Below are 461,373 nucleotides of genomic sequence, written 5' to 3'. Positions count from 1 at the left end.
CTCGGGCTTCTCGCCTCATTCCCGTTCTCGGGTGATTGGCTAAAGCGACGCCGTCGGCGGGCTCGCATGCCGGTCGACGCCGCGAGAGATAGGAATGCGATCGCCAGTGCGGGCCACCCCCAGGGCGATCCGAAGACCCGCAGCATAAGGGTGCCGAGCACGGTTAGGACGAATGCCGCAATCCACAACGCCGCCGCTGTCGAACCGTACACTTGCCTATCCGTCTTTCTTGGGGCAGTGATGCAATCTGTAGGGATCAGTCCCCGCGCCGCCGGCGCTTGGGCTGCGAACGTCTGAACCAGTGAGACATGTTCATGTTTGGCCCCCAAATCGCTTGAGCGATGTAGGTTGTCACCAAAAAGACGGTGCCCACAATGATGATGACTAGCGTCCCATCCACGTCCGCTCCAATCCTCGGCAGCACTTGCTGATTTCGTCTGTCACTCATTCCTAGTCCTCGAAGGGAAGCTTCAACTTCTTGATCACCTTGTAACCCTTGATTGCCAGACCCGCGGTGTCAGTCACAGCGTCGGCGACCGTGAAACCGGCTCCTACTACGTTGCCCGCAGTCTCTCCATACTTGGCGCCGACTGCCTTCTGCACCACATTCTCTACGCATCCTTGCAGAGCGCCCTTGGCGCCACCCTTGACACCCTCTACAAGCGTTCCCGCTCCGGGCTCCTCCAAGCTTCCTTCTGCCGCGCCGAAGGCGAAATCGCTGGCGCCACCGGTGGCTGCACCTCCAGCGCAGGTGTGTGCGTAGCTGTCCAGACCGCTGGGGTCGGTGAAGTCCGCTGGGCTGGCTCCTGCGTAGAGGTAGCCGTTCGCCTCCTGCCCGCTGGGATCCGCTTGCGTGAAGCGGCCGATCTGGGGGTTGTAGTAGCGGGCGCCGAGCTTGTACAGGCCGGTCTCGCTGTCGAGGTAGCCGCCGGTGTAGCGGAGGGGGTTGCTGTTGGTGACGGTGGTGGCGGTTCCTGCTGCGGCTGGGGTGACGCCGGAGGTCTTGCCGAAGGGGTCGTAGGTGTAGGTGCCGACGAGCGCGCCGTTGGCGTCGATGAGGGCGACGACGGTGCCGAGGTTGTCGGTCAGGTAGTAGTAGATGCTGCCGCCGGTGAGGTAGGCAACGGGCTCGCCTTCGGGGGTGCGGATGAACCGGTCGGTGGCGGTGCCGCTGGTCTGGCTGGTGAGCCCGACGGGGCTGTTGAGGTAGCTGGTGGTGCTCGAGCCGACGGTCTTGGCGGTCCGCTCGTAGTTGCCGGTGCCGGCGTAGGTGTAGCTGGTGGCGGTGCCGGCGTTGACGGTGGCGGCTTGGTCTCCGCGGGGGTAGGTCCAGGTGCTGGCGGTGGCGTTGATGGCGCCGGTGAGCTGGTTGCCGTCGCCGTCGTAGGACCAGCCGGTGGTGCTGCCGTTGCGGCTGGTGAGCTCGTCGGCGGCGTTGTAGCCGTAGGTGTGGGAGTCGACGTTGACGCCGTTGGAGTAGGTGACGTCGGAGAGCCGGTTGCCGTCGAGGTCGTAGCTGTACGTCCACTCGGCGGTGGTGCTGCTGCCGGACACGGTCTCCTTCGCGTCGGTCAGGCGCTGGAAGCTGTCGTAGGCGTAGGTGAGGGTCGAGTTCTGCGGCCAGCCGATGCCCACGTGGTCGGTGCGCTTCTGGGTCAGGCTGCGCTGCTTGTTCTTGGTCGAGTCGGTGGGGTCGACGTGGAGGTAGTCGTAGGTGTAGTCGACGATCGTCGCGCCGGTGCCGGATACGCTCTCGATCTCCGACGGGCGGCCAGAGGAGTCGCGGGTGACCGCGGTGTTGGCGGTGGTGCCGGAGTAGCCGGTGGAGGTGCGCGCACCGTTCTTGTCGTAGCCGTAGGTGATGCAGCGGCTGACGGTGCCGGTGCAGGACCCGCCGGGCGCAGCGAGCGTCGCGAGGGTGTTGTCGTGGTTGTAGGTGTAGGTGGTGGTGCCGCCGGCGTCGGTGTAGCTGGTGACGTTGCCGTTGGCGTCGTAGCCCAGCGTCGTGCTAGCTCCGCCGGGGAAGCTGGTGGTGACCTGCCGGTTGAGCTGGTCGTAGCTGTAGCTCGTGGTGCCGGTGTTGTCCTGCCGGCTGGTGACGTCGCCGTCGTCGTCGTAGGTGTAGATGATGCACTTGCCGGTCGCGACGTCGCCGGTGCCGGCGGTGGTGCTGCAGGTGGTGGCGTTGTTGAGCTGCTCCTGCTTGAGCCGGCCGATGTTGTCGTAGGTGTAGGTCGTGGTCTTGCTGCTGCTCGTGCGGGTCTTGACCCGGCCGATCGCGTCGTAGGTGTAGGTCACCGCGGACAGCGGGCTGGGCGGGGTGACGGTGTCGACGTTGCCGGCGGTGTCGTAGTGGTAGGTGGTGACACCGCTGATGCCGTTGGTGTCACTGCACAGCTGGCCGGCCTTGCCGCCGCAGGCAGGCGTCACTCCGTTCACGGTCACGCCCTGGTAGCGGTAGCTGTGCGTTGCGACCCCGTTGGTGGGGTTGGTGGTCGTGTCGGTGACGGACTGCACGTTGCCGGCGGTGTCGTACTGGATGGAGGACTTGTCGCCCTCGGTGTCGGTCGTCTGGGAGGGCAGCCAGTGCCCGACGCGGTTGGTGACGGTGCCGGGGGCCTCGCTGTAGGTGATGGTCGACTCGGCTCCGTCCATGGCGGGTGCGCCACCGGGCATGGGGACGGACGGGGCCTTTGACCCTCCGTCGCGGTAGTCGGTGTCGAACTTGTAGGTCGTCTCGGCGCCGTCGTACTGGCCCCCGACGCCGGTGGCGTCGAAAGCGGAGGTCTTGTTGTTGTCCGGCCCCCACTTGGCCTCGCGGTAGTGACCCAGCGGGTCGGTCACCTTGGTGACGCGGTCGTGGCTGTCCCAGGCGTAGGTGGTGTCGCCGGTGGTGTTGGCATCCTCGACGACGGTGGAGCCGGCGCCGCCGGGGGTGGTGGGGTCGGTGTAGTCGAAGTACACCGGGTTGCCCGTCGCGGTGGCGGCGTTGGTGAACTGGGTGAGGGAGGTGACCCGGTCGCCGCTGTAGCCGAAGCGGATGACGTTGCCCCGCGGCGTGGTGATCTGGTCGAGCAGCGTGTTCGTGTAGTGGAACTGGGTGTGCTTGCCGTTGACGTCGGTCACGTCGGTGAGGTCCGCGCCGGTGCGGGTGTAGGTGACGGTCCGGCCGAGCGCGTCGGACAGCCCGGTGACCCGGGTGTTCCCGAGGGCGGAGCTGTAGGCGGAGTTGACGGTGATGACGCGGCCGGCGGTGTCGGTGACCGAGGCCTGCAGCCGGTGCTCCCCATCGGGAGCAACGGTGCTGGTGTTGGGCTGGTAGGCGATCGTCTGCGTGAGGCCGTTGCGGTCCTTCACGCTGGTGAGCCGGTAGTAGTGGCTGGTGTTGAGGCTGTAGGTCTCGACGGTGCCGGAGGTGCGGCCGGTGATGGTGATGGTCGCCTGGTCGGTCGAGAGGGTGAGGTCGTTGTGGACGCCGGGCGGGGACTGGTACCCGCCGCCGGCCTTCGGCCAGTACAGGTCGTAGTGCCCGTCGGGTCGGCGTACGCGGATCGCGCCCGTCGAAGGCGCCCAGGGTGGTGAAGAGGGTGCCGAGGGTGGCGTACTCGTCGTAGCCGTAGCTGGTGGTCCAGTGGGTGCCGACGGCGCCGCCGAAGTTGATGTCGAACGCGTCCCGGGAGTTGTAGGTCCGCACGATCGAGGTCGAGAGCCCGGGACCGGGGACGGTCATGTCGGTCTGCTGCACGACGAGGTCGCCGGAGGCGATGTTGACGTGCGCCGAGAGGGTGTCGGTGAGCGGCACGTCGTAGTACTGCTGGGATGACTGCAGCCCGAGGGAGGGCTGCCAGATGACGTGGAGCTCGGGGCGCTGCCCGTCGGCGCAGTTGACGTCGCAGTAGTCGTTGGTCTGGTAGCCGGTCTCGTTGGTCGCGCGCAGCTCGAGGCCGTAGTTCGAGCGGGCGCCGGACACCCAATCGCGGACGAGGGCGGTCGCCGGGAAGTAGTCGTCGGCGTTCGTGCTCGCCGTCGTCGTGACCGTGCCGGTCGCGTCGGTGTCGGTGTCACCGCCGGCGGTCGTCCAGGCGGTGGTCGAGTTGCGGTTTGTCCAGGAGGCGCCCGGCACGGTCCAGGGGGCGGTGACGCCGTAGATGGACACCTGCTGCGTCCGCCCGGAGACCAGGTGCGTGCTGACGTGCATCTTGAGGTTGGCGTCGACGATCGTCGCGTCGGTGGGGATCGCGGTCGTGACGTCGTTGAACTGCAGCAGCGCCCGGTAGGTGCCGGGGTAGCCGGCCTGCGCCCCCAGCGCGGCGGTCGCGGACCCGACGGTGAGGGTGGTGAAGTGGCAGCCCTGCGGGGTCGTGGCGGTGGTGATGGCGCAGGTCTGCGCGCTGGTGCCGGGGTCGAGCCACAGGTCAGGGTCGAGCGTCACCGGGAACGCCCGTGACGAGCCGGCCAGCCAGGCCGCGTCGAGGGTGGTGGTGAGCGTCCACGCGCTTCCCGCCCCGGCGAGCGTGTAGTGCGCGCCCGCGCCGGTCGCGGCGGTGCTCGACCCGTTCTCGTACACCGAGGGGGCGGGGATCTCCCCCACCACGGTCCCGGAGCTCGTGCGCAGCGACACCGACCCGTCGACCTCGAGCCGCGGCGTCCAACCGGCCGGGACATGCAGGTCGAACACGTACGACGACGGCGCGGACGCGTCGGCGAGGACCAGGTCCTCCCGCACGCTCGACGCCGCCGCGGTGACCCGGGCGGTGACCGAGGGCAGGACGCCTGAGTAGGTGGCGACCGCACCGGATACGCTCGGCGCGGCCGGGGTGCCGACGGTGTGGAGCTGCAGCGACACCTGCCCCGCCGCGGCCGCCGCCGCGACGGCACCCGAGGCCAGGGAGCCCGGCACGCTGACCGTGACCGGGGCCCGCGGTCGACTGCCAGCCGCCGTGCCCGTCGCCGGTGAGCTGGTCGTCGATCTTCTGCCACGCCCCGGAGGCATCCCGGTAGTTGACCTGCCCGTGGTAGAGCACGGTCTCGCGCAGCCCGTCCCTCGTCGCGAAGGTCCGGGAGTCCGCGGTCCGCAGGGTCGGGAACTCGCCATCGGCGGCGGGCTGCGGCAGCGGGGACGACTTCAGCGCCACCACTCCCCCGGGCGCGGTGCCGCCCGGCGGCGGCGAGGCCTGCGCGGCAGGGCTGGCGGCTGCGTGCGCCGGGGTAGCCAGGGCCGCGGGCAGGCCCGCGACCGAGAGTGCGACAGCGACGGGAACGACAGGGAGGTAACGGCGACGCATCAGCCAGGCTCCTTCGCCCGGGCACGCCAAAGAGACCCTGTGGCACAGGTAGTTCTCGTGGCGGACCCTGCTACGGCAGCCCCTTCGGCTACCGCTCGCGACCGCCGCCTCACACGCACCTGACGCCCGCGAACCGGGACAGTAGACCCGGGCAACCCTGAGCGGAAGACCCAGAAGATGAACGATCTCGCGCCGCGCTCCCTCATGCTGCACTGTCACCCGATCGGGTGAACGGGACCCGCCCCTGGCGGGCTAACCGGTTCGGAGGTTCGCAGATTTACGTCCCCGCGGTCGATCCTGGACAAGCTCTCCCTCGGGGCGGTCGTCCCGCTGCTGAGCGGTGCACCCTCGCAGCCGTCGCAACGACGCTGTCGCCTCGCTTCGGTCCGCTCCGGAAGCGGCACGCGAGAAGCGTGCCCTCGCTAGCGAGAGCCGCGGAGCCGCTCGAGAGCGGCGCGCGCGTCGCCTCCGGCGAGCAGGTCCCCGACCGGCTGCACCACGCCGTCGCCGGTGTCGGCGAGCTCGTCGAGGGCCTCGTCGTCCTGGGTGACCTCCGGCGTGGGCACGGCAGGGTCAGGGTCTGGGGGCTGCTGCGGCAGCGGCGGATGGAGGTACGCGCGGCGCGCTTCGATGGCCGCGACGAGCCGCTGTACAACCCAGCCGCTCACATCGAGCTCGCAGCCGAGAACCCCAGACGGCCGCGCCCGTGGACAGCCCAGGAGAGCCGCGACTTCCTCCGCGCGATCGAGCTCGACCGACTCCACGCGCTCTACCAACTGCTGCTCGTCACCGGCATGCGGCGAGGGGAGGCGACGGGACTTCGTTGGGCCGACCTCGACCTGGACGGCGGAGCCCTCTTCGTCGTCCAGCAGATCACCGAGGTGCGCGGCCAGCTCCTCGTCGGCAGCCCGAAGACCAAGCGGGGGAGCCGCGTCGTGCCCCTTGACCCGGGAACTGTTGAGCGCCTCCGCCAGCACGAGCGTCAGCAGCAGCTCGAGCGCACTGCGTGGGGGGCCGCCTGGCAGGACCACGGCCTGGTCTTCACCCGCGAGGACGGTCGGCCGCTGCGGCCGGAGTACGTGACGCGGCACTTTCAGCGTCTGGCCGAGGAGGCCGGCCTGCCGGTCATCCGTCTGCACGACCTCCGCCACACGAATGCCAGCCTCGCGCTCGCGGCCGGCATCGACATCAAGGTCGTCTCGGACCGGCTGGGCCACTCGACGACGGCCATCACGGCCGATCTCTACACCCATGTGGACCGCGGCGTCGGGCGATCCGCGGCCGATCGGATCGCCGCCGTGCTGTCCGATGCCGCTGCGTCCGGCTCGGTTCCTAGGCGTTCCTAGCGCACCAGCAGACATCCACCCCGGAAGGAGCCTCAGATGCCGCCGCACCGCCGCACACGACAGAGGCCCTGACCCGCGTTCCCGCTGGTCAGGGCCTCGTGTCTACTGTCTCGACACAGCGTGCGCCCGAAGGGACTCGAACCCCTAACCTTCTGATCCGTAGTCAGATGCTCTATCCGTTGAGCTACGGGCGCATTTCTCAGCCCGCGGAGGACCGCGGGCCGGACTAGATACTACATGACCTCAGCTGCCGGGGCTGACGTCGTCCGCCCGCCTGCGGTCGAGCGGCTCGGGCTTCTTCGCCGTCCGCCCCACCCCCGAGGTGTACGCGTCGAGCAGCCCGTCGAACAGGCTGATCGCGACACCGCACGGGACGATGAAGATGAGGAACCGCAGGATCGCGGCGTCGACCGACACGGTGCCGGCGACGAAGGCCTGGTACGTCGTCGGCGAGCAGATGACGAAGGACCCCAGGAGCGCCCCGGGCCGCAGGACGCGCACGCCTAGCTCCGCTCAGCGGCGTCGCGCCGGGCGCGCATCTGCTCCTGGAAGACGAAGCGGCGCACGAGGTCGCTGGCGGGGTGGTCGTCGGGGAAGCTGATCGTCACCTCGTCGAAGCCGTTGCCGGAGGGCTCGCTGCGCACGACGGAGCCGAGCAGCGTCACGACGTCGCCCTCGACGTTGAGCCGGACCTCGACGGGCTCGGCGGGCAGGAACGAGCCGGGCGCGAGCCGGCAGCGCACGCCGCCCTCGCCGAGGTCGACCATCCAGCCCATGCGCACGGTGTCCATGTCGCCGCCGCCGACGAGCGAGAGCGCCCCGCTCGTGTGCACCCGCGCGTACCGCCGGCGCTGCACGAGCTCGACGGTGCCCTCGAGGCGGACGCGCCACAGCTTCATGCCGCGGCGCTCGGTGCCGAGGAACTGCGCCGGCACGCTGCACACGCCGCGCGCGGAGGTCCAGTGCAGCGACACGGTGTCCCCGACCTGGGGGCCGTGCAGGTCGCCGACGTAGGACGCAGCCGCGAGGAGCACGTCGCTGCCGTCGACGTCCTCGATGCGCGAGGGCAGCACCGGGATGTCGTCCCCCAGGCCCACACGGACCAGGGTGTTGACCGCCGGGTACGAGATCACCGCTCCTCCGCCTCCTCCTGCGTCGCCGCCGCCACGAGCAGCTCGGCCCAGCGCCCGCGGCTCGCACGATCCCCATCGACCACGGCCACCGGGTGGTTGAGGACAAGCACCTCGCCAGGGGTCGTCGTCGCCTCGGCGTTCGTCACGACGAGCGCGTCGACGCCGGGCAGGCGGCGCAGCTGGGCGCTGTTCTCGGCGAGCTTGCGGCTCGCGTCGACGACGGCCCACGTGGTGTCGGCGCCGAGCGCCGCGAGCATGCGCTGCGCCCACTCCGCGCCGATGCCGCGCATCGGCATGTCGACCGCGACGACCGTCGGGAGGTCGGAGGCGCGCCACTTCTCGATGCTGCGGGAGAGCGCATCGCGGTCACCGACGTGGCCGCGGCCTCCGAGGTCGAGGCCGAGCGGCGTACGCGCGACGAGCGCCACGTCGTCGGCGACCAGGCCGAGGCGAGCGGCCTGTCGACGGGCCTCGTCGTACGCCGCGCGGCCCTCGCCGACGATGGCGATGACGGCACCGCTGCGGTCGGCGCAGGCCGGGACGGGCGGGAGCGCAGCGGCGACGGCCGCGGCCGCCGACTCGATGTCGATGCGCGCGGGCAGGCCGGCGACGAGCTCGCGCGGGACGCCGACGGCGACCATCTGCTGGGCCGAGCGACCGCGGGGCGGGAGGACGGGCTCGGGCTCCTCGACGGGCGCGGGAGCGGCCTCCTCCACGACGGCGACGGGCTCGACGACCTCCGGCTCGGCCATGGGAGCCGGCGGCGGGGTGACCGCGGCGACGACGGGGGCGGCGGTGAGGACGACGGCGGCCGGCGCCATCGGCGCGAACGGCTTCGGCTCCTCGACCGCGACGGCCACGGGAGCAGCGGCCGCGACGACCGGAGCGATGACGACCGGGGCGACGACGGGAGCGGGCACCGGCTCCTCGACGACGGGCTCGGCGAGGATCGCCTCGAAAGCCGCACGCTCGCGCAGCAGCACCTCCGCCGGGTCCTCGGCCTCGGCGACCGGCTCGGCCGGGGCCGTGCGGCGAGCGGAGACCGTCTGCTCGGCGGCGAGGTGCGGGAAGGCGGGGCGGACGGGGCGCGCGGGGGCCGGGGCGGGCTCGGGGTCCGGGAGCACCTCGGCGTCCTTGCTCAGGGCGGCGAGCAGGCGGGCGAACGACGGGGAGTCGGTGCTCACCAGCGGGTCGCCCTCGGCGGTGGTCGCCGTCTGCACCAGCTCGACCTCGCGGCGCACCTCGGGGCGGTCGGAGCGGCGGCGCTGCTCGCGGGCCGAGTCACGGATGTCGCGGGTGTCCACGGAGTCGCGGATGTCGCGCGAGTCGGCCGTGTCGACCAGGTCGAGGATGTCCAGCCCGGCGGCCAGGACGCCCGACCCGGAGTGGGCCGCGTCGTCGGCGACCTCGACCTGGATCTCGAAGCGCTCCTTGGCGAAGAACCCGCCGATGCCGCCGCTGCGGACGCGGTCGGCGTGGACGATGCGGGCGGCGGGACCGTGCTCCGCGCGGACCTGCGCGAGGAGCTCCTCGATGCTCGAACCCTCAAGCAGCAAGCGCGTGGGCATCGTCCACCACTCCGATCGTCTCGATCCTCATCTGCCCCTGGACCTCGCTGTAGGACAGGACGGGCATCCGGGGGATTGCTGTCCTCACGAGTCGGCTCACCGCGCCCCGCACCTGAGGGGAGCAGACGAGGACGGGGTTGACGCCCCGCTGCTCGGCGGCCTCCATGTACGCCGCGAGCCGCGTCGTGACGTTCTCGAGCCGCACGGGGTCGAGCAGGATGTGCGTGCCGCCGTCGCCGTTGATCATCGACTCGAACAGCGACTGCTCGAGGCGCGGCTCGAAGGTGATGACGCGCAGGGTGCCGTCCTCGACGTACGGCGCGGCGATCGCCGGCCCCAGCGCGGTGCGCGCGGCCTCGACCAGACCCTCGGTGTCGCTGGAGACCTTGGCGCGCAGGGAGAGCGCCTCGAAGATGCGCGGGAGGTCGCGGATCGAGACGTGCTCGTCCAGCAGGCTGTGCAGCACGCGCTGGACCTCGCCGAGCGTGAGCATGGCCGGCGTGAGCTCCTCGACGACCACCGGGTGCGTGCGCTTGACCATGTCGACGAGCGAGCGCACGTCCTCGCGGCCGAGCAGGCGGCTGGCGCCCTGACGGACGACCTCGGCGAGGTGCGTGGTGAGCACGCTCGTCCGGTCGACGACGGTGGCGCCGAGCATCTCGGCCTGCGCGCGCAGCTCGATCGGCACCCAGCGGGCGGTGAGGCCGAACACGGGCTCCTTGGTCGGCGTACCCGGCAGGCCGTCGAGGCTCTCGCCGATGGCGAGCACGGTCCCGGGCGGGGCCTCGCCGCGGCCGGCCTCGATGCCGCCGATCTTGATGACGTAGGTCGACAGCGGGAGCTCGAGGTCGTCGCGCGTACGGACCGGCGGGAGGACGAGGCCGAGCTCGAGGGCGATCTTGCGGCGCAGCGAGCGGACGCGGTCGAGCAGGTCGCCACCGACGCTCGTGTCGACCAGGTCGATGAGGTCGCAGGCCAGCTCCAGTGCGAGCGCGTCGACGCGCATGTCCTCGGCCAGCTGCTCCGGCGAGTCGGGCCCGGGCGGGGCCTCGATCGCGGCCGCGGCGTCGGTCTCGGTCGCCTCTACGGGCTTCGGGACGCGGGTCGAGGCGTACAGCACCAGCGAGCCGATCGCGAGGAAGGGAAGCTTGGGCAGGCCCGGGATGAGGCACAGCGCGAGCACCGCGCCGCCGGCGATCCGCAGCGGCAGCAGCTGCTTGCCGAGCTGGGCGACGAAGTCGGAGCCGAGGTCGCCCTGGGAGGCGGAGCGGGTGACGATGAGGCCGGTCGAGACCGAGAGCAGCAGTGCGGGGATCTGCGAGACGAGGCCGTCACCGACGCTCAGCAGGCTGTACGTCGTCATCGCCGTGCCGGGGCTCTGGTGGTGCTGGACCACCCCGATGATGAAGCCGCCGATGAGGTTGATCGAGGTGATGAGGACGGCCGCCGTCGCGTCGCCCTTGACGAACTTCGAGGCGCCGTCCATCGCGCCGTAGAAGTCGGCCTCGGCGGTGATCGCCTCGCGGCGCTTGCGCGCCTCGCCCTCGTCGATCAGGCCCTGGTTGAGGTCGGCGTCGATCGCCATCTGCTTGCCGGGCATCGCGTCGAGGGTGAAGCGGGCGCCGACCTCGGCTACGCGCTCCGAACCCTTGGTGATGACCATGAACTGGATGACGACGAGGATGAAGAAGATGACGAGGCCGATGACGAGGTTGCCACCGACGACGAAGTGGCCGAACGCGTCGATGACGTGGCCCGCGAAGCCGTCGCGCAGCACGAGCCGCGTGGCGCTGACGTTGAGGGCGAGCCGGAACAGCGTCGCGATGAGGACGACGGTGGGGAAGATCGAGAAGTCGAGCGCGTTGCTGACGAACATGCTCAGCAGCAGGATGACCAGCGCGAACGCGATGTTCGCCGCGATCAGCATGTCGAGCACGACGGTCGGCAGCGGCACCACCAGCATCAGGATGATGCCGACGACACCGGCGGGGATCGCCAGCCGAGCCCATGAGGTGCGCACGTGCAACCTTCCCGACGAGGAGCGCCGAGGTCCGGTCCGTGGTCCTCGAGGTGCCGTCCTGGCTCTGCTCCCTTCGGGTGGTCCGGCGCCGCTCTTGAGCCTCGTGGGGTGAGCCGGGGGGAGCGGCGGCTACCAGCCGCCTCCGCCGTCGGACCCGCCACCGCCGGAGTCGCCGCCTCCGCCCCCGAAGTCCCCGCCTCCACCGCCGCCGAAGTCGAAGCCACCGCCGCCCGAGTCGCCGGCGCCGCTGTCGCCGCCCCAGCCGCTGCCGCCGAAGTCGAAGCCGCTCGCGAAGTCGCCGCCGCCGTTCCCCCCGTCGGAGCCCGCACCACCGTCGCCGGCGTAGCCACCGCCCCAGCCGGGCCCGTAGCCGTAGCCGCCCCAACCGCCGCCACCGGAGAGCACCTCGCCGAGCAGCAGCCCGGAGAGGAAGCCGCCGCCGCCCCAGCCGCCGTAGAACCCGCCCGAGTAGCCGGCGTAGGCGGGGCCGGCGTTCCAGTACGGCACCGGCGAGCCCTGCACGAGCACCTGCCGGGTCTGCGGGTCCTCGCCGCGCGCGATGCGGTCGGCGTCCGCCTGGCAGACGGGCACCTCGCGCGCGGCGCCGCCGGCCGGCGCCCACGAGACCTGGGTGACGGAGGGGCCGTGGCGGGGGTCGAAGAAGCACGGGGGCAGCCGCTCGGGGACGGGCTTGCCGGCGAGCCGGGCGCGGACGCACTCCATCCGCCAGCGCCCCTCCTCGAGCGCCGAGGTCACGGCCTGGAGCTCGGCGACGTGCGTGCTGGCCGCGAGCGCCTGCTTCGCCCGGTCGTACGCGTCCAGCGCGCCCGTGTAGTCCGTCCGCGTCGCGTCGTCCGCGCTGTCGGGCACGTCGAGGCGGGCGATGTCCTCGCCGAGCGCGGTCACGTCCTCCTCGGCCGCGCCGTGCACCTCGGCGAAGGCCTCCGCCTCCTGCCGGCGCCGGCGGCGGCTGGCACGCAGGGCGAGCAGCCCGGCACCACCGCCCAGCACGACGATGCCGCCGACCAGCACGCCCGCCGCGGTGCCACCCCCGCCTCCGCTCGAGCCGCTCGAACCGGACGAGCTGGAGCCGGCCTCGGCGCGTACGGCGTCGACGAAGTCGAGCAGGATCGCGGTGCGGTCGCCGCCGTGCGCGCTGACCGCCTGCGACCAGGCCTGGGCCGCACTGACCTTGGGCAGGTCGTCCGCGACGGAGCCCGAGCTGCTTCCGACGACGACGTAGGTCCCCTTCTTGCCGACGTCGTCGATGAGCGTGTGGAGGTGCAGGTCGGTCGCGCTCTTGTTGGCGTCGGGGAGCGCGGCGATGAAGACCGGCGTCCCGGCGGCCTCGACCGCGTCGCGCACGCGGTCCCAGTCGACGGACAGCGACGACGTCACCTGCGGGTCGACGTAGACGCCCGGCCCCTTCTCGAGCGCGCTGGCCGCGTCGTCGACGGGCGCGGCCTGGGCAGCGGCCGCCGGGAGCAGCACGAGGAGCGGGACGGCGAGGCCTGCGGCCAGACGGGTGCGCACGAGCACAGCCTGCCCCAAACGGCGCGCCCCGATCACGTGCAGGCCGTGCGCGCCATCTCCCCCGTGATCATGCAGATCGTGGGTCAGGGCAGGAGCAGCAGCTTCCCCGTCGTCCGCCGCCCGGCGAGGTCCTCGTGCGCCCGGGCGGCGTCGGCCAGCGCGTACGTCGCCCCGATGCGCACGTCGAGCTCGCCGGCCGCGATCCAGCCGAAGAGCTCGTCGGTGCGGCCCACCAGCTCCTCGCGGGTCACGATGTGGTCACCGAGCGTCGGGCGCGTGATGAACAGCGAGCCACCGGAGGACAACCGCTGCAGCTCGAACGGCGGGACCGGGCCGCTGGCCGCGCCGTACAGCACCAGGAGCCCGCGCCGCCGGAGCACCTGCAGGCTCGTGTCGAAGGTGGAGGCGCCGACGCCGTCGTAGACCACGGCCGCGCCCGCTCCCGCGCTGACCTCGCGGACCACGTCGGCGTAGTCGTCGTACGACGCGACGTGCTGCGCGCCCGCCCGCTGCGCGAGCTCCGCCTTCTCCCCGCCGGAGGTCGTCGCCACCACGATCCCGCCACGCGCGCGGATGATCTGCGTGAGCAGCAGCCCGACGCCGCCGGCCGCGGCGTGCACCACCGTGACGTCGCCCTCGCCGACCGGGTACGTGGTGCTGGCCAGGTAGTGCGCGGTGCAGCCCTGCAGCATGACGGCCGCCGCGGTCTGCGCGTCGACGCCGTCCGGTACGGGGACGGCCCGGTCCGCCGGAACGAGCACCTGCTCGGCGTAGCTGCCGGGCACGCCCGTCCAGGCGACCGTGCTGCCGACGCTGACGCCCTCGACCCCCTCGCCGAGCTCGGTGACGCGGCCCGCGCCCTCGGCGCCGAGGACGTACGGCGTCTCCCGCGTGTAGGGCGGCCGGCCCTCGCGGGCGTAGATGTCCATGTAGTTGACGCCGGCCGCCTCGACCTCGACGAGCAGCTCGCCGGGGCCGGGGGTCGGGCTCTCACGGTCCTGGAGCTCGAGGACCTCGGGACCGCCGGACTCCGTGACGACGACAGCGCGCATGCCGCCATCCTGCTCCAGTGGGTGCAGGGCCCCGTCAGCGCTCCCGCTCGAAGCCCTTGAACCTCATGCCCTGGTGGGTGAGACGGCCTCGGTCACCCTCGACGAGGCGCCCGTAGTCAGCGCCGCGCACCGGCAGCTCGATGCGCTCCTCGCCCTCGCTCTCGAACGTCAGGAAGTACGTCGTGGAGGCGGATGACTCGCCCGATCCCCCGGACACGTGCGCGCGCTTGCCCACCAGCGTCGCGGGCAGCGTGACGAGCGGCGCGGCGTTGTTGCGGTGCCAGCGGCGGGCCCCATGGATGATCACCACGACGAAGGTCGCGAGCACGACGAGCGCGATGGTCCCGATGACGCCGATCAGCGTGGGGAAGAGCCACCCGGGCGGTCCCTGGTCGTCCACGTCGTCCTCTCGAGCTCGGCGGAGCACGAGTGTGGCACGCCGGATCACCGCGCCCGGCCTGCGGCGACCCTCCCTGGACGTGATCATGCACGACCTGGGAGCCCAGGTCGTGCATGATCACGGAGAGGTGGAGGGGCTACCGGATGCGGTCCTTGTCCACCGCGACGTACGTCGCCAGGTCGGTGAACTGGCTGGTGTACGGCGCCACCGTTATGCCCGAGACTCCCTGCAGGGCCGCGAGCTGCTGGAACGGCAGGCTCTGCGCGACGACCGCGAGGATCCGCGACGCGCTGCGCTGCAGGTCACCGAGGCGCAGGTCGTAGCTCGCGGGGTAGGTCCCCTTGAGCACGACCGTGAAGGCGGTCACCGGGCTCGTCGCGTCGCCGGGCACCTGGTGCACGACGTCGGTGAGCGTGATGCCTGCCCGCTGGTCGGCGGAGAGGCCGTGGGCAGTCGAGGCGATCTCGGCCTGCACCGCCTGGTACGCCCCATCGACACTGGCGAAGCCGGCGTTCGGCGTGAGGACCGGCTTGCCGGTCGCGTCCGTCGTCGTGGTCCCCGACACCGGGTGCGACAGGTCGGTGGTCCCGTCGACACGGGTCGAGATCGTCTGCGTGCCGCTGCCCGAGAGCGTGAAGTTGCCGGTGCTCCAGGTGTAGCGGTACGACGTGCCCCGCAGCGTGCGGGTGTACGCGGGAAGGCCGTCCACGTCGAGCGTGGGAGTGACCTTCTTCGCGGCGTTGACGACCTCGCCCGGGTTGTTGCCCGGCATGATCAGGTCGTTGCCGGCGTACATCGTGTTCGCGGCGCCGTGGCTGCCGCCCCAGTCGGTCATGACGAGGCCCTTGAACCCCCACTCACCGTGGAGGATGTCGGTCACCAGGTCGTAGTTCCGCGACGCCCAGGTGCCGTTGATCTTGTTGTACGACGTCATGATCGCCATGGGCTGCGCGGACTTGACGGCGATCTCGAAGCCCTTGAGCTCGATCTCGCGCGCGGCCCGCTCGCTGACGACGGCGTCGTCCGCGTTCCTGTTGGCCTCCTGGCTGTTCTCGGCGTAGTGCTTCAGCGTCACGCCGACACCGGGGTTGCTCTGCACGCCCTTGGTCGTCGCCGCCGCAGTGAGCCCGGCGACGAGCGGGTCCTCGGAGTAGTACTCGAAGTTGCGGCCGTTCAGCGGGTCCCGGTGGATGTTCATGCCGGGGGCGAGCCACAGCGTCGCGCCGTACTCCGTCATCTCCTTGCCCACCGCGTCACCGACCTGCTGGACGAGGTCGCGGTCCCACGTCTGCGCGAGCAGCGTGCCGATCGGCCAGGCCGTCGTCCACTGGTAGGTCGTCGGCGTCGTGGGGATCTGCTGCGTGATGCGCAGACCCGCGGGGCCGTCGGACTCCGTCGTCCCCGGGATGCCGAGGGACTCGTACTTCGCGGTCGTGTAGCCGGCGGCGCCGACGGCCGTCGGGGTCGAACCCGGGGTGTTGGCGCCCTCGACGATGTTCGACAGCTGGTCGAGGCTGAGACCGGCGACGAACTGCTGCATCGACACCGTGCCCTTGGCGACGTCGTAGAGCGTCGCGCCGGGGACGGGCTTCACGGCCTGGACGGTCTCGCCGGTCTTCGGCGCGTACGGCGCACCCGTACCAGCCCAGTCGCTCTGCGCCGGGTCGACGTACGCCGTGGTCCTCGAGATGAGGCTGCCGTCGACCGCGTAGTAGGGCGACGTCGGGTCGACGGGCACGGACTGCTCGTACGGAGAAGCCGCTTGCACCGTGCGGAACTTGCCGCCGATGGTGAGGTGCGGCGCCTTCGCGATCTCCGCCTGCTCGCCGGCGTAGCTGTAGAAGCTGCTCGGGTCGCTGTGCAGCTCCGAGCTCGGCTGCTCGTCGTCGGCCAGTTCGTTGTGGTCCTGCTCGGTGACGACCGTCGAGGGCAGCGTCAAGCGCGCCGCGACGTGGGTGCTGCGTGAGGAGTCGCCGACACGGATGAGGTAGTCACCGGCATCGAGGACCCACGCGGCGCGCGCTGTGTCGTACGACGCCATCTGCGTGGTGTCGAAGGCGATGTCGACGTGCTCGGACTGCCCGGGGCCGAGCTCGTCGGTCTTCGCATAGCCCGCGAGCTGCTGGTACGGCTTGTCGGGACCGGTCTGCGGAGCGGAGAAGTAGACCTGCACGACCTGCTTGCCGCTGCGCGTCCCGGTGTTGGTGACCTTCACCTTCACCGTGGTCTTCGACGCCTTGGACTGGACGGTCACGACGTCGTCGCGGAAGGTCGTGTAGCTCAGGCCGTAGCCGAAGGGGTAGTCGACGACACCGGCCGGGTTCGCGGCATCGATGGTCTTGTAGAACGAGTCGAAGTAGCGGTAGCCGACGTAGATGCCCTCGGCGTACGGCTCTGTCGCGGTGTTCTTGTCATTGGCCCCGAACGTCGCCGACGCCGGGTAGAAGGAGTACGCCGAGGCCCAGGTGTCGGTGAGGTGCCCCGAGGGGTCGACAGCGCCGTCGAGCACGTCGGCGAGCGCGTTGCCGGACTCCTGGCCCGCCTGGCTCATCAGCAGGAGGGAGTCGAGCGCGGTCCCGCCGCTCGGGTCCTTCTCCGACGCGTTGATCTGCTTGTAGAACGCCGTGTCCATGACGCCACCGGTGTTGAGGACGACGACGACGTGCTGGTAGCTCTGGCCGAGGAGGGCCAGGTCCGCCTTCTCGGTGTCGGTGAGGTAGTAGTCGCCGGCCGTCGCCGACCGGTCCGCGCCCTCGCCGGAGTTGCGCGCCACGACGTAGATCGCCGTGCTCGTCGGAGCCTTCGGCTTCACGCTGTCCGGGGTGAGCAGCTGCTCGACCGAGGAGTAGTCGACCGCCGGGCCGAAGATCTGGCCCGTTGCGCTGGCCGGGTACTTCGTGTCGTACGCGCTGGTCATCGCGTTCCAGTACGCGTCGCTCGTCGTCACCGTGTAGCCGGCCCCCTCCAGGCCCTGCCGCACGTTGATCGTGTAGCGGTTGTAGACGTCGCCGGACCCGGTGCCGCCCTTCACCGTCTTGTACGCGCCGACGCCGAAGAGCGCGACGTTCCCGCCGCGCGCCATCGGCAGCGTGCTGTCGTGGTTCTCGAGCAGCACCATGCCCTGCGTCGCGGCGTGCCGCGAGAGTGCGGCGTTCGCGGTCTCGAGCGGGCCCGGGTTCGGGTCCGTCGTGGCGGCGGAGGCCGCCCCCGAGCCGGCCGCGGCGAGCGCGGTGGCCAGCGCGGCGGTGAGGGGCACCCACCTCCGGCCCGTCCTGCGTCCGACGGCGTGGCGGTCGCGTCGTGCGTCGCGCATGCGTGGTCCTTCCTGACGGCGGTGTCGCGCCGGCGGGCCGCCGGCGGTTCGGGATCCCGAGGCAACCTAGACCGACCAACCGGTTGGTCGGTAGTCCCGAGACCGAACTGTGACCCAGCCGGGGCTCCGCCGCCTAGGGTTGCCGCATGGAGCGGCGCGCGCAGATCGTCCAGGCGGCCTTCGAGCTGTTCGCCGAGCGCGGCTTCCGCGGGGCGTCGCTCGGGCAGGTCGCCGCCCGCGTCGGGCTCACCAACGCCGGCGTGCTGCACCACTTCGCCAGCAAGGAGGAGCTGCTCATCTCCGTGCTGGCCGAGCGCGACCGCGAGGACGAGGCGGCTGTCGAGCAGGCCCTCCCGCGGGACGGGTCACTGCACACCGCCCTGGAGCGCAGCCGGGCGGTCGTCGCCCACAACGTGGGGCAGCCCGGGCTGGTCCAGGCGTTCACCGTGCTGGCCGCGGAGAGCGTGACCGAGGACCACCCGGCTCAGCAGTTCTTCCGGGAGCGCTACGCGCGCTTCCGCGCTCGCATCGCCGCCGACCTCGAGCGCGACGGGCACCTCGCCACCCAGGAGACCGTGCTCGCGGCCACGCTGATGCTCGCGGTCATGGACGGGCTGCAGGTGCAGTGGCTGCTCGCCCCTGACGAGGTCGACATGGAGGCCACCTTCACGCTGTTCGAGCGGATGCTCGAGGACGGCCTGCTGCAGCCGCGCCCCTCCACCCCCTGAACGTGATCATGCACGACCTGGGCCGCACCTCTCCCCCGTGATCATGCACGTCCTGTATGCCCAAGATGTGCATGATCACGGACAGGGGGACCGGGACGTGCATGATCACGAGCAGGGGGTCAGGAGAAAGTCCTCAGGCGCAGGCTGTTCGTCACCACGAACAGGCTCGACAGCGCCATCGCCGCGCCGGCGACGAGCGGGCTCAGCAGGCCGGCGGCGGCCAGCGGGATCGCGGCGACGTTGTAGCCGAACGCCCAGACGAGGTTGCCCTTGATCGTGGCGAGGGTCCGCCGGGCGAGCCGGATCGCGTCCGCCGCGGCGGTGAGGTCGCCGCGGACGAGCGTGAGGTCCGCCGCCTCCATCGCGACGTCCGTGCCGGTCCCCATCGCGAGCCCGAGGTCGGCCTGCGCGAGCGCCGCCGCGTCGTTCACGCCGTCCCCGACCATGGCGACGACGCGCCCGCGGGACTGCAGCTCGCGTACGGCCGCGGCCTTGTCCTCCGGCAGTACCTCGGCGACCACGTCGTCGATGCCCACCTGGGCGGCGACCGCACGGGCGGCGCGCTCGTTGTCGCCGGTCAGCAGCACCGGCTCCAGCCCGAGCGCCCGCAGCCGGCTGACCGCCTCGGCCGACGTCGCCTTGACGGTGTCCGCCACGACGAGCACGCCGCGGACGGCGCCGTCCCAGCCGACCCACACCGGCGTACGTCCCAGGGCCTCCGCCTCGTCCGCCACCGTCACCAGCTCCGCCGGGGGGACGAGCGCCCACTCCTGCTCGAGCCACAGTCGACGGCCGACGACCACGGCGTGCCCCTCGACCACCCCGGACACCCCGCGGCCGCCGGCACTGGTGAAGCCCTCGACGGGGAGGAGCGGGGAGGGTGCCGCGGCCGCGACCGCCTGCGCCACCGGGTGCTCGGACGCGTGCTCGACGGCGGCAGCGAGGCGGAGCAGCTCGCCCGGGTCCTGCCCTGCAGCAGCCGCGGTCGAGACGAGCGACATCCGGCCGGTGGTGACCGTGCCGGTCTTGTCGAGCACGACGGTGTCGACGCGGCGGGTGGACTCGAGGACCTCAGGGCCCTTGATGAGCAGGCCGAGCTGGGCGCCCCGGCCCGTACCGACCAGCAGGGCCGTCGGCGTCGCGAGCCCGAGCGCGCAGGGGCAGGCGATGATGAGCACGGCGACGGCGGCGGTGAACGCCGCCTCGGGCGCGGCGCCGGCGAGGAGCCAGCCGAGCAGGGTCGCGAGCGCCAGCGCGATGACGACGGGGACGAAGACGGCGGCGACGCGGTCGGCGAGCCGCTGCACCTGCGCCTTGCCGTGCTGTGCCTGCTCGACGAGGCGCGCGATCTGCGCCAGGCGGGTGTCCTCCCCGACGCGGGTCGCGCGGACGAGCAGGCGCCCGCTGGCGTTGACGGTGCCGCCGGTCACCTCGTCACCGGTCCCTACCTCGACGGGCACGCTCTCGCCGGTGAGCATCGACGCGTCGACCGCGGAACTGCCGGAGAGGACGACGCCGTCGGTGGCGACCTTCTCCCCGGGGCGTACGACGAACGCGTCGCCGACGACGAGCTGGGCGAGCGGGACCCGGACCTCCTGGTCGCCGCGGAGCACCGCGACGTCCTTCGCGCCGAGGTCGAGCAGCGCGCGCAGCGCGGCACCCGAGCGGCGCTTCGCCCGCGCCTCGGCGGCGCGCCCCGCGAGGATGAACACCGTGACCGCGGAGGCGACCTCGAGGTAGAGCTGGTCGCTGCTCCCCCGCCGCGCGAGCAGCTCGAAGCGCATCGTCATGCCGATCTCGCCGGCGCCGCCGAGGACGAGGGCGTAGAGCGACCAGAGGTACGCCGCGAGCACGCCCACCGAGACCAGCGTGTCCATCGTCGCCGCGTGGTGGCGCAGGTTCGTCAGCGCCGCCCGGTGGAACGGCCACGCCCCCCACGTCGCGACCGGTGTCGCCAGCGCGAGGCTGAGCCACTGCCAGCCGTCGACCTGCAGGGCCGGGACCATCGCGAGGAGCAGCACGGGCACGGTGAGGACGGCGGAGACGCGGAGCCGGTCGGGACCCGGCGGTCGCTCCTCCACGGGCTCCGCGCTCGGCAGCGCGGCGGTGTACCCGGTCGCCTCGACCGTGGCGACGAGCGCCTCGGGCGCGACGTCGGCGCGGTACGTGACGCGCGCCTTCTCCGTCGCGTAGTTCACCGAGGCCGTGACCCCGTCCATGCGGTTGAGCTTCTTCTCCACCCGGGCAGCGCAGGACGCGCAGGTCATGCCGCCGATGGCCAGCTCGACCGTGCGCTCGTCCGTGCCCGTCGCGGTGCTCATGCCAGCTCGTAGCCCGCCTCGTCCACGGCCTCCGCGACGGCGGCGGGGTCGAGCGGGGCGCTGCTGGTGACGGCGACGGACGAGACCGCGCCGGGGACGAGCTGGACCTGCACGTCCTCCACGCCGGGGAGCTTGCGCAGCTCCTGCGTCACCGCGCTCACGCAGTGCCCGCAGGTCATGCCGGTGACGTCGTACGTCGTGGTGCTCATGGTGCTCCTCGCTCTTCGGGGGTGCTTCAGGACCGGACGAGGCGGGCGATCGCGGCCGAGGCCTCCTGCACCTTGGCCTCGGCCTCCTCGCCGCCGCGGCTGATGGCGTCGGTGACGCAGTGGTGCAGGTGCTCGTCGAGCAGGGCCAGGGCGAAGGCCTCGAGCGCCCGCGTCGCCGCCGACACCTGGGTCAGCACGTCGATGCAGTACGTGTCGCCCTCCACCTGGCGCTGCAGCCCGCGCACCTGTCCCTCGATGCGGCGGAGCCGCTTGAGGTGCGCCTCCTTGCTGCCGGAGTAGCCGGGTGCGGGGTTGTCGGTCACGAGTCCAGCGTACCCCCTGGGGGTATGGCGGCAACCCGGACGTCCTCCGGTGGTCCGGCAACGCGCGCCGAGCGGACCAGAGCACCGCCGAGGGGAGCACGCGCGGTCCCCGCGGCGAGGTCCTGCTCCCCCGGGCGCGTGTCGCGCGACGAGGAGCGACACGCCGCGGCGCGTACGTCGTGTGCCCCTCGTCGCGGCGGGTTGCTCATCGCCGTCCACGACGGCACGCGCCGCGGGGGCCGGAGGACCGCGGAGGAGAGCACGCACGGCCCGGCGGCCAGGCCCTGCTCCCCCCAGCGCGTGCCGACCCGCGGCGTACGGACCGGCAGGCTCAGCGCGCGGAGACGGACACCGGCGCGGTCGGCGCAGCACCGCCGCGGCGCAGCACGCGCTCGGCCAGCGGCGCGAAGCCCACGCCGAGCACGGTCCAGAGGAGCAGCTGGGCGCCGACCGAGTAGAGCCGGAACGCGAACATGTCGTCGGCCGGGAAGCCGGGGAACACGATCCTGCCGCCGCCGTCACGCAGCGGCTGCGGGGTCTCGGTGGCGTGGCGGCCGTACTCGCGCACGTTCGCTCCGAGCTCGCCCGTCGAGGGCAGGACTGCCATGACGACGCCGATGACGACGAGGTAGCCGAGCACGGTCACGACGGTGGCGTTCCACGTCCCGAGCCGCGGGGCGAGCTGCTGGCCCACCGCGGCGGCGACGACGAGCCCGAAGGTCGCGACGAGCACCATCACCAGGTAGAGCGCGCTCCGCTGCTGGATGGTGTCCTCGTGGCCGATGGACGGCGGGTTTGCCGGGTACTTGAGGAACGGCACGAGGTAGACGCCGACGAAGCCGCCGGCCGCGAGCAGCAGGGACAGCGAGCGCGGCCGGACGCCGCCGACACGGCCGAGGCAGACGGCGTACGCGACGGCGAACAGCGTCCCCATCGCGAGGCCGAACAGCACCACGCCCACGCCGATGCCCAGGTTGGCCTGGATGCCACGGCTGAAGATGTCGGCGTGCTCGTGCTCGACGGGCAGGCCGGCCGCCCTGTCCAGCGCTGCCTGCGCGTCGTCGCGGGCGGACTCGTAGTCGACCGCCCGGTCGATCAGCGGCTCGGCGAGGACGCGGGCGAAGACGAAGGCGACGAGGCCCGCGACGATGCCGACGAGGGCGCCGCGGGCCAGCAGCTGCCTCTCCACAGGAGCGGGCGTGCCGCTCAGTGGCAGGGGAACCCGAGGAAGTGGCGCGCATCGTGGACGAACTCGTGGATGTGCGCGTCGTTGCCGAACACGGAGGTCGCACCCTGGTCGACGCCCACGAAGTAGTAGAGCGCGACGGCGGCGAAGGCCGCCGAGGCGAGCCAGAGGATCGCGCGCGGCAGGGACAGGACGACCGGTGTCGCCGCTGCGCGAGGGGTGGAGAGGGTGCTGCTCATGTGGGCCTCCTCGGGGATTCCGCGTCCCCGCTGGTACGGACTGGAGTGCTGCCGGGCGATGGCCTGACTCCCACACGTGCGTGTGGTCACAGTGGCGCGACCGTGCCGGACTCCCACCGGCTTCCTCCACCCTGCAGCAGGGCCGACCGTACCGGCCTGACGTCGCCCGCGGCAAGCACGGGCGGCGTCAGGTCCGGCGGGGCTCAGCCCCGCAGCGCGTAGGTCAGCAGCGCGTTGCCGGCGCTGGTCGTGCGGCCCTCGACGAGCCGCAGCCGGGTCAGCGGGACCGTCTCGTCGAACAGCCGCCGCCCCTCCGGCGCCGCCACCGGGTGCACCGTGAGCATGAGCTCGTCGACGACGCCCGCGACGAACAGGCTGCGCACGGTCTCCACGCCGCCCGCGACGAGGATGTCGCCCGAGCCCTGCTCCTTGAGCTTCGCGACGTACGCCGCGGCGTCCGAGTCGACGACCGTGCTGTTCCAGCCGAGCTCGCCGCTGAGGGTCTTGGTCAGCACGTGCTTGCGGATGGGGTTGATCCACTGCGCGAACGGGTCCGCGGCGTCCGCAGCGGGCCAGTACTGCGACCACTCCTGCCAGAGCTTGCGCCCGATGATGACGTCGGTGCCGCCGCTGATCGTGCGACCCATCGCCTCGCCCTCCTCCGGCCCGAAGGCGTCGAACTGCCAGAGGTTCGGCGACTCGGCGACCCCGTTGACGGAGTAGAACAGGTGCGCCTTGGTCGTGCGGGGCATGGGCGGTCTCCTCGGTGCTCGCTGCGCTGCTGGTCCGACGCCAGCAGCGTACGGAGGGGTGGACGCCGGCGGTCGCCGGCGCTCATCGGTCGAGCGGGAACCCGTCCAGCCAGGAGCAGATCCGCTGTCGTGCCAGGCAGAACGACCCGAGCACCTCGTCGGCACCGGCCAGCGCCTCGGGCGGGTGCGTGGTCGTCAGGCCGAGCACGCGCATCCCGGCCGCGGACCCCGCCGCGACACCTGCGGGGCTGTCCTCGACGACGAGGCAGTCCGCGGGTGCGACGTCGAGGACGTCCGCCGCGAGCAGGTAGCCCTCGGGGTCGGGCTTCCCGCGCAGCACCACGCCGCCGTCCACGACGACGGCAGGCTCGGGCGCTCCTCCGGCCCGCAGCCGCGCGCGTACGGCGTCGTCCCGCCCGGACGTCACGACCGCCCAGGCGCGCGGCGGGAGGCTCGCTAGCAGCTCGGGGACGCCCGGGTAGAGCGGGAAGGGAGCGTCCTCCAGCGCGACCTCGCGCAGCAGCCGCGCGTGCTCGAGGTCGACGTCGAGCAGCGGCGCGACCTCCGCGACGGTCTCCGTCGGCCGCCGGCCGTGCGTGGCGGCCCACACGAGAGCGGGGTCGAGGTCGTGGTGCAGGGCCCAGCGGGTCCAGACGCGGCGGTAGGTCGCGGACGAGTCGACCAGGACCCCGTCCGCGTCGAAGAGGACCGCGCGGCTCGGCACCCGGAGACGATGGCGGCTGCCGGTGCCCGGTGACAACCGCTTTATCCCGTGCCAGCCTGGGCGGGTGCTGACCGCCCTCATCCCCAAGGTCTTCTACGCCGACATCGAGGTCGGCCTCGACCTGTTCGCCGGCGGCATCGGGATGGACCTGCTCTACCGCGACGAGGACCTCGTCGTGCTCGGGCGCGACGCGGTGAAGGTCTACCTCGTCGCCGACGCGGAGTACGCCGCGAAGGACCGCCCCGAGCTCGCGATCGAGACCGACAGCATCGACGCCGACTACGCGGACATCGCCGCCCGCCGGCCGGACCTGCTGCACCCGAACCTCTCGCGCGTCACCCGCCAGCCGTGGGGACCGCGCGAGTTCGCCCTGCTGGACAGCACGACCGTGTGCGTCGTGTTCCGCGACTGGAGCGAGTGATCGTCAGGGCGACGTCGCCCAGCTGATGGAGTAGGTGGACCTCCCCGAGCGCCGGGTGACGTGCGCGAACCTGTCGTTGCCGCCCTCGTTGAAGTTCCCCACAGGCTGCCCCGCCCAGTGCAGGTCGAGCGTCACGAGAAGCGTGAAGTCGTCGACGGAGCGCCACGTCTGCACCTGGTAGTCCGCGAGCCGCCAGGACAGCGGGCCACCGTCAGGGGTCTCGACGTAGTCCTTCGCCGATCCGCGCAGCAGGGCGAGCACGGTCGGGGGCAGTGCTGCCGACTCCGTGGGCGGCACGGATTGCAGCCAGACGGCGAGGTGCTCGAGGGCTGCGGCATCCTGCGCCTGGCTGAGCCGGTCGGGCGTCTGCACGACGAGCGACGCGGCGCGCGCTCCTCGGCGCACCTGCAGCAGCTCGTGCCAGCGGACCTCGCCGCCGGAGCAGGCGAGGCGGACCGTCGAGGCCACCGCCTCGTCCACTCCTCCGACCGGGTACGTCCGGGTGCCCGCACGCGTGGGCACCCAGGTGATCCCCTGCGGGTCCGTCCACGCCGCGCACTCGGCCGCGCGCAGTGCCCGCAGCTCCGTCCGGGCGCCGGCGGCGTCGGGCGCGGTGCCCCAGACGAGCGAGGCCGCCTGGGTGGGGCCTCGGCCGGAGTAGGCGACCTCCTGGCTGACTGTCAGCACGGTGTCGCCCTTGCTGGCGCACTGGGCGACGTCAGGGCGGGCCGCCGCCGGGGACGGACCGGTCCAGGCCGTGTCCTGCGACGCCCGCGGCAGGAAGCTGCTGCGCAGTCCTGGCACGGCCGAGGCGGACGCCGTCGGCGCGGTCGGCGCGGTCGGCAGCACCACCGCGGGCACGCTCGGCAGGGTCGGCGCCGGCCGGACGACACCGGGCTCCGGCAGCGCCTGCCCGCTCCCGTCGCGCAGGGCGAGGCCGCTCCCCGCCAGCACGGCGACGACAGCGAGCGCGGCGGCGCCTACGCGCCCGCGACGGCGTACGGCCGCCCGCTCCCGCAGGACGTCCAGCGGTGGCGGTGTGACCGCGCGCGCCGCGGCGTCGGCCAGGTCCCGCAGGACCTCGCGCTCACTCATGGGGGACCTCCAGCAGGTCGGCCGGGTCGAGCAGCTGCGCCAGCCGGGCGCGACCGCGGGAGAGCCGGGCCTTCACCGTCCCGACGGGCGCGCCCACGATGCGCGCGACCTCGGCGAGCGGCAGGTCGGCGACGTAGTGCAGAGCGATCGCCTCGCGCTGCTCCCGGGACAGCTGGCGCAGGGCCGCGACGAGGGCGACGCGGTCCGCCGACAGCTCGGGCACCGCGGCCTCGGCACCGCGCGAACCGACGCCCAGCAGCCGGTCCAGGTGGAGCTGGCGGCGCCAGCGCCGGCGGGCGGCGTTGACGGCCACCGTGCGTACCCACGCCTCGGGGTTGTCCGCGGCCGCGAAGCCGTTGGCGGACAACGCCTTCACGAAGGCCTCCTGCACCGCGTCCTGCGCGGCGGTGAGGTCACCCGTGACCGCGAGCAGCTGGCCGACGAGGCGCCGGTAGCAGCCGGCGTAGACCTCCTCGACCAGCGCGTCGCGGTCCGCTCTCCGGCTCATGTCCCGTACGAGTCACGGCGGGGGTGGACGGTTGCACTGCACGTGCGCACCCTCATGCGCCCGGTAGCGCTCCCGCGGTCTCCGGGGTCGAGTGCCGGCGCCACACCCGCCACGTGCCGTCCGCTGCGCGCAGCCAGGTGTCGCTGATGACGAAGATGCCGCTGCGGTCGCGCCCCAGCACGGTCGCGTGCTGCGTCACCCGCTGCAGCACCGCGGCGACGTCGCCGGTGACGTCCACGACGACGTCGTGCTCCTCGTAGCCGTGCACGACGTAGTCGGGAAGCAGCGAGATCCACCGCTCCCGCGGCATCACCGCGGGCTGCGGGGCGACGACGACCAGCGCGTACGCGTCGTGCAGGACGCGCCCGGCCAGCTCCTGGTCACGGGTCTCGATGCAGCGCTGGAAGTCGGCGCGGGCGGCGGCGAGCTCAGGAGGGGTCACGCCCGCATCCTGCCCCCGTCAGCCCCTGGTCGGGAGGTCTTCGGCCCGGACGGGCAGGCCGGTGCTGCCGGCGACCAGGGCGAGCCGGAGCCGGCTCTCGTCCTCGCTGCCGGGCGCTGCGGTCAGCACGACGAGCTTCATCTCGAGGTCACCCTCGGCCAGCACGTCGCAGTCGACGACGATCGGGCCGACGCCCGGGTGGTGCACGGCCTTGCGGCCCTCCCGGTGGCCCGCCACCGCGCCCTGCGCCCACAGCGTGGCGAAGGTCTCGCTGGCGTCGAGCAGTTCCGCGATGAGCCCGGCGAGGCGCGGGTCGTCCGGGAACCGCGCGCTCGCGCGGCGCAGGTCCGCCACGACCGCAGCCTCGGTCGCCGCGTCGTCGGGGCTCTCGACCAACCACCGGGAGAGGAACGGGCCGAGCGGGTGCCCCGCGAAGCAGTCCCGCGCGAAGTTGCGCTGCCGCAGGGGGATCTCCTCCGGGTCTCCGAGCAGGGCCACCCATCCGCGGTTCCACCAGAGCAGCTGCCAGTCCGCCGCGAACACCGCGGCGGCCGCAGTGTCCCCGAGCCGGGCCAGGACGCGCTGCACACCAGGCGGCACGTGCTCGGGCACCCGCCCGACGGGGACGGCCAGGTGCGCGAGCCGGTAGAGGTGGTCGCGCTCGTCGGGGCTGAGCTGCAGCGCCCTCGCCAGCGCGGCGACGACCTGCTCGGACGGGCTGCTGGCGCGGCCCTGCTCGAGGCGCACCAGGTAGTCGACGGAGATGCCGACGAGGTCGGCGAGCTCCTCCCGGCGCAGCCCGACCGCCCGGCGCGCCCGTCCCGCAGGCAGGCCGACGGCAGCGGGGTCGAGCCGCTCGCGCCACGTACGGATCGTCGCGCCCAGCGCGCTCCCGGAGTCCACGCACCGATTGTCCGCGACGAGACGGCGCCAAGGGTGGTACCGCCGTTCCTACCGTCGAGGCGTCCCTGGCGCACCCGGCGGCGCGGACGCAGGCTGGCCGCATGACCACCACCTTCATCACCGGAGCCAACCGCGGCCTGGGCTACGAGACGGCCCGCAGACTCTCCGAGCTCGGCCACACCGTGCTGCTCGGCGCCCGCGACCGGGAGCGCGGCGCGGCCGCAGCTGCCGAGCTCGGCGTCCGCTTCGTGCCGATCGACGTGACGGACGACGCCTCGTGCGCTGCCGCCGCCGCGGATGTCGCTGCGCACGAGGGCATCCTCGACCTGCTCATCAACAACGCCGGCGTCCCCGGGCCCTACGGCGATCCCAGTGCGGTCACCGCGGACGACGCCCTGGCGGTCTACGACGTCAATGTCTTCGGCGTCATCCGCGTCACCGCGGCGTTCCTGCCCCTGCTGCAGAAGTCCGCAGACCCCGCGATCATCAACATCAGCAGCGGCATGGGCTCCCTGAGCCTCACCCACGACCCCGACCGCGACGAGTCGAAGGTCGTGGTGCCGCTCTACACGTCCTCGAAGGCCGCGCTGACGATGCTCACGACGCAGTACGCGAAGGCCCTGCCCGGCATCAGGATCAACGCGGTGGACCCGGGCTACACCGCGACGGAGTTCAACGGCTACAGCGGTCCGCAGACGGTGACCGAGGGGACGGACGCCGTCGTCGCGCTGGCCACCGCTGGGGCCGGCGCTCCCACCGGGCGGTTCGTGAGCCGCCACGGGGAGATGGCGTGGGACTGACGGGCTAGTGGACGTGGACCTGGCGCGAGTGCCAGCCGGTCGCCCCGTCCGGTGCGGGGTCCGCCGGTCGCGAGGTCTGGGTGACGCCGGTGCCGTCCGTCGCGCGGACCTCGAGGACGTGGCTCCCGGACGTGGCGTCCCACTCCCAGGTCCACTGCCGCCAGGTGTCGACGGAGGGCACGGGCAGGAGTTCCGCCTGCTGCCACGCGCCTCCGTCGACACGGACCTCGACCTTGGACACCCCGCGGTGCTGGGCCCACGCGACGCCACCGACCGCGACCCTGCCGGCGCGTACGTCGTCGCGGGGGACGTCGATCCGTGAGGCGGTCTTCACCGGCGCCTGCTCCGCCCACCCCCGGTCCGACCAGTACGCGGTGGCGCGCGAGAAGCGGGTGACCTCGAGCTCGACGACCCACTTGGTCGCCGACACGTAGCCGTAGAGGCCGGGGACCACCATCCGCACGGGGAAACCGCGCTCGACGGGCAGCGGCGCCCCGTCCATGCCGACGGCGAGCATCGCGTCGCGCCCGTCGAGCAGGGCGGCCAGCGGCGTCCCGATCGTCATGCCGTCGTGCGAGCGGCTCAGCACCATGTCCGCCCCCTCGTGGGGACCGGCCGAGCGCAGGATGTCGGCGAGGGGAGCGCCGAGCCAGCGGGCGTTGCCGACGAGGTCGCCGCCCACCTCGTTGCTGACGCACGCCAAGGTCACCCAGCGCTCGATCATCGGCCGATGGAGGAGCTCGGCGAACGTCAGCGTGACCTCGTGGTCGACCTCGCCGGTGATCCGCAGCTTCCAGTCCTCGGCGCGGATGCGTGGCGCGAACAGCGCCGTGTCCACCCGGTAGAAGTCGCCGAGCGGGGTCTGGAAGGGCGTGGCACCAGCGACTCCTCTGCCCGTGCTCACGCTCGCGGCGGGCGAGACCGGGGCGGGGAGGCGTACGGCGTCGCGCGAGGAGGTGACGTCGACGCGGGAGAGCGTGGCGACCCGGGCGACACCCGCCCCGGCGGCCGCCGCGAGGACGGTCGACCCGGAGAGCGCGAGGAACCGCCTGCGGTCGGCGCTCTCCGCCTCGGCGGTCCCCGACCAGCGCGCCCGGTCGCCGAGGACCACCAGGAGCCAGCCCGACACCACGAGCGCGACCAGCGACGGCAGGACCGCTCCGGCTCCCGCTCCCGGGCGGTTGATCGCTGCGAGGGCGGCCGCGAGGCAGAGGACGACGACGACCGGGAGGCCGCCGCGCCGGTGGCCGAGCTCGCGGATGCCGCCGAGCGCGGCCAGCAGGAGGACGACCACCAGCACGCTGACGACGAGCACCGGCTTGTCGTCGGTCCCGAGGGTGCGCACCGCCCAGTCCTTGACGCCCAGCGGCACGCTGTCGACGACCGTGGAGGCGACGCTGAGGACGGGCGAGCTGCTCGGGCCGGTGAGCACCGTCACGAGCTGGGCAGCGCCCACCCCGGCCGCGCCCGCGGCGATCCCGACGAGCGTGCCGAGACCTGCGCGCCGTCGCCTGCCTGCCACCCCTCCTTCGTACACCCCTGCGGCAGGATGTGCCCTCCCTGCTGACTGGAGGTCCCCGCATGCCCGTCTCCCGCGTCCCGTCCCCCTCGCGCTTCGCGCCCGTCATCGGCTTCAGCAGCGCCGTGCGCGCCGGGGACACCGTCTACGTCGCGGGCGTCAGCGCCGTCGACGGCAGCGGCGAGGTGGTCGGCGGTGCCGACGCGTACGCGCAGGCGGCCGAGGTCCTGCGCAAGATCGGCGTCGCCCTCGGCGAGGCGGGTGCCTCGCTCGACCAGGTGGTGCGCACCCGCGTCTACCTCGCGCGCGCCGACATCTGGGAGGAGGTGGGCCGGGCGCACGGCGAGGCCTTCGGCAGCGCCCTGCCCGCGTCGACGATGGTCGTCGCCGAGCTGCTCGACCCGCGGATGCTCGTGGAGATCGAGGCCGTCGCGTACGTCGGCGGCTAGTCCGCCGCCCGCGCGACCGCGATCCCGGGGGCGCCGGGCGGCGTGGGCACCGAGCGGACGTCGACGAGACCCGCGTCGGCGAGCAGCTTCCCGGCGCCGTCGGCGTCGAGCAGGGTGCCGCCGAACACCCGCGTGCGCAGGACGGTGAGGGCCCGCTCGAGCGCGGTCCCCTGGTCGTGCTTGCCGTGCGCGAGGAGGAGGACGCCACCCGGGCGCAGCGCCCGGGAGATGCGCGGCACGCCCTCGTGGAGGGCGGCCGGCGGGACGAACGGTGCCGGGACCCACGCCAGGTCGTACGCCGCCCGCTCCGCCAGGGTGCTGACGTCCTGCGCGCGCAGCTCGACGCGGTCGCGGACGTCGAGCTCCGCCAGCCGCTGCCGGGCGAGCGCGAGGACCCGCTCCGACACGTCGATCCCCGTGACCGCCAGCGCGGGGAACTCGGCGGCGAAGGAGGTGGCGAGGGCGCCCACGCCCGTACCGACGTCGAGCATGCGCGCCCCCGGTGCCGCGAGGCGCTCCGCCGTCCCCGGCAGGTCGGGCAGGAGCATCCGGCGGAAAGCGGCGGCCATCTGGCCGCTCGCGACACCCTGGGCGAGGAGCACCTCGTCGGGCAGGGCCATCCAGCCGTCGGCCCCCTGCACGACCGCCGCCGCCTGCAGCAGTCCCGCCGCCGCCTGCGCGGCGACCTGCGCCGGGGAGGCGCCGAGGCCCGTCGTGAGCTCGCCGCCGGGAGGGACGACGCCCGCGGCCTCGAGGACCTGCCGGGCCGCGCGCCCCTCGTCGCTGTCCGGGTCGCGACCGAGCAGCACGACCGAGGCGAGGCACCAGGCGCCCTGCTCCCACGCCGCGAGCGCGTCCATCACGGGGTCGACCTGCCGCTGCGTCACCGCTCCTCCTCGAGGGTCCGGGTCCACAGCCTGGCGAGGGCGACGGGCGGCGTCCAGGCCCGTACGGGCAGAGGGCGGCTAGGGTCCGGGCCGTGACCCCGCACGTCCGCGCGTACCAGCCGACCGACCTCCCCGCGCTGTACGACATCTGCGTCCGCACGGCCGACGCCGGCGGCGACGCCCGCGGGCAGTACGCGTCGGACCTGCTCATGGGCGACCTGTTCGCCGCGCCGTACGCGACGCTGGAGCCGGAGCACGCGCACGTCCTCGACGCCGGGGACGGGCGCGTCGTGGGCTACGTCCTCGGGACGGCGGACACCGCGCGCTTCGTCGAGCGCTACCGCGCGGAGTGGATCCCGGCGACCGCCGAGCGCTGCCCCCCGCCGGCCGACCCGCCGGTCACTGCCGACGACGTCATGCTCGGGCTGCACCACAGGCCCGAGCGGATGCTCGAGCCGGCGGTCACGGCGTACCCGGCGCACCTGCACATCGACCTGCTGCCCGGGTGGCAGGGCCAGGGCTGGGGCCGCGCGCTCATGGCCGCATTCCTCGACGGCCTGCGCGCCGCCGGGGTCCCGTCGGTGCACCTCGGGATGCTCGCGGTCAACACCGGGGCGCGGGCGTTCTACGCGCGGCTGGGGTTCCACCCGGTCGCGGAGGTCGAGCCGCTGGTCTACCTCGGACGGAGCACGGCGCCGCTGGGCCGCTGAGCGGATACCCGCTCGCCACTGGCGATCGTGGAGGGCAGACTCCTGCCTCGTGCTCGTGACCCTCGCGACCTCCGGGTCCACCTCCGGCGGCCTTCCCGACGGGGCGGTCGCGACGGACCTCGGCCGGGTGCTGCACAAGCACCCGGACCGCGTGCACGTGCAGGAGGTCCCGACGGGCACGGCCACCGTCTGCTACCCCGTGGCCACCCCCGAGCGCTGCGAGGCGGCGCTGCTCCTCGAGGTCGACCCCGTCGGCCTGGTCCGCAGTCGCGCCGCGCGGCGCGGTGACGACGTGCTCGCGCGCTACGTCAACGACCGGCCGTACGTCGCCTCGAGCCTGCTCGCGGTGGCGCTGTCCCGTGTCCTGCGCACCGCGCTCGCCGGGCGCTGCGACGCGCGTCCCGAGCTCGCCGAGGCGGCCTGGCCGCTCGAGGTCCGCCTCCCCGCCCTCCCGGTGCGCGGGCGCCCCGAGCTCGTCGAGCGGCTCTTCGCGCCGCTCGGCTGGGAGGTCGAGGCCCGCCGGCTCCCGCTCGACGAGCTGGTGCCGGCGTGGGGTGACGCCGACCTCGTCGACCTGACGCTGCGCGGTCGCGCGCGCGTCGCCGACGCGCTGAGCCACCTCTACGTCCTCCTCCCCGTGCTCGACGACGCGAAGCACTACTGGGTCGGCGAGGACGAGGTGGACAAGCTGCTGCGCGTGGGCGGCCGGTGGCTGCAGGGCCACCCCGAGCGCGAGCTCATCAGCTCGCGCTACCTCGCCCACCAGCGGCACCTCGCGTCGACGGCCGCCGAGCGGCTGGCGGCGCTGGACAGGCCCGCTGACGCCGCTGACGACGCGGACGCCGACGAGCCCGGTGATGACGCTGCTCCGGTCCCGGCGCGCCCGCTCGTCGCCCTGCGCCACGCCGCGGTGCTCGACGCCCTGCGCGCGTGCGGGGCGCGCCGCGTCCTCGACCTCGGCTGCGGGCCCGGCGCCCTGCTGCAGGAGCTGCTGGCGGACAGCACGTTCACGGAGGTCGTCGGCACCGACGTCTCGGCGCGGGCGCTCGCGTCCGCCGCCCGGCGGCTCGGGCTGGACGCGCTGCACGAGCGCCAGCGCGCGCGCATCTCCCTGCTCACCTCGTCGGTGACGTACGCCGACCCCAGGCTCGCGGGCTATGACGCCGCCGTCCTCATGGAGGTCGTCGAGCACGTCGACCCCCCTCGGCTCCCGGCGCTGGAGCACGCGGTCTTCGGCGTCGCCGCCCCGCGCGTGGTCGTCGTGACGACGCCCAACGTGGAGGCGAACGCCGCGATCCCCGGCCTCGCGCCCGGCCAGCTGCGGCACACCGACCACCGCTTCGAGTGGACGCGCGCGGAGTTCGCGGCCTGGTGCCGCTCGGCCGCCGAGCGCTTCGGCTACGCCGTCGAGCTGTCGGGGGTGGGCCCCGACCACCCCGAGCTCGGCGCCCCCACCCAGCTGGCCCTGCTGCGCAAGGAGTCCGCGTGAGCGACGAGACCGGCCCGTTGCGGCTCCCCCTCCCGGCGCTGAGCCTCGTGGCGCTGGTCGGCGCCTCCGGCTCGGGCAAGACGAGCTTCGCCGCCCAGCACTTCCGGCCCACCGAGGTGCTGAGCAGCGACGCGTTCCGCGGCCTCGTCTCCGACGACGAGAACGACCAGTCCGCGACGGCGGACGCCTTCGACGCGCTGTTCTACGTCGCGGCCAAGCGGCTCGCCGCCGGGCGGCTCACCGTCATCGACGCGACGAACGTCCAGCAGGACGCCCGGCGCAAGCTCGTCGCGCTCGCCCGCGAGCACGACGTCCTCCCCGTCGCGATCGTCCTCGACCTGCCCGAGCGCACCTGCCTCGAGCGCAACGCCGCCCGCGGCGACCGCTCGTTCGGCCCGGGCGTCGTACGCCGGCAGCGCGAGTCGCTGCGCCGCAGCCTGCGCTCGCTCGCGAAGGAGGGCTTCCGCACGGTCCACGTGCTGCGCGAGCCCGAGGAGGTCGCGCGGGTCGAGGTGGTGCGTACCCGGCTCTACAACGACTTGCGCGACACCACCGGGCCGTTCGACGTCGTCGGTGACGTGCACGGGTGCCGCGAGGAGCTCGAGGAGCTGCTCGGCGAGCTCGGCTGGGTCCTCGCGCGCGACGAGGACGGCCGGGCCGTCGGCGCGCGGCACCTGCAGGGGCGTACGGCGGTGTTCCTCGGGGACCTCGTCGACCGCGGGCCCGACACCCCGGGCATCCTCCGCCTCGTCATGGGCATGGTCGCCGCCGGGACGGCGCTCGCCGTGCCGGGCAACCACGAGAGCAAGCTCGTCCGCGCCCTGCGCGGCCGCCCCGTCACGGTGTCGCACGGGCTCGCCGAGTCCCTGGAGCAGCTGGAGCGCGAGACCCCGGAGTTCCGCCGTCAGGTCGAGGAGTTCCTCGACGGGCTGGTCTCGCACTACGTCCTCGACGGCGGCAGGCTCGTGGTGGCCCACGCCGGGGTGCCCGAGCGCTACCAGGGTCGGGCGTCCGGGCGGGTGCGCGAGTTCTGCCTGTACGGCGACACCACGGGCGAGAGCGACGAGTTCGGGCTGCCCGTGCGCTACCCGTGGGCGCGCGACTACCGCGGCCGGGCGATGGTGCTCTACGGCCACACGCCGGTGCCGCAGCCGGAGTGGGTCAACGGCACCATGTGCCTCGACACCGGGTGCGTGTTCGGCGGACGGCTCACGGCCATGCGCTACCCGGAGAAGGAGCTGGTCTCCGTCCCGGCGCGCGCGGTCCACGCCGAGCCGGTCCGCCCGCTGGGAGCCGCGGACGCTCCCTCCGGACCCGGTGCTGTGCAGCGCGACCCCGCCGTGCTCGAGGTCGGCGACGTGCTCGGCCGGCGGGTCGTCGAGACGAGCCGCGGCGGCCGCGTCACCGTGCCCGAGGAGAACGCCGCCGCCGCGCTCGAGGTGCTGAGCCGCTTCGCGACCGACCCGCGCTGGCTCGTCCACCTGCCGCCGACGATGGCGCCGGTCGCCACGTCGGCCCGGGAGGGCGTGCTGGAGCACCCCGACGAGGCGTTCGCCGCGTACGCCGCCGAGGGGGTCGAGGAGCTGGTCTGCCAGGAGAAGCACATGGGCTCGCGGGCCGTCGTCGTGCTGCCGCGCTCTCCGGAAGTGGCCGAGCGCCGCTTCGGCGCGCCCGGCGGGGCGACGGGCGCCGTCTACACCCGTACGGGCCGGAGCTTCTTCGACCCCGAGACCACCGAGCGGCTGCTGGCCCGGGCGCGCTCGGCCGCGGAGGCTTCCGGGCTCTTCGACGAGCTCAGTGCGGAGTGGCTGGTCCTCGACGCCGAGCTGCTGCCGTGGAGCGCCAAGGCGGACGCGCTGCTGCGCGAGCAGTTCGCCGTCGTCGCCGCCGCCGGGGAGTCCGCGCTGTCCGCGGCCACCGACGTCCTCACGCGCGCCGCCGCCCGCGGCGCGGACGTGCAGGGGCTGCTCGACCGGCAGCGCTCCCGGCTGGCTGACGTCGCGGGCTTCCGCGCGGCGTACCGGCGCTACAGCTGGCCGGTCGACGGGCCGGAGGGGGTGCAGCTCGCCCCGTTCCAGGTGCTCGCCTCGGCCGGGACGACGTACGCCGACCGGCCGCACGCGTGGCACCTCGAGCAGGCCGACCGGCTGGTGGCCGCCGACCCCGCGCTCTTCCGGACGACCCGCCGGGTGCCGGTGCAGGTGGCGGACGCCGCCTCCCGCGACGCGGCCGTCCGCTGGTGGGAGGAGCTGACCGACGCCGGCGGGGAGGGCATGGTCGTCAAGCCCGCGGCCGGCCTGGTCCGCGGCCGGCGGGGCGCGGTCCAGCCGGGGCTCAAGGTGCGCGGGCCGGACTACCTCCGACTGGTCTACGGCCCGTCGTACCGGGAGCCGGCCAACCTCACGCGGCTGCGGGAGCGCAACGTCGGCCCGAAGCGCTCGCTCGCGCTGCGGGAGCACGCGCTCGGGCTGGAGGCCGTGGAGCGCGCCGCCGCGGGCGAGCCGCTGTGGCGCGTGCACGAGTGCGTCGCCGCGGTCCTGGCGCTGGAGTCGGAGCCCGTCGACCCGCGCCTGTGACCCCAAGACCTGCATGATCACGGAGAGGTCGGGGGAGGCCGCACTCGCCGGACGCCCGGGACGCGCGACCCCGGTAGCATGGTCTGTCGTGCCCTCTGCGAACACCGCCACCCGCGACGACATCCGCAACATCGCGATCGTCGCCCACGTCGACCACGGGAAGACCACGCTGGTCGACGCGATGCTGCACCAGTCCGGCGCCGTCGCCACGCACGGTGAGGAAGCCGGCCGCGAGCGGGTCATGGACTCCATGGACCTCGAGCGCGAGAAGGGCATCACCATCCTCGCGAAGAACACCGCGGTCAAGCACGTGGTGGACGGCCGCGAGCTGACGATCAACATCATCGACACCCCGGGCCACGCCGACTTCGGCGGCGAGGTCGAGCGCGGGCTGTCGATGGTCGACGGCGTGGTGCTCCTCGTCGACGCGTCCGAGGGTCCGCTGCCGCAGACCCGCTTCGTGCTGCGCAAGGCGCTGCAGAAGCGCCTGCCGGTCGTGCTGCTCATCAACAAGGTCGACCGCGCCGACGCGCGCATCGCCCAGGTCGTCGACGAGACCTACGAGCTGTTCCTCGACCTCGACGCCGACGAGCACCAGATCGAGTTCCCCATCGTCTACGCCTCGGCCCGCGCGGGCCGCGCCTCGACCAACCGCCCGGACAACGCGGGGATGCCGGACTCCGAGGACCTCGAGCCGCTGTTCAAGGTGCTGCTCGAGACGATCCCGGCGCCGGTCTACGACCCGGGCGCGCCCCTCCAGGCGCACGTCACCAACCTCGACGCCTCGCCGTTCCTCGGCCGCCTCGCGCTGTGCCGCGTCTTCAACGGCGAGATCAAGAAGGGCCAGCAGGTCGCGTGGTGCCGCCACGACGGCACGGTGCAGCGCGTCAAGGTCACCGAGCTGCTCGTCACCGAGGGGCTCCACCGCGTCCCCGGTGAGACGGCCGGCCCCGGCGACATCATCGCGATCGCCGGCATCCCGGAGATCACCATCGGCGAGACGCTCGCCGACCCCGAGGACCCGCGCCCGCTGCCGCTCATCAAGGTCGACGAGCCGGCCATCTCGATGACCATCGGCACCAACACCTCGCCGCTCGCCGGCCGCGAGAAGGGCACGAAGGTCACCGCCCGCCTCGTCAAGGACCGCCTCGACCGCGAGCTCGTCGGCAACGTCTCGATGCGGGTCCTCCCCACCGAGCGCCCCGACGCCTGGGAGGTCCAGGGCCGCGGTGAGCTGGCGCTCGCGATCCTCGTCGAGCAGATGCGCCGCGAGGGCTACGAGCTCACCGTCGGCAAGCCGCAGGTCGTCACCCGCGAGATCGGCGGCAAGATCCACGAGCCGGTCGAGCGGGTCACCGTCGACGCCCCCGAGGAGTACCTCGGCGCGATCACCCAGCTGTTCGCCGTGCGCAAGGGCCGCATGGAGACCATGACCAACCACGGCACCGGCTGGATCCGCATCGAGTTCGTCGTGCCGTCGCGCGGGCTCATCGGCTTCCGCACCGAGTTCCTCACCGAGACCCGCGGCACCGGCATCGCGCACGCGACCTTCGAGTCGTACGAGCCGTGGTTCGGCGAGCTGCGCACCCGGCCCACCGGCTCCCTCGTGGCCGACCGGGCAGGGGTCGCGACGCCGTTCGCGATGTTCAACCTGCAGGAGCGCGGCACGATGTTCGTCGAGCCGACGACCGAGGTCTACGAGGGCATGATCGTCGGCGAGAACTCCCGCGACGACGACATGGACGTCAACATCACCAAGGAGAAGAAGCTCACCAACATGCGCTCGTCCACGGGCGACGAGCTGGTGCGCCTCATCCCCCCGCGCAAGCTCTCGCTGGAGCAGTGCCTCGAGTTCTGCCGCGAGGACGAGTGCGTCGAGGTGACCCCGGCGACCGTGCGCATCCGCAAGGTCGTGCTCGACGCCCAGGAGCGCGGGCGCACCCGCGGGCGGGCCAAGCAGGCCAGCTCCTGACGCCAGCCCCTCGGCAGGCGCACCGACGGCCCTCGTCCCCCTCCCGGGGGACGGGGGCCGTCGGTCTGTCCGGTCTGCCCCGGACGCGCCGCGTACGTGCACCTGCAAGTTCGCCCGAACGAGCATCCGCGGCGCTCTCACCGGGCCCTCATGGACGCCGATGACTCTGGTGTGACCGCGACCCCCCTCCGCCCCGAGCACGTCCCCGGGACCCTGCCGGCCCCCGCTGCGCCGAGCTCGGGCGCCCCGGAGGTGACGAGCACCCGCGTGCTCCGCTCGCGCACCACGGCCCTCGAGCTGCTGGGGGCCTACACCGCGGACCTCCCCGTCGCCGACCGGCGCCGCTGCCTGCAGCGCGTCGTCGAGGAGGTCAGCGGCTCGGCCGCCGACGTCGAGGCCCTCCTCCACGCCCTCGCGGAGTACGCCGCCACCTTCGCCGACGTCGCCGCCCGCGCGACCGCCGTGGAGGCCGAGCCGGACCCCGCCGGGCTGGTGCGCGCACTGGCGCGGATCGACCTGCGCCCCTTCTGAGCAGACGCACGACGGCCCCCCTCCCACGTCGGGAGGGGGGCCGTCGTGCTGCTGCGGTGGGTCAGCTCACTTCGAGGTCGCGATGTACTGCGGGCTCGTCGTCACCGTGAGCGCCTTGCCGGCCTTGAGGGCCGTCTTCTTGCCCACGACGCTGGTCACGCTGACCGTGGCGGCGGGCGCCGCGATGCGGACCTTCTTGCTCGGGTTCCACACGACGTAGCCCGAGCCGCGCTTCTGCTTGACCGTGCAGGTCCACGTCCCCGTGGAGGCGCGCACGCAGCCCACGAGCGGCTGCGAGAGCCACGTGCGGGTCGTCTGGTACGCCTTGCCGGCGTCGGTGAGGGACTTCCCGTCGGCCTTGGTCAGGTCGATGCTCACCTTGTGCGACTGGTTGTTCCAGGCGTACCAGTAGACGCGGGCGACCCCGTTGCTGCGCGCGAGCAGCAGGAAGCGGGCGACGTACGCCGCCTGCAGCGCCGGCGAGATGGTCTCGGCGGGGCCGACGCCGCCGACCGCCGCGCCGAAGCTGACCTCGGTGACGTAGAGCGGCAGGGTGTCGATCTTCGCGACCTTGAGGTAGCGGCGCGCCTTGGTCAGCTGGTCGATCGCCGACTCCGGCGTGCGGCCGGGCAGGCCGTAGAGGTGCAGCGCCACGACGTCGAGCTTGTTGCCGCCCGTCGCCTTGAGGTAGTTCTGCATCCAGGTGATCTGCGGCGAGAGCCGGGTGGTGAAGCCGGGGCCGACGAGCTTCGCGCTGGGGTACTTGCGCACCGCCTTGCCGCGCTTGACCGTCGTCGCGTGCACGGCCTGGTACGCCGCGAGGTTGAGCGCCGCCATCTGCTTCGGCGAGCCGTTGAAGAAGGTGCCGTTGTTGGGCTCGTTCCACGTCTGGAAGTCGGTGACGCCGAGCCTGGAGGCGTGGGCCACGACCGCGGTGACGTAGGCCCGCCACGCGACGAGGCTCTTCGGCATCGAGGCCGAGCCCGGGCCGTAGCCCGGCGCGACCTGGCTGGCGTTGGTGCCCGCCCACTGCGGGGCCTGCCCGAAGACGACGAGCGGCTTGAGGCGCGCGCGCCGGGCGTGGTTGATCGCGTCGTCGAGGGGCTTCCAGTTCCAGGACGTCGGACCCGTGGGCTGCAGGTCCGCCCACGTGGTGCCCGTGTCCCACAGCCGGACGGAGCCGACGACCTTGTTCGACGGGACCGGGGCCTTGCCCTGGAGGCCGTTGACGTGCATGCCGAAGAAGTCGGCCGGAGCGGCGGAGATGATCGGCGTCACGGGGCTCTTCGGCTTCGAGGCCGCGTCGGCCGGCGCCGCGGCGGCGAGCGAGCCACCGAGCACCGCGGCGACGAGGGCGGCGAGCGGCCGCGCAGTCGGGCGTACGCGCATGGAGCGGGGGTTCCTTCCGGTGGAGGTGCAGCGGAGGTGCGGTCCGGGCGGAGCGGTGCGCGAGCACTGCCCCCGAGGAGGAGAGACGGTGGGCCCCCAGGGGCGTTCACCCGTCCGGCTCCTGCGGACTCCGCCCAGTCTGCATCAGGATCCGGCCCCGCTCCGGGCCGGGCTGCGAGTGGCGCAGGTCACACCTTCGGGTGCCCGGGGCCCGAGGGGGTGGCGGAATGCCCGCCGATGCGGCACCGTTGACCCAGGTGCCGCACCGGGGCATGACCCCGGGCTCCATCCTTCGCCGCTACGAGCGGCCTTGCGCCGAGAGGCGTCTCTCCGGTGCGGCACCCCTCATCGCCCTGCAGTCGCGCAGCCTCGAGCCGATGCTCTCCACGTGACGGCTCCACACGTGACGGGACCCCGGAGGACGCGACCGTGAGGATGCCGCGCGCCCGGCTGCGCGCCGCCGCCCCCGAGCACCCGGAGCACCCGCACCGCCACCCCCGTGCCGCCCGGGCCGCCCGCCTCGCCGCCGTCGTCGTCGTCGCCCTGCTGGGCGGCTGGCTCGGGCTGGTGCTCGCGGGCTCGGTCTCGCTCCCCGTGGGCCCGGTGCACGCGCGGCTCTCCGCGGCGCCCAGCCTCAGCGGGGGCACCGTCGTGCGGATCCCCCCGCTCGGGGCCATCGCGCTCGACACCAACGACGGCCCGCTCGAGGTCCGCGTCGACGTCACGAGCATCGACCCGGTGGCCGCCCGGCGGATCCTCGACGACCCGGGGCTGCTCTCCGGCCTCCCGCGGCAGGTCTCGCGCGACACCCGCCAGGCCGTCGGGCGCGTCCTCGCCGTGGGGACGGTCGCCGCGATGGGCGGCGCGTTCGTGCTCGGGCTCGTCGTCTTCCGCCGGCTGCGCACGGCGCTGCTGTCGACGACGATCGTCGCGGGTCTCGTCGCGGGCACGCTGACGAGCGCGGCGCTCACCCTGCAGAAGGGCGCGCTGCGCGAGCCGCGCTACTCCGGCCTGCTCGCCAGCGCCCCGAGCCTCATCGGCAATGCCGAGGACATCGCCGGCGACTTCACGGCGTACGGCGACCAGCTCGCGCGCCTCGTCGGCAACGTCTCCCGGCTGTACGCCGCGACCAGTGACCTGCCGCTGCTCCCCGCGGCCGACACCGACACCCGCGTGCTGCTGGTCTCGGACATCCACCTCAACCCGGCGGCGTGGCCGGTCATCCGCTCGACCGTCGCGCAGTACGGCATCGACCTCGTCGTCGACGCGGGCGACCTCACCGACCACGGCAGCCGGCTCGAGGACGGGTTCGCCGCGCCGATCTCGACGCTCGGGGTGCCGTACGTCTTCGTCAAGGGCAACCACGACTCGGCCGCGACCGTCCGCGCCGTACGCCGGGAGGAGGGCGCCGTGGTCCTGGACGGCGCCGGCGTGCAGGTCGTCGACGGCATCCGCTTCCTGGGCTCCCCCGACCCCCGCTTCACCCCGGACAAGGAGACGGCGGGGACCGATGCGCAGGGCACCGCGCTCGTCCAGGCGCAGGGCCAGGCGCTCGCGGCGACCGCGCGCGCGAGCGACCCGCACCCCGACGTCGTCGTCGTCCACGACCCCACCGCCGGCGCCGAGCTCGCCGGCGCGGTCCCGCTCGTGCTCAGCGGCCACACGCACAAGCGCGACGTCCGGCAGCTCGACGGCGGGACCACGCTGTTCACCGAGGGGTCGACCGGCGGAGCGGGGCTGCGCGGGCTCGACCACGACTCCCCGACGCCCGTCGAGCTCTCCGTGCTCTACCTCGACAAGCGCACCCACGCGCTGACGGCCTGGGACGACGTCACGCTCGGCGGCCTCGGGCTCGCCTCCGCCAACGTCGAGCGGCACGTCGTGCGCCCCGCCTCGACGCCGCCGGCCGGCAGCGGCGCGGCTGGCGGGCCCGGCGCGCGCTCCCGTAGACTCGCGCCGACCTCCTGACGGAGTCGTCCCGACACTGCGTCTCGAGTCGCTCGCCCCCATCGTCTAGCGGCCCAGGACACCGCCCTTTCAAGGCGGCAGCGCGGGTTCGAATCCCGTTGGGGGTACGGACCAGGGTCTCCGGTGTGAGACACTGGTGCGCGCAAGGCCCCGTAGCGCAGTTGGTTAGCGCGTCGCCCTGTCACGGCGAAGGCCGCGGGTTCGAGTCCCGTCGGGGTCGCAGGTCTCCGGGCTCGGCACCACCAGGTGCCGGGCCCTCGGACACCTGGGCAGGTAGCTCAGTTGGTACGAGCGTCCGCCTGAAAAGCGGAAGGTCGGCGGTTCGACCCCGCCCCTGCCCACCTCCCTCCCCTCCGCGAGCCCCCCGGGGGCCGGAGCGGCGTCCAGCGGGAACGACCCGCCCCCCGTCTGCGTTGCACGAGACGGGCGGACCCGACACCGTCGGACATCCCGGACACGGCACAGGCCGGTCCGCGGGACGCCCCTGGCAGAGCCGCCACCCCAGGCAGAGTCGCCGCACCCCACGACCGCCCTCCGGAGGCCCGCATGCTCCCCCTGCCCCCCGTCGACCCCCGCGAGCTCCGGCTCGCCCTGCGCGCCGTCGCCCGCCGCGCCGACCGCTGGACGCTCGAGCAGTTCACGCCGCCGAGCGCGCGCCGCTAGCTCACTCCTCGATGCCGCGCTCGATCGCGTAGCGCACGAGCTGGGCGCGGTTGTTCATCTGCAGCTTCCCGAGGATGTTCTGCGTGTGGTTCTGCACCGTGCGGTGCGAGAGCACGAGCCGCTCGGCGATCTGGCGGGACGACAGCCCCTTCGCCACCATGCGCAGCACCTCGGTCTCGCGCGGCGTCAGCGGCGCCTGCTCCTCGTCGGCGGGCGCCGCTGACGTGCGCCGGAACTCCCCCAGCACGAGCCCGGCCAGCCCGGGGGTGAAGACCGCCTCCCCGGCAGCTGTCGCCGCGACCGCGGCGAGCAGCTCCTCGCGGGACGCCGACTTCACCAGGTAGCCGGTCGCGCCGGCCTTGACCGCCTCGAGCACGTCGTCCTGCTCACCGGACGCGGACAGCACGAGGATGCGGGGGCCGCCCCCGCGAGCGGCGAGCTCCCGCGCGACCTCGACCCCGGAGCGGTCGGGGAGCTGCAGGTCGAGCAGCAGCACGTCCGGCCGCGCGGCGGGCAGCCGGCGCAGCGCCGAGGCTGCGTCGGGTGCCGTCGCGACCACGTCGTACCCCGCGTCCGCGAGGTCGCGGCCGACGGCGTCGCGCCACATGGGGTGGTCGTCGACCACCATCACGCGCACCGGCCCGCCGCTCACGTCGCCTCCCTCGGCACGACCAGCTCCACCTCGGTGCCCTCCCCCGGCGTGCTCGTCAGCGTCGCCGTGCCGCCGAGGTCGCGGGCGCGGCCGACGATCGAGCCGCGTACGCCGAGCCGGCCCTGCCGCTCCGCGTCCTCCAGCCGCCCCGCCGCGAAGCCCGCCCCGTCGTCGCGCACCGTGACGACGACCTCGTCCCCCAGGTCCTCGAGCAGCACCCACGCCCGGGCGCCGGGGCCGGCGTGGTGGCGGACGTTGTCGAGCGCCGCCTGCACCGCGGCGACGAGCTCGCCCGCGCGGCCTGCCGCCAGGGGGACCGGCTCCGCCGGGACGGCGACGACCACGCCGTCCGCGGCCAGGGCGCCGAGCAGGGCCGCGAGGTCGGCGGTGCCCCCACCTCGTGGAGCCGGTGCGCGTGACACCAGGGTCCGCAGCGCGCGCTCCTGCTCGGCCGCGGCGCGGCCCAGCCCGGCGAGCTCGGGGTCGGGCGAGCCGGCGGTCTGCCGGGCGACGAGCGCCAGCACCTGCAGGGTGCCGTCGTGGACGGCGCGGCCCAGCCGCTCGCGCTCGCGGAGGGCCGCCTCCGCGGCGCGCGACGCCGCCAGCTCGCGCTGCGCGCCCCGCGCGAGCGTCGACGAGGCGCCGAGCAGCACGCCCGCGAGCACGAGCAGCACGCTGTTGTGCAGCGTGGTCTGCGCGAACGACCCCCGCTCCAGCACGCCCGCCGCCGCGACGCACAGCGCCGCCGCGAGCCCGCCCCTCCACCCGAGCAGCAGGGCCCAGGCGATGACCGCGGCCGCCGGCCACACCACGGGGAGGGTCTGCGCGCCCGCCTCCACCCGCGCCGGGTCGTCCAGCGCGCGCGTCGCGAGCAGGGCGCCGACCGCCAGCGCGAGCTCGACCCCGAGGGCGGGGCCGCGGGACCGGCGCGCTGCGTACGCCACCGGGGCCGCCGCCGTCCACGCGAGCAGGACCAGCAGGACGAGCCAGCCGCCGACCGGGTGCCGGTAGTGGGCCTCCGCGCGGGCGTAGAGCACCACGGCGTACGCGAGGGCGAGCGCGCGGAAGCCCGCGAGGGTCCGCCACTGCACGCCATCGACGCCGGTCACACCCCCATCGTGGCGGAGAGGTGCACCAGCGGGGATGAGTACGCGTGCTCAGGCGCCGCCCCCGCCCGGGCGACGACGGTGGACGCATGCACCGGACCGCTCCCCTCGACGAGGCCGCCCTCGCGGCGCGCCTGCTCGACACCTCGACGTGCCCCGTCTGCGGGACCCCGCTGCGGGGCAGCACGTGCTCCGCCTGCGGCGCCCGGCTCGCGAGCCCCGCGGGCACCGAGCTCGCCGGCGTCTCCCGGGACGCCGCGCAGCTGCTGCTGCGCCGGGCCGACCTCCTGCGCGCGCTGCCCGTCGCAGTGCGCCCCGCGCCTGCGCTGCGCCCGGAGGCCTCGCCGCGCAGCGTCCAGCAGGTGCTCGTCGCGCTCGGCGCCCTGCTGCTCGGCACCGCGGCACTGGCCTTCACCGTCGTCTCGTGGGGCGGGCTCGGCATCGCCGGCCGCGCCGCCGTCCTCGTGGCGGTCACCGCCGCGGCCGCCGGCGCCTGCCGCCAGGTGCTCGCCCGCGGGCTGCCGCGCACCGCGGAGGCGCTCGCCGTGCTCACGGCCCTGCTGCTCCTGCTCGACGCGTACGCCGCGCGCGCCGCCACCCCCGCCCTCGGGCAGGTCCCGCCGGCGGCCTGGTGGGCCGGGGTGCTGGGCGCCCTCGGCGCGGCGGCGCTGACCGGTCGCAGGAGCAGGCTCCGCACGCCCGCCACCGGCGCCGCGCTCGCCCTCGGCGGCGCGAGCTGGGTGCTGGGAGACGCGGTCGGCACGCCCGCGCGCGGCCTGGCCCCCGTCCTCGGCAGCGCCTTCCTGCTCGTGCTCGTCCCCGCGCTGGGGCACCGCTCGTCGCGCTGGACCGCGCGCGTCACGGCCGTGGTGCTGTGGGGCGCCGCGCTCCTCACGGCGACGGTGGTCCTCGCCGACCCGGGCGCGGCCGCCCTCGGCGGCGGGTCCGCCACGGCCGTCGCCGCTGCCGTGCTCGCCGCCGCTGCCGCCACCGCCGCGGCCCGCGCGGTGAAGCCGCGCGCCGCCCTCGTCGGGTACGCCGCGGCCCCCCTCGCCCTCGTCGCTGCCGTCACCGCAGCCGCCGGCCACCGCCTCGCCGCCGACCGGGTCCTCGCGCTGGTCGCCTTGCTCGCCGTGGTGCTGTGGGGCGCCGCGGCCGGCCACCGGCTCCCCCTCCTCGCCCGGGCGGGTACGCGGTGCGCCGCCCTGCTCGCCGCCGGCTGCGCCGCCCTCGGCACGCTGCCCGCCCTGGCCGCAGCGCTCGCCGCTCCGCTCACCGCCCTCGACCGCAGCCGGGACTGGACGCTGCCGCACGCGGTGGCCACCACCGCGTACGCCGACCTGGACGTGAGCGCCGGTCTGGTGGCCACCCTCCTGCTCGGCGCCGGTCTGGCCCTGCTCGCCGCACGGGACGCGGCCGAGCGGCGTCCGGTGGCGCGCGCTGCCGCGGCGGGGCTGATTTCCGCGGCGGTCGTGCTCGTCCCGCTGCTCGCGGGGCTGCGCACGGACGCCGCCGCCGTCGGCCTCGCGCTGGTGGGGAGCGCCGCCGCGCTGCTCGTGCGGAGCAGGTGGGAGCGGCTGGCCGGAGCTTCCGTCGCCACCGTCGGCCTCGCCTGGGCGGCCGGGGACGCCCGCCTGACCGCGGTCGTCGCCTCCCTCGGGGCGCTCGCCGCGCTCCTGCTCGCGCGGCGGAGCCCGGCGGAGCGCCCGGTTGCCCTGCCGTCCGCCCTCGCGGCCGGCGCGCTCGCTGCCGCCGCAGCGGCGCACTCGGCCGGCGCGGCACCCGCGTGGGCGGCGCTCGCCCCCGTCGCGGTCGCGGCGGCCGGCGTCGTCCTCGCCGCCTGGACCCGGGACCGCCCGACCGAGCTGGCAGCGGTGGCGGTGGGCCTCCTCGCCGGGCTCGTCGTGGGCCAGCAGGAGCTCGAGCCCGCGGTCTCCGCCGCCCTCGCCCTGGCCGGTGCCGCAGCCGCCCTGGTCGCCCTGGTGCCGGAGCGCCGGTCGGTCGGCTGGGTCGCCGGGCTGCTGCTGACGGCGGCGACCTGGTCGCGGCTGGACGGCGCGGAGGTCCGGCTCGTCGAGGCGTACACCCTGCCGCCGGCCGTCGCGCTCGCTGTCGCGGGCGCCCTGCTCGGGCGGAGGTCGTCCGACGCCCGCTCGTGGACCGCGTACGGACCGGCGCTGCTCGTCGGGCTCGTCCCGAGCCTGCTCCAGGGACTGTCGGAGCCGGGTGCGGCGCGCCCGCTCGCCGTGGCCGTGGCCGCGGCGGCCGTGACGCTCGTGGGGGCGCGGTCCCGGCTGCAGGCCCCGCTCGCGGTGGGCGGCGGTGTCCTCGTCGTCGACGCGCTCGACCAGGTGGGCCCCGCGGTCGCGGCGCTGCCGCGCTGGCTCGTGCTGGCCGTGCTCGGCTGCGCCCTGCTGGCGGTCGGCGCGCGCTACGAGCAGCGGCTGGCCGGCCTCGCCGCCCTCAGGACGCGGTGGCGCTCGTGGCGCTGAGGGTCGGGTGCGGCAGCTCGACGAGGAGCACGGCCACGTCGTCGGTCAGCAGGCCGCCGACGTGGTCGGTCACCGTCGCCATGAGCTCGTCGAGCGCGTGCTCGGCGCCCGCCGGCCCGCTGGAGCCCGGCCGCGGGGTCAGCAGCGTGGCGGCCTGGACCAGGTCGTAGAACTCCCCCGACCGGTCCCGCGCCTCCGGCAGGCCGTCGGTGTAGAGCAGCAGCCGGTCGCCGGGGGCCAGCACGAACCGCTCCGGCTCGGGGTCCACCCCCAGCCCGAGCGGCACCGTCGGCCGCGAGCCGAGCGGCTCGGGCGCCGAGCCGGCGGTGAGCCGCAGCGGCTCCGGGTGGCCGCAGTTCACGAGGGTCAGCGCGCCGTCGGGCCCGATCTCGGCGAGCACCGCGGTGACGAAGTCCTCGTCGCGGGCGCGGGCCGCGATGGCCGCGTCCACGCGCCGCGCGAGCTCGCCGAGGTCGACCTCGGGACGGGGGGCGGCCGCCCGGAAGGCGGAGAGCACGGCGGCTGCGGTGTGCACGGCCTCGAGCCCCTTGCCGCGGGCGTCGCCGAGCAGCAGCCGGACGCCGGAGTCGACGGCCACCACGTCGTACAGGTCGCCGCCGACGAGGGCCTCGGCGCTCGCGCTGACGTAGCGCGAGTGCAGGTTGAGCCCGCCGACCGTGGCGGGCACCGGGTGGATGATCGTCGCCTGCGCGACGGCGGCCACCTCGGTGACCCGGCGGATGTGGTCCTCGCGCCGGGTCCGGATCTCGGCGCTCACCACGGCGAAGCCGACCAGCGCCGTGCTGCCCGCAACGCGGATCATCCCCTGGTGGGTGTCGAGGTCCCCCACGAGCGTGCCGCTGAGCAGCACGACCGCCCCGACCGAGACGACCGAGACCAGCAGCGTGGTCCACCACCGGAAGACGAGCGACGCGGCGAACGGTCCGATCGCCAGCCAGGGCACCACGACGAGCCGCGAGCCGAGCCCGTCCTGGACGAGGGTGATGAGGACGACGGAGCCGAGCGCCGCCGTGAGCAGCCACGCGCGCCGGGGCGAGCGCACGTCCTGCCGGAACGCGCGCAGCCAGCGGGGGAGGCGGTCGTCGATGATCCCAGCCTAGGGCCGGGGCCCCAGCGACTCCCGTCGAGCCCACGGACTACCAGTCGTCGCCCGCCGCGAGGCGCAGCGCGATGAGCTCGGGCAGGGCGATGGACTCGCCGTCGCGGCCGCCGGCGCCCACGACCAGGGGCGGGTCCGACGCGGCGAGCTCCACGCCGCGGAAGCGCGCCCGCAGCCCGCCGGGCACGGTGAGGACGTAGAACGCGCCGTCGAGGCCGACGCCCAGCGTGTGGTTGCGGCGGAGGTACCAGCCCTCCACGCCCGTGCGGTACGTCGAGCGACCGTCGTGCCCGCGCGCCGCGAGCTGCGCCGTCCTCAGTCCGCGGGAGCGCGCCTGGGCGGCGAACTCCCGCAGCAGGGCGGCGGCCTGCTCCGCCTCGGCCGCCCGCTTGCGGGCCGCGGCGTCCGCCAGGCCCTCCGCCGCCGCCCGGCGCTGCTCCTGCCAGGACGAGGACGAGGAGGGCGGTTCGGTCACGCTCTGCACGCTACCCGCCTCTGCGCGCTACCGACGGGGCCGTCGGGCATGCTCGAGGGGTGACGTACGCGACCGCCCCCTCCAGGGCCGCTGCCCCGCCGTCCGGCGCCGGCCGGCCGCGCACGGTCGGGCTGCTGCTCCTCCTCAGCGCGCTCGCGCTGCTGGGGGTGCTCGGGACGTACCGCGTGTTCGTCCGCTCGCTCACCGGCCAGCAGGTGGAGCGGGCGGCGATGGGCGGCAAGGGGCTCGCGCTGCGCGCGGGCGGCACGTCGGTCACGCGGGTCCTCGACGTCGTGTCCGTCTCCTCGGTCGCGCTGGCCCTGCTCGCGGCGATGGCCGTCGGCCTGCTGCGGGGCCGCTGGCGCTCGGCGCTCGGTGCCGCGCTCATCGTCGCCGGCTCGACGCTGACGACCGAGGCGCTGAAGCACAGCCTCCTCCACCGGCCGACCTGGCTCGACGGCGCGCAGAACTCCCTGCCCAGCGGCCACACCACGGTCGCGGCCTCCGTCGCCGCGGTCGCGGTCCTCGTCAGCCCCCGCGGCCTGCGTCCGGGCGTCGCGCTCGTCGGCGGCGCCTACGCGATGGTGACCGGCGCCGCGACCGTCGTCGCCGGGTGGCACCGGCCGAGCGACGTCATCAGCGCGTTCGGCGTCGTGCTCGCGTGGTGCGCGCTGACCGCCGCGGTCGTCGTCGCGCTCTCCCCGCCGCCGGAGGGCCGCGGCCACCCCGGCCCCACCCACCGGGTCGTCGCGCTCTTCCTCGGCTCGAGCGCGCTGGTCACCGGCGTGGTCGGCGCCGGCCTCATCGGCCTCACCGCCCGCCGGCTCCCCCACCCGCTGGGCGAGGTCCGCCAGGTCGCGGCGTACGCGGGGGAGCTCGCCGCCGTCGCCGGCGCCGGCCTGCTGACGACGGCGCTGTGGCTCGTCATCGTCCCGGTCGTCGACGCGGCGGGGCAGGCCGTGGAGGACGTGCAGGACTGACCCGGTTCAGCGGTGGTCCCCGCACCGGGGCGCCGCGGCCAGTAGGGTCCGGCCATGCCTCCCGTCCGCCGCCTCGACGGCGGGGGCGCGACGCTGCGCGACGTGGCCGCGCTCGCAGGCGTCTCGCCGCGTACGGTCTCGAACGTCGTCGGCGGCTACGCGGCCGTCACGCCCGCCACCCGGGCCAAGGTCGAGGCGGCCATCGCCGAGCTGGGCTACCGGCCCAACGTCCTCGCGCGCAACCTCGCCTACGGCCGCACCGGGCAGATCGCGGTCGTCGTGCCCTACCTCGACACGCCGTACTTCGCCGAGCTGCTGCAGGCGATCATCCCGCGGGCCCGGGCGCGCGGCTACGACGTGCTCATCGACCAGACCGACGGCGACGCCGACCACGAGCGGGCGCTGCTGGCGCGGGCGGCGGGCAGCTTCCGCTACGACGGGCTGATCCTCTCCCCGCTCGGCCTCGTCCAGGAGGACCTCGCCGAGCGCGACCCGACCCTGCCGCTGGTCGTGCTCGGCGAGCGCCGCGCGGAGCCGGGCTTCGACCACATCGGCATCGACGACGTCGCTGCGGCCCGTGACGCCACGGCCCACCTGCTCGGTCTCGGCCGGCGGCGGGTCGCCGCGATCGGCGAGCAGCGCGACCGCGAGGGTGTCGCCGCCCGGCTGCGGACGCAGGGCTACCGGCAGGCGCACGCCGAGGCCGGCGTGGAGGTCGACGAGTCGCTCGTCGTGCCGCGGCCGCGGTTCAACCGGCGCGACGGCTACGAGGGCATGGTGCAGCTGCTGGAGCGGGACGACCCGCCGGACGCGGTCTTCGGCTACTCCGACCTGGTCGCGCAGGGCGCCGTCCGCGCGATCCTCGAGCGCGGGCTGCGCGTGCCGGAGGACATCGCCGTCATCGGCTACGACGACATCGACGAGGGCCGCTACAGCACGCCCACCCTCAGCACGATCTCGCAGGACCGCGGCTCGCTCGGCACGCTCGCGGTCGACCGGATCCTCGCGCGGGTCGAGTCGGGCGCGCAGGTGCCGGGGCAGGAGCTCCTCGTCGAGCACCGCCTGGTGGCCCGGGAGAGCACGCTCGGGCGCTGAGCGCTCACGCGCCCGGCGCGTGCATCTCCAGCAGCGGGGAGACGTGCAGCGGGGCGCCCGCGCGCCAGGTCAGCTCGGCCGTCCCGTCCGCCCGCGCCGTGACGTCGAGCGTGTGCGGCGTCTCCACGAAGGCGATCGAGGCACGCAGGTCGCCGTGCTCGTCCCAGGCCCCGCTCGTGGCGAGGGTGATCCGCCCGCCGCCGGGGGCCCCGGTCGTCGCCGTACGCCACTCCCCCGTCCCGAGGGGCACCTCGACGCCGGCGGTGCCGATGACCCAGCCGGTGCCGTCGCGGCGCACCGTGAGTCCGGCACCGCTGCCCCTGCTCGCGGTGTACGCGTCGAAGCCCTCCCCCGTCGGCGCTCCCGCGACGGGAGGCAGGGAGAGCGAGCCGAGGCGTGCGGCCAGCGCGACGTCGTCTGCGCCGGGCGCGCGGTCGAAGGCGGGCAGCAGGTGCTCCCACACGAGGTCGAGGACCGCCCCCATGTCGGTGGTCTCGGTGAACAGCGCCAGCACGGCGTCCTGCTCGGGCAGCACCAGGCAGTACTGGCCGAACGCCCCGTCGCCGCGGAACCCGTGCCGGCTGCGCCAGAACTGGAAGCCGTAGCCCTGCTCCCAGTCCGGACCTCCGGCGTCCGGCGTGGGCACGTGCACCTTCGACGCCTCGTCGACCCACGCCTCCGGCAGCAGCTGCTCGCCGTCCCAGCGCCCGCGCTGCAGGAGGAGCAGGCCGTGCCGGGCGACCGACCCGGTCGTCGTGAAGAAGCCGCTCGAGGCGACCTCCTGGCCGTTGGGCAGGCGCAGCCACCCGCCGTGGTGGACGCCGATCCGGTCGAACAGCCTGCCCTGCAGGAAGTCCGTGAGCCCCTCGCCGCTCGTCCGCGTGACCAGCTCGCCGACGGTGTACGTGCACGGCTGGTTGTAGGCGAACAGCGTCCCCGGCTCCGCGTCCGGCGGGATGCGCAGGAAGCTGCGCACCGGGTGCGCCTTGTCCTCCAGGTGGTCGACCGTGTCGGCGGCGTGCCCGCTGGCCATGCTCAGCAGGTGGCGCACCCGCAGCCGGCCCCACCGCTCGTCGAGCGGCTCCCCCGCGAGCTCGGGGTAGTGGTCGAGGACGAGGTCGTCGAGCCCGAACAGCCCCTCGGCGACCGCCAGCCCGGCGGCGGTCGAGGTGAAGCCCTTGCTCAGCGAGTAGACGAGCTGCGGGCGCTCCCCGTCCCACGGGCTCCACGAGCCCTCGGCGACGACGGCACCACGGCGTACGAGCACCAGGCTGTGCGGCCAGATCTCCGGGTGGGCGTCGAGCGCGTCGAGCAGGGCGAGGACCCCTGCGGGATCCACGCCCTGCTCGGACGGGGTGCTGCGCGGGAGGTCGGCCACCGGCCGATCCTAGGTCGGGCAGCTAGAAGCCGCGCGCGAGGCGGTAGTACGCCGCGTTCCAGCGCAGCTCGTCGGCGAAGCGGCGGGCCGTCGACTCGCCGTCGAGGATCGCCAGCTCGGTCCGCGCCATGCCGGCGAAGTCGTGCAGGACCTCCGGCTGCAGCGCGGCGGAGAGCACCGTGTGGTGCGGGCCGCCCGCGAGCAGCCAGCCCTCGACCGCGGTCGTGAAGTCGGGCTTCGGCTCCCACACCGCGCGGGCGACGGGCAGCTTGGGCAACGGCTCGTCCGGCGCGACGACCTCGATCTCGTTGGCCACGAGCCGGAACCGCTCGCCGAGGTCGGAGAGGCCGACCACGAACGCGCTGCCGGGCGCGGCGTCGAACACCAGGCGGACCGGATCCTCCCGGCCGCCGATGCCGAGCGGGTGGATCTCGACCTTCGGCTTCTCGGAGGCGATGGAGGGGCAGACCTCGAGCATGTGCGCGCCGAGGACCTTCGGCGTGCCGGGCCCGAAGTGGTAGGTGTAGTCCTCCATGAACGACGTGCCGCCAGGCAGTCCCTCGGCCATGACCTTGAGGATCCGCACCAGCGCGGAGGTCTTCCAGTCGCCCTCGCCGCCGAAGCCGTAGCCGTCGGACATGAGGCGCTGCACGGCGAGGCCGGGGAGCTGGCGCAGGCCGCCGAGGTCCTCGAAGTTCGTCGTGAAGGCCGTGTAGCCGCCCTCGGTGAGGAAGGACCGCAGCGCGGCCTCGATCTTCGCGCCGTAGCGCAGGGAGTCGTGGCGCTCGCCGCCCGGGAGGAGCTCGGGCACCACGGCGTACGCGTCGGCGTACTGCTGCACGAGGGAGTCGACCTCGGCGTCGGCGACCTGGTCGACGCGCTCGACGAGGTCGTTGACGCCGTAGGTGTTGACCGAGACGCCGAAGACCCGCTGCGCCTCGACCTTGTCGCCCTCGGTCACGGCGACGTCGCGCATGTTGTCGCCGAAGCGGACGAGCTTGAGGTGCTGGCTCGCGTGCCACCCCGCGGCCGCGCGCGACCAGCCCGCGACGCGGGAGACCACGCGCGGGTCGCCGGCGTAGCCGGCCACCGTCTTGCGCGCGACGTTCATCCGCGTCTCCAGCGCGGCGAACTCGCGGTCGCCATGGGCCGCCTGGTTGAGGTTCATGAAGTCCATGTCGATCTCGGACCACGGCAGCGCCTCGTTCGCCTGCGTGTGCAGGTGCAGCAACGGCTTGCGCAGGGCGTCGAGACCGGCGATCCACATCTTCGCCGGGGAGAAGGTGTGCATCCACGCGATGACCCCGATGCAGGAGTCGTCGGCGGTGGCGTCGAGGCACGCGCGGCGGATCGCGTCCGCCGTCTTGAGCACGGGCTTCCACACGATGCGCACGGGGATCTCGCCGGTCGAGGAGAGCAGCTCGGCGACCTGCTGGGACTGCTCGGCCACCTGGACGAGCGTCTCCTCGCCGTAGAGGTTCTGGCTCCCCGTCAGGAACCAGATCTCGGCGTTGTCGAATGCGGTCACGGGTCGATCAGGCCTTTCCGGGCTGTCCGTAGACGTTCTGGTAGCGGTCGTAGAGCCGGTCCACCGACTCCTGGGGGATCGGCACGAGCGGGCCGCCCTGCCGGGCGATGTGCACGGTGCGCGCGACGTCCTCGCACATCACGGCGGCCTTCACGGCGGACTTCGCGTCCTTGCCGATGCTGAAGACGCCGTGGTTCTGCATGAGCACCGCGGGGGACCTGCTGTCGCGCAGGGTGTCCACGATGCCCCGGCCGATCGAGTCGTCGCCGATCAGGGCGAACGGCCCCACGGGGATCGGCCCCCCGAACTCGTCCGCCATGGCGGTGAGCACGCAGGGCACCTCCTCGGCGCGCGCGGCCCACGCCGACGCGTACGTCGAGTGCGTGTGCACGACGCCGCCGACCTCCGGCATGTTCCGGTAGACGTACGCGTGGGCCGCGGTGTCGCTCGACGGCGAGTGCGCGCCCTCGACGACGGTGCCGTCGAGGTCGCACAGGATCATCGACTCGGGCGTCAGCTCGTCGTACGACACCCCGGAGGGCTTGATGACGAAGAGGTCCGCCCCCGGGACGCGGCCCGAGACGTTGCCCGCGGTCCAGACGACGAGCCCGTAGCGCACGAGCTCGGCGTGCAGGTCGCTGACCTGCTGGCGGACCCGCAGGACGGCGTCGGTGTCGAGGGTCGCGGTCATGCCCCTGCTCCCTTCCCGTGGGCGTCGCGGCGGATGGCGCGCAGCCGGTGCAGCAGGCCGCCGAGGGGGCCGTCGTCCGGCCCGAGGGCGTCGTGCAGTCGGCGGTACTCCGCGTAGAGCAGGTCGTACGCCGCGGCGCGCTCCTCGTCGGGGACGAAGGCCGCCTCCTCCTTGCGCCCCATCGCCTCGCTCGCGGCGTAGACGTCGGGGTAGGCCCCGGCCGCCACCGCGGCATGGATCGCCGACCCGAGGGCCGGGCCCTGCGCGCTCGCCAGCAGCGAGAGCGGCCGGCGGGTCACGTCGGCGTAGACCTGCATGAGGAAGGCGTTCTTCAGCAGGCCGCCCGCGACCACCAGCTCCTGCACGGGGACGCCTGACTCCTCGAAGGCCTCGATGATGCGCCTGGTGCCGAAGGCCGTGGACTCCAGCAGCGCGCGGTAGACCTCCTCCGGCTTCGTGCCGAGGGTGAGCCCGGCGATGACGCCGGAGAGCTCGTGGTCGACCAGCACCGAGCGGTTGCCGGAGTGCCAGTCGAGCGCGACCAGGCCGTGCTCGCCGACCGCCTGGCGCGCGGCCAGGTCGGTGAGGTGCTCGTGGACGCTGACGCCGCGGGACTCCGCGGCCTCGACGTACGCCGGCGGCACCGAGCTGCGGACGAACCACGCGAAGATGTCACCGACCCCGGACTGCCCGGCCTCGTAGCCCCACAGGCCCGGTGTGATCCCGTCGCGGACGACGCCGCACATGCCGGGCACCTCGCCCAGCTGGTCGGAGTTCATGACGTGGCAGGTGCTGGTGCCCATCACGGCGAGCATCTGCCCCGGCTGCACGGCCTTCGCCGCGGGAGCGGTCACGTGCGCGTCGACGTTGCCGACCGCGACGGCGATGCCCTCGGGCAGGCCCGTCCACGCCGCCGCCTCCGCCGTGAGGCTCCCGGCGCGGGCGCCGAGCGGCGCGAGCTCCTGCTCGACCTTGCCGCTGAAGAAGCCGCCGAACTCCGGGTGGAGCGCCTCGAGGAAGTCCTTCGAGGGGTAGGCCCCGTCCTGGAGCACGGCCTTGTAGCCGGCGGTGCAGACGTTGCGCACGTAGGTCCCCGACAGCTGCCAGATGATCCAGTCCGCCGCCTCGACCCAGCGCTCGGTGCGGGCGTAGAGCTCCGGGTCCTCCTCCAGCAGCTGCAGGCCCTTCGCGAGCTCCCACTCGCTCGAGAGCTTGCCGCCGTAGCGGGCGATCCACGGCTCCCGGCGCTCGTGCGCGAGGGCGTTGATCCGGTCCGCCTGGCCCTGCGCGGCGTGGTGCTTCCACAGCTTGACGTACGCGTGGGGACGCCCCGCGAGCTCGGGCAGCTCGCACAGCGGCGTGCCGTCGGCCAGCGTCGGGAGCACCGTGCAGGCCGTGAAGTCGGTCGCGATGCCGACCACGCGGGAGGGGTCGACGCCGGACTCGCGCAGCGCGGCCGGCACCGCCTCCTTGAGGACCTGGACGTAGTCGGCGGGCACCTGCAGCGCCCAGTCGGGTCGCAGCCGGGTGCCGTCGGGCAGGGCCTCCTCGAGGACGGCGTGGGGGTACTCCAGCACCCCGCTGCCGAGCTCGGCCCCGTCGGAGACGCGGACCACCACGGCCCGGCCCGACAGCGTGCCGTAGTCCACGCCGACGACGTACGTCTCGCCGGCGCTCTGCTGGGTCGTCTCCTGCGTGCTCATCTCAGCGGGTCCTCCGTGTGGTCGGCTCGGGTCGCCGGGAGCTCGTGCGGACGACCAGCTGGGCTGGGACGACCTCGGAGCGCTCGACGCGGGAGCCCTGGATCTGCGCGAGCAGCAGGTCGATGCTCTTGCGTCCGAGGGCGGGGAAGTCCTGGCGGACGGTGGTCAGGGGCGGGAGGTAGAACGCGGACTCGGGGACGTCGTCGAAGCCGACGACGAGGATGTCCTCGGGGCAGCGGCGGCCCCGCTCCGACAGCGCGCGCAGCACGCCGAGCGCCATCGGGTCGTTGGCGACGAAGACCGCCTCGACCGTCGGGTCCTCGGCGAGCGCGAGGCCGGCGGCGTAGCCGGACCCGGCGCTCCAGTCGCCGCGGTGACGGAGCTCCGGGACCGGGCGCCCCGCGTCCTGGAGCACCTGGCGCCAGCCCTCGACGCGGGCGTCGGCCTCCAGCCAGTCGAGGGGCCCGGCGACGTGGTGCACGGTCGTCACGCCCTGGTCGAGCAGGTGGCGGGTGGCGTCCGCGGCCCCGTGGACCTGGTCGACGTAGACGCGGGGCGCTCCGCAGTCCGGGTGGCCGTCGATGACCACGGCCGGCACGCCGTCGGGCAGCTCGGCGAGCGCGGACTGCGCCTGCTTCTGCGGGGCGATGACGACGATGCCCTCGACGGCCTGCTCCGCGAGCCGCTCGAGGGCGGCGCGCAGCGTGGTGGCGTCGAGGAACTCCTCGCTCGCGATGCTGACGTAGTAGCCCGCCTGGCGGGCGGCCTGCTCGATGGCGTGCACGGCGGTGGTGGGGCCGTAGAGCCGCGTGCCGAAGCTGACGACGCCGAGCGTCTGCGACCGGCGTGTGACGAGGGCGCGGGCGGCGATGTTGCGGCGGTAGCCGAGCTGCTCGATCGCGGCGAGGACGCGCTCGCGCGTCTCCGGCCGCACGGCCGGGGAGTCGTTGAGCACCCGGGAGACCGTCTGGTGGGAGACACCGGCGAGCGAGGCCACGTCACCCATGGTCGCTGCGCGCCTCATGGCCCTCCCCTCTCGACGACGGTGCCGACACGGCCGCACCGGAGGAGCAACCGACCTGTCGAGAGTGTTAGCGCTCACACCGGTGCTGTCAAGCGCTCTGGCGGAATCCGTCCGGGGGCCTGCCGACCGCCCCCCACCGAGCCGGTCGGGTTCGGACACGGAACGGTCACAAGAGGCCGCGACCGCTTGACGCTCACAGGAGACCGCCAGCACACTCCTCCACTGTTACCGCTCACACCCCCCGGCCCACTGCCGGTGGCGGACGTCGTGCCGCGCGCCGAACATCCGCTCGAGCCCCGGACGAGCTCCACTGGAGGAGACCGTGCGTACCTCTCTGAACCGCTTTGCCTTGGTCGGCGTCGCCGTCGTGCTCAGCGCCACGGCCGCCTGCGGACGCAGCACCGGCACCACCGCGTCCTCCGGCAGTGCCGGCTCCGCACCGGCGGGGAGCTCCGCGGCGGCCGCGGGTGGCGCCGGCGGCACGATCGGCATCGCGATGCCCACGAAGTCCTCGGAGCGCTGGATCAACGACGGCAACAACATGGTCAAGCAGTTCCAGGCCATGGGCTACAAGACCGACCTGCAGTACGGCGACGACAACGTCCAGAACCAGGTGTCGCAGATCGAGAACATGATCACGAAGGGCGAGAAGGCCCTCGTCATCGCCGCGATCGACGGCTCGTCGCTCACGGACACGCTGCAGAAGGCGGCGGACGCGAAGATCCCGGTGATCTCGTACGACCGGCTCATCCGCAACACGAAGAACGTCGACTACTACGCGACCTTCGACAACTTCAAGGTCGGCGTGCTGCAGGCGGGCTACATCGAGGACAAGCTCGGCCTGAAGAGCGGCAAGGGTCCCTTCACGATCGAGCTGTTCGCCGGCTCGCCCGACGACAACAACGCCGGGTTCTTCTTCAACGGCGCGATGAGCGTGCTGCAGCCCTACATCTCCTCGGGCAAGCTCGTCGTGAAGAGCGGCCAGACCAAGTTCGCCCAGGTCGCCACCCTGCGCTGGGACGGCGCGAAGGCCCAGGACCGCATGGACAACATCCTGTCCAAGTCCTACACCTCGCAGAACCTCGACGCGGTCCTCTCGCCGTACGACGGCATCTCCCGCGGCATCATCGAGGCGCTCAAGGGCGTGGGCTACGGCTCCGGGTCGAAGAAGCTCCCGGTCATCACCGGCCAGGACGCCGAGCTCGCCTCCGTCAAGGAGATCATCTCCGGCGAGCAGACGCAGACGGTCTACAAGGACACCCGCCTGCTGGCCAAGCAGGCCGTGACCATGGTCGACGACGTGCTCAAGGGCAAGACCCCGCAGACGAACGACGACAAGAGCTACGACAACGGCGTCAAGGTCGTCCCGGCGTACCTCCTCCAGCCGGTGAGCGTCGACAAGGCGAACTACGAGCAGGTCCTCGTGCAGGGCGGCTACTACACCGCCGACCAGCTCAAGTAGCCCACGGACCCCGTGGAGGGGTGGGCGGCCCCGCCCCTCCACGGGCACGTCACGGCAGCCACGAGCCAGAGGACCAGGGATGACAGAGCAGCTGCTGCAGATGCGCGGCATCACCAAGACCTTCCCCGGCGTGAAGGCCCTCGCCGACGTCAACCTCGACGTCACCCGGGGGGAGATCCACGCGATCTGCGGGGAGAACGGTGCCGGCAAGTCCACCCTCATGAAGGTGCTCAGCGGGGTCTACCCGCACGGGACCTACGAGGGCGAGATCGTCTTCGAGGGCGAGGTGTGCGAGTTTAAGGGCATCGCCTCGAGCGAGGCCCGCGGCATCGTCATCATCCACCAGGAGCTCGCGCTCATCCCCTACCTCTCCATCGCGGAGAACATCTTCCTCGGCAACGAGCGCGCGACCCGTGGCGTCGTCAGCTGGCACGAGACGCAGGTGCAGGCGGCCCAGCTCCTGCGGCGCGTGGGGCTGGCCGAGAAGCCGCTCACCCGCGTGGCGGACATCGGCGTCGGCAAGCAGCAGCTCGTGGAGATCGCGAAGGCGCTGTCGAAGGAGGTGAAGCTGCTCATCCTCGACGAGCCGACCGCGGCGCTGAACGACGAGGACAGCCGGCACCTGCTCGACCTCATCGCCGGGCTGCGGGACGAGGGCATCACCTCGGTGATCATCTCCCACAAGCTCAACGAGATCACCCGCGTCGCCGACCGCATCACCATCCTGCGGGACGGCCAGACCATCGAGACGCTGGACGTGTCGTCCCCGTCCACGACCGAGGACCGGATCATCCGCGGGATGGTCGGGCGCGACCTCGCGCACCGGTTCCCCGAGCGGACCCCGCAGCTCGGCGACGTCGTGTTCGAGGTGCGCGACTGGACCGTCCACCACCCGATCGACCAGCACCGCAAGGTCGTCGACTCCGTCTCCCTGCACGTACGCCGCGGCGAGATCGTCGGTCTCGCCGGACTCATGGGGGCGGGGCGCACCGAGCTCGCGATGAGCGTCTTCGGGCGGACCTACGGCCGCGCCATCAGCGGCACGGTCCTGAAGGACGGCAAGGAGATCTCCACCCGCACGGTGTCGCAGGCGATCGAGCACGGCATCGCGTACGCGACGGAGGACCGCAAGCACTACGGCCTCAACCTCATCGACGACATCGCCCGCAACATCTCGCTCGCCTCGCTCGGCAAGGTCTCCAGCCGCGGCCTCGTGGACGACCGCGAGGAGGCCGTCGTCGCGGAGCGCTACCGCCGCAGCATGGGCATCAAGGCCCCGACGGTCCGCGCGGTCACGGGCAAGCTGTCCGGGGGCAACCAGCAGAAGGTCGTGCTCAGCAAGTGGATGCTCGCCGACCCCGACGTGCTCATCCTCGACGAGCCGACCCGGGGCATCGACGTGGGCGCGAAGTACGACATCTACGTGCTCATCAACGAGCTCGCGGCGCAGGGGAAGGCGGTCCTCGTCATCTCCTCCGAGCTGCCCGAGCTGCTGGGCCTGTGCGACCGGATCTACACCCTCAACGCCGGGCGCCTCACCGGGGAAGTCCCCCGCGAGCAGGCGACCCAGGAGACACTCATGCGCTTCATGATGAAGGAGCACAGCTAGATGGCGATCCAAGAGGCAGTGCGCCCCTCCGACACGACGACGGCCGGCGGCGGTCTCGCGGAGGCCCTGCGCGGCAACGTGCGGCAGTACGGCATGGTCGCCGCGCTCGCCATCATCGTCGTGATCTTCCAGGTCTGGTCGGGCATCCTGCTCAACCCGCAGAACGTCACGAACCTGCTGGCGCAGAACGGCTACATCCTCATCCTGGCCATCGGCATGGTGGTCGTCATCATCGCCGGGCACATCGACCTCTCGGTCGGCTCCATCGCCGGCTTCATCGGCGCGCTGGCCGCCGACCTCACCATCTCGCACCACTGGCCCTGGCAGCTCACGGTCGTGTTCTGCTGCGCACTGGGCGCTCTCATCGGTGCCTGGCAGGGGTTCTGGGTGGCGTACGTCGGGATCCCGTCGTTCATCGTCACCCTCGCCGGCATGCTGGTCTTCCGCGGCGCGACGCAGAAGCTCCTCGACGGCAGCACGATCGCCGGCTTCCCGCAGGGCTTCCAGGACATCAGCAAGGGCTTCCTGCCCGACCTCGGCAAGAACCAGGTCTACCACTGGCCCACGATCATCCTCGCCGTGCTCGCGGTCGTCGCCGTCGTCGGGCTGGAGCTGCGCCAGCGCCGCGCGCAGGTCCGCTACGGCTTCGGCACGACGCCGCTGTGGATGTTCGCCGCGAAGACGCTGCTGATCTCGGCCGCCATCCTCACCTTCGCGTTCATCCTCGCGAGCTACAAGGGCATCCCCATCATCGGGCTCATCACGATCGCGATGCTCGTCGTCTACGCGTTCGTCATGCGGGTCAGCGTGATCGGCCGCCACGTCTACGCGATCGGCGGCAACGCCTCCGCCGCGAAGCTCAGCGGGGTCAAGAACCAGCGGGTGACCTTCCTGGTCTTCGTCAACATGGGGCTGCTCGCCGCCTTCGCCGGCATCGTCTTCGCCGCCCGGCTCAACGCCGGCACGCCGCAGGCCGGCGTCAACATGGAGCTCGAGGCCATCGCCGCGGCCTTCGTCGGCGGCGCGTCGTCCAGCGGCGGCGTCGGCACCGTCCTCGGCGCCGTGATCGGCGGCCTCGTGCTCGGCGTCCTCAACAACGGCATGTCGCTGGTGAGCATCGGCACCGACATCCAGCAGATCGTCAAGGGCCTCGTGCTGCTCGCCGCCGTCGGCTTCGACATCTACAACCGGCGGAAGTCCGGCACCTGACGGCGGCTGCTCACCGCAGGCCCCGGTCCGTCGGCGGACCGGGGCCTGCGCCGTCTGCGCGTGGCCCGTTGTGCGCGCCGGTACGCACCCCCTACGGTGCGGCCATGGCCTCGAACTCCTCCGCACGGCACTTCGCCCTCCTGGGCGGCTACAGCAAGTCCGGCGCCTTCGAGCTGGCCGAGGACACGCTGGTCGTGACAGCGGTCGGCGGCGTCAGCCTCGACCTCACCTCCGCCACGCTGCCGCCCGTCAGCACCATCACGAAGATCTCGCTCGTGGGCGGCATGTCCGTGCGCGTGCCGGCGGGGGTGCGGGTCGAGGTCGAGGGGTTCGCGCTGCCGCTCATCACCAAGCAGAGCGCTCCCTCGGGCGACGGCCCGCTCGTGCGGCTGCGCTGCTACGGCGCGCTCGGCGGCGTGTCGGTCCGCCAGGGCTGACGCACCGAGGACGTCAGTCCCCCACCGCGGCGGCGAGCACCCGCTCGACGGCGAGGTCGGCGAGGCAGGCGGGCTCCGGCGCGTACGGGCAGCGGCCGGTCCACCAGCACTCCTGCTCGGTGATGGCCGACGGCAGCCGCACCGGGCAGCCGGGCCACCCCTGCAGGTTGCTCGCGGTGGCGGCGGAGAAGCCGTAGCGGCCGGCGGACGTCGGACCGAACAGCCCGACGACGCGGCAGCCGACGGCGGCGGCGATCCGGACCGGCCCGGTGTCCCCGCCGACGACGACGCCGCCGCGCGTCCCCACCGCCGCCAGCACGGCGGCGAGGTGGCGCAGGTCCCCCGGGGGCAGCCGCGGCAGACCGGCGAGCTCCGCGGGGACCTCCAGCCCGGCGGTCAGCACGTCGTAGCCCGCGCCCGCGAGACCCGCTGCGAGCGCGGCGAAGCGCGCGCCGCCCCACTCCTTCACCGGCATGCCCGAGCCGGGGACGAGGACCGCCGGACGGCGGACGTCCCCTAGCGCGGCCTCCCCCGCCGCGGCCTCGTCGGGCGTGAGCACGAGGCGCAGCGGCTCGTCGGCGTACGCCGGGGCGATGACGCCGTCGTCGGCCAGCAGCGCGAGGAACCGGCGGTCGACCAGGTGCCCGTCGGGCGCCCCGCGCCACAGGCTCGTCGCGCTCACGGGCGCCGAGGCGGCGCACAGCTCCCCGATCCCGTCGTACGCCGTGGTGCTGACGATCACGTCATAGCGCTTGCGCGCGAGCACCTCCTCGAGGAACCGGCGCGGCGCACCCTCGCTGTGGTCGCTGGTCGCGAAGACGGAGCCCACCGTGGGGTCGTGGCGCAGCAGCGCGTCACCCGGCGTGAAGGTGACGACGTCGACCGGGCTCCCGTGCGTACGCGACAGCGCGACCACCGAGGGCAGCGCGAGCAGCACGTCGCCGAGCCCGCCGAGCAGCTCGACGACGAGGACCTCGGTCACGGGCCGAGCACCGCGCGGTAGGCCTCCAGGTGGCGCTCGGCGATGGACGCCCACGAGTGCTCCGCCGCGCGGGCGAGCGCACGGCAGCGCAGGTCCGCGCGCAGGTCCTCGTCGAGCAGCACCCGGCTCAGCGCGTCGGCGACGGCCGCACCGTCACGGCGGGCGGCGATGGGGGCGACGACCTCGGCGACGCCGTCGGTGCTGCTGTCCGGGAGGGTCGCGACGGTGCAGCAGCCGGAGTCGAGCGCGGCGAGCAGCGCCCCGCTCTTGGAGGTGACGCCCGCGGTCAGCGGCAGCACGACCGCGTCGCTCGCCCGCAGCAGCGTCGCGACCTCGTCCTCGGGCACGTGGTCGGTGAAGACCACGGCGCCGGTCACGCCGCAGGACGCTGCGTGCGCCACGAGCTCGGCGCGGAAGTCGGTCGCCTCCTGGCCCGGCAGGGCGAGCGACTCGAAGCCGCCGGCCACGACGAGCCGGACGTCGCGGCCGAGCTCGGCGCGGACCGTCGCGAGCCCTTCGAGCAGGTAGCGCACGCCCTTGACGGGGTGGACGAACCCGAAGAACACCAGGAGGTCCGCCGCTGGAGGCACACCCCAACGGGCCGTGACCGCCGCGCGCGCCTCGTCCCGGGAGAGCGCGGAGGCGCGGACGTTGGGGCCGATCGGGACCAGCCGAGGCGTGCGGCCGAGCCGCTCCCGGACCTGCGCCGCGTGCCCCGCATTGGTCGCGAGGAGCTCGGCGCTGCGCGGGCCGAGCAGCAGCGTCTCCCGGTCGACGCGCGGCTCGAGGGCGCCCCACACCGGCGCGGGCACGCGCGGGAGTCCCGTCCACCAGCCGTACTCGTGCAGCGTGGTGACGACGGGGCGGGAGACGAGCGCCGGGAGCAGGCCGACCCACGGGGAGAAGGAGTACGCCGACGGCGCGAACTGCACGTGGACGACGTCGGGGGCCAGCCGGTCCAGCGCCCGCGCCGCCTCGCGCACGCCGCGCAGGTCGAAGCGGTCGCACACCTCGGCGTCCGCGCCCTCCGACCCGCGCGCCGAGACCACCAGCGGCTCGGCGCCCTGCTCCGCGAGCGCATCCCGCAGGCGGGCGACGTAGTCCGCGACCCCGTCGTGGCGCGGCGCGAACCGGCCGGTCAGCAGGGCGGTGCGCACGGGCCGCGTCCTTCCCGGGGGGTCCCGGGCGAACCGCCACGAGAGGATGGAGGGGTGGATCTTGACGAGCAGGGTACGCCCGCAGGAGTGACGCCCCTCCCCGACCGCGCCCTGGGTGAGCACCCCGGAGCGCTGGCCGGGCTGCCCGTCGACTGGGCCGCCCTGCACCGCGTCCTCGTCGTGCGCCCGGACAACGCCGGTGACGTCGTCATGCTCGGCCCGGCGCTGCGCCAGCTGCGCGCCGCCTGCCCCGAGGCGCACGTGACGCTGCTGACCTCGCCCGCCGGCGCGCCCGCGGCCGACCTGCTGGCCGAGGTCGACGACGTCCTCGTCGCGAGCCCGACCTGGCAGCACGCCGGCGTCGCTCCCGCGCCCGACCCGGCGGCGGAGCTCGAGCTCGTCGAGCGGGTGCGCGCCGGCGCGTACGACGCCGCGGTGCTGTTCACGAGCTTCTCGCAGTCGCCCTGGCCGCCGGCCTACGTCGCGCTCCTGGCCGGCATCCCGGTCCGGCTCGGCATGTCCAAGGAGTTCGGCGGCGCACTGCTCTCCACGTGGGTGCCGGCGCCCGAGGACGGCCTGCACCAGGTCGACCGCGCGGTGCACCTGCTCTCCCGGCTCGGGCTCCCCGAGCCCGACGGCACCGACCTGCGCGTCGTCGTCAGCGAGGCGGCACGGGAGCAGGCGGCCGCGGCGCTCGGCGCCACCGGCCCGTACGCCGTGGTGCTGCCGGGCGCCTCCTGCTCCTCGCGCCGCTGGCCGGCCGCGCGGTTCCGCGAGCTGGGGGGGCTGCTCACCGCCGAGGGGCTGCACGTCGTGGTGGCCGGGACGCCGAAGGAGCGCGCGCTCGTCGAGGCGGCGACCCCGGCGGGCGGGACCGCGCTGGTCGGGGCGCTCGGGCTCGACGGGCTCGCCGCGCTGCTCGAGGGCGCCGCGCTCGCGGTGACCAACAACTCCGGCGGCATGCACCTCGCCGACGCCGTGCGCGTCCCGCTCGTCGCGCTGTTCGCCGGCACCGAGGAGGAGGGCCAGTACGCTCCCCGGAGCACGCGCGCCGCCGTCCTCCGGGTGCCGACCGCGTGCTCGCCCTGCCGAGCGTTCACCTGCCCGTTCACGGGGCAGACCCCCGATGGCGCACCCCCCTGCCTCGACCTCGACCCGCGCGCCGTCGCGGCCGCGGCGCTGGCCCTGACCGAGAGGAGCGCGGCGTGAGCCTCCCGCCCGAGCCCGCGTCCCCCTGGCAGGAGCTGCTCGCCCGCTTCGCCGGCCGTCGCGTCGCCGTCGTCGGGGAGTGCTGCCTCGACGTGTGGCTGAGCGGGCCGGCCCGCGGCCTGGCGCGCGAGGGCGTCGTGCCCGTGGTGCGCGTGGAGGAGGAGGCGTACGCCCCCGGCGCGGGCGCCAACGCCGCCCGGGGCGTCGCCGCGCTGGGCGCCGAGGTGCGCTTCGTCTCGCTCGTCGGTGACGACGAGGAGGGCGGCCAGGCCCGCGCGCTGCTCCGCGCGCAGGGCGTCGACGACGCGCTGGTCGTCACGGTGCCGGTGCGCCGCACCGTCACCAAGCGCCGGCTCACCGCCCGTGGCCAGCTGATGGCGCGCTTCGACAGCGGCGACTGCGACGCGGTGACGGGGGACGACGAGGCCCGCCTCGTCGCGGCCGTCGAGGCGGCCGTCGACGGAGCCGAGGTCGTGCTCGCCGCCGACTACGCCTGCGGGCTGTGGACCCCGGCGACCCGCGCCGCGGTCGAGCGGGCCGCCCGCGCGGCAGGCGCGCTGCTCGTGGTCGACGCGCACGACATCCGCACCTGGCACGACCTGCGCCCCGACGTCGTCACCCCGGACTCCGAGGAGGTCGAGCTCGTGCTCGGCCCGGCGGACGCGGAGGCCTTCGCCCGCGACCGGGTGGGCTTCCTCGAGCGCTCCGGCGGCCTGCTGCGCGAGCTGAGCGGCGCGGCGACGGTGGTCGTCACGCTGGACCGGGACGGCGCGCTCGTGCTGCCCTCCGACGCCGAGCCCTGGCAGGTGCCGGCCGAGCCCGTCGCGGCGCCGGTCGGCGCGGGGGCCGGCGACGCCTTCGCCGCGGCGATGGTCGTCGCGCTCGCCGCGGGGGCCGAGCTGCCCGACGCCGCGCAGGTCGGGTGCACCGCCGCCTCCGTGGTCGTCGCCCGGCCCGGCACCACCGCGTGCCGGCTGCCCGAGCTGCGCGCCCGGCTCGAGCGGCACGCCCCGCTCCACCTCGGCCGCGAGCGGCTCGCGGCGCTCGTCGAGGACTACCGCGCCCGCGGGGCCCGCATCGTCATGACCAACGGCTGCTTCGACGTGCTCCACGCCGGCCACGTGGCCTACCTCGACGCCGCCCGCCGGCTCGGCGACGTCCTGCTCGTGGGTGTCAACGGCGACGAGAGCGTGCGCCGGCTCAAGGGGCCCGACCGCCCGGTCAACCCGGTGGCGGACCGCGTGGCGGTGCTCCAGGCCCTCAGCACCGTGGACCACGTCGTGGTCTTCGACGGCGACAGCCCGACGGACCTGCTGCGGACCGTGCGGCCCGACGTCTACGTCAAGGGCGGGGACTACACCGAGGACATGCTGCGCGAGGCGCCGCTCGTCCGCGAGCTCGGTGGCGAGGTGCGCATCGTCGACTGGGTGGAGGACCGCTCCACCACCGCGCTGCTCGAGCGCGTGCGCCGCAGCGGCTGACGGGCCGCCGGATCCACGGCTGGACTCGCCGGGTCGACGGGTACGGACGCAGACGTGCGCCGCGGCCGTCCCCCCGGGCGGCCGCGGCGCACGTGCGCAGCTGCGGGCTACTCCGCCTCGCGGGGAGCGGGCACCGCGGTCAGGAGGGCGCGGACCTCGGCCTCGCGGTAGCGGCGGTGGCCGCCGAGGGTGCGGATCGAGGTGAGCTTGCCGGCCTTGGCCCAGCGGGTGACGGTCTTGGGGTCCACGCGGAACATCTCGGCGACCTCCGCCGGCGTCAGCAGCGTCTCGGTCTCGTTCGTCCGTGCAGCCATCGTGGAACCTCCCGCGAACCAGGCGCGGCCGTCCGTTCGGCCGTGCTGGAGTCGATGGTGCCGCAGTGGGCTTGATGTCCGATATGGCCCGACGGGACTATTCGTGCCGTGGCGGAAGTGACTACTCCGTCCCGGTCGGTCCCGGGACGGCCGTCCCGTACCCTCCGCGGGCCCCTCGGCGGTCAGGACCGCGTCGGCGCCGCCGAGCCGACCGGCGCGCGACCCCGAGCGGGTGGTCGGGGGTCCGGGAGTGGGCGGAGGGGGGGCGCGCCATGTACCGTTGGCTCCACGAAGGACACCGGACTTTCACGGGGCCGCTCCATGTCGGGCCGCCCCGTCAGCGCATGAGGGGGTCGAGCCATGGGGCGTGGCCGCGCCAAGGCCAAGCAGACCAAGGTCGCCCGGGAGCTGAAGTACTCGAGCCCCGACACCGACTACGAGGCGCTGCAGCGGGAGCTCGCGAACGGCGGTGGCTTCCCGCTCACGTCGACCCTGCCGAGCGCTGACGACTCCGACGACGACGCTGAGGACGACGACGACTGGTCGCCCTCCCGCTGATCTCCTGCCGGGCCTGCTGCACCGCGAGGTGCGGCAGGCCCGCGCGTCTCCCGGGGCTGAGCGGCGCTGCGGGACCGGCGGGTCCAGCGTCAGGCGTGGTCGCCGACGAGTTCCGCGGTGCCGTCGCCCGCCTGCTCGACGACCTCGCCGGCCTGCCAGGCCGCGACCCCGCGCTCGGCGAGGAACGCCACGGCCGCGGCGACCTCGCCCGGCGGCAGCACGGCGACCATCCCGACGCCCATGTTGAGCGTGCGCTCGAGCTCGCCGCGCTCGACCGGGCCGACCGCGCCGACCAGCCCGAAGACCGGCGGCGGGGTCCAGGTGCTGCGCTCGATGCGCACGTGCAGGCCGTCCGGCACGACGCGCGCGACGTTGGCGGCGAGCCCGCCGCCCGTGATGTGGGAGTACGCGTGGACCTCCCGCGTGCGGGCGAGCTCCAGGCAGTCCCGGGCGTAGATCCGGGTGGGCTCGAGCAGCTCCTCGCCGAGCGTGCGGCCGAGCTCGTCGACGTGCGTGTCCAGGGTCAGCCCCGAGGACTCCGCCAGCAGCACGTGGCGCACCAGCGAGTAGCCGTTGGAGTGCAGCCCGCTCGAGGCGATCGCGAGCACGGCGTCGCCGGCGACGATCCGCTCGGCCCCGAGCAGCCCGTCGGCCTCGACGACGCCGGTCGCGGCGCCCGCCACGTCGTACTCGTCGGGGTGCAGCAGGCCCGGGTGCTCGGCGGTCTCGCCGCCGAGCAGCGCGCAGCCGGCGAGCGTGCAGCCCTGCGCGATGCCGCTGACGATCGCGGCGATCCGCTCGGGGACGACCTTGCCGCAGGCGATGTAGTCGGTCATGAACAGCGGCTCGGCGCCGCAGACGACGAGGTCGTCGACGACCATCGCGACCAGGTCGAGCCCGATCGTGTCGTGGACGTCGAGCGCCTGGGCCAGCGCGACCTTGGTGCCCACGCCGTCGGTGGAGGTGGCGAGCAGGGGGCGGCGGTAGCCGGCGAGCGCGGAGGCGTCGAAGAGCCCGGCGAACCCGCCGATGCCGCCGACCACCTCGGGCCGGGTGGCGCGGCGCACGGAGGCCTTCATCAGCTCGACCGCGCGGTCGCCCGCCTCGATGTCGACGCCGGCGGCGGCGTAGCTCGTCACGAGGACCGCACCGCCTCGTCCGCCACGCGCTCGACGACGGAGACCGGCTGCACGCCGACGAGCCCGGCGTCCTCGGGCAGCGCCACGGGATAGCTCCCGGTGAAGCACGCCGTGCACAGCCGCTCCGCGGGCTGCTCCGAGGCGGCGATGAGCCCCTCGAGGGAGACGTAGCCGAGCGAGTCGGCGCCGACCGACTGGCGCACCTCGTCGACGGTCAGCCCGTTGGCGATGAGCTCGGCGGGCGTGGCGAAGTCGATGCCGTAGAAGCACGGCCACTTGACCGGCGGGCTGGAGATGCGGACGTGCACCTCCGCAGCGCCCGCCTCGCGCAGCATGCGGACCAGCGCGCGCTGGGTGTTGCCGCGCACGATCGAGTCGTCGACGACGACGAGCCGCTTGCCGGCGATGACCTCGCGCAGCGGGTTGAGCTTGAGCCGGATGCCGAGCTGGCGGATCGTCTGGCTCGGCTGGATGAAGGTGCGCCCGACGTAGGCGTTCTTCACCAGGCCCAGCCCGAACGGGATGCCGCTCTCCTGCGCATAGCCGACGGCCGCGGGGGTCCCGGACTCGGGGACCGGGATCACGAGGTCCGCCTCGGTCGGCGCCTCCCGAGCGAGCTGCCGCCCGATCTCCACGCGCGCGGCGTGGACGCTGCGGCCGGCGATGCGGGTGTCGGGGCGCGCGAGGTAGACGTACTCGAACAGGCAGCCCTTGGGCTCGGGCTCCGCGAAGCGCCGCGAGCGCAGCCCGTGCTCGTCGACGACCAGCAGCTCGCCGGGCTCGACCTCGCGCACGAAGCTCGCGCCGACGATGTCGAGGGCGGCAGTCTCGCTGGCGACGACCCAGCCGCGCTCCAGCCGGCCGAGGACCAGCGGGCGGATGCCCTGGGGGTCGCGGGCGGCGTACAGCGTCGTCTCGTCCATGAAGACCAGGGAGTACGCGCCGCGCAGCTGCGGGAGGACCCGCGCCGCGGACTCCTCGAGCGGGACGTCGGGGTCCTGGGCGAGCAGCGCGGCGATGAGGTCGGTGTCGTTGGTCGCCTCGATGGTGTTGCCGCGCCACAGGTCGGTGGCGTCGAGCTCCGCCTCGGCCGCCGCGACGGCGACGCGCAGCGAGGCGGTGTTGGTGAGGTTGCCGTTGTGCGCGAGCGCGAGGCTGCCCGAGCCGGTCGACCGGAAGGTGGGCTGGGCGTTCTCCCACGTGCTCGCGCCGGTCGTCGAGTAGCGGGTGTGGCCGATGCCGAGCGAGCCCTTGAGCGACTCGAGGTGCGACTCGTCGAAGACCTGGCTGACGAGCCCCATGTCCTTGTAGACGAGGATCTGCGAGCCGTTGCTCACCGCGATGCCGGCTGCCTCCTGCCCGCGGTGCTGCAGGGCGTAGAGCCCGAAGTAGGCGAGCTTGGCGACCTCTTCGCCCGGCGCCCAGACCCCGAAGACGCCGCACGCGTCCTGGGGGCCCTTGTCGCCGTCGAGGAGGTCGTGGTTCAGCCGTCCGTCTCCACGCCCCATGGGGGCAAGCCTACGGGGCGTCGGCCTCGCGCTGCGCCGGGTCGTCGGTACGTCCCGGTGCGTCTGCCTGGTCTGGCCTGTCGGGCCCTGCCCGGTCGGGGCGGTGGGGTCCTCCCGGGTCCGGGCGGTCGAGCAGCACGGCGAGGAGGCCGAAGAGGATGGCGCCGATGGCGCCGGCGAACCCCGCGGTGTAGACGACCGCCACTCCGGGCGAGGTGGCGGCGGTGTGCCGGGCCTCGGCGAGCACGAACCCGACGACGACGCCGACGGCGGCGCCGGCGATGAGGAAGCGCGAGTACCTCGGCGAGCGCGTACGGACCACGCCCCCACGGTAGGGGGTCGGGGCACCTCACGCCGCCCGTGGCGCGGGCGGGGTGGGGCTGGCCCCACCCCCTCCCCTGCGGCCCGGCGGAGGTGCAGTCCGCCAGCCAGCGGCACAGACGCAGGGGCCCGCGGTGACGAGGGTTGACCCATGACGATCTCCACCCCCACCCGCCCCGTCCAGACCCCTCCTGCCGGGCCACGAGCCCGGCGCTCCCGCACCACGCGGGTCGCCGCGTGGAGCGCGCGGCACCGTTGGTCGGCCTTCCTGCTCTGGGTGCTCTTCGTGGCCGCGGCCGTCGTGCTCGGCGGCGCGACCGGCACCCGGCAGCTCAGCAGCGCCGACTCCGGCACCGGCCAGTCCGGGCACATGGACCGCATCGTGGCGGCCACCTCCTTCGACGAGAAGCCCGTCGAGAACGTCCTCGTCACCAGCAGGTCCGGGGGCCGGGTGGGCCCGGCGGGACCAGCCGCCGCCGCGGACGCCGCCCAGCGGCTCCGCTCGCTCCCCCAGGTCGCCGGGGTGGGCACGCCGGTGACGAGCGCGGACGGGAAGGCCGTCCTGCTCCCCGTCACCATCGCCGTACGCGCCGGTGCCGACGCCGACCAGGCCGCCACGGCCGCCGAGGACGCCCTCCCCGCGCTGGAGAGGGCCGTCGCCGCCACGCAGGCCGAGCACCGCGACGTGCGCGTCGAGCAGGTCGGTGACGCCTCGCTGCCGAAGGCGATCGACGACCGCGTGGCGGCCGACTTCTCGAAGGCCGAGATCACCTCGATCCCGGTGACGCTGGTCATCCTCGTCGTGGTGTTCGGCGCCCTGGTGGCGGCGTCCGTGCCCGTGCTGCTCGCGCTGTCGTCGGTGATGGCCGCGCTCGGGATCTCCGCGCTGGTCTCGCACCTGCTGCCGGTGACCCCGCAGCTCTCCAGCGTCGTGCTGCTCGTCGGCATGGCGGTGGGCGTGGACTACTCGCTGTTCTACGTCCGCCGCGAGCGGGAGGAGCGCGCCCGCGGTGCCGCCCGCCGTGACGCGATCGAGCGGGCGGCGGAGACGGCCGGGCACGCGATCGTCGTGAGCGGGCTGGCCGTGATGGTCTCGATGGCCGGGCTGTTCCTCGCTGGTGCGGCGGACTTCCGCTCGATGGGGGTCGGCGCGGTGCTCGTCGTCGCGGTGGCGATGACCGGCTCGGTGACGGCGCTCCCCGCCCTGCTCTCGCTGCTGGGCGGCGCGCTGGACAAGCCGCGGATCCCCTTCCTGCACAAGCGCTTCTCCCGCAAGCTCGACAGCACGCACGCCGGTGAGTCGCGGCTCTGGGGCGCGATCCTCCGCCCGGTCCTGCGGGCGCCGCAGAAGTCCGCGCTCGTCGCCGCAGGTCTGCTCCTCGTCCTCGCCGCTCCCGTGCTCGGCATGAAGCTCGGCAGCTCGGGCACCGAGTCGCTCCCCCGCTCGCTGCCGGTGATGCAGACCTACGACCGGCTCGTCGCGTCGTTCCACGACACCGAGCAGTCGATGAGCGTGGTCGTCGCCGCCGACAAGGGCACCACGCTCGACCGCGGGGCCACGACCACGGCCCTCACCGACCTCGCCGGCAAGGCCGCGGGCCGCGACGCCTTCCGGCCGAGCACCGGCGGTCCCGACATCCAGTTCTCCCACTCGGGCGATGCCGCCCGGCTCACGCTGCCGCTCGCGGTGTCCGCCTCCAGCGGCAGCGCCCACGACGCCCTCACCGCCCTGCGCGGCGACGTCGGCCGCAGCAGCCTCGACGCGGTGCCGCACTCGTCCTGGGGCGTGACCGGCAGCACCGCGCAGGACGTCGACTGGAACGACGGCATGGCGCGCTCCCTGCCGCTGGTACTGCTCTTCGTCCTGGGCGTGACCTTCCTGGTGCTGCTCGTCTCCTTCCGCGCCCCGGTCGTGGCCCTGCTGTCCATGGGGCTGAACATGCTGTCGGTCGGTGCGGCGTACGGCCTGCTGGTGCTGGTCTTCCAGGGCCACTGGGCCGAGGGCCTGCTCGACTTCCACGGCAACGGCCGGATCGTGTCCTGGCTGCCGCTGTTCGCCTTCGTCATGCTCTTCGGGCTCTCGATGGACTACACGGTCCTCGTCGTGAGCCGGATCCGGGAGGCGCACCTCGCCGGAGTGCCTGCTGCTGAGGCGGTCCGGCTCGGCATCACGCGTACGGCCGGGGTCGTCACGAGCGCCGCCGTCATCATGGTCGCGGTGTTCTCGATCTTCGGGACGCTGTCGCTGCTGGAGTTCAAGCAGCTCGGTGTCGGCCTCGCGGTCGCGGTCCTGCTGGACGCGACGGTCGTGCGGGCGGTGCTGCTGCCGGCCACGATGGCGATGCTCGGCGAGCGCGCCTGGTGGACCCCGCGCCGCGGGCGGCTTCAGACCAGCGGGAGGTAGGCCCCGAGGTCCGTCCGCTCACCACTCGCGTCCACCTGGCCCTGTGCCACCGCGTCGGCCCACTGCAGCCGACCGGTGGCCAGGGCCAGCCACGTGCGCGGGTCGGTCTCGATGACCGCGGGCGGGGTGCCCCGGGTGTGGCGCGGGCCCTCGACGGCCTGCACCGCGGCGTACGGCGGGACGCGGACCTCGACGCTGCGGCCGGGGGCGCGGGCGGCGAGCTCCTCGCAGAGGTAGCGGCAGGCCGTCTTGAGGTCCGCCGGCGCGTCGGTCTCGAGTGCCCGGGCTACGGCGGCCCGACCCTCGGCGACGGGGACGCGGCGACGAGCGGGCACGGGCGTCAGCGTACGTCGCCGTCGACGTAGGCCCAGGCGCCCTCCACCCTGGTGAAGCGGCTGCGCTCGGCCAGCCGGCCCCGCCGCCCGCCCTGCCGGTACGTCGCCACGAACTCCACCTCGCCGGTGTCGTCGAACAGGCCGCCGGGCACGACGTCGAGCACCACCAGCCGCTCCCAGGCGAGGTCCGGGTCGAGCACCAGGCGCGCCGGCCGGGTGGTGGGGTGCCAGGTGCGCAGCAGGTGCGCGACGTCGGCGCGCGCGTACGCCGTGAAGCGCGAGCGCATGAGGGCCTCGGCTGTGGGGGCGGGCTCGCCGGCGAGGTACCGGCCGCAGCACGCGTCCAGCTCGAGACCGGTCCCGCAGGGACAGGGCACGGCGCGCGTGTCGTCGGCCATGTCCCCAGGATGGCGCAGGTGCGGGGAAACCCCGGCCGCGCGACCCGGGCCGCCCCTAGGGTGACGCGCATGTCGCGCCCGAGGACGGCGGCCCTCGGGGTCGCGCTGGCCCTGCTCGCCCCCGCCGCCGCGTGCTGGAGCCGCCCGGCGCACGCCGCGCGCGGCCCTATCGTGGCCAGGCTGGACGCGCCCACGAGCCGGGCGGCCCAGCCCGCCGACTACGCCCGGCTCGACCTCGGGCAGTACGACGAGGCGGGGTGCTTCCTCTACGTCCTGCGCAGCACGCCGGGCCACGCGCTGCGCGCCGACGGCGGGTTCCCGGAGGGCTCGCCGGTCGCGCACCCGCCGGAGGGCTCGCGCTTCGCCGCGCTCGGCCAGGCGCCCTCGGGCTCCGTGCTGCTGGCGGAGGTCAACGCCTACGACTGCGTGGACCCCGGTCTGCTGGCCCGGGTCTCCGCCGGCCGAGCGGCGGTCGCGGTCTTCTGGAACGTCAACGCCGACCAGGAGTTCGACTACGCGGTGGACGGTCGGGTCGCCGTCCGGCTCGACTCCGACCTCGACGTCCCGACTGCCGCGGACGCGCGCGCCCTGCGGCCGTTCACCAGCGGGTTCCGCTTCCAGCGCGACGGCACGATCGGTGGGAGGTCGGGCGCCCTGGCCCTCGCCGAGCGGACCTCCGGTGTCCGGCTCACCGCTGCTGGAGTCGACGCTCTCGTGCCGCGCAACCTGCTGTTGCCGCTCTGGTCCACGCCTCCTCCTCCGGCGCCGGACACCGTCCTGCGCTTCGCCTGGTACGGCGACCAGGAGCGGGCCGAGCGGCTGGCCGCCACGCTCCGGGCCGCGTCACCCGAGCAGCAGCGGGCCACCGCCGCGTACGCCGCGCGGCAGGCGGTGCAGGCCGGGGGGCTGTCCCGGCAGCCCGCCGTCCGCGCGTACCTGCCGGACGTGGGGGCGGCCGTGCCGCCGCCGTTCCCGCCCGCCCTCGTGCTCGAGACGCGCATCCTCTGGGGCGCGGCGCAGGCGGCGAGCTGGACGTTCTACCCGGAGCCTCCGGAGAGCCGCGCCGCCCGACTGCACGGCGCCGCCATCAGTGCGCTGTGGAGCGCGTCGGGGCGCGACCCCGCGACCGCGGCGTTCAGCACGGTCGACGCCGCGCGCCAGCTCGGGACCGCTACGGGCGTGGACCTGGTCAGCCGCATCGAGGCGTTCACCAGCGGGAGCGGGTCGTGAGGCGCCGTACCGCCGGAGTGTCGCTGACGGCGCTGGCCGCGCTCGCCGCGACCCTCCCCGCGTCGCTGCCCGCGGCGCGGGCGGCGGACGCTCCGCAGCTCACCGTCGTGGGCACGCAGCACCCCGAGGGCGGGGGTGACGGCGCCAGCCTCGTGTCGACGTCGCTCCCCGGCGGGTCACCCGTCCGCGTCGCGGACACCGTGTCGTCCTCCCTGCGCGCGACGGCGAGCCACGACGGGAGCACGCTGCTGCTCGCGGACGACGGCATCGACGTCGTGGTCTCCACGGCCACCGGGGCGACCCGGCGCCTCGACCTGCCCGCGGCGTCGGCCCTGGCGCTCACGCCGGACGGCTCACGGGCGTGGCTCTCGCCGGAGGTCGACCTCGAGGAGAAGCCCCATCTCCTGGTCGACGTCGACCTGGCGACGGGGACCACGACTCCGGCCGTCTTCGGCTCCGCGGGCGCGTCGAGCGTCGCCGTCTCCCCGGACGGCACGCGGGTCGCCTGGGCTGCGGGGGGTGGCGTCGGGATCGCCGATCCCGCCACCGGTCTCTCGCGTGACGTGCCCACGACCCGCGCCGTGCAGCGCGTCGACTTCCGGGCTCCCGCCACGCTCGTGCTCACCACCTGCGAGGACGAGGGCTGCCGGCGGACCGCGGTGCGCGACGAGGCCGGGAACGACCTGGCGCCGAGCGCGTCCTCGGTCAGGGCCTTCGGGGACACGGCAGCGGGTGTCTGGCTCGCCGTCGGCGACCTCCCGCACGCCACGGTCGAGCTGCTCCCCGCCGACGGGAGCGCGGTCATCCCCGTCGCCGCGGAGCTGCCCGACGGCGTCGCCCCCCTGGTGGCGCTGCCCGCAGCGCTCCCGCCGGTCGCCCGGGCGCCGCTGCCCGTCGACGTGCGGCCCGCGTACGGCGTCCCCTGGGCACCGTCCCCGCCCCTCGGCACGCTGGCGGTGGACCTGTCCGTCCGCCTCGAAGGACCCGGCTCCACGACCGTGGGCCTCCAGCACCAGGTCGGCGGGGAGTGGCGGACGGTCGCGACGGCGCCCGTCCTCGGAGGGGTGGTGCACGCGCTGGTCCCCGGCTCGCGCCACACGCGCATCCGGGTCGTCAACGCGGACGGCGCTCCGTTGGCCATCACGACCACGCGGGCGCGGGCCGTGCTGACGCTGACGGCCGTCCGGCGCGGCGACCGCATGGTCTTCCGCGGGACGGTGGCACCAGCGCGTACGGGGACGGTGACGCTCTACCGCCGCGCGTTCCGGGGCGGCTACGCGGACGTCGCGGTCCTGCCGGTCCGGCACGGCCGCTTCTCCGCCTCGCTGCCCGTGCGCCCCGGAGCGAGCGCGTGGCTCGTCACCGGCGGTGTCGACCGGTCCCACGACGCGGGGACGAGCGCGGCGGTCCGCATCCCCTCCTGACGCGTGCGTGTCGATCTCCACCCCGGGGCATGGGGGCGGCATGCTCGGCAAGCTGCTGCACCGCGACCGCACCCCCACCGACGACCGCTGGCAGGTGGTGACGGTCGCCGTACCCCCGGGCGAGGTCGTCGTGCCGCCTCCCCTGGCGGGCCGCGACGACGTCGACTGGAAGCTGCGTCCCGCGCCCGGCGACCGCGGGAGCGAGCTCGCCGCGCACCCGCGGCCCGGCGGCCCGTCCGACGCCGACCTCCGCCAGCTGCTGCGCGAGACCAAGCAGCTGATCGAGGTGGGGGAGCTGCTCCAGGCGGACTCGCCCGGCACGAGCGAGAAGACGCTCCTCAACGCGCCCCTGCGGGCGATCACCGGGCGTGCGGAGAGGCTGGGGCACAAGTGAAGGCGCTGACCTGGCAGGGGATCAACGAGCTCGCGGTCAAGAAGGTCCCGGACCCGCACCTCCAGAACACCCACGACGTCATCCTGCGCGTACGCCGCTCCGTGGCCTGCGGGTCGGACCTCCACCTGCTCGGGGGCTACATCCCGGCGATGGAGAAGGGCGATGTCATCGGCCACGAGTTCATCGGCGACGTCGTCGAGACCGGCTCGGGTGTGCAGAAGCTCCACGTCGGCGACCGCGTGGCGGTCAGCTCGTTCATGGCCTGCGGGAAGTGCTGGTACTGCAAGCAGGAGCTCTACTCCCTCTGCGACAACGCCAACACGAACCCCGCGATCACCGAGGCGCTCTGGGGCCACGCGGCCGGCGGGTGCTTCGGCTACTCGCACGCGATGGGCGGCAACGCGGGGGCGCACGCGGAGTACATCCGGGTGCCGTACGCCGACGGGACCGCGTTCGTGGTGCCGGACTCCGTCGCTGACGACCGCGCGGTCTTCGCCTCCGACGCGGGGCCGACCGGGTGGATGGGCGCCGACCGCGGCGGGGTGAAGGAGGGCGACGTCGTGGCCGTGTGGGGCGCGGGTGCGGTCGGCCAGGTGGCCGCGCGCGCGTCCGAGCTGCTGGGTGCCTCGCGCGTCATCATCATCGACCGCTTCCCGGAGCGGCTCGCGCTGGCCGGCCAGTTCTCCGAGGGCGTCGAGACGCTGGACTACTCGCAGGTCGACGTCGACGACGCGCTGCGCGAGATGTCGGGCGGCCGCGGCCCCGACGTCTGCATCGAGGCGGTCGGCATGGAGGCGCACAGCGAGGGGGTGCAGAACGCGTACGACCAGGTGAAGCAGCAGCTCCGCCTGCAGACCGACCGCACCACCGCGGCGCGCGAGGCGATCTACTCGTGCCGCAAGGGAGGCAGCGTGTTCCTGCTCGGCGTGTTCGGCGGCGTCGTCGACAAGTTCCCGCTCGGCGCGATGATGAACAAGGGCCTGACCGTGCGCGGGGCGCAGATGCACGGGCCGCGCTACATCCCGATGCTGCTCGAGCGGATGGCGCGCGGCGAACTGCGGACCGAGCTCTTCGGTACGCACGTGATGCCGCTCGCGGACGCGCCGAAGGGGTACGAGCTGTTCAAGGAGAAGAAGGACGGGTGCGTGCGGCCGGTGTTCGTCCCCTGACCCCCGCTGCGCGGTGATCATGCAGGTTGTGGGCGCCCCGGACCGCATCGACTTCGCCACCCCCACTACGCGGTGATCATGCAGTTCATGAGGGCCCAGCCGCGGCAGCCCCCACTACGCGGTGATCATGCAGTTCATGAGGGCCCAGCCGCGGCAGCCCCCACTACGCGGTGATCATGCAGTTCCTGGGGTCCGGGCCCCGGCGAGGCAGGTGCGGGACGCGGACGCGTGCGCGGACGCGGCGAGGCAGTTGATCAGGTAGCCGCACGAGGTGGTCGCCGCACCGACGGGATTCCACCCCTTCGGCGACCACCTCGTGCGGTCGGCCGCGACGATGATCGGGCAGCCTGATCAACTTCACGGCCGGGCGCGCGGTGCTAGGTTCGGCCGGCAGGCCCCGACGGTACGGAGGAGGCGCGGCGTGCGGCTGGCGGCGTACCAGGGTCCTCGCGAGGCACCCGACCTCGCGGCGGGCCTCGATGCCATCGAGCGGGCGGCGGAGCAGGCTGCTGCGGAGGGTGCGCACCTGCTCGTCACCCCCGAGATGAGCGCGACGGGCTACGACATCGGCGAGCGCGTCGCCCGTGAGGCCGAGCCGCCCGACGGGCCGATCGCCCAGCGGGTCGCCACGGTCGCGCGCCGCCTCGGCATCGCCATCTCCTACGGCTATCCTGAGCGCGCAGCCGAGGGCGTCTACAACGCCACGCAGGTGATCGGGCCCGACGGGGAGCCCCTGTCGAGGTACCGCAAGACGCACCTGTTCGGCGACCTCGACCGCGGTCTCTTCATCCCCGGGGACCGGCTGCTGGAGCAGTTCTCCCTCCAGGGCCTGCAGATCGGCGTGCTCACCTGCTACGACGTCGAGTTCCCCGAGGTCGTCCGCGCCCACGCGCTCGCCGGGACCGAGCTGCTCATCGTGCCGACGGGACTGATGGAGCCGTACCGCTCGATCGCCCAGGCGCTCGTGCCCACGAGGGCGTGGGAGAGCCAGGTCTACATCGCGTACACCAACCGGATCGGCAGCGAGAGCACGCTCACCTACGTCGGGTCCAGCATCATCGTCGCTCCCGACGGCGACGTGCTGGACGTCGCGGGAGGCGAGGAGACCCTGCTGCTGGCCGAGATCGACGCCACCCTCGTCGCGGAGTCCCGGCGGCAGAACCCCTACCTCGCCGACCGTCGTACGGACCTCTACCCGTGACCGCAGCGATCCCCGTCGGCGTCACCGAGCAGGGACCCGACCGCCCGCCGATCACCATGTTCGGGCCCGACTTCCCCTTCCCGTACGACGACTACCTCGCCTCTCCCGCCGGGCTCGGCAGCGTCCCGGCGGACGTGCACGGCACCGAGGTCGCGGTGATCGGCGGCGGCCTGTCGGGCATGGTGACGGCGTACGAGCTGCTGCGCCTCGGCTTGAAGCCCGTCGTCTACGAGGCCGGCGAGATCGGTGGCCGGCTGCGCTCGGTCGCCTTCGACGGCCACCCGGGCACGGTCGCGGAGATGGGCGCGATGCGCTTCCCCCCGTCGTCACGGTCGTTCTTCCACTACGTCGACAAGGTCGGCCTGCGCACCAAGCCGTTCCCCAACCCGCTCTCCCCGGCGACGCCCAGCACCGTCATCGACCTCAAGGGCGTCAGCCACTACGCGCGCACCCTGGACGACCTGCCCGACCTCTACCGCGAGGTCGCCGACGCGTGGCGCGACACGCTCGTCTCCCTCGCCCGCCTCGACGAGATGCAGGACGCGATCCGCGACCGCGATGTCCCGACCATCAAAGCGATCTGGGACGGCCTGGTCCAGCGCTACGACAACCAGACGTTCTACGGCTTCCTCTGCGAGTCCCCGATGTTCGCGTCGTTCCGGCGGCGCGAGGTCTTCGGGCAGGTCGGCTTCGGCACCGGCGGTTGGGACACCGACTACCCCAACTCGATCCTCGAGATCCTCCGCGTGGTGTTCACGAACGCCGACGAGGACCACCGCTCGATCGTCGGCGGCAGCCAACTGCTGCCGCAGCGGCTGTGGCGGCGTGCACCGCACGACCTGTCGCACTGGGAGCCGGGCACGAGCCTGCGCGACCTCCACCCCGGCGGCGTCCCCCGCCCGGCCGTACGCGCGCTGCACCGCACCGCGCCCGGCAACCTGACGGTCACCGACACCGACGGGACCATCCGCAGCTACCCAGCAGCGGTCTTCACCGCGCAGAGCTGGATGCTGCTCAGCCGGATCACCGTCGACGAGTCGCTGTTCCCCACGGACACGTGGACGGCGATCGAGCGTACGCACTACATGGGCTCGTCCAAGCTGTTCGCGCTGGTGGACAGGCCCTTCTGGCTCGACCAGGACGACCGCGGACGCGACCGGATGAGCATGACGCTCACCGACCGGATGCCTCGCGGCACCTACCTACTGGACGACGGCCCCGATCGTCCGGCCGTGATGTGCCTGTCCTACACATGGTCCGACGATTCGCTGAAGTGGCTGCCGCTCTCGACTCAGGAGCGCCTCGACGTCATCCTCACCTCGCTGCAGGCGGTCTACCCGGACGTCGACGTCCGCCGGCACATCATCGCGACCCCCGAGGCGATCTCCTGGGAGACCGAGCCGGACTTCATGGGCGCCTTCAAGGCGAACCTGCCCGGCCACTACCGCTACCAGGAGCGGTTGTTCACGCACTTCGTCCAGGACCGGCTGCCGGAGGCGTACCGCGGGCTGTTCCTCGCGGGCGACGACATCTCGTGGACCGCGGGCTGGGCCGAGGGCGCGGTGCAGACGGCGCTCAACGCCGTGTGGGGCGTGGTCCACCACCTCGGCGGCTCGAGCGCGCCGGGCAACCCCGGGCCGGGCGACCGCTTCGACGAGCTCAAGCCGTTCTCGTTCGGCGAGGACTAGCGCGGCAGCGTCAGCACTTCCACGCCGTCGTACCCGATGGCCACGGTGTGCTCGCTGTGGGCCGTCAGGCAGCCGGTGGCGCTCTTCAGCGTCCACCCGTCGTCGTCGGTGACGAGCTCGTCGGTGTCGGCCATGACCCAGGGCTCGATGGCGAGCAGCAAGCCGGGCCGCAGCTTGTAGCCGCGCCCGGCCTTGCCGGCGTTGGGGACGTGGGGGTCCTGGTGCATCGTCGAGCCGACGCCGTGGCCGCCGAAGTCGGTGTTGATGCGGTAGCCCGCCCCCTGGAGCACCGTGCCGATGGCCGCGGAGATGTCGCCGAGCCGCGCCCCCGCCCGCACGACCGAGATCGCGGCCGCGAGCGCGCGCTCGGTCGCGGAGATGAGGGCCAGGCTCTCGGCCGGCCGGGACTCCCCGACGACGAAGCTGATGGCGGAGTCAGCGACGATGCCGCCCAGGGACACCGCGAGGTCGAGCGAGAGCAGGTCGCCGTCGCGCAGCGCGTAGTCGTGCGGGCGGCCGTGGAGCACGGCGTCGTTGACCGAGGTGCAGATCCAGTGCGCGAACGGCCCCCGCCCGAACGACGGCGCGTAGTCGACGTAGCAGGACAGCGCACCCGCGTCGACGATCATCTGCCGGGTCCACTCGTCGATCTCGAGCAGGTTGGTACCGACGGTGCTGCGGCCCTTGAGCGTCTGCAGGATGCCGGCGACGAGGGCGCCCGTCTCGCGCGCGCGGGCGATCTCCGGCGGGCTCAGGATCTCGATCACGACAGCTCCTTCGGTACGACTATCCCGGCCATACTATCCCGGTCTACCATCAGGGGCATGGTCCGGTTGCCGCTGAGCACAGCCGACGTCGAGCGCGGGCAGCGCCTCGGGGCCCTGCTGCGCCGCGCGCGCGGGACGCGTCCCATGCTCGACACCGCACTGGCTGCGGGGATCTCGCCGGAGACCCTGCGCAAGATCGAGTCGGGGCGCGTCGCCACGCCGGCCTTCACCACCGTCGCCGCCGTCGCGGTCGTGCTCGGGCTCTCGCTCGACGAGGTGTGGAGCGAGGTCACCCGCTCCGAGCGGGTCGCCTCGTAGCCGGAGGGTCGAGCGTCGCCCGCAGCGCGACGTACCCCAGCAGCAGCAGGCAGATCAGCCGCGGCCAGCCCGAGCCGCCGTCGAGGTCGAGGTCCGCGAGCCAGAAGCTCGCCGCCGCCAGCACGAGCAGGCGCAGCCGCCGCTCGCCCAGCGCGAGGCTCCACGCCACCAGCGGGATCGAGTACGCCGGGGCCGGGTTGGTCTCGACGAGCGCCCGGGCGGTGAAGGCGAGCAGCAGCCCCTCGACGGGGCGACCGCGCAGCGCGCCAGATGTCGACCCGGCGAGCCCGAGCACGGCCTCGGTGGGGCGGATCCAGCGCGGCGGCCGGTGGAACCGCTTCGCACCGATGATGTCCGGCAGGCTGCCGGGCGCCGTGTGCATGACTCCGCGCCCGGCCTTGAGGAACGCCGGCAGGTCGACGGTCGCGAACGGCGCGTAGACCGCGGCGAGCACGGCGGCGCCCGCGACGAGCAGCACCCGGTCGGCGAGGAGCACGGGCAGCACCGCCAGCGCGGTGGGCTTGGCGGCCGCGGCGACGGCGAACGCCCCCAGCGCCCACCACCGCCGGCCGGCGCGCAGCGCGGCGACGACACCGAGGGCTCCGAGGGCGACCAGCGCGTCGTCCGCGTGCCCCTTCCAGGCGAGCTGCGCCCACGGGTAGACCAGCGCGGCGGCACCGAGCACGCCCACCACCCCCGGGGACCGCCGCCCCGAGCAGCGCGCGCCCAGCAGCACGACCAGCCCGGCGGAGAGCGCCACCAGCACGAGGTACGCCGCGCGCGGGAGCCACGAGAACACCAGCGCCAGCGGCCCCATCTGCGCGTCGACGTCGTCGGCGTAGACGTGCAGGGCGCGGTGCGAGAAGAGCAGGTTGCGCGCGTGGTGCGCGATCCGCCAGTCCGGGTGCACCACGTCGTGCCAGTGCCACGCGACGACGACGGTGGCGAGCGCGGTGAGGAGGGCGAGCAGGCGCCACGACCAGCCGACGCGCGTCACTCGCTCCCCCTCCACTGCTCCCCCCTGCTCCGACATACGGGTCACCGCCCGCGTGCCGCCGTGATCTGCTCGTCCAGCCAGGCGGCCATGACGGTGTTGATGCGCAGGCCGAGCTCGGCATTGGGGGCGAACGGGTGCGGGTCGCCGTCGGCGAGGACCTCGAGCAGCGCCTGCAGCTCGGTGACCTGCTCCCCGACCGAGGCGCGCTCGCGCTCGAGGGCGGCCACGCGCTGGTCGCGCGGGAGCGTCTGGAGGAGGAACCAGCGCAGGATCGTCTCGGAGCGGGTCGCGCGGTTCGGCTCGCTCTCGAGCAGCCAGTCGCGCAGCGCGGCGCGGCCCTCGTCGGTGATGGCGTAGGTCTTGCTCCGCCGCGCCCCCTCGCCGGCGACGCGCACGAGGCCGTCGTCCAGCAGGCGGGCGAGCTCGGGGTAGATCTGGCTGTGGGTCGCGTGCCAGGCGCTGCCGAGCGACTGCTCGAAGCGCGACGCGAGCGCGTAGCCCGTGGCGGGCTGCACCTCGAGCAGGCCGAGGATCGCGTGCCGGAGGGACATGCTGCGAGCCTACCTGTCTGCGCTGACATATAAGTCTTGACATGTCAGTGCAGACACCAGCACGCTGGGCCCATGACTCCCGACGTGCTTCCCGCGCGGCAGCAGCGCCTCCTCCTCGCCGCCGTCGTCTCGGGCCTGCTGCTCGCGATGCTCGACCAGACCGTCGTCGGCACCGCGCTGCCGCACATGGTCCGGTCGCTGGGCGGCGAGTCGCGCTACGTGTGGGTGGTGACGGCGTACCTCGTCCCCGCGACCGTGACGCTGCCGGTCTACGCGCGGCTCTCCGACCGCTACGGCCGCAAGGCGATGCTGCTGACCGGCATGGCGCTGTTCCTGCTGGGCTCGCTGCTCAGCGCGACGGCGACGAGCATGGACCAGCTGGTCCTGTGGCGCGGGCTCCAGGGCTGTGGCGCGGGCGCGCTCGAGGGGCTGTCGTTCATCCTCGTCGCCGACCTGTACGCCGGGCGCAGGAGCGCGGCGCTGCAAGGGGTCCTCGCCGGCCTCATGGGCGTCAGCTGGATCGGCGGCCCGCTGCTCGGCGGGCTGCTCACCGACACCGTCGGCTGGCGCGCGGTGTTCCTCGTCAACCTCCCCGTCGGGGTCCTCGCCGTGGCGGCGGTCGTCGCGTACCTGCCGGCGGGCGTGGGCCGGCACGAGGGCCGCAGCGTCCCCGTCGACCTCGCCGGCATCGCCACGCTCACCCTCGCGCTGGGGCTCGTGCTCGTCGGGCTCAGCGAGCGCGCGCAGCCGTCGCCGTCCGGCGCACTGCCGGGCTGGCTCGAGCTGCGCACCGGCGGCGCGCTCATCGCAGGTGTCTTCGTGGCCGCGGTCCTCGTCGCCGTCGAGCGGCGCGCCGCCGCACCGGTCCTGCCGCTGGCCCTGCTCCGGGAGCGCCGGCGCGCTGTCATCGTGGCCGCCGCGACGACCGGCGTCTCGGGGCTGTTCGCCGCGATGCTGCTGCTGCCGCGCTACTACCAGCTGGCCAGGCACGCGAGCGCGACCTCGTCCGGCCTGCTCGTCTACCCCCTGCTGCTCGGACTCATCGTCTCGGTCAACGGCACGGGCGCGGTGCTGCGCAGGCGGCCGGACTTCCGCGCGCCCGTCCTCGCCGGACAACTGCTCGCCGGCGCAGCACTCCTGGGCTACCTGGGCTTCGCGCGCTCGACGCCCGACGCCGTCGGCCTGCTGCTCATGGCCTGCATCGGCGTCGGGGTCGGCCCCTCGCTCTCCGGGCTGCAGGTCGCGATGCAGACCTCCGTGGCCCCGCAGCAGACCGCAGGCGCGATGGGCATGGTCATCCTGCTGCGCCAGGTGGGCGGGAGCGTCGCGCTCGCGGCGGCGGGCGTCGCGTACGCCGGGGTGCTGGACGGCGACCCCGCTCGCGCTGCGGTCGCGACCGGGCACGCGCTGGCGTACGTCGGAGGCGCGGGCTCCCTGCTCGCCGTGCTCGCGCTCTCCCTGCTGCGCAAGGGAGACTCACGCATCGCGTTCCGCGCTCCCGCCCTCGCCGCGTGAGAGCGGCTACCCCTGCGCCTGCTCCGCGAGCCACTGCCACTCGCGCCAGCCGGCGAGCCGCCGCTCGTAGTCCGCGGTCGCGATGCCGAGCGGGGCCTTGCCGAAGAAGACGCGCAGGGGAGGCTCTTCGCTGTCGACGAGGGCGAGGACGGCGGCAGCGGAGGCCTTCGGGTCGCCCGGCTCGGCCACGCGCTGCTTGCGCTGCTCGGCCACCTTGGCGCGCACCTCGTCGTAGGCCGCCAGCTGCTGGGCGTGCTTCGCGGAGGCGCCGCCCCAGTCGGTGCTGAAGCCGCCCGGCTCGATGAGGGTGACCTTGATGCCGAAGTCGGCGACCTCCTGCGCCAGCGCCTGGCTGAAGCCCTCCAGGGCCCACTTCGACGCGTGGTACGCGCCGAGCCCGGGGAACGCGGAGATGCCGCCGATGCTGGAGACCTGCAGGATGTGGCCCCCTCGCTGCTCCCGCAGGTGCGGCAGGGCCGCCTGCGTCACCCAGAGGGCACCGAAGACGTTGGTCTCGATCTGCGCCCGCAGCTCGTCCTCGCTGAGCTCCTCGAGCATGCCGAACTGGCCGTAGCCCGCGTTGTTGACCACGACGTCGAGGCGGCCGAAGTGCCGCGCCGCCTCGTCGACCACGGTGCGGACGGCCGTCGGGTCGGTCACGTCCAGCGCGCGGGCGAGGACGGCGTCGCCGTACTGCTCCTCGAGGTCCTTGAGCGAGCTCGCGTCGCGCGCGGTCGCCGCGACCCTGTCGCCGCGCTGCAGCGCGGCCTCTGCCCACTCGCGGCCGAAGCCGCGCGACGTCCCGGTGATGAACCACGTCTTCACGAGCGCACTCCTCGTCACAGCCGATCTGCTTGCCGCAGGAAGGACTACCCGCGGGCAGCGGCGGACATGCCTAGCCGAACGGCAGCAGCTCCTCGCTGTGCCGGCGCTCGTGCTCGAGCAGGAACTGCTTGCGCGTCAGGCCTCCCGCGTAGCCGACCAGCTTGCCCCCGGCCCCGATCACCCGGTGGCACGGCACGATGATGCCGACGGGGTTGCGTCCGTTCGCCAGCCCGACCGCCCGGGAGGCGGTCGGCTGGCCGAGGGCGAGCGCGATCTCGCCGTAGGACATGGTCTGCCCGAAGGGGATCTCGCGGAGCACCGCCCAGACCCGCTGCTGGAAGGGCGTTCCTCGCGGGGCGAGCACGACGTCGAAGGCCCGCAGCTCCCCGGCGAAGTACGCGGCGAGCTGCTCGACGACCGCTTCGAAGCCAGCGGGTCCGTCGTCGTCGACGAGCTCGTGCGGGGCGGCGTGGCGCTGGTCCTCCATGTGGAGGCTGACGAGGGCGCCGTCATCGCCGACGAGCCTCAGCCGGCCGACGGGACTCTCGACGTACGTGGTGCGCTGCATGGGTTCCTCCTGCGTCACGCGCTGGTCGGAAGGACGTTGACGGGGTGCTCGCTGGTGCCCCACAGGTGCTGGACGGCGTACGCCCGCCAAGGGCGCCAGGCGGCCGCCCGCGCCGTCAGCCCACTCGGCGACGAGGGAAGTCCCAGCCCCTCGGCCGCGAGGCGGACGCCGAGGTCGCCGGCGAGGAAGGCGTCGGGGTCACCGAGGCCGCGCATGGCGACGACCTCGGTCGTCCACGGGCCGATGCCCGGCAGGGCGAGCAGCCCCGCCCTGGCGGAGCCCCAGTCGCTGCCCGGGTCCAGGCGGACCTCCCCGTCGGCGAGCGCCGCGACGAGGCCCACGAGGGCCCGCCGCCGGGCGCGCGGCAGGGCCAGCGACTCCGGGTCGAGGGCCGCGAGCTCGGCCGCCGACGGGAACAGCGCGCTCAGGCCCCCGACCGGGTCGGCGACCGGCGTACCGTGCGCGCGGACCAGCCGGGCGGCGTGCGTCCGGGCCGCCGCCGTCGACACCTGCTGCCCGAGCACGGCCCGCACGGCGAGCTCGTCGGGGTCCACCGTGCGCGGCACCCTCCGTCCCGGCGCGGCCGCGACGAGCGGCGCGAGCACCGGGTCCCCCGCCAGCGCGCCGTCGACGGCCACCGGGTCGGCGTCGAGGTCGAGCAGGTGGCGGCAGCGGCTGATGGCCGTCTGCAGGTCGCGCAGGTCGGAGAGGACGAGCTCGCAGGCGACGTGGCCGTCGGCGGGAGCCAGCGCGACGACGCCGCTGCCGTGCGGGAGCCGCAGCGTCCGCCGGTAGGCCCCGTCCCGCCACTCCTCGACGCCCGGCACGGCCGTCGCGACGAGGTGGCCGAAGAGGTTGTCGGGGTGGAGCGGCGCGCGGTAGGGCAGCCGGAGCGCCAGCGCGCCCGCGGCCGCTGGCGCCGTCCGCGCCCGCCGGCGCAGCTCGCCGGGCGGCATCGCGAACACCTCGCGGACCGTGTCGTTGAACTGCCGCACGCTGCCGAACCCCGCCGCCAGCGCCACGTCGGTGATGGGCAGCGCGGTCGTCTCGAGCAGCAGCCGCGCGGTCTGCGCCCGCTGGGCCCGCGCGAGCGCGAGCGGCCCGGCGCCGAGCTCCTCCTGCAGCGCCCGCTCGACCTGCCGGGTGCTGTAGCCGAGCCGGGCCGCCAGCCCGGGGACGCCGTCGCGGTCCACGACCCCGTCGCGCAGCAGCCGCATCGCCCGGGCCACGAGGTCGGCGCGCACGTCCCACTCGGGTGAGCCCGGCGAGGCGTCCGGGCGGCACCGCTTGCAGGCGCGGAAGCCCGCCGCCTGGGCCGCGGCCGCGCTCGGCAGGAAGCGCACGTTGTCGCGCCGGGGCGTCAGCGCCGGGCAGGAGGGCCGGCAGTAGATCCCCGTCGAGGTGACGGCCGTGAAGAACCAGCCGTCGAAGCGCGGGTCCTTCGCCTGCACCGCCCGGTAGCGGCGCTCGTCGTCCTCGTCCACGCGCCCATCCTCTCCCCGCGGTCGCCCCCTGCGCTGGCGGGAATCCGACATCACGACGCGCGGCGTACGGGCCGACCGGCGCACCGCCCCGTGCGAGGATGGCGCGGTCGGCGCGCGGAGGAGGTGCGGGGAGCATGGGCGAGGGGGCCCCCGCGGTCCTCCCCGCGGTCGAGCACTTGCGAGCCGCGGTCGCGGGCACCGCGCTCCCCCTGGGTGACGCTGCCGGTGCGTCCGCCCGGCGCCTGCGCCAGGAGCTCCTCGACCAGCTCGACGACTACGTCCTCCCGCGGCTGCGCGACCTCGACGCCCCGCTGCTCTGCGTCGTCGGAGGCTCCACCGGCGCCGGCAAGTCCACGCTCGTGAACTCCCTGCTGCGCGCGACGGTCACCGCGCCCGGCGTGCTCCGCCCGACGACCCGCTCCGCGGTCCTCGCCCACGCCCCCGTCGACCGCGACGCCTTCACCGGCGAGCGCATCCTGCCCGGGCTCGCCCGGCAGAGCGCCGCACCCGGCGCCGCCCCCGCCGGTGACCCGCGGTCGCTGACGCTGGTCGCGAGCGACCGCGTACCCGAGGGCCTCGCGCTGCTCGACGCCCCCGACATCGACAGCGTCGTCCGCGAGAACCGCGAGCTCGCCGGTCAGCTGCTCGCCGCGGCCGACCTCTGGGTGTTCGTGACGACCGCCGCGAGGTACGCCGACGCCGTGCCGTGGGCGCTCCTCCAGGAGGCCAGCGAGCGCAGCGCGGCGCTGGCGGTCGTGCTCGACCGCGTACCTGCTGGGGCTGCGAGCGAGATCCGCCCGCACCTGCAGCAGATGCTCGCCGAGCACGGGCTCGCCGGCGCGCCGGTGTTCACCGTCGACGAGGTCCCGCTCGTCGAGGGGCTGCTGCCGGTCGAGGTCGTCGCCCCGCTCGCCGACTGGCTCCACGGCCTGGCCCGCGACGCCGCCGCCCGCGCCGAGCTCGTGCAGCGCACGCTCGCGGGAGTGCTGGCGACGTACCCGGTGCGGGTGGGGGCGCTCGCCGACGCCTCCGACGAGTCCGAGCGCGCGCTCGCGGGCCTGCGCACGGAGGCCCGGGCGGCGTACGCGGAGGCCGCCGACCGCGTCGACACCGCCCTCGAGGACGGCTCCGTGCTGCGCGGCGAGGTGCTCGCCCGCTGGCAGGAGGTCGTCGGGACGGGCGAGCTGCTGCGTCACCTCGAGTCGCGGATGGGGCGGCTGCGCGACCGGGTCGTCAGCACCGTGCGCGGGCGGCCCGCACCCGACGAGCGGCTCGGCGTCGCGCTCGAGTCGGGCGTCGAGACCCTCGTCCGGGAAGCGGCTGACGCTGCAGCGGAGCGGACCGTCGCGCGCTGGCTGCAGCGGCCCGGCGGCCGTGACCTGCTCGGGGAGCGCACCGGGACCCTCGCCCGCTCGACGCCTGGTCTGGCCGGCGCGAGCGGTCGCCTCGTGCGCGACTGGCAGGGCGCGGTCCTCGACCTGGTGCGCTCCGAGGGCGCCGGCCGGCGGGCGTCGGCACGGGCGCTGTCGTACGGCGTCAACGGCGCCGCCCTCGTCGTCATGGTCGCTGTGTTCGCCAGCACCGGCGGGCTGACCGGCGGCGAGCTGCTCGTCGCCGGGGGTGCCTCGGCGCTCGGGCAGAAGGTGCTGGAGGCGCTGCTCGGTGACGAGGCCGTACGCCGCCTGGCCGCCACCGCCCGCGCCGACCTCTCCCGGCGGGTGGGCGCGCTGCTCGAGCAGGAGGAGCGGCGGTTCACCGAGCTGCTCGACGCGCTGCCCTCGGGCACGCCGTCGGCGGAGCTGCGCGCGGCGAGCGAGGACGTGCGCCGGTGGTGACCCGGCTGCTCTCCCGCCGCCGTCGTGGGGGGCCGGACCTCGCCAGCCGCGTCGAGGCGCTCGACACCGTGGTCCGGCTGGGCGGCGGCGGCTTCGACCCCGAGCTGCTCGACTCGGCGCGCGCCGTGCTCGACCGCGCCGGTGCGCGGCTGCGGCTCTCTGGCGAGCACACCGTCGTCGCGGTCGCGGGCGGCACCGGCAGCGGCAAGTCGACGCTGGTCAACGCTCTTGCCGGCACCGAGGTCTCGCCCCCCGGCGTGCGCCGCCCGACCACGAGCCACTCCGTGGCCGCGCTCTGGGGCCCGGCGGGGGCCGGGCCGCTGCTCGACTGGCTGGGCGTACCCGAGCGCCACGTCGTCGACGGCTCGGAGGAGCTCGCCGGGCTCGTCCTGCTCGACCTGCCCGACCACGACTCCACCGCGCTCGACCACCGGCTCGAGGTCGATCGGCTCGTCGAGCTCGTGGACCTGCTCGTGTGGGTCGTCGACCCGCAGAAGTACGCCGACGCCGCCCTCCACGAGCGCTACCTCCAGCGGCTGCGCGCCCACCGGGCGGTGACGCTCGTCGCGCTCAACCAGGTCGACCTGCTCACCCCCGAGGACGCCGAGGTGTGTGCCGCGGACCTGCGCCGGCTGCTCCGCGCGGACGGGCTCGCCGACGTCGCGCTGGTGAGCGTCTCGGCGCGGACCGGCGAGGGGGTGGCGGAGCTGCAGGAGGCGCTCGCGGGGGCGGTCGCCCGGCGTACCGCCGCGGTCGAGCGGCTCACCGCCGACGTCGACCGGGCGGTCGAGGAGCTGGACCGCGACCTGGGGACCGGTTCGCCGCCGGCCGGCGGCACCGTCGGCCGGGCCGAGCGGGCCCGGCTGCGCGAGGCGCTCGCCGTCGCCGGCGGCGTCCCCGCGGTCGAGGCGGCGGTCGAGCAGAGCGTCCGGCGCCAGGTGCACGCCGCCACGGGCTGGCCCGTCACGCGCTGGGCCGGCAGGCTGCGCCGCGACCCGCTGTCCCGGCTGCGCGTCGACGCCGCCGTCGAGGGGTCGCGCAGCTCGCTGCCGCCGGCCTCGCCCGTGGCGCGCGCGGGGGTGGACGCCGCGGTCCGCGGGCTCGCCGACGCGGCGTCCGCGCCGCTGCCCGACCGGTGGGCCCAGGCCGTACGCGCCGCCGCCCGCTCCCGCAGCGGCGACCTCGACGACGCGCTCGACCGGGCGGTCAGCGGGACGCCGGTGAGCGCGGCCCGCCGCCCGTGGTGGGTGCCGCCCCTGGCCGCGCTGCAGTGGGTCGTCACCGCCGCCGCCGTCGTCGGCCTGCTCTGGCTCGCCGCGCTGTTCGTCGTCGACTGGGTGCGCCTGCCCGAGCCCCCGACGTACGACGTCGGCCGGATCCCGCTGCCCACGACGCTGCTCGTCCTCGGCGTGCTCGCCGGCCTCCTCATCGCCTCGCTCGGCTCCGCGCTGGGCCGCCGCGCCGGCCGGCGGGCTGCTCGTCGCGCGGGCGGGCGGCTGCGCGACGCCGTGGCCGAGGTGGGCGAGGTGCTGGTCGTCGCGCCGGTGAAGGACGAGCTCCAGCGGTACGCCGTGGTGCGCGAGGCACTGCGCCGCGCGGGCTGACCCGCGCTAGCGCCGCCCCCGCCCCACTCCCCCGTGATCATGCACATCTTGGGGCGCCCACGTGCTCGCGATCATGCAGATCCTGGAGCCCCAACGTGCTCGTGATCATGCAGATCCTGCGGCGCCCCCACTTTGCCCGTGATCATGCAGATCTTGGAGCGCCCACTCCCCGGTGATCATGCACTTCGCGGCCGAGAGCCGACGCTGGCCCTGGGGAGGTGGAAGCGCGGCGCCCGTCCAGACGGGCTGTCGCTCGTACCGGTGCCTCGACGCACGGTCGGGGACCGGCAGGCTGCGGCCAAGAAGTGCATGATCACGGGGAGTGGACCCACAGGAAGTGCATGATCACGGGGAGTGGGCCCACAGGAAGTGCTGATCACGGCGAAGTGGGGACCCAGGACCTGCATGATCACGAGGGTGGGGCACCCTTAGCGGCGCGGGGGCTCCTCCGTGCACGCCAGGTCCTGGGCGACCTCGCACGCCGTGACCGTGGAGTCGCCGGCCAGCCGGTCGAGCAGCTGGCGCAGCCGCGCGGCCTCCTCGGCGTCGAGCGGGCTCAGCACCTTCGCATCGACGTCGGCCAGGGCCTCGCCCACGCCACGGTGGCGCTCCACGCCGAGCGGCGTCGCGACGATGCGGCGGTTGCGCCGGTCGTCGGGGTCGGGCTGGCGCGTGACGAGGCCGGCCCGCTCGAGGTCGTCGAGCAGGTACGTCAGCACGGTCCGGTCGATGCCGAAGCGCTGGCCCAGCGCGGTCTGGCTCGTCGCCTCGCCGCGGACCGCTGCGTCGAGCACCTGCCAGCCCCGGTGCGCGCCGGGAACCCCGGCCGACGCCTCGGACGACGCCTTCAGCCACTGCCGCAGCACCACGCCCAGCGCCGAGCCCAGGTCGCGGCGTACCGCGGCGGAGGGCTCGGTGGTGGTCACGCTTCGACGCTAGCACCGGCCGCGGCGCGCGGGGAGGGCTCTGACGAGGAGCTGCGCTGACGAGCAGAAGGAACGGTTGACAGATGTTCTGCTTGGCATAGCATCTGGAGGACAGACCGATCCGGAGGAGCTCCCATGACCCTGTTCCGCCTCGACGCCAGCATCCGCGGCCCCCAGTCCGTGACCCGCGCGGTCGCCGACACCGCCGAGCAGGCGTACCTGCGCTCCTCGGGCGACGAGCACGTCGTCCGGCGCGACCTCGGCGCCCACCCGCTGCCCTCCGACGCGTGGGCCGCCGCGGTCGGCGCGCGCTGGACGCCGGAGCCGGAGTGGAGCGACGAGACCCGCTCCGCCGTTCGGCTCGCCACCTCCCTCGCCGACGAGGTGGCCGCGGCGGACGCGTACGTGTTCGCGCTCCCGCTCTACAACTGGGGCGTCGACGCGCACGTCAAGGCGTGGCTCGACCTGCTCCTCACCGACCCGCGCTTCGCCCCGGGCTCGACCCCCGTGACCACCGGCCGCCCGGCCGCGCTCGTCGTCGCCCGCGGCGGCGCGTACGGCGAGGGCACCCCCAAGTTCGGCTGGGACCACGCCACGCCGTGGTACCGCCGTGTGCTCGGCGACGTGCTCGGCCTCGACCTGCACGTCAGCGAGGTCGAGCTCACGCTCGCCGAGGTCAACCCGGCGATGGCGGCGTTCGTCGACCAGGCCCGGGAGAACGCGCGCCGCGGGCACGAGCTGGCCGAGGCGCACGGCGCCGAGGTCGCCGCGAAGGCCGGCACGGCGGAGCGCCTCGCCGGCTGAGTCAGACGGCGGTGCCGTTCCCGCCGCCGTGCTTCCCGGGGTGCCCACCGCCGTGCCCCCCGGGATGCCCGGGGTGCTTCCCCGGGTGACCGCCGTGCTTCCCGGGATGCGGACCGGCCTTCTTCCCGCGACCTGGCGCGCGCACCGGCCCTCGGGCAGGTCCGCGGTGAGCGGGGGCCGGGGCCTGCACCGCCGGGTGCCGGACCGGGGCCGAGGGCGCGGCTGACGGGTGCCGGACCACCGGGGCGCGGCGTACGGACCGGGGAGCCGCGGGGGTGCTCGCCGCCGCGGGCCGCACGTCCACCGCGACGGCGGCGGGCGCGGCGGCGGACGGCGTCGGGCTGGGCACGGCGGCCTGCGCCGGAGCGGCCGGACCGCCTGCGCCGGCGTGCAGCACGACGCCGAGCACGAAGGCCGCCGCAGCGACGGCGGGGGTGGCGGCCAGGAGAGCGAGCAGCGGACGGCGCCGCCGAGGCGCCGGCTCATCACCCGGCAGCACGGGCGTGGCGCCGGTAGCGACCGCAGTCAGCCACTCGCGCACCTCCGCCGAGCCGGGGCGCTCGAGCGGGTCCTTGCGCAGCATGCGGGCGATGACGGGTCCGAGGGCCCCCGAACGCGCGGTCAGCTCCGGCTCGTCGTGGAGCACCGCGAACAGCGTCGGCACCTCGCCCTCGCGCTGGAACGCCGGGCGGCCCTCGACCGCGGCGTACAGCGTCGCGCCGAGTCCCCAGAGGTCCGAGGCGGGCGTGGCGGGCCGTCCGGCGGCTCGCTCCGGGCAGAGGTACGCCGGCGACCCGACGATCGCGCCCGTCACCGTGAGCGAGGGGTCGCTCGGCGCCCGGGCGATGCCGAAGTCGGTCAGCAGGACCGAGCCGTCGGGCCGGACGAGGATGTTGCCGGGCTTCACGTCGCGGTGGACGAGCCCGGCGCGGTGCACGGCGTCGAGGGCGTCGAGCACGCCCAGCCCGACGCGCGCCGCGTCCGCGGGGTCCAGCGGTCCGTCGCGGAGAACGGCGTCGAGCCCGCGCGCGTCGACGAGCTCCATGACGACCCAGACGACGCCCTGGTCCTCGACGACGTCGAAGACGCGGACCACCGACGGGCTCACCACGCGGGCCGCGGCCCGGGCCTCCTGCAGCGCCCGGCCGCGGGTGTCGTCGTCCGCGGTCGCGGGCGCGAGGTGCAGCCGCTTGAGCGCGACGCGCCGTCCGAGGACCACGTCGTCCCCGGCGTGCACGACCCCGGACCCACCGCGCCCGAGGACGTCGAGGACGCGGTACCGACCAGCGAGGAGCTCCACGCGGGAGGCCTACCCCCGCCGGTCGTAGATCACTGCTGCGCGGGGGCGAAGACCACCGAGACGGAGTCGTAGCCGAGCGAGTGCACGAGCGCGCTGAGCGTGGCGCGGGTGCTGTCCTCGGTGCGCTGCAGGATGCTGGGGTCGCTCGCCGCGGCCGCCGCGATCTTCTGCTGGCCCGCCTTCCAGTACTCCGTGTCGCTCGAGCCGTCGCCGACGACGGACTCGACGCGGTCGACCACGCCGCGGCTGCGCGAGAGGACCTTGCTCTGCGCGGCGTCGAGTCGTGCCGGGCCGAGCTGCGGCGCCGGCAGGGTGATCGTCACCTGCTTGCCGCTCACGGTGACGGCGTCGGCGCCGAGGTGCGAGAAGTCGACCACGCCGTCCACGGTCCCGGTCGCGAGGAACGTCGTGGACTCACCGGCGATGAAGCCCGGGACGTAGCGGTAGCCGTTGTCGATGTCGACGACCTGCTGGTACTGCGCGGTCGCGCCGTGGAAGTCCTTGAGGTCGCGCAGCGACTTCATCAGCGCCGGGCCGCTGTTGTCCGTGTGCGTCGCGGAGAACGGCAGCTTGAGGTCGAGCAGGCCCACGCCCTTGCCGGCGAGCACGAGCACGACAGCGGCGACGAGCACGGTCAGGCCACGGGCGAGGCGGCGGGGAGCAGAGACCGGGGAGGCGGCGGGAAGCGCCAAGGCAGGTCCTCGAGGGAGGAGGTGCGGGGGGTCGTTGTCGTCAACGACGACAGCGGCCGTTTCCTTCCCGTACGTCCGGGTCTATCCCGCCAGCCCGTCGACCACCGCGCCCGCGTCCGGCGGGAGCACGACGAACTGGCGCAGCGCCAGGTCGGGGAAGGTCACCGGGCCGCGCGGGCCCGGGAAGCGGTCGACGCTGATGCCGGTCTCGGGCACGCCGAGCAGCTTGTAGCCGTCGAGCAGCCGCGTCGTCGTGCCCCAGAACGCGCCGGTCCCGTCCCACGCCCCGAGGAAGGCGAGGGCGGCGGCCTCGTCGGTGGCGCAGACGGTCGCGGCGATGCCGCTGGTCTCGCGGCTCGCGAGCGCGGCGGCCTCCACCGGCCCGTCGACCGGAGCGACGGTCACACTCGCCTCGCGCCCCGAGTCGAGCGCCCACTCGTGGCCGAGCCGCTGCTCGTGCGGGGGCAGCAGCGCCTGCACGCCGAGCCCGCCGAGGACCTCGCTCGCGACGCCGCTGAGCTCGTCGAAGCGGTCGCGGTGCACGAGCAGCAGGTTGAGCCGGTTGCAGACGCCGAGCCGGTCGACGCCGCTCGCGAGCAGGGCGCGGAACTGCTCGGGGTCGGCGGAGGCGTCGGCGTACAGCACCCCGCCGCCGTCGGCGTGGGCGAGCACGCGCACCCCGGCGGAGGCGCCGAGCGCGGAGAGCCGGCGGGTCGTGTCGCCCGAGCCGCGCACGATGACGAGCGGGACCAGGTCGGGCTGCGTCACCAGCGCCTCGGCGGCCGCGTGGCCGGGCTCGCGCACGAGCGAGACCGCGCCCTCCGGCAGCCCCGCCTCGTGCAGCGCCGGCGCGACGACCTCGTCGACGAGGACAGCCGCGGTGCCGAGCGCCGCCGAGCCGGTACGCAGCACCGCCGCGCTCCGCGCCCGCAGCACCTGCCCGGCGACGTCGAGCGTGACGGCCGGACGGGCCTCGTAGGTCGCGCCGATGACGCCGACGGGGACGCGGCGCTCGTAGACGCGCGAGCCGTCGGGCAGGTCGCGCACGTGGCGCAGGCGGGCGGCCGGCTCGGTGCCGGCGAGCTCGAGCAGCTGCTGCTCGGCGCCCTCGAGGCGGCCGGCGTCGAGCCGGAGGCGGTCGAGCAGCCCGGCCGACATGCCGCCCGCCTCCGCGGCGGCGACGTCCTGCGCGTTGGCCGCGAGCACTGCGCCCTCGGCCTCGCCCAGCCGGCGGGCGGCGGCCAGCAGCGCCGTACGGACCTGCTCGTCGGGCGCGGTGCGCAGCACGACGGCGGCAGCAGCGGCGGCAGCGGCGGCGGTGCGGACGGCGCTGGTCGCGGCGTCGTTCTCGGGGGCGGCGGAGACGGCGGTCACACGCCAAGCGTATGGGGCGCTGCACCCGACGTCGTGTGCCTGGTGCGCGCTATGACCCCCACTCAGGCACACAACGTTGGGGACCTGGTGCGCGCCCTGACCGCCGCCCAGGCACACGACGTCGGGGACCACGCACGAGCGCCCGGCCCGCAGCAGCGGACCGGGCGCAGGTGGAGCGCAGGGGACGAGCAGGCGTCAGGCGCTCTTGATGAGCGAGATGTCGAACTCGAGGGTGACCTTCTCGCTGACGAGGACGCCGCCGGTCTCGAGCGCGGCGTTCCAGGTCAGGCCCCAGTCCTTGCGGTTGACCGTGGTCTCGCCCTCGAACCCGGCGCGGGTGTTGCCGAACGGGTCGACCGCGGTGCCGGTGTACTCGAGCTCGAGCGTGACGGGCTTGGTGACGTCCTTGATGGTGAGGTCGCCGGTGAGCTTGACCTCGGTGCCGTCGACCTCGACGTCGGAGGAGGTGAAGGTGATCTCCCCGTACTTCTCGGCGTCGAAGAAGTCACCGCTGCGCAGGTGGTCGTCGCGCTGCTGCTGGCCGGTGTCGACGCTCGAGACGGCGAGCTTCACGGTGGCCGAGGACTGCTTCGGCTCGTGCGCGACGATCGAGATCTGGCCCTCGACGTCGCGGAAGCGGCCGCGGACCTTGGTCACCATCGCGTGACGGGCGACGAAGCCGACCACGCTGTGCGCCGGGTCGATGGTCCAGGTGCCGGTCAGGGCGGCGGTCTCGTTCGTGGTCTGGCTCATGGCGTCCTCGCTCTGGGTGGTGGTGGGTGGTGGTGGTCTCAGCCGGCGACGGGCACGGAGATGCCGAGCCCACCCCGGGTCTGCCCGCCGTAGCGCGCGGTCTCACGCGCGAGGTCCAGCGGGCGGATGCTGCTGCGGCCGGCGAGGGCCGCGTCGTCGAGCAGGTCCGCGGGAACGACCCAGGCGATCTCGAGCTCGAGGCCGTCGGGGTCCTGCGCGTACAGGCTCTTGGTCGTGGAGTGGTCCGACGCGCCGACCAGGGCGCCGGCCGCCGAGAGGGCGCCGGCGAGCCGCTGGAGCTCGTCGAGCGTGTCCACCTCCCACGCGAGGTGGTAGAGCCCCACGGTCGCGCGCCCCGCCTGGGAGGCGCCGGCCGCGGAGCCGATGGCGAACAGGCCGAGGTCGTGGTCGTTCGTCGAGCCGGGTGCCTGGAGGAACGCCGCGCCCGGGATGGCGGCCCCCTCGAAGCGGACCTCGCGGAAGCCGAGCACGTCCTGGTAGAACGCCGCGCTGCGCTGCACGTCGCGCACGAAGAGCACCGCGTGGTTGAGGCGGGTGATCGGCACGGCGGGCTCCTCGGGGTCCGAGCGGTTGGACAGATGGTTGAACTCTCAACCGCAACCCCAGTATTCCACCGACCGCTTGAGAATTCAACTACTCTGGACGCATGACATCCGGCACGAAGTGGCTGAGCACCGCGGAGCAGGCCGACTGGCGGGCCTTCCTTGCCGGGGTCGCCAGCTTCAGCGAGGCGATCGAGCGCCAGCTCCAGGACGAGGCGGGCATGCCGCACGGGTACTACGAGGTGCTCGTCCAGCTCTCCGAGGCGCCCGACCGGCGGCTGCGCATGTCCGAGCTCGCCGACCGGCTGACCTCCTCGCGCAGCCGGCTCTCCCACGCCGTGGCCCGGCTCGAGGAGAAGGGCTGGGTACGCCGCGAGCCCTGCCCCGCCGACCGCCGCGGCCAGCTCGCGGTGCTCACCGACGAGGGGTTCGCCGCCCTCGAGGAGGCAGCCCCCGGGCACGTGGCCGCCGTCCGCCGCCACCTCGTCGACGCGCTCGGGCCGGAGGACTTCGCGACGCTCGGCCGGCTGTCGCGCAAGCTGCTCGCCGCCCAGCAGGTCCCCGGCGGGAGCGCTCTCCCCGCGCGCGGCTAGCCTGCGGGCGTGCCCCGGCGCCCCCCTCCCGCGGCCGCCGGCGTCCTGCTGCCGGCGCTGGTCGCGCTCGTCGTGCTCGCCACCGCGGCCGGCGGTCCCTGGCGCGGGCACGTGCAGCTCCCGGGGCTCCCGCCGCCGCGCGTCCCGGTCCCGCACCCGCCGCCCCCGCGCCCGCTGCCGAGGGGGTCGTCCTCCCGGGACCCCTCCGGCCTGCCGCTCGGCCCGGTCTGGCTCGCCGTGCTCGCCGGCGTCGTCGTCGTGCTCATCGCCGTCGCCGTCGTCCTGCTACGTGCCGCCACCCGCGTGCGCGCCCGGCTGCCGCTGCCCGCGCCGCTGGCCGAGGAGCTGCCCGGGCAGGCACTCGGCACGCGGCAGGTCGCCGACGCCGTGGAGGCGGCCGAGCGGGCGGTGGCCGGAGCCCGCGTCCCCCGCGACGCTGTCATCGGTGCCTGGGTCGCGCTCGAGCAGGCGGCCGCCGAGTCCGGTGTGCCCCGCGTGGAGTCGGCGACGCCGACAGAGTTCGCGCTCGACGTCCTCGACCGCACCGGTGCCGACGCCGCCGCGACCCGCGGCCTGCTCGCGCTCTACCAGCGCGCCCGCTTCTCCAGCGAGCCCGTGACCGAGGAGGGCGTGAGCGCCGCGCGGGCCTTCCTCGACGAGCTGCGCCGCGGGCTCGCCGAGGTGCCGGCGTGAGCCCCCGCCGCGCCGGTCTCCTGCTCGCCGGAGGAGCCGCGGTCCTGCTGGCGGCCGGGCTCGTCGCGCACCTGCAGGCGCCGTACGCCGTGGCGCTCGCGCTCGTCCCGCCCGCCCTGCTCGCCGCACTGCTCCTCCAGCGCAGCGCCGGCGCCCGCACCGCCCCCCTCCCGCCGCCCGAGGTGCAGGAGCGGCTCGGGGGCCGCCGCGAGCTCGACCGCTTCGCCTGGAGCCTGTCCGGCGTGCACGGGCGGGTCAGCGAGGAGGCCCTGCGCCTGCTGCGCCCGGTCGCGCGCGAGCGGCTGCGGCGTGCGGGGGTGGACGTCTCGTTCGAGGACGCGGCCCCGGGGCCCGCGGCCGACGCCGCCCGCGCCCTGCTCGGCGAGCGCGCCTGGGCGACGCTCACCTCCCCCGGCGGTGTCCTGCCCCGCCCCTCCGACGTCGAGCACACCATCGAGGTGCTCGAGGAGCTGTGCCCCTCTCCCGCCACCGACAGGAGCCCCGCGTGAGCGAGACCGTCACCCCGCTGGCCGTCGACGAGGTCGCCCGCCTCGGCACCGCGGTGCTGGACGAGGTCGGCACGGCCGTCGTCGGGATGGCCCGACCGCTGCGTACGGCGCTGGCGGCGGTGCTCGCCGGCGGCCACGTGCTCTTCGAGGACGTCCCCGGCCTCGGCAAGACGCTGGCGGCGCGCTCGCTGGCCTCCGCGCTCGGCCTCGACTTCCGCCGCCTGCAGTGCACCCCTGACCTGCTGCCGCTCGACATCACCGGGTCCAACGTCTACGACCCGGCGCAGAGCCGCTTCGAGTTCCGGCCCGGCCCGGTCTTCACCGGCCTGCTGCTCGCCGACGAGATCAACCGCACGGCACCGAAGACGCAGTCGGCGCTGCTCGAGGCGATGGCGGAGCGCCAGGTGACGGTCGACGGCACGACCTACGCGCTGCCGGCGCCGTTCCACGTGGTCGCGACGTCGAACCCCGTGGAGTACGAGGGGACCTACCCGCTGCCCGAGGCACAGTTGGACCGCTTCATGGTGCGGCTGTCCGTGGGCTACCCGGACGCCGAGCAGGAGAGCGACGTGCTGCTGCGACGGCTCTCCCGACGCCAGGAGGCCGCGCCCGTCGGCCAAGTCGTGGACGCCGAGACGCTGCGGGCGATGCAGGCCGGCGTGGAGGCGGTCGAGGTCGAGCACGACGTCGTCCGCTACTGCGTCGCCCTCGCCGCCGCCACGCGCGGGCACTCGGCCGTCGAGGTCGGCGCGTCGCCCCGCGGCTCGCAGGCGCTCGTGCTGCTCGCGCGGGCGGTCGCGGTGCTGGCGGGACGGACGTACGTGCTGCCCGAGGACGTCAAGGAGGTCGCGGTCGCGGCGCTCGCCCACCGGCTCACGCTGACGGTGTCGACCTGGGCGTCGGGCGCCTCGACCGAGACCGTCGTGCAGGAGCTGCTCGGCCGGGTGCCCGCGCCGGCAGCCGTCCCGGCGTGAGCCGCCCGGCGTGGGCGCCCGCGCCGGAGGTCGTGCTGGTCGGCGCGGCGGCGCTCGTCGTGCTGGTCTACGGCGTGGTCGGCGGGAGGGTCGACGTCGCGGTGCTCGCGGTGGCGCCGCTGCTGGCGGCGGAGCGCCTGCTGCGGCGCCGGCCGACCACCGGGGCGACGGGCCGGGCGGCCACGACGGTCGACGCCGAGGGCCGGATCACCGCGCTCGCCGAGCTGGAGGCCCCCACCGACGTCCCGGCGCTCGTGGTCCGCGCGTCTGTGCCGGGCCGCTCGCCCGCCGAGGCCGTCGTCGCGGTCGGCGGCACACGGCAGCTCGCGGTGACGACCGGCGCCGGGCGCACGGGTCCGCTGCCCGCCCCCCTCCTCGAGCACGTCGGGCTCGGGCCGGGGGCGGCCACCCGCGGCGGCGTCGGCCGGCTGGAGCCGCCGGTCGTCCCGGTCGCGCCGGTCGCCCGCCGCCTCCCGCTCGCCCCGCTGCCCGCCCGGCTGCGCGGGCTCAGCGGCAGCCACGAGGCGCGGCGGGTCGGCGAGGGCGGCTCGCTGCACGACGTCCACCCCTTCGGCCCGGGCGACCGGCTCAACCGCATCGACTGGCGCACGACCGCGCGCCGCTCCCCCGACCTGCAGGAGCTGTACGTCCGGCGCACCTCCGTGCTCGCCGAGGCCACGGTCGCGATCGTGCTCGACTCCCGCGACGACCTCGGGCCCGACCCGCGCACCTGGGCGCGCGCCGAGCTGCCGGCCGGGACGACCTCGCTCGAGCTGGCCCGTGAGGCAGCCGCCTCGCTCGCCCAGCACTACCTCGCCGCCGGCGACCGCGTCGCGCTGGAGGACCTCGGGCTGCGCCGCCGGCCCGTACGCGCCGGGGCCGGCCGCCGCCACCTCGACCGGCTGCTCGACCAGCTCGCGCGCACCGCTCCCGAGGCACAGTCGCTCGCGCGCGTGCGTGCCCCGCAGCTGACCTCGGGCGCACTGGTCTACGTGCTGTCGACCTTCCTCGACGACTCCGCAGCCGACCTCGCGCGCCAGTGGCGCGCGACCGGGCACCGCGTCTTCGCGGTCGACGTGCTGCCGCAGCTGGAGACGCGCCGGCTCGAGCGGCGGCACCGGCTGGCGCTGCGGGTCGCCGAGCTGGCGCGTACGGACCGGCTGGCCGCGCTCGCCACGGCCGGCATCCCCGCCGTGCGCTGGAGCGGGACGCCCGAGCGCGAGCTGCTCGCGCTGTCGCGGCTGGAGCGGCGGCGGTGAGCGCCACGCTCGAGCTGTCCCTGGAGCGGCCGCTGCCCGGCTGGGTGGTGCGGCTCGTGCCGCCGCTCGCCGCACTGGCTGCCGGCCTGCTCGCCGCTCCAGGCCCGCTGCGCTCGCCCTGGCTGGTCCTGGTCCTGCTGAGCGCCGCGGCGCTGGCCTGGCGCCCGGGAGGCGGCGCGGCGGCCGGCGTCCTGCTCGCGGTCGGCGTGGTCCTGCCGGCGACGGGCGCGTCGCTCTGGCGGACCGTCGTGCTGGTCGCCCTGGTGCACCTCGTGCTCGGCGCGAGCCTGCTGGCGGCTGTCGTCGGCTGGCGGGCACGGGTGGAGCTGGCGGTCGTGCTCGGCTGCCTGCGGGAAGCAGCGGTGCCCCAGCTCGTGGCCCAGGCCCTCGCGCTCGTCGCGGTCCCGCTGGGGTCCTCCGCGCCGCACCCGTGGCTGCGGGTCGTGGCGCTCGTCCTGCTGGGCGCTGTGGCGCTGCTCCTGCGCGCGGCCCGGGCCGAAAGTTGATCAGGCTGCCCGATCAACGTCGCGGCCGGCCGCACGAGGTGAGCACCGACAGCACGGGATCTGGTGCTGCCGGGGCCCAGTTGGTGCGGTCGGGCCGCGACGACCCCGACATCCAGACGGACCGCGCCGGGCCCACGGCACCCGGCCCGCGCCCGCTCAGGCCCGGCGCAGCTCCAGCAGGAACCGCGTCGAGTGCGCGACGAACGGGCCGCCGTCGCGCATCCGCTCGTCCAGTCGCCGCAGCGCGTCCGCGTAGCGGCCGACCGAGAACTCCGGGACCCACCAGGGGCACTGCCGCAGGATCCACACCACCGCGCCCACGTCGTGGAACTCCGCGCGCAGGGTCGCCTCGCGGAGGTCGACGAGCTCCAGCCCCGCGGCGCGCGCGGCACTGACGGCGTCCTCGGGCCGCCGCCACTGGTCCGCCTCCGGGAGCGGGCCGAGGAAGGCCTCGCTGAGCTCCACCATGCTCGCGGGCCCGACCTGCTGGGAGAGGTACGACCCTCCCGGCGCCAGCACCCGGCCCACCTCCGCCCAGTCCGTGCTGACGGGGTGCCGGCTCGTCACGAGGTCGAAGGCACCGTCCGCGAAGGGCAGCGGCGCCACGCCGTCGTGGCCGACCACGGCGACGCCGAGCGGGTGCAGTCTGCGCGTCGCCACCGCGAGGTTCACCGGCCAGACCTCCGTCGCGACCGCCACCGGCGGGTACGCGCCGGCCTCCGCCAGCACCTCCCCGCCCCCCGTCTGCAGGTCCAGGGCCGCGGACGCGCCGGCCCAGCGCCGCGCCATCATCCGCGCGTACCCCCAGGGCGGTCGCTCCTCGGTCGCCCGCCCGTCGAGCCAGGAGAAGTCCCAGCCGGCGATGGGGGCGGCGTCCGCCTCGGCGACCAGGTCCGCGAAGTCCCGCACCCCGCGAGTCTGCCGCCTGCGCACGGCACCGGGCGCTGTGCCGGTGCGGACCGGCTCAGGCGCACACGCTGCCGTCGCGCGCGTCAGCGGTTCAGCCGGCCGATGCGGATGGCGTTCCCGAAGGGGTCGCGGATCCCGAAGTCCGTACCGTACGGCTGCTCCATCGGCTCCTGCGTGACCTCGGCGCCCGCCGCGACGACGGCCTCGAACGTCGCCTGCACGTCGTCGGTCGTGAAGGCGAGCCACCCCCCGCCGGCGCCCTTCGTCACGAGGTCGCGGATCGCCCCGGCCGTGGCCTCGTCGTGCGCCGGCATGCCCGGGCGCTCCAGCAGGATCTCGTGGTCGGTCCCGGGCACGCGGACAGTGAGCCAGCGCATGGGCCCGAAGTCGACGTCCGCACTCACCTCGAGGCCGAGGACCTGGGTGTAGAACCGGAGCGCCTCGTCCTGGTCGAGGACGAAGATGGACGACAGGTTGTTGGACGTGAGCACGGGGTTCCCCTTCGGAGCAGATCGCTGACGTGCTCCAACGTAGGCAGGGCGACCGCGCCGAGCGTTATCCAGGAGTGCTCGATATGCGCGCCCGCGAAGATGCCGCTGTGAGCGCGCGCATCGAGGACGTCAACCGGCGGCTGCTGCGGGCGCGCGACGCCATGGACCGGAGGTACGCCGAGCCGCTCGACGTCGACGCGCTCGCCCGCATCGCCCTCATGTCCCGTGCGCACTTCATCCGGGAGTTCACCCGGGTGTTCGGTGAGACGCCGTACCACTACCTCCAGCGGCGCCGGGTCGAGCGCGCGATGTTCCTGCTGCAGACCACTGGTTCGACTGTCACCGCAGTCTGCGACGCCGTCGGCTTCACCAGCCTGGGGACGTTCAGCCGCACCTTCACCGCCATCGTCGGGGCGACCCCCACGGCCTACCGCGCCCAGGTCGCGCAGCAGGACCGGCGGGCCCCGACCACCTTCACGATGAGGTGGACGAGGCCCGCAGGGGACTAGCGGCGCCGCGCCTCGCGGGCCACCGCGTACGCGCCGGCCGTGCCGACCAGCGTCACCAGCGCGCACACCACCAGCGCCTCGGCGACCGCCGAGCCGGTCCCGGACGGTGCGAGGTCGAGGTAGCGCCCGCCGATCAGCGTGACGCCGAGCACGAGCGAGAGCTGGAACGTCGTCGCCAGCAGCCCGCTCGCGTCCGCCGCGCGCACGACCGGCACGCGCACCAGCGACAGCGTCAGCAGCGGGCTGAAGGTCAGCCCCATCCCGACGCCGGTGACGAGCTGCACGGGCACGAGGAGCGCGAGCGGCTGGGAGCCGCCGTGCAGCGTGAGGGCCAGCAGCGCGTACCCGAGCCCGGCGACCGGCAGGCCCACGACGGGCAGCCACGGGTGGAGCCGCGCGGGGAGGCTGCGCCACGCGTACCCGACGGAGCCGAACGTCGCGGCAGCGGGAGCGAAGACCAGCCCGGCGTGCAGCGCGCTGTCGCCCAGCCCGGCCTGCAGGTGCAGGCTGGTGGCGAAGAGGAAGCCGCCGTACGCCAGCATCCCGGCGCCGAGGGCGACGAACCCGCCGCGCATCCCCGGCGTGCGGACCACGGAGACGTCGAGCAGCGGGTCGCCGCCGCGCGCCGCCACCCGCCGCTCCACGACGACGAACGCCACCAGCAGCACGGCACCGACGGCCATCGAGGCCCAGGTCCAGGCCGGCCAGCCCTCCTCGCGGCCGAGCACGAGCGGCAGCACGACGAGGAGCACGCCGCCGCTGGCGGTCACCAGCCCCGGCAGGTCGAGCCGGCGCCCGCGCGGCACGTGGTCCGAGGGGACGAAGCGCGGCACCAGCACGAGCAGCGCCAGACCGACGGGCACGTTGACGAGGAACGCCGGGCGCCAGCCGGTGCCGAAGAGGTCGGCGCTCACGAGCAGGCCGCCGAGCACCTGGCCGCACACCGCGCCGCCGGCGATGACCGCGCCGTAGACGCTGAGCGCCCGCGCCCGGTCGGGGCCGGTGAAGCGCTGCTGGATGACGGCGAGGATCTGCGGCACCATGCCCGCGGCACCGGCTCCCTGGACGAAGCGGGCGGCGATGAGCACGCCGGTGGTCGGGGCGACGCCGCAGACGAGGGACGCCGCGGTGAAGACTGCGAGCCCGGTGAGGAAGATGCGCCGCGCACCGAGCAGGTCGCCGAGGCGGGCGCCGGTGATGAGCAGCATGGCGTACGCGATGGTGTAGCCGCTGACGACGAGCTCGAGGCCGGCGCCCGAGACGTCGAGGTCGGCGCGGATGCTGCCGAGCGCCACGTTGACGATGGTGGCGTCGACCATCGCCATGAACAGGCCGGTGACGAGCAGGCCGAGGACGAGCCAGCGGCGGTCCGGGCGCGGTTCGGACACGGTGGGCCGCGCGGACGGTATGCGGGGAGTCGTGGTGGACGTCGTCATGGGCCCACCCTCGGACGGGCGCCAGCCTGGTACCAGGAGCCCGCTGATCCTGGTACTGGTGGCACCTGGCACCAGCATGCGAGCGGGCGCAGACTGGGCGGGTGAGCACCATGACCGCCGCACCCGGCATCCGCCGCGCCGAGCTCTCCGGCTTCCTGCGCGCCCGTCGCGAGGGTGTCACGCCCGCCGAGGTCGGGCTGCCGGCGGGCGCTCGGCGGCGTACGCCGGGCCTGCGGCGGGAGGAGCTCGCGCAGCTCGCCGGGGTGGGGGTCACCTGGTACACCTGGCTCGAGCAGGGCCGGCCCATCAACGTCAGCACCCAGGTGCTCGACGCCGTGGCCCGGGTGCTCCGGCTCGACCCGGCGGAGCACGAGCACCTCTACCGCCTCGCCGGCCTGCCCAGCGTGACCATGCGCGGCGAGCGCCGTCCCGAGATCCCGCAGCACGTGCGGCACGTGCTCGACGCGCTCGGCACCACCCCGGCGACGCTGCTCAACTCGCGCTACGACGTGCTCGCGGTCAACGCGGCGCAGGCCCGGCTGGTCAACGGCTTCCACACGATCCCCTGCGGGCACTACAACCTGCTCTGGTGCTGCTTCACCGAGCCCACGATCCGCGAGCGGCTGCTCGACTGGGACAGCGAGGGCCCGCAGATGGTCGCGACCTTCCGCTCCGCCTACGTCGAGAACCTCGACGACCCGTCGTGGGCGGAGTTCGTCGAGCGGCTCAGCGCGGCGAGCCCGGAGTTCGCGACGCTCTGGCGCCGCCACGAGGTACGCGGCCCGGGCTTCCGCTCGAAGACCTTCGATCACCCCGTCGTCGGGCGCATGGCCTTCGTGACCACGAGCCTGTCCGTCGCGGAGATGCCCGGGTGCCGCATCGTGGCCTACACGCCGGCCGACGACGAGTGCCGCGCGGCGCTGGAGAGGCTGAAGGTGCTGCTCCCGGCTCAGACCGACGGGGCCAGCGGCGCGAGCTGAGGATCGTAGAGGTGGCAGGCGATCTCGGCCCTGCCCGCGCGCAGCAGCGTCGGCGCCACCGGGTCGTGCAGCTCGACCTCGACGCCGCGCTCCACGGTCCGCATGGTGCGGACGCCTAGCCAGAACCGCTCCTCCGGCGCCTCGTCGCGCGCCTTCTCCAGCAGCCGCAGCACCTTCTCGGGCTCGACCTCGGCCGGCGCGCGCAGGAAGAGGCGCCGGCCGGGCTGGTCGAGGGCCTTGAGGTCCCCGACGAGCTGGCGCTCCTCGGCGTACGTCGCGGTGCCGACCTGCGCCCAGCGCGCTTCCAGGGCGGCCGCGAGGTCGCGCCCCTCCCACCCGCAGGGGGCGAAGGCCTTGGGGCAGCGCGGGTGGAACGAGCAGCCGGCGGGAGGGCGTACGGCGTCGGGGATCTCGCCGCGCGGCAGGTCGCGCGGCACCTCCGTACGCTCGCCGGGCTCGGGGATCGCCGCGACCAGCGCACGGGTGTACGGGTGGCGCGGGCTCGCGAAGATCTCGGCTGTGGGCCCGACCTCGACGATCTTGCCGAGGTAGAGGATCGCGACGTTGGTGCAGAACAGCTTGGCCGTGGCCAGGTCGTGCGTGATGTAGACGTACGTCAGCCCGAGCCGGTCGCGGAGGTCCAGCATGAGCTGGAGGATCTTCGCGCGCACGCTCATGTCGAGCATCGAGACCGGCTCGTCCGCGACGAGCAGCTCGGGGTCGAGCACCGCCGCACGGGCCATGACGGCACGCTGCTTCTGGCCGCCGGAGAGGTTCTCCGGCAGCGCGTCGAGGTAGCGCTCGGGGGGCGTGAGCCCGACGGTCTCGAGCGCCTGCCGCACCCGCTTCTCGGTCTCCTCGCCCCGCTTGGTCACCTTGTGGATCCGCAGCGGGTGCGCGACGGCCGTGCGGATCGTCATGGCCGGGTTGAGCGCGGCGTGCGGGTCCTGGAACACCATCTGCACACGACGGCGCAGCGGGCGCAGCTTGCGCTCGCTGCGCCCGGCGAGCTCGGTCCCGCCGATGCGGATGCTGCCGCTCGTCGAGGGCACGAGACCGAGCAGGGCGCGCCCCAGGGTCGTCTTGCCGCTGCCCGACTCGCCGACGAGCCCGAGCACCTCGCCCCGGCCGATCGTGAAGCTCACGCCGTCGACGGCGCGCACCTTGGCCTGCGAGCGGCCCAGGAGGCGGGAGAGCACGCTGCCGCGCAGGTCGAAGTGCACGAGCAGGTCGCGCACCTCGACGAAGGGCGCCGTTGCGTCCCCCGGTGCGTCGTGCTTGGTCAGGTCAAGCTTCGTCGGCAACGGCCAGCTCCTGTCGGGGCAGCGGCTCGCGCTCGGCGCCGCTGAGGTCGTGCAGGCGGTGCAACCAGCAGCTCACGCGCTGGCCGCCGGCGGTGCGCACCTCGCCGGGGTTGCGGACGGGGCAGGCCCGCATGGCGTCGGGACAGCGCGCGGCGAACGGGCACCCGGGGATGGGCTCGGAGAGGTCCGGCGGCGAGCCCGGGATGCTGTGCAGCTCGGTCGTGCTGAGCGAGATGGTGGAGCGCATCAGCTCCCGCGTGTACGGGTGCGCAGGCTCCCGGAACACCTGCTGCGACGGGCCTTCCTCCATGATGCGCCCGGCGTACATCACCGCGACGCGGTCGCAGGCCTCAGCGACGATGCCGAGGTTGTGCGTGATGAGCAGCAGCGCCGTACCGGACTGCCGGCGCAGCTCCGCGAGCAGCGCGAGGATCTGCGCCTCCACCAGCACGTCCAGCGCCGTCGTCGGCTCGTCGGCGACGACGACGGCGGGACGCAGCACGAGGGTGAGCGCGATCATGATGCGCTGCCGCATGCCGCCGGAGAACTCGTGCGGGTACTGGTCGTAGCGGCTGGCCGGGATCCCTGTGGCACGCAGCGCTTCGAGCGCGCGCTCACGGCGCTCCTTGCGCGACAGCTTGCGCTCGTGGGTGCGGAGCAGCTCCTCGAAGTGCTCGCTGACCTTCATCAACGGGTCGAGGCGGGTCATCGGCTCCTGGAAGACGAGGCCGACCTGCTTGCCGCGCAGCCGGCGCAGCTTGCGCGGCGACAGACCGACCAGCTCCTGGTCGCCGACGCTGACGCTGCCCTCCATGCGCGCACCGTCGGGTAGCAGCCCGAGGAGTGCCTTGCCCAGCGTGCTCTTGCCGCACCCGGACTCCCCGACCAGGCCGAGGGACTCGCCGGGCTGCAGCTCGATGCTCACACCGTCGACGGCGCGTACGGGCCGCCGCCCCGCGTAGACGACCCGCAGGCAGGAGACCGTCAGCGCGCTCACGACGCGGCCTCCTCGAGGGTGACGGCCGGGACCGTGCCGCGGCGGCGCAGCGAGGGGTTCAGGGCCTCGTTCAGGCCCTCACCGACGAGCGTGAGCCCGACGACGAGCAGGGTGATCGCGAGGCCGGGCCACAACGCCGTCCACCAGATGCCGGCGCCCGCGTCGGAGATCGCGCGCTGGAGGTCGTAGCCCCACTCGGCGGCCTGCGTCGGCTGGATGCCGTAGCCGAGGAAGCCCAGCCCCGCCAGGGTGAGGATGGCGTCGGCGGCGTTCAGGGTCGCGATGACCGGCACGCTCTGCACGACGTTGCCGAACAGGTAGCGCACGAGGACCGTGCGAGGGCGCGCACCGATCGCGCGGGCGGCCTCGACGTACGTCGCCTCGCGCGCGCTCAGCGTGCTGGCGCGCACCACGCGGAAGTACTGCGGCACGTAGACGACGGTGATCGCCGCCGCGGCGGTGAGAACGCCACCTCCCGCACCCGACGACAGCGCGAACGCGATGACGATGGCCAGCAGCAGGTAGGGGAACGCGAACAGCGCGTCGGTGATGAGGACGAGGACCCGGTCGACCCAGCCGCCCCGGTAGCCGGAGACGAGCCCGAGCGGCACGCCGATGACGATCGAGAAGATGACCGCCAGCAGCACGACCTCCATGGCCGTACGCGCCCCGAAGACCACGCGGGACAGCACGTCCAGCGACTGCACCGTGGTACCGAACCAGTGGTGCGAGTCGGGGTGCGCCAGCTTGCCGAACCGCGTGCCGCCCGAGGTGTAGGTGTCGAAGTCGTACGGCGCGATCCAGGGGGCGAACAGCGCCAGCACCGTGAACAGCAGGGTCAGCGCGGACCCGACGACGAGCAGCGCGCGCGGCGTACCGCGGGAGCCGCGTACGGCGTCGAGGAGCGGGTGGCGGGCCAAGGTCTCGTTCCTCAGTACCGGATGCGGGGGTCGATGAGCGCGTTGACGACATCGATGACGAGGCTCACGGCCACGACGACGAGCGCGAACGCGGTGACGATGCCCTGCACGGCGGTGTAGTCGCGGTTGTTGAGGTAGTGCACGAGCTCGTTGCCCACCCCGGGCCAGTTGAACGTCTCCTCGGTGAGCACGGCGCCCCCGAGCAGCGCCGCCACCTGCAGGCCCATGACGGTCACCACGGGCACGAGGGCGTTGCGGAAGCCGTGGCGCCGCACGACGATCCGCTCCCGCACCCCGCGTGCCCGGGCGGCCTCGACGTAGTCGCTCTGCAGCGTGCCGATGAGGTTGACGCGCACGAGGCGGATGAGCACGCCGACGACGAGCAGGCCGAGCGTGACCGCGGGCAGCACGAGGTGGCGCAGCCCGTCCTGCAGCCCGTCGGTGTCGCCGCCGAGCAGGAGGTCGACGAGCAGGATGTGCGTGCGGTCGTCGGTCGTCGCCTCGACGACGGGGCTGGCCTGCCCGGAGGTCGGCAGCCACCCGAGCTCCTTGCCGAGGACCAGCTGCAGCAGCAGGCCGACGAAGAACACCGGCGCCGCGTAGGTCACGATGCCGAACAGCCGGATGACGACGTCGGCGGCCGAGTCGCGGCGCCGTCCGGACACGAGCCCGAGCGGCAGGCCGATGACGAGCGCGACCACGAGGGCCGCGACGCTCAGCGTGAGCGTCGCGCCCCCGTTGTCGACGAAGATGTCGGTGACCTTGCGGTTGTCCGTGATCGTGCGACCGAAGTCGAGGTGCGCGATCTGCTTGAGGTAGTCGAGGTACTGCTCGAGCACCGGGCGGTCGAAGCCCGCTTCCGCGCGGCGCTTCGCCAGCTCGGCAGCGGAGAGCTTGCCCCCCAGGGCACTGCTGATGGGGTCGCCGGGTGCGACCCGCATCAGCAGGAACACCAGTGTGAGCAGGAGCAGGACCATCGGCACCGCGAGCAGGACCCGGGTGCCGATGAACCTGACGAGCGAACCCTGACGAGAGGCCACTCAGCTCTTCCCGATGAGCCAGAACCGGAAGTTGAACGACGGGTCGAAGGTCGACTCGACGCCGGTGACGCCGTTGCGGATGGCCGCGATCTGCTTGCCCTGCCAGACCGGGATCATCGGCACGTCGTCAGCGGTGATCTTCTGGATCTGGTCGAAGTCCGTGCCCCGCTTGGTCTTGTCGGTCTCGCCCTGCTCCGCCGCCGTCAGCTTCGTCAGCGTCGGGTTGAGGTAGTTGTTGGCGAAGTAGCCGCCCTTGCCGTCGAGGAACGGGGCGCTGTAGTTGTCGGGGTCCGGGAAGTCCGGGAACCACCCGAGCTGGAACACGGGGTACTGGCCGGCCTTGTAGGCCTTCTGGTAGGCCTGCCACTCCGTGCTCTGCACCGTCGCCTTGAACAGCCCGCTCGAGTCGAGCTGGCGCTTGAGCTCCGTCATCTCGTCGACGGAGTTCGGGCCGTAGTGGGTGGGGGTGTACCACAGCGTCACGGGGACCGGGGTCGTCACACCCGCGGCCTTCAGCAGCGCGGCGGCCTTCGCCTTGTCCGGCGACGGGAACGCGTCCTTGAACGGCTGCCCGGCGTACTGCAGGCCCTGCGGCACCATCGAGTAGAGCGGCGTCACGTTGCCGTCGTAGGCGTTCTTCGCGATGGCGTCCCGGTCGATGACCGCGGCGAACGCCTGCCGGACGGCCTTGTTGTCGAACGGCTTCTGCTTGAACTGGAAGACGAGGTAGCGGATCTCGGTGCCGTTGCCCGACACCACCTTGACGCCCTTGCTCGACTCGGACTTCAGCGAGTTGAGGTCGGTCGGCGAGAGGTTGCGGTAGGCCACGTCCACGTCGCCCTGCTCGATCGCGAGCTTCAGCGCCGAGGCCTGGTCGTAGTACTGGACGATGAAGGACTTGTTGGCGAGCTGGTCGTCACCCGTGTAGTCCGGGTTCGCGCTGAAGACCGCGATCTTCTTGTCCTCGTACTTGTCGATCTTGTACGGGCCGGAGCCGACGACCTGGTCGCTCGGGAGCAGCTTGTCCGCGGGGTAGCTGCTGGCCTTGACGATGGCGCCCGCGCCGGTCGTGAGGACGTAGGGCCACGTCGCGTCCGCGTGGTCGAGGTGCATCGTGACCGTCGTCGGGTCGGTCGCGTCGGTGCCCTTGAGGTTGGCGAACAGCGACGCCGGCCCGTTGGGGTCGTTGATCTTCAGCACGCGGTCGAACGACGCCTTCACGTCGGTCGCGGTCAGCGCCGAGCCGTCGGAGAACTTGAGCCCCGGCTTGAGCTTGCAGACGTAGGTCGTCGGGTCGCTGAACGAGCACGAGTCAGCGGCGTCCGAGACGGGGACCGTCTTGCCCTGCGGGATCTTCAGCAGGTTCTGGTAGACGTTCCAGAAGATGGTCCACGACGGCAGGTCGTAGGCCCCTGCGGGGTCGAGGCTCGTCGGCGTGTCGGTCGTCCCGAGGATGACCGCCTTCGCGACCTTGCCGCCGCCCCCGCTCGAGGAGCTGCTCCCTCCGGAGCTGCTCCCGCCCCCGCTGCTGCTGCCTCCGCAGCCAGCGAGCACCAGCCCGAGCGCAGCAGCGCCTACGAGCAGCTTCCGTGCCATGCACGTGTCCCTTCCCCGTCGGTGGGCGGGCCCTCGTGGGGCCCGCTCAGGAGTCCGCCGGCGCTCCTGGTCGGCGCTCCGGCGGGCGTACCGTAGGGACCTGTCGTATCACGCATGTTTCCGAGTGCTGGGATGACGCGCCGAGTGGATCGCGTGGCCGCGAGGTCCTCCGACCGCGGCATCGACGGCTGCGCACCGGCGACGCGCACGCTCCAGGACGCGGCGCGCACCCCCCGCTCGACGGCCTCCGCCAGGCCCGACCCTGCGGCCAGGGCAGCGGCCACGGCGCCCACGACGGTGTCCCCCGCGCCGGTCGTGTCGACGACCTCCCCCACGGGCGGAGCGGGGACGTGCTGCGCCTGCTCTCCCCGCAGGCACCACCACGCCCCGTCGGCCCCGGCGGTGACGACGACCGAGGCCGCGTGCTGGGCGAGGGCGAGCGCGTGGTCCCTCGGCTCGGACCAGGTCCTCGCGCCGAGGACCTCAAGCACCGCAGCCGCTTCGTGCTCGTTCACCACGAGCGGGTCCGCCGCCGCGACGACGTCCGCCGCGAGCGAGCTCGGCGCCGGCGCCGCGTTGAGGAGGAACCGCGCACCCCGAGCCGCGGCCAGTGCCGCGCAGGTGCCGGCCACCCCCGTCTCCAGCTGGGTCACGAGGACCGCGCCCGGTCCGACGGCCTCGGCGGCGGCCTCCACGTCAGCCGGCTGCAGCCGCGCGTTCGCCCCTGGGGAGACGACGATCGTGTTCTCCCCGGTGCTGTCCACGGCGATGAGTGCCGTGCCGGTCGCGGTTCCTGGCGTGCTCCGCAGCCACCGGCAGTCGATCCCCTCCGCGGCGAGGGCGCGCTGCGTACCCGCTCCGGGCTCGTCGTCGCCGACCCGTCCGACGAAGGTCGTGCGCGCCCCGAGCCGCGCGGCGGCCACCGCCTGGTTCGCGCCCTTGCCGCCCGCCGCGCGGCGCAGGTCGCCCCCGAGGACCGTCTCCCCGGGCCGCGGGATCCGCGGCACGGTGACCAGGAGGTCGACGTTGGCCGATCCCACGACGACGACACCGACGACACCGCCGCCGGTGGTTGCGGCGGGGAGGTCATTGGACACCGCGCCCGCCCTCTCGATCTACTTGCCGCGTGCTGGAGATCCGCAGCCTGCGCAAGGCCTACGGCGACACCGTCGCCCTGGACGACCTGTCCCTGACCGTACGCCCCGGCGAGGTCTTCGGCTTCGTCGGCCAGAACGGCGCCGGCAAGACCACGACGATGCGCATCGTGCTGGGCGTCCTCGCGGCCGACTCCGGCGAGGTCCACTGGGACGGGCGCCCGATGGACGCGGCCGCGCGGCTGCGGACGGGCTACATGCCCGAGGAGCGCGGGCTCTACCCGAAGATGCGCGTACGCGACCAGCTGGTCTACCTCGCCCGGCTCCACGGCTCCTCCGCTCCCGACGCCCGACGCTCGACCGACGAGCTGCTCGCCGCGCTCGGGCTCGAGGAGCGGGCCGACAGCCGGATCGAGGCGCTGTCGCTCGGCAACCAGCAGCGGGTGCAGCTCGCCGCCGCGCTCGTGCACGACCCGGAGCTGCTGGTGCTGGACGAGCCCTTCTCCGGCCTCGACCCCGTGGGCGTCGACGCACTCGCGGCGACCCTGCGCACCCGCGTCGACCGTGGGGTCCCGGTGCTCTTCTCGAGCCACCAGCTCGACCTCGTCGAACGGCTCTGCGACAGCGTCGGCATCGTCAAGGCCGGCCGCGTCGTCGCGGAGGGGTCGGTCGGCGCGCTCCGCCAGCAGGGACGGGCCCGCCGGCTGCGCGTCCGGACCCCCGATGCGGCCTGGGCGCAGGGCCTCCCCGGCGTGCTGGTGCTGTCGCGCGACGGCGACGCGCAGCTGCTCGAGCTCGCCGACGACGTCGACGACCAGACCGTGCTCGACGCCGCCCGCCGCAGCGGTCCGGTGCACGAGTTCGCCCCTGTCCTGCCCTCCCTGACCGAGCTCTTCCGTGAGGTGGTCGCCGCATGAGCGCCCAGCCCGTCAGCTTCGTCGGGGCGACCCGGCTCGTCGCCGGCCGCGAGATCACGTCCCGCGCGCGGGACAAGGGCTTCCTCATCTCCACCGGCATCACGCTCGCGATCCTGCTCGCCGTGCTCGTCATCTCGAAGCTCACGTCGGGCGGCACCACGACGTACCACGTGGGGTTGGAGCCCGGCGCCGGCGTGAGCGCGCAGTCCCTGCAGACGCAGGGGAAGGCGGTCGGCGTCCAGGTCCGCGTCCGCTCGGGCGGCACGGACGCGCTGCTGCGCAAGGGCAAGCTCGACGCGGTCGTCGGGGCTTCGGGCGTACGCGTCCACAAGGAGCTGCCCGACCGCCTGCGCGCGGTCATCGACGCGACGCAGCAGCAGGCCGTGGCGACGCAGCGGCTGCAGCAGCAGGGGATCGACCCGGCGAAGGTCCAGCAGGCCTTCGCCGTGACCCCGCTCCGGGTGACGGCGCTCGACCCGCCGGACAAGCGCTCGGACCGGCGCAAGGAGGTGGCGTTCGTCGGCACGCTGCTGCTCTACGGCCAACTGCTGACCTACGGCATCTGGGTCGCGTTCGGTGTGGCGGAGGAGAAGTCGAGCCGCGTCGTGGAGGTCCTGCTGTCGGCCGTACCGCCCCGGGCGCTGCTGGCGGGCAAGATCGTCGGCATCGGCCTGCTCGGCCTGGGCCAGCTCCTGCTGCTGACGGTGGTCTCGCTTGGCGTCGCCGCAGCCCTCGGCGTGGTGTCGATCGACAGCGACGTGCTGCTCCCGACCGGCATCGTGCTCGCGTGGTTCCTGCTGGGCTTCGCGTTCTACGCCACGGCGTACGCTGCGGCGGCCGCCCGCGTCAGCCGCCAGGAGGACGTCCAGAACGTCACCTCGCCGATGACCTTCGCCCTCGTGGGCAGCTTCTTCGCCGCGGTCTACGCCTCCAACAACAGCGACGCGACGCTCGCGAAGGTCCTGGCGGTCGTGCCGCCGTTCTCCGCGCTGGTGAACCCGCCGCTGGTGGCGGGCGGCGGGGCCACCGCGTGGATGGTGGCTCTCGCGGTCGTCCTCATGCTCGGCGCCATCGCCGGCCTGGTCGTCGTGGGCGCCCGGCTCTACGAGGGGGCCGTGCTGCACACGGGCTCCGTGCTCTCCTGGCGCTCGGCCTGGAGGTCGTCCCGTACCCGCACCACCCCCTCGTGATCATGCACGTCCTGGGAGCCCAGGACGTGCATGATCACGGGGGAGGTGGGGGCGCGACTCCCGCGCCAGGGATCAGTGGGCGGCGTCCTCGGGGAACGTGTCGGAGGCCACCGCGCGCCGCTCGCCCTTGGGCCGCGGGGCCCCGACCGTCGTGTCGGCCATCGTCTGCCGCTCGGACTCGGCGTTGATCTCCGCGCCCAGCAGCACGATGTACGACGTGATGTAGAGCCACATCATGAGCACGACGACGCCGGCCAGCGCGCCGTACGTGTTGCTGTAGCCGCCGCGCGAGGCGTACAGCGCGAAGGCGACCGAGGCGATGATCCAGATGACGCCGCCGATGACCGCGCCCTGCGAGGTCCAGGGGAACTTCGGGTCGTCGCGGTCCGGCGCGTACCGGTACGCGACGGCCAGCGCGACCATCACCGCGACGACGAGGCCGACCCACCGCACGACCTGCACCGCGATGACCCCGGCGGTGCCGAGCCCGTCGAGCAGCGAGGGCAGCACGGCGATGAGCCCGACGGCCACCACGATGAAGACGATCGCCCCGACGGTGAGCGCGAGCGCGGTGCTGCGCAGCTTGACGAACGTGCGGGTCTCCTCCTCGTCGTAGGCGATGTTGATCGCCTTCATGAGGTTGCCCATGCCGCCGCTCGCCGACCAGAGCGCGGCGAGCAGGCTGATGACGAGGCCCACGGAGAGAGCGCCGGACTTCTCCCCGGCGATCGCCGTCAGCTGCCGCGTGATCAGGGAGCGGGTGTCGGCAGGCATGCCCGAGGTGAGGCTGTCGGCCTGCTTGGCCACGTCGGTGGGGTCGGCGAACAGGCCGTACAGCGTCACCGCCGCGATCGCCGCGGGGAACACCGCGAGGAACGCGAAGAAGGCCACGCCCGCCGCGAGCAGCGAGACGTTGTCCTCCTTGGACTCCTTCCAGGCCCGCTCGAGGATCTGCTTCCACCCGGCCGCCGGGATGTCCGTGGGCTTCTCGGCCTGGGCGCCGGGCTGGCGCTGCGCGGTCGCCGGCTCGGCAGCGCGGTCGTGCAGGACCTGCGGGCGGTCGTCGGAGGGCTTGCTGTCGTGCGCACCGACGTGCAGGCGGTCGCGGACCTTGTCTGCCACGGACATGGCGGGACTCCGTTCGGGGTCTCGGGTGCTCTCGACCCCCGTTACCCAGCGTGGCGATCCGGACAAACCGGGCGCACCTCGGCCGGCCCCGGGCGCTGCCCGCACCAGGTGGCAGGATCAGGAGCGTGAACCGCCCTGACGCTCCTCCCGCACCCCTGCGGCTCGGCGGTCGCCCGCTGCACACCGTGGGTCCCGTGCGGATGTACGTCTGCGGCATCACGCCGTACGACGTGACCCACCTCGGTCACGCCTCCACCTTCCTGTGGTCCGACCTCGCCGCGCGCGTGCTGCGCGCCACCGGCAGCAAGGTCGAGCTCACCCGCAACGTCACCGACGTGGACGAGGCCCTGCTGGCCGCTGCGCGGAGGAGCGGCGAGCCGTACGACCTGCTCGCGAGCCGCCAGCGCTTCGCCTTCGACGTGACGATGTCCGCGCTCGGCGTGCGCCTGCCGGACCACGAGCCCACGGCGCGGCGGAGCGTCCGGCAGGTCATCGCGCTGGCCGCCGCCCTCGTCGACCTGGGCGCGGCGTACGTCGTCGGCGGCACGGTCTACGCACGCGCCGCCGCCGCGGCGGAGCGGGCGGGGGTCGACGAGGCGCGCGCCCTGGAGCTCAGCCGGGAGTTCGGCGACGAGCCGGACGACCCGGCCAAGGAGCACCCGCTCGACACCCCGGTCTGGCTCGGGGGCAGGGAGGGCGACGAGGTCGTCTGGCCGAGCCCGTGGGGCCCGGGGCGCCCCGGGTGGCACGCCCAGTGCGCGGCGATGGTCCTCGGCGCGTACGGCACGGTCGACCTGCACCTCGGTGGCGCCGACCTCGCCTACCCGCACCACGCCGTCGAGGCGCTGCTCGCCGAGACGGCGACCGGCGTGGTCCCCTTCGCGCGGGCGTGGCTGCGACCGGGCGTCGTCAGCGTCGACGGCGCGAAGATGGCGAAGTCGACGGGCAACCTCGTCCTCGTCGACCAGCTCCTCGCCTCCACGACGCCCTCCGCGGTGCGGCTGCTCTGCCTCGCCCGCCGGCCCGAGGAGCACTGGGAGTACTCCCCGGCGCTGCTCGAGCAGGCGGCCGCCACCGTCGAGGAGCTGCACGCGGCAGCGGGCCGGCCCGGGAGCGCCAGCGGGGCCGCCGAGGTCGACGCCGCCCTGCTCGACGGCCTGGACGTGCCCCGCGCCCTCGACGCGGCACGCGGCTCGGGGGGGCCGGCCGCGCGCCGGGCCGTCGAGCTGCTCGGCCTGCGCTAGGAGCGGCGTGAGCACGTCTCTCCAGCCGCGGTTCCGCACCTGGCTGCTCCAGGGGCTCAACGACCGCGCGACCCAGCACGCGGGCCCGCACCGCGTGGAGCCCGAGGAGCAGCACCAGCACGCCTGGTGGAAGGTCATGTGCCTCACGGGCGTCGACTACTTCTCGACGCTCGGCTACCAGCCCGGCATCGCCGCGCTCGCCGCCGGCGCGGTCGCGCCGCTGGCGACCCTCGTCCTCGTCGCCCTGACGCTGCTGGGCGCGCTGCCGGTCTACCGCCGGGTCGCGAAGGAGAGCCCGCGCGGCGAGGGCTCGATCGCGATGCTCGAGCACACCCTGCCCTGGTGGGCCGGGAAGCTGTTCGTGCTGGTGCTGCTGGGCTTCGCGGCCACCGACTTCCTCATCACCATGACGCTGTCCGCGGCCGACGCCGCCGCGCACGCGGTCGAGAACCCGTACGCGCCGCACTGGCTCCACGGCCAGCAGCTGGTCCTCACCCTGGTGCTGCTCGGCCTGCTCGCGGCGGTGTTCCTGCGCGGCTTCGCCGAGGCGATCGGCATCGCCGTCGTCCTCGTCACCCTCTACCTCGCGCTCAACGCCGTCGTGGTGGGCGTGGGCGTCGTCGACGTCCTGCGCCACCCGCACGTCATCTCGGACTGGCACCGGCTCCTCTTCACGGAGCACCCGGACTGGCTCGCGGTCATCGGCACCTCGCTGCTGGTCTTCCCGAAGCTCGCCCTCGGCCTGTCGGGCTTCGAGACCGGCGTCGCGGTGATGCCGCAGATCACGGGCGACCCCAGCGACACCCCCGGCAACCCCGCGGGCCGCATCCGGGGCGCCCACCGCCTGCTCATGACGTCGGCGCTGGTGATGAGCGTCTACCTCGTGCTCTCGAGCTTCGTCACGACGCTGCTCATCCCGCAGAAGGCGTTCGAGAAGGGCGGGCCGGCCAACGGCCGCGCCCTCGCGTACTTCGCCCACGAGCACCTGGGCTCGGCGTTCGGCACGGTCTACGACCTCAGCACGATCGCCATCCTGTGGTTCGCCGGCGCCTCGGCGATGGCCGGGCTGCTCAACCTCGTGCCGCGCTACCTCCCGCGCTACGGCATGGCGCCGCGCTGGGCCAAGGCGATCCGCCCGCTCGTGCTCGTCTTCAGTGCCATCGCCTTCTTCGTGACCTGGGTCTTCGACGCGAGCGTCGACGCGCAGGGCGGGGCGTACGCGACCGGCGTGCTCGTCCTCATCACCTCCGCCTCGGTGGCGGTGACGATCAGCGCTCGCGCCGCTGGGCAGCACACGCTGCTGCTCGCGTTCGGGGCGGTGGCGACGGTCTTCGCCTACACGACGGCGACGAACGTCGTGGAGCGCCCGGACGGCGTGCGCATCGGCGGGCTGTTCATCCTCGCCATCCTGCTGGTCTCCTTCGCCTCCCGGGTCTCGCGGGCCTTCGAGCTGCGGGGCACGACGGTCAACTTCGACGCGCGCGCCCGCGCCTTCGTCGCGGAGACGGCCAAGTGCGGGACGCTGCGCGTCGTCGCCAACGAGCCGGACGCCCGCGACGCGAAGGAGTACCGGCAGAAGGCCGCGGAGGCGCGGCAGGTGAACGACCTCCCGGGCTGGGCGCCGCTGCTGTTCCTCGAGGTGACCGTCGACGACTCCTCCGACTTCGAGGCCGACCTCGACGTCCGGGGCGAGGAGCGCTTCGGCTACCGCATCCTCACCGTCACCAGCTCGGTGGTGCCCAACACCGTGGCCGAGCTGCTGCTGGAGATGCGCGACCAGAGCGGGCTGGTCCCGCACGTCTACTTCTCGTGGAACGAGGGCTCGCCCCTCGTCGGGCTGCTGCGCTTCCTCTTCATCGGGGAGGGCGAGGTGGCGCCGGTGACCCGCGAGGTCCTGCGGCGCGCCGAGCCGGACGTCTCCCGGCGCCCGCTGGTGCACGTCGGCTGACCGCCACTCGCCCGGGTGACCTGCGGGGACGCTTGGGATGCGTGGCGGAGGGGTACTCCCGGCCCATGTCGCTCGATCTCTTCCGCACCAAGCCCGTCGAGGACATCCTCGAGCAGGGCGGTGACGAGGAGGGCCCCGGCTCCGGCGAGAGCGGCGGCGGCCACCTCAAGAAGCGCCTGGGAGCGCTCGACCTCGTCGGCTTCGGGATCGGCATCGTCATCGGTGCCGGCATCTTCACGCTGACCGGCGTGCAGGCCAAGGAGCACGCCGGCCCCGGGATCGTGCTGTCGTTCGCCTTCGCCGGGCTCGCGTCGTTCCTCGCGGCCCTCTGCTACGCCGAGCTCGCCTCCAGCGTGCCGACGGCGGGCAGCGCCTACACCTACGCGTACGCGACGATGGGCGAGATCTTCGCCTGGATCGTCGGGTGGGACCTCGTGCTGGAGTTCTCGCTGGGGGCCGCGTCCGTGGCCCGCGCCTGGTCGGGCTACCTCGCGAACCTCTTCCACCTGCCGTCGTCGCTGTTCGCGGAGGACGGCTCCACGGTCAACATCGGGGCGATCGCGCTGGTAGTGGTGCTGGGGGCCGTGGCCTACACCGGCATCAAGCAGTCCGCGCGGCTGGCGACGGGGCTCGTCATCGTCAAGGTCGCGATCTGCGTGTTCATCATCGCGGTGGGCGTGTTCTACATCAAGCGCTCCAACCTCACGCCGTTCATCCCCCCGTCGAAGCCGGCGAAGGGCGACACGGGCGCGTCGCAGACCCTGGTCGAGGCCGTCCTCGGGGTCTCCCCCGCGGTCTACGGCATCGGCGGCATCCTCACCGCGATGGCCGTGGTCTTCTTCAGCTTCACCGGCTTCGAAGCCGTCGCGAACATGAGCGAGGAGACCCGCAAGCCGCAGCGCAACCTGCCGCTCGGGCTGCTCGGCACCCTCGGCATCTCGCTGCTGCTCTACGTCGGCGTCTCGTTCGTGCTGACCGGCATGGTGAACTACAAGGACATCGACGACAACGCCGCCATCGCCAGCGCCTTCAAGAGCGTCGGGGCGGGCTGGGCGTCGTACTTCGTCGACGTCGCCGCGGTCTGCGGCCTCACCACCGTCGTGCTCGTCGACCTCGTCGCGATGGGCCGCATCGGCTACGCCATGACGAGGGACGGCCTGCTCCCGGGCGCGTCCTCCGCGATCCACCCGCGCTTCGGCACGCCGTACAAGATCACGGTCGTGGTGACCGTGCTCGTCGCCCTGCTCGCGGGCTTCGTGCCGCTGGCCGACCTCGCCAACCTCGTCAGCATCGGCACGCTGTTCGCCTTCGTCCTCGTCTCGCTGGCCGTGCCGATCCTGCGGCACACCCGCCCCGACGTGAAGCGGGCGTTCACCGTGCCCCTCTCGCCGGTGGTCCCCGTGCTGTCCGCGCTGGCCTGCCTCTACCTCATGGCCAACCTCACGCTCGAGACCTGGCTCCGCTTCGTCATCTGGCTCGCGCTCGGCATGGTCATCTACTTCGCGTACGGGCGCCGCCAGGCCCGCCTCGCCGCAGGCCTCGGTGCCCGGCGGCACGGCGACATCGACCTGCGAGAGGGGAGCTCGGCGCCGACCCGCGGGGCTTGAGCGGGGCCGGCAGGCCACCCGGCTAGGCTGCTCCGCGACACGGGAGCCCGGGCCGCGGGCTGAGAGGGACGCCGACGCCGTCCGACCGTCGAACCTGAGACGGGTCATGCCGGCGTAGGGAGTCCGCGGTCCGCGCGCGCACCTGCCCAGGCGGGAGGGCGGGGGCGGTGCAGGACGCGGTCGACGTGGCCGTCGTCGGTGGGGGTGTCGTCGGTCTGTGGACCGCCTTCTGCGCCGCTCGCCGGGGAGCCTCCGTGGCGGTCGTGGACCCCGAGCCCGGACGCGGGGCCAGCTGGACCGCCGCGGGCATGCTCGCCCCCGTCACGGAGTACGCGTACGGCGAGGACGCCCTGCTCGCGCTGACCCTCGCGGCGGCCGCGGCGTACCCCGCTGCGGTCGCGGAGCTGGCCGGGGTGTCGGGCCTCGACGCGGGGTACCGCGCGACGGGCTCGGTGGAGGTGGCCTGGGACGCCGGGGACCTCGCCGCCCTGCGCGACCTCGACGCGCGGCGCCGCGCGCTCGGCCTCGAGACCCGTCTGCTGACCGGGGGGGCGCTGCGGCGCGTCGAGCCCGGACTGGCGACGGGGGTCGCGGGGGGCGTCGTCGCGGCCGGCGAGGCCCAGGTCGACAACCGCGCGATGGTAGCGTCCCTGCTGGTCGCGCTGGAGCGCCTCGGCGTCGCGCTGGTGCGGGAGGCGGCGACGGGCCTGGGCCCGGGGAGCCCCCCGGTCGTGCAGCTCGCGTCGGGGCCCGTACGCGCCGGTGCCGTCGTCCTCGCCGCGGGCGCCGCCACCACACGGCTCCCCGGACTGCCGGAGCACCTCCGGGTGCCGGTCCGCCCCGTGCAGGGCCACACGCTGCGACTGCGCACGGACGAGCCCGTCGTCGAGCACGTGGTCCGCGGCCGCGTGCGCGGGACGCCCGTCTACGTGGTGCCCCGCGCCTCCGGCGAGGTCGTCGTGGGAGCGACCAGCGAGGAGCGCGGCTTCGTCACGGAGCGCCGGGCTGGAGCGGTCCACGACCTGCTCCGCGACGCGCTGCTGCTCGTGCCGGGCCTCGACGAGGCGGAGTGGGTGGAGGTGTCCGCCGGGCTGCGTCCCGGTACCCCCGACAACGGTCCGGTGGTCGGCCCGACGGGCGTCCCCGGCCTCCTGGTCGCGACCGGCCACTACCGCAACGGCGTGCTGCTCGCGCCGACGACCGGGTACGCCGTGGCGGGGCTCCTCGCCGGCGAGCCGCTCCCTGCGGAGCTCGCGGCGTTCGGTCCGGAGCGGTTCGCGCTGCGGCAGGAGGTCCCGGCATGAGCGTCCAGGTCCGGGTGAACGACGAGCAGACCGTGCTCCGCGCGGGCGCCACCGTCGCGGCCCTGGTGGCCGAGCGCTTCGGCGACTCGCGCTGGATCGCGGTCGCCGTCGACGGCGAGGTCGTGCCCCGGCGCGCCTGGGCCGGGCACGTGCTCCACGACGGCGCCGCCGTCGAGGTGCTGACAGCGGTGCAAGGAGGATGACGGTGCACGACCCCCTGGTGATCGCCGGACGCTCGTTCGGCTCGCGGCTCATCATGGGCACGGGCGGTGTCCCGAGCCACGACGTCCTCGACGCCGTGCTCCAGGCCTCGGGGACCGAGCTGTGCACCGTGGCGATGCGCCGGGTGGACGCCGGCACGACCGGCTCGATCCTCGACGTCATCACGGCGCGCGGGGTCGCCCTCCTCCCCAACACGGCGGGCTGCCGCACGGCGCGCGAGGCCGTGCGCACTGCCGAGCTCGCCCGCGAGGCGCTCGGCACCGACTGGGTGAAGCTCGAGGTGGTGGCCGACGACACCACGCTGCTCCCGGACCCCGTGGAGCTGCTCGAAGCGGCAGGAGCGCTGGTGGCCAGGGGCTTCGTCGTCCTGCCCTACACCAACGACGACCCCGTGCTGGCCCGGCACCTGCAGCGCGCGGGGTGCGCGGCGGTGATGCCGCTCGGCGCCCCCATCGGGAGCGGGCTCGGCATCGGCAACCCGCGCAACATCGCCGCCATCGCGGAGGAGGCCACGGTCCCGGTCGTCCTGGACGCCGGCATCGGGACCGCCTCGGAGGCGGCGCTGGCCATGGAGCTCGGCTGCTCGGCGGTGCTGCTCGCGACCGCGGTGACCCGCGCCCAGGAGCCCGCGGTCATGGCCGCGGCCATGGCCGCGGGCGTCCGGGCGGGCCGGCTCGCCCGGCTCGCCGGTCGCATCCCGCGCCGGGAGACGGCGTACGCGTCGTCGCCCACGACCGGGATGGCGGTCCTCGCGTGACCCCGCTGCTCACCGACCCGTCCACCCGACCTGCAGGGGCTGCCACCCGGTGGTGGGGCGCCGCCCTGCCGGTGTACGACGCGATCCTCGCGCACCCGTTCCTCGCGGGGCTCGCGGACGGGACGCTCCCTGCGGCCGCGTTCGAGCGCTACCTCGTCCAGGACGCGCACTACCTGCGCGGCTACGCCCGCGCACTGGCCCTGGTGGCGGCGCACGGCGACGAGGAGGGCGACGTCGCGCTGTTCGCCCGCAGCGCGGCGACGGCGATCGCGGTGGAGCGACAGCTGCACGCGGGCCTGCTCGCCGAGCTCGGCATCGACCCCGAGGCCGCCGCCGCGAGCGAGCCCGGGCCGGCCACTACCGCGTACGTCGACTCGCTGGTGGCAGCGGCGGCCACGGGCTCCTTCGCCGACGGCCTGGCCGCCGTGCTGCCCTGCTACTGGGTCTACGCCCGCGTCGGGGAGGTGCTGCTGCCGGGTTCCTCGCCCGACCCGCGCTACGCCGCCTGGATCGCGACCTACGCCGACCCCGGGTTCCAGCAGACGGTCGCCGCCGTGCTCGACGTCGTCGACCGGGTCGGAGCGGACCTGACCGCCGAGCCGGACGCCCGCGCCCGACGCCTGTACCGGAAGGGCACGGTCCACGAGTGGCTCTTCTGGGACGCCGCGTGGACGGGTCGGAGCTGGCCCTCCTTCTGACGGGGAGGGCCGGAGCACGGAGGGGGCATTCCGGTCACAACACCATAACGGTCCTGCTCGAAGCGCTTCCGCGCTCTTGACGGCTCGTGGGCCGAGGCTGACATTTCATGTCTTGTAGAAAGCCGTGAACGGCTTCCCCCTGCAGAGAGGCAGGCCCCATGCCTGTGGCACCCCTCCGTCCTCGAGCACGTACGAGGACGTCCGTCGGCAGGAGGGGGCGCCGGGTCGCGGCCGCCCTCGCCGGCCTGCTGCTCGCCCCGGTCGCCGCCATCACGGCGACCTCTCCCGCCCACGCGGCTGATGCGCTGCTGTCGCAGGGCAAGACGGCGACCGCCTCCTCGACCGAGAACGCCGGCTCCGCTGCGGCGAACGCCGTCGACGGCAACACCGGCACCCGCTGGTCCAGCGCGTTCTCCGACCCCCAGTGGCTCCAGGTCGACCTCGGCGCCACCGCCACCGTCACCTCGGTCACCCTGCAGTGGGAAGCCGCCTACGCCAAGGCCTTCCAGATCCAGACCAGCACCGACGCCGCCACCTGGACCACCGTCTACAGCACCACCACCAGCACCGGCGGCACCCAGACCCTCCCCGTCAACGGCACCGGGCGCTACGTCCGCATGTACGGCACCGCCCGCGCCACCACCTACGGCTACAGCCTGTGGGAGTTCCAGGTCTACGGCACCACCGGCACCACCGGCGGCGGCACCGGCGGCACGTGCGGCACCACCAACGCCGCCCAGGGCAAGACCGCCACCGCCTCCAGCACCGAGAACGCCGGCACCCCCGCCAGCGCCGCCGTCGACGGCAACCCCGGCACCCGCTGGTCCAGCGCCGCCACCGACCCCCAGTGGATCCAGATCGACCTCGGCACTCCCCAGACCCTCTGCCAGGTCGTCCTGCAGTGGGAAGCCGCCTACGCCAAGGCCTTCCAGCTCCAGACCTCCACCGACGCCGCCACCTGGACTCCCATCTACTCGACCACCACCGGCACCGGCGGCACCCAGACCCTCAACGTCACCGGCACCGGGCGCTACCTCCGCGTCTACGGCACCACCCGCGCCACCCAGTACGGCTACAGCCTCTGGGAGATCCAGGCCTACACCACCGGCAGCGGCGGTGGGACGACGCCGGCGGCCTGCCCGACCCAGTCGGACACCCCGGACTTCGGGGCGAACGTCGCGGTCTTCGACCCGAGCATGAGCGCGGCCACGATCCAGGCCAAGCTCGACGAGGTCTTCAACGCGCAGAAGCTCAACCAGTTCGGCACTCGCCGCGACGCGCTGTTCTTCAAGCCGGGCACCTACAACGGCGTCTACGCCAACATCGGCTACTACACCTCGATCCTCGGCCTCGGCCAGAACCCCGATGACACGAACATCGTCGGCAACGTCACGGTCGACGCCTTCGACGGCACGGGCAACGCAACGCAGAACTTCTGGCGCTCGGCCGAGAACCTCGCCATCACCGCGAACGGTGGCGAGGACCGCTGGGCGGTCGCGCAGGCCGCACCGTTCCGCCGGATCCACGTCAAGGGCAACCTCGACCTCTTCCCGGCGAGCTACGGCTGGGCCTCGGGCGGCTACATCGCCGACACGAAGGTCGACGGCCAGGTCGCGTCCGCGAGCCAGCAGCAGTGGTACTCGCGGGACTCGGGCTTCGGCAGCTGGAGCGGGTCCAACTGGAACATGGTGTTCAGCGGGGTGAGCGGCGCTCCGGCGCAGAGCTTCCCGAACCCGCCCTTCACGACGCTGTCCACGACCCCCGTGTCGCGCGACGTGCCGTACCTCTACGTCGACAGCAGCGGCAAGTACCGCGTGTTCCTGCCGTCCCTGCGCACGAACGCGTCGCAGGCCAGCTGGGCGGGCGGCTCGACCCCGGGCACCTCGGTGCCGATGAGCACGTTCTACGTCGCCAAGCCCACGGACAGCGCGGCGACGCTCAACGGCTACCTCGCCCAGGGCTGCAACCTGTTCTTCACCCCGGGCGTCTACCACCTGAACCAGACGCTCAACGTCACGAAGGCCGGCACCACCGTCCTCGGCGTGGGCATGCCGACGCTGATCCCCGACGGCGGTGTGGACGCGATGCACGTGGCTGACGTCGACGGCGTCCGCATCAAGGGCGTGCTCTTCGACGCAGGGACCACGAACTCGGACACCCTGCTGCAGGTCGGTCCGGCCGGGTCCGGTGGCGCGCACGCCAGCAACCCGACGAGCATCCAGGACGTGTTCTTCCGGATCGGCGGTGCCGGACCGGGCAGCGCGACCAACAGCCTGGTCGTCAACAGCGGCAACGTCATCATCGACCACATCTGGGCGTGGCGCGCTGACCACGGCGCCGGTGTGGGCTGGACCACGAACCCCGCCGCCAACGGGCTCACGGTCAACGGCAACGACGTCATCGCCACGGGTCTGTTCGTCGAGCACTACCAGAAGTTCGAGGTGCTCTGGAACGGCGAGCGCGGCCGCACGATCTTCTTCCAGAACGAGATGCCGTACGACGTCCCCAACCAGGCCGCCTGGATGAGCACCTCCACGACCAACGGGTACGCGGCGTACAAGGTCGCGCCGGGCGTCACCACCCACGAGGCGTGGGGCCTGGGGTCGTACTGCTACTTCAACGTCAACACCTCGGTCAACGCGTACCACGCGTTCGAGGTCCCGAACACCGCCGGCGTGAAGTTCCACGACATGGCGACGGTGAGCCTCGGCGGCAACGGCACGATCACCCACGTGATCAACGACGTCGGCGCCACGGCGCAGGGGTCGGCCACGGTGCCGGTCGACGTGGTGAGCTACCCGTGACCCGCGCGTAGCGAGTCGCACCACTGCTCACCTGCTGCGCCGCTCATCCGCAGCACGCTCGTCCGAGGGGCCCCGCGCACGGCGCGGGGCCCCTCCCCCTTGCCCGTGATCATGCACGTCCTGGGCCGCTCGCCCTCTTCTCCCGTGATCATGCAGGTCCTGGGCGCCCAGGATCTGCATGATCACGGTGGGAGGGGTGGCGCCGACCCCGCGCGGGGCCCCTCCCCTTCCCCGTGATCATGCACGTTGTGGGCCGCTCGCCCTCTTCTCCCGTGATCATGCACGTCTTGGGCCCCTCCCCCGCGCCCTCTGCACTCCCCTCAGGTCTCGGCGGCCGGCGCCGATCGTCTCTGGACAGCGCAGGACTCGGAGGGGTGCGGGATGTTGGCTAGTTGGCGCAATCTGGGCGTACGGGCAAAGCTGCTCGTCGTCACCCTGGTCGCGGGGCTCGCGACCGCAGGCGTGGGCGCCGTCGGTGTCCTGCAGCTGCGCTCGGTGGCGCACACCGCGAAGGTCATCTCCGACAGCCACATGCAGCAGGCGCTGCGCCTCAACGAGGCGCGCAACAACCTACTGCAGGAGGACAACACCCTCCTCGGCTACATCAACCTGAGCGACGACATCTCTCGCCGACAGGCCGAGGCCGACATCAAGGCGGCGGACACGGCCTACGACAAGGCGTGGGCGGCGTACGCAGCGCACAGCACGCACCGCGCGGGCACCAACGACGTGATCCAGAGCGCGGTCGGGTTCTACCGCGACACCCGCGACTCGACGATGCTCCCCGCCGGCCGCAAGGGCGATGTCGCGACCTTCCAGGGCTCACGCGCCAACGAGAACAGCGCGATCTCGGCCGCGAGCGAGAACCTCGACCGCATCGAGAAGATCGAGTCCGACGCGGTGATCAAGGGCAGCCTGCAGATCCAGCGCGCCAAGTCGAGCGCGATCCGCCTGCTCGTCATCGTGCTCCTCCTCGGCCTGGGCATCTCCGTGGCGCTCGCGCTCGTCGTGGCGCAGGCCATCGTCGGCCCGGTGCGCAAGGTGCAGAGCGCCCTCGCCCGCATGGCGACCGGCGACCTCACCGCCGCTGCCCTCGTGCCGTCCGACGACGAGATCGGGCAGATGGCGCACGGCTACGAGCAGGCCCGCCAGGCCATGCGCGACACCGTGGCCGCTCTGACGGAGGCGGCCGACCGCGTCACCGAGGCCTCGGAGCGCGTCCAGGCCTCCGGCGGCCGCATCGGCAGCTCGACCGCGACCGCGGCGGACCGCGCGTCCCTGGTCACCGCCTCCGCGGAGATGGTCTCGGCCAACGTGCAGACCCTCGCCGCGGGCGCCGAGGAGACCGGCGTCGCGATGCAGTCGATCTCGGAGAGCGCCAACAAGGCCGCGGGCGTGGCCAGCGAGGCGGTCGAGGCCGTCGAGAACACCACCGACACGGTGACCAAGCTCGGCGCCTCCTCCGCCGAGATCGGTGAGGTCGTCAAGGTCATCACCGCGATCGCCGAACAGACCAACCTGCTCGCGCTCAACGCCACCATCGAGGCCGCCCGCGCTGGTGAGGCCGGCAAGGGCTTCGCCGTCGTCGCGAGCGAGGTGAAGGACCTGGCCCGCGAGACCGCCAGCGCCACCGAGGACATCGCGCGCCGCGTCGAGGCGATCCAGAGCACGAGCATCCAGGCCGTGGAGGCCATCAGCGGCATCAGCCGGATCATCGCGGAGATCAGCGAGCACCAGATCTCCATCGCCGCCGCCGTCGAGGAGCAGACCGCGACGACCGGCGAGATGAGCCGCAACGTCACCGAGGCCGCGATGCGTACGCACGAGATCGCCGGCACCATCGACGACCTCGCAGGCTCGGTCACGACCGCGGCCGACGACGGCAAGGCCGCCCGCCAGGCTGCTGACGACCTCAGCTCGACCGCCCAGCACCTGCGCGACGCGGTCCACCGCTTCGTCACCGCCTGACCTCCGCACGACGATGGAGACCTCCACCATGAACCTTCCCGTCAGCTCCCGGCGCTTCCTCCGCCGGACGCTCGCCGCTACGGCGGCTACGGCAGCGCTCGCCGTCACCGCGGCGTGCGGCAGTGCAGGCACGGGCGTCGACGCGGCCAGCCGTACGCCGGACGGCATCGACTGCAAGCCGTACGCCGCGTGGATGGGCCACGCCGGCACGACGGTCAACTACATGCACAGCGCCGGCAACAACGTCGTCGCGATCCCGCAGATCATGCAGAACTTCATGGACTGCACGGGGATCACGGTCAAGATGGACGGGCACGCCGACTTCGAGGGCGATCTGACGAAGGCCGTCGAGTCCGGGCACGCTCCTGACATGGCGACGATCTACCAGCCCGGCCTCATCAAGAAGTTCGCCGAGTCGGGAGCGGCGAAGCCCCTCCCGCCGGCGCTGGCTGCCAAGGCGTCGTCCCTCTGGTCGAAGGAGTTCATCGGCTACGGGTCGGACAAGGACAAGCAGTACGGCATCCCGCTGACCGCCGACGTCAAGTCGCTGGTGTGGTACTCCCCGAAGGAGTTCGCGAAGAACGGCTGGCAGGTTCCGGCCACCTTCGGCGACATGCGGAACCTCACCGAGAAGATCGCGGCGTCGGGCAAGGCCCCGTGGTGCGCCGGCTTCGAATCCGGCGGCAACACCGGCTGGCCGGGCACCGACTGGATCGAGGACTTCCTCCTGCGCACCCAGCCGCTCGACGTCTACGACGGCTGGGTCGCGCACACGGTCCCCTTCGCCGACCCGCGCATCCAGAGCACGTTCGACCTCGTCGGCAGCTACCTCAAGGACGACAAGCTCGTGCACGAGGCCGCCGGCAAGATCGGCACGACGCCGTTCCAGACCTCGGGCCTGGGCGTCGTCGAGGGCAAGTGCTCGCTCTACCGCATGGCCGACTTCTACGGCGGGATGTGGCCGAAGGGCGCGAACGTCGCGCCGGACGGTGACGTCTGGGCCTTCTACCTCCCCGCGGTCGACCCCGCCACGGTGAAGCCCGTCCTCGTGGCGGGTGAGTTCGAGGTGGCCTTCTCGCAGCGGCCCGAGGTGCAGGCCGTGCAGGAGTTCACCGCGAGCCAGGAGTACGCCGTCAATCGCTACAAGTTCGGCGGCAGCATCTCGCCGAACAACCTGGCGCCGATGTCGCTCTACGCCAAGCCGTTCGACAAGCTCCAGGCCCAGATCCTGCACGACCCGAAGGCGGTCGTCCGGTTCGACGGTTCGGACATGATGCCGAGCTCGGTCGGCGCCGGTACCTTCTGGCAGCAGATCGTCAAGTGGGTCGAGGGGCAGAGCACCGCCGACACCACGAAGGCCATCGACGCGAGCTGGCCGAAGGGCTGACCCGACTCCCCGTGATCATGCACGTCCTGTGTCCCAGGACGTGCATGATCACGGGGTTCTGGGGTGGAGGAGCTGGTTGGCGCTGCGCAGCACCGACCAGCCGGTGAGCGCGGCGGCGTCGAGCTCGGCGGCGGTGCTGACCTCGAACACCACGGACTCGCCCGGCAGCAGGGTGACGAGCTGCTCGTCGACCTCCGCGTCGGCCGCGGCCTTGTCCGCGAGCAGGGTGAGGTCACGCGCCAGCGCGCCGGCGGTCACCGTCACCGCATAGCCCCGGCCCGTACGCGCCACCGCCGTCGTGAGCTCCGGCGCGGGCAGTGCCGAGTCCCGGTCCTCGGCGAAGAACCACACCGCCCGCTGGGCGCCCGGCACCTCCGCGACGAGGAGCTCCGCCGTCCCGTCCTCGGCCAGCGTCAGCTCCTTCGGCAGGTCGACGGAGACGGTTCCCCACGCGTCGGCGCTGAACGGCAGGGCAGCTGACTCGAGCGTCCTGCCGTCGAACGCGCGCCGGGACACGGCGACCTCCCCCGCCCACGCCTCGCCGCTGTCGTTCGACACGACGACGGCGAGCCCGCCGCTGCGCGGCTGGAGGGTGAGCAGCCGTGGCCGGAAGACCCGGCGGAGGGCGTACCACAGCGGTTTCTTGCGGCCGTCGCCGTCGACCGCCGCCCAGGACGTCACCGGCCAGCAGTCGTTGATCTGCCAGACGACCGCCCCGGAGCAGTGGGGTGCGATGGAGCGGAAGTGCTCGATGCCGAAGGCGATCGCGCGCGCCTGGTTGAGCTGCGTCGCCCAGTGGAAGTCGTCCATCCCCCGCGGCTGCGGGAGGTGCGGCGCGAGCCCGGTCTCGAGCTTCCTGTTGCCCTCCATGGCCTTCTGGTGCAGCAGCACGCCCGGCGACTCGGGCGTCAGCGGCTCGTCGGAGATCGCCCGGGTGAGCGTGGCCCACGTCGGCGGACCCTGCCAGCCGAACTCCGAGACGAAGCGCGGCTCGTAGTCGCGGTAGACCGTGTAGTCGCGCTGGTTCCACACGTCCCAGATGTGCATCGAGCCGTGCGCCGGGTCGTTCGGGTGGCGCTCCGGGTCTACGGAGTACGGACTGCCGTTGGAGTACGGCCGGGTGCCGTCGAGCTCGGCGACGATCGACGGGAGCAGGTCGTCGTAGTAGCCCGCGCCCCAGCTCAGGCCGTCGAGCCGCTCCTGCCACCCCCAGTCGTGGTAGCCCCAGATGTTCTCGTTGTTGCCGTTCCACAGGACGAGGCTCGGGTGGGCGACGAGCCGAGTGACGTTGTCGCGGGCCTCCGCCGCCACCTCGGAGCGCAGCGGCTCCTCCTCGGAGTACGCCGCGCAGGCGAAGAGGAAGTCCTGCCACACCAGCAGTCCCTGCTCGTCGCAGAGCTCGTAGAAGTCGTCCTGCTCGTAGATGCCCCCGCCCCAGACGCGGAGCAGGTTGATGCCGGCGTCGAGCGACTGCGTGATCCGGGCGGCGTACCGCTCGCGCGTCACGCGCTCGAGGAAGCAGTCGTCCGGGATCCAGTTGGCGCCCTTGACGAACACCGGCCTGCCGTTGATGACGAAGGTGAACGAGGTGCCGCGGTCGTCGGGCTCCGTGCGCAGCTCGACAGTCCGGAAGCCGACGCGACCGGACCAGGTGTCGAGGTCGCCGCCGAGCTCGACCGTGACGTCGTAGAGCGGCTGGTCGCCGTGGCCGACCGGCCACCACAGCTCCGCGTCCTCGACCACGACCTCGACGACCGCGGAGGAGGCGCCGGCAGGCACGACGGACTCGACCGTGACGTCGCCCACCCGGGCGACGAGCGGCAGGTCGCCCGCCAGGCCGGCGCGCTCGACGTCGACCGCGACGCGGACGATCCCCCGCGTACCGTCCACGGAGACGAGCGGGCGCACCGCTGCGAGCCGCGCACCCGACCACGCCTGCAGGCTGATCGGCTTCCAGATCCCGACGGTGGCGAGGTCGGGCCCCCAGTCCCAGCCGAAGTTGCAGGCCATCTTCCGGATGGCGTTGTACGGGTGGGTGTTGACGTGGGGGCGCCGGCCGATCTGCTCGGACGCCTCGTCCGCGGCCTTGACCGGGGAGCGGAAGGCGACGGCCAGCGTGTTGTCCCCGACGGAGAGCAGCGCGCCCACGTCGACGCGGTAGGTGCGGTGCATGTTGCGCGTCTCGGCGACCGTGCGCCCGTTGAGCTCCACCCTGGCCACGGTGTCGAGCCCCTCGAGGACGAGGTCGACGCGCTCGTCCGCCCCGCCGGCCCACGCGAAGCTCGTCTCGTAGCGCCAGTCCGTGCGGCCCACCCACTGCAGCAGCTGCTCGTTGAGGTCGAGGTACGGGTCCGCGATCAGCCCGGCGGCCAGCAGGTCGGTGTGCACGCTGCCGGGCACGGTGGCAGGGACGGTGGCGGCCGCGACGTCGGGCGGCGGGTCCCCGGCCACGGCGCGGACGGTCCAGCCGTCATGGAGGTCGGTACGCAGCACGGAAGCTCCCGGAAGCAGGGGGTGGACGGGTGCAGACGGGACCACGGCAGCCTACGGCGCCGCCGGGCGGTGGCGCTGTGGCCAGCAGGCGGGGCAGGGCTACTTGGTCGCGCCCGAGGTGAACCCGTTGTAGACGTAGCGCTGGAGCGCCAGGAAGAGCACGAGCGAGGGCAGCGCGATGATGACGATCGCGGCCGAGATGATCTCCCACTGCCCGCCGTACGGGCCCTGGAAGGCGTACAGCGAGGTCGACACCGTCTGCAGCTCCGGTTTGGGCATGTAGAGGAACGGCACGAAGAAGTCGTTGTAGATCGCGACGCCCTTGACGATGCAGACCGTGGCGATCGCCGGGCGCAGCAGCGGGAAGATGATCCGGAAGAAGATCGACAGGACGTTGGCGCCGTCCAGCGCCGCCGCCTCGTCGAGCTCGCGGGGGATGCCGCGGAGGAACTGCAGGAAGATGTAGATCGAGATGATGTCCGTGCCGAGGAAGAGCAGGATCGCGGACCAGCGAGTGTTGAACAGCCCGAGGTGGTTGACGATCTGGAAGACGGCGACCTGCGTGGTGATCCCCGGGATCAGGGTGGCGACGACGAACCCTGCCAGCACCAGCTTCTTCCCTCGGAACTCGAAGCGGTCCAGCGCGTACGCCGTCATCGACGCGACGAGGATGTTCCCCACGAGCGACACCACGAGGATGATCCCGGTGTTGAGGAAGCCGCGCGCCATGTTGCCGTCGGTCCACGCCGTCGCGTAGTTGCTGAGGTGCAGGCCGTGCGGGAGCGCCAACGGGTAGCCGGAGAAGAGCTCGTCGTTGCTCTTCAGGCTGTTGAAGAGGATGACGAGCATCGGCACGAGCATGAACGCCGACGCGGCGAGCAGGGACGCGTACTTCAGCGCGCTGAGCATGCGGCCGCGTGCCCGCGAGTCGCGGAGCGGCGCGGGCGTCCCGGGGACGGCGCTCACGTGAGGTTCACCTTCTCGTCCGGGAGCAGGCGCCGGAGCCCGACGACCACGATGAGCGTGATGACGAGCAGGATGATCGCCAGCGCCGAGGCGAGACCCACCTTGTGCGACTCGACGAAGGCGAGCTGCACGATCTCGATGACGAACGTCTGCGTGCCGTTGGCACCCTTGAGGATGATGTACGGCGTGTCGAAGGCCGCGAGCGAGCCGGCGATGCTGAGGATGAACGACAGCGCCACCAGCGGCTTGATACCGGGGAAGATGATGTAGCGGAACTGCTGCCAGCGGCTGGCACCGTCGAGGTCCGCGGCCTCGTAGAGCGCTCCGGGGATCGACTGGATCGCCCCGAGGAAGATGACGAAGTTCAGGCCGAGGTAGCGCCAGATCGACACCGTCACCATCGACCAGTTGACGATGCTCGTGTTGCCCAGCCACTGCTGCTTGACGGAGCCCAGCCCCACGAGGGACAGCACCGCGTCGACCGTGCCGTTCTCCTGGAAGGCGAACTGGAAGATCATGGCGATGGCCACGGTGTTGAGCAGGAAGGGGAAGAAGATGATGCCCTTCCAGAGGTTGCGGAAGCGCACGCTGAAGCTGAGCACGGTCGCGAGGTAGAGCGCGAGCACCATCTGCACGACGCTGCCGACCATGTAGTAGAGGCTGACCCAGAAAGCCCGGAAGAGCTCCGGGCGCTGGTAGACCTCCTGGTAGTTCGCGAGTCCGACCCACTTGGGCGTCCCCAGCCCCGCGTAGTCGCTGAACCCGTACCACACGAGGTCGATGCTCGGGAGGTAGACGAAGACCAGCAGCAGGGTGACGGGCACGAGCAGGAAGAGGTACGGCGTCAGCGTCGTGAGCAGCGGCTGCTTCCGCGCACGGCCGGAGCCACCCCGCGGACTGCCACTGCCCCGCGCCTCGCGGGCGGCGCGGCCCATGACGACGGTCATGTCTCCTCGTCTCCTCAGGGTGGTGCCGGCAGCGCGGCGTACGGGACAGCGCCCGCCGCGCTGCCGGAGCAGTGGGCTCGGGCTACGTCGTGGACTTGCGGGCAGCTGCCCACTTCGCGTCGAGGTCGTCGAAGATCTGCTGCAGCGTCTCCTTCTTCGCGCCGCGTGCGGCGTCGATGATGCGCTGGTGGTACTTGGGGTCGTTCACGCCGATCTCGGACTTCTGGTCGATCCGGTTGAACAGCCCCTCCTCACCGGCGGGAGCGGGGTTGAGCTCGATCAGCTGGACGTCGGCCTTCGTGAAGTCCGACAGCGTCGCCGGGAGCGGAGCACCCTTCTTGACCGGGATGCCGCCCTCGTGGTCGGCGTAGCCCGACTCGTCGGAGAACCAGTCGATCCACGCCTTGGCTGCGGCCTTGTTCTTCGAGTGGATGCTGATGGCGTTGTTGTAGTCGCCACCGGTCTGCGAGTAGAACTTCCCGTCCTTCTGGTACGGGTAGGGCATGTAGCCGATGTCGTCCTTGGACGGGGCGGCGGCCTGCATCTGGACGATCGCCCACGAGCCGAGCGCCATCGTCGCGACCTTGCCCGTGCCGATGAGCTTCTTCGACGCCTCCCAGTTGGTGGTCGTCGGGTCCTTCTCGGCCAGGCCCTGGTGCACGATGTCGTAGAGCAGGGTGTCGGTGATGTTGAGGGAGGTCCCTGACGCCCAGGGCGCGTCGCTGTGCGCGTACGCGTTGTCGACGTCGGGATCGCCCGTGATGGAGTCGCGCATCCCGATCCACTGCGTGACGGGCCAGCCGTCCTTGTAGTTCGTGTAGAACGGCGTGACGCCCTTCTGCGTGTCCTTGATCTTCTGCAGATCGGCGAGGAACTCGTCGGGCGTCTTCGGCAGGTCGGTGACCCCCGCCGCCGTCCACACCTTGCGGTTGTAGAGGATGCCCTGCGCGTTGCCCACGATCGGTCGCCCGTAGGACTCGCCCTGGTAGGACTGCGGGCGGACCCAGTTGTACTTCGCGCTCTCCTCGTCGACCGTGCCCAGCGGCACGAAGTACTTCGAGAGCTGGTCGGGCGTCACGGACCCCGGGATCTCGACGACGTCGCCGTAGTCGTTGGTGTTGAGCCGCGTGCGGACGGTCTGCTCGTAGTCCGTGACGGCTTCGAACTTCACGTGGACCTCCGGGTACTTCGCTTCGAAGGTCTTCGCGTAGTCCTTGAACACGGTGTTGACCAGGTCCGTGCGGTGCGTGAGCACGGTCAGGTCGCCGGCGACCTCCCCGCCCGCCGGGGCTGCTGACGCGCCGGAGGCGGCCGAGACGCCGGCGGAGCCGCCCGCCGCGCTGCTGCTCGCCGTGGTGTCCTTCCCGCCGCTGCTGCCGCACGCCGCGAGGGCGAAGGCGGAGGCCAGCACGACGGCTGCTTGCTTCTTCATGAGGAGCCCTTCGATGTCAGCGTTGACACTGCGGCCGACCCGCGCTGGACTTAGCAACAGGTCGTAAGTAGGTGTGCCGCCGAACCTAGGCATCACTCGAGCTGCCGTCAAGACCCCATGTCATCGCTGTCATCGACCAGCGCTCTCGCTCGAGGCCCCGGCCGCGGGCGGCAGAGCACCAGTCATGACAGGGAGGAAGGGTTGAAGGGCAACGGGATCTCCTCCAGGGCGACGAGACGACCGTAGTCGCGGCCCCTGAAGCCGGACGAGTTGATGTCTATCGTTGACTTGGGGGTGGGCGCGGACGACGGCTGGTAGCGTGCCCGCCGTGGACAGCCCCCGCACAGCGTCGAGCGACGCCATCGCGAGCGCCACGCAGGCCCGCACGGGCATACCGGTGCAGGAGCGCACCGCGGACGAGAGCGGCCCCTCCGCCCCCAGCCCCGCCCTGTCCCGGGCGACCGTGACCGACGTCGCGCGGCTGGCGGGCGTCTCCGGCAAGACGGTCTCGCGGGTGTTCGCGGGGTCTTCCAGCGTCTCGCCCGAGACGCGTACGCGCGTGCTCGAAGCAGCGCAGCGGCTGCGGTTCCGGCCCAACTCCCTCGCCCGCGACCTGCGCAGGGGCGGGGTCTCCACGACGGTGGCGTTCGTCATGGGCGACCTGTCCAACGCGTTCTACTCCAAGGTCGCCGCGGGCATCGAGCGCGAGCTCGCCGAGCACGGGCTGACCCTCGTCATCGCCGCCACCGACGACGAGGCCGCGCACGAGCAGCGGGTCGTGGGCGCGATGCTCGAGCGGCGCGTCCGCAGCCTGCTGCTGGTGCCCATCGCCCCCGACCAGGGCTACCTCGAGGGCGAGCGCCAGCTCGGCACGCCCGTCATCTGCGTGGACCGCCCGGCCCGCAACCTCGTCACGGACAGCGTGGTCTTCGACAACGCCGCCGGAGCCGAGGCCGCGGTGCGCAGCCTGGTCCAGCACGGCCACCGCAGGGTCGCCTTCGTCGGCAGCGCGCCGACCCTGTACACCCACGAGGAGCGGCTGGCGGGCTACCGCCGTGCGCTCGCCGCGGCCGGCATCGCCCCGCGCCCGGAGTACGAGCGGCACGACGCCACCGACGCGACGGAGGCCGAGCGCGCTACCCGGGCGCTGCTCGCCCTGCCCGAGCCGCCCACCGCCCTGCTCGCGGGCAACAACAAGGCCAGCGTCGGCATCCTGGCGGTGCGGCAGGGGATGCTGCAGCCGTTCGCGTTCGTGGGGTTCGACGACTTCGACCTCGCCGCGACGCTCGGCGTGAGCGTGGTGGCCCACGACCCGGGGGAGATGGGCCGCGCGGCCGTGCGGCTCGCCCTGTGGAGGCAGGACGACCTCGTCAGCCCCCCGCGGCAGGTCGTCGTCCCCACATGGCTCGTCCAGCGGGGCTCCGGCGAGCTGGCGCCCTAGCCGGTCACCGCGTCCCGCACGCGCGAGGACTGGAGGAGCTCCAGCAGGCCCACGTCGACGAGGAACCCGTCGCGCTGCTCGAAGGCCGCGCCCGGGCGGTGGTGCCCGACGACCCCGAACGGCCCCTCGAACTCCCAGAGCGCGTAGCCCCAGCCGAACTCCGCGAAGACCGCGAAGAGGTCGGCGAACCAGGCGCGCGCGACGTCGTCCGGCGTGTGCTCGTAGCAGCCGAACTCCCCCACGTGCACCGGCACTCCACGCTGCTCGAGCTGGCGCCACGGCGCGTACGACGCCCGCAGTCCGGCGCGGTCCCAGTGCCGGCCGTCGTACTCCACGGGGTACGCGGGGGCGGGCAGCTCCGCGCTCGGCGGCCACCACTCGGCGCGGTAGTGCGACACCGCCATCGGCTGGTAGCCGCGCACGCTCTGCGTCGTGCCGGCCAGGTCCGCGAGCTCGGGCATGGCGAGGTTCCCGCCGTCCAGCCCGTCGATGACCACCGGGCGCTGCGGGTCGACCGCGCGGACGGCGGCGTGCGTACGCCGGATGACGCGCTCGTGCGCGTCGCGCGAGAACCCGCGCAGCCCCAGGGCGGGGGGCTCGTTGACGAGGTCGAAGCTCAGCGCCTCACCGGGGACGCCGCGGTAGCGCTCGGCGAACCGCTCCCAGGTCGCGACGAAGGCGTCCTGCGGCTCCTGGTCCGACCACAGGTCGTACGGCTCGGTCTCCCAGCCGGTGATGACGTAGCCGGGGGCGCGGTGCAGGTTGAGGCTCAGGTGGATGCCGCGCTGCCGGCAGGCCTCGAGGGCCTGGTCGACGAGCTGCAGCACCGCCTCGTCAGCCCGGAAGGGGTCGCCGCCGACCGCCCAGTGGCGGTAGTCGGTCGGCAGCCGCAGGAAGTCGAAGCCCCATGCGGCGACCGCGTCGAGGACGCGCTCGTCGGGCCCCTGCGGGGGGCGGCTCTGGGTGAAGAGCCACTGGACGTTGAACCCGTACCTCGGCATGGGCGCAGCCTCGCACACTTCCTTGCGTGACGTACGGAAGGCGGGCTTAGACTCGGGGCGCCACGGACGCCGAGGAGGCCACGGGTGACCAGCGGGACCATCCCGGCGGAGGTGTTCTCCCCCGAGCACCCCGTCCAGACCGCACGGCGGCTCTACCGGGGGCAGCGCCGCCACCTCCTGCTCGCGACGGTCGCCTTCGCCTGCAAGCACTCGCCGGTGTGGGTGATGCCGCTGCTCACGGCGAACACCATCGACGCCGTCGTCGAGGAGCGCCCGCTGCGCGTGCTCTGGGTCGACGTGGGCGTGATGGTCCTGCTGGTGCTGCAGAACATGCCCCTGACGCAGGTCTACGCGCGCGAGCTGAGCCTCGCGCTGCGCACGGTCGAGACCGAGCTGCGGATCACGCTCTGCCAGCGCCTCCAGGAGCTCTCCATCGGCTACCACCGCCGGATGAGCGCGGGCGTCCTGCAGGCCAAGGTGGTCCGCGACGTCGAGAACGTCGTCGAGAGCTCGCGGCAGGTGTTCGACTCGGCCCTGGCCGCGCTGATGACGCTGGCCGGGGCGCTCGTCCTCACGGGGCTCGAGGTGCCGGCGTTCCTGCCGGTGTTCGCCGTCGCCGTCCCCGCCGCCGCCGCCCTCGTCACCGCGATGCGCCGCCGGCTGCACCTGCGCAACGAGGCGTTCCGCCACCAGATCGAGCAGCTGTCCGCGCGGGTCAGCGAGATGACCCACCTCATCCCCGTCACCCGCGCGCACGCCCTCGAGGGCAGCGAGCTCGAGCGCATGGGCTCGACGCTGCGCGACGTCCGCGAGCAGGGCGTCGAGCTCGACGTGGTCAACGGGCGGTTCTCCGCCCTGGCCTGGGCGCTCTTCCAGCTGCTCAGCGTGCTCTGCCTGGCGTCGGCCGCCTTCGCCGCGCGGCTGCACGCCCTCTCGGTCACCCCGGGGGACGTCGTGCTCCTGTCGAGCTACTTCGTCGCGCTCACCGGGTCCGTGACCATGCTCATGGGCCTGGCGCCGCAGCTGGCCCGTGGGCTCGAGTCGGTGCGCTCGATGAGCGAGGTCCTGACCGAGCCCGACGTCGAGCGCAACGAGGGCAAGGCCGAGGTCCGCGAGGTGCGCGGGCGGCTCGTCTTCGAGCGGGTGGGCTTCGCGTACCCCGGGAGTGCCGGCCCGGCGCTCGACGCCGTCGACCTCGACGTCGCCCCCGGCGAGACGGTCGCCCTGGTCGGTCCCTCCGGGTCGGGGAAGTCGACCATGCTCGGCGTCGTCATCGGCTTCCTGCAGCCCACCACCGGGCGCGTGCTCCTCGACGGCCGCGACATGCAGGAGCTCGACCTGCGGACGTACCGCCGCCACCTCGCGGTGGTGCCGCAGGAGTCGCTGCTGCTCGCCGGCACGGTCCGCGACAACGTGGGGTACGGCCAGCCCGAGCTGCGCGACCGCGACCTCCAGGAGGCGCTGGAGGCGGCCAACGCGTGGGAGTTCGTCCGCGCCGCCGGCGGGCTGGACGCGCGGATCGGCGAGCGCGGGGGCCAGCTGTCCGGGGGGCAGAAGCAGCGGCTGGCGATCGCGCGCGCCCTCGTGCGCGACCCCCGCGTCCTCGTCCTCGACGAGGCCACCTCGGCCCTGGACCCCGAGTCCGAGGCGCTCGTGCAGGAGGCGCTGGCCCGTCTGGTCGCCGGGCGCACGACCTTCGTCGTCGCCCACCGCCTCTCGACCGTGCGCGGGGCGGACCGCATCGCCGTCATGCGGGAGGGCCGCATCGTCGAGGTCGGCAGCCACGCCGCGCTCCTCGCGGCGGCCGGGGCGTACGCGGGGCTGGTGGACCTCGCGGGGAGCGGCACGAGCGTGACCTAGGCTTCCGCGGGAGCGGCGCCGGGCGGAGCGCCCGGGGGCACGGGAGGGACAGGGTGAAGGGCGGCGCCAACCTGCCCCTCGTGAGCTCCTACAACCGCAACCTCGTGCTCGACACGGTCCGCTCGTACGGCGTCCTCAGCAGGGTCGAGCTGGCAGCCATGACGGGGCTGACCGGCGCCACGATGAGCCGGATCGTGCGGGTGCTGCTCGACGACGGACTGCTCATGGAGACGGGGAAGGGCGAGTCCACCGGCGGCAAGCCGCGCACCCTGCTGCGGATCGACCCGACCGGCCGCTACGCCGTCGGGGTCCAGGTGTCCGCGGCGAGCACGACCGTCGTCGTCACCGACCTCGTGGGCGCCGTCGTCCGCCGGCAGGTGCTGCGCCAGGGCTCGCAGCGCGAGCCCGCGACGGTGATCGCCGCGACCGGCGCCTCGGTGGAGAAGGTGCTCGCCTCCGCCGACGTGCCGCGCGAGCGGGTCGCGGGCGTCGGGGTCGCCTTCCCCGGGCTCGTCGACGCCGACACCGGGACGGTGCTCGCGCAGGGCGGCGTGCCCGGCTGGGCCGGCGTCCCGCTCGCCGACCCGCTGGTCCGCGGGCTCGGCCTGCCCGTGCTCGTGGACAACGACGCGACGGCCGCCGCGATCGGCGAGCGCTGGGTGGGGAGCGCTGCGACCGCCTCGTCGTTCGGCGTCGTCTTCGTGTCCGACGGCATCGGCTCGGGCCTCTTCCTCGACGGGCGCCCCTACCGCGGGGCAGCCAACCAGGCCGGCGAGCTCGCCCACGTGGTCGTGCACCCCGGCGGGCTCGGCTGCTTCTGCGGCAAGCGCGGCTGCCTCAACGGCTACACCGCGCCCCACGCCGTCGTCCTCGCCGCCCGCGCGCACCAGGAGGGCCACGCGGGGTGCGCGCTCGACCTGCCGCCCGGCTCGAGCTCGGTCCGTCAGGACTACGACCGGCTCGCCCGGGCGTACGCCGCCGGCGTGTCGTGCGCGCTGCGCCTGCTGGACGCCTCCGCCGAGGCGCTCAGCGTCGCGATGTCCAACCTCGTCGAGATGCTCGACCTCGAGCTCGTCGTGCTCGCCGGCGGGGGGTTCGGCCGCATGGAGCGGCTGCACCTCGACGCCGTGCAGGCGGCGGTCGGTGCCCGGGCCGAGCAGGCGACGACCCGCGTGCTGCTCTCGCCCATCGCCTCCGACGCGGCCGCGGTGGGCGCCGCGGCGCTCGTCCTCCACCGGGAGTTCGGAGCGCGGATGCTCGGGCTGATGTCCTAGCCCGGGGCGGCGTGGGGGAGGGACCCCGGCAGCAGGGGCCTCACCAGATGGGCAGCTGCGCCTCGCCGGTGATGAGGCGCAGCATGCCCGGTGCCGGCAGCGACCAGGAGAACAGCGCCCCCTGCCCCTGCCCGCACCCCGCCGCCCGCAGGGCCGCGAGCTGGGTCGGGGTCTCGATGCCCTCGCCGACCACCGCCAGGCCGAGCGAGCGGGCCAGCCCGAGGATCGCGCGGACGAACGCCTCGCCCTGCTCGGTGCGCATGCCGGCCACGAAGGACCGGTCGATCTTCAGCTTGTCGACCGGGAAGCTCCACAGGTGGGCGAGCGAGGAGTAGCCCGTCCCGAAGTCGTCGACCGCGATCTCGACGCCGATCTCCTTGAGCCGGCGCAGCGCCGCCGCCGTCGGCTCGAGGTCGCGGACGAGCAGCGTCTCGGTCAGCTCCAGGCAGAGCAGGTGCGGTGGCAGGGCGGAGGCGGCGAGGGCGGCCTCGACGTCCTCGGCGAAGCCGGGCAGCTCGAGCTGGCGCGCGGACAGGTTGACCGCGACCGCCACGGGGTCCGCGCCCGGCTCGAGGACCCGCTGCCAGCGCGCGGCCTGGTGGCAGGCCTCGCGCAGCGCCCAGCGGCCCATCGGCACGATCAGCCCGGTCTCCTCCGCCACGGGGATGAACTCCTCCGGGTGCACGACGCCGCGCACCGGGTGCGACCAGCGCAGCAGCGCCTCCGCCGACACCAGGGCGCCGTCGCGCAGCCGCACGACCGGCTGGAACTCCAGGACGAGCTCCCCGCGGTCGAGCGCCTGGCGCAGGCCCGACTCGAGGTCGAGCCGGCGGGCCTGCCCGCTGCTCATCTCGGGGCGGTAGAGCTCGATGCGCCCCTTCCCGGCGCGCTTCGCGGCGTACATCGCGACGTCGGCCGCGCGCAGCAGCGCATCGGCCTCGGAGCTCACCTCGAACCCGCGCACACCGGCGGTCGTCCCGCGCGTCAGCGTCCCCGACGGCCGCGCCACGGCCACGCCGACGCTGGCGTCGACCAGCACCCGCTGCCCGGAGAGCAGGAAGGGCTGGCGCACGGCGTCGAGCACCTGGTCCGCGACCTGCACGGCCCCGTCCTCCGCCGTGTCCTCCAGCAGCACGACGAACTCGTCCCCGCCGAAGCGGGCGGCGGTGTCGCTCGCGCGCAGGCAGCGGCGCAGCCGCTCCGCGAGCCCGACCAGCAGGTCGTCGCCGGCCGCGTGGCCGAGGGTGTCGTTGACCAGCTTGAAGCGGTCGAGGTCGAGGAAGAGCAGGCCCACCGGGGTGTCGCGGCGCGCGGCGCCCGCCAGCGCGTAGCTCAGCCGCTCGTGGAGCAGGGCGCGGGTCGCCAGCCCGGTCAGCGGGTCGTGGAAGGCGCGGGTCAGCGTCTCCAGCGTCCGCGCGTCGGTGAGCGCGAGCGACGCGTGCTCGGCCCAGGCCAGCAGCGCGCCCGCGGCGGTGTCGCTGAAGGGGTCGCCAGGAGGGGCGTCAGGTCCGGCCACGGCGACCAGGCGCCCCGCGACGCGGCCGCCCTCGTGCACGGGGAGGACGAGCCCTGCCGCGGCCGCGGGGTCCTCGGCCACCGCCCGCGCAAGGGCCTCGTCGCCGTCCCACGCGACCAGCGGGTCCGGCCGGAGGGCCTCGGGCGGCTCGTCGAGCACGAGCGCGACGCACGCGGCGCCGGTGGCCTGCCGGGCGCCGGCCGCCACCGCGGCGAGGACGTACGGCAGCGGCAGCCGCTGCGCGATCGCCTGCTGCACGTCGGCCAGCCGCTCGAGCAGGTCCTGCCGGCCGCGGGCCCCCGCCAGCAGCGCGGAGTCCTCCGCCGCCCGCCGCTCGGCCTCGGACCGCAGCTCGTGCTCGGCGTCCGCCCGGCGGACCAGCTCCAGGACGAGGCCGAGCGCGCGCGCCGTGCTCCCCAGCAGGCGGCGCTGCTCGGGCTCGAGCGGGCCGGTCGAGCGGGCGACGACGAGGACGTCGCTCCCGGCGGCGGCGCGTAGGGCGTGGCAGCGTCCCGCGCCGGCGACGTCGAGCGCGGTGAGCGTCCCGGCCGCCACCGCCAGCAGTCTGTCGGCAGGTGCCCGCCCCACGCTGTCCAGCACGTCATCGCCGCGCACGAGGGCGACGACGTCGGCGTCGAACGCCAGCGCCACCTGCTCGAGCGCGGCGGGCAGGACCGCGGTCCCGCCCTCCCGCGCGACGGCGGCGGCGAGCACGTCGACGACGCCCTCGAGGGCGGTCGACCAGCCCTGCGGGCGCACGGGCGGGTCGGCGTACGGGTCGACGGCCGTGGCACGCGTCCCCACTCCCACCCCCTCGCCGCAGCGGAAGGACCAGCATGCGGGCGGGGGCGGGCGCTGGCAACGCCCGCTGGGGGCTACTTCGCGGAGGCCGCGGCCTTCTTGGCGGACGTCGGGACGGCGATGAGGTCGAGCACGAACGCCGCGGCCGAGCGGCCGCTGCTCGCGTCGGCCGGCACCTCGACGAGCACGCGGCTGCCGACGGGCAGCCCCTTGAGCTGGTCGAACGGCGCGGCCGAGGTGTTGGTCGTGTCGATCGACTGCGGCGTCCCGTCGGCCCACGACGACTCGGACTTGCCGCCGGTCTCGACTGCGGCGTAGTTGACGATGACCGTCCCGGTCACGGCCGGGCCGGTGCCCTTCGCCAGGAGGCTGACCCGCGGGGTGGTCGGGGGCTTCCAGCCGGTCGGCAGGGTGATCGTCGCGGGCTTGCCGAGGTCGCCCTTCACCGTGGGCGCCCCGCTCGGCAGCGTCTGCGGCGCGGCCGTCGCCTGGCCAGCGGCGCTCTTGTCGAACGCGTCGACGATGTCGACGACGAACGCGATCGTGTCGGTCGCCTTGATGCCGGCCTGGTCGTTGCCGCACGCGTAGCCCTGGCTCGGCGGCAGGCTCAGCAGCACGCGGCTGCCGACCTTCTGCCCGACCAGCGTGCGGTCCCACCCCGCCACGACCTGGCCCACGCCGATCGGGAACGCCGCGGCCGCGCCGCGGTCGTAGCTGTTGTCGAAGACCTTGCCGCCCCAGACCTGGCCGAGGTAGTCCGCCTCGAGCAGGTCGCCCTTCGCGACGACCTTGCCCGTGCCCTGCTTGAGCACCTGGACGCCCAGCGTCGACGCGGGCTTGCCGGAGAAGGTCAGCGTCGGCTTGTCGCCGTAGCTCCCGGACGCCTTGGCCGCGACCGTGCTGCTCGTGCCGATGGTCGGCGCCACGCTCGGGGTCTGGCACGAGGGGGACGGCTGCGGCGTGGCGGCGCTGCTCGCACCGGCCGACGCCGCGGACGAAGGAGCCGCGCTGGCCGCAGCGCTCCCCGAGGCGGTCGAGCCCTGCGAGGACGAGCTGCTGCTGCCGCCGCACCCGGCGAGGAGCAGGGAGCCGCCGACGAGGACGGAGAGGGGGGCGAGGGCGAGACGGCGCACGAGGGGACCTTCGCAGCAGACGACGGGGACGGCGGGCACGGGTGCTCCGCTCCGGTCGCGGCGGCCCTAGCCGTGCCCCACCCTAACCGCGGTTCCTGGGAGGTTGCTGGGCGAACAGGGCCCCCCAGGCGGGGAGCGCGCGCACCTCGGCGAGGTCCGGGTCGACCGCCGCACCGGCGAGGTCGGCCCAGCCCAGCGCCCGGGCGTAGGCCAGGGCGTCGTACGCGCGCTGCGGCTCGCCCGCCGCGCCCCACGCCCGGGCCGTCGCGTGGGCGAGGGCGGGGTCGGGGCTCGCGGCCAGCGCCGCCTGCCCGACGAGCGCGGCGTCCGCGGGTCGCCCGCCCGCGCGTACGGCGCCGACCGCCCACGTCGGCAGGCCGGCGGGCAGCGGTCCGGCGGCGACGACCTCCGCCGCACGCGCGAAGCGGCGGGCCACGACGCAGCCCACGAGGAGGTACGCGCGGCGCAGCGGGTCCGGCCGCGCCTCGACGAGCGCCTCGAGCCGGGCGAGCGGCTCGTCCGGCGCCGCACCCTCGGCGAGCGCCAGCAGCGGGGCGACCACGGCGTCGCACCGCCCGGTCGCGGCACGCTCACGGGCTGCGGCGAGCTGCCCGGAGACGACGTCGCGGAGCACCGCGGTCGTGCGCTGCTCGGGGCTCTGCCGCACCTGCCCGCCGCGGGCGAGGAACGGCCCGAGGTTGAGCGCGGCCACGACGAGGAACACCCCCGCGGTCCACGAGAGCCCGCGCTCCCACGCCCACGCGACCACCGCGAGGGCGAGCACGACGGAGACGGCGCCCGCGAGCCGCGCCCGGCGCCCCTCGTCGCCGGGGAGCACGGACTCCAGCACGTGGCCGCCGTCGAAGGGGCGCACGGGGAGCAGGTTGAGCACGGCCCAGCCGAGCGTGACGAACACGAGGGCGTCGAGCACGTCGACCGTGCTGCCGGTGACGGCCGACGAGCGCTGCACGGCGAGCAGCGGCAGCCCCAGCGCGACGCCGGTGGCGGGCCCGGCGACCGCGATGCCGATGCGCGCGAGGCGGGAGCGGGGCGCCCCCTCGTACGAGGTGACCCCGCCGAGCGCGACCAGCTCGATGCGGATGTCCCGGGCGCCGGCGGCCCGCGCGGCCAGCGCGTGGCCGAGCTCGTGGACGAGGATCGCGAGGACCCCGCCCACCACGAAGGCGACCTGGGCCTCGACCGGCCGTCCCTGCGCCAGCGCGACGAGCACGACCGGCAGCCAGGGCGTCAGCCGGAGCGGGAAGCCGAGGACGCGCACCCGGTCATGCTCCCCTACGGCGTCCCCGGGGCGGAGAGCCGCTCAGCCGGCGTCCGTGGAGACGGCGTCGCGCTCGGGCGCTGCCTTCCCTGCCGCCGGGGCGGTGGGGTCGGGCTGCTCGGTGGCGAGGATGCGCGCCTTGAGCCGGTCGCGCTTCTCCTCGAACCGCGTGGCGGTCGCGTCGGTCTTCGCCATGAAGGCCGCGAGCTCCTCGCGGGCCGCCTCGCCGTCGGCGTCCAGCCCCTCGATGTCCCAGACGCCCCAGGCGCGCAACACCGGGGAGATCACGTCGTCGTGGTGGATGCGCAGGTCGTAGATGCCGGCGAGGGCGATCTGCAGCGACTTGCGGCCGAAGTCCTCGATGGTACTGCCGGGCATCTCGAAGCCCTTGACCACCTCGGTCACCGCGCGCATGGTCTGGCTCGGCGAGATCTCGAACGCGGCCGCGAGCAGGTTGCGGTAGAAGACCATGTGGAGGTTCTCGTCCGTGGAGATCCGGGCGAGGAGCTGGTCGCAGAGCGGGTCCTCGGTGAAGCGGCCCGTGTTGCGGTGCGAGATGCGGGTGGCGAGCTCCTGGAACGAGACGTACGCGACGGAGCGCAGCATGTCCTCGTCCTGCTTCGTCTCGAAGCCCTGGCCCATGTGGATCATCCGGGTGCGCTCGAGGGCGTCGGGGTCGACCGCGCGCGTCGCGAGCAGGTAGTCGCGGATCGCGATGCCGTGCCGGCCCTCCTCCGCGGTCCACCGGTGCACCCACGTGCCCCACGCGCCGTCGCGCCCGAAGACCTTCGCGATCTCGTGGTGGTAGCTCGGCAGGTTGTCCTCGGTGAGCAGGTTGACGACCAGCGCGGTGCGCCCCACCTCGGTGATGCGCGACTGCTCGGGGCTCCAGGCCTCGCCGCCGAGGGGGCCGTCGAAGTCGCGGCCCTCGCTCCACGGGATGTACTGGTGCGGCATCCACTCCTTGGCGACCTTGAGGTGCCGCTCGAGGTTCTCCTCGACGACGGGCTCGAGCTCGTGCAGCAGCTCGAGCTGGGTCGGCCGGCGCTCCGCCATGGTGGACTGCCTCCTCGGGTTTACTTACGGTTACGGAACCGTAGGTACGGTTCCCAGACTAGCAGTCGCTCACCCGGGCACCCCCTGCCCGCGGCGCGACGGTCCTCACTGCGACAACCGGGCGGGGAACCCGCCCGTCGCGATCGGCGACCACCGCTCCACCGTGATGCGCAGCAGGCACTTGCCCTGCCGCACCATGGCCGCGCGGTACTCCTCCCAGTCCGGGTGCTCCCCGGCGAGGGCGCGGTAGTAGTCCACGAGCGGCTCGACCGCCTCGGGCAGCGTGATGACCTCCGCACTGCCGTCGAGCTGCACCCACGGGCCGTCCCAGTCGTCGGACAGCACGCAGACGCTGACCCGCGGGTCCCGCGCGGCGTTGCGTGCCTTGGCGCGCTCGGGGTAGGTGGAGACGAGGAGCAGTCCTGCGTCGTCGACGCCGCAGGCGACGGGCGAGAGCTGGGGCCGCCCGTCCGCGCGGGTCGTGGCGAGGACGCCCTTCCTGCGCGGGCGGAGGAACTCCAGCAGCGCAGCGCGGTCGACGGTCGTGGTGGTCGCGGTGGCCATCCGCCCATGCTCGCAGGGGTGGCAGCGCGGTGCGGCGCGGCGTACGGCAAACTGGACATCCAGGGCGCGTCGACTCGGGGAGGGGCGGGGTGCAGTCGAGCACGAGGCCGGACCCGTCGGCGACGGGCTCCGCGCTGCGCCTCGAGCCGGAGCCCGCGAGCCCCGGCGCCGCCCGACGGTGGGTGCGCGACGCCGCCACCGGCCTCGGCGCCACGAGCGCGGCGGTGGAGAGCGCCGTCCTGCTCACCAGCGAGCTCGTCACCAACGTCGTCCTCCACGCGCACACGCCGCTCGAGGTGGAGGTCGGGCGCGCCGGGCCCGCCCTCCGCGTCGTCGTGCGCGACGGCTGCCCCGACCTCCCGCACCCCTCGCCCGGGGTCGGGACGTCGACGACCGGACGCGGCCTGCTCCTCCTCGAGCGGGTGGCGACGGCCTGGGGCACCGACCCCCTCGACGGCGCCGCGGGCAAGGGGGTGTGGTTCACCGTGCCGCTCGACCAGGCCGAGCCGGACGACGCCCGTCCCGACGACCTCGAGGGCTGGAGCGAGCTCGAGCTCGACCTGCACGAGCTGGAGGAGCCGGCGCGCGCCGACCCGCGCCACGAGCTGGCCGTCACGCTGCTCGCGGTCCCCGCGCAGCTGTGGACCGAGGTGCGCTCGCACGTCGAGGAGCTGGTGCGGGAGCTCGCGCTGGTCGGCGTGGCCGAGAGCGGCGGCACGGGGGAGCCCGGCTGGGCGGGGCTCGTCACCAGCTGGGAGCAGCTGCGCGGGACCTACGCCGACGCCCTCGAGGAGGTGGCGGCCGCGCTGCGCCGCGCCCACGAGCAGGGGCGCGCGCAGGCGGACCTCGTGCTGCGCCTCGGCGACCGCACCGGCGCGGCGGTGCTCGCCGAGCTCGCGCCCGTCGCGGCGCAGGTGGTGCAGGTCGAGCAGCAGTGCCGGGAGCAGGCGCTTCTGCTCACCCCGCAGCTCTCGGCGCAGGCGTGGGAGTTCGCCCGCTGGCTGGCGGGCGAGGTCGCCGCGCAGCTGCGGGGAGCGGCCCCGCTGGCCTGGCCCGCCCGCCGGGGCTAGCCGCACCGGCCGCCGGCGGCAGGACCCGCACGGTGGCGGCGACGGCGCGCAGCAGCCGGGCGTACGCCGGCGCGAGCTCGACCAGGGGCGTGCTGAGCGTGAGCCCGAGCAGCCGCACCGGCCCCGCGTCCACCGGCAGCAGCACCTCCAGCACCGCGGCCTCCGGTGCCCCGGGCGCCACGGCCACGCGCCGCTCGCGCAGGGTCCCGCCCCCCGGCAGCGCGACGGCGCCCGCGAGCAGACCGGCGTCCGTCGGCGTCCCCGGCAGCGGGACGACGCACAGCGCGGCGGCGACGGGGACCTCGTCGGCCGGCAGGTGCAGGTAGAGGCCGAGCGCCCCCGCGGCCCGCGCGTCGGCGACGCTGCGCGACAGCGCGGCGGTCAGCGGCGCCCGCAGCCGGGAGGCGGCGGCCGCGTCGCGCGGCAGGTGGCGGCGCAGCTGGCGGCGGACGAGGGCCGCCACCGCGCGCGGGGCGGTCGCGTCGAGGGGCAGCGGCTGCCACCCCGGCGGCAGCACCATGCTCCAGCGCAGGGGCGGGACGCTCGGCTCCTCCGCCGCGCTCACCGCGGACTCCGTACGGACCGGCGGCGGCTGTGCCGCAGCCCGAACCCGTCCTCGTGCGAGTGCCCGGTGAGCCGGCGGTCGGCGCGGTCCACTGGGTCGAGCGCGAAGCCGACCCACCGCGCTGCCCCGACCACGACGAGCGCGTCCCCTGCGTCGCGCACGGCGCGGCGGCCCCGGCGCGAGGACGGGTGGGCGGCCGCGACCCGCGCCCGGGCACGCGCGGCGGCGGCAGCCTCGCCGGGCCCGTACGCGAGGCGGTGGCGCAGCCCGGGCTCGCCCAGCAGGTCGGCGGTCGCCCGCTCCCTCGCCCGGCGCTCGGCGTCCGCGGCCTCGCGCAGCCGCCACGCCGCCCCCGCGCGGTCGGCCGGCGCAGCCGCGGGGTCGGCGAGCACCCGGTGCGCCGCACCGACGGACGGGGCGCGGACCGTACGGACCGCCGCTGCCGCCGGCTCCCCGGCGAGGCGGTCCGCCGCCGCCGTGATCCGGCGCAGGGCGACCGCGCCGGCCCGGCCCCCGACGACGCCCGTGGCCATGCCGACGCCGTCCCACACCACGTCGGACCAGTCGCCCGGCCCCGCGACGGCGAGCGCCAGGTGGACGAGGGCCGCGACGCCGGCCAGCGCGCCGGCGAGGGCGGCGAGCGCGGGGCCCAGCACGGGGAGCAGGAACGCCGCGGCCGCGAGCACGGTGGAGACGACGGAGAGCGCGCCCGCCAGCCGGGCGAGCCCGGCCGCGTGCGCGCGCACCACGCCGGCGGCGGCGTCCCAGGCGCGGTGGACCCAGCGCCAGTGGCCGTCGGCGAGACCGTCCCCGGAGCAGGCGCTGCGCACCGCGCGCGCCGCCCGCTCCTGCGCCTCGTCCCAGTCGCGCACGACGCCGGCCAGCGCCGTCCGGGCCCGGGTGAGGACGTCCGCGAGGTCGGCGGGCGGCGCAGCGCCGGCGGCCGCCTGCGCCTCCTGCAGGACCCGCAGACTGGCGCGCTGCGCGTCCTCGAGCGCGGGGGCGGCCGCCGACAGCGCGGACCCGACCACGCGGCAGCGCGTGGCCGCCCGGCGCAGCTCGTGGGCGACGGCGCCGGCCTCCTCGCGCAGCCGGTCCAGCGCCGCCGCCTCGCCCGGCGCGGCCGCCAGCCGCTCCAGGTCGGCCGCCTGCTGCTCGAGCGCTGCGGCCGCTGCGCGGCTGCGCGCCGCAGAGAGCCGCAGCTGCTCCGGGTCGCCGGGCACCGGGTCGTCCGCGCACAGCGGCACCCAGGAGCGCGGGCGCATCACCGCGCCCGCCCGCTGAGGGCACGGACGAGCTCGTCCTCGACCTGCGCGTAGGTCCCGAGCGACGTCCCCGCCAGCTCGCGCAGCGCCTCGACGCGGGTCAGCAGGTGGCGGCGCCGGTCGCCCCAGTCGCGCACGGCTTCGTCGACGGCGTGTCGCAGCCCGCCTGCCGGCAGCGCCCCGTCCACGTCGCCGAGCAGCCCGGGCAGGCCCTCCAGCACGCGGGACACGCCGCGCAGGTCCGCCACCGCGGTGGCGAGGAGGTCGCCGTCGACGACCAGCCGGGTGCCCATCCCGCGTCCTCCGTCCCCCGCGCACGGTGCGCGGCAGGACGGGACGCTAGGGCGGTGGAGGGCCCGCGCGCTCCGTCATCCACAGGCGGGCAGGGTTCGTCCACAGCCCCCACTGCCGTGATCATGCACGTCCTTGGGACCCAGGACCTGCATGATCACCGCAGTCGGGGGTGGGTCACCGCCGGACGGAGCGCCGACGCGCTCGGCGCCCGGAGGAGCGCCGTCGCGCTCAGAGCCGGACGGTGCGCCCCTCCTGCGACGACGTCCGCGCCGCCTCGAGCACCCGCAGCGTGGCGACGGCGTCCCGCGGGTCCACCGGGACCGGGCCCCGGCCGAGCAGCGCGTCGCGCCACCCCGCGTAGAACTCCTGCCACGCGCCGGGCAGCGTGCGCACCGGTGCGGCGTCCTCGTCGCTGCCGAGCAGCCCCCAGCGCTCCTCCGGCTCCTCGCCCCAGCCCGGGTCGGCCGGCGTGCCGCCCTCGCGCAGGGCGGCCTCCTGGGGGTCCAGCCCGTGCACGACGTACGCGCCGGCGGAGCCGAGCACGCGCAGCCGCGGGCCGAGCTGCGCGGTGAGGGCGCCGGCCCAGAGGTGCGAGCGCTCGCCGCCGACGTGCGTCAGCGCGACGAAGACGTCGTCGTCGACCGCGACCGAGTCCCGCCGCACGTGGACCTCGGCGTAGACCGACGCGACGGGGCCGAGCAGCTGCACGGCCTGGTCGACGAGGTGGCTGCAGAGGTCGTTGAGCAGGCCGCCCGCGTCCGCGGGGTCCCCGCTCTCCCGCCACCCCGGCTTGGGTACGGGCCGCCAGCGCTCGAAGCGCGACTCGTAGCGGTGGACGCGGCCGAGCCGGCCCTCGGCGACGAGCGCCTGCAGCGTGCGGAAGTCGGAGTCCCAGCGGCGGTTCTGGTAGACGGTGAGGGCGACGCCGCGCTCCTCGGCGAGGTCGACGAGGCGCTGGCCCTCCTCGCTGGTCACGGCCAGCGGCTTGTCGACGACGACGGGGAGCCCGGCCTCGAGGGAGCGGGTCGCGAGCTCCGAGTGGCTGCGGTTGGGGCTCGCCACGACCACGCCGTCGTAGGACGCCGCGTCGGCCAGGACGTCGTCGGCCGAGCCCAGCACCCGCACCCCCGGCAGGGACGCCTCGGCCCGGGCCGCGCGCTCCGCGTCGCGGGTGACGACGGCGGTGACGCGCAGGCCCGGGACCGAGGAGATGACGGGGGCGTGGAAGGTCGAGCCGGCGAGGCCGTACCCGAGGACCGCGATGCGCAGGGGGTCGGAGGACATGCCCCCATCCTGCCGCCCGCGGCAGGGGCCTAGAGGACCCGGCCGGCGACCCAGCTGCTCGTGCTGATGCGGGTCAGCGCGACGCCCTGGCCGGGCTGGCGCGCGTGCCAGATCCGCCCGTGCCCCGCGTAGATCGCGACGTGGTAGACGCGACCGCCGTGCTCGAAGAAGACCAGGTCACCGGGCTGGATGTCGGCCTTGGAGATCTTGTGCGAGCGGGAGTACTGCTCGCGGGAGGTGCGCGGCAGCGAGAGCCCCGCGTGGCGCATGACGTAGCCGGTGAAGCCGGAGCAGTCGAACGAGCGCGGACCGGTCGAGCCGTAGACGTACGGCTTGCCCTTGAGGCCGGAGGCGGTGCGCAGCGCGACCTTCACCCGCTTGGTGTGCAGGGCGAGGCGCTGGGCGTCGGCCGCGCGCTGGATCGCGTGCTGGCGGACGGCGGGGACGGAGACGCTGGCCTTCGGGCCCTTGGCGGGCTGGGTGACGGCGGCGGTCGCGGCCGAGGCGGAGCCCGCGGCGGGGACGAGGACGCCGAGCGTCGAGACGACGGCGAGGACGAGGACGGCGGCACGGCGCAGCAGCGCGTGCCCGCCAGAGATGGCGCGCAGCAAAGAGGAAGCCCTTCCAGCACGCCTGCGAAGTGAGCTGTCGGGTTCGGGACTGGAAGTGCCCCGGCCGCGTGGTGCGGCTTCACCCCGAGCCGGCGGCCTGACGGCTGCCGGCGATCTCCGTGCGGAGTGGGTCCCCCGCTCCTGTCCTCTGCGTCTGACGACCACCCACCCGGCCGGACAGGACTCGGCGTTGCCGGGGTGGGGACCGGCATGGTGCCGGCACGTATGACTACGGCAGGTTAGGCGAGGGACATGAGGGAAGTCGGGTCCTGCGGCTGTGGCGATCGTCACCCGTTGCGGGGACAACGGACGCCTCCCGCTGGTGCATCCGCACGCCCGAGCGGCACGGTGCGCGAGCATGGAGGGGTGCCCGCTGCCGTCGTCGTCACCGGTGCCCGCGGCCGCGTCGGCCGGGCGCTCGTGCCGGCGCTGGGCTCGGGCGTCGTCGCCCTCGACCTGCCCGAGCACGACGTGCGCGACCTCACCGGACTGCTGACGGCACTGCCCCTGGGCTGCGCCGTCGTGCACCTGGCCTGGGACATCCCCGGTGAGAACTACGACACGGGCACGACCGACCCCGACAACCTGGAGATGGTCCGCACCGTCCTCCGGGCCGCGGCCGAGCGGCGCGCACGGCGGGTGGTGCTCGCCAGTTCGGTGCACGCCGGAGGGGTCCGGCTGCGCCGCCCGTGGGAGCGCCGGCTGGCGCCGGACCGGGCGGGGGACCCGGCCACGCCGTACGGACGCAGCAAGGCGCGCGCCGAGCAGCTCGGGCGCGAGGCGGCCGCCGGAGGGCTCGAGGTCGTGGCGCTGCGCCTCGGCGGGGTGGCGCCGGCGCCGCTGGAGGACCCGCTCGAGCGCAGCCTCTGGCTCAGCGAGCGCGACCTCGTCGCCGCCGTCCGCGCCGCGCTCGACGTGCCGGTCGTGCCGGGCGGCTGCGCCGTCGCGTACGCGGTGTCCCGCAACCCGCGCGGGCTGCACAGCACGCGCAGCGTGCTCGGCTGGCACCCGCTCGACGGCGCGCCGCGGCGCGTGCGGGGGGCGGCCCGGCTGCGCCGCTACGCGCGGGCCCTGCGCTCGAGCACCTCCGCCACGGACGCGGCCACCAGCGGCGCGACGGCCGACGTCGAGTAGCGCTCGCCGACGAGGGCGTGGGCCTGCGCCCGGAGCGCCTCGCGGAGCCCGGCGTCCGCCCGGAGCCGCAGGACCGCCTCGACGAGCTCGCGCGCGGAGTCCGCGAGGAGCACGTGCTCGCCGTCGACGACGTCCAGGCCCTCCACGCCCTTCGGCGTGCTGACGACCGGCAGTCCGGCGGCGAACGCCTCGAGCACCTTGAAGCGGGTGCCGCTGCCCACCTGGAGCGGGACGGCGAGCACCCCCGCCCGCGCGAGGTACGGCGCCGCGTCCGGCACGGTCCCGGTCAGCAGCGCCCCCGGGGTCGCCGCGGCGCGCGCCCGCAGCGCGGGCGGCGGCCCGGAGCCGAGCACCGTCAGGTGCAGGGCCGGCGCAGCCGCGCGCAGGGCCGGCAGCGCCTCGAGCAGCACCTCGGCCGCGGCGACGTTGGGCGGGTAGCCGAGGGCGCCGGCGTACAGCACCTCGTCGAGGTCGCGGCCCTCGTCACCGGCCGGCACCTCCGGCACGTCGACCGCGTTGGGGACGACGGTCACGGGCGCGCACCCCGCGTACGTCTCGCGCAGCAGCGCCGCGTCGCGCTCGCTGCACGCCCAGACGGCGTCGACCTGCGCCACGACCGTCCCCTCGACGGCGCGGGTGCGCTCGGCGACGCGCGCCGAGAGGCCGGGCGGCAGCGCGTCGCCGCGCGCCGCGGCCATGTCGTCGTGCAGCCGGCCCTCGACGTTGTGCGCGCTGAGCACGGTCGGGACGCCGGCGGCGCGCAGCACCGGCAGCGCCCGCTGCATGACGAGGTGCTCGAGCACCGCCACGCTCGGGCGCAGCTCCGCGACCACGGACGCGAGCTCGGCGAGCACGCCCTCGTGCCACCACCGGTCCGCCGGCAGTCCGTCCGGTGCCGCCAGCCAGCCCAGCGCCGGCACCGGCTGCGCGGCCGGCGGCCCGAGGCGCAGCCCGCAGCCGGGCGGCGGAGGAGTGGTCCTGTCTGCCGGATCGGGGCAGAAGAGCGTGATTCCGAGCCGCGCCGCGTGCAGTCCGGCTACCGTCGTGCGGCATCGGAGGTCGACCCCGCCGTACGTCGTGGCCGGTGAGCGCTGGGCCACGAGGAGCGCGGACGGGGCCGGCGGGGGCTCGACGGGGAGGACCACCAGGCGATGATGGCGGAAGGGACGGCGTACGCCGTCGAACCGGGCAAGGTCGTGCACGAGACGCTCGACGGGGAGACCATCCTCATCGCGCTCACGACCGGCGTCTACTACAGCCTGACCGGCACCGGTCCGGCCGCGTGGTCGGCGCTGTCGCAGGGCGTGCCGGTCGAGCGGTGCACGGCGGCGCTGGCGGCGCGCTACCCCGGCGCCGACCCCGCGCAGGTCGCGTCGGACGTCGCCGCGCTCACCGGCCAGCTGCTCGCCGAGGAGCTGCTCTCCCCCGGCGGGGCAGCCGCGGACGGCGAGGTGGTCCTCGGCGACGCGCCCGAGGCGTACGCCGCGCCGCTGCTCCAGCGCTACGACGACATGGAGTACCTCCTCCTGCTCGACCCGGTGCACGAGGCCGACGACAACGGCTGGCCCCAGGCGCTCACCGGCTCGACTGGGTGAGCACCGGGACCGTCACCGCCGCGGGCGCGTGGTTCGACGCCGCCTCGGCGAGCTGGCAGGAGGCCGCGCGCCGCCGCGGGCGCCACGACGTCGACCTCGACGTGGGCGGCGTGCGCCTGCGGCTGGCCTTCGCCGGCGAGGAGCTGGTCCCCGACCTCACGATGGCGCTGGGGCACCTGCGCGTACCGCCCGGCGACGCGGCGCTGGAGGTGCGCCTCTTCGACTCCGGCAGCACCGGCGTCGCGCCGCCGCGGTTCCCGTGGCAGGCGCCCGACGTCGGCCACCGCGGGCTCGTCGCCGGGGTGAGCGACGACGACGTCAGCACCGTCTTCCACGGCGACCTCATGGCGCTGGACGGCGACTTCCGCGCGCTCTCCCTGGTGCGCCGCTCGACGGGCGAGGCGCTCTTCTGGGTCCTCGACCGCGACCGCGTCCCGTGGTGGGAGCGGGCCGCGCCGCTGCGCACCCTCCTGCACTGGGCGCTGCGCGGGCCCCGGCGCCTGCTCGTGCACGCCGCGTGCGTGGGCACCGGCGGCTCCGGCGTCCTGCTCGCCGGTCCGGGCGGGTCGGGCAAGTCGACCACCGCGGTCGCGGCGCTGCAGGCCGGGCTGCAGTACGCCGGCGACGACTACGTGCTCGTCGAGACCGGGGCGGAGACGGCCACCGGCACCGGCGTGCGCGCGCACAGCGTCTACGGCACCGCCAAGCTGACCGCCGAGTCGGCGGCCCTGCTGCCCGGGCTGCCGCCCGTGCACCCCTCGGCGTACGACGGCGCGAAGCGCGTGGTCGACGTCGGCGCGCTCCACGGCGACCGGCTGGTCCGCGCCCTCGACGTCCGCGCGCTGGTGCTGCCCCGACCGGTGCCGGGCTCCCCCACGCGGCTGCGGCCGGCCACCGCGGCGCAGGCGCTCATGGCCCTGGCGCCCACCACGGTCCTGCAGCTGCCGCCCGACGGTGGAGCGGCCCTGGCGCCGCTCGCGGCGCTCGCCCGCGCCGTGCCCGTCTGGCACCTCGACCTCGGCGGCGACCCGCGCGAGGCGGTCGAGCTCGTCGCCCGGCTGTGCGCGGAGGGGCCGTGACCGGCGTCGCCGTCGTCGTGCCGGTGCGCGACGGCGAGCGCTACCTCGGCGAGGCGCTCGACAGCGTGCTGGGCCAGGTCCCCGCGCCCGCCGAGGTGGTCGTCGTCGACGACGGCTCGACCGACGGCAGCGCGGCGGTCGCGCGCTCCTTCGGCGAGCGGGTCAGCCTCGTGCAGACGGAGGCACGCGGGCCCGGCGCCGCCCGCAACACCGGCATCGCGCGGACGACGGCCCCGGTGCTGGGGTTCCTCGACGCCGACGACCTCTGGCTCCCCGGAGCCCTCGCCGTGCGCCTCGCCGCCCTGGGCGCGGAGGTCGATGTCGTGCGCGGCCGCGTCGAGGAGTTCGTCAGCCCCGACGTCGACCCGGCGCACGCCCCCCGGCCCGCGACCACGGCCAGCACGCCCGGCCACCTGCTCGGCGGTGTGCTGCTGCGTCGCGCGCTCGTGGAGCGGGTGGGGCCGCTGCGCGAGGACCTGCGGGTCGGCGAGTTCATCGACTGGTACGCGCGGGCGCAGGAGGCCGGCCTCGTCGCCGTGGACGTGCCCGAGGTGGTGCTGCGGCGGCGGCTGCACGCCACGAACACCGGGCGCCAGGACCCGGGCTCGCGCGTGGACCTCACCCGCGTGGTGCGCGAGGCGCTGCGGCGCCGGCGCGAGGTGGCGCCGTGAGGGCGGCGGTCCGCGCGTACGCCCAGCTGCTCGACGGCGCGCACCGCCTCCTCGCGCTCAGCGTGGTGCTCTCCGTGGTGCAGTCGCTGGTGCTGCTGCCCGCGGCGCTGCTGGTCCGGCGCATCTTCGACACCGACCTGCCGCACCACGACTCGACCGGCGTCACCTGGACCGGGGCGGCGGTGCTCGTGCTCTACGTCCTCAGCGCCCTCGTCGGGCTCGCGAACCGCTGGGTCGTCGTCATCGCGACCAAGGACGCGATGACGCGGCTGCGCACCCGGCTGTGGCACCGGCTCTACGAGCTGCCGCGCGGGTGGTACGACGCGCAGGAACCGGGCCGCGTCCACGGCAGCGTCGTGCAGGACACCGAGCGGCTCGACCTCGTGATCAGCCAGTCGCTGTCGGTCTTCCTGCCGGCCGTCGTGGTGACCGCGGCGCTCGGGGTCCTCGCCGCCGTCCTCGACCCCCTGCTCACGCTCGTGCTCGCCGGGGTCCTCCCGCTGCTCACGCTGCTCTCCCGCTGGCTGGGCGCGGTGGTCGAGCGCTACGCGCAGGACTGGCACCGGCACTTCGACCGCTTCAGCGCCGAGGTCACCCAGGGGCTGCGCGGCATGGTCATGGTCACGGCGCTCGGCACCGCCGAGGCCGAGCTCGCCCGGCGTACCCGCACGGTCGAGGCGCTGAGCGAGTCCGGGCGCCGCCTGGCGTGGCGGGTGTCGGCCTGGACCATCGCGCAGGGCACCGTCGCTGCCGGGGCCGGGATCGCGGTGCTCGTCGTCGGCGGCCGCGAGGTGAGCGCGGGCTCGCTGACCATCGGCGCGCTGCTCTCCTTCTACGCCATCGCCGCGCTCCTGCTGCGCAGCGTCAGCACGGTGGTCGGCGCCCTGCCGGCCCTCGTCACCGGCGGCGCGTCGCTCCGGCGGGTGCAGGAGGTGCTCGACGCGGACGCGGAACCCCCGTACCGCGGGACGCGGCGCATCGAGTTCAGCGGGGACGTCCGGCTCGAGGGCGTGTCCTTCGGCTACGACGAGCGCCCCCTCATCCGGGACCTCGACCTCGTGCTGCGCCCCGGCGAGCGCGTCGCGCTCGTCGGCCCGAACGGCGCCGGCAAGAGCACGGTCACCGCGCTCGTGCTCGGCCTCTACCGGCCGCAGTCGGGGGTCGTGCGGGCCGACGGCGTGGCGTACGACGAGCTCGACCTCGCGCACCTGCGCGCCCGCTTCGGCGTCGTGCTGCAGGAGCTGGTGCTCGCCGACGGGACCGTGGCCGAGGCGATCCGCCACGGCCGCGAGGCGACCATGGAGCAGGTCCGCCTCGCGGCACGGCGCGCCGGCGCCGACGCGGTCGTGGCGGGGCTGGCCGACGGCTACGACGCGCGGATCGGCGAGGAGGGCTCGTTGCTCTCCGGCGGCCAGCGCCAGCGCATCGGGCTCGCCCGCGCCCTGCTCGGCGAGCCCCGGCTCGTCGTGCTCGACGAGCCGACGACGCACCTCGACGACGCCGCCATCGCCCACCTGCTCACCACGCTGGCCGAGCTGCCGTGGCGCCCCTCGGTGCTCGTCGTGACGCACGACTCGGCGGCGGCAGCGTCGGCCGACCGCGTCGTCGTGCTCCGGGACGGGCGGACGGCCGCGCAGGAGGTCCCGGTCCCGTGACGACGGAGCGCAACTCCGCCCTGCCCGGCGCCGAGCGCCGGCTGCTGCTGCGCGCGGCCCTGCTCGACGGCGACACCGGCCGGGAGGCGTACGCCGAGTGGCGCCGCCACCACGACCCGACGGACCTCGAGCCCGTGTCGTACCGGCTGCTGCCGCTGCTCTACCGCAACCTCGAGCGACTCGGGGTCGAGGCACCGGAGCGCGCCCGGCTCCAGGGCGTCTACCGGCACGCGTGGTACGCCAACCAGCGGCTCCTCCACGCCGCCGGCCCGGGGCTGCGCCTGCTGGCCGGGGCCGGCATCCCCGTCGTCCTGCTCAAGGGCGCCGCGCTGGTCGCCACGAGCACGGGCGGCGACGTCGGCGTGCGCCCGATGGAGGACGTCGACGTGCTCGTGCCGGCGGCCGACGCCGTCCGCGCGCACGACGCGCTCGTCGCGGGCGGGTGGCACTGGTACGAGCCGGAGCCTCCCGAGGACGCCAGGCGGCGCAAGCAGTCCAGCCCGTACGTGCCGGAGTCGGGCACGCAGCTCGACCTGCACTGGCGCCCGCTGTGGGAGCCCGGCAGCACCGGCACGCTGTGGGAGGCGGTGGTCCCCGCGACGCTGGCGGGGGCCGAGGTCCTCGTGCCGAGCCGCGCGCACCAGCTCGTCGTCACGGCCGCGCACGGCGTCGGCTGGCACCCCTCGCCGCTGCGCTGGATCGCCGACTGCGCGCTGCTGCTGCGCGGCATCGACGAGGCGGGCTGGGACGAGCTCGTGGCCGCGGCGCGGGCCGCGCGGATGGGCGGCACGGTCGCGGCGGCGCTTGACGTCGTCGGCGACGTGCTCGACCTCGAGCTGCCTGCGGGCACGATGCAGGCGCTGCGCTCGCAGCGCGGTGGCCCCGTCGAGCGGGTGGCGCTGGGGAGCAAGGTCCGCGGGCCCGGCCCGGGTGCCGGCTACCTCGCCTCGCTGGAGTACGCCGTCCGCTCCCGCCGTGCCGACGACACCGGCCGCATCGGCGCGGTCGAGCACCTGCTCCTCTGCGACGGGGGCACGCGCCGCGAGATCGCGGCCCGGCTCGTCCGGCGGACGGGCGAGCTCGCGGGCGCGCGGCTGCGACGGAGCTAGTGCGTCAGCGGCGCTGCGCGAGCGCCGGCAGCTTGTGCGTACCTGCAGCGGATCCGCGTGCGCGCAGCGACAGCACGAAGGCCAGCACGCGGGCGACGGCGGTGTAGAGCTCCGGGGGGATCTCGTCCCCGACCTCGGCCGAGGCGTAGATCGCGCGCGCCAGCGGGATGTCCTGCACCATCGGGACGCGGTGCTCCTGGGCCAGCTCGCGGATGCGCTTCGCCACGTGCCCCGAGCCCTTGGCGACGACCCGGGGAGCGCCCTGGGCCGCGTCGTAGCGCAGCGCGACGGCGACGTGCGTCGGGTTGACGATGACGACGTCGGCCTGGGGGACGGCGTTCATCATGCGCTGGCGGGCGAGCTCGAACTGCTTCGACTTCCGCTTGCCCTTGACGGCCGGGTCACCTTCTGCGGCGCGGCCCTCCTCCTTGATCTCCTGCTTGCTCATCTTCATCTTGTTGGAGTACTGGCGACGGACCCAGCCGTAGTCCGCCGCCGCGATGAGCAGGCCGGCGCACGCCCCCTCGCGCATCGCCTCGAGCGTCGTGCGTCCGACGGTCGCGAGGACGGCGGAGAGCGGGAGCGCCGTCCCGTACGCGAGGAGCGGCCGCACGCCGGCGACGGCGTGCCAGACGACGAAGCCGAGGAACGTCAGCTTCAGCAGGGACTTCACGGCCTCCCAGGCACCGTGCGGACCCACCAGCCGCTTGAGCCCGGCGAGGACGTTCAGCGACTTGAAGCTCGGCTTCAGCTTGTGCGTCGCGATGTGCAGGCCGCCCTGCGCGATGCTGGAGACGGAGCCGATCACGATCATGACGATCGCCATGGGGATGACGAGGGCCACGCCCGACTCGATGCCGTGGACGAAGAGCATCGCCGCCCGCTGGGGGTCGGGGTCCGCGATGATGTCGACCGACTGCAGGAGGGTCTGCCGCGCGACGTTCGTCGCGTGGCCGGCCGTGGCGGGGATGACGAAGCTGGCGCTGAGCAGCCCGATCCAGCCGGCGAAGTCCGGCGTCTTCGGGGTGCGGCCCTCCCGCTGGGCCTCCTTGACGCGCTTGGCTGTCGGTTTCTCCGTCTTCTCGCCGCTCACGACCCACCCCCCGCCGGGTAGAGCGCCTTGAGCGCGTGCAGCGTGAGGTCGACGACGTGGTCGACGGCACCGGGGAACAGCGGGATGAAGGCCCCGAAGAGGAGCAGCGTCGTGAGGATCTTCGCGGGGAAGCCGAGCGAGAACGCCTGCAGGGACGGGGCGACCTTGGTGAGCAGGCCCATGGAGACGTCCACCATGAACAGCACGGCGACCATGGGAGCGCTGATCTCCAGCGCGATCATCACCATCTGCGCAAGCCCCACGGTCACGACGTGGTCGAGCCGGGTGAGGTCGACCGTCGCGTCGAGCGGGATGAGGTCGTACGACTTCTCGAACCCCTCGATGACGAGCAGGTGGCCGTTGACCGCGAAGAGCAGCATCACCGCGATCTGGTACGTGAAGCGGCCGAAGACGCTGTTCTGCGCCTGCGACATCGGGTCATAGGCGCTGGCGATGGAGAACGACCCGACCAGGTCGATGAAGTCACCCGCAGCCTGGACCGCGGCGAAGAGCAGGTAGCTCACGAAGCCCAGCGCCGTACCGGTGAAGACCTGCAGCACCACGGCGGCGACGAGCGACGGCGTGCTGAGCGACTCGACCGGGACCCGGAGGCGCGGCGCGACCGGCAGCGCGAGAGCGAACGCCGTCACCGCCTTCACCGTCGAGGGGATCGAGCGGGTGGCGAACGGCGGGGCCACGAACAGCCAAGCCGCCGCGCGCACTGTGGCGAGCAGGAAGCTCACCAGCAGCGGGGCGGCGATCTGGACGTTCACGAGGCTCCTCGCCGGTGGCGGGTCAGGACGACAGCAGGGCGGGTACGCGGTTGAACAGCTCGTGCGTGAAGGCGATGAGCGAGTGCAGCATCCAGTTGCCGGTGAGCAGGATCGCGACCCCGACGCCGAGCGCCTTGGGCACGAAGCTCAGCGTCTGCTCCTGTATCTGCGTGACCGACTGGAAGAGCGAGACGGCGAAGCCGATCACGAGCGAGGTGACGAGCATGGGTGCGCTGAGCTTGGCCGCCAGGAGCATCGTCTGCAGCCCGATGTCGAGGATCGCGGAGTCGTTCACTGGCAAGCCCTTCTAGTGGTAGCTCTGCACGAGCGAGGTGATGACGAGGCTCCACCCGTCCACGAGGACGAAGAGCAGCATCTTGAACGGCAGCGAGATCATGGCTGGCGGCAGCATCATCATGCCCATCGACATCAGGCCTGCGCTGACGACGATGTCGATGACGAGGAACGGGATGAAGATGACGAAGCCGATGATGAACGCACTCTTCAGCTCGGACAGGATGAACGCCGGGATGAGCGTGCTCAGCGGGACGCTCGCGGCGTCCTTCGGCTTGCCCTTCTGCGCGACCTTCGTGAAGAGCGCGAGCTCCTCCTTGCGGGTCTTCTTCACCATGAAGTCGTGGAGCGGGGCGACGCCGTCCTTGTACGCCTGCGCCTGGGTCTTCTCGCCGTGCAGGTAGGGCTGCACCCCGTCCTTGTTCATGTCGCTCAGCACCGGCGCCATGATGAACAGCGAGACGAACAGCGCGATGCCGGCGAGCACCTGGTTCGGCGGGACGCTCTGCACCCCGAGCGCGTTGCGCGTCAGGCCGAGCACGACGAACACCTTGGTGAAGCAGGTGGTGAGCAGCAGCAGGGTCGGGGCCACGGACAGGACCGTGATCGCCAGGATGATCGTCAGCGAGGAGCTGGGCTTGCCGACGAGCCCGGTGAGGTTGACCGTGACGCCCGGGGTGCTGGGCGTCCGCGGTGCCGTCGGGGCGGACGGGGAGGCGGCGGCAGCGACGCCGGCGGGGAGGACGAGCAGAGCGGTCAGGACGCCGGCGAGCAGCGCGCTGCGGCGCGCGCGGAGGCTCATCCGCGCCTCGTCGTCCGCTCCCGCAGCACCTCGGCGGTCTGCCGCCAGGTCGCGGGGCTGAGCACGCTGCCGGCGAGCGCGCCGCCGGGGGTGGACAGCGTGCGGGCGCGGCGCCCGGGCCGGCCGGGGGTCGGCAGGCCGTCAGCGGCCTCGCCGTCCTCGGCGGTCTCCTCGACGGGTGCGGTGAACTCGGCCGCCTCGGCCTCGGAGAGCAGGCGGACGCCCTGCTCGGACACGCCCAGCACCAGGGCCCGGCTGCCGACCTGGACCACCGCGACCGATGCGCCCTTGGCGAGCTGGCGGCGGGCGAGGACCTCGAGGTTGCTGCCCTTGCGGCCGGAGCCGGCGCGGCCGAGCACCTTGGAGACGAGGAGCAGCAGGGCGAGGACGGCGCCGAGCGCGAAGACCAGCTGGACGAGCGCGCGACCCGTGCTCACGCGGCGCCCTCGGCGTCCGCCCCCGGGCCGACGAGCTCGGTGATGCGGATGCCGTACTCCTCGTCGACGACGACGACTTCGCCGCGGGCGATCAGCGTGCCGTTGACGAGCAGGTCAGCGGGGCTCCCGGCGGCCCGGTCGAGCTCGACCACGGAGCCGGGGGTGAGCGAGAGCAGCTCGCGCACCGTCATCCGCGTGCGGCCGAGCTCGGCGGTGACCTCCATGACGACGTCGCGCAGCAGCTCGAGGCCGCCGTTGCGCTGCGGCCGGCGCCCGCCACCGGCGGCGGGGCGGGCGGCGCCGGTCGCGGAGATGGCCGCCGCGTACACGACGACGACCTGGCCGTTGTCGAGCAGCGGCACCGCGACGGCGGCACCCGCGCCGGCCAGGCGCTCGAGGGCCACGTCGATCGGCAGCTCGAGCGGCGCGTCGAGGACGGCCTGGCCGAACGCCTCGGCGGCCGCGGCGAGGCCGGGGCGCACCGCGGAGGCGAGGTCGAGCTGGCCGAGCGGGCTCTGCTGCAGCGCCTCGACGAGGTCGGTCGGGACGATGACGAGCGAGGTGCCGCGGACGCCCCCGCCGAGGTCGGCGACGACGGCGGTGGCCGCGTTGGCGGGCAGCGGGAGCGCCGCGAGGTCCATGACCGGGGCGCCGATCGCAAGCGGGCTCGACGCCGGCAGCTGCGGGGCCGCGGCGGTCGCGGCGGCGACGACGGCGGCGATGATCTCCTGCGGCACGGACGTGCTCATGGGGCGGTGCTCCCGGAAGTGGTCGGAAGGGGCTGGGCGGGGCGGAGCGGGCTCGTCGAGAGGATCTGCGGCGGCCCGTCGTCCCGGGGCGGCGGCTCGACGACGAGCACGGCGAGCCGCTTGCCGGTGGAGCCCGGCGTGGCGTGGGCGAAGACGACGTCCTCGGTGCGGACGGTCAGCGGCTGGCTGGTCGCGTGGCGCAGCGGCACCACGTCGCCGGGGCGCAGGTCGACGAGGTCCTCGGGGTGGGTGAGCGTCTCGTCGAAGCAGACGCGCACCTCGACGTGGACGTCTTCCATACGCGTCGCCATGAGCGCGGCGGCGTTGAGCCGCTGCTGGCGCTCCCGCTCGGTGCTGAAGTGGTTGCTCGAGTTGGCCTCGAGGACCGCGAGGGTCGGCGCGAACGGCAGGCACACCGTGGCGACGGTGTCGACGAGGCCGATCTTCATGTCGAACGACGCGACGAGCACGAGGTCGGTCGGGCCGGCGACCTGGGCGAACTGCGGGTTGTACTCGTAGCCCACGATCTGCGGGTCGAGCGTGACGAGGCCCTCGAACGCGTACTTGAGCTCGTGCAGGACGCGCTCGAGCAGCTCGCGGAGCAGCGACATCTCGATCTCGGTGAGCGGGCGCTCCGGCTGGTCGAGGGCGCCGGGCCCGCCGAGCACGTGGTCCACGCAGGCCATCGCGCTGCCGACGCTGAACTCCAGCACGCCGGCGCCGACGAGCGGCTCCACGCTGAGCGTGATCATCAGCGTGGGGTTCGCGAGCTGCGAGATGTACTCGTCGTAGGTCAGCTGCTCGATGGACACGAGCGAGACCTGGCTGCTCGCCCGCAGGGTCGACGTGAGCAGCGTCGTGTACTGCCGCGCGAACGTCTCGAAGACGATCTGCAGCGTCCGTACGTGCTCGCGGGAGAGCTTGGTCGGGCGGCGGAAGTCGTACGCGTCCACGTTCGACTCGCCGCTGCTGCTGCTGCGGCCGACCCTGCGCGTCGAGACCCGGTTGGGCTGTCCACTCACGAGAGGGACTCTCGGCAGCGGGGGGCGCGAGCCTTAGCCCTGACGGGTGAACCTGCGCGCCGCCCCCTGCCCGTACGGGTGGTGCTGGACTACTGCGTCACGAAGCTCGTGAAGTAGATCGCCTGCACCTTGTACTCGTAGTACTCCTCGATCTCGGTCAGCAGCTCGTGCTTGAGCTTCTCGACCTGCTTGCCGTTGCTCAGCGTCTGCACCGACTGGTTGGTGAAGATGCGGATCGCGGCATCCATGGCGAAGGCACCCTCGGGGATCGTCGCCCCCGCGGCCTTCGACATCTGCAGGGAGAAGCCGAGCTTGAGGTAGTGCCCGTCCCCGGCGAGGTTGATGTTGACCGGGTCGAGCGTCACCACGATGCCGGGCGGGCCCGTCGGGATGGCCGTGGCAGCGGCCGAGGCAGCGGCGGCGGCCGCCGGGCTGGCCGGCGCGGGCTTGGGCGCGAGCACGAACTTGTACGCAGCGCCGAGGACGACGATGCCCACCACGATCATGATGAGCTTCTTCTTGTCCTTCTTCTTCGGCGCCTCTGCCTTGTCGGCGGCCTCGTCCTTGGCCATGCTCGCTCCTCGTGCCGGTTGCCGTGCAGCCTTCCCATCGGCCGGCCGGCGCCGGCGAGGAGCATCCGGGAGGGTGACGCGCCGCTGGTCAGGTCGGCGCCGCGCACTGCCGAGGGTGCGGGGGTGATGCCCTCCGCGCGCAGACTGGCGTCCTGGTGCTGGTCGCACTGGTACGCCGTGGCGGCGCTCGCCGCCGTCCTCGCCACGCTGGACTGCGACCTGCAGTGGGTCCCCGCGGACTGGGCGCTGTTCGAGGCGCACGGGGACGCGCTGCTGCACGGGTCGTTCGACCGGGTCTTCGACGACCCCGTCGTGCAGACCGGGCCCCTCGCGCTCGCCCTGGTGGCGGTGCTCGGCAGCGCGGTGCGCGTGCTGCACCTGCCCGCGGCGCCGAGCGAGGTGGCCGCGATGACGGCGATCAGCGCCGGCTGCTGCGTCACCGTCGTCCGCCGGGTGCTCGCGCCGACCTCCGCCGACGACACTGCGCGCGGGGCGGGGCTGCTCCTCGCCACGGCGTACGCGGTCGGGGTGGGGGCGGTCGGCATGGACCTCGCGCACCCCACGCACGCCCTCATCGGCCTGCTCTGGCTGCTCACCGCGCTCGAGGCCCGGGCGGGCCGCGGGACCCGGGCCGGACTGCTGCTCGGGCTCGCGACCGCGTTCGACAGCTGGGCGCTCATGGGCGTCGGGCTGCTGCTGCTCGCCCAGGGGCGCGACCGGCTGCGCGCCGCGGCGGCCTGCCTGGCCGTCACCGCGCTCAGCTGGGGCCCCGAGGTGGCGTCGGGCTCGTTCCACATGGGCGAGTTCGACTGGGACGCCCGCCGCGGCTCCCTGCCCGCGCTCCTGCTCGGCCTCGGTACCCCGGTCCCGTGGTCGTACCGGCTCGCGCAGGGGGGCCTCGCGATCGCCGCCGGCGCGGGGCTCGCCCTGCTGCTGCGCCGCTCGCCCCACGCCGTCTGGGTGGCCCCCGCGGCAGTCGTCGCCGTGCGCGTCGCGCTCGACCCCCTCCAGGCCGCCTACTACAGCGACCCGGCCGTCTACCTGCTCGTCGCGGGTGTCGCCGCGCTGGCGATCGCCCGCGACCGGCGCGTCCTGCTGGCCGCCCTCGCCCTGCTGCTGCCGGGCTGGCTCGACGCCGTGACGGGCTCCCTCGTGCAGTGGCTCCCGAGCACGGCCGTGCTGGTCGGCCTCGGCGTGGCGCTCCGCGCCCCCGGCCCGCTGCCGCTCAGCCTGCCGGCACGAGGCGTACGGCGCTCCAGCTCACCGGCGGCAGCTCGAGCGTCAGCGTCCCCCCGCTGAGCGACGCGCTGCCGTTCTCCCGCGGCACGACGCGCTCGGGGTCGTCGGCGGTGTTGCGCGCGTACGGGTCGGCGTCGGCCACGGTCCAGGTCTCCGCGACCTGCAGGCCCGGCAGGGCCGTGAGGTCGATGGTGAGCTCCGTCGGCTCGCTCGTGCTGCGGTTGACCGCGAAGACGCTGACCTCGCCCGTCTGCGGGTCGTGCGTCGCGACCGCGTCGAGCGCGGCCACCGTGCCGTAGCGGGCGGTCTCGACGGTCGCGGCCCGCGGCTCGACGCGCAGCACCTCGCCCTTCGCCAGCCGCGCCGTCAGCGCGAACGGGTGGAAGATCGTCTGACGCCACGCCCGTCCGCCGGGCTCGGTCATGATCGGCGCGATGACGTTGACCAGCTGCGCCTGGCACGCGGCGGTGACGCGGTCGCTGTGCCGCAGCAGCGAGACCAGCAGGCTCCCCACGACGACGGCGTCGGCGACGTTGTAGTGGTCCTCGATCACGCGCGGCGCGACCGCCCACTCCTCCGGCGTGGGAGCGCCCTCGAAGCGGCTGAGGTACCACACGTTCCATTCGTCGAACGAGATGCCGATCTTCTTCGTGCTCTTCAGTCGCGCGCCCACGCTGTCCGCGGTGGCGACGACGCTGGCGACGAAGTGGTCCATGTCGACGGCGCTGGCGAGGAAGCTCGCCAGGTCACCGTCGTGCTCCTCGTAGTAGGCGTGCGCCGAGATGTAGTCGACCTGGTCGTAGGCCAGCTCGAGGACCTCGGCCTCCCACGCCCCGAACGTCGGCATGGACGAGCTCGAGCTGCCGCAGGCCACCAGCTCGATGCCGGGCTGCGCCGAGCGCAGCGCGCGGGCGGTCTCCGCGGCGAGCCGGCCGTACTCGTGGGCGGTCTTGTGCCCCGTCTGCCACGGGCCGTCCATCTCGTTGCCCAGGCAGAAGATCGCGACGTCGTACGGCTCCTTCGCGCCGTTCGCTCGGCGCAGGTCGGACAGCCGGGTGCCCTCGGGGTGGTTGAGGTACTCCTGCACGTCGAGCGCCTCCTGCACGCCGCGGGTGCCGAGGTTGACGGCGTACATGATCTCGAGGTCGGCCTTCTTCGCCCACCGCGCGAACTCGTCGATGCCGATCTCGTTGGTCTCCAGGCTGTGCCAAGCGAGGTCGCGGCGCACCGGGCGCTCGCCCACCGGCCCGATGCCGTCCTCCCACCGGTAGCCCGAGACGAAGTTGCCGCCGGGGTAGCGCACGACGGTGGCGCCGAGCTCCCGGGTCAGCTCGAGGACGTCACCGCGGAACCCGTCCTTGTCAGCGGTCGGGTGCCCCGGCTCGTAGATGCCGGTGTAGACGCAGCGCCCCATGTGCTCGACGAAGGTGCCGAACGTGCGCCGGTTGACGGGGGCGATGACGAAGGACGGGTTCAGCGGGAAGGACGCGGAGAGCACGGGGAGATCCTCGGGGGTCGGGGCGGGCGGGCTGCACGCGGGGGCTACTTGAGGGCCCCGGTGCTCACTCCGCTCTGCCAGAAGCGCTGCAGCAGGACGAACGCGACGACGAGCGGCAGGATCGCGACGAGCGACCCGGTCACCACTAGGTTGAACAGGAAGCGCGTGCCGCCGGCCTGCTGCGCGGTGTTGAACCAGTTCGTCAGCCCGACGGTCAGCGGGTAGAGCCGCTCGTTGCTCAGCATGACCAGCGGCAGGAAGTAGTTGTTCCAGATCGCCACGAGGCTGAAGAGGAACACCGTGACGACGGCCGGCCGCATCATCGGCAGCGCGACCTGGCGGAAGATGCGGAACTCCCCCGCGCGGTCGATCCGCGCGGCCTCGAGCAGCTCCGAGGGCACGCTCTCGTCGACGTAGACCTTGACGAGGTAGGTCCCGAACGGCGAGAGCAGCGACGGCAGGATCACCGCCCAGACCGTGTCGACCAGGTGCAGGTGCGAGAGGAGGAGGTACGTCGGCAGCACGAGCGCGGTCGCCGGCACCATGACCATGCCGAGCAGCGCGCTCTCGAAGAACTGCTTGCCCGGGAACGAGAACCGGGCCAGGCCGTAGCCCGCGAGCGCCGAGAGCACCGTGGCGCCCACGGCACCGCCGCCGGCGTAGAGCGCGGTGTTGAGCAGCCAGCGGCCGTAGATCCCGTTCTCCTCCGCGAACAGGTCGTGGAGGTTCGAGAACAGGTTGAACTTCGTCGAGAACGACAGCGCCGGCGTCGAGAGCAGGTCCGGCTGGCTCTTGGTCGCCGCGATGACGATCCACACCAGCGGCACGGCGAAGTAGAGCACGCCGACCGCCATCAGCGTGTGGGCGAGGCGCGTACGCGGCTCCGAGAGCGGGCGGCGCCGGCTGGGGGCACTGGTGATGGTCACGGCGTCCGGGCCGCCCTTCTGCGGTTGACGAAGACGAACGCGTAGGAGATGACGAACACCACGAGGCCGAGCGTGAACGAGATCGCGGCCGAGTAGTTGAAGGCCGAGAACCGGAAGGCCTGGGCGTAGGCGTAGAGGTTCGGGGTGTAGCCCGCGTCGATGTCCGGCGCGAAGCGCGCCATGATCGAGGGCTCCGTGAAGAACTGCATGGTGCCGATGACCGTGAAGATGACCGCCAGCGAGAGCGCCTGCCGGATCGCCGGCACCTTCACCCGCAGGGCGATCTGCACGTGGGACGCGCCGTCCAGGACGGCGGCCTCGTACATCTCGCGCGGGACTCCCTGCAGCGCGGCGTACAGCACGATCATGTTGTAGCCGGTCCAGGCCCAGGTCACGATGTTCCCGAGCGACGCCAGGAGCAGCGAGCCGCCGAAGAAGTCGAGCGGGCCGCCACCGAGGAGCTTGCCCACGCCGGCGAAGGGGCCGAACGTCTTGCTGTAGAGGAAGCCCCACATGAGCGCGCCGATGACGGCGGGGACGGCGTACGGCATGAAGGCGATGAAGCGGTAGACCGTCGCCATGCGGGTGCTGATCGCATCGAGCGCGAGGGCGCCGGCGAGCGCGATGCCCAGCATCACGGGGATCTGGACGACGCCGAACAGCACGACCCGCCGGACGCCGGCGAGGAACACCGGGTCGGTGAAGGCCTGCCGGTAGTTGTCGAGCCCGCTGAAGTGGTCGCCCAGCGCCAGGCTCGAGGTGTGGAGGCTCAGCCAGAGCGCGAAGCCCAGCGGCAGCGCCAGGAAGACCACCACGACGACGAGGAACGGCAGGACGAACAGCACGCCGGCCAGGGACTGGCGCCGCTGGTGGGACGGGCGACGCCGGGCTTGCGCAGGTGCCGCGGGCCGGGCGGGCGGTGCGGCCTCGACCGGGGCTCGCAGGGTCGAGCTCATGGGACCTCCTCCTCGAGGACGGGGCTTCTTCGGCGTCTGCGGGCGGCAGCGGCGGTCGTCCGCTGCCGCCCGCGCCGGGGCTACTGGGTGACCTTGAAGCCCTGCTGCTTCGCGTAGTCGCTGATCGTCTTCTGCGTGTCGTCCAGCACCGAGGACCAGTCCTTCTTGCCGGCGAGCGCCGCCGCCGAGTTGTCGTTCAGCGTGCTGAAGACGAAGTCCTGGAACGGGGAGTACTGGAAGTCACCGATGCCGTTGGAGGCGGGGACGTAGATCTGGTTGACCTTCTGACCGCCGAAGAAGTCGTACGCCTTGTCGGTGAAGGCCGGCGAGTCGGCGACCTGCTTGACCAGCGGGTAGAGGAACGCCTTGTTGACGCCGATGTCCCAGGCCGCCTGCGACTTCCCGAACAGCTCCCGCGCGACGATGGTCGCCTCCTTCGGGTGCTTGGTCTGGGTCGTCACGGTGAACGTCGAGCCGCCCCAGTCGGAGTTGGCCGTGCCACCGGCGGTCCACTGCGGCATCGGCGCCACGGCCCACTTGCCGGCGGTCTTCTTCAGCGAGCCGGCGAGGTAGCCGGGGGTCCAGCCCGCGGACGCCCACGTCCAGTACTTCCCGCTGTCCAGGGCGGCGTTCATGTCCGCGGTGAAGAACGGGTCCTTGCCGAACAGCCCCTTCTTCTCCAGGTCGCCGTAGTAGTCGAAGACCTTCTTGCAGGCGGGTGCCGTCAGGTTGACCCCGACGGTGTCCTTGGCCGTGTTGAAGGAGTACGTGTAGGGCTTGCAGCCCGCCTGCCACATCAGCCCGTTGATCCAGCCGCCGTCCTTGCCGAAGCTGGCGATGTAGGCCTTCGAGTCGGCGGCGTGGATCTTCGCGGCATCGGCGGCGTACTCGTCCCACGTCTTCGGGACCGGGATCTGGTACTTGTCGAAGAGGTCCTTGCGGTACATCAGCGCCATGGGGCCGCCGTCGACCGGGATCGCGTAGACCTTGTCGCCGTCGGTCGCCTGCGTCCACGCCCAGTCGGCGTAGAGCGACTTGTCGTCGTTCGCGCCGTACTTGCCCATGTCCGTCAGCTTGCCGAGGATCTCGAAGCTCGGGAGCTCCTGGAACTCCACCATGGCGACGTCCGGCGCTCCGCTACCGGCCTTGAACGCCGTCTTCAGCTTGGCGTACTGGTCGGGGCCGGTGCCGACGTTGGTCCAGTCGACCTGGATGTCCTTGTGCGAGGCGTTGAACGCGTCCACGACGCTCTTGAACTCGGGGTACCACGCCCAGACCTTGATGTGCACGGCACCGGGGGCGCCCCCGCTGCCGGTGCTCGCCGCTCCGGCCGAGCTCGCTGCCGGCGCGGCCGAGCCGCCTGCAGCGGTGGTGCTGGTGGAGCTCGCGCCGCTGCTGCAGCCGGTGGCGAGCGCGCCGAGCGCGACCACGCCGACCAGCGCGCGCCCTGCGGCTCCGCGGGGGGACAAGCGTCGCTGCTTGCTCATGGACTTCCTCCTGTCGACGCGCATGTTAGCGCTACCAAATGAAGCCGTGGCCCAGGCGGGCCGGAAGGGTCGGAACGTGCTGCACCGCCGAGGAGGCCCTGGTCCCCCTCCTGCGCTCCGCGCTTTGCGGCGCTGCAAAAGCGAGTGTGCCGCGGATTTTGCACCGCTGCAAGACCTGTCCGCTAACGTTTCTGCATCGTGACCCGCCGCGGCCCGCGGCACCCCCGACGGAGGAGCCGCCCGTGAGCGCCACGCCGCGCGAGGACCGGCTCGTGCCCGCCCCCGCGGTGCGCGACCCCACCCTGCGCGACGTCGCCGAGCTGGCCGGCGTGTCGCCCCGCACGGTGTCGAACGTCGTCAACGGGTACGCCCGGGTCACGCCCGACACCCGCGCCAAGGTCGAGCGCGCACTGGCGCAGCTGGACTACCAGCCGAACCTGCTGGCGCGCAGCCTCGCCAACGGCCGGTCGGGCCAGATCCTCGTGGTGGTGCCGTACCTCGACACGCCGTACTTCTCGGAGCTGCTCCAGGCCGTGATCCCGCGTGCGCGCACCCGCGGCTACGACGTGCTCATCGACCAGACCGACGGCGACCCGCGGCACGAGGCCGCGCTGCTGCGGCGCAGGAGCAGGGGGCTGCGCTACGACGGCATGCTGTTCAGCCCGCTCGGCCTCTCCCAGGACGAGCTGCGCGACCGCGACCAGGCGCTCCCGCTCGTCGTGCTCGGCGAGCGCAGCTCCGACGGGGGCTTCGACCACGTCGGCATCGACGACGTCGCCGCGTCGCGCGACGCGGTGCGCCACCTCGTGGCCTGCGGCCGGCGCCGCATCGCGGCGATCGGCGACCAGCCGTACCGCACCGGCGAGGCCGCCCAGCGGCGCACCGAGGGCTACCGGCAGGCGCTGGCCGAGGCCGGCCTGCCCGTCGACGAGTCGCTCGTCGTGCAGACCCCGCGCTTCAACCGGGCCGACGGGGCGCGGGCGATGGAGGCCCTGCTCGCGCTCCCCGACCCGCCCGACGCGGTCTTCGCCTACAGCGACCTCGTCGCCCTCGGCGCCGTGCACGTCCTGCACCGCGTCGGCCTGCGCGTGCCGGACGACGTCGCGGTCGTGGGCTACGACGACATCGAGGACGGCCGCTACTCGAACCCGACCATCAGCACGGTCTCGCCCGATAAGGCCGCAATCGCCCGCGAGGCCGTGGACCGCCTGCTCGGACGCGTGGAGGGGGCGCGTACGGGCCGGGGGGAGGAGATCCTCGTGGACTACGCGCTCGTGCCGCGGCAGAGCACGCGGGGCGGGAGTAGCGAGGAGGGGCGGGGTAGCGAGGAAGGTCGGGAGTAGCGAGGAGGGGCGGGGGTAGAGAGGAAGGTCGGGGGTAGCGCGCCCTCGACCAGCCGACCCGCGCGGCGATCACCCGACCGACCCTGCCGTGATCATGCACGTCCTGGCGGCCACCCCGTCCCCGTGATCATGCACGTCCTGGGCAGGGCGGGAGGCGGGACCAGGAGCAGGGGCTCGGCGCCGGCGTGGGGCCACCACCGACCCTCCCGTGATCATGCGCTTCTTGGGGAGCTGCTTGCCCCGTGATCATGCACGTTGTGGGCGTCATCCCCGCGGCGGGGGCGCGGGTCCCGGGGCTTGGCGCCGCGGCGAGGCGCCGAACCGACCCTGCCGCGATCATGCACGTCCTGGGGCCACCCCTTCCTCGTGATCATGCAGATCTTGGGCGTCATCGCCGCTCCGGGGATCCGCGGTCGCGGTTCCCGCGGGCAGCGCCCTCCGTGAACGGCGGGAGCTGGCGAGGGCGCAGCGCTCGCGCACCGTCAGCAGGCGGCCAGATGGTGCGGGGGGCACGGCCAGGGCCCCAGCGGCACCTCTGTCACCAAGCGGTGACCACCCCCTCCCCTCCGGCGGTGACTCGCCGAGCGGGTACTGCGGGCGGGACGAGGTGCCTTTCGAGGCCGCGGGAGCCGACGGGCCCGGGAACCCCGGCGCGGCGCCCCCAAGCGTCGGGTTGCCTCCACCTTCCGCAGCCCTTGCTCCGCCCGTCTCGTCGGAGTAGTATTCGAACTTGCGTTCGAACAACGGTCCTGGGCGGAGCAACGGGTTGCCCGTCCGCCCCGTGCCCGGGGTCGTTGCGCTGCCCGGACCGGGGCTGCCGTTCGCGAGGGCGTTGGAGCAGGTCGCCGCGGGGCCGATGCTGCTGTCGCTGGTGCAGCAGCTGAGTCGCGACGAGGGTCTGCTGCGGTCGTGGGCGCTCGCCGGCGAACCGACCCTGTCTGATGGGGCGCTCGGCGGTACGGGTGCGACGGCGCCACGGCCGGAGTCCGTGGTCCTCGCCGACGCTCGGCTGGCGCTGGTGCAGGCGTGCGCGCGGGTGGAGTCTGTCGCGGCCGCGGTCAAGGCGGAGCTGATCGCCTCGGCCTACGGGCAGATCACGACGGCTACCGCGAAGACCGTGCCGGGCGCTGCACGAGGTGGTGGGGCGAAGGCGTCCGCGCGGGCGGAGATGGCGCTCGCGCTGCGGATGACCGAGCGCGGTACCGCCGCGATGGTGGACGGCGCGCTGCTGCTGACGAGCCGCCACCCGGGTACGCGGTGGCTGCTCACCGAGGGCCACCTCTCCCCCGCCCACGCCCGGGTGGTGGTCGACGAGGCGTCCGTGCTGGCCGACGAGTCCATCCCAGCGCTCGAGGCGGCGGTGCTGCGCCGCGCCCCGGAGCGGACGGTCAGCGAGCTGCGCCGCGACCTGCGCCGCGCGGTCGCCAAGCTCGACCCCCGCGGCGCGGCGGAGCGGCACGCCGACGCCGTGCAGCAGCGCGCCGTCCGGATCACCTCGCTGCCCGACGGGATGGCGGAGATCCGTGCCCTGCTCACCGCCGACGAGGCGCAGGTCGTGTGCGGCGCGCTCGACCGGATCGCCCGCGACCTGCCCACCGTCGACCGCGGGTTCGGGGCGAGGGCCGGGTCACGCGCCGACGCGCTCGTCGCGGTGTGCTCCGTGCTGCTCGACCCGACCGCGGACGGCGACTTCCTCCCTGCGCTGAGAAGGACGGCGGCGCCGGTCGCGGTGCAGGTGCAGATCTCCGCCGCCACGCTCCTCGGCCTCGCCGAGGACCCCGCTCACCTGATGGGTCACGGCCCGATCCCCGCCGACCTCGGCCGCCTGCTCGCGAGCGACGGGACCTGGCAGCTCGCGATCACCGACCCCGACGGCCGGCTGTTGGACCTCCACCGACTCCGCTACCAACCCACCGCAGCCCAGCGCGCACGGGTGACGGCGCTGTGGCTGCACTGCGGGCACCCGACGTGCTCGGTCCCGGCGAGCCGCTGCGACGTCGACCACACCGTGCCCTTCAACCACGAAGCTCCAGGCACTGGCGATCTCGACGACCCGGGCGGCGGCCACACCACCTGCCGCAACCTCTGCCCCCGGTGCCGGCTGCATCACAACCTCAAGACCTGGTGGGGCTGGACCACCACCCCCCTCCCCGACGGCACCATCGCCCACCGAACACCCCTCGGCCGGGTCTACGAAACACGGCCAGAAGCCCAACCCTGCGCCGCCTGACCCACGCACGGCCGCGCCCGGCCATGACCGCGGCGAGACGGCCGGCTCCGCGCACGAGCGGCGAACGACCGCAAGCCCCGCCGGCTCCAGCCGGACGGGGCTCGCGGTGCGCCTGCTCAGTGGCCGTTCGTGGAGCCGCTCGGCTCCGGTGTCGACTCCTGGTTCCACGGCACCTCGGTGCCGGACTCGGTGGACGTGCCGTCGGGCGAGCCGCTGGACGGCTCCGCCGACGCTCCCCCCTCGGACGCGCCCGACGCGCCCGACGCGCCCGACGGCCCGGACGCGCTCGCCGCCCCGGACGTGCCCGAGTCCACCTTGTCCAGCGGGTCCTTGCGCGAGGTGTAGAGCGCGGTGATGTCGACCCGCCGGTTGAGCGCGTCCGCGCCCGCCACCTTCGCGGGGTCCGCGATGGGGTCGGTGTCCCCGTTGCCGACGGGCGCGAGCCGGTCGTGCGGCACGTGCGCCACCTCGTCGAGGTACGTCACCACCGACACCGCGCGCTCCGCCGACAGCTGCCACTCGTTCTCCCACCCGACCGGGTGGGACTTCGTCGTGTCGGTGTTGCCGGCGATCTCGAGGTCGTTGTCGATGTCCTTGAGCACGGGGGCGAGCGTCGAGAGGATCTTCGCGCCCTGCGGCGTCAGGCTCGCCTTGTTGGGCGCGAACGTGACGTTGCTGCTGACGATCGACACGACGAGGCCCTGCGAGTTGAACCGCGTCGTCACGGTGTTCTGCAGGCCGTTCTTGGCGATCGCCGCCTGGACCTTCTGCTGCAGCTGCTCGAGCTGCTGCTCCTCCGCCTTCAGCTTGGCGTAGTCCTCCTTGGCCAGCACCTTCTTGGCGGCCTCGAGCGCGGCCTGCGAGACCTTCGTCGTCGCGTTGGGTGTACCCGGGCCCGCGTCGCCCGCCTGCTTCGGCGTCTCCACCGAGCTCATGACGTCGAGCGGCTGCGGGTCGGTGCCCTTGTCGTTCAGCGGGCCCTGCCCGCCGTCCATCGCGGTCAGCGGCGCACCGAAGCCCTGCGCCAGACCGTCCTTCAGCGCAGCGAACTTCTTCTGGTCGACGGAGCTGATGGCGAAGAGCACGACGAAGAGCACGAACAGCAGGGTGAGCATGTCGGCGTAGCTGACCAGCCAGCGCTCGTGGTTCTCGTGCTCCTCCTCCTCGTGCTTCTTGTGCTTCTTCCCACCGCCGCCACCGTGGCCGCCACCGCCGCCGCTCATGGGTCAGGCCGCCTTCTTCTCCGCCGCGGCGTCGCCGCCACCCGGGATGAGGGACTTGAGCTTCTGCGCCACCACGCGCGGGTTCGACCCGGCCTGGATCGCGAGGATCCCCTCGATGACGAGCTCCATCTGCGCGAGCTCGAGCTCCGAGACGCGCGCGATGCGCTTGCTGATGGGGAACCACAGCACGTTGGCCGAGAGCACGCCCCACAGCGTCGCGATGAACGCGCCGGCGATGAGGTGGCCGAGCTTGTCGGGCTGACTGAGGTTCTCGAGCACGTGGACGAGGCCCATGACCGTACCGATGATGCCGATGGTCGGACCGTACGCACCGGCGTCGGTGAACCACTTGGCGAACACCTTGTCGCCGGCCTTCTTCGCCGTCACCTCGGCCTCGAGGATCTCGCGGAGCTCCTCGGGGTCGGTGCCGTCGATCGCCATCTGGAGACCCTTCTTGAGGAAGGCGTTCTCGATGGACTTGGCGGCGTCCTCCAGCGCGAGCAGGCCCTCGCGGCGCGCGCGCTCGGCCAGCGTGACGATCTCGTCGACCGCGGCGGTGGAGTCGACGGCCTTCGCCGTCAGGGCCTTGATGAGCGCCTGGATCGCCCCGATGGTGTCCTTCAGGACACCGCCGGCGAGGCACGCGCCGATCGTGCCGCAGAAGACGAGCACGAGGGCGGGCGGCGCCGCGAGCGCGGCGGGGTTGCCGCCCTCCATGACGTTGGCGCCGATGATGGCCACGAAGGCCAGACCGATGCCAGCGAGCGCTGCGGGATCCATCGCTCAGCTCTCCCTCATGGGCAGCGGCACGACCTGCGCGTACGCGTGCTCGTCGTCGCGCGGCTGCGGCACCGGACGCCGGGCGGCCTGCTCACGACCCGCGTGCTCACGACCCGCCTGCTCACGGCCGGCCTGGTCCTCCATGGCCTGCGCCGTGGAGATGACGCCGGCGCGGAAGTTGCGCACCAGCACGACGACCTCGCGCACGGACTCCCCGACGACGTACTTCTTCCCGTCGACGAGCGTGACCACCGTGTCCGGCGTCGCCTCGGCGCGCTCGATGAGGTCCGGGTTGAGCGCGAACGCCTGGCCGTTGAGCCTGGTCAGCACGATCATCCTGCCTCCCTCCCTCGTGGCCGCGTGCGGCCCGTACGTGTGACACCTCCCGATCGGCCCGGAAGTCCCGGGTCTGAGGAACCAGGCACGCTGGCGCACCCCGGACGCACCGCGGGCCCTCCCACCGGTCGGTGGGAGGGCCCGCGGTCAGCAGGGGGAGGACTACTGCTTCATGTTGACGAGCTGCTGGAGGATGTCGTCGCTGGTGGTGATGACCTTCGAGTTCGCCTGGAACCCGCGCTGGGCGATGATGAGCCCCGTGAACTCCGTCGCGAGGTCGACGTTGGACATCTCGAGGGTGTTGGACTGCAGCGCACCGCGGCCGCCGGCGCCGGCGGACCCGAGCTCGGGGAGCCCGGAGTTCACGGTGCTGCGGAAGGCCGTGCTGCCGACCTTCTCGAGGCCGGGCGGGTTGTTGAAGTTGGCCAGCGCGATCTTCGCGAGGGGCTGCTTGAGCCCGTTGCTGAACACCCCGATGACCGTGCCGTCCGGGTTGATGTTGAAGCCGGACAGCGTGCCCGAGGTGGAGCCGTCGGGCTGGGTCGCCTCGAACGTGCCGTCACCGCCGAACTCGCGGACGTTGGTCACGTCGATCGACACCACGTTGGTGGGCGGCGTCGCACTGCCGCTGCCCCACGGGACGGTGAGCGTGAAGGCCGCCTTCGCGGGCGTGCCCGTCGCCGCCGGCGAGGCGAGCTGGCCGGTGGTGTTGCTGAACTGCAGCTGCTGCTGCGAGAGGTTGCTGCCGGCGACGGCGTTGCCGTCGATGGTGACGGCGACGTTCCAGCCGTCGTTGCCGGTCGAGGCGGCCGGAGCGGCCGGGGTCGAGGTGGCCGTCGCCTTGGTCAGCGTGTAGACCACGTCGTGCGCCACACCCTGGGGGTCGTAGAACGTCTGGCGGGCGGTCACCGGAGTGGCGCCCGCACCGGCGACGAGGTTGCCCTTGAAGCCCGTGTGCAGGGTCTCGCTCGGCGCGAGCAGCGTCCCGGTCGGGATCGCGATGTTGCCCACGGGACCGTTGGGGTCGACCTTGCCTGTCGCGTCGGCGGTCCAGCCCTGCACGAAGGCGCCGCCGTTGGTGACGAGGTTGCCGTTGGCGTCGAAGTTGAACGAACCGGCGCGGGTGTAGAGGTCCTCGCCGCCCTGCTTCGTGACGAAGAAGCCGTCACCCGAGATGGAGAGGTCGGTGCTGCGCCCGGTGCTCTGGGTCGAGCCCTGGCTGAAGTTGGTCGAGATGCCCGCGACACGGACGCCGAGGCCGACCTGGGCGGGGTTGGTACCACCCGAGGTGCCCTGAGGAGCGCCTGCTGCGCGCAGCATCTGGCTCATCGTGTCCTCGAAGACGGCGGACGAGCTCTTGTAGCCGGCGGTGTTGACGTTGGCGATGTTGTTGCCGACGACGTCCAGCATCGTCTGGTGGGCCTTGAGCCCGCTGATGCCGGTGAAGAGTGAGCGGAGCATGGGTTTTCTCCTGGACGGCGGTGTGCCGTGGTCGGGTGGGTGGTGCGGACGCCGGCCTAGGCCTTGGTCTGCGCCACCGACTTGACTGCAGTGAGGGGCACGTCCTTGTCACCGACACGCAGCACCGGTCCATCGGAGCTGAAGACAGCGGAGGTCACGACGCCCGTGGCATCGGTGTTGTCCGCCGTGGGGTACGTGATCGTCTGGCCGACCAGCGAGCTGGCCGCCAGGTAGTTCTGCGACTGCAGCATCGAGGACTGCGTCGTGTTGAGCGCCTCGAGCTTCTCGACCGAGGTGAACTGCGCGGTCTGCGCCATGAACTGGTCCGAGTCCATCGGCTTGCTCGGGTCCTGGTACTTCAGCTGGGCCACGAGGAGCTTGAGGAAGGCGTCCTTGTCGAGCGTGCTGCCCGATGCGGCCTCGGCCGCCTTCGTCGTCGCCGTCGCGTTCGCGAGGCTCAACGAGCCGCCGACCGCACTGACCGGGGTGTAGCCCGTCGCTGCGCCCGTCATGCTGCTCTCCCCTCAGACCGAGATGTCGAGACCGTCACGCACTGGGTTCGACGCCCCTGACGTGCGGCTTGAGGACACCTCGGAGTGATCCCCGTCGTCCTGCCGTCCCCCGGAAGGAGTACGCCGGGAGGAGCCGTCCGTCGAGCCGCCGCCCGAGCGCCCACCGAGCCCGTCGGGGAGCCCCTGCCACGAGCCCTGCCGCAGCTGGTCCCCGGTGGTGGTGTCGCCCACGTCGACCGAGACCGAGGCCAGCCCGGTCCCCTCCAGCTCGCGGCGCAGCTCGTCCGCCGTCGCCCGCAGCGTGTCGCGGCCGAGCTCGCTCGCCCCGTTGAGCTGCACGTGCAGCGCGCCGTCCCGCAGCTCCGCGACGACCTGGACGACGCCCAGGTCACCCGGGTGCAGCTCGACGACCATGCGGTGCGAACCGTCGGCACCGGCGCGTACGGGCGCCAGCGCGGCGACGAGCTGGGGTGTCACGAGCGCAGCGGTACGCCGCGCCTCCGCCGAGTGCGGGGTGGCGGCGAGGACGGGGGCCGCGACGCCCGTCGGCGCGGGGAGCGCGGAGGGCGGCAGCGGCTGCTGCGCGGCGTCGGGCTGCGCGGCGGTGTCCACGGCGGGAGCCGGGGCGCTGCCACCGCTCGGGTCGTCGGACCGCCCGGAGCCGGGGCCGCCCTGCCCGTCCGCCTGCCCGCCGGAGCCGGGGTGGCGCGCGGCGGCGAGCGCGGCGTACTCCCCCGCCGGAGCGGGAGGCGCGGCTGCCGCCGCCGGCGCCGGCTGGTCGGCAGGAGTGGTGGGCGGCGCCGCGGCTGCCGCAGCGGGCGCGGTGGTCGGAGCCGCGGCCGGAGCCGTCACGGCCGCAGGGACGGGCTCGGGGAGGGGGTGCTGCGGCCGGGACGGCGCAGCGGGGTCCAGCGGAGCCACGGGCGTCGGGGTCGGGGCCGCCGGAGCCGTCGTCCCGGCAGGAGAAGGCGTCGCAGCAGCAGGCGCCGCAGCAGCAGGCGTCGGCGTCGCGGGCTGTGCCGGCGCGAGCGCGACCGACGCGCGCGGGAGCGGCAGCGGGACCGGCACGGCAACGGCGTCCTGGGGTGCCGCGGGCGCGGTGGTCGCCAGCACGGGGCCGGGTACGCGGCGGCCCGCCTCCGAGGACGGAGCCGCCGTCAGCGGGCTCGTCGTCACGGCAGCCGTCGTCACCGGGCTCGTCGTCACGGCAGCCGTCGTCACCGGGCTCGTCGTCACGGCAGCCGTCGTCACCGGGCCCGTCGTGCCCGGGGAGGGCGTGGGCGGGGAGGGGGCGGGCGGGGCCGTCGTCGGGGCGACGGCGGCAGGAGCACCGGAGGCGCGCGGCGAGGGGACCGCCGCGACGGCGGGCAGCGGACCCGTCGGGAGGACGGGCGCAGCAGCGGCAGGAGCAGGAGCGGGCGCAGCAGCAGGCACCGGAAGGGCGGGCGCTGCCGTCGGGACCGCCGGCGCACCGGCCGGGGCGGCGGCAGCAGGAGCGGCAGGAGCGGCAGGAGCAGCCGGGGACACCGCCGCCGCGGGCGAGGAGGGGGCCGGGGCAGCCGCGGGGGCGGCGGCGGCAGGAGCCGGCACCGCTCCCGGCAGGACGCCGGGCACGAGCACCGGGTTCGCCGCGGGTGCCTGCGCCACCGGCGCGGGCGAGGGAGCCGTCGATGCAGCGGCAGGCGCGTCCGGAGCCCCGGCGCCCATGGCCGCGGCCACGAGGTCGGCGAAGTCCTGCCCGTCGTCGGTGGAGGTCTCGGCAGGGCCGGCACCCCGGGCGCGCGCGGTGCGGGCGGTCCGCCGCGCCGACGTGCCCTCGACCTCGGGTGCCTCGTCGCCGACCGCGCGGTCGGAGCGGGCGGCCGCGGGGCGGGCGGCGGCAGGGCGGGCAGCGGCGGGAGCCTGCGCGGGAGCGGCCGGCGCTGCGGGCAGCAGCGGGAGCGGCAGCGGACTCACAAGCTCACCTCGTCGAGTGCGGAGCGGACCTTCTGGACGTACGCGCGGGTCTCGGCGTACGGCGGCACCCCGCCGTGCTTCCGGACCGCGGCCGGACCGGCGTCGTAGGCCGCGAGAGCCTCGTCGACGTCCCCGGCGTAGTCCTTGAGGTAGCCGGAGAGCAGCTTCGCCGCGCCCTGCACCGCCTGCGCCGGGTTGGTCGGGTCCACCCCGAGGCCCGCCGCCGTGGACGGCATGAGCTGCATGAGCCCCTCCGCGCCGGCCGGGCTGACGGCGTCCGGCCGGTAACCGGACTCGACCTTGGCGACGGCGGCGAGCAGCTGCGGGGACACGCCCGCGCTGGCGCCCGCGGTGCGGAAGAGGTCGGCGTACGGCGTCCCGGAAGCCGCCGGAGCAGCGGCCGGAGCCTGCGGCAGCCCCGTCACCCGGCGGATCGCGGTCGGCGTGGCGTAGACGTCGACGACCTGCACGTCCTTGCCCGTACGCGGCGCCTCCACCATCTTCCCGCCGCCGGCGTAGATGCCGACGTGCGAGACGGGGGTGTGGAAGAAGAGCAGGTCGCCGGGCTGGGCCTGGCTGAGGTCGGCCACGGGCGTGCCCACGGTGGCCTGGTCGCGGCTGACGCGCGGCAGGTCGACGCCGAGCTTGCCGTAGACGAGCTGGACGAGGCCGGAGCAGTCGAGGCCCTTGCTGGGGTCGGTGCCGCCCCAGAGGTACGGGACGCCGACGTAGCCCTTGGCCAGCTCGACCGCCTGCTGGCCGAGCGCCGAGGGCGTGGTGGGGGTCGCGGGCGTCGCCGGCGTCACCGTCCCGGTCGCCGTGGTGCCGGTCGCCGCGGACGCGTCGGTCCCGGACGTCCCGAGCGCGTCGCTCAGCGAGTCGGCGAAGGTGCCCGTCGAGCTGTCGCTGGTCGACACCGACGCGGCCTGGGGCGCGCCGCCGAGCTGCGCCTGCAGCGCGGCCATGCGGCTCTGCACCTGGGCGAGCCCGCTCGGCTCCATGGTGGGGACGCTCACGGCTCCTCCCTCCGGCGCAGGAACGACTGGGCGGCGAGGTCGTCGCGCTCGGCGGCCACCTTGCGCTCGTCGGCGGCGCGGGCCGCCTCCTCGTGGCGCTCGACCACGCGCTCGACGCCGTCCTCGCGCTGCTGGGCCTCGGCCAGCTCGGCGAGGCGCTGCTGCACGACCGCCTGCGCCTCGGCGTGCGCGCGGCGCGCGGCGAAGGCCTCGGCGGCCAGGGCGCGACCGGCGGCGACGCTCGCGGCGAAGGCCTGCGGGTTGCCGTCGAGCGGGTGGGAGCGGGCGACGCTGGCCTCGCGCTCGGTGGCGTTGTGCTCGGCGAGCAGCGCGTGCGCCTGGGCGGTCAGGGCCTCGGCGCGGGCCATGTCCTTCTGCAGCCGGCGGATGCGCAGCAGCGTGGCGAGCGGGGAGCGGGCGGCCACCTCAGCCGCCCGTCACGAGGGCCTGCAGCTGCTCCCAGGCGAGCGGCGCGGGGGTGACGTCGTGCATGGCCTGGCGCAGGAAGGCGTCGGCGTGCGGCATGAGCGCGACCGCGCGGTCGACATCGGGGTTGGTGCCGGCGGCGTACGCGCCGATCTCGATGAGGTCCTTGGCGTCGCGGTACGCCGCGAGCAGCCGGCGCAGCTCCCCCGCCGCGGCCTTCTGCTGCGGCGTCGTGACGGCACCGGCGACGCGGCTGATCGAGTCGAGGACGTCGATCGAGGGGAAGTGCCCCGCGGTGGCCAGCCGGCGGGTGAGCACGAGGTGGCCGTCGAGGATCGAGCGCGCGGCGTCGGCGATGGGCTCGTTGTGGTCGTCGCCGTCGACGAGGACGGTGTAGAGCCCGGTGATCGAGCCCCGCTCCCCCGGCCCGGCGCGCTCGAGCAGCCGCGGCAGCAGCGCGAACGTGCTCGGCGGGTAGCCCTTGGTCGTCGGCGGCTCGCCCGAGGACAGGCCGACCTCGCGCTGCGCCATGGCGACGCGGGTCAGCGAGTCCATCATCAGCACGACGTCGGCGCCGGCGTCGCGGAACTCCTCGGCGATGCGGGTGGCGACGAACGCCGCGCGCAGGCGCACCATCGGCGGCTGGTCGCTGGTCGCGATGACGACGACGGAGCGGGCCAGGCCCTCGGGACCGAGGTCGTTCTCGAGGAACTCGCGCACCTCGCGGCCGCGCTCGCCGACGAGGGCGACGACGCTGACCTGCGCCTCGGTGCCGCGGGCGATCATCGAGAGCAGCGAGGACTTGCCGACGCCGGAGCCGGCGAAGATGCCCATGCGCTGCCCGCGGCCGATCGGGGTCATGGTGTCGACGGCCCGCACGCCGAGCGAGACCGGGCGGTCCACGCGCGCGCGCAGCAGCGGGTGCGGCGCGACGCCGTCGACGACGGCGGTCGGGAGCCCGTCCAGGTCGGGGCCGCCGTCGAGCGGGCGGCCGAGCCCGTCGAGGACGCGGCCGAGCAGCTGGGGGCCGACGGGGACGCGCAGCGGGCCGCCGGTCGCGACGACGGGCGCGCCGACGCGGATGCCGGTCATCGGGCCCAGCGGGGTGCACGAGAGCGTGCCGTCGCCGAGCGCGACGACCTCCGCCTGCAGGGGCTCCGGGCCGCCGGTGGCGATCTCCAGGACGTCGCCCACTGCGGCGTCGACCCCGCCCACCCCGACCTCGAGGCCGACGACCCGCGCCACCCGGCCGGTGCGCGTGGGGGTCGCGGCGGCCGCGGCCGCCCCGAACAGCGGGGCGAGCCGGGAGGGGGCCAACAGGGTCACGGCGCGAGGATCTCCTTCACCCGGGCCAGGGCGTGGCCGATGCGGGCGTCGATGGTCGTGTAGTCGCATTCGGCCACCGCGTCACCGGACCTGAGGGAGGGGTCCGCGACCAGCTGCACCTCCCGCCCGCCGACCAGCTCGTCGCCGAGCGCCAGCACGGCCTCCACGTCCTCCGGCGCCAGGCGCACGAGCACCGGGCGCCCCGTCGGCGCCTGCGCGAGCACGCGCCGCACGGCGTCGGGGCCGGGCGCCACCTGCTGCAGCTCGCGGCCGACGACGGCCTCCGCCACCGCGTACCCGCCGGCGGTGATGGCGTCGGCGACCTCCTCGACCAGCGGCAGCGCGCGCGTGGCGAGCTCGACGCCGGCGCGCTCGAGCGCGCCGAGGGCGGCCTCCACGCGGGCGGCGTACGCGGCGCGCACCGCCGCGTGCTCCTGCTGCGCCGCGAGCACCTGCGCCTGCACGGCGGCGGCGGCCTCGCGCATGCCGGCGGCCCAGCCGACGGCGTACCCCTCGGAGCGGGCGGCCTCGCGGGCCTGGTCCGGCGAGAGGACGGGAGCGGTCAGCCGCTGCCCGATCCCCGCGGAGCGCACGGTCCCGGCCTGCGCACCGCGCAGGGGGACCCCGGGCAGCACGACGGTGGACACGTCCGAGGCCGACATCGCGACGAACGGCTGCTCAGTCGACGAACTCATCGTCACCCCCCGCGCGGCGGATGACGAGCTGGCCGCTCTCCTCCAGCTTGCGGATGACCTGGAGGATCTTGGCCTGGCCCTCCTCGACCTGCTTCAGGCGGACCGGGCCGAGCATCTCGACCTCGTCAGCGAGGTTCTGCGCGGCGCGCTCGGAGAGGTTCTTCATGATCTTCATGCGCACCTCCTGGCTGACGCCCTTGAGGGAGGTCGCGAGCTCGCTGGACTGGACCTCGCGCAGCACGAGCTGGATCGACTTGTCGTCCAGCTGCACGATGTCCTCGAACATGAACATCTTGCTGCGGATCTCCTCGGCGAGCGCGCGGTCGCGCGACTCGAGCCCCTCGAGGATGAGCCGCTCCGTGGAGCGGTCGGCGCGGTTGATGATGTCGACGAGGGGCTGGAGGCCGCCGACGGTCGACAGCTCGGAGGGCTGGAGCACCGAGGACAGCTTCTTCTTCAGCATGTCCTCGACCTGGCGCACGACCTCGGGCGAGGTGCGGTCCATGACGGCGATGCGGTGCGCGACCTCGCTCTGCAGCTCCGGCGGGAGGCCGCCCAGCACCACCGAGGCCATGTCGGCCGTGAGGTGGGCCAGCACCAGCGCGATCACCTGCGGGTGCTCGTCCTGGAGGAACGAGATGAGCTGGCGGGGGTCGGCCCGGCTGAGGAAGTGGAACGGCGTCTCCGCGAAGGCCGCGGTGAGCCGGTTCATCAGCTCCACGGCCTTCTCGACCCCGAGGCTCATCGAGAGCAGCTCGCGGGCGAAGTCGGTGCCGCCCTGGGCGACGAACGACTTCGCCTTGACGATCCCGTGGAACTCCTCGAAGACGTCGCGCGCGGTGTCCTGCTCGATCTCGCGCATGCGGAGGATCTCCGCGGTGATCTGCTCCACCTCGGACTCGCGCAGGTGGGACAGCACCTTGGCCGAGGCCTCGGGCCCCATGCCCACCATGAGGACGGCGGTCTTCTGCAGACCGCTCAGCTCGGGCACGGTCAGCCCCTCCGGTCGGCGAGCCAGCCGCGGAGCAGCTGGGCCACCTCGTCGGGCTGGTGCTCGACGAGGTCGGTGATCTCGTCACGCACCTTGATGAAGTCCTCGTTGCTCGGGCCGCCCTCGGCTTCCGGGCTCGCCTCGAGGGCGAGGTGCTTGCTCGCCCCTTCGAGCGCGAGGCGCTGGTTCTCCGCCTCGAGCTCGGAGTTGCGCTGCTCGAGCTCGTCGAGGCGCTCCAGCTCGGCCTTGGAGAACGGTGTGCGGTTGCGGTGCTTGCGCGCCTTGAGCCAGGTCAGCAGCAGCGTCATGAGCAGGACGAGCACGAGGCCGCCGGTCTTGACGTAGCCCATGAGGGCTGCCTGCTTCTTCGCTGCCGCAGCCGCCTTGAGCGCGGTGGTGGCGGTCGACGCGGCGGACTTGTCGAACGCGATGCTCGACACCGTGACCGTGTCACCGCGCGCCGTCTGCAGCCCGGCCGCGTCGGTGACGAGCTTCTGCACGTCGGCGACCTGCGGCTGGTTGGCGGCGTTCTTGTTGAGCAGCACGGCGATGCTCAGCCGCTTGGGCGTCCCGACGGCGACCTTGGTCGTCTCCTTGACGACGTCGACCGGCGAGTTCGCCGTGCTCTTCTCGTGGGAGTACGTGTTGGGCGAGGCCGCCGCGGCCCCCGTACCGCCGGTGTTGACCCCGATGTTGTCCGGGCCGAGGACGCCGCTGACCGCGTCGCCGTTGCCGGTGTACTTCTCGATGTCCGTCGAGATCGACGTCGGGGACACGGCCGGCGTGGGCTGGACGTAGGACGTGCTGTCGCGCAGCGTCTGGTCGAAGTTGAGGTCGGCGTTCACCTGGACGACCGCGTTGCCCGGCCCGACGAGGCTGTCGAGCATCGACTGCAGCTTCGCGGACTCCTTGTCCTCGAAGGACGAGGTCGCCGAGGTGGCGTCGTCCGAGCCGGCGCCGCTGGTGGCGTCGCCGCTGAGCAGCCGGCCCGTCGTCGCGTCCGTCACCGAGACGTCGGTGGGAGCGAGGTTCGGCACGGAGGAGGCCACGAGGTTCTGCATCGCGCGCACCTGGCCCGAGCTCAGCGCCGTGCCCTGCTGCATCTTCACGAGGACGCTGGCCGTGGTCTTGCTGTTGTCGTCGGCGAAGACGTCCTGCTGCGGGACCGCCAGGTGGACGATCGCGGTGTCGACGCCGTCGATGACGCCGAGGGTCTTGCCGAGCTCCTGCTCCGCCGCCTGCTGCAGGGCGACGTCCTGCAGGGCCTTCGGCGAGGTCGAGGAGACCTTCGGAAGCACGGAGACGTTGCCGCCGGTCGGGTCGTCGGCCGGCAGGCCGGCCCCGGCCATCGCGACGCGCAGGGCGTCGACCTTGGCGGCGGGGACCATGATCGTGGAGCCGTTGTCGGCGTACGAGTAGGAGACCTTCTCGCCGTCCAGCTTCGCGCTGATGGCAGCGGAGTCCTTGGCGGACAGCGCGGAGAACAGCGGGCTCATCTGGGGCGCGGAGGACCAGCGGGCGATGAAGAAGCCGCCCAGCAGGAGCGCCATCGCCGCGACGACGGTCACCGCGCGCTGGCCGGGCGTGAAGGACATGAACGCCTTCCACGGCCGGTCGGCCACGGAGCGCAGACGCGCAGACTTCTTCGGCATCAGGCCTGCATCCTCATGATCTCGTTGAAGGCGCTGACGGCCTTGTCACGCAGCGCGACCGTCAGCTGGGTCGCGAGCTTCGCCTCGCTCGCGGCGATCGTGTAGTCGTGCACGTCCTGCAGGTCGCCCGTCGCCGCCTTGACGGCGAGGCCGTCCTGCTTCGTCTGGGCGTCCTGCACGTCCTGCAGGCCCTTCGCGAGCAGGTCCCCGAAGGACGTGCCCGACGGCCCGGAGACCTGCGGCGTCGCGGTGGTGGGGGCGGTCGCCGCGCCGGTGCCCAGGGAGGACCCGAGCCCGGCGAGCGCGCCGATCGCGGGGATGCTCATATGCCCTTCCCGACCCCGATCGCTTCCTTGTACGCCTCGGCCGCCCGGTCGACGGTCGCGAGGTTCGCCTGGTAGCCGCGCTGCGCCATCATCAGCTGGACCATCTGGCTGCTGAGGTCGATGTCGGGCATGCGGACGTAGCCGTCGGCGTCGGCGAGCGGGTTGCTCGGGTCCTGGACCAGCCGGCCCTGCGCGCTGCCGAGGGCGATGCCGCCGACCTGCACGCCGCCGGTGCCCGTGCCGTAGTCGACGGCCTGCGCCACGACGTACCGCGCCTGGAAGGCGTTCTCGCTCGTGCGGCGCGCGGTGTTGATGTTCGAGATGTTGTCGCTGACCGCGTCGAGCCACTTGCGGTCGACGGTCACGCCGCTGGACGCCGTGTCGATGGCGTTGAAGAGGCCCATCAGCCGGAGATCGAGGTCTTGAGGACGCCGAACTGGTCGTCGACCGCCCGGAGCATCAGCGAGTAGGACATCTGCGTCTTCTGCGCGGTCAGCGTCTCCTCGTCGAGGTTGACGTTGTTGCCGTCCTCGCGGGTCGGCTCGATGGAGCGCGCGATGCTGCCCGTAGCCCCGCCGACCTCGGCGGTGTCGCCGTCCGAGACCGCCTGGCGCAGCGCGTCCTCGAACTGGACCTTGCCAGCCAGGAAGTGCGGCGTCTGGATGTTGGCGATGTTGTCAGCCGTCGTACGCTGACGCATCGCGAGGCCGTCGAGGGCGCTGCGCAAGGCCACGTTGGTGACGTCGTCGAACACGGCGGGGCTACTCCTAGCGGGGGAGTGACGCCTGTCCTTGGCTGGTCCGATCGAGCAGTCCGTGCTCGAGGAGTGCTTCGGGCCCCCTGCCGGGCCTCTTGAGCAGGAACGATGCACTCGTTCGGGCGGTCGTCCCCGCTCCCGGCGTGTCGCGCTGGACACGCGCGCCGCCCCGCTAGGCGGCGAGCTGCTCCACCAGGCCGCGCAGCTCGCGCAGCCGCTCGGCCGGCAGGATGCGCCCGGCGGTGTCGACGACCTCGTGGACGCCGCGGAGCAGCCGGGCCGCGGTCGCCACCTCGCCGAGCTGGGCGCGCGCCTGGGCCTCGAGCCAGTCGCAGTACGCGGGGGCCGCCCCCGCCTCGCGCAGCTCGGCCACCAGCACGAGCACGACCTCGTCCATGCCGGCGCCGAGCAGCAGCCGGGCCAGTGCGTCGGTGCCCTGCAGCGCCTCGGTCGTCCCGGGCGCGGTCTCGCGCAGCGCCTCGAAGGCGTCGACGGCCTCCTGCGGGCGCTCGGCGCCGGCGCAGCTGCGGCCCAGGTCGAGCAGGACCCGGGCGACGGCCGCGGGGTCGGCGTTGCGCGCCCCCAGCAGGTCCTCGAGCTCGCGGCGGGCGAGCTCGGCGTTGCGCAGGCACTTCTCCACGCGCACCGCGGCGCCGCTGTAGCCCTCGTGCTCGAGGCGCACGACGCCGGCGGGCGCGGCGGCGGTCCGCAGGGACGGCGCCGCGGTCGGCACGAGGTGCTCGTGCACGCGACCCTCCCACCGGGCCCGTTCGGGGCGGAAGAGCCGCTCCGCGCGGTGCCGGTAGTCGCCCTCGCTGGAGCGGTTGGCGATCTCGACGGTGAGCAGGTCGGCCGGCACGGCGCCGAGCAGCGCGGCCAGCGCCGCCGGGTCGGCGTGGACGCGCTCGTCGGCGTCGAGGCTGAGGACCCACGGCCGGTCGACGCCCGCGAGCGCGGCGGTGCGGGCCGCGGCGAAGCTGCCCTCCCACTCCCCCGCGGTCACGTCCGCCCCGGCGGCGCGGGCGACCGCGACCGTGGCGTCGCGCGACCCGGTGTCGTGCACGCGCACGAGGTCGACGAGCCCGGCGCTGCGCAGTGGCGCGAGCGAGGCGAGGGCGCCCGCCAGGCGGGACTCCTCGTCCTTGACGATGAGGACGACGGCGAGGGGGGCCACGGTCGTCAGCAGGCCCGGTCGACGAGGAGCGGACGCGGGCGCTCGCGCCCGGTCTCGAGCTTCCCCGTGAGCGTGGCCTGCTTGGCCAGGTCGCCGAGGCGGCGGGTCATGCCGGAGGCGATGTCGAGCTGGCGCGCGTGGATGCCGCGGGCGCGGTCGACGAGGTCGGGCGGGATCGGCGGCAGCGACGGGGGACGCCACGCACCCGTGCCGGGCAGGGCCGAGCCGGGCAGGTGGTCCGCGCGCAGCAGCGCCTCGGCACGGTCGACCTCGAGCTCGAGCTCGTCGAGGGCCTCCACCCACAGCCCGTGCCAGTCGGGCTGGTCGTGCGGCACCGCGCCGGCACCCGCACGCGGTCGGGGGACCGGTGCGGTCTGCGGGGAGGTGTCCGGCGGCATGGAGGAGGTCCCGTGTCTCGAGTGGCTGGTCGTTCTGGGTCTGGGTCGCGCGCGGTCAGGCCGAGGCGGAGGTGGGCGCGGACGCCGTGGTCATCCGCAGCGCCTCGTGCCACGCGTCGCGCAGCGGCTCGACCTGCTTGCGGACCTGAGCCACCCGCTCGGGGTCGCGGCGGATGTTCGCGCCGACCAGCTCGTTGAGCCACCAGTTGTAGAGCGAGGCGAGCCCGGGCGCGCCGGACCAGGTGTCCATGCGCAGCGAGTTGCGCAGCTCGCTGATGATGTCCTGCGCGTGCGTGAGCTCCTTGTTCGCGGTCGCCACGTCACCGGAGCGCTGGGCGAGCTCGCCGCGCTGCAGGTCGAGCACGAGGCGGTCGTAGAGCATGGTGAGGAGGCGCGCCGGGGAGGCGGTGAGCACTCCCTCGTCCGCGTAGCGGCGAGAGGCGGTGGCGTACATCGGCGGTCCTCACGGAGTTCGGTGGAGCAGGGGGAGGTCGAGCGGGAGGCGCGGGCTGGGCGTCAGCGCAACCCGGCGAGCTGGCCGGCGAGCCAGGTGCTCTGGTCCTTGAGCTTGCCCAGCGAGACCTCGAGGCCGCTGTACTGCGACTGCAGGGAGGTCTTCTTCAGGGCGAGCTCGGTGTCCCAGGCGGAGATCTGGTCGTTGAGGTCCTTGATGTTGCTGTTGCGCCCGGTGATCGCCTGGGTGATCGTCCCGGAGGTCGAGTCGGTGGCGGTCTGGGCGAGGTTCGCCAGCCGCTGCGCGAGGCCGCCGCTGACGGTGAGCGTCCCGCTCGCCGCGGTGAGCCCGCCCTTGACGACGAGCCCGCTGGCCGGGGAGCCGAGGTCGGTGACGGTGAGCGAGCTGCCGCTGCCGCGGACCGCGACGGAGGTCCCGTTGACGGTGACCGAGCCGGTCGCGTCGGTCGACCCACCGGCCGGCGGGTTGTAGGTCACGGCGTACGTCCCGGGCAGGGTCCGCTCGTTGCTGCCGCCGAGGCTGATCCCGGGAGTGCTCGACGTGGCGCTGACCCCGAGCATCTGCTTCACCCCGGCCGGGTTCTTCGCCAGGGTGTCGAGGAACTTCGTCCGGTCGAAGCTGATCGTGCCGGTCTGGTCGCTCTTGATGCCGATGTCGCTCGCCGTCAGGCCGTTGGTGGACGAGCTGCTGATCGCACTGAGGATCTGCTGCTGCAGCTGGCGGACGGTGAAGTCGCCGGTGAGCGCGGAGCCGGTGTTGGTGCTGGTGTTGTACGCCGTCTGCGTCTTGATCTGGTTCATCGCGGAGTTGGCCGCGTCGATCATCTTCTGCATGTTGTCGGCGATGCCCGACGTGTCGCGCGCGGTCGAGACCGTGACGTTGGTGCCGGCGGTCGTCCCGGGCTTGACGGTGAAGGTCAGGCCGGGGACGACGTTGGTGAAGGTGTTCGTCGGGGAGCTGACGACGGCGGTCGCGTCGCCGGCGAGCGTGATCTGCGCGTCCTGGGCGGGCTGCGACCGGTTCATGGTCTGCGTGAGCCCACTGAGGGAGAACTGGCTGGCCGCACCGGTCGCCGAGCTCTGGACCTGCAGGCGGTAGGTCCCGTCGCTGGTCCTGATCGCCGCCGCGCGGACGCCGAGGTCGGGGCTCTGGTTGATCGCGTCGACGAGCGCCCCGAGGCTGCTGTCGCGGGGGGTCAGCGTGGCCTTGGGCGTGGCCGTGGGGTCGGAGCCGAAGACGACCTTGACCGGTCCGGTCGTCGCCGCCGCGCTGAGGTCCGTGAAGGACTGCGCGGAGAGCTGGACCTCGTTCTTGGCCGACTGCTTCACGGTGAAGGAGAAGCTGCCCTCGTACGCCGTGGCGTCGGCCGACGCGGTGACGTTGTCGCTGTCGGAGGTCGACTTGAAGACGCTGAGGGAGGTGTCCGAGCTCATCGCCTTCGAGGCCGTGAGCAGCGAGGTCATCGCGGTGTTCACCGACTGGTAGGCCGACACGGCCTTCTGCTCGGTGGTGACGCGCGTCTTGAGCCGCGTCTGCGTCGCCGACTCGACCTGCATGAGCTGGTTGATCAGCCCGGACGTGTCGAGGCCGCTGACCAGGCCGTCGACACTACTGGACATCGTCGGTCTCCTTCTTCCTCAACCGCCAGAGCGCGGACTCCAGCATCACCAGCACGCCCTCGGGCGGTGACTGGTAGATCGGCTTCCCCGTCTCGGGGTTGAGCACTGTCACCACATTGGTGGACGGACCGCCGTCCTTGCCCTGGCGACGCGTGATCTCGATGTCGGGGCGCGACGGCTCCTGCACGGGCGGCTTCGCCGTCGTGTCCTCCGTCCCCTTCGCACCCGCACGGGCGTCGCGCGCGGGTCTCCCCTGCTCCTTGCCCGCCTGACCGCCCGCCTCCGCGGAGGTGGTCGGGTCCGTACCCCTGCGCCGCTCCGACCAGAGCTCGCCGGGCGTGTAGCCGGGCACGAGTCGGCCGACGGCGTCCACCGGGTCCACCATCTGCGCTCCTCCCCCGACCGTCGTGCCTCCCGGGTGCGGCCGGACGGCCGTACCCGCCTGGGCGGTCGGGGTGGGGCACCGGTCGCCCGGCGCCCCACCCCGTCACCCCGTCCTCGGGACCTGCAGCCTCGCTGCTGCGTGCCTACCTGCTAGCGCAGGAGGCTGAGGACGCCCTGGCTCGACTGGTTCGCCTGGGACAGCATCGACGTGCCGGCCTGGGTGAGGATCTGCGCGCGGGTGAAGTTCACCATCTCCGACGCCATGTCGGTGTCACGGATGCGCGACTCCGACGCGGACAGGTTCTCAACGGCGACGTTGAGGTTGTTGATGGTGTGCTCGAACCGGTTCTGGTACGCACCGAGGTTCGCGCGGGCGGTCGACACGGCGGAGATCGCCGAGTCGATGTTGGCGATCGCCGCGGACGCCGAGTTCAGCAGGCTGACGCTGCTGACACCCAGGCCCGAGGACGACATGGCCGTCGAGACCGAGACGGTGATGGTCTCGCCGCTGTTGGCACCCACCTGGAACGTGCCGGAGAACGAGCCCGTCAGCAGCGCCTGGCTGCCGAACTTCGTCGTCGTCGCGATCCGGTCCAGCTCCGCCGAGAGCTGCGTGACCTCGGTGTCGGCAGCGGTGCGGGCGGAGGAGTCCTGCGAGCCCGTGTTCGACGCCTGGACGGCGAGGTCACGCATGCGCTGCAGGATGGCGTGCGTCTCGGTGAGCGCACCTTCAGCCGTCTGCACGACCGAGATGCCGTCCTGCGCGTTGCGGACGGCGACCTTGAGGCCCCCGGTCTGCGAGCGCAGGTTCTCCGAGATGGACAGGCCCGCGGCGTCATCCGCGGCCCGGTTGATGCGGTAGCCGCTGGAGAGCTTCTCCAGCGACTTGCTCATCTGCGAATCGGTACCCTGCAGGTTCCGGTACGCGTTCATCGCCGCGATGTTGGTGTTCACGCGAAGCGACATGGCGGGTCCCTCCTTGAGGACGATCCCCACCCTTCCATGGGTGGAGTGACCTCCTCATCGGCACCTCATCCGCACGTCCCCAGTCCGTGGCTTGCTGCACACGAGTGGGATCTCAGGCCCCTGCTGGGCCGGGTGGGTGACGCCGGCGCCGGCGCAGCCGGAACGACGACTGCGGGGCCCGGCACATGGTGCCGGGCCCCGCAGTGGTCGCGTCGCTACTGCCTACTAGCGCAGGAGGCTGAGGACGCCCTGGCTCGACTGGTTCGCCTGGGACAGCATCGAGGTGCCGGCCTGGGTGAGGATCTGCGAGCGGGTGAAGGACACCATCTCGGCCGCCATGTCGGTGTCGCGGATGCGCGACTCCGAGGCCGAGAGGTTCTCGACCGCGACGTTGAGGTTGTTGATGGTGTGCTCGAAGCGGTTCTGGTACGCACCGAGGCTCGCACGGGCGGTCGACACGGCGGAGATCGCCGAGTCGATGGTCGAGATGGCGGCGGACGCGGAGTTCAGCAGGCTGACGCTGCCGACACCCAGGCCCGAGGACGACATGGCCGTGGTGACCGACACGGTGATGGTCTCGCCGCTGTTGGCGCCGACCTGGAACGTGCCGGAGAACGAGCCGGTCAGCAGCGCCTGGCTGCCGAACTTCGTCGTCGTCGCGATGCGGTCCAGCTCGGCCGTGAGCTGCGTGACCTCGGTGTCGGCAGCGGTGCGGGCGGCCGAGTCCTGCGAGCCGGTGTTGGACGACTGGACGGCGAGGTCGCGCATGCGCTGCAGGATGGCGTGGGTCTCGGTGAGCGCACCTTCCGCCGTCTGCACGACCGAGATGCCGTCCTGCGCGTTGCGGACGGCGACCTTGAGGCCACCGACCTGCGAGCGCAGGTTCTCCGAGATCGACAGGCCCGCGGCGTCGTCGGCGGCGCGGTTGATGCGGTAGCCGCTGGAGAGCTTCTCGAGCGACTTGCTCATCTGCGAGTCGGTCGCGTTGAGGTTGCGGTACGCGTTCATCGCCGCGATGTTGGTGTTCACGCGAAGCGACATGGGGGGTTCCTCCTTGAGTGTCTACCGACCCGTCCGTGGGTCGGTTGCCATTCCATCGGAGCCGTGAGGGTCTGGATGCGAGGAATCCCGATCGCTCATCCGCCTGTGTGCGGGCTGAACGGGTGCGGGCTGAACGGGTGCGGGCCACTCGGGTGACGGCCGTACGGGTGACGCCGAGCACCGCACCCGTGGCTCTCGAGAGGCACGAAAACCCTGACGGGGCCCGGCATGTGCCGGGCCCCGTCAGGGAGGGTTCAGGAGGAGCGCGTGCTACTTCAGCAGGCTGAGCACGCCCTGGCTCGACTGGTTCGCCTGGGACAGCATCGAGGTGCCGGCCTGGGTGAGGATCTGCGACCGGGTGAAGGACACCATCTCCTGCGCCATGTCGGTGTCACGGATGCGCGACTCCGACGCGGACAGGTTCTCCACGGCGACGTTGAGGTTGTTGATCGTGTGCTCGAAGCGGTTCTGGTAGGCACCGAGGTTCGCGCGAGCGGTCGACACGGCCGAGATCGCCGAGTCGATGTTGGCGAGCGCGGACGAGGCCGAGTTCAGCAGGCTGACGCCGTTGACGCCCAGGCCGGACGCCGTCATCGGGGTGCTCACCGAGATGGTGATCAGCTCGCCGGCGTTGGCGCCGACCTGGAAGGCACCGGAGAACGAGCCCGCGAGCAGGACCTGGTTGCCGAACTTCGTCGAGGTGGCGATGCGGTCGAGCTCCGCCGTGAGCTGGGTGACCTCGGTGTCGGCGGCGGTCCGCGCCGTCGAGTCCTGCGAGCCGGTGTTCGACGCCTGGACGGCGAGGTCACGCATGCGCTGCAGGATCGCGTGGGTCTCGGTCAGCGCACCTTCCGCCGTCTGCACGACCGAGATGCCGTCCTGCGCGTTGCGGACCGCGACCTTCAGGCCACCGACCTGCGAGCGCAGGTTCTCCGAGATCGACAGGCCGGCCGCGTCGTCAGCTGCCCGGTTGATGCGGTAGCCGCTGGAGAGCTTCTCGAGCGACTTGCTCATCATCGAGTCGGTCGCGGTGAGGTTGCGGTACGCGTTCATCGCGGCGATGTTGGTGTTCACGCGGAGCGACATGGGGGGTTCCTCCTTGAGATGGTCACCGACCCGTCCGTGGGTCAGCTGACCTCCTCATCGGGAGGACCGCGGTGTGGCTGCGCCGAATGGGCGTCACTCATCCGGCCGAGTGACGCTCTTCCCCCGCGAGGGGTACGCGGAGGGCCGCGAGGGCCCTGCCGCGTACCTCCTCCGGGGGACGGGGTGGTCCGCGTGGAGCGGCAGCTACCTGCTAGCGCAGGAGGCTGAGCACGCCCTGGCTGGACTGGTTCGCCTGGGACAGCATCGAGGTGCCGGCCTGGGTGAGGATCTGCGCGCGGGTGAAGGACACCATCTCCGACGCCATGTCGGTGTCGCGGATGCGCGACTCCGAGGCCGAGAGGTTCTCGACCGCGACGTTGAGGTTGTTGATGGTGTGCTCGAACCGGTTCTGGTACGCACCGAGGTTCGCGCGAGCGGTCGACACGGCCGAGATCGCCGAGTCGATGCTCGAGATCGCCGCGGACGCGGAGTTCAGCAGGCTGACGCCGCTGACGCCCAGGCCCGAGGACGACATGGCGGTGGTGACCGAGACGGTGATGGTCTCGCCGCTGTTGGCACCGACCTGGAACGTGCCCGAGAACGAGCCGGTCAGCAGCGCCTGGCTGCCGAACTTCGTCGTGCTCGCGATGCGGTCCAGCTCGGCCGAGAGCTGCGTGACCTCGGTGTCGGCAGCGGTGCGCGCGGCCGAGTCCTGCGAGCCGGTGTTGGACGACTGCACGGCGAGGTCGCGCATGCGCTGCAGGATCGCGTGGGTCTCGGTGAGCGCACCTTCCGCCGTCTGCACGACCGAGATGCCGTCCTGCGCGTTGCGGACGGCGACCTTGAGGCCACCGGTCTGCGAGCGCAGGTTCTCCGAGATGGAGAGGCCGGCCGCGTCGTCGGCGGCGCGGTTGATGCGGTAGCCGCTGGAGAGCTTCTCCAGCGACTTGCTCATCTGCGAGTCCGTACCCTGCAGGTTCCGGTACGCGTTCATCGCCGCGATGTTGGTGTTCACGCGAAGCGACATGACGGGTCCTCCTGGAGCTGACTGCTCGACCCTTCCCTAGGTCGATCGCACTCCAGATCGGCGCAGTGGCCCACTGCGCCACCCCCGTCGCTGCTGCACCCGGGTGATCCTCTCCCGGAGGAGCTGCGCCCAGGCCGGCCGGGCACGCCGAAGGGGCCCGGTCAGCAGACCGGGCCCCTTCGGGGGTGCTACGAGCTCAGGCGGGGACTAGCCCTTCAGGAGGCTGAGGACGCCCTGCGTCGACTGGTTCGCCTGGGACAGCATCGACGTGCCGGCCTGGGTGAGGATCTGCGAGCGGGTGAAGGACACCATCTCCTGCGCCATGTCGGTGTCGCGGATGCGCGACTCCGAGGCCGAGAGGTTCTCGACCGCGACGTTGAGGTTGTTGATCGTGTGCTCGAAGCGGTTCTGGTACGCACCGAGGTTGGCTCGGGTCGTCGAGACTGCGGCGATGGCGGAATCGATGCTGGCGAGCGAGGCGGAGGCCGAGTTCAGCATGCTGACGCCGCTGATGCCCAGCCCGGCCGAGGTCATCGGCGTGTTGACCGAGATCGTGATGAGGTCACCGGCGTTGGCGCCGACCTGGAACGCACCCGAGAACGAGCCGCTCAGCAGCACCTGGCTGCCGAACTTCGTCGAGCTCGCGATGCGGTCGAGCTCCGCCGTCAGCTGGGTGACCTCGGTGTCGGCGGCCGCGCGGGCCGTCGAGTCCTGCGAGCCGGTGTTCGACGCCTGGACGGCGAGGTCACGCATGCGCTGCAGGATCGCGTGGGTCTCGGTCAGCGCACCTTCAGCCGTCTGCACGACCGAGATGCCGTCCTGCGCGTTGCGGACCGCGACCTTGAGCCCACCGACCTGCGAGCGCAGGTTCTCCGAGATCGACAGGCCGGCCGCGTCGTCAGCTGCCCGGTTGATGCGGTAGCCGCTGGAGAGCTTCTCCAGCGACTTGCTCATCTGGCCGTCCGTCACCGAGAGGTTGCGGTAGGCGTTCATGGCCGCGATGTTCTGGTTGACGCGGAGCGACATGACTTCCTCCTGGGGTAGGGCACCCGGTCCGTCCGTGGTCCGGGCGGGACATTCACCTCATCGGCGCAACGCTGCTCCACTTGAGTGACGGCGCACTAGGCCGTCCGGGGTTCCCCTGATCGGGTGACGCCCCTGGTCAGACGTCGTTCAGACGGCGAGCAGGCGGGCAGCCGTGAGGGGCGCCAGCAGGCGCAGCTCCTTGCCCACGGCGTCGGCCTGGGCGTCCGGCACGAGCTCGGCCGCCTCGAGGAACTGCGGCAGCACGGTCTCGTCCGCGAACGACTCCATGACGAGCGCCGCCGCGAGCACGCGGTCGCGGGGGCTGCGCTCCGGCGCGCGGGCGATGCGCACGAGCGGGCAGGAGCCGGGGTCGCCGGCCGCGCGCAGCCGCAGGCTCCACTCGACGGCACGCGGCAGCGGGAGGTGCGGGGCGACGGGGGCGGCGGCGGCCACGACGGCGGCCTGGCGGCGCCCGGCGGTGTAGAGCGCGTCGAGGAAGGTGTCGGCCCGGTCGACGGGCACGGTGCGGACCTCGGCGAGCGTGGGGAGCAGCAGCTCCTCGGGGAGGTCGGTCGCGTACTCGCGCAGGCGTGCGGGGGCGGAGTGGAAGAGCTCGAGCACGTCCGGCAGGCAGACGTTGAGCTCGCCGGCACGCACCACGCGGAGGAGGCGGTCGACCGCCTCGTCGTAGCGGCCGAGCGAGACCAGGGCCTTGAGCTCGACCACGATCGAGCCGGAGCGCTTGATCTCGCGCACATCGCCGCGGTCCCACCCGCTGTCCGGGATGCGCCGCACGGCCTCGAGGCACTCGAGCCAGCGCTCCTGGGCGAGGAGCACGACGGCGCGCGTCTCGGCGGCGCGGAGCGGGACGCCCTGCTCCTCGAGCCGGTCGCACCAGAGCTCCGCCTCGGCGTAGCGCTCGAGGACGGCGGCGGCCGTCGCGGCCGTGGCGCAGAGGTCGCGCCGGCTCACGCTCGTGTGCTCGGCCTCCCACGCCTCGGCGGCGGTGGCGAGCACGCCCTCGTTGTCGCCGGCGAAGCGCTGCGAGCGGGCGAGGTTGCACAGCACGACCCCGCGCGGCAGGTCCCCCGCCTCGTCGGCGGTCGCGAGCTCGGCCAGGCGCAGGTTGCGGGTCCGCTTGTCCTTGTCCGCCGCGGTGCTCGCGAGGTAGCCCGAGTGCAGCAGGCGGCCGTCGCGCAGGACGCTCGAGGGCGGGACGCCCCCGGCCCGCAGCGCGATCTGCTCGTGCAGCCGGCCGAGGAACCAGCAGTCCTCGCGCAGCCCGATCCGGCGCAGCGGCGTGCAGTACGTCGTGCCGAACCCGCTCTCGGTCTGGCTCTCGACGTCGACCATGAACGTCGGGTCGGTCGCGACCTCGAGCTGCGCGCGCAGGCTCGCGGCGTCGCCGGTGAACTGCTCGTCGGCGTCGACCTGGAGGAACCAGCGGCCGCGCGCGTGCGCGAGGCCGCGGTTGCGGGCGTCGCCGAAGTGGTCGTCCCAGTAGCCCTGCACGACCCGGGCGCCCATCGCCCGCGCGATCTCGACCGTGCCGTCGCTCGAGCCGGTGTCGTAGACCACGACCTCGTCCCCGAGGCCGGCGAGCGAGGCGAGCGAGGAGGGCAGCGCCTTCTCCTCGTCCTTGACGATCATGACGATGCTGAGCAGCGGCTGCGGGGAGGGCGGGAGCGCGCAGCCCGGGGCTCCGCGGTGGTGCCACACCGAGTCCTGCACGACGACCGCCGGGCCCAGGGCGCCAGCGCCCTCCGCCGCCAGCAGCCGCTGGACGACGCCCTCGCGGCAGCCGACGGCCTGCAGGTGCGCGCGGCGCGCGGCGAGCACGCCCTCCCCGAGGTCCTCGACCCCGAGCCGGCCGCCGCGGTGCTCGTCGTGCCAGCGCGCGGTCCACTCGCGCAGCTCCTGCGCGGAGGCCAGCGCGGGCAGCGGCGGCGTCAGGCCCTGCCGGCCCGTACCCAGGTCGTGGACGGGTCCCGCGGCGATCGCGCCGGAGTCGAGCGCGGCGACGAGGGGGTCGATGGCGTGCTTCGGCGCGACCGAGTCGGCGCAGACGAGGACGACGACGTCGCGGGTGGCGAGCCGGACGCCCGTGTCGCGCCGGGCGGCGAGCGAGCCCCCGCCGACCGCGGCGAGCGCGTCGCCCGCGGGCGTCCCGTCCGCGACGAGCACCACCTCGTCGCGGACGCCCAGCGAGGGCCGCAGCCCGCGGACCAGGAAGTCCGCACGGGCGCGGCCCTCGGGGCCGGGAGCAGCGACGACGACGACGGAGGCCGGACTGCGTCTCATGGGGAGTGCATCGGCACTCACCCGTCCGGGCTAAAGCCCGCTGCTCAGACCCCCGCGGGGACGCGGCGCTGGGCCAGCGACGCGCGCAGCGCCTCCTGCCCGGGGCGCACGAGCAGCGGGGTGCCCACGGAGGTCGCGAGCGCCGCTTGCGCCGGCGCGGAGGTCAGGGCGACGTCGACCGAGCGGTAGAAGCGGTCCAGCTCGCCCGGGCGCAGCGCGTCGGTGACGAGCAGGATGTCCGGGCACTCGTGCCCGTCGGCCGTCCCCGCCTCGACCGCCGCGCGCAGCCGCTCCTCGATGCGGTCCAGCTCGTCGTCGGAGGACGACGGGTCGATCCACACGGCGAGGCAGACCTCGTCCGCGGGCGTGAACGCCGCGACGAACGTGCGCAGCGCCTCGTCCGGGGCGGAGGTGGTCCAGTCGGGCAGCAGCCCGAAGGTGTGCTTGCCCTGCGTGTCGAGCTCCAGGCCCAGGGGGCGCAGGCGCGTCGCGGGCGCGGCGGCCAGGGCCGCGAGGCGGCCTGCCACGAGGCCGGCGACGCGCTCCCAGCTGAAGTCACGGACGATGCGCGAGCGGCCGGCGGCCGCACGCACGGCGGCCTCCGCCGGGTGCTCGACGACGTGGCGCAGCGTGCGGGCCAGCGCGTCGCCGTCGGGCTCGTACAGGAAGTAGCCCGTCCGGCTCTCCGGCAGCCCCGTGCCCGAGAGGGCCTGCGGCTCCGCCGGGACGAGGTACGCCGTCTCCGCGTCGCAGAAGTCCACGGCGGCGCCGGCCCCCGTGACGACGACGGGCAGCCCGCACGCCATGGCCTCGGCGATGGGCAGGCCGAAGCCCTCCCCGCGGTACGGGTGCACCAGCACGTCGCAGGCGCGGTAGAGCATCGGCAGCTCGTGCGGCTCGAGCTCGCGGTCGATGACCTCGATCTCGGGCAGCGACGGGTCGGCGGCGAGCTGGCGGAGCCGCTCGTCCATGTCCTGCCCGCGGTAGACCGAGCCGGAGCCGAAGGTCTTCACGACGAGGCAGACGTCGTCGTCGCGGGTGAACTCGCGCAGGTACGCGGCGACCAGCACGTCGATGCCCTTGCGGTGGATGGTGCCGCCGACGAAGAGCAGCTTCGTGCCCTTCGTGGTGCGCAGCGCCAGCGCCTCGCCCTGCGGGGAGAAGGCGTCGACGTCGACGCCGTTGGGGACGACGTGGACCTTCGCTGCCGGGACGCCGGACGCGACGTAGCAGTCGCGCACGAAGGTCGTCGGCACCCAGGCCTCGTCCACCGCGGCCATGCCCTCGACCCAGGCGTCGGGCAGGCCGCCGTACTCCCACGGCTGGATGGCGACGAGCGCGCCCTGGTGCTCCGGGGCTGACCAGTCCGGCGGCCACTGGTGCCGCACCTCGACCTGCGGGTCGCCGTCGAGCACGGGGCCGACGGTGGAGGCGAGGGCGGCGAGCTCCGGTGCGTACGGGTCGACGGCCGGCCGCTCGACCGTGCGGCACTCGACGTCGACGCGGTCGAGCAGGCGGCTCACGACGGCGCGGTTCACGAGGCTGAGGCTGGTGTGCTGGAACTGCTCGCCGACCCAGCGCACGCGCGGGCCGCCGGGGGCGTGCGGGCGCGGCCGGGTGAGGTGCTCGCGGATCGCGAGGAAGCGCTGCTCGGCGACGTCGACCGCCTTCTCCCAGGTCCAGCGCGCGACGACGTCCTCACGGGCCCGGGCGCCGAGCGCGGCGGCGGCCGCGGGTTCGGCGGCGACCCAGCGCAGGTGCCCGACGAGGCTCGCGACGCTGGGGCTGGCCCACTGCTGCCCGCGGAAGAACGCGATCTCGTCGTCGGCGGGGACCGTCTCCAGCCCGTCGATGTCGACGAGCAGGGAGTTGGTGTCGTCCATGAAGGCGAGGTTGCCGCTCCAGCGCGTGGCGATGGTCGGCAGGCCGGTGGCCATGGCCTCGAGGTAGGGCCGCCCCCAGCCCTCGCCGCGGCTGGGACCGACGTACGCGGTGGCGGAGGCGTAGAGCCGCGGCATCTCCCGGTCGTCCACGAACTGGTCGAGCACGACGATCGGGGCGACGTCCGCGCGGGTGCGCCCCAGCGTGGCGAGGTACGCGTCGACGCGCTGGCTGATCTCGTCCTGCCGCGCGGAGGTGTGGCTCAGCGGGTAGGAGCGGAGCAGCAGCGTGACGTCGTCCTCGGGCCCGAACGCCTCGGCCCAGGCGCGCAGCAGCACGTCCCAGCCCTTGCGCGAGCTCCACTCGAAGACGGAGAGGAAGACGGTGCCGCGCAGGCCCTCGGTGACGAGGGGGCGCAGGCCCGGGCGGAAGCGGGTGGTGCTGACGCCCTCCGGCACGACGTGGATCGGGATGGTGACGCCGGCGTCGCGGAAGGTCTGGACGTTGAACTCGCTCGGCACCCAGAGCTCGTCCATGCCGTTGGCCTGCTCGGCCCAGCCGGCGGGCAGCGACGTCGTCTCGAACATCGTGCGGCCGACGTAGTAGCCGACGCCCGCGTAGTGGCGCAGGGTGTGCGGCTGGAGGTGCTGGACGAGGACGGGCCAGTCCTGGGCCGGCTCGGCGACGGCGGCGTCGAGGCGCGCCCGCAGCGTGGGCGACAGCCCGGCCATGTACTTCGGCGAGTCCGCGACGGGCAGGGCGCGCACGGCGTGCCCGCGGTCGCGCAGCCCCAGCACGTAGTGGCGCATCTCGTCGCCGAAGCCGCTGAAGTTGCGCATCGGGCCGAGCCAGGTGAGCTTCGGTTCGGCCGACGCGCCGAGGTTGAGCACGAGGTCGCTCGTCATGCTCCATCACTCGGACGGAGCAGCGGACCTCTTGAGCCCCGCGCTCGGGGTCAGTCCTCGCGCGAGAGCCAGAGCATGGAGAAGTCCGCGCGGGAGACGACCTCCGCGTCGACGAACGGCGCGAGGCCCCCGTCGGTGGCGATCTCGTACGTCGCGAAGCCCTCGCCGCGCACCTCGTCGAGGAACCCCTGCGGGTCGTCGTAGGAGCTGGCGTTGAACTCGAGGACGATCGCGAGGTCCGGCGAGCGGCGGCGCACGTCGGCCATCCCCTGCCAGACGGCGTACTCCGCGCCCTCGACGTCGATCTTGATGAGGTCGACGCTCTCCCAGTCGGCGAGCGCCTCGTCGAGGGTGACGGCCTCGACGGTCGTCGAGGTCGTCGAGTAGTCCTCGAAGCTGGCCGCCACCGAGGCGCTGCCGAAGAAGTCCTCCGGCACGAGGAGGTCCAGCGACCCCTTCTCGGACGACACGGCCTGCTGGCGCACCTCGGCCTGGACGTGGAACCCGTTGGCGCGCAGCGAGCGGCCGACCAGGCCGGCGTAGCGCTCCTGCGGCTCGAAGGCGAGCACCTTGCCCTGCGGCCCGACGGCGTCCGCCATGAGCAGCGAGAAGTAGCCGAGGTTGGCGCCGACGTCGACGGCCCTCATGCCCGGCTGGAGCGCGCGCGCCATGGCGAGCGTGATCCACGACTCCCAGTAGCCGTTCATGATGAGGTGCTGGGCGACGCTGACGTCACGGCCGTCGACGTAGGAGTGGTAGATGCCGAGGACGCGGCACAGCACGGTGTCGTCGCCGACGTAGACCCCGCGGGCCCCCTCGAGCGCGACCTGCTCGAGCAGCGCCCGGCTCTGGATGAGGTGGTTGTGCACGCGAGCCCCTTCGTCGCAGCCGGAAGCGGTCCAACACTAGGGCACGCCCCGGCGCACCGACGCCGGAGCGGCACCGCGGACGCACGCAGCGTCGCGATGCCGCCCCGGTGGGGGGTCAGGCGGAGGCCACCCGCGCGTACGTCGTGGTGGCGTACGACGGCACGCGGCCGGAGAGCCGGCTGCGGTAGTCGCTGCGGGTCGCGACCTCGGCGAAGTACGCCTCGCGGCGCCGTGCCGCGCACCCGCCCGGACGGTCGGACTGCTCGACCATGGTCGGCTCGAGCTGGGCGTTCATGCCGTCCTTGAGCAGGGCCAGCGCCTCGCCGCGCATCTGCGAGACGCGGGACTCGCTGACGCCGAGCTCCGCGGCGATCTCGGTCATCGGGCGCTCCTCGAAGAAGTAGCGCACCACGACGGTCTTCAGCCGGTCCGGGAGGACCTCGATCGCGTCGTAGAGGTAGCCCACCTTCTCGCGGTGGACGATCATCTCGTCCGGCGCGGGCTCGTGGACGCTGACGACCTCGTCGAGGGTGCCGGCGTCGGAGAAGCCCTGCAGGCTCAGGACGACGGCGCGCTGGACGTCCTCGTCCACGGCCTCGAGCTCGTCGACGGCGACACCGAGGTGAGCCGCGACCTCCTGCGGGGTGGGGGTGCGCCCGAGGACGGCGGTCAGCTCCTCCTCCGCACGGTCGCGCTTGCGGGCGCGGGAGCGTACGGACCGGCTGGCCCAGTCGTAGCTGCGCAGCTCGTCGATGAGGGCGCCGCGGATGCGGGTGGAGGCGAAGCGCGCGAAGGGCACGCTGCGCGAGTCGTCGTAGGAGCGGGCGGCCTGGGCGAGGGCTGCGAGGCCCGCCGAGGTCAGCTCGTCGCGGTTCACATGGGAGGGGAGACGACCGAGGATCTCGTTGACGAGGTAGCCGACGAGCGGGAGGTGCTCGCGGCAGAGCTCGTCCTCGAGGGAGGCGCGTCCGTGCGTTGCGGTCATGGCCGGGGCTTCGGGCCCTGCGCCTGAGGTGCTTGAGCAGCGGAAACGCAGAACCCCCCTCTCGGGCTAACGCTGGAGCGCAGTTCCCCCTATCGAGTAGGACGAAGGTCCCGGGGGTCCCCTGCCGAGGAGGGAGGGTGGATCTCCTCAGGTGCCCTGCCGTGGTGCCGAAGGGGACTGGGAAGAGCAGGACGAGCAGGAGGGACGGCGCATGAGCCTGGCCGGGGTCTCGAGCACGCTGTGGCGTGAGCGGGAGCTGCTCGAGCTGCTCCTGTTCAAGCTCGAGGAGGAGCAGCTGGTGCTCGCCTCCGGGCGGTCGCGCTGGCTGGCGCGCTCGACCAAGGAGGTCGAGATGGTGCTGGAGGAGGTCCGCAAGGCCGAGCTCCTCCGCGCCGTCCAGGTCGACGCCGCCGCCGCCGAGCTGGGCCTGCCGAGCGGGCCGAGCCTGCGCGAGCTGGCCGAGGCCGCGCCCGAGCCGTGGCGCGGGCTGCTCCTTGAGCACCGGCAGGCGTTCCTCACCGCCACCGCCGGGATCCAGGCGATGGCCGACATGAACCGCGAGCTGCTCACCGCCGGGTTCCGGGCGACCCGCGAGGCCCTCCTCGGCTTCGGCGACGGCACCGAGACGTACACCGCCGCGGGCGCGCCGGTCAGCGTCGGGCGCTACACGAGGCTCGTCGACGAGGCCATCTGATGAGCACCTTCGGCTCCATCAACACGGCGTACTCCTCGCTCGTCGCCCAGCGGCGGGCGCTCGACGTCACCGGCCAGAACATCGCCAACGCCAACACGCCGGGCTACTCGCGCCAGCGCGTCGACATGAACTCGGTCGCCGGGCCCTCGGTCCCCGCGCTGTTCTCGACGTACGACGGCACCGGCGGCGGCGTCGCCGTCACCGACGTGAGCCGCATCCGCGACGACTTCTACGCGGTGCGCCAGCAGATCGAGCACGGCAACCTCGCCAGCTCCGACCGTGCGCAGCAGACGCTCAGCGACATCGAGGACGCGGTCCCGGAGCCGTCCGACACCGGCATCGCGAAGACCATGCAGGACTTCTTCAAGTCGTTCACGAACCTCTCGCAGAACCCCGGCGGGTCGATGCGCCAGGCTGTCGTGGAGAGCGGCCAGGGCGTGGCGGACAAGCTCCACGACGCCGCCGGCAACCTCGACCAGCAGTGGAGCAACCTGCGCCAGACGCTGACGACCTCGGTCGCGGACGTCAACGCGACCACCACCGAGATCGCCAACCTCAACAAGGCGATCCAGTTCAACACCGCCGGCGGGGTGCCGTCGAACGAGCTGGCCGACAAGCGCGACGCCCTCGTGCTCAAGCTGAGCGACGCCATCGGCGTCACCGCCCGCCCGGGCAAGGACGGCTCGGTCGACGTCATGCTCGGCGGCTCGGCGCTCGTGTCCGGGAGCAACGCGCTGACCCTCGGCATCCAGGGCGCCTCGGTGCCCTCGGACGCGACCACGACCCCCGTGAAGATCGTCTACACCAACGACGGCAGCACGGTCCCGCTCAGCGGCGGCGACGTCCACGGCATCGTCACGGCCCTCACCGACACGATCCCGCGCTACAAGGCCCAGCTCGACGGCTTCGCCGCCGACCTCGCGAACCAGGTGAACACCCTGCACCGCCAGGGCTACGACCTCACCAACGGCCCCGACGTCCCCGGCGGCGACGGGCGCGACTACTTCGGCACCAACGACGGCACGACGTCCGTCACCGCCGCGAACATCAAGGTGGTCGTCACCGCCGACCAGATCGCCGCGAGCGCCAACCCCGGCGGCAACCTCGACGGCGGCATGGCGACCCGCATCGCCGCGCTGTCGACCTCGACGAGCTCCCCGGTGAACTCCTACAAGACGATGATCAGCGGCCTCGGCGTCGAGTCCGCGGCGGCGCAGCAGCGCTTCGCGACGCGCAAGGACGTCGCGGCCAAGGCCGACGACGCGATGACCACCACCTCGGGCGTCGACACCGACGAGGAGATGACCAACGTGCTGGCGTTCCAGCGCGGCTACGAGGCCGCGGCCAAGGTGATGACCACGATCGACAGCACGATCAACACCCTGATCCAGATGGTGAGCTGAACATGGTCGGGATGAGCCGCGTCACCTACGCGCACCTCGCGAACACCAGTCTCGCGGGGATCCAGAGCAACCTGGACCGCTACAGCCGGACCCAGGAGCAGCTCTCGAGCGGCAAGACGATCAGCCGTCCCTCGGACAACCCGTCGGGCGCCATCAGCTCGATGGGCTACCGGAGCGAGGCCTCGCAGTACCAGCAGTACGCCGACAGCGCCGCCGACGGCATCGACTGGCTCGACGCCGCGGACACCGCCCTGGGCGACATCCAGCAGTCCGTGCGCGACGCCCGCACCCTGACGGTGCAGGGCAAGTCGACCGGCAACAGCGACCCCAACGCCCGCAGGGCGATCGCGGACCAGATCGACCAGTTGCGCGCCGGCATCCTCAACAACGCCAACCGCCAGTACCTCGGCCGCCCGATCTTCGGCGGCACGACCTCGGGCTCCGCGGCCTTCGACTCGACCGGCACGTACATCGGCGACAGCGGGTCGGTGAACCGCGTCGCCGCCGACGGGGTCTCGGTGCGCGTCGACACCGACGGCGTCCAGACGTTCGGCAGCGGCCCGACGTCGGTCTTCGGCATCCTCGACGACATCAGCAACCACCTCAAGACCGACCCGACGCAGCTCGACGCCGACCTGGCCAAGCTCGACACGGCGGTCACCACCATCGGGTTCTCGCGCTCCAGCGTGGGTGCGCGCACCAACCGCCTCGACAGCCTCCAGCAGACCGCGAAGGACCGCGTGGACAACGCGAAGCGAGCCCAGGGCGACATCGAGGGCGTCGACATCGCCCAGGCGACCGTCGACCTCCAGCTGCAGCAGGTCTCCTACCAGGCGGCGCTCAGCACGGCCAGCAAGGTGCTGCAGCTCTCGCTCACCAACTTCCTCCGGTGAGCCGGTGCTCGCGTTGACGACCCTCATCGGCCACGATGGGCCCATGACAGTGCCGACCGTGCAGCAGGGCCTCGACGGGGCGCTCGTGTTCTCGCAGGGCCTCCCGGGCTTCCCGGAGGCCCGGCACTTCGCGCTCGTCGCCCTCGACGACGCCGGCCTGGTCTACGCGCTGCGCTCGATCGAGGACGAGGGGCTGCGCTTCCTGGCCGTCCCGCCCGCGCCCTTCTTCCCGGACTACTCCCCCGAGCTGCCGGACGACGCGGTGACCGAGCTGGGCCTCGAGTCCGAGGAGGACGCGCTCGTCCTGCTCCTCGTCACCTGCACCACGGGCATCGAGGACGCGACCGCCAACCTGCTCGCCCCCATCGTCGTGCACGCCCGCACGCACCAGGCCGCCCAGGTCGTCCTCTCCGGCTCCGACCTGCCGCTGCGCGCGCCGCTCCAGCCCTGAGGGCCCCGCGTCCCTAGGATGCGGAGCGACGGGCGCACGGAGGCGCCCGCGTCTGCGACCGTTGGGAGGGCCCGTGCTGGTCCTGAGCCGCCGTGCCGGCGAGAGCGTCATCATCGGGCACGACATCACCATCACCGTCCTCGAGGTGCGGGGTGACGTCGTCCGCATCGGCATCGACGCCCCGCGCACCGTCCAGGTGCACCGCGAGGAGGTCTACCGCGAGCTGCAGGCGTCCAACATCGCCGCCGCCGCCCCGCCCGAGGACGCGATCGCCGCGCTGACCGCGCGCATCGCCAAGGGCCGCCCCGGGCCGCCGCCGCCCGCGCAGTAGGCCGGACGCACTGACGGCCGCGGCCCCCCGAGGGGGACCGCGGCCGTCGGTGCTGCACCGGCTCAGATCAGGACGATCGAGATGCCGCCCTTGCCGTAGCCCTGGATGTCGACGACGAGGTCCAGGCGCCGGCCGGTCTGGCGCGACATCTGGAGCGTGTCGTTCGGGGGCAGCTCGCGCAGCCCGTACGTCTTGTGCAGGCGCACGGCCGGCTGTCCCGGGTTGTTGAACATCGACGCGAGCACGTTCAGCACCTCGTCGAAGTTCTCCTTGACGTTCGGGAAGAGCTGCTTCTCGTCGATGCAGTCGTCGGCGCCGCCCTTGGGGACGAGGCCGATGGCGGCACCGGCGTACGCCGAGAAGGACAGGTCGGCGACGATGATCGCCGCCGTCCCGATCCCGTCGACGTACTCCGCCGTGGTGGCGAGCTCCGTGGCGGAGTGCACGACCTGGCCGCCGAGGACCAGGTCGCAGTTGCGGAACAGCAGCCCCGTCAGGGCGTCACGGACGGTCTTCTCGCTGGGGATCGTCTTGATCGAGGACATGGGACAGTTCCGTTCGAGGGGGGTGGGTCTGCTACTTGATGACGGGCTCGAGGGCCTCGCGGAAGGCCTCGGGCGTGAAGGGCTTGGCGATGAGGAAGAGCGCGCCCGAGGACTCGGCGCGGTCCCGCATCTCCTGGGACGTCTCGGAGGTGACGAAGCCGAAGTTGACCTTCGACCCGGTCGAGCGGAGCTGCGCGAGCAGCTCGATGCCCGTCATGTTGGGCATGTTCCAGTCGCTGAGGACGAGGTCCGGCGACTCGCTCTTCACCTTCTCGAACGCGTCAGCACCGTCGACGGCCTCGACGACGTCGTGGCCGTCGAAGCCGGCCTGGCGCAGCGTGCGGGTGACGATCTGCCGCATCACCTTGCTGTCGTCGGCGATGAGGATCTTCATGGTCAGCCGACACCACCCTCGGAGGCGGGGCCGTGCCACACCGTGATCTCGAAGACCTCGCCCCACCACTCGAGCGCGGCCTGGCCGACGATGACCGCGGCGCGCTCGTTGACGGCGACCGTGCCGTGCGAGACGACCGGCAGCGTCAGGGAGCTCGGCCCCGGCAGCACGCTCTTCACGTTGCCGCCGACGATGTTGGCGAGCTCGCCGACCGCGTCGTCGATGTCGCCCTTGGTCAGCTCGTCCTCCGGGATCTCCAGGAGGGCGGAGCCGACGAGGCGGGCGCCGCGTGCCGTGGTGGCCACGACGACGGTGCCGTTCCAGGCGCCGAAGACCGACACGTTGGACGAGATCTCGGGCGTGAGGGTGCCCAGCATGGCCGGGAGCGCCTCCTCGCCGAGGTACGAGGACCACAGGTCCCCCGCGATGCCGAGGATGTCCTCGTCGGCGATGACGGCGGTCATGCGTTCACCGTCGACAGGCCGAGCAGGGCCAGCTTGTCAGCGATGGCGTCCGCGGTGAAGGGCTTGATGACGTACTCGTGGGCGCCGGCGGCGAGGGCGCGCACGATCTGGCCGTGCTCGCTCTCCGTCGTCACCATCATGAGCGTGATCGAGGCGTACTCCGCGCGGGAGCGCACCTCCTTGACGAACGTCAGTCCGTCCATCACGGGCATGTTCCAGTCCACCAGCGCGAGGCTCGGCAGCTCACCCTGCGCCTGGAGCGCGGTGAGGGCGTCGAGCGCCTCCTGGCCGTTGCCGGCGTCGGAGACCGTGAACCCCTGGGCGGCGAGGATGCGGCCCAAGATGGTGCGCATCGCTCGCGAGTCGTCGATGACGAGGGCGCGCATGTCAGGCCCCTCTCCTTCCGGATTGTGCGATCGGTCGGTGGACCGGCGCTCCTGAGACGAGGACGCGGTCCCACGCGTCGTCCACGCCGAGTGTTGTTTCGGCACCTCCGAGCAGGAGATGACCGTCTGGGCGCAACGAACTCGCGACACGCTTGAGGATCGACCGCTTGGTCGGTGTGTCGAAGTAGATGAGGACGTTGCGGAGCAGCACGATGTCGAACTGCGGCATCGCGCCGAAGGGCGCCGCGAGGTTCATGCGCCGGAAGGTGATGGACTGCCGGAACTCCGGAGCCACCTCCCACTCGGTGCCCACGCGGTGGAAGTGCTTGACGAGCAGGGGAGCGGGAAGACCCCGGTTCACCTCGAGCTGCGAGTAGCGGCCGGCCTTCGCCCGCGCGAGCATCTCCTCGGAGATGTCGGTCGCGAGGATCTCGAGCCGCCAGCCCGCCGCGCGGACCGCGTCCGACACCGACATGGCGACGGTGTACGGCTCCTGGCCGCTGGAGCAGGCCGCCGACCAGATGCGCAGCGTGCGGTCGGGACGACCGGACGCCAGCACCTCGGGGACGAGCTGGTCCTGCAGCGCCCGGAAGGGCGAGCCGTCCCGGAACCACGACGTCTCGTTGGTCGTCAGCGCGTCCACGACGCGCGCGGACTCGCGCGCGTCCCGGCCGAACCGAAGACCCTCGACGTACGCGGTCACGCTGTCCTTGCCCGCCTGGCGGGACAGGGGCAGCAGCCGGGACTCGACGAGGTACTCCTTGCCCGGCTCGAGCACGATGGCCGCCTCGCGGTACACGAGCTCGCGGACCCAGTCGAACGCTGCCGGGCTGAGGTTCGAGGCCGGCCGCCCGGCGGGGGAGAGCCCCCGCACCGGCGCCGGTGCTGTGGTCATGGACGTACCCCCATCGCTGTGAGGTGGGGGACGTTCCCCACCGCATCGGTCACCGCGCCGGCGATGGCGCTGATCGGAAGGACCTGGTCGGCGAGGCCCGCGTGCGTGACCGCACCGGGCATCCCCCAGACCACGGACGTCGCCTCGTCCTGGGCCAGGACGGTCGCGCCCTTGGCCTTGAGGAACTGCGCGCCCTTGCGCCCGTCGGAGCCCATGCCGGTCAGGACGACCGCGAGGGTCGCACCGCCGTACGTCGCTGCGACGCTGCGGAAGAGCACATCCACCGCGGGGCGGCAGAAGTTCTCGGGCGGCCCGCTGGTCAGGTGGACCACCGTGCCGGCAGGAGCCCGCTTGAGCTCCATGTGGAAGTCGCCCGGCGCGACGAGCACGAGGCCGGGACGGAGGACGTCGCCCTCCGCCGCCTCGCGCACCTCGAGCGGGCTGGTGCGCGTGAGCCGCTCCGCGAGCAGCCGCGTGAAGATCGGCGGCATGTGCTGCACGACCACCACGGGGACGCGGAGGTTGGCGGGCAGCCCCGTGAGCACCTTGGCGAGCGCCTCGGGACCACCGGTGGAGCTGCCGATCGCGACGATCTCGGGCCGCGCGGTGGAGCGCGGGACGGCGGGACCCGGAGGAGCCACCACCGGCTCCTGCTGCGCGGCCTGGCTCGCCAGGGGCGTGCGCCCGGCCAGCGGGGTGCGCGGCCGTACGACGCCGGCGACCGGCGCCGAGGCGGCCGGAGCCGTCCTCCGGCGCGGGCCGGGGTCGACGGGCGTGCGGCCGCAGAGGCCGAGCAGCTTCGGCACCAGCTGCTCGCGCACGCTGCGGACGGAGTCCGTCAGCGCCGTGGTGTTCGAGGGCTTGGTGACGTAGTCGCTGGCGCCGAGCGAGAGCGCCTCCAGGGTCTTGGAGGCGCCCCGCTCCGTCAGCGTGCTGAACATGATGACCGGTATGCGCGGGTGCTTCTGGCGCAGGGCCTTCAGCGTGCCCAGCCCGTCGAGCTCCGGCATCTCGATGTCGAGCGTGATCGCGTCCGGGAGCAGCTCGTCGATCTTGTCGAGGGCCAGCCTGCCGTTGGCGGCCGTCCCGACGACGGTGATCTCCTGCTCGGTCTCGAGGACCTGGGCGACGATGTGGCGCACGACCGCGGAGTCATCGACGACGAGCACACGGATGTCTGCCATGCGCTGCCCTCCGTCCCGTGGGGTCGAGGCGGAGCACTCGCTCCGTTGCAGGTCTATCGACGTGGCGGCAGGGGCCTTGAGGAGTTCGTCACGTGGTGGGGTGGGCCGCAGGGGTGAGGACGCGCCGAGGGCCGGCCCTCCGCGAGGAGGACCGGCCCTGGGGGTGGAGCGAGGGGGCGCTGTGCGCCCGCGCGAGGAGTCAGACCAGCCCGGCGACGGGAGCGGTGAGCACGTCGAGGTCGACGTCGGCCAGCAGGTCGCCCACGACCATCGCGTGCACGGCGCCGGAGACGGCGTTCCAGACCCCGCCGGCCAGCTGCGGGGTGGAGAAGCCGGCGGCGCGGACGGCGCGGACGGCCGCCATCTGGGCCGCCGCGGCCGGGCGGGTGCGCGCCGAGAGGTGCGCGGCCCAGGAGGCGTTGTGCACGGCGAGCGCCCACGGGCGGGTGCTGGCGCGGTGCTGGTCGGAGGCGCCCAGCAGGGCCTCGCGCTGCGCCGGGGACAGCCCGCGCAGCGCGTCGAGCAGAGCGGTGACCTCGCCCGCCGCGGGGCCCAGGTCGAGGGTCGGCGCGGTGCGCGAGCCCCAGACCGAGCGCCACGGGTCGAGCAGCACGGCGCGGTCGGCGGTCGACAGCATCGCCGCGGCGTACGTGCCCGCGACGGCGTCGCAGACGACCCCCACCGCGCGGCCGGCGGCCTCGTCCTGCACCGCCAGCGTGCCGGTCCCGGCCCAGGTCCAGTCGAAGACGTCGTGCCGCACGCAGGTGATGACGTCGTCGAGCCCGCCGATCGACGTCGTCGCGAGCTGGCGCAGGGCGGCGAGGGTGGCCGCGCCGGGAGCGGCCGCGGCGGCCTGCTCGGAAGCGCCGCGCAGCGTGCCCTGGTCGCGCGTCACGCGGGTGACGTTGGCCCACGCGCCGACGCGGTCGACCTCGGGGCCGGCGGCGGCGAGGAGCGCGGGCAGGTCGGCCGGCCCGAGGGCCAGGGCCGTGGCGAGGACACCGGCGACCTCCTCGCCACCGGGGCGGCGGACGAGGTCGAAGCCGAGGACGGGAGCGCTGACCAGGGAGTACATGGACCAAGGTTCCCCCGCCGGTGCGTCTGGCGCACTCCCCCAACGAGGGGTTTGGACAGTGCGGAGCGCGTACGCCTGGTCACGGAGCGCGAACGCCCCGAGGGGGACGCCCAGGTCGGGCGTCCCCCTCGGGACCGGTGGTGCGGCTGCGCGGTCAGACGCTGAAGCGCGAGACCAGCGACTGCAGCTGCGCGGACATCCGGGAGAGCTCCTCGGCGGAGGTGCGCGCCTGGTTCACGCTCTGCGCGGTCGCCGAGGTGCTGGCGGCCACGGCGCCGATGCCGTCGGCGATCTGCTCGGTCGCCGAGGCGGCCTCGTTGACGTTGCGGCCCATCTCGCCGGTCGTCGCGCTCTGCTCCTCGACCGCCGAGGCGATCGTGGTCTGGAAGTCGTTGATCCGGGCGATGATCGCCGCGATCTCGCCGATGGCCTCGACCGCGGAGGTGGTGTCGGCCTGGATGGCCTCGACGCGGCGGACGATGTCCTCGGTGGCGCGGGAGGTCTCCTGCGCGAGGTCCTTGACCTCGTTGGCGACGACCGCGAAGCCCTTGCCGGCCTCGCCGGCACGGGCGGCCTCGATGGTGGCGTTGAGCGCCAGCAGGTTGGTCTGCTCGGCGATCGAGGTGATGACCTTGACGACGTCGCCGATCTGGCGCGACGAGTCGCCGAGCGAGGCGACCGTGGCGTTGGTGGCCTCGGCCACGCCGACCGCCTGGGCGGCGACGCGGGCGGCCTCGGAGGTGTTGACCGAGATCTCGCGGATCGAGGCGCCCATCTCCTCCGAGCCGGTGGAGACGGTGGCGACGCTCTGCGAGACCAGGCTGGCGGCCTGGGCGACGGTGGCGGCGCGCTGCGAGGCGGTGTCGGCCGAGTGCGTGATCTCCGAGGAGACGGCCGTCAGCTGCTGGGCGTTGGCCGCGAGGCCGCTCGCCGAGTCGGAGACGGCGCGGACGAGCTCGCCGACGCCGGTCTGGGCGCGGCCGATCGCGGCGGCCATGCGGCCGATCTCGTCGTCGCCGTCGGCCTCGAGCGTGGTGCGCAGGTCACCGGCGGCGAGGGCGTCGAGCGCCTCGACGGCCTTGCCCAGCGAGCCGGCGATGCTGCTCGCGAGGCTGGCGCCGTACGCCGCCAGCACGACGAGCGAGACGACCAGGACGGCCCAGACGGCCGCGCCGGAGGAGTGGGTGCCGACCCAGGAGGAGACGGCGGTCGAGGCGAGACCGAGGCCCGACAGGGCGCCGATCTTCGTCCGCACCGACAGGGAGGAACGGGACATCAGGGGAACCTCTTCGAGGTGGGCCGCGGAGCGCGGGCGGGGGTGGTCAGGAGGGGTGACGTACGACAGCTCGGCTGGGTCGGCGCTCAGCCGACGTCGGTGCGCGAGGCCGTCAGCCGACGTCGACGGCCTTGTCGATGTCCAGGGCCAGCAGCAGCCGGTCCTGCAGCTTGTACGCGCCGGTGATGAGCTCCCGCTCCGCCGCGCTGAGGGTGGAGGGCGGCGTCTCGAAGACGTCGTCCGCGACGTCCACGACGTCCCCGATCTGGTCGACGAGCAGGCTCACGACCTCGCCGTCCACGCGGACGACGACGTTCATCGGCTCGGCGTCCTGGGTGCGCGGCTGCAGCGAGAGGCGGCGCCGCAGGTCCACCGAGGTCACCACCTGGCCGCGGAGGTTCATCAGGCCGCCGATCGCCTCGGGGGCGAGGTAGACCTTGGTGCTGGGCTGGTAGCGGAGCACCTCCTGCACGCGGCTCACCTCGACGCCGAACAGGTGGTCGGCGAGGGTGAAGGTCGCCAGCTGGGTCATGTCAGATCCCTTCCATCACGAAGCCGGCGGCTGCGATGGCCGCGGGGTCGAAGCCCTCGCCCGCACCGAAGCCGTTCGCCGAGGCGTAGGGCTCCGGGTCGAGCGGGAAGTGCGGGTCGGCCGAGAGGATGGCCTGGCGCACGTCGAGCAGCTCGATGACCTGCTCCTGGATCAGCGCGGAGCCGAGCAGGCCGACGTCGTCGACGTCGCTGCGCGCCTTCACGCCCTCCTCGACGATGTCGACGATGCGGTCGACCACGAGGGCGACGCTGCGCCCGCCGCGCGAGGACACGATCATCGGCAGGCGCTCGTGGGTGCCGTCGTCGTACGAGCCGAGGTGCTGCGAGAGGCGCACCAGCGGGAGGATCTCGCCGCGGTACTCGACGACCTCGCGGCTGCCGACGTGCTGCACCTTGTCGCTCGGGAACTCCTCGAGGCGCGTGACCATGTCGAGCGGGATCGCCACCCGGCGGTCGCCGGCGACCTGGGCCACGAGCAGGCGCTCGACCTCCGCGACCGTGGTCGCCTGGGTCTCGATCGAGCTGAGCCGCTCGGTCGCGTCGCTGCGCAGCGTCCGGGCCGCGAGGGCCTGGATGTCGAGGATGAGGGCGACGGAGCCGTCGCCGAGGATCGTCGCGCCGGAGTAGACCCCGATGCCCTTGAGCCGCGAGGACAGCGGCTTGACGACGATCTCCTCGCTGTTCAGGACGCGGTCGAGGATGAGCCCGAAGGTCCGCCCCTCCGACTGCAGGACCGCGATGTTGAGCAGCCCGTCGCGGCGCCGGCCCTCGAGGCCGAGGACGTCGGCGAGGTCGACCAGCGGCAGGAGGCGGCCGCGCAGGCGGTAGACCGGCGCGCCCGAGACCTGCTCGACGGCGGCGGTGCCGCGCGACGCGTCCACGCTCACGACCTCCAGCAGCGAGATCTGCGGCACGGCGTACCGCTCGCCGCAGCACTCGACGGTCAGCGCCGGCACGATCGCCAGCGTGAGCGGGATCGTCAGGCGGAAGACCGCGCCCTGGCCGACCGTCGAGGTGAGGTCGACGGTGCCGCCGATCTTCTCGATGTTGGTCCGCACGACGTCCATGCCGACGCCGCGACCCGAGACGTTGGTGATCTTCTCCGCGGTGGAGAAGCCCGCCTTGAAGATGAGGTTGAGGATCTCGCGCTCGGGCATCGCGTCGGCCTGGGCCTGGGTGAGCAGCCCGCGCTCGACGGCCTTCGCCGCGATGCGCGCGGGGTCGATGCCCGCACCGTCGTCGGCGATCTCGACGACGACGCGGCCGCCCTCGTGGAAGGCGCGCAGGCGCAGGGTGCCGACCGCGGTCTTGCCCGCGGCGACGCGCTTCTCCGGCGACTCGATGCCGTGGTCGACCGAGTTGCGGACGATGTGGGTCAGCGGGTCCTTGATCGCCTCGAGCAGCGTGCGGTCGAGCTCGGTCTCCTTGCCGTGCATCTCCAGCGAGACCTGCTTGCCGAGCATGCTCGACAGGTCGCGGACGACGCGCGGGAGCTTCGACCAGAGGTGGTCGATGGGCTGCATGCGCGTCTTCATGACGCCCTCCTGCAGCTCGCTCGTCACGAGGTTGAGCCGCTGGGTCATGCGCAGCAGGTCCATGTCGTGGTCGCTGCTCGCCCGCTGGATGAGCTGGTTGCGGGTGAGGACCAGCTCGCCGACGAGGCGCATCAGCAGGTCGAGCTGGTCGACGTCGACGCGGATCGTGCTGTCGGCGGCGCTGCGGCGGTTGCCGGTCTCGACGCTCGCCTCGGTCTCGACCGCGTGGAGCGCGACCGAGCTGGCGGCGGGCGCGGGCTCCGCGGCGGGCGCGGGGCTCTCAGCGACCATCTCGGGCTCCTCCGTGGGGACGGGCTCGGCGGCCGCCTTGGCCGACCGGCGGGTCGTGGTGGTCTTGCGCGTACGCCGCTTGGGCGCCGGCGCGGCCGCCTCCTGGGCGGGCGGCTCCTGCTCGGCGGCGGCCTCGGCCGGCGCCTCGGGCGCGGCCTGCTCGGCGACGGCCTCGGCGGGAGCGGCGGGCGCAGCGGGAGCAGCGCCGGTGAGGCAGGCCTCGACGAGCGCGACCGCGCCGCTCACGTCGACGTCGCCCTCGGTGCCGTCCTGCTCGATGCGCGAGAGCAGCTTGCGGACGTCGTCGACCATGCGCAGCAGCGCGTCGGTCGAGGCCGGCGTCATCGAGAGCTCGCCGTCGCGCAGGCGGCTCAGCAGGTTCTCCCCCACGTGCGTCAGGGACTCGAGCTTCCCGAAGGCCAGGAAGCCGCTCGTGCCCTTGATCGTGTGGATGGTGCGGAAGATGCTGGAGAGGAGGTCGCGGGACCCCGGCTGCTGCTCGAGCGCGACGAGGTCGCGGTCCAGCTGGTCCAGGTTCTCGTGGCTCTCGACCAGGAACTCCTGGACGATCTCGTCCATGCCTTCAAGGCCGTCCATCGGACCCCTTCTCTGTCGGGCGCTCTGTGCAGACTCGGTGCAGAGCGGTACGGGTGCGGCGACCAGGAGCCTCCGCAGCCGGCCACGCGTCGCTGGATCCCTCATCGGCGGCTGCCGGGTCTGCTTGAACGTTCTGCACCGGCCTCGTTCCGCCGGTCAGGTGGCGCGGCGCCCGTGCCGACGAACCGCTCGTGCCGCAGAACCCCACCGACGCCTCCCGCACCGCGCTCGTGCGCGCGCTCGTCGGGATCACCGCGGGGCTCACCGCTGACGCGGTGCTGGTCCGCGCCGCGCGCGCCGCGGTCGAGCTGACCTCCACCCGCGGGGAGAGTGCCGCGGCACTCGTGCTCACGACGCCCGACGGGCGCAGCCTCGGTGCCGCGAGCGCGCGCGGGACGGCGTACGCGGTGGTGGCCGACGGCGAGCAGGCCGCGCAGGCCGCGGCCGAGCTGCTCGCGGACGGAGCGACGCTCGTGCGGCAGGTGCTCGTGCACGGCACGGCCTCGGGCCGGCTGCTGCTGCGCTGCTCCACCTGCCCGCCCGGCGACGCGGAGGCCGTCGCGGACGCGCTGGCCGCCGCGGCCGGGGTCGCGCTCGGCAACGCCCGCCTGCTCGAGCAGGCCGAGCAGCGCCGCCGGTGGCTGGAGGCGACCGCCGAGGTGAGCTCGGCGCTGCTGGGCCACTCGGACCCGGAGGCCGAGCTGAGCCTCGTCGCCGACCGGGCCCGCGTCGTGGCCGACGCCTCGCTCGCCATGATCCTGCTGCCGGCCGGCCCCGACGCGCTGCTCGTCGAGGTGGTGTCCAGCAGCGACGGCACGGCCGGGAAGGTGCAGGGCGACCGCGTCCCCCTCGTCGGGACCCTCTGCGGGCAGGTGCTGAGCGAGGGCGAGGCCGTCGTCGTGGACGACCCGCCGCCGGGCGCCGCTGAGCTGCGCGGCGACCTGCTGTGCGGCGACGCCCCTCCCGGGCCCGCGCTCCTGCTGCCGCTCGGCAACGTCGACGACGTCCGCGGCGTGCTGGCGCTGAGCCGCCCGGCGGGCGCCCCGAACTTCACGACGGTCGACCTGGCGCTCGCGACGACGTTCGGCGGGTCGGCCGCGCTCGCGCTCGACCGCGCCCGCGCCCAGTCCGACCGGGCCGCGCTGGCCGTGCTCGAGGACCGCGACCGGATCGCCCGCGACCTGCACGACCTGGTCATCCAACGGCTGTTCGCGACCGGCCTGCAGCTGCAGGGGATGGCGCGCCAGGCCGACGCCGGCGTACGCGCCAAGCTGGACAGCGCGGTCGACAGCCTCGACGAGACCATCCGCGAGATCCGGACCACGATCTTCCAGCTGAACCGGCGCCCCGACAGCGTGGACCTGCGCGGGCAGCTGCGCGACGTCGTCGACGAGGCGGCGCGCCCGCTCGGGTTCCCCGTGTCCTGCACGCTGTCCGGGCCGGTCGCCGAGGGCGTGCCGGAGGAGGTCGCCGGGCACCTGCTCGCCGTGCTCCGAGAGTCGCTGTCCAACGTCGCGAAGCACGCCGGTGCCACCGCCGCCTCGGTGACCGTCGAGGTCGGTCGCGACGTCGTGCTCGTCGTGGAGGACGACGGCCGCGGCTACGTCGAGGACCGGCACGGCAGCGGCATGCGCAACATGCGCTCCCGCGCGACGAAGCAGGGCGGGCGGCTCACCGTCTCCCCCCGCGCCTCGGGCGGCACCCGGCTCGAGTGGCGGGTGCCCCTCCCCGTGGGCTGATCCGCCTGCTCGCTACGGTGTCCTCGCCCGTACGCCAGCCCTGCCCGAGGTGCCGCATGACCGACCTGCCCGCGCTGGGTGACCTCCGGCTCCACGGCGTCCCCGCCGACAGCGCGGTCGACGAGCAGGCGGGCACGGTGCGGCTCACGGCCGGACCGCGTACGGACTGGTTCAACGACCCCGCCAGCGGCAGCCGGCAGCACTCCGCACCGGCGCTGCTCCTCGACGTCGACGGCGACTTCTCCCTGTCAGCGCGGGTCTCCGTCGAGTTCGGCTCGACGTTCGACGCCGGAGTCCTCTGCCTGCACCGCAGCGAGGAGGTGTGGGCCAAGCTCTGCTTCGAGTTCTCCCCGCAGGGCGAGCCGATGGTCGTCTCCGTCGTCACGCGCGGCGACTCGGACGACGCGAACGCCGTGGTCGTCGAGGGGACGACCGTGCACCTGCGCGTGTCGCGGAACGGCGAGGCCTACGCGTTCCACTACTCCCTCGACGGGGGGCACTGGCACTTCGTGCGCCACTTCCGCCTGCCCGTGGCGGCCGCGGGGACGCAGGTCGGCTTCCTCGCGCAGTCGCCCACCGGCGAGGCGTGCACTGCGGTCTTCGAGGACGTCGCGCTGACCGCGGCGCCTCCGGCGGACCTGCGGTCGGGGGTCTAGAACCCCTTGAGGCGCGGGAGGTAGCGCCCCCGCTCCTCGGCCTCGTAGACGTCGCTCGCCGGACCGACGACGAGCGGGTCTGGAGTGCCGACCACGTCGTGGTCCTTGCCGTCGTACTCGAAGCGCGACAGCACGTGCCGGATGGCCTCGAGCCGCGCGCGCTTCTTGTCGTTGGACTTCACCACCGTCCACGGCGCGTCGGCGGTGTCGGTGTAGAAGAACATCGCCTCCTTCGCCTCGGTGTAGTCGTCCCAGCGGTCGAGCGACGCGATGTCCATCGGCGAGAGCTTCCACTGCCGCACCGGGTCGACCTGGCGGATGAGGAACCGCGTGCGCTGCTCGGCCTTCGACACCGAGAACCACAGCTTTACGAGGCTGATCCCGGACCGCACGAGCATCCGCTCGAGCTCCGGTGCCTGCCGCATGAACTCGAGGTACTCGGCCGGCGTCGCGAAGCCCATGACCCGCTCGACGCCCGCGCGGTTGTACCAGGAGCGGTCGAACATGACGATCTCGCCGGCGGCGGGCAGGTGCGCGATGTAGCGCTGGAAGTACCACTGCGTGGACTCGCGCTCCGAGGGCTTCTCCAGCGCGACGACACGCACCGCGCGCGGGTTCAGGTGCTCGGTGAACCGCTTGATGGTGCCGCCCTTGCCCGCGGCATCGCGCCCCTCGAAGAGGATGACGAGCCGCTCGCCCGACGCGCGGATCCAGTTCTGCAGCTTGAGCAGCTCGATCTGGAGCTGGCGCTTGGTCTTCTCGTACTCCTGGCGGCTCATCCGCTCGGGGTAGGGGTAGCCCTCCTGCCACGTGTCGATGACGCTGCCGTCGGGACGGAGGAGGACCGGCTCGCCCTCGTCGTCGATGTCGACCCGCAGGTGCTCGAGCTCCTCGTGCAGTGCGGCCTGGGTCAGCTGCTCCATGGGGCTTGCATACCCCGTGGTCGGCAGGTGCTGCACCGGCTCGACGACGGTTCAGCGGATGTTCACCGACTCAGTAGCTGTCGCGCCTCACCCGCTCGGTCGCGAGCAGCCTCCCGCGGTCGTCGTAGGCGCGGAGCACCACGACGGGCTTGGGGACCCGGGGACCGGGCACCCACCGGTGCGGGACCAGGACCCCGAAGAAGCGGCGCGCCGGCTCCGTCGTGGGATGGTCGACGCGGCGTACGGGGAGGCGCGTGCCGTCGTCCATGGTGGCGGTGATGCGCGCAGCCCCACGCGGGGCGATGCCGATGACGCCAGGACCCTCGTTGTCCGCGCGGAACTCGCGCGGCAGGTCCTGCGTCCCCCAGCTCCCGATGAGGAGCGCATCACGCTCGCACCCGAGGACGACGGGAGGCCCGTCCGGCCACGGCAGCCGAGCCAGCTCCTGGCCGGTGAACCCCTGGTCCCAGACCGGGACGTCCTCGCTGTCCCAGTCCGCGCAGCCCGCCCAGTGGTCGCGCAGGGGCAGGGGCTTCCCCGCGCCGACGGGGAGGACCTGGTCGCGCTGGGCCACCGGACCGGGCTGCGTGACGAGGTAACCGCCATGGTGCGTCCAGTACGTCGAAGGGTCGCCGCCCTCGATGTACGGCTGTCCGGGCACGACCTCGGTCCGCACCACGAAGGACCCGTCGGAGGGCGGCGTGAGGTCGCACCTCAGCACGAGCGGAGGGCCTCCCGGTGCCACCTCGCCGGCGCACGACTGGGCGAGGGTGGGCACGCCCTCGCCGTCCTGCTCCTCGAACCGGTTCGAGAGGACCCGGACGGAGGCCGGCCCGAACTCCCGCACCCAGGTGCGGCCGAGCTCCACCGTGACTCGAGCCCGGTAGTGCCGACCAGCGACGAGCGTGGCTGGGAGGCCCTGGACGTCCAGCACCCGAGCGGTGGGGGCGGGTACTCGGGGACGGGAGGGGGCGGGCACGGCGGCGAGGGCAGCACCGACGCCCAGCGCGAGCAGCGGGAGGAGCGCAGCAGTCCACCTGGTGAGGAGCCGCTCACGAGGCCCCAGACGGCCCTGCGTGCGGTCGAGGTACCGGTAGGTCGTCCAGGACAGGCCGCGCACCCGGTACGGGCTGCGCGGGTCCTCGGTCTGGAGCACGTGCGCAACGTAGCAGGACATTGGTACATTCGTCCTGCGGTCGGCCGGCGTCCGCCAGGAGGAGGACGCGTGGACGACGCCGTGGTCACCGGACTCCTCGTGGTCTGGCTCGTCTGCTGGGGGGTCCTGCTGCACTCGGCCGAGCCCGAGGTCTCCTTCCGGCGCCTGGACCGCTTCGTCGAGCGCTGCAGGCTCGGGATCTCGGAGCAGAACGGTCCCGTGGTCGTCCGCTACCTCACCACCGCGCGGCGGTGGCGGACCGCGGGTGCCGTCGCCGGACTGGCCGTAGGTCTCGGGCGGGGGCTCCCGACCGGGACCCCCTCCGTGGACACGGCCTGGATCCTGGCCGGCTGGTTCGTCGGGGCGGCCCTGGCGGAGTGGCGCGTCACGGGGCCCTCCGCGGAGCGCGCGAGAGCCGCGCTCGTCGCCCGCGAGCGCCGCCGCTACGCCGCTGGCTGGGTGAGCGCGCTCCCGCTGGTCCTCGCGGTCGCAGCGGTGGTGACCGCGGTGCTCGACGTCATCGCCTGGGGCCGGCTCGGCGGTCAAGCGCTGGTGCCCTGCGCCTCGCTGGCCGTGGTCAGCGTGGCCACCGTCGTGCTGGTGCGCACCGCCGTGGGCCGCGCGCTCGCCCGTCGACAGCCGGGCGGCCTCGCGCCCGACGTGCTCGCCGCGGACGAGGCGGTGCGTCACCGCTCGGTCCACGTGCTGCACGGGACGGGCACCGCCCTGGTCGGCATCGCGCTGGGGTCGCTGCTACGCCTGCACCCCGACGTCCCCGGGCTCGTCGCCGACCTCGTCACGCTCGGCGCGGCGCTGCTCGGGTGGGGGATCGGACTGCGCTCGGTGCCGCTCGAGTTCGCCGAGGAGCCCTACGCCCGGGCGCGGGCCGAGGCGGCGGCATGATCCTCGAGGTCGACAGCGGCTCGCCGGTCCCGCCGTACGAGCAGCTCCGCGCGCAGATCGCGGACCTCGTCGCCGCGGGCTCGCTCCCCGTCGGCCACCGCCTGCCCAGCATCCGGCAGCTCGCGGTCGACCTCGACCTCGCGCCCGGGACGGTCGCCCGGGCGTACCGCGAGCTGGAGAGCGCCGGCGTCGTCGTCAGCCGCGTGCGGCACGGGACGACGGTCGCCGCCGCACCCGAGCCGGTCGAGTCGGGAGCGGCGGCCGCGCTCCTCGAGCAGGCAGCCGCGGCGTACGCCCGCGCCGTGAGACGCGCGGGCGCGAGCCAGGACCAGGCCGTGGCGGCCCTGCGCGAGAAGCTGGCTCCCGCGGACCCGCCGGAGGCCCTGGCATGACCGGCAGCGCGGCCGAGCCGCCGCTCCACCACGACGTGCTGCGCCCGGAGGACGGGGAGGTGCTGGGACGCGTCGTCCGCGCGGCGGAGGGCTGGCAGCCCCAGACGGTGTTCGGCGCCGCGCTCGGCGGGCCCGCCGCCACCGCCGCGGAGGCGGAGGCCCACGTCCGGGAGCACGGGCTGACGGCGCTCGCGGAGCCCTGGGAGGTGCGCGGCGAGGACGGCACGTGGCAGCGCTGCTGGCTGCTCGAGGTGCGCCCGCAGCGCGTGCGCATCAGCTGGACGCCCCCGAAGTACCTGCTGGCCGGCCAGACCACGTGGCTGGAGGCTCCGGGAGAGGTGCTGCGCCGGGCGCAGTGAGGGAGGGGCCTGCCCGGAAGGGCGACCGCTACCAGCGAGTATCAGACCGGACGACGCCCGCTCCTCCTGGGCAGTGACCGCGACCCGCGCGGCGCAGCCCACCCGAGGAGGACCCCATGCCCGTCTCCCAGCCGTCCGCTTCCCCGCTGTTCGGCGACGAGTCCGAGCGCGCCGCCTTCACCGAGCTCGCCGGCGCACGTGCCGAGGTCGAGGCGACGACCGAGGACGCCATGACCCCGCTGTTCATCACGAGCCCCCTGCTCGGTGCGGCCATCGGCTTCACCTACACGGTCTCGACCGCCGTCTCCTGCTGACGCGCGTACGGCCCGGCGGGTCCCGCCGGGCCGTACCCCGATCCCCGAGGACCTGCCATGACCGCCCCGACCGCCGTGCTCCGCCGGCACGGCCTCGTCCCGACAGCCGCGGACGTCGCGCTGCAGCCGCTGCACCAGCGCAGCTGGTGCTACCGGGCCCAGGCTGCGCCCGCGCCGGCCGTGCTCGTCAAGCAGGCGCGGCAGGACTCGGAGGGCGGCTGGTCGGCCGACGTCGTGGACGAGGGCCGCCGGCTGCGCGCCGTCGCCCGGCTCCTCCCCACGCCCCCCGTAGCCCCTCGCGTCCTCCATGTGGACGCGGAGGACCGCCTGCTGGTGACGGAGTTCCTCAATGACCACGACCCCCTCGACGTCGCCGTCGCCGCTCGGCCGGACGTGCTGGACGAGCTCGGGCGCACGCTCGCCACGCTCCACGGCGTACGCGGGGCGCGCTGCGGCCTGCCCGTCGTCGAGCACGCCCGCAGCGTCACCGACGGCCTGCTCGCCCCGACCCCCCGGACGCTCGCGCGCTACCCCGACGGCTACGCCGAGCTGCTGGTAGCCGTCCGCGCCCGCGGCCTCGCTGGGCCGCTCACCGAGCTCGTGGCCGAGTGGCACTGTGACACGCTCGTCCACGGCGACCTCAAGTCCAACAACATCCTCTGCAGCAGAGGTTCCTCGGCCGTGCGGCTGATCGACTGGGAGACCGCCGGCTGGGGCGACGGGCGCTGGGACCTCGGCTGCCTGGTGGGCGACCTGCTCTTCGGGTGGCTCGCCGGGCTGCGCTTCAGCGCCGGCGGCACCCTCGACTCCTGGCTCGCCAGCGGGGAGCCGTTCGACGTCGTGCAGACCCGGGTGCGGCGCCTGCTCGCCGCGTACCGCTCCGGCGGACGGGACCTCTCCGCCGACGACGAGCTCGTCTGCCTCCGGTACGCCGCGCTGTTCCTGCTGCAGCGCACGGCTTCCGCCGCCATGCACGCGCCAGCACTGCCGGCGCTCGCGCTCGCCGGCCTCCACGTCGCAGGCTCGCTGCTGCGCCGCCCCGCCGAGCTGAGGGACACCCTGCTGTGAGCACCGAGACCCTCCTGCGGGCCGTGGCCGCCGAGCCCGTCCGCGACGACGACCTCCCGCGGCTGACGCGCCACCTGTACCGCACCCACTACCTCGGCGGTGAAGGCGAGGCGGCCGGGGCCGCCCCGGCGGCGGACACCGGGCTGCTGACCGCCCTGCGGCGGGCGGACGGCGGGCGCTCCTGCTGGGAGCCCGGCTGGGCCTGGCACGACAGCACCGGGCTGCTCGTGGAGCGCCGCGGGATCGTGCTGCGCGCCTCCCTCGACGAGGTGCGCGCCTCCTCCGGCGGCGGGCTCGACGTCCGCTTCCCCACCGCCCGGCCGTACGCCTCCCCGGGCTTCTTCCTCGTGTCCGGCCGGGCCGGGCTGGCCCGCGGGTCGCTCGTGCGCACCTACGTCGCCGTGCGCCCCGACGCCGCGCCCGCGCTGCTCGACGCCCTCGTCGGCGGCCTGGACGCGCTGGGGATGCGCTTCACCTGCAAGGTCCTCTCGTCGCTGGCGGCGTACCCGCGCCCCGACGCGGCGGTGCTCTACGTCGACCGGGGCGACCTCCCCGCCGCCTGGCCGGTCGTGCGCGGCGCCCACGCGGCGCTCGCGGCCGGCGTGGACGACAGGGTCCCGGCCCTCGCCAGGCGCCTGGCGCGCGGCCTCGCCGTCGCGGAGGACCCGTCGCAGGAGCACGGGCCGGTGAGCTTCGGGCAGCACCGCTGCGGGCTGCTCGCCCGGGGCCTGCTGGCGGCCGGTGCCGGCGCCACGAGCGAGGAGAGGTACGCCGCCGCCCGCGCCGCGCTCGTCGCCGCGGGCATCCGCCTCGACGCGCCCCACCTCAACCCGGGCTCGTCCGAACTGGTGGTCTGGTGAGCACAGAACCGTTGCTGCAGCGCGTGTTCGTCAGCACCGGCTCACGTCACCTCCTCGTCGACGCTCCGGTCGCGACGGCTCCGCCCGAGCTCTGGCAGGTGCCGCCGGCGCCCGCCGCCGCGTACGCCGCGCGGGTGGCGCTCCTCCGCAGCGGCCCGGTGTCCGCGGTCGCTGCTGCGGCGGCCGGGGACGGCTGGGCGCACCCGCTCCCCTGGCCGGGCTCGACGGTCGCCGACGACATACGGACCGGCAGAGGACTCCCGGACGCGGAGGTGCTCCGCGCCCTCGGTGCACTGCTGGCCGGGGTACCCGACCACCTGCCCACCGGCGACACCGAGCCGCCCGCGCTCGTCCGCGTGCGCGCTCGAGCCCGTGAGCTGCCGGGCGACCTGGTCGGCCCGGTCCGAGACGCACTGGAGCTGCTCGCGGACTCGGCTCGCACGGCGGTCCACGGGCAGCCCGCCCTCGGGCACCTCGTCGTCCCGGCGAGTGGAGAACCGGCGCGGCAGGCGGTCCTCACCTGGTGGGTCGGCGGGACGTCGGCTCCCGCCGGGTGGGACCTGGGGCACCTGCTCGGGGACCTGCTCGAGCTGGCGATGCTCGTCGCGCCCGGCGCACCGGGCACGGCCGCGGGACTGCTGGCGGGCAGCCGGGCGGTCGTCGCCGGCCACGGCGGGACGCCGCCCTGGTATCAGGTGGAGGCGGCCGCGCTCCTCAAGGTCGTGGACCACCGCCTGCGGCTCGCGACGCTGCTCGGCGCGGACAGCGCCCCTGTCCGCGCGGCGGACGCGGTCGCGGCGACCCTGCTCGACTCGCCGCTGCTCGCGTCGCTGCGCCCGACCCCTAGCCCCGACGACCCGCTGGAGCCCTGATGCACCTCCCGCCCTGTCCACGTCGCGTGCTGCTGGGGGTCACCGGCTCCATCTCCGCCGCGCACACCCCCACGCAGGTCCTCGCCCTGCGCCAGCTGTTCGGCGCCGAGGTGCGCGTCGTGCTCACCCCTGCTGCCACGCAGTTCGTGGCTCCCCGGGCGTTGGCCGTGATGAGCGGGGCGGAGGTGCTGGGGGTCGAGGCACGGCCGGTCACGTCACCCGCCGTCGACCACGTCGAGGTCGCGTCGTGGGCGGACCTGCTGCTCGTCCTGCCTGCCACGGCGGACTTCCTGGCGCGGACGGCCGCGGGGACGGCTCCCGACCTGCTCGGCGCCGCCGTGCTCGCGGCGGCCTGCCCGGTCGTCGTGGTCCCGAGCATGAACCACGTCATGTGGAGGAAGCCCGTGGTGCAGCGCAATGCCGACCAGCTGCGCGCGGACGGCATCGGCGTCGTCCCGCCAGTGCACGGGGTCGCGCTCGCCGACGGCTCCTCGGGCGAGGGGGCGACGCCGCCGCTGACCGAGGTGCTCCGCTGGGTGGCTGCGTGGTCGCGCGAGCGGGAGGCCGTCAGTGCCTGAGGCGCGGCTGCAGCTGACCCGCCGCGCGGTCGCGGAGCACGCGATGCTCGTCGCGGGAGTCACGGGCGCCCTGCTGGTCCGCGGAGCGGGGAGTCGCGCCATGCTCGGCGGAGTGGCTGCGCTCGCGGCAGTCCTGACCTCGACGGCCGTGCACGAGGGCGCCCATGCGCTGGCCGCCCGGCTGCACGGCATCCGCGTGCACGGCCTGGTGGTGCGTGGGCTCGTCTCCGCCGCGGTACGCCGCTCCCCCGCCCACGATGCCCGTGGCCATGCGCTGACCTGCCTGGCAGGACCTGCAGCGAGCGGGGCGCTCCTCGCGGTCGCGGTGCCGCTCGCGCTCACCGCGCGAGGCGCCGTGTGGGGGACCTACGGGCAGGTGCTCGCCCTCGCGGACGCGGTGGCCGTGCTCGGGTCCGTGCTCCCGCTGCCGGGGACGGACGCGGCGCGCGCGCTCGCCGGACCCGTACGCGCCTAGGCGCTCTTCTGCACGTGCTTGGTCGCGAAGATCGCGGCCTGCGTGCGGCTCTCCAGCCCGAGCTTGCCGAGGATGCTCGACACGTGGTTCTTCACCGTCTTCTCGGCGAGGCCGAGGGTCTCCGCGATCGCGCGGTTGGTCATGCCCTCGGCGATGTAGCCGAGGATGCGGCGCTCCTGCTCGGTGAGGCTGCCGAGGCGGTCCGGCCGGCCACCTCCGCGCAGGCGGTCGATGACGCGTGCCGTGACGGCGGGGTCGAGCAGCGACTGGCCGGCGGCGACGCGGTGCACGGCCTCGACCAGGTCGTCGCCGCGCATCTGCTTGAGCAGGTAGCCCGAGGCGCCGGCCGTGAGCGCGGCGAACAGCGCCTCGTCGTCGTCGTACGACGTGAGGATGAGCACGTGGATCTCGGGGTGCGCGGAGCGCACGTCGCGCGCGACCTCGACGCCGCTGCCGTCGGGCAGGCGCCCGTCGAGCACGGCCACGTCGGGGAGCAGCGCGAGGATGCCGCGGCGCGCCTCGGCCGCGGTCCCCGCCTCGCCGACGACCTCGATGGAGGGGTCGCTCTCGAGCAGGTCGCGGAGGCCGCGGCGGACGATCTCGTGGTCGTCGAGCAGGAAGACGCGGACGGGCCGCGTACCAGCGGTCTGGACCATGGAGAGCCTTCCGGAGGGGCCCGGGAAGGTCGAAGGACCCGGGCACGACTACCCGGAGTGTCGGCAGTCACGCGGCGTACCTGAGTGCGCTGGACGGGGCAGGCCGTGCGACCACGCGGACGGCGCAGCGCTCAGGGCGCGGCGCGGCCCGTGCGCCGGGCGTAGGCGCGCCTCGTCTTGACGACGTTGCCGCACCCCGCCATCGAGCACCACCGCCCCGAGCGGTTGCGCGAGGTGTCGAGGAAGGCCCAGCGGCAGGAGTCGCGCGCGCACACCTTCAGCCGCTCCCAGCTGCCGTCCTCCTGCGCCGCTGCGACGGCGGCGAGCAGCCGGGCGAGCGCGAGGTCGACGGGCCGGGCGCCGGTCGCTCGCAGCCGCAGCCGGCCGTCGTGCTCCGGCACGAGGCGCAGGGGGACGGAGGCGAGCGCGGTCTCGAGCCGCGCGAGGCCGGCCTCGTCGACGTCGTGCCCGGCGTGCGCCTGCACGAGCTCGCGCAGGCCCTCGCGGAGGTCGTGCGCCAGGACGACGTCCGCCGCGGTCAGCCGGACGCCCGCTGGCAGCAGGCCGTGCTGCACGAACCACTCCGCCAGCGCCGCCGGGGTCCCCACCCGCTCGTCCGCGACCTGGTGCTCGTGGGTGTTGAGGAAGTCCTGCAGGAGCAGCGTCCCGTCGTCCATCACACCAGTATAAGCGGTTGACAGGTGTCACACCGGTGATGGACGGTGGTCGGTGTCACGAGGAGCAGGAGGTGCGCCGTGGCCGTCCAGCTGGCGCCGGCGGAGTCCGCACGGGTGTCCGACCGGCGGGCGTGGGCGGGGCTCGCCGTCCTCGTGCTCCCCTGCCTCGTCGTCTCGATGGACGCCCAGGTCCTCGACCTCGCCGTCCCCGCGCTCAGCGCCGACCTCCGGCCCAGCGGAGCCGAGCTGCTCTGGATCGTCGACAGCTACGCGCTGGTCGTGGCCGCCCTGCTCGTCCCCATGGGTGCGCTCGGCGACCGGGTGGGTCGGCGCAGGGTGCTGCTCTGGGGCGGAGCGTGCTTCGCGCTCGCCTCCCTGCTCGCCGCCAGCGCCTCGTCGCCACTGGTGCTCGTGCTCGCCCGCCTGCTGCTGGGCGCGTCCGGCGCCACGCTGATGCCCTCGACGCTCTCGCTGGTGCGCGCCCTGTTCCCCGACCCCGGCCGCCGCTCCGCCGCCCTGGGCGTGTGGGCCGCGAGCTTCGCCCTCGGCGGCGTCGTCGGGCCGCTGGTCGGTGGCGTCCTGCTCGCGGCGGCGTGGTGGGGCGCGGTCTTCCTCGTCGCCGTCCCCGTGATGGCGCTGCTGCTCGTCCTCGGCCCGGTCGTCCTCCCCGAGGTGCGCGAGCCGCACACGCGCCGGGTCGACCTGCCGAGCGTCGGGCTGCTCCTCGCGGCGGTCCTGCCCGCCGTCTGGGGCGTCGAGCAGGCCGGGCAGGACGGCGTGCGCACCGCGTACGCGCTGGCCGGGGCAGCGGGCGTCCTGGTCGGGGTCGCGTTCCTGCGGCGGCAGGCGCGCCTCGAGCACCCGCTGCTCGACCTCGACCTGCTGCGCCGCCGGGGCAGTGCGGTCCCGCTCGGCGTCAACGCCCTGGCGTTCGCCGTGCTCTACGCCACGGAGGTCCTCGTCTCTCAGTACCTCCAGCTCGTGCTGGGGATGTCGGCCCTGCGTGCGGCGGCCTGGGGCGTGCCGGGGGCCGCGGCGTACGGCGTCAGCTCGCTGCTCTGCCCGCTCGCCCTGCGCCGGGTCGGCCGCGTCCCCGTGCTCGCGGCCGGCCTGGTGCTGTCAGCGGTGGGATCCGGCGTGCTGGTGTCGCTGCCGTGGGGCGGCGGCCTGCCGGCCGTCGTCGGGAGCAGCGTCGTCGCCGCCGTCGGCCTCGCGCCCGTCTACGTCGTCACGACCGACGCGGTCGTGGCGAGTGCACCGGTCTCCCGCGCCGGAGCGGCGTCCGCCGTCTCCGAGGCCGGGGCGGAGCTGGGCGGCGCGCTCGGGATCGCCGTGCTGGGGAGCGCGAGCCTCGCGCTCTTCCGGTACGCCGCGCCCGGCGCCGGCACGACGCTCGCCGCCGCGGTGGCGGTGGACCCGGAGCGGGCCGGCCGCGCCGCTGCCGTCGCGCTCGCGGTGGTGGAGGGCCTGGGCGCGGTGGGGCTCGTCGGTGCCGCCGCCGCGGTGCTCGCCCTGCTCGGCCGCCGCCCGACCGCCGCCGCGCCCGCTCCTCCCCCGTGATCATGCAGGACCTGGGGCGGCGCGAGACGTGCATGATCACCGCCGAGGGCGGCGGGGGTGAGCAGAGACGGGTCCGGCCGCCGGGCACGCGATCGTGCCCGACGGCCGGGGGGTGCGGAGGCGGCGGGATTTGAACCCGCGAGAGGCTTGTAGGCCTCAACCCGCTTAGCAGGCGGGCGCCATAGACCGGACTAGGCGACGCCTCCAGCAGGAGCGAGGTTACCGCACCCTAGAGGCCGTACGCCTCCAGCAGCCGGAGCCACACCTCGCTCATGGTCGGGTAGGACGGCACCGCGTGCCACAGGCGCTCCAGCGGCACCTCGCCGACGACGGCGACGGTGGCCGAGTGGAGCAGCTCGGCGACGCCCGCGCCGACGAACGTCGCGCCCACGACGACGCGCCGGTCCTCGTCGACGACCAGGCGCGCCGTCCCGGAGTAGCCGTCGGCGAGCAGCGAGGCGCCGGCGACGGAACCCAGCTCGTAGTCGACCGCGCGCACGCGCAGGCCGCGGGACTGGGCCTCGGCGAGGGTCAGCCCCACCGACGCCACCTCGGGCACGGTGAACACCACCGACGGGGTCGCCGCGGCGTCGGCGCTCGCGGACGTCCTCGCCCAGCGCTCGCCGGTGAGCTGCTCGCCGCGCGCTCGCGCCGCGATCGCGTCTCCGCACGCCCGGGCCTGGTACTTGCCCATGTGCGTGAGCAGGTTGCGGCCGTTGACGTCTCCGACGGCGTACAGCCAGTCCGAGCCCGGGACCCGCAGCGTGTCGTCGACCTCGACGGCGTGCTCCGGGTCGATCCCGACGGACTCGAGCCCCACGTCGCGGGTACGCGGCCGCCGGCCCGTCGCGACGAGCACCTCCGCCGCGCGCACCTCACCGCCGCCGGCGAGCCCGAGGACCACCTCGCCGTCCTCGCGGCGGGCGGACTCGACGCTGACCCCGAGCCGGACGTCGACGCCGTGCTCGCGCAGCCCCGCGAGGACGAGCTCGCCGGCGAAGGGCTCCAGCCGGCCGAGGAGGCCCTGGTCGCGGACGAGCAGCGTGACGGTCGAGCCCAGCCCCTGCCACGCCAGTGCGAGCTCGCAGGCGACGACCCCGCCGCCGACCACGACGAGGCTCGCGGGCGGCTCCTTGGCGGACGTCGCCTCCCGGCTGGTCCACGGCTGCACGTCGGCGAAGGTGCCGGGGACCACGGCCGTCGAGCCGGTGGCCAGGACGACGGCGTGCCTCGCCCGCAGCGTACGGACCCCCTCGGCCGTCTCGACCGTGACCTCGCGCTCCCCGGAGAGGCGGCCGTGACCGCGCAGGACGCTGATGCCGGCGCCGTCGGCCCACGACACCTGGCCCGCGTCGTCCCAGTCCGAGGTGAACGACGTGCGCCGGGCGAGCACCGCCGCCACGTCCAGCTGGCCGCTGAGGGCGGCGCGCGCGCCGGGCAGGGCCCTGGCCTCGCTCAGCACCTGGGTGTCGCGCAGCAGCGCCTTGCTCGGCATGCACGCCCAGTAGGAGCACTCGCCCCCGAGCAGCTCACCCTCGACGAGCACGGCCTGCAAGCCGCCCTGGACGGCGCGGTCAGCGGCGTTCTCGCCCGCCGGACCACCACCGATGACGACGACGTCGGTCTCGACGACGCTGCTGCTGCCCCCACCGCTCTGCGGGGCACCGGTCTGGTCGCTCACACGCGCTCCTGCTCGTCTCGGGACCCGTCGCGGCGCTCATCTCGGGCGAGGTCGGACCACGCGGGTGAGCCCATCTCCTCCAGCAGCCGCTTGCGCGCCCGCCTGGGGAGCCGGTCCACGTAGACGATCCCGTCGAGGTGGTCGTACTCGTGCTGGAGGCAGCGGGCGATGAGCCCGGTCCCCTCGAAGGAGACGGGCTCGCCGTGCTCGTCGACGCCCGTCACGCGCGCCCACCCCGGGCGGGCCACCTCGTGCCAGGCGCCGGGCACCGACAGGCAGCCCTCCTCGCCGCTGTCGAGGTCGCGGCTGCGCTCGTCGACCTCGAGGACGGGGTTCACGACGACGCCCTTGGCGTGCGTGTCGTCGGGGCCGGGGCAGTCGATGACGAACAGCCGCAGCCCCACGCCCACCTGCGGCGCGGCGAGCCCGACGCCGTCGGCGGCCGCGAGCGTCTCCCACATCTTGTCGACGAGGTCGGCGAGCTCGTCGTCTAACGCCTCGACCGGCTGGGCCGGGGTCGACAGCACCGGGTCGCCGTAGCGGCGCACGAGCAGCCGCGGGCGGGACGTGCCCTCCGGCAGCCCCGTCTCCGGCAGCCCCGTCTCCGGCGCCGTCATGCCTGGTCCTCCCATGGCGCCACAGTAGTCTCGACTGTGCCCACCGCCTCCGGAGCCCGCACGCTCGTCGTCGACTGCGGGGGGACCGGCATCAAGGCGGGCGTCCTCGACCAGAGCGGCACGCTGGTCACCCCCCGGCGGCGGGTGGAGACGCCGTACCCCTGCCCCACGTCGGTGTTCGTCGCGACGATCGTCGAGCTGACGCGCGAGTTCGGGACGTGGGACCGCGTCTCCGTCGGCGTCCCGGGCGTCCTGCGGCAGGGCCGCGTCAAGCACACGCCCCACTTCGTGACGGTCGCCGGCCCCTTCAGCCCGCAGGACCCCGCCCTGGTCGAGGAGTGGCGCGACTTCGACGTCGAGGCCGCGCTCGCGGCGGCGCTCGGCGCGCCCGTCCGCGCGGTCAACGACGCGGAGATGCACGGCTGCGCGGTGATCGAGGGCCGCGGCTTCGAGGTCGTCATCACGCTGGGCACGGGGTTCGGGTTCGCGATGTTCGAGGACGGGCGACTGCTGCCGAAGATCGAGATGTCGGCGCACCTGCTGCGCAAGGGCGAGTCGTACGACGAGCGGCTCGGCAACCTCGCCCGCGCGCGGATCGGCCGCGAGCGCTGGAACGCGCGCGTCGCCGACGCCGTCTACGGCCTGCGCTGGGTGCTGTGGTGGGACCGGCTGTACGTCGGCGGCGGCAACGCCCGCCACCTGCGCGTGGACCTCGGCGCCGACGTGACGACCGTGCCGAACATCGCCGGCCTGCTCGGGGGGATCGCGCTGTGGGACGGGTCGAGCGCCCGGCTCAAGGGGTACGCGCCACGCCACTCCGGCGAGCTGGAACCCGAGCCAGAGCCCGACCTGTGACCCCGCGGAGCAGCTAGCCCCGCGAGACGAGCCGCAAAGGGTACGCCTTGCGCCGCACCGCCGCGTCCGGCGCGTCCACGGGGTGCCCGGGCGAGAGGGCGTTCTCGCGCATCCAGGCCGCCAGCCGCTCCGGCGGCAGCGGGCGGCTGAGGAAGAAGCCCTGCGCGACGTCGCACCCGAGGTCGGCGAGCTTGCGCCAGGTCAGCTTGTCCTCGATGCCCTCGGCGACGACGCGCTTGCCGAGGTCGTGCGCGAGCTTGACGATGGCGCCCACGACGGCGATGTCGTGCTCGTCGGTGGCCATGGCGAGGATGAAGGACTTGTCGATCTTCACCTCGGAGGCGGGCAGGTGGCGCAGCTGGCTGAGCGAGGACCACCCCGTACCGAAGTCGTCGACCGAGATCCGCACGCCCGACGCGACCAGCTGGTGCAGCGTGCCCATGCACCGCGGCAGGTCGCTCATGACGCTGGACTCGGTGAGCTCCAGCGTCAGCATCGCGGGGGCGACGCCCGTGCGCTCGAGCACGCGGGCCACCTGCTCGACGAAGCCGGGGTCGAGCAGCGCGCGCACGCTGATGTTGACGGCGACGGGGACGTGCTTGCCCTCGTCGAGCCAGGCGCGGCACTGGCGCAGGCTCGACTCGAGCACGACGCCCGTCAGCGGCTCGATGAGGCCGGAGCGCTCCGCGAGCGGGATGAAGTCGTCGGGCCCGACGATGCCGCGCGTCGGGTGGTGCCAGCGGACGAGGGCCTCGACGCCGGCGATCTCCTCGTCGTCCAGGCGCACCTTCGGCTGGTAGTAGACGACGAGCTCGGACTGGCGGAGGGCGTCGCGCAGCTCGGCGACGAGCGCGAGCCGGCGCGGCGTGCCGTCGTCCAGGGTGGAGTCGAAGACCCGGAGGTCGCGCCCGGCCTCCTTGGCGGCGTACATCGCGATCTCGGCGCGCTGCAGCAGCACCGCGGCGTCGTGCGCGTGCTCCGGCGCGAGGGCCACCCCGATCGAGGCGCCGACGTGGATCACCGCCTCCGCGAGCGGGACCGGCTCGGCGAGCGCCTCGACGATGCGCCGCGCGACCTGCTCGGCGACCGACTGCTCCGCCGTGTGGAGGAGGACGCCGAACTCGTCACCACCGAAGCGCGCCACGAGCGCGGCCTCGGGGAGGGCGGCGGAGAGCCGCTCGGCGACGAGGTGCAGCAACCGGTCGCCGCTGTGGTGCCCGAGCGCGTCGTTGATGTCCTTGAACTCGTCGAGGTCGAGCATGCACACGGCGGCGGGCTGCTTCCCGTCGAGCGCCGCGGTGAGCGCGTCGACGAACGCGACGCGGTTGCCGAGACCGGTGAGCGGGTCGTGCGTGGCGTCGTACTGCAGGCGCTCCAGGAGGTTGCTGTTCTCCAGTGCGAACCCGGCGTGCGCGGCGAGCGTCTCGAGCAGCTCGACGTCCGCCGGGCCGAAGGGGCGCACCTCCGCCAGGTGGTCGGTCACCTCGAGCGTGCCGATGATCCCCGCTTCACCGGAGAGCGCCACGACGATCGCCTCGCGGGCGCCGCGCTCGCGCAGCCAGCGCTGCAGCGCCGGGTCGTTCGTGCCCGAGGAGACGAGCCGCGGGGCACCGCTGCTGCGGACGAGCTCGTGGAGGACCCCGTCGCCCCCCGCCGGCACCTCGAAGCCGTCCTCCCACGAGCGCGCGGACCAGCCGTACGGGCTGTGCTCGTCGGGCGGCACGACGATGCGCGCCTCCTCGGCGTTGAGCACGTCGCGGACGCGCTGGAGCAGCGCCTCCAGCGCCTGCTGGCGGTCGGTGGAGGAACGGGCCGAGCGGGCCATCTCGTAGAGCCGCTCCAGCGCGAGGTGCCGCCCGAGCAGGCGCGAGTACGCCCGGTAGGCGAGGTAGATGACGACGGCCAGCGGGACGAGGAGCCAGCGCTGCCAGACCTGCCCCTGCAGCAGGGTGACGACGACGAGACCCGTGAGCACGCTCACCGCGCCGCTGAGGACGAGGGTCCAGAGCGCGAGCATGATCTGCCGCGAGGGGGGCCGGGCCTGCACCAGCGCGATGACGACCTGCACGACGACGAACTCGAACAGCGCGGCCGCCGCGGTGGAGACAGCGGCCGCTGCCGCTGCCGCAGCACCGTGGTGGCTGGTGTGCGTGTCGTCCGCCAGGACGTGGAAGCTGAGGACGGCGAGGGTGGTCGCGACGAGGTAGAGCGCGACGTTGAAGAACCACTTGTACGGCGGCAGCTTCCCCAGCACCCCGCCGATGCCGACGCCGAGCGTGCGGGCGAGCACCAGCCACACCGGCCCGGAGACGAGCAGGCCGACCACGAGAGGGATCTCGGCGAAGTGCACGACGAGCGTCTGCCGGCGGACCTCGAGCTTGAGCACGAGCATGTCCGCGAGCAGGAAGGCGACGGTCAGCCAGAGCAGGTCCCACGGCCGTCCGCTGCCCGGGACGACGTCCACCGCGAGGGCGATGAGCGCGACGGCCGCGATGCTCAGGAGGCCCGTGAGCGCGTGGGGGCCGTAGCGCGGCAGTGCCGCACGCCAGCTCTCCACGGGACCTCCTCGACGTTCAGCCCCTCACTATCGCCATCCGGCGCCCCGCCAGCCCGCGCCACGCCAGCCGGCGCCCCGCCAACCTGCGCCGCGCCACCCGGCGCCACGCCAGCCAGCTCCGCGCCACCCGGCGCCACGCCAGCCCGCACCGCGCCAGCCTGCGCCGCGCCAACCCGCGCCGCGCCAACCGGCTCCGCGCCAACCGGCTCCGCGCCAACCCGCTCCGCGCCAGCCCGCTCCGCGCCAGCCCGCACCGCGCCAGCCCGCGCCGCGCCAGCCCGCGCCGCGCCAGCCCGCGCCGCGCCAGCCCGCGCCGCGCCAGCCCGCGCCGCGCCAGCCCGCGCCGCGCCAACCCGAGCCGCGCCAGCCCGCGCCGTACCCGGCAGTGTGCGCGTCATCACCGATCGTTGTCGAGGCGCTTCCGCGCACGCCTGCAGGAGCGGCGGTCGCGGCCAGCGCGGCGGCGACGTCGGCCTGCCCGACCGGTACGCCGGCGACGACGGGCGAGGAGGTCCCGACGAGCAGCGCCTTGACCTGGTCGGGGGTGAGGTCGGGCCGCGCGGAGAGGAGCACGGCGACGGCGCCGCTCACGACGGCGGTGGCGTGGGAGGTGCCGGAGCCGCGCAGCCAGCGGGTGCCGATGAGCGCCTGCGGGTGCTGGGCGGCGAGCGCCGAGCCGGGGCTGCGCAGGCCGAGGATGCGCTCGCCGGGAGCGAGCAGGTCGGGAGCGCGCGTCGCGTCGCCGGTGGAGGTTGCGGCGAGCAGCCCGGTGCTGCCCGTCGCACCGACGGCGATGACGGCGGCGTCAGCGGCAGGAGCGTCGACGGGCGCGCCGGCGCCGGAGTTGCCCGCCGCAGCCACGACGACGATGCCGGCGGCCACCGCCCGGCGGGCGGCGGCCTGCACGGCCGCGGCACCCGGGGCGCCGGCGGGCACACCGGCGGAGAGGTTGAGGACGCGGATGTTCCGGCCGCCGGTGTGGGCGTGACCCACGGTCCAGTCGATGCCTCGCACGATGTCAGTCGCGCTCACCGCGCCCGCGCGCCCGGAGAGGCGGACGTCGACGAGGCGCGCGCCGGGCGCGACACCCTCCGCCTGTCCGCCGCGACCGGCGATGAGCCCGGCCATGACCGTGCCGTGGCCGTACGCGTCGCCACGCGCCCCGCCGGCGGCGTCGAAGCCGCGCAGCACCTGGCCGGGGGAGTCCAGCCCGGGCACCCGGGCGATGCCGGTGTCGACCACGGCGACGTCCACGCCGGCTCCGGTGGCGCCGGCGCGCCAGGCGGCGGGGGCGTCGACCCGGGCGGCGACGGCGGCGGGCGACAGGCCCGTACCCGCAGCGGTGGAGGCGGAGCCGAGCCAGCGGCCGGGGGACGGAGCGGGTGCCGCGGGGGCGGCGGCGACGAGCATCGCGGCGATCGCGGAGGCGCCGACGAGGGCAGCTGTGCGCGAGTACGGGGAAGCAGTCATGGGGGGCCTCTACCTCTCATGCCGACGCTGTGCGCCCGCCTCGTACCCGACAAGAAGGGTTTCGGCCCCCCGTGAGCCGGCGCTGGAGGCCCCCAACGAGTGAGCACCCAGCGCACGTGTCAAGACCCTCGAAGGAACGTCACTCCATCGGGTCTGGTCACGCATCGATCATGCTAGGTGACCCGATGTGTCCGACGGGAGTACTTCTCACGAAATTCTCACGCGTTGTCGCTGTCGCGCTGACGCTGTGTCAGGCATTTCGTTGCGGATCGAACCAGAACCGGCACGCACCGCGCAGGACCGGACGAGGCACGAGCGACAGCATGGTCACCGAGAGCACTGGGCGGAGCACGACCCGGAGCACTGGCGGACGGCGCACTCGGCACAGCACGACGCCCCGGGGCGACGGCGGGGCGTCGCTCCCGGGGCGGCACGAGAGGAGGAGGGCGGCTACGCGGTGAGGTCGGTGAGCGGCACCAGCGCCGGCCGCTCGACGGAGGACGCGATCTCGACCGCGCGGCCGGCCTCCGCCGACGCCGCGAAGGCCTCCATCACCTCGAGCACGTGCGCGGCGAGCTCGGCGGAGGCCCGGTGGGGCTGGCCGGCCTGAACCGCGTGGTGCAGGTCCGCGACCCCGCAGCCGCGCTGGGTGTCGAGGTAGCCCGCGCTCGGGGCGACGACCTCCCGCTCCTCCGCCGCCGTCCCGCGCAGCCGCACCTCGCCCGCGTGCCGGTTGGGGTCGGGCACCGACAGCGAGCCGGCGCTGCCGTGCACCTCGATCGGGGGCAGCGAGTGGTGCGCCACGTCGAAGCTCATGAGCAGGGTGCTGAGCGCCCCGCTGTCGTGCTCGAGCACGCCGGTCGCGTGCGTGTCGACGGTGACGTCGAAGCTCGTGCCGGCCTTGGGCCCGCTGCCGATCGTGCGCTGCTCGCGCAGCCGGCTGCTCGCGCCGATGACGCGGCGCACCGGGCCGAGCAGGTGGACCAGCGAGCTCAGGTAGTACGGGCCCATGTCGAACAGCGGCCCCGCCCCCGGCGCGAACAGGAAGGCGGGGTCCGGGTGCCACCCCTCCGGGCCCGGGCTGGCGAAGAAGGCCGTCGCGGCGAGCGGCGTGCCGATGCCGCCGGCGTCGACGACCTGGCGCGCGGTCTGGATGCCCGTGCCGAGGACGGTGTCGGGGGCGCAGCCGACGCGCACGCCGGCCGCGCGCGCGGCCTCGAGCACCTGCTCGGCCTGCACGGAGGTCGCGGCCAGCGGCTTCTCGCCGTAGACGTGCTTGCCCGCGGCGACGGCCGCGAGCGCCACCTCGGCGTGCGCCGCGGGGATCGTGAGGTTGAGGACCAGGTCGACGTCGTCCGCCGCGAGCAGCTCCTCCACCGTCGCCGGGCGGGAGGAGGTCTCCTGCGCAGCGGCCCGCGCGCGCTCCGGGTCCAGGTCGGCGACGGCGGTGATGCTCACGCCGCGGACGGCCGCCAGCGTCGTGAAGTACGCGCTGCTGATCTTGCCGCAGCCGACCACGCCCACGCGCAGGTCGGGAGCGGTCGTGTCCTGCAGCGTCATGGGGCCCTCCGGGGCGGTCCGAGCGGATCCAGCGGCAGATCCGATGCAGATCCTGCGGCGGACCAGCAGGTCCGCGACGAGCGGCCGAGCAGCCCGGTGGCGGGCGTCGGCACCAGCACGGCAGACTGCCAGACGCGCCCCGTACCGTCAACGCGCAAACTCGGTGCGGTGTTGCGCAAAACACAGGGGTCGACCAGACTGGGCGCATGCCGCCGACCGGAGCACCCGCGCCCACCCTCGCGGACGTGGCGCGCCTCGCGGCGGTGACGGTGCCCACGGTCTCCAAGGTCCTCAACGGGCGCAGCGACGTCTCGGACGCGACCCGCCGCCGGGTGCTGGCGGCCGTCGCGGAGGTCGGCTACGCCCACGTCCCGCGCCGGCGCAGGGCCGCCGCCCCGCCGCCCGACCCCGCCACCACCCTCGTCGACCTCGTCGTCAACGGGGTCGAGGGCTCCTGGGCCAACCGCGTCCTCGGGGGCGTGGAGGACGCCGCCCGCGAGGCCGACCACGACGTCGTCGTCACGCTCGCGCGCCCCGAGGACCCGCCCGGGCGCGGCTGGGTCGACCGGCTCGTCGGCCGGCGCTCGCGGGGCGCCGTGCTCGCGCTGTTCGGTGCGGGCGCGGGCGAGCGGGAGGCCCTGGCCGCCTCGGGCATCCCCGTCGTGCTGCTCGACCCCGACGTCGAGCCGCCGGAGGGCGTGCCGAGCGTGGGCGCGACCAACTGGTCCGGCGGCCGCAGCGCGGCCACGCACCTGCTCGGCCTCGGGCACCGGCGGCTCGCGGTCATCAGCGGCGGCGAGCACCTCAACAGCCGCGCGCGCGTCGACGGGTTCCGCTCCGCCGTCGACGCCGCCGCCCCCGTCGTGGTGTCGGCCTGCTGGTCGCAGGAGCGGGCCGAGGACGTCGCGCACGAGCTGCTGGCGTCTGCGGACCGGCCCACCGGGGTCTTCGCCTGCTCCGACGTCATGGCCCGGGGCGTCTACCAGGCCGCGGCCCGGCTCGGCCTGCGGATCCCCGACGACCTCAGCGTGGTCGGCTTCGACGACCTGCCGGAGGCGAGCTGGCTCGTCCCCGGCCTGACGACCGTCCGCCAGCCGGTGCACGAGATGGCGGCGACGGCCCTGCGGCTGCTGCTCCGCCTGCAGGGCGGCTCGGGCGGCGAGTCGACCCGGATCGAGCTCGCGACGTCGCTGGTCGTGCGCGGGAGCACCGCCGCCCCGGTCGGCTGAGCGCTGCCGGTCGAGGTCTCCCGGGTCAGCGCACCCGGGTCAGCGCACCCGGAGGGAGGCGGACCCGGACGCGGAGCCGGTCACCTGCGCGGTCACCGTGCGCCGGCCCGCCTTCCCGCGCGGCACGCGCAGCGTCACGGTGCCCGCGGACGAGGTCGTGCCGTGCACGCCGCCCACGGCGACCCGCGCGTGCGCCACGGGCGTACCCGCGTCGGTCACGCTGACGACGACGCTGCCGCCGGCGGCCGGGACGCTGACCGGCCGCACCGCGACCTGGAGACCGGCCAGCAGGCGCGTGGACCAGACGGCATTGCCAGCGTTGACGACGAGGTCGAGCGGCCCGTACGCGACGCCGACCCCGCCGTCGCCCGCGGTGCGCGTCGGGGTGTCGGGTCCCGCCCGGTGGACGAGCGCGCCGAAGCGGGTCACCCCCGGGTCGGTGCGCGTCGCCCAGACCGAGCCCCCCTCGACCCACCACACCCAGAGCCGGCCGCCGGGGGCGGGGCTGACCCCGGCGTACTGGACGCGGGCGGAGCGCCGCAGGGTCAGCTGGCGGGTGCCGTCCACCTGCGCGAGGACGAGCGTGCGGCCGCCCGCCCCGGCGTACGCGGTCCAGACGCCGCCGCCGACCCGGGCGGCGAGGGGCACGCGCGGGTCCGGCTGCGTCGAGCTCGGCGCGCCGCCCTCCTGGTAGACCGAGGACGCCAGGTGCCGCAGCGGACCCACCTCGGGCAGGACCTCCTGGGTGTACACGCCCTGGCCGCTCCCGGACGTGCCGTCGTACCAGCCGGCCCACACCCGGCCCGCCGCGTCGCGGACGAGCGCCGCGTCCTCGGCGGTGCCGGTGGCCGGACCGGAGGTGTCCGGCACAGCGGTCGGGAGGGCCCCGTCGTAGCCGTGGTGCAGGGTGACGGCGGCGCCGTCGCTCCTGGTGAAGGCGACGACGGGGGAGCCGGTGCCGTCGTCGAGCGCCGAGAGGCCCGAGTCCCCGGCGGCGTCCTGCGAGACCGACAGCGCGCCGGGCTGCAGCGCCCAGCTCCTGCCGTCGGCGGCGGTGAGCAGCGACACCACGCCGTTGCGCGGGTTGGTGCTGGCGAGGTCCTGGTTGCCGGACACGGCGACCGCGGGCGTCCCCGCGAGCAGGAACGCCGCGGGGTCGGCCCCGAGGTCGCTCCACGTCGGGCCGGTGCCCCCCTGCGCGTCGGGCACCGCCCTGGCGGACACGAGCCGCGTGTGGAGGGTGCTCCCGGCGCCCGCGACGGTCTCGGTCCAGGCGACGAGCAGCTCCCCGCTCCCCGTCCGCACGACCGAGGGCCCGTAGCTCGTGTTGACGTAGCCCGCGGAGAGCCGGTGCCACGGGCTGGCCGCGCGGGCCGGCGCCGCCAACGGGAGGGCAGCCGCTGCGAGGGCGGGGGCCGCCAGCAGGACGGCGAGCGAGCGGGAGGACGAGACCGGCATGCGGGCGCTCCGGGGTTCGCCGCAGCCGTGCGCTGCGGACTCCGTGGACGCTAGCGGCGCGCGGTCCCCCGCGGGGCCCCTCGCCGGCCGTGCTGCCCGAGGAGGCAGGGAGCGGGCGGAGGGCGGGGGATTCGAACCCCCGAGGAGCTCGCGCCCCTAGCGGTTTTCAAGACCGCCGCAATCGGCCGCTCTGCCAGCCCTCCAGGTGCGGTCATCCTGCCAGAGGCGCTCGCGGCGACGGCCGGCTCACGCTCCCGTCAGCCCGCGCGCCGCTCGAGGGGTCGGCCACGCCCTCCAGCTGGCGGGACAGCACCTCGAGGGTCCTGGAGATGGCCCCGAGCATCCCGACGAGGCGGCGGAGCAGCAGCGCCGCACTGACCAGGACCAGCGCCGCCACGGCGGCGAGCACCCTCCCCGGCCCTTCGAGGGACCAGGTCGTGAGCAGCACCACGACCGCGGAGTCCAGCGCGACCCACGTGAACACCGTCACGGCGGTCGTCCGAGGTCAGACGGGCAGGGCCTCCACGACCTCGCCGGAGTGGACGACCCTGTTGCGCCCGGAGCGCTTGGCGGCGTACAGCGCGGCGTCGGCGGCGGCGAGGACGTCCTCGTACCCCGCCATCGCGTGGTTGACGGTAGCAACGCCGATCGACACGGTCACCGTCGGGTACGCCTTGGGTCCCGCGCACGCGGCCACGGCCTCGCGCAGCCGCTCGGCGACGAGGACGGCGGCGTCGAGGTCGGTCTCGGGGAGGACGACGACGAGCTCCTCACCGCCGTACCGGTAGGCGCTGTCGGAGGTGCGCAGGCCGTCGAGCACGATGCCGCCGACGAGGCGCAGCCACGCGTCGCCGACCGCGTGGCCGGCGGTGTCGTTGACGCGCTTGAAGTGGTCGACGTCGAGCAGCGCGACCGAGAGCGGGCGGTCGTAGCGGCGCGAGCGGGTGAACTCGACCGGCAGCTCGGCGTCGAGGCTGTGCCGGTTGCGCAGGCCGGTCAGCGCGTCGCCGCGCGCCTGCTCGAGCGTCTGGGCGTGCAGGCGCGCGGACTGCAGGGCGACGGCGGCGAAGCGGGCGAGCGCCTCGAGCACGGAGTCGACCTGCGCGGAGTCCTCGTCGTCCCAGGCCTCGTCGAGCACGTCGAGCACGCCGACCACGCGGCCGGCGACGACCAGCGGGAAGGAGGCGCGGTCGCCCTGGCGCACCGAGCGGGCCTCGACCGCGGCGCGCTGGACCGGCCCGGGCGGCGCGCCCTCGGGGACGGGCGCCGTGCTGCTCTCGGGCAGCACGGGGACGAACGCCTCCCCCTCGCGCTCCTCCAGCCACACGACGGCGGACACGCGGCCCAGCTCGATGGCGGCGGCGGCGACGGTCTGGGCGACCTGGTGCGGGCTGGGCGACCCGGCCGTCGCGCGGGCGACGCCGAGGACCACCTGCAGCCGGGACCCGTGGCGCAGGGCCGACTCCTCCCGCAGCATCCCCTGGGCCTGCTCGCGCTCGAGGCGGCGGGCGAGCGCGCCGATCCCCTCGCCGAGCCGGGCCAGCTCGGGGACGTCGAGCTCCGGCGGCTGCACGCCGAGCTCGCCGCGCAGCACGCGGTCCATGGTCGTGACGAGGCCCTGCACGGGCTCGTCGACCAGGCGCTCCAGCCGGCGGCGGCGGCGCAGGTCGACGACGAGCACGCCCATGACGAGCGAGGCGACGACGGCGCCGGTGCCGCGTACCAGCAGGTCCTGACGGCGCAGGAGGCTGTCGCGGCTGGCGAGCGCCTGCTTGATCGCGGTGTCCTGCGCCTGGCGGTAGCGCTCGAAGGCCGTGGAGTCGTCGGCGAGCAGCGGGCGCAGCTGGGCCGTGGTCGGTGTCGCCGCTGCCGGGGCGTCAGCGGCGGACCAGACCCTGCCCCACAGCGCGGACTGCACGAGCATGGTGACGAGCGAGCCGTCCGGGACGCCGCTGGCGCCGGCGACGAGCGAGCGGCCGCAGTCCTCGACCCGGGCGGCGGCGGCGCGCTGCTGCGCGAGCGGGGCGGCGTCGCCGGTCGCGGCCCAGGTCCGCAGAGAGCCCTCCCGGTCGGTCATCGCCACCTGCAGGCAGCGCAGCTCGCTGACCGTCGACTGCACGCGGGAGAGCTGCGGACCGAGCCCGAACTGGAGGTACGCGGTGGAGCAGGTCACGGTCGCGAGCAGCAGCCCGAGCACGCCCGCGAGCAGCCGCCAGCTCGCCCGCAGCTCGCCCTGGAGGCCAGGTGAGCGGGGGCGCGACGGCTCCTCGGCGGGAGCGGGTGCGGACCTCACGCCCGCCATTCGGCAGGAGGTGCGGCCTCCTGAGGTCCTTCTCGGCCCGGTGGCCGCGGCCCGCGGGGTGGCACGATGCGCCCATGATGCGATCGGTCCCCGCGGCGCGGCTGGTCGTGCTGCTCGGGGACTGGCGGGCGGAGCACGGCCTGGCCCGTCGCCCGCTGGCCGAGCGGCTCGGCGCCGGCCTGCGCGCCCTCGTGCTGGACGGCCGGCTCCCGGTCGGCGTGCGCCTGCCGGCCGAGCGCGACCTCGCCACCGCTCTCGGGGTGAGCCGCGGGGTGGCGGCCGCGGCGTACGACGGGCTGCGCGACGCCGGTCTGCTCCAGCGGCGGGTCGGGGCGGGCAGCTTCACCGCGCTGCCCGAGGACGCGGTCGTCCCGGCCGGGGGCTGGGGCCCGCGCATCGGTGGCGAGGGCGACGTCGTCGACCTCACGATGGCGACGATGGCCGCGCCCGTCGGTGCCGTCCTCGAGGCGACCCGCTGGGCGGCCGACGCTCTCCCGGCGCAGCTCGGTGGCACCGGCTACGACCTGCTCGGCCTGCTCGAGCTGCGCGTCGCCGTCGCCGAGCGGTACGCCGCGGCGGGCGTCCCCACGACCCCTGACCAGGTCCTCATCACCACGGGCGGCCAGGCAGCGGTCGACCTCGTCGCCCGCACGCTGCTCGCACCGGGGGACGCGGCGCTGCTGGAGAGCCCGGCGTACCCGAACGCGATCGACGCGCTGCGCACGGCCCGGGCGAGGCTGCAGCCCGTCCCCGTCGACCAGGAGGAGGGCTGGGACGCCGGCCTGCTCGTCGACGCGCTGCGGCGCGGGCCGCGGCTGGCGTACCTCGTGCCCGACTTCCAGAACCCCACCGGATGCGTCATGCCGGCGGAGACGCGGCAGCGGGTGCTCGACATGGCCCGGCGGGCGGGCAGCCTGCTCGTCGTCGACGAGGCGCTCATCGACGTCGCGCTCGAGGGCGAGCGCCCGGACCACACGGCGGCGCTCGCCAGCGGGGCAGCGGGCGGGTCGCTGCTGACGATCGGCTCGCTCAGCAAGCCGGTCTGGGGCGGGCTGCGCGTGGGATGGGTACGCGCCGACCCCACGCTCGTGCGGCGCATCGCGGATGTGCGCGCCGCGTCCGACATGGGCCCGCCCGTGCTCGGCCAGCTCGTCGCCGTGCACCTGCTGCGCATCCTCGACGACGTCCTCGCCGAGCGACGGACGGTCCTCCGCGCGCAGCGCGACGCGCTCGTCGCCGCCCTGGCCGCGCACCTGCCGGAGTGGCGGGTGCGCCCGCCGCGCGGCGGGATGTCGCTGTGGATCTCCCTCGACGTCCCCGCGAGCACGGCCCTCGCGGCAGCGGCGCCGGACCGGGGGCTGCGGCTCGCGGCCGGCCCGCGGTTCGGGCTCGACGGCAGCTTCGACCGCTTCCTGCGCCTGCCGTTCACGCACCCGGAGCCCGTGCTCGTCGACGCCGTCGAGCGGCTGGCCGCGCTGTGGCCGGCGGTGGCGGGGCGGGGGACGGCCGGCACGCCGCCGCGCGTCCTCGTCTGACCGCGCCGGCGCCGGCGCCGGCTCCGCGCTCAGCTCTCCCCGTGATCATGCACATCGTGGGTCGAGGCCCGCCCTCACGTCCGCGCTCCTCCCCGTGATCATGCACATCGTGAGGGGTGGACAGCGGGCGAGCGGGCCCGCGGAAGCGCACACTCGGGGTGCTATCGTCCGCAACCGTGACCAACCGGGCGTGCTGTCCCCACTAGCTCGCCCACCCCTGCCCGTGGACGAGCGACGCTCGGCGGGCAGTGGCGCTGCCCGCGGTGCCCAGCTCGGCCCCCGTTCCACCGGAGGTCCCCGTGCCCGCTCCCCTCGACCGCCGCCGCTTCCTCGGCCTGAGCGCGCTCGCCGCCCTCGGCCTGGCGGGCTGCGGCTCCAACAACGGCCGCAGCAGCGGCAGCTCGGGCGGTTCGGGCGCCAGCGGGGCCGCGAGCGCCGGCACCAGCGGGTCCTCCGGCGGCGGCTCGATCGCGCAGTGGTACCACCAGTACGGCGAAGCCGGCACCCAGCAGGCCGTCCAGCGCTACGCCGCGGCGTACGACAAGGCCAAGGTCAGCGTCCAGTGGATCCCCGGCGACTACGACAAGAAGTCCGCGGCCGCGCTGCTCACGAGCGGCGGCCCCGACGTCTTCGAGTACGGCAACGGCCCCTCGATCGACATGATCAAGGCCGGACAGGTCGTCGACCTCACCGACCAGATCGCCGCGGCGAAGGACGACTTCACCCCCGCGCTCATCGACCGCGTGACGTACGACGGCAAGGTCTGGGCCATCCCGCAGGTCACCGACATGCAGCTGCTCGTCTACCGCAAGAGCCTGCTGCAGAAGGCCGGCATCCAGCCGCCGCAGACGCTCGACGAGCTCATCGCCGCGGCGAAGGCGCTGACGACGAAGAAGACCAAGGGGCTCTTCCTCAGCAACGCCGGCGGTGCGGACGTGCTCGGTGGCCCGATCCTCTGGTCGTCCGGCGCCGACTACCTCGACGGCGACGACGCCCCCGCGTTCACCACGCCCGAGGTCTACACCGGCTTCAGCAAGCTGCACAGCCTCTTCACGAGCGGGTCCCTGCTGCTAGGCGCGCCGGCCGACTGGTCGGACCCTTCGGCGATCACGCAGGGCCTGACCGCGATGCAGTGGACCGGCCTCTGGACCGTGCCGACGCTGCAGAAGTCGCTCGGTGACGACTTCGGGGTGCTGCCGTGGCCGAAGAACGGCGACGGTGGCAAGCCCGCCGTGCCCGTCGGCGCGTACGGCTCCTGCGTGAGCGCGAAGGCGAAGGACGTGGAGGCGGCGAAGGCGTACGTGAAGTGGCTGTGGGTCGACAAGGCCGACTTCCAGGAGGACTTCGCGACGAGCTACGGCTTCCACATCCCGGCCCGCAAGAGCCTGGCGGAGAAGGCGCAGAAGCTCAGCTCGGGCGTCGCGGCCGACGCGGTGAAGCTCGTGAACGACTACGGGCACGCGCAGACGCCGCTCCTCTGGACGCCCGCGTCCGGTACGGCCTTCAACGATGCCGTCACCCGGATGGTGAAGAACGGCTCCTCGCCGCAGAAGGAGCTGGCCGCGGTCAAGGCGAAGGTCGCGGCCGAGGTCGCGCGGGTCAAGGGCTAGCCCGACCGTGTCGCAGGTGTGGGCGCGGGTCCGCGGACCCCAGGGGCAGAACCTCTGGTTCTGGGTGTTCGTGGGCCCGTTCCTCGCCGGGCTGATGCTCTTCGTGCTCGTGCCGCTGGGCTGGAGCCTGTGGCTGAGCTTCTTCGACGCGCACAACACCGTGACGCCGACCCGCTTCGTCGGCCTCGGCAACTACCGCGACATGCTCACCGACCCGGCGTTCCTCGACAGTCTCGGGACCTTCAGCCTGTTCGCGCTGTTCATCGTGCCGACCACCTTCGCGCTCTCGCTCGGGCTCGCCATGCTCGTCGAGAAGGCACTACTGGGTCGAGGGTTCTTCCGCTCGGTGTTCTTCCTGCCCACGGCGTGCTCGTACGTCGTGGCCGCGCTCGTCTGGAAGCTCTCGCTCTTCAGCGGCGTCCGCTTCGGCCTCGTCAACACCGTGCTCGGCTGGTTCGGGCAGGACCCGGTCGCCTGGCTCTCCGTGACGAAGCCGCCGTGGTACTGGCTCGTCATCGTCACGCTGCGGCTGTGGCTGCAGGCGGGGTTCTACATGGTGCTCTTCCTCGCCGGGCTCAGCCGGATCCCGCGCTCGGTCTACGAAGCGGCCGCGGTGGACGGCGCCGGACCGGGCTGGCAGACCTTCCGCTGGATCACGTTCCCGCTGCTGCGGAGCACTTCCGTCGCGGTCCTGGTCCTGCTGCTCATCAACGCGTACCAGTCGTTCGACGAGTTCTACAACATCCTCAGCACGACGGCGGGATACCCGCCGTACGCCCGACCGCCGCTCGTCTACCTGTACTACGTCGCGCTCGGCAACGGCCAGGACTTCGGCCACGGCAGTGCAGGGGCGATGATCCTCGCCGTCCTCATCGCCGTGGTGACGGTCGGGCAGGCGCGCTTCCTCGGGCTGGGGAGGCGGTCGGCATGAGACGGCGTACGGGCCCCGGGCGGATCGCGACGCAGGTCCTGCTCGTCCTCGCGACACTGGTCTTCCTGCTGCCGTTCTACCTGCTGCTCCGCAACGGTCTCGCACGCGAGACCGACATCACGTCGCCGTCGTGGACGTTCTTCCCGACGCACATCCAGTGGGGCAACGTCCGCGAGCTGTTCGACGACCCCGCAGTGCCGTTCGCCCGCAGCCTGCTCAACTCCGTCGTCGTCTCGACGCTGCAGACGGTCGGCACGCTCGTGGTCTGCTCCCTCGCCGGGTACGGCCTGGCGCGGATCCCGTACCGCCATGCAGGCAAGGTGTTCTGGCTCATCCTCGGCACCCTGATGGTGCCCACCGCGGTGACGTTCGTGCCGACCTTCGTGGTCGTCTCGAGCCTCGGATGGGTCAGCACGCTGCGCGGGCTCGTCGTGCCGCTGCTGTTCAGCGGTCTCACGGCCTTCCTGTTCCGCCAGCACTTCCTGGAGTTCCCGAAGGAGCTGGAGGAGGCCGCGCGCATCGACGGGCTCGGCTACTGGCGCACGTACTGGCGCATCGTCGTGCCCAACAGCAGGGCGTTCTTCGCCGCGATCGGCACGATCACCTTCATCGGCGCATGGAACGGCTTCCTCTGGCCCCTCGTCATCGCGCAGGACTCCTCGGCCTGGACGGTGCAGATCGCGCTGTCGACGTTCCTCACCGCGCAGACCGTGAACCTGCACGAGCTCTTCACCGCCGCGGCCGTGTCGATCGCGCCGCTCGTCGTGCTGTTCGTCGCGCTGCAGCGCTGGATCGTGCAGGGCGTGGAGCGTACAGGGATCGACGACTGAGGCCCAAGAAGTGCATGATCACGGGGAAAGGGTGGGCCACAGGACGTGCATGATCACGGGGAAGGGTGGGCCACAGGACGTGCATGATCACGGGGTGGGGGGCGACCCCTTCTTGCCCGTGATCATGCAGATCGTGGGCAGAGGTGGCCCCAGGACGTGCATGATCACGGGGAAGCAGGGGGTCAGAGCACCGTCGTGCGCAGGTCGTGGCTGCCGTCGGGGCGAGTGACCTCGGCGAACACTCGCCAGCGGCCCTCGGGCAGCGCGAGCAGCTCGACGTAGCGCAGGCCGTGCGGCGGGTGGACCGAGGAGAGCAGCGGGAGGTCACCGACGGCCTGCAGCTGCTCGGGGTCCTTGCCGAACGCGACGCCCGTGCGCTCCTCCCAGTCCTCCAGCTCGGTGGCGCGCCCGTCGTAGAGCGCGACGAGCTGGTCGTCCGCCACGACCACGGTGCTGACGCGTACCCCGCGCTCCTCCCACGTGCCCGCCCGCGGCGCGAGCGCGGTGCCCGTCCAGGCCCACGACACGCCGTCGTCGCTCACCGCGTGCTCGGTCGTCATCCGGTCGGTGGCGAGCGGGTCGTCGAGCGGGTGGACCGAGGCCCAGAGGTGCCAGCGGCGGTCGGGGAGCAGGCGTACCACGGGGTCCTTGGGCGCGGCGAGCTCCGTCGCCGGCAGGACCGTCCGCGGCACCGCGGTCGCGAGCCCCTCCGGCGAGGAGGCCTCCAGCAGGTCGACGCGCCAGGCCTTCGTGCCCGGCAGCGCGACGCTGACGTAGAGCCGCCAGCCCCCCTCGGGCGTCACGACGAGGGCGGGGCGCTCGAGGCTGTCGCCGCCGAAGGACTCCCGGCGCACCTCGGCCACCGGCTCGTACGCGTCGCCGCCGCTCGAGCGCGCGACGACGTTGGCGAAGCCGCGCCCCTCGCCGACCGGCTTGCGCAGCCGGTAGGCCAGCCAGGTCGTGCCGTCGACGAGCTGCGCGCTCGGGCCGCCGGCCCACGAGCCCGCGCGGGGCTCGGGCGGGGTCGCGACGACGGCCGCGCCCTCCCAGTCGACGGCGGGCAGGGCGTCGAGGAGCGAGGACGGCTGGGAGGTCACGGGGAGATCCTGCCCTGTCGCGCCCGGAACTCGCCGCGGCCCTGCTCGCCGCGCCAGTCCGCGAAGGACTCCCCCGTCACCTCCTCGAGCACGGCGATGTCGTCGAGCAGCGGCGCCTGCACTTCGCGCCGGGCCTCGACGCTCAGCGTCGGTCGGGCCGCCCCGCCGGCGTGGTACGCGCGGAGCAGCGGCCGGCTCGCCGCCCGCCACACCTGCGGCGGGGCGTACGCCCCCAGCGCGAAGCCCGCGCGGAGGACGGGCCGCAGCAGCCGGGTGCGGCGCGCGTCAGGGTCGACGTAGGGCCGGACGTTCTCCGGGGCGGCAGCACCGACCTGGCCCTCGGCGACGCCGAGGAAGCGGCTGACCCGGTCGAGGGTCTCCCCAGCTGCGTCGACGAGCTGGCGGTAGCGCAGCACGAGCACCTGCTCGCGGGGGAACAGCGTGAGCAGGTGCTGGAGCTGCTCGCCGTAGCGCCCCTGCCGGCGGTAGTGCCAGAACGGCGCCCACCCCGCGGCCACGCGACGGTCCTCGTCCCGCACGGCGGCGAGGAAGTCCGCCTCGGGCTCCAGCCCGTCGGACCACAGGTGCATCCAGTTCGAGTACGCCCGGTCCACCGGGTCGCGCACGACCGCGACGAGCTTCGCGTCCGGGCGGGCCGCGGCGATGCGGCGCTGGGCGTCCAGGTCGTACAGGTAGAACGGCGTGCTCTCCCCGAGCAGGGCGCCTTGCGGTGCGCCGGCGAACAGCGCCTCGTAGCGATCCCGCTGCCAGACCCACTCCTGCGCGCTGTGCGCGTCGCCCGGGCCGCGCTGCGTCTCCCGCCGGGGCCGGGCGTCGCCGCACATGAAGTACTTGGGCTCCTTCACCGAGGCGAAGGAGAGCTGCGGGTGCGCGCGCAGCGCGGCGTGCAGCGCCGTCGTGCCGGCCTTCGGCGCGCCGATGAGGAAGAAGTCGGGCAACGGCACGTGTCGTCTCCTGCTCCGGCCTCCTGCTGAGGACCGGTCCACGACGCTGCCACGGTCACCCGGGCCCGGCAACCGACGGGCGGCCGGCGTCCCAGCACGCGGACATGCGGAAGGGCCCGCTCCTCCCCCCGAGGGAGCGGGCCCGTCCGTGGTCGACCAGGAGGGCGCTCAGCAGCTGGCGCTGGTGCCCCACACCCCGGTCGCGTCGCCAGGGGTGTTCCCCTGCGTCCAGTAGCGCGCGGTCCACTTCCGCCCGCCGTAGGTCACCGAGCTGCCGCCGTTGTACGTCGCCCCGGCGCTCCACGCGGGGAGCGTGCTGCAGGCCGCGGTCGTCGTGCTCGTCGCGGCGGCGGGCGCCGTACCGTCCGGCACCTGCCACGCCATGTCGCTCCAGTAGCGACCGGACCAGGACCGGCTGGACCACGACCGGCTCGACCACGAGCGGCTGGACCAGGAGCGGCTCGTCCAGCCGGACAGGGTCAGCCCCGACCACAGCGGGCGAGCGGTGAGGTCGACGCTGCCCCAGGTCTGCTCGGCGCCGGTGACGACGTTGGCGTTGTCCCAGTAGTTCTGCGCCCAGAGCTGGCCGTTGAAGGAGCCCTGGTTCCAGGCCGCGCCGCTGTTGGCCAGCGAGGCCAGCTGCGCGGTGTTGACCGGGTTGCCGTAGACGTCCACCTCGCCGGTGAGCGGCTTGGTGTCGAGGATGAGCACCTGGCTGCCGCGCGCGGCGTCGATCGTGCCGGTGCCCGTCCCGGCCTGCGCCTGGCTGGCGGCCGGCGTCGCGTACGCCATCGCCTTGGTGAGGTTGAGCTCGCCGGCGCCCTGGTCCGCGGCGCTGAAGCCGGTCAGCGGCGTCGCGCTCCCCCGCAGGATCGCCTTGACCTGCTCCGGGGTCAGGGCGCTGCGCTGCTGCAGGAGCAGGGCGACTGCGCCGGAGACGACCGCGGCGGCCTGGCTCGTGCCGGTGCCGCGCAGCCAGCGGGAGCCGCCGCCGGGGACCTCGGAGTCGATGACCGAGCCGGGGGCGCGCAGGCCGACGATGCCGACGCCGGGAGCGACGAGGTCGGGGTTGCGCGTGCCGTTGCCGCGGGTGGAGAAGCTCGCCACCGCGTCGTCGGACGTGCTGACGGTCCCGCGCGGGTCGGACGCCCCGACGGCCAGGACGTTCGGGTCGTACGCCGGGTCGTCGAGCCCGACGCCCCCCGTGTTGCCCGCGGCCGCGACGACGACGATGCCCTTGCGGTCGGCGGCCTCCGCGGCGTACGCGACGGGGTCGAGGTTCCACGCCTGCTTGCTGTCCGTGCCGAACGAGAGGTTGATGACCCGGAGGTTCACCTGGTTCGCCTTGTTCTGCACGCACCAGTCGATCGCCGCGATGACCTGCGAGACGTCGACACCGCCGTTGACGTCGCCGACCTTGACGCTGATGACGCGGGCGTCCGGAGCGACGCCCAGCTGCGCGCCCGTGTTCGTCATCTTGTCCGCGGTGTTGTCGTCGCCCACCATGATGCTCGCGAGGTGCGTGCCGTGGCCGAACTTGTCGCCCCGCCGTGCGTTCGGGTCCTGCGAGTCGAACGAGAGGTCCGGGCCCGAGACCATGCGCCAGCCGGCGGAGGTGCCGGGAGCGACGCCGCTGTCGATGAGCGCGATGTCGATGCCGCTGCCGGTGTAGCCGGCCTTCCACATGTCGCGGGCGCCGATGGCCTGCGTGACGTTGTACGAGCTGCCCGGGTCCGTGCTCGGGTCGAAGGTCGCCGCCGACAGGTGCACGTGCGCGTCCAGGGTCACGGAGCGGACGGTGCCCGAGGCCCGCAGCGCGGCGACCTCGGCCGCGTCGGCGCGGAGGACGAGCTGGCCGATCCCCGGCAGCGTCTTCGTGACCTGGGCGCCGGCGCGCGTGGCGGCGGCGCTGGCGGCGCCGAGGTCCCCGTCCGCGACAGCGAGCCAGGTGGACTGGCTGGACCGGGGGTCCGCCTCCGGCTGCTGCGCGTGCGCCGGGGCGCCCACGGCCAGCAGGCCACCGACCAGACCGACCATCGCCAGCGCACCGCGGGCGGTCGTGCTTCGCGTCATGTGACACTCCGTACTCGCTCAGTCACTCAAGATGAGATGACGTTAAGAGCGCATCGGACGCCGCAGAAGGGCTCTGGACCAAGGCCACCCGCCCGGTCGGTCCTGACTTCGAGCGGGACGAAGGTCCCTGACCACTGCCGGAGACCCGAGCAGCACGTCCGGAGACGCCGCGAGCCGCCGACCAGTGGTCGGCGGCTCGTGGCGTCCGAGCGCAGCGGGCGAGCCGCCGCGCGGGAGGGCGCGGGCGCCCCCCTCGACACCCGCACCAGGGAAGTCGGCGGCCGCGGGGGCTACCTGAGCGAAAGCGTCACACGGCGTGACGCGACGCGTCAGGGGCGGACGGCCGCCACCCGGTACGTGACCGCGTGCTCCTGCCCCGGCTCGAGCACGACGACGTCGGTGCCGGTGCGGAACGCGTCCGGCGGGCAGGTCATCGGCTCGACGGCGAGCCCCGTGCGGTCGAACTCCGGCTCCGGACGGTCGGCGGTGTGCACCTGCACCCACGGGCACGAGCGGTCCCAGCCGAGCTGCACGCCCGCGCCGTCCGGGCCGAGCAGCCGCATGCTCGTCCGGCCCTCGGCGTCGAACTCCAGGTCGGTGAAGGCGTGGTCGACGAACGTGCTGCCGACCGTGCGGGCGGTCCGGAAGTCGAAGTCGGTGCCCTCGACCGGCAGCACCTCGCGCGGCAGCAGGCGCTCCTCGTCGACGTCGAGGAAGGACGCCGCCGGCAGCTCGAAGCGCCAGCCGTCGACCTGCCCGGAGGGCGCGGCCACGAAGTACGGGTGCACCGACGCGCCGTACGGCGCCGCGGAGTCCCCCTCGTTGCGGGCCGCGAGGGTCCAGGTGAGGCCGTCGGGCCCCACGGCGTACGTCACCGTGCACTCGAGGTGCCACGGGTACGCCGGGCTCGGCCACAGCGGAACAGTGAGCGTGAGCCGGTCCGGCTCGACCTCGACCGCGCGCCACGGCAGCCACGCGACGAGGCCGTGGAGGGCGGTGAGGCGCGGCGCCGGCTCGTTCATCGCCGCCTGCGCCTCGACCCCGCGGAAGGAGTACGCGCCGTCGCCGATGCGGTTGGGCCACGGCGCGAGCAGGGCGCCGCCGTACATCGGCATCATGCGCTCGGCCGACCAGCCGCGGACGAGGGGCCGGCCGTCGGCGCTCAGGGCGCGCAGCGCGCCCCCGACCTCGGTGACCTCGGCGACGTAGCCGGCGGACTCGATGCGGAACTGCTCCCCGCTGGGGGCCATGCGCTGCTCCTCCCCCGCGTGGCGCGGTGGGCTGGTGGGGTGGGTGGGGTTCAGCCTGAGCCGGTCGGCGGGCGTCAGCCCGCGGTCGGGTCGACGTCGACGACCCGGCACTCGACGTCGGCCGCGCGCAGCGCCGCGACCGCGTCGGGCGGCGCTGCCGCATCGGTGACGACGAGGTCGATCCGGCTGGTGGGGACGGTCTGGACCATCGTGTCGACGCCGACCTTGGTGTGGTCGACGAGGACGACGACCCGGCGCGCGGCGGCCGCGATCGCGCGGTCCACGCCGGCGACGAGCATGCTCGGGGTCGAGAGGCCGCGCTCGGCGGAGAGCCCGTTGCCGGACATGAAGGCCGTGGACACGCGCAGCCCGGCGAGCGCGTGCTCGGCGTCGCCGCCGACGAGCGCGAAGATCGACCCCCGCAGCGACCCGCCCGTCATGACGACGTCGACGCCCGGGGCGCGGGAGAGGGCCTGGGCGACCAGCAGGCTGTTGGTCACGACGGTGAGGTCCCGCTTGCGGGTGAGCCGGCGCGCGAGGGCCTGCGTCGTCGTCCCGGGCCCGAGGACCAGGGCCTCGCCGTCCTCGACGAGCTCGGCGGCCGCGGCGGCGATCGCCGCCTTCTCCGCCGCCGCGACGTGGGACTTCTCGCTGTGCGTCGGCTCGTGCAGCGCCTCGCGCGCGACGGCACCGCCGTGGCGGCGGGAGAGCAGGCCCTCGGCCTCGAGGGAGCGCAGGTCTCGGCGCACCGTGACCTCGCTGGTGCCGGTGAGGCGGGCCAGCTCGCGGAGGGACACGGCGCCGCTGGTGGCCACCAGCTCGCTGATGAGGCGGCGGCGCTCGGCTGCGAACACCCGGTCAGCGTATCGGCCGGGAGATCACCGCACGGTGGGGACGGGCGGTCCCTGGGCTGCGAGCCTCCACCCGCCGACCGCGCGCCGCGCCGCGTCGCCGTTTCGCGGGAGCGCCGGGGGGCACGTCGACGGGAGTGGACAGGTCGAGCGGCTCGGAGCGCACCGCCGTCCTCAGCGCGGAGCTCCGTACGGTCTTCCAGCCCATCGTCGACCTGACCACCGGCACGTTCGTCGGGGTCGAGGCGCTGACGCGGGCGCGCTCCGGCGACGAGGAGGTCCCGCCCGACGACCTGTTCGCGGCGGCGGCGCGTACGGGCGAGGGCGCCCTCCGCGACCTGGACGAGCGGTGCCTCGCCGGCGCGCTCGCCCGGGCTGCGGAGGCGCGGGCCCCGGGCACGGTGTTCGTCAACGTCGAGCCCGCCACGCTCGGCGCGCTGTCCACCAGGCGCCTCGCCGAGCTCGCGAGCGCGGTCGCGCCCGGAGTGCGGGTCGTCGTCGAGGTCACCGAGCGCGACCTGCTCGACTCCCCCGCCGAGCTCCTGGCCGGCGTGCGCCGCGCGCGGGAGTGCGGGTGGGGGGTGGCGCTCGACGACGTCGGCGCCGAGCCCGCCGCGCTCGCCCTCATGCCCTTCCTGGCGCCCGACGTCATCAAGCTGGACCTCGCCCTGGTCCGCCAGCAGCCGTCGCTCTCGGTCGCCACCACCATCAACGCCGTGCACGCGCAGGCCGAGCGCAGCGGCGCGCTCATCCTGGCGGAGGGCATCGAGACCGAGGAGCACCTGGAGCGCGCCCTCGCGACCGGCGCCCGGCTCGGCCAGGGCTGGCGCTTCGGCCGGCCGGCCGACGCCGTGGCCCGCGTCGGTGGCGCGCTCCGGCTGCCTCCGGCCCGGGCGGCGGAGGCGCGCGCCGGCACCCCCTTCGCCGTCCTCAGCGCGGCGAGCGCGCCGGGCGTCGCCGGGGTCCCGCTGCTCGCCGCGATGTCGCGCCAGCTCGAGCGCCAGGCCCTGCTGCTCGACGACCTCACCGTCGTCCTCGCCAACTTCCAGCACGTCACCGCGCTGACGACGCCGACCAGGCGCCGCTACGAGGCACTCGCGGAGGTCTCGGCGTTCACCGCCGTCCTGGGTCCGGGGATGCCGGCCGCGCCGGTCCCGGGCGTGCACGGGACGCACGTGCCCGCCGACGACCCCCTCGCCGAGGAGTGGGCCGTCTGCGTCGTCGGCCCGCACTACGCCGCGGCCATCGCCGCCCGGGAGGAGGAGCCGAAGGAGGACGGGGAGCGCCGGTACGCGTTCGTCCTGACCCACGACCGCACGCGCGTCGTCGAGGCTGCGACGCTGCTGCTGGAGCGCGTACGTCGTGCACCGGCCCCGTCGCACCGCCCCTCGAGAGGCGGCCCCGTCCCTGCGGGGGCTGCTGCGCTTCCCGCCGTGGAGCTCCCCGAGCTCCTGCTGCGGGCGATCGACACCGCGACCAACGGCATCACGATCGCCGACGCCCAGCAGCCGGACTGGCCCCTCGTCTACGTCAACCAGGCCTTCCTCGAGCTCACGGGCTACGCCGCCGACGAGGTGCTCGGCCGCAACTGCCGCCTGCTGCAGGGGCCGAAGACCGACCCCACGCAGGTGCGGCCGATCGCCCGCCAGCTCGCCGCGGGGCGCTCGGTCCGCAGCACCCTGCTCAACTACCGGCGTGACGGCTCGCCGTTCTGGAACGAGGTGACGATCTCGCCCGTCCTCGGCGCGAGCGGGGAGGTCACCCACTTCATCGGCAACCAGGACGACGTCACCGAGCGCGTGCAGCGCGAGGAGCGGGCCAGCTTCCTGGCCTACCACGACCTGCTCACGGGCCTGCCGAACCGCGTGCAGCTCCTCGACCACCTCGAGCTGGAGCTCGCCCGCGCGATCCGGGGCGGCCACGAGGTGGCCGTCCTCTTCCTCGACCTCAACGGGTTCAAGGGCGTCAACGACACGCACGGCCATGCGGCCGGCGACATCGTGCTCAGCACCCTCGCCACCCGCATGCGAGGAGTCCTCCGCAGCGGTGACCTGCTCGCGCGCTACAGCGGCGACGAGTTCGTCGCCGTCCTCGCCCACCTGCCGGCGGGCGACCCCGCTCCGGCGCAGCGGGCGGCCGGGCACCTCGCCGCCGCCGCAGCGGTGCCGGTCGCGCTGGACACGGGCGTCCGCGTGACCGTGGGGGCTGCCGTGGGTATCGCCAGGTCACCGCACGACGGCAGCACTCCCGACGCGCTGCTGGACGTGGCGGACCGGCGCATGTACGAGGCGAAGGCCTAGCCGGGCGCGCTCACCCGACGGGCTGAGCCGCCTCGACCGCGGTGATGCGGTCGACGATGACGTCGAGCAGCGCGGGGGTGGCGCCGATCGGCTCGCTGACGACGTCGGCCCCGGCCGCGCGCATGCGCTCCGAGAAGAGCCCCGGTGCCAGCAGGTACGTCGCCAGCGCCACCCGCTCGTGGCCCTCCGCGCGCAGCTGCGCGACGGCCTCCGCGGGCGAGGGGCGGCTCGCCGACGCGTACGCTGCGAGCACCCGCGCGCCCGTCCGCAGCGCGAGCTCGGCCACCGTGCGCGCGGTCGCCTCGGCCGAGCGCGGCGACGAGGAACCCGCCGCCCCCAGCACGATCGCGTCGCCCTGCTGGTAGCCCGCCTCCACGAGCCGCTCGAGCACCGCGTCGACGATGCGCGGGTCGGGCCCGACCGACGCGGTCCGCTCGACCGGGTGGTCGTGCTCCGCGGCGACCGCAGGGAGGTCGACGTCGACGTGGTAGCCCGGGGCGAGCAGCAGCGGGACGACGACGGCGGTGGAGCCGAGCGCGGCCAGCGTCTGCCCGACGGTCGGCTCGATGACGTCGAGGTAGCCCACCTCGACGCGGCGGCCGCCCAGCCGCTCGGACAGCGCTGCCGCGACGGCCTCGATCGTGACCGGCCCGCTCGGCTCCTGGGTGCCGTGGGCGGCGAGGACCACGGGGATCTGCTCGTCCGCGGTCACGTCGCGGCGTACTTGCCGTCGGCGGAGCCGGGCCCCGGCAGCGCGTGCTCGGGGTCGTAGGCGAGCCGGTAGCCGCGCTTGACGACGGTCTGGATGCAGCGGGAGTCACCGAGCGCGGCACGCAGCCGGGTGACCGCCATCTCCACCGCGTGCTCGTCGGTGCCGCCGCCCGGCGCGGCGCGCAGCAGCTCGGCCCGCGACACGACGCGGCCGGGGTGCTTCGCGAGCGCCTTGATCAGCGCCATCGGCACGGGGGGCAGGGGGACGAGGGTGTCGTCGACGAGGACGGCGGAACCGCGTACCTCCAGCGCGTGCCCGGCGACCGGCAGGCGCACCGCGCGGGCGGGCAGCACCTCGCACACCTCGCGGACGAGCGCGCCGATCCGGGCGCGGCCCGGCTGCACGGTCGGGACGTCGCGCCGGTCGAGCGGACCCGCGGTGACCGGGCCGACGCAGATCGGCAGCACCCGGGTGCGCAGCGCCTCGAGCACCGCGTCCTCGGCACCGGCGGACGCGGCGATGCGCAGCAGGCTGGACACGGCGGGGGCGCTGGTGAAGGTCAGCGCGTCGACACCGCCGGTGAGGACGAGCTCCACCATCCGCTGCAGCGGGGTGATGTCGTCCGGCGGCACCCAGCGGTAGACCGGCACCTGGACGACGTCGGCCCCCGCGGCGAGCAGGGCGTCGATGAAGTCGGGCAGGGGCTCGCCGTGCAGCTGCACTGCGATCCGCTTGCCGTCGAGGTCGTGCTCGAGCAGGTGGGCGAGCACCTCGGAGGAGGACTCGGAGGCGGGCGACCAGGCGTCGACGAGGCCGGCGGCGCGGACGGCACCGCGCGCCTTGGGCCCGCGGCAGAGCACCTCGGCCGCGGAGAGCCGCTCGCGCAGCTCGTCGCCGAGACCCCAGCCCTCCGCCGCCTCCATCCAGCCGCGGAAGCCGATGCCCGTCGTCGCGACCGCGAGGTCCAGCGGGCCGGTGAGGCAGGCGCGCGTCGCCGCGAGCAGCTCGGAGTCGTCGGGCAGGGGGACGATCCTGATCGCGGGGGCGTGCACGACCTTCGCCCCGCGCCGCTCCAGCAGGTTGCCGAGCTCGTCGGCCCGCCGGGCCGCGGTGACCCCGACGGTCCACCCCGCGAGCACCGTGGCGCTGCCGCGCTCCGGTCCCGGGGCGTCGCCCTCCACGAGCGCTGCGCTCATGCGACGGCGCGCGGGCGACCCACCACGCTCGAGGGGAGGCCCTCGGGCAGGCGCACCTCGACGAAGCCGTTGCTCACGACGACAGGGTAGACCGGCAGCGCCACGGACGCGTCGTCCAGGCAGGTGCCGCTGCGCAGGTCGAAGACCTGCTTGTGCATCGGCGAGGCCACGGTCGCGATGTCGCCCCGCGTACCGACGATCCCGCGCGACATGACGTTGGCGCCGCTGAACGGGTCCTGGTTGCCCGTCGCGAGCACGGTGCCGTCGAGCAGGCGGAACAGCGCCACCTGCTGGCCGGCGACGAGCGCGGCGGCGCCGACCTCCGGCTGCAGGTCGTCGAGCTGGCACACGCGGGTCCAGACGCCCTCGGCGGCGTCGGCCTGCTGGGGGACGGCAGTGCTCTCGGTGGTCAGCGTCATGACGGTTCCTCCTCGGTGCTCTGCCGGACTGGTCCCACCCTGCCGGGAGGGGTTTGCCCGACGGTGTCTGCGGTGTTTCCCGTGGGTCACGAGGCCCGCAAGCGGGCGCTGCGGCGCGGGTGAGATCGGTGCGCCCAGACCTCGGTGCGCCCGGACCTCGGTGCGCTCAGACCTCCGACCGCAGGGGGATCCGCGCGCCGGCCACGAGCGTCGCGCGCTCCTCGGCGGTCGCGGGCCGGTGCTGGTCCCGCTCCGTCACGAAGACGACGTCGCTGTCGGGGGCGTCAGGGGCGTTGACGAAGGAGCGGAAGCGCTTCAGCGTCTCCGGGTCCTCGATCGCGTCGCGCCACTCGTCGGAGTAGCCCGCGACGTGCGCCTCCATCGCCGCGTCCAGCTCGGCGCAGATGCCGAGCGAGTCCTCGACGACGACCGCGCGCAGGTGGTCGAGCCCGCCCTCGAGCGACTCGACCCAGGCCGCGGTGCGCTGGAGGCGGTCGGCCGTGCGGACGTAGTACATGAGGAAGCGGTCGATGGTGCGGACCAGCTCCTCGGTCGAGAGGTCCTGGGCCAGCAGGTCGGCGTGGCGCGGGGTGAAGCCGCCGTTGCCGGCGACGTAGAGGTTCCAGCCCTTCTCGGTCGCGATGACGCCGACGTCCTTGCCGCGCGCCTCGGCGCACTCGCGGGCGCAGCCCGAGACCCCCGCCTTGATCTTGTGCGGCGCGCGCAGCCCCCGGTAGCGCAGCTCCAGGTCGACGGCCAGGCCGACGGAGTCCTGCACGCCGTACCTGCACCAGGTCGAGCCGACGCAGGACTTCACCGTGCGCAAGGCCTTGCCGTACGCGTGGCCGCTCTCGAAGCCCGCGTCGACGAGCTTGCGCCAGATCAGCGGCAGCTGCTCGACGCGCGCGCCGAACAGGTCGATCCGCTGGCCGCCGGTGATCTTCGTGTAGAGCCCGAACTCCTGCGCCACCTGCCCGATGACGATGAGCTTCTCGGGGGTGATCTCCCCGCCGGGGATGCGCGGGACGACGGAGTAGGTGCCGTCCTTCTGCATGTTGGCGAGGAACTTGTCGTTGGTGTCCTGCAGCGCGGCCTGCTCGCCCTTGAGGATGTGGCCGTTGCCGAGGCTCGCGAGGATGCTCGCGACGACGGGCTTGCAGATGTCGCACCCGCGCCCGGTGCCGTGCTCGGCGATGAGCTGGCTGAACGTCGAGATCCGCTTGACCCGCACGATGTCGAAGAGGTCGGCGCGCGAGAGGTCGGCGAAGTGCTCGCAGAGCCCGCGGCTCTGCTGCACGCCGGCGGTGGCGAGCATCTTCTTCAGCAGGGGTACGCAGCTGCCGCAGCCCGTGCCGGCGCGCGTGCAGGCCTTGAGCGCGGGGACGTCCTCGGCACCCTCGTGGATCGCGCAGGCGATCTCGTCGGCGGTGACATTGGCGCAGGAGCAGACCTGCATGTCACCGCTGGGGCCGGCGATCTCGCCACCGCCGGTGCCGACGAGGAGCGCCTCGGGCGACCCCGGCAGCGCGCGTCCGACGGACCCCCGCAGGACGGGGTACGCGCTGGCATCGCCGACGAGCACGCCGCCGAGCAGCGTCTGCGCGTCGTCGGTGAGCACGAGCTTCTTGTAGACGCCGGCCACCGGGTCGGCGTAGACGACCTCGAGCGCGTCCGCGGTCGCGCCGTGCGCGTCCCCGAAGCTCGCCACGTCGACGCCGAGCAGCTTGAGCTTGGTGGAGAGGTCGGCGCCGGGGAAGCTCGCCGACCCACCGGTGAGGTTCTCGGCCACGATCTCGGCCATGGTGTAGCCCGGCGCGACGAGGCCGTAGACGGCGCCCTCGATGCAGGCGCACTCGCCGATCGCGTACACCGCGGGGTCCTCGGTGCGGCAGGAGGCGTCGACCACGATGCCGCCGCGCTGGCCGACGGGCAGCCCGGAGCTGCGACCCAGCTCGTCCCGGGCGCGGACGCCGGCCGCGAAGATGACGACCTCGGCCTCGATGTCGCCGCCGTCGGCGAACTCCATGCGGGCGACGGCGCCGTCCTCCCCTGCGTGCAGGGCCTTCGTCGCGGTCGACGTGTGCACGGAGATGCCGAGCGACTCGACCTTGCGCCGTAGCATGGTGCCGCCGCCCTCGTCGATCTGCACGGCCATGAGCCGCGGGGCGAACTCGACCACGTGCGTCTCGAGGCCGAGCCCCAGCAGGGCGTTCGCCGCCTCCAGGCCGAGCAGGCCGCCGCCGACGACGGCCCCCACGCGGCGGCCGGCAGCGTGGGCCTTGATCCGCTCGAGGTCCTCGATGGTCCGGTAGACGAAGGTGCCGGGCAGGTCCTTGCCCTCGATGGGCGGGACGAACGCGTACGAGCCCGTCGCGAGGACCAGCGCGTCGTAGGGCAGGACCTCGCCACGGCTGGTGGTGACGGTCCGGCCCTCCCGGTCCACGGCGGTCGCGGTCTCGCCGAGGCGCAGGTCGAGCAGCGGCTCGTCGTCGTAGAACCCCAGCGGCACCAGCGAGAGCTCCTCCTCGCTGCTGCCGGAGAACCACGCCGAGAGGCCGACCCGGTCGTACGCCGGGCGCGGCTCCTCGCAGAGCACCGTCACCTTCCACTCGCCCGCGGTGTCCCGGGCGCGCAGCGACTCGACGAACCGCTGGCCGACCATGCCGTTGCCGACGACGACGAGCTGGCGGGGGTGCGTCATGTGCTGCTCCTAGCGACTGCTCTGGGGCGACTGCGGGGGCCTTGCGACGCGTCTCAATCTGTGGCGGGCGGTTTGCCCGTCGGGGTCACGGATGTTTCGTCGACGCAAAGTGGTCCGCATCCGGGAGGGGCGCGGGGCGTGAGCCGCGGCGCCGGCGGATACGGTCGCGTACGTGCACGCCGTCGTCGTCGAGTCCCCCGGTGGTCCGGAGTCGCTGCACTGGGCGGAGGTCCCGGACCCGGTCCCCGGACCGGGCGACGTGCTCGTCGACGTGGTCGCCGCTGGCCTCAACCGCGCCGACCTGCTCCAGCGCCAGGGGCACTACCCGCCGCCGCCGGGGGCGCCGGCGTACCTCGGCCTGGAGTGCAGCGGGACGGTGCTCGCGCTCGGCGAGGGCGTGACGGGCTGGCAGGTCGGCGACGAGGTGTGCGCGCTGCTCGCGGGAGGCGGGTACGCCGAGCAGGTCGCCGTGCCGGCCGGACAGCTGCTGCCCCTCCCGCAGGGCGTCCCGCTCGACCACGCGGCCGCGCTACCCGAGGTCGCCTGCACCGTGTGGTCCAACCTCGTCATGGTGGCCGGGCTGCGCGCTGGGGAGACGCTGCTCGTGCACGGCGGCGCGGGCGGCATCGGGACCGGGGCGATCCAGGTGGCCGTCGCGCTGGGCGCGACGGTCGTCGCGACTGCCGGGACCGAGGAGAAGCGGCAGCACTGCCGCGACCTCGGCGCTGCCGGCGCGCTCGACTACCGCGGCGACTGGGTCACGGAGCTGCGCGAGTCGTACGGCGGGGCGGACGTCGTCCTCGACGTCATGGGCGCCTCGCTGCTGCCCGACAACGTCGCCGCGCTGGCGGTGGAGGGCCGCCTCGTCGTCATCGGCATGCAGGGCGGCCGCAAGGGCGAGCTCGACCTCGGCCAGCTCATGACGAAGCGGGCGAGCGTGCACGCCACGGCGCTGCGCTCCCGGCCAGAGGAGGAGAAGGCCGCCATCGTCGCGCAGGTCCGCGAGCACGTCTGGCCGCTGGTCGAGGCGGGCCGGCTGCGCATCGTCGTGGACTCGGAGTTCCCCTTCGCCGAGGCGGCCGAGGCGCACCGCCGGCTGGAGAGCGGCGGCGTCACGGGCAAGGTGCTGCTGACCCGCTGAACCCTCCGGGGCTCCCGCTGTCTCCTGTCGATCAAGCCCTCAGGAGGACGCATGACCCGGACCACCCGCCGCACGCTGCTCGTGCCAGCGGCCCTCGTCGCGCTGCTGGTCGCCTGCCTGGTCGGGCTGCACTCCCGCGCGGCGCTCGACGGTCCTGGCGGCGCGCTCGGGCTGCCCGACCGGCTCTCGCAGCCGGCCTGGGGGACGCCGTCAGGGACCGCGTCGCCGGGCGGGCCGGTCGCCCTGGTCGCGACGGGCTCGCGCGAGCCGGAAGCGGGCTTCGGCGACACCAACGCCGCGGTCATGGTCGGGCCAGGTGGCTACCGCATGACCTCGCGGATCGGCGCCGACGAGTTCCACCCCGGCGAGGACATGCTGCTGTCGCCCGACGGGGGGACCACGGCGTACGGCACCGGGGCCTGGACCAGCGCGAGCGTGCAGCTCACGGACGTGCGTACCGGCCGCGCGCGCACGCTCCCGGTCGGGGTCGGGTCCGCGCGCGTCGTCGCCTGGACGCCGGACTCGCGGCGGTTCGTCGTGGCCGAGCTGCACCGCACGTCATGGGCGGGGATCGGGCTGCTCGACACCTCCTCCGGCCGCTACCGGCGGATCGCGGAGGCCCGCGGGACGTACGTGCCGGGAGCGGTGGCCGTGAGCGCGGACGGGTCCTGGGTCGCGTACCAGGGCGGGGACTCGCTCACCGTGCTGAGCGTCGCCGACGGGTCGGTGGTGGGACGGGCGGCGCTGGCGCCCGGCGCGCTGCTGACCGGGAAGGCGGCGTTCACGCCGGACGGGAGCGCGCTGGTGGTCGCGGTCCCGGACTCGGCCAGCGCTCCGCGGGCGTGGGGGCTGCGGCTGGTGGACGCGCGCACGGGGGTCGCGCGCCCCACAGCCCTGCCCGCCGTCCACGACGCGGTCGCCGTGCGGGCGGTCGGCTGGCGGCCGGACGGGAGCGCGGCGGTGCTCGCGTTCCGGCCGGACGCGGCGTACGGCACGGACCCGCGGGTCTCGTCGGCGGTGGGCGACCGCACGCGCTTCGAGGCCGTGCGGCGCGTCGACCTGCTCGCCGTGCGCGCGGGCGCGGCGGCGCCGACCACGCTGCTCCGGCCGCCGGCGGACACGCTGGCGATGGACGTGGCACAGCAGGCGGTGGCGTCCTCGGTGGTCGTGCACCTCGCCGGGCAGCCGGCGCTCGTCGCGCCGGTCTGGCTGCTGCGGACGGGCCTGGGACTGGCGCTGCTCGGGCTGGTCGCGCTCGTCCTCCTCCGCCTGCCGCGGCGTCCTCGGCCGGCTCCTCTCGGAGTGGCTACGGCTGTCTAGTGCTCGTCGTAGAGGCGGGCAGAAGGGGCACGACACCCGCCGAGCGTCGCGAGGGCGGGGCGGGGCAGGATGGGAGCCATGAGCGAGCCGAGCAGCCCCGAGACCCGCCTCATCGTCGTGTCGCAGGACGGGTCGCAGGTCGAGCCGACCGCCGGCGAGGAGGAGCCGGGCGACCGCCCGGTGACCGAGCTGGTCGAGCAGCCGGCCAAGGTCATGCGCATCGGCAGCATGGTGAAGCAGCTGCTCGACGAGGTGCGCTCGGCGCCGCTCGACGAGGCGAGCCGGGTCCGGCTCCGCGAGATCCACCGCACCTCGCTCAAGGAGCTCGAGCAGGGCCTCGCCCCCGAGCTGGTCGAGGAGCTCGAGCGGCTGTCGCTGCCCTTCACCGACGACGAGGTCCCCAGCGAGGGCGAGCTCCGGGTCGCGCAGGCGCAGCTCGTCGGCTGGCTCGAGGGGCTGTTCCACGGCATCCAGACCGCGATGTTCGTGCAGCAGATGGAGGCGCGGGCCGCCGTCGAGGCCCAGTCGCGGCGGGCGCTGCCGCAGGGGCTGCGGCCGGGCGCTCCCGACGGCGGGCAGACGGGGCAGTACCTCTAGCCCCCGTGATCATGCACGTCCTGGGGCCACGTCTTCCCCGTGGTCATGCACTTCTTGGGGCGACCTCTCCCCCGTGATCATGCAGATCCTGGGCCCGCTCCATGTCGCGCCACCTGCGTGATCATGCACGTCTTGTGGTCCCGACCTCGCCGTGATCATGCACATCGTGTCGGGCGTGGTGGCAGCCGACGGCACGCTCAGGTCTGACGGGCGGCGGCCCGCGCTCCCAGGATCTGCATGATCACGGGGAGATGGGTGCCCCAAGACGTGCATGATCACGGGGAGATGGGTGCCCCAGGATCTGCATGATCACGGGGAGGTGGGGATCACTGCCAGGGCAGGCCGCTGCCCGTCACGGACTCGGCCACCAGCGAGACCACCAGCCGCCGGTCGGTGACCATCGCGGCGAAGAACTCGTCGGGGTCCGGGTGCGCCTCGCCGCGGATCGTCTCGTAGACGCGCAGCAGCGCGCGGCCGGCCTCGTCGCCCGGCTGCTCGGACACCGGCGAGGTCGAGGCGGCAGAGGTCACCGCGGCGTACTGCCAGAAGGTGTCGCCCAGGACGTGCAGCACCGCGCGCGGGAAGCGCTGCAGGTTGCGGGTCTTCGCGCGGTCGGCGGTGACCGAGACGTGCGCTGCGCCGTCGAACCACGCGAAGGAGATGTTGGAGGTCTGCGGCGTGCCGTCGCTGCGCGAGGTCGCGAGGACCGCCTGGTGGTGCGCCGAGATCCAGCTCTCGAAGCCGTCGGGGAGGCTCATGGCGCCACTCTGCCACCCCGACGGCCCACTGCCTACGGTCCCGCTACGGCTGGGCCCACGGCGACGGCGCGGGCGGCTCGACCACGGGAGGCCGGTCGTCGCACCAGCTGCCGGCGGCGTACCAGCCCCCGTCGTTGCTGTCGCCGATCCGCACGATGCTGAACTCCGGCGTCCCGGTGAAGTGGAACGTCCCGCAGTCGTCGTCGAAGGGCTGGCCGACGCCGCGCGCGTCGACGTCCTCGAAGGTCGCGCTGCCCGCGGCCCGGGCGCTGATGACGTTCGTGCCCGTGCCGTCGATGCGGACGTGGCGCACCTGGACGCCGGTGATGGAGTAGAGGTCCTTGACCGGCCAATCGGCGACGACCATGAACGCGTTCTCGGTGACGTCGAGGAAGTCGCTGTCGCTGATGACGATCGGCGTCGAGATCGAGCCCTCGAGGGCGTAGATCCAGATGGCACCGAGCCCGATGTCCCAGTTGAGGTCGTGTGTGCCGGCGCGCACGGTGGTGTTGCGGGTGAAGGTCAACGTGCCGTCGAAGCCGGTCGAGCCGAAGCGGGTCCCGGCGTGCAGCGCGCTGCCCTCGCGTACGGGGTCGGCGACGAGGTTGTCGCTGATGGTGTCGTCGCGGCCGCCGTAGACCGCGATGCCGTTGGCGAGGACCGGGGACTGCACCGTGTTGTGGTCGACGATGTCGTACGCGTCCTCGTCGGCCGCCCTCCCGCTGGCGCCGTGCAGGTTCTCCGACCACAGGGCGATCGCGTCGTCACCGGTCCCGCGGACGAGGTTGTCCGTCACCCGCACGTGCGTGATCCCGCTGTGCAGGTTGATGCCGTCCGCCAGCTGGTCGGTGATGACGTTGTCGCGCACGGTCAGCCCGTCGAACGGGCCGTCGAGCCACAGGCCGACCTTGGTGTGGTGCAGGTACATGCCCTCGACCAGGCTGCCGCCACCCAGGGCACCGCCGATCGCGTTGACCTGGTCGACGTCGATGCGCTCGCGGACGTCGCCTTCGATCGCGAAGTCGCGCAGGCTCACGTGGTGGCTGCCGCCCTCGGCCGCGCTCCGGCCGTAGAAGCCCGGACTGTCGTGGGTGGACCCGTCCGCCGCCGGCGTCGCGCGCGGCGTCACCGGCCCGTACACGATCGACCACCAGCTGCCCGCCCCCTCGACCGTCACGTCGTCGACGACGATGTGACGCGTGACGAGGAAGCGACCGGCCGGGATCCAGACCTTGCCGCCGTGGGCGTGGACGTACGCGATGGCCGCGTCGAAGGCCGCGGAGGAGTCGCGTACGCCGGTCGGGTCGGCGCCGAAGCGCGTGACGGGCACGTGCCGGCTCCCCTGGGTCGCCGGGCCGTCCACGCGCTCGGTGTCGACGAGGTCGATGGTCGTCGTCTCGGCCGCGGCGTCGAGGGGCACGGTGAGCCGGAGGCGGTCGCCCTTGCCGTAGGTCCCGCCGAGCAGCAGTCGCTGCTCGTCGTAGAAGTGGTTCGGCCGGAACGGCTTCACCACGGGATCGGGCTCGGGCTTCCACCAACCGGGGTTCGGGTCCACCTGCGGGTCGTTGGAGAACGGGTACATGCCGTAGACCCAGGAGTACCTCGACGTCAGCGTCATCACGTGCTCGTCACCGCCGTTCACGGTGACGCGCAGCGGGCTGTCGATGCCGCCGCCGGCCGGGGCGTCGGGGATGCTGTAGCGGACCGTGATGGCGTTCGCCCTGCGCGGCAGCACGAACTCCACCTCCTGACCGCGGTGGAGCTGCACGGCGTCGCGACCGCTCGCCTCCGCGGTCAGGGTGTACGCGTGCCGCCGCTGCTGGTCGGTCTTCCCGGCGCCGAGGACGGTCCCGTCGGTGGTGGCGTCCTCCGCCTCCAGCTCGGTCATCCCGAGGTCGGCGCCGCGCCCGGCGACCAGCGCCGGGTCGAGGGCGGCGCGGGTGGCGGCAGTGACGTCGTCGGGGTGCTCGCTCGCGCGGGCGACACCGGCGCCGAGCGTGCTGAGCAGCAGCGCGGCGGTCGCTGCCGCGAGCGGGCGGGACGCGTGGAGCATGGTGGCTCGCTTCCGTAGGGAGGGACGATCAGCCCTTGACCGCGCCGCCGAGACCGGAGGAGCGGAGGAACACCCGCTGGAACAGCAGGAACAGCACGATGGGGAACGCCGTCGAGAGGAACAGCGCGGCGAGGTAGACGCCGAGGTCCGTGGAGGCCGCGAGGGTGGGGAGGCGGACGGACAGCGGCTGGATGTCGGGGTTGCGCAGCACGAGCAGCGGCCAGAGGAAGTCCTTCCAGGCCGCGAGGACGGCGAAGACCGAGACCACGCCGAGGATGGGGCGCGACATGGGCAGCACGACGTACCAGAACAGTCGCGCGGGGCCCGCGCCGTCGACCTCGGCGGCCTCGAAGACCTCCCGTGGCAGGTTGTCGAAGAAGCGCTTGACCAGCACGACGTTGAACGCGTTAGCCCCGGCCGGCAGCCACACCGCCCAGTACGTGTCGACCAGGTCCCGGTGCGTGAACGGCGTGTCCAGCACGGTGAGGTAGAGCGGGACCAGGAGGACCACAGCCGGGACGAACAGCGTGGCGAGCACGAGGGCGTTGAGCACCCGCGCGTACGCCGGGCGCAGGACGCTCAAGGCGTAGCCGCCCGTCGTCGCGACGAGCAGCTGCGCGAACCACGACCCTGCTGCCACCACGACGGTGTTCCAGAAGTAGCGGCTGAGGTGGATGTCGTTCCACGCCTGGTCGATGTTGCTGAGCGTCGCGCCGTGCGGGAAGACCGCCATCGGCGAGGTCAGGGTGTCCTGCGTCGGCGTCAGGGCCGCCTTCGCGAGCCAGAGCATCGGTCCGAGGCCCACCACGACGAGCACGACGAGGAGCAGGCCGTGCGTCAGCCGGAGGCCCTGCCGCACGGCGGGTACGCGCCGGTCGGCGGGCGAGACGATGCCGCGCCCGGCGTCGTCACCGCTCGGGCGGCGGCGCCGGACCGCAGCAGCCGCGGGCGCAACGGCGGAAGCGACGCTCGCCGGAGGCATGCCGGTCTCGGTGGTCGTCACGTGCTGCTCCAGCTCCTCGTCGCCCGCAGGTAGACCGCGGAGAGTGCGGCCAGCACGAGGGCGAGCAGCACGCTCAGCGCCGTCGCTTCGCCGATCTGGCTGCCGGCGCTCTGCCCGAACGCGTAGTCGTAGATCAGCAGCAGGACCGTGGTCGTCGAGTTGTCGGGGCCGCCGCCGGTGAAGAGGTAGGGCTCGAGGAACACCTGCGCAGTGCCGAGGACCTGCAGGATCAGCGTGACCAGCAGGACTCCGCGCAGCTGCGGCAGCGTCACGCTCCAGACCTTGCGGAGGATCCCCGCGCCGTCGAGCTCCGCGGCCTCGTAGAGCTCCTGCGGCACCGACGCGAGCGCTGCGAGGTAGATGATGACGGTACCGCCGGCCGCGGCCCAGGTCGCCTCGAGCACGAGCGAGGGCATCGCCCAGGTCGTCGACTGCAGCCACGGGTACGGGCCGAGGCCCACCCAGCCGAGCACCGTGTTGTAGACCCCGGTCGCACTGGCGTCGTAGAAGAACTGCCACAGCAGCACCGCGACCACGGGTGGGACCACGACCGGGAGGTAGGCCAGCGCGCTGAGCAGCCCACGCAGCTTGCGGGCCTCGGCCATGAGCACCGCGAGGAGCAGCGGCACGGGGTAGCCGAGCACGAGGGCCAGACCGGCGAACCAGCACGTGTTCTTGACCGCCGTCCAGAGCAGCGGGTCGCTGAGCACCTCGCGGAAGTTGTCGAGCCCGACGAAGACGGCCGGGTCTGCCAGGTTGGTGCGCTGGAAGCTCATCTCGACCGCGCGGACGATCGGGTACCACGAGAAGACCCCGAAGACCACGAGCAGCGGGAGGGTGAAGGCGAGGTTCGCGGGGCCACCGCCGCGTACCCACGTGAGCGGGGTACGCGGGCGGCGGCGCCCGGCGATGGTCGGGACGGCCATCTCGGAAGTCAGCTGGCCTTGTCGACGGCCTGCTGCGCGATCGGCGTCGTCTTCGCGAGCAGCTGGTCGATGTTCGTGCCCTTGTCGGTGAGCACCTTCTGCACCACGGTGTCGAGGACGCCGTAGAGCGCCTGCGTGCTGACCGGCGGCTCGGGCTGCAGCTTCTGGTTGAAGATGTTGTCGGTGAAGCCCTTCATCTGGCCGAGCGGCACGTCGACGTAGGAGGAGATCCAGCTCATGTAGGTGTCGAGCGTCGCCTTGTCGAACAGCGGCAGCTGCGGCGTCCCCACGGGCTGCTTGCTGGCGACGAGGGTCTTGGCGTCGCGCACGGCAGCCTGCTGGTCGGTCAGCTTGGACAGGTAGTAGAAGTCCATCCACTTCACCGCCGCGGCCTTCTCGGCGTCGGTCGCCGAGGCCTTGACGACGACCTCCGTGCCACCGCCGAGCAGACCCGCGTCGGGGGAGTCGGACATCGGCAGCACGGTGAGGCCGTAGGTCTCGGGCTTCACGTGGTTGGCCTGGACGAGGTTGGTGTAGACGTCGGAGCCGCTGAGGTACATCCCGACCTTGCCCGCGGCGAAGGCCTGGTTCATGCTCCCCCAGTCCAGCAGGAAGTTGCTGCCCATGGCGTTGTCGCTCCACCGCAGCTGCTTCAGCCACTGCAACGCGGCCTTGGTGCCCGGGTTCGCGAGAGTGACGGTCGCCTTCCCGCTGCTGTCGACGGTCTCGAGCCGACCGCCAAGCGCGTACGTCAGCATCGCGAGGTTCCAGCCGCCCGTGTTGCTCTTGCCCATCAGCGCGAAGCCGGCCTGGTGCGTCTTGCTCGCGATCGCCCTGGCGTCCGCGCGTACCTCGTCCCAGGTTGTCGGCGGCTTGTCGGGATCGAGCCCGGCCTTGGTGAAGAGCGCGCGGTTGTACTGCAAGCCGACGCCGTAGGCCCCCTTCGGCAGGGCGTAGATGTCGCCCTTGCTGTCCTGGCCCTGCGCGAGCACGCTCGGGTTGAACGTGCCGGCGTAGGGCAGTTGCCTCACCTGGGCGGTGAGGTCGGCGACCTGCTTGTTCCCGATGAGCGTGCGCGCATCGGTGAAGGGCACCTCGAACACCGTCGGCAGCGTCCCGCCGGCGAGCTGGGCGGCGAACGTCGTGCCCTTCCACTCGTACTCGTGCGGCTGCACGTCGATGTCGGGGTGCGCCTGCTCGAAGATGGCGACCTGGTCGTTGAAGGCCTTGAACGCCTCCTTCGTCGACCCCGGCAGCAGGGACACGACCGAGAGCTTGACCTTCTGGCCGGCGGGTGCGGCCGCGGGGGCGCTCGACGTGCCCGTGGCGGCGGTGGTCGTCTGCGTCCCCCCACTCGCGGCGGAGTCCGTCTTCTTCGCCGCGGTGCCGCAGCCGGCGACGAGGCAGAGCCCCGTCGCCAGGGCGACCACGGCCGCGGGCCGGGAGGATCGGCGGTGCAACGTCATCGTTGGCTCCTTCGTCGTGCTGGGTCAGCGGGTGGGACGCAGCCAGGCGGTCGCGTCAGGGGGGAGGGACTCGGCAGTGGGGTGCGAGGAGTCGCTGCGCAGCAGCACGTCTCCAGCGGGCAGGTGCAGGGACTCGGTCGAGAAGTTGGTGACGGAGAGCAGGTCGTCGCGGGTGAAGGCGATCACGCCGTCACCCAGGTCGACCCAGCCGAGCCCCGCGCCGCGGAGGCCGCGGCGCAGACGCAGCGCCGCGCGGTAGAGCGCGAGCATCGAGTCGTCGTAGCGCTCCTGGCACTCGACGGTCAGCGCAGCCCAGCTCCTCGGTTGCGGGAGCTCGGTGGGAGAACTGCCCGTGGTGAAGCCGAAGGGCGGCTCCTCCCCGCTCCACGGGAGGGGTACGCGGCAGCCGTCCCGCCCCGGGTCCACGCCACCCGACCGGGCGTGCATCGGATCGCGGAGGAGCTCGCGGGGCAGGTCCTCGACCTCGGGGAGGCCGAGCTCCTCGCCCTGGTAGACGTAGAGCGCACCCGGGAGCGCGGCGACGAGCAGGGCCGCGGCGCGCGCCCGACGTGTGCCGAGCGCGAAGTCCGTCGGCGTACCGAAGCGCTTGCTGCCGAACGAGAACGACGTGACCTCGCGGCCGTAGCGGGTGACCGTGCGCGTGACGTCGTGGTTCGCCAGCACCCACGTGGGTGGGGCCCCGACCTGCCGATGGCTGGCAAGGGTCGCCTCGATCGAGTCGCGCAGCTCCTTCGCGTCCCACGGCCGGGTCATGAAGTCGAAGTTGAAGGCGGTGTGCAGCTCGTCCGGGCGGAGGTAGCGCGCGAAGCGCTGCGGGTCCTCGAGCCAGACCTCGCCGACCAGCACCCGCGGGGGCTCGTACGCGTCGGCCACCGCCCGCCACCCGCGGTAGATCTCGTGGATCTCGTCGCGGTCGACGAAGGGGTGGCCTCCCGGTCCCGGGGTGGCCGGCACCGCGGGGAGCCGCTCGTCCTTGACGAGCAGCGCCGCGGAGTCGATGCGGATGCCGGCGACGCCGCGGTCGAACCAGAAGCGCAGCACCTGCAGGTGCTCCTCGACCACGGTCGGGTTGCGCCAGTCGAGGTCGGGCTGCTGCGGCGAGAAGAGGTGGAGGTACCACTCCCCCGGGCGCCCGTCGGCGTCGGTCGTGCGGGTCCAGGTCGTGCCGCCGAACTCCGAGACCCACTCCGTCGGCATGGTGTCACCCGCGTCGCCGAGCCCCGGCCTGAACCAGAACCGCGCCCGCTCAGGGGAACCCGGGGCGGCCGCGAGGGCCGCACGGAACCACGGGTGCTGGTCGGACACGTGGTTGGGGACCACGTCGAGGATCGTGCGGATCCCGAGCGCGAGCGCCTCCGCGACGAGGAGCTCCGCCTCCTCGAGGGTGCCGAGCTCTGGGGCGACCGCGCGGTAGTCGGCGACGTCGTAGCCGCCGTCGGCGAGCGGCGAGGGGTACCACGGGTTGAACCACAGGGCGTCGACGCCGAGCTCGCGCAGGTAGCCGAGCTTCGCCCGCACGCCGGCCAGGTCCCCGACGCCGTCCCCGTCACCGTCGCAGAAGCTGCGGACGTAGACCTGGTAGATCACCGCGTCGCGCCACCAGTCGCCGGCAGCCGCGTCGGCGGAGTGGAGGGCGGGCTCGACTGCCACGGGGGGATCAGCTCCTGTCGCGCCGCAGCGAGCGGCTCAGGTCTGCTGGGGATCCGCCGAGGAGCTGGCGGATCGGGACGTGCAGAACGTAGCGCCGCTCGTGAGACCACGCAAGAGTCCGACGAGATGTTGCATGAACGTGATGACCGAAGGGCGCGGTGGTGGTGACGCGCATGCTGCGCGGCGGCTCCATCCGGAGCCGCGCCGAGGTGGAGGCGGCTGTCGCCGCTGCGTGCGTAGAGCGGCTATCGCCGCGGTGCTGCGCCGGTCGTCGCGCGCACGACGAGCTCGGGCTCGAACAGCAGCTCGCGGCCCGTACCGGCTGCACCGGAGATCTGGTCGACGAGGAGCGCGACCGCGGCCTTGCCGATCGCCTCGATGGGCTGGCGCACGGTGCTGAGCGGCGGCTCGGTGCAGCCCATGAGCGCGGAGTCGTCGAAGCCGACGACGGAGAAGTCGCGGGGCACGCTCAGCCCCGCGCGCCGGGCGGCCTTGATGCCGCCGAGGGCGAGGGGGTCGCTGGCGAACAGCGCGGCGGTGAAGCCGCGCTCGAGCAGGATGGAGGCGGCGAGCTGACCGCCCTCCAAGGTGAACATCGTGCGCTCGACCGCCCCGTCCAGCGACAGCCCCTCCTCGGCGCACAGCGCACGGAAGGTCTCCTCCTTGCGCCGGGAGGGCACGTGGTCGAGCGGTCCGAGCACCAGCCCGATGCGCTCGTGGCCGAGGCTGCGCAGGTGCGTGAAGGCCAGCTGCACGGCGGCCCGGTCGTCGGTCGACACGGTCGGGAAGCCGAGCGCCTCGACCGCGGCGTTGACGAGCACGGCCGGCACGCCGCGCTCGTGCAGCGCGACGAAGTGGTCGTGCGGGGCGTCGTCCTCGGCCTGCGCGCCGCCGAAGAAGATCACGCCGGAGGCCTGCTGCTGCAGCAGCATCTGGACGTACGCCGGCTCGCTCATCCCGCCCGCGGACCCGATGCACAGCACGGGCGTCATGCCGCGCTGGACGATGCCACCGGACACCACCTCGGCGAACGCCGGGAAGATCGGGTTCTGCAGCTCGGGCAGCACGAGGCCGACGAGCCGGGCCCGCTCCCCGCGCAACTGCGTCGGGCGCTCGTAGCCGAGCACGTCGAGCGCGGTCAGCACGGCCGTGCGGGTGGCCTCGGAGACCCCCGGCTTGCCGTTGAGCACGCGGCTCACCGTGGCCTCGGACACCCCGACCTTGCGCGCCACCTCCGCCATCCGCCGCGTCATGGCCGCATCCTAGGGCGCGAGGAGCAGCAGTGGTCATCCACGCGCTTGCGCACCTCTGTCGATCTCTTGCACGACCAGCGTCAGGCAGGCGGCCCGTCGTGCAGGACGCGCTGGAACATGCGGTGGTCCTGCCAGGCCCCGGCGATTGGAGGTAGCTCGGCGCCAGGCCGTACTCGACGAAGCCGTTGCGCAGCAGCACCTTCTGCGAAGCCGTGTTGTCGAGCAGGGTCCCCGCCTCGAGGCGGTGCAGACCGAGGACCTCGAGCGCGACCCGGCACACCCCGGCCACGGCAGCGGTCCCGAGCCCGCGTCGGGTGCGCTCGCCGTCGACCCAGTAGCCCATCGCGGCACTGCGGAACGGCCCCAGCACGATGCTGCTCAGCGTCACACCACCGACGATCTCCTCACCCTCCGCGAGCACGCAGGGCAGCAGCGTGCCGGCGTCGAGGGCGGCGAGCAGCCCGGCGAGGCGGAGCTGCTGGCCGCGCAGCGTCCAGAAGTCGGGCGCGCGGTCCGGGTCGTACGGCGCGAGGTGCTCGCGGTTGCGCACGTACGCGTCGAGCAGCGCCACCGCGTCCCCGGGGTCGACGAGCCGGAGCTGCACGCCGCCCCCCAGGGGAACGGGGGCGAAGCTCGGCGCGGGCACGCCCCCAGGCTGCCAGGCCCGCTCCGGGCGGTCGACGTCGGCGATCGGGGGTACAACGGATCGATGAGGCGTCTGCTGCTCCTCCTGCCCGCCGCTCTCGTCGCCTGCTCCTCGGGCGGAGGGAGCACGCACCCTGCCGCGCCGTCGAACACGTCGTCGAGCACGTCGTCGAGCACGTCGGAGGCGGCGAGCGCGCCTGAGGCGGCGAGCGCCGTCCGCGACTGGCCGACCTACCACGGCGACCTGCGCCGCTCGGGCACGGCGACGATGCCCACGCCCACGAAGCTCGCCGTCCGCGCCAAGGTGCGCCTCGACGCGGCCGTCTACGCCTCGCCGGTCGTCGCCGCGGGGATCACGGTCGTGGCGACGGAGGCGAACAGCGTCTACGGGCTCGACGGCTCCGGGCACCAGCTGTGGCGTGCCAGGCTCGGGTCGCCGGCGAAGCGGAGCGAGCTGCCCTGCGGCAACATCGACCCGCTCGGCATCACGGGCACCCCCGCGTACGACAAGGCGTCGGGGCTCGTCTACCTCGTCGCCGAGCACGGCTCGCCCGTCAGCCACGAGCTCGTCGCGCTGAGCGCGAAGACGGGCAAGGTGGCCTGGCGGAAGTCCGTCGACCTCCCCGGTGTGGAGACGAAGGCGATGCAGGAGCGCGGCGCGCTGACGTTCGCGCAGGGGAAGGTCTGGGTGCCGTTCGGCGGTCTCGCCGGCGACTGCGGCGGCTACAAGGGCCGCGTCGTCGGGGTCCCGCTCGACGGCAAGGGGAGTGCTGTCGCCTACACGGTGCCGACGCCGCGCGAGGGCGGGATCTGGACGCCGCCCGGCCCGAGCGTCGACTCGGCCGGCAACCTCTACGTCGCGGTGGGCAACGGCGAGAACGGCCCGGGCTCGGCGTACGACTACAGCGACAGCATCCTCCAGCTGCGCGGTACGACGCTCGTGGGCTCCTACTCCCCGTCGACCTGGGCGGCCGACAACGCGGCGGACCTCGACCTCGGCTCGCAGGGGCCTGCACTCGTGGGCTCGGAGTGGATCTTCACGGCCGGCAAGTCCGGCACCGCGTACGTCGTGCGGCAGCGCGCGCTGGGCGGCATCGGCGCAGAGGTCAGCAGCGCCAAGGTGTGCCGCAGCTTCGGCGGCACCGCCGTCGTGGCGAGCACGGTCTACGTCCCGTGCGCCGACGGGCTGCGCGCCGTGAGCATCCGCAGCAACGGCAAGCTGTCCCTCGGCTGGCACGCGGCCTCGGGCACGACCGGCTCGCCCGTCGTGGCGGGGAACCGCGTGTGGTCGCTCGACCCGGGCGCCGGCGTGCTGCACGCCCTCGACCCGCGCTCGGGCAGGTCGTTGTCGCAGGTCGCGGTCGGGACGACCACGCGCTTCGCGACCCCGGCGGTGCGGGGCACGGACCTCCTCGTCCCGACGACGAGCGGCCTCACGATCGTGCGCACGCGCTGAGGGAGACTGCGGCGCGCACCGAAGCGTCGGCGGCCTAGCCTGCGGTCATGACGACGTTGCAGGACCCGGAGCCGACTGTCCAGGTCGGCCCGCCCGCCTCCGTGCTCGCGGCGGTGGCGGTCACGGTCTGCGCGTGGGCATCGGCGTTCCTGGCGATCCGCGGCGTACGCGACGGCTTCGCCCCCGGCGCGCTCGCCCTGGGCCGGCTCCTCGTCGGCGGTCTGGCGCTGAGCATCGCAGTGGCCGCGCGCCGCAGCTGGGTACGCCCCACCTCCCGTGAGTGGGGCCTGCTCGTCCTGTGCGGGGTCGCGTGGTTCGGGATCTACAACGTCGCGCTCAACGCCGGCGAGCAGCGCGTCGACGCGGGAACGGCCGCGATGCTCGTGAACGTCGGCCCCGTGCTCATCGCGCTGCTCGCCGGCGCGCTGCTCGGGGAGGGCTTCCCGCGCTGGCTCCTCATCGGGGCGGGCGTGGCGTTCTCGGGCGTGGTCGTCATCGCCGTCGCGACGGCGGACGGGTCGGGTACGCAGGGCTGGGGCGTCGTGCTGTGCCTCACCGCTGCGCTGGTCTTCGCCGTCGGCGTGATGGCGCAGAAGCCGCTGGTGCGCAGGCTCCCTGCCCTGCAGGTCACGCAGATGGCCTGCTGCATCGGGGGTGTCGCGTGCCTGCCCTTCGCGGGGCAGCTGGGCTCCGACCTCGGGGCCGCGTCCGCCGGGCAGGTCGCTGCGCTCGTCTACCTCGGGCTGGTGCCGACCGCCGTCGCGTTCGGGACCTGGGCGTACGCGCTGTCCCGCATGCCCGCCGGGCGGCTCGGCGTGACGACGTACCTCGTCCCCCCGCTCACCGTGCTCGGCGCGTGGCCGCTGCTCGGCGAGACGCCCCCGGCCCTCGCCCTGGCCGGAGGCGTCCTCGCGGTGTGCGGCGTCGCGCTGACCCGCCGCCGGTGACGGTCCGCGCCGAGGCGCTGGCGGGGTTCGCTTCCTTGCTCGCCGACCGCAGCCGGGCCGAGATGTGCCTGGCGCTGCTGGACGGCAGGGCCTGGACGGCGGGCGAGCTCGCGCGGCAGGCCGGGATCGCGGCGTCGACGGCCAGCGGGCACCTTTCGCTGCTGGTGTCCGCGGGCCTGCTCGCCGAGGAGCGCCAGGGCCGGCACCGGTACGTCCGGCTCGCCGACGCCGAGACCGCCGACCTCATCGAGGACCTCGCCGCCGCGGTCGGCGCTCCCGAGCGGCCGACCTCGCTGCGGACCGTCCGGGCCGGCAAGGAGCTCGCAGCGGCGCGCACGTGCTACGACCACCTCGCCGGAGCGTTGGGCGTGCAACTGCTCGACGCGCTGGTCGACCGGTCGCTCGTCGCGCGCAGCGACGGCCTGGCGCTCACTCCTGCTGGCCGTACGTGGTTCCTCGACGTGCTCGGTCCTGTCGCCCTCGAGGTGGGCACTCGCCCGCTGCTGCGCACCTGCCTGGACTGGACCGAGCGCCGCCACCACCTCGGCGGCGCGCTCGCCGCCGGCCTGCTGCAGGAGCTCGTCCGGCGGGAGTGGGTGTCCCGCGCGGCCGGGCACCGTGCCGTGGCCGTGACGCCGGCCGGTGCTGCCGGCCTGCAGTCGCTGCTGGGCGTCAGGGCTGGAGGTTCTCCAGGTCGCTGAGCAGGCCCGGGTGCGTCGGCGTCCAGCCGAGCGTCTCCCGCGTGTAGGCGCTCGACGCGGGCTGGTCGAGCGCGAAGACCTCGCCCAGCGGCCCGAACGTCTCGTCCGGCACGGACTGCACGGGCAGGCCGAGGCGCCGGCCGATGACCTCGGCGATGTCGCGTACGGCGTCGCCCTCGTCGTCCACTGCGTGCCACGCGGTCCCGGCCGGCGCCTGCTCCAGCGCGAGGCGGAAGAGCACGGCGGCGTCGAGCGCGTGGACGGCGGGCCACCGCTGCGTACCGTCGCCGGGGTAGCCGGACACGCCCGTCGTGCGCGCGATACCGGTGAGCAGTCCGGCGAACCCGCCCTCTCCCCGGTTGTGGACCGTGCGCGGCATGCGCACGGCGACGCTGCGCACGCCGCGGTCGGCGAGGGCGAGGACCGCGCCGACCGTACGCGCGCGGCCGCCCACGAGTCCGTCGAGCGGGAGCGGGTCGGTCTCGAGGGAGGCGCGGCCGGGGATCCACGGCGTACCGGACACCGTGACGAACGGCCGGTCGCTGCCGACGAGCACCTCGCCGATCGCGAGCTGCGCGGCGTTCTCCTGCGCGACGGAGGCAAGCCACTGCTCGGGCGTCGGGGTCTCGTGGTCGAAGGCGAGGTTGATGACGCCGTCGGCCGCGGCAGCGCCCGACCGCAGCGCGTCCAGGTCCGACATGGAGCCCGGGTGCGGCTGGGCGCCGGCCGCCTGCAGCGCGGCGGCGGAGGACTCGCTGCGCGCGAGGGCGAGGACGGTGTGCCCGGCGGCGAGGAGCTCGGCGACGACGGCGGAGCCGATGAGGCCCGTCCCTCCGGTGACGAAGACGTGCATGGGGTCCTCCTGTGATGAGACTCTTGTCCCATCACCGTAGCACCGTGATGGGACTTGTGTCCCGTCACTACGATGGGGGCATGGCCCGCTGGGAACCAGGTGCGCGCGACCGCCTCGTCGTGGCGGCCGTCGACCTGTTCACGGAGCAGGGCTACGACGAGACGACGGTCGCGCAGATCGCCGAGCGCGCCGGCGTCACCAAGAGCACGTTCTTCCGGCACTTCCCCGACAAGCGCGAGCTGCTCGTCGCCGGGCAGGAGATGCTGAGCCGGCTGCTGGCCGAGGGCATCGCGGACGCGCCGGAGGGGGCGAGCGCCCTCGACGCCGTCGCGGCGGGCCTGGAGAACGCGTCCAGCGCGATGGGCCCCGCCAACCGCGACCTCGGCCCACGCATCAAGGCCGCGGTCGCAGCGAGCTCCGAGCTGCAGGAGCGCGACGCGCTGAAGAGCGTCGGCATGGCGGTCGCGATGACCGATGCTCTCGTGGCGCGAGGAGTGCCTGTCGTGCAGGCACATCTCGCGGCGGAGCTGGGGGTGCTGTCGTTCAAGCAGGGGTACGCGCGCTGGGTCGAGGCCGGGCCCGCCGACGAGCGGGGGCTGGCCGTGCACGCGCTGGGCGTGCTCGGGGAGCTGCGCGCGGCGGCGGCAGCCCTGGGCTGAGCGGTCGCTCATCACCACAAGCCCGTGGTGGTGCCGGGGTTGCGGTCGCTGGCGTGCGTCGCTGGTACGGGTGGTCCTCCGTCGGGTGGTCGCCAGCTGAATCGCCCGGGTCTGTCGGGGTCGGGTTCGAGCTGCCAGCCTCCTTGGTGGAGGAGGTGGTGGTGGCGGCTGCAGAGCAGGCACATGTTGCTCAGGTCGGTGGGGCCTCCGTCGGACCAGTGGATGACGTGGTGGGCTTGGACGCGTCGGTTGCGGCACCCGGGGGCGATGCAGCCTCCGTCGCGTACCCAGAGGGCTCTCTGCTGGGCGCGGGTGGCGAGGCGGGTCTCGCGGCCGAGGGCGAGGGGGACGCCGGGCGCGACGCGGATCTGGGTGTCCTGCGCTGGTAGGCCCGCGTGGGGGCTCAGCGTCGCGGTGAGCAGGACGCTGACGTCGGCGGTGCAGGTGAGGTAGCGGAGCTCCTCGGCGGTGAAAGCGGTGCCGAGGATGCCGCTGATCCCGGTGTGCCCGTCGCCGGGCTTGAGCTCGTCGCGCAGGGTGGGGAGGTCGACGACGAGGGTGGTGTCGAGGCGCAGGCTGGTGACGCCGGGCTGGGAGCCGAGGTGGGTCTGGACGATCTCGACGAGCGCGTCCGCTTGGCGCTGTGCGGCGGTGCGCGGGTCGACGGTCTGCCCGGGCTCGGGGTTGGGTTGGGATCCGGCGCGGATCGCCTTCTGGACCAGCATGCCGTCGGCGCGGTCGAGCCGTCCGGTGATGAGGACGGTGCCGTCCATGCCGGTGGAGAGCAGCAGGTAGCGGCTGTCGTGGATGCGTTGCGCCTTCTCCTCCCGTGACTCGTCGGCGCCGACCGCCTCCTCCACCCGCGCGACCCCGGCCCGGACGTCCGCCGGCGCAGCGGCCTTCGCCAGCGGCACGAGCATCTCCTCGGCCTCGAGCATCACGGCTGCGCCGAGCCGCTTGTGCCCGGCCGCCATCTCGTCGACGTGCCGCACGCTGATCTCACCCGCGACGAGCGCGTGCGCTGTCTGCGGGAGGTCGCGCAAGGCTCGCGCCGCCATCACGGCGCGGCGGGCGTCGAGCGCGTCCATGCGGGCGTGGTGGCGGAGCCACGCCTGCGCGGTCACCTGGTTGTCGACCACGAACTCGCCGCCCGCATCGAACTCCGCCAGGTCGGCGAGGAACTCCGCCTGCAGCCGGGCTATTGCCGCGTGCTTCTCGAGCAGCGCGATGCCGCGCGCTGACCCCGATCGGGGGTCGCGCGACGGGCTGCTGCTCGAGCTCATGCCGACACCGTACAAGCCACCACCGACAGAGTCGGGTCAGCAGAACCTGCTGCCATGCAGCCACTCCTCGGCCACGCACCGTGATACCACTTGATCGGGGAGCCCGATCACATGGGGCCATCGGCGGGCCCACGATGTGCATGATCACGGAATTCAGGAGCGGTGCCCCATCCGGTCACGACGCACGCATCAACCAGGCCAACATGTGCATGATCACGGGGATTTCTGGGGCGGCCCGCCCAGTCCCGTCACGACGTACGTCTCCTCCAACCAACATCTGCATGATCACGGGGGGAGCGCGCGTCAGAGGTCCGGCCGGCACGGGCCGACGCCGAGCATGGCCAGACCTCGCAGGTCCCCGTCGCCGAACGCCGTCCGACCCGTGTTGTCGGCGTACATCAACTGGTGCCGGTCCTTCGTGTGCGCCAGGCCGACGACGTGGCCCAGCTCGTGCATGACGACGGCCCGGACCTCCGCCCGACCGGCCCGCGTCGAGAGGAGCGGTGCCAGCGTCGGGGTGTCGAGGGTGACGGTCCCCGTCACGTACGTCAGCCGTCCGTGCGTGTCCGACCAGGGTCGGCTGCCTCCGATGCCGGCCACGCGCCCGGCGAGCCCCGGCGTCTCGACCGGGTCGGACCACGCGATGAGCACCGGCGCCCACTGCTCGCCGTAGCGATCGGGCTGGTACGCCGCGCGTTCGCGGCTCGGCACCTCGTCCGTCAGGCCCTCGTCGACGAGGACGAGCCCCGTGGCCGCCGACACCCGCGCCGCCGCCTCGTCCACGACCTGCCGCGCACCAGGCGGCGCGTGCTCGAGGCCGACGACGTAGCGGAGCGGCCGGCAGGAGTCGTACGTCACCGGGCGCTGCGAGTGCGGCTGGGTCAGCTCGTAGACGTAGCCGCCCACGCCCGCGGGCGCGACCACCGGCGGCAGCAGTCGGTGGTGCCGCTCCCCAGCGCCCGGCGGCGGGACCGGCTCTCCGACGTCCGCCGCCCGGGCGGGCAGCAGTCGGGGGACGAGCACGGGGGCGGCGAAGCAGGTCACCACCACCGCAACGGCCACGAGCTGCCGACCAGAGCGGCGCGGCGGCGGCACGTGCTGCCGCGACGCCGGAGGCGGAGCGTCGGCGAAGTCCAGCTGCCGCAGCGCCTTCGTCATCCGGCGACGTCGCCGGTGCGGCCCGAGCACGAGCGCGTCGACGACCCGCCCGGACTCCACGCCACCCCATCGGCGAGCCCGCAGCCCCGGCGAGACCCGGGGCCGCAGGATCACCCGACGGGCCCCTCCACCCCGTCGAGCTCCAGCGGTACGGGGATCACGGCGCCCTGCAGCAGGTGGCTGATGTCCCCAGGGGGCCGTGGACGCGACCACAGGTAGCCCTGCGCCTCCTGGTAGCCGAGGGCCGCCACGAACCGCGCCTGCTCCACGGTCTCGACTCCTTCGGCGAGCGGGACCACGCCGAGGGCCTGGGCCAGGTCGGACACGGCCTGCAGGATCGGCAGGTCGTCCACGAACGACCTGTCCGCCTTGAGCTTGTCCAGCGGGAAGCTCCGCAACTGCGCCAGCGACGAGTAGCCCGAGCCGAAGTCGTCGACGGCCAGCTTCACGCCCGCCTCGTGCAGGAGGTGGAGGGTGGCGACGTGGTGCTGCTCGGGGTCGAGCAGGGTGCTCTCGGTGATCTCGAGGCACAGCCGGCCCGGGTCGAGCTCCGCGCGCGCCAGCGCGGACAGCACGTCCTCGGCGAACCCGGGCTGCTGCAACTGCACGGGGCTCACGTTGACGGCGATCTCCAGCTCGGGCTGCAGGCGCACCCACCTGGCTGCGTTCTCCAGCGCGAGCGCGAGCATCCGCCGGCCGAGCTCGTGCACGAGCCCGGAGTCCTCGGCGACGTGGACGAACTCGGGCGGCGGCACGGCGCCGTACCCCGCGCACGTCCATCGCGCGAGCGCCTCGAGCGCGACGATCCGGCCCGTACGCGGCTCGACGACCGGCTGGAACCACGCGCAGAGCGCCCCGCTGCCGGTCTCGAGGTCATGCCGCAGCTGGTTCTCGAGGTCGAGGCGGCGCTGGGCGACGTGGCGCAGGCTCGCGTCGAAGACCTCGACCAGTCCGCGGCCGCGCGCCTTCGCCTGGTACATCGCCGTGTCCGCCTCGCGCAGCACGGCACCGAGGTCGTCGCGCCGCCCCAGCCCGAACGCGATGCCGCAGCTGGCGGTGATGTAGAGCGCGGTCGCCGCTCCGCTCTCGGGGTCGCGGAGGTCGAACGGCTCGCGCAGCGCGTCGAGGAGCTGCGCGGCAACCCCCTCGGCGTCTACGGGGTCGTCCACGTCCTGGAGCACGACGGCGAACTCGTCGCCCCCGAGGCGTGCCAGCGTGTCGCTGCCGCGCAGCCGGCCGGCGAGCCGCTCCCCCAGCGAGCGGAGCAGCACGTCACCGGCCGCGTGCCCACGGCTGTCGTTGACGAGCTTGAAGCGGTCGAGGTCGAGCAGGAGGACGGCGACGTCACCGCCGGTCCGGCTCGCGTGCGCGACGGCCGCCGCGAGCCGGTCGCGGTAGAGGGTGCGGTTCGGCAGGCCGGTGAGCGGGTCGTGGAGGGCGTCGTACTCGCGGCGGGCGGCCAGGGCGCGAGCCTGCTCCGCCAGCTCGCTCGCCTCGAGCGCCAGCCGCTGCGCCCGGGCGGTCTCCGCGCGGGCCTGCGTCTCCGAGCGCCGCGCGGCCTCCTCGTGCTCCTGCGCCTCCGCCTGCGCCGTGGCCAGCTCGCGGACGACGAGGTGCGTGCTGCCCGCGACCACGGCGACCGCCACGAGGAACGACCACTCGGCGTCCAGCCCCCACGGCAGGTCGCCCACCGAGCGGGGGACCTCCGCGACGGAGGGCGCGAGCACGACGGTGGCCAGCGCGACGAGCATCTGGCGGCGCGGGAGGACCGTCACGATGAGGGGCAGCCGGGCCAGCAGCATGACGAGGATGGCCGGCACCGTCACCGCCGCCAGCACGTAGGGCACCGCCAGGAGGAGGACGTCGGCCTCCAGGAGGGCGATCCGGGTCCACCACTCCCGCGCGTGGCCCGCCGTGGCGAGCAGCCAAGCGCCCGCGAGGGTGTGGAACACGAGCGCAGTGCCGACGAAGACCCGCAGCGCCAGCGATCGCGCACCCACGGGCGGTTCGCTGAGGAAGACCACCTCGATGGTCGCGGTGCCCAGCATGGCCAGAGCGAGCAGCCGGTCGGGCAGGGGGTGGCGACTCCACCTGTCGGCGGATGCGCTCGTCTCTGTGGTCACGTGGCCCCCGTGAGCCGGCTTTCGTCGCACGCTACTGCGCACGAGGTCGGATCTGCACCTCCACACCGAGATCTGCGCACTTCGACCCGCGCGGGCACCTGGGCTCGGTCCCCCCGCGTACCTCTACCCACGCCGGTCCCCCCGCCCAATCGGCGGGGACGGTCACGACCTGACGGAGTTCACCGCGACTCCCGGCCCGCCCGGCGCCCAGCGGCCGCGCGCCCTCAGGACCCTGCAGCACCAGCTCGTAAGCGCCAGGCCACCGGCTCGCCCGGCACTCCGCGGGTCCCCGGTCGACGGCCAGCGTCCCACCAGCGGCCACGGCCAGCGGCGACGCCTGGATAACAGGAGGGAAGCAGCGGCTCTCGGCGATGGAGCGGTGGACCCGCACCGCGCCGTACGCGACGAGCACGACCACGAGCGCCAGTCCCGCGAGCCGAGCCGACCGCACCGTCACCCCTCCGCTCTAGCCTCGGGCCGTGGAGCCCAGTGAGGTGCAGCGAGCGTACGGCCGCTTGGCCACCGCGTACATCGATCTGTTCGGGATGATCGAGCAGCTGCACCCCGACGACGTGGACCTCGTCGTCCGGCACCTGGGCAACCTCGAGGGGCCCGTGCTCGACATCGGCTGCGGCCCCGGCCACTACACCGCGCATCTCCGCGCACTGGGCGTCGATGCCCGCGGCATCGACCTCGTGCCGGAGTTCGTGGCGCACGCGCGCGCCGCGCACCCGGGGGTCCCGTACGAGCTCGGCTCGATGCTCGACCTTCCGGCGCCGACCGGCTCACTCAGCGGCGTCCTCGCGTGGTACTCGACGATCCACCTCGATGACGGCCAGTTCGCTCTGGCCCTGGGGGAGTTCCGCCGCGTCCTGCAAACGGATGGCCTGCTGGTGCTGGGGTTCTTCGACGGCATAGAGCACGACGCGTTCGCGCACAAGGTGGTCCCGGCGTGGCGGTGGCCGGTCGACCAGCTCGCGGAACGCCTGTCCGGCAACGGCTTCGTCGAGATCGAGCGCCAGCAAAGGGACGCGAGCGACGACGTACGCGCCCACGCCGCCCTCGTGCTGCGGCGCGCGGACTAGATGCCGCTGCGCAGCCGGCCAGCTGCCCGGCGTACATCGCTCATGACCGCGGATCGGACCGAGTCGATGTTCGCGCCCTCGACCTGCACCTCCCGGTGAAGGCTGCGGTAGAAGACCGGCCAGAGCCCGGTGATGGCCGTCGCCGTGACCCACCCCTCCGGGCCGTCGAATCCGCGCTGCGCTAGGGCGTCCGCCAGCACCTCGGACACCCGCTCCAGGCTCTCCCGCTCGTGGGCCCGTAGCGCCGGTGTCGTGCGGATGAGCAGACCGAAGCGCGCCACGCAGACGAGGGGGGACCCGAGGTAGGTCGCCCACGAGGGCGAGAGCAGGACGTCCACCTCGGCCTCGAGGAGCCCGAGGGCGGCGTCCACCGGGTCGACCGCGCGGTCGGTGAGCACCTGCTGCAGCTCCTCGATCATGGAGTCCCACCGGTCGACGAGGAGCGACTCCTTCTGGGTACGTTCATGCTGCTGCTGGACCTCACGATCGTGAACGTCGCCCTGCCCGACATCCAGGCGGCGCTGCACGCGAGCTTCACCCCGCTCCAGTGGATCGTCGACGTGTACGCGCTCACCCTCGCCGCCCTCCTGCTCACCGCCGGCAGCCTGGCGGACCTGCTGGGGCGCAAGCGCGTCTACCTCGTCGGACTCACCGTCTTCACGGTGGCGTCGGCGCTGTGCGGCGTCGCGCAGGACGTCCTGCTGCTGCAGGTCGCGCGAGCGCTGCAGGGGATCGGCGGGGCCACGATCTTCGCGACCTCCCTCGCCCTGCTGGCCGGCGCGTTCCACGGCAAGGAGCGCGGGACGGCGTTCGGCGTGTGGGGTGCGGTCACCGGTCTGGCCGTCGCCGTCGGTCCGCTGCTGGGCGGTGTCCTCACCAGCGCGCTGTCCTGGCGGTGGATCTTCTTCGTGAACCTGCCGATCGGCGTCGCCGCCGTTGCGCTCACCGCGGCGCAGGTGCGCGAGTCGCGCGCCCCCTCCAGCCGCCGCCCCGACTGGCCCGGCCTGGTCGTCTTCACCACCGCGCTCACCGCCCTCGTCTACGGCCTCATCGAGTCCGGCGACCGCGGATTCGGCGACGGTAGCGTCATCGCCAGCCTCGTCGCGGCAGCCCTGCTGCTGACGGTGTTCGTCGCCATCGACGCACGGAGCAGCGCGCCGATGTTCGACCTCGCGCTCTTCCGGAAGCCGACGTTCACGGGCGGCGCGGTCGCAGCCTTCGGCATCAACGGCTCGGTCTTCGCGATGCTGCTGTTCCTCGTGCTCTACCTGCAGGACGTGCTCGGCTACGACGCCCTGCAGACCGGGGTGCGCCTCCTCGCCCTGTCTGGCGCGATCCTCGTCACCGCGACAGTCGCCGGCCGCCTCTCCGCGCACCTGCCCGCGCGGGCGCTCGTCGGCGTCGGCCTCCTGATCGTCGGTACGGGCCTGTTCCTCATGCGCGGCATCGACGCCTCGTCGTCGTGGACGCACCTGCTGCCCGGCCTGCTGGTCGCCGGCGTCGGCGCCGGCATGGTCAACCCGCCGCTCGCCTCGACGGCGGTCGGCGTCGTCGCCCCGCATCAGGCAGGCATGGCGTCGGGCATCAACTCGACGTTCCGCCAGGTCGGGATCACCACCGGCATCGCGGTCTACGGCACGGTCTTCACGAGCGCGCTGACCGACCGCATCACGTCCGGACTCGCCTCCTCCCCCGGGCTCTCGGGCCACGCGGACGAGATCGCGACGGCGACGCGCTCGGGTGGCCTCGGTCCGGTCCTGCAGCGGCTCCCCACCGACCAGCGCGAGCACGTCGCCGCAGTGGCGAAGGCCGCCTTCACGTCGGGGCTCGACCGCATCCTGCTGGTGTCGGCCGCCGTGGCCGTCGTGGCCGGGGTCCTCGCGCTGGTGCTGATCCGGGCCCAGGACTTCGCGGCCGTACGCGGCGCCGCCCACTGACGCACCCGGTGGCGTGACCTGCAGCGGAGCGGGGTAGGCCGACACGAGTCTGTCGGTCGACCGCCGCCCGTGACAGGGACGGCGCACGGGGAGGCACGGGGGATGAGCACGGGTGAGGCGCCCCCTGACGACGGGCCCGCGCACGGGTGGACGCCCGAGGAGGTCGAGCGGAGACTCGGGCCGCTGTTCGCGCTCTCCCCGGACCCCGTCGCCGTCTGGCAGCTGGCCGGCGACGGGCAGTTCCGCCTCGCGGCGGTCAACGACGCAGGAGCAGCGGTCGGAGCACCCCTGGTCGCCTGGCGGCCCTGGCAGACGGTGCACGAGGTGTTCGGCGCGCCGTCGCTGATCGCGCCGATGCTCGTGACGGCGCACCGCGACCAGGTGACGCTCACGCGCGAGATCGACGCGACGCACGACGCCGGACCGTGGCGGCACATCAGGATGACGGTCGCACCGCTCGCTGGCGACGCCGTCGTCATCCAGGCCGCCGACGTCACGGCGCTGTGGGACCGGGCCGAGCGCAACGGCGAGCGCGCCGCCGCCTTCCAGGCGGTCGCCGACGCGGTCGGCACCCTGCTGGCCCACTTCGACCCCGACCGGGCTCGCCACGACCTCTGCTCCGCCGCGCTGCGGATCGCCCGCGCCGACGCGGTCTTCCTGCTCGAGCGCAAGGACGGCGAGCTCGTCGAGACCGCGGTCGCCCACCGTGACGAGACCACCAGGGACGCACCCCTGCGGATCCCCGTGGGCGATCCCGGTCCGGCGGCGGAGACCGCACGGACGGGCGAGCGCCGCTACGTCGCGGCCTCGAGCACCTCTCCGCCGGCCACGCAGGAGCGGGCGTCGGAGTACGGCCTGCACACGGCGTTCTTCGAGCCGGTGCTGCTCCACGGCGCCGTACGCGGTGTCCTCCTCATCGCCTGGCACGAGGCGGACGGCTCCCTGCCCGAGCGGGCGGAGCAGCTCATGCCCCTGCTGGCCGGGGCCGCGGGCGAGGTCATCACCCGGGCCGAGCTCCTCGAGCAGCTGAGCGACGACGCCACGCACGACCCGCTGACGCAGCTGCCGAACCGCCGCGGGTGGGACCGGATGGTCGCGCACCTCACGTCGGTCGCGGAGCGTACGGGCGCCCCGCTCTCGCTCGACCTCAACGGGCTCAAGCAGGTCAACGACAGCGAGGGCCACGCCGCTGGTGACGCGCTGCTGCAGCGCGCCGCGCGCAGCTGGGGCGAGCAGCTGCGCGCCGGCGACATCCTCGCCAGGGTCGGCGGCGACGAGTTCGCGATCGCGCTCCCCGGGGCGGCGGGTGACGCGGCCCCCGGGCTGCTCGCACGGCTGCGGTCGTCGGCGGGCATCGACGTCGCGGTCGGGTGCGCGGAGTGGGTGCCCGGCGAGGACCCCACGGAGACGCTGCGGCGGGCCGACCTCGACATGTACCGCGACAAGCACGAGGCGGGCTAGGCCCTCCAGGCTCCTCGCCGCAGCAGCCGCAGTCCGTTCAGCCCGACGATGACCGTGGACCCCTCGTGCCCGAGGACCCCCAGGGGCAGTGGCAGGTCACCCAGCAGGTCCCACACCGTCAGCACGGTGATGAAGGCGGCGGCGATGCCGAGGTTGGCGAGGACGACTCGCCTCGCCCGACGCGAGAGCGCGACCAGCGCGGGCACGGTGGCGAGGTCGTCGCCGAGCACGACGGCGTCGGCGGTCTCGAGCGCGAGGTCTGAGCCGTGCCGGCCCATGGCGATGCCGATGTCCGCGACCGCGAGGGCCGGGGCGTCGTTCACCCCGTCGCCGACGAGCAGGACCCGGGCGCCGGCGGCCTGCTCGGCGCGGACGACGTCGGCCTTCTGCGCCGGCAGCAGCCCGGCGCGTACGCGGTCGACGCCGGCCTCTCGCGCGACCGCTCGCGCGGGGCCGTGCGCGTCACCCGTCAGCAGGAGGGTGTCCGCGCCCGTCAGGGCCTTGAGCTCCCGGACAGCCTCGGTCGCAGCGGGGCGCAGCCGATCCGTGAGCGCGAGGACGGCGACGGGCGTGCCGTCGACGGAGACGACGACCTCGGTCCGCTCCTCCGCGACCGGCCGCTGCTCGGGACGTCCCACGTCCACCCACCGGCCCTCGACGACCGCGCTGACACCCCGGCCGGGATTGGAGGAGAAGTCCCTCGCTGCGGGCACAGGCAGGCCCGCGTCGACCGCGGCACGCACGACCGCCCGCGCGAGCGGGTGCTCGCTCGGCCGCTCCGCGCCCGCCGCCAGCCGGAGGACCTCGTCGCGGCAGAGACCCGCGAGCAGCTGCACGTCCACGAGCTGCGGCGTGCCCTCGGTCAGCGTGCCGGTCTTGTCGAACGCCGCCACGGTCGCCGTCCCGAGCTGCTCCATGACGACAGCGGACTTCACGAGCACGCCGTGGCGCCCGGCGTTCGCCACGGCGGCCAGCAGCGGCGGCATCGTCGCGAGGACGACCGCGCAGGGCGACGCCACGATCATGAAGGTCATCGCGCGGAGCAGGGTGGGCTGGAACTCCGCCCCCGCGAGCAGCGGGACGACGAGCAGGGCGAGCGTCGCCGCGACCATGCCGAGCGAGTAGCGCTGCTCGATCCCCTCGACGAACAGCTGCGTCCGCGCCTTCGTGGCCGAGGCCTCCTCGACCAGCGCGGCGATCCGGGCGACGACGGAGTCGGTGGCCGGCCGGTCGACGCGGAGGGTGAGGGCTCCGGCGCCGTTGAGCGTGCCGGCGAAGACCGCCGACCCGGGCTGCTTCAGCGCCGGGAGCGGCTCGCCGGTGATGGTCGCCTGGTCGACCTCGCTCGTCCCGTCTACGACGGTCCCGTCGGCGCTGAGCCGCTCGCCGGGGCGGACGAGGACGAGGTCGCCGACCGCGAGGTCGGCCGCCTCCACCACCTCCTCCTCGCCGTCCCGCAGCCGCGTCGCGGTCTCGGGCGCGACGGTCAGCAGGGCGCGTACGGCGTCCTCCGTCCGCGCCGTCGCCACCGCCTCGAGCGCGCCGGAGGTGGCGAAGATGACGATGAGCAGCGCGCCGTCGAGCACCTGGCCGATGGAGGCCGCGAGGACGGCGGCGACCACCATGAGCAGGTCGACGTCGAGCGTCCGCTCGCGCAGCGCACGGAGCCCGGCGAGCCCGGGCTCCCAGCCGCCCGCGGCGTAGCAGGCGAAGTACAGCGCCCAGGCCAGGGCCGCAGTCCCGCCCAGCTGCGCGAGGCCGCCCAGCGCGAAGAGCCCCGTCGCGAGCGCGGCCCAGCGCACCTCGGGCAGCTGCGCGGCGCGGACGAGCAGCGGCTCGGGGTGGACGTCCCCGCGTTGCGGGGCGGCAGGCGCGGTCAGGGTCGAGGTCACGGGGAGGCCCTCCGAGGTGCGTGCGGGTCTGCACGACAGCGTACCTGCGCATCCATGCAGGCATGCACCTCAGTAGGATCGGGGCGTGCACCGCGACAACCCCGACTTCGCCATGCCGGCGGAGGAGGAGGCCCAGCTGGCGGCCGAGTCCTTCCGGCTGCTCGCGGACCCGACGCGGATCAAGATCCTCTGGGCGCTGCTCCAGGGTGAGTCGTCCGTCGCCTGCCTGGGCGAGCTCGTCGGGGCCAACCCGACGGTGGTCTCCCAGCACCTGGCAAAGCTGCGCCTCGCGGGCCTCGTGAAGGGCCGCCGCGAGGGGACGTTCGTCTACTACAAGGCCGCCGACGTCCACGTACGCCGGCTGCTGGCCGAGGCGCTCTTCCACGCCGAGCACACCGACGAGGGTGCGAGCGAGGACGAGCACGGCCACCGGCACCGCGAGCCGGCGGAGCCCGCGCACCAGCACTGAGCCCGGGTCACGGCCTCCTCTCCAGCGTCAGGCGTAGCGGACGGCGTCGTCGTACGGCAGGCGCGGCAGGCGGTCGAACCACGGGTCGACGCCGGGATGACCGATGTTGACGAGCAGGTGCGAGGTCCAGCTGGTGCCGGTGAAGAACTCGGCATCCACGCCGGCCGCGTCGAAGCCCTTCATCGGACCGGCCGCGAGACCGACGGCGCGGACCGCGAGGATGACGTACGCCGCCTGCAGCGCGCCGTTGTAGTCCGCGGTGGCGTGCCGCAGCGTCTCGTCGGCGGCGAAGACGTCGCGCAGCGCGGGGCGGAAGGGCAGCAGCTCGGGGATCCGCTCGTGGAAGTCCGCGTCGTTGGCGAGGACGGCGACGACCGGTGCGCTCGCGGTCTTGGCGCGATTGCCCTCGTTCACGTGCCGCAGCAGGCGATCCCGGCCCTCGCCCTGACGGACGAAGAGGATGCGCAGCGGGCTGGTGTTCGCCGACGTCGGGCCGTACTTCATGAGCTCGTAGATCTCGTGCAGCTGCGCGTCGGTGACGGGCTCGTCGGAGAAGCTGTTGGCCGTCCGCGCTTCGGTGAACAGCAGTCGGCGCCCGGCATCGTCGAGGGCGGGCAGGTGGGTGGCGAGGGTGGCGACGGGCACGGCCGGCCTTCTTCCGCTAGGTGGTTCACGTGTGAACATCAGCGACGCTACCCACCTGAGGTTCACACGTCAACCATCGTCCGTCGCGCCTACCATCGAGCCGTGACCGAGGACCCGCGCTGGCTCGACGAGGACGAGTCACGGGCGTGGCGCAGCATCATCGACATGCACGAGGGGCTGGCCGAGTTCCTCGACCGCCGGCTCCGGACCGACTCGGGGCTGTCCACCGCCGACTACCGGGTGCTCGTGCACCTCAGCGAGGCGCCGGACGGCCGGCTGCGCCCCCGCGCCCTGCAGCAGCTGCTGCACTGGGAGAAGGGACGGCTCTCCCAGCACCTGACCCGCATGGAGGGGCGCGGTCTCGTCACCCGCGAGCCCTGTGCCGATGACCTCCGCGGCTCCGTCACGGCGATCACTCCGCGTGGTCGCGAGCTGATCGGCACCGCCGCCGCCCGGCACGTGGCCGTGGTACGCGCGGCCGTGGTCGACCTGCTCAGCCGGGAGGAGCTCGCGGTCCTCGCCGGGCTCAGCGAGCGCGTACGTCAGCAGGTCGCTGCGCTCGAGGCGGAGCGCGATCGAGCGTGAGCCCTGCAAGCGGCTGACGTCATCTGCAAGATTCCATCAGCTCTCCTCTTGCCGAGCGGCCTCCGGCGTGCTTCGTTGTGCCCATGCGCACGAGTCGTCGGCTGACGCCGACCATCCTCACAGTTGCGGGTGCGCTGGCCTCGGGAGCTCTTGCTGCTCCCAGTGCTGCATCCGCGTCCACCAAGCCCCCGGCACCCAGCGTGACCGGCGGACCCGGGACCCTGTCCCACTACGACCTGGCCCGCAAGGACTGCCTGGGCACGTCAGCGACCGACCGCTCGAAGGTGTGGTTCACGGTCGCCGGCGGCGTCCTCTCGGACGTCTACTGGCCGACGATCGACAACACCAACGTCGAGACGCTGCAGTACGTCGTCACCGACGGGTCGAGCTTCACCGACCTGCAGACCCGCGACACGACCTACACGGTCCGCACGACGGACCTCACGGGCATGTCCTGCGAGGTCACCAGCACGTCGGCGGCGCACGGCTACTCGCTCGTCACGGAGTACATCACCGACCCCCGCAACGACAGCGTGATCATGCACACGCGGATCGTCACGAACCGCAAGGACCTCAAGGTCTTCGTGCGCTACGACGGCACGGCGAACGGCAACGGGGGCGGCGGCACCGACAACGCGGGCGCCGACGACGCGACGTACGACACCTCGACCGGCGCGCTCGTCACGGGCGACACCTCGACGGCGACGCAGGCAGTCAACCGGACGTACGCCGGGGCGGTGTTCGGCGCGATCGCCGCCGACAAGCCGTTCCTCGCGGTCAACAGCGGCTTCGTCGGCAGTGCGAGCGACGGGCTCACGCAGCTCGACGCGCAGCACGCGCTGACCAACGACCGGTCCCCGGCACTGCACGGCAACGTCGTGCAGACGGGTCAGGTCGACGTGAGCAGCGGCGCCTTCACGCTGGCGCTGGGCTACGACTCGCGGCGGGAGGGGCGCGCGGCGCACACCGCGTACCAGAGTGCGCACCTGCCCTTCGACCAGGTCCGCGGGGACTACCTCAAGGACTGGAAGAAGTACGACAGCCGGCTCAACCAGCCGCCGGCGCACCTGCCCAGGCAGACCGACGCGGTCGCGGCCAACGCCGCCGCGCAGTACTGGCTGTCGGCGAACGTGCTGAAGGCCAGCGAGGACAAGACCTACAAGGGCGCGGTCGTCGCGTCGCTCGCCAGCCCGTGGGGCCAGGACGTGAGCGCCGGCACCGCGGACCCGACGACGCACCTCGCGCCGTGGTTCGGGTCGTACCGCGAGATCTTCTCCCGTGACCTGTACGAGGCGTTCACCGGCTTCCTCGCTGACGGCGACAAGACGACGCAGCAGGAGATCGTGCGCTGGCTGTTTGACGTGCAGCAGCAGCCCGACGGCAGCTTCCCCCGCAACTCGCTGCTCAACGGCGCGCTGAACTACGACAGCCAGGGCGTGCAGCTCGACGAGAACGCCTTCCCCGTCCTCGCGGCGTGGCAGGCCGGGCTCGGCGGTGACGCGGCCCTCTACAAGGACCACATCAAGCCGGCGGCCGACTTCGTCGTGGCGCACGGCCCGTCGTACGGCAACGAGCGCTGGGAGGAGCAGGCGGGCTACTCGCCGTCGACGATCGCGGCGGAGATCGCCGGCCTCGTCGCGGCGGCCGCCATCGCCGACCAGAACGGTGACAGCGCCTCGGCCCGCGTCTACGCGGCGACGGCCGACTCGTACCAGCGGCAGATCAAGGGCTGGACGGTCACGACGACCGGCTCGCTCGGCAGCGGCCGCTACTTCATCCGCCTGTCGAAGACCGGCGACCCGAACGCGGCGATCACCTACAGCCTCGGCAACGGCAGCATCACGACCGACCAGCGCAACGTGCTGGACGGCGGCTTCCTCGAGCTGACCCGCCTCGGCGTCCTGCCGGCGAACGACCCCGACGTCCTCGCGACGCTGCCGCTGCTGGACTCGGCGATCGGGCGCACGACGTCGACGGGCCAGGGCTACTACCGCTACGGCACCAACGACCCGGGCTCGGAGGACGGCTACGGCGACTGCTACGTGCCGGACCCGACGGACTGCGCGGTCAACGGGCAGCCGTGGCCGACGACCGACAAGGGCTCGGGCCACCTGTGGCCGGTGCTCTCCGGAGAGCACGGTGAGCAGGAGCTCGCGCTCGGGCAGCCGCAGACGGCGACCGACCGCCTGCTCTTCATGATCAACTCCGCGTCGGGCGTCGGGCTCGTGCCCGAGCAGGTGTGGGAGGACCCCGACCTGCCGGCCTCGCCGTACGGCACCGACCCGGCCGTCGCCTCGATCGGCTTCCAGAACGGCCACGCCGCGGGCAGCGCCTCGCCGCTGACCTGGGCGCAGGCCGAGGAGGTGCGCCTCGCGCGCAGCATCGCGACCGGCACGGTCGTCGAGCAGCCGTCGATCGTGAAGGCGCGGTACGCCGGTGGCCCGATCGCGTCCCTCCCGGTGACGATCACGTCCCCGGCGGACAGCAGCGAGGTCAACGCGGCCACGACCACCGTGACCGGCACGACCACGCCGGGCGCGACCGTCACCGTGCAGGCGCTCCTCGAGGGCGGCACGACCGGCACGACGGACGTCGTCGTCACGGCTGACGGCAACGGCGCGTTCAGCGCTTCGGTGCCCACGCCGACCGGCACGACGGACATCGCGGCCGCGGCTTCGCTCGGGAACGCGACGGGTACGGCGCGCGCCAGCGTCGTCTCCAGCTTCATCGCCGGCACGACCGTGCTCGACGTGACCGACCCGGCGGGCGACGACAACGGCCCGGGGACCTACGGGTACCCGACCGCGTCGGACTTCCACGCGGGCGCCTTCGACCTGCGCCGCTTCGAGGTCATCGACACGGGGGCGAACATCGTCCTGCGCACGACCGTGGGTGACCTGACGCCGACCTTCGGCTCGCCGATCGGCGCGCAGCTGCTCGACATCTACGTCGCCGAGCCCGGTGCCGGCGTCACCTCGACGTCGCCCGGCTACCCGTCGCGCAACTTCACCATCGCGCCCGACTCCGCCTGGAGCCGGCGCTTGGAGATCCAGGGCTTCACGTCCCCGGTGTTCGTCGACGCTGCCGGCAACAACCAGGGCGCTGTCTCGGTGATCCCGAGCCAGATCGCCAAGACCATCACGGTGGTCGTGCCGAAGGCGGCACTGGGCGGTACGCCGACGGCCGGCTGGAAGTTCGCCGTCACGCTGCACGGGCAGGACGGGTTCTCGTCCGACCAGGCGCGCGGGTTCTCGGACACGCCGCAGGGCTACCAGCTCGAGCGGTGCAGCGCGGCGACGGCTTCGAGCCCGATCTGCTCGGTGCCGCTGGACCAGCTGCCGAAGATTATCGACGTGCTCACGCCGGCTGGTGTCGACCAGGCGGCGGAGCTGAACCCAGGCACGGCTGGTGCGGTTCGGGTGCCCGCGATCGAGGGGATCCCCGTCAGCTAGTCCGTACGCGGTAGCAGGAGCCCCGGGCGTCGGTACGGCGCCCGGGGCTCTGCTGCTCTGCCACCATTGCCGTTCGCCGGCCCTCCAGTACTGGAGGCACGATGACCCTCTTGAAACTGGCGGCAGTGTGCGTTAGGACCCGCGGGGTCGAACGACGCCGGGGCGTAGACTGCACCATTCCGGACTAGAAGGCCGCCTGCGGGGGCCACCGCCGGTCGGGGCGGTCAAAAAGGGTTACAGGCTGCGCATGCGGAAGCGCAAGCCTCGAACCTGCGTCGTTGGCCGATCGACAACCGGCGGGCTCAACCGCTTAGATGCGGCAGCGCGCGGCATTCGTGGGGGCGACCGACTAGTCCGCCGCTCCGACTGCGCCGAGCGATGGAAGCGACTAGGGTGCCCACGTCAAGGTCGTGAAGTGGGGGAGCCGATGCCGGTCGACCGCGAAACATTTGTCAGCCGCTTCGGTGGTGCGGCTGACGCGGGCAATGCAACGGTACTAGTCGGTGCTGGGCTCTCACGCCGTGCTGGCTTGCCCGACTGGAATGACCTGATGAAGGGCCCGCGGCGGGAGGCGAAGGTCCCGGCCTCCGTTCGAGACCTGCCCCTAGTAGCTGAGTACTACTCGCAAGACGTAGCCCTGGGCCGCGACCGCCTGCAGGCCCGGGTCGGTGCGCTAATTACCGCGAAGTCGGGTAGTCAAGCACCGAGCAAGGGGCACGAGCTTCTGGCGAGAATGCCCATGACGCACCTGTGGACTCAGAACTACGACGATCTACTTGAGCGGGCCATGCAGGCGACGGGCAGCAGTCCGGTTGTTATAGCCACGGATTCGGATCTTGTCGCGTGCAGAGCGACACCGGGTAAGCGTTTGATCAAGATGCACGGCGGGATTCAAGGGGTCGGCCGCACCGCAGAGTTCGTTGACCCCGTGCTGACCCGACGTGACTACGAACAATACGAGCAGCGGCGACCGCTCATCTGGAATCTCTTGAAGTCCACTTATTTAACCCAGAAGATGTTGTTCCTTGGTTTCAGTTTCGACGACCCTAATATCAATGTGATGCTCCGGCTTGCACGAAGCCTGCAAGCGGCCGAGCAACACTTCACGGTCATGCGGCGCCCGAGTGGAGGGCTCGACTTGCGGGCGCATGAACTTCGCGTCCAGGATCTCGAGTCTTCTGGAGTGGAGGTAGTGGAGATACCCGAGTACGCGGAACTCGACGGCCTGCTGGGAGAGCTGTCACTGCGACTTCGCCCTCCGAGTTTGTTCGTTTCTGGGAGCGTTCAGGAGGACGGCCGCATTCCGTTGGACGCGTTGGCGCGGTCGATTGGATCTCGCCTGGCGGAATTGGATATATCCTTAGCTTCCCTGGCCGGGACATACGCTGGCAAGATTTCGCACGCTTTTGCTCGCACCTTGCGTCAACGAGGCGTGTCGGACGCCCCTGAGAAGATTCGCTTCTTCTTCCCTGATGGCGCGCGAAAGAAGGAGTCTCATGCGTTGATGGGCACGCGGATTCACACTCAGGATAGCGTCGAGGATCTACGCGCATCAGCTCTCCAGGACGTTCGCGCATTCTTGTTGTTTGGTGGTGGAAGTCGGACGCGACTCGAGGTCGACGCCGCAAGAGAACAGGGTCTGCCCGTCATCCCCGTTGCCATCACTGCCGGCACGGCGCTGATTGAATGGAGGGCCGGCCTGAGCGCTAGCAGGATACCCGTCCCACGAGACAGCGTTGCTGAAGCGGAGCGGCACTGGCAAGCACTAGCGCAGCCTGACACCGACGCTGTCGCGCTGGCCGTTCAGCGCCTTGTCAGATGGGCCACATACTCTTCCTGACATGAAGACGCAACCGTGTTGGAACGAGGTCTGGCAGGCCTGGGCTCCGGTGCTCCCGTTCCCCAGCAGCGACAGCTGCCCGACATGTCACAGTTGGACGGATGAGTCCGGTTCAGCTTGTCCAACTTGCACCAACGCGGCGGGAACGCTGTCTTCGCTCACACCTGTGCTGCCCATCACCCTTTTCGCGAAGCCCTCAAAAGTCAGGGACGCCCTTACAGAATACAAGCGCATGAACGCTGCGCATGAGTCGGAAGCACTTGCAGCAATGCTCTCCAGCTTCATGAGCCAGTACGAGCCCGCCGTCGCGAACTACTTCGGCTCGGACTGGGACGTTGCAGTTCCGATTCCTTCCACTCGCCGGCGCTCTGGCCTAGGCGTCGGGGACGTGATGGCGAGTGCGGGGATGACGGTGTGCCACGGCCTTCGGTCCACAGGCGTTCCCGGACAACACCGGAGGTACGACCTTGGCCTGTTCATGGTCGAACCTACACTGCCTCTAGGCCGGGTTTTGCTACTCGAGGACGCCTATGTAAGTGGCGCAAGAGCTCAAACCGCAGCGGCAACTCTAGGTGCCGCTGGGATAAGTGTGATTGGAATCCTCACATTAGGGCGCCGGGTTAATCCGGACTTCAACGAGCATTCGCGCGTCTTTTGGCGTCGCAGGTTGGATCTGAGGGATTCCCGGGCGGAAGGTTACGCTTGGTTGTTGACGACGACCGCTGGGAGCCTCGCGTGACCGCCACGATTACCATCCTTGAAGAGCTCCCTCGGATACTCACAACATTCGACATGGCAACGGCGCAAGTGCACAGGTTCACGGTTGCTGGAAGAATGCAGAAGCGAGCGCGGACTACCGGGACAGCGAACCTAGTGGCCGCTGCGAAGGCTGACAAGAGCGAAACTAATCGCCCCTTCTGGGATGCGTTGTTTAGTCGGCTCTCCGGGCAACCACCCGAAGTTCGAGTGGACGTCCTCACTCAGGCCAGATACCACCACGCCATGGCTGAGGTGTCGAGCAGCAGGCCAATTCCGTTGAAAAATCCGGCGCAAGTCGAGGCCCTGTTGGCCGAAGAAGTAGGCCATCTGACGCCCGGGCAAATTCTAACGCTAAGTTCGCGGCTAGTCGGCTACGACGCCCGTGAGTGGCACATCCCCATGCTGGACTACCGAGTTAAGGTTTCGCCTGAGAACGAGGAGCTGGTGCTCGATCACTTGACAGTCCTGAAGCAGAGGGGATGGCTGCTGAATTCAGGGCGCTCTTACCACTTCATTGGGCACGACCTGCTCTCGGGCCCTGAAGGCCTGATGAGTTTTTTGGGGTCGGCGCTACTGTTCGCGCCTATCGTCGACGGTCGCTGGGCAGCTCATCAGTTGATTGAAGGAGCGTGCAGTCTGCGTATAAGCTCCGGCGACGAACGGCAGCCAGCCCCACATCTGTTGACTGCGGTTCCTGTGGTTACGAGTCGTCATATTTAACCTTGGGAAGTCGGAACTCTGCAAATTGCAAGACCAGGGCGCTCCGCACCTCGTCTAGCGTCAGTGCCCCCCTCAATGAGCCAACAACATGCGGCCTTTTGCCTTCGCGACCGCTTCTACAGTCCCGTTGCGGGTCAATCTCGAGGAGGTGTGGCTGAGCCGCGGGCTGGACCGCCGCGCTGGGACACCTCCTGGAGTTGCGCCGGCGTCCGACCGTCTGTCACAGGGGAATGCTGTCACACAAGAACCCCCACAAGGACTTGCGCCACCCCATCCTCATCATTGCTCGCAGTGGACTGCCCGACCGCCGCCAGCACCTCCGGATGAGCGTTCGCCACCGCGTACGCCGTGCCAGCCCACGCCAGCATCGGCAGGTCGTTCGGCATGTCACCGATGGCGACGACCTCGTCCGCCGTGATGCCCCGCTCCCCGCAGAACCTCGCCAACGACGTCGCCTTCGTGACGCCAGCCGCCGAGATCTCGACCAGTCCGCCCGGCCCGTTCCACGAGTGCGTCGCCTCGACCGTGTCGCCGAGCACGTCGCGTACCGCAGCCAGCAGTGCATCCGAGTCCAACGACGCCGACCGCACCAGCAGCTTCGCCACCGGCTCCTTGATTAGCTCGACCCCCGGCTCCTCCTGCCGGTGACCGTGTGCCGTCTCCACCCCAAAGGTCACCGAAGGCAAAGCCGAGCGCACAGCAGACACCGCCGACCGCGCCACCTCTACCGGGATCGCGTACGCCTCCACGACCTCCTCGCGGTGCAGGTCGTAGACCAGCGCGCCGTTGCTGCAAATCGCGAGCCCGGTGTGACCCGTCGCCGCAGCGACCGACCCCAGCCACCGCGGCGGCCGCCCCGTCACGAACACGACGATCAGGCCCGCCGCCTCCGCAGCCTGCACCGCAGCCGCCGTACGAGCAGACACCTCACCAGCAGAGTTCAGCAGCGTCCCGTCGAGATCCGACGCGATCAGTCGGATCACGGGAACCACCGGCGCAGCAGCGACACCAGACCCAGCTCGTCAAAGGAACCCGTCACGACGTCAGCGACGTCCTGGAGCTCCGCAGGGGCGTGGCCCATGGCCGCGCCGACACCGGCCCACTGCAGCATCTCCACGTCGTTCCGCCCGTCCCCGACCGCCAGGGCAGCAGAAGCAGGCACACCCAGCCGCCGTGCCACCGAGGACAGCGCGAACGCCTTCGACACGCCCTTCGGCGCGATGTCGAGCCAGGCGGTGTAGCCCACCGCGTACGACACGTCCTGCAGCCCGAGCTTCCCGACCACGTCGAGGAAGTGGTCCGGCTCCTCGCCCGGGCTGCGCAGGATCACGCGCGTCACCGGCTCACGGACCAAGGCGTCGACGTCCATGACGACCTGCTCCCCCGCGAGCTCGCCCTCGGGGAACGGCGCGGTCACCCGGTAGCCGACGCCGAGCTCCTCGACCGCCACGAGCGCATCAGGCAGGTGCTTCTGCAGCAGGCGCACCGCCGGGCCGGCGTCGAACGTCATCGTGTCCGTGACCACCGGCGGGTCGATGGTCGCGATCACCGAGCCGTTGCTGCACACCAACCACCCGGACCTGAGGCCGAGCACCTCGGCGACTGGGCGCGTGTGGTGCACCGAGCGCCCGGTCGACAGCACGACCGGGACGCCGGCCGCGACAACAGCACCGACGGCAGCACAGACCTCGGCCGGCACCGTGTCGTCCGGCGCGACGACCGTCCCGTCGAGGTCCAGCGCCACGAGGCGCGGGCGCCACCCTTCCGGGACCGGCAACTCAGCGGCCCGGGATCGGGGTGAGGACGTCGCGGCCGACGTACGGGCGCAGCACCTCGGGCACGCCGACCGAGCCGTCGGCCTGCTGGAAGTTCTCGAGGATCGCGACGAGCACGCGCGGCACGGCGATGAGCGTGCCATTGAGCGTCGCGACCGGACGCGTCGCACCCTCGTCGCGGAACCGCGTCCGCAGCCGTCGCGCCTGGAACTCCGTGCAGTTCGACGTCGACGTCACCTCGCGGTACTTCCCCTGCGTCGGCACCCACGCCTCGCAGTCGAACTTCCGCGTCGCGCTCGCCCCGAGGTCCCCCGTCGCCACGTCGATCACGCGGAACGGCAGCCCGATCGCCTGCAGGACCGCCTTCTCGTGCGCCAGCAGCTTCTGGTGCTCGGCGTCCGCGTCCTCCGGCTTGCAGAAGACGAACATCTCCACCTTGTCGAACTGGTGGACGCGGATGATGCCGCGGGTGTCCTTGCCGTGCGCGCCGGCCTCGCGCCGGAAGCACGGCGAGTACGCCGCATAGCGCAGCGGCAGCTCGCCGGCGTCGAGGATCTCGTCCATGTGGAAGGCCGCGAGCGGCACCTCCGAGGTGCCGACGAGGTACAACCCCTCGTCGCCCAGGTGGTAGACGTTCTCCGCGGCCTGGCCGAGGAAGCCCGTCCCCTCCATCGCCTCCGGGCGGACGAGCACCGGCGGCAGAACGGGGGTCAGGCCCTCGCGCACTGCGTAGTCCTGCGCGTAGCGCACCAGCGCGCTGGCCAGGAGCGCGCCGACGCCGGTGAAGAAGTAGAACCGCGAGCCCGACACCTTGGCGCCGCGGTCGAGGTCGATCGCGCCGAGCATGCGGCCGAGCTCGACGTGGTCGCGCGGCTCGAAGTCGAACGTCGGGATCTCGCCGATCTCCTCGAGGACCGTGAAGTCCTCCTCGCCACCGACCGGCGACGCGGGGTCCACGATGTTCGACAGCGCGAGCAGCGCGCGGTCCGCGGCCTCGCCGGCGGCGTTCGACTCGGCCTCGGCGGCGCGTACGTCCTGAGACAGCTGCTTGGTCTCGGCGAGCAGGGCCGCCTTCTCGTCGCCCTTCGCCTTCGCGACCTGCGACCCGAGCGCCTTCTGCCGCGCGCGGAGCGTCTCGAAGCGCTGCAGCGCCTCGCGACGCGTGGCGTCAGCGGCGAGCAGGGTGTCGACGAGCCCCTCGTCCTCGCCGCGGGCACGCTGGCTCGCGCGTACGCGGTCGGGGTCCTCACGCAGCAGCCGCAGGTCGATCACGGGTCTGAGCCTATCTGGCTCGCCCACTACCTCCTTCGAGCCTCGTCTAAAAAAATTCTTAGAGAGGCTGTACGACCTAGACGCTGCTTGCTCATGAGTGCCCTGGACGAGTGTGGGGTCGCCGTGATCCTGTGGGCCTCTCAGTACCGACCACACTGTCCGCAACAGTGGCAGCGTTCCTACCGCAAGCGTGGCCCAGTTCGAACGGACGACGACCCGCACCGTCGCTGACTGGTGCTGGCGCCCACGAGCGAGCGCGGCTCTTACCAGAAGGAGGGCGAGGCACGTGGTAGAGCTGTTCTCGGGCGAAGAGGCGCCGGTCGTGCACAGCGTGGGTGAGTTGGCAGAGCTCGTCAGTCGCGCCATCCCAGACCCGACCCACATTGTTTGGTACCGAGGGCACCGCTCCCCGGAGTGGACGGTTACACCCTCCGGGCACCGGGACTACACTCCGGAAGACGAACGGAATCTGACTAACCGCTTCCGCTCGCGCGCGAATACTCGGCGAGCATCAGTGCCTGAATACCGGCACTATGCGTATTGGCTTAGCCTGATGCAGCATTATGGTCTCCCAACGAGACTGCTCGATTGGTCGCGATCTCCTCTGATTGCGGCGTACTTCGCTCTAGAAGAGCACGTCGAAAGCCCTCAGTTAGACGCGAGTGGACCGGCAGTCATCTGGGCACTCCGACCGCATGGACTGAACTCGGTTGAAGGGCGAGGTACTCACACCCCCGCGCTTGAGGCCGACAAGTGCCGAGACATGCTTCGTCCAGCGTTCACGGACCGCTTACCTGAGCCAGGCGGCTACATGGCTGCGATGGCGACGGAAGTCGACATGCGGATGTTCGTGCAGCAAGGGTGCTTCACCATCCACTCTAGCCGCGGCCCTCTGGAGTCGCATTCGAAAAGCAGCCAGTTCTTGCAGCGAATTGAAATACCTCAAGACAGCGTCGCCCGGATGGCGCGAGAGATCGCAGCCTGCGGCTTTCGGCGCGGCGACATTTATCCTGATCTGGCGAATTTGGCTCAGGAGTTGCGGGCTACATACCCCGCTGGGACCTTTCCTTGAGTCTGAGCCTTCGACGCGCGTTGCGCTGAAGGTGCACGTCGGGGAACGGAACCGGCCGGGGTGAGCCGCTTCCGCGGGAGATGAATCGCCGCCCGCATTCGGTGCCGCTTCACAGCAGGCTTACTCGACGTCGCCCTTCTCCGGCGGCGTCACCTTGCTGTCGGCGGCGTCCGCCGCGGCCTCCTCCGGGCGCGGCGGCACGGTCTCGTCGCTCTCCAGGACTTCGAGCTCGTGGTCGTGTGCAGGTTCGGTCATGCCGGCCTCCTCCCCTTCGGGCAGGCCGGGCATGCCGCTCCTGGTCGCGCGCGGGCCAACCTGCCAGGATCCGGGGTCCCGACACCAACATGGAAGCGAGCCCATGCGCAGCCAGCTGTTCAGCCAGGAGTACCTCGAGCGGTCCGCCCCCGAGGGCTTCGCGCTGCAGAACTCCAAGATGCTCAAGGTCACGCTCCAGGGCGGGACCGTGATGGCGCGGCAGGGCTCGATGGTCGCGTTCCAGGGCGACGTGCGCTTCGACTACCAGAGCGCCGGCGGCATCGGAAAGGTCATCAAGAAGGCCGTGACCGGCGAGGGCCTCGACGTCATGAGCTGCACCGGCAGCGGTGACGTGTTCTTCGGCGATGCGGCGGCCGACGTGCACGTCCTCGAGCTCGACGGCAGCGACGGGCTCTCGGTCAACGGGGCCAACGTGCTCGCCTTCGAGCCGTCGCTCTCCTGGGACATCAAGATGATCGGCAACGCAGGCATGCTGGGCGGCGGCCTCTTCAACACCGTCTTCACCGGCGCCGGCAAGGTCGCCATCACCACCAAGGGCACGCCCGTCGTGCTCCAGGTCGATGCCCCCACCTTCGTCGACACCGACGCAGTCGTCGCCTGGTCAGCCGGCCTGCAGACCGGCATCCGCTCCGGGGGGTTCAAGCCGGGCGCGCTGATCGGGCGGACGTCCGGCGAGGCGTTCCAGCTCGGCTTCAGCGGCCAGGGCTTCGTCATCGTGCAGCCGGCAGAGAACCCCAAGCACGGCGGGAGCTCGGGTGGCGGCGGCGGTGCCGCCGGCGGCATCGGCGGGATGCTGGGTCGTCTGGGCGGCTGACGGAGACATCCCGCGAGAACCTCGACCAGCCCGCCCTGACCTGCGAGGATCCAGCCGTCGGCCGGACTGCTGGAGGTCTCGTGCGTCGCTGCGCCACCGCTCTCGTGATCTGCGTCGCCGCCGCGGGCGTCCCCGCAGCCAGCAGCGCCGCGGCGTCGGGGCTGCCGCCGAGCCCGTGCAGGTACGACCCGGTCCAGGTTGAGCTCCCCGACGTCGCCCGCTCGCACAGCCTGTCGCCGGCGGACTTCGCCGGCAACTGGCACATCACGTCGGGACCACCCTTTGCGGGGCCGCAGCTCGACGAGGCCGCGGCGGCCGGGCTGCAGGCGTACAGCCTGACCATCGGCGAGCGGCTCGGCACAGCGCCGGTCTGGTCGCTCGACCAGTCCCTCTACCGCTTCGGTGACGCGGTGTCCGCCGAGACCGGCTACCAGTTCCTGCTCGGCCAGCTGCCCTGCTCCACGAGCTTCCTCCACGGCAGCACCACGGACACGACCTCGCCCGACGGCGCGACCGAGCGCACGGTGTTCCAGGCCACGACGTTGCCGTCGGGCCTGCCGGTGGGCCTCACCGAGAACCTCGCCCGCGAGATCGTCGTCCGCAGCGGCAGCATGGTCGGCGTCTTCCGCGTCGAGACGGCCGGGTCCACCGCCGAGGTACGAGCGGCAGGCGCCGCACTCGACGCGTTCGAGACGGCGTCGGTGGACCGCCTCGCCGGCATCACGCCTCCCCCCGGCGCCGTCGACTTCCCCGTGGACGCCTCCCGCCGCGCGCCCGCGACCAGCGCCGTCCTCACGGCCCACGACCTCGGCCGCGGCTGGCGCCGCCTGGGAAGCGGCACGTTCTTCTCCGGCGGCGTGGACGACGGCGCGCAGGGCGGGACGGCGAAGTGCCAGCCGGTCGACTTCGCCGTCGTCGCCGGGCGCACCGCGTCGTACGTCACGGCGGGCCAGGACCCCCGGAAGGTGGAGGCGAGCTGGGAGAACATCAGCCGGCTCCAGCCCGGCCAGGGCGCGCGCTACATGGCGCGCGTGCGCGCGCTGGTCCGGACCTCCTGCTCGAGGTACCGCTTCATCGCCGGGGAGTCCGTGCCCGGCGTGCGGGACGACGCGCTGGTGCTCGGTCCGGCGTACGGCGTCAAGGGCGGCCGCGGGATCATCCTCGTCCGGCGCGGTGACGAGGTCGCCGCCCTCGGCCTCGCCGGCCCGGTGGACAAGCGCGCGACGATCGCCTTCCGCGAGCACGCCGCGCAGCGGATGGCGGCCCGCCTCTGACCGGTTGACGCGTGCGGTGCCGATGAGTCGGCCCGCCGAGACCCGTCCTCCACACGACGACTCCCACGACCCGGAGGCACATGTGGACGCCCAGCCGACGACGGTGGAGATCGACCTCGAGCCCGCGACCCGGGCGCTCGCCGGACTCGTCCGCGACGTGCCTGACGAGCAGCTCGAGGCAACGACGCCCTGCGTCGGGATCCAGGTCGCCGCCCTGGTGGCGCACCTGGAGGACTTCGCCACCGCCTTCGCCGCGGCCGCCGGCAAGCGGCCGACGGGGTCGGGCACCCCGCTCGAGCAGCTGACGCTCGCGGACGGGTGGCGGGACCGCGTACCCGAGCGGCTGTCCGCCCTCGCCGACGCGTAGCGCGACGAGCGGGCGTGGGACGGGATGACGCGGGTCGGCGGGGTCGAAATGCAGGCGCGCGACGCCGCGGCTGCTGCTGCCGACGAAGTCCTCGTGCACAGCTGGGACCTCGCGACCGCCGGGGGACAGCCGTACGCCGCGAACGAGCGGCTCGTGGAGTTCGCCCACGCGTGGGTGCAGCTGCTCGTCGCCCACGCACCGCAGGGCATCCCGGGGCTGTTCGGGCCTGCCGTGCCGGTCCCGGACGACGCACAGGTGCTCGACCGGCTGCTCGGGCTGACCGGGCGCCGCGTCTAGCGCATGACTCCCGTGTGCCCCAGCGAGTACCGCCCCGGCTGCGGCCAGAAGCACAGCCCGTGCGGCCCCGCCCCGACCTTGATCTTGTGCAGCAGCTTGCCCGTGCGGATGTCGACGGCGTACACCACGCCGTTGTAGCGGCCGCTGACCCAGAACTGCGTGCCGTCGACGGACAGCCCGCCCATGTCCGGGCTGCCGCCACCGGGAAGCTTCCACTTGTGCAGCAGCTTCATCCCGGCGAACGCGTACTCGGAGATCGAGCCCTCGTCGCGGTTGGTGACGAGCAGGTCCTTCGAGTCGCGCGTGACGTAGAGCCCGTGCGCACCGCGGCCGGTGGGGATGAAGCCAGTGACCTTGAAGCTCGGCCCGTCGATGACCCACATGCCGTCGCTCATCATGTCGGCGACGTAGAACGTCTTGCCGTTGGGCGCGGCCTTCACGTCCTGCGGCTTCGGCGCCATCTTGCCGGCGCGGTGCGGCAGGCGCAGCACGCTGACGAGCTTGAGCTTCGCGGTGTCGACCTTGAGCATCTGTCCGGAGAACTCGCAGCTGACGAGGAAGTACCTGCCATCAGCCGAGAAGTCCGCGTGGTTCACGCCGGCGCACGGCACGTGCACGGACTTCTCGAGCTTCATCGTGTGCGGGTCGCGGAAGTCGAGCCGGTGCAGCATCGACGCCATGACCACGGCGTACTTCCCGTCGGGCGTGAAGTACAGGTTGTACGGGTCGGCCACCGCGACCCGCTTGCCGAACTTCCCCGTGCGCGCGTCGATCGGCGTCAGCGAGTTGCCGAGGTCGTTGTTGACCCACAGCGTCTTCAGGTCCCACGACGGCACCACGTGCTGCGGCTCGTGCCCGACCTTGACGGTGCGCAGCACCTTGCCGGTCGCCGGGTCGATGACCGTGACCGTGTCGCTCTTGCTGTTGGGCACGTAGACGAGCGGCTTGATCCCCTTGGTCGCCGGCACCAGCGCGCCCGGGCGGTCGGCCGCCCACACGTCGCCCGGCGAGAGCGGGGGCGGCATCCCGGGCAGCAGGCCCGTCGCCGACGCCGTCTTCACCGCCGCGCGTGACGGGGAGGGCGCAGCGGCACTCGCACTGGCCGCACCGCTCATCGCGCTGCCCGAGCCGCTCGACGCCGCCGCCCCGGACGACGAGGGCGTCGACCCCGAGGTGCAGCCGGCGAGCAGGGCCAGCCCCACCCCGGCCAGGGCGGTGGAGCGAGCGGGGAGTCGGAGCACGGACGTCCTCTCAGGCGAGCAGGGTCGAGACGGACACGGGGGCGAGGCCCTTCGCGTGCAGGCCCTCGAGGATCGCGGGCACCGCGGCGATGGTCCCCCGGTGACCCAGGTGGAGGCTGACGATGGAGCCCGGCCGGGCGCCGGAGACCACCGTACGCACGATGGCCCGCGTTCCCGGGTCCGTCCAGTCCCGCGAGTCGAGGTCGTAGGACAGGCACTCCGCGTAGCCCGCCCTCGCCGCCGCCCGCCGGATCGTCGGCGTCGTGTGCTGCGTGCCCGACGGGCGGAACCACGCGCCCTCGCTGCCGGTCAGCTTGCGCAGGCGGTCCGCGCACCCCTTGACCTCGGCGTACGCGGTGGCCGCGCCCAGCCCGCGCATCGCCTTGTGGTGCTCGGTGTGGTTGCCGATCTCGTGCCCGTCGTCGAGGACGAGGCGCCCGGCGGCCGGGTACTCGCCGAGCCAGCTGCCCACGACGAGCACGGTCGCCTGGACGTGCGCGCGGCGCAGCTCCCCGAGCACCTGGCGCGCGATGGCGAGGTCGCCCGCGCCGTGGAAGGTGAGCGCGACCCGCGGGACCGTACGCGGCCCCGACCCGATCTCGCGTGCCGACGTCACCCGCACGGAAGCCCGAGAGGCCGCGGGGGTGGCAACGACCGACGGTGAGGCGGCCGGAGGCACAGCCGAAGTCGCTGGAGCAGACGACGGAGCGGCAGCGGCGGACGAGGAGGTCGTGCCGCCCTTGCACCCGGCGAGCAGGCCCGTACTGACGGCGAGGCCGAGGAAGCGGCGGCGGTCGAGAGGAGGCACGGTGGAGCATCGTTCCCCACTGCGGCGAAGCGCACCCGAAAGCACGCCGGCCGGTCAGGCTCCAGTCAGGCGGCGCAGCTGCCGAAGGGGCAGCCGACGGCCCGCCCCGGACCGTCGACCGAGGAGGACCCGTGCCCGACCTGCTCCGCCAGCACGACCGCCTCCGGGCGTTCGCCCTGCTCGCGGCCGCCGCCGCCCTGGCCCTGCCGGCGAGCGTCGGCGTCTCCTGGACCTCCGGCCCGCTGCTCGTCGTCTGCACCCTCGGGCTGCTGGCCGGCGCCGGGTGCGCCGGACGCGCGGTCGTGGTCGTCGCCCGCGCCCGGTAGCGCCCGGGCGGCCCGTGGCAGCATGCGCAGCGTGACCCGCGCCCTGCTGCTCGACTACGGCTGCGTGCTGAGCCTGCCCCAGCCTCCCGACGCCGTACGCGCCCTTGAGTCCGTCGCCCCCGACGTCGCTCCGGCCGACTTCTGGCGCGGCTACTGGGACGTGCGGCTCGCCTACGACGAGGGCATGGCCGACGACGTCTACCTCGCCTCCGTGCTCGGCCGCGAGCCGACGGCCGCCGAGGTCGGGCGCTTCGTCGAGCTCGACACCGCGGGCTGGCTGCACCTCGAGGAGCGGATGACGGGCGTGCTGCCCGGCCTGCACGAGCGCGGCGTCCCCGTCGGCCTGCTCAGCAACGCCCCCTTCCCGCTCGCCCGTGCCCTCGAGCGCCAGCCGTGGGCCAAGGCGTTCACCTCGCTGACCTTCAGCGCCGACCTCGGGATCGCGAAGCCGCGGCCGGAGGCGTACCTCGCCGCCGCGCGCGCCCTCGGCGCCGAGCCCGCGGCCGTCGTCTTCGTGGACGACCGGGCGGAGAACGTCGCCGCCGCGGACGCGGTCGGGATGACCGGTGTGCACCACACGGACGTCGCCGAGACGCTCGCCCTGCTCGACCGGCTGCTCCAGACGGGTGACAGCTGACGCTGCGCCCACCAGTCGTCGCGCTCCGCGCCCGACGAGAGGACGTGGCGGACGACTACTTCGCGGCCGCAGCGGCTCCGGCGCCGCTGCCGCCGATCACCGTGCCGGCGCCGGCGCGCCCCAGCGACGCCCCGGTCGTCGCGGGCTGCGCGGTCGCGGGCGCGGTCCTGGCGCTGGTCCTGCTGCGCCTCACCGGCTCGAGCGGCTGGTCGGCCGCCGCGCTGCTCGTCGTGCCGCTCGCCGCCAAGGTGCTCCGCGTCATCAGGCTCGCCTCGACGATGCACTCGCAGCGCACGTCGCGCGGCGCGCTCGCCCTGTCGATGTCGTTCGGGCTGGTCGTGCTGGTGGCGAACCTGCTCGCGCTCGGCCACCACGGCTCCTCGGGCGGCTCCACGAGCCCCGACCCGGCCACGGTGCAGAAGGCGGCCTGCGCCGCGCTCGCGATGACGACCGGCGCCTCGGCCGCGGCCTGCCCGACGACGGGCGGCTAGGCGGTCCCGGACTCCCGGATGCGCGCGAGCCACGCGGCGCTGTCGCGGAACCGCGCGTCGGCGACCGCGCGCTCGCGGTCGGCCGGGACCTGCCCCGCCTTCGGGTACGACCCCAGGTAGCGCACGTCCGCGCACACCCGGCGCAGCCCCATCAGCGCCTCGCCGACGTTGGCGTCGTCGACGTGGCCGTCGCAGTCCACGCTGAACAGGTAGTCGCCGAGCCGCTCGCCCGTGGGCCGCGACTCGATGCGGCTGAGGTTGACCCCGCGCACCGCGAGCTCGTCGAGGATCTGCAGCAGCGCGCCCGGGTGGTCGTGGCGCATGGAGAGCACGAGCGTCGTGCGGTCCGCGCCCGTCGGCAGCGGCGGGGGCACCGGGCGCGAGACCAGGACGAAACGGGTCACGCCGTCCGGGTTGTCGCCCACCCCCTCGGCCAGCGTCTCCAAGCCGTAGGTCTGCGCCGCGATGGGCGCGGAGATCGCGGCGTCGTACGTCGCGGTGCCCGCAGCGAGCGCCGCCGCGGCCGCGGCAGTGGAGGAGGTCGCGACGTACGCCGCCTGCGGGACGTGCTCGGCGAGCCAGCGCCGGCACTGCGCCTCGCCGTGCGGGTGCGTCCCGATGCGGCGGACGTCGGCGAGCGTGGTGCCCGGCCGCACGAGCAGCGCGAAGCGCACGTTGACGAGCACCTCGCGCAGGATGACGAGCGGCGTGCCCGAGGCGAGGTCGTCGAGGGTGGCGGGGACGCCGCCCTCGACGGAGTTCTCGATCGGGACGACGGCGCGGTCGGCGCGCCCCTCGCGCACCGCGGCCAGCGCGTGCGGCACCGTCGCGAGCGGCACCAGCTCGTCGTCCGCGCCGAGCGGGAGCGAGCGGGTGGCGGCCTCGGTGAAGGTGCCGGCGGGGCCGAAGTACGCGTACGTCGTCACTGGCGGCCGCGCGAGGCGTACTGCACGGCCTGCTCCTCCTCCGGCGAGAGCGTGTGCTCGCTGCGGCCGGCCTTGACGCCCTTGGCGTAGGTCCGCGTCTCCGTGCGCCCGTTGATGGAGGTCAGCACGAGCCCGTCGCCACCGTCGTCGAGCAGCGCGGCGCTGAACGACAGCCGCCCGCCCATGTCGCCGAACGCGTCGTAGCGCACGACCGAGACGTGGCGCAGGGAGTCGGCGACCTCGGCCCGCCCGAGCTTGGCCTCGACCATCGCGGCCTCGGTCTCGGTGCGCACCTGGCCGATGTCGGCCTGCAGGCGGCCGAGGACTCCGAGCAGGTCCGTGCGGTCATCGGCGCCGAGCGCGGCGAGGGTACGGCGCGCAGCGCGCAGCCGGACGAGCGCGACGAGCGCCACGAGCAGGGCGACGACCGCGACGGCGAGGGCCGCGACGGCCAGCTGGCCGGCGGTGGAGGCATCGGGCGTCGGCACGCGCCGCATCGTACTGGCCGTGCCCGGCGGCAGACCGCCTCAGGCGACCGGAACCGGCTCGGGGACGACAGCCGGCGAGGCGGGCTCGGCGCGCCTGCCCTGCGGGACCAGCACGAGCAGGTGCGCGGCCACCATGAGCAGCACCGCGCAGATCGGGAACGACGACTGGGCGAGGCGGGCGACCAGCCGGGGGACCTCGCCGTTCGCGAGCCAGCGCGAGCCGCGCCACGGCAGCTCGAGCGGCATGTCGAGGACCAGCCAGAGCAGACCCGCGAGCGCCACCCGGACCTTCGAGCGGGCGTCGCCGACGAGCCCGAGCATGCCGGGGACGAACCACGTCATGTGGTGCAGCCAGGCGATCGGGCTGAGCAGCACGGTGAGCATGCCGACGACCGCGACCGCGAGCACGGACTCGCCCGAGCGGAGCAGCCGGGCGCCGACCCACAGCCCGTACGCCGTGACCAGCGCGCCGATGAGCCCCCAGAGGTACGAGCCCTCGGGACCGTGCGGACCGAGCCGGTCGGCCATGCCGGCGAGCGAGCCGTTGTAGGTGATCGCGGGGTCGCCGATGCGCTTGGAGTCGAAGACCGTCGTGCCCCAGTACGTCATCGACGCCCGCGGGAAGAGCACCGCCGCGCCGAGCGTGATGCCCGCGGCGACCGCCGCCGAGGTCAGGCCGGCGCGCCACTTCCGCGCGAGGAGGTACTGCACGGCGAACAGCGCCGGCGTCAGCTTCACCGCCGCCGCGACGGCCGAGAGCGCGCCGGGGTGCGGGCGGCCGGGCGCGTCGGAGACCACCCGGCGTACGTCCAGCAGGCAGAGCAGGCAGAGCAGCACCCCCACCTGCCCGAAGAACAGCCCGTCGCTCACCGGCAGCGTCCACACCGCGGCCGTCACCAGCGCGGCCCAGGCGACGGGAGCGGTCTCACCGCACCGGTCGAGCAGCGGGCGGGCGCTCAGCGCCACGATGACGCCGACCATGGCGACCTGCGCCGCCGCCCAGAGCCCCTGGGCGACGCCGAACGGCACCATCGCCAGCGGCACCGCGAGCACCGCGGCGAACGGCGGGTAGGTGAACGGCAGGAGGTTCGGCACGTCGGTCAGGTGCGTGTAGAGGTCGCGGCCGTGGAGCAGCGACTGCCCCGCCGCGCGGTAGACCTCGAGGTCGACCTCGCGCTGCCAGGCGTTGACGTCGAGGGCGAGCACGAGCGCCGGCCCGACACCGAGCGCGAGCACCGCGAGGCCGAGCGACCACCACCACCAGGGCGCCGTCCGGAGCGCGCTGGGGCTCGGGTCCGGCATGGCGCAAGGGTACGCAGGGGTGCCCGACCCGCCCGACGCCGTAGCCTTCCGGCCGTGGTCGGGAGACGAGTCAGCGTGCTGGTCGCGACGCTGCTCGGGCTCTTGCTCGTGGCCCCGTCTGCCGCCGCTGCGCCCGCATCCCGCCCGCTCGTCGTGCTCGGCGCCCCCGGTCTGCGCTGGTCCGAGCTCAGCCCGACGGCGACCCCGCACCTGTGGTCGCTCGTCGGGGAGTCCGCGATCGGGTCGCTCGTGACGCGTACGGCGCGGCCGGTGACCTGCGCTCCCGACGGCTGGCTGAGCCTCGGCACGGGCGTACGCGCCCAGGCCGTCGCGCACGAGGGGCGGCCCGGGTCGAAGGAGCGCTGCCCGACCACGACCGTCGCGGTGTCGGGCGGCCGCGTGGAGGACTGGGCGTCGTTGACGTCGTTCTCGCGCCACTCCGACTACGGCGCGACGCCCGGCCTGCTCGGCGACGCGCTCGCCCGCCGGGGTTGCGCCCTGGCGGTCGGGCCGGGGGCGGCGCTCGCGCTCGCCCTCGCTGACGGCGCGGTGCCGGACTACCGCGCGGACCCCTCGCAGCTCACGGCCGACGACGTACGGCGCTGCCCGGTCACGCTCGTCGACCTCGCCGCGGCGGGGACGACGCCCGCCGACCTCGACCGCGCGGCCGGCGCTGCGCTGGGCGCGGCCGGCGACACTGACGTGCTGCTCGTCAGCGTGTCCGGCGACCCCACGACGACCACCCCGCACCTCGGCGTCGCCGCCCTGCGGGCGCCGGGGTCCGCCGGGCACTGGCTCACCAGCCGCTCCACCCGCAGGCCGACGCTCTCCCAGCTCACCGATGCGACCGTCACGGTGCTGCGCCACGCGGGCGCAGCCGAGCCCGAGGAGCTCGTCGGGACCCCGCAGCGGCCGGGGGCCGCGCGCCCCGCTGCCGCGGCCGCCGTCGCCCACCTCGTGCAGGCCGACGACGACGAGCAGAGCGCCCGCCGCGCGCAGGCCGGCTTCTGGACGGTGCTGCTCGTGCTGCAGTTCCTGCTCTACGTCGCGGTCGCCGTCGCCCTCGGCCGCGCCTGGGGCGGGGAGCGCACGCGGAGCACCGCACTGCGCGCGGCGCGAGTGGGAGGACTGCTCTTCGGCGGCGTACCGGCGGCGACCTTCCTCGCGGACCTGCTGCCGTGGGAGCGGTCGAGCGTCCCCGCGCTCGCCGTGCTCGGGCTCGTGGTCGTCCTGGCCGCGCTCGTCGCCCTGCTCGCCGAGGCCGGCCCGTGGCGGCGGCGCCCGCTCGGCCCGCTCGCCGCGGTCGGCGCGGTGACCGCGCTCGTGCTCGGCGTCGACGTGCTGACCGGCGGCCACCTGCAGGAGGGGACGCTCATGGGCTACTTCCCCACCGTCGCCGGGCGGTTCTACGGCTTCGGCAACCAGGCCTTCTCGCTGTTCGCGACCGGCGGGCTGCTCGCCGCCACCGGACTCGCCGCCGCGCTGCGGACACCGCGGGCCCGGGCGCTCACCGTCGCCCTCGTCGGGCTCGTCGTGCTCGTCCTCGACGGCGCCCCGCCGCTCGGCGCCGACGTCGGCGGCGTGCTCGCCGTCATCCCCGGCTTCGCCGTGCTCGTCCTGCTCGTCGCCGGGCTGCGGCTGTCGTGGGTGCGGCTCGTCGCGGCGTGCGGGGCGGCGGTCGTCGCGCTCGCCGCGCTCGCGGCCCTCGACGCGTCACGGCCGGCGGACTCGCGGACGCACCTCGGGCGGTTCGCGGTCGAGCTCGTCCACGGCGAGGGCGGACGGACGCTGCGGCGCAAGGCCGGCGCCAACCTCTCGCTGCTGCTGAGCACCCCGCTGACGCTGCTGCTGCCCGCGGCGCTGCTCTTCGTCGTGCTCGTGCTGCGCCGCCCGGCCCGCTGGCACGCGCCGGCGCTCGAGCGGGCCTACGACCGCGAGCCGCTGCTCCGCGCGGTGCTGCTCGCCCTGCTCGTGCTGCAGGTCGTCGCCTTCGCGGTCAACGACTCCGGCGTCGCGATCCCCGCCGTCGCGCTCACCATGGTCATCCCGCTGCTGGTCGCCGCGAGCGCCAGCGCGCTGCAGCTGGACGCAGCAGCAGGACCAGCACCAGCGCCCACGCCACCCACGGCGCCACGTCCCGGCGCAGCCCCAGCGTGAGGTCCTCGACGCGCGGCGAGAGCCCCTCGACCCGGCCCGGGACGTAGGCCAGCGCCAGCACCGTCGCGTGCACGAGCAGCAGCGCGGCCGTCCAGCGCAGCCGCGCGACCGGCACGCGGGAGGCGAGGACGGCGAGCGGCGCCCAGGCGATCGCGTCGTACCACGGCAGGACGTACGGCGCCGCCAGCACGTACGCCGTCCCCAGCACCAGCCACGCCCACGCCGCCTCCGCCACCGGACTACTCCCCTCGTGATCATGCACATCCTGGGGGAGCAGGCGGCGCAGCACGGGCAGCAGCGCGAGCGCGAGGACCACCGCACCGACGCGCGCCACCCACCGCGAGGTGCCGAAGCCGAGCGGGCCGTCGAGCGCGTGCGCGACCGGGCCCCAGGGTGAGGCGAGCGAGACCAGGGTCGAGGCGTCACCGGTGCGCGCCGTCGCGTCCGGCACCAGCGCGTACGCCGTGGCGGCGACGACCACGCACCCGACCGCCGCCGCCACCGCGTCGCGCGGGCGGGGCCGCAGCGCCCAGAGCAGGGCGAGGAGGACCACGGCGTACGGCAGCTTCACGCAGCCGGCCACGCCCGCCAGAGCGCCGGCGGCGAGCGGCGCCCAGCGCTGCGGGCGACCGAGCAGCAGCACCGCCCCGACCGCGGGGAGCACGGCGAGCGCGTCGACGTGCGCGCCGGCGACGAGGGTCCACCAGACGAGCGGGTTCGCCAGCCACAGCACGACGCCACCCGGGCCGCCGCGCGCGACCAGCAGCCCGACCGCGGCGACCGCCAGCGCGGTGCTGAGGGCCAGGACGAGCACGATGTGGCGGACGACGTCGTCGCCGAGGGCCGCGGCGAGGGCGTGGTCGGCGGTCGCGACCGGCCCGTACACCGAGACGGTGGAGCGCCACGGCGGGCGCACGGCGGAGGCGACGGGATCGGTCCCGCCGCGCCACGCGTCCGGCGCCACCTGGTACGGGTCACCGCCCGACGCCGCGATCCGGCCGTAAGCCGCATAGGACAGGTGGTCGGCGGAGCCCAGCGGCGGGACGAGGACGAGCAGCGCGACGACGCCGAGGCCGCCGGCGAGCACCTGGCGCGTCGCCGGGCGCCACCCCTCGGCCAGCGCAGCCACGAGGAGCCCGAGACCGCCGGCGCCGAGCAGCAGGGCCAGCGCGAGCAGCACGGTCACGAGTCCCGAGGACGGCCCGACCGCGAGCGACCAGGGCGGCAGCAGTCCGCGCGGGCCGAGCGGGGGCGTCGCGGCGGAGGTCCCGAGCGCCGCGGTGGCCGCGACGAGCAGGCCCGAGCTGGCGCAGAGGGCGGACCCGAGCGCGGGCCGCCTCACCGCCGGTGCGGCGGCGGCAGCGCTCCGCGGGCGGCGAGCGCGCGGGCGACGTCGCGCCACTGCCGGCCGCGGTGCAGCTGGGAGCGCCAGTCGCTCCCGGTCGCGCGGTGCCGCACGTCGATGCCGACCTCGACGACGCGCAGCCCGGCGCGCAGCAGGTCGATGGTCATGCCCGCCTCGACCCCGAAGCCGGGCGCGAGCGGCAGCGCCGCGTCGAAGGCCGCGCGGGTCAGCGCGCGCTGCCCGGACAGCGGCTGCTCCGGCACCCAGCCCGTCGCCCGCTCGATGCCGTCGCGCGCGAGGCGGACGACCAGCCCGTGACCTCCCGCGGGGGAGCCGTCGGCGAGCAGCTGGCGGGGGAGGAGGCCGACGGCGCAGTCGGCCCGGCCCGTACGGACCGGCTCGAGCAGCGGCGCGGCGCCGGCCGCGGAGTCGCCGAGGTCGGCGTCGAGGAGGAGCAGGGCGTGGGCGGTCCCGTCGCGGGCGTCGAGGGCCGCGACGAGGGCCGCCCCCGACTCGAGCGCGGCGGCCTTGCCGCGGCGGCGCGGGTGACGGAACGTGATGGCCCCGGCATCCCGGGCAGCGGCGGCGGTGGCGTCCGTCGACCCGTCGTCCACCACGACGACGAGATCCACACCGGGGAGGGCGGCGGCGGCCTGGACTGTTTGCGCAACCGTGGCGGCCTCGTCGAGGGCCGGGACGACGGCAGCGAAGGAGGGGCTCACAGGGCGAGACTATCGCTCAGCCACAGGGCGTTTGGGGACCCGGGCGCTGCAGACGGGGGATGCAGCAGCGCCCGGGCCGAGGTGAACACTACAGCGCACGAGGAAAGCGCGGACACGAGTCAGCGCGAGAAGTTGCGTCGGGTACGTGTGACGTGCATCACAAGATCGTCACGGTGCTCGTTGTCAGAGCAAGGAGTAGGCCGACGTCACGCATCGTGACGAAGAGCCCGGCTCTCGAGCGTGATCCGCCGGGCGTCGAGGTCCACCACGGCCCACACCGTCGTCTCGCCGGGGGCGTCGCGCACCCCCCACAGCCGCGCGAGCCGGTCGACCACGCGCAGCCCGCGACCGGCACCCGGAGCGGTGCCCTCCGCGCGCCGGGGCCGCGTGCCCGAGCCGCCGTCGGTCACCTCGACCTCGAGCGCGTCCTCCTCGACCTGCCAGTGGACGCGGACGCGGCCGCTCGGCAGCGGGCGCGCGTGCTTCAGCGCGTTGCTCACGATCTCGGAGGCGACGAGCACGACGTCGTCCACGGCCGCGAGCGGGAGGCCGCAGCGGAGCAGGTCGGAGCTGAGCTGGCTGCGCACGACGCCGACGCTCGAGGCCGCGTGCGGGAGCAGGACCGTGGCCATGCCGCGGCGGGCCGGCGTCGGGTGGTGGCCCTTCCCGGGCAGCACGCGCGCAGCTGGAGGGCCCACAGCGGGTGAGACCGGCATCGAGCGCACCTCCCTCGGTCCGGCGCGGTCCCGTCCCCCGGGGATCGGGAGGGACTCGGCGCACTGGGGATTCCCCGACGAGCTGCAGGGAAACGGCGAGACGCTCCGAGCGTGCCCTGCTTCGTGACGTTCTGTCAAAGGGCCGTCACTCGCTCGCGGGCTGGCCTCCGCCGACCGGCTCCGCCGCTCGCGCAGCGGCCCTCCCGGGCGCCTCGTCCTGCAGGTAGTAGACCGGCCGCCCCTGCGACTGGGAGAACAGCCGCCCGAGGTACTCCCCCAGCAGGCCGACGCAGAGCAGCTGCACCGCTCCGAGGAACAGCACGGCCACGAGCACGCTCGTCCAGCCGGGGACGACGTGCCCCGCGAGCCGCGCGACGACGGCCCAGACGGCGAGCAGGAAGGCCACGACGCTGCCGCCGCCACCGGCCCACGTGGCGATGCGCAGCGGCGAGCCGGAGAAGGCGGTCACGCTGTCGAGCCCGAGCCGCACCATCTTCGCGAGCGGGTAGTGGGTGCGTCCCGCGGCGCGGGCCTCGCGCGCGTAGTGCACGGTCGCGCTCGGGTAGCCGAGCCAGGGCACGAGCAGCCGGTAGACCTTGTGCCGCTCGGGCAGCGCGCGCAGGTCGCCGACCACCGCGCGGCTCATCAGCCGGTAGTCGCCGGCGTGCGGAGGCAGGTCGACGCCGGCGATGCGCCGCATCAGCCGGTAGTACGCGCGGGCCGTCGTCCGCTTGAACCACGTGTCCGTGCCGCGCTCGTCGCGGGCGGCGTAGACGACGTCCACGCCCGCGCGCTGCGCCGTGGCGAGCAGCTCGGGCACGAGCTCGGGCGGGTCCTGCAGGTCGGCGTCCAGCGTGACGACGTACGCGCCGGCCGCCGCGTCGAGCCCGGCCGTGATCGCCGCCTGGTGCCCGGCGTTGCGCCGCAGCCGCAGCACGCGCAGCTGCGGCCAGCCGGCGGCGAGACCGGCCAGCACCTCCGGGGTGCCGTCGGTGCTGCCGTCGTCGACCGCCACCACCTCGTACGGCACGCCGAGCCCGTCGAGCACCGGCCGCGTGCGCGCGGCGAACAGCGGCAGCACCTCGCGCTCGTCGTAGACGGGGACGACGACGCTGAGGACGGGTGCGCTGGAGCTGCTCATGCCGGGGCCGGCTGGCGGCGGAGGTACTGGCCGAAGTGCGGGACGGTGAAGGCGATCGTGCCGCGCTCCGCGGAGTAGACCAGGCCCTTCTTGATGAGCGCGTCGCGCGCGGGCGACAGGCTCGCCGGCTTGCGCTCGAGGTGCTGGGCGACCGCGCTGGTGGAGACCGGGCGGTCGGCGTCGTCGAGCTCGGCCATGGCCCGCATGTACTCGCGCTCGGCGGGCGTCGCCCGCTCGTAGCGGCTGCCGAAGAAGCCGACGGCCAGCTCGTCCTGCGCCACGGGGACGGCGATGCGCACGTCCTCGGCCGTCACCGGGCTGCGCGGGGCGGTGTCCCAGACCGCCTTGCCGTAGGCCTGGACGAAGTACGGGTAGCCGTCGGTCGCGGCGTAGAGCAGCTCGAGCGCCTCGGGCGTGAACTCGGCCCCCTCCTCGTCCGCGGGCACGACGAGGGCGAGGTCGGCCGCCGCCCGCTCGAGGCGGTCGATGCGGGCGTAGCGGAAGAGCCGCTCCGAGTAGGACTTGCTCGCCGACAGGGTCGCTGGGAGGTGCGGGAGGCCGGCGCCCACGACGACGAGCGGGGCGGCCTGCTGGCTGAGCTCGTGGCAGGCGGCGCACAGCGCGTCGATGTCGCCCGGGGGCAGGTCCTGCATCTCGTCGAGGAAGAGCGCGATGCCCGTCCCGACGTCCTGCGCGAGGGCCGCCGCGTCGCTCAGCAGCTCGACGAGGTCGATCTCCAGGTCGCCGGTGTCGGCGCGCCCCTTCGCCGCGAGCACGTCGATGCCCGGGTGCCAGCGCCCCGTGCCGGACTTCAGCGCGAACGCCTTGAGCGTGGCGAGGAACTGGTCGACCCGCTCGGGGTCCCGGTGGCGCGGCGCGATCTCACGGACCGCCAGGTGCAGTGCGCTCGACAGCGGCCCGCGGAACGACTGCCCCGGCCGCGCCTCGACCTTGCCGGTGCCCCACAGTCGGGTGACCGCGGCGCTGCGCAGGGCGTTGAGCAGGACCGTCTTCCCGACCCCGCGCAGCCCGGTGAGGACGAGGCTGCGCTCCGGCCGGCCCTTCGCGACCCGCTCGAGCACGACCTCGAACGCGTCGAGCTCGCGGTCGCGCCCGGCCAGCTCCGGCGGGCGCTGCCCGGCTCCCGGCGCGTAGGGGTTGCGGACGGGGTCCATGTCGAGCAGCGTATCTGGGCGTCTAGGCAGCGCCCTAGACGGGCGTCACAGCCCGCGCGCGTCTGCGTGGTGCTCGAGGAACCACTGGTAGGTGCTGGCGATGCCGTCGCGCAGCGCGATCTCGGCCTTCCAGCCCAGGGCGTGGATGCGCGAGACGTCGAGCAGCTTGCGCGGGGTGCCGTCCGGCTTGCTGGTGTCGAAGACGATCTCGCCGTCGAAGCCGACGACGTCGGCCACCGTCTCCGCGAGCTCGCGGATCGTCACGTCCTCGCCGACGCCGACGTTGATCGGCGCGGGGTCGTCGTAGCGCTCGAGCAGCGCGACCGTCGCCCGGGCGAGGTCCTCGACGTGGAGGAACTCACGGCGCGGCGTGCCCGTGCCCCACACGACGTACTCGCGGTCGCCGCGCAGCTTTGCCTCGTGCACCTTGCGGATCAGCGCGGGCAGGACGTGCGAGCCCTTGAGGTCGAAGTTGTCGCCGGGGCCGTAGAGGTTGGTCGGCATCGCGGAGACGTAGGGCAGGCCGTGCTGGCGGCGCAGCGCCTGCACCTGCAGCACGCCGGCGATCTTGGCGATGGCGTACGCGTCGTTGGTCGGCTCGAGCACACCGGTGAGGAGCGAGTCCTCGCGGATCGGCTGCGGCGCGAACTTCGGGTAGATGCAGCTGGAGCCGAGGAACAGCACCTTCTGCACGCCCGTGCGCGCGGCGGCGTCGAGGACGTTGACCTGGATCCGCACGTTGTCGCTGAGGAAGTCCGCGGGGTACGTGTCGTTGGCCAGGATCCCGCCGACCTTCGCGGCCGCCAGCACGACGTAGGCCGGGCGCTGCTCGTCGAAGAACGCGTCGACGGCCGCGCGGTCGCGCAGATCGAGCTCCTTGCTCGTGCGGCCCACGACGTCGGTGAAGCCGTCGGACTGCAGGTGGCGGAAGACCGCGCCGCCGACGAGGCCGCGGTGGCCGGCGACGTAGGTGCGTGCCGACCTGTCGAGACCCTCGCCCACGTGCGTCCCCAATCCTGCGTGCCCGGCTGCGGCCCGCCCGCGCCGCTCCCAGGGTACGGGCCACCGCCGGGTCGTCCCGGGTCCGCCGTCCACAGGCGGCCGATAGGCTGGCGGCTCGACCCGGACGGCCCGCGTGCGGGCAGGACCGCGCGGACGCCGGACCAGCGCGACGCGACAGCGGAGGACAGATGCTCGAGCCCGCGACCCGGGTGGCACCGCCTCCCCGCGCCCGCCCGGCGGCCGGTCCCGTGTCCGAGGAGCCGGCTGCCGAGCTCGCCCTCCGCGCCGTCCTGGCCCTCGTCGTGCTCTCCCTCGCGGTCCGGCCGCTCGTCGCTGCGACCGGCCTGCCCTCGGTGACGCGCAACCTCGACGGCATCCTCGTGCCGTTCGCGGCGCTCGCCGTCGTCGTGGCCGTGCTGCGCCGGCGCGCGCTCGCGAGCCGGCCCGTCGTCGTCGCCACCGCGCTGCTGGTCGCGCTCGGGGCCGTCACCCTCCTGTCCTGGGTCCTGGCCTCGCCGCACGGCGTCCCGGCGCTCGGCCTGGGCTTCGCCTGCGTCCTCCTGCTGCCGCTGGCGCTCTACCTCGGCGCCGTCGCGGTGCGCGCCCGCCGCTCGCGCGTCGACGTCGTCGTCCTGCAGGTCGCCGTGCTCGCCCAGCTCGCCGCGGGCATGGTGCAGTACGTCGAGCACCACGTCGCCCAGCGCGCGCCGTACGCTGCCGACCTCGTCAACGGCACCACCTCCCACAACCTCTGGCCGGCCTTCGCCCTCCCCGGCGCGATCGTGCTCGCCGTGCTCGAGCGGGGCTGGCGCCGCGCGGCCTGGCCGCTGTCCGTCGCCGTCCTCGGCGTCTACGCCGAGGCGAAGGCGGCCCTCACCCTCTGGGTCCCCGTCCTCGTCGTGGTCGCGGTCGTGGGCGCCGTGCTCGCCCTGCGCGCGCGTGGCGGACTGCCCCGGCCGGGGCTGCAGGGCGCCGTCGGAGCCGCGCTCGGCACAGCCGCGGCCGCGGTCGTCGTCGGGGGGCTCTGGTTCACGCCTTCCGCCCAGGGCACCTGGCAGGTCTTCGAGGGCCACACCCACGAGATCGAGGTCTTCGCGCAGGACGGGCCCGACCACGCGGTCGGCGGAGCCCCCGCCACGATCAAGGACGCCCTGCGCGTCGTCGGCTCGGCCGTCCCGGGCTCCGCGCGCACGCTGCTCCTCGGCCTCGGGCCGGGCAACTCCGTGAGCCACGCCGCGGAGGTGCTGGCACAGGGTCCGGCGAACGGCGCCTCCGTGACGCCACCGGGGCCCGTCGCCCTCGAGCTGCTCAGGAGCGAGGGGGCCCTGCAGTTCGAGGACGCGCAGAGCAGCGTCCTCGGCGTCTGGGGCGACCTCGGGACGCTCGGCGCCCTGCTGTGGGTGGCGGCGGTCGCGAGCGCCGCGGCTGCGCTGGTGGCGGTGGTCGCGCGGGCGTCCGGTCGCGTGCTCGTCCTGCTCGGGGTGGCCGCCCTCGTGCTCGGCCCGCTCGCCGCCTCGTCGCTGCTCGACTGGACCGAGCAGGCGAGCGTGGAGCTGCCCGTCGTCCTGGCGGCGGTCGTGCTCGTGCGGCACGCACCGCTCGGCGGGGAGCGGCCGGCGCCGGGCGAGGGGCGTGCGCCCGCGGACGGCGGGACCGCCGCGTGACCCGCCGGGTCCTCGTCCTGCACAACGCCTACCGCTCGGAGCTGCCCTCGGGCGAGAACGCCGTCGTCGAGCAGGAGGTCGCCGGGCTGCGCGCAGCGGGCGCGGAGGTCACCCTCGTGCTGCGGCGCAGCGACGACATCGCCGCGATGGGGGTGCAGGACAAGCTGCGGACGGCGGTCGCGCCGGTGGCTGCCCCGGGGACCGTCCGCGAGGTCGTCGCGCTCGCGCGCGAGCGCGGGTGCGAGGTCGCGCACCTGCACAACCCGTACCCCATGCTCTCGTTGGGCGTGGTGCGCGGTCTGCACGAGGCCGGGATCCCCGTGGTGCACACGGTGCACAACCACCGGCACACCTGCATGAAGGGCACGTACAGGCGGGACGGGCACGACTGCCGTGACTGCGCCGCCGCCCGCCTGCCGTGGCCGGGCGTGGCGCACCGGTGCTACCGCGGCTCGGCCGCGCAGAGCCTCGTCATGGCGACGGCGCTGACCCGCTACCCGTACGCCCGGCAGCCGATCGCCCGCCACCTCGCGCTCACGCCCGAGATCCGGGAGAGCCTGCTCGGCGCCGGGGTCCCCGAGGAGCGCATCGTGCTCAAGCCCAACGGCGTGCCGGACCCGGGCCCAGCGACGCCGCCCGGCCGCGGCTTCCTCTTCGTGGGGCGGGTGTCGGAGGAGAAGGGGGTGCTGCTGCTCGCCGACGCGTGGCTCCGGCACCCCGACGGCGCGCTCGGCACGCTCACCGTCGTGGGGGACGGCCCCGAGCTCCCCGTCCTGCGCCAGCGGGTGGCGCAGCGCCGCGACGTCGAGCTCACCGGGCAGCTCGACCGCCCCGCCGTCGCCGAGCGCATGCGCGCGGCAGCGTACGTCGTGGTGCCCTCGGTGTGGCCCGAGGCCCAGCCGCTCGTCGTGCTCGAGACGCTCGCCCACGGTCGCCCGCTGCTGGTCAGCGCGGTCGGGGGCCTGCCCGCGCTCGTGCCACCCGGAGGCGGGACGGTCGTCGCTCCGGACGCCGGGGCCTGGGCGGCTGCGCTCGCGGAGGCGTCCGTCGCCGACCTGGCCCAGCAGGGGGCGGCGGCGCGCGCGGCCTACGAGCGGCAGCACAGCAGCGAGGTCAGCGTCCGGCGCCTGCTGGCCGTCTACGAGGAGGTCCTGGCGGGGCGCTGGTGAGCGCGAGCGGCCCGGGCCGGGAGGGACGCCGCGGTACCCTGGCACGCCGTGCCACCTCCCGGGGACGTGGCACGCAGTGCCACCTCCGGGGACGCGGGACGCGCACCGCGCGTTGGGGCCGGGGGGAGCGTCCGGCCGCGGCCGGTGACACGGAGGAACGGGGACGAGTGACGGCGGTCAAGGACCTGCAGCAGGTGGAGCAGCGGACGAGCCGGCACCGCCGGGAGGACCCCGGGCCGCTGCTGGTGCCGGGGACCGTCGCCGCCGCGTACCTCCTGGCCACGGGTCGCTGGGGCAGCTACGTGGGCTGGCCCGCGCACCAGGTCTACGCCGGGGACGTCCTGCTCGCCCTCACGGTCGTGTGGGCCCTGCTGCGGCACCGGGCCTCGTTCTCCGCCACCCGGCGCGACCTCGTGGCCCTGGCGCCCGTGCTGGCCCTCGCCGGCTGGGCCGCGGTCCGGCTCGTGACGCCGCTGCACCTCGAGTCCGACGCGCTGCGCGACGTCGCGCCGTACCTCTACCTGCTCGTCGCCTGCTTCGGGCTCGTCCGCGTCGGCGAGCGCGCACGGCTGCGCACGACCGCCGTGCTGTACGCCGCCCTCGTCGTGCACGCCGGCTGGTTCGTCTGGTCGATGCGCTTCCCCGCCAGGGTCGCGGGCCTGCCCCTGCTCGACGGGACCGTCCGCGTGCTGGAGACCCGCGCCGACTTCGACGGCTCGGTCACCGCCGTGCTCGCGTCCGCCTCGCTCGCCCTGGCCGTGGGCTCGCGGCGCCTCCCCGCGCGGCTCGCGCTGCTCGCCCTCAGCGTCGCGAGCATGTACGTCGTGGCGAGCACCGCCAACCGCGCCGCCCTCATCGCGCTCGTCACGACCCTGTGCGGTGTGCTCGTGGCCTGCTGGTCCACGCTCGCGCTCGCGGTCCGGCACCACCCCCGGGTCAGCGCCGCCGCCGCCGTCCTGCTCCTGGTGGCCCTGGTCGTCGTCGCCCCGCGCACCCCCGTCTACGACCGCCTCGCCGGGGGCGCCGGCTGGGCGAAGAACTCGGTCTCGGGCACCACCGCCGCTCGCGAGGCCGCCTGGGGAGAGGTCCTGCACTACGTCGACCACCGCCCGTCCCGCGTCGCGGTCGGCGTCGGCATGGGACCCGACTTCCTGCAGGACTCCGGCGCCGCGGTGCACTTCCAGTACGTCGGTCGCAAGGAGGTGCGCCAGCCGCACAACTACGCGCTCAACACCTACGCCAGGACGGGCCTCGTCGGCGTCGCGCTCCTCGCGTGGCTCCTCGTCTCCCTCGTCGTCGCGGCGGTGCGCGCGCTGCGGCGCAAGGAGGCGACGCACCTCGGCGTGCTCTGCGCGCTCGTGCTCGGCGCGCTGTTCGTCGCGAGCATGGTGGGGGTCATCCTGGAGTCGCCCTTCGCGGCGATCCCGTTCGCCTTCGCCGCGGGCCGCGTGCTGGTCCCGCCCTCCGACGAGGCCGGCGACGCCGGGCGAGCCGCCTGAGCGACCGCCGTCAGGCGGGCTGCGCCGCGGGGGCCAGCGGCTGGCGCCCGGCGCGGCGCTCGCGCCTCGCCCGCAGGTGGGCGCGGTTGCGCTCGATCACCGGCTGCTCGACCAGGCGGTAGCTCAGCTCCGCCACGACGTACGTCGCGACGAACCACACGACGGCCTCGCGGTGGGTGATGGGGGCACCGCGGTGGTGCTCCCAGAACCACAGCAGCGGGAAGTTCCAGAGGTACAGCCCGTAGGACACCTGCCCGGCACGCACCAGCGGCCGCAGCGCGAGCAGGCGGGCCACCGGGGACCTCGGCGCGTCGAGCACGGCGAGGACCAGCCCGACGGTCGCCAGCGCGGTGGCGGGGAGGCCGTAGTGGTAGGTCCGGGCGTCGCCGACCAGCCCCTCGTGCACCACCCCCGCGAGCAGCACCAGCCCGACGACCCCGGCCACCCCGGCGACGAGCGGACGCAGCCGTCCCGTGCCGCTCCCGGCCCTGCGTCCCGCCCGGGCGTGGAGGGCGAGCCCCAGCAGGCAGCCGACGAGCAGGGCGTCCCCGCGGGTGTCCGGGCCGAGGTAGAGGTGGCCGTTCCAGCCCTGCGGCGTCCCCATGCTGAGCTTCTCGGCGACCGAGAGCACCGTGAGGACGGCGGCGACCGCGCTGAGCACGACCAGGGGCCGGCGCCGCAGCAGGAAGGCCGCGACGATGAGCGAGGGCCAGACGACGTAGAACTGCTCCTCCATGGACAGCGACCAGGCCCAGCCGAAGATCTGCACGTGCGCCACGTCGGGCTCGAGGATCCCGATGATGTTCGAGCAGTAGAGCAGCGCGGAGCCGGCGCCCCACCCGATGGCGGACCAGCCGTCGCGCCCGAGGACGACCAGCGTCGACACCGTGGCCACGGCGAGCACGACCACGAGCGCCGGCAGGAGCCGGGCGGCCCGGCGCAGGTAGAACGCCGCCAGGTCGATGCGCCCGGTGAGCTGGCGCTCCTCGAGCAGCAGGGTGGTGATGAGGAACCCCGACAGCGTGAAGAACACGGTCACGCCCACGTGGCCGCCGAGCAGGGCCGTGATGCCCGCGTGGTGCACCATCACCAGCAGGATCGCCAGGCCGCGCACGCCGTCGAGGCCCGGCCGGTAGCCGAGCCGGTTGGGGGCGGAGGGGGCGGTGACGGGCTGCTCACCGGCGGGGGCGGCGCTCTGCACGAGGTCGGGCACTCACGCACGGTACTGCCCCGTGCGCACCCGCGGCCTGGCGCGGAGCCCCCTATCCTCGTCGCGTGATCCCCCCTGCCAGCGACGTCGTGGTCGTCGTGCCGACGCTCGGCGACCGCCCGGAGCTGCTGCAGCGCTGCCTCGCCTCCCTCACGACGCAGTTCCCCCACCCGCGCATCCTCGTCGTGGCACCCGAGCGCGCCCACGAGCGCGTGCGCCCGCTGCTGCCCCCGGGCGCCGAGCTCCTGCAGGAGCGCGGGAAGGGGCTGAGCGCCGCGATCAACACCGGGTTCGCGGCCGCCGGGGACGCGACCTGGGTGGCGTGGCTCGGCGACGACGACGCCCTCGAGCCCGGGTCCCTGCGGGCGGCGACCGCCGCGCTCGAGGGGGACCCCCGGGCCTCGATGGCGTACGGCGGGGTGCGGTTCGTCGACGGTGACGGCCGCACGACGCGGGTCCTGCGGCCGGGGCGGGCGGAGGGGCGCTGGCTGCTCCGCTGGGGGCCCAACCTCGTCTCCCAGCCCGGCTGCGTCTTCCGCGGCACGGCCCTGCGCGCCGCCGGCCCGCTCGACGAGGACCTGCGCTACACGATGGACCTCGACCTGTTCCTGCGGCTGCAGCGGCAGGGTCCGCTGGTGCGCGTGCCGGCCTTGCTCGCGAGCTACCGCTGGGAGGAGGGCACGCTCACCGTCGACAACCAGGCCGAGTCCGCCGCGGAGGCCGAGCGCGTGCGCCGCCGCTACCGCCGCGGCGGACCCGCCGCCGCCCTGCTCGCGCGCGCCGGGCGTGCAGCCGGGCAGGTGGTCTACCACGTCGACAAGCTCCGGCCCGCTCCGCGGGCCAGCCGGGGGCGCAGCCTGCTCGTCGTCGCCGACACCATGGAGGGCGGCCTGGGCGGCGCTGCCCGACGGCACGCCGAGGGGCTCGCGGGCGAGGGCTGGACGGTCGGGCTCGCGGCTCCGGGCGCCGGCGCCTCGGGGGTGCGGGGAGCCGCCACCGTCGAGCTCCCCGTGCCGGACAGCGCGTTCGAGGTCGCGGGCATGCTCCGTGCCGCCCGTGTGCTGCGCGCCGTCCTCCGGGAGCAGGCACCGCGCCACGTGCACGTCCACGGGACGCGCTCCCAGGCGCTGGCCCTCCTCGCCGGCCGTCGGCCCTGGGTGACGTTCCACGGCGCCGGCCGGCTGCCGGGCCAGTCCGGACCCGCCACCGCTGTGCGGCAGGTCGCGCGGGGCGCCGCACCGCTGCTCTCGCGCGGGGCTCTCAGCGTCTCTCCCGGCGTCGGCCCGGGCTGGGTGCACCTGCCCACGGCCAGCCCCGCGCTCACCGCCCTGGAGCGCCGGGACGCCGCGTCGCTGGCGCCGGAGCCGCTGTTCGTCTGGGTCGGGCGGCTCTCGGAGCAGAAGCGCCCGGAGGTCTTCGTCGAGGCACTGGCGCTGCTCGCGCGCACCCACCCCAGCGCCAGGGGCGTCGTCTTGGGCGACGGTCCGCTCGCCGCACGCCTCGAGGACCTGGTCCAGCGCACCGGCGCCCCCGTCGAGCTGCGCGGCGACGTGCAGGGAGTCGCGGGCGTGGCGCCCGTGCTCGCCGCTGCCTGGGGGTTCTGCCTGTTCAGCCACTTCGAGGGCGTGCCCTTCGCGCAGGAGGAGGCGATGTGGGTGGGCGTCGCCCCCGTCGTCAGCGACCTGCCCGGCACCCGCTGGCTGGCGGGCCCCACCGGCGCGTACGCCGACACGGCGGACGCCGCCGCCGCCGCCCTGGCCGCGCTGTGCGACCGGGCGGAGGCCGTGCGCCGTGGTGAGCAGGCGGCCAAGCGCGTGCGCACGCTGCTCGCCCCCGCTGCGCCGCTCCCGCAGCTCCTCGCGGCGTACGAGCGGCGGGGCTAGCGGGCCAGCGCGCCGAGGCCGGCCCGCAGGAGCTCCCCCCGCCGGAGCTCGCGCAGCTGCGCCAGGGCGGGGCGCAGCACTCCCGCCCGGGCGGACGCCCGCAGCAGGCGCACCTGGCGGCGTGCGGCGTCCGACCTGACGGCGGCGTCCGCTGCTCCCGACGCGGCGAGCAGGTCGTCGAGCAGACCGACCGCCTCGACCACGGAGCCCGGCGCGGCAGCGCGGGGGTCCAGCGCGCCGCGCAGCACGGCCACCGCCTCGGCGGGGGGCTCGCGGTGGAGCCGCTCCGCCAGCGCGTCCGCCACGAGCGACGCGGTCGTGCGCTCGCCCACCTCGGTCGCGCCCACCGTGACGCTCCCGGGGTGGCGGCGGTAGCGCAGCAGGCTGTCCGGCAGGTTGTCGAGGCGGCCGAGCGGGGACAGCCGGAGCCAGAGGTCGTGGTCCTCCGCGCCGGGCCGGTCGAGGCGGTAGCCGCCCACCGCCTCCAGGGCGGCACGGCGCACGACGACCGTCGGGTGCGCGAGCGGGTTCTCCAGCAGCAGCCGCCAGTGGACGAGCGGTGAGCCGCACGGGAGGGTCGAGCGCACGCCCGTCGGGGTGCCCGCGGCGTCGACCTCGTCGTACTGCGCCCCGAGCGCGACGAGCCCCTCGTCCCGCTCCAGGACCGGGACCTGCCGCGCCAGCCGCCCGGGGAGGGCGAGGTCGTCGGCGTCCATGCGTGCCACGAGCGGTGCGCGCACGTGCTCCAGCCCGGCGTCGAGCGCGGCGGCGACGCCCTCGCCCCCGTCGCGGCGCACCACCCGCAGCCGTCGGTCCGCGACCGCGCTGAGCACCTCCGGGGTGGCGTCGGTGGAGCCGTCGTCGACCACGACCAGCTCGAGGTCGTCGAGCGTCTGGGCGAGGATGCTGCCGACCGCGGCACCCAGCCACTGCGCGGCGTTGCGCGCGGGCAGGAGGACCGAGACCCGCGGTGACGCGGTCACGCCAGGGCCCGGCCCGCCGTCCTGGCCTCCGCGAGGTCCTCGAGCCACGCGTCGAGGAGCCGGAGCTCGGCGTCCTGGACGATGCCGCGCCGGCGCAGCTCCGCGTAGCCCGCCCGCAGGTTGTCCTCCACCGCAGCACCGGCACGCACGACGCCGGAGACGGCCTCGACGCTCTCGCGGACCTGCAGGTAGCAGGGGATCTCGGACTCGAAGTCCTTGACGTAGTCGTGCGGGTTGCGCTCCTGGACCACGGTGGCGGCGGTGAAGCCGAGCGAGAACCCCGCCGCCCACATGACCGGCTGCGCGACGATGCCGCGCAGGATGTCGGTGAAGCGGAACGTCACGGTCGCGGGCAGGTAGAGCAGCGCGAGCAGCTCCTCGCGCGTCGCGGTGTTCTGGGAGTTGTACGGGCACAGCGTCCCCTCCGGCAGCACCACCGGCGGGCGCTGGTCGAAGGTGCACAGCTCGCCGTCGGTCAGGCGGTAGATCGCGTCCACGTCCGGGTCGCCGTCGGCCAGGGCCTGCCAGACCCCGACGCGCGCCGGAGCGGGCGCCAGGGCGTCCTCCTGCAGCACCGAGTCGGGCGCGAGCACGCGGTCCAGCGGGAGGCCGCGCGGCCAGATGTGCTTGCTGGTGAACGAGCGGTAGATGTTGACCCAGCCGGCCTCGCGGGGCGCCGTGTCGTACTCGCCGTCGAAGGCCGGGAAGTCCCACCCCTCGCCGGGGATGTTGTCGTCGTCGCTGTCCGCCACCACGGTCGCGCCGTCAGCGACCGCGGCGAGGTAGCCGTACAGCTTGCGGCTGTAGTGGTTGTGGGGCAGCTCCTCTGCGAGGCGGCCGCGCTGCTCGTCGGGGCCGACGTAGACCACGCCCTCGCACGCCCAGTCGCGGGGGGTCTTGAGGTCGCCCGCGACGTACGTCCGCCAGCCCGACGCCGCGAACCCCCTGACCGCCGTCGTCGGCGGGTTGATCGTCGTGATGACCACGGAACGAGTCACGAGAAGGGCCCTTCCCACATCGAGAGCTTCACCGGATGGACGTAGACCTGGCGGGGGGCGAACGACGCGAGCAGGTTGCTGAACAGCCCGTCGTGCGCCCGCTGGACCTCCTGGGGCCCGTCGACGCCCCAGACCTCGAGGCCGTGCCACCCGCTGGTCTGCTCGGTGGCGATGCCGGGGGCGGCGAGCGCCAGGGCAGTGGGCGCTCCGGCCTCGACGAACACGCCCATCGCCGCGAGCACGCCCGCGAGGTGGCAGAAGCGCGGCCAGACCTCTGCCGGCACCACCATGAAGTCGCTGTAGCCGACGGCGAGCGGGTAGGGCAGGGGACGCGCACCTCTCGCGAGGTAGCGGACGGACCAGCGCACGCTGCTCTCGCGCAGCAGGCGCCGCGCGGGCACCTCCCGCGCCGCCGCGACGAGCCTCCGCGGGTCGTGAGCGCCGGGGACGATGCCGTGCCGGGCCAGCAGCCGGGCCGCCTCCTCGGGCTCCGGGAGCTCCCGGCGCCACTCGGTGCCGGTCTCCGTCGTGAACGGCTCGACCGCCCGGCGCAGGTGCATCCAGAGCGGCGACTGGTCGCTCAGCGGGGCGAGCCCCTTGATCCAGGCCGTGCCACTGCCGAGCCCGAGCTCGTCGGGGAGGTTGGTCGCGTCGAAGCGGGGGTTGAGCACCATGTCGTCCGCCATGACCACGTAGTGCGTCGCCGTGGGCGAGGCGATGCGGTCGCGCGCCTGGGTGAGGTAGCCCTGGAAGGCGTACGAGCTCTCGTAGACGCCGATGACGTCGTCGCGGTCCCCGTCGTAGAACGGCATCACGTAGCACCGGTCCGGGAAGCGCTCCCCGAGGATCTCGTCGAGCTTCGGCAGGTTGGCCTCGAACTTGTGGTTGAACACCACGACCAGGCGCACGTGCGTCACCCGCAGGTCTCCCCTCTCGCCGGCGGACGGCGTCCCGCACGGGTCCGGGGAGTCTAGCGGTGGGCGGATATGCTCGGGATGGTGCAGGTGCGACGGGTGACGCAGGTCAGCACCGCCGACGTCGCCGGGGGCGCCGAGCTCGTCGCGCTCCAGCAGCACTCCGCCTACCTCGCGGCGGGCTGGGACGCGACCCTCCTCGTCGGCCACCGCAACGGCCCCCCATCGCCTGGTGTCGTCCACCTCGGCGACGAGCAGGGGCGCAGCGCCTGGGCGCGCGGCGTGCGCGCGGCCGCCAAGGCCCCGGTGCTGCGCAGCGGACCGCCCGGCACCGCCCTGCTCGCGGTCGCGGAGCCCGTCCGCGCCGCCCGCCGGCTCGCCGGGCACGAGGACTTCTCCCACCCCGCGTCGCGCGCCGTCCTCACCGCGGCAGCCACGAGCGACGTCGTGCACCTGCACAACCTGCACGGGCGGTACTTCGACCTGCGGCTGCTCCCCGGGATCGCGGAGGCGGCGCCGACGATCCTCACCCTGCACGACTCCTGGCTGCTGACCGGGCACTGCGCGCACTCCGGTGCCTGCGAGCGCTGGCGCACGGGGTGCGGCGGCTGCCCCGACCTCTCCGTCTACCCCGCCGTGCGGCGCGACGCGACAGCGGGCAACTGGCGGCGCAAGCAGCGGATCTACGCCCGGTCCACCGGCCGCCTCCATATCGGTGCCCCCAGCCGCTGGCTGCTCGACAGGGTGGACGCCTCGATGCTCGGGCCGGCCGTCGCCGACGCCCGCGTGATCCACGGGGGCGTGGACCTCGAGGTGTTCCGTCCTGCCCGGGCCGGTGAGGCGGAGGCCGCGCGGGAGCGCTTCGGGCTGCCGCAGGGGGCCCCGGTCCTGCTCACCGTCGCCAACGGGCTCGTCGCGAACCCGTGGAAGGACTGGGGGACCCTGCACCGCGCGCTCGGGCTGCTCGGCAGCGAGGAGGGCGGACCCGTCACGGTCGCCGCCCTCGGCGAGGAGGGGGCCGACCTGCAGCTCGGTCGCGTCCGCGTCGTCTTCCTCGGCCGGCGCACGGAGCGGGAGGAGGTGGCGGCCGCGTACCGCGCGAGCGACGTCTACGTCCACGCCGCTCGCGTGGACACCTTTCCGAACGCCGTGCTGGAGGGGCTCGCCACCGGGCTGCCCGTGGTCGCCTCGGCGGTCGGGGGGATCCCCGAGCAGGTCCGACCGGCGGCGCTCCCCGGGGCGAGCCTCTCGGCCGCAGCAGGAGCCGCCCCGGCGACGGGGATCCTCGTCCCGCCGGGCGACCCGGCTCCGCTCGCGGCGGCCCTGCGCACGCTGGTCGACGACCCCGCGCTGCGCCGCCGCCTGGGCTCCGCGGGTCGGGCCGACGCCGAGCAGCGGTTCTCCGGGTCGGCGGGCCTCGGCGCGTACGTCGACTGGGCCGAGGAGCTCGCCGCGGCGCAGCGCCCCTCCTGACCGGGAGCGCCCTCAGGCGCCGAGCGCGGCGAAGATCGCGCCCAGCCGCTTCTCGTACGTGTGCTCCGCCACCGTGCGTGCGTGGCCCGCCTCGGCGATCCGGCGCCGCTCGTCGTCGTGGTCCAGCAGCCAGCGCGCCTTCGCCCTCATGTCGTCGACGTCGTCGAACACCACGACCTCCTCGCCGGGGACGTAGTAGTCCTCGAGGTGGAGCGCCGGCCCGGTCAGCAGCAGGCCGCCGCAGGCGGGCACCTCGAACGTCCGGCCCTTGATCTGCGGGACGCCGTCGTGCGAGGCCTCCGTCGGGTTGAGGTTGACGCGGCTCGTGCCGAAGATGCGGATCATCTCGTCCTGGTCCGCCCGGGTGCTCGCCTGGACGCGGGAGAGCAGGCGGGCACCACCCAGTGCGGCGAACGGCTGCTTGGTCCCGAGCAGCCAGTGGTGGCGCCGCACGCCCCAGCCCGTCCCCCACGTGCGGACGTCGACGCCGTCGGCGCGGAGGGCCGCGACGAGCCCGGGCCGTTCGCCGTAGACCTGGCCGACGAGCGTCACGTCGTAGCGCAGGGGTCCGGGCGTCGGGCGGTAGCGCTGCGTGGCTGCCGCCCACTGGGTGAGCACCGCGCGCGCGCCGATGCGCTCGTACTCGGGGAGCGACTCGCGGTCCGTCGTGGCCGCGAGCGACACGTGGGGGGCGTAGCGGGAGGTGAAGTCCGCGAAGCGCCAGTGGTCGTCCGCGAACCAGTTGACCGTGGGCACGCCGGACGTCGTCACCTGGCCGAGGGCCTCGGGGGACACCTCGTCCCCGAACAGCAGGCAGAAGACGACGTCGGGCCGCTCGCGCTCCACGGACGCGTGGAGCAGGGCGTCGGCCGAGCCGGGACCACCCCCGCCGGCCCCGATGTCGACGTAGCTGGTGTCGTGGCCCATCGCCACGAGCGTCTCGTAGAAGTTGTAGTGCTCGAAGCTGAGCCCCCGCTCCGGCTTGCCGTAGTCGTAGCGGTGGGCGACGTGGACGACCTTCATGCAGAGGCTCCTCGGAACCGGTCCAGGCGCAGGGCGTGCGCGACGAGCGCGACCTCGCGCCTGCCCACGGCGGCGAGCCACACCGCGGTGGCGGCCAGCAGGAGGGTGGGCGCCCACGGCGCGCGCAGCGAGACCAGCACCGCGAGGGCGACCACGGCGGCCGCCGCGAGCACGAGCGCGACCAGGTCCCGCCCCGGACGCCAGCCGATCGCGCGCCAGAGCACCGCGGTCGTGAGCGCAAGGGCGACCGCCCACTCGACGACCACCGAGAGCGCCAGCGCGTAGAGGTGCATCGAGGGCATGAGCCCTGCCGCGACACCCACCCGGGCGAGCGTCGAGACGACCCCGATCCCGACCCACTGGCGGATCAGCCCGGCCGGGACCACCGCGGCCCCGAGCACGTACGCGAGGAAGCGCGGGACCTCGGCGGCGACCTGGACGGCCAGCACGTGCGCCGAGGGCAGGAACTCCGTGTTGAAGAACACGACGACGAAGACCTCGGCGAGGGCCATGGTCATGAGGGACACCGTGACCGCGAGCACGGCTGCGGCGCGAGCCCCTCCGCGCAGGACGGCAGCGACCTCCTCGCGGCGCTCGGCCCCGAACTCGTAGGACAACCTGGGCAGCAGCACGAGGGAGAGCGCGCCGACGAGCTGGGGCATGACGACCGAGCTGAACATCTGGACCGGCTGGTAGAGGCCGTTGAGCGGGATGCCCAGGACGTGGGAGGCGCGAGCACGCACGATGGTGTCGGCGCCGTAGGTCATGAGCGACGCGACCACGCTCGCCGCGGCGAGCGTCCACAGCTGGACGCGCACGGCTCCTGCGACGCGGTGCAGCCGGAGGGCGGTGCGCGCGATCCACGGGTCGCGGGCGACGAAGACGGCGGCGGTGACGACGGCCGCGAGGGGTGTCGCGGCGATGGCACCGTCGAGGCCGAACTCCGTGGTGAGCGGGACGGACGCGAGCGTCACGAGGACCGCGGTGGCGACCGACGTCACGGCGAGGCGGCCCGCCCGCTCGTAGCCCTGGAGGACGAGCTGGAAGCTCGAGGCCAGCAGGGAGAACGGCACGGCGAGCATGGTGACCACGACGTAGCTGCCGTAGCCGCCCTTGTCGAGCATGAGGCCGGAGAGCCACCCCGACAGGGGGACGGTCACGAGGAACGCCGCCGTCCCGACCGTGACCGGGACCCACACGAGGAACGAGACGAGCCGCTGGGCCCCCTCGTCGTCGCCACGGCCGCGGGCCTCGGAGATGAGCTTGACCCCGCCGATGCCCAGCCCGAGCGAGGCGAGGGTGACGACGAACGCCGTGAGCACGGCCAGCGTCCCGGTGACGCCGAGCCCGCGGTCACCGAGGACCACCGCGGCGACCTTGCCGCGCACCAGGCTGCCCACCAGCGTGGTCCCCGAGGCGAACCAGTAGGCCATCGCGTTGGCCGCGAGCGACGAGCGGTCGGAGCGCGGGGGCGCTCCCGGGCCCGCCGCGACCCCCGCGCCGGGCGGGGCGTCAGCGAGGGCGGGGACGTCCTCGGCGCCTGCCGTCACCGGCCGTTGCGCACGTGCTTGCCGCTGAGCTGGTCCTCGAGGAGCTGGCGGTCCGCGTCGACCATGAGGTCGGCGAGCGCGCGCCAGTCGGTCTTGGGCTCCCAGCCGAGCCTCTCGCGGCACTTGGCGGGGTCACCGATGAGCGCGTCGACCTCGGAGGGACGCTCGTAGCGCTGGTCGGTGCGCACGTGCTTCTCCCAGTCGAGGTCCGCACGGGAGAAGGCGGCCTCGCAGAAGTCGCGGACCGTGGCCGCCTTGCCGGTGGCCACGACGTAGTCGTCGCCCTGCTCCTGCTGGAGCATGAGCCACTGGGCCTCGACGTACTCCTTGGCGTAGCCCCAGTCGCGGACGGCGTCGAGGTTGCCGAGGTAGAGGTAGTCCTGCAGGCCGGCGGCGATGCGCGCCACGCCGCGGGTGATCTTGCGCGTGACGAAGGTCTCGCCGCGGCGGGGCGACTCGTGGTTGAACAGGATGCCGTTGGTCGCGTGCATGCCGTAGGCCTCGCGGTAGTTCACCGTGGCCCAGTACGCGTAGACCTTCGCCGCGCCGTAGGGCGAGCGGGGGTGGAACGGGGTGTCCTCGTTCTGCGGGGGCGGCGTGGACCCGAACATCTCCGAGCTCGAGGCCTGGTAGAAGCGGGTCGCCACACCGGACGCGCGGATCGCCTCGAGCAGGCGGATCGTGCCGAGGCCCGTGACGTCCCCGGTGTACTCCGGCATCTCGAAGCTGACCTTCACGTGCGACTGCGCGCCGAGGTGGTAGACCTCGTCGGGCTGCACGTCGCGCATGAGGTTGACCAGCATCGTGGCGTCCGAGAGGTCGCCGTGGTGCAGGACCATGTGCACGTCGGAGTCGTGCGGGTCCTGGTAGATGTGGTCGATCCGGTCGGTGTTGAACGTCGACGCCCGGCGGATGATGCCGTGGACCTCGTAGCCCTTCTCGAGCAGGAGCTCGGCCAGGTAGGAGCCGTCCTGGCCCGTGACTCCGGTGATGAGAGCCGACTTGGTCATGCAGGGGGTCCTCTGGGTGTCGGGGGCAAAGGGTCCACTGGGCCGACGACGGGGCCGGTCGCGCGCAGAGCCTGGTCGAGTATGCCACGGCTCGTCCCGCCGCCCGGTCCGCCGCGGAGCCGCGGATCCGCCGTGCCGGGGCCCTCCAGGAGAAGTCCCCGGAGCGACTGAACCTGCCGGGGGGCCCAGTGCGTCCTCCTGCTGACACGCCTGCCCGGACGGCACGACGCCGCCCGCCGGGCCGAGGGAGGACGGGGACCGCTGTGCCTGGTACCACCGCTGCAGGAGCGGCGTCTCACGCGACGGCGCCCGAGGGGCCTAGGATGCCCCGGATGTCCTCCGCCCACCTCCCCACGGACCGGCGCACCGGTCGCGCGCGCCTGCTCGGGGGCCTCGGCACCCGGCTGCGCTTCGGGGCCGTGGAGCTGCTCGACATCGCTCCCGAGGAGGCCGTGGAGGTGCTCGCCTCCCTCGCCCGGGTGCGGCAGGGAGTGGGCGTGCACATGTGCAACGCGTACACCCTGGTCTCCGCCGAGGCCGACGAGGCGCACCGCGCGAGCCTGGCGGACGACGCCCTCAACCTCGTCGACGGCACTCCGGTCAGCTGGTACTCCCGTGCCGTGACCCGCGAGCCCTCGCGGGGGCCCGTGCGCGGCCCGGGCCTCATGAAGGCGATGCTCGACCGCCCCCACCTGCGCCACTTCCTGCTCGGCGGCACCGACGAGGTGCTCGCGGACCTGCGGACGGCGATCGAGCGCGACCACCCGGCCGCCGAGGTGGTCGGTGCCGTCGCGCCGCCCTTCCGCGACCCGACCGACGAGGACGTCGCCGCCTACGCCGAGGCCGTGCGCCGAAGCGGCGCCAACGTCGTGTGGGTCGGGCTCGGCACCCCGCGCCAGGACCTCCTCATCGCGCGGCTCGCCGGCTCGGTCGACGCCGTGCTGGTCGGGGTGGGGGCCGCCTTCGACTTCCTCTCGGGCCACAAGCCCGAGGCTCCGGCGTACCTCCACGGCACGGGGTTCGAGTGGGTGCACCGCCTGCTCTCGGAGCCCGGACGGCTGTGGCGGCGCTACCTCATCTCCAACGCCGTCTTCGTCCGGCTCGCGGCCCGCGAGCTGCGCCGCCAGCGCCGCGCGGTCCCCGTCGAGGCCGCGCACGCCTGACCCCGCGCGGTCCGCCCCGGGCGCGGGGAGGAGGATCGTCCTCCGTACGGGCCAGCCGGCCCGCGGCGGAGGGAGCGCGCGTGGGGCGCACGGTGGTGACGGGCGGGGCGGGCTTCCTGGGGTCGCACCTGTGCGAGCGGCTGCTCGACGACGGTGACGAGGTCGTCTGCATCGACAGCTTCATCACGGGGCGGCCGGACAACGTCGCGCACCTGGTCGGTCGGCCGGGCTTCCGGCTGCTGCGCGCCGACGTCACGGACTACCTGCACGTGAGTGGACCGGTCGACCTGGTGCTCCACTTCGCCTCGCCCGCCTCGCCGGTGGACTACCTCCAGCTGCCGATCCAGACGCTCAAGGTCGGCTCGGTCGGCACCCTGCACGCCCTCGGCATGGCGATGGACAAGGGCGCGCGCTTCCTGCTCGCGTCGACCAGCGAGACCTACGGCGACCCGCAGGTCCACCCGCAGCCGGAGTCCTACTGGGGCCACGTCAACCCCGTCGGCCCCCGCGGCGTCTACGACGAGGCCAAGCGGTTCGGCGAGGCGCTCACCATGGCCTACCGGCGCGCGCACGACGTCGACACCGCGATCATCCGCATCTTCAACACGTTCGGCCCGCGCATGCGCCCGGACGACGGCCGGGCGATCCCGACCTTCATCCGCCAGGCCCTGCGCGACGAGCCCATCACCGTCGCTGGGGACGGGTCGCAGACCCGGTCGATCATCTACGTCGACGACCTCGTCGAGGGCATCCTGCGGCTCGCCCGCTCGCAGGAGGCCGGCCCCATCAACGTCGGCAACCCGCACGAGCTGAGCATGCTCGACCTCGCGACCTGGATCCGGGACCTGTCCGGGTCCTCGTCGACCATCGCGTTCGTCGAGCGGCCGGTCGACGACCCCTCGGTCCGCCAGCCGGACATCACGCTGGCCCGCGAGCGCCTCGGCTGGGAGCCGGTCGTGCCCGTGGAGGAGGGGCTCGAGCGGACGATCGAGTGGTTCCGCCGCAGCGCCGCAGCCGACTGAGCGCTCACTCCACCGGCAGGCCGGCGCGCTCCCACGCGTCCATGCCGCCGGCGACGTTGACGGCGTCGACGCCCTGCGAGCGCAGCCACATGACGACCTGGGCGGAGCGGCCGCCCACGTGGCAGACGACGTAGAGCGGGCCCTCGTCCGGCAGCTCGATCTCGCCGGCGCGCGAGCCGAGGCCGCTCATCGGGAGGTGCTGCGCCCACGGCACGTGCCCGGCGGCCCACTCGTCGTCCTCGCGGACGTCGAGGAGCGGGGCGTCCGCGGGGACGTCGGTGACGCTGACCTGGGGCAGGGGGTGGCCGTGCTGCACGCGGGCCATCCTGCCTCAGCCGCCCGAGCGGTACGCCGCCGCCAGCCGCGCGAAGCCCTCCTCGAGCCCGACCGCGGGCGTCCAGCGCAGGGCGGCGCGGGTCTCCGCCTGGTCGAACCAGTGCGCCGTCGAGAGCTGCTCGGCGAGGAAGCGGGTGAGCGGTGGTTCCCCGTCTCCGGGGACGCGGTCGGCGAGCAGCGGCCAGACGCGCTCGACCCCGGCCCCCGCGGCCAGCGCCACCCGACGGGGTACGTGGCGGCGCGGTCCCGGCACGCCCGCCGCCCGGCAGATCCGCTCGACGAGCTCGGCGAGCGGGCGCGGCTCGCCGTTGGTCACGACGTAGGCCCGGCCGCCGACCACGTCCGGGCGCTCGCGCACGGCGTCGAGCGCGGCCACGAGCGCGTCGGCGGCGTTGCTGACGTACGTCGTGTCGACGAGCGCCGCACCGGACCCCACGACGACGAGCCGCCCGGAGCGGGCGCGGCCCACGATGCGGGCGACCAGCTGCTCGTCGCCGGGACCCCAGACGAGGTGGGGGCGGACGGCGACGGCGCCGGCGGCGAGTGCGAGGAGCTCGGCGGCGGCCTTGGTCCGCGCGTACGCGCCGCGGGCCCGCGCCGGGTCGGCGGGGTCGGCACCCGCGCCGGCGAGCGCGGTCCCGGCGTGCGCGACCGAGGGCGAGGAGACGAAGACCGTGGGACGGCCCGCGGCCGCGGCGAGCAGGGCGCGGGTGCCCTCGACGTTGACCGCCTCGAACTCCGCCTCCGGACCGGTCATCGAGACCTTCGCGGCGAGGTGGACGACCGCGTCGGTCCCCTCCACCGCACGCGCCACCGCGTCGGCGTCGGTGACCGAGCCCTGCACCTCCTCGACCCCGACGAGCCGGCTGGGCCGCCGCTGGAGGACGCGGACGCGCTCGCCCCGGTCGCGCAGCAGCGCGGCGACCGTGCCGCCGAGGAGCCCGGAGGCCCCCGTGACGAGCACGGTCACGGGCGGCCGACCCGCTCGCCGGCGAGCACGCGCTGCGCCCAGCGCGCGACCCGCGTGCGGTCGATCTTCGAGTTGTGCCGGATGTCGGTCGGCAGGACCGCCACGACGAGCACGGCGACGAGCTCGCGGCCCGCTGCAGCGCGGCAGGCGTCGGCGAGCTCGAGGGGCGCCACGCCGGCGGCGGTCCCCGGCGCCTCGACGACCGCGACCAGCCGCTGCGCCCCGGCCGGGCCGACGCCGACCAGCGCGGCCCGGGACACCGCCGGCACGGACTCGAGGCGCTGCTCGGTGCCGACGGGCGCGACCGGGCCCTCCGCGGTGAGCACGAGGTGCGCCAGCCTGCCCTCGACCCAGAGCCGCCCCTCGGCGTCGAGGTGCCCGACGTCGCCCGTGCGGTGCCAGCCGGCGTCGCGCGTGGAGGCCCGCTCGGCGAGCCAGAGCTGGTCGTAGCGCTCCTTGACGTGGGCGCCGCGGACGGCGATCTCGCCCAGCACGTCCGGCACGTCCACGAGCGGGCCGGGGGCCGTGCCGGTCGAGGTCAGCGGCGCCAGCGCGACCTCCACGCCGGGCAGCGGGTGGCCGACGCAGACGCCGTCGCCCGAGCCGGCCTCCTCGATGCCGACGAGGTCGATGTCGGTGACGGGCAGCGCCTCCGTCATGCCGTACGGCGTGTGCAGCGACGCGCGCGGCACGAGCTCCTGGACCTGGCGCAGCAGCGCGGCCGGCACCGGCGCGCCGGCGCTGAGCAGCAGCTCGACCTGCTCGAGCGCTCGGCGCCGGGCGGGGTCGAGCGCGCCGCGCGTGGCGAGGACGCCGGCGAGCGCCGCCGGGCTGGCGAAGACCACGGTGGCGCCCACGGCGGCGACCGCGTCGGCGAGCGCCGTGGCCGAGAGCGTGCGGGGGGCGGTGACGTCCATGTCCGGGACGGCGGAGACCGCACCGAGCGCGGGCCCGAACAGCGCGAAGGGCGCGAACCCCGCGACGAGCCGCGTCCCGGGCCCGACGGCGTACGCGGCGGCGAGCAGGTCGCGCACGGCGGCGAGCTGCGCGACGGTGTAGACGACGCCCTTCGCGGGCCCGGTGGACCCGGAGGTGAACAGCACCGCCGCCTCCTCCGTCGGGCCGGGCGGCGGCGGGAGCGGGGTGGTGGCGAGGGCGGCGCGGCCGCGGCGGGCGAGCTCGTCCAGCGGGGTGCCGAGGCGGAGCGCGCGGCCCGGGCCGGCGAGGAAGCGCGAGCCCGGCCAGCCGAGGGCGCGGGCGGCGACCAGGGCGCGGGCGATGCCGACGACGTGCGCGGGGCCCGCCCCGCGGACGGCCCGGTGGAGGCCGGGGAGCCCGAGCCCGGCGTCGGCGACGACGATGACGGCGCCGATGCGCAGGCAGGCGTAGACCACGGAGGTGAGCTCGGTGCCCGGCGGGACCAGCAGGGCGACGCGGTCGCCCCGGCGTACCCCGCTCGCGAGCAGGCCGGCCGCGAGCTCGTCGACGCGGGTCGCGAGCTGCGCCCACGAGACCGTGCGCGCCCCCTCGCCGAGCTCGACGACGGCGGGACCGGGGTCGGCGCGGCGCTCCTCCAGCGCCGCGGACAGCGGGCGCACCGCCGGAGCGAGGGGCGGGGCCGCCGGGACGCGCGCCGAGCCGAGCCAGGCGAGCAGCGTGCCGGCGACGTCGGCGTCCTCGGGCAGCAGGTGGCCGGCGCCCTCGAAGCGGTGGACGTCCGCGTGCGGCAGCCGCGCGCGCAGGTCGCGCAGGTAGCGGTCGGAGAACACCGGGTCGCGCGGGCCCCACAGCAGCAGCACGGGGACGTCGGCGAGCTCGCCGAGCCGCCCGGCGACGTCGAGCAGCGCGGCGCGCGAGCCGTGGTCGGGCTCGAGCGGGATGTCCGCCACGAAGTCCCCCACCGCCCGCCGGCGCTCGGCGCGGCGGTAGGGCGCCCGGAAGGCCTCCTTCACCTCGCGCGCGAGCGGCGGGTGGGCCAGCGCGAGCGTGGTCTCGAGGAAGGCCGGGGTCGTCGTCGTGCCAAAGCGGAGCAGCGCGTCGGCGCGCGCGAGGCGCAGCGGGGCGGGCAGCGCGGCGCCCGCCTCCGAGACCGCGGTGTTGCACAGCACGACGCCCGCGAGCCGGTCGCGGTGGGCGAGCGCCCAGCCCAGCGAGACGATACCGCCCCAGTCGTGGGCGAGCGTGACGACCGGGCCCTCGAGCCCCAGGGCGTCGACGACGCGGCCGAGGTCGTCGATGCGGCGGGCGAGCGGCCGGAGCGTCCCGGTCCGCTCGGAGAACCCCATGTCGAGGTGGTCGACGGCGACGACGCGCCACCCGCGGGCCGCGCCGGCGGCCAGCACCGAGCGCCAGAGGTACGCCCAGGTCGGGTTGCCGTGGACGCAGAGCACGGTGCCCTGCGCGGGTCCGGCCAGCGAGGGGGCGTTGTCGAGGACGTGCCACGTGCGCTCGACGCCGTCGGCGTCGAGCGCGCGGACCGCGCGGGACCAGGCCGGATCCAGCCCGGGCAGGCCGGCGGGGAGGGGCGGGTCGAGCAGCTCGGAGGTGGGCAGGTCGGACAGCGGAGAGGTCACCAGGCGATCTCGAGCACGCTCGTGTTGAGCCCCGAGCCGATGCCCATGCAGAGCACCCGGTCGCCCGGGCTGAGCTCGGGGGCGTGGTCGGCGAGCGTGATGGGGAGCGCCGCCGGGCCGACGTTGCCGAGCCGCTGGTAGGTCGTCGGCACCTTGTCGGGGTCGATGCCCAGCGCGTCGACGATGGAGGCGGTGTGGACGACCGAGACCTGGTGCATGACGTACGCGTCCATGGCCGACCAGTCCCAGCCGGCCTCGCGCGCCTCGGCCCAGACGTCGCGCGCCAGCTGCACGCCCGCCTCGAGCAGGCCCTTGTGGTCGGTGCGCATCTGCTGCAGGTCACCCACGCACAGCTCGTGGTGCTCGGTGCCGGCCCGGCTGATGCCCCCGAGGACGCGGTGCGCGCCGGGGTGCTCGTCGGCGCGCCCGAGCACCGCCGCGGCGGCACCGGAGCCCAGCGTCAGCGTCGCGAACTCGCGGAGGAAGTCCTCGCGGGTCGTCTCGGGGCGCGAGAGCCGCGCGATCGTCGCCTCGTGGGTCTGCCGGGCGCCCTCGGCGTCGACCACCACGGCGTACTGCACGGCGCCGGAGTCGATCATCGTGCCCGCGATCTGCACCGCGTTGACGAAGCCCAGGCAGGCGTTGGTGACGTCGAAGTTGAGCGCCGTGGGCGGCAGGCCCATGAGGTGGTGGACGGCCGAGGCGGTGGAGGGCTCGAGGTGCTCGCGGGAGACGCTGGAGTTGATGAGCAGGCCGACCTGCGACGGGTCGACCCCGGCCTCGGACAGGGCCTTGGCCCCCGCCATCGCCGCGGCGTCGGCGAAGGAGACCTCCTCGGGCCACCAGCGCCGCTCCACGATGCCGGTCAGCGTCGCGAGGGTCCCCGGGCGCAGGCGCAGCCGCGCCATGCTCTCGGCGAGCCGCTCGTCGATCTCGGCGGACGTGACGACGACCGGGCCCTCCAGGCCCGCCACCGACAGCAGTGCGGTGTTGCGGAGGGTGTAGGAGGCGTTGCCGGCCACGTGTGTCCTCGTCGTCCGTGAGTGCGGGATGGCTTCCCGCGGAAGTCCCATCTTCCCCGATCCGCCGCGTCGCACGCGACGGCGCCGGTCGCTAGCCCCGGCTCAGGACCACGGAGAGCGTCTGCGTACGGTCCAGCGCGACGTCCAGCACGCCCTGGCCGCTCGCCACCTGGACCCCCGTCCCGCCCGTGACCCGCCAGCCCGGCGGGGGGATGACGACGGTGCGCGTGCGCACGGGCGTGAGGTCGTTGTTGGCGTCGTACGCGACCTGCAGGGTCATCCCGTCGCCCTCCGCCACCGCCGCCTTGGGGATGGTGAAGGTGACGGGCCAGGTCCCGGTGGAGCCGGGCGCGATCTGGACGGGCTGGCGCAGGTAGCTCAGCCCACCGACCGCGAGGACCTGGCGCTTGCCGAGCACCTGCGTCGCGCCCTGCTGGGGCTTCGCGGGTGCCGGCGGGGTCGTCACATCGGACGCGCCCGTCGGCAGCACCGTGACGAGGCTGTCGCGGGCGAAGCCGCTGAGCTCGCCGTACTCCAGCATCTTGCCGCTGCGGTCGATGGCGCCGTTGCTCTGCGTCACCGTGCGCTGCACCTTGGCCGAGCCGTCGGCCTGCATCGTGATGATCTCGTCCACCGTGCGCTGCTGGAGCGCGTCGACCTTGGCGCCCTTGAGGTTCTGGTTGAACAGCGCGATGCGGTCACCGGTGGTCGCGGGTGCCGCCACCGCGCCGGAGAGCCCCGCCCCGCTGATGAACTGCTGGACGGAGGGGTCCGCCATCCAGATCTGGAAGTGCCGCCCCGGCGCCGAGGCGAACAGCGCCTTCGCCTTGTCGGTGAGCCCACCGCCCTCGGAGAGCCGCTGGACGAGGCCGCCCATGAGCGCGGCGTTGAGCAGGTGGCGCTGCGGGCTGTCCGCCTCTGCGTAGACGTTCGCGAGGAGGAGCTGGGCGACGTTCTGGTCGTTGACCTGGCCGTAGCCGGCGGCGTCGACGCCGCCCGTGACGCGGAGCAGCTCGCGGACGGCGTTCATGTCGAGCGCGATGACGCCGTCGATGTGCTGGCCGGTCCCGCCCTGCCAGGCGAGCGCGAGGTTCTGGCCCGAGACGCGGAAGTCGGGGTCGGTGTTGGCGTTGACGAACGGCGTGTAGGTCTTGCCCTTCACCCGCTGGCCGGAGAAGAAGGGGTCGGCGACGGCCGGCTTCCACGGCACGGGCGCGTTGATGAAGCCCTTGCCGGCGCCCTGGGCGAGCCCGTTGGGGAACTTCACGTCGGAGGTCGACTGCGCCGCCCCCTGCGTCATGACGCCCTTGTCCAGGGTCAGCGTCGCCACCGACAGCGGGGCACCGCCCGAGGGGCGCATCTCCGCCTGGTTGAGCACGGTGACGAGGTAGGTCCGCGGGGTGTCCGCACCGAGCACGCCCGGCAGCAGGCGCAGCAGCGGGAGCGCCTGCTCCATCTGCTTGCGCAGCGAGCGCACCTGGTCCAGGGCGCGGTCCCGGATGCCCGGCACCTCCTGCTCCTTGGGCCCGGTGCCGTCGACCTCGAGCAGGTCCTGCTCGGCGCCCGCCATCAGCGAGGAGATCTGCTGGGCCTTGACGGCGGTCTGCTGGACGACCGGCAGCGAGAAGACGTGGTCGGCGTACAGCGGCTGCTGCGACGAGCCCGGCACGGGCTTGATCGCACCGCTGACGTCGAGGGCGTAGTGCCCGGCGGAGACGGTCGCGTCCGCGGCGTCGAGCAGGTGCCCGAGGTCGCTGACCGGGATCTTCGCCCAGGGGAGGACGCCGGCGATGCGCATCTGCGTCGTGCGCGACGAGCGCCGGGCCGTGGCGAGGTGCAGCGCCGCCGCGTCGAGGTGGCGCGAGGCCGCCGTCGGGTCGCTGCCCGCCACGGTGCGGAAGGCGGTCAGCTCGTCCTCGGCGGCCGTGGCCTGGGTCTTCACGTCGCGGGCCGAGTCGCGCAGGCCGAGCGCCATCCACACGCCGAAGCCGGCGAGCGCGCCCAGCACGACGAGCACCACGCCGGCCCAGACGAGCACCTTGCGCCGGCGCAGCCACGGCAGGCGCGGGCGGCGGGGCGGCGAGGCGATCTCCTCGACGCGCTCGAGCGGGTGCTCCCAGCGCACGGACGGCGGCGACACCGACGGCACCGAGGGCGCGGGCGTCCCGACAGGGGTCACCATCGTGGTCTCGGCGGCGGAGGGCGGCTGCTCGCCCTTCGGTCCGGAGGACGTCGGGGACGTGCGCGCGAAGGGACGGATCGTCACAGGCTGGAGTCCGGGGGTCGGGGACGGGGCGTCTCGGGCCGGGCGGCGTCGAGCAGGCCCGGAGTGTCGAGTCTGCCACCGCGTGGACCCTCCCGACCAACGCCCGGCCGCAGGCGGCCGTTCCGGAGTGGCCGCAGGCGGCCGTTCCGGAGTGGCCGCAGGCGGCCGTTCCGGTCGCTGCTGCTCAGTGGTGGTGCAGGACGAGCAGCGCCACGTCGTCGTCGCCACCGAGGCTGCGGTCGGTCGCGAGCAGCAGCGCGTCGGCCAGCTCCTGCGGGTCGCTGGACGCGCCCTCGAGGGCGCGGCGCAGCCGCTCGAGCCCGACCGTGAGGCTCTCGTCGCGGCGCTCGACCAGCCCGTCGGTGAACATGACGACGGTGGCGTGCGCCGGCAGGTCCACCACCACCTCGGGGTACGCGCCGGTGCCCACCCCAACCGGCGGCCCGGGCTCGACCTCGATCCAGGTCGCCGTGCCGTCCGGGGCGAGCAGCAGCGGCGGCGGGTGCCCGGCGGAGGCGAGCGTCAGCCGCCGGCCCTGCGGGTCGTACGACCCGACGAGCAGCGTCGCGAGCCCGAGGTCGAGCATCTTGTCGACGTCGGCCGCCATCCGCTCGAGCAGGGTCCCGGGGCTCAGCCCCTGCAACGCGAGCGCGGCGGTGATGGCGCGCAGCTGGCCCATGCGCGCGGCGGAGCGCATGCCGTGCCCCACGACGTCGCCGAGCGCGACGAGCAGCCCGTCGCCGACCTCGACCGCCTCGTAGAAGTCGCCGCCGGTGAGCGCGCCCTGCACGCTCGGCAGGTAGCGCGTGGCGATCTGCAGGTCGGCGCGCTGCGGCGTCACGCGGGGGAGCAGGTGGCGCTGCAGCTCGATGCCGTTGCGCCGCTCGGAGCGGTAGAGCAGGGCGTTGTCCAGCGCGACGGCCGCGCGGACGGCGAGGTCGGCGAGCAGGTCGCGGTCGAGGGTGCCGGCGCCGGCCTCCGCCAGGGAGAGCGCGCCCAGCGTGCGCCCCCGGCTCACGAGCGGCACGGTCCAGGCGCTGGTCGCGCCGGTGGCGCGCAGCGCGGCGTACGCCGCCTCGTCCCCGCCCGCGACCCGGCGCAGCAGCTCCTCGGTCACCGGGCGCTCCTGGGGACGGCCCGTCCCCGTGACGGCGCCGGCCCCGGCGGCGTCGGTGGTGCGCAGCGGCAGCGCGCGGAGCAGGCTGCTCAGCGGCTCCTCCTCGGCGCGGTCGGCGTGGCGCACCGCGACGACCCGGACGTCGCCCTGCCGGCTGCGCGAAGTGCGCACGTCGAGCGCGTCGGCGAGGTCGGCGCGCAGGGCCACCGCGGCGTACGGCGCGAGCCTCGGCACCACGAGGTCGAGCAGGCGGTCGATCACCTGCTCGGGGTCGAGCAGGGCGGACAGCGCCGCGCTCGCCGCCGCAGCGGTGCGCAGCCGCGCGTTGGCCCGCTCACGCTCGGCCTCGACCGCCTTGCGCTCGTCGATGCGCTGGACGAAGACGGACATGCCCTCGGGGTCGGGCGTGGCGCGCACCTCGAGCCAGGAGCCGAAGGGCGCGTACTCCGCCTCGAAGGAGACGGGCCGTCCGGTGCGGGCCGCCGTCGCGTACTGCTCGGCGAAGACCGTCCCGACCAGCTCGGGGAGCACGTCGCGCACCCGCCGCCCGAGCAGCTCCTCGCGCCGGCGGAGGAGCAGCTGCTCGGCCTGGAGGTTGAGGTAGGCGAAGCGGCCCTCGGTGTCGACCCGGAAGAACGCCGCCGCGAGCGTCTCCAGCACGCCGGCGAGGCGCCCCGCGTCCTGCTCGGGCCCGGGCGTGCCAAAGGCCGACCCGCTGGAGACCGCGCCCAGCGCGGCGAACAGGCGCGCGTTGTCCACGCCGACCGCGATCCGGCGCGCGAGGTCCTGCGCGAACTGCAGGTCCACGGCGGTGTACGACCGGGCCGAGCCCGTCGTGACCAGCGTCATCGCGCCGATGGTCCGGCCGCGGGCGACGAGGGGGACGCTGAGCAGGCTGCCCACCCCGAGCTCGGCGACGGCGGCGGCGCGCGGGTCGTCCGGCTCCGGGACGGGGACGACGGGGACGAGGAGCGGCTCGCGCTCGCGGACGACGCGCCCGATGCCCTGCAGGTCGCCCATGCGCGCGGGCCAGGTCTGGTTGAACCGCCGGGCGGCGGCGGCCCCCTCGGCGTCGACGCTCTGGACGTCGAGCGCGCGCAGCTCACCGTCCTCCAGCAGGTGGAAGACGCAGAGGTCGGCGAGCTCGGGCACCGCCAGCCGGGAGACCCCGCCGAGGCTGCGCTCGACGTCCACGGTGTCGCCGAGCAGGTCGGTGACGTCGGCGAGGAACGCGAGCTTGCGGTTGGCCGCCTCGACGCGCTCGGCGCTGCGGGCGCGGTCCAGCGCCTGGGCGCAGGTGTCGGCGAACGCCGAGAGGAACTCCCAGGACGGCTCGGGGAGCCGGGCGCCGGGGGAGGCGAAGCCCAGGGTCAGCGCACCGAGCACGACGTCCTCGACCACGAGCGGGATGACCGCGAGCCCGTGCGGGCCCCAGTCCAGCCCGCGCAGCCGGGGGAAGAGCTCGTCGCGCTCGGCGACCGAGCCGACCCACACCGGCTGCTGGCGGCGCAGCGCCTCGGCGACGGGCAGCGGCTCGTCGATGCCGTACGCGGTGGGGGCGGCGAACTCCGCCGGGAGCCCGGGGGCGACCCGCGCGAGGCGCAGGGTCCGCCCGTCGTCGTCGAGCAGGGTCACGGCGGCCACGAAGGCCCCGACGAGCCCTCCGGCGTGCGACAGCGCGACGTCGAGCACGGCCTCCACGTCGCGCACCTGCCCGAGCGCGGTGGTCACGGCCTGCAGCCGGGTCAGCCGGTGGACCACCTGGGTGCGCGAGGAGTCCAGGCGCACCCGGTCGAGGGTCTGGGCGCCGATCGCGGCCAGCGCGGTGAGGAACGCGCGCTCGTCGGTGCTGAACAGCCGCGAGTCGGCGAACTCGAGCTCGAGCGCGCCGATGCTGTGCCCGGCGACGAGCAGCGGCAGGCCGCAGACCGCGCCGGGCTCGCCCGCCCGGTCCTCGTTGGACTCCAGCCAGACCGGGGTGCGGTCCCGGTGGGCGACCGCGGCGGCGCCGGCGCCGGCGGTGGGGATGCGCCCGGCGTACGCCTCCGCGTCGCCCTGCGTCGCGAGCGGGCGCAGGTGCCGGCCGTCGGCGAGCAGCAGGGCGCCGCCGGTCGCGTCGAGCTCGCGGGCGGCGGCGTCGAGCACGGCGCGGGCGACGTCGTCGAGCCCGCCCGCGGCGCTGAGCCGCTGCGTGGCGTCGTGCAGGTGGGCGGCGAGCGCGGAGGCGCGCTGCAGCCCGGCCAGGACGTCGACGGCGCCGAGGAGGAACGACTCGAACGACGGGACGGGCGGCGGCTGCTCGCCCGCGGCGTGGGAGCGCAGGGCGGAGACGAGGCTCGTGACGTACCAGCGGCGGAAGACCTGGTGCTGCGGCGGCGCGGCGAGGGTGAGCAGCCGCGCGGTGTGCGCGTAGCGGTCGGCCTCCTCCAGCGCGGCGAGGTAGCGCTCACCCGCGTCGGCGGCGCTGGTCGGCAGCGTGAGCGTCAGCGTCGTGCGCGGCTCGCCCCGACCCGCCGCCGCCAGCGCCTGGCGCTTGATGGCGTGGCGCGCCTCGGCGAACTCCTGGACGACGTCGCTGATGAGCCCGGCGAGGTGCTCCGGCAGGGCGCCGGTGACGCCGGAGGCCGCACCACCGGCGGTGAGGGTGAGCTCGCGGACCAGGGAGTCGACGTGCGCCTTCGCCGCGAGCAGCAGGTCGGTGGGGACGTCGCCCAGCGTGACGCTGTAGCGCTCGGGCGCGACCTCCTCGAGCAGGTCCGCCCACGACTCGAGGTCGTCGACGCCCAGCTCCCCGAGCCCGGCCGGGTGCAGGCCGAAGTCCGCGTCGTCGGGCTCGGTGCCGGGGACGAGGTGCACCCACACCCGCTTGCCGCGCGGCGTCGGCTCGGCGGCCCAGGCCTCGGCGAGCGACTCGACGAGGCTGAGCCCGCGCCCGGTCGTCGACCCGGCGTCGGCGATGGGGCGCAGCGGCATGGCGGGGGAGCCGTCGTGGACCTCGATGCGGACGCCCGCCGCGGCGTACGGCTCGAGGACGAGGCGCACCGGCCCACGCGCGTGCAGCACGGCGTTGGTGACGAGCTCGGTGACGACCAGCGCGCTGCTGTCCTCGACCGCGGTGCGGTCCCACGCGGCGAGGACCTCGCGGACCAGGCGGCGGGCCGCGGGCACGGACTCCGGGACGACCGGGAACTCCTGCTCCTCGCAGGCCGTGCCGGGGCGGTCGGAGGCGGGTGCCGTCACCGGGGGTCCTTCGACCCGGAGCCGCCCCGGCTTGAGCGAGCGGCGCTCACTTGAGCAGCCGGGAGAGGCGGCGGTCGGCGAGCACCTGGCCACCCGTCTGGCAGGTCGGGCAGTACTGCAGGCTGCGGTCGGCGAAGGAGACCTCGCGGACGGTGTCGCCGCACACGGGGCAGGGCTCGCCGGTGCGCCCGTGCACGCGCAGCCCGCTCTTCTTCTCCGCCTTGAGCTTGCCCGCGGCGAGCCCCGCCGACCGCGCGACCGCGCCCTCGAGGGTGTCGCGCACGGCCTGGTGGAGCCGGGCGACGTCGTCCCCCGACAGCCCGCTCGCCGGCTTGAACGGCGAGAGCCGCGCGACGTGCAGCACCTCGTCGGAGTACGCGTTGCCGATCCCCGCGACGACGCTCTGGTCGCGCAGCACGCCCTTGACCTGCTGGCGGCCCGCAGCGCGCAGGATGCCGGCGAGCACGTCGACGGTGAACTCCGGCGCGAGCGGCTCGGGACCGAGGGTGCGCACGCCGGGGACGTCGTACGGGTCGCGCACGACGTACGCCGCCAGCCGCTTCTGCGTCCCCGCCTCGGTGAGGTCGAACCCGGACCCGTCGTCGAGGTGGACGCGCAGCGCGAGGGGGCCCTTGCCCGGCTTCGGCGGGGTCTGGCCCAGCTGCTCGCTCCAGCGCAGCCACCCCGCGCGGGCGAGGTGGACGACGAGGTGGAGGCCGTCGACGTCGAGGTCGAGGAACTTGCCGTGCCGCTCCACGCCGGTGACCGTCAGCCCGGCGAGCGAGGTCACCGGCGGGTCGTACGTCTTCAGCACGTTGATCGCGGCGACGTCCACGCGAGCGACCACGTGGCCCACCGCGCGCTGGCGCAGGAAGCGGGCGAGCGCCTCCACCTCGGGCAGCTCCGGCACGCGCCCAGTGTGACCTGCCGGCCGCGCCGGCGCACGCACGCCCTCTCCCGGCGGCCGCTCAAGCGCGCCGCGCACGGGGCCGAAGCGTCCTGCGATGACCGACCTGCTCCACCTCCTGCGCCGCACGACGTACGGCCCCACCCCCGCGCTGCTCGCCGAGGTCGAGCGGACGGGGCCGTCGGCGTGGCTCGCCCAGCAGCTCGCCCCCTCGACGGTCACCGACCCCGTCGGGGACCGGCTCGCGAAGCGGTTCCCGCAGCTGCAGTGGCCGGCGTGGAAGGTCCGCGAGGTCCACGGCTTCGACTGGACCGTCATGCTCCAGCTGCGCGACCTGCACACCGCGCGGGCGGTCTGGTCACGCCGGCAGCTGCTCGAGGTCCTCGTCGACGTCTGGTCCAACGCGCTCAACGTCCCGAACCCCTCGAGCGACGTCTCCGACGTGCGCCACCTCTACGACCGCGACGTCATCCGCCGGCACGCCCTGGGCCGCTTCGAGGACCTGCTCGTCGCCGCGGTCACCTCGCCGGCGATGCTGCGCTACCTCGCGGCCGACCAGAGCACCGGCCGCAACCCCAACGAGAACCTCGGCCGCGAGCTGCTCGAGCTGCACACGGTCGGGCGGGCGTCCGGCTTCACCGAGCACGACGTCCGGCAGAGCGCGCTGGTCCTCACCGGGCTGACGGTGGGCAGCAAGAGCGGGCAGACGGAGTACGCGCCGCAGGACCACTGGGTCGGGCCGGTCCGGGTGCTGGGCTTCCGCCACCCGAACGCCTCGGCCGAGCGCGGGCGGGAGGTCGCCGAGGCGTACCTCCGCTACCTCGCGCGCCACCCGCTGACCGCTCGGCACGTCGCCACGCGGCTCGCCGTCCGCTTCGTCAGCGACGCGCCCAGCCCGGCGCTCGTGCGGGCGCTGGCCCGCACGTACACCGTCTCGGGGACGGCGGTCCTCCCCGTGCTGCGCCAGCTCCTCGGCTCGCGGGAATTCCTCGAGTCCGGCGGGCAGAAGGTGCTGACGCCCTTCCAGGACCTCGTCGCGACGGCCCGCGTCCTCGGCGTCTCCCCGCCGCGCGGCACGGACTTCGGCAGCCTCGGCTGGTGGCCCGACGTGCTCGGCCAGCCGCCGCTCGGCTGGCCGCGGCCCGACGGCTACCCCGACGTCGCCGCGGCCTGGGCCGGTGCCGGCACGACGCTCGCCCGCTGGAACGCCCACCTCGCGCTCGCAGCGGGCTGGGACTCGAAGCTGGTCCACCGGAAGCCCGAGTCGTTCCTGCCGCGCCCGCTCCCCGCGACCCACGGCGAGCTCGTCCGCGCGCTCGGTGCCGCGCTGCTCGTCCCGCTCGCGCCGGCGCAGGTCGACGCGCTGTGCGGCTTCGTCGGCAAGGTGCCGGCCTCGCGGCTGGCGGCCGACGACCCCGCGGTCACGTGGCGGCTGGCCTCCCTGCTCTCCCTCGTCCTCGACACCCCCCAGGCGGCCCTGCGATGACGACCACGTGCGGCTGCACCGAGCAGCAGGGCCTCTCCCGGCGCGGCTTCCTGCGCGGCGCGCTCGCCGGCGCCGCGGCGCTCGCGGGCGGCTCGCTGCTCCAGCTCGGGGACGCGCAGGTCGCCCTCGCCGAGCCCGGGTACGCGGGCGACGCCCTCGTCGTCGTCAGCCTGCGCGGCGGCTTCGACGGGCTGTCCGCCGTCGTGCCGGCCGGTGACCCGGCGTACGCGGCGGCGCGCCCCGACATCGCCGTCCCGGCGAGCCGGCTGCTGCAGCTCGACGGGATGTTCGGCCTGCACCCGGCGCTGGCGCCGCTGCTCCCGCTGTGGCAGGCGGGGACGTTCGGCGCGGTGCACGCGGTGGGGCAGGCGTCGCCGACCCGCAGCCACTTCTCCGCGATGGAGGAGCTGGAGCGGGCCGCGCCCACCTCGAGCCTGCGCACCGGCTGGATCGACCGCATGGTCGGCGCCGGCGGCTCGACCTCGACGTTCGCCGGCGTGCAGCTCGGCTCCGGGACCGCGACGCAGGCGCTCTCCGGGCCGGTGCCCACCCTCGCGCTGGGCCGGCTCTCCTCGGTCGACCTGCCGGGCTCGTGGGACGCCGACGAGCGGGCGCGCTGGCGCACGGCGCTCACGGCCCTGCACGCGACCGGCCCGGCGGCGGTCACCGTCCCCGCGCGGGAGGCGGTCGCCGCCGTCGCCACCGCGGTCGGCCTGCCCGCGGCGGCGCCGGCCACGGCGTACCCGGAGGGGGCGTTCGGCGACGCGCTCAAGGACGTCGCGCGCCTGGTCAAGGGCGGGGTCGGGGTGCGGGTCGCGGCCGTCGACCTGGGCGACTGGGACATGCACGAGGGTCTCGGCACGACCGAGTGGGGGCGGATGCAGCGCCAGCTGGGCGTCCTCGCGAGGGGGCTGGCGGCCTTCGCGGCCGACCTCGGCGACGCGCTCGCGACGACGAGCGTGGTCACGCTGTCGGAGTTCGGCCGGCGGGTCGAGCAGAACGGCTCCGGCGGGCTCGACCACGGGCACGGCAACGCGGTCCTGCTCCTCGGCGGGGGCGTGGTCGGCGGCCGCGTCCACGGCACGTGGCCCGGGCTCTCGGCCTCCGCGCTCGTCGACGGCGACCTCGCGGGCACGACGGACTACCGCCAGCTGCTGGCCGAGCTGCTCGAGGTCCGCTGCGGCGTCCCCACGGGCAGCGTCTTCCCCGGCCTGGGTGCCGGACGGCTCGGGATCGCGCGAGCGCGCTGACCCGGCTCCGGGCGTGGTCCTCAGGTCGGGCGCCCGACCTGCCGAAGGCCGCGGCATGCAGACGGCTGACGCGGACGGCGCGGGGGCCGCTCCCGCGCGCCGGCGCGGGCTGCCCGCGGCCCTCGTGCTCGCCGGGGCCGTCCTCGCCGGCGGGCTCACCGTCACCGTGCTCGTCGGCGTCAGGTCGGCGGGGCAGCCCGGCGGGACGGACACCGCCGATCGCGCGCTCGTCGTCGCGCTGGGGGCCTGTGCGCTCCTCCTCGCCGTCCTGGTCCTCGAGCTCGCCCTCGGCCGGCGCCGCGCGGAGCTGCGCGTCGAGCGCGCAGTGGCGGAGCTGCGCCGGGCCGAGGCGGCCGCCCGCCGCGACGCCGCCCTGCTGCGCGCCGTGCTCGAGTCGATCTCCGACGGCGTGGGCGTAGTCGACGCGGAGGGCCGCTTCCTCGTGCACAACCGGGCGGCGCGCGACCTGCTCGGCGGCCGCGCGGACAGCGACGACCCGAGCAGCTGGCAGCAGCACTACGACATGTGGCGGCCCGGCGGCCGCGAGCCCTTCCCGCTCGCCGAGATGCCGCTCGTCCGCGCCCTGGCCGGGGAGAGCACGGACGACGTCGACGTCCTCGTCCGCGCCCCCGACGGGACCGAGCGGCTGCTCTCGGTCTCCGGCCGCCCGCTGGACGCCACCGCCGGGCAGGCCGGCGCGGTCGCGGTGTTCCGCGACGTCTCCGTCGAGCGGGCGCGCACGGCACAGCTCGCGAGCACCCTGGCCGACCTCGCCCGCAGCGAGCGCCGCTGGCGCGCGTCGTTCGACAGCTCGCTGGTCGGGCGCGTCCACCGCAGTCCCGACGGCGGGCTGCTGCGCGCGAACGACGTCGCCCTCCAGCTCTACGGCTACGACCGCCAGGAGCTCGCCGGCCTCACGGCGGAGCAGCTGCTGCACCCCGACGACGCCCCCCTCGTGGTCGAGGGCATGCGGCGCGCCCTGTCGGGGGTCTCGGGCGGCTTCCGGGCGCGGTTGCGGCTGCGCCGGCGGGAGGGCGGCTTCCGCACGGTCGACTCCTCCGCGGCCCTCATCCGCGACGAGGACGGCAACCCCGAGTACTTCGCCACGCAGCTCGTCGACGTCGAGGAGGCCGTGGCGGCCGAGCGCGAGCTGCGCGAGCAGCGCGACCTCTACTCCCAGCTGCTCGAGGCGCTCAGCGACCTCGGCGAGGCGGTGACGCTGACCCGCGACGGCGTCATCGAGTACGCCAACGACGCCATGTGCCGCCTCACCGGCCGCAGCCTCGAGGAGCTGCGGCGACTGGCGCGCAGCGTGGACCTGCTCGTGCCCGAGGACCGGGAGGTCTGGCTGGCCGAGCGCGTCACCGCCCCTGCCCACGTGCCGCGCCAGACGCGGCTGCTCGCCGCCGACGGGACGGTCGTGCCGGTCGAGGCCGTGAGCATCGCGCTGCCGAGCGCCGGAGGCCGGCTGCGCGTCGCCGTCTGCCGCGACCTCTCCGAGCGGGTCCGCGCCGCCGACGAGCTCGCGGCCTCCGTCGCCCGGCTCGAGGCCAGCAACGCCGAGCTCAGCGCCGCCAACCAGTTCAAGGACGACGTCGTCGCGATGCTCAGCCACGACCTGCGCCAGCCGCTGACCTCGGCGATCGGCTTCTGCGAGCTCGTCGTCGACGAGTGGGACGGGCTGCCCGACGAGGCGCGCCGCGACCTCGTCGCCCGCGCCGCACGCTCCGGCCACTGGGTCAACGACCTGCTCGAGGACGTCCTCACCATGGCCCGGCTCGACCGCGGCGAGCTCGGCCGCGACGCGCGCGCGGTCGACCTGGAGGTGGCGGTCGAGGACGCCGTGGTCCGGCTCGGGGCGTCGGGCGCCGAGGTCGACTCCTCGGGGGTGCCCGACGTCGCCGTCCGCGTCGACCCCGCGCAGCTCCAGCAGGTCCTCGCCAACCTGCTCGGCAACGCGCTGAAGTACGGCGCCGCCCCCGTCACGGTCACCGCCCGGCACCACGGGACCACCGTCGCGGTCGACGTCATCGACTCGGGGCCCGGCGTGCCCCCCGCCTTCGAGCCGCACCTGTTCGAGCGCTTCACCCGCGCGTCGGGCAGCGCGCGCGACCAGAAGGGCACGGGGCTCGGGCTCTGGATCGCCCGCACCCTCGCCGAGGCCAACGGCGGCAGCCTCGCCTACCGCCGCGCCTCGGGGCGCGGCGCCCGCTTCACGCTCACGCTGCCCGCCGTGGACCGGCGGGGCTCCGGGCCCGCGCTGCCCGAGCGTCCGCCGCGCACCGAGGTCGAGCCCGGCAGGACTGGAGCGCCGCAGCAGGGGTAGTCGGGGAGCACTCGCCCCCCGGGAGGACCCGTGCGCCCGCTCGTCCCGTCGACCGCCGCCGCCGCGCTGCTCCTCACCGCCCTCGCCGCGCCGCCCGCGGCCCGCGCGTCCGTGCCGCCCGCGAAGACCCCCGTCGCCGAGGGGTACGGCGGGGCCGTCGCCACGGTCGACGCCGACGCCACCGCCGCAGGGCTCTCCGCCCTCCGTGCCGGGGGCAACGCCGTGGACGCCGCCGTCGCCGCGGCCGCCGCGCTCGGGGTCACCGAGCCGTACTCCGCCGGGGTCGGCGGGGGCGGCTACCTGCTCTACTACGAGCCACGGACGCACCGGGTGCTCACGCTCGACGGCCGCGAGACCGCGCCGCGGGCGATGGGCCCGACCGCCTTCACCGAGGACGGCAAGCCGCTCGCGTTCGCGGACGCCGTCACGAGCGGGCTGTCGGTGGGCGTGCCGGGCACGCCGGCGACGTGGGACACGGCGCTGCGGCTCTGGGGGCGCCGCTCCCTCGGCCAGGCCCTCGCGCCGGCGACCGCGATCGCGCGCCAGGGGTTCGTCGTCGACCAGACCTTCGCGACGCAGACGGCGAGCAACGCGGCGCGGTTCGCCGAGTTCCCGTCGACGAGCGCGCTCTACCTCCCCGGCGGCCAGCCCCCCGTCGTCGGCAGCCTCCAGCGCAACCCCGACCTCGCCGCGACGTATGACCTGCTGGCGCGCAAGGGGATCAGCGCCTTCTACACCGGCGCGCTGGCTCACGACGTGGCGACGACGGCGCAGCACCCGCCGGTGGCGGCCGGCGTCACCGGCGTGCGCCCGGGGCTCATGACGACGGCGGACCTCGCGGCGTACGCAGTCCGGCGGCAGGCACCGACCCTGGTGCGCTACGAGGGGCTCGACGTCTACGGCATCGCGCCCTCGTCCAGCGGTGGCACCACGGTCGGGGAGGCGCTGAACATCCTGGAGAGGCAGGGCGTCAAGGACCTGGCCCCGACCCAGCAGCTGCACCGCTACCTCGACGCGAGCGCGCTCGCCTTCGCCGACCGCAACCGGCTGGTCGGCGACCCGGCGTACGTCCGGGTGCCCGAGCGTCGCCTGCTCTCCCAGGCCTGGGCGGACAAGAGGTCCTGCCTGATCTCGCCCGACCGCGCGCTCGTCACCCCGGTGACGTCGGGCATCGCGCCAGGAGGCACGTGCGGCTCGCCGGTCGGCGTCGCGAGCCCGACGGGCTACGAGGGCACGTCGACGACGCACCTCGTCACCTCGGACCGGTGGGGCGGGGTCGTGTCCTACACCCTCACCATCGAGCAGACCGGCGGCAGCGGGATCGTCGTGCCGCACCGCGGGTTCCTGCTGAACAACGAGCTCACCGACTTCAGCTTCACCGACACCCAGGGCGGTCACGACCCCAACCTGCCGGCCCCTGGGAAGCGCCCGCGCAGCTCGATCTCGCCGACGATCGTCCTGCGGCACCACCGGCCCTTCCTCGCCGTGGGCTCGCCGGGCGGCGCCACGATCATCACCACGGTGCTGCAGGTGCTCCTCGGCCGCCTCGACCAGGGACTGACGCTGCCGCAGGCGATCGCCGCCCCACGGGCGTCGCAGCGCAACACCGCGGCCGCCGACGCTGAGGCGGGGTTCGACACGGCAGCGCTGGAGGCGCTCGGCCACCGCTTCGCGCCGTCGCCGGAGATCGGGGCCGCCGTCGGCCTCGAGCTCGAGCCGGGCGGGCGCGTGCTCGCCGCCGCCGAACCCGTACGCCGTGGTGGGGGTGCCGCGGGAGTCGTCTCGACGACCCGGTAGCGGACGCCCCGCTTCGGCGCGGTTCCACCGGGAACCGCTAGGGCATGACGACACCCAGCGCCGAGGGCCCGGTCTTCCCGGGCACGGCCGAGCCCAGTTCCGAGCACGACCCCGAGTTCGCGGAGGAGTACGCCGAGTCCGTCGGCGTCGACCCCTCTCCGGAGCAGATCGAGCACTACGAGGAGCTCGTCGGCGACGAGCCGGCCGAGTAGCACCACCCGTCCAGCAGGCGGCGGGCACCGAATCCCCGGGGACGCCAGATCCCCGCACCTGTCGCAGAGGAGCACCATGAGCACCATCGGAGGCCGGTCGGCCGCCTCGATCACGAACTCGCCGAACCGCCTGCTGGGCGTGGTCTTCGGCGTCGTCTACCTGCTGGTGGGCCTGCTCGGGTGGTTCGTCGTCGGCGGCGTGGGCTTCGCCGAGAGCCACGGCAAGAGCCTGCTCGGCTTCGACGTCAACCCGCTGCACAACATCGTCCACCTGCTCGTGGGGCTGGCCCTCCTGGGCGCGGGTGTCGCGGGCACCGCGGCGGCGAAGGGCGCCAACATCGCGGTGGGCGCGGTCTACCTCGTCGTCGGCATCATCGGGCTGTTCATCCTCGACAGCGACGCGAACATCCTCGCCCTCAACGGCGCGGACAACGTGCTGCACCTGGCGAGCGCCCTGCTGCTGCTCGGGGTCGGCCTCTCGCAGGACCGCGCCACGCGCGCCCGGCTGTGAGCGCGCCGACGCGTCCGGGGGCCCTGGGCCTCGCGGCCTACGCGGGGATCGGCGCCGGGCTCGTCCACCTCGCCGTGGTGCACGAGCACCTGCAGGAGTGGCTGGCAGCAGGCATCTTCTTCATCTTCCTCGGAGCGGCGCAGGTCGTGTGGGGAGTGGCGTCGTTCGCCGCGGGACGGGTCCTCGTCCCGCGTACCGCGGTGCTCGTCTCCCTCGGCACCGTCGTGCTGTGGGTCGTGAGCCGGACGTCCGGGCTGCCCGTCGGGCCCGAGGCGTTCGAGCCCGAGGCCGTCGGCCGCGCCGACGTCCTGTCCTGCGTGCTCGAGCTGGTGACCGTCGCGGGGGTGGCGCTCGGCGTCCGGCGCGTACGGACCCGCGAGAGCAGCCCCCGTCGCAGCGTCGCCGCCCTCGCGGCTGCCGCGGCCCTCGTCGCCGTGCTCACCACGCCGGCGCTCGCGGCCAGCGGGTCCGAGGAGGGCGACCACATGCCGGGGATGTCCGCGGAGCAGCAGCCCTAGCGGACGGTCCATCCCCCGTCGACGAGCAGCGTGTGCCCCGTGATGAGCGAGGCGGCGGGGGAGGCCAGGAACACCACGGCACCAGCCACTTCCACCGGCTTCCCGATGCGGTGGAGGGCGGCGATGCGCTCGACGACCTCGGCCTCGAACGCCGGGTCGGCCAGCGCGGGTGCGGTGCCGTCGGTCCGGATGAAGGTCGGGGCCACGCAGTTGACGGTGATGCCGTACTCGCCCCACTCGACGGCGAGGCAGGCGGTCAGGTGCGCGACGCCGGCCTTCGTCATGCAGTAGACGGACTCCGTCGGCAGCGCCACGGCGCCGGCCTGGGAGCCCATGTTGATGATGCGGCCGCCCCCCTCACGCAGGTGGGAGAACGCCTGCTGGCACGCGAAGAACGTGCCCTTGAGGTTCACGGAGAGCGTCGCGTCGAAGTCCTCCTCGGTGACGTCCACCGCGAGGTTGGTCGGCGCGATCCCCGCGTTGTTCACGAGGATGTCCAGCCCGCCCAGCAGCTCGGCCGCGCGGTCGACGCCGGCGCGCACCTGCGCGACGTCGGTCATGTCCATCTGCACGGGGTACGCCCGGCGCCCCAGCGCCTCCACCTCCGCGACCGCGCCGGCGTCGCGGTCGACGTCGCGCAGGCCGAGCACGACGTCCGCGCCCGCGGCAGCAAGGGCGACGGCGGACGCGCGCCCGAGCCCCCGTGACGCCGCGGTCACGAGGGCTCGTCGGCCGGTGAGGTCGAAGCTGGGGAGGTCGGTCACGGGCGCGACGCTAGCAACCCGCGGCTCACGCGCTGACCCTGCCTGCTGCCGTGGCTCAGCCGCTCACGACGTTCCCGCCGTCCACCTTCACCGCGACGGCCGGCAGCGGCCGCGGCGCGGGACCGCCGAGCACCGAGCCGTCGGCCAGCGCGTAGCGCGAGCCGTGCGCGGGGCAGACGATCTGGCCGCCCTGGACGCCGACGACCACGCCCTGGTGCGTGCAGATCGCGGAGAAGGCGTGCACGGTGCCCGCGGTCGGCTGCGTCACGACGACCGGCTTGCCGTCGCTGCCCTGGACGACGACCCCGCTGCCCACCGGCACCTTCGCGATCTCGACGAGGGCGGCGGACGAGGACCCGCCCGAGGAGCCGGACGAGCTGGCGCCCGCGGCGGGGGCCGAGCCGGCGGGAGCGGGGGCCGCGGACGCGGCAGCACCACCGCCACTGCTGGAGCTGTTGGCGTCGCTGCCGCCGCTGCTGCCCCCGCAGGCGGCGAGCGAGCCGAGGCAGGTGGCGCAGGCTCCGGCGAGGACGGCGCGGCGGGAGAGGACGGCATCGGTCACGGAGGGCTCCTGGGAGTGCGGTGGTGGCAGGGGACGGAGGAGGTGGCTCAGGACGAGCCGACGCCGTTCCAGACGGCGCGCGCACCGGTGTCACCGATGCGGTAGGTCATCCAGGCGGTCGCGACCGCGACGACGACGGCGACGACGGGGACGACCACGCGCAGGGCGGCCGGGACGCGCTCGCGGCGCTGGACCGCCCACGCGACGACGGCGACGACGACCAGCGCGACCATCCACGGGAGCAGCTGGTCGCCGAGGTGCGCGTGGCGCTCGATGGCCGGGTCGTGGGTGCCGGTCGCCTTCGCGAGGCTCTCCTCGAGCGCCTCGCCCGCGTGCGTCGTCGGCGGGACGGCGATGAGACCGAGGACGGCCAGCACCGGCGGCACGGGGCCGAGGCGATGGCGGGCGGCCGGCCAGAGCGCCGCGACCACCACCAGCACGCACGCGAGCGGCACCAGCGTGACCACCGCGTGCACGAGCAGGGGGTGGGCGGGCAGGCCGCCGATCCGCGTCGGTCCCATCGCCACGTCCTCCCGTCGAGGCGCGCCCGGAGGGCGCTGTCGAGGAGGAGTACGCACCGCTCCCCGCCGCCGTTCACCCGGCGGCCGCGCCGTCGCGCCCAGGTCGTAGTGTCTCCCGGGAGCACAGGAGGCGCAGTGGCGGACGAGCAGGGCGGCACCCCGGGGTCGAGCGAGATCGGCGCCGTCGAGCTCGTCGACGTGCACTTCGACGACCTCGACGCGCTGGGCATGCTGCACAACTCGCGCTACGTCGTCCTGGTCGAGCGGGCGCTGGCGAGCCACTGGACGGCCCGCGGCTACACCTTCCGCTTCGGCAAGCCCACCAAGCCCGACGTCATCCAGGTGGTCCGCGAGCTGCGGATCACCTACTCGGTGCCGGTGCTCCACCCGGGGCCGCTCGCGGTCCACTTCTGGGTCGAGAAGGTCGGCACCACGAGCGTGACCTACCGCTTCCGCGTCGAGTCGCCGGACCGGACGGTCGTCCACGCGGAGGGGGCCCGCGTCGTCGTCCGCGTCGACCCCGACACCGGGCGGCCGACGCCGTGGACCGAGGAGGCGCGGCGCGACGCGGAGGAGCTGCTGGCGCCCGCCGCCGGCTGACCCTCGCGGGCGCTCAGCGCGCGCCGGCCGGGCCGCCCGCCTCAGCCGACGGCGAGGGGGGCCACGTCGCCGCGGTGCGCGGCGATGATCTGCGCGTAGCGCTCGCCGCTCGCCTTCACCGTGCGGGTGCCGGTCGGGTAGTCCACGCGCACGAGCCCGAAGCGCTTGTCGTAGCCGTAGGCCCACTCGAAGTTGTCGAGCAGGCTCCACGCGTAGTAGCCCTCGAGGGGCACGCCGCGCTCCACGGCCTCCGCGCAGGCCGCGAGGTGCGCCTCGAGGTACGCCGTCCGCTCCGCGTCCTCGACCCGCCCGTCCGGCCCCGGCTCGTCGACCCAGGCCGAGCCGTTCTCGGTCACGACGACCGCGCTCGGGGCGTAGTCCTCGGCGACCCGGACGAGGATGTCGCGCAGGCCGTCCGCGTGGACCTCCCAGCCCATCGCGGTCGTCGCCGCACCGGGCACCTCGACCTGGCGGGCGCGGACGACACCGGCCGCCGGGTCGTCGGCCACGACGTTGCGGAAGTAGTAGTTGACGCCGAGGAAGTCCATCGGCTCGGCGATGGTGTCGAGGTCGCCGTCGCGCAGCGGCAGCTCGCCGGAGCCCGCCGCGGCGTACAGCTCGGCCATGTCCTGCGGGAAGCCCCGCCCGTGGACCGGGTCCAGCCACCAGCGGTTGGTGTGGCCGTCGGCGCGCACCGCGGCGGCGGCGTCCTCGGGCGACGCGGTCGCCGGCTCGCACGGGGAGAGGTTGCAGACGAGGCCGACGCGTGCGGGCAGCGGGGCGGCGGCGCGCACGGCCTGGGTGCCGAGCCCGTGCGCGAGCAGGAGGTGGACGCTCGTCGGCACGGCCCTGGACAGGTCGCGGTCGCCGGGCGCCATGACGCCCTCGAGGTGGCCGAGCCACGCGGAGCACAGCGGCTCGTTGAGCGTGACCCAGTCCTGCACGCGGTCGCCCAGGCGCGCAGCGACGAGCCCGGCGTAGTCCGCGAAGCGCTCGGCGGTAGCCCGGGCCGGCCAGCCGCCGGCGTCCTGGAGGTACTGCGGCAGGTCCCAGTGGTACAGCGTCACCATCGGGCGGATCCCCGTGGCGAGCAGGTCGTCGACCATGCGGTCGTAGTACGCGAGGCCGGCGGGGTTGAGCGCGCCGCCCGGCTGCGGCTGGATCCGCGGCCACGCCACCGAGAAGCGGTACGCGCCCACCCCGAGCGCGCGCAGCGCGGCGAGGTCGTCGGGCCAGCGGTGGTACGAGTCGCACGCGACGTCGCCGGTGTCGCCGCCGTCGACCTTCCCCGGCGTGTGGGAGAACGTGTCCCAGATCGAGGGCGTGCGGCCGTCCTCCGCGACGGCTCCCTCGACCTGGTACGCCGCGGTGGCGGCGCCCCAGACGAACTCGGCGGGCAGGACGGGCTGCGGCATGGCGGGTCTGCTTCCTCAGGGGCACGGGTGGGGCACGGGTGGGGCACGGACGGGCACGGGCCGGCGCGGAGGGCCGGCTGGCTGGGTGCGCCCCGGGAGCAGGGGGACGTCTGCTCCCGGGGCACGACTGGGGGCAGCGCGCTAGGCGCTGCTCATCGGTCCCCCGGCGGGGCGCCGCGTGCTCTCGCGGACGACGAGCTCGGTGGGCAGCACCCGCCGCACCGGGCCCTCGGCGTCCCCGTCGAGCAGCTCGAGCAGGATCGCCACCGCCTCGCGACCGACGGCCTCGACGTCCTGGCGCACGGTCGTGAGCTCGACCCCGCGCCGGCGCAGCGAGGCCACGTCGTCCCACCCCGCGACCGCGACGTCACCGGGGATGGAGAGCCCCGCGTCGGTGATGGCGTCGACGGCGCCGAGGGCCGCGTGGTCGTTGGCCGCGACAATGCAGTCGGGGCGGCGGGCGAGCAGGCGCTGCGCCGCGGCGTAGCCGCTCTCGTAGCCGAAGTCGCCGACCGCCACGAGGTTGGCGTCGACGGCCGCCTCCCCGCCGAGCGCCGCGACGTACGCCGCGTGCCGCTCGTCGGCGTCGGTGTTCCCGACGGGCCCGCGGATGGTGGCGATGCGCTCGTAGCCCTCCTCGCGCAGGTGCGCGAGGAGCGCTGCGGTGCCGCCGGCGTTGTCGACGGCGACCCAGGACAGGGCCTCCTCCGCCTCGGCCTGCGGGGGCCGGCCGACCAGCACGACGGGCACCGGGCCCTCGAGCAGCGACTGCACCCACGCGTCGCCGAGCGCGATGATCGAGATGACGAGGCCGTCGATGATGCTGCCGGAGAGCAGCTCGGAGACGGCGCCGCCGGGCCGGTCGTGGGAGAGCCAGAGCATGACGCCGCGGTCGCGGTCCATGGCACCGGTCGTGACGGCGTTGACGAGCTGGGCGCCGTACGGGTCGCCGGTGAGCGCCGTCGTCGGCAGCACGAGCCCGAGGATCCCCGAGCGCCCCGTCGTCAACGACCGCGCGGCGAGGTTCGGCTGGTAGTGCAGGGCCGCGGCCACGAGCCGGACGCGCTCGGCGGTGGCGGCGCTGATGCGCGGGTCGTTCTTCAGCGCGCGGGACGCGGTGGAGCGGGAGGTCGCGCTGAGGCGCGCGACGTCGGCCAGCGTCGCCACGTCGTCCTCCTCCCGTGCACGGTCCCGCCGTGCAATCGGTAGCACGAGCAGCGCACGCCGACCGTAGAGCGCTCTCCTCGCGACCCGCAACCGCTTTCGGAGGACCGGTGATCACGATTCGGCAACAGCAGTGCCAAGGGTTGCACAGACGCAGGACGGCCCGGTCCTCGAGGAGGACCGGGCCGTCTCGTGCTGGTGGGCAAGGGGGGACTTGAACCCCCACGTCCTTGCGGACACTGGCACCTGAAGCCAGCGCGTCTGCCATTCCGCCACTTGCCCGTGCTCCGAGCCGGGGCTAGGAGCGCCGGACAAGGGTACCAGCCCTCGACGGGGACACCGGCCGAGCGCCGGGCGTTACGATCAGGGCGGCGCGAGGAGGACCGCTGGCGGCACCGACGAGGGGAGACGGGGTGAGCGGCATGCAGCGCTTCGAGCGCCGCGTCGAGGGGCTCGTCAACCGCGTCTTCGCCCGCACCTTCAAGTCCGAGGTGCAGCCGGTCGAGATCGCGGCGGCCCTGCGCCGGGAGGCCGACGACCGGGTCCAGGTCGTCTCCCGCGAGCGCAGCATGGTGCCGAACTCCTACGTCGTCGAGCTCGGCCCGCACGACCACGAGCGGCTGCTCCCCTGGGAGGAGCCGCTGTCCGGGGAGCTCGTGGAGATCCTCGCCGAGCACGCGGCGGCGCAGGGCTACCTCCCGGCCGGACCGCTCCAGGTGGTCCTCGAGCGCCACGACGACCTCGAGACGGGCGTGTTCCGCGTGCGCAGCGCGGCCGACGCCCACGCGGCGCCGGCCCCACCGCTCGCGCCGCCGCCCGCACCCGCCCCTCCGGTGGCGCGGCCGGCCGCGCCGGTCCTCCCGCCGCCCGCCCCGCAGCTGCGCGCTCCCGTCCCGCCGGAGGCCACGGCGGTCTTCGCCGCACCGCGCCCGGTCCTCGCGCAGCCCTGGCTCGACGTCGCGGGGGTGCGCCACCCCCTCGTCAAGGCGGTCACCGTCGTGGGGCGCGGCTCCGAGGCCGACGTCCGGCTCGAGGACCCCGGCGTCTCCCGGCGCCACGTGCAGATCCAGGTCGCGGGCGAGCGCGCCCGCCTCGTCGACCTGGGGTCGACCAACGGCACGCTCGTCGAGGGCCAGCGCGTCCGCGAGCTCGAGCTGGTCGACGGCACCGCCTTCGTGCTGGGACGCACGACCGTGACCTACCGCGGCGGCCGGGACCGCGAGGACCGCTACGACGACGGCGGCGGCAGGGACGGCAGGGGCTCCGGCCCCGTCCGGCCCGGCGGCGAGTCGTTCATCCCGGGGCTGCGGTGAGCGAGCGCGGCGGGGAGGGCGGCTAGGCGTGCAGGAGCTCTCCGGCCTCACCCTCGGCGTCATCAAGCTCGGCTTCCTGGCCGTCCTGTGGCTGTTCGTCCTCACCACGGTCTCGGTGATGCGCTCCGACCTGTTCGGCACCCGGCTCGCCTCCCGCGGGCGGGGTGGCGCGGCGGCCCGTCCGGCGCCCGCCCCCGCTCGCGAGGAGCGCCCGGCACGGCCCCGCCGCAGGCGCGGCGCCCCCAGCCTGCTCGTCGTCACCGAGGGTCCGCTCGCGGGCACGACCGTCCCGCTCGAGGACGCGCCGATCACCCTCGGGCGCGCCGCCGGCAACACCATCGTGCTCGCCGACGAGTACGCCTCGAGCCACCACGCGCGCTTCTTCGGCGACGACGGGACGTGGTACGTCGAGGACCTCGGCTCCACCAACGGCACCTGGGTGGAGCGCGCGCGCGTCGCCGAGCCCACGGCGGTGCGCCCCGGGGTCCCCGTGCGCGTCGGGGCCACCGTCGTCGAGCTGCGCAAGTAGGCCGGCGACCCCCATGGCGACCGCTCTGCGCTACGCCGCGCGCTCCGACGTCGGGCTGCTGCGCGACGGCAACGAGGACTCCGGCTACGCCGGTCCGCGGCTGCTCGTCGTGGCCGACGGCATGGGCGGGCACGTCGCCGGCGAGGTGGCGAGCTCCGTGGCCGTCGCGACGATGTCCGCGCTGGACGAGGACGCGCCCGGCTCGGACCTGCTCGGGCTGCTGCGCGGCGCGGTCGACCAGGCCAACGAGCAGATCGCCGCGATCGTGCTCGGCGACCCGAGCCTCGTCGGCATGGGGACCACGCTGACCGCGCTGCTGCGGGCCGGCTCCCGGCTGGCCGTCGTCCACATCGGCGACTCCCGCGCCTACCTCCTGCGCGACGGGGCGTTCGACCAGATCACCCACGACCACACGTTCGTCCAGACGCTCGTCGACGAGGGGCGCATCACGCGCGAGGAGGCCGACTCCCACCCGCAGCGCTCGCTCATCACCCGCGCGCTCATGGGCCACGACGAGGTCGACCCCGACCTCTCCGTGCGTGAGGCCCGCGCCGGCGACCGGTACCTGCTCTGCAGCGACGGGCTGTCCAGCGTGGTCTCGCACGACACCCTGGCCGACGTCCTGGCGAGCGTCCCCGACCCGGACGCGGCCTGCCGCGCGCTCGTGCAGTACGCCCTGCGCGGGGGAGGCCCCGACAACATCACCGTGATCGTGGCCGACGTCGTCGACACCGACGCGAGCCCCTCGCAGGTGCCGCAGGTCGTCGGCGCGGTGGCCGAGGACCGGGTGGCGCGCCGCGGGGACGGGCCGAGCGGGTCCTCCGCCGGCCGGGCCGCGGCCCTGCGCCCGGCGCGCGCGGACGAGGAGGAGGACGACGAGCCGCCGCGCGGCCGGCCCTCCCGCTGGCCGCTCGTCGTCCTGGTCGCCCTCCTGCTCGCCCTCGCGGGCGGGTCCTGGGCGGCGTGGAGCTGGTCGCAGCGGCAGTACTACGTCGGCACCAGCCAGGGGCAGGTCGCGATCTACCGCGGGCTCCCGCAGTCGCTCGCCGGGCTCTCGCTCTCCCGCGTGGTCTCCCGCGAGGGGATCGCGCTCGGCGACCTGCCGGCGTACACCCGCGACCAGCTGGCCGACGGCATCACCGTCGACAGCCTGGCCGACGCCCACCAGCGGATCGGCGCGCTGGCCCAGCAGGTGGCGCAGTGCAAGACCGACCCCACCTCGCCCGCGTGCCGCGAGGAGCTCCCCGACAGCGGCACCACCGGGTCGCCGGCCCCGACGGCGGGCGCGGTGGCCCCGAGCGGCGCGAGCGCGGCAGCGGTGCCGACCCCGCGGGGGACGGCCACGGCGAGCGCGGCCCCCCGCAGCACCCCGGCGACGCTGCGCGCGACCGCGAGGGCGACGGCGCGCTCCACCGCCCGAGCCACGGCGGCCCGCCGGTGAGCGCCACGACGCTCACGCCCGCGGTCACCTCCTCCCGCCGCGGGGCCGAGCTGCTGCTCCTCGTGCTGGGCGGCGCGGTCTTCGTCGGCGCGTACGCCGCGGTGGGCCTCGCGGTCAGCGGCCGCGTCCCCCCCAACCTCGGGACCTACGGCGCGTTCCTCGGCGGCCTGCTGCTCGTCGCGCACGTGGTCGTCCGCCGCACCGCCCGCTACGCCGACCCGGTGCTGCTGCCGGTCGTGGGGCTGCTCAACGGGCTCGGCCTCGCGATGATCCACCGGCTCGACCTGGCGAGCGCGCACGGCAGCACGGCGGACGACGCGCTGCTGAGCGGCGACGCGCTCGCGCAGCTGACCTGGATGACGCTCGGGGTCGCGCTGTTCGTCGTCGTGCTGCTCGTCGTGCGCGACCACCGCACGCTGCAGCGCTGGACCTACACCTCGATGGTCGCGGGCATCGCGCTGCTGCTGCTGCCGCTCGTCCCCGGGATCGGCCGCGACGTCAACGGCTCGCGCATCTGGATCCGGGCAGCCGGCTTCTCGTTCCAGCCGGGCGAGGCGGCGAAGGTCGTCCTCATGCTGTTCTTCGCGGGTTACCTCGTGGTGAAGCGCGACGTGCTGGCCCTGGCCGGGCGCCGGTTCCTCGGGGTCGACCTCCCGCGCGCCCGCGACCTCGGCCCGCTGCTCCTCGTCTGGGTGGCCTGCCTCGCGATCCTCGTGCTCGAGAACGACCTCGGCACGTCGGTGCTGTTCTTCGGCTCGTTCGTCATGCTGCTCTACGTCGCGACGCAGCGCCGCTCCTGGCTGCTGCTCGGCGGGCTGCTGCTGGCGCTCGGCGGCTACCTCGCGTACGGCGCCTTCGGCCACGTCCAGGTGCGCGTCGACACCTGGCTGCACCCGTTCGCCGACGCGGCGGGGCGCGGCTACCAGCTGACCCAGGGGCTCTACGGCTTCGGCGCCGGCGGCATCCTCGGCACCGGGCTCGGCCAGGGCAACCCGCAGTTCGTGCCGCTGGCGAAGAGCGACTTCATCGTCGCGTCGTTCGGCGAGGAGCTGGGCCTCACCGGGCTCATGGCGATCCTGCTGCTCTACGGCATCCTCGTCGAGCGCGGGCTGCGCACGGCGATCGCCTGCCGCGACGCGTTCGGCAAGCTGCTGGCCGCGGGCCTGTCGTTCATCCTCGGCATCCAGGTGTTCGTCGTCGTCGGCGGCGTGACGCGGCTGATCCCGCTGACGGGGCTCACGACCCCGTTCCTGTCCTACGGCGGCTCCTCGCTGGTCGTGAACTGGATGATCGTCGCCCTGCTGCTGCGGATGAGCGACGCCGCGCGCCGCCCGGCCCCGGCCGCGAGCGTCCCGAGCACGAGCGCCCACCGGGTCGCGGCGTGAACCGCCAGCTGCGCCGCATGTCGGCGGCCCTGATGGCGCTGTTCGCGCTGCTGCTGCTCAACGCGACCTACCTGCAGGCCGTCGACGCCGGCTCCCTCAACTCCCACGCCGGCAACAAGCGCGTGCTCCTGCTCGAGTACTCGAAGGAGCGCGGGTCGATCCTCGTCGGGCGCCAGCAGGTCGCGCGCAGCGTCAAGACCACCGACGCGCTGACCTACCTGCGCAGCTACCCCACCAAGGGGCTGTTCGCCTCCGTCACGGGCTACTCCTCGCTGTTCTCGCGCACCGGCATCGAGAAGTACGCCAACTCCTTCCTCTCCGGCGACGACGACCGGCTGCGCATCCGCCGTCCGATCGACCTCGTCACCGGCCAGCGCATCGAGGGCGCCACGGTCCAGCTCACGCTCGACGCCGCGGCCCAGCAGGCGGCGAGCCGCGGGCTGGCGAAGGCCGGCGGCAAGGGCGCGGTCGTCGCGCTCGACCCGCGCACCGGCGCGGTCCTCGCGCTGCAGAGCTACCCGGTCTACGACCCCAACCTGCTCGCGAGCCACGACGCAGGGACCGTGCTCAAGAACTACGACGCGCTGGTCAAGGACCCCGACCAGCCGCTGCTCGACCGCGCGACCAGCGAGGACTTCCCGCCCGGGTCGACCTTCAAGCTGGTGACGGCCGCGGCGGCGCTCTCCTCCGGGAAGTACACCCGCACGGGCAAGGTCGACGGCCCGGCGACCCTCGACCTCCCGCAGACCACCAAGGACCTCCCCAACGAGAACGGCCGGCCCTGCGGTGACGGGCACCCGACGCTGCAGACGGCGCTGGACCTCTCCTGCAACACGGTCTTCGGCGCCGTCGGGCTCGCGCTCGGGGCCCACGCGCTGCAGGACCAGGCGGACAAGTTCGGCTTCGACGACCCCGACCTCAGCATCCCGCTCCCGGTGGCGCAGAGCGTCTTCCCCGACGCGCCGAACGCGCCGCAGACCGCGCAGAGTGCGATCGGCCAGTTCGACGTGCGCGCCACCCCGCTGCAGATGGCCGTCGTCGCCGCGACGATCGCCAACGGCGGGAAGCGGATGAAGCCGTACCTCGTCGACCGGGTGACCGCTCCCGACCTGACGGTGCTGGACAAGACCCAGCCGGAGGAGGTCGAGCAGGCCGTGACGCCGCAGGTCGCCCGCGAGCTGACCACGATGATGGTCGACGTCGTCCAGCACGGCACCGGCACCAACGCGCAGATCCCTGGCGTCCAGGTCGCCGCGAAGACCGGTACGGCGCAGGCCGGCGAGGGCGACCGGCCGCACGCCTGGTTCGTCGCCTTCGCGCCCGCCACCGACCCCAAGGTGGCGGTGGCGGTGCTCGTGCAGAACGGCGGCACCGCGCAGGAGATCAGCGGCAACCAGGTCGCCGGGCCGATCGCGAAGTCCGTGATCCAGGCCGTGCTGGGTGGAGGGCAGTGATGCAGGCAGGGGACGTCCTCGGCGAGCGCTACCGGCTGGTCGACCTGCTCGCCCGCGGCGGGATGGGCGAGGTCTGGCGCGCGGTCGACGAGCGGCTGGGCCGCGAGGTCGCGGTCAAGGTGCTGCACGCCGCGTACGCCGGGGACAGCGCGTTCCACGACCGGTTCCGCGCGGAGGCCCGCAACACCGCTGCCTTCACGCACCCCGGCGTGGCCCAGGTCTACGACTTCGGCGGCTCCGACGCCTCCCCCTGGCTCGTCATGGAGCTCGTGCCCGGACAGCCGCTCTCCGCGCTGCTCGACCGGGGCCCGATCGGCGTGCCCGCGACCCTCGACGTGCTGGCGCAGACCGCCCGCGCGCTGCAGGCCGCGCACGCGGCCGGTGTCGTGCACCGCGACGTGAAGCCGGGCAACCTGCTGCTCACGCCCGACGGCGTCGTCAAGGTGACCGACTTCGGCATCGCCCGCGCCGCCGACGCCCTGCCGCTCACGGCGACCGGGACCGTCATGGGCAGCGCGCCGTACCTCTCCCCGGAGCAGGCGCACGGCCGGACCGCGACGGCGGCGAGCGACGTCTACGCCCTCGGGGTCCTGGCCTACGAGTGCCTGGCCGGCCACCGCCCCTTCATCGGCGAGACCGCGGTCGACGTGGCGGCAGCGCACGCCGCCGACCCGCCGCCGCCGCTGCCGCTGACCGTGCCGCAGCCGCTCAAGGACCTCGTGCTCGCCATGCTCGCGAAGGACCCGGCCGACCGGCCCGACGACCGGGCGGTGGCCGAGCGGGCCGAGGCGCTGCGCGGCTCGACCCCGGGGCTCGCGGCCGGCTTCCCCGTCGAGGGGGCCACCGAGGTGGTCCTGCCGCTCAGCGACCCCGCCCCCACCCGCAGCCAGCCCGTACGCGCCGCCACCCCCGCGCCGCAGGACGCGCTGCGTCCGTTCACCCCGCCGCGGCGCCGGCGCCGCCTCGGTCCCGCGCTGCTCGTCGCCGTCGTCGTGCTCGCGCTCGCCGCCGCCGGGGCGTACGCGCTGGGCTCGACGCTGACCGGCGGCTCGGGCTCGGCCGTGCCGCACTCCTCCTCCCGGGCGAGCAGGTCGGCGAGCGCCTCGGCGAGCGCGTCCACCTCGGCCTCCGCGTCCGCGACGCCCAGCAGCACTCCCGAGGACTCGGGCGCCGCGAGCCAGCCGGCGGCGGGCGGCGCGCTCGACCCGCAGACCCTCGTGGGCCAGCCCGACAGCGCGGCGTTCCCCGCGCTCAAGGCTGCCGGCTACAGCTACAAGCGGCTCCACAAGGCGCTCGACGACGCCCACCCCGCCTGCTCGGTGGCCTCGGTCGAGGTGACCGGGCGGCAGGCCAAGGTCACCGTCTGGTGGCCCGCGGGCGGGGGTGCGACGTGCGCGAAGCTCTAGCAGCGCTGACGGCCCTGCGGGGGTCGGCGTCGGCTCCGGGGGAAGACGACGGGGGCGTGCCCGTCGCACGGGGCCATGAAGGAGGAGGGGACGCGTGACCGCAGAGCCGCTGCTGCTCGGGGGGCGCTACGAGATCCGCGAGGTCCTCGGCCGGGGGGGCATGGCCGAGGTCCACCGCGCTCTCGACGTGCGCCTCGGCCGGGTCGTGGCGGTCAAGATGCTGCGCGCCGACCTCGCCCGGGACCCGGAGTTCCAGGACCGCTTCAAGCGCGAGGCGCAGTCCGCCGCCTCGCTCAACCACCCGACGATCGTCGCCGTCTACGACACGGGCGAGGACTGGGTGGGGGGCGCGCGGGTGCCGTTCATCGTCATGGAGCTGGTCGAGGGGTCCACGCTGCGCGACCTGCTCGCGTCCGGCCGCCGGCCGCTGCCCGAGCGCTCGCTCGAGATCGTCTCCGGCATCCTCACCGCGCTGGACTACAGCCACCGGCACGGCATCGTCCACCGCGACATCAAGCCGGGCAACGTCATGCTGACCCCGCGCGGCGAGGTCAAGGTCATGGACTTCGGCATCGCGCGCACGATCGCCGAGGCGACCGCGGCCGTGACGCAGGGCTCCGCGGTCGTCGGCACCGCGCAGTACCTCTCCCCGGAGCAGGCCCGCGCCGAGCAGGTCGACGCCCGCACCGACCTCTACTCCACCGGCTGCGTGCTGTTCGAGCTGCTCACCGGCCGCCCGCCGTTCGTCGGGGAGTCGTCGGTCTCGATCGCGTACCAGCACGTCTCCGAACCGCCGCCCGCGCCCTCGTCGCTCGACCCGTCGCTCGGCGCGTCGGTCGACGCGGTCGTGCTGCGGGCGCTGGCGAAGGAGCGCACGGACCGCTACCCGACCGCGGCGGCGATGAAGGCCGACGTCGACCGCGTACGCGGTGGCGGGGCCGTCCCGATGCCCCTGCTCCCGCGCCCCGAGGTCACGTCCGCGACGCAGGCGATCCCCCCGGTGCGCCGCGCGCAGCCGCCGACCGTGGTGCGCCGCGAGCAGGTGCCGGTCGCGCCCGTGGCCTACGAGCAGGGCCCGCGGCGCGGGCGGGGCGGCGCGTACGCCCTGCTGGCGCTCGCGCTCGTCGCGGTCCTCGTCGTGGGGGTCGTCGTCGCGCGGCAGTACCTCAGCGACCGCAAGGTCCAGGTGCCCTCCGTCTCCGGCATGACCGTCGACCTCGCGACGACCAAGCTGCAGGGGGCCGGTCTGAAGGTGGCCTCCCCGCCGCAGAAGCGCGCGAGCAAGGACGTGTCCGAGGGGCTCGTCATCTCCACCGACCCGGACGGCGAGGTGCCCAAGGGCTCGGTGGTGGCGATCATCGTCTCCTCCGGGCCGGACAAGGTCCCGGTGCCGAGCGTGCAGGGCTCCACCTACGCCGACGCGGTCGACCAGCTGAAGAGCGCGGGGCTGCTCGCCAGCCGCAAGGAGGTCGACTCGACCAACGGCGAGGACGCCGGGACCGTGCTCGACACCGACCCCAAGGTCGGGACGTCCGTGCTGCCGGGCTCGACGGTCGTGCTCTCGGTGGCCAACGGCCGCGTCCCCATCCCCGATGTCAAGGGCAAGCAGCTCGCCGACGCCAAGCTCATCCTGGCCAACAGCGCCGGGCAGTTCCGCACCTCGACCGCCTCGGTGAAGGTGGACTCGCAGGACCAGGACGGCGTCGTGCTCAGCCAGGCCCCCGACGCGGGGTCGACGGCGCCGAAGGGCGCGCGGATCATCCTGCGCTACGGCCGCTACACCGCACCCCCGCCGCCCAGCACGCCCGCCGCGTCCACCCCGGGTGACGGCGGGGCCTCGCAGCCGGCCCAGCCGCCCCAGCCGGGGCAGCCGGGCGCGTCCGGGGGCCCCGACCAGTAGGAGGCCAGGCCAGGAGGGCGCTCAGCCGACCTTCGCGGGCGGGGCGACCCCGGGCGCCGCCGGGCTCTCCGAGGCCTTGGCCGGCTCGGCGTCCTGCGCGGCGCTGCCGTAGCGGTCGAGGATGTCCCCCGCGGCGAGCCGGATCTGCTGGGCGACGGCCTCGTCCGGCTCGCTCGACGCCGCGAGCTCGGCCTCGACGCGGGCGCGGTAGTGGTCGACCTCCCGGCGCACGGTCGCGGCGTCCCAGCCGAGCACCTCGGCGAGGATCGCGGCGACCTCCTCCGCCACGGCGACGCCGCGGTCCGGCTCCTCGACCGAGATGCGGGTGCGCCGGGTGAGCACGTCCTCGAGGTGCAGCGCGGCCTCGTGGCTGGCAGCGTAGGCGATCTCCACCCGCAGGTAGTCCGGCGCGCCGGACAGCGGCTGGCCCAGCGACGGGTCGCCGCCGATGAGGTCCATGAGCTCGGGGATGCCGCTGCCGTAGCGGGAGAGCAGGTGGTCGACGCGCTCCACCGGGATGCCGTAGCGCGTGGCGAGCTGCTCGCGCTGGTTGCGCAGCGCCTGGTAGCCCACCGCACCGAGGATCGGCAGCGTCTCGGTCACCGAGGCGGGCACCGGGTGGCGGAAGTTGCGTGTCGCGAAGTCCACGGCGTCCTTCGCCATGACGCGGTAGGTCGTGTACTTCCCACCCGCGACGATGACGAGGCCCGGCGCGGGCTCCGCGACCGTGTGCTCGCGGGACAGCTTCGCGGTGTCGTCCGCGTCGCCGGAGAGCAGCGGGCGCAGCCCGGCGTACGTCCCGACGATGTCCTCGCGGGAGAGCGGGGAGCGGAGCACGGCGTTGACGTGGTCGAGGATGTAGTCGATGTCCGCCGAGCTCGCCGCCGGGTGCGCCTTGTCGAGGTCGTACGGCGTGTCCGTGGTCCCGATGATCCAGTGCGAGCCCCACGGGATGACGAACAGCACGGACTTCTCGGTGCGCAGGATCATCCCGCTGTGCAGGTCGATGCGGTCGCGCCGGACGAGGATGTGCACGCCCTTCGACGCCTTGACCGAGAAGGAGCGGTGGGCGCCGGCGAGCTCCTGCACCTCGTTGGACCACACGCCGGTCGCGGCGATGACCCGCTTGGCGCGGACCGCGAACTCCTCGCCGGACTCGAGGTCCTTGACCGTCGCGCCGACCACGCGGTTGCGGTCGCGCAGGTAGCCGGTGACGCGGGCGCTGGTGAGCAGGGTGGCGCCGTACTCCGCCGCGGTGCGCGCGATCGTCAGCGTGTGGCGCGCGTCGTCGACCTGCGCGTCGTAGTACTGGATGGCGCCGACGAGCGCGTCGGGGCGCAGTCCGGGCGCGAGCTTCAGCGCGCCGCGGCGGGTGAGCTGCTTGTGGTGCGGCACGACGCGCGAGCCGCCGAGTCCGGCCATGACGTCGTACAGCGTGACGCCGGCGCCGATGTAGCCGCGCTCCCACACGCGGTGCTGCAGCGGCAGGAGGAACGGCACCGGGCGCACGAGGTGGGGGGCCAGCGAGCGCAGCATGAGCGAGCGCTCGCGCAGCGCCTCGTGCACGAGGGTGAAGTCCTTCTGCTCGAGGTAGCGCAGGCCGCCGTGGATGAGCTTGCTCGAGCGGCTCGACGTGCCGGCGGCGAAGTCGCGAGCCTCCACGAGCCCGACCCGCAGGCCGCGCGTCACCGCGTCGAGGGCGACGCCGGCACCGGTCACCCCGCCTCCGACGACGAGGACGTCGAGCTCGGTGGAGCGCAGGGTGCTGGTCGCGTCCTGGCGGTACTGCGGGCCGAGCGGGCGGGATGCCACAGGAGGACTCCTTGCTGTCCTAGGTCTTCGTGCCGTGCGTCGTGTCGTGCGTCGTGTCGTCGGTGGTGCGGGCGGGTCGTGCGACCGGGGGCGGGCAGGGCGGGGATGACCGGCGCCCTGCCCGTCCCCGACGGGTGGCGGTGACGGTCAGTCGACGTCCACCCAGTCCAACGTCCGCTCGACGGCCTTCTTCCACTTCTGGTACCCCGTGTCGCGCTGCTCCTCGCTCCAGTCCGGCGACCAGCGCTTGCTCTCGTTCCAGTTCTGCCGCAGGTCGTCCTGCGAGCTCCAGAACCCGACCGCGAGGCCGGCGGCGTACGCGGCACCCAGCGCCGTCGTCTCGGCGACGACGGGACGGGAGACCGGGACGCCGAGGACGTCGGCCTGGATCTGCATGCAGAGCTCGTTGACGGTGATCCCGCCGTCAACGCGGAGCACGTCGAGGTGGACGCCGGAGTCCTGCTCCATCGCCTCGACGACGTCGCGGGTCTGGTAGCAGATCGACTCGAGCGTCGCCCGGGCGATGTGGGCGTTGGTGTTGTAGCGCGAGAGCCCGACGATCGCGCCGCGCGCGTCGGAGCGCCAGTACGGCGCGAACAGCCCGGAGAACGCCGGCACGAAGTAGACGCCGCCGCTGTCCTCGACCTGGCGGGCCAGGGACTCGGACTCGCCGGCGTTGCGGATGATGCCGAGCTGGTCGCGCAGCCACTGCACGGCGGAGCCGGTCACCGCGATCGAGCCCTCGAGGGCGTACACCGGCTTGGCGTCGCCGAGCTGGTAGCAGACGGTCGTCAGCAGGCCGTTCTTGCTGCGGACCAGCTCCTCCCCGGTGTTGAGCAGGAGGAAGTTGCCGGTGCCGTAGGTGTTCTTCGCCTCGCCGGGAGAGAAGCACACCTGTCCGATCATCGCGGCCTGCTGGTCACCGGCGGCCCCGGTGAGCGGGACCTCGCCGCGCAGCGGACCGTTGGCGCGCGTGGTGCCGTAGCCCGAGGGCAGCGACGACGGCTTGATCTCGGGCAGCATCGAGCGCGGGATCCCGAACAGCCCCAGCAGCTCCTCGTCCCAGTCGAGGGTCTCGAGGTTCATCAGCATCGTGCGGCTCGCGTTGGTCACGTCGGTGACGTGGACGCCGCCGTCGGTCCCGCCGGTGAGGTTCCACAGCAGCCAGCTGTCGGTGTTGCCGAAGATGGCGTCGCCGCGCTCGGCCGCCTCGCGCACCCCGTCGACGTTCTCGAGGATCCACTGGACCTTCCCCGCCGAGAAGTACGTCGCCGGCGGCAGTCCTGCCTTCTGCCGGATGACGTCGCCCTTCCCCGACCGGTCCAGCGCGCTCGCGATGCGGTCGGTCCGCGTGTCCTGCCAGACGATCGCGTTGTAGTACGGCCGGCCGGTCTTCCGGTCCCACACGACCGCTGTCTCGCGCTGGTTGGTGATCCCCAGCGCGGCGAGGTCGCTGGCCTGGAGGTTCGCGGTGCCGAGGGCGGTCCCGATGACCGTCTTGGTCCGCTCCCAGATCTCGATGGGGTTGTGCTCGACCCAGCCCTGCTGCGGGAGGATCTGCTCGTGCTCGAGCTGGTGGCGGGCGATCTCGTTGCCGCCCTTGTCGAAGATCATGAACCGCGTGCTCGTGGTGCCCTGGTCGACCGCACCGACGAAGTCCGCCATGGAGAAGTCCTTCCTGCTCAGTGGGTGTGCGGTCAGTGGCGCTGGTAGTCGCCGCGCGGGAGCTCGATGCCGCTCATGTCGGCCCGCGGGTCACCGGGGGCGAGCTGCTGCTCGGCCGCGGGGTCCGTGGTGGGGACGCGGCCCTCCTCCTGCGCATCGCCGGGCGTCGCGGGCATGAAGCGCCCGACGAGCCCCTCGTAGAGCCCCATCCCGATCACGCCGCCGATGAGCGGGGCGATGATCGGGATGTAGAAGTAGACGTTGCCGTACTGGTCCTTCCAGGCCGATCCGTAGCCGGTCAGCCACGAGGCGAGCCGCGGGCCGAAGTCGCGGGCGGGGTTGATGGCGTAGCCGGCGTCCGTGCCCCACGCCATGCCGATGGCGACGACGACGAGGCCGACGACGACCGGAGCGAGGTTGCTCATGGGCGGCATGTTCCGCACGTCGGAGAGCGCCGCGATGAGGAAGAGCAGGATCGCGGTGCCGATGACCTGGTCGCGGAACGCGCCCCACTCGTGGACCGGGAGCCCGCCGTTGCCCGGCAGCGTCGAGAAGATGCCCTGCGACTTGACGGTGTGGCCGGGGTCGTACTTCCCGATGACCTCGGTGTAGTTCCAGCGCACCAGCAGGGCGGCGACGAACGCGCCCGCGGTCTGGGCGGCGGCGTACGGCGCCACCTTGCGCCACTCGAACTTCCCGAACGTCGCGAGCGCGACGCTGACGGCCGGGTTGAGGTGGGCGCCGGAGATGCGCGCCGCGACGTACACGCCGAGCATGACGCCGAAGCCCCAGGCCCAGGTGATGCTGTCGTGGTCTCCGATCCCCCCGGCGACCACCTGCGCGACGACGGCCGTCCCGAACAGGACGAGGATCATCGTCCCCGCGAACTCCGCGGCGAGCTCCCCCACCATCCCCGTCGGTCTGCGTAGTGCCATGGGTCCTCCACGTCGAGGTGCCCGGGCCCGTGCCCTGGCGTCTGCTCCCGACGCTAGGAAGGCCTGCCGCGCTGGTCAACGGGACGGCGTACGACGATGTCGCACGATTCGCGCCGTTGGTCCTCGGCCGCGCCGGGCATAGGGTGCGGGCGTGCCCGGTGCCGTGCAGTCCGTCGAGCGCGCCGCAGCGATCCTGCGGCTGCTGGCGGCAGGGCAGGGCCGGCTCGGCGTCGCGGAGGTCGCGAGCACGCTGGGGCTGGCGAAGAGCACGGCGCACGGGCTGCTCCGCACGCTCGAGCAGGTCGGCTTCGTCGAGCAGAGCACGACGACGGGGAAGTACCAGCTGGGCGCCGCGCTCCTCCACCTCGGCACGAGCTACCTCGACGTCAACGAGCTGCGCTCGCGGGCCATCAACTGGGCCGACCCGCTCGCCTCGCGCAGCGGGGAGGCCGTGCGCATCGGCACCCCGCTGGACGGCCGCGTGCTCGTCGTGCACCACGTCTTCCGCCCCGACGACTCGCTCCAGGTGCTCGACGTCGGCGCCCTTCTCCCGCTCCACGCGACCGCGCTCGGGAAGGTGCTGCTCGCGTTCAGCGCGGGCGGCACGACGCTGCCCGACGCGCTCGAGGCGTACGCCGCGCGGACCATCACCTCGCGCCGCGCCCTGGGCAGGGTGCTGGGCGAGGTCCGGGAGCACGGCTGGGCCCTCGAGGTCGAGGAGGGCACCGCGGGCGAGGCGGGCGTCGCCGCGCCCATCCGGGGCAGCGGCGGCCTGGTGGTCGGCGCGATCGGGATCCGCGGCGCGGTCGAGCGCGTCTGCGACGGCTCGGGGCACCCGCACGCCCGGCTCGTCACGCTCGTGCGCGACGCCGCCCGCAACGTCTCGCGCGACCTCGGTGCGCCCAGATGGTGATGTCGAGGTGGTGAGCGGCGGTGCGGGGATGAGCGAGCGCTACGTCATGGCCATCGACCAGGGCACGACGTCGACCCGCTGCATCCTGTTCGACAGCAACGGCCGGCTCGTCGACGTCGCGCAGCGCGAGCACAAGCAGTGGTACCCCCAACCCGGCTGGGTGGAGCACGACGCCACGGAGATCTGGCGCAACCTCACCCGCCTCGCGCCCGAGGTGCTGCGCCGCGTCGGCGCCGGCCCGGAGCAGGTGGCGGCGATCGGCATCGCGAACCAGCGCGAGACCGTCGTCGTGTGGGACCGCGCGACCGGCGTCCCCGTGAGCCGGGCGATCGTGTGGCAGGACACCCGCACCGCGCAGCTCGTCGAGGAGCTCTCCGGCGAGGAGGGCCACGACCGGTTCCGCGACCGGTGCGGGCTGCCGGTCTCGCCGTACTTCACCGCGCCCAAGCTGCGCTGGATGCTCGACCAGGACCCCCGTCTGCGCGCCCGGGCCGAGGCGGGCGAGGTGATCGCCGGGACGGTCGAGAGCTGGCTCGTCTGGAACCTCACCGGCGGCCCGGACGGCGGGCTCCACATCACCGACGTGACCAACGCGAGCCGCTCGCTGCTCATGGACCTGCGCACGCTGGCCTGGGACGACGTGCTGCTCGACCACTTCGGCGTGCCGCGCGCGATGCTCCCGGAGATCCGCCCGTCGGTCGAGGTCTACGGCGAGGCCCGGACCGTCCTGCCGGGCGTGCCCATCGCCGCTGCGCTGGGCGACCAGCAGGCCGCGCTCTTCGGCCAGACCTGCTTCTCGCCGGGCGAGGCGAAGTGCACGTACGGCACCGGCAGCTTCCTGCTCGTCAACACCGGCACCGAGCCCGTGCCCTCCAGCCACGGGCTGCTGACGACGGTCGGCTACCAGATCGCGGGCCAGCCGGCGGCGTACGCGCTGGAGGGCTCGATCGCCATCACCGGCTCGCTGGTCCAGTGGTTCCGCGACGGGCTGGGCCTCATCAGCAGCGCCGCGGAGATCGAGACCCTCGCCCGCACCGTCGAGGACAACGGCGGGTGCTACATCGTGCCGGCGTTCTCGGGGCTGTTCGCGCCGTACTGGCGCTCAGAGGCGCGCGGCATCATCGTCGGGCTCACGTCGTACATCACCAAGGGCCACCTCGCCCGGGCGGTGCTGGAGGCGACGGGCTGGCAGACGCGCGACGTCGTCGAGGCGATGAACGCCGACTCGGGGATCCCGCTGACCACCCTGCGCGTCGACGGGGGCATGACCGCGGACAACCTGCTGATGCAGTTCCTCGCCGACGTCCTCGACGTCCCGGTCGTCCGCCCGCTGGTGGCGGAGACCGTCTCGCTGGGAGCGGCGTACGCCGCCGGCCTGGCGATCGGCTTCTGGCCCGACCTCGGCGTGCTCCGGCGCAACTGGCACCGGGCCGCGCAGTGGGTGCCGGGCATGGCGCCCGAGCGCCGCGAGGAGGAGTACGCCGACTGGAAGCGCGCGGTCGAGCGCACGTTCGACTGGATCCGCACGTAGTCGCGCAAGTCCCGGCACCGACCTGCCGATAGCAGGGCCGTGGGCCTGCCAGGGAGTGCCAGGAGCGCCAGGAGCGCTGTGCACGCCGTGCTGCCGCTCGGCGCCCTGGCCGCCGCCGCCTGCCTGGCCGCGTCGCCGGGGCGGGCGACGGCCCTGGACAGCATGGTCGTCCTCTCGGTCGTCGGCGCGCTGCTCGTCGAGGCCGGCACCCGGCTGCACCAGCCCGACCTGCGGCGGCTCTGGCGGCAGGTGGTGCTCGCCCTCGTCCTGCTCACCGTCGCGAACGCGACCGCCACCGTGCCGGCGGGCAGCCCGCTCTCCGGACTGGCCGGCCGCCTGGACCTGCTCTGCAACGCGCTCGGCTGGCTGCTGTTCTTCGCCGCGGCGGTCCAGGTCGTGCTCCGCCACGCCACGCACGACCCCGGCGGGGTCACCGACGCCGCGATCACCGGCGCCGTCGCGTCGGGGGTGCTGTGGACGGTGCTGCTCAGCCCCCGGCTGCGGGCAGCGGGGGTGCCGACCGGTGCCCAGGCGTACGACCTGGTCATCGTCACGCTCGTCTGCATGACGCTGGGCGCGCTCGTCCAGCTGGCGCGCACGTGCCCGGCGGCGCGGCCCTCGCTCGCGTACCTCACGACGGCGACGGCGGTCTCGCTCGGCGGGGAGGTCGCCTGGCCGCTGACCGCGCCGGCGACCTCCGACACCCCGCCGGGCTGGGTCTTCCTGCTGTTCGAGGCGGGCTACCTGGCGGTCGGCGCCGCCGCGCTGCACCCCTCGACCGTGCACCTCGGCACACCGGGGCGCGCCGTGGAGCAGCGGCTGACCACCCCGCGGCTCGTGGCCCTCGGCGCCGCGCTGGGCGCCGCCCCGCTCTTCGCGGGCGTGCGCCAGCTGCTCGCGCTCCCCGCCGACGGAGTGCAGCTGCTCGTCGGCACCACCGCTGTCGTCCCGCTCGTGCTCGCCCGCGTCGCGCAGATCGCGCGGGAGCGCGCCCAGGCGGAGGCGCAGCTCGCCCACCGCGCGAGCCACGACGGGCTGACCGGGCTGCTCGGCCGGGGCACGGCCATCGCCCGGCTCGAGGCCCTGCTGCCCGCGGCCGCTGCTTCCGGGGTCCCGGTGGCCGTGCTCTTCCTCGACCTCGACGGGTTCAAGCAGGTCAACGACCTGCACGGGCACCTGCGCGGGGACGAGCTGCTCGTGGCCGTCGCCACCCGGCTGCGGGGGTGGGCGCGGACCGACGACGTCCTCGCCCGGCTCGGCGGCGACGAGTTCCTCGTGGTGGCGCCGCTCCCGCACGGTGCCGGGACCGGGGAGGCGCTCGAGCTCGCCGCGGGGCTCCGGGCGCTGGTCTCCCGGCCCGGGCTGCTGCCGGACCTCCCGGGCGTCGGAGTCGGTGCCTCGGTCGGCTGCGCGGTCGCGCAGCCGGGCGGCGGGCTCGATGCCGACGCGCTCATCGCGGCCGCCGACACCGGCATGTACGCGGACAAGGCCACCCGCCGCCGGCGGCGCGGCGAGGTCCCCGCGCAGCAGCGCGCGGCGGGCTGAGCGGCGGACCCGCGGATCAGCGCGGCGGCTGCTGCAGCGCCCGGACCAGGTCGCGGGCCTGGCGCAGGCCGAGCTGCGGGCGCGCGTCGCGCAGCTGCTTGACGCCGAGCACGGCCTGCCGGCGGGGATCGGTCCCGTGCTGACCCAGCACGGAGGCCGCCCAGGCGACGTCGGCGGCCGTCGGAGGAGCGGCGGGGACGGCTGCCTGACGGGCCGCGACCACCACGAGCAGGGCCGCGCCCTCGACGACCAGCACCAGCGCCCCGCGCGGCCGTCCGGCGACGACCAGGACGAGCGCGACGACCAGCGAGACGACGGCGACGCCGAGCGCGACGCGACGGGAGCCTGCCACGGCTAGGCGCTCGCTCGTCCCACGACCGGCGCAAGCCCGGCTGAGCGGTCGACCGCACCGGGGTCGCCGCAGCGGACCAGCCAGTTGGCGAGCATCCGGTGCCCGCCCTCGGTCAGCACCGACTCGGGGTGGAACTGCACGCCCTCGATCGCGGCGTCGCGCGCCCGCGCCGCCATGACGACCCCGCCCGCGGTCCAACCGGTGACCTCGAGGGCGTCGGGGACGGTCGCGGGGTCGATCGCGAGCGAGTGGTACCGCGTCGCGGTGAACGGCGTGGGGAGGCCCTCCAGCACGCCCGCGCCGTCGTGCTCGACGAGGCTGGTCTTGCCGTGGAGGAGCTCAGGCGCGCGGTCGACCACCGCGCCGTACGCGACACCCATGGCCTGCAGGCCCAGGCAGACGCCGAACAGCGGCGCCGCGGGCTCCCCGGCGGCGGCCCGCTCCCGCGCGGCGCGCACGAGGGGCACGGAGACTCCGGCCCGCTCGGGGGTGCCGGGGCCGGGGGAGACGAGCACGCCGTCCCAGCCGCCGTCGAGCGCTTCGTCCACCTCGACCTCGTCGTTGCGCCGCACCTCGGTCCGGGCGCCGAGCTGCCCGAGGTACTGCACGAGGTTGTAGACGAAGCTGTCGTAGTTGTCGACGACGAGGATGCGGACGCTCACGCCCCCCATCGTGCCACCCGCTAGTGGACGGTCACCCGGGTGAAGGGGAGGGCCTGCTCGGCCCAGGGGAACACCACGGTGAAGAGCACCGCGACCGTCGCGGCCAGCAGTACGAGGGAGAGCAGGGTCCGCACCGGCCACGGCCCGGGCAGGTGGCGCCAGATCCACGCGTACACCTCAGGCCCCCTTTGCCCGGATGCTGACCAGCCGGGTCTCGACGATGAGCCGCTGGGTGGAGGCCCAGCGGGGGTTGCAGGTCGTCAGCGTGAGCCGCCGCTCCGTGGGCCTGGCGCCGGGGTGGCCGGGCACGGGCGCGATCACCGCGAGCGTGGTCGGCGAGACGAGGTACCACGGCTTGATGACGACGTAGGTGTAGACGCGGGTCGCGGTCTCGACCACCACCTGGTCCCCGACCCGCATCCGGTCGAGGTCGCGGAACGGCTCGCCGTTGGTCGCCCGGTGCCCGGCGAGCCCGACGTTGCCGAGCTGGCCCGGGAGCGCCGTGCCGACGTAGTGCCCGATGCCCTCCTTGAGCTGCGGCGCCTCGACGCCCTCGACGAGGGGCTCGGACCAGCTGCGGCCGAGCCGCGGGATGCGGAGGAGCGCGAACGGCGTGCCGGTGTGCGTGGGACCCCAGTGCTCGGGGCCCGCGGGCACACGCGAGGCGGGAGCGGCAGGGGCGGAGGCCGAGCCGCCCGAGGAACCGCCGGCGACCGCCCAGCTGCGCTCGAGCTGGCGGACCGTGCGGTCGCGCTCCTGCGCCGACTGCACGTTGGTCCACCACAGCTCGTACGCGCAGAAGGCCACGAGCACGATCCCGGCGGTGAGCAGCACGTCGCTCAGCGCGCCGAGGAGCAGGCCGAGCACGCGGAAGCCGCGGCGGGCCGGCGGCGGGAGGGGGGCGACCGGCGCGTCGAGCGCGGCGGTCACGACACCGGCTCCGGCGACGCGACCGAGAGCCCGACGGTGCCGGTGGCGGCGGGGAGGGCGAGCGCCGCCGCGGCGCGCACGTCGTAGCCGAGCCCGACGCGCGCGACCCACTCCCGGTAGATCCTCACGCTACGGTCCTCGTCCAGTGCGGCCCGCAACTTGACCGGGTCGCCCACGGCGCGCACGACGAACGGCGGGCCGTAGGTCCGGCCGTGCAGGGTGAGCACGTTGCCGGCGCAGCGCAGGGCGCTCGTGGACGTGAGGCGCTGGTCCATGACCTCGAGCGCGCTGGCACCGCCCGCCCACAGGGCGTTGACGACCCCGCGCAGGTCCTGCTCGTGGACGACGAGGTCGTCCGGGCGCGTGTCCGCGGGCAGCGCCGGGTCGCCGGGGTCGCGGGGACTGTCGTCGAGCGTGACGACGAGGCCGCGCCCGCGCGCCGGCGCGACACCGGCCGCGACCGCGGCTGCGTCCGCGCGCTGCTGCTCGGCCCCGGCCGCGCCGCCCGCCGAGCGGGCCCGCTGCTCGACCTCGCGCTGGAGCCCTGCCACCCGTCCGGTCAGCTCGAGCACGCCGCGCTCGTCGACGCTGATGACGTCGACGAGGTCGGTGCGGCTGCCGGCCCGCGGGTCCGGGCCGGTGCTGCGCGCGGCGGTGGCGAAGAGCAGGCCGCCGAGCACGGCGACCACCGGGACCGCGGCCCGCCAGCGCGGGGAGCGGCGCGGGTGCTCGCCCGCCCTGCCGTGCGCCGCCATGCGTCTACGCTAACCCTGTCCCGCCCCGCCCTCCTCCCGTCCGAGGTCCCCCGTGCCCAAGTCCCGCCTGCGCCGCCGAGCCGCGTACACCCCTCCGCAGGAGCGCCTGGCCGCGGTCAAGGTCGGCAACCCGCGCTGGCTCGTGCCGGTGATGCTGGCGTGCTTCATCGTCGGGCTGCTCTGGATCGTCGTCTACTACGTGAGCCAGACGTCCTACCCGATCAGCGCCATCGGCGGCTGGAACATGCTCGTCGGGTTCGGGCTCATCCTCGTGGGGTTCGTGCTCTCGATGCGCTGGCGGTAGTCCGCCGAGGGGCGCCGCGGACCGCCCGGGTGGTGCTCCGGTAGTGCTGGTGGACTAATCCCACCCCTGTCATTCCCCACAGGGTCGTCCACAGCTGTGGACGACGGGCTACTCGCCCGCGCCGACGCAGAGGAAGTACGCCTCGGCGTGCGCCGGGTGCAGCACCTCGCAGCGCACGACGTCCGCGGCCGAGGCGCGCACCTGCACGCGGTCGAGCGCGTCGACCGAACGCCACGTGGTCAGGGCCAGGGACACGAGGACGACGAGCAGGATGCCCGCCGCCTGGGCGGCTTGCCGTCCGCGCCGGGGGGCGTACGCCAGTGCCGCGGCCGCCACCAGCCCGCCGACGAAGCCGCCGGCGTGCGCGCGCCAGTCGATGTCGGCGACGGTGAAGCCGAAGACCACGTTGACCGCGAGCAGCACCCACAGCCCGCCGTTCTCCCGCCCGAGCCGCCGGTTGACGACGAGGTGGCCGGCGAACAGGCCGAAGACCGCGCCGGAGGCCCCGAGCGAGCCGCTGGACAGGGGGCTGAACGCGTACGACGCCGCACCGCCCGCCAGCGCCGCCGAGAGGTAGAGCGCCGCGAAGCGCAGCCGGCCGAACGCCGCTTCGAGCGGCGGGCCGAACAGCCACAGCGCGTACATGTTGAGCAGCAGGTGGAGCAGCTGCTGGTGGAGGAAGGCCGCGGTCAGCAGGCGGTACCACTCGCCGGTGGCGACGCCGTTGGTCGGCACCCCGCCGCCCACGCCGGAGTACATGAGCAGATCGTCTACGAGCGACGGCTTCGCGTGCCCGAGCACGAGGACGAGGACGTTGAGCGCGAGCAGCACCTTCGTCACGACCGCCGGGTCGCCGGTCGCCGCTCGGCCGCCGAACGCCGTCCGGGCCACGCGCACGCCGCGGTTCCCCGCGCGCACGTCGTCCGGGCACTGGAAGCCGACCGCTGCCGGGATCATGTCCTCGGGGCAGATCGGCCGCCCGCACCGGGTGCACCTGACGTAGGTCACCCGGTCCGGGTGGCGGTAGCAGGTCGGGGGCGGGGCCGCCGGGTCGACCGGCTGGCCCGGGTCCGCGGGGCCGGACGGCTGCACGGGCTGCGCAGGACCCGCCGGCGGGCCGGCCGGCTCGACCGGGCCGGACCCGTACGGCGTGCTCATGGTCCCGAACCTACGTGACGCCCGAGCGGGGCCTCAGGCCTCGCGGCGCTCGATGCGCACCGCCTGGATCGTCTGGTCCTCGACCGGCCGGTCCATCGCGCCGGTGCGCGTGGTGGCGATCGCGTCGACGACGCGGCGGCTCTCCTCGTCGGCGACCTCGCCGAAGATCGTGTGCCGGCGGTTGAGGTGCGGCGTCGGGGCGACCGTGATGAAGAACTGCGAGCCGTTGGTGCCGGGCCCGGCGTTGGCCATGGCGAGGAGGTACGGCCGGTCGAAGCGCAGGTCGGGGTGGAACTCGTCGGCGAAGCGGTAGCCGGGGCCGCCGGTCCCGGTGCCGAGCGGGTCGCCGCCCTGGACCATGAAGCCGGAGATCACGCGGTGGAACACCGTGCCGTCGTAGAGCGGGCGCGTCGTGCGCTCGCCGCTGCGCGGGTCGACCCACTCGCGCTCGCCGGTGGCGAGCTCGGTGAAGTTGGCGACCGTCTTGGGCGCGTGGTCCGGGAACAGCCGGACCACGATGTCGCCCTGGGTGGTCTGCAGGGTGGCGTAGAGCTCCTCGGCCACGAGGTCGCCTCCGGTGGGGTGGGGTCGGGTGGGGCGCGCGACCGGGACCGGCCCGGTCGCTCGACGCGCCATCCTGGCACGGGCCCGGGGGTGGCGGCAGCACGGGTGGCGGCGCCGACCCCGATGCTTGGGCCGGCGCGGGGGTGGGAAGGTGATCTTCAGTACGCCGTCCCCGGCTGTTGGAGGTACGACCGTGAAGCGCCCCTTCTCCCGGCCGCCCGTGGTGGTGGAGCCGTCCACCACCGAGCGGCTGTCCGCCGCAGCCCGCCGCGCCGTTCAGGCCGGAGGAGCCGCCGCCCTCGGCGGTGCCGTGGCCGCGAAGGCGGGCACGACGACGGTGCGGGAGCGCACGGGCCCGCTCGTGGAGACCGCGATCGACCGCGCCGCGCCGCTCGTGGGCTCGGCGCGCGACCGGGCCGTCCCGCTCGTCGAGTCCGCCCGCGACCGCGCCGTCCCGCTGGTCGAGTCCGCCCGCGACCGGACCGTCCCGCTGGTGGAGTCCGCCCTCGAGCGGGCCGTGGACGTGGCGCGCGAGCGCGTGGGGACGGCCGTCGACGCCGCCCGCCCGCAGCTGGAGGCCGCGCGCGGCAGCGTCACCGCGACCGTGCAGGACACCGTCCTCCCCGCCGTGCAGGAGACCGCCGGGCGGGCCGCGGAGAAGGCCGAGGAGGTCGCGCCCAAGGTCGCTGCCGCCGTCGGGGGCGCGGTGACGAGCGCCCTCGTCGCGAGCGAGCCCATCCGCGACGAGGCCCTCGCCCGCGGCTCCGCGGCGCTCGCCGCCCTGCGCGGCGAGGCCGTCGTCGCGCCCCCGCGGCGCCGCCGGCGCTGGCGGTTCCTCACCTTCCTCGCCGTGGTCGGGGCGGGCGGCGCCGGCTTCTTCGCCTGGCGGCGCAGCCAGCAGGGCGACCCCTGGCAGGTCGGCACCGGCACGGGCGCACCGTCCGTCACCAGCACCCCCGCGCCGTCCACGGGCATCGCCCCGAAGCACGCCGCGCCCGAGGGCGGCCCGGCGACGCCCGCCACCAGCACGCCCGCCACCAGCACGGCCACCGAGCCGGGTCCGCTGCTGGCGGCCGAGCCGGTCGCCAACGAGGGCCGCACCACGCTCGCGGCCGAGCCGCAGGACGAGCCGGCCAAGCCGCACGGCGACGTCTTCGAGGTGGTCGACGAGGCCACTGCCGACGACACGGCCGATGGGACCGCCGACGAGGCTGAGGACGCGGCCAGCGGCGGCGGCGACGAGCCGGCCGGCGGCGACACCGCCAGCGAGACGACCCGCAGCTAGGCCACCCGCCGGCACCGCGCGTGCCGGCTCCCAGGGCGCCGAGAGCCCCGCCGGACCTGGTCCGCGGGGCTCTCGTGCTGCGTACGGCGCGTGCTGGAGCGCCTGGAGGATCCCGGTGCCGGGACCACTGCTGTGGAGACGAGGGGAATCGAACCCCTAACCCCCGCCTTGCAAAGGCGGTGCTCTGCCAATTGAGCTACGTCCCCGTGACCTGCGGGAGGTGCGCCGTCGGACCGGCTGTCAGACGGGGTCGGTGACCGAGCGCCAGAGCTCGTCGTCGGCCTTGCCCGCGTGCGCCCGTCTCCACGCCGTCGCAGCGGCGGCGGTCAACGCTCCCGCTGCTCCGGCCGCACCGAAGAGCACCAGACGGCGCATGCGCCACCTCCTCCGCGAGCGGGCCGGCGGGGCACCGGCGGTGGGCCTAAGTGGACTTGAACCACTGACCTCTTCCTTATCAGGGAAGCGCTCTAACCAACTGAGCTATAGGCCCGCACGTGCGCGGCTCGGGACGCGAGGTCCCGTGCCGCACGACGATGGTACCGGACCGCAGGAGCGGTCCGTCCCGCCCTCAGTCCTCGGTGAGCGTGAGGTGCAGCCCGCCGACGACCGCGGCCGACACGTTGTAGATGAACGCGGTCAGCGTCGCGAGGGCGGTGATGAGCACCGCGTCGACCGCGGCCACGATGCCCGCCACGGTCAGCACGCGGGACAGCGAGAGCCACTGGTCGATGCTCTGGCTGCTGCCGCTCGCGTCCTTGGTGACGTCCGAGATCGTCTTCGACACCGAGTCGAAGACGCCCATGCCGTTGAGCACGCTCCACAGCACGGCGACGGCGACGACGAGCACGATCCCGAGGCAGATCGAGAGCAGCGCGGACAGCTTGAGCACGGACCAGGGGTCGACCCTGCTCAGCACCAGCCGGGCGCGCCGGGGAGCCCGGGCGCTCGGAGCCCGTCCGGCGGGCGCCGGGCGGGGGGGCTTGGGAGCCGTCGTGGAGAGGGGTCGCGCCTCGGACGTGCTCACGAATCACCGTCCTCGGTCGGGTCAGCGTCGGCAGCAGGCGTCGACGGGTCGACGTCCACGGTAGCGGGCTCCTCGGCGTCGTCCACAGCCGAGCCGTCGCCGTCACCCGCCGGAGCAGCACCGGCCGCGGCGTCCGGGGCCGCGGAGCCCGAGGCCTCGACCTCGTGCTCGACCTGCTCGACGGCCTCGTCGAGGGCCTCGTCGTCGGCGTCGGGCTCGGCGTTGCGGGCGACCGAGAGGACCGAGTCGCCGGAGCCGAGCACGACGAGCGTGACGCCCATCGTGTCGCGGCCGGTCGGGCGCAGGTCCGCGACGCGGGTGCGGATCACGGTCCCGCCGCTGGTGATGGCGAAGACCTCGTCGCGCTCGCCGACCACCACGGCCCCGACGAGCGAGCCGCGGGCGTCGGTCACCCGGTGCGCGCGCAGGCCCAGGCCGCCGCGCCCCTGCACGCGGTACTCGTCGACCGGCGTGCGCTTCGCGAAGCCGCCGTCGGTGGCGGTGACGAGGAACTCCTCGGCACCGTCGCGGACGACGTTCATCGAGAGCAGCTCGTCGTCCTCCCGGAAGCGCATGCCGGTGACGCCGCTCGTGGCACGACCCATCGGGCGGAGCGCCGCGTCGTCGTTGCGGAACCGCACCGCCATGGCACCGCGGCTGACCAGGAGCAGGTCGTCCTCCGCCCCGGCGAGCTGCGCCGAGATCAGCTCGTCGTCCTCGCGCAGGTTGATCGCGATGACGCCGCCGGCGCGCGGCGAGTCGTACTCGGTCAGGCGGGTCTTCTTCACCACGCCGGTGCGCGTCGCGAGCACGAGGTACGGCGAGACCTCGTAGTCGCGCAGGTCGAGGACCTGGGCGATCCGCTCGTCGGGCTGGAAGGCGAGCAGGTTCGCGACGTGCTGGCCGCGGGCGTCGCGCGCGGTCTCCGGCAGCTCGTACGCCTTGGCGCGGTAGACCCGGCCCTTGTTCGTGAAGAACAGGATCCAGTGGTGCGTCGTCGTGACGAAGAAGTGCTCGACGATGTCGTCCTCGCGCAGCTGCGCGCCGCGCACGCCCTTGCCGCCGCGGCGCTGGGAGCGGTAGAGCGCGGCCTGCGTGCGCTTGGCGTAGCCGCCGCGGGTGATGGTCACCACCACCGGCTCCTCGGCGATGAGGTCCTCCATGGACATCTCGCCCTCGGCGGCCACGATCTGCGTGCGCCGCTCGTCGCCGTACTTCTCGACGATCGCGGCGAGCTCCTCGCTGACGATCTGGCGCTGGCGCTCCTCGCTGGCGAGGATGGCCTGCAGCTCGGCGATCTCGGTCTCGATCTCGGCGAGCTCGTCGATGATCTTCTGGCGCTCGAGGGCCGCGAGGCGGCGCAGCTGCATGTTGAGGATCGCGTCGGCCTGCTCGGTGTCGACCTCGAGCAGCTCGATGAGCCCGGCGCGGGCGTCCTCGACGTTGGGCGAGCGGCGGATGAGCGCGATGACCTCGTCGAGGGCGTCGAGCGCCTTCACCAGCCCGCGCAGGATGTGCGCGCGGCGCTCGGCCTGCGCCAGCCGGTAGCGCGTGCGCCGGACGATGACCTCGATCTGGTGCGTGACGTAGTGCCGCACGAACTCGTCGAGGCGCAGGGTCTTCGGGATGCCGTCGACGAGCGCCAGCATGTTGGCGCTGAAGTTGTCCTGCAGCTGGGTGTGCTTGTAGAGGTTGTTGAGCACGACCTTGGCCACGGCGTCGCGCTTGAGCACGATGACGAGGCGCTGGCCGAGGCGCTCGTTGCCCTCGTCGCGCACGTCGGCGATGCCGCCGACCTTGGCGTCCTTGACGAGCTCGGCGATCTTCGTCGCGAGGTTGTCCGGGTTGACCTGGTAGGGCAGCTCGGTGACGACGAGGCAGGTGCGCCCGTTGATCTCCTCGACGTTGACGACCGCGCGCATGGTGATCGACCCGCGCCCGGTGCGGTACGCGTCCTCGATCCCCCGCCGCCCGACGATGAGCCCGCGCGTGGGGAAGTCCGGCCCCTTGACCCGCTCGAGCAGCGCCTCCAGCAGCTCCTCGCTGCTCGCCTCCGGGTGCGCCAGCGCCCACTGCACGCCGTCGGCGACCTCGCGCAGGTTGTGCGGCGGGATGTTGGTGGCCATGCCGACCGCGATGCCGGCGCTGCCGTTGACGAGCAGGTTGGGGAAGCGGCTGGGCAGGACGTCGGGCTCCTGGGCCCGACCGTCGTAGTTGGGGCTGAAGTCGACGGTGTCCTCGTCGATGTCGGCCATCATGTGCATGGCCAGCGGGGCGAGGCGGCACTCGGTGTAGCGCATGGCCGCGGCCGGGTCGTTGCCCGGCGAGCCGAAGTTGCCGTTGCCGTCGACGAGCGGGTAGCGCAGCGACCAGGACTGCGCGAGGCGCACGAGGGTGTCGTAGATCGCCGAGTCGCCGTGCGGGTGGTACTGGCCCATGACGTCGCCGACGACGCGCGAGCACTTCGAGTAGCCGCGGTCGGGGCGGTAGCCGCCGTCGAACATCGCGTAGAGCACCCGGCGGTGCACCGGCTTGAGCCCGTCGCGCACGTCCGGCAGCGCGCGGCTCACGATGACGCTCATCGCGTAGTCGAGGTAGCTCTGCTGCATCTCGACCTGCAGGTCGCGCGCCTCGACGCGGCCGCCGGGCGGCGGCGGGGTCGTCGGTGTCTCGGTCACGGAGTGCCTTCCGGGCGGGGGTCGTCAGGGAGCGCTGGGGCCGGCGCGGGCGCCGGCAGGGGCCGGCGGGCCGCTAGATGTCGAGGAAGCGGACGTCCTTGGCGTTGCGCTGGATGAACGAGCGCCGCTGCTCGACGTCCTCGCCCATGAGCACGCTGAACAGGTCGTCCGCGGCGGCGGCGTCCTCGAGGGTCACCTGGAGCAGCACGCGGCGCTCCGGGTCCATCGTCGTCTCCCAGAGCTCGTTGGCCGGCATCTCGCCGAGGCCCTTGAACCGCTGGATGCCGTCCTCCTTGGGCAGCCGCTTGCCCGCCTCCTGCCCGAGGCGCACGAGGCCGTCGCGCTCCCGGTCGGAGTACGCGTACTGCACCGGCTCGCGCCCCGCCCACTTGAGCTTGTAGAGCGGCGGCTGGGCGAGGTAGACGTTGCCGCTCTCGATCAGCGGGCGCATGAAGCGGAAGAAGAACGTCAGGAGCAGGGTGCGGATGTGCTGGCCGTCGACGTCGGCGTCGGCCATGAGGATGATCTTGGAGTAGCGCAGCTTCGAGATGTCGAAGTCGTCGTGGATCCCGGTGCCCGCCGCGCTGATGAGCGCCTGGACCTCGTTGTTCTGCAGGATCCGGTCGATGCGCGCCTTCTCGACGTTGAGGATCTTGCCGCGGATCGGGAGGATCGCCTGGAAGCGGCTGTCGCGCCCGCCCTTGGCCGAGCCGCCGGCCGAGTCGCCCTCGACGATGTAGAGCTCGCACTTGTCGGGGTCGGTCCACTGGCAGTCGGCGAGCTTGCCCGGCAGGCCGCCGGACTCGAGCAGCCCCTTGCGGTTGCGGGCCAGGTCGCGGGCCTTGCGGGCCGCGACGCGCGCGGTGGCGGCGGCGATCGCCTTGCGGACGATCTCCTTGCCCTCCTGCGGGTTGCGCTCGAACCACTCGCCGAGGCGGAGGTTGGCGACCTGCTGGGTGAAGGACTTCGCCTCGGTGTTGCCGAGCTTGGTCTTCGTCTGGCCCTCGAACTGCGGCTCGCCCAGCTTGATGGAGACGATGGCGGTGAGGCCCTCGCGGATGTCGTCGCCGGAGAGCCGGTCCTCCTTCTTCTTCACCATCCCCCAGTCCTCCGCGAACTTGTTGACCGTGTAGGTCAGCGCGGCGCGGAAGCCCTCCTCGTGGGTGCCGCCCTCGTGGGTGTTGATGGTGTTGGCGAAGGTGTAGACCGACTCGGTGAAGGTGGTGTTCCACTGCATCGCGACCTCGAGGGAGAGCGCGCGCGCCTTGTCCTCCGACTCGAAGGCGATGATGTTGGGGTGCGCCTCGCCCTTCTTGGCGTTGAGGTGCTTGACGAAGTCGGAGATGCCCCCGTCGAAGCGGTAGGAGACGGTGCGCTCCTCGGCGACCTCCTCGACCGGGAGGTCGAGCACGCGCTCGTCGCGCAGCGAGATGGTCAGCCCCTTGTTGAGGAACGCCATCTCGCGGAAGCGGCTGGACAGCGTCTCGAAGGTGTAGTCCGTCGTCTCGAAGATCTCCGGGTCGGCCCAGAACGTCACGGTGGTCCCCGTGCGGTCCGTGGCCTCGCCCTCGGCGAGGTCGGCGACGGGCACGCCGCGGTGGAACTCCTGGCGGTGGACCCGGCCGTCGCGGTGCACCTCGACCTCGACGCGGGTCGAGAGCGCGTTGACGACCGAGACGCCGACGCCGTGCAGGCCGCCGGAGACGGAGTAGCCGCCGCCGCCGAACTTGCCGCCGGCGTGCAGGACCGTGAGCACGACCGTGACGGCCGGCTTGCCCTCGCTCGGCACGATGTCGACGGGGATGCCGCGGCCGTTGTCCACGACCCGCACGCCGCCGTCGGCGAGGATCGTCACGTCGATGTGGTCGCAGTAGCCCGCGAGCGCCTCGTCCACCGAGTTGTCGACGACCTCGTAGACGAGGTGGTGCAGGCCCCGCTCGCCGGTGGAGCCGATGTACATGCCAGGGCGCTTGCGCACGGCATCGAGGCCCTCGAGGACCTGGATGGCGCTGCCGTCGTAGGTGCGCGGGGCCGCCGCGCCGGGCTGTGCGGTGGAGGGGTCGGGAGCGGCGAGGGCCTGCTCGTGGTCCACGGCTGCCTGCGTCTCGGTCACGTGCACCCTTCGCGCCTGCGGCCGGCGGGGTTGCGCGGCTCGCGTGGGACGTGCGGTGGCGCGGGCGGACCCGCGCAACCGCATCAGTCTACCCGTCCGTGACGCGGTCCCGGGGGCCACGCGCCCGGAACGAGGCCCGCAGGGCCGTCTCCGGCGCTCGACCCCCGCCCGTCGGGGACCCGTACGCGCCAGGGGGTCGCGGCGGGCAGGGGCGCGCAGAGCCGGTGACCGCCCCTCCGTGGCACCGGACGCGGCGACGCCGGTCAGCCGTACGTGTCGCGCGGGCCGCGGCCGCGGACCGAGAGCGGCCCGCGGCGCCACGACGGCGGCGCCGGTCCCAGCACGGTGACCGTGCGGCAGGTGCCGCGCCCGACCTCCGCGTCGATCCGCTGGCGCAGGGCGGGGGCGAGCTCGCGCAGCTGCACCGCCCAGGCCGTGGACGAGGCACGCACCACGAGCACCCCGTCCTCGAAGGACTCGGGGGCCGCGTGCGCCGCGACCTCGGGGCCGACCAGCTCGGCCCACCGCCCGAGCATCGCGCCGACGGCCTTGTCCAGCTCCCAGCCGCGCTCGGCGACGAGGCGGTCCACGGTGCCGGCGAGCGGCTGGGGGTCCCGGTCGTCGGGGCGCGCCCCGCTGCGCAGCTCCTCGCTCGGGCCGGTGCGCCGGCGCCGGGGGAGGACGTCGCCGGCACCGGCGGCCCCGCCACCGACGGCGCCCGGGACGTCGCGGACCGGCCGCGCCCCGCTGCGCCGCGCGGCGGCCCGCGCCGCGGCGAGCGCCTGGCGCGCGACCTCCACGCCCGGTCGCGGCGCCGGCGGGGCGTCCTCGGGCTCCTCGCCGCTCACGAGTCCGGCCCCAGACGGCGGACCTCGCCCCGCGTGACGGCGAAGCGCGCCCCGGCGAGCACCGGCGGCACGTCCTCCTCCACCGCGGCCGTGACGAGGACCTGCTCGGCTCCCGCCACCCGCTCGGCCAGGCGGCGCCGGCGGCTGGAGTCCAGCTCGGCGAAGACGTCGTCGAGCACGAGGACCGGCTCCCCGCCGTCGGCGCGCAGCAGGTCGTACGACGCCAGCCGCAGCGCGAGCGCCAGCGACCACGACTCCCCGTGGCTCGCGTACCCCTTCGCCGGGGCCGCCCCCAGGGAGAGCGCGAGCTCGTCGCGGTGCGGCCCGACGAGGCACACCCCGCGCTCGAGCTCCTGGCGGCGGGCGTCGGCCAGCCCGCGGAGCATGACCTGCTCGAGCTCGAGCCGGTCGCCGGGCAGGCCGTCGGGCGCCGCGGGCTCGAGGGTGCTGCGGTACTCCGCGCCCACCGGGCCGCCGCCCGAGGAGACGTCGTCGTACGCCGCGTCGACGAGCGGGCGCAGCGCCGCGACCAGCGCGAGCCGGGCGGCGACGAGCTCCGCGCCCGCCCGGGCGAGGTGCGCGTCCCACACGTCGAGCGTGCTGAGGTCGTACTGCCCGGTGCCCCGGCCGCTGCGGCGGGCCGCACCGGCGGACTTGAGCAGGGCACTGCGCTGCTTGAGCACCCGGTCGTAGTCGGCGCGCACTCCCGCCAACCGCGGCGCGCGGGCGACGAGCAGCTCGTCGAGGAAGCGGCGCCGCTCGCCCGGGTCGCCCTTCACCAGCGCGAGGTCCTCGGGCGCGAACAGCACGCTGCGCAGCAGCCCGAGCACCTCGCGGGCGCGCGGGACGGGTCCGCGGTTGACCCGGGCGCGGTTGGCGCGCCCCGGGTTGATCTCGACCTCGAGCAGCGTCGGCCGCCCGTCGCGCACGACGCTGGCGCGCACGACGGCACGCTCGGCGCCGAGCCGGACGAGGGGGGCGTCCCCCGCGACCCGGTGCGAGTCCAGGGTCGCGAGGTAGCCCACCGCCTCGACCAGGTTGGTCTTCCCCTGCCCGTTGCTCCCCACCAGCGCGGTGACGCCCGGCTCCAGCGCCACCTCCGCGGAGGCGTACGAGCGGAAGTCGCTCAGCGAGAGGTGCGCGACGTGCACGGCGGGGGAGGAGGAGGCGTCAGGCCGGAGCCTCGGCCTCGCCCTTCGCGACGGAGCGGACGGCGTGGCCGCCGAACTGGTTGCGCAGCGCGGCGACCGCCTTCATCGCGGGGCTGTCGTCCTGGCGGGAGGCGAAGCGGGCGTAGAGCGCGGCCGAGATCGCCGGCATCGGCACGCGGTGGTTGATCGCCTCCTCGACGGTCCAGCGGCCCTCGCCGGAGTCGTCGACGTAGCCGGTGATCTCGGCGAGGTCGGGGTCCTCCTCGAGCGCGCGCACGAGCAGGTCGAGCAGCCACGAGCGGATGACCGTGCCCTGGGTCCAGCTGGCGAGCACGCCGGGCACGTCGGTCACGACGTCGGTCGCGGCGAGCAGCTCGTAGCCCTCGGCGTAGGCCTGCATGAGGCCGTACTCGATGCCGTTGTGGACCATCTTGGCGAAGTGGCCGGCACCGACGGGGCCGGCGTGGACGAAGCCCGCCTCGCCCTCGGGCTTGAGCGCGTCGAAGACGGGCTGCGCCTTCGCGACGTCCTCGGTGCTGCCGCCGACCATGAGCGCGTAGCCGTTCTCCAGGCCCCACACGCCGCCCGAGACGCCGGCATCGACGTAGCCGATCTGCTTGGCGCGGAGCTCCTCGGCGTGGACGAGGTCGTCGGTGTAGCGCGAGTTGCCGCCGTCGATGATGACGTCGCCGGGGGAGAGCAGCCCGCCGAGCTCCTGGACCGTCGCTCGCGTCGGGTCGCCCGCGGGGACCATCACCCACACCACGCGCGGCGCCGACAGCCGGCCGACGAGCGACTCGAGGCTGTCCACGTCGCGGCTGGACTGGGGGCTGCGGTCGAAGCCGACGACGGTGTGGCCCGCGCGGCGCAGCCGCTCGGCCATGTTGCCGCCCATCTTGCCGAGGCCGATGATCCCGATCTCCATGCTGTCCTCCGAGTCGTGGCGTGGTGGTCCGCGGGGCGTGCTGGTCGGGGGTCCCGCAGGCTGGTCTGCCCCGGACCCCCCTGGGTCAGACGCCCGAGAGGCGGACCGGCATGAGCAGGTAGCGGTACTCCCGGCTGGGCTCCGCGTCGGCGGTCGCGCGGCCGCTGAGGACGGCCGGCTTCGTGGGCGTGGTGAACGAGAGCTGGGCGTACGCGGCGTCGAGCGCCCCGAGCCCGTCGAGCAGGTAGCCGGGGTTGAAGGCGATGGCGATCTCGTCGCCCTCGAGCTGCGCCTCGAGGGTCTCCGAAGCCTGCGCGTCGTCGCCGCTGCCGGCCTCGAGGGTCACGGCACCGTCGGTGAACGAGAGCCGGACCGGGGTGTTGCGCTCGGCGACCAGCGCGACGCGCTTCACCGCGTCGACGAGGGCGCCGGTCTCGACCACCGCGACGCTCGCCGACTCGGCCGGCAGCAGCGCCTGGTACTTCGGGAACTCCCCGTCGAGCAGCCGGGTCGTCACGCGCCGCGTCCCGCCCTCGAAGCCGACGAGGTTCTCGCTGCCGTCCGGCGAGGCGAGCGCCACCAGCACGTCGTCGCCCGACGAGAGGGAGCGCGCGCTGTCGGCGAGGGTGCGGGCGGGCACCAGCGCGACCGCCGAGAGACCCGCCTGCTCGGGCTTCCAGGTGAGCTCGCGCACGGCCAGGCGGTAGCGGTCGGTGGCGGCGAGCGTGATGCGCTCGCCCTCGATCTCCACCCGCACGCCGGTCAGCACGGGCAGCGTGTCGTCACGGCCGGCGGCGACGGACACCTGCGAGACGGCCGCCGCGAACACCTCCGCCGGCAGCGAGCCGGACGCCGAGGGCATCTGCGGGAGCGCGGGGTACTCCTCGACGGGCAGCGTCAGCAGCGAGAAGCGGCTGCTCCCGCACGTGACGACGACCTTGCTGCCCTCGCTCACGACCTCGACGGTGCGCGGCGGGAGGCTGCGGCAGATGTCGGCGAGCAGGCGGCCGCTCACGAGCGCCCTGCCGGGCTCGGGCACGTCGGCGTCGATGGTGACGCGGGCGGAGACCTCGTAGTCGAAGCCGGAGAGCGCGAGGCCGTCGGGCCCGGCCTCCACGAGCAGGCCGGCGAGGACCGGCACCGGCGGCCGCGTGGGCAGGCTGCGCGCTGCCCAGGCGACGGCTTCGGCCAGGACGTCCCGCTCGACCCGGAATCTCACGACGCAAGCCCTTCCTCGTGGCGCTTCGGACGCTCCGCCCTCGCGGCGCTTCGGAGGAGCTGGTCCCGGGAACGCTCAAGTCCGGGGCGGCACCCGCCGATGTGCAGGGCGACGCTACCGCCCCCGCCCGACGATCCACATCCAGGGCCGCTCCCCCCTGTCCCTCGTCATCCCTCGACATCTCCCTGTGCCAGTGCTCATAGGGGCTGTGCACGCTGTGGACGGACGCGGGGCGGCGGCGGCACGCCCTCGCGCGCCCCGGCGGTCGCCCCAGGTCGTGCCGCGTACGGGGCGAGGAGCACACCCGTGTAGTTCCACGCGTGCGAGATGTGTCCGCCGCTGTGGCCGGTGCGGTGCGTCGGGCAGCTCCGCTGGGGACGAGCGCGCTCCGTCCACCGGTGACCTGCTCCGTCCCCAGCCGCGTACCCATGTCGTCCACCGTTCTCCACACGGTTGTCCCCAGGTGTGCAGAACGCCGGGAGGGACGACGAGAGCCCCGCGCGCCGGTGGCGGGCGGGGCTCCGGGGGGAGTGCCGGGGTGGGGGGCCAGCCCTCGCGGGCTCGGCGCTCAGCCCTTCCGGGCTCTTGCACTCAGCCCTTGCGGGCGGTGCTCTTGATGCGGTTGGTCAGCTCGGTGACCTGGTTGTACAGCGCGCGCTTCTCCGGGAGCTGAGTGCGGATCTTGCGGTCCGCGTGCATGACCGTGGTGTGGTCCCGGCCGCCGAACTGCTGGCCGATCTTCGGCAGCGAGAGGTCGGTGAGCTCGCGGCAGAGGTACATCGCGATCTGCCGGGCCTGGACGAGCCCGCGCGAGCGCGACGAGCCGCACAGGTCGTCGATGCTGATGCCGAAGTACGACGCGGTCTGCCCCATGATCGTCGAGGCGGTGATCTCGGGACCGGTGTCGTCGGGGATGAGGTCCTTCAGGACGATCTCGGCGAGCCCCAGGTCGACGCCCTGCCTGTTGAGCGACGCGAACGCCGTCACCCGGATCAGTGCGCCCTCGAGCTCGCGGATGTTCGTGGAGATGCGGCTGGCGATGTACTCCAGCACCTCGGGCGGGGCGTCCAGCCCGTCCTGCGCGGCCTTCTTGCGCAGGATCGCGATGCGCGTCTCGAGGTCGGGCGGCTGCACGTCGGTGGTGAGCCCCCACTGGAACCGGTTGCGGAGCCGGTCCTCCAGCGTGACCAGCTGCTGCGGGGGACGGTCGGAGCTCAGCACGATCTGCTTGTTCTGGTTGTGCAGCGTGTTGAACGTGTGGAAGAACTCCTCCTGGGTCCCCTCCTTGTTCTCCAGGAACTGGATGTCGTCCACGAGCAGCACGTCGATGTCGCGGTAGCGCTTGCGGAAGGTCTCGCTGCGCCCGTCGCGGATCGAGTTGATGAAGTCGTTGGTGAACTCCTCGGAGCTCACGTAGCGCACGCGGACCCCGGGGTAGAGGCTCTGCGCGTAGTGGCCGATCGCGTGGAGAAGGTGCGTCTTGCCGAGCCCGGACCCGCCGTAGACGAACAGCGGGTTGTACGCCTTGGCCGGCGCCTCCGCGACGGCGACCGCGGCCGCGTGGGCGAAGCGGTTGCTCGCGCCGATGACGAACGTCTCGAACAGGTAGCGCGGGTTGAGCCGTGTCGGCTCGGGGCGCGCGACGTCCTCGCGCCCGGTGCCCGTGCGGCGCGGCAGGACAGCGGGCGGCGGGTCCGCGAGCGCGTCCGGCACGGGGGCAGCGCCGCTCGTCCCCGCGACGACCGGCTCCCCGGCGTCGCCGTCGAGCCGGGCCGCCTCGCGGGCGGCATCCCCCGGCTCCGCCTCGTCGAGGGTGACGACCAGGCGGATGTCCCGGCCGAGCGCGCGCGAGAGGCTCTCGGTCACCAGCGGGCGCAGGTCGGTCTCGAGCTGGGTGCGGACGAAGTCGTTGGGCGCGGCGACGAGCGCGGTGTCGTCGTAGAGGGCCAGCGGCCGGGTGAGCCGGAGGAAGGGCCGGGTCCGGGGCGGGACGACGCCGTCGGTGACGTCCAGGTCGTCGAGGGCCCGGGCCCACACGGTGGCGAGGTCAGCCGTCTGCTCGGCCACCGGGCTCCTTCCCGTCATCCCGTCGCGCGGGCGGAGTCGCTCTTCTCCACATCCACGTCCACAGGCTGGGGACGACGGAGCAGCGCGCTGCGAGGCGTCGACGCTAACAACGGCGACGGCGCCGGGGCAACAGCGGGTCTCGGCCCTGTGCGGGGTGGTGCGGCTGGTGTCCGGAGCGGGTCCTCGGCGTGTCGCGGCCGGGGGTCCGGGGCGGACCGGGAGAGACTAGCCGGTCCGGCGGGCGCCGGGACCCGTTCGGGTGAAGACCCTCGTCGGAGGCTCCGGCCGCTTCCCCACACCTGTGGACGACGCCTGTGGACACCCGCGGTGACCGGCCCCGCGGAGACCCCCGCCGGGCCACCCGCGCGTTTGACCCGGGGAGCCGGCGCCGCGTACCGTTGGCCGGTCGAGCAGCTCGTCCGGTCAGTCGTGCCCGCGTGTGCCCAGTGCCACCGGGTCGGCAGCCAGTCGGCCCCGCTCTCCCCTGGAACGACCGACGCAGCAGGAGCACCCCCGTGAGCAAGCGCACCTTCCAGCCGAACAACCGGCGCCGCAGCAAGACCCACGGGTTCCGCGTCCGCATGGCCACCCGCGCCGGCCGCGCCATCCTCTCCAACCGCCGCCGCAAGGGCCGCCAGGAGCTCTCCGCCTGACGACGGGCCCCTGCCCGTGCTGCCGCCGGACGCCCGGCTGCGCCGCCCGTCCGACTTCAGCGACGTGATGCGGCGCGGGCCCGGGCGCGGCCGGGGTGCTGCGCCGGCGCTCGTCGTGCACGCCCGTCTCCTGCCGGCGGAGCCGGCGGACGCCCCGTCCCCGCTCCCACCGGTGCGCGTGGGCTTCGCCGTCCCCAAGGCGGTCGGCGGCGCGGTCGTCCGCAACCTCGTCAGGCGCCGGCTGCGGGAGCTCTCGCGCCAGCGCCTGCCCGGTTGGCCGCCGGGCGCCAGCCTCGTGGTCCGCGCCCTGCCGCCCGCTGCTGGCGCGGGGTGGGACGAGCTCGGCGCGCAGCTCGACGCAGCTGCCGGAGCGGCCCTGCGCCGCGCCTCGGTCCCGCGCGGAGCGGGGGTCCCGTGAGCCGGCTGCTGCTGGCGCTGCTGCGCGGCTACTCCCGCTGGATCTCGCCGATGAGCCCGCCGAGGTGCCGCTACCACCCCTCGTGCTCCTCGTACGCTGGGGAGGCGATCGCCGTGCACGGCGCCCTGCGCGGCACGGCGTACGCTGCCTGGCGACTGCTCCGGTGCCACCCGTTCACCCCGGGTGGGTACGACCCCGTCCCACCTCCCCGGAGCGCGCAGCGCAGCCCCCGACCCAGCGCCGGGTCCGGTGCAGAGCACGTCGCAGAGCCCGCAGAGTCCGTTGCAGAGTCCCGCCGACCCGCCTAGGAGACCCCAGACGTGGGCCAGATCCTCGCGCCGCTCGAGTACGTCGTCTCGAAGATCCTGGTCGCCTGGCACACGCTGCTGACCGGCATCGGGCTCCCCAAGGACGGCGGCATCACGTGGGCGCTGTCCATCGTCGGGCTCGTGGTCGTCATCCGCGTGATCATCACGCCGCTCTTCATCCGGCAGATCAAGGCGCAGCGCGGGCTGCAGCTTCTCCAGCCCGAGATCAAGAAGATCCAGGAGAAGTACAAGAACGACCGGGAGCGGCAGAGCAAGGAGCTCATGGAGCTCTACAAGCGCACGGGCACCAACCCGTTCGCGAGCTGCATGCCGATCCTGCTCCAGGCGCCGATCTTCTTCTCGTTGTTCCGCGTGCTCAACGGGGTCGCGCACAACCACAAGGCCCCGCCCGGCTTCCCGCACGACCTCATGCAGCCGGCCAACGACGCGGCGCTCTTCGGAGCGCACATCTCCGACACCTTCCTGCGCACGGACTCGGGCGCCGCGAAGGCCGTCACGATCATCCTCATCGTCCTGATGTCGCTGACGTCGTTCACGACCCAGCGCCAGGTCATGACGAAGAACATGCCGCCCAGCGCCGGCAACAGCCAGTTCGCCCAGCAGCAGAAGCTGCTGCTCTACGTGTTCCCGCTGGTCTTCGCGGTCTCGGGCGTGAACTTCCCCATCGGCGTGCTCATCTACTGGCTCACCACCAACCTGTGGTCGATGGGCCAGCAGTTCTACGTCATCACGTTCAACCCGACGCCCGGTTCTCCCGCGGCGATCGCCCTCGAGGAGCGGCGCGCCCGCAAGGCCGCGGCCCACGGCACGCCCGCCCCTGCGCCGACGCCCGCGGTCGACCCCACCGGGGACGCGCTGGTGAAGCAGCCCCCGCGCCAGCGCCAGCAGCCCAAGCGGAAGACCAAGCGCCCGCGCTGAGCGGCCCCCGAACTCCGCCTGACTCGACCACCCCGTACTCCCGGAGAGCAGCATGACCGAGACCAGCAGCGCGGCCGCCGAGCAGAGCGACGTCGAGGAGGGCGCACCCGAGGCACCCGCGGGCACGAGCGGACGGCCCCCCCTGGTGCAGCGCCTCGAGCAGGAGGGCGACGCGGCGGCCGACTACCTCGAGGGCCTCCTCGACATCGCCGACCTCGACGGGGACATCGACCTGGACGTCGAGGGCGACAGGGCGTCGGTCGCCGTCGTGGGCGAGGACCTCGATGACCTCGTGGGCCCGGGCGGCAAGGTGCTCGAGGCGCTCCAGGAGCTGACGCGGCTCGCCGTGCAGACGAGCACCGGCGAGCGCAGCCGCCTCATGCTCGACGTCGGCGGCTACCGTGCGCGCCGGCGCACCGAGCTGACCGAGGTCGGCCGCGACGCCGCCGAGCGGGCCAAGTCCAGCGGCGAGCGCGTCGTCCTCTCCCCGATGTCCGCGTTCGAGCGCAAGATCGTCCACGACGCCGTGGCGGAGGCGGGGCTCCGCTCGGAGTCCGAGGGCGTCGAGCCGGCGCGGCGCGTGGTCGTCCTCCCGTAGTGGAGTCCGCTGTTCCACGTGGAACACGTGCGGAAGCCGTGTTCGGCGAGCGCTATCCGCTTGCGGAGCGCTACGTCGCCTGGCTCGACGGGGCCGGAGTCGAGCGCGGCCTGATCGGTCCGCGTGAGCGGGAGCGCCTCTGGGACCGTCACGTCCTCAACTGCGCCAACCTCGCCGAGCTGCTGGTCGACGGTGAGCGGGTCCTCGACGTCGGGTCTGGTGCAGGACTACCCGGCATCCCGGTCGCCCTCGCCCTGCCCACCGTGCAGGTCGTGCTCCTCGAGCCGCTGCTGCGCCGGGCGACGTTCCTCGAGGAGGTCGTCGCCGACCTCGGTCTGGGCGACCGCGTGCAGGTGCTCCGCGCTCGAGCCGAGGAGGCGAAGGTGCAGGGGGACGTCGTGACCTCCCGCGCGGTGGCGCCGCTGGGCAAGCTCGCCGGCTGGTGCGGACCGCTGCTGCGCGACGAGGGCCGCATGCTCGCCGTCAAGGGAGCCTCTGCCGCGGAGGAGCTGCGCAGCTCGGCGAAGGGTCTGCGTCACCTAGGCTTCACCAGCTGGCAGGTGGTGACGTGCGGGGAGCCTGAGTCCCCCACGACGGTCATCGAAGCGCGGTACGGGACGAGGAGGAAGCGGTGACGGGCGTGGGGTGGCCGGACAGCGCTGCCGCGCCGCGCGGGCTGGGGTGGCCGCAGGTGCACGGGAGTCAGGCCGAGGCCGATGCTCCGCTCGACGCTCCCACTGCCCTTGAGCAGCCGTCACCGATCGTCCCAGCGCACGGTGTTCCACGTGGAACGTCGCCCCGGGTGCCGCGCGTGCTGACGGTGGCGAACCAGAAGGGCGGGGTCGGGAAGACCACCTCGACCGTGAACCTCGCCGCTGCCCTGGTGTCCGAGGGCAAGCGCGTGCTCGTCCTCGACCTCGACCCGCAGGGCAACGCGTCCACCGCCCTCGGCATCGAGCACCACCGGGGCGTGGAGGACGTCTACCAGGTCCTCATCGAGGGGCTGCCGCTGGGCAAGGCCGTGGTCGCGTGCCCCGACCTGCCCGGCCTCGACTGCGCTCCGGCGACGATCGACCTCGCTGGTGCCGAGATCGAGCTCGTGCCGCTCGTCGCGCGGGAGTTCCGGCTGCGCAAGGCGCTCGAGACCTACCTCGCCAGTTCGGCCGAGGGCTACGACGTGGTCCTCATCGACTGCCCACCGAGCCTCGGCCTGCTCACGGTCAACGCGATGACGGCGGCCAGCGAGGTGCTCATCCCCATCCAGTGCGAGTACTACGCGCTGGAGGGGCTGCAGCAGCTCCTCCAGCTCGTCGAGCTCGTCCAGCAGAACCTCAACGAACGGCTGCACGTCAGCACGATCCTGCTCACGATGTACGACGGGCGGACCCGGCTGGCGCAGCAGGTCGCCGAGGACGTGCGGGCGCACTTCTCGGAGCGCGTGCTCCGGACGGTGATCCCGCGCTCGGTCCGCGTCTCGGAGGCCCCGAGCTACGGCCAGACGGTCGTGACGTACGACCCCTCGTCCAGCGGGGCGCTGGCGTACCGGGAGGCGGCCCGCGAACTCGTGCGGCAGACGGCGACGACGCAGGAGGCAGCCCGATGAGCGACCGACCCCGCGGACTCGGCCGGGGGCTGGGGGCCCTGATCCCCTCGGCGGCCGCTCGGCAGGCCCACGAGCAGGACGCACGGCAGAGCCAGCCCGAGCAGGGCTCGTCGGGTACGGCACCCCAGCAGGGGCAGGTGGAGGCCACGGCCGTCGAGCAGGTGGCACCACCGGTCGCGGGTGAGGGCAGCCGGGCGGAGGACACCACGGCTGGGGACTCCGCGCCTGGGGACACCACGGCTGGGGACACCGCGCCTGCGGACACCGCGCCTGCAGGCACGCCCACGACCTCCACGGCGGCGTCGGACGCCCCGGTCGAGGCGCTCCCGCCCGCCACCGCGGCTCCTGACGACGGGGCGGCGGGGTCACCGGCGTACTTCACCGAGGTGCCGGTCGAGCGCATCGCCGTCAACCCGCGCCAGCCGCGGCAGGTCTTCGACGAGGACGCCCTCGAGGAGCTCGCGGTCTCCATCCGCACGGTCGGCCTGCTCCAGCCGGTGGTCGTCCGGCGGACGGGGCCGGAGGCGTACGAGCTGGTCATGGGGGAGCGGCGCTGGCGCGCGTCGCAGCGCGCGGGGCTCACCAGCATCCCGGCGATCGTGCGCACGACGGCCGACGAGGACCTGCTCCGCGACGCGCTGCTCGAGAACCTGCACCGCAGCCAGCTCAACCCGCTCGAGGAGGCGGCGGCGTACGACCAGCTCCTCCAGGACTTCGCCTGCACCCACGAGGAGCTCTCCCAGCGGCTGGGCCGGTCGCGCCCGCAGATCAGCAACACGCTGCGCCTGCTCAAGCTGCCGGCGCTCGTGCAGCGCCGGCTCGCGGCCGGCGTGCTCAGCGCCGGACACGCCCGCGCGCTGCTCGGCCTCCCCGACCCCGCGGAGCAGGAGCGGCTCGCCCAGCGCATCGTCGCCGAGGGGCTCTCCGTGCGCGCCGTCGAGGAGATCGTCGCCGTCGAGGCGCGCTCGGCGGAGCCGGAGCAGGGCGCGCGCCGCGCGCGGGTGCCCGTCCCCACCTCGCCGCGCCTCTCCGAGATCTCCGAGCGCCTCTCCGACCGCTTCGAGACGCGGGTGAAGGTCGACCTCGGGCGCCGGAAGGGCAAGATCGTCATGGAGTTCGCCAGCATCGACGACCTCGAGCGCATCCTCGGGCTGCTCGAGCCGGGCGACGCGGCGACGGGCTGACGGCCCTCCGGCTGGTCGTGGCGGACCGTGCCGCGGCGGACTACCGTGCGGAGCGGAAGGCCTCCCCCCACCTCCCGGAGCGCGCGTGTCCCGACGGCTGCTGAGCATCACCCTGGACAACCTCGACGACCTGCCACCGGCCTGTCGCGAGTGCGTGTTCTGGGAGCTCGACCCGCTGGCCGGGCGCCGGGCCGGCGAGGACGGGAGCAGCGCCCAGCGCAAGGAGTCGTGGGTGTCCGCGACCCTGCTGGAGTGGGGATCCTGCGGGAAGGTCCTCTACGTCGACGGGGTCGCCGTGGGCTACGCGCTGTACGCGCCGCCCGCCCTCCTCGGGCGCGCCGGCGCGTTCCCCACCTCGCCGGTGTCCGACGACGCCGTGCTGCTCGCCGCGCTGTCCGTGCTGCCGGAGTTCGAGGGGGCCGGCCTCGGGCGCGTCATCGTCCAGGGCGTCGTCAAGGACCTGCAACGGCGGGGCGTGCGGGCGGTGGAGGCCTTCGGCGACGCGCGTGCGGAGCGGCCGCCGCGCAGCCGCGGGCTCGAGCCGGGCTGCCTCATCCCCGCGGACTTCCTGCTGGCGGTGGGCTTCAAGACCGTGCGGCCGCACCTGCGCTACCCGCGGCTCCGGCTCGAGATGCGCAACGTCGTCTCCTGGCGTGACGACGTGGAGGGCGCGCTCGAGCGGCTGCTCGGGTCGATGGGCGGCCAGGACCTGGTGCCCCGGCCCGCCTGGCCCTAGGGGCTCAGCGCAGGGCGAGCGCGTCCAGGCGCAGGGCGCCCGTCACGGCGTCCTCGTCGGCGGCGAGGTAGAGCCGCTGGATGGAGACGACGACGGCCTCCGCCACCGCATCGCGGAACGCCGCGTCGCCGAGGCGCGCGGCGTCGTGCGGCGAGGTGAGGTAGCCGACCTCGATGCGCACCGCCGGCATGCGGGTCCAGCGCAGCAGGTCCCAGGTCTTCGCGTGCACGCGGCAGTCGAGCAGGTCCGTACGCGCCACGATCTCGCGCTGCACGAGGCTCGCGAAGCGCTCGCCGACGCCGGAGGAGCCGAGCCCGCTGCCGTAGAAGTAGGTCGCGACGCCCTCGGCGCCCGGGCTCGCGGAGCCGTCGACGTGGAGCGAGACGAGCAGGTCGGCCTGGAGGCCGTTGGCCCAGTCGGCGCGGTCGCGGTCGTCGAGCTCCATGCCGGGGCGGCGGGTGAGGTAGGCCTGCACCCCGGTCGCCACGAGGCGGCCCTCGACGCGGGAGGCCAGGTCCTCGACGACCTGGGCCTCGGTCAGGCCCCACGCGCTGACGCCCGTGTCCCGCCCGCCGTGGCCGGGGTCGATGACGACGACCTTCCCGGCGAGGCGCGGGCCGCGGCGGGCGATGTGCACCTCCTCGCGCAGCGCGTCGGAGCGGCCACCCACGACGGTGCGGCGCAACCGCTCGAGCGCCTTCAGCGTCTGCGGCCCGCACATCCCGTCGGGGGCGAGACCGACGTTGCGCTGGAACTCGCGCAGCCCGGACTCCGTCTCCTGCCCGAGGATGCCGTCGACGCGCCCGCACGCGAAGCCCATGTCGGTGAGCCGGCGCTGCAGCTCGAGCACGTCGTCGCCGGTCAGCGGGTGCCCGGGCGCGAAGCGGAGGATGCGCTCCCCCAGCCGCCAGCGGGCCTCGTCGAGCGCGCGGTAGGTCTGCGGGCCGACGATGCCGTCACCGGTCATGCCGCGCTGCTGCTGGAAGCTGCGCACCGCCCGGTCGACCTCGTCGTCGAAGACCGCCGACGCGAGGTCGTCGACGCTGTCGGCCGCGGGAGCGGGAGCCAGCAGGCCGAGCAGCGCGAGCTTGTGGCGCACCTCGGCCACCGCCGGCCCGGTGGACCCACGGCGCAGCAGCTCGGGCGCGGACTCGGCCACGGAGGGGCTCCTCAGACTGGGCGGGAGGGACTGGGCGGGAGGGACTGGGAAGGCGGCGGGACGGACGATCGTAACCCGCGCGCAGCCCCGCTCCTCGCGTCCCGCGCCGCAGACGACGAGGGCCGCCCCGGTCACCCGGGACGGCCCTCGCGCGCTGCTCGGGGGTGAGCTAGATGACACCCTCGAGGTCCTTGAGCAGGGCGCGCTTCGGCTTGGCGCCGACGATCGTCTTGACGACCTCGCCGCCGCGGTAGACGTTCATCGTCGGGATCGAGACCACGCCGTACTGCGCGGCGGTCGCGGGGTTCTCGTCGATGTTGAGCTTGACGACCTCGAGCTTGTCGCCGTGCTCCGAGGCGATCTCCTCGAGGATGGGCGCGACCTGGCGGCACGGGCCGCACCACTCGGCCCAGAAGTCCACCAGGACCGGCTTGTCGCTGGCGAGCACCTCGGACGCGAAGGTCGCGTCGGTGACGGACTTGCTCATGAGCGTTCCTCCCAAGGGGATGGTGCCCCGGGCGTGCGCCCGGGACGGGGGTCAGAGGGGTCTGCGGGGTGGAGCGGTCAGACGACGGCGGCCTGGACGGCGTCGCCGGTGAGCACGGCGTCCTCCAGCGAGGTGAGGTAGCGCTCGGCGTCGAGCGCCGCTGCGCACCCGCTGCCCGCAGCCGTCACGGCCTGGCGGTAGGTGTGGTCCACGAGGTCGCCGCAGGCGAAGACGCCGGGCAGGTTGGTGTGCGTCGAACGGCCCTCGACGAGGACGTAGCCGCTCTCGTCGAGGTGGACCTGGCCGTGCAGCAGCTCGCTGCGCGGGAGGTGGCCGATCGCGACGAAGACGCCGGTCACGGGGAGCTCGCTCTCGCTGCCGTCGCGCACGTCGCGCAGCCGCACCCCGGTCACCTTGTCGTCGCCGAGGACGGCGCTGACCTCCGAGTGCCAGGCGAAGCGGATCTTCGGGTTGGAGAAGGCGCGCTCCTGCATGATCTTGCTCGCGCGCAGGCTGTCGCGGCGGTGCACCAGGGTCACGCTGCGGGCGAACCGGGTGAGGAAGGTCGCCTCCTCGATCGCGGAGTCCCCGCCGCCGACCACGACGATGTCCTGCTCCTTGAAGAAGAAGCCGTCGCAGGTCGCGCACCAGGAGACGCCGCGGCCGGAGAGCCGCTTCTCGTCGGGCAGCCCGAGCTCGCGGTAGCCGGAGCCGGTGGCCAGGATGACGGCCTTCGCGCGGTGCACGGTGCCGTCGCCGTCGGTGACGCTCTTGACGGCACCGGTCAGCTCGACCTCCGTCGCGTCGTCGGTCAGCAGCTCGGCGCCGAAGCGCTCCGCCTGGGCGCGCAGCTTGTCCATGAGGTCGGGGCCCATGATCCCCTCGGGCCACCCGGGGAAGTTCTCGACCTCGGTGGTGTTCATCAGCGCGCCGCCCTGGGTCACCGACCCCTCGAGCACGAGCGGCCGCAGCCCGGCGCGGGCGGCGTAGACGGCCGCCGTGTAGCCGGCCGGGCCCGACCCGATGATGATCACGTCGCGCACGTCGTCCACCTGCAGGTCCTCCACGGCAAGTCCGGCGCCGGTGTCGTCCGGCGCACCCCGGAGAACCGATGCTAGGGGGCGGGCATTCCCTACGGCACCACGCGGCGCAGCAGCAGCCGGGGGGCCGCGCCGCAGTCCGCGGCCAGCACCGAGAGGCGCAGCCGGCCGTCGCCGAGCCGCTGGACGACGAGCAGCGCGGGACGCCCGGCGTACGTGCCCCGGTCGACCAGCTCCGGCGCCGGGCGGCCGAGCGCGGGCAGGCAGGAGGCGTCGTCGCTGCCGCCGCCGCTGGGGGACGGGCCCGAGCTCTCCTCGCTGCGGTCGAGCAGGTGGCGCGCCGTGCGCGCGAGCGCCGCCGCCTCCGAGGGGTACGCCGTGCCGGACGCCGACTGGCGCCCCGCGGACGAGCGGGCCGCTCCCGAGGCGGCTGGGGCGACCGGCGCTGCAGCGTCGGCACCCGCGGAGGACGCCACCGAGGACGCGGCGGACGCCCCGGCGGCGGTCGACGAGCCGCCGCCGGCCCCGCCACCCGCGGGAGCCGCGCTCGCGAGGGCCCCCGTGGCCGCGCCGGCGGCCGAGGAGCCGGAGTCGGACCTCGACGACGAGCCGCCGCTGCGCACGGCCCACGACAGCCCGCCCACGACGAGGACCAGGGAGGCGGCGAGCGCGAGCAGCGGGCCCAGCCCGCGCGGGGGCTGCCGGCGGACGGGAGCCAGGTGGACCACCCGCGGGGCGGGCACCGGGTCGACCTCGTCGAGCGCGGCGTCGACGCGCGCGGCGACGTCCGCGGGGAGCGGCTCCGCCGCCCAGCCGGCGAGGGCCGCGGAGACGGCGGCGAGCCGCGCGAGCAGGTCCTGGCAGGCCGCGCAGCCAGAGACGTGCGCCTGCCAGCGCCGCTCCTGCTCGGGCTCGAGCAGCCCGGCGGCGAGGTCCGCCGCGGTGTCGGCGTCGAGGTGCTCGCCGCCCTGCTCCTCGTCGAGGGGGCGCCGGGGAGTGGGCTCGTCGCTCACGGCCGCCCCCCTCCCGGTCGTCCCTGCACTGCTCCGACGGCCCGGCTCACGGCGCGGTTCCCTCGGCGCGGCGGCCGGGCGCGAGCAGCGGCAGGAGCCGGGCGCGGCCGCGCGCGCACCGGCTCTTGACCGTGCCCTCGGCGACCTCGAGCACCGCGGCCGCCTCGCGCACGCTCATCCCCTGCACGTCGACGAGGACCAGCGCGGCGCGCTGCTCCTCCGGGAGGGTCGCGAGCGCCCGCGCCAGGTCGAGGCGGTCCTCGTGCTGCCCCACCGCGTCCCTGCTGGTGGGGACGTCGTGCTCCGAGCCGTCCGCCCGCACGAGCGGCACGACGGGGCGGGACTGGCGCCGCCGCACCCGGTCCAGGCAGGCGTTGACGACGATGCGGTGCAGCCACGTGGTGACCGCCGCGTCGCCGCGGTAGCCACCGGCGAGGACCGCCCGGTAGGCGTTGACCAGCCCGTCCTGCACGGCGTCGGCGGCCTCCTCCCGGTCGCCCAGCGTACGCAGCGCCACGGCCCACAGCCGGTCGCGGTGGCGCCGGACGAGCTCGCCGAACGCCTCGCGGTCGCCCTCCGCGGCCCGTGCCGCGAGCTCGGAGTCGAGCAGGTCACCGAGTGCGACGCTCACCGGGCGGGCGTCCCGGTGAGCCGCACCGTCGTCACCTCGGCGCGGTACGCCCCGGCGCGGTCCCGTGCGGGAGGCAGGGAGCGGAACCACAGCAGCACCCAGCGCACGGACGGGCCGGCACGCAGGGGCACCCGCTCCTGCAGGCCAGCCGACTCCACCCGTCCGAGGGGGGTCCCGGCCGGCGGGCGGTCGAGGGGGACGTCGCTGCCCCACACCTCGTACGCCGCTCCCGGAACCGTCATGTCCACCTCGACGGAGCTGACCGAGGCGGGCGCGGGCAGATCCAGCACGAGGCCGAGGCCGCGCTTGAGCCCGCCGAAGTCCGGACGCCGGAAGTACGCGGACGTGCGCCACGCCGTCGCCGGGTCGTCGTCGAGCACGAGCGCCTCGGTCCCGGTGCCCTCGGTCCCGTCGCCGAACGGGTCGACGGCGCGCACGCCGGCGACGGCCAGCACGCCGGAGGTGGCAGCGGGCGCGGAGGGCGTGGGGGTGGGCGAGGCGGACGCGGAGGAGCGCTGCCGCACGGCCGGCGGGGTGCCGCTGTCCCGGGTGACGCTGCGGGAGAGCTGCCAGGCGAGCAGCGCGAGCCCGGTGGCGAGGACGAGGCCCACGACGACCGGGAGCACCAGCGCGATCCTGCGCCGGGAGCCGGGGAGCGGCTCGGGGGCGGGTGGCCGGCGCAGGGCGCCCAGCTGGTCGGCGAGACCGGGGAGGTCCGGGCCGCCGCCGCCGAGCGCGTCCTCGACGAGCGCGTCGAGGCGGGGGTCCAGCCCGGCGCGCACGTGGTGCGGAGCGGTCCGCCCGTCGAGCGCGGGCGCGGGGGGCAGCGCGGTGAGGCCGGGCAGCGGCCAGCGGGCGGTGAGCGCGGCGTAGACGAGCGCGGCGACGCAGGCCGTGGGGGTCGGGCCGGCGGCCGGCGCGTACCCGGAGCGGTCGAGGGCGAGGCAGACGCGGCCGTCCGGGCAGACGAGCACATCGGCGGGGCGCAGCCGGGCGGCGCGGGGGTCGGGCAGCTCCGCCAGCAGCTCGGTCGCGGCGAGCCCGACGCTGACGGCCAGCTCGCTGCCGAGCGGCCCCTCGCGCAGCAGCACGCTCTCGAGGTCCTCGCCCTCCACCCACTCGCTGACGACCGCGCCGGCGTGCCCCCCGTCGGGGACGTCGTCGAGCACGTCGAGCACCCGCACGGCCGAGGCGCAGGTGAGCAGGGCGGCCGCGCGGGCCCCCGCGAGCGTGGCGGCGGCCTCGGGGCCCGGAGGGACGATGCTCAGCGTGACGGGGCGGCCGAGCAGCTCGTCGTGCGCCCGCCAGCGGTGGAGGGGTTCGCGGGCGTGCGGGTCGCCGAGGGCGTCGACGAGGCGGTACCGCCCGGCCACGAGCACCCCCGGGCTCTCCCGGCTCCGCGCCACGGGCCCACTGTAGGCGGCGCTCCGCTCGGCGTCAGCGACCTCGCCGGGTGAGCGCGGCGACGAGCTCGGGGACCTCGCGGACGTGCATGCGGGCGCAGGCGGCGAGGTAGACGAGCACGAGCGCGAGCCCGGCGAGCGCGGCCTCGGGCAGGACCACCGCGGTGGACGCCGACGGCGCGAGGTCGCGCAGCACGTGGAGCACCACGGCACCGACGACCGTCCCCGCCGCCGCGGCGAGCACGGTGCGCACGAGGGTCCGCACCGTGGGCGAGCCGTCGAGCGGGCCGAGCTTGCGCAGGGCGAGGGAGCCGGTGATGCACAGCGCGACCCAGTAGCTCGCGGCGTACGCGCAGGCGAGGGCGAAGGTCCGCCACTCCGCCGGCACGAACGGCGTCACGAGCAGGGCGAGCACGACGTTGGTGGCGGAGACGCCGCACGCGATGCGGAACGGCGTGCGGGTGTCCTCGTAGGCGTAGAACGAGCGCAGCAGCACGTGGTGGAAGGCGAAGGGCACGAGGCCGGCGGCGAACGCCGCCAGCAGCAGCCCGACGTAGGAGCCGTCGGCGCGGTCGTTGTCCCCGTGGCTGAACAGCACGCCGCCGATCGAGCTGCCCAGCAGCACGAGCCCCGCGGAGGCCGGCACGACCGCGACCGTCACCAGGCGCAGGGTGCGGGAGAGCAGGCGGCGCACGCCGCGCACGTCGTCGTCCGCGGCGTACGAGCTCATGGCGGGGAGCAGCGCGGTGACGAGCGAGACGGTCACGACGGCGTGCGGGAGCATGAAGAAGAGGTACGCGTTCTGGTACGCCGCGATGCCCACCCCGCGCACGTGGTGCCCGCGCGGCACGGTTCGCGCGTAGTCGGCGAGCGCGGAGGTCGACAGCCGGGTCACCACGACGTACGCCGCCTGGTTGACGAGGACGAACCCGATCGTCCAGCGCGCCAGCGAGGCGGCCTTGCCGAGACCGGAGCCGCGCAGGTCGAGCCGCGGTGTCCAGGTGTAGCCGGTGCGGCGCAGCACGGGCAGCAGCACCACGGCCTGGACGACGACGCCGAGCGTGGTGCCGGCCCCGAGCAGCGTGGTGGTCGCGCTGGAGACGGTCGCGGGCCGGCTCGGGTCGAGCGACGCGCCGAGCAGGAGCAGCCCCACGGCGATGGCGACGACGTTGTTGGCGATCGGGGCCCACATCATCGGCCCGAAGCTGCCGCGCGCGTTGAGCACCTGGCCGAGCACGGTGTAGACGCCGTAGAAGAAGATCTGCGGCAGGCACCAGTAGGCGAGCAGGACCGCCAGCGGGCGCCCGCCGGCCGGCCCGTCGTAGACCAGGTCGACGATGAGCGGCGCGGCGACGGTCGCGACGACGGTGAGCGCGAGCAGGCCGAGCACGGTCACGGTGAGCAGCCGGTCGGTGTAGGCCTTGCCGCCGTCGGGGTGCTCCTTCGCCGCCCGGACGAGCTGCGGGACGAAGACCGCGTTGATGACGCCGCCGACGACGAGCAGGTAGACCATGTTGGGCACGGTGTTGGCGACCGCGAAGGTCTCGCCGACGACCGAGGTGCCGATGGCGGCGGCGAGGACGATGTTGCGGACGAAGCCCAGCAGCCGCGAGGCGACCGTGCCGAGGGCCATGACCCCGCTGGACCGGACCAGGCTCGTGCTCACCGCTGCGCTCCTCCTCGGGCGCCCGTGACCGGCGCCTCCTGCTCGTCCGTGCCGCTCGGCGGACCCGCGTCGACGCTGCCGGTGCCCCGCTCGGGGATCCCCGGGAGCCGGCGGCGGCGCACGATCCGCAGCGAGAGGGCGAGCACGAAGACGACCGCGGCACCCCCGACGACCGCCTTGGCCGGGCCGCCCGCGCCGCGGACCGTCAGGTGCAGGAAGACCGGCGTGCCGAACGGCTTGCCGTTGGGCGTCACGAGGAACGCCTGGACGGTGGCGCGGCCGTTGGCGCTGCTCGCGGTCGCGATCTCGACCGTCACCGGCTTGCCCGGGGCGATGCTGACGACGCCGGTGTTGCGCAGGCGGACGCGGACCGACCCGTCGAACCACAGCGCCACGCGCACGCGCCGCGACGAGGTGTTGCGCAGCGTCACGGGGAAGCGGCCGGACGCGGGCACCGTGACGCGGCTGTTGACGACGACCTCGATGCTCGACTCGCGGGCGTCGAGGGCCTCGGAGGACGCCCGCAGCAGCGCGGGGCCGTCGCCGGAGCGGGCCTCGAGGCGCAGCTGCTCCAGCGCGTACGCCCTGGTGAGGCGCTGCGCGTCGCCCGTGCTGCCGAGCACCCGGGCGAAGGCCGCGCCGGCGAGGGCGTGGCGGGCGACCTGCTGGAGGTACGCGCGGGCGAGCGCCCCCCGGGCCGCCGGCACCTCGTCGACGACGGCCGTCCGGGTGACGGGCTCGGTGGCGAGCGCGTGCAGCGTCGTCGGGAGCACCCACGGTGCGCGGAGCACCGCGCGGAGGGCCGTGACCCACGAGGCCCGGGGGTCCCAGTCGCGGGGGAGGACCAGCAGCACGCCGCGTGGGCGCGACGGCAGCTCCGCTGTGTGCATGGCCGTCGCCCCGAGCGCGTCCTGCAGGGTCCCGACGGGGTCGGCGCCGGGCGCGACCAGGGCGTCGGAGAGCTCGGTCGAGACGGCGAGCGCCGGGACCTCGGTGGCGCTGTCGGCGACCTCCAGCGTGACCGGGCTCGGGGGCTCGGCGCCCTGGGCGGGCGGGAGCAGCGTGTCCGGCGCGGCCACCCGGCGCACGCCGGCGGCGGACCAGGCCCCGCTGACGGCGGTGGCGAGCGCGCTGGTGGAGCCGGCGGACTCCGGGAGCGCGACCTCGACGCGGAGGCCGGGGGCGAGGTAGCTCGCCGCGACGCGCTCCGCCGTGCGCACGGCGCTGGTGAGGTCGCCCCGGCGGCCGGCGGTGACCAGGGCCGCCGCGTCGACGTCGCCGTAGGGCAGCAGGGTCACGGCCCCGGCCTGCGCGGCGCGGGTCTTCAGGTCGGCGAGCAGGGCGGCCGCGTCGGGGTCCTGCGGCTGGGTGACGGTGCGACCGCCGACGAGCAGCGGCCACCCGCCGGGCGCGGCGAGGACGGCGAGGTCCTCGGCGACCATCGGGTCGACCGCCAGGGTCTGGCCGTCGGCCGCCGCGAGCAGGCGGCGCAGCCGGCCCCCTGGCGCTGCGTCGCGGACGAGCCCGTCGTCGAGGAACGCGCCGTCCGCCGTACGGCGGGCCGCGCTGGTGAACGGCACGACCACGGCCAGCGACGTCGCCTGCTGGACCTCGGCGGCCGGCGCCCACGGCAGGGGTACGGCGCGGACCCCCGCGGTGTGCAGTCCCGCCCCCGAGCGGGCACGGACCTCGAGGTAGACGAGGCGGACCCGGACGTCGGGCCCGCCGGCGAGCCGGTCGGCAGGCAGCGTCACGCGGAACCGGGCGCTGCCGTCGGCCGCGAGGGAGGCGACGAGGGGGACCTGGAGCACGGGCGTGCCCTCGGCCCGCCGCGCGGTGCGCGCGGTGGAGAGCTGGGCCGGGGCGGGGACGTCGCGACGGAGCCAGACGCGGACGGAGACCTCGGTGAGCGGCACCGAGGCCACCACGCTGCCCGTGATCGTCACGCCCTCTCCCGGGCGGGTGACCTGCGGGCTCACCCCGCGCAGGACGACGCTCGCCTGCTGGGCCGGCGGCGTGCCGGTGGTCGCGCTGGTGGGGGCGGCGCTCCCCGCGGTGGAGCCGCCCGGCGCGCTCGCCGGGGCCGCGGACACGGCGCCCAGCGGCCCCACGAGGAGCAGCGCGCCCAGGACGGCGGCGGCGGGGACGGCCGCGCGGGCGCGCCGCGTCACGCCGTGTCCGAGAGCAGCTCGCGCGCCGCGTCGACGAGCCGGCGCTCGCCGTCGTAGGCGAGCCGCTCCCGCACCTGGTCGAGCGGGACCCAGGCCACCTCCGTGACCTCGACGTCCGCGTCGGACAGCTCGCCCCCGAGGGCCTCGAGCAGGTAGTGGTGCACGGTCTTGTGCACGCGGCGGTCCTCGGCGACGAACCAGAAGTCGACGGTCCCCAGCGGCGCCATCACCGCCCCGCGGATGCCGGTCTCCTCCTCGACCTCGCGGACGGCGGCGTCCTCGCTCGTCTCGCCGGCCTCGATGTGGCCCTTGGGCAGCGACCAGAGCAGGCGCCCGCGGCGGTCGAGGCGCCCGATCAGCGCGGCCCGCCGCTGCGCGAGGTCGACGACGAGCCCGCCGGCCGACGTCTCCTCGACCTTGGTCAGCCGCCGCCGCACGGCATCCCGGGGCGCGCCGGCCCTCCGCCGGCCCGCGGGCTGCCCGGGCTGCCCTGCGCCGACGTCGCCCTGCTGCCGGCTGCGGGAGGGCTGGGCGGCGGGGTCCCCCGTGCGGCGGGAGCGGCCGCCGGGCGCGGGGGCCGCGGGCGCTGCTGCCTCCGCGGCGGGGGACGCGGCAGCGGTGGTGGCGGAGCCACCTCGTCCTCGTCCCGCCCGTCGGCGGGGACGGCGGCGGCGCGGTGCTGCGCCGGGCTCGCCGGCCCCGGGGGCGCTCGGACCCGACGTGCCCGGGGTGCCCCCGGGGGCCGCGTCGACGGGAGCCGGAGCGGGTGCCGGGGCGGGCGCTGCTGCGGCGGGGAGCGCTCCGCGCCCCTCCTGGGGAGGACCCGCGGGGCGGCGGGCACGGCGCGGCCGGCGGCCCGGCGAGGACGGCTGCGGCACCTGCGCGCCGCCGCCCGGCGCTGCGCCCTGCCCGCCCTCCTCCCCGTCTCGACCCATGCCCCGATGGTATCCGCCGGCCGCCCCGCAGCCCGGTCCGCCGCGAGCACCGCCGGGCTCCCGGGGAGGGGTCCGCCCGGCGCGCGGGACGAGCAGGTGGGGGGCGTCCCGAGCAGGTGGGGGTGACCTCGAGCAGGTGCCCCCGCACCGAGCCCCAGTTGATCGAGGCCCCCGATCAACGGGGGCGGCACGCGCCAGCGCGCCGCGCGGAGACGGGCGGAGACGGGCGGGTACGGGCGGGTACGGGCGGTGCCGAGCACGTGGGGGCCGCCGCGAGCGGGTGGGGATGACCTCGAGCAGGTGCCACCGTGCTGACGCCCGTTCGACCGGGGGCCCCGATCAACGGGGCCCCCGGCGCCCGGCCGGCGGGGCGGGCCGCCCCCGTACCCTGATGTCCCGTGCCCGGACCTCCCCCGCCCGCCCTCGCCTTCGCCCCGGTCGCCGAGGAGCTGGGCCGGCGCTTCGCCGCGGAGGGCCACGCGCTGGCCCTCGTCGGGGGTCCCGTGCGCGACGCGCTGCTCGGCCGGGTGGGCACCGACCTGGACTTCACCACCGACGCGCGGCCCGAGCAGGTGCTCCGGGTGCTGAAGGGCTGGGCGGAGGCCGTCTGGGACGTGGGGATCGCCTTCGGCACGGTCGGGGCCCGCAGGGACGGCTGGGACCTGGAGATCACGACGTACCGGTCGGAGAGCTACGACCGGGAGTCGCGCAAGCCCGAGGTGGCCTACGGCGACTCGCTCGAGGGCGACCTGCTGCGCCGCGACTTCCGCGTCAACGCCATGGCCGTCGCGCTGCCCGCGCTCGAGCTCGTCGACCCCTTCGACGGCCGCGCGGACCTCGCCGCCCGGGTCCTGCGCACGCCGGGAGCGCCGGAGGACTCGTTCTCCGACGACCCGCTGCGGATGCTGCGTGCCGCGCGGTTCGCCTCCCAGCTCGGCTTCGCCGTCGCCCCCGAGGTGCTCGACGCGATGCGGGCCATGGCCGGGCGCCTGGAGATCGTCTCGGCCGAGCGGGTCCAGGCCGAGCTCAGCAAGCTGCTGCTCGGCGCGCACCCCCGGGCGGGCCTGCGGGTGCTCGTCGAGACCGGGCTCGCCGAGGTCGTGCTCCCGGAGCTGCCGGCGCTCGCGCTCGAGATCGACGAGCACCACCGGCACAAGGACGTCTACGAGCACACCCTGACCGTGCTCGAGCAGGCGATCGCCCTGGAGCCGGCGCTCCCGGGCGGCGGCCCGGACCTCGTGCTGCGCCTCGCCGCCCTGCTCCACGACATCGGCAAGCCGCGCACGCGCACCTTCGAGGACGATGGCGGCGTCAGCTTCCACTTCCACGAGGTCGTGGGCGCGCGGATGGCCCGCAGCCGGCTCAAGGCGCTGCGCTACGACAAGCAGACCATCGAGGACGTGTCCCGCCTGGTCGAGCTGCACCTGCGCTTCCACGGCTACGCCGAGGGTGCCTGGACCGATGCCGCCGTGCGCCGCTACGTCCGCGACGCGGGGCCCCTGCTCGAGCGGCTGCACGCGCTGACCCGCTCCGACTCCACCACCCGCAACAAGCGCAAGGCCGCGGCGCTGCAGGCGGCGTACGACTCCCTCGTGCAGCGCATCGCCGAGCTGCGCGAGCAGGAGGAGATCGACGCGCTGCGGCCCGACCTCGACGGCAACGAGATCATGGCGCTGCTCGGCGTCCCCCCGGGCCCGGTCGTCGGCCGGGCCTACAAGCACCTGCTCGAGCTGCGCACGGAGCGCGGGCCGCTGCCGCGCGAGGAGGCCGAGGCCGAGCTCCGCGCCTGGTACGCGCAGCAGGCGGGTTGACCGACCCGCCCGCGGGGGGTGCGACGGAGGGGGCAGATCGTCGCCCCGGTCATCGTGGTGGACCCGGTCCCCTGACCACTCCGGCAGGCAGCGGCTGACCCGGGGCGACCGGCGGCGCGGTCGTGGCAGCGACCAGCCGCTCCGCCACGACGCGGAGCCGGACGTTGCGCGCCTGGCTCACCTGGACGAGCACCGCGAAGGCCTGGTCCGCGGTGCAGCGGCGCTGCGCCATGACGATGCCCTTCGCCTGGTCGATGACCGCCCTGCTGGTGAGGGCCTCGGTGAGCTGGGCGGAGCGGGTCACGGCGGCGCGCTCGCGCTGGACGGTCGCGAGCAGGCCGGCGGCGGTGTCGGCGAGCAGGCCGGGGAGGAGCCGCGGCCACATGACGGCAGGGTCCCGCGCGTACGCCGTGAGCACGGCGACCGGCGTGCTGGAGCCGTAGGCGCCCGGCAGGGGGACGGCGAGCACCGTCGTGACCCCCTCCTCCCGCGCCACGGGGGACCACGCCGGCCACAGCCCGCCCAGCTCCTCCTGCGCGCCGTGCACCTCGCGCTGCGCCTGCCACGCGGTCCACACCGGACCGTCGACGAGCTGCGCCGCGTCCAGGCACGCGGCCCGCTCGTCGCTCGCGGCGAGGACCTGCGGGACCGCTCCCCCGAGCGCCACCAGGCCGCAGGAGCTCGCACCGGGGAGCACCTCGCTGGCCGCGGCCACCACGCGCTGCTCCAGCCCCTGCGAGCCGCTCCCCAGCCCGCGGCTGAGCTCGGCCAGCGTCGCGGCGCCGTGCACCTCCGTCGCAGCGCCCTCTCCCCGGACCTGCGGCACGAGCGACCAGAGCACCAGAACACGGCCGGGGACCCGCTGCAGCACGGCGCGGACGTCCTCGGGCGCCGGCCCGCGCGGCAGGACCCGCAGCGGGAGCTCGCGCACCTCGGTGCCGGAGGCCGCCTCGCGCAGCACCGCGCGGGCGGCGGAGCGCGAGGGCAGGTCGACGTGGACGAGCACCGGCTCGGCCGGCAGCGGCCAGTGCACGCGGAGCAGCTGGGCGGCGGTGCGGCTGCCGGCGAGGACCAGCCCCCCGGCGTCGGTCACGAGGGTCGGCACGGGGACGGCCTCCACCGCCGCGAGGAGGCCGTCGCCGCCGGCGGGCAGCGGGGAGGCGTACCGCTCGGCGACGACGCGGAGCTCGTCCGCGCAGACCTCGAGCTCGGCGAGCGCGAGGTCGAGCGCCTCGCTGTCGGGCAGGATGCGCGCCCGCAGCCGCTCGACCCGCTGCTCGAGGGCGACGAGGTCGACGGTCATGGCCGTCCGGGCCAGCAGCTCCGGCGCGGCGGCCCGGGCGTCGGGCGCGCTCACCCGAGGGTCCCGAGCGCGAGCAGCCCCGGCGGGAGGCGCAGGCGGGATCCGTGCAGGACCACGGGGACGGCTCGCCCGCGCGAGGGGAGCGGGACGAGGGGGGTGCTCACGAGAGCCTCCTGGGGCAGTCGGTGCTGGCGCGAGCAGACCGCTCGCGCTACCGACGGGGCCGCGTCCAGTGGTCGGACCGCGCTCCCGCTGCCCCTCCTGGGGGTCGAGAGAGTCCCGGGACCTGCAGCGTACCCCTAGCACGAGCCGGGCATATCGGGCATCGTTCCCTGCAGGCTCACGCCGCTGCGGCCACCCGCCCCTCGGCGGAGAGCGGGCGCCGCGCCACCGCCGTGGCGTACGCCGCGGTGACGACCAGGTACCCGCCGGACAGCCCCCAGCGCAGCGCGCCCGAGGTGCCGCTCGCAGGGACGAGGACCGCCGCCAGCGCGGCCGCCGCCACGAAGGTGACGTTGAAGACGGTGTCGTAGAGCGCGAACACCCGCCCGCGGTACGCGTCCTCCACCGACTCCTGGACGATCGTGTCGACGCAGATCTTCACGCCCTGCGCGCAGACGCCCAGCACCAGCGCCTCGACGACGATCGGGACGTGCCGGACGGGGGCCACCGCGCCCACCGCCTGCGTGAGCGCGGCGAGGCCGAGCAGGCAGGCGACCCAGGTGCTCTTGCGGATGCGCAGCGTCGCCTCGGGCGTGAGCACCGCGGCGAGGAAGTAGCCCACCCCGCTCGCGGCGACGACCTGGGCGAGCCCGGCCAGCGCGGCGTCGGTGTCGCGGGGGTCGTGCAGCGTGTTCCGGTAGACGAGCAGGGTCGCCACGGTCCACAGCCCGTAGACGAGCCGGTGGGCGGCGATGGCGCTGAGCGCGCGGGCCGCGGGGCGGCAGCGCGCGACGTGCACCGCGCCGCCGACCATGCCGCGGGCGACGACCGCCAGGGCGCGGCGCAGCGGGGGCGGGGCCGCGGCGTCGTCCGGGCCCAGCTCGGCCGGACCGATGCGCGTCGCGACCGCCGCCGCGCTGCAGGACGTCAGCGCCGCGACGACGAGCACGGCCGTCGAGGTCGAGGCGTCGTCGCCGAGGGCCGCGCGCAGGCCGAAGGCGACCCCCGCACCCACGAGGCCGCTGGCGGTCCCCGACGTCGTCGACACGCTGTTGGCCATGACGAGCTCGCGGCCCGGCACCACGTGGGGCAGCGCTGCCGACAGCGCGGAGAGGTAGAACCGGTTGACCGACAGCACGAGCAGGCCCACGGCGAAGAAGCCGGGCCCGGCGTCGCCGAGCGCGACGAGCACGCCGAGCGCGAGCACGAGCACCGCCTTGAGCAGGCTGGCGAGCACGAGGATGCGCTGGCGGCGCCAGCGGTCGAGCAGCACGCCGGCGAACGGCCCGGCCAGGCTGTAGGGCAGCAGGGTCGCCGCGAAGGCCGCTGCCACGTCACCCGCCGTGGCCTGCCGCTCCGGCGAGAAGAAGACGTACGACGTGAGCGCCACCGTCGTCATGCCGTCCGCGGCCTGCGCGAGCAGGCGGTTGGCGTAGAGCCGGCGGAAGCCGGCCGCCTCGAGGACGTCGAGCAGGTCGCCGACGAAGGACCCCGGGCGCGGCACCGGCCCACCCTACGGGCGGGTGGGCGAGACTGGCCGTCCCCGCCCGGACCCGGGCGCTGAGCAGGAGGTGGACGGTGGCGGCACCGGTGCGGTGGGGCTTCCTCGGCGCGGGCTGGATGGCGCGCACGATCGCGCCGAGCGTGCACGCGGCCGAGGGTGCGGTGCTGCAGGCCGTCGGGGCGCGGGACGCGGCGCGCGCGGCGCGGCTGGGACCGGTCCGGGCGTACGACGCGTACGACGCGGTGCTCGCCGACTCCGACGTCGACGCGGTCTACATCGCGCTCCCGAACGACGCCCACGTGCCGTGGGCGCGGCGGGCGCTCGCCGCGGGCAAGCACGTCCTCTGCGAGAAGCCGCTCGGGCTCGACGCCGACGAGGTCCAGCTGCTCACCAGCGAGGCGGAGGACGCGGGGCTGCTCGCGGTGGAGGCCTCGTGGTACCGCTGGCACCCGCGCACCGTCCGCACCGAGGCGCTCGTCCGGGCCGGTCTGCTCGGCGAGGTCACCCGGGCGTACTCCGGCTTCACGGGCGGGGGCGGTGACAGCGCGAACTACCGCTTCGACCCGCGCGCGGGCGGCGGCGCGCTCTACGACGTCGGCTGCTACAGCGTCTCCGTCGTGCTCTGGGCGGCAGGCTGGGCGCCGCTCGCCGGGGTCGAGGCGTCGTTCGACCGCACCTCCGAGGGCGTCGACGTGCGCGGGACCGCGCGGCTGCAGCTCGGCGCGACCGTCGGCGAGGTGCGCTTCGGCATGCGCGACGCGCCCGAGCAGAGCGTGCTGGTCGAGGGGAGCGAGGCGCGGCTCGAGTGGCGCTTCCCCGCCTTCACCTCGCGCTTCGAGGTCGCGGAGATGACCGTGGGTGACCGGGTGGAGCGCTTCGCCCCGTGCGACCCGTACGAGCTCATGGTCGCGGCCGTCTCCCGCCGCGTGCGCGGGGACGAGTCGGCGTACGTCGTGCCGCTGTCCGAGTCGCTGCGCGTCGCCGAGGCCGTCGACGCCGTCCGGGCCGCGGGCTAGCTCGAGGAGCGGACGACCAGCTCGGTCGGCAGCACCACCGGCTCGGCGGTCGCGCGCCCCTCCACCTGCGCGAGCAGGGCCTCGACCAGCAGCCGCACCTGCTCGCCGGTGGGCTGGCGCACGGTGGTCAGCGCGGGCGCGGTGTAGCGCGCGAGCTCGACGTCGTCGAAGCCCACGACCGCGACGTCGTCGGGGACCCGGCGCCCGGCGTCGGCGAGCGCGCGCAGCGCGCCGGCGGCCATGACGTCGCTGCCGGCGAAGACCGCGTCGATCGCCGGCTCGGCCTCGAGCAGCTCGCGGACGGCGCGCTCGCCGCCGGCACGGGTGAAGGGGGCGTACGCGACGAGGCCCGTGTCCCGCCCCTCCTCGCGCAGGGCGGTGCGGAACCCGCGCAGCCGGTCCGCGGCGGCCGGCATGTCCGCGGGGCCCGCCAAGGCGGCGACCACGCGGCGACCGCGCTCGAGCAGGTGGCGCGCGGCCGACGCGCCGCCACCGAGGTTGTCGACGTCGACGTACGCCGCGCCGGGGAGCGGGTCCGGCGGGCGGCCGCCCAGCACGAGCGGGACGCCCACGGCCTGCAGCTGCGCGGGCAGCGGGTCGCCGCGGTGCACGGAGAGCAGCAGCACCCCGTCGACGTGGCCCGAGCGCACGAAATCGCCGACCGCCGCCGCCTCCTCCTCGTCGCGGCCGACCATGACGACGAGGTGCGAGCCGGTCCCCACGAGCGCCTGGCTGGCGGCGATCACGCACGTGCTGAGGTACGGGTCGCTGACCCCGAAGGACACCGGCTCGCGCACGACGAGCGCCAGGGCGCCCGTGCGGCGGGTGGCGAGGCTGCGCGCGGCGCGGTTGGGGACGTACCCGAGCCGGGCGACGGCGGCCTCGACGGCGGCGCGGTGGCCGTCGGAGACCCGCGCGCTGCCGTTGATGACCCGCGAGGCGGTGGCGGGGGAGACGCCGGCCGCGGCGGCCACGGTGGCGAGCGTCGGGACGGCCGGGCGGGTGGTGCTGCGCGGGGCCACGCTCCCTCCTCTCCTCCGGACGGCGGTCCGCTCCTGCCCACATCGTGGCGCAGGACGGAGCGCTGCACAGCGGAAGCGCGTTCTCCGCGTGACCGGTCACGCGGGGAACGCCGTGAAAGCCCTTTCTGCAGACCTTGACGCGGGAGGAGGAGGGGACCAGGATTCGGGCGCGCGGCGCGGGAGGCGCGCCGCCACGACGGCCAAGGACGGACCGCCAATGACACGTGAGACCCCCTCCACCCGCAGACGGCGCCGAGCGGTGCGCCGCTCCCGCAGCGCCCTGGTCACCGGCATCGCCCTGCTCGCGAGCGGCGCGGTGGCCCCGCTCGCGAGCAGCGCGCACGCCGCGACGACCCAGCAGTCGGCGACGCAGCAGGCCGCGACGCAGGACGACACGAGCACGACCATCGGCCAGCCGGCCCTCGACGCCAACGGCTGCCCGGTCATCCCGACGACGCTGCCCCACCTCGAGGACTGGCCGCACGTCCAGAGCCGGGTGACCGACCCGAAGGCGGTCGAGGCGAGGGTCGCCTCGCTGCTCTCGAAGATGACCCTCGCCGAGAAGATCGGCCAGATGACGCAGCCGGAGATCGGCTCCATCACGCCGGACCAGGTGCGGCAGTACCACATCGGCTCGGTGCTCAACGGCGGCGGCTCCTGGCCCGGCGGCAACAAGCACGCGACCCAGGCCGACTGGCTGGCGCTGGCCGACGCGTACTGGCAGGCGTCGGTCGTGAGCAACGCGCAGACGCGCATCCCGGTCATGTGGGGCATCGACGCCGTCCACGGCAACAACAACGTCTACGGCGCGACGCTCTTCCCGCAGAACATCGCGCTGGGCGCGGCGCACGACCCGTGCCTCGTCCGCGACGTCGAGCACGCGACCGCCCAGCAGGTCCGCTCCACCGGCCAGGACTGGGCGTTCGCGCCCACCATCGCGGTGCCGCAGGACGACCGCTGGGGCCGTACCTACGAGGGCTTCTCCGAGGACCCGCGCATCACCCGGGCCTACGGCTTCGCCGCGGTCGACGGCCTGCAGGGCAGCTCGGCGAGCGGCCCCGGCAAGAACGACGTCATCGCCACGGCCAAGCACTACATGGGCGACGGCGGCACCGACGGCGGCAAGGACCAGGGCGTCAACTCCTCGACCGAGGACGTCATGCGCAACCTGCACGCGCAGGGCTACTACGGCGCGCTCGCCGCGGGCACCCAGACGGTGATGGCCTCCTTCAACAGCTGGACCAACGCCGACGCCGGCATCACCGAGGGCAAGATCCACGGCAGCAAGAAGGCCCTCACCGACATCCTCAAGACCAAGATGGGCTTCGACGGGCTGGTCGTCTCCGACTGGAACGGCATCGGCCAGGTCGCCGGCTGCACCAACTCCAGCTGCCCGCAGGCCATCAACGCGGGCATCGACGTCGTCATGGTGCCGGCGGACTGGAAGGCCTTCATCGACAACACCACCGCGCAGGTGCTCGACGGCGAGATCCCGATGTCGCGCATCGACGACGCGGTGACCCGCATCCTGCGGGTGAAGGTCCGCTCGGGCGTCCTCGATGAGCCGATGCCCTCCGCGCGCAAGAACGCCGGTGACCCCGACGCGCTCGACGCGCGGGCGCTCGCGCGCAAGGCGGTGCGCGAGTCCCTGGTGCTGCTCAAGAACAACGGCAGCGTCCTCCCGCTGCCGCGTACGGACCGCGTGCTCGTCGTCGGCAAGAGCGCCGACAGCATCGCCAACCAGAGCGGCGGCTGGTCGCTCAGCTGGCAGGGCACCGGCAACACCAACGCCGACTTCCCGAACGGCACGTCGATCCTCGGCGGCCTCCAGAAGACCCTCGGCACCAACCACGTCACCTTCTCCGAGACCGCCGACGGTGTCGACGTCTCGAAGTACGACGCCGTCATCGCGGTCGTCGGCGAGACGCCGTACGCCGAGGGCGTCGGTGACATCGGCAAGCGCTCGCTGCAGGCCTCGAAGATCTACCCGGCCGACCTCGCCGTGCTGGACAAGGTGTCCGGCAAGGGCAAGCCCGTCGTGACGGTGTTCCTCAGCGGTCGCCCGCTCTGGGTCAACGACGAGCTCAACCGCTCGGACGCCTTCGTGGCCGCGTGGCTGCCGGGCACCGAGGGCCAGGGCGTCGCCGACCTGCTCGTGAAGTCCGGCTACGACTTCACTGGCAAGCTGTCCTACAGCTGGCCGAAGGGCTCCTGCCAGACGCCGCTCAACGCCGGGCAGGAGGGCTACGACCCGCTGTTCCCGCTGGGCTACGGCCTGACCTACGGCTCCAAGGCGACCGTGCCGCAGCTGGACGAGACCTCGACCGGCAGCTGCACGCCGGCCGGTGGCGGCGGGACGGCGACCGACGACCTGGTGCTCTTCGACCGCGGCTCGGTCGACCCGTACAGGGCCTGGATCGGCGGCCCGGACAACTGGGGCGGCAACGAGGTCCCCAACGACGTGAACGCCGTCACCTCGCAGAGCACGATCAACGCCCGCACCACGGACGTCGACGTGCAGCAGGACGGCCGGCTCATCACCTGGACCGGGACTGGCCAGTACTACCTGCAGAGCCCGCAGCCGACGGACCTCAGCAGCTACCTCAACGCGGGCAGCGCGCTGGAGTTCGACACGATCGTCAAGCAGGCCCCCACGGCCACGACGACGATCAGCATCCACTGCGTCTACCCGTGCTTCTCCGACGTGCCGGCGAAGGCGTTCTTCGGGAAGCTCCCGCTGAACCAGAAGGTGACGGTGAAGATCCCGCTGTCGTGCTTCGACGACGGCCGGCTGGACTTCTCCAACGTCAACACCGCGTTCCTCGTCTACACCGAGGGCCCGATGCAGGCGGCCTTCGCCAACGTCCGGTGGGTGCCGGGCGGCGCCAAGGACGCGGACGCCGTGAAGTGCTCTGACTTCACCGGCTAGTCCGCAGCAGCAGCGAGACTCCGAGGGCCCCCGGCGCACGCCGGGGGCCCTCGTGGCGTTCCCGGGCCGGGATGCGTCCGGCTCGGCCGCTTTGCCCGGTCGCGCACTGGTGTTCACGTCCCGATCGTCCGTCGGTCCCTCGGGCGACGACTGCGCGCGTCCCGCCCCGGCCAGCCTGCTCGGGCCGACCCGGCGGGACCGTCCCGTGCCCGGGCCCGGCCCGACACCCCGGGAGCCCCACCCATGACGAGCGCTGCGCGCTTCCACTTCTTCTCCCGCCGCGCCTCCGTCGCGCCGGGCGTGGAGTGGCGCCTGCTCGCCGGCAACAACCGGGAGCTGGGGCGGGCCGCCCTCCCCTCGGTCGACCTCGAGGCCTGCCGCCGCGCGGTCGGTCGGCTGCTGCGCGAGCTGCCCGGTGGGACCGCGACGGTCATCCCCACCGAGGGGCGCTGGACCTGGCGGCTGGTGTCCGCTGCCGGCGAGCCGCTGGCCTGCGCCCCGCACAGCTACGCCCGGCGCACCGAGGCGACCAGTGCCCTCAGCGGGTTCCGCGCCGCGGCGCCGGCCGCCGTGCTCCTCGAGCCCGACGCCCCCGTCCGCGCGACGGTCGACCTGCGGATGGCGGGCCGTCCGGCCGTGCGGACGGAGACGTGACCACCTGCGCGGGTTCGACCGCGGATGTCCCTTCCCGCAGCAGGCCTTGCGGCCTCGTCATCGGGCGTACACCTGCGGGCCCCGCCCGGGTCATGGCGCGGGTCGACCCTCGGAGCCGGTGGGACGGCTCTGCCTGAGGCGCCGCCGTCCCTCCCCGCTCGCGCCGGCACCGGCGCACGTACGAACAGGAACCGCATGCACACCCACCTGCAGCGCGGGCGCACCGACGCGCGCCCGGTGCTCCGGCCCGGCGCACGGGTCCGGCCCTCGTCCTCTCGGCGACAGGGACGGTCGGCTTGAGCGCCCTGGTCGCCGTTCCCCCGTCCGGGTCCACGGACGAGCAGCGGCGTACGCTCCGCGACCGGCCCACGGCGGCTGACCGGACGTTCCGCAGCTACGTGCTCGGCGCGGGCCTCGTCGTCCTCGTCGTCATGGTGCTCATCGGCTCCTTCCTGTCACTGCGGGCAGGCGAGGCCCTGCGCAAGGCCGGGTTCTCCTTCTTCACCACCCAGTCCTGGCACACCGAGCAGGGCGGCAGGTTCGGCGTCCTCGCGATCCTCGTCGGGACCTTCATCATCGCGGTCGTCGCGATCGTGGTGGCCCTGCCGCTCTCGCTCGGCACGGCGCTCTACATCTCGGAGTACTCCCCGCGCGGCCTGCGCCGCCTGCTGGTGAGCCTCGTCGACCTCATGGCCGCGATCCCCAGCGTGGTCTACGGCATCTTCGGCGCGTTCTTCCTGCAGCCGGACATCCTGGTCAACGGGCCGCAGGGCGACGGCCTGCCGCGGTGGCTGGCGACGTACTTCGGCTTCTTCCCCTTCTTCCACGTGAGCGGCGCCGACCCGCGCAACCCGCTGGCCACCGGGACGGTCTACACCGCGTCGTCCTTCAACGCCGGCCTCGTCGTCGGCTTCATGCTCACGCCGATCATGAGCTCGATCATGCGCGAGGTCTTCCAGCAGGCCCCGCTGGGAGAGCGCGAGGGCGCGTACGCGCTGGGGGCCACGCGCTGGGGGATGATCCGCTCGGTCGTGCTGCCGTACGGCCTCGGCGGCATCATCGGCGGGACGATGCTCGGCCTCGGCCGCGCGCTCGGGGAGACCGTCGCGGTCTACATGATCGTGTCGCCGGTCTTCGTCATCCAGCCGCACATCCTGCAGAAGGGCGCCATCTCGATCTCGTCGCTGATCGCGCTGCGCTTCGGTGATGCCAACGGTCTCGCGCTCTCCGCGCTCATGGCGGCCGGGCTCACGCTCTTCTTCGTCACGCTGGCCGTGAACTCGCTCGCTGCGGTCATCGTGTCCCGCTCGCGCTCCGGGGCGGCGGACCTGTGAGCACGCCGACCCTCTCCCGCGCTCCCGAGGTCCGCGAGGAGCCGCGCCTGCTCGTCGAGGAGCGCCGCGACCTCCGGAGCGTCCGCTCGACCGACGTGCTGGCCGTCATCGGTGCGGCGATCTCGGCGACGTGCCTCACCGCGCTGCTGTTCGACCTCGGGCCGTACAGCGGCACCATCGGCTTCCTCGCCACGGCGTACGCGCTGTTCCTCGTGCTCTACGGGACGCTGGTCTCGCTGGACGAGGGCCCGCTCGTCGTCAAGGACAGGCTCGTCGCCGCGCTCGCGCACACAGCAGCGCTGGTCGTGCTCAGCGCCCTCGTGGGGATCCTCGTCTACATCGGGTGGCAGGGCCACTCCGCCCTGATGCACAGGAACTTCTTCACGCAGGACATGACGACGACGCCACCCCTGTCGCCGCTCACCAGCGGGGGCATCGGCCACGCGATCGTCGGCACCGCCGAGCAGATCAGCATCGCCCTCGTGCTCACGGTCCCGCTCGGGATCAGCGCCGCGGTCTACATCACGCAGACCCGGACCAAGCTCAGCATGTTCCTCCGCACGCTGACCGAGGCCATGACCGCGCTCCCGTCGATCGTGGCCGGGCTCTTCGTCTACGCGGCGTACATCCTGGCGTTCGGACTGCGCTTCTCCGGCCACGCCGCAGCTCTGGCGCTGTCGGTCGAGATGCTGCCCATCATCATCCGCACCGCCGTGGTCGTGCTCCGCCTGGTCCCGAGCACACTGCTCGAGGCGGCGTACGCGCTCGGAGCGCCGCAGTGGCAGGCAGTCCGGTACGTCGTGCTGCCCACCGCGCGCTCCGGTCTCGCCACCGCCGTGATCCTCGGCATGGCCCGCGGCATCGGGGAGACGTCGCCGGTGCTCATCACGGCGGGCTTCACGACCGCCTACAACTGGGACCCGCTGCAGGAGCCGCAGGTCTCACTGCCGCTGTTCGTCTTCAAGATGGCGCACTCGCCGGACCCGAACATGGTCGCCCGGGCGTTCGGTGCCGCGGCGGTCCTGCTCGCGCTCGTCCTCGTGCTCTTCGTCATCGCCCGCCTGCTCGGTGGTCGCGGCCCGGGCCACCAGAGCGTCCGGCAGCGGCGCCGCGCCGCGACCCGCTCGGTGCGCGACGACCGGCGGATCACCACCCTGCTCACCCTCCGCGCGGAGGGTCACACCCCCACTGACGGCGACGCTGGTCTGTCCGTCGTCTTCGAGAAGCACTAGGAGCTGTTGACGTGAGGACGAACCTCGCCGGTGCGGTCGGCCGGAGGCGGCGTGCCGCGGTCCTGAAGCTGGTCGTCGTGCTCGCCGCGCTGCTGCCCGTCGGCCTGCTGTCCGCGGGCCCCGCCATGGCGGACGACTACGTCTCGATCACCGGCTCCGGCTCGAGCTGGGCGGCCAACGCGCTGAGTGACTGGATCGCGAACATCCGGCAGCAGGGCATCTCCATCAACTACAACGACAACGGCTCCTCGGCCGGTCGGCAGAACTTCCACGACAACACCGTGGACTTCGCCGTCTCCGAGATCCCGTACAAGTTCGACGACCCCAACGAGGTCACCCCGCCGGCCGGCTCGTACGCGTACATGCCGATCGTCGCCGGCGGCACGGCGTTCATGTACCACCTGGAGATCGGCGGGCAGCTCTTCACCAACCTGAAGCTGACCCAGGCGGCGGTCGCGGACATCTTCACCAACAACGTGCACTACTGGGACGACCCCGAGATCGTGGCGAGCAACCCCGGCGTCGCGCTGCCGCACTCCTCGATCATCCCCATCGCCCGCAGTGACGGCTCCGGCACGACGGCCGAGATCACGTCCTGGCTCAACCAGCAGTTCTCCAGCAAGTGGAACGCCTACTGCGGCTCCCTGAAGCGCTCCTCCTGCGGCGTCACGTCGTTCTTCCCCTACCCCGACAACTCGAGCTTCGTCGCGCAGTCCAGCTCGACGGGGTCGGCGGAGTACATCAAGGAGAACGACGGCACGATCGGCTACGACGAGTACTCCTACGCCAAGCTCAGCGGCTACCCGGTCGCCAAGATCCTCAACGCGGCGGGCTACTTCGCGCTGCCGACGGCGCAGAACGACGCCGTGGCGCTGACGGCCGCGAAGATCAACACGAACCAGAACGACCCGGCGCACTACCTGACCCAGGACCTGAGCGACGTCTACACCAACCCGGACCCGCGGACCTACCCGCTGTCGAGCTACAGCTACTTCATCGTGCCGACGCAGGTGGCCGGGAAGTTCAACAACGACAAGGGCAAGACGCTCGGGGCGTTCGCGTACTACTTCCTCTGCGAGGGGCAGCAGGACGCCGACAAGCTCGGGTACTCCCCGCTGCCGGTGAACCTCGTGCAGGCCGCCCTCGAGCAGGTGTCGAAGATCCCGGGGGTCGACGAGCAGAGCATCGACATCGCCAACTGCGGCAACCCGACCTTCGACGGCAAGCACCTCGACGTGAACCTCCTGGCGCAGAACGCGCCGCAGCCTGACGCCTGCGACAAGCAGGGTGCGGACTGCGGTGGTGCCGGCGGGGTCCAGCAGCCCGCGACGACGGACCCCAACGGTGCGCCCGGCGGCGTGACGCCCGCCGACAGCGGCTCCGGTGGCGGTGGCGCGGCTCCCGCTGGGGGCACGACGGCGCCCGCAGCGGCAGGCGGAGCCGCACCAGGTGGAGGGACTGCTGCGGGCGGGGCGGCCGCGGGCGCCGGTGGTGCTGCGGCGGGCGGCACGGTCGCCGGGGCGAAGCCTGGGACCACGGGCGCGGCCGGGGGGACCACGACCGTCGTCGACCCGAACACCGGTGAGGTGAAGACCGTCCCGACCGGGGGCGGCTCCGGCTCCGGCGGGGGCGGTGCCGCCGCGGGCAGCCCGACCAAGACCGTGGTCGACCCCGAGACCGGTGAGGTGAAGACCGTCCCGGTGAGCGCAGCGACCGGGAGCAGCGCGACCGGTGGCGGAACGGTCGGGACCGCCGGGGCGAGCGCTGCTGCCGGAGCCGTCGCCGGTGCTTCCGGGACGGTGGCAGGGGGAGGCACGGTCCTCGCCGGCGCCGTACCCGTCTCGACGTCGACCAGCCTGAGCGGCGGGGTCGGCACCAACGCCCTCATCGCCCTGCTGGCGCTGACGCTCGTGCTCACGGTCGCGGCACCTCCGCTCGTCGCGCGGCTCGTCTCGAAGCGCAGGTCGTCGTGAGGACCCCTGCCCTGCGCCGTGCCCGCGTCGTCCTGGCCGCGGCGCTGGCGGTCGGGCTCGCGGTCCCCGGGATGACGATCAGCACCGCCCGGGCCGACAGCGCGAGCGACTCCTCGGTGACGGTGCGCGGCAGCGGGTCCTTCGCCGGACTCAGCGTGAGCGTGGACCGCACGCAGCAGCTGGGGCACCAGGTCGTCGACGTCTCGTGGAAGGGCCTGGGCCAGAGCGACACCCAGAACCAGTCCGGGCCCACCGACTACCTGCAGATCATGCAGTGCTGGAGCGATCCCTCGCTGCAGCAGGTCAGCACGGACGCCGACCGCGACACCTTGCGGGACCAGTGCTACTTCGGCGCCTTCGGCAGTACCTACGCCGGCAACGCGTCGAGCGTGCCGGGCGGGTACTACGCGTCCGCGAGCGCGTACCTCCGCAAGGTCGTGAAGCCCACCCTGGTCGGCTTCAAGCCGGGGGCGACCTCGGACGAGGACAAGGCTGCCAACGCGCGCGCCCTGCAGGCGCAGCACGACGCGTGGGCGCTCGACCTCCACGGCTCGCAGGAGGCGAACGACGGGTTCGTGCCGTTCAAGCCGGTCAGCGGCACGGCGTACGACGGCAGCGGCAACAGCGACGTCGACAACCCGTGGTTCGACCAGCAGATCACCAACGAGATCGACTACGCGCCGAGCGCCGTCGACGGCACCGGCTCCATGCCCTTCGAGGTGCAGACCGGGCTGGAGAACAGCTCCCTCGGTTGCGGGCAGGCCAGGGCGTCAGGCGTGGTGCCGAAGTGCTGGATCGCCGTCGTGCCCAGGGGAGTGCCGACCAGCCGCACGGACGGGGCCCAGTCGCCGTTCGCCTGGTCCGTGTGGAAGAACGCGATGTTCATCCCGCTGGACTTCTCCTCGCTCTCCTCGTCCTGCGCCCGCAGCGCGACGAAGACCTCGATCACCGGCAGCCCGCTGCTCGCGGCGGCAGCATCGTCGTGGACCTCGAGCCTCTGCTCCTCCACCGGCCGGTCGTACTCCTACCTGTCCACCGCGGACCTCATCCGCGAGAGCTCGGTCACCTCGGCGAAGGACCCGGGGCTGCAGGCCGTCACGCGCTCGGTGCCCGGCGCCCCGTCCGACACGGTGTACGCGCCGGTGGCCGTCGCGAGCCTCTCGATCGTCTTCCTGATCGACCGTTACTACAGCGACCTCTACTTCGACGCCGACGGCGGCGTGCAGGGCACCCCGCAGGACCAGCTGGACCACAACGGGGAGCTCGTCACCCAGCTGAAGCTCACACCGCGCCTCGTGGCGAAGCTGCTGACCCAGTCCTACCGCGGGTCCATGCCACCGTCGCGCCTCGACGTGCGGAGCGCGGACGACCCGCAGCACGACGACCCGAACCTCAAGGGCGCACGGCTCGGCCTGCTCGACGATCCCGAGTTCACGGCGCTGAACCCCGATCTCGCCGCCCTCGACTACCAGCACCAGTACTCGCTGACGAACCTCGTCGTCCCCTTCGGCCGGGCCAACGAGTACGGCGAGCTCTGGCAGTGGGTCCTGGCGGACCCCTCCGCCCGCGCCTTCCTGTCGGGCCAGCCGGACGAGCACGGGATGAAGGTGAACCCGGCGTTCAAGAACGCGCTGCAGGCACGGGACGACTTCCCGAAGCCCGACCCGTGGTGCGCCGACGTGGACACGCGCCCCGCGGTCCCGCCGCTGTGCGGCATCGACTACAACAAGTACGCCGCGAACCTCGAGGCCGCGGCCATCGCGGCGGCGAAGGGTGACCCGAAGCGAGGGACGTTCAACCCGGTCGACAACTTCCGGGCCGACTTCTTCTCCGGCTTCGGGTCGGCACCGCGCGACCTCGTCGGCCGGCGGGCCGAGCTGGTCCTCACCGACACGGTCAGCGCGGCGCGGTTCGGGCTGCGCAGTGCCCAGCTCCTCAACGCCCACGGGGACTTCGTGGCACCCGACGCGCATTCCCTGCAGGCGGCCGTGGACGGGATGGACACCGACGACAACGGCGTCCTCGTGCCCGACCCCTCGACAGCGGTCGCCGGTGCGTACCCCTTGACGGTGCCGCAGTACGTCGCGACGGTGCCCTCCCGCATCACGCCGGAGGAGGGGGACGCGTACGCGGACCTGCTGCAGTACAGCGCGTTCCACGGCCAGGAGCAGGGACCCTCCGTCGGCCAGCTTCCGGAGGGGTACCTCCCGCTGACGCAGGAGCTCAAGTCCGAGGCGGTCGTCGCGGCCGAGGAGATCCGGGACGAGGCGGGTGTGGCGCCCGACCCGACTTCGACCCCGACACCCACGCCGAGCTCGACCGTGACGCGTACGGCGTCGCCGACACCTGCCCCGCAGAGCACGAGCAGGGCGGTGACTCCGGCGCCCTCCTCGAGCCCGGCGAGTACGGCAGTGGCGGGCGTCGCAGCGAAGCCGAGCCCCTCGGTCACCGCCGATCCGCCTGCCAGCACGACGGTCTCGGCAACCACGCCCTCCGCCGCCCCGACGGTGTCGACGAGCCCCACGTCCTCTGCCACTGCGTCGCCGTCGCCGAGCCACACTCTCGCGACGTCGGCCCGCCCCTCGTCGCCGGCGTCGCATCCCGGGACGCCCTTCCACCCGTCCGGCGGCACCGGAAGTTCACCTGTGGTTAGCGGCTCCCGAGCGACCCCGACGCCCTCGGGAAAGCCCACCTCACTACAAAGTCCAGTACCGACGGCAACGGCGACCCCGCAGCCCGAGGTGCAGCTCGTCTCCGCGACGACCCCGGCGACCAAGGTCGGCGGGATCAGGTTCGCCCTCTTCATCTGCTTGCTGGTCGCCCTCCTCGCGGGGACGACGAGCCAGGCCCTGCGCCGGGTGCCCGCCCGCCGCAGGTGACGCCCCTCCCCCTGCACCACCAGGGAGCGCCGGAGCACGTCTCCGGCGCAGCTCCGGGCCCACGGCGGGCCCGGAACGAACCGAAAGGACATCGCACATGAAGCTCGTCGCGCGCACTGTGCTCGCGCTCGTCGCGGGCGTCGTCGCCGTCCCGACCGCCATGGCGGTCACCGGTGTCGCGAACGCGGACCCCGACACCTCCTCGAGCGCCTACCCGTACGCGCTCAACGGTGGCGGCTCGGACACCACCGAGGAGCTGATGACCGACATCGCCAACAACGTCAAGGTGGGCGGCGTCCCGGTCATCGGCAACTGGTCGGCCAAGGGCGGTGCCTTCGACACCAACGGCAGCGCCGCGGGCTGCTCCTACGCCGGCAACGCGGGCGTCGCCGCCGGCGCCGGGATCCGCCCCGACGGCTCGGGTGCAGGCCGTGACCGCCTCGAGGAGGCCATGGACCCGAGCAACGCGTACTTCGGCTGCCTCGACTTCGCCCGCTCGTCCTCCGGCAGCACCAAGGCCGACCAGACGAAGCTCGCGCTCGCGGTCGACACGCTGACGTACGCCGTGCGCTCGGACTCCGGTCTGTCGAAGAAGTTCACGCTGGCGCAGCTGCAGTCGATCTACCAGTGCAAGGTGCCGACGATCCACCCGCTGCTCCCGCAGGCCGGCTCGGGCTCGCGCTCGGTCTGGGAGAACCTCATGGGCATCACCGACGCGGCGCTCCCCGCCTGCATCAACGACAAGATCCAGGAGAACGACGGCACCAGCCTGGGCACCGACAAGTTCGCGGTCATGCCGTACTCGTCCTCCCAGTGGGCCGCGCAGACCGCGGGCGTCATCTCCGACGTGCACGGCGTCTCGGCGCTCGGCGCGATCAACAGCATCCCCGGACTGGCCTCGAACGGTGCCGGCGCCGGCGTCCGCACCGTCTACAACGTGGTCTCCACCGCGCGCCTCAACAGCAGCTCGCCCGACGACGCGCTGCTGCAGCAGGTCTTCAAGGGCCCGAACTCGCTGGTCTGCGCGCAGACCGCCTCGATCGGTCGCCAGGGCTTCCTCCCCACCGCCAGCTGCGGCAGCAACTGAGCCTGCCCCGCGGCAGCTGAACCTCCTCCCCCCTCTCGTTCTTCGCTGACGAAAAACAAGGAGTTCCTCGCGTGAAGATCAACAAGGCGCTCGCCGCCTCCCTGACGGGGGGCGCGGCGATCGTCGCCAGCGGCCTCGTCGCGACGCCGGCCTTCGCCCTCGGCACGCTCCCCGCCAACGGCGCCGCGCTGTCCATCACCGGCGGCAACGGCCCGGTCGGCACGACCATCCCGACGTTCGTCACCAGCAAGGGCTGCGACCAGCCCGGCGCTTCGCAGTACGAGGGCCTCTTCTTCGGCCCCGGCCTGCCCGACGACGGTGCCCCGATCCTCGGCACCAACAACCTCGGCTTCTCCGCCACGAAGTCGATGACCATCAAGGCCGGCAACAGCTACCTCGACACGGCCACGGTCCTCGGTGGGGCCTCCGGCCTCGTCGACGGCCACTACGTGCTCGAGTTCGCCTGCCTCGACGACTTCTCCGGGATCCTCGGGACCTTCACCCAGGGCCTCGACATCGCCGGCGGCCAGGCGACGGTCTCGGCGGCGCCGAAGACCGACAGCACCACCGCCCTCGCGGTCACGCCGGCCAGCGGCCAGCAGGCGCCGGTCAACGTCACCCTGACGGCGACCGTCGCGGGCTCCGGCGGCTCGCCCTCGGGCACCGTGGAGTTCTTCAACGGCTCGACCAGCCTCGGCACGGTGGCGGTCGCCGCCGGCTCCGCGAGCCTCACGGTGAACGGGGTCGGCCAGGGCGCCTACAGCTACAAGGCGGTCTACTCCGGCGACACCGCGTTCAACACGTCCACGTCCCCGGTCGTGGCGTACTCGGTGGCCAAGGGGGCAGCTGCGGCGACGCAGGTCTCCCTGACGGTCCCGAACAACATCAGCGCGGGCTCGCCCACGACCATCAGCGCCGCGGTGACGCCGGCCGGTGCTGTGGGCTCCGTCCAGCTGTTCGACGGCACCACGCAGATCGGCAGCACGAGCGTCGTCGGCGGCACGGCGACGTTCCAGCCGACCTTCGCGGCCGGTGACCACTCGCTGCAGGCGAAGTTCACCCCGGCCGACCCCACGGACTACGTCGCCTCGCAGTCCGCGGTCGTCCCGGTCTCGGTCGCCGCGGCGCAGTTCACCCCCGACGTCCAGACCATCACGGGCACGATCCCGGCCGGCACGATCGTCATCAGCACGCCGTACACCGCCAGCAGCCCGCTGGACCTCGGCACGCTGGCGATCGACCCGAACGGCACGAAGTTCTCCGCCTCGGCGCCGTTCCAGAACATCCAGGTCGTCGACACCCGCGCGGGTGACCTCCCCTGGACGCTGTCCGCCCAGGCCGGCGACCTCGCCAACGGCGGGTCGGACGTGAACGACACGATCAGCGGGCAGAACGTCGGCCTCACCGACCTGGCGCCGACCTACCTGGCCGGCAACGCGCTGAACGCGTCGAACCCCGTCACGGTCTCGGCGAACGCCGTCCCCGCCCTCCCCGTCGCGCCCGGCACCACGGGCACCGCGGGTCTCGGCGGCCAGGCCCACCCGATCGCGCACGCCGCCAAGGGTGCGGGCACGGTCAAGCTGGACGGCACGCTGACGCTCGAGGCTCCCACCTCGACGCACCCCGGCAAGTACACCGGTGTCGTGACCTTCACGGTCGCCGGCAGCTGATCGCTCGGCCAGCGGCAGTCTCTCCCGAGGGACCGCCGCTGCAGGAGGGGGTGGGGCCGTCGGCCCCGCCCCCTCTTGGGCGTTTCCGGAGAACATGCGGTGCTGCAGAAACCCCTCGTACACAGGCAGTTCATCTCGCCGTACGGGTCACAAGAACCCCTGCTGCGCATAGACTTCTGCTCGTCCACCGACGGTCTGCCGGATGTCTCCGGGGTCTGCCGCGCATGCTGCGCGGGCAGCGACCGTCGCTCATGCAGAGAAGGCCCGTCGCATGATCGCGCTCCGCGTGCCCCCGCCAGCCCGTCGCCACCCCAGGCGTCGTGCTGCTGTCCTCGCTGCGACGGCCGCCGCCGCAGCCGGGATCGCGTTCCCGCCGGCGGTCGCCCTCGCCGCTCCCAGGCCGGCAGGCGCCTCGTCGACCGCACCCGTGCCGGCCGGCACCAAGGTCACCTTCGGCGTGCAGCCCGCGTCGGGCGGCAAGGCGGACCCGCGTACCGGGTTCAGCTACACCGCGACTCCCGGGGCGACGGCCAAGGACGAGGCCGCCATCATCAACCTCAGCGTCGTGCCGATCGTCGTGGCGGTATACCCGACCGACGCCGAGACCACCACCGACGGGTCCTTCGCCCTGCTGCCAGCGGCTTCCCGCCCCAAGGACGTGGGGTCCTGGGTCTCGCTCGGTGGTGCGCGGGAGGTGACGGTGCCGGCCCGCAGCAGCGTGATCGTCCCCGTGACGCTGAAGGTCCCGGCCGACGCGACACCGGGCGACCACACCGGCGCCGTCATCGCGTCGCTCGCGACGTACGCGCGCAACAAGAACGGGGACCGCATCCGGCTCGACCAGCGCGTCGGCGCTCGGCTCACCGTGCGCGTGACGGGCCCGCTGCGCCCCTCGCTGTCCATCACCGGGCTCAGGGCCCGCTACCACGCGTCGTGGAACCCGCTGGCGGGCAGGGCCGACGTGAGCTACACCGTGACCAACACGGGCAACGTGCGCCTGAGCGCGAAGCAGATCGTGCGGATCACCGGCTGGCTCGGCGGGACCGCGGTCAGCGGCGCGTCCCTGCACCCCGTCCCTGAGCTGCTCCCCAAGGGCTCGCTCACGGTCCACACGACCGTGACGCACGTGCGTGCCGCGCTGCGCATGACCGCGCTCGTCCGGCTCGACCCGACCAAGCGCGCGGGCGACATCGACCCGACCCTGCGGCCCGTCGAGGCCCGCGTCCAGTTCTGGGCGCTGCCCTGGCTCGTCCTCGGCCTCCTCCTGCTCGCCGTCCTCGGCGGCGGGTGGGCGTGGCGGCGCCGGCGACGTCCTCCTGCGGCCCCCACCCCCGCGCCGTCCCTCCCCTCCGAGGACCAGGAGCCCGTGATGAGCAGCTCGAGCGCCGCCGTACCCGTCGAGCGGAGCGCTTCCGTGCGCCGCGCACCCGGCTGGGGACTGGCCCGCCTCGTGGTCGCGGTCGCGACCCTCCTCGGTGGGACGGCGGGTGCCGCCCTGCCGGCCCTCGCCGCGACGGCACCGGCGCGTACGGCCGGGGTGACGCCCGCGACCGGCAAGGACACGACCATCCCGACGTTCAGGACGAGCGCACCTTGCCCTGCCGGGTCAGCGACGTTCTACGCGCTGGTGCTCGGTCCGGGCTTCCCGAAGGACGGCGAGCCGATCCGTACGGTGAACGACCTCGGCATCTCGCTCACGAAGCCGTTCTCCTTCAAGGCGTCCTTGAGCTTCTACGACGTCGCCGCGATGTACGGCGGTGGCCACCGCATGAAGGGCACCTACACCCTGCGGGTCGTCTGCCAGGGCGAGTTCACCGAGACGATGCGGACCTTCGACGCGAAGGTCGTGTTCGATGCCCACCAGCACTACCACGTCGTCCGGCCGGCAGTGAGGCGCACGTCCTCGGGTCCGGCGGGCGCACCCGCCGCCGCTCCTGGTGCCGGAGACGTGACCCGGACCTCCGGGGGGACGGCCATCACGGTCACGACCCTCACCAGTGCGATGCCCAAGAAGCTCGGCAGCGCAGGACCCTTCACGTTCACCGCGCACGTCCGCGACCTCACCGGCGGGCACCCCGCAGGGTTCGTGACCTTCTTCGACGGCAACCGCATGCTCGGTCGCGGCGCCCTCGGGGCCGACGGGACCGCGGTGATGTCGGTGGGGACGCTGGGGGTCGGCGAGCACGTCATCTCCGCGACGTTCACGCCCTCCGGCTCCAAGGAGCAGATGTCGGTCAGCGCCCAGACGTCCTGGACCGTCCTCTCTCCGTCCGTGCGCTCGCTGCCGCAGCAGCGCGTCTCCGCCGCGGCGCAGCGGAAGGGCGACCACCAGCGTCTCACCGCGGCCCTCGTCGCCGGCGTCGTCGTCGCGCTCCTGGTCGGGCTGGGAGGACCGCTGCTCGCGCTGTCCCGACGTCTCGCCGGGCGTCGGCCCCGCCCGTCCGTGTGATCCACCACTCGGCCTGCTGATTGACCCTGTTCGTCCTGTGCCGCAGGGAGATCCCTGTCGCGTTGGCCCCCGGGTTGCGCGGCGTTCACCGGGCGGCCGCCCCTCCGCGCCATCCTCGAACGGCTCGCCGCCAGGTGCGCCCGTCACGAAAGAGAGAGTCCTACCGTGCGATCAGCTCGCGCTTCCGTCCTCGTCGCCCTGGCGGCCGCTGCCTCTGCCGTGGTCGGGGTGAGCGGTCTGGTCACCGCCGGACCCGCGTCTGCGCAGGGGAAGCTGCCCGCCACGGGCGCCGCCCTCACGATCACCCCGTCCTCGGGCCTGGACACCGACCGACCCACGCTGACGACGTCCACCGCCTGCCCGGCGGGCTCGGACAGCTACACCGGCTACTGGTACGGCATGGCCAACGCTGACGACGGCATCCTCTTCGTCGACAACAACAACCTGCAGTGGTCGTCGACGCACCCCGTCACGGTCGACGCGACGAAGAGCTGGATCGACGCGGCGACCGTCGTCGGCGGCCTGCCGAGCATCGCGCCCGGCCACTACGTCGTCGAGCTGCAGTGCGTGGACTGGACGACGAAGATCTACAAGACCTTCACCGCCGGCGTGGACTTCTGCGACGCCCACCACTGGACGACGACGGGCAGCTGCCAGACGAGCACGCCGACGCCGACTCCCACCCCTACGCCGACCCCGACCCCGACGCCGACCCCCACGCCGACGCCGACGCCCACCGAGGTCCCGGTCACCACGCCGCCCGCGGCGCCGGTGACGACTCCGCCCGCTGCCCCCGTCACCACGCCGCCCGCGGCGCCGGTGACGATGCCCCCGGCGCCCCCGGTGACGACGGCCCCGCCGCAGTCCACGGCGGCCCAGCCGCAGCCCGCCCCCGCGGTCGTCAAGGCGGCGAGCATCACGGGCAAGGTCCTGGTGGGCCAGAAGGTCTCGTGCACCGCGTCGTTCACGGGCGCCTCGAGCGTGGCGTACTCCTGGCTGGTGGGCGGCAAGGCCGTCGCCGGCAGCTCGGCTTCGCGCACCATCGCCAAGACCGAGCTCGGCAAGAGCGAGGCGTGCAAGGCGACCGCGACCAACGCCGCCGGCTCGACGGTCTCGACCAGCAAGGCCGTCAAGGTCGGCCCGCAGCTGCTGCCGGTGAAGACCGCGCCCCGGATCACGGGTGCCGGCAAGGTCGGGTCGAAGCTCACCGCCACCGCGGCAGTCTTCAAGCCGAAGGCCAAGGCGCTGAAGTACCAGTGGCTGCGCGACGGCAAGGCCATCAAGGGCGCCACCAAGGCGACCTACGTCGTGACCAAGGCCGACAAGGGCCACAAGCTGACGGTCGTCGAGACCGGCTCCCTCGCGACGTACACCGCTGGCACGGCGACCAGCCGCCCGGTGTCGGTGAAGTGAGCTCGTCGCTCACCGACGAGCGCCCGGCCGTCCCCGCCGGCGCCGTCACCCCGTCTCCCCGTCGGCGCATGCCGGCGGGGAGACGGGTCCTCCAGCTGGTCCCGGCCAAGCAGCCGCTCGACCGGGGCAGCACGCCGTACCTCCTCCACTCCGCGCTGCTCGTCATCGCCCTGCTCGCCGGCACCCTCGCCCTCGAGATGGTCGGCGTCGGGGCGCTGCGCGAGGCCCGCGACCAGCGCACGACCTACGCCCAGTTCCGCGTCCAGCTGGCCAAGGGGCTCGCCCCCATCGGGCAGACGGACACGGTGCACAAGCAGCTGCTCCCGCTCGGCGCGCCCGTCGCGGTGATGCAGATCCCCACGATCGGGCTGCGCCAGGTGGTGCTCGAGGGGTCGTCGTCGACGGTGCTGCGCTCGGGCCCGGGGCACGAGCGGGACACCGCGCTGCCCGGGCAGTACGGGCCGGCCGTCGTCTACGGGCGGGGACTGGCCTACGGCGCGCCGTTCCGGCGGCTGCACGAGCTCAAGGCGGGCGACACGATCCTCGTCACGACCGGCCAGGGACCGGCGAAGGGCCAGCAGCCCTTCACCTACGTCGTCCAGGACCTCCGCCGTGCGGGCGACCCGATCCCGCAGCTGCAGCCGCACACGGGACGCCTGACCCTCGTGACGACCGACGGCCCCTGGTGGGCTCCGAGCGGTGTGCTGCGCGTCGACGCGCAGCTGCAGGGCACGCCCGTCCCGCGCAGCGCGAAGGTGCTGGAGGACGTCCCGGACGACGAGAAGCCCTTCGGCCGCGACTCCTCCGCGCTGACGCCGTTGCTGCTGTGGTCGCAGGCACTCCTGCTGGTCGCGGCGGGCTTCGCCTGGCTGCGCCTCCGCTGGGACGGCTGGCACGCGTGGCTCGCCGGCGTGCCGGTGCTCGCGTACGTCGCCCTCTCCACCGCCCACGAGGCGGCCCGCCTCCTCCCGAACATCCTCTAGACCAGCAGGGATCCGAGCAGCTGCCGCCATGACGACACCCCACCCGTCCGACCGTGCCATGCCGCACCAGCGAGGAGACAGCATGACCGCGCTGCTCGAGCCCGAGACCGTCCAGCTCGCGAGCCTGGAGGGCCGCAGCGTCTCCGCGTGGTTCGGGGACCACAAGGTCCTCGACCGCGTCGACCTCGTCATGCCCGCCGGTCAGGTGACGGCGCTGATCGGGCCGTCGGGCTGCGGCAAGTCGACGTTCCTGCGCATCCTCAACCGGATGCACGAGCTCGTGCCCTCCGCCTCACTGGCCGGCGAGGTCCTGCTGGACGGCGAGGACATCTACGCCCCGCAGCGCCGGCTGACCGAGGCGCGCAGGGACATCGGCATGGTCTTCCAGAAGCCGAACCCCTTCCCGGCCATGAGCATCTACGACAACGTGCTCGCCGGGCTCAAGCTCACCGGGCGCAAGGCCGGTCGCGACGAGAAGGACGTGCTCGTCGAGTCGTGCCTCAGCAAGGCGGGCCTGTGGAACGAGGTGCGCACGCGCCTGCGCCAGCCCGGCGGCGGTCTCTCCGGCGGCCAGCAGCAGCGGCTCTGCATCGCCCGCTCGCTCGCGGTGCAGCCGAAGGTGCTGCTCATGGACGAGCCGTGCTCGGCGCTCGACCCGACCTCGACGCGCCGCATCGAGGAGACGATCCACGAGCTCAAGCGCGAGGTGACGATCGTCATCGTCACGCACAACATGCAGCAGGCGGCGCGCGTCTCCGACGTCTGCGCGTTCTTCCTCGCGGAGCAGGGGCAGCCCGGCCACATCGTGGAGCAGGGGAGCACCCAGCAGGTCTTCGAAGCGCCGGAGGACCCGCGGACCTTCGACTACGTCAACGGCCGCTTCGGCTGACCGGTCAGCGGTCGGGGCGGCGGGCGGGGGTCGGAGGTCGAGCGAGGGCAGGGGAGACGCAGGTGGGGAGGTCCCGTGGCAGGGCGGCGCTCGCTGCTGCCCTCGCCGCGGCGGTGACGCTGCCGCTGGCCGCCCGGGCCGGGGCCGAGCCCGTGGACCCACCGGCGAGCACGACCGCTCCGCTCGTCCTGGTCCCCGCCCGCGGGGCCCTGTCCGGGCCCTTCGCGGTGCAGGCCCCCGACGGGTGCCCGGACCCGGCGGCGAGCGCGTACGCCGTGCACCTGTTCGGCGCGTCGCTGCCGCAGGACGGGGCCGTGCTCGTGCCCGCGACGCCGCTCCCCGCTGCGACGGGCGCGTACGCCGTGCACCTGTTCGGCGCGTCGCTGCCGCAGGACGGGGCCGTGCTCGTGCCCGCGACGCCGCTCCCCGCTGCGACGGGCGCGCTGGACGTGCAGGCGGTCGCCGCGCCCGCCGGAGACGATGTGCCTGCCGGTGCGTACGTCGTCGAGCTGGAGTGCCTCGACCCCGCCGGCGTGGTGCTGGGCACGGCGAGCACCGGTGTCGACGTCACGGCGGACGGCACCTACGGCACGCTCCCGCCCTCGAGCAGCCCGAGCGCGACGGTCGCGCCCGCAGCGTCCTCCGCTCCCGCAGAGACCGCCCCTGCGGACCCCGCCCCGCTTCCTGCGCCTCCGACGGGTGCGCCGTCGCCGCCGGACTCCCCGTCGCCATCGGACTCCCCGTCGCCGCCGGACCCCACGTCACCGACCGACCCGTCGACGACCCCTGCGCCCGCCGACGAGCCCCCCGCGCCGGCCAGCGGCGACGCGCCGCCGGTGAGCGCGACGGCAGCCCCCGCCCCGTCGCCGCAGGAGCCCTCGGCCCAGCCGCTGCCCGCCGCGCCCTCAGCGCCCCCAGCGCCGGCCGCGCTGGTCGCGTCGCCCGTCAGCCCGTCGCCGAGTGCCGCCTCCGTCCCGTCGCCGGCCGTCGCCTCCAGCCCGGCCGCCCCCACCGACCTGGCTCCGGTGCCCAGCGCGCCGGCCGTCCCGCCGCTCGGTGCCGTCCTGAGGAGCCCGCTGCTCGTCCCCGGCGCGTCCGACGCGCCGCCGGCGGAGCCCGGGCCGGTCGTCGTGCACCGCGCCGCCGTCGCCGAGCAGGACGCGGCGGCCGACGCGCCGCCTGCCGGCGTCATCACGATCACGACGCCCTACACCGCGGACCACCCGCTCGACCTCGGCACCCTGGAGCTCGACCCCGACGGCACGAGGTTCGTCACGACGGGAGACCTCGACGGGATCCAGGTCAGCGACAGCCGCGCGGGCGACCTCCCGTGGACCCTGCAGGCGCAGGCGGGGGACCTGCGCAGCGGCGCGGCGGCGATCAACGGGCAGAACGTCGGGCTGACCGGGGTCACCTCGACCTCCGTGCCCGACGCTGACGGAGTGGTGCGGACGCTGACGACGACCGACGTCCCGGCTCCCGCGTCCCCGGTGGGCCCGGGCGACCCCGGTACGGACGGGCTGGGCGGCCAGCCGCACGTCATCGCGCACGCCCCGCAGGGGAGCGGGACCGTCTCGCTCGCCGGCCGGCTCACCGTGGAGGCGCCGTCCTCGACCCCGCCCGGGACCTACTCCGGCGTCATCACGCTGACCGTCGTCGGGGGCTGAGGCCCACCGCTCAGCAGGGCTGGTCGACGCGGACGACCGCGCTCTGCCCGGGGCGGCGCCAGACGCACACGTCGGGGATCTTGCGCGCGTGCGGCCCGTTCTGCTGCACGCAGAGCTCGGTCACGGTGCTGCAGGAGAAGAGGTTCGGGATCACCGCGGTGATGTTCCCGGGAGGGCCGTCGCCCTTCGTCACCCGGTGGTGCCAAGCGGAGCGCTGGTGCAGCACGGCGTACGGCACGGGGGCGGGAGCGTGCGTGGTTCCTCGCTCCACGGCGGGCGCGGCGCCGCTCGCCGGGCTGGTCGTGAGCACGACGCCGGCGGTGGCGGCGCCGACCGTGCCGACGACCGCGAGGAGGGTACGGGCGAGCAGGGCGGGCACGTCGGCTCCTCGGCTTGTCAGGTGTGGCTGGCTGGCTGGGCTGGGCGGCAGGTCCGCCCTCCCCCTCGGCCCGCAGCCGCGCTCGCCCGAGGACGGACGAGGAGGATCACCCGGTCGCCGCAGAGCGGGTGCCGCTGGCCGACCGCGCCCACGGGGGTGCGAGGCTTCCAGCGGGCCGCCGGACGGGCAGGCCAGCCGTGGGACAGGAGACGCGCATGTTCGGGATCGTCGTCCGCTTCGACCTGCAGGACGAGGCAGCCGCCGCGCGGTTCGACGCGCTGGTCGCCGAGGTGCTGCCGGGGATCCGGAGCGAGGAGCCGGGCACGCTCGTCTACACGACCCACCACGTGAAGGACGACCCGCTGGCCCGCGTGTTCTACGAGCTCTACCGCGACGAGCAGGGCCACGCCGACCACGAGGCGCGCCCGGCGACGGCGGCGTTCCTCCACGAGATCGGCCCGCTCACCCGCGACGTGCGCGTCGAGTTCCTCACCGACGTCGACGCGCCCTAGGTCCGTCCCGGCGGTTCCCCTGCCGCACCGGTGGTAGGGGAGGCCCGTGCAGCAGCCCGCGCCCCTGCGCGTCCGCCTCCCGACGCGCGCTCCCGGCCGCCCGCTCGTGGCCATCGCAAAGCGCTTCGCGTTCGCCGGAGTGCTCGTGCTGCTCAACTGGGGGCTGGTCCTCGTGGAGCGGGGCGGCTACACCGACAACGCCGACGGCCACGTCTCGGTGGTGGACGCGCTGTACTACACGACGGTCACGCTCTCGACGACCGGCTACGGCGACATCACGCCGGTGACGACCAGCGCGCGGCTGGTCAACGCCCTCGTGGTGACGCCGATGCGCCTGCTGTTCGTCGTCGTGCTCGTGGGGACCACGATCTCCGCGCTCACCGAGCGCTCCCGCCAGGAGCTCCGCCTGTCCCGATGGAGGTCGCGCGTGGACCGTCACGTCGTCGTGCTGGGCTACGGCACCAAGGGGCGCAACGCCGTCCGCGCCCTGCTCCTCCAGGGCCACCCGCGCGAGCAGGTCGTGGTCGTGGACGCCGACGAGCGGGCCACCGCGTCCGCCGCCGCGGACGGGCTCGTCGCGGTGGTCGGGTCCGCGACGGACCGCCGGGCGCTGGCCGAAGCGCTGGTCGAGCGGGCCGCCACCGTGGTCGTCGCGCTCGGGGCCGACGACACGGCGGTGCTCGCCTCCCTCGCCGTCCGCCGCCAGGCGCCGCAGGTGACGGTCGTCGCCGCGGCCCGCGAGGCGGACAACGCCGAGCTGCTGCGGCAGAGCGGCGCGAGCTCGGTCATCGTCTCCTCGGAGACGACGGGACGGCTGCTCGGGCTCGCGACGGGCAGCCCGGCCGCGGTCGACGTGGTGGAGGACCTCCTGTCGTTCGGTACGGGCCTCGACGTCCTCGACCGCGGCGTCGCGCCCGACGAGGTGGGCCGTGCCGCCTCCTCCCTCGGCGTCCCGGTGCTCGCGGTCGTGCGCGGCGGGCGCACCCTGCTCTACGACGACCCGCAGGCGGCGACGCTGCAGGACGGCGACCGCGTCGTGGTGCTGCGGACGTCCGGCACCGGCGGCTGAGGGCGCAGACCGGCCGTGCGGGGGCAGAACGGGACCAGGTGAGGGGTTCCTCCCGCTCGTGCACCAACGGCTCGTGGTCGCCGCATCACCGCGTGCACTGCACGGGGGTGACGCTTCGTCCATGCCGTGAGAGAAGCCTCTGCAAGCGCTTGCACCACGGCAGACCGCCAACTACGGTGACGCTGCACTCCGGCCCCGCCACCAGGGCGGGACCGCCCCAGCACTGAAGACGAAGGAGTCTCGTTGCGTCTTCCGCAGCCCTCCGCGGCCGGCCACGTGCCCGTCCGCCCCGCCCGCTCGTCGGTCCGCCGGCGCGGGCTGCTCGCCGGCCTCGCCGTCGGCTCGCTCGCCGCGACCTCCCTGGGTCTGGCCGGCGTCGCTGGTGTCGCCAGCGCCGCTCCGCTCCCGGTCGGCAGCTCGGTCCTCGGCCCCAACGTCATCGTCTTCGACCCGAGCATGTCGCAGGACGACATCCAGGCGCAGGCTGACGCGATCTTCGCCCAGCAGGACACCAACGAGATGGGCACGGCGCGCTACGCGCTGCTGTTCAAGCCGGGGACCTACGGCACCCCGGACAAGCCGCTCAACATCAAGGTCGGCTACTACACCGAGGTCGACGGCCTCGGCCAGGACCCCTCGGGCGTCACCATCAACGGTGCGGTCACGGCGTACGGCCACGACGGCAGCGGCGCGCTCGACACGTTCTGGCGCTCGGTCTCCAACCTCACCATCAACTTCAAGGGCCTCCCCGGCGACTGCCACACCTCCAACGAGATGTGGGCCGTCTCGCAGGCCGCGCCGATGCGCCGCGTGGACGTCAAGGGCTACACGACGTTCATGCCGTACTGCGAGAACCCCAACTTCGCGAGCGGCGGCTTCGTCGCCGACTCGTACCTCGAGGCCGGGGCGCTGAACGGCTCGCAGCAGCAGTTCTACGTGCGCAACAGCAACCTCGGCGGCGGCTGGTCCAACGGTGTGTGGAACCAGGTCTTCTCCGGTGACGTCAACGCTCCCGCGCAGAACTTCGGCGGCGACGGCAACGTCTACACCACGCTCGCGACGACGCCGCTGAGCAAGGAGAAGCCGTACCTCTACCTCGACGGCTCCGGGAACTGGGCGGTCTTCGTCCCGTCGGCGCAGCGGGGCTCGTCCGGCACCACGTGGGCCGGCGGCCACACGCCCGGCACCTCGCTGCCGCTGTCGAGCTTCTTCATCGCCAAGCCGGGCGACTCGGTGAAGGACATCAACAAGGCGCTGGACAAGGGCCAGAACCTGCTCCTGACGCCGGGCGTCTACGACGTGGCCAAGACCATCAAGGTCACGCACCCCGACACCGTCGTGCTCGGCCTCGGACTCCCGACGCTGACGGCGCAGCACGGCGCGACCGCGCTGCGGACCGACAGCGTCCCCGGCATCGACATCGCCGGCCTCACGGTCGACGCCGGCCCGGTCAGCTCCCGCGCCCTCGTGAAGATCGGCATCCACAACGCCCCCGGCCAGCAGACCGACCCGGCTCGTCCGGTCGCGCTGCAGGACGTGTTCTTCCGCGTCGGCGGCCCGCACGTGGGCAAGGCCGAGGAGGCGCTCGAGGTCAACACCAACGGCGTCCTGCTCGACGACCTGTGGGTGTGGCGCGCGGACCACGGCGTCGAGGGCTCGGTCGGCTGGACGGTCAACACCTCGGACAACGGCCTCGTGGTCAACGGGAACGACGTCACCGCGACCGGCCTGTTCGTCGAGCACTTCCAGCAGTACAACGTGATCTGGAACGGCAACGGCGGCACCGTGGTGTTCTTCCAGAACGAGCTGCCCTACGACGCGCCGAGCCAGGCCGCGTGGGCGCACCGGGGCTCCCTCGGCTACGCCGCGTTCAAGGTGACCGACTCGGTGAAGACGTTCCAGGGCTACGGCATGGGCAGCTACATCTTCACGAACAAGACCTCCGGACTGCACGCCTCGCGGTCCTTCGAGGCTCCCGTGAAGCCCGGTGTCCAGATCCACGGCCTGACGACGATCGCGCTGAACGCCAAGGCGAACGGCTTCGACTTCGGCACGATCGACCACGTCATCAACAGCACCGGTGGCGCTGCCGCCAGCGCGGTCAACCCGGACGTCCCCGTCCAGGTCGTCACCTTCCCGTAGGCCGCGACCGCACGACGCCCGCACCCGCGGGCGGCACTCGACAGACCGGTGGGCCGGAGCACGCAGCTCCGGCCCACCGGCACGTCCGGGCCCGCCGAGGGACGGCCCTCCGCACGGCGGGCTAGGCGGGCGGGGTCTCGAGGTAGACCAGCCCGTTGCCGTCCGGGTCGCTGAAGTGGAACATCGGCGGCACGCCCGGCCACCGCAGCACGTCGCCGTTGTGCAGCACCACGCCCTCCACCTGCGCCAGCGCGGCGTACGCGGCGTCGGCGTCGGTCGTGCCGAGACGCACCGCCGCCGGGACGGGGCTGCCCGGAGGCAGGAGCACGATCCCCACCGACGACCCGGGCGGCACCACCTCGACCATCCGCGCCCCCGGCATCGCCTCCACGTCGTAGCGCAGCTCGCAGCCGAGGACTCCGGTCCAGAACGCGACCGCCGCGTCCAGGTCCGCCACCGTCAGCGTCACGCTCAGCACGCTCGTCGTCATCGTCATGGCGGTACGACGACGCAGCGCCCGAGCCCTCATCGGAGGCGCGGGTCACCTCCTCGCGGAGGTCCCCGCGGCGGCCGGGACGTACAGGCCCTCGCGCTCGGCTCGCACCGCCGCGAGCGTGCGGGACGAGGCGCCCACCTTCTCGAGGATGTGCTCGAGGTGGGTGGCGACGGTCCGCGGGGCGACGACGAGGGTGTGGGCGATCTGCTGGTTGGAGCAGCCCTCCACGACGAGGCCGAGGACCTCGAGCTCGCGCGGGGTGAGGCCGCGCAGGTGCCCGGGAGGGGACAGCACGACGGTCCCGACGAGGCCCGGGGACGGGTCGGTGCCACCCGCGAGGACGGTGACCCGCACGTGCCCGTCGGGCGCGTGGTGACCGCCGAGCGGCCACACGAACGACCGGTACGCCGCGCCCTCCGCCACCGAGCTGCGCGCGACGGCGACCAGCGGCGAGGACCCGGTCAGCAGCGGGTGTCCCTCCAGGCCGGACAGGGGGAGGACCGCGCTGCTGGCGCAGAGCAGCGCCCCCGCGGTCGCGCCCTTGACCATCCGGGCCGCGGCGGCGAGGGCGCGCACGGGGTCGATGCCGCGGGCGAGCACCGGGGTCAGCTCGTGCAGGCGCTGCCGCACGTCGGCACGTGGTGGCTCGGTCCCCGCGGACAGCAGGGCGAGGAACCCGACGTGGCGCCGCCCCCCGTCCTCGAACAGCGCGACGGCGAGCGCCTCGTGGAAGCCCGACGGGTGCAGGCACTCCGCCCACGTGGGCAGCTCCGCGGCGGAGTAGGGCAGGTCCGACGGGCTCAGCGGCGGCCGGAGGCGGTCGGTCTGCGTCACCTCGATGTCGCGGGCCATCCGCGGGCCGCTGAGGTAGCGCAGCGTGCTGGCCGGCAGGTCGACGCTCGCGAGCGAGGTGTAGCTCCCGCTGGTGGAGTCCGACAGCGCGAGCCACGCCGCATCGAACGGCACCAGCTGGCGGAGCGAGCGGAGCATGCCCTCGGCCCGCTGGGCGACCGGGCCCGAGGACGAGGACGTCGCGACCAGGTCCATGACGGTGGGCTCGTCCATTCGACCTCTCTGCACGCGGGAACCAGGGGAGAGCCCGCGTGTGTCCGGCCCTGCCCCCGGTCGCTACCCGAGCGACCGGTGCGCAACCGTCCGACGGGGGCGGCACGGCAAATCCGCGCGCGGCCCTCCGCCGTTCGGAGGACCCGCCCCGGACCCGCATCGCCGGTCCGGGGCGCCTCCACCGGCCTCAGGGCTTGAGGACGACCTTCTCGCAGCCGTCCGCCTTGTGCTTGAAGACGTCGTACCCGTGCGCCGCTTCGGCCAGGGGGAGGCGGTGGGTGATGACCCGCGTCGGGTCGATCTCGCCGCGCTCGATCCGCTCGAGCAGCGGGCGCATGTAGCGCTGGACGTGGCACTGCCCGGTCCGCAGCGTGATCGCCCTGTTCATCCACGCGCCTGCCGGGAACTTGTCGATGAACCCGCCGTAGACGCCGATGACCGAGACGATCCCCCCGCTGCGGCAGGAGGTGATCGCCTGGCGCAGGGCGTGGGGCCGGTCCGTCTCGGACCGCACCGCCTGCTTGGCCCGGTCGTAGAGGCCGACGTGGGCGGCGCCGTGCGTGGCCTCGAGCCCGACGGCGTCGATGCACTTGTCGGGGCCGCGGCCGCCGGTGAGCTCGAGCAGGGCGGAGCGCACGTCCGTGTCCGAGAAGTCGATCGTCTCGTAGCCCTGGGAAGCCGCCATCTCCAGCCGGTACGGCACGTCGTCGATCGCGATGACCTTGGCCGCGCCGAGCACCCGTGCGCTGTCCATGGCGAACTGCCCGACCGGCCCGGCTCCCCACACCGCGACGACGTCAACGTCGGTCATGTCGCACATCTCCGCGCCCATGTAGCCGGTCGGCAGGATGTCGGAGAGGAAGAGCACCTGCTCGTCGGTGAGGTCGGACTCGATCTTCAGCGGGTTGACGTCGGCGAGCACGACGCGGGCGTACTCCGCCTGGCCGCCGGCGAAGCCCCCGGTCAGGTGCGAGTAGCCGTAGATGCCGGCGACGGGGTGGCCGAACATCTTCTCGGCCACCCCGGCGTTGGGGTTGGTGTTCTCGCAGCAGGACCACAGCCCGCTGCGGCACGCGGCGCAGGCGCCGCAGCCGATGGGGAACGGGACCACGACGCGGTCGCCGACACGCAGCTTCTCGCGGTCGACGCCCGGCCCGACCTCGACGACCTCCCCCATGAACTCGTGGCCCATGACGTCGCCCTCCTGCATCGTCGGCACGTAGCCGTCGAGCAGGTGCAGGTCGGAGCCGCAGATCGCGGTGGAGGTGATGCGGACGACCGCGTCGCGGGCGTTGAGGATGGTGGGGTCGGGGACCTCCTGCACCTCGACCTCGTTGCGGCTGACCCAGCAGGTGGCCTTCATGCGAGCACCTCCGCGCGCTCCTCGGGGCTCAACGGTCGGGCGGGGTGCTGCGGGAACTCCTCGCGCGCGTGCTTGCCGCGCGGCGCGCCGTCGCTGCAGACGACCTCCCCGACCTCGAGGACCTGCTTGAACCGCCGCAGGTCGTCGTCGAGCTGCTGGGAGGGCTCCTCGCCGAAGTACGTCGCGACGGCCTTGCCGAGCGCACCGCCCGGCAGGTCGTAGCTCAGCCGCACGTGCACCTCGGTGCCCCGGCCGCCGGGCGCGGGCACGAAGCGCACCTCGCCCGCGTTGGGGACGTCGGCGCCCTCGAGCGAGCGCCACGCGAGGCGCTGCCCGGGGACGTCGTCCGTGGTCTCCGCGTCCCACTCCACGTCCTTGCCGAACGGCGCGCTCGCCCGCCAGTGGCTGCGGCCGGGCGCTGTCACGCGCACCTCCTCGAGGTGCGCCATGAACTCCGGCAGCCGGTCGAGCTGGCGCCAGAGCGCGTACACCTCCTCCGGCGGGCTGGTGACGGTCGTGCTCGAGGTCAGCTCCATCTCGGTCCGGTCCTCCCGTGGGGTCTGGTGCGGCGGTGCTCCTGCTCCGTCGCCCCAGCACATCCCCTCCTCTCCTGCCGACACCATCGGCAGGACGACCGATCCCGCCGTCGCTCAGCGGCCGCCGCCGCGGCGCGTACGCGCCAGCGCCGGCGGGATCCGCAGTCCGGCGCGGACGGCCCGTGCGGCAGCCGCGGGGAGGGAGGGTGCGGACAGGGCGAGCAGCGCCGCCTCCAGGGCCCGGCCCGCCTGAGCGGTGCTCACGCCGAGCGCGCCGGCGATCACGCGGAGCGAGGTGGTCCCCTCGACCAGCAGCCCCAGGACCTCCAGGTCCAGCTCGCCCAGCCCGCGCAGGTCGCCGGGTGGTGAGAGCAGCAGCGCGGCGGTGAGGTGGTCCCGGGCGTCGCTGCAGTCCAGCGCCGTCACGCGGACGAGCCCGTCGGGCGCGCGGTCGTCCGGCACCAGGAAGCTGGCGTACGCGCCGCCACCGGCGAGCTCGCGCCGCGCCACGACGAGCACGGGGGACTGCCTGCGCAGCAGCGGGTCCGCGGGCAGACCAGGCAGCGGCAGGACCTCCCCGGACCTGGTCAGCAGCACGCCGCCGGTCGCCGTCCCGAGCGCGCTGGCCGTCTGGCCGATCTGCCGGGCCCGGTCGAGCCCGTCGGCCAGCAGCGTGCTCACCGCGGCGACGGCCCGGCTCTCGTCCGGGCCGGGCCCGCGGGGGTCGTCGCTCAGCAGGCTGAGGAACCCGACGAGGCGCCCGTCCGAGGTGAACAGCCCGGCGGCGAGTCCCGCGCGGAAACCGGCGGGCAGCAGGTGCTCCTCCCATGCCCGCACCTCCTCGAGCGGAACGGGGAGTTCGCCCGTGAGCGTCGGTTCCCGCCGCCGGCCGAGGCCCAGCCGCTCCACCTCCGCATCCGCCTCCGGTGTCTGGAAGTAGCGGTGCAGCGGGTCGACCGGTCCACGGGTGGCGAGGGGCGTGTGCCACCGGCGCTCGGGGTCACGGACCGCGAGCCACGCGGCGTCGAAGGCCAGGACCCCCGCGAGGACCTCGAGCACCTGCCGCGCGCGGTCCTCCGGGGCTCCGGGCGTCGAGACCGCGGCGACGAGCTCGCCGCGCAGGGCTGCCGGGTCGGGAGGGGTCACGGGCCGGACCGGTCGAGGAGCGCGGGGGGCGCGGTGACGTCGGCTCCCGACCCGATGCCCTCCGTGTCGGGGACGAGCGCGGCGCGGACGTCGTCCTCGTCGTCGTGGGCCTTCCGGACGGCGCCCTCGAGCAGCCGGAGCTGACGGTCCAGCGGCGCCTGCCGCTCCGGCGGCGCGACGGACTTGAGGTCGGCCAGGGCCGCGCAGATCCGCCGGCTCACCTGCGGCTCGGAGGCGCCGGCGAGGCGGATCTCGTCGAAGGCGAGCCGGACGTACCCCTCCCAGCTCACGGTCCGCTCCACGAGCCGCACCACGCCGTCCACGTCGCGGTGCTCGCCGCAGGGCAGCGGGCGGGGCGCGAGCTGGCGGAGCAGGTCGTGCAGCCGGTGCAGCGCCTGGACGGTCGTGGTCGGGTCGTTGAACGGCTCGGCGACGGAGCGCACCGCGATGTCGACCAGCTTGCGGAAGCCGTAGGCCAGGTCCTCGGTGTGCACGCGCTCCTCGCCGAGCAGGACGTGCCGGGTCACGTCGCCCTCGCGCAGCCGGGCGACCACGCCCTCGGCGCCTCCGGCGGCGGACGGGTCGGGGTGCACCCGCAGCAGCGGAGTCCCCCCGACGACGAAGTCGCCCATGACGGGCACCAGCTCGAGCACGCACCCCGCCTGCCGGGCGGCGGCGACCAGGGCGGGGCGGTCGACCCGGACGACGTTGCCCGGCCCGTACGCCGCGATGCTCTCCGCGCTCGTCGTGTCGGGTGCGTCGCCGTGCTCGCGCACGATGAGTGCGCGGGTGCGGTCGCCGACCAGGTCGATCAGCCCGGAGACGCGCAGGCCCTGGCCGGCGTGGTGCACGTAGAGCACGAGCACGACGACGCTGACGAGCATCAGCAGGTAGCACAGCAGCATCGACAGCCCGGGGACCGTGCCGTCGCCGGAGTCCCGGACCTCGCGCAGCGTGAGCACCGAGACCAGGAAGCTGGCTCCGAACAGCCCGATCGCCAGCTGGCTCCACCGGTCGTTGAGCAGGGCCCCCACGATCCGGGGGGAGAACTGCCCCATCGCCAGCTGCACCGCGACGAGGGTGACTGTGAGGACGAGCGTGGTGAGCGACACCATGGCGCTGGCGAACGACGACAGGATCGTCTGCGCGTCCGACGGTGTCCCGGTGATGTCCTGCGGCACGAGGTCGTACGACGTGGCGCGGTCGATCTCGAGCGTGCCGAGGGCGAGCAGGATGCCGACGGCGAGGCACGCGACGGGCAGCAGCCACATGCTGGTGCGGACGAAGCGCTGGACGCGCAGCACGCTCATGCGGCGCGCACCCTGCGGTGCTGGTGGCGCGTCATGCTCGCCCCTCGGTGTCGGCGGTCGGTGGACGCAGCCCATCGAACGCGGACCCGCCGGGTCGGCCCATCGGCAGGATGACCGATTCCCGCCCTGGCCCCGCTGCGCATCACCCGGTATCGGCAGGTCTGCCGATGCCGCTGCGCTGCCGGCGGGTGTCCGATGAGGTCGTTGCCGCGCCGGCAGGAGGTCGGCGCACGCAGAGGCAGCACCGCCTGCGACCGAGGGAGCACCATGAGAGCAGTCGTCTACGAGGGCCCGCGCAAGGTCAGCGTCAAGGACGTGCCCGACGCCCGGATCGAGCGCTCGACCGACGTCCTGGTGCGGATCACCACGACGAACATCTGCGGCTCCGACCTGCACATGTACGAGGGCCGCACCGACTTCGAGACCGGCCGCTGGTTCGGCCACGAGAACATGGGCGAGGTCATCGCGGTCGGCGACGGTGTCGACAAGGTGAAGGTCGGCGACCGGGTCGTCCTGCCCTTCAACGTCGCCTGCGGCCACTGCAAGAACTGCGAGCACGGGCTGACCAACTACTGCCTCACCGCGCAGCCCAAGGCGGACTGGGCGGGGGCGGCGTACGGGTTCGCCGACATGGGCCCGTGGGCCGGCGGCCAGGCCGACCTGCTGCGCGTGCCGTGGGGCGACTTCAACTGCCTGCGGCTGGGGGAGGACGCCGACGAGCGGGCCGCCGACTACGTGATGCTCGCGGACATCTTCCCGACGGGCTACCACGCCACCGAGCTCGCGGGCGTGTCCCCCGGCGACCAGACGGTGATCTACGGCGCCGGCCCGGTCGGGCTCATGGCCGCGCTCTCCGCGACGATCCGCGGCGCGAGCAAGGTGATGGTGGTGGACCGGCACCCGGACCGGCTGCGCCTCGCCGAGTCCATCGGTGCGATCGCGATCGACGACTCGAAGGTCGACCCGGTGCAGGCGGTGCTCGAGGAGACCATGGGCCTCGGCGCGGACAACGGCTGCGAGTGCGTCGGCTACCAGGCGCACGAGCCCGACGGGCATGAGCAGCCGAACCTCACCATGAACCGGCTCGTCGCCTCCGTGCGCTTCACCGGCAGGATCGGCAACGTCGGGGTCTTCGTCCCGCAAGACCCCGGCGGCAGCGACGAGCTCGCCAAGCAGGGCAAGCTCGCCTTCGACTACGGCATGTTCTGGTTCAAGGGCCAGCACATCGGCAGCGGCCAGGCGCCGGTCAAGAAGTACAACCGGCAGCTGCGCGACCTCATCGCCGCCGGCAAGGCCGAACCGTCGTTCATCGTCAGCCACCAGCTGCCGCTCGAGCAGGCGGTGGAGGCGTACCAGCACTTCGACGCCCGGGACGACGGCTGGACGAAGGTCGTCCTCAAGCCCGAGATGTCACCGGCCTGACCGTCGCCGTCCCCCGTACGCAGCAGGAGGTCCCCGGTGCTCAGCACCGGGGACCTCGCTGTGTGGACTAGCGCTCGACGTTCCTCCCACACGGGGAACGTCTCCCGCTTCGCCTCCTCCGGCAGGGCTCCTGCGTCGCCCTACCTCCGTCGGCTCAGCGCTCGACGTTCCCGAGGATGTACTCCTCGACCTGCTTGCGCGCCACGTCGTCGGCGTACTGCACCGGCGGGGACTTCATGAAGTACGACGCGGCGGACAGGATCGGGCCGCCGATGCCGCGGTCGAGGGCGATCTTCGCGGCGCGCACGGCGTCGATGATGATGCCGGCGGAGTTCGGGCTGTCCCAGACCTCGAGCTTGTACTCGAGGTTCAGCGGGACGTCGCCGAACGCGCGGCCCTCGAGGCGGACGTACGCCCACTTGCGGTCGTCGAGCCACTGGACGTAGTCCGACGGGCCGATGTGGACGTTGCGGGCGCCCAGGTCGTGCTGGAGGTTCGAGGTGACGGCCTGCGTCTTCGAGATCTTCTTGGACTCCAGGCGCTCGCGCTCGAGCATGTTCTTGAAGTCCATGTTGCCGCCGACGTTGAGCTGGTACGTGCGGTCCAGCTGCACGCCGCGGTCCTCGAACAGCTTCGCCAGCACGCGGTGCGTGATGGTCGCGCCGACCTGCGACTTGATGTCGTCACCGACGATCGGGACGCCGGCCTCGGTGAACTTCGCCGCCCACTCGGGGTCGGAGGCGATGAAGACCGGGAGGGCGTTGACGAAGGCGACCTTCGCGTCGATCGCGCACTGCGCGTAGAACTTGTCGGCCACCTCCGAGCCCACCGGGAGGTAGGAGACGAGGACGTCGACCTTCGCGTCCTTGAGCGCCTGCACGACGTCGACCGCGGCCTCGTCGGACTCCTCGATGGTCTGGGAGTAGTACTTGCCCAGGCCGTCGTGGGTGTGGCCGCGCTGCACGGTCACACCGGTCGGCGCGACGTCGGCGAACTTGATGGTGTTGTTCTCGGAGGCGAAGATCGCGTGGGCCAGATCCTGGCCGACCTTCTTGGCGTCCACGTCGAACGCGGCCACGAACTCCACGTCGCGGACGTGGTACGGGCCGAACTGGACGTGCATGAGCCCGGGCACGCGGCCCTCGGGGTCCGCGTCCTTGTAGTACTCGACGCCCTGGACGAGGGACGAGGCGCAGTTGCCCACGCCGACGATGGCTACGCGTACGGAACCCATCCGATGACCTCTCTCTTTCATGCTGACTGCGCGCCGGACGGGCCGGTCACGTCTTCGTGGGGGGTGCGCTGAGCGCTGTCCGCGGACGCGGCGCGCTCGTCGTCGATGAGCTCGCCGAGCCAGCGCACCTCGCGCTCGACCGACTCGAGGCCGTGCCGCTGCAGCGCGAGGGTGTAGGTGTCGAGCCGTTCCCGCGTGCGCGAGAGCGACGCCCCGAACCTCTCCCGGCGCTCCTCGAGCCGGGAGCGCCGGCCCTCGAGGACCCGCATGCGGGTCGCCGCGTCGGCGTGGGCGAAGAACGCCAGGTGGACGCCGAACCGCTCGTCCTCCCAGGTGTCGGGGCCCGCGTCGGCGAGGAGCTGGTGGAACTCCTCCTTGCCCTCCGCGGTGATCTTGTAGACGATGCGGGCGCGCTTGCCCGCCGTCGCCGGTCCGGCGGCCGGGTCCGCGGGGTCCTCCTGGGCGATCCACCCGGACGCGAGCATGCCGCGCAGCGCCGGGTAGAGCGAGCCGTAGGAGAACGCCCGGAAGGTCCCGAGCAGCAGGTTGAGCCGCTTGCGCAGCTCGTAGCCGTGCATCGGGCCCTCGTGGAGGAGGCCGAGGACCGCCAGCTCGAGCACTCCGCTCCGCTTCGCTGCCACGTCCACCTCCTGGGGGTCTTGCCGCACGACCGCGGATGACTCGATCCGATGTATCGAGTCGATACATCCAGACGATAGGTCCCCGTCCGCCCGGCCGCAAACTCCGACACGCCCGGGATGTCCACCGCTGCGTACGCTGGGGTGCCGTGACCGCCGCGCGCACCGAGCCCTCCGGGGTCCGCGACGTGGTGAGCTACGCCCTCCAGCGCCGCGCGACGCTCGCCGCCCTGCGTTCCGGAGCGCTCGCGGCGGAGGACGCGTGCGACGCCCAGCCGTACCTCCGTCGGGCCGCCACGCACCTCGGCGAGCAGAGCGAGCGGCTCTGCCCCGTCTGCCGGCGCGAGCGGCTGCTGCAGATCACCTACGTCTACGGCGACGAGCTGGGCCAGTTCTCCGGCCGCGTACGCTCGAGCGCGGACGTCGCGGCCCTGGCTGCGGCGCACGGCGAGCTCCGGGTGTTCGTCGTCGAGGTGTGCGCGGGGCCCCTGGTGGTCCCCGGGGCGCCCGAGCTGCCCCGCATCGGCCCCGTCCGCGACTGGCGGCGGCCGGGCACCCGTCCCCGGCAGCGCGGCTGCGGATGGAACTCCCTGGTCCTGTCGTACGTCGTGGGCGACGGGGTCGCCCGCAGGCCCCCGCGACGACAGCCGACGATCGAGGACGAGCTTTGAGCAGCAGTGCCAAGCCGCCGAGTGCGCGCGCGACGCGCCCGAAGGTGGACACCCGGATCATCGACTACCCGCGCGCCGGGCGCCGCTGGCCCTGGAAGCTCATCCCCTCGTGGCGCCAGGTGCTGCTCCTCGGGCTGGTGGGTGTCGCCGTGGTGCTCGGGGCGTTCGCCTACGCGTACCAGGCGATCGCGATCCCCGAGGCCGACAAGGCCGCGGTCGCGCAGAGCACGCAGGTGTTCTGGTCCAACGGCGACTTCCTCGGCCAGTTCTCCGGCGGCAGCAACCGCACCAACGTCGCGATCAAGAACGTCCCCCCGGTGCTCGAGCACGCGGTGATCTCCGCGGAGGACCGCGACTTCTACCAGAACCGCGGCATCTCCCCGCGCGGCATCGCACGAGCCCTGGTGAGCAACCTCACGAGCGACTCGAAGGGCCAGGGCGGCTCGACGATCACCCAGCAGTTCGTGCGCAACTACTACCAGGACGTCGGGTCGCAGAAGACCTACCAGCGCAAGGTCCGCGAGGCCATCCTGGCGATCAAGATCAACCAGGAGAAGAGCAAGGACCAGATCCTGCAGGACTACCTCAACACCATCTGGTGGGGGCGCCGGTCCTACGGCCTGCAGGCGGCCGCGAAGGCGTGGTTCCCGCGCGGGGCCAACGACTACAAGAGCCTCACGCTCGACCAGTCGGCGTTCCTCGCCGCGGTCATCCAGGCGCCGGACACGTTCGACTACCAGCGCGCGGACGGCACCATCGACGCGACGAGGCAGGCGCGGGCGAAGGCGCGCTTCGACTACGTCATCGCCGGGATGCTCAAGAAGGGCTGGATCACCCAGCAGCAGGCGCAGGAGGCGAAGCTGCCGCAGCTCGCCCGCCCGTCGCGGACGAACTACTACAAGGGCACGAACGGCTACCTGCTCGACTACGTCCACGCGCAGCTGCAGGCCGAGACCGGCTGGAGCGACGAGCAGATCGAGGGCGGCGGCTACCGCATCATCACCACCCTGGACAAGGACGCGCAGGCCGCGGCCGTGCAGGCGATGAAGCCGAAGAAGGACGGCGGGCAGTTCCCCGACGACGCGAGCGACGTCCACGCCGGGCTCGCGAGCATCGACGTGAAGACCGGCCGGCTCATCGCGATGTACGGCGGCCCGGACTACCTCAAACGCCAGATCAACGACGCGGTCCACGGCCGGGCGCCCGGCTCGTCGTTCAAGCCGTTCGCGCTCGCAGCGGGCCTGAAGGACGGACTGAGCCTCTACAGCACCTTCTGGGGCAACAGCCCGCTCCCGTCCACGAAGACGCGCAACGAGTTCGGGCAGAGTTACGGCTCGCACGTCAGCCTGCTCTAC

409 protein-coding genes, 9 tRNA genes, 4 pseudogenes and 2 riboswitches (1 of these 424 only partly in view) are annotated in these 461,373 nt (G+C 74.1%); of the genes and pseudogenes, 175 read left to right on the top strand and 247 right to left on the bottom strand.

Annotated elements, in window-relative coordinates; translation table 11 throughout:
• Positions 1 to 450: 450 nt before the first annotated feature.
• Both EV189_RS04140 and EV189_RS21090 read right to left on the bottom strand, forming a co-directional pair.
• Positions 451 to 3,357, bottom strand: a complete 2,907-nt coding sequence (locus EV189_RS04140) for an RHS repeat domain-containing protein (protein ID WP_130491637.1) — start codon at positions 3,355 to 3,357, stop codon at positions 451 to 453.
• A 268-nt stretch (positions 3,358 to 3,625) separates the two neighbouring features.
• A pseudogene (locus EV189_RS21090) lies at positions 3,626 to 4,432 on the bottom strand (DNRLRE domain-containing protein); the annotation flags it as partial.
• Between the two features lie 112 nt (positions 4,433 to 4,544).
• Between EV189_RS21090 and EV189_RS20425 the strand changes: the two are divergent.
• On the top strand, positions 4,545 to 4,781 hold the full coding sequence (locus EV189_RS20425; protein ID WP_196788517.1) for a hypothetical protein: 237 nt from the start codon (positions 4,545 to 4,547) through the stop codon (positions 4,779 to 4,781).
• Between the two features lie 926 nt (positions 4,782 to 5,707).
• Here the strand turns inward: EV189_RS20425 and EV189_RS20025 are convergent.
• The gene (locus EV189_RS20025; protein ID WP_165400115.1) at positions 5,708 to 5,851 is read right to left on the bottom strand and encodes a hypothetical protein; all 144 of its coding nucleotides are present in this window, start codon (positions 5,849 to 5,851) and stop codon (positions 5,708 to 5,710) included.
• 39 nt (positions 5,852 to 5,890) lie between these two features.
• Between EV189_RS20025 and EV189_RS04130 the strand changes: the two genes are divergently transcribed.
• The gene (locus EV189_RS04130; protein WP_130491636.1) at positions 5,891 to 6,631 is read left to right on the top strand and encodes a site-specific integrase; all 741 of its coding nucleotides are present in this window, start codon (positions 5,891 to 5,893) and stop codon (positions 6,629 to 6,631) included.
• 121 nt (positions 6,632 to 6,752) lie between these two features.
• Here EV189_RS04130 and EV189_RS04125 read toward each other — a convergent pair.
• From EV189_RS04125 to EV189_RS04085, 9 genes are all read right to left on the bottom strand, one after another.
• Positions 6,753 to 6,825: transfer RNA gene (locus tag EV189_RS04125), tRNA-Arg, on the bottom strand.
• 49 nt (positions 6,826 to 6,874) lie between these two features.
• Positions 6,875 to 7,132: a hypothetical protein gene (locus EV189_RS04120; protein ID WP_130491635.1), complete on the bottom strand. Its 258-nt coding sequence runs from the start codon at positions 7,130 to 7,132 to the stop codon at positions 6,875 to 6,877.
• Between the two features lie 2 nt (positions 7,133 to 7,134).
• The gene (locus tag EV189_RS04115) at positions 7,135 to 7,764 is read right to left on the bottom strand and encodes a PilZ domain-containing protein (protein WP_130491634.1); all 630 of its coding nucleotides are present in this window, start codon (positions 7,762 to 7,764) and stop codon (positions 7,135 to 7,137) included.
• On the bottom strand, positions 7,761 to 9,320 hold the full coding sequence (locus tag EV189_RS04110) for a hypothetical protein (protein WP_130491633.1): 1,560 nt from the start codon (positions 9,318 to 9,320) through the stop codon (positions 7,761 to 7,763). The genes EV189_RS04115 and EV189_RS04110 overlap by 4 nt, the downstream gene beginning before the upstream one ends.
• Entirely contained in the window at positions 9,310 to 11,295 is a 1,986-nt protein-coding gene (flhA, locus tag EV189_RS04105) for a flagellar biosynthesis protein FlhA (RefSeq protein WP_407938109.1), read from the bottom strand. The genes EV189_RS04110 and flhA overlap by 11 nt, the downstream gene beginning before the upstream one ends.
• 186 nt (positions 11,296 to 11,481) lie before the next feature.
• On the bottom strand, positions 11,482 to 12,885 hold the full coding sequence (locus EV189_RS20930; RefSeq protein ID WP_165400114.1) for a hypothetical protein: 1,404 nt from the start codon (positions 12,883 to 12,885) through the stop codon (positions 11,482 to 11,484).
• An 83-nt stretch (positions 12,886 to 12,968) separates the two neighbouring features.
• A complete protein-coding gene (locus tag EV189_RS04095) occupies positions 12,969 to 13,937 on the bottom strand; it encodes a quinone oxidoreductase family protein (protein ID WP_130491631.1) in 969 nt (322 codons plus the stop codon).
• 34 nt (positions 13,938 to 13,971) lie between these two features.
• Complete coding sequence (locus EV189_RS04090) at positions 13,972 to 14,337, bottom strand: DUF2500 domain-containing protein (RefSeq protein ID WP_231116034.1); 366 nt, start codon at positions 14,335 to 14,337, stop codon at positions 13,972 to 13,974.
• A 136-nt stretch (positions 14,338 to 14,473) separates the two neighbouring features.
• Entirely contained in the window at positions 14,474 to 17,650 is a 3,177-nt protein-coding gene (locus EV189_RS04085; protein WP_130491629.1) for a beta-glucosidase, read from the bottom strand.
• A gap of 146 nt (positions 17,651 to 17,796) precedes the next feature.
• On the opposite strand from EV189_RS04085, the gene EV189_RS04080 reads away from it, so the two are divergent.
• Positions 17,797 to 18,378, top strand: coding sequence for a TetR/AcrR family transcriptional regulator (locus EV189_RS04080; protein WP_130491628.1), 582 nt, complete (start codon positions 17,797 to 17,799; stop codon positions 18,376 to 18,378).
• A gap of 119 nt (positions 18,379 to 18,497) precedes the next feature.
• Here the strand turns inward: EV189_RS04080 and EV189_RS04075 are convergent, their stop codons facing one another.
• The 7 genes from EV189_RS04075 to EV189_RS04045 form a co-directional block, all read right to left on the bottom strand.
• The gene (locus EV189_RS04075) at positions 18,498 to 20,699 is read right to left on the bottom strand and encodes a heavy metal translocating P-type ATPase (protein WP_130491627.1); all 2,202 of its coding nucleotides are present in this window, start codon (positions 20,697 to 20,699) and stop codon (positions 18,498 to 18,500) included.
• Positions 20,696 to 20,908, bottom strand: coding sequence for a heavy-metal-associated domain-containing protein (locus tag EV189_RS04070; RefSeq protein ID WP_130491626.1), 213 nt, complete (start codon positions 20,906 to 20,908; stop codon positions 20,696 to 20,698). Before EV189_RS04070 ends, EV189_RS04075 begins: the two co-directional genes overlap by 4 nt.
• 26 nt (positions 20,909 to 20,934) lie before the next feature.
• Entirely contained in the window at positions 20,935 to 21,231 is a 297-nt protein-coding gene (locus EV189_RS04065) for a metal-sensitive transcriptional regulator (RefSeq protein ID WP_130491625.1), read from the bottom strand.
• Between the two features lie 331 nt (positions 21,232 to 21,562).
• Entirely contained in the window at positions 21,563 to 22,420 is an 858-nt protein-coding gene (locus EV189_RS04060; protein ID WP_130491624.1) for a CbtA family protein, read from the bottom strand.
• A 17-nt stretch (positions 22,421 to 22,437) separates the two neighbouring features.
• Positions 22,438 to 22,656 (bottom strand): CbtB domain-containing protein, encoded by a 219-nt coding sequence (locus tag EV189_RS04055; RefSeq protein WP_130491623.1) that lies wholly within the window; start codon positions 22,654 to 22,656, stop codon positions 22,438 to 22,440.
• A 46-nt stretch (positions 22,657 to 22,702) separates the two neighbouring features.
• Positions 22,703 to 22,795, bottom strand: a riboswitch (adenosylcobalamin (AdoCbl) riboswitch).
• Between the two features lie 64 nt (positions 22,796 to 22,859).
• A complete protein-coding gene (locus tag EV189_RS04050) occupies positions 22,860 to 23,408 on the bottom strand; it encodes a dihydrofolate reductase family protein (protein ID WP_130491622.1) in 549 nt (182 codons plus the stop codon).
• Positions 23,409 to 23,490: 82 nt separating this feature from the next.
• Entirely contained in the window at positions 23,491 to 24,132 is a 642-nt protein-coding gene (locus EV189_RS04045) for an HAD-IA family hydrolase (protein ID WP_165400113.1), read from the bottom strand.
• Positions 24,133 to 24,196: 64 nt separating this feature from the next.
• Between EV189_RS04045 and EV189_RS04040 the strand changes: the two genes are divergently transcribed.
• On the top strand, positions 24,197 to 24,553 hold the full coding sequence (locus EV189_RS04040) for a VOC family protein (protein ID WP_130491620.1): 357 nt from the start codon (positions 24,197 to 24,199) through the stop codon (positions 24,551 to 24,553).
• A 3-nt stretch (positions 24,554 to 24,556) separates the two neighbouring features.
• Here EV189_RS04040 and EV189_RS04035 read toward each other — a convergent pair whose 3' ends face one another.
• The 4 genes from EV189_RS04035 to EV189_RS04020 are packed head-to-tail and all read right to left on the bottom strand — an operon-like array spanning position 24,557 to position 27,501.
• Complete coding sequence (locus EV189_RS04035; RefSeq protein WP_130491619.1) at positions 24,557 to 25,648, bottom strand: hypothetical protein; 1,092 nt, start codon at positions 25,646 to 25,648, stop codon at positions 24,557 to 24,559.
• Positions 25,641 to 26,156: an RNA polymerase sigma factor gene (locus EV189_RS04030; protein ID WP_130491618.1), complete on the bottom strand. Its 516-nt coding sequence runs from the start codon at positions 26,154 to 26,156 to the stop codon at positions 25,641 to 25,643. Before EV189_RS04030 ends, EV189_RS04035 begins: the two co-directional genes overlap by 8 nt.
• A gap of 52 nt (positions 26,157 to 26,208) precedes the next feature.
• Positions 26,209 to 26,598, bottom strand: a complete 390-nt coding sequence (locus tag EV189_RS04025) for a DUF4440 domain-containing protein (RefSeq protein ID WP_130491617.1) — start codon at positions 26,596 to 26,598, stop codon at positions 26,209 to 26,211.
• A gap of 18 nt (positions 26,599 to 26,616) precedes the next feature.
• Positions 26,617 to 27,501, bottom strand: a complete 885-nt coding sequence (locus tag EV189_RS04020) for a helix-turn-helix transcriptional regulator (RefSeq protein WP_130491616.1) — start codon at positions 27,499 to 27,501, stop codon at positions 26,617 to 26,619.
• Between the two features lie 101 nt (positions 27,502 to 27,602).
• Here EV189_RS04020 and EV189_RS04015 point away from each other — a divergent pair, with 101 nt between their 5' ends.
• The gene (locus EV189_RS04015; protein WP_130491615.1) at positions 27,603 to 28,301 is read left to right on the top strand and encodes an SDR family NAD(P)-dependent oxidoreductase; all 699 of its coding nucleotides are present in this window, start codon (positions 27,603 to 27,605) and stop codon (positions 28,299 to 28,301) included.
• 4 nt (positions 28,302 to 28,305) lie between these two features.
• Here EV189_RS04015 and EV189_RS04010 read toward each other — a convergent pair whose 3' ends face one another.
• Entirely contained in the window at positions 28,306 to 29,823 is a 1,518-nt protein-coding gene (locus tag EV189_RS04010) for a molybdopterin-dependent oxidoreductase (protein WP_130491614.1), read from the bottom strand.
• Positions 29,824 to 29,882: 59 nt separating this feature from the next.
• Between EV189_RS04010 and EV189_RS04005 the strand changes: the two genes are divergently transcribed.
• On the top strand, positions 29,883 to 30,269 hold the full coding sequence (locus EV189_RS04005) for a Rid family hydrolase (RefSeq protein ID WP_130491613.1): 387 nt from the start codon (positions 29,883 to 29,885) through the stop codon (positions 30,267 to 30,269).
• Here EV189_RS04005 and EV189_RS04000 read toward each other — a convergent pair.
• Positions 30,266 to 31,156 carry an SAM-dependent methyltransferase gene (locus tag EV189_RS04000; RefSeq protein ID WP_130491612.1) on the bottom strand — a complete coding sequence of 297 codons (891 nt, stop codon included), beginning with the start codon at positions 31,154 to 31,156 and terminating at the stop codon, positions 30,266 to 30,268. The two genes, EV189_RS04005 and EV189_RS04000, sit on opposite strands and share 4 nt — an antisense overlap.
• 92 nt (positions 31,157 to 31,248) lie before the next feature.
• Here EV189_RS04000 and EV189_RS03995 point away from each other — a divergent pair, with 92 nt between their 5' ends.
• From EV189_RS03995 to EV189_RS03975, 5 genes are all read left to right on the top strand, one after another.
• Entirely contained in the window at positions 31,249 to 31,866 is a 618-nt protein-coding gene (locus EV189_RS03995; RefSeq protein WP_130491611.1) for a GNAT family N-acetyltransferase, read from the top strand.
• A 49-nt stretch (positions 31,867 to 31,915) separates the two neighbouring features.
• A complete protein-coding gene (locus EV189_RS03990) occupies positions 31,916 to 33,355 on the top strand; it encodes a 3' terminal RNA ribose 2'-O-methyltransferase Hen1 (protein WP_130491610.1) in 1,440 nt (479 codons plus the stop codon).
• Entirely contained in the window at positions 33,352 to 35,931 is a 2,580-nt protein-coding gene (locus EV189_RS03985) for a polynucleotide kinase-phosphatase (protein WP_130491609.1), read from the top strand. The genes EV189_RS03990 and EV189_RS03985 overlap by 4 nt, the downstream gene beginning before the upstream one ends.
• Positions 35,932 to 35,944: 13 nt before the next feature.
• Positions 35,945 to 37,903 carry a translational GTPase TypA gene (gene typA / locus EV189_RS03980; protein ID WP_130491608.1) on the top strand — a complete coding sequence of 653 codons (1,959 nt, stop codon included), beginning with the start codon at positions 35,945 to 35,947 and terminating at the stop codon, positions 37,901 to 37,903.
• A 171-nt stretch (positions 37,904 to 38,074) separates the two neighbouring features.
• Positions 38,075 to 38,434 carry a hypothetical protein gene (locus EV189_RS03975; RefSeq protein ID WP_130491607.1) on the top strand — a complete coding sequence of 120 codons (360 nt, stop codon included), beginning with the start codon at positions 38,075 to 38,077 and terminating at the stop codon, positions 38,432 to 38,434.
• Positions 38,435 to 38,500: 66 nt separating this feature from the next.
• Here EV189_RS03975 and EV189_RS03970 read toward each other — a convergent pair whose 3' ends face one another.
• Complete coding sequence (locus EV189_RS03970) at positions 38,501 to 39,823, bottom strand: glycosyl hydrolase (RefSeq protein ID WP_130491606.1); 1,323 nt, start codon at positions 39,821 to 39,823, stop codon at positions 38,501 to 38,503.
• Positions 39,824 to 40,258: 435 nt separating this feature from the next.
• Between EV189_RS03970 and EV189_RS03965 the strand changes: the two genes are divergently transcribed.
• From EV189_RS03965 to EV189_RS03950, 4 genes are all read left to right on the top strand, one after another.
• Positions 40,259 to 41,791, top strand: a complete 1,533-nt coding sequence (locus EV189_RS03965) for a metallophosphoesterase family protein (protein WP_231116096.1) — start codon at positions 40,259 to 40,261, stop codon at positions 41,789 to 41,791.
• Positions 41,792 to 41,825: 34 nt separating this feature from the next.
• Positions 41,826 to 41,898 (top strand) — tRNA-Glu (locus EV189_RS03960).
• 39 nt (positions 41,899 to 41,937) lie between these two features.
• Positions 41,938 to 42,011, top strand: a tRNA-Asp gene (locus tag EV189_RS03955).
• A 47-nt stretch (positions 42,012 to 42,058) separates the two neighbouring features.
• Positions 42,059 to 42,132: transfer RNA gene (locus EV189_RS03950), tRNA-Phe, on the top strand.
• A gap of 323 nt (positions 42,133 to 42,455) precedes the next feature.
• On the opposite strand, the gene EV189_RS03945 is transcribed toward EV189_RS03950, so the two are convergent.
• Together EV189_RS03945 and macS are read right to left on the bottom strand one after the other, a co-directional pair.
• A complete protein-coding gene (locus EV189_RS03945) occupies positions 42,456 to 43,082 on the bottom strand; it encodes a response regulator transcription factor (RefSeq protein WP_130491943.1) in 627 nt (208 codons plus the stop codon).
• A 20-nt stretch (positions 43,083 to 43,102) separates the two neighbouring features.
• A complete protein-coding gene (gene macS / locus EV189_RS03940) occupies positions 43,103 to 44,215 on the bottom strand; it encodes a MacS family sensor histidine kinase (RefSeq protein WP_196788516.1) in 1,113 nt (370 codons plus the stop codon).
• Positions 44,216 to 44,301: 86 nt separating this feature from the next.
• On the opposite strand from macS, the gene EV189_RS03935 reads away from it, so the two are divergent.
• The gene (locus EV189_RS03935) at positions 44,302 to 46,704 is read left to right on the top strand and encodes a zinc ribbon domain-containing protein (RefSeq protein WP_130491604.1); all 2,403 of its coding nucleotides are present in this window, start codon (positions 44,302 to 44,304) and stop codon (positions 46,702 to 46,704) included.
• Here EV189_RS03935 and EV189_RS03930 read toward each other — a convergent pair.
• On the bottom strand, positions 46,676 to 47,767 hold the full coding sequence (locus EV189_RS03930) for a PP2C family protein-serine/threonine phosphatase (protein WP_130491603.1): 1,092 nt from the start codon (positions 47,765 to 47,767) through the stop codon (positions 46,676 to 46,678). The two genes, EV189_RS03935 and EV189_RS03930, sit on opposite strands and share 29 nt — an antisense overlap.
• A 94-nt stretch (positions 47,768 to 47,861) precedes the next feature.
• The gene (locus tag EV189_RS03925) at positions 47,862 to 48,299 is read right to left on the bottom strand and encodes a hypothetical protein (protein WP_196788515.1); all 438 of its coding nucleotides are present in this window, start codon (positions 48,297 to 48,299) and stop codon (positions 47,862 to 47,864) included.
• A gap of 59 nt (positions 48,300 to 48,358) precedes the next feature.
• Between EV189_RS03925 and EV189_RS03920 the strand changes: the two genes are divergently transcribed.
• A complete protein-coding gene (locus EV189_RS03920; protein ID WP_130491601.1) occupies positions 48,359 to 49,279 on the top strand; it encodes a phosphatase PAP2 family protein in 921 nt (306 codons plus the stop codon).
• A gap of 54 nt (positions 49,280 to 49,333) precedes the next feature.
• The gene (locus EV189_RS03915) at positions 49,334 to 50,374 is read left to right on the top strand and encodes a LacI family DNA-binding transcriptional regulator (RefSeq protein WP_130491600.1); all 1,041 of its coding nucleotides are present in this window, start codon (positions 49,334 to 49,336) and stop codon (positions 50,372 to 50,374) included.
• Between the two features lie 4 nt (positions 50,375 to 50,378).
• Here the strand turns inward: EV189_RS03915 and EV189_RS03910 are convergent, their stop codons facing one another.
• The 5 genes from EV189_RS03910 to EV189_RS03890 are packed head-to-tail and all read right to left on the bottom strand — an operon-like array spanning position 50,379 to position 56,698.
• The gene (locus EV189_RS03910; protein ID WP_130491599.1) at positions 50,379 to 51,752 is read right to left on the bottom strand and encodes a serine hydrolase domain-containing protein; all 1,374 of its coding nucleotides are present in this window, start codon (positions 51,750 to 51,752) and stop codon (positions 50,379 to 50,381) included.
• Positions 51,753 to 51,774: 22 nt separating this feature from the next.
• Positions 51,775 to 53,280, bottom strand: a complete 1,506-nt coding sequence (gene araA, locus EV189_RS03905; protein WP_130491598.1) for an L-arabinose isomerase — start codon at positions 53,278 to 53,280, stop codon at positions 51,775 to 51,777.
• 7 nt (positions 53,281 to 53,287) lie between these two features.
• A complete protein-coding gene (locus tag EV189_RS03900; RefSeq protein ID WP_130491597.1) occupies positions 53,288 to 53,971 on the bottom strand; it encodes an L-ribulose-5-phosphate 4-epimerase in 684 nt (227 codons plus the stop codon).
• Complete coding sequence (gene araB, locus EV189_RS03895) at positions 53,968 to 55,674, bottom strand: ribulokinase (protein WP_130491596.1); 1,707 nt, start codon at positions 55,672 to 55,674, stop codon at positions 53,968 to 53,970. The genes EV189_RS03900 and araB overlap by 4 nt, the downstream gene beginning before the upstream one ends.
• Before the next feature lies 1 nt (position 55,675).
• On the bottom strand, positions 55,676 to 56,698 hold the full coding sequence (locus EV189_RS03890) for a LacI family DNA-binding transcriptional regulator (RefSeq protein WP_231116031.1): 1,023 nt from the start codon (positions 56,696 to 56,698) through the stop codon (positions 55,676 to 55,678).
• 322 nt (positions 56,699 to 57,020) lie between these two features.
• Between EV189_RS03890 and chvE the strand changes: the two genes are divergently transcribed.
• The 4 genes from chvE to EV189_RS03870 all read left to right on the top strand — a co-directional run bounded on the left by chvE (position 57,021) and on the right by EV189_RS03870 (position 61,415).
• Positions 57,021 to 58,160: a multiple monosaccharide ABC transporter substrate-binding protein gene (gene chvE, locus EV189_RS03885; RefSeq protein ID WP_269204163.1), complete on the top strand. Its 1,140-nt coding sequence runs from the start codon at positions 57,021 to 57,023 to the stop codon at positions 58,158 to 58,160.
• Between the two features lie 79 nt (positions 58,161 to 58,239).
• Entirely contained in the window at positions 58,240 to 59,769 is a 1,530-nt protein-coding gene (gene mmsA / locus EV189_RS03880) for a multiple monosaccharide ABC transporter ATP-binding protein (RefSeq protein WP_130491595.1), read from the top strand.
• Entirely contained in the window at positions 59,770 to 60,978 is a 1,209-nt protein-coding gene (gene mmsB, locus EV189_RS03875; protein ID WP_130491594.1) for a multiple monosaccharide ABC transporter permease, read from the top strand.
• A 104-nt stretch (positions 60,979 to 61,082) separates the two neighbouring features.
• Positions 61,083 to 61,415 carry a hypothetical protein gene (locus EV189_RS03870; protein ID WP_130491593.1) on the top strand — a complete coding sequence of 111 codons (333 nt, stop codon included), beginning with the start codon at positions 61,083 to 61,085 and terminating at the stop codon, positions 61,413 to 61,415.
• 13 nt (positions 61,416 to 61,428) lie between these two features.
• On the opposite strand, the gene EV189_RS03865 is transcribed toward EV189_RS03870, so the two are convergent.
• Both EV189_RS03865 and EV189_RS03860 read right to left on the bottom strand, forming a co-directional pair.
• Positions 61,429 to 62,397: a glycosyltransferase family 9 protein gene (locus EV189_RS03865; protein ID WP_231116030.1), complete on the bottom strand. Its 969-nt coding sequence runs from the start codon at positions 62,395 to 62,397 to the stop codon at positions 61,429 to 61,431.
• Positions 62,394 to 63,554, bottom strand: coding sequence for a glycosyltransferase family 4 protein (locus tag EV189_RS03860; RefSeq protein WP_165400112.1), 1,161 nt, complete (start codon positions 63,552 to 63,554; stop codon positions 62,394 to 62,396). Before EV189_RS03860 ends, EV189_RS03865 begins: the two co-directional genes overlap by 4 nt.
• Before the next feature lie 54 nt (positions 63,555 to 63,608).
• Here EV189_RS03860 and EV189_RS03855 point away from each other — a divergent pair, with 54 nt between their 5' ends.
• Both EV189_RS03855 and rfaE2 read left to right on the top strand, forming a co-directional pair.
• On the top strand, positions 63,609 to 64,763 hold the full coding sequence (locus EV189_RS03855) for a glycosyltransferase family 9 protein (RefSeq protein ID WP_231116029.1): 1,155 nt from the start codon (positions 63,609 to 63,611) through the stop codon (positions 64,761 to 64,763).
• Entirely contained in the window at positions 64,760 to 66,244 is a 1,485-nt protein-coding gene (gene rfaE2 / locus EV189_RS03850) for a D-glycero-beta-D-manno-heptose 1-phosphate adenylyltransferase (RefSeq protein WP_130491590.1), read from the top strand. Before EV189_RS03855 ends, rfaE2 begins: the two co-directional genes overlap by 4 nt.
• 107 nt (positions 66,245 to 66,351) lie before the next feature.
• Here rfaE2 and EV189_RS03845 read toward each other — a convergent pair whose 3' ends face one another.
• On the bottom strand, positions 66,352 to 66,558 hold the full coding sequence (locus EV189_RS03845; RefSeq protein WP_130491589.1) for a BldC family transcriptional regulator: 207 nt from the start codon (positions 66,556 to 66,558) through the stop codon (positions 66,352 to 66,354).
• Between the two features lie 360 nt (positions 66,559 to 66,918).
• On the opposite strand from EV189_RS03845, the gene EV189_RS03840 reads away from it, so the two are divergent.
• Complete coding sequence (locus tag EV189_RS03840) at positions 66,919 to 67,116, top strand: DUF3073 domain-containing protein (protein WP_130491588.1); 198 nt, start codon at positions 66,919 to 66,921, stop codon at positions 67,114 to 67,116.
• Positions 67,117 to 67,205: 89 nt separating this feature from the next.
• Here EV189_RS03840 and purM read toward each other — a convergent pair whose 3' ends face one another.
• The 3 genes from purM to EV189_RS03825 are packed head-to-tail and all read right to left on the bottom strand — an operon-like array spanning position 67,206 to position 70,085.
• Positions 67,206 to 68,255 (bottom strand): phosphoribosylformylglycinamidine cyclo-ligase, encoded by a 1,050-nt coding sequence (gene purM, locus EV189_RS03835; RefSeq protein WP_130491587.1) that lies wholly within the window; start codon positions 68,253 to 68,255, stop codon positions 67,206 to 67,208.
• Positions 68,252 to 69,763 (bottom strand): amidophosphoribosyltransferase, encoded by a 1,512-nt coding sequence (gene purF, locus EV189_RS03830; protein ID WP_130491586.1) that lies wholly within the window; start codon positions 69,761 to 69,763, stop codon positions 68,252 to 68,254. The genes purM and purF overlap by 4 nt, the downstream gene beginning before the upstream one ends.
• A gap of 10 nt (positions 69,764 to 69,773) precedes the next feature.
• Positions 69,774 to 70,085 (bottom strand): hypothetical protein, encoded by a 312-nt coding sequence (locus EV189_RS03825; protein ID WP_130491585.1) that lies wholly within the window; start codon positions 70,083 to 70,085, stop codon positions 69,774 to 69,776.
• 150 nt (positions 70,086 to 70,235) lie between these two features.
• On the opposite strand from EV189_RS03825, the gene EV189_RS03820 reads away from it, so the two are divergent.
• Positions 70,236 to 72,488, top strand: coding sequence for an MMPL family transporter (locus EV189_RS03820; RefSeq protein WP_130491584.1), 2,253 nt, complete (start codon positions 70,236 to 70,238; stop codon positions 72,486 to 72,488).
• Here EV189_RS03820 and EV189_RS03815 read toward each other — a convergent pair.
• Together EV189_RS03815 and EV189_RS03810 are read right to left on the bottom strand one after the other, a co-directional pair.
• Positions 72,470 to 72,823, bottom strand: a complete 354-nt coding sequence (locus tag EV189_RS03815; protein WP_130491583.1) for a sterol carrier family protein — start codon at positions 72,821 to 72,823, stop codon at positions 72,470 to 72,472. The genes EV189_RS03820 and EV189_RS03815 overlap by 19 nt on opposite strands.
• A gap of 5 nt (positions 72,824 to 72,828) precedes the next feature.
• The gene (locus EV189_RS03810) at positions 72,829 to 73,221 is read right to left on the bottom strand and encodes a YchJ family protein (RefSeq protein WP_130491582.1); all 393 of its coding nucleotides are present in this window, start codon (positions 73,219 to 73,221) and stop codon (positions 72,829 to 72,831) included.
• Positions 73,222 to 73,290: 69 nt separating this feature from the next.
• Here EV189_RS03810 and EV189_RS03805 point away from each other — a divergent pair, with 69 nt between their 5' ends.
• The 6 genes from EV189_RS03805 (at position 73,291) to EV189_RS03780 (ending at position 80,327) form a co-directional block, all read left to right on the top strand.
• Positions 73,291 to 74,451, top strand: coding sequence for a DUF6461 domain-containing protein (locus EV189_RS03805; RefSeq protein WP_130491581.1), 1,161 nt, complete (start codon positions 73,291 to 73,293; stop codon positions 74,449 to 74,451).
• Entirely contained in the window at positions 74,448 to 75,875 is a 1,428-nt protein-coding gene (locus tag EV189_RS03800) for a TolB-like translocation protein (RefSeq protein ID WP_130491580.1), read from the top strand. The genes EV189_RS03805 and EV189_RS03800 overlap by 4 nt, the downstream gene beginning before the upstream one ends.
• Before the next feature lie 40 nt (positions 75,876 to 75,915).
• On the top strand, positions 75,916 to 76,269 hold the full coding sequence (locus EV189_RS03795) for a hypothetical protein (protein ID WP_130491579.1): 354 nt from the start codon (positions 75,916 to 75,918) through the stop codon (positions 76,267 to 76,269).
• Positions 76,266 to 77,438 (top strand): zinc-dependent alcohol dehydrogenase, encoded by a 1,173-nt coding sequence (locus EV189_RS03790; RefSeq protein WP_130491578.1) that lies wholly within the window; start codon positions 76,266 to 76,268, stop codon positions 77,436 to 77,438. Before EV189_RS03795 ends, EV189_RS03790 begins: the two co-directional genes overlap by 4 nt.
• A 421-nt stretch (positions 77,439 to 77,859) precedes the next feature.
• Positions 77,860 to 78,639 carry a carbon-nitrogen hydrolase family protein gene (locus EV189_RS03785; RefSeq protein ID WP_196788514.1) on the top strand — a complete coding sequence of 260 codons (780 nt, stop codon included), beginning with the start codon at positions 77,860 to 77,862 and terminating at the stop codon, positions 78,637 to 78,639.
• A gap of 56 nt (positions 78,640 to 78,695) precedes the next feature.
• Entirely contained in the window at positions 78,696 to 80,327 is a 1,632-nt protein-coding gene (locus EV189_RS03780; protein WP_130491938.1) for a flavin monoamine oxidase family protein, read from the top strand.
• Here EV189_RS03780 and map read toward each other — a convergent pair.
• Complete coding sequence (gene map / locus EV189_RS03775) at positions 80,324 to 81,094, bottom strand: type I methionyl aminopeptidase (protein WP_130491577.1); 771 nt, start codon at positions 81,092 to 81,094, stop codon at positions 80,324 to 80,326. The two genes, EV189_RS03780 and map, sit on opposite strands and share 4 nt — an antisense overlap.
• Positions 81,095 to 81,151: 57 nt before the next feature.
• On the opposite strand from map, the gene EV189_RS03770 reads away from it, so the two are divergent.
• A complete protein-coding gene (locus tag EV189_RS03770; RefSeq protein WP_130491576.1) occupies positions 81,152 to 81,412 on the top strand; it encodes a helix-turn-helix transcriptional regulator in 261 nt (86 codons plus the stop codon).
• Here the strand turns inward: EV189_RS03770 and EV189_RS03765 are convergent.
• Together EV189_RS03765 and EV189_RS03760 are read right to left on the bottom strand one after the other, a co-directional pair.
• Entirely contained in the window at positions 81,384 to 82,409 is a 1,026-nt protein-coding gene (locus EV189_RS03765; protein WP_130491575.1) for a hypothetical protein, read from the bottom strand. The genes EV189_RS03770 and EV189_RS03765 overlap by 29 nt on opposite strands.
• Positions 82,410 to 82,450: 41 nt before the next feature.
• Positions 82,451 to 82,960, bottom strand: a complete 510-nt coding sequence (locus EV189_RS03760) for a PadR family transcriptional regulator (RefSeq protein ID WP_130491574.1) — start codon at positions 82,958 to 82,960, stop codon at positions 82,451 to 82,453.
• Between the two features lie 72 nt (positions 82,961 to 83,032).
• Between EV189_RS03760 and EV189_RS03755 the strand changes: the two genes are divergently transcribed.
• On the top strand, positions 83,033 to 84,475 hold the full coding sequence (locus tag EV189_RS03755; RefSeq protein WP_130491573.1) for an MFS transporter: 1,443 nt from the start codon (positions 83,033 to 83,035) through the stop codon (positions 84,473 to 84,475).
• 6 nt (positions 84,476 to 84,481) lie between these two features.
• Here the strand turns inward: EV189_RS03755 and EV189_RS03750 are convergent, their stop codons facing one another.
• The 3 genes from EV189_RS03750 to EV189_RS03740 all read right to left on the bottom strand — a co-directional run bounded on the left by EV189_RS03750 (position 84,482) and on the right by EV189_RS03740 (position 87,352).
• The gene (locus EV189_RS03750; RefSeq protein ID WP_130491572.1) at positions 84,482 to 85,300 is read right to left on the bottom strand and encodes an SDR family oxidoreductase; all 819 of its coding nucleotides are present in this window, start codon (positions 85,298 to 85,300) and stop codon (positions 84,482 to 84,484) included.
• Positions 85,301 to 85,370: 70 nt separating this feature from the next.
• Positions 85,371 to 85,868: a methylated-DNA--[protein]-cysteine S-methyltransferase gene (locus EV189_RS03745; RefSeq protein WP_130491571.1), complete on the bottom strand. Its 498-nt coding sequence runs from the start codon at positions 85,866 to 85,868 to the stop codon at positions 85,371 to 85,373.
• Between the two features lie 14 nt (positions 85,869 to 85,882).
• Positions 85,883 to 87,352, bottom strand: a complete 1,470-nt coding sequence (locus EV189_RS03740) for an AlkA N-terminal domain-containing protein (protein ID WP_130491570.1) — start codon at positions 87,350 to 87,352, stop codon at positions 85,883 to 85,885.
• 134 nt (positions 87,353 to 87,486) lie between these two features.
• Here EV189_RS03740 and EV189_RS03735 point away from each other — a divergent pair, with 134 nt between their 5' ends.
• Together EV189_RS03735 and EV189_RS03730 are read left to right on the top strand one after the other, a co-directional pair.
• Positions 87,487 to 89,187, top strand: a complete 1,701-nt coding sequence (locus EV189_RS03735; protein WP_130491569.1) for a P-loop NTPase family protein — start codon at positions 87,487 to 87,489, stop codon at positions 89,185 to 89,187.
• Positions 89,181 to 90,791 (top strand): GTPase, encoded by a 1,611-nt coding sequence (locus tag EV189_RS03730; RefSeq protein WP_130491568.1) that lies wholly within the window; start codon positions 89,181 to 89,183, stop codon positions 90,789 to 90,791. Before EV189_RS03735 ends, EV189_RS03730 begins: the two co-directional genes overlap by 7 nt.
• A gap of 428 nt (positions 90,792 to 91,219) precedes the next feature.
• On the opposite strand, the gene EV189_RS03725 is transcribed toward EV189_RS03730, so the two are convergent.
• On the bottom strand, positions 91,220 to 91,717 hold the full coding sequence (locus EV189_RS03725; protein WP_130491567.1) for a MarR family winged helix-turn-helix transcriptional regulator: 498 nt from the start codon (positions 91,715 to 91,717) through the stop codon (positions 91,220 to 91,222).
• Positions 91,718 to 91,852: 135 nt separating this feature from the next.
• On the opposite strand from EV189_RS03725, the gene EV189_RS03720 reads away from it, so the two are divergent.
• Positions 91,853 to 92,521 carry an FMN-dependent NADH-azoreductase gene (locus EV189_RS03720; RefSeq protein ID WP_130491566.1) on the top strand — a complete coding sequence of 223 codons (669 nt, stop codon included), beginning with the start codon at positions 91,853 to 91,855 and terminating at the stop codon, positions 92,519 to 92,521.
• Between the two features lies 1 nt (position 92,522).
• On the opposite strand, the gene EV189_RS03715 is transcribed toward EV189_RS03720, so the two are convergent.
• The 5 genes from EV189_RS03715 to EV189_RS03695 all read right to left on the bottom strand — a co-directional run bounded on the left by EV189_RS03715 (position 92,523) and on the right by EV189_RS03695 (position 97,206).
• Complete coding sequence (locus EV189_RS03715; RefSeq protein WP_130491565.1) at positions 92,523 to 93,821, bottom strand: serine/threonine-protein kinase; 1,299 nt, start codon at positions 93,819 to 93,821, stop codon at positions 92,523 to 92,525.
• Positions 93,822 to 93,850: 29 nt separating this feature from the next.
• A complete protein-coding gene (locus EV189_RS03710; RefSeq protein ID WP_130491564.1) occupies positions 93,851 to 94,513 on the bottom strand; it encodes a DUF4230 domain-containing protein in 663 nt (220 codons plus the stop codon).
• A gap of 81 nt (positions 94,514 to 94,594) precedes the next feature.
• Positions 94,595 to 95,887: an aldehyde dehydrogenase family protein gene (locus EV189_RS03705; protein WP_130491563.1), complete on the bottom strand. Its 1,293-nt coding sequence runs from the start codon at positions 95,885 to 95,887 to the stop codon at positions 94,595 to 94,597.
• 195 nt (positions 95,888 to 96,082) lie between these two features.
• Entirely contained in the window at positions 96,083 to 96,640 is a 558-nt protein-coding gene (locus tag EV189_RS03700) for a YceI family protein (protein WP_130491562.1), read from the bottom strand.
• 38 nt (positions 96,641 to 96,678) lie between these two features.
• Positions 96,679 to 97,206 (bottom strand): VOC family protein, encoded by a 528-nt coding sequence (locus EV189_RS03695; RefSeq protein WP_130491561.1) that lies wholly within the window; start codon positions 97,204 to 97,206, stop codon positions 96,679 to 96,681.
• A gap of 101 nt (positions 97,207 to 97,307) precedes the next feature.
• Here EV189_RS03695 and EV189_RS03690 point away from each other — a divergent pair, with 101 nt between their 5' ends.
• From EV189_RS03690 to EV189_RS03665, 6 genes are read left to right on the top strand one after another with little or no spacing between them, the layout of a single operon-like run.
• The gene (locus EV189_RS03690) at positions 97,308 to 97,796 is read left to right on the top strand and encodes a MarR family winged helix-turn-helix transcriptional regulator (protein WP_130491560.1); all 489 of its coding nucleotides are present in this window, start codon (positions 97,308 to 97,310) and stop codon (positions 97,794 to 97,796) included.
• Between the two features lie 9 nt (positions 97,797 to 97,805).
• Positions 97,806 to 98,489, top strand: coding sequence for a DUF4129 domain-containing protein (locus EV189_RS03685; RefSeq protein WP_130491559.1), 684 nt, complete (start codon positions 97,806 to 97,808; stop codon positions 98,487 to 98,489).
• Positions 98,486 to 98,998, top strand: a complete 513-nt coding sequence (locus tag EV189_RS03680) for a hypothetical protein (protein ID WP_130491558.1) — start codon at positions 98,486 to 98,488, stop codon at positions 98,996 to 98,998. The genes EV189_RS03685 and EV189_RS03680 overlap by 4 nt, the downstream gene beginning before the upstream one ends.
• A complete protein-coding gene (locus tag EV189_RS03675) occupies positions 98,995 to 99,972 on the top strand; it encodes an AAA family ATPase (RefSeq protein ID WP_231116027.1) in 978 nt (325 codons plus the stop codon). Before EV189_RS03680 ends, EV189_RS03675 begins: the two co-directional genes overlap by 4 nt.
• Complete coding sequence (locus EV189_RS03670; RefSeq protein ID WP_130491557.1) at positions 99,969 to 101,231, top strand: DUF58 domain-containing protein; 1,263 nt, start codon at positions 99,969 to 99,971, stop codon at positions 101,229 to 101,231. Before EV189_RS03675 ends, EV189_RS03670 begins: the two co-directional genes overlap by 4 nt.
• Positions 101,228 to 101,737 (top strand): hypothetical protein, encoded by a 510-nt coding sequence (locus EV189_RS03665; RefSeq protein WP_130491556.1) that lies wholly within the window; start codon positions 101,228 to 101,230, stop codon positions 101,735 to 101,737. Before EV189_RS03670 ends, EV189_RS03665 begins: the two co-directional genes overlap by 4 nt.
• Before the next feature lie 156 nt (positions 101,738 to 101,893).
• On the opposite strand, the gene EV189_RS03660 is transcribed toward EV189_RS03665, so the two are convergent.
• Together EV189_RS03660 and EV189_RS03655 are read right to left on the bottom strand one after the other, a co-directional pair.
• A complete protein-coding gene (locus EV189_RS03660; RefSeq protein WP_130491555.1) occupies positions 101,894 to 102,646 on the bottom strand; it encodes a class I SAM-dependent methyltransferase in 753 nt (250 codons plus the stop codon).
• 83 nt (positions 102,647 to 102,729) lie between these two features.
• Positions 102,730 to 103,137 (bottom strand): VOC family protein, encoded by a 408-nt coding sequence (locus EV189_RS03655; RefSeq protein WP_130491554.1) that lies wholly within the window; start codon positions 103,135 to 103,137, stop codon positions 102,730 to 102,732.
• Positions 103,138 to 103,244: 107 nt separating this feature from the next.
• On the opposite strand from EV189_RS03655, the gene EV189_RS03650 reads away from it, so the two are divergent.
• Entirely contained in the window at positions 103,245 to 103,646 is a 402-nt protein-coding gene (locus EV189_RS03650; protein WP_231116026.1) for a helix-turn-helix domain-containing protein, read from the top strand.
• On the opposite strand, the gene EV189_RS03645 is transcribed toward EV189_RS03650, so the two are convergent.
• On the bottom strand, positions 103,643 to 105,082 hold the full coding sequence (locus EV189_RS03645; RefSeq protein WP_130491552.1) for an MFS transporter: 1,440 nt from the start codon (positions 105,080 to 105,082) through the stop codon (positions 103,643 to 103,645). The genes EV189_RS03650 and EV189_RS03645 overlap by 4 nt on opposite strands.
• 110 nt (positions 105,083 to 105,192) lie before the next feature.
• On the opposite strand from EV189_RS03645, the gene EV189_RS03640 reads away from it, so the two are divergent.
• Positions 105,193 to 106,062 carry a helix-turn-helix transcriptional regulator gene (locus EV189_RS03640; protein ID WP_130491936.1) on the top strand — a complete coding sequence of 290 codons (870 nt, stop codon included), beginning with the start codon at positions 105,193 to 105,195 and terminating at the stop codon, positions 106,060 to 106,062.
• Here the strand turns inward: EV189_RS03640 and EV189_RS03635 are convergent.
• Genes EV189_RS03635 through EV189_RS03610 form a run of 6 tightly spaced genes read right to left on the bottom strand, consistent with a single transcriptional unit; the run spans position 106,032 to position 113,016 of the window.
• A complete protein-coding gene (locus tag EV189_RS03635) occupies positions 106,032 to 107,366 on the bottom strand; it encodes an oligopeptide/dipeptide ABC transporter ATP-binding protein (RefSeq protein ID WP_130491551.1) in 1,335 nt (444 codons plus the stop codon). The genes EV189_RS03640 and EV189_RS03635 overlap by 31 nt on opposite strands.
• A complete protein-coding gene (locus tag EV189_RS03630; protein ID WP_130491550.1) occupies positions 107,350 to 108,363 on the bottom strand; it encodes an ABC transporter ATP-binding protein in 1,014 nt (337 codons plus the stop codon). Before EV189_RS03630 ends, EV189_RS03635 begins: the two co-directional genes overlap by 17 nt.
• Complete coding sequence (locus EV189_RS03625; RefSeq protein ID WP_231116025.1) at positions 108,360 to 109,283, bottom strand: ABC transporter permease; 924 nt, start codon at positions 109,281 to 109,283, stop codon at positions 108,360 to 108,362. Before EV189_RS03625 ends, EV189_RS03630 begins: the two co-directional genes overlap by 4 nt.
• An 11-nt stretch (positions 109,284 to 109,294) precedes the next feature.
• The gene (locus EV189_RS03620; RefSeq protein WP_130491549.1) at positions 109,295 to 110,323 is read right to left on the bottom strand and encodes an ABC transporter permease; all 1,029 of its coding nucleotides are present in this window, start codon (positions 110,321 to 110,323) and stop codon (positions 109,295 to 109,297) included.
• Entirely contained in the window at positions 110,324 to 111,919 is a 1,596-nt protein-coding gene (locus tag EV189_RS03615; protein ID WP_130491548.1) for an ABC transporter substrate-binding protein, read from the bottom strand.
• The gene (locus EV189_RS03610; protein ID WP_130491547.1) at positions 111,898 to 113,016 is read right to left on the bottom strand and encodes a ribokinase; all 1,119 of its coding nucleotides are present in this window, start codon (positions 113,014 to 113,016) and stop codon (positions 111,898 to 111,900) included. Before EV189_RS03610 ends, EV189_RS03615 begins: the two co-directional genes overlap by 22 nt.
• 29 nt (positions 113,017 to 113,045) lie before the next feature.
• On the opposite strand from EV189_RS03610, the gene EV189_RS03605 reads away from it, so the two are divergent.
• The gene (locus tag EV189_RS03605; protein ID WP_231116024.1) at positions 113,046 to 113,930 is read left to right on the top strand and encodes an ABC transporter ATP-binding protein; all 885 of its coding nucleotides are present in this window, start codon (positions 113,046 to 113,048) and stop codon (positions 113,928 to 113,930) included.
• Positions 113,927 to 115,120: an ABC transporter permease gene (locus tag EV189_RS03600; protein ID WP_130491546.1), complete on the top strand. Its 1,194-nt coding sequence runs from the start codon at positions 113,927 to 113,929 to the stop codon at positions 115,118 to 115,120. The genes EV189_RS03605 and EV189_RS03600 overlap by 4 nt, the downstream gene beginning before the upstream one ends.
• A gap of 72 nt (positions 115,121 to 115,192) precedes the next feature.
• On the opposite strand, the gene EV189_RS03595 is transcribed toward EV189_RS03600, so the two are convergent.
• A complete protein-coding gene (locus EV189_RS03595; RefSeq protein ID WP_130491545.1) occupies positions 115,193 to 116,248 on the bottom strand; it encodes a YihY/virulence factor BrkB family protein in 1,056 nt (351 codons plus the stop codon).
• Positions 116,249 to 116,373: 125 nt separating this feature from the next.
• Here EV189_RS03595 and EV189_RS03590 point away from each other — a divergent pair, with 125 nt between their 5' ends.
• The 10 genes from EV189_RS03590 (at position 116,374) to EV189_RS03545 (ending at position 130,187) form a co-directional block, all read left to right on the top strand.
• Positions 116,374 to 117,492, top strand: a complete 1,119-nt coding sequence (locus EV189_RS03590; RefSeq protein ID WP_231116023.1) for a hypothetical protein — start codon at positions 116,374 to 116,376, stop codon at positions 117,490 to 117,492.
• Between the two features lie 7 nt (positions 117,493 to 117,499).
• Entirely contained in the window at positions 117,500 to 119,440 is a 1,941-nt protein-coding gene (locus EV189_RS03585) for an amino acid transporter (protein WP_130491544.1), read from the top strand.
• Between the two features lie 65 nt (positions 119,441 to 119,505).
• Positions 119,506 to 121,047 carry an amino acid permease gene (locus tag EV189_RS03580; RefSeq protein WP_130491543.1) on the top strand — a complete coding sequence of 514 codons (1,542 nt, stop codon included), beginning with the start codon at positions 119,506 to 119,508 and terminating at the stop codon, positions 121,045 to 121,047.
• Between the two features lie 167 nt (positions 121,048 to 121,214).
• Positions 121,215 to 122,351, top strand: coding sequence for a glycine oxidase ThiO (gene thiO, locus EV189_RS03575; RefSeq protein ID WP_130491542.1), 1,137 nt, complete (start codon positions 121,215 to 121,217; stop codon positions 122,349 to 122,351).
• A complete protein-coding gene (thiS, locus tag EV189_RS03570; protein ID WP_130491541.1) occupies positions 122,348 to 122,554 on the top strand; it encodes a sulfur carrier protein ThiS in 207 nt (68 codons plus the stop codon). The genes thiO and thiS overlap by 4 nt, the downstream gene beginning before the upstream one ends.
• On the top strand, positions 122,551 to 123,330 hold the full coding sequence (locus tag EV189_RS03565) for a thiazole synthase (RefSeq protein ID WP_130491540.1): 780 nt from the start codon (positions 122,551 to 122,553) through the stop codon (positions 123,328 to 123,330). Before thiS ends, EV189_RS03565 begins: the two co-directional genes overlap by 4 nt.
• Positions 123,327 to 124,028 carry a TenA family protein gene (locus EV189_RS03560; RefSeq protein WP_231116022.1) on the top strand — a complete coding sequence of 234 codons (702 nt, stop codon included), beginning with the start codon at positions 123,327 to 123,329 and terminating at the stop codon, positions 124,026 to 124,028. Before EV189_RS03565 ends, EV189_RS03560 begins: the two co-directional genes overlap by 4 nt.
• Positions 124,029 to 124,186: 158 nt before the next feature.
• On the top strand, positions 124,187 to 126,832 hold the full coding sequence (locus EV189_RS03555; protein WP_130491539.1) for a discoidin domain-containing protein: 2,646 nt from the start codon (positions 124,187 to 124,189) through the stop codon (positions 126,830 to 126,832).
• Between the two features lie 381 nt (positions 126,833 to 127,213).
• On the top strand, positions 127,214 to 128,800 hold the full coding sequence (locus tag EV189_RS03550) for a methyl-accepting chemotaxis protein (RefSeq protein WP_130491538.1): 1,587 nt from the start codon (positions 127,214 to 127,216) through the stop codon (positions 128,798 to 128,800).
• Between the two features lie 28 nt (positions 128,801 to 128,828).
• On the top strand, positions 128,829 to 130,187 hold the full coding sequence (locus EV189_RS03545; protein ID WP_165400111.1) for an ABC transporter substrate-binding protein: 1,359 nt from the start codon (positions 128,829 to 128,831) through the stop codon (positions 130,185 to 130,187).
• A 48-nt stretch (positions 130,188 to 130,235) separates the two neighbouring features.
• On the opposite strand, the gene EV189_RS03540 is transcribed toward EV189_RS03545, so the two are convergent.
• The 4 genes from EV189_RS03540 to EV189_RS03525 all read right to left on the bottom strand — a co-directional run bounded on the left by EV189_RS03540 (position 130,236) and on the right by EV189_RS03525 (position 136,025).
• Positions 130,236 to 132,680 (bottom strand): glycoside hydrolase family 2 protein, encoded by a 2,445-nt coding sequence (locus EV189_RS03540; protein WP_130491536.1) that lies wholly within the window; start codon positions 132,678 to 132,680, stop codon positions 130,236 to 130,238.
• A 99-nt stretch (positions 132,681 to 132,779) separates the two neighbouring features.
• A complete protein-coding gene (locus EV189_RS03535; RefSeq protein WP_130491931.1) occupies positions 132,780 to 133,589 on the bottom strand; it encodes a carbohydrate ABC transporter permease in 810 nt (269 codons plus the stop codon).
• A 53-nt stretch (positions 133,590 to 133,642) separates the two neighbouring features.
• On the bottom strand, positions 133,643 to 134,593 hold the full coding sequence (locus tag EV189_RS03530) for a carbohydrate ABC transporter permease (RefSeq protein WP_130491535.1): 951 nt from the start codon (positions 134,591 to 134,593) through the stop codon (positions 133,643 to 133,645).
• A gap of 82 nt (positions 134,594 to 134,675) precedes the next feature.
• On the bottom strand, positions 134,676 to 136,025 hold the full coding sequence (locus EV189_RS03525) for an ABC transporter substrate-binding protein (RefSeq protein WP_130491534.1): 1,350 nt from the start codon (positions 136,023 to 136,025) through the stop codon (positions 134,676 to 134,678).
• 328 nt (positions 136,026 to 136,353) lie between these two features.
• Between EV189_RS03525 and EV189_RS03520 the strand changes: the two genes are divergently transcribed.
• The gene (locus EV189_RS03520) at positions 136,354 to 137,466 is read left to right on the top strand and encodes a LacI family DNA-binding transcriptional regulator (protein WP_231116020.1); all 1,113 of its coding nucleotides are present in this window, start codon (positions 136,354 to 136,356) and stop codon (positions 137,464 to 137,466) included.
• Here EV189_RS03520 and EV189_RS03515 read toward each other — a convergent pair.
• On the bottom strand, positions 137,463 to 138,467 hold the full coding sequence (locus tag EV189_RS03515; RefSeq protein WP_130491533.1) for a glycoside hydrolase family 5 protein: 1,005 nt from the start codon (positions 138,465 to 138,467) through the stop codon (positions 137,463 to 137,465). The genes EV189_RS03520 and EV189_RS03515 overlap by 4 nt on opposite strands.
• An 84-nt stretch (positions 138,468 to 138,551) precedes the next feature.
• Here EV189_RS03515 and EV189_RS03510 point away from each other — a divergent pair, with 84 nt between their 5' ends.
• Both EV189_RS03510 and EV189_RS03505 read left to right on the top strand, forming a co-directional pair.
• Complete coding sequence (locus EV189_RS03510) at positions 138,552 to 140,327, top strand: ABC transporter ATP-binding protein (protein ID WP_130491532.1); 1,776 nt, start codon at positions 138,552 to 138,554, stop codon at positions 140,325 to 140,327.
• 80 nt (positions 140,328 to 140,407) lie between these two features.
• The gene (locus tag EV189_RS03505; RefSeq protein WP_130491531.1) at positions 140,408 to 141,601 is read left to right on the top strand and encodes an ROK family protein; all 1,194 of its coding nucleotides are present in this window, start codon (positions 140,408 to 140,410) and stop codon (positions 141,599 to 141,601) included.
• A 40-nt stretch (positions 141,602 to 141,641) separates the two neighbouring features.
• On the opposite strand, the gene EV189_RS03500 is transcribed toward EV189_RS03505, so the two are convergent.
• From EV189_RS03500 to EV189_RS03480, 5 genes and pseudogenes are all read right to left on the bottom strand, one after another.
• A complete protein-coding gene (locus EV189_RS03500) occupies positions 141,642 to 143,921 on the bottom strand; it encodes a putative bifunctional diguanylate cyclase/phosphodiesterase (RefSeq protein ID WP_130491530.1) in 2,280 nt (759 codons plus the stop codon).
• 71 nt (positions 143,922 to 143,992) lie between these two features.
• A complete protein-coding gene (locus EV189_RS03495; RefSeq protein ID WP_130491529.1) occupies positions 143,993 to 145,051 on the bottom strand; it encodes an FKBP-type peptidyl-prolyl cis-trans isomerase in 1,059 nt (352 codons plus the stop codon).
• An 82-nt stretch (positions 145,052 to 145,133) separates the two neighbouring features.
• Positions 145,134 to 146,330: a M50 family metallopeptidase gene (locus EV189_RS03490; protein WP_130491528.1), complete on the bottom strand. Its 1,197-nt coding sequence runs from the start codon at positions 146,328 to 146,330 to the stop codon at positions 145,134 to 145,136.
• A gap of 132 nt (positions 146,331 to 146,462) precedes the next feature.
• Positions 146,463 to 147,386, bottom strand: a pseudogene (locus EV189_RS03485) (acyl-ACP desaturase); the annotation flags it as partial.
• A 105-nt stretch (positions 147,387 to 147,491) separates the two neighbouring features.
• Positions 147,492 to 147,950: a PPOX class F420-dependent oxidoreductase gene (locus EV189_RS03480; protein WP_130491526.1), complete on the bottom strand. Its 459-nt coding sequence runs from the start codon at positions 147,948 to 147,950 to the stop codon at positions 147,492 to 147,494.
• A gap of 89 nt (positions 147,951 to 148,039) precedes the next feature.
• Here EV189_RS03480 and EV189_RS03475 point away from each other — a divergent pair, with 89 nt between their 5' ends.
• Positions 148,040 to 149,020 carry an ATP-binding protein gene (locus EV189_RS03475; protein ID WP_130491525.1) on the top strand — a complete coding sequence of 327 codons (981 nt, stop codon included), beginning with the start codon at positions 148,040 to 148,042 and terminating at the stop codon, positions 149,018 to 149,020.
• On the opposite strand, the gene EV189_RS20015 is transcribed toward EV189_RS03475, so the two are convergent.
• From EV189_RS20015 to EV189_RS03450, 5 genes are all read right to left on the bottom strand, one after another.
• The gene (locus tag EV189_RS20015; protein WP_165400110.1) at positions 148,908 to 149,585 is read right to left on the bottom strand and encodes a hypothetical protein; all 678 of its coding nucleotides are present in this window, start codon (positions 149,583 to 149,585) and stop codon (positions 148,908 to 148,910) included. The genes EV189_RS03475 and EV189_RS20015 overlap by 113 nt on opposite strands.
• Positions 149,582 to 150,853: a hypothetical protein gene (locus tag EV189_RS03465; protein ID WP_130491523.1), complete on the bottom strand. Its 1,272-nt coding sequence runs from the start codon at positions 150,851 to 150,853 to the stop codon at positions 149,582 to 149,584. The genes EV189_RS20015 and EV189_RS03465 overlap by 4 nt, the downstream gene beginning before the upstream one ends.
• Positions 150,850 to 151,143: a hypothetical protein gene (locus EV189_RS03460; RefSeq protein ID WP_130491522.1), complete on the bottom strand. Its 294-nt coding sequence runs from the start codon at positions 151,141 to 151,143 to the stop codon at positions 150,850 to 150,852. Before EV189_RS03460 ends, EV189_RS03465 begins: the two co-directional genes overlap by 4 nt.
• A 229-nt stretch (positions 151,144 to 151,372) precedes the next feature.
• The gene (locus EV189_RS03455) at positions 151,373 to 152,428 is read right to left on the bottom strand and encodes a Gfo/Idh/MocA family protein (RefSeq protein ID WP_130491521.1); all 1,056 of its coding nucleotides are present in this window, start codon (positions 152,426 to 152,428) and stop codon (positions 151,373 to 151,375) included.
• A 29-nt stretch (positions 152,429 to 152,457) separates the two neighbouring features.
• Positions 152,458 to 153,039: a C40 family peptidase gene (locus EV189_RS03450; RefSeq protein WP_130491520.1), complete on the bottom strand. Its 582-nt coding sequence runs from the start codon at positions 153,037 to 153,039 to the stop codon at positions 152,458 to 152,460.
• A 5-nt stretch (positions 153,040 to 153,044) separates the two neighbouring features.
• Positions 153,045 to 153,202, bottom strand: a riboswitch (cyclic di-AMP (ydaO/yuaA leader).
• Between the two features lie 203 nt (positions 153,203 to 153,405).
• Here EV189_RS03450 and EV189_RS03445 point away from each other — a divergent pair.
• Positions 153,406 to 154,173, top strand: coding sequence for an NAD-dependent epimerase/dehydratase family protein (locus tag EV189_RS03445; RefSeq protein WP_165400109.1), 768 nt, complete (start codon positions 153,406 to 153,408; stop codon positions 154,171 to 154,173).
• Here the strand turns inward: EV189_RS03445 and EV189_RS03440 are convergent.
• On the bottom strand, positions 154,098 to 155,318 hold the full coding sequence (locus EV189_RS03440) for a glycosyltransferase (protein WP_165400108.1): 1,221 nt from the start codon (positions 155,316 to 155,318) through the stop codon (positions 154,098 to 154,100). The genes EV189_RS03445 and EV189_RS03440 overlap by 76 nt on opposite strands.
• Before the next feature lie 9 nt (positions 155,319 to 155,327).
• Between EV189_RS03440 and EV189_RS20010 the strand changes: the two genes are divergently transcribed.
• Genes EV189_RS20010 through EV189_RS03425 form a run of 5 tightly spaced genes read left to right on the top strand, consistent with a single transcriptional unit; the run spans position 155,328 to position 160,282 of the window.
• On the top strand, positions 155,328 to 155,768 hold the full coding sequence (locus EV189_RS20010) for a PqqD family protein (protein WP_165400107.1): 441 nt from the start codon (positions 155,328 to 155,330) through the stop codon (positions 155,766 to 155,768).
• Positions 155,765 to 156,847, top strand: coding sequence for a hypothetical protein (locus EV189_RS20005; RefSeq protein ID WP_165400106.1), 1,083 nt, complete (start codon positions 155,765 to 155,767; stop codon positions 156,845 to 156,847). The genes EV189_RS20010 and EV189_RS20005 overlap by 4 nt, the downstream gene beginning before the upstream one ends.
• Entirely contained in the window at positions 156,844 to 157,518 is a 675-nt protein-coding gene (locus tag EV189_RS20000) for a glycosyltransferase family 2 protein (RefSeq protein ID WP_165400105.1), read from the top strand. The genes EV189_RS20005 and EV189_RS20000 overlap by 4 nt, the downstream gene beginning before the upstream one ends.
• Positions 157,515 to 159,173, top strand: coding sequence for an ABC transporter ATP-binding protein (locus EV189_RS03430; RefSeq protein ID WP_165400104.1), 1,659 nt, complete (start codon positions 157,515 to 157,517; stop codon positions 159,171 to 159,173). The genes EV189_RS20000 and EV189_RS03430 overlap by 4 nt, the downstream gene beginning before the upstream one ends.
• The gene (locus EV189_RS03425; protein WP_165400103.1) at positions 159,170 to 160,282 is read left to right on the top strand and encodes a nucleotidyltransferase family protein; all 1,113 of its coding nucleotides are present in this window, start codon (positions 159,170 to 159,172) and stop codon (positions 160,280 to 160,282) included. Before EV189_RS03430 ends, EV189_RS03425 begins: the two co-directional genes overlap by 4 nt.
• Positions 160,283 to 160,286: 4 nt before the next feature.
• On the opposite strand, the gene EV189_RS03420 is transcribed toward EV189_RS03425, so the two are convergent.
• The 8 genes from EV189_RS03420 to EV189_RS03385 all read right to left on the bottom strand — a co-directional run bounded on the left by EV189_RS03420 (position 160,287) and on the right by EV189_RS03385 (position 166,024).
• On the bottom strand, positions 160,287 to 161,375 hold the full coding sequence (locus EV189_RS03420) for an EscU/YscU/HrcU family type III secretion system export apparatus switch protein (RefSeq protein ID WP_130491515.1): 1,089 nt from the start codon (positions 161,373 to 161,375) through the stop codon (positions 160,287 to 160,289).
• Positions 161,372 to 162,148 carry a flagellar biosynthetic protein FliR gene (locus EV189_RS03415; RefSeq protein WP_130491514.1) on the bottom strand — a complete coding sequence of 259 codons (777 nt, stop codon included), beginning with the start codon at positions 162,146 to 162,148 and terminating at the stop codon, positions 161,372 to 161,374. Before EV189_RS03415 ends, EV189_RS03420 begins: the two co-directional genes overlap by 4 nt.
• 22 nt (positions 162,149 to 162,170) lie before the next feature.
• A complete protein-coding gene (gene fliQ / locus EV189_RS03410; RefSeq protein ID WP_130491513.1) occupies positions 162,171 to 162,443 on the bottom strand; it encodes a flagellar biosynthesis protein FliQ in 273 nt (90 codons plus the stop codon).
• A gap of 12 nt (positions 162,444 to 162,455) precedes the next feature.
• Positions 162,456 to 163,244 (bottom strand): flagellar type III secretion system pore protein FliP, encoded by a 789-nt coding sequence (gene fliP / locus EV189_RS03405; protein WP_130491512.1) that lies wholly within the window; start codon positions 163,242 to 163,244, stop codon positions 162,456 to 162,458.
• Positions 163,241 to 163,681, bottom strand: a complete 441-nt coding sequence (locus EV189_RS03400) for a flagellar biosynthetic protein FliO (protein WP_130491511.1) — start codon at positions 163,679 to 163,681, stop codon at positions 163,241 to 163,243. The genes fliP and EV189_RS03400 overlap by 4 nt, the downstream gene beginning before the upstream one ends.
• Positions 163,678 to 164,430, bottom strand: a complete 753-nt coding sequence (gene fliN, locus EV189_RS03395) for a flagellar motor switch protein FliN (RefSeq protein ID WP_130491510.1) — start codon at positions 164,428 to 164,430, stop codon at positions 163,678 to 163,680. Before fliN ends, EV189_RS03400 begins: the two co-directional genes overlap by 4 nt.
• Positions 164,427 to 165,452 carry a flagellar motor switch protein FliM gene (locus EV189_RS03390; protein WP_130491509.1) on the bottom strand — a complete coding sequence of 342 codons (1,026 nt, stop codon included), beginning with the start codon at positions 165,450 to 165,452 and terminating at the stop codon, positions 164,427 to 164,429. Before EV189_RS03390 ends, fliN begins: the two co-directional genes overlap by 4 nt.
• An 89-nt stretch (positions 165,453 to 165,541) precedes the next feature.
• Complete coding sequence (locus EV189_RS03385) at positions 165,542 to 166,024, bottom strand: flagellar basal body-associated FliL family protein (protein WP_130491508.1); 483 nt, start codon at positions 166,022 to 166,024, stop codon at positions 165,542 to 165,544.
• A 123-nt stretch (positions 166,025 to 166,147) separates the two neighbouring features.
• On the opposite strand from EV189_RS03385, the gene EV189_RS03380 reads away from it, so the two are divergent.
• A complete protein-coding gene (locus tag EV189_RS03380; RefSeq protein WP_130491507.1) occupies positions 166,148 to 167,323 on the top strand; it encodes a hypothetical protein in 1,176 nt (391 codons plus the stop codon).
• On the opposite strand, the gene arfA is transcribed toward EV189_RS03380, so the two are convergent.
• The 4 genes from arfA to EV189_RS03360 all read right to left on the bottom strand — a co-directional run bounded on the left by arfA (position 167,250) and on the right by EV189_RS03360 (position 172,130).
• Complete coding sequence (gene arfA / locus EV189_RS03375) at positions 167,250 to 168,761, bottom strand: arabinosylfuranosidase ArfA (RefSeq protein WP_231116019.1); 1,512 nt, start codon at positions 168,759 to 168,761, stop codon at positions 167,250 to 167,252. The two genes, EV189_RS03380 and arfA, sit on opposite strands and share 74 nt — an antisense overlap.
• A 44-nt stretch (positions 168,762 to 168,805) precedes the next feature.
• Entirely contained in the window at positions 168,806 to 169,687 is an 882-nt protein-coding gene (locus tag EV189_RS03370; RefSeq protein WP_231116018.1) for a carbohydrate ABC transporter permease, read from the bottom strand.
• A complete protein-coding gene (locus EV189_RS03365) occupies positions 169,684 to 170,643 on the bottom strand; it encodes a carbohydrate ABC transporter permease (protein WP_130491506.1) in 960 nt (319 codons plus the stop codon). Before EV189_RS03365 ends, EV189_RS03370 begins: the two co-directional genes overlap by 4 nt.
• 80 nt (positions 170,644 to 170,723) lie before the next feature.
• Positions 170,724 to 172,130: an ABC transporter substrate-binding protein gene (locus EV189_RS03360; protein ID WP_130491505.1), complete on the bottom strand. Its 1,407-nt coding sequence runs from the start codon at positions 172,128 to 172,130 to the stop codon at positions 170,724 to 170,726.
• Between the two features lie 287 nt (positions 172,131 to 172,417).
• Between EV189_RS03360 and EV189_RS03355 the strand changes: the two genes are divergently transcribed.
• The gene (locus EV189_RS03355; protein ID WP_165400145.1) at positions 172,418 to 173,473 is read left to right on the top strand and encodes a LacI family DNA-binding transcriptional regulator; all 1,056 of its coding nucleotides are present in this window, start codon (positions 172,418 to 172,420) and stop codon (positions 173,471 to 173,473) included.
• A 781-nt stretch (positions 173,474 to 174,254) separates the two neighbouring features.
• Entirely contained in the window at positions 174,255 to 175,703 is a 1,449-nt protein-coding gene (locus tag EV189_RS03350; protein ID WP_130491503.1) for a DUF222 domain-containing protein, read from the top strand.
• Between the two features lie 116 nt (positions 175,704 to 175,819).
• Here the strand turns inward: EV189_RS03350 and EV189_RS03345 are convergent, their stop codons facing one another.
• The 29 genes from EV189_RS03345 to EV189_RS03210 all read right to left on the bottom strand — a co-directional run bounded on the left by EV189_RS03345 (position 175,820) and on the right by EV189_RS03210 (position 205,297).
• Positions 175,820 to 176,926, bottom strand: a complete 1,107-nt coding sequence (locus EV189_RS03345; RefSeq protein ID WP_130491502.1) for an OmpA/MotB family protein — start codon at positions 176,924 to 176,926, stop codon at positions 175,820 to 175,822.
• Positions 176,927 to 176,929: 3 nt separating this feature from the next.
• Positions 176,930 to 177,706, bottom strand: a complete 777-nt coding sequence (locus EV189_RS03340; RefSeq protein ID WP_130491501.1) for a flagellar motor protein — start codon at positions 177,704 to 177,706, stop codon at positions 176,930 to 176,932.
• 3 nt (positions 177,707 to 177,709) lie between these two features.
• Positions 177,710 to 178,042, bottom strand: coding sequence for a flagellar FlbD family protein (locus tag EV189_RS03335; protein ID WP_130491500.1), 333 nt, complete (start codon positions 178,040 to 178,042; stop codon positions 177,710 to 177,712).
• A gap of 162 nt (positions 178,043 to 178,204) precedes the next feature.
• A complete protein-coding gene (locus EV189_RS03330; protein WP_130491499.1) occupies positions 178,205 to 179,503 on the bottom strand; it encodes a flagellar hook protein FlgE in 1,299 nt (432 codons plus the stop codon).
• A 56-nt stretch (positions 179,504 to 179,559) separates the two neighbouring features.
• Complete coding sequence (locus EV189_RS03325) at positions 179,560 to 180,015, bottom strand: flagellar hook capping FlgD N-terminal domain-containing protein (protein ID WP_130491498.1); 456 nt, start codon at positions 180,013 to 180,015, stop codon at positions 179,560 to 179,562.
• 12 nt (positions 180,016 to 180,027) lie between these two features.
• Positions 180,028 to 181,971, bottom strand: a complete 1,944-nt coding sequence (locus tag EV189_RS20925) for a flagellar hook-length control protein FliK (RefSeq protein ID WP_130491497.1) — start codon at positions 181,969 to 181,971, stop codon at positions 180,028 to 180,030.
• Complete coding sequence (locus EV189_RS03315) at positions 181,968 to 182,987, bottom strand: NlpC/P60 family protein (protein WP_231116016.1); 1,020 nt, start codon at positions 182,985 to 182,987, stop codon at positions 181,968 to 181,970. Before EV189_RS03315 ends, EV189_RS20925 begins: the two co-directional genes overlap by 4 nt.
• The gene (locus EV189_RS03310) at positions 182,984 to 183,412 is read right to left on the bottom strand and encodes a hypothetical protein (protein ID WP_130491496.1); all 429 of its coding nucleotides are present in this window, start codon (positions 183,410 to 183,412) and stop codon (positions 182,984 to 182,986) included. Before EV189_RS03310 ends, EV189_RS03315 begins: the two co-directional genes overlap by 4 nt.
• Before the next feature lies 1 nt (position 183,413).
• Positions 183,414 to 184,739: a FliI/YscN family ATPase gene (locus tag EV189_RS03305; RefSeq protein WP_231116015.1), complete on the bottom strand. Its 1,326-nt coding sequence runs from the start codon at positions 184,737 to 184,739 to the stop codon at positions 183,414 to 183,416.
• Complete coding sequence (locus EV189_RS03300; RefSeq protein WP_130491494.1) at positions 184,736 to 185,434, bottom strand: FliH/SctL family protein; 699 nt, start codon at positions 185,432 to 185,434, stop codon at positions 184,736 to 184,738. Before EV189_RS03300 ends, EV189_RS03305 begins: the two co-directional genes overlap by 4 nt.
• Positions 185,418 to 186,386, bottom strand: coding sequence for a flagellar motor switch protein FliG (fliG, locus tag EV189_RS03295; RefSeq protein WP_407938108.1), 969 nt, complete (start codon positions 186,384 to 186,386; stop codon positions 185,418 to 185,420). The genes EV189_RS03300 and fliG overlap by 17 nt, the downstream gene beginning before the upstream one ends.
• A 41-nt stretch (positions 186,387 to 186,427) precedes the next feature.
• Positions 186,428 to 188,077 (bottom strand): flagellar basal-body MS-ring/collar protein FliF, encoded by a 1,650-nt coding sequence (gene fliF / locus EV189_RS03290; RefSeq protein WP_130491493.1) that lies wholly within the window; start codon positions 188,075 to 188,077, stop codon positions 186,428 to 186,430.
• Positions 188,077 to 188,403, bottom strand: a complete 327-nt coding sequence (gene fliE / locus EV189_RS03285; protein WP_130491492.1) for a flagellar hook-basal body complex protein FliE — start codon at positions 188,401 to 188,403, stop codon at positions 188,077 to 188,079. Before fliE ends, fliF begins: the two co-directional genes overlap by 1 nt.
• On the bottom strand, positions 188,400 to 188,807 hold the full coding sequence (locus tag EV189_RS03280; protein ID WP_130491491.1) for a flagellar basal body rod protein FlgC: 408 nt from the start codon (positions 188,805 to 188,807) through the stop codon (positions 188,400 to 188,402). Before EV189_RS03280 ends, fliE begins: the two co-directional genes overlap by 4 nt.
• Positions 188,807 to 189,157, bottom strand: coding sequence for a flagellar basal body rod protein FlgB (flgB, locus tag EV189_RS03275; RefSeq protein ID WP_130491490.1), 351 nt, complete (start codon positions 189,155 to 189,157; stop codon positions 188,807 to 188,809). Before flgB ends, EV189_RS03280 begins: the two co-directional genes overlap by 1 nt.
• 175 nt (positions 189,158 to 189,332) lie before the next feature.
• Complete coding sequence (locus EV189_RS03270) at positions 189,333 to 190,334, bottom strand: glycosyltransferase (protein ID WP_165400102.1); 1,002 nt, start codon at positions 190,332 to 190,334, stop codon at positions 189,333 to 189,335.
• Between the two features lie 5 nt (positions 190,335 to 190,339).
• Positions 190,340 to 190,732, bottom strand: coding sequence for a hypothetical protein (locus EV189_RS19995; RefSeq protein ID WP_165400101.1), 393 nt, complete (start codon positions 190,730 to 190,732; stop codon positions 190,340 to 190,342).
• A gap of 55 nt (positions 190,733 to 190,787) precedes the next feature.
• Entirely contained in the window at positions 190,788 to 191,186 is a 399-nt protein-coding gene (gene fliS / locus EV189_RS03265; protein ID WP_130491488.1) for a flagellar export chaperone FliS, read from the bottom strand.
• Between the two features lie 62 nt (positions 191,187 to 191,248).
• A complete protein-coding gene (gene fliD / locus EV189_RS03260) occupies positions 191,249 to 192,826 on the bottom strand; it encodes a flagellar filament capping protein FliD (protein ID WP_130491487.1) in 1,578 nt (525 codons plus the stop codon).
• The gene (locus EV189_RS03255; protein ID WP_130491486.1) at positions 192,816 to 193,211 is read right to left on the bottom strand and encodes a hypothetical protein; all 396 of its coding nucleotides are present in this window, start codon (positions 193,209 to 193,211) and stop codon (positions 192,816 to 192,818) included. Before EV189_RS03255 ends, fliD begins: the two co-directional genes overlap by 11 nt.
• A gap of 149 nt (positions 193,212 to 193,360) precedes the next feature.
• A complete protein-coding gene (locus tag EV189_RS03250) occupies positions 193,361 to 194,176 on the bottom strand; it encodes a flagellin N-terminal helical domain-containing protein (RefSeq protein ID WP_130491485.1) in 816 nt (271 codons plus the stop codon).
• A gap of 225 nt (positions 194,177 to 194,401) precedes the next feature.
• Positions 194,402 to 195,217: a flagellin N-terminal helical domain-containing protein gene (locus tag EV189_RS03245; protein ID WP_130491484.1), complete on the bottom strand. Its 816-nt coding sequence runs from the start codon at positions 195,215 to 195,217 to the stop codon at positions 194,402 to 194,404.
• Between the two features lie 270 nt (positions 195,218 to 195,487).
• On the bottom strand, positions 195,488 to 196,303 hold the full coding sequence (locus tag EV189_RS03240; protein WP_130491483.1) for a flagellin N-terminal helical domain-containing protein: 816 nt from the start codon (positions 196,301 to 196,303) through the stop codon (positions 195,488 to 195,490).
• 211 nt (positions 196,304 to 196,514) lie between these two features.
• Positions 196,515 to 197,330: a flagellin N-terminal helical domain-containing protein gene (locus EV189_RS03235; protein WP_130491482.1), complete on the bottom strand. Its 816-nt coding sequence runs from the start codon at positions 197,328 to 197,330 to the stop codon at positions 196,515 to 196,517.
• 207 nt (positions 197,331 to 197,537) lie between these two features.
• Entirely contained in the window at positions 197,538 to 198,356 is an 819-nt protein-coding gene (locus EV189_RS03230; RefSeq protein ID WP_130491481.1) for a flagellin N-terminal helical domain-containing protein, read from the bottom strand.
• Positions 198,357 to 198,503: 147 nt separating this feature from the next.
• Complete coding sequence (locus tag EV189_RS03225; protein WP_130491480.1) at positions 198,504 to 200,657, bottom strand: glycosyltransferase family 2 protein; 2,154 nt, start codon at positions 200,655 to 200,657, stop codon at positions 198,504 to 198,506.
• Positions 200,658 to 200,701: 44 nt separating this feature from the next.
• On the bottom strand, positions 200,702 to 203,443 hold the full coding sequence (locus EV189_RS03220) for a glycosyltransferase family 4 protein (RefSeq protein ID WP_130491479.1): 2,742 nt from the start codon (positions 203,441 to 203,443) through the stop codon (positions 200,702 to 200,704).
• A 50-nt stretch (positions 203,444 to 203,493) separates the two neighbouring features.
• Positions 203,494 to 204,312: an FkbM family methyltransferase gene (locus EV189_RS03215; protein WP_130491478.1), complete on the bottom strand. Its 819-nt coding sequence runs from the start codon at positions 204,310 to 204,312 to the stop codon at positions 203,494 to 203,496.
• A 115-nt stretch (positions 204,313 to 204,427) separates the two neighbouring features.
• Positions 204,428 to 205,297 carry a sigma-70 family RNA polymerase sigma factor gene (locus EV189_RS03210; protein ID WP_130491477.1) on the bottom strand — a complete coding sequence of 290 codons (870 nt, stop codon included), beginning with the start codon at positions 205,295 to 205,297 and terminating at the stop codon, positions 204,428 to 204,430.
• A 211-nt stretch (positions 205,298 to 205,508) separates the two neighbouring features.
• Between EV189_RS03210 and flgN the strand changes: the two genes are divergently transcribed.
• From flgN to csrA, 5 genes are all read left to right on the top strand, one after another.
• Positions 205,509 to 205,991 (top strand): flagellar export chaperone FlgN, encoded by a 483-nt coding sequence (gene flgN / locus EV189_RS03205; RefSeq protein WP_130491476.1) that lies wholly within the window; start codon positions 205,509 to 205,511, stop codon positions 205,989 to 205,991.
• Positions 205,991 to 207,394, top strand: a complete 1,404-nt coding sequence (gene flgK, locus EV189_RS03200; RefSeq protein WP_130491475.1) for a flagellar hook-associated protein FlgK — start codon at positions 205,991 to 205,993, stop codon at positions 207,392 to 207,394. The genes flgN and flgK overlap by 1 nt, the downstream gene beginning before the upstream one ends.
• A gap of 11 nt (positions 207,395 to 207,405) precedes the next feature.
• Entirely contained in the window at positions 207,406 to 208,287 is an 882-nt protein-coding gene (gene flgL / locus EV189_RS03195; RefSeq protein WP_165400100.1) for a flagellar hook-associated protein FlgL, read from the top strand.
• 43 nt (positions 208,288 to 208,330) lie between these two features.
• Positions 208,331 to 208,738 (top strand): flagellar assembly protein FliW, encoded by a 408-nt coding sequence (fliW, locus tag EV189_RS03190; RefSeq protein WP_130491473.1) that lies wholly within the window; start codon positions 208,331 to 208,333, stop codon positions 208,736 to 208,738.
• A gap of 73 nt (positions 208,739 to 208,811) precedes the next feature.
• Entirely contained in the window at positions 208,812 to 209,069 is a 258-nt protein-coding gene (gene csrA, locus EV189_RS20920) for a carbon storage regulator CsrA (RefSeq protein WP_130491472.1), read from the top strand.
• Between the two features lie 62 nt (positions 209,070 to 209,131).
• Here csrA and EV189_RS03180 read toward each other — a convergent pair whose 3' ends face one another.
• The 10 genes from EV189_RS03180 to EV189_RS03135 form a co-directional block, all read right to left on the bottom strand.
• Positions 209,132 to 209,614, bottom strand: coding sequence for a hypothetical protein (locus EV189_RS03180; protein ID WP_130491471.1), 483 nt, complete (start codon positions 209,612 to 209,614; stop codon positions 209,132 to 209,134).
• Between the two features lie 31 nt (positions 209,615 to 209,645).
• Positions 209,646 to 210,008: a response regulator gene (locus EV189_RS03175; protein WP_130491470.1), complete on the bottom strand. Its 363-nt coding sequence runs from the start codon at positions 210,006 to 210,008 to the stop codon at positions 209,646 to 209,648.
• A gap of 2 nt (positions 210,009 to 210,010) precedes the next feature.
• Positions 210,011 to 210,472, bottom strand: coding sequence for a chemotaxis protein CheX (locus EV189_RS03170; protein WP_130491469.1), 462 nt, complete (start codon positions 210,470 to 210,472; stop codon positions 210,011 to 210,013).
• Positions 210,469 to 210,858, bottom strand: coding sequence for a response regulator (locus EV189_RS03165; protein WP_130491468.1), 390 nt, complete (start codon positions 210,856 to 210,858; stop codon positions 210,469 to 210,471). Before EV189_RS03165 ends, EV189_RS03170 begins: the two co-directional genes overlap by 4 nt.
• Position 210,859: 1 nt before the next feature.
• The gene (locus tag EV189_RS03160; protein WP_130491467.1) at positions 210,860 to 211,753 is read right to left on the bottom strand and encodes a CheR family methyltransferase; all 894 of its coding nucleotides are present in this window, start codon (positions 211,751 to 211,753) and stop codon (positions 210,860 to 210,862) included.
• Complete coding sequence (locus EV189_RS03155) at positions 211,750 to 212,937, bottom strand: protein-glutamate methylesterase/protein-glutamine glutaminase (protein WP_130491466.1); 1,188 nt, start codon at positions 212,935 to 212,937, stop codon at positions 211,750 to 211,752. The genes EV189_RS03160 and EV189_RS03155 overlap by 4 nt, the downstream gene beginning before the upstream one ends.
• Positions 212,938 to 213,136: 199 nt before the next feature.
• A complete protein-coding gene (locus EV189_RS03150) occupies positions 213,137 to 214,012 on the bottom strand; it encodes a hypothetical protein (RefSeq protein WP_130491465.1) in 876 nt (291 codons plus the stop codon).
• Between the two features lie 154 nt (positions 214,013 to 214,166).
• Positions 214,167 to 215,288 (bottom strand): methyl-accepting chemotaxis protein, encoded by a 1,122-nt coding sequence (locus EV189_RS03145; protein ID WP_130491464.1) that lies wholly within the window; start codon positions 215,286 to 215,288, stop codon positions 214,167 to 214,169.
• A gap of 112 nt (positions 215,289 to 215,400) precedes the next feature.
• Positions 215,401 to 215,820, bottom strand: a complete 420-nt coding sequence (locus tag EV189_RS03140; protein WP_130491463.1) for a chemotaxis protein CheW — start codon at positions 215,818 to 215,820, stop codon at positions 215,401 to 215,403.
• Between the two features lies 1 nt (position 215,821).
• Complete coding sequence (locus tag EV189_RS03135; protein ID WP_130491462.1) at positions 215,822 to 218,263, bottom strand: chemotaxis protein CheW; 2,442 nt, start codon at positions 218,261 to 218,263, stop codon at positions 215,822 to 215,824.
• Positions 218,264 to 218,454: 191 nt separating this feature from the next.
• Between EV189_RS03135 and EV189_RS03130 the strand changes: the two genes are divergently transcribed.
• Positions 218,455 to 220,002 carry a sensor histidine kinase gene (locus EV189_RS03130; RefSeq protein WP_130491461.1) on the top strand — a complete coding sequence of 516 codons (1,548 nt, stop codon included), beginning with the start codon at positions 218,455 to 218,457 and terminating at the stop codon, positions 220,000 to 220,002.
• A 56-nt stretch (positions 220,003 to 220,058) separates the two neighbouring features.
• Entirely contained in the window at positions 220,059 to 220,658 is a 600-nt protein-coding gene (locus EV189_RS03125) for a DUF1349 domain-containing protein (RefSeq protein ID WP_130491460.1), read from the top strand.
• Here the strand turns inward: EV189_RS03125 and ppk2 are convergent.
• Both ppk2 and EV189_RS03115 read right to left on the bottom strand, forming a co-directional pair.
• Entirely contained in the window at positions 220,655 to 221,581 is a 927-nt protein-coding gene (gene ppk2 / locus EV189_RS03120; protein WP_130491459.1) for a polyphosphate kinase 2, read from the bottom strand. The two genes, EV189_RS03125 and ppk2, sit on opposite strands and share 4 nt — an antisense overlap.
• Positions 221,582 to 221,651: 70 nt before the next feature.
• Positions 221,652 to 222,737 (bottom strand): hypothetical protein, encoded by a 1,086-nt coding sequence (locus EV189_RS03115; RefSeq protein WP_130491458.1) that lies wholly within the window; start codon positions 222,735 to 222,737, stop codon positions 221,652 to 221,654.
• A 69-nt stretch (positions 222,738 to 222,806) separates the two neighbouring features.
• Here EV189_RS03115 and EV189_RS03110 point away from each other — a divergent pair, with 69 nt between their 5' ends.
• From EV189_RS03110 to EV189_RS03070, 9 genes are all read left to right on the top strand, one after another.
• Entirely contained in the window at positions 222,807 to 223,640 is an 834-nt protein-coding gene (locus EV189_RS03110) for a hypothetical protein (protein WP_130491457.1), read from the top strand.
• Positions 223,637 to 224,032 (top strand): GntR family transcriptional regulator, encoded by a 396-nt coding sequence (locus EV189_RS03105; protein WP_130491456.1) that lies wholly within the window; start codon positions 223,637 to 223,639, stop codon positions 224,030 to 224,032. Before EV189_RS03110 ends, EV189_RS03105 begins: the two co-directional genes overlap by 4 nt.
• The gene (locus tag EV189_RS03100) at positions 224,029 to 224,391 is read left to right on the top strand and encodes a hypothetical protein (protein ID WP_130491455.1); all 363 of its coding nucleotides are present in this window, start codon (positions 224,029 to 224,031) and stop codon (positions 224,389 to 224,391) included. The genes EV189_RS03105 and EV189_RS03100 overlap by 4 nt, the downstream gene beginning before the upstream one ends.
• A gap of 116 nt (positions 224,392 to 224,507) precedes the next feature.
• The gene (locus tag EV189_RS03095) at positions 224,508 to 224,705 is read left to right on the top strand and encodes a hypothetical protein (protein WP_130491454.1); all 198 of its coding nucleotides are present in this window, start codon (positions 224,508 to 224,510) and stop codon (positions 224,703 to 224,705) included.
• A gap of 57 nt (positions 224,706 to 224,762) precedes the next feature.
• Positions 224,763 to 225,773 carry a phosphotransferase family protein gene (locus EV189_RS03090; protein ID WP_130491453.1) on the top strand — a complete coding sequence of 337 codons (1,011 nt, stop codon included), beginning with the start codon at positions 224,763 to 224,765 and terminating at the stop codon, positions 225,771 to 225,773.
• On the top strand, positions 225,770 to 226,633 hold the full coding sequence (locus EV189_RS03085) for a T3SS effector HopA1 family protein (protein ID WP_130491452.1): 864 nt from the start codon (positions 225,770 to 225,772) through the stop codon (positions 226,631 to 226,633). The genes EV189_RS03090 and EV189_RS03085 overlap by 4 nt, the downstream gene beginning before the upstream one ends.
• On the top strand, positions 226,630 to 227,505 hold the full coding sequence (locus tag EV189_RS03080; protein ID WP_130491451.1) for a hypothetical protein: 876 nt from the start codon (positions 226,630 to 226,632) through the stop codon (positions 227,503 to 227,505). Before EV189_RS03085 ends, EV189_RS03080 begins: the two co-directional genes overlap by 4 nt.
• A gap of 26 nt (positions 227,506 to 227,531) precedes the next feature.
• Complete coding sequence (locus EV189_RS03075; protein WP_165400099.1) at positions 227,532 to 228,083, top strand: flavoprotein; 552 nt, start codon at positions 227,532 to 227,534, stop codon at positions 228,081 to 228,083.
• A complete protein-coding gene (locus tag EV189_RS03070; protein WP_130491449.1) occupies positions 228,076 to 228,558 on the top strand; it encodes a zinc metalloprotease in 483 nt (160 codons plus the stop codon). The genes EV189_RS03075 and EV189_RS03070 overlap by 8 nt, the downstream gene beginning before the upstream one ends.
• On the opposite strand, the gene EV189_RS03065 is transcribed toward EV189_RS03070, so the two are convergent.
• On the bottom strand, positions 228,555 to 229,214 hold the full coding sequence (locus EV189_RS03065; RefSeq protein ID WP_130491448.1) for a response regulator: 660 nt from the start codon (positions 229,212 to 229,214) through the stop codon (positions 228,555 to 228,557). The genes EV189_RS03070 and EV189_RS03065 overlap by 4 nt on opposite strands.
• A 131-nt stretch (positions 229,215 to 229,345) precedes the next feature.
• The gene (locus tag EV189_RS03060) at positions 229,346 to 229,891 is read right to left on the bottom strand and encodes a CGNR zinc finger domain-containing protein (RefSeq protein WP_130491447.1); all 546 of its coding nucleotides are present in this window, start codon (positions 229,889 to 229,891) and stop codon (positions 229,346 to 229,348) included.
• 78 nt (positions 229,892 to 229,969) lie between these two features.
• Between EV189_RS03060 and EV189_RS03055 the strand changes: the two genes are divergently transcribed.
• Positions 229,970 to 231,451 carry an MFS transporter gene (locus EV189_RS03055; protein WP_231116013.1) on the top strand — a complete coding sequence of 494 codons (1,482 nt, stop codon included), beginning with the start codon at positions 229,970 to 229,972 and terminating at the stop codon, positions 231,449 to 231,451.
• 115 nt (positions 231,452 to 231,566) lie between these two features.
• Here EV189_RS03055 and EV189_RS03050 read toward each other — a convergent pair.
• From EV189_RS03050 to def, 3 genes are all read right to left on the bottom strand, one after another.
• Positions 231,567 to 231,657, bottom strand: a tRNA-Ser gene (locus tag EV189_RS03050).
• 23 nt (positions 231,658 to 231,680) lie between these two features.
• On the bottom strand, positions 231,681 to 233,132 hold the full coding sequence (locus EV189_RS03045; RefSeq protein WP_130491446.1) for a dihydrolipoyl dehydrogenase family protein: 1,452 nt from the start codon (positions 233,130 to 233,132) through the stop codon (positions 231,681 to 231,683).
• Positions 233,129 to 233,749, bottom strand: coding sequence for a peptide deformylase (gene def / locus EV189_RS03040; protein WP_130491445.1), 621 nt, complete (start codon positions 233,747 to 233,749; stop codon positions 233,129 to 233,131). The genes EV189_RS03045 and def overlap by 4 nt, the downstream gene beginning before the upstream one ends.
• A 36-nt stretch (positions 233,750 to 233,785) precedes the next feature.
• On the opposite strand from def, the gene EV189_RS03035 reads away from it, so the two are divergent.
• Positions 233,786 to 234,604 carry an ROK family protein gene (locus EV189_RS03035; RefSeq protein WP_130491444.1) on the top strand — a complete coding sequence of 273 codons (819 nt, stop codon included), beginning with the start codon at positions 233,786 to 233,788 and terminating at the stop codon, positions 234,602 to 234,604.
• Between the two features lie 13 nt (positions 234,605 to 234,617).
• Here the strand turns inward: EV189_RS03035 and EV189_RS03030 are convergent, their stop codons facing one another.
• The 3 genes from EV189_RS03030 to EV189_RS03020 form a co-directional block, all read right to left on the bottom strand.
• Positions 234,618 to 237,161, bottom strand: coding sequence for a putative bifunctional diguanylate cyclase/phosphodiesterase (locus tag EV189_RS03030; protein WP_130491443.1), 2,544 nt, complete (start codon positions 237,159 to 237,161; stop codon positions 234,618 to 234,620).
• 27 nt (positions 237,162 to 237,188) lie between these two features.
• Positions 237,189 to 238,631, bottom strand: coding sequence for a S8 family serine peptidase (locus EV189_RS03025; protein WP_130491442.1), 1,443 nt, complete (start codon positions 238,629 to 238,631; stop codon positions 237,189 to 237,191).
• A gap of 450 nt (positions 238,632 to 239,081) precedes the next feature.
• Positions 239,082 to 240,191 carry a Gfo/Idh/MocA family protein gene (locus tag EV189_RS03020; protein WP_130491441.1) on the bottom strand — a complete coding sequence of 370 codons (1,110 nt, stop codon included), beginning with the start codon at positions 240,189 to 240,191 and terminating at the stop codon, positions 239,082 to 239,084.
• A gap of 206 nt (positions 240,192 to 240,397) precedes the next feature.
• Here EV189_RS03020 and EV189_RS03015 point away from each other — a divergent pair, with 206 nt between their 5' ends.
• Complete coding sequence (locus tag EV189_RS03015; protein WP_130491440.1) at positions 240,398 to 241,420, top strand: LacI family DNA-binding transcriptional regulator; 1,023 nt, start codon at positions 240,398 to 240,400, stop codon at positions 241,418 to 241,420.
• Between the two features lie 39 nt (positions 241,421 to 241,459).
• Here EV189_RS03015 and EV189_RS03010 read toward each other — a convergent pair whose 3' ends face one another.
• The 4 genes from EV189_RS03010 to EV189_RS02995 all read right to left on the bottom strand — a co-directional run bounded on the left by EV189_RS03010 (position 241,460) and on the right by EV189_RS02995 (position 245,171).
• On the bottom strand, positions 241,460 to 242,878 hold the full coding sequence (locus EV189_RS03010) for a hypothetical protein (protein WP_130491439.1): 1,419 nt from the start codon (positions 242,876 to 242,878) through the stop codon (positions 241,460 to 241,462).
• A gap of 116 nt (positions 242,879 to 242,994) precedes the next feature.
• Positions 242,995 to 243,081 (bottom strand) — tRNA-Ser (locus tag EV189_RS03005).
• A gap of 8 nt (positions 243,082 to 243,089) precedes the next feature.
• The gene (locus tag EV189_RS03000) at positions 243,090 to 243,368 is read right to left on the bottom strand and encodes a hypothetical protein (RefSeq protein ID WP_130491438.1); all 279 of its coding nucleotides are present in this window, start codon (positions 243,366 to 243,368) and stop codon (positions 243,090 to 243,092) included.
• Between the two features lie 15 nt (positions 243,369 to 243,383).
• Positions 243,384 to 245,171 (bottom strand): sensor domain-containing diguanylate cyclase, encoded by a 1,788-nt coding sequence (locus tag EV189_RS02995; protein ID WP_130491437.1) that lies wholly within the window; start codon positions 245,169 to 245,171, stop codon positions 243,384 to 243,386.
• An 83-nt stretch (positions 245,172 to 245,254) separates the two neighbouring features.
• On the opposite strand from EV189_RS02995, the gene yczR reads away from it, so the two are divergent.
• From yczR to EV189_RS02975, 4 genes are all read left to right on the top strand, one after another.
• Positions 245,255 to 246,715 carry a MocR-like transcription factor YczR gene (gene yczR, locus EV189_RS02990; RefSeq protein WP_130491436.1) on the top strand — a complete coding sequence of 487 codons (1,461 nt, stop codon included), beginning with the start codon at positions 245,255 to 245,257 and terminating at the stop codon, positions 246,713 to 246,715.
• Positions 246,716 to 247,014: 299 nt separating this feature from the next.
• On the top strand, positions 247,015 to 248,325 hold the full coding sequence (locus tag EV189_RS02985) for an ABC transporter substrate-binding protein (protein WP_196788512.1): 1,311 nt from the start codon (positions 247,015 to 247,017) through the stop codon (positions 248,323 to 248,325).
• A 7-nt stretch (positions 248,326 to 248,332) separates the two neighbouring features.
• Positions 248,333 to 249,256: a carbohydrate ABC transporter permease gene (locus EV189_RS02980; protein WP_165400098.1), complete on the top strand. Its 924-nt coding sequence runs from the start codon at positions 248,333 to 248,335 to the stop codon at positions 249,254 to 249,256.
• Positions 249,253 to 250,086: a carbohydrate ABC transporter permease gene (locus EV189_RS02975; RefSeq protein WP_130491435.1), complete on the top strand. Its 834-nt coding sequence runs from the start codon at positions 249,253 to 249,255 to the stop codon at positions 250,084 to 250,086. The genes EV189_RS02980 and EV189_RS02975 overlap by 4 nt, the downstream gene beginning before the upstream one ends.
• A 182-nt stretch (positions 250,087 to 250,268) precedes the next feature.
• Here EV189_RS02975 and EV189_RS02970 read toward each other — a convergent pair whose 3' ends face one another.
• From EV189_RS02970 to EV189_RS02950, 5 genes are all read right to left on the bottom strand, one after another.
• Positions 250,269 to 251,183 (bottom strand): glycoside hydrolase family protein, encoded by a 915-nt coding sequence (locus EV189_RS02970; protein ID WP_130491434.1) that lies wholly within the window; start codon positions 251,181 to 251,183, stop codon positions 250,269 to 250,271.
• On the bottom strand, positions 251,180 to 252,148 hold the full coding sequence (locus tag EV189_RS02965) for a sulfotransferase family protein (protein WP_130491433.1): 969 nt from the start codon (positions 252,146 to 252,148) through the stop codon (positions 251,180 to 251,182). Before EV189_RS02965 ends, EV189_RS02970 begins: the two co-directional genes overlap by 4 nt.
• A gap of 168 nt (positions 252,149 to 252,316) precedes the next feature.
• Entirely contained in the window at positions 252,317 to 254,221 is a 1,905-nt protein-coding gene (locus tag EV189_RS02960; protein WP_130491432.1) for a S8 family peptidase, read from the bottom strand.
• A gap of 329 nt (positions 254,222 to 254,550) precedes the next feature.
• Positions 254,551 to 255,471, bottom strand: a complete 921-nt coding sequence (locus EV189_RS02955) for an aldose 1-epimerase family protein (protein WP_130491431.1) — start codon at positions 255,469 to 255,471, stop codon at positions 254,551 to 254,553.
• 74 nt (positions 255,472 to 255,545) lie between these two features.
• A complete protein-coding gene (locus EV189_RS02950) occupies positions 255,546 to 256,325 on the bottom strand; it encodes a DeoR/GlpR family DNA-binding transcription regulator (protein ID WP_130491430.1) in 780 nt (259 codons plus the stop codon).
• A gap of 134 nt (positions 256,326 to 256,459) precedes the next feature.
• Here EV189_RS02950 and EV189_RS02945 point away from each other — a divergent pair, with 134 nt between their 5' ends.
• On the top strand, positions 256,460 to 258,622 hold the full coding sequence (locus EV189_RS02945; protein ID WP_130491429.1) for a diguanylate cyclase domain-containing protein: 2,163 nt from the start codon (positions 256,460 to 256,462) through the stop codon (positions 258,620 to 258,622).
• A 10-nt stretch (positions 258,623 to 258,632) separates the two neighbouring features.
• On the opposite strand, the gene EV189_RS20915 is transcribed toward EV189_RS02945, so the two are convergent.
• From EV189_RS20915 to nirB, 4 genes are all read right to left on the bottom strand, one after another.
• Complete coding sequence (locus EV189_RS20915; RefSeq protein ID WP_130491428.1) at positions 258,633 to 259,334, bottom strand: sirohydrochlorin chelatase; 702 nt, start codon at positions 259,332 to 259,334, stop codon at positions 258,633 to 258,635.
• Complete coding sequence (locus EV189_RS02935; protein ID WP_130491427.1) at positions 259,331 to 260,530, bottom strand: uroporphyrinogen-III synthase; 1,200 nt, start codon at positions 260,528 to 260,530, stop codon at positions 259,331 to 259,333. The genes EV189_RS20915 and EV189_RS02935 overlap by 4 nt, the downstream gene beginning before the upstream one ends.
• Entirely contained in the window at positions 260,527 to 260,949 is a 423-nt protein-coding gene (nirD, locus tag EV189_RS02930; RefSeq protein WP_130491426.1) for a nitrite reductase small subunit NirD, read from the bottom strand. The genes EV189_RS02935 and nirD overlap by 4 nt, the downstream gene beginning before the upstream one ends.
• A gap of 166 nt (positions 260,950 to 261,115) precedes the next feature.
• Positions 261,116 to 263,650, bottom strand: coding sequence for a nitrite reductase large subunit NirB (gene nirB, locus EV189_RS02925; RefSeq protein ID WP_130491425.1), 2,535 nt, complete (start codon positions 263,648 to 263,650; stop codon positions 261,116 to 261,118).
• 172 nt (positions 263,651 to 263,822) lie between these two features.
• Here nirB and EV189_RS02920 point away from each other — a divergent pair, with 172 nt between their 5' ends.
• The 3 genes from EV189_RS02920 to EV189_RS02910 all read left to right on the top strand — a co-directional run bounded on the left by EV189_RS02920 (position 263,823) and on the right by EV189_RS02910 (position 266,708).
• A complete protein-coding gene (locus EV189_RS02920; RefSeq protein ID WP_130491424.1) occupies positions 263,823 to 264,791 on the top strand; it encodes an NAD(P)H-quinone oxidoreductase in 969 nt (322 codons plus the stop codon).
• Positions 264,792 to 264,842: 51 nt separating this feature from the next.
• Positions 264,843 to 266,111, top strand: a complete 1,269-nt coding sequence (locus EV189_RS02915) for a WD40 repeat domain-containing protein (protein ID WP_130491423.1) — start codon at positions 264,843 to 264,845, stop codon at positions 266,109 to 266,111.
• A gap of 78 nt (positions 266,112 to 266,189) precedes the next feature.
• Positions 266,190 to 266,708: a bacterial proteasome activator family protein gene (locus EV189_RS02910; RefSeq protein ID WP_196788511.1), complete on the top strand. Its 519-nt coding sequence runs from the start codon at positions 266,190 to 266,192 to the stop codon at positions 266,706 to 266,708.
• Between the two features lie 326 nt (positions 266,709 to 267,034).
• On the opposite strand, the gene EV189_RS02905 is transcribed toward EV189_RS02910, so the two are convergent.
• The 8 genes and pseudogenes from EV189_RS02905 to EV189_RS21085 all read right to left on the bottom strand — a co-directional run bounded on the left by EV189_RS02905 (position 267,035) and on the right by EV189_RS21085 (position 276,484).
• Positions 267,035 to 267,466 (bottom strand): PPOX class F420-dependent oxidoreductase, encoded by a 432-nt coding sequence (locus EV189_RS02905; RefSeq protein ID WP_130491421.1) that lies wholly within the window; start codon positions 267,464 to 267,466, stop codon positions 267,035 to 267,037.
• 43 nt (positions 267,467 to 267,509) lie between these two features.
• Positions 267,510 to 269,519 (bottom strand): glycosyl hydrolase family 28-related protein, encoded by a 2,010-nt coding sequence (locus EV189_RS02900; RefSeq protein WP_130491420.1) that lies wholly within the window; start codon positions 269,517 to 269,519, stop codon positions 267,510 to 267,512.
• Between the two features lie 28 nt (positions 269,520 to 269,547).
• On the bottom strand, positions 269,548 to 270,522 hold the full coding sequence (locus EV189_RS02895; protein ID WP_231116011.1) for a carbohydrate ABC transporter permease: 975 nt from the start codon (positions 270,520 to 270,522) through the stop codon (positions 269,548 to 269,550).
• Positions 270,519 to 271,448: a carbohydrate ABC transporter permease gene (locus EV189_RS02890; protein ID WP_130491419.1), complete on the bottom strand. Its 930-nt coding sequence runs from the start codon at positions 271,446 to 271,448 to the stop codon at positions 270,519 to 270,521. The genes EV189_RS02895 and EV189_RS02890 overlap by 4 nt, the downstream gene beginning before the upstream one ends.
• Before the next feature lie 8 nt (positions 271,449 to 271,456).
• The gene (locus EV189_RS02885) at positions 271,457 to 272,914 is read right to left on the bottom strand and encodes an ABC transporter substrate-binding protein (protein WP_130491418.1); all 1,458 of its coding nucleotides are present in this window, start codon (positions 272,912 to 272,914) and stop codon (positions 271,457 to 271,459) included.
• A 24-nt stretch (positions 272,915 to 272,938) separates the two neighbouring features.
• Positions 272,939 to 274,585 (bottom strand): glycoside hydrolase family 13 protein, encoded by a 1,647-nt coding sequence (locus tag EV189_RS02880; protein ID WP_130491417.1) that lies wholly within the window; start codon positions 274,583 to 274,585, stop codon positions 272,939 to 272,941.
• A 245-nt stretch (positions 274,586 to 274,830) separates the two neighbouring features.
• On the bottom strand, positions 274,831 to 275,838 hold the full coding sequence (locus tag EV189_RS02875; protein ID WP_130491416.1) for a LacI family DNA-binding transcriptional regulator: 1,008 nt from the start codon (positions 275,836 to 275,838) through the stop codon (positions 274,831 to 274,833).
• Between the two features lie 80 nt (positions 275,839 to 275,918).
• Positions 275,919 to 276,484, bottom strand: a pseudogene (locus EV189_RS21085) (GNAT family N-acetyltransferase).
• Between the two features lie 63 nt (positions 276,485 to 276,547).
• On the opposite strand from EV189_RS21085, the gene EV189_RS02865 reads away from it, so the two are divergent.
• The 3 genes from EV189_RS02865 to EV189_RS02855 are packed head-to-tail and all read left to right on the top strand — an operon-like array spanning position 276,548 to position 279,587.
• Positions 276,548 to 277,939, top strand: a complete 1,392-nt coding sequence (locus EV189_RS02865; protein WP_130491415.1) for an outer membrane protein assembly factor BamB family protein — start codon at positions 276,548 to 276,550, stop codon at positions 277,937 to 277,939.
• 47 nt (positions 277,940 to 277,986) lie between these two features.
• Entirely contained in the window at positions 277,987 to 278,886 is a 900-nt protein-coding gene (locus EV189_RS02860) for a DMT family transporter (protein ID WP_130491414.1), read from the top strand.
• Positions 278,883 to 279,587, top strand: a complete 705-nt coding sequence (locus EV189_RS02855) for an ArsR/SmtB family transcription factor (protein WP_231116010.1) — start codon at positions 278,883 to 278,885, stop codon at positions 279,585 to 279,587. Before EV189_RS02860 ends, EV189_RS02855 begins: the two co-directional genes overlap by 4 nt.
• On the opposite strand, the gene EV189_RS02850 is transcribed toward EV189_RS02855, so the two are convergent.
• The gene (locus tag EV189_RS02850) at positions 279,559 to 280,440 is read right to left on the bottom strand and encodes an SDR family oxidoreductase (protein WP_130491413.1); all 882 of its coding nucleotides are present in this window, start codon (positions 280,438 to 280,440) and stop codon (positions 279,559 to 279,561) included. The two genes, EV189_RS02855 and EV189_RS02850, sit on opposite strands and share 29 nt — an antisense overlap.
• A gap of 80 nt (positions 280,441 to 280,520) precedes the next feature.
• Here EV189_RS02850 and EV189_RS02845 point away from each other — a divergent pair, with 80 nt between their 5' ends.
• Entirely contained in the window at positions 280,521 to 281,099 is a 579-nt protein-coding gene (locus tag EV189_RS02845; RefSeq protein ID WP_130491412.1) for a TetR/AcrR family transcriptional regulator, read from the top strand.
• A gap of 11 nt (positions 281,100 to 281,110) precedes the next feature.
• On the opposite strand, the gene EV189_RS02840 is transcribed toward EV189_RS02845, so the two are convergent.
• The 3 genes from EV189_RS02840 to EV189_RS02830 all read right to left on the bottom strand — a co-directional run bounded on the left by EV189_RS02840 (position 281,111) and on the right by EV189_RS02830 (position 285,588).
• Entirely contained in the window at positions 281,111 to 282,382 is a 1,272-nt protein-coding gene (locus EV189_RS02840; protein WP_130491411.1) for an HNH endonuclease signature motif containing protein, read from the bottom strand.
• Positions 282,383 to 282,685: 303 nt separating this feature from the next.
• Positions 282,686 to 283,600, bottom strand: coding sequence for a matrixin family metalloprotease (locus EV189_RS02835; RefSeq protein ID WP_130491410.1), 915 nt, complete (start codon positions 283,598 to 283,600; stop codon positions 282,686 to 282,688).
• Positions 283,601 to 283,650: 50 nt separating this feature from the next.
• Complete coding sequence (locus EV189_RS02830; protein ID WP_130491409.1) at positions 283,651 to 285,588, bottom strand: putative bifunctional diguanylate cyclase/phosphodiesterase; 1,938 nt, start codon at positions 285,586 to 285,588, stop codon at positions 283,651 to 283,653.
• A gap of 554 nt (positions 285,589 to 286,142) precedes the next feature.
• On the opposite strand from EV189_RS02830, the gene EV189_RS02825 reads away from it, so the two are divergent.
• Entirely contained in the window at positions 286,143 to 286,748 is a 606-nt protein-coding gene (locus EV189_RS02825) for a class I SAM-dependent methyltransferase (protein ID WP_231116009.1), read from the top strand.
• On the opposite strand, the gene EV189_RS02820 is transcribed toward EV189_RS02825, so the two are convergent.
• The gene (locus EV189_RS02820; RefSeq protein ID WP_130491408.1) at positions 286,745 to 287,167 is read right to left on the bottom strand and encodes a hypothetical protein; all 423 of its coding nucleotides are present in this window, start codon (positions 287,165 to 287,167) and stop codon (positions 286,745 to 286,747) included. The two genes, EV189_RS02825 and EV189_RS02820, sit on opposite strands and share 4 nt — an antisense overlap.
• On the opposite strand from EV189_RS02820, the gene EV189_RS02815 reads away from it, so the two are divergent.
• Entirely contained in the window at positions 287,147 to 288,685 is a 1,539-nt protein-coding gene (locus tag EV189_RS02815) for an MFS transporter (RefSeq protein WP_331250667.1), read from the top strand. The genes EV189_RS02820 and EV189_RS02815 overlap by 21 nt on opposite strands.
• A gap of 102 nt (positions 288,686 to 288,787) precedes the next feature.
• Positions 288,788 to 290,146 (top strand): sensor domain-containing diguanylate cyclase, encoded by a 1,359-nt coding sequence (locus EV189_RS02810; protein ID WP_130491406.1) that lies wholly within the window; start codon positions 288,788 to 288,790, stop codon positions 290,144 to 290,146.
• On the opposite strand, the gene EV189_RS02805 is transcribed toward EV189_RS02810, so the two are convergent.
• Positions 290,143 to 292,038 carry a heavy metal translocating P-type ATPase gene (locus EV189_RS02805; RefSeq protein WP_130491405.1) on the bottom strand — a complete coding sequence of 632 codons (1,896 nt, stop codon included), beginning with the start codon at positions 292,036 to 292,038 and terminating at the stop codon, positions 290,143 to 290,145. The genes EV189_RS02810 and EV189_RS02805 overlap by 4 nt on opposite strands.
• An 85-nt stretch (positions 292,039 to 292,123) precedes the next feature.
• On the opposite strand from EV189_RS02805, the gene EV189_RS02800 reads away from it, so the two are divergent.
• On the top strand, positions 292,124 to 292,507 hold the full coding sequence (locus tag EV189_RS02800; RefSeq protein ID WP_130491404.1) for an ArsR/SmtB family transcription factor: 384 nt from the start codon (positions 292,124 to 292,126) through the stop codon (positions 292,505 to 292,507).
• A 27-nt stretch (positions 292,508 to 292,534) separates the two neighbouring features.
• On the opposite strand, the gene EV189_RS02795 is transcribed toward EV189_RS02800, so the two are convergent.
• Positions 292,535 to 293,152, bottom strand: a complete 618-nt coding sequence (locus EV189_RS02795) for a malonic semialdehyde reductase (protein ID WP_231116008.1) — start codon at positions 293,150 to 293,152, stop codon at positions 292,535 to 292,537.
• A gap of 102 nt (positions 293,153 to 293,254) precedes the next feature.
• Here EV189_RS02795 and EV189_RS02790 point away from each other — a divergent pair, with 102 nt between their 5' ends.
• From EV189_RS02790 to EV189_RS02775, 4 genes are all read left to right on the top strand, one after another.
• Positions 293,255 to 293,737 (top strand): MarR family winged helix-turn-helix transcriptional regulator, encoded by a 483-nt coding sequence (locus EV189_RS02790; RefSeq protein WP_231116007.1) that lies wholly within the window; start codon positions 293,255 to 293,257, stop codon positions 293,735 to 293,737.
• Positions 293,738 to 293,937: 200 nt separating this feature from the next.
• The gene (locus EV189_RS02785; RefSeq protein WP_231116006.1) at positions 293,938 to 297,189 is read left to right on the top strand and encodes a glucodextranase DOMON-like domain-containing protein; all 3,252 of its coding nucleotides are present in this window, start codon (positions 293,938 to 293,940) and stop codon (positions 297,187 to 297,189) included.
• 427 nt (positions 297,190 to 297,616) lie between these two features.
• Positions 297,617 to 299,029 (top strand): SIR2 family protein, encoded by a 1,413-nt coding sequence (locus tag EV189_RS02780; protein WP_165400097.1) that lies wholly within the window; start codon positions 297,617 to 297,619, stop codon positions 299,027 to 299,029.
• 735 nt (positions 299,030 to 299,764) lie between these two features.
• Positions 299,765 to 300,508 (top strand): primase 1D-like protein, encoded by a 744-nt coding sequence (locus EV189_RS02775; RefSeq protein WP_130491400.1) that lies wholly within the window; start codon positions 299,765 to 299,767, stop codon positions 300,506 to 300,508.
• A 236-nt stretch (positions 300,509 to 300,744) separates the two neighbouring features.
• On the opposite strand, the gene EV189_RS02770 is transcribed toward EV189_RS02775, so the two are convergent.
• From EV189_RS02770 to serS, 3 genes are read right to left on the bottom strand one after another with little or no spacing between them, the layout of a single operon-like run.
• Positions 300,745 to 301,491 carry an HAD family hydrolase gene (locus EV189_RS02770; RefSeq protein WP_231116005.1) on the bottom strand — a complete coding sequence of 249 codons (747 nt, stop codon included), beginning with the start codon at positions 301,489 to 301,491 and terminating at the stop codon, positions 300,745 to 300,747.
• The gene (locus tag EV189_RS02765; protein ID WP_231116004.1) at positions 301,488 to 302,252 is read right to left on the bottom strand and encodes an HAD family hydrolase; all 765 of its coding nucleotides are present in this window, start codon (positions 302,250 to 302,252) and stop codon (positions 301,488 to 301,490) included. Before EV189_RS02765 ends, EV189_RS02770 begins: the two co-directional genes overlap by 4 nt.
• A 34-nt stretch (positions 302,253 to 302,286) precedes the next feature.
• Positions 302,287 to 303,555 (bottom strand): serine--tRNA ligase, encoded by a 1,269-nt coding sequence (gene serS, locus EV189_RS02760; RefSeq protein WP_130491398.1) that lies wholly within the window; start codon positions 303,553 to 303,555, stop codon positions 302,287 to 302,289.
• Positions 303,556 to 303,745: 190 nt separating this feature from the next.
• On the opposite strand from serS, the gene EV189_RS21080 reads away from it, so the two are divergent.
• Positions 303,746 to 304,627, top strand: coding sequence for an FRG domain-containing protein (locus EV189_RS21080; protein ID WP_130491397.1), 882 nt, complete (start codon positions 303,746 to 303,748; stop codon positions 304,625 to 304,627).
• Between the two features lie 120 nt (positions 304,628 to 304,747).
• Here EV189_RS21080 and EV189_RS20910 read toward each other — a convergent pair whose 3' ends face one another.
• Complete coding sequence (locus tag EV189_RS20910; protein ID WP_269204161.1) at positions 304,748 to 304,882, bottom strand: hypothetical protein; 135 nt, start codon at positions 304,880 to 304,882, stop codon at positions 304,748 to 304,750.
• 103 nt (positions 304,883 to 304,985) lie between these two features.
• Here EV189_RS20910 and EV189_RS02750 point away from each other — a divergent pair, with 103 nt between their 5' ends.
• The 4 genes and pseudogenes from EV189_RS02750 to EV189_RS02735 form a co-directional block, all read left to right on the top strand.
• Positions 304,986 to 305,717, top strand: coding sequence for an AIM24 family protein (locus EV189_RS02750; RefSeq protein ID WP_130491396.1), 732 nt, complete (start codon positions 304,986 to 304,988; stop codon positions 305,715 to 305,717).
• 80 nt (positions 305,718 to 305,797) lie between these two features.
• Complete coding sequence (locus EV189_RS02745; RefSeq protein WP_130491395.1) at positions 305,798 to 306,991, top strand: hypothetical protein; 1,194 nt, start codon at positions 305,798 to 305,800, stop codon at positions 306,989 to 306,991.
• A gap of 82 nt (positions 306,992 to 307,073) precedes the next feature.
• Positions 307,074 to 307,358 (top strand): maleylpyruvate isomerase N-terminal domain-containing protein, encoded by a 285-nt coding sequence (locus tag EV189_RS02740; RefSeq protein ID WP_165400095.1) that lies wholly within the window; start codon positions 307,074 to 307,076, stop codon positions 307,356 to 307,358.
• A gap of 15 nt (positions 307,359 to 307,373) precedes the next feature.
• Positions 307,374 to 307,655: pseudogene (locus EV189_RS02735) on the top strand (TIGR03086 family metal-binding protein); the annotation flags it as partial.
• Here EV189_RS02735 and EV189_RS02730 read toward each other — a convergent pair.
• Together EV189_RS02730 and EV189_RS02725 are read right to left on the bottom strand one after the other, a co-directional pair.
• Positions 307,652 to 308,896, bottom strand: a complete 1,245-nt coding sequence (locus EV189_RS02730) for a YncE family protein (protein ID WP_231116002.1) — start codon at positions 308,894 to 308,896, stop codon at positions 307,652 to 307,654. The pseudogene EV189_RS02735 and the gene EV189_RS02730 sit on opposite strands and share 4 nt — an antisense overlap.
• Before the next feature lie 10 nt (positions 308,897 to 308,906).
• On the bottom strand, positions 308,907 to 309,512 hold the full coding sequence (locus EV189_RS02725; RefSeq protein ID WP_231116001.1) for a polysaccharide deacetylase family protein: 606 nt from the start codon (positions 309,510 to 309,512) through the stop codon (positions 308,907 to 308,909).
• Between the two features lie 323 nt (positions 309,513 to 309,835).
• On the opposite strand from EV189_RS02725, the gene EV189_RS02720 reads away from it, so the two are divergent.
• Genes EV189_RS02720 through EV189_RS02710 form a run of 3 tightly spaced genes read left to right on the top strand, consistent with a single transcriptional unit; the run spans position 309,836 to position 311,158 of the window.
• A complete protein-coding gene (locus EV189_RS02720) occupies positions 309,836 to 310,030 on the top strand; it encodes a hypothetical protein (RefSeq protein WP_130491391.1) in 195 nt (64 codons plus the stop codon).
• Positions 310,031 to 310,061: 31 nt separating this feature from the next.
• Positions 310,062 to 310,667: an HAD-IA family hydrolase gene (locus EV189_RS02715; protein ID WP_165400094.1), complete on the top strand. Its 606-nt coding sequence runs from the start codon at positions 310,062 to 310,064 to the stop codon at positions 310,665 to 310,667.
• A gap of 44 nt (positions 310,668 to 310,711) precedes the next feature.
• The gene (locus tag EV189_RS02710) at positions 310,712 to 311,158 is read left to right on the top strand and encodes a hypothetical protein (protein ID WP_130491389.1); all 447 of its coding nucleotides are present in this window, start codon (positions 310,712 to 310,714) and stop codon (positions 311,156 to 311,158) included.
• On the opposite strand, the gene pheA is transcribed toward EV189_RS02710, so the two are convergent.
• The 3 genes from pheA to EV189_RS02695 are packed head-to-tail and all read right to left on the bottom strand — an operon-like array spanning position 311,155 to position 313,874.
• The gene (pheA, locus tag EV189_RS02705; RefSeq protein ID WP_130491388.1) at positions 311,155 to 312,084 is read right to left on the bottom strand and encodes a prephenate dehydratase; all 930 of its coding nucleotides are present in this window, start codon (positions 312,082 to 312,084) and stop codon (positions 311,155 to 311,157) included. The genes EV189_RS02710 and pheA overlap by 4 nt on opposite strands.
• Positions 312,081 to 312,581 (bottom strand): DUF4446 family protein, encoded by a 501-nt coding sequence (locus EV189_RS02700; protein ID WP_130491387.1) that lies wholly within the window; start codon positions 312,579 to 312,581, stop codon positions 312,081 to 312,083. The genes pheA and EV189_RS02700 overlap by 4 nt, the downstream gene beginning before the upstream one ends.
• A 30-nt stretch (positions 312,582 to 312,611) precedes the next feature.
• Positions 312,612 to 313,874, bottom strand: coding sequence for a glycosyltransferase 87 family protein (locus EV189_RS02695; protein WP_130491386.1), 1,263 nt, complete (start codon positions 313,872 to 313,874; stop codon positions 312,612 to 312,614).
• Positions 313,875 to 313,928: 54 nt separating this feature from the next.
• Here EV189_RS02695 and EV189_RS02690 point away from each other — a divergent pair, with 54 nt between their 5' ends.
• A complete protein-coding gene (locus tag EV189_RS02690) occupies positions 313,929 to 316,031 on the top strand; it encodes a hypothetical protein (RefSeq protein WP_130491385.1) in 2,103 nt (700 codons plus the stop codon).
• Here EV189_RS02690 and EV189_RS02685 read toward each other — a convergent pair.
• The 6 genes from EV189_RS02685 to EV189_RS02660 form a co-directional block, all read right to left on the bottom strand.
• Complete coding sequence (locus EV189_RS02685) at positions 315,916 to 317,373, bottom strand: hypothetical protein (protein WP_130491384.1); 1,458 nt, start codon at positions 317,371 to 317,373, stop codon at positions 315,916 to 315,918. The two genes, EV189_RS02690 and EV189_RS02685, sit on opposite strands and share 116 nt — an antisense overlap.
• Complete coding sequence (locus tag EV189_RS02680; protein ID WP_130491383.1) at positions 317,370 to 318,098, bottom strand: glycosyltransferase; 729 nt, start codon at positions 318,096 to 318,098, stop codon at positions 317,370 to 317,372. Before EV189_RS02680 ends, EV189_RS02685 begins: the two co-directional genes overlap by 4 nt.
• A gap of 206 nt (positions 318,099 to 318,304) precedes the next feature.
• The gene (locus tag EV189_RS02675) at positions 318,305 to 318,775 is read right to left on the bottom strand and encodes an ATP-binding protein (protein ID WP_231115999.1); all 471 of its coding nucleotides are present in this window, start codon (positions 318,773 to 318,775) and stop codon (positions 318,305 to 318,307) included.
• A gap of 184 nt (positions 318,776 to 318,959) precedes the next feature.
• Positions 318,960 to 319,955 carry a glycosyltransferase family 2 protein gene (locus EV189_RS02670; protein WP_130491381.1) on the bottom strand — a complete coding sequence of 332 codons (996 nt, stop codon included), beginning with the start codon at positions 319,953 to 319,955 and terminating at the stop codon, positions 318,960 to 318,962.
• Positions 319,952 to 321,130, bottom strand: coding sequence for an ATP-binding protein (locus tag EV189_RS02665; RefSeq protein WP_130491380.1), 1,179 nt, complete (start codon positions 321,128 to 321,130; stop codon positions 319,952 to 319,954). The genes EV189_RS02670 and EV189_RS02665 overlap by 4 nt, the downstream gene beginning before the upstream one ends.
• Before the next feature lie 45 nt (positions 321,131 to 321,175).
• Positions 321,176 to 322,132, bottom strand: coding sequence for a GDP-L-fucose synthase family protein (locus tag EV189_RS02660; RefSeq protein WP_130491379.1), 957 nt, complete (start codon positions 322,130 to 322,132; stop codon positions 321,176 to 321,178).
• A 188-nt stretch (positions 322,133 to 322,320) separates the two neighbouring features.
• Between EV189_RS02660 and EV189_RS02655 the strand changes: the two genes are divergently transcribed.
• From EV189_RS02655 to EV189_RS02645, 3 genes are all read left to right on the top strand, one after another.
• The gene (locus tag EV189_RS02655) at positions 322,321 to 323,796 is read left to right on the top strand and encodes a hypothetical protein (protein ID WP_130491378.1); all 1,476 of its coding nucleotides are present in this window, start codon (positions 322,321 to 322,323) and stop codon (positions 323,794 to 323,796) included.
• Positions 323,793 to 324,965, top strand: a complete 1,173-nt coding sequence (locus EV189_RS02650; RefSeq protein ID WP_130491377.1) for a glycosyltransferase family 4 protein — start codon at positions 323,793 to 323,795, stop codon at positions 324,963 to 324,965. The genes EV189_RS02655 and EV189_RS02650 overlap by 4 nt, the downstream gene beginning before the upstream one ends.
• A gap of 167 nt (positions 324,966 to 325,132) precedes the next feature.
• Complete coding sequence (locus EV189_RS02645; RefSeq protein ID WP_130491376.1) at positions 325,133 to 326,464, top strand: O-antigen ligase family protein; 1,332 nt, start codon at positions 325,133 to 325,135, stop codon at positions 326,462 to 326,464.
• A gap of 10 nt (positions 326,465 to 326,474) precedes the next feature.
• Here EV189_RS02645 and EV189_RS02640 read toward each other — a convergent pair whose 3' ends face one another.
• Complete coding sequence (locus EV189_RS02640; protein WP_130491375.1) at positions 326,475 to 327,677, bottom strand: acyltransferase family protein; 1,203 nt, start codon at positions 327,675 to 327,677, stop codon at positions 326,475 to 326,477.
• A gap of 62 nt (positions 327,678 to 327,739) precedes the next feature.
• Here EV189_RS02640 and EV189_RS02635 point away from each other — a divergent pair, with 62 nt between their 5' ends.
• On the top strand, positions 327,740 to 329,557 hold the full coding sequence (locus EV189_RS02635) for a glycosyltransferase (protein ID WP_130491374.1): 1,818 nt from the start codon (positions 327,740 to 327,742) through the stop codon (positions 329,555 to 329,557).
• Here the strand turns inward: EV189_RS02635 and EV189_RS19990 are convergent.
• The 3 genes from EV189_RS19990 to EV189_RS02615 are packed head-to-tail and all read right to left on the bottom strand — an operon-like array spanning position 329,554 to position 332,455.
• Positions 329,554 to 330,540: a glycosyltransferase gene (locus EV189_RS19990; protein WP_165400093.1), complete on the bottom strand. Its 987-nt coding sequence runs from the start codon at positions 330,538 to 330,540 to the stop codon at positions 329,554 to 329,556. The genes EV189_RS02635 and EV189_RS19990 overlap by 4 nt on opposite strands.
• Positions 330,537 to 331,538: an STELLO glycosyltransferase family protein gene (locus EV189_RS02620; RefSeq protein ID WP_130491373.1), complete on the bottom strand. Its 1,002-nt coding sequence runs from the start codon at positions 331,536 to 331,538 to the stop codon at positions 330,537 to 330,539. Before EV189_RS02620 ends, EV189_RS19990 begins: the two co-directional genes overlap by 4 nt.
• Entirely contained in the window at positions 331,535 to 332,455 is a 921-nt protein-coding gene (locus tag EV189_RS02615; RefSeq protein ID WP_130491372.1) for a hypothetical protein, read from the bottom strand. Before EV189_RS02615 ends, EV189_RS02620 begins: the two co-directional genes overlap by 4 nt.
• A 96-nt stretch (positions 332,456 to 332,551) precedes the next feature.
• On the opposite strand from EV189_RS02615, the gene EV189_RS02610 reads away from it, so the two are divergent.
• A complete protein-coding gene (locus tag EV189_RS02610; protein ID WP_165400092.1) occupies positions 332,552 to 333,925 on the top strand; it encodes a glycosyltransferase in 1,374 nt (457 codons plus the stop codon).
• A gap of 12 nt (positions 333,926 to 333,937) precedes the next feature.
• Here the strand turns inward: EV189_RS02610 and EV189_RS02605 are convergent, their stop codons facing one another.
• Genes EV189_RS02605 through gmd form a run of 3 tightly spaced genes read right to left on the bottom strand, consistent with a single transcriptional unit; the run spans position 333,938 to position 337,508 of the window.
• Positions 333,938 to 334,948 carry a CgeB family protein gene (locus tag EV189_RS02605; protein WP_130491370.1) on the bottom strand — a complete coding sequence of 337 codons (1,011 nt, stop codon included), beginning with the start codon at positions 334,946 to 334,948 and terminating at the stop codon, positions 333,938 to 333,940.
• Positions 334,945 to 336,498 carry an MATE family efflux transporter gene (locus tag EV189_RS02600; RefSeq protein WP_130491369.1) on the bottom strand — a complete coding sequence of 518 codons (1,554 nt, stop codon included), beginning with the start codon at positions 336,496 to 336,498 and terminating at the stop codon, positions 334,945 to 334,947. Before EV189_RS02600 ends, EV189_RS02605 begins: the two co-directional genes overlap by 4 nt.
• On the bottom strand, positions 336,495 to 337,508 hold the full coding sequence (gene gmd / locus EV189_RS02595; RefSeq protein WP_130491368.1) for a GDP-mannose 4,6-dehydratase: 1,014 nt from the start codon (positions 337,506 to 337,508) through the stop codon (positions 336,495 to 336,497). The genes EV189_RS02600 and gmd overlap by 4 nt, the downstream gene beginning before the upstream one ends.
• Positions 337,509 to 337,840: 332 nt before the next feature.
• Between gmd and EV189_RS02590 the strand changes: the two genes are divergently transcribed.
• Positions 337,841 to 338,671, top strand: a complete 831-nt coding sequence (locus EV189_RS02590) for a WecB/TagA/CpsF family glycosyltransferase (protein WP_165400091.1) — start codon at positions 337,841 to 337,843, stop codon at positions 338,669 to 338,671.
• An 80-nt stretch (positions 338,672 to 338,751) separates the two neighbouring features.
• Positions 338,752 to 339,693, top strand: a complete 942-nt coding sequence (locus EV189_RS02585; protein ID WP_130491366.1) for a UDP-glucuronic acid decarboxylase family protein — start codon at positions 338,752 to 338,754, stop codon at positions 339,691 to 339,693.
• Between the two features lie 4 nt (positions 339,694 to 339,697).
• On the opposite strand, the gene EV189_RS02580 is transcribed toward EV189_RS02585, so the two are convergent.
• The 7 genes from EV189_RS02580 to EV189_RS02550 all read right to left on the bottom strand — a co-directional run bounded on the left by EV189_RS02580 (position 339,698) and on the right by EV189_RS02550 (position 352,127).
• On the bottom strand, positions 339,698 to 340,009 hold the full coding sequence (locus tag EV189_RS02580) for a rhodanese-like domain-containing protein (RefSeq protein ID WP_231115998.1): 312 nt from the start codon (positions 340,007 to 340,009) through the stop codon (positions 339,698 to 339,700).
• A gap of 15 nt (positions 340,010 to 340,024) precedes the next feature.
• A complete protein-coding gene (locus EV189_RS02575) occupies positions 340,025 to 340,999 on the bottom strand; it encodes an NAD-dependent epimerase/dehydratase family protein (protein WP_130491364.1) in 975 nt (324 codons plus the stop codon).
• Positions 340,996 to 343,572: an alpha/beta fold hydrolase gene (locus EV189_RS02570; RefSeq protein WP_231115997.1), complete on the bottom strand. Its 2,577-nt coding sequence runs from the start codon at positions 343,570 to 343,572 to the stop codon at positions 340,996 to 340,998. The genes EV189_RS02575 and EV189_RS02570 overlap by 4 nt, the downstream gene beginning before the upstream one ends.
• Positions 343,569 to 344,594, bottom strand: a complete 1,026-nt coding sequence (locus tag EV189_RS02565) for a 3-oxoacyl-ACP synthase III (protein ID WP_196788510.1) — start codon at positions 344,592 to 344,594, stop codon at positions 343,569 to 343,571. The genes EV189_RS02570 and EV189_RS02565 overlap by 4 nt, the downstream gene beginning before the upstream one ends.
• Positions 344,595 to 344,685: 91 nt before the next feature.
• Positions 344,686 to 346,860 (bottom strand): DUF4012 domain-containing protein, encoded by a 2,175-nt coding sequence (locus EV189_RS02560; protein ID WP_130491362.1) that lies wholly within the window; start codon positions 346,858 to 346,860, stop codon positions 344,686 to 344,688.
• Positions 346,861 to 347,044: 184 nt separating this feature from the next.
• Positions 347,045 to 351,217 (bottom strand): SpoIIE family protein phosphatase, encoded by a 4,173-nt coding sequence (locus EV189_RS02555; RefSeq protein WP_165400090.1) that lies wholly within the window; start codon positions 351,215 to 351,217, stop codon positions 347,045 to 347,047.
• 46 nt (positions 351,218 to 351,263) lie between these two features.
• Positions 351,264 to 352,127, bottom strand: a complete 864-nt coding sequence (locus EV189_RS02550) for an Fpg/Nei family DNA glycosylase (RefSeq protein WP_130491360.1) — start codon at positions 352,125 to 352,127, stop codon at positions 351,264 to 351,266.
• Between the two features lie 94 nt (positions 352,128 to 352,221).
• On the opposite strand from EV189_RS02550, the gene EV189_RS02545 reads away from it, so the two are divergent.
• From EV189_RS02545 to EV189_RS02500, 7 genes are all read left to right on the top strand, one after another.
• Entirely contained in the window at positions 352,222 to 353,610 is a 1,389-nt protein-coding gene (locus tag EV189_RS02545) for a DUF1800 domain-containing protein (RefSeq protein ID WP_130491359.1), read from the top strand.
• Positions 353,607 to 354,860 carry a DUF1501 domain-containing protein gene (locus EV189_RS02540; protein WP_130491358.1) on the top strand — a complete coding sequence of 418 codons (1,254 nt, stop codon included), beginning with the start codon at positions 353,607 to 353,609 and terminating at the stop codon, positions 354,858 to 354,860. Before EV189_RS02545 ends, EV189_RS02540 begins: the two co-directional genes overlap by 4 nt.
• A gap of 55 nt (positions 354,861 to 354,915) precedes the next feature.
• Positions 354,916 to 357,186 (top strand): PAS domain-containing sensor histidine kinase, encoded by a 2,271-nt coding sequence (locus EV189_RS20420; RefSeq protein ID WP_196788509.1) that lies wholly within the window; start codon positions 354,916 to 354,918, stop codon positions 357,184 to 357,186.
• 30 nt (positions 357,187 to 357,216) lie between these two features.
• Positions 357,217 to 358,983 carry a gamma-glutamyltransferase family protein gene (locus EV189_RS02510; protein WP_130491357.1) on the top strand — a complete coding sequence of 589 codons (1,767 nt, stop codon included), beginning with the start codon at positions 357,217 to 357,219 and terminating at the stop codon, positions 358,981 to 358,983.
• A gap of 44 nt (positions 358,984 to 359,027) precedes the next feature.
• Positions 359,028 to 359,195: a hypothetical protein gene (locus EV189_RS19985; protein WP_165400089.1), complete on the top strand. Its 168-nt coding sequence runs from the start codon at positions 359,028 to 359,030 to the stop codon at positions 359,193 to 359,195.
• Positions 359,196 to 359,304: 109 nt separating this feature from the next.
• A complete protein-coding gene (locus EV189_RS02505; RefSeq protein ID WP_130491913.1) occupies positions 359,305 to 359,706 on the top strand; it encodes a DUF4383 domain-containing protein in 402 nt (133 codons plus the stop codon).
• The gene (locus EV189_RS02500) at positions 359,703 to 360,224 is read left to right on the top strand and encodes a hypothetical protein (protein ID WP_130491356.1); all 522 of its coding nucleotides are present in this window, start codon (positions 359,703 to 359,705) and stop codon (positions 360,222 to 360,224) included. Before EV189_RS02505 ends, EV189_RS02500 begins: the two co-directional genes overlap by 4 nt.
• Here the strand turns inward: EV189_RS02500 and EV189_RS02495 are convergent.
• The 3 genes from EV189_RS02495 to EV189_RS02485 are packed head-to-tail and all read right to left on the bottom strand — an operon-like array spanning position 360,221 to position 362,071.
• Positions 360,221 to 360,988: an SDR family NAD(P)-dependent oxidoreductase gene (locus EV189_RS02495; protein ID WP_130491355.1), complete on the bottom strand. Its 768-nt coding sequence runs from the start codon at positions 360,986 to 360,988 to the stop codon at positions 360,221 to 360,223. The two genes, EV189_RS02500 and EV189_RS02495, sit on opposite strands and share 4 nt — an antisense overlap.
• Before the next feature lie 55 nt (positions 360,989 to 361,043).
• Positions 361,044 to 361,550, bottom strand: a complete 507-nt coding sequence (locus EV189_RS02490; protein WP_130491354.1) for a Rieske (2Fe-2S) protein — start codon at positions 361,548 to 361,550, stop codon at positions 361,044 to 361,046.
• A 47-nt stretch (positions 361,551 to 361,597) separates the two neighbouring features.
• Complete coding sequence (locus EV189_RS02485) at positions 361,598 to 362,071, bottom strand: DUF2231 domain-containing protein (RefSeq protein ID WP_130491353.1); 474 nt, start codon at positions 362,069 to 362,071, stop codon at positions 361,598 to 361,600.
• 135 nt (positions 362,072 to 362,206) lie between these two features.
• Between EV189_RS02485 and EV189_RS02480 the strand changes: the two genes are divergently transcribed.
• Positions 362,207 to 362,671: an acyl-CoA thioesterase gene (locus EV189_RS02480; protein WP_231115995.1), complete on the top strand. Its 465-nt coding sequence runs from the start codon at positions 362,207 to 362,209 to the stop codon at positions 362,669 to 362,671.
• Positions 362,672 to 362,712: 41 nt separating this feature from the next.
• Here EV189_RS02480 and EV189_RS02475 read toward each other — a convergent pair whose 3' ends face one another.
• The 3 genes from EV189_RS02475 to EV189_RS02465 form a co-directional block, all read right to left on the bottom strand.
• Positions 362,713 to 364,086, bottom strand: a complete 1,374-nt coding sequence (locus tag EV189_RS02475; protein WP_130491352.1) for a GH1 family beta-glucosidase — start codon at positions 364,084 to 364,086, stop codon at positions 362,713 to 362,715.
• Positions 364,087 to 364,227: 141 nt separating this feature from the next.
• On the bottom strand, positions 364,228 to 365,253 hold the full coding sequence (locus EV189_RS02470) for a LacI family DNA-binding transcriptional regulator (RefSeq protein ID WP_165400088.1): 1,026 nt from the start codon (positions 365,251 to 365,253) through the stop codon (positions 364,228 to 364,230).
• A gap of 193 nt (positions 365,254 to 365,446) precedes the next feature.
• Positions 365,447 to 365,532: transfer RNA gene (locus EV189_RS02465), tRNA-Leu, on the bottom strand.
• Positions 365,533 to 365,672: 140 nt separating this feature from the next.
• Between EV189_RS02465 and EV189_RS02460 the strand changes: the two genes are divergently transcribed.
• The 7 genes from EV189_RS02460 to pknB all read left to right on the top strand — a co-directional run bounded on the left by EV189_RS02460 (position 365,673) and on the right by pknB (position 374,678).
• Positions 365,673 to 366,563, top strand: a complete 891-nt coding sequence (locus EV189_RS02460) for an FhaA domain-containing protein (RefSeq protein WP_231116090.1) — start codon at positions 365,673 to 365,675, stop codon at positions 366,561 to 366,563.
• A gap of 28 nt (positions 366,564 to 366,591) precedes the next feature.
• Positions 366,592 to 367,092 carry an FHA domain-containing protein FhaB/FipA gene (locus EV189_RS02455; protein WP_231115994.1) on the top strand — a complete coding sequence of 167 codons (501 nt, stop codon included), beginning with the start codon at positions 366,592 to 366,594 and terminating at the stop codon, positions 367,090 to 367,092.
• 13 nt (positions 367,093 to 367,105) lie between these two features.
• Positions 367,106 to 368,533 carry a Stp1/IreP family PP2C-type Ser/Thr phosphatase gene (locus EV189_RS02450; protein WP_130491349.1) on the top strand — a complete coding sequence of 476 codons (1,428 nt, stop codon included), beginning with the start codon at positions 367,106 to 367,108 and terminating at the stop codon, positions 368,531 to 368,533.
• Complete coding sequence (locus EV189_RS02445) at positions 368,530 to 369,918, top strand: FtsW/RodA/SpoVE family cell cycle protein (protein WP_130491348.1); 1,389 nt, start codon at positions 368,530 to 368,532, stop codon at positions 369,916 to 369,918. The genes EV189_RS02450 and EV189_RS02445 overlap by 4 nt, the downstream gene beginning before the upstream one ends.
• Positions 369,915 to 371,372: a peptidoglycan D,D-transpeptidase FtsI family protein gene (locus tag EV189_RS02440; RefSeq protein ID WP_130491347.1), complete on the top strand. Its 1,458-nt coding sequence runs from the start codon at positions 369,915 to 369,917 to the stop codon at positions 371,370 to 371,372. The genes EV189_RS02445 and EV189_RS02440 overlap by 4 nt, the downstream gene beginning before the upstream one ends.
• Positions 371,372 to 372,778: a serine/threonine-protein kinase gene (locus tag EV189_RS20555; protein WP_231115993.1), complete on the top strand. Its 1,407-nt coding sequence runs from the start codon at positions 371,372 to 371,374 to the stop codon at positions 372,776 to 372,778. Before EV189_RS02440 ends, EV189_RS20555 begins: the two co-directional genes overlap by 1 nt.
• Before the next feature lie 94 nt (positions 372,779 to 372,872).
• Positions 372,873 to 374,678, top strand: coding sequence for a Stk1 family PASTA domain-containing Ser/Thr kinase (gene pknB, locus EV189_RS02430; RefSeq protein ID WP_130491346.1), 1,806 nt, complete (start codon positions 372,873 to 372,875; stop codon positions 374,676 to 374,678).
• 21 nt (positions 374,679 to 374,699) lie between these two features.
• On the opposite strand, the gene EV189_RS02425 is transcribed toward pknB, so the two are convergent.
• The 3 genes from EV189_RS02425 to EV189_RS02415 form a co-directional block, all read right to left on the bottom strand.
• Positions 374,700 to 376,490 (bottom strand): glycerol-3-phosphate dehydrogenase/oxidase, encoded by a 1,791-nt coding sequence (locus tag EV189_RS02425; protein WP_130491345.1) that lies wholly within the window; start codon positions 376,488 to 376,490, stop codon positions 374,700 to 374,702.
• Positions 376,491 to 376,637: 147 nt separating this feature from the next.
• Positions 376,638 to 378,155 carry a glycerol kinase GlpK gene (glpK, locus tag EV189_RS02420; protein ID WP_130491344.1) on the bottom strand — a complete coding sequence of 506 codons (1,518 nt, stop codon included), beginning with the start codon at positions 378,153 to 378,155 and terminating at the stop codon, positions 376,638 to 376,640.
• A gap of 32 nt (positions 378,156 to 378,187) precedes the next feature.
• Entirely contained in the window at positions 378,188 to 379,090 is a 903-nt protein-coding gene (locus EV189_RS02415; RefSeq protein WP_130491343.1) for an MIP/aquaporin family protein, read from the bottom strand.
• Between the two features lie 151 nt (positions 379,091 to 379,241).
• Here EV189_RS02415 and EV189_RS02410 point away from each other — a divergent pair, with 151 nt between their 5' ends.
• From EV189_RS02410 to EV189_RS02400, 3 genes are all read left to right on the top strand, one after another.
• Positions 379,242 to 380,003, top strand: a complete 762-nt coding sequence (locus EV189_RS02410; RefSeq protein WP_130491342.1) for an IclR family transcriptional regulator — start codon at positions 379,242 to 379,244, stop codon at positions 380,001 to 380,003.
• 28 nt (positions 380,004 to 380,031) lie between these two features.
• Positions 380,032 to 381,534 (top strand): glycerol kinase GlpK, encoded by a 1,503-nt coding sequence (glpK, locus tag EV189_RS02405; protein ID WP_130491341.1) that lies wholly within the window; start codon positions 380,032 to 380,034, stop codon positions 381,532 to 381,534.
• Positions 381,535 to 381,612: 78 nt separating this feature from the next.
• Entirely contained in the window at positions 381,613 to 383,079 is a 1,467-nt protein-coding gene (locus EV189_RS02400) for a GGDEF domain-containing protein (RefSeq protein ID WP_130491340.1), read from the top strand.
• A 16-nt stretch (positions 383,080 to 383,095) separates the two neighbouring features.
• Here the strand turns inward: EV189_RS02400 and EV189_RS02395 are convergent, their stop codons facing one another.
• Genes EV189_RS02395 through EV189_RS02380 form a run of 5 tightly spaced genes read right to left on the bottom strand, consistent with a single transcriptional unit; the run spans position 383,096 to position 385,778 of the window.
• Positions 383,096 to 383,431 (bottom strand): hypothetical protein, encoded by a 336-nt coding sequence (locus EV189_RS02395; protein ID WP_130491339.1) that lies wholly within the window; start codon positions 383,429 to 383,431, stop codon positions 383,096 to 383,098.
• Positions 383,432 to 383,433: 2 nt separating this feature from the next.
• Positions 383,434 to 384,093: an aminodeoxychorismate/anthranilate synthase component II gene (locus EV189_RS02390; protein WP_130491338.1), complete on the bottom strand. Its 660-nt coding sequence runs from the start codon at positions 384,091 to 384,093 to the stop codon at positions 383,434 to 383,436.
• A gap of 20 nt (positions 384,094 to 384,113) precedes the next feature.
• Positions 384,114 to 384,269 carry a hypothetical protein gene (locus tag EV189_RS19980; RefSeq protein ID WP_165400087.1) on the bottom strand — a complete coding sequence of 52 codons (156 nt, stop codon included), beginning with the start codon at positions 384,267 to 384,269 and terminating at the stop codon, positions 384,114 to 384,116.
• Between the two features lies 1 nt (position 384,270).
• Positions 384,271 to 385,023 carry a class E sortase gene (locus EV189_RS02385; RefSeq protein WP_165400086.1) on the bottom strand — a complete coding sequence of 251 codons (753 nt, stop codon included), beginning with the start codon at positions 385,021 to 385,023 and terminating at the stop codon, positions 384,271 to 384,273.
• Positions 385,020 to 385,778, bottom strand: coding sequence for a DUF881 domain-containing protein (locus tag EV189_RS02380; RefSeq protein WP_130491336.1), 759 nt, complete (start codon positions 385,776 to 385,778; stop codon positions 385,020 to 385,022). The genes EV189_RS02385 and EV189_RS02380 overlap by 4 nt, the downstream gene beginning before the upstream one ends.
• Positions 385,779 to 385,830: 52 nt before the next feature.
• Here EV189_RS02380 and crgA point away from each other — a divergent pair, with 52 nt between their 5' ends.
• Positions 385,831 to 386,082: a cell division protein CrgA gene (gene crgA, locus EV189_RS02375; RefSeq protein WP_130491335.1), complete on the top strand. Its 252-nt coding sequence runs from the start codon at positions 385,831 to 385,833 to the stop codon at positions 386,080 to 386,082.
• Between the two features lie 108 nt (positions 386,083 to 386,190).
• On the opposite strand, the gene EV189_RS20905 is transcribed toward crgA, so the two are convergent.
• Together EV189_RS20905 and EV189_RS02365 are read right to left on the bottom strand one after the other, a co-directional pair.
• Positions 386,191 to 387,240 (bottom strand): rhomboid family intramembrane serine protease, encoded by a 1,050-nt coding sequence (locus EV189_RS20905; RefSeq protein ID WP_130491334.1) that lies wholly within the window; start codon positions 387,238 to 387,240, stop codon positions 386,191 to 386,193.
• A gap of 33 nt (positions 387,241 to 387,273) precedes the next feature.
• Positions 387,274 to 387,804 carry a peptidylprolyl isomerase gene (locus EV189_RS02365; protein WP_130491333.1) on the bottom strand — a complete coding sequence of 177 codons (531 nt, stop codon included), beginning with the start codon at positions 387,802 to 387,804 and terminating at the stop codon, positions 387,274 to 387,276.
• 193 nt (positions 387,805 to 387,997) lie between these two features.
• Here EV189_RS02365 and EV189_RS19975 point away from each other — a divergent pair, with 193 nt between their 5' ends.
• Positions 387,998 to 389,089 (top strand): DUF5324 family protein, encoded by a 1,092-nt coding sequence (locus EV189_RS19975; RefSeq protein ID WP_165400085.1) that lies wholly within the window; start codon positions 387,998 to 388,000, stop codon positions 389,087 to 389,089.
• A 133-nt stretch (positions 389,090 to 389,222) separates the two neighbouring features.
• Here EV189_RS19975 and EV189_RS02355 read toward each other — a convergent pair.
• The 11 genes from EV189_RS02355 to dnaA all read right to left on the bottom strand — a co-directional run bounded on the left by EV189_RS02355 (position 389,223) and on the right by dnaA (position 401,132).
• Positions 389,223 to 389,295, bottom strand: a tRNA-Ala gene (locus EV189_RS02355).
• Positions 389,296 to 389,329: 34 nt separating this feature from the next.
• Positions 389,330 to 389,464 (bottom strand): DLW-39 family protein, encoded by a 135-nt coding sequence (locus EV189_RS20545; protein WP_231115992.1) that lies wholly within the window; start codon positions 389,462 to 389,464, stop codon positions 389,330 to 389,332.
• 41 nt (positions 389,465 to 389,505) lie between these two features.
• Positions 389,506 to 389,579 (bottom strand) — tRNA-Ile (locus EV189_RS02350).
• 78 nt (positions 389,580 to 389,657) lie between these two features.
• Positions 389,658 to 390,113 carry a DUF3566 domain-containing protein gene (locus EV189_RS02345; RefSeq protein WP_130491332.1) on the bottom strand — a complete coding sequence of 152 codons (456 nt, stop codon included), beginning with the start codon at positions 390,111 to 390,113 and terminating at the stop codon, positions 389,658 to 389,660.
• The gene (gene gyrA / locus EV189_RS02340; protein WP_231115991.1) at positions 390,110 to 392,791 is read right to left on the bottom strand and encodes a DNA gyrase subunit A; all 2,682 of its coding nucleotides are present in this window, start codon (positions 392,789 to 392,791) and stop codon (positions 390,110 to 390,112) included. Before gyrA ends, EV189_RS02345 begins: the two co-directional genes overlap by 4 nt.
• 73 nt (positions 392,792 to 392,864) lie before the next feature.
• Complete coding sequence (gene gyrB / locus EV189_RS02335) at positions 392,865 to 394,883, bottom strand: DNA topoisomerase (ATP-hydrolyzing) subunit B (RefSeq protein WP_407938107.1); 2,019 nt, start codon at positions 394,881 to 394,883, stop codon at positions 392,865 to 392,867.
• Between the two features lie 284 nt (positions 394,884 to 395,167).
• The gene (locus EV189_RS02330) at positions 395,168 to 395,752 is read right to left on the bottom strand and encodes a DUF721 domain-containing protein (RefSeq protein ID WP_130491330.1); all 585 of its coding nucleotides are present in this window, start codon (positions 395,750 to 395,752) and stop codon (positions 395,168 to 395,170) included.
• The gene (gene recF / locus EV189_RS02325) at positions 395,749 to 396,903 is read right to left on the bottom strand and encodes a DNA replication/repair protein RecF (RefSeq protein ID WP_130491329.1); all 1,155 of its coding nucleotides are present in this window, start codon (positions 396,901 to 396,903) and stop codon (positions 395,749 to 395,751) included. Before recF ends, EV189_RS02330 begins: the two co-directional genes overlap by 4 nt.
• A 19-nt stretch (positions 396,904 to 396,922) precedes the next feature.
• Positions 396,923 to 397,828 carry a phosphogluconate dehydrogenase (NAD(+)-dependent, decarboxylating) gene (gene gnd / locus EV189_RS02320; RefSeq protein WP_130491328.1) on the bottom strand — a complete coding sequence of 302 codons (906 nt, stop codon included), beginning with the start codon at positions 397,826 to 397,828 and terminating at the stop codon, positions 396,923 to 396,925.
• A gap of 85 nt (positions 397,829 to 397,913) precedes the next feature.
• Complete coding sequence (gene dnaN / locus EV189_RS02315) at positions 397,914 to 399,047, bottom strand: DNA polymerase III subunit beta (RefSeq protein ID WP_130491327.1); 1,134 nt, start codon at positions 399,045 to 399,047, stop codon at positions 397,914 to 397,916.
• A gap of 591 nt (positions 399,048 to 399,638) precedes the next feature.
• On the bottom strand, positions 399,639 to 401,132 hold the full coding sequence (dnaA, locus tag EV189_RS02310) for a chromosomal replication initiator protein DnaA (protein ID WP_130491326.1): 1,494 nt from the start codon (positions 401,130 to 401,132) through the stop codon (positions 399,639 to 399,641).
• Positions 401,133 to 401,629: 497 nt separating this feature from the next.
• Here dnaA and rpmH point away from each other — a divergent pair, with 497 nt between their 5' ends.
• The 9 genes from rpmH (at position 401,630) to EV189_RS02265 (ending at position 407,553) form a co-directional block, all read left to right on the top strand.
• Entirely contained in the window at positions 401,630 to 401,767 is a 138-nt protein-coding gene (rpmH, locus tag EV189_RS02305; RefSeq protein ID WP_130491325.1) for a 50S ribosomal protein L34, read from the top strand.
• 16 nt (positions 401,768 to 401,783) lie between these two features.
• Positions 401,784 to 402,185, top strand: coding sequence for a ribonuclease P protein component (locus tag EV189_RS02300; RefSeq protein WP_130491324.1), 402 nt, complete (start codon positions 401,784 to 401,786; stop codon positions 402,183 to 402,185).
• On the top strand, positions 402,098 to 402,493 hold the full coding sequence (gene yidD / locus EV189_RS02295) for a membrane protein insertion efficiency factor YidD (RefSeq protein ID WP_331250666.1): 396 nt from the start codon (positions 402,098 to 402,100) through the stop codon (positions 402,491 to 402,493). The genes EV189_RS02300 and yidD overlap by 88 nt, the downstream gene beginning before the upstream one ends.
• Before the next feature lie 12 nt (positions 402,494 to 402,505).
• Positions 402,506 to 403,432, top strand: coding sequence for a membrane protein insertase YidC (gene yidC / locus EV189_RS02290; RefSeq protein WP_130491322.1), 927 nt, complete (start codon positions 402,506 to 402,508; stop codon positions 403,430 to 403,432).
• A 52-nt stretch (positions 403,433 to 403,484) separates the two neighbouring features.
• Positions 403,485 to 404,030 carry a Jag family protein gene (locus tag EV189_RS02285; RefSeq protein ID WP_130491321.1) on the top strand — a complete coding sequence of 182 codons (546 nt, stop codon included), beginning with the start codon at positions 403,485 to 403,487 and terminating at the stop codon, positions 404,028 to 404,030.
• Between the two features lie 38 nt (positions 404,031 to 404,068).
• Positions 404,069 to 404,665, top strand: coding sequence for a 16S rRNA (guanine(527)-N(7))-methyltransferase RsmG (gene rsmG / locus EV189_RS02280; protein WP_231115990.1), 597 nt, complete (start codon positions 404,069 to 404,071; stop codon positions 404,663 to 404,665).
• Between the two features lie 125 nt (positions 404,666 to 404,790).
• Positions 404,791 to 405,633: a ParA family protein gene (locus tag EV189_RS02275; RefSeq protein WP_407938106.1), complete on the top strand. Its 843-nt coding sequence runs from the start codon at positions 404,791 to 404,793 to the stop codon at positions 405,631 to 405,633.
• A complete protein-coding gene (locus EV189_RS02270; RefSeq protein ID WP_130491318.1) occupies positions 405,630 to 406,817 on the top strand; it encodes a ParB/RepB/Spo0J family partition protein in 1,188 nt (395 codons plus the stop codon). The genes EV189_RS02275 and EV189_RS02270 overlap by 4 nt, the downstream gene beginning before the upstream one ends.
• An 85-nt stretch (positions 406,818 to 406,902) precedes the next feature.
• Entirely contained in the window at positions 406,903 to 407,553 is a 651-nt protein-coding gene (locus EV189_RS02265; RefSeq protein WP_130491317.1) for a GNAT family N-acetyltransferase, read from the top strand.
• 4 nt (positions 407,554 to 407,557) lie between these two features.
• On the opposite strand, the gene EV189_RS02260 is transcribed toward EV189_RS02265, so the two are convergent.
• The 9 genes from EV189_RS02260 to EV189_RS02220 form a co-directional block, all read right to left on the bottom strand.
• Complete coding sequence (locus tag EV189_RS02260; RefSeq protein WP_231115989.1) at positions 407,558 to 408,712, bottom strand: N-acetylmuramoyl-L-alanine amidase; 1,155 nt, start codon at positions 408,710 to 408,712, stop codon at positions 407,558 to 407,560.
• Between the two features lie 169 nt (positions 408,713 to 408,881).
• On the bottom strand, positions 408,882 to 409,199 hold the full coding sequence (trxA, locus tag EV189_RS02255) for a thioredoxin (RefSeq protein ID WP_130491316.1): 318 nt from the start codon (positions 409,197 to 409,199) through the stop codon (positions 408,882 to 408,884).
• 77 nt (positions 409,200 to 409,276) lie between these two features.
• Complete coding sequence (gene trxB, locus EV189_RS02250; protein WP_407938105.1) at positions 409,277 to 410,257, bottom strand: thioredoxin-disulfide reductase; 981 nt, start codon at positions 410,255 to 410,257, stop codon at positions 409,277 to 409,279.
• 74 nt (positions 410,258 to 410,331) lie between these two features.
• Complete coding sequence (locus tag EV189_RS02245) at positions 410,332 to 411,252, bottom strand: hypothetical protein (protein WP_130491314.1); 921 nt, start codon at positions 411,250 to 411,252, stop codon at positions 410,332 to 410,334.
• A 46-nt stretch (positions 411,253 to 411,298) separates the two neighbouring features.
• A complete protein-coding gene (gene sigM, locus EV189_RS02240; RefSeq protein ID WP_130491313.1) occupies positions 411,299 to 411,883 on the bottom strand; it encodes an RNA polymerase sigma factor SigM in 585 nt (194 codons plus the stop codon).
• On the bottom strand, positions 411,880 to 413,289 hold the full coding sequence (locus tag EV189_RS02235) for a protein kinase family protein (RefSeq protein ID WP_130491312.1): 1,410 nt from the start codon (positions 413,287 to 413,289) through the stop codon (positions 411,880 to 411,882). Before EV189_RS02235 ends, sigM begins: the two co-directional genes overlap by 4 nt.
• A 31-nt stretch (positions 413,290 to 413,320) precedes the next feature.
• The gene (gene murJ, locus EV189_RS02230) at positions 413,321 to 414,952 is read right to left on the bottom strand and encodes a murein biosynthesis integral membrane protein MurJ (protein WP_130491311.1); all 1,632 of its coding nucleotides are present in this window, start codon (positions 414,950 to 414,952) and stop codon (positions 413,321 to 413,323) included.
• The gene (locus EV189_RS02225) at positions 414,949 to 417,123 is read right to left on the bottom strand and encodes a DUF6049 family protein (RefSeq protein ID WP_130491310.1); all 2,175 of its coding nucleotides are present in this window, start codon (positions 417,121 to 417,123) and stop codon (positions 414,949 to 414,951) included. The genes murJ and EV189_RS02225 overlap by 4 nt, the downstream gene beginning before the upstream one ends.
• Positions 417,120 to 418,058, bottom strand: a complete 939-nt coding sequence (locus tag EV189_RS02220) for an NUDIX hydrolase (protein ID WP_130491309.1) — start codon at positions 418,056 to 418,058, stop codon at positions 417,120 to 417,122. The genes EV189_RS02225 and EV189_RS02220 overlap by 4 nt, the downstream gene beginning before the upstream one ends.
• A 398-nt stretch (positions 418,059 to 418,456) precedes the next feature.
• On the opposite strand from EV189_RS02220, the gene EV189_RS02215 reads away from it, so the two are divergent.
• A complete protein-coding gene (locus tag EV189_RS02215) occupies positions 418,457 to 419,869 on the top strand; it encodes a CCA tRNA nucleotidyltransferase (RefSeq protein ID WP_130491308.1) in 1,413 nt (470 codons plus the stop codon).
• Between the two features lie 49 nt (positions 419,870 to 419,918).
• On the opposite strand, the gene EV189_RS20540 is transcribed toward EV189_RS02215, so the two are convergent.
• Both EV189_RS20540 and EV189_RS02205 read right to left on the bottom strand, forming a co-directional pair.
• Positions 419,919 to 421,226 (bottom strand): ANTAR domain-containing protein, encoded by a 1,308-nt coding sequence (locus EV189_RS20540; protein ID WP_231115987.1) that lies wholly within the window; start codon positions 421,224 to 421,226, stop codon positions 419,919 to 419,921.
• A gap of 286 nt (positions 421,227 to 421,512) precedes the next feature.
• On the bottom strand, positions 421,513 to 422,838 hold the full coding sequence (locus EV189_RS02205; RefSeq protein WP_130491307.1) for an MFS transporter: 1,326 nt from the start codon (positions 422,836 to 422,838) through the stop codon (positions 421,513 to 421,515).
• A gap of 74 nt (positions 422,839 to 422,912) precedes the next feature.
• Between EV189_RS02205 and EV189_RS02200 the strand changes: the two genes are divergently transcribed.
• Positions 422,913 to 423,854: a Gfo/Idh/MocA family protein gene (locus EV189_RS02200; RefSeq protein ID WP_130491306.1), complete on the top strand. Its 942-nt coding sequence runs from the start codon at positions 422,913 to 422,915 to the stop codon at positions 423,852 to 423,854.
• Here EV189_RS02200 and EV189_RS02195 read toward each other — a convergent pair.
• Complete coding sequence (locus EV189_RS02195) at positions 423,851 to 424,876, bottom strand: LacI family DNA-binding transcriptional regulator (RefSeq protein ID WP_130491305.1); 1,026 nt, start codon at positions 424,874 to 424,876, stop codon at positions 423,851 to 423,853. The genes EV189_RS02200 and EV189_RS02195 overlap by 4 nt on opposite strands.
• A 259-nt stretch (positions 424,877 to 425,135) precedes the next feature.
• On the opposite strand from EV189_RS02195, the gene EV189_RS02190 reads away from it, so the two are divergent.
• From EV189_RS02190 to EV189_RS02125, 13 genes are all read left to right on the top strand, one after another.
• Positions 425,136 to 427,805: a glycoside hydrolase family 3 protein gene (locus EV189_RS02190; protein WP_231115986.1), complete on the top strand. Its 2,670-nt coding sequence runs from the start codon at positions 425,136 to 425,138 to the stop codon at positions 427,803 to 427,805.
• A gap of 243 nt (positions 427,806 to 428,048) precedes the next feature.
• Positions 428,049 to 428,459 (top strand): YegP family protein, encoded by a 411-nt coding sequence (locus tag EV189_RS02185; protein WP_130491303.1) that lies wholly within the window; start codon positions 428,049 to 428,051, stop codon positions 428,457 to 428,459.
• A 296-nt stretch (positions 428,460 to 428,755) separates the two neighbouring features.
• Complete coding sequence (gene pstC, locus EV189_RS02180; protein ID WP_130491302.1) at positions 428,756 to 429,793, top strand: phosphate ABC transporter permease subunit PstC; 1,038 nt, start codon at positions 428,756 to 428,758, stop codon at positions 429,791 to 429,793.
• Positions 429,790 to 431,025 carry a phosphate ABC transporter permease PstA gene (gene pstA, locus EV189_RS02175; RefSeq protein ID WP_231115985.1) on the top strand — a complete coding sequence of 412 codons (1,236 nt, stop codon included), beginning with the start codon at positions 429,790 to 429,792 and terminating at the stop codon, positions 431,023 to 431,025. Before pstC ends, pstA begins: the two co-directional genes overlap by 4 nt.
• Before the next feature lie 11 nt (positions 431,026 to 431,036).
• Positions 431,037 to 432,998: a substrate-binding domain-containing protein gene (locus EV189_RS02170; protein ID WP_130491301.1), complete on the top strand. Its 1,962-nt coding sequence runs from the start codon at positions 431,037 to 431,039 to the stop codon at positions 432,996 to 432,998.
• A complete protein-coding gene (locus EV189_RS02165) occupies positions 432,995 to 435,877 on the top strand; it encodes a hypothetical protein (protein WP_130491300.1) in 2,883 nt (960 codons plus the stop codon). Before EV189_RS02170 ends, EV189_RS02165 begins: the two co-directional genes overlap by 4 nt.
• Before the next feature lie 97 nt (positions 435,878 to 435,974).
• Positions 435,975 to 436,964: a hypothetical protein gene (locus EV189_RS02160; protein ID WP_130491299.1), complete on the top strand. Its 990-nt coding sequence runs from the start codon at positions 435,975 to 435,977 to the stop codon at positions 436,962 to 436,964.
• A gap of 71 nt (positions 436,965 to 437,035) precedes the next feature.
• Positions 437,036 to 438,634, top strand: coding sequence for an Ig-like domain-containing protein (locus EV189_RS02155; RefSeq protein ID WP_130491298.1), 1,599 nt, complete (start codon positions 437,036 to 437,038; stop codon positions 438,632 to 438,634).
• Between the two features lie 271 nt (positions 438,635 to 438,905).
• The gene (locus tag EV189_RS02150) at positions 438,906 to 441,083 is read left to right on the top strand and encodes an Ig-like domain repeat protein (RefSeq protein WP_165400084.1); all 2,178 of its coding nucleotides are present in this window, start codon (positions 438,906 to 438,908) and stop codon (positions 441,081 to 441,083) included.
• A 228-nt stretch (positions 441,084 to 441,311) separates the two neighbouring features.
• Positions 441,312 to 442,496, top strand: coding sequence for a hypothetical protein (locus EV189_RS19970; protein ID WP_165400042.1), 1,185 nt, complete (start codon positions 441,312 to 441,314; stop codon positions 442,494 to 442,496).
• Entirely contained in the window at positions 442,493 to 443,479 is a 987-nt protein-coding gene (locus tag EV189_RS02135; RefSeq protein ID WP_130491294.1) for a sortase, read from the top strand. The genes EV189_RS19970 and EV189_RS02135 overlap by 4 nt, the downstream gene beginning before the upstream one ends.
• A gap of 82 nt (positions 443,480 to 443,561) precedes the next feature.
• Positions 443,562 to 444,368 carry a phosphate ABC transporter ATP-binding protein gene (locus EV189_RS02130; protein ID WP_130491293.1) on the top strand — a complete coding sequence of 269 codons (807 nt, stop codon included), beginning with the start codon at positions 443,562 to 443,564 and terminating at the stop codon, positions 444,366 to 444,368.
• 62 nt (positions 444,369 to 444,430) lie between these two features.
• On the top strand, positions 444,431 to 446,035 hold the full coding sequence (locus EV189_RS02125; RefSeq protein ID WP_130491292.1) for a hypothetical protein: 1,605 nt from the start codon (positions 444,431 to 444,433) through the stop codon (positions 446,033 to 446,035).
• A gap of 10 nt (positions 446,036 to 446,045) precedes the next feature.
• Here the strand turns inward: EV189_RS02125 and EV189_RS02120 are convergent, their stop codons facing one another.
• Positions 446,046 to 446,414, bottom strand: a complete 369-nt coding sequence (locus EV189_RS02120) for a hypothetical protein (RefSeq protein WP_130491291.1) — start codon at positions 446,412 to 446,414, stop codon at positions 446,046 to 446,048.
• Positions 446,415 to 446,629: 215 nt separating this feature from the next.
• Here EV189_RS02120 and EV189_RS02115 point away from each other — a divergent pair, with 215 nt between their 5' ends.
• The 3 genes from EV189_RS02115 to EV189_RS02105 all read left to right on the top strand — a co-directional run bounded on the left by EV189_RS02115 (position 446,630) and on the right by EV189_RS02105 (position 450,137).
• Complete coding sequence (locus tag EV189_RS02115) at positions 446,630 to 446,926, top strand: putative quinol monooxygenase (RefSeq protein WP_130491290.1); 297 nt, start codon at positions 446,630 to 446,632, stop codon at positions 446,924 to 446,926.
• A gap of 46 nt (positions 446,927 to 446,972) precedes the next feature.
• On the top strand, positions 446,973 to 447,995 hold the full coding sequence (locus EV189_RS02110; RefSeq protein WP_130491289.1) for a potassium channel family protein: 1,023 nt from the start codon (positions 446,973 to 446,975) through the stop codon (positions 447,993 to 447,995).
• Between the two features lie 243 nt (positions 447,996 to 448,238).
• Complete coding sequence (locus tag EV189_RS02105; RefSeq protein WP_231115984.1) at positions 448,239 to 450,137, top strand: hypothetical protein; 1,899 nt, start codon at positions 448,239 to 448,241, stop codon at positions 450,135 to 450,137.
• Between the two features lie 121 nt (positions 450,138 to 450,258).
• Here EV189_RS02105 and EV189_RS02100 read toward each other — a convergent pair whose 3' ends face one another.
• From EV189_RS02100 to EV189_RS02075, 6 genes are all read right to left on the bottom strand, one after another.
• On the bottom strand, positions 450,259 to 450,633 hold the full coding sequence (locus tag EV189_RS02100; RefSeq protein WP_130491288.1) for a VOC family protein: 375 nt from the start codon (positions 450,631 to 450,633) through the stop codon (positions 450,259 to 450,261).
• A 45-nt stretch (positions 450,634 to 450,678) separates the two neighbouring features.
• Entirely contained in the window at positions 450,679 to 451,698 is a 1,020-nt protein-coding gene (locus tag EV189_RS02095) for a helix-turn-helix transcriptional regulator (protein ID WP_130491287.1), read from the bottom strand.
• A gap of 187 nt (positions 451,699 to 451,885) precedes the next feature.
• A complete protein-coding gene (locus EV189_RS02090; protein ID WP_130491286.1) occupies positions 451,886 to 453,061 on the bottom strand; it encodes a zinc-dependent alcohol dehydrogenase in 1,176 nt (391 codons plus the stop codon).
• Positions 453,058 to 453,597, bottom strand: a complete 540-nt coding sequence (locus EV189_RS02085; protein WP_130491285.1) for an SRPBCC family protein — start codon at positions 453,595 to 453,597, stop codon at positions 453,058 to 453,060. The genes EV189_RS02090 and EV189_RS02085 overlap by 4 nt, the downstream gene beginning before the upstream one ends.
• Before the next feature lie 114 nt (positions 453,598 to 453,711).
• Positions 453,712 to 454,743, bottom strand: a complete 1,032-nt coding sequence (locus EV189_RS02080) for a helix-turn-helix transcriptional regulator (protein WP_130491284.1) — start codon at positions 454,741 to 454,743, stop codon at positions 453,712 to 453,714.
• On the bottom strand, positions 454,740 to 456,053 hold the full coding sequence (locus EV189_RS02075; protein ID WP_130491283.1) for a DUF2254 domain-containing protein: 1,314 nt from the start codon (positions 456,051 to 456,053) through the stop codon (positions 454,740 to 454,742). Before EV189_RS02075 ends, EV189_RS02080 begins: the two co-directional genes overlap by 4 nt.
• A gap of 267 nt (positions 456,054 to 456,320) precedes the next feature.
• Between EV189_RS02075 and EV189_RS02070 the strand changes: the two genes are divergently transcribed.
• Positions 456,321 to 457,475, top strand: a complete 1,155-nt coding sequence (locus tag EV189_RS02070; RefSeq protein ID WP_130491282.1) for a glutathione-independent formaldehyde dehydrogenase — start codon at positions 456,321 to 456,323, stop codon at positions 457,473 to 457,475.
• Between the two features lie 154 nt (positions 457,476 to 457,629).
• Here EV189_RS02070 and EV189_RS02065 read toward each other — a convergent pair whose 3' ends face one another.
• A complete protein-coding gene (locus tag EV189_RS02065; RefSeq protein WP_130491281.1) occupies positions 457,630 to 458,709 on the bottom strand; it encodes an inositol-3-phosphate synthase in 1,080 nt (359 codons plus the stop codon).
• Between the two features lie 17 nt (positions 458,710 to 458,726).
• Positions 458,727 to 459,287 (bottom strand): PadR family transcriptional regulator, encoded by a 561-nt coding sequence (locus EV189_RS02060; RefSeq protein WP_407938104.1) that lies wholly within the window; start codon positions 459,285 to 459,287, stop codon positions 458,727 to 458,729.
• 209 nt (positions 459,288 to 459,496) lie between these two features.
• Between EV189_RS02060 and EV189_RS02055 the strand changes: the two genes are divergently transcribed.
• Both EV189_RS02055 and EV189_RS02050 read left to right on the top strand, forming a co-directional pair.
• Entirely contained in the window at positions 459,497 to 460,018 is a 522-nt protein-coding gene (locus EV189_RS02055; protein WP_130491279.1) for a DUF5318 family protein, read from the top strand.
• A protein-coding gene (locus EV189_RS02050) for a transglycosylase domain-containing protein (RefSeq protein ID WP_165400082.1) crosses the window boundary here: on the top strand, positions 460,015 to 461,373 show its 5' portion. It continues 906 nt past the right edge of the window; only the first 1,359 of its 2,265 coding nucleotides appear in the window; it begins with the start codon at positions 460,015 to 460,017; its stop codon lies beyond the right edge, outside the window. Before EV189_RS02055 ends, EV189_RS02050 begins: the two co-directional genes overlap by 4 nt.

This window comes from Motilibacter rhizosphaerae (genome assembly GCF_004216915.1).
In the GTDB taxonomy this organism is placed as follows: domain Bacteria; phylum Actinomycetota; class Actinomycetes; order Motilibacterales; family Motilibacteraceae; genus Motilibacter; species Motilibacter rhizosphaerae.
This window is presented reverse-complemented; position numbering and strand designations above follow the sequence as displayed.

Bases quoted from the DNA above. Each gene is read 5' to 3' on its own strand.
- EV189_RS04130 (WP_130491636.1), top strand. From the start codon at position 5,891: ATGGAGGTACGCGCGGCGCGCTTCGATGGCCGCGACGAGCCGCTGTAC.
- flhA (WP_407938109.1), bottom strand. From the start codon at position 11,295: ATGCTGGTGGTGCCGCTGCCGACCGTCGTGCTCGACATGCTGATCGCG.
- EV189_RS04095 (WP_130491631.1), bottom strand. From the start codon at position 13,937: ATGCGCGCTGTCGTCGTCACGGAGTCCGGCGGTCCCGAGGTCCTCGAG.
- EV189_RS04085 (WP_130491629.1), bottom strand. From the start codon at position 17,650: ATGCGCGACGCACGACGCGACCGCCACGCCGTCGGACGCAGGACGGGC.
- EV189_RS04080 (WP_130491628.1), top strand. From the start codon at position 17,797: ATGGAGCGGCGCGCGCAGATCGTCCAGGCGGCCTTCGAGCTGTTCGCC.
- EV189_RS04075 (WP_130491627.1), bottom strand. From the start codon at position 20,699: ATGAGCACCGCGACGGGCACGGACGAGCGCACGGTCGAGCTGGCCATC.
- EV189_RS04070 (WP_130491626.1), bottom strand. From the start codon at position 20,908: ATGAGCACCACGACGTACGACGTCACCGGCATGACCTGCGGGCACTGC.
- EV189_RS04055 (WP_130491623.1), bottom strand. From the start codon at position 22,656: ATGAGCAGCACCCTCTCCACCCCTCGCGCAGCGGCGACACCGGTCGTC.
- EV189_RS04050 (WP_130491622.1), bottom strand. From the start codon at position 23,408: ATGCCCCGCACGACCAAGGCGCACCTGTTCTACTCCGTCAACGGGGTC.
- EV189_RS04035 (WP_130491619.1), bottom strand. From the start codon at position 25,648: ATGAGTGAGCGCGAGGTCCTGCGGGACCTGGCCGACGCCGCGGCGCGC.
- EV189_RS04030 (WP_130491618.1), bottom strand. From the start codon at position 26,156: ATGAGCCGGAGAGCGGACCGCGACGCGCTGGTCGAGGAGGTCTACGCC.
- EV189_RS04015 (WP_130491615.1), top strand. From the start codon at position 27,603: ATGACCACCACCTTCATCACCGGAGCCAACCGCGGCCTGGGCTACGAG.
- EV189_RS04005 (WP_130491613.1), top strand. From the start codon at position 29,883: ATGCCCGTCTCCCGCGTCCCGTCCCCCTCGCGCTTCGCGCCCGTCATC.
- typA (WP_130491608.1), top strand. From the start codon at position 35,945: ATGATCACGGAGAGGTCGGGGGAGGCCGCACTCGCCGGACGCCCGGGA.
- EV189_RS03970 (WP_130491606.1), bottom strand. From the start codon at position 39,823: ATGCGCGTACGCCCGACTGCGCGGCCGCTCGCCGCCCTCGTCGCCGCG.
- EV189_RS03965 (WP_231116096.1), top strand. From the start codon at position 40,259: ATGCCGCGCGCCCGGCTGCGCGCCGCCGCCCCCGAGCACCCGGAGCAC.
- EV189_RS03945 (WP_130491943.1), bottom strand. From the start codon at position 43,082: ATGGTGGTCGACGACCACCCCATGTGGCGCGACGCCGTCGGCCGCGAC.
- EV189_RS03935 (WP_130491604.1), top strand. From the start codon at position 44,302: ATGCACCGGACCGCTCCCCTCGACGAGGCCGCCCTCGCGGCGCGCCTG.
- EV189_RS03915 (WP_130491600.1), top strand. From the start codon at position 49,334: ATGCCTCCCGTCCGCCGCCTCGACGGCGGGGGCGCGACGCTGCGCGAC.
- EV189_RS03900 (WP_130491597.1), bottom strand. From the start codon at position 53,971: ATGACCGCGACCCTCGACACCGACGCCGTCCTGCGGGTCCGCCAGCAG.
- araB (WP_130491596.1), bottom strand. From the start codon at position 55,674: ATGAGCACGCAGGAGACGACCCAGCAGAGCGCCGGCGAGACGTACGTC.
- EV189_RS03890 (WP_231116031.1), bottom strand. From the start codon at position 56,698: ATGAGGCGCGCAGCGACCATGGGTGACGTGGCCTCGCTCGCCGGTGTC.
- mmsA (WP_130491595.1), top strand. From the start codon at position 58,240: ATGACAGAGCAGCTGCTGCAGATGCGCGGCATCACCAAGACCTTCCCC.
- mmsB (WP_130491594.1), top strand. From the start codon at position 59,770: ATGGCGATCCAAGAGGCAGTGCGCCCCTCCGACACGACGACGGCCGGC.
- EV189_RS03870 (WP_130491593.1), top strand. From the start codon at position 61,083: ATGGCCTCGAACTCCTCCGCACGGCACTTCGCCCTCCTGGGCGGCTAC.
- EV189_RS03845 (WP_130491589.1), bottom strand. From the start codon at position 66,558: ATGGCTGCACGGACGAACGAGACCGAGACGCTGCTGACGCCGGCGGAG.
- EV189_RS03840 (WP_130491588.1), top strand. From the start codon at position 66,919: ATGGGGCGTGGCCGCGCCAAGGCCAAGCAGACCAAGGTCGCCCGGGAG.
- purF (WP_130491586.1), bottom strand. From the start codon at position 69,763: ATGGGGCGTGGAGACGGACGGCTGAACCACGACCTCCTCGACGGCGAC.
- EV189_RS03820 (WP_130491584.1), top strand. From the start codon at position 70,236: ATGACGATCTCCACCCCCACCCGCCCCGTCCAGACCCCTCCTGCCGGG.
- EV189_RS03810 (WP_130491582.1), bottom strand. From the start codon at position 73,221: ATGGCCGACGACACGCGCGCCGTGCCCTGTCCCTGCGGGACCGGTCTC.
- EV189_RS03805 (WP_130491581.1), top strand. From the start codon at position 73,291: ATGTCGCGCCCGAGGACGGCGGCCCTCGGGGTCGCGCTGGCCCTGCTC.
- EV189_RS03795 (WP_130491579.1), top strand. From the start codon at position 75,916: ATGCTCGGCAAGCTGCTGCACCGCGACCGCACCCCCACCGACGACCGC.
- EV189_RS03780 (WP_130491938.1), top strand. From the start codon at position 78,696: ATGTTCGGGCCCGACTTCCCCTTCCCGTACGACGACTACCTCGCCTCT.
- EV189_RS03770 (WP_130491576.1), top strand. From the start codon at position 81,152: ATGGTCCGGTTGCCGCTGAGCACAGCCGACGTCGAGCGCGGGCAGCGC.
- EV189_RS03760 (WP_130491574.1), bottom strand. From the start codon at position 82,960: ATGTCCCTCCGGCACGCGATCCTCGGCCTGCTCGAGGTGCAGCCCGCC.
- EV189_RS03755 (WP_130491573.1), top strand. From the start codon at position 83,033: ATGACTCCCGACGTGCTTCCCGCGCGGCAGCAGCGCCTCCTCCTCGCC.
- EV189_RS03745 (WP_130491571.1), bottom strand. From the start codon at position 85,868: ATGCAGCGCACCACGTACGTCGAGAGTCCCGTCGGCCGGCTGAGGCTC.
- EV189_RS03735 (WP_130491569.1), top strand. From the start codon at position 87,487: ATGGGCGAGGGGGCCCCCGCGGTCCTCCCCGCGGTCGAGCACTTGCGA.
- EV189_RS03720 (WP_130491566.1), top strand. From the start codon at position 91,853: ATGACCCTGTTCCGCCTCGACGCCAGCATCCGCGGCCCCCAGTCCGTG.
- EV189_RS03700 (WP_130491562.1), bottom strand. From the start codon at position 96,640: ATGAGCCAGACCACGAACGAGACCGCCGCCCTGACCGGCACCTGGACC.
- EV189_RS03690 (WP_130491560.1), top strand. From the start codon at position 97,308: ATGACATCCGGCACGAAGTGGCTGAGCACCGCGGAGCAGGCCGACTGG.
- EV189_RS03645 (WP_130491552.1), bottom strand. From the start codon at position 105,082: ATGACGACGTCCACCACGACTCCCCGCATACCGTCCGCGCGGCCCACC.
- EV189_RS03640 (WP_130491936.1), top strand. From the start codon at position 105,193: ATGACCGCCGCACCCGGCATCCGCCGCGCCGAGCTCTCCGGCTTCCTG.
- EV189_RS03615 (WP_130491548.1), bottom strand. From the start codon at position 111,919: ATGGCACGGAAGCTGCTCGTAGGCGCTGCTGCGCTCGGGCTGGTGCTC.
- EV189_RS03600 (WP_130491546.1), top strand. From the start codon at position 113,927: ATGAGCGCCCAGCCCGTCAGCTTCGTCGGGGCGACCCGGCTCGTCGCC.
- EV189_RS03595 (WP_130491545.1), bottom strand. From the start codon at position 116,248: ATGTCCGTGGCAGACAAGGTCCGCGACCGCCTGCACGTCGGTGCGCAC.
- EV189_RS03580 (WP_130491543.1), top strand. From the start codon at position 119,506: ATGTCGCTCGATCTCTTCCGCACCAAGCCCGTCGAGGACATCCTCGAG.
- thiS (WP_130491541.1), top strand. From the start codon at position 122,348: ATGAGCGTCCAGGTCCGGGTGAACGACGAGCAGACCGTGCTCCGCGCG.
- EV189_RS03565 (WP_130491540.1), top strand. From the start codon at position 122,551: ATGACGGTGCACGACCCCCTGGTGATCGCCGGACGCTCGTTCGGCTCG.
- EV189_RS03555 (WP_130491539.1), top strand. From the start codon at position 124,187: ATGCCTGTGGCACCCCTCCGTCCTCGAGCACGTACGAGGACGTCCGTC.
- EV189_RS03550 (WP_130491538.1), top strand. From the start codon at position 127,214: ATGTTGGCTAGTTGGCGCAATCTGGGCGTACGGGCAAAGCTGCTCGTC.
- EV189_RS03545 (WP_165400111.1), top strand. From the start codon at position 128,829: ATGAACCTTCCCGTCAGCTCCCGGCGCTTCCTCCGCCGGACGCTCGCC.
- EV189_RS03535 (WP_130491931.1), bottom strand. From the start codon at position 133,589: ATGCTCAGCGCGCTGAAGTACGCGTCCCTGCTCGCCGCGTCGGCGTTC.
- EV189_RS03530 (WP_130491535.1), bottom strand. From the start codon at position 134,593: ATGACCGTCGTCATGGGCCGCGCCGCCCGCGAGGCGCGGGGCAGTGGC.
- EV189_RS03525 (WP_130491534.1), bottom strand. From the start codon at position 136,025: ATGAAGAAGCAAGCAGCCGTCGTGCTGGCCTCCGCCTTCGCCCTCGCG.
- EV189_RS03515 (WP_130491533.1), bottom strand. From the start codon at position 138,467: ATGCCGAGGTACGGGTTCAACGTCCAGTGGCTCTTCACCCAGAGCCGC.
- EV189_RS03480 (WP_130491526.1), bottom strand. From the start codon at position 147,950: ATGGCCACCGCGACCACCACGACCGTCGACCGCGCTGCGCTGCTGGAG.
- EV189_RS03460 (WP_130491522.1), bottom strand. From the start codon at position 151,143: ATGGGCACCCGGCTGGTCGTCGACGGCGACCTCCTCGCCACCGCGGTG.
- EV189_RS03455 (WP_130491521.1), bottom strand. From the start codon at position 152,428: ATGTCCTCCGACCCCCTGCGCATCGCGGTCCTCGGGTACGGCCTCGCC.
- EV189_RS20010 (WP_165400107.1), top strand. From the start codon at position 155,328: ATGGCGGAAGGGACGGCGTACGCCGTCGAACCGGGCAAGGTCGTGCAC.
- fliP (WP_130491512.1), bottom strand. From the start codon at position 163,244: ATGAGCCTCCGCGCGCGCCGCAGCGCGCTGCTCGCCGGCGTCCTGACC.
- fliN (WP_130491510.1), bottom strand. From the start codon at position 164,430: ATGAGCACGTCCGTGCCGCAGGAGATCATCGCCGCCGTCGTCGCCGCC.
- EV189_RS03385 (WP_130491508.1), bottom strand. From the start codon at position 166,024: ATGGCCAAGGACGAGGCCGCCGACAAGGCAGAGGCGCCGAAGAAGAAG.
- EV189_RS03365 (WP_130491506.1), bottom strand. From the start codon at position 170,643: ATGAGCTCGACCCTGCGAGCCCCGGTCGAGGCCGCACCGCCCGCCCGG.
- EV189_RS03360 (WP_130491505.1), bottom strand. From the start codon at position 172,130: ATGAGCAAGCAGCGACGCTTGTCCCCCCGCGGAGCCGCAGGGCGCGCG.
- EV189_RS03345 (WP_130491502.1), bottom strand. From the start codon at position 176,926: ATGAGCGGCGGCGGTGGCGGCCACGGTGGCGGCGGTGGGAAGAAGCAC.
- EV189_RS03340 (WP_130491501.1), bottom strand. From the start codon at position 177,706: ATGGATCCCGCAGCGCTCGCTGGCATCGGTCTGGCCTTCGTGGCCATC.
- EV189_RS03335 (WP_130491500.1), bottom strand. From the start codon at position 178,042: ATGATCGTGCTGACCAGGCTCAACGGCCAGGCGTTCGCGCTCAACCCG.
- EV189_RS03330 (WP_130491499.1), bottom strand. From the start codon at position 179,503: ATGCTCCGCTCACTCTTCACCGGCATCAGCGGGCTCAAGGCCCACCAG.
- EV189_RS03325 (WP_130491498.1), bottom strand. From the start codon at position 180,015: ATGACGGGCGCAGCGACGGGCTACACCCCGGTCAGTGCGGTCGGCGGC.
- EV189_RS03300 (WP_130491494.1), bottom strand. From the start codon at position 185,434: ATGAGTTCGTCGACTGAGCAGCCGTTCGTCGCGATGTCGGCCTCGGAC.
- fliG (WP_407938108.1), bottom strand. From the start codon at position 186,386: ATGGTGGGCATGGGGCCCGAGGCCTCGGCCAAGGTGCTGTCCCACCTG.
- fliF (WP_130491493.1), bottom strand. From the start codon at position 188,077: ATGCCGAAGAAGTCTGCGCGTCTGCGCTCCGTGGCCGACCGGCCGTGG.
- fliE (WP_130491492.1), bottom strand. From the start codon at position 188,403: ATGAGCATCCCCGCGATCGGCGCGCTCGCCGGGCTCGGGTCCTCCCTG.
- EV189_RS03280 (WP_130491491.1), bottom strand. From the start codon at position 188,807: ATGGGCCTCTTCAACGCCATCGACACGGCGTCCAGCGGCGTGACCGTC.
- EV189_RS19995 (WP_165400101.1), bottom strand. From the start codon at position 190,732: ATGCCGCCGGACACCTCCCCGCAGACCGCACCGGTCCCCCGACCGCGT.
- fliS (WP_130491488.1), bottom strand. From the start codon at position 191,186: ATGTACGCCACCGCCTCTCGCCGCTACGCGGACGAGGGAGTGCTCACC.
- fliD (WP_130491487.1), bottom strand. From the start codon at position 192,826: ATGTCCAGTAGTGTCGACGGCCTGGTCAGCGGCCTCGACACGTCCGGG.
- EV189_RS03255 (WP_130491486.1), bottom strand. From the start codon at position 193,211: ATGGTGGACCCGGTGGACGCCGTCGGCCGACTCGTGCCCGGCTACACG.
- EV189_RS03250 (WP_130491485.1), bottom strand. From the start codon at position 194,176: ATGTCGCTTCGCGTGAACACCAACATCGCGGCGATGAACGCGTACCGG.
- EV189_RS03245 (WP_130491484.1), bottom strand. From the start codon at position 195,217: ATGTCGCTTCGCGTGAACACCAACATCGCGGCGATGAACGCGTACCGC.
- EV189_RS03240 (WP_130491483.1), bottom strand. From the start codon at position 196,303: ATGTCGCTCCGCGTGAACACCAACATCGCCGCGATGAACGCGTACCGC.
- EV189_RS03235 (WP_130491482.1), bottom strand. From the start codon at position 197,330: ATGTCGCTTCGCGTGAACACCAACATCGCGGCGATGAACGCGTACCGG.
- EV189_RS03230 (WP_130491481.1), bottom strand. From the start codon at position 198,356: ATGTCGCTCCGCGTCAACCAGAACATCGCGGCCATGAACGCCTACCGC.
- EV189_RS03225 (WP_130491480.1), bottom strand. From the start codon at position 200,657: ATGAGACGCAGTCCGGCCTCCGTCGTCGTCGTCGCTGCTCCCGGCCCC.
- EV189_RS03220 (WP_130491479.1), bottom strand. From the start codon at position 203,443: ATGACGAGCGACCTCGTGCTCAACCTCGGCGCGTCGGCCGAACCGAAG.
- EV189_RS03210 (WP_130491477.1), bottom strand. From the start codon at position 205,297: ATGACCGCAACGCACGGACGCGCCTCCCTCGAGGACGAGCTCTGCCGC.
- flgN (WP_130491476.1), top strand. From the start codon at position 205,509: ATGAGCCTGGCCGGGGTCTCGAGCACGCTGTGGCGTGAGCGGGAGCTG.
- flgK (WP_130491475.1), top strand. From the start codon at position 205,991: ATGAGCACCTTCGGCTCCATCAACACGGCGTACTCCTCGCTCGTCGCC.
- flgL (WP_165400100.1), top strand. From the start codon at position 207,406: ATGAGCCGCGTCACCTACGCGCACCTCGCGAACACCAGTCTCGCGGGG.
- fliW (WP_130491473.1), top strand. From the start codon at position 208,331: ATGACAGTGCCGACCGTGCAGCAGGGCCTCGACGGGGCGCTCGTGTTC.
- EV189_RS03180 (WP_130491471.1), bottom strand. From the start codon at position 209,614: ATGTCCTCGATCAAGACGATCCCCAGCGAGAAGACCGTCCGTGACGCC.
- EV189_RS03175 (WP_130491470.1), bottom strand. From the start codon at position 210,008: ATGAAGATCCTCATCGCCGACGACAGCAAGGTGATGCGGCAGATCGTC.
- EV189_RS03170 (WP_130491469.1), bottom strand. From the start codon at position 210,472: ATGACCGCCGTCATCGCCGACGAGGACATCCTCGGCATCGCGGGGGAC.
- EV189_RS03165 (WP_130491468.1), bottom strand. From the start codon at position 210,858: ATGCGCGCCCTCGTCATCGACGACTCGCGAGCGATGCGCACCATCTTG.
- EV189_RS03160 (WP_130491467.1), bottom strand. From the start codon at position 211,753: ATGACCACAGCACCGGCGCCGGTGCGGGGGCTCTCCCCCGCCGGGCGG.
- EV189_RS03155 (WP_130491466.1), bottom strand. From the start codon at position 212,937: ATGGCAGACATCCGTGTGCTCGTCGTCGATGACTCCGCGGTCGTGCGC.
- EV189_RS03150 (WP_130491465.1), bottom strand. From the start codon at position 214,012: ATGTACTCCCTGGTCAGCGCTCCCGTCCTCGGCTTCGACCTCGTCCGC.
- EV189_RS03145 (WP_130491464.1), bottom strand. From the start codon at position 215,288: ATGTCCCGTTCCTCCCTGTCGGTGCGGACGAAGATCGGCGCCCTGTCG.
- EV189_RS03140 (WP_130491463.1), bottom strand. From the start codon at position 215,820: ATGACCCAGCTGGCGACCTTCACCCTCGCCGACCACCTGTTCGGCGTC.
- EV189_RS03135 (WP_130491462.1), bottom strand. From the start codon at position 218,263: ATGGACGGCCTTGAAGGCATGGACGAGATCGTCCAGGAGTTCCTGGTC.
- EV189_RS03125 (WP_130491460.1), top strand. From the start codon at position 220,059: ATGACCGACCTGCCCGCGCTGGGTGACCTCCGGCTCCACGGCGTCCCC.
- ppk2 (WP_130491459.1), bottom strand. From the start codon at position 221,581: ATGGAGCAGCTGACCCAGGCCGCACTGCACGAGGAGCTCGAGCACCTG.
- EV189_RS03105 (WP_130491456.1), top strand. From the start codon at position 223,637: ATGATCCTCGAGGTCGACAGCGGCTCGCCGGTCCCGCCGTACGAGCAG.
- EV189_RS03100 (WP_130491455.1), top strand. From the start codon at position 224,029: ATGACCGGCAGCGCGGCCGAGCCGCCGCTCCACCACGACGTGCTGCGC.
- EV189_RS03095 (WP_130491454.1), top strand. From the start codon at position 224,508: ATGCCCGTCTCCCAGCCGTCCGCTTCCCCGCTGTTCGGCGACGAGTCC.
- EV189_RS03090 (WP_130491453.1), top strand. From the start codon at position 224,763: ATGACCGCCCCGACCGCCGTGCTCCGCCGGCACGGCCTCGTCCCGACA.
- EV189_RS03065 (WP_130491448.1), bottom strand. From the start codon at position 229,214: ATGGTCCAGACCGCTGGTACGCGGCCCGTCCGCGTCTTCCTGCTCGAC.
- EV189_RS03060 (WP_130491447.1), bottom strand. From the start codon at position 229,891: ATGGACGACGGGACGCTGCTCCTGCAGGACTTCCTCAACACCCACGAG.
- def (WP_130491445.1), bottom strand. From the start codon at position 233,749: ATGACGGCGCCGGAGACGGGGCTGCCGGAGACGGGGCTGCCGGAGGGC.
- EV189_RS03025 (WP_130491442.1), bottom strand. From the start codon at position 238,631: ATGACTGCTTCCCCGTACTCGCGCACAGCTGCCCTCGTCGGCGCCTCC.
- EV189_RS03020 (WP_130491441.1), bottom strand. From the start codon at position 240,191: ATGACGCTGCAGGACACGACCGCTCCCGACCTGCGCGTGGGCGTGGTC.
- EV189_RS03015 (WP_130491440.1), top strand. From the start codon at position 240,398: ATGCCGCCGACCGGAGCACCCGCGCCCACCCTCGCGGACGTGGCGCGC.
- EV189_RS03010 (WP_130491439.1), bottom strand. From the start codon at position 242,878: ATGCCGGTCTCGTCCTCCCGCTCGCTCGCCGTCCTGCTGGCGGCCCCC.
- yczR (WP_130491436.1), top strand. From the start codon at position 245,255: ATGATGCGATCGGTCCCCGCGGCGCGGCTGGTCGTGCTGCTCGGGGAC.
- EV189_RS02975 (WP_130491435.1), top strand. From the start codon at position 249,253: ATGAGACGGCGTACGGGCCCCGGGCGGATCGCGACGCAGGTCCTGCTC.
- EV189_RS02960 (WP_130491432.1), bottom strand. From the start codon at position 254,221: ATGACGCGAAGCACGACCGCCCGCGGTGCGCTGGCGATGGTCGGTCTG.
- EV189_RS02955 (WP_130491431.1), bottom strand. From the start codon at position 255,471: ATGGCCCCCAGCGGGGAGCAGTTCCGCATCGAGTCCGCCGGCTACGTC.
- EV189_RS02935 (WP_130491427.1), bottom strand. From the start codon at position 260,530: ATGAGCGCAGCGCTCGTGGAGGGCGACGCCCCGGGACCGGAGCGCGGC.
- nirD (WP_130491426.1), bottom strand. From the start codon at position 260,949: ATGACGCTGACCACCGAGAGCACTGCCGTCCCCCAGCAGGCCGACGCC.
- nirB (WP_130491425.1), bottom strand. From the start codon at position 263,650: ATGACGCACCCCCGCCAGCTCGTCGTCGTCGGCAACGGCATGGTCGGC.
- EV189_RS02915 (WP_130491423.1), top strand. From the start codon at position 264,843: ATGACCCGGACCACCCGCCGCACGCTGCTCGTGCCAGCGGCCCTCGTC.
- EV189_RS02910 (WP_196788511.1), top strand. From the start codon at position 266,190: ATGAGCGAGCCGAGCAGCCCCGAGACCCGCCTCATCGTCGTGTCGCAG.
- EV189_RS02905 (WP_130491421.1), bottom strand. From the start codon at position 267,466: ATGAGCCTCCCCGACGGCTTCGAGAGCTGGATCTCGGCGCACCACCAG.
- EV189_RS02900 (WP_130491420.1), bottom strand. From the start codon at position 269,519: ATGCTCCACGCGTCCCGCCCGCTCGCGGCAGCGACCGCCGCGCTGCTG.
- EV189_RS02890 (WP_130491419.1), bottom strand. From the start codon at position 271,448: ATGGCCGTCCCGACCATCGCCGGGCGCCGCCGCCCGCGTACCCCGCTC.
- EV189_RS02885 (WP_130491418.1), bottom strand. From the start codon at position 272,914: ATGACGTTGCACCGCCGATCCTCCCGGCCCGCGGCCGTGGTCGCCCTG.
- EV189_RS02875 (WP_130491416.1), bottom strand. From the start codon at position 275,838: ATGACGCGGCGGATGGCGGAGGTGGCGCGCAAGGTCGGGGTGTCCGAG.
- EV189_RS02865 (WP_130491415.1), top strand. From the start codon at position 276,548: ATGAGGCGTCTGCTGCTCCTCCTGCCCGCCGCTCTCGTCGCCTGCTCC.
- EV189_RS02860 (WP_130491414.1), top strand. From the start codon at position 277,987: ATGACGACGTTGCAGGACCCGGAGCCGACTGTCCAGGTCGGCCCGCCC.
- EV189_RS02850 (WP_130491413.1), bottom strand. From the start codon at position 280,440: ATGCACGTCTTCGTCACCGGAGGGACGGGCCTCATCGGCTCCGCCGTC.
- EV189_RS02845 (WP_130491412.1), top strand. From the start codon at position 280,521: ATGGCCCGCTGGGAACCAGGTGCGCGCGACCGCCTCGTCGTGGCGGCC.
- EV189_RS02840 (WP_130491411.1), bottom strand. From the start codon at position 282,382: ATGAGCTCGAGCAGCAGCCCGTCGCGCGACCCCCGATCGGGGTCAGCG.
- EV189_RS02830 (WP_130491409.1), bottom strand. From the start codon at position 285,588: ATGCTGGGCACCGCGACCATCGAGGTGGTCTTCCTCAGCGAACCGCCC.
- EV189_RS02820 (WP_130491408.1), bottom strand. From the start codon at position 287,167: ATGATCGAGGAGCTGCAGCAGGTGCTCACCGACCGCGCGGTCGACCCG.
- EV189_RS02810 (WP_130491406.1), top strand. From the start codon at position 288,788: ATGAGCACGGGTGAGGCGCCCCCTGACGACGGGCCCGCGCACGGGTGG.
- EV189_RS02780 (WP_165400097.1), top strand. From the start codon at position 297,617: ATGCCGGTCGACCGCGAAACATTTGTCAGCCGCTTCGGTGGTGCGGCT.
- EV189_RS20910 (WP_269204161.1), bottom strand. From the start codon at position 304,882: ATGACCGAACCTGCACACGACCACGAGCTCGAAGTCCTGGAGAGCGAC.
- EV189_RS02750 (WP_130491396.1), top strand. From the start codon at position 304,986: ATGCGCAGCCAGCTGTTCAGCCAGGAGTACCTCGAGCGGTCCGCCCCC.
- EV189_RS02700 (WP_130491387.1), bottom strand. From the start codon at position 312,581: ATGCGGCGCGTGCCGACGCCCGATGCCTCCACCGCCGGCCAGCTGGCC.
- EV189_RS02695 (WP_130491386.1), bottom strand. From the start codon at position 313,874: ATGCCGGACCCGAGCCCCAGCGCGCTCCGGACGGCGCCCTGGTGGTGG.
- EV189_RS02670 (WP_130491381.1), bottom strand. From the start codon at position 319,955: ATGAGCAGCTCCAGCGCACCCGTCCTCAGCGTCGTCGTCCCCGTCTAC.
- EV189_RS02665 (WP_130491380.1), bottom strand. From the start codon at position 321,130: ATGGACCCCGTCCGCAACCCCTACGCGCCGGGAGCCGGGCAGCGCCCG.
- EV189_RS02655 (WP_130491378.1), top strand. From the start codon at position 322,321: ATGCTCGAGCCCGCGACCCGGGTGGCACCGCCTCCCCGCGCCCGCCCG.
- EV189_RS02605 (WP_130491370.1), bottom strand. From the start codon at position 334,948: ATGAAGGTCGTCCACGTCGCCCACCGCTACGACTACGGCAAGCCGGAG.
- gmd (WP_130491368.1), bottom strand. From the start codon at position 337,508: ATGACCAAGTCGGCTCTCATCACCGGAGTCACGGGCCAGGACGGCTCC.
- EV189_RS02590 (WP_165400091.1), top strand. From the start codon at position 337,841: ATGTCCTCCGCCCACCTCCCCACGGACCGGCGCACCGGTCGCGCGCGC.
- EV189_RS02545 (WP_130491359.1), top strand. From the start codon at position 352,222: ATGACCGACCTGCTCCACCTCCTGCGCCGCACGACGTACGGCCCCACC.
- EV189_RS02540 (WP_130491358.1), top strand. From the start codon at position 353,607: ATGACGACCACGTGCGGCTGCACCGAGCAGCAGGGCCTCTCCCGGCGC.
- EV189_RS20420 (WP_196788509.1), top strand. From the start codon at position 354,916: ATGCAGACGGCTGACGCGGACGGCGCGGGGGCCGCTCCCGCGCGCCGG.
- EV189_RS19985 (WP_165400089.1), top strand. From the start codon at position 359,028: ATGACGACACCCAGCGCCGAGGGCCCGGTCTTCCCGGGCACGGCCGAG.
- EV189_RS02485 (WP_130491353.1), bottom strand. From the start codon at position 362,071: ATGGGACCGACGCGGATCGGCGGCCTGCCCGCCCACCCCCTGCTCGTG.
- EV189_RS02475 (WP_130491352.1), bottom strand. From the start codon at position 364,086: ATGCCGCAGCCCGTCCTGCCCGCCGAGTTCGTCTGGGGCGCCGCCACC.
- EV189_RS02460 (WP_231116090.1), top strand. From the start codon at position 365,673: ATGCAGCGCTTCGAGCGCCGCGTCGAGGGGCTCGTCAACCGCGTCTTC.
- EV189_RS02450 (WP_130491349.1), top strand. From the start codon at position 367,106: ATGGCGACCGCTCTGCGCTACGCCGCGCGCTCCGACGTCGGGCTGCTG.
- EV189_RS20555 (WP_231115993.1), top strand. From the start codon at position 371,372: ATGCAGGCAGGGGACGTCCTCGGCGAGCGCTACCGGCTGGTCGACCTG.
- glpK (WP_130491344.1), bottom strand. From the start codon at position 378,155: ATGGCGGACTTCGTCGGTGCGGTCGACCAGGGCACCACGAGCACGCGG.
- EV189_RS02415 (WP_130491343.1), bottom strand. From the start codon at position 379,090: ATGGCACTACGCAGACCGACGGGGATGGTGGGGGAGCTCGCCGCGGAG.
- glpK (WP_130491341.1), top strand. From the start codon at position 380,032: ATGAGCGAGCGCTACGTCATGGCCATCGACCAGGGCACGACGTCGACC.
- EV189_RS02380 (WP_130491336.1), bottom strand. From the start codon at position 385,778: ATGGCGGCGCACGGCAGGGCGGGCGAGCACCCGCGCCGCTCCCCGCGC.
- EV189_RS20905 (WP_130491334.1), bottom strand. From the start codon at position 387,240: ATGAGCACGCCGTACGGGTCCGGCCCGGTCGAGCCGGCCGGCCCGCCG.
- EV189_RS20545 (WP_231115992.1), bottom strand. From the start codon at position 389,464: ATGCGCCGTCTGGTGCTCTTCGGTGCGGCCGGAGCAGCGGGAGCGTTG.
- gnd (WP_130491328.1), bottom strand. From the start codon at position 397,828: ATGGAGATCGGGATCATCGGCCTCGGCAAGATGGGCGGCAACATGGCC.
- dnaA (WP_130491326.1), bottom strand. From the start codon at position 401,132: ATGACGGGAAGGAGCCCGGTGGCCGAGCAGACGGCTGACCTCGCCACC.
- EV189_RS02285 (WP_130491321.1), top strand. From the start codon at position 403,485: ATGACCGAGACCAGCAGCGCGGCCGCCGAGCAGAGCGACGTCGAGGAG.
- EV189_RS02270 (WP_130491318.1), top strand. From the start codon at position 405,630: ATGAGCGACCGACCCCGCGGACTCGGCCGGGGGCTGGGGGCCCTGATC.
- trxA (WP_130491316.1), bottom strand. From the start codon at position 409,199: ATGAGCAAGTCCGTCACCGACGCGACCTTCGCGTCCGAGGTGCTCGCC.
- EV189_RS02220 (WP_130491309.1), bottom strand. From the start codon at position 418,058: ATGGGTCGAGACGGGGAGGAGGGCGGGCAGGGCGCAGCGCCGGGCGGC.
- EV189_RS02185 (WP_130491303.1), top strand. From the start codon at position 428,049: ATGACGAGCGCTGCGCGCTTCCACTTCTTCTCCCGCCGCGCCTCCGTC.
- EV189_RS02160 (WP_130491299.1), top strand. From the start codon at position 435,975: ATGAAGCTCGTCGCGCGCACTGTGCTCGCGCTCGTCGCGGGCGTCGTC.
- EV189_RS02150 (WP_165400084.1), top strand. From the start codon at position 438,906: ATGATCGCGCTCCGCGTGCCCCCGCCAGCCCGTCGCCACCCCAGGCGT.
- EV189_RS02130 (WP_130491293.1), top strand. From the start codon at position 443,562: ATGACCGCGCTGCTCGAGCCCGAGACCGTCCAGCTCGCGAGCCTGGAG.
- EV189_RS02115 (WP_130491290.1), top strand. From the start codon at position 446,630: ATGTTCGGGATCGTCGTCCGCTTCGACCTGCAGGACGAGGCAGCCGCC.
- EV189_RS02100 (WP_130491288.1), bottom strand. From the start codon at position 450,633: ATGACGATGACGACGAGCGTGCTGAGCGTGACGCTGACGGTGGCGGAC.
- EV189_RS02095 (WP_130491287.1), bottom strand. From the start codon at position 451,698: ATGGACGAGCCCACCGTCATGGACCTGGTCGCGACGTCCTCGTCCTCG.
- EV189_RS02090 (WP_130491286.1), bottom strand. From the start codon at position 453,061: ATGAAGGCCACCTGCTGGGTCAGCCGCAACGAGGTCGAGGTGCAGGAG.
- EV189_RS02085 (WP_130491285.1), bottom strand. From the start codon at position 453,597: ATGGAGCTGACCTCGAGCACGACCGTCACCAGCCCGCCGGAGGAGGTG.
- EV189_RS02075 (WP_130491283.1), bottom strand. From the start codon at position 456,053: ATGAGCGTGCTGCGCGTCCAGCGCTTCGTCCGCACCAGCATGTGGCTG.
- EV189_RS02070 (WP_130491282.1), top strand. From the start codon at position 456,321: ATGAGAGCAGTCGTCTACGAGGGCCCGCGCAAGGTCAGCGTCAAGGAC.
- EV189_RS02065 (WP_130491281.1), bottom strand. From the start codon at position 458,709: ATGGGTTCCGTACGCGTAGCCATCGTCGGCGTGGGCAACTGCGCCTCG.
- EV189_RS02060 (WP_407938104.1), bottom strand. From the start codon at position 459,287: ATGCACGGCTACGAGCTGCGCAAGCGGCTCAACCTGCTGCTCGGGACC.